We start from the raw sequence: 453,945 nt of genomic DNA on the forward strand, positions 1-453,945 counted from the left end.
CTACCAGCTGCCGCCGGTCTCCGGTCAGGGGCTGTTCACCAGCGGTGAGCCCGACTTCCGCCTGACCGAGCCGCACCGCACGGCCAGGGAAAGCCCGGTCATCCGGCTGGCCCACCTGCTGCGCCGGCAGGAGCTTCCCCGCCGCTTCGGCTCGGTCGGCAAGGTGCATGTCCTCCCGCTGGAGAGGCGGACCCAGTCGCTGGTGATGCGGCAATCGTCGCAGGCGATCTGCGGGACCCACCGCGTCCGCACCACCTACACCCGGCGGATGCGCTCCCTGCTCGGCCATGAAACGGTCATGCCGCAGGCGGGCGAGCGCGTCATCTGCCGGCGCAACCAGAAGGACGAGGGGCTCTACAACGGGATGATCGGCACCCTGACGCGGCCGGCGGCCGAGGCGACGGGCCGCGATGCCGGGCTATGGTCGCTGGGCGTGCAGATGGAGGACGAGTTGCGGCCGCGCGGCAAGCTGATCGTCCATTCCTGGATGTTCCAGGCCCACTATGAGGAGGGGATGGTGCAGCCGCGGGTCGGCAAGGACATCCAGCTCTACGACTGGGCGTGGCTGATCACCTGCCATGCGTCCCAGGGCTCGGAGTTCCCCTCGGTCACCGTGGTCGATGATTCCGCGGCCTTCCGCGAGCACCGGTGGCGGTGGCTCTACACGGCGGTCACCCGCTCGCGCGAGGAGCTGGTTCTCCTGCTGCGCAACGTCGATCTCGGCGGCCCGTGGCAGATCCCCGCCTTCGACGACGGCCTGCCGTCCGGCTGAGGCCGGGGTACGGTCACTCCGCCCCGGCCGGGATCATCAGGTTCGTCAGGGCCCAGCTCCGCGCCTCGGCCGCCCGTTCCCCCTCGAACACCTTGTGCAGATGGACCAGCAGGCGGTTCGCCCCCTCCTCCTGCAGCACGCGGTAGACGTGGGTCCACGGGCCGTGGCGGCGGTGGACGACGACATGGACGGTGGCGCCGACGTAGCGTCCGCCCTTGCGCGGCGGCGGACAGGATCCGACCTGGAAGGCGCTGTCGTCCGGTCCGAGGACGAGCGAGAGGTCGGGGGCGGTGACAATGGCGTCCGGCATTCGGTCCCTCCTTATCGACGGTCAGGAGGGCTGACGCAGTGGCGCGGTCCCGTTTGGTTGCCGGTACGGCCACATCCTCCCTCGCGGGAGCACCACCTTGCCCGGGTCGGCAGGTTGGTGTTGGGCGCCAGCCCAACTCTTGATGCTGCGATGACGTATACTAAAGACCACGCCTGCTCCGCAAGCCGGGAACCGGGCGGCTTCCGCATGGCCGTCCCCCGCGGAACGCCGCCCGCTCCCCCTCAGGGGGCGAGGCAATAGGCGATGGCAGGCGCGGCGAGGACGTTGAGCAGCCCGACCAGCACCATGACGAGCCCGGCGATCGAGCCTTCCTCCCGGCCGATCTCGTGCGCCTTGGCGGTGCCGGCACCATGGGCGCCGACGCCGAACAGCGCGCCGCGGGCGAGCGAGGTGCGGATCGGCAGCCAGCCCAGCAGCAGTTCGCCCAGCACGGCGCCGAGGACGCCGGTCGCCACCACGAACACCGCGGTCAGGTCCGGGATGCCGCCGATCTCGCCGGAGACCGTCATGGCGAAGGGCGTGCTGATGGACCGCGGCAGCAGGCTGAGCCGCAGCGTGCCGTCCAGGCCGAGGACGGTGGCGAGCGCCCAGCCGGTCAGGATGGCGGTCGTGGTGCCGGCCAGCATGCCGGCGATCAGCACCGGCCAGTGCCGGCGGATGATCGCGCGCTGCTCGTAGATCGGGATGGCGAAGGCGACCGTCGCCGGGCCGAGCAGGCCGATCAGCCAGCCGGTGCCGCGGATGTACTCGCGATAGCTGACATGGAAGGCCAGCACGGCCAGAATCAGCAGGGCCGGCGTCACCAGCAGCGGCATCAGCCAGGGAACCCGCCGCCGCCGGTACAGGCGCTTTGCCACGAGATAGAAACCGATCGTGGCGGCGGACCAGACCGACGCCTGGACCAGCGGTTCATCCAGCAACGGAATTGGCAGAGCCATGCTTCGATCTCCAGGTGTAGCACAGGTCGACGGTGACGGCCGTGACGGCCATGACCGCGAGCGTGCCGCCGGCGATGACGACGAGGATCTTGAGGCCGAGCAGCCCGAGCAACTCCCGGTGGTCGGTCAGCGCCAGGACGGCGGGCACGAAGAACAGCAGCATCTCGGCGAGCAGCCATTCGGCGCCGCGCCGCATGCTGCGCAGGCTGAGGCGGTGGCTGGCGAGCAGCGCCAGGACGATCGCCATGCCGACGATGCCGCCGGGCACGGGCAGGTGGGTCAGGCGGACCAGCGCCTCGCCGGCCAGCCAGAACAGGGCGATGAAGCCGGTCTGGAGAAGCCGGCTGCGGCGGACTCTGCGGAGAAGCAGGAGATGGATGCGGGTCATCGGGGGGACGGCGATCTGCGGTCGTTGTCCCTGGAATGTATGCCGCACCGCGCTATGATCAAAATGACTTGTCCGACTAGAATCAATTCCATTATGGAATGAGCATGGAATTCAGGACGCTCCGCGCCTTCGTCGAGGTCGTGCGCCAGGGGGGATTCTCCCAGGCGGCGAAGGTCGTCTTCGCCACCCAGTCGACGGTCAGCAAGGCGGTGAAACAGCTCGAGGATGAGCTCGGCGTGCCGCTGCTCGACCGCAACGGCCACCGCAGCACGCTGACCGCTCCCGGCGAGATCGTCTACCGGCAGGCCCTGCGCATGCTGGCGCAGCGCGACGAGCTGCTGGCGGAGCTGGACGATCTGCGCGGGCTGCAGCGGGGCACGCTGCGGCTCGGCCTGCCGCCCATCGGCTCCAGCACGCTGATCGCGCCGCTCTTCGCGACCTATCGCCAGCGCCACCCGCGCATCGACATCCGGCTGGTCGAGCATGGCAGCGACCGGCTGGAGGAAATCCTGCTGGCCGGCGACATCGACATCGCCGCGTCGCTACTGCCGGTCGCCGAGGATTTCGAGTGGCAGGAGATCTGCCGCGAGCCGCTGGTCGCCCTGCTGCCGGCGGGCCATGCGCTGGCCGGCCGGCCGGGCGTGACCCTGCTCGACCTCCGGGACATGCCGTTCCTGCTGTTCGAGACCGGCTTCGCGCTCAACCGGATCATCCTGGGAGCCTGCCGCAGCCGCGGTTTCGAACCGGTGGTTTCCGTGCGGAGCAGCCAGATCGACTTCGTCGTCGAACTGGTCGCCGCCCGGCTCGGCGTCGCCTTCCTGCCGCGGATGATCGCGCTGCAGCGGGCGCATCCCGGCGTCGTCCGGGTGCTGCTGGAGGCGCCGGAGACCGACTGGATCATGGCAATGGTCTGGCGGCGCGGCGCCTATCTGTCGAACGCCGCGCGGGCGTGGCTCGACCTCGTCCGCTCGGTCTTCCCGGCCGGCGGCGGCAACCCGTCCCGCTGAGCTCGTCCCGCTGAGCCCGTCCCGCTGAGCCTGTCCCGCTGAGCCCGGGCGCCTGCTATGCTGCGGTCATGACCGTCCTGCCCGATCCTCCGCTCCTCGCGATCACCGACCGCCGACAGGCAGCCCTGCCGCTTCCCGACCTGGCGGAGCGGCTGTTCGCGTCCGGGCTGCGCTGGTTGTCGCTGCGCGAGAAGGACCTGCCGGCGGATCAGCTCCTGGCCCTGGCGGGCGCGGTGCTGCAGCGGGCGCGCCGGCACGGGGCGCGGCTGACGCTGCATGGCGAGGCACGGCTGGCGTTGGCCGCGGGGGCGGACGGGGTTCATCTGCCGGATGGCGGCGACGCCGTGGCGGCCCGGCGGCTCCTCGGACCGCGCGCCCTGATCGGCGTCTCCTGCCATGACCGGGAGAGGCTGCTGCGGGCGGCGGGGGAGGGGGCGGACTACGCGACCCTGTCGCCGGTCTTCGCGACGGCCAGCAAGCCGGGCTACGGGCCGGCGCTGGGGCCGGATCTGCTGCGGCGGATGGTCGCCGGCGTGCCCATTCCCGTCCTGGCGCTGGGCGGGGTGGAGGCGGGGAACCTTGCCGGCTGTCTGGAGGCCGGTGCGGCTGGCGCCGCCGTCATGGGGACCCTGATGCGCGATCCGGACGGCCTGCCGGCGCTGCTCCGCGAGGTCGGTCAGCGGGCGTAGCGGACTCCGGCGGTGCCGGGCATGCGCAGCGCCCGGCCGGCGCAGGCGTCGCAGGCCGTCTGGTAGGCCTGCAGGCTGGCGCGCAGATCGTCGGGCAGGGGGATCGAGCCGAAGCCTTCCAGGGCCGTCGCCACCACCGTCAGCCGGCCGCACAGCCGCACCGCGCCGCCCACCTCGCCGTTGATCCGCAGATCGATGGAGCTGCGGCCGATCCGTTCGATCATCACGCCCAGGGTCAGCGTCTCGCCCATGCGGCTGGGGATCACGAAATCGCACTCGGCATGGACGATCGGCAGGCCGATCCGCCGCTCGACGATCAGGTCGGCGTAGTTGATGCCCAGCCCGTGGGTGAACCAGTCCTCCACGACGCCATTGAACATGTCGAAATAGACCGGGAAATAGACGATTCCGGCCGGGTCGGTGTGGGAGAACCGGATGGGCCGCTGCACGCGGAAGGCGCCCGCGGGAAGCGGAAGATGCCGTGCCGGCGACCGGCGGTCGTTGGTCGGCAGTCCGAGTGTGTCGGGCATGTTCGGCGCTGGTCCTGCGCTGGTGGTCCGGTCAGAGATGACGATATGGTACCGACAATTCGTATATCAAACGTTTAAGCCGGCAAAAACTTCTGCCGGCCGTCACGGTCCCGGGCGGTGCGACCGTTGCGGCCCTTGCCTTGGGCGGGGCTTTGGCGCAAGACGTCCGGGAAACACACGACAAACAGCCGCGGAGCCGCCGAGATGACCACCGGGAAGGTCCCCCCTGTCGCCACCTGCGACCTGTTCGACACCTTCAAGGATGCCGCCCGCTTCGTGCTGCCGGGCTTGCGCGACTTCGGGGCGGTGACCCGCTTCGCCGGGCCGGTGGTCACGGTCAAGTGCTTCGAGGACAATTCCCGCGTCAAGGAACTGCTGGCGACCCCCGGCCAGGGGCGCGTGCTGGTGGTGGACGGGGCCGGCAGCCTGCGCTGCGCGCTGATGGGCGACATGATCGCGGCGTCGGCCGTCAAGAACGGCTGGGCCGGCGTGGTCATCTGGGGCTGCGTGCGGGATGTCGGCGAATTGGCGACGCTCAACCTCGGCATCAAGGCCTTGGGATCCATTCCGCGCGCCTCCACCCGACGGGATCAGGGACTTGTCGATGTCCCGGTGGAACTGCCCGGCGCCATGGTGAAACCCGGCGATTTCTTGTTCGCCGATGAGGACGGCATCGTCCTGCTCACCCCGGAACAAGCTGCAGGCCTAAAATAACTCTGTGGCCTGAAATGGTCATACCATGGACAGGTAATACCAGTACAAGGGCTGCACTTGCTTCAAGCTGATCGCTGTGGCGAAGCCGGTGCGCCCCCTTGCGCTTTGATTTGGTCGGCGATATAAACCGACCGGATTTCACGCGGGCCGTCTCACGGTTCCCACCCAGGGCCGGCCTTTCATTTATGAGGTACCTGCCGTGCTCGAAGCATACCGTCAGCACGCGGCCGAACGCGCCGCTCTCGGAATTCCGGCCCTGCCCCTGACCGCCAAGCAGACGGCGGAGCTGATCGACCTGCTGAAGGCGCCGCCGGCCGGCGAGGAGCAGTTCCTCCTCGACCTCATCACCCACCGCGTTCCGGCCGGCGTCGACGATGCCGCCCGCGTGAAGGCCGGCTTCCTCGCCGCCGTCGCCAAGGGCAAGGACGACTGCCCGCTGATCTCCAAGGTCAAGGCGACGGAGCTGCTGGGCACCATGCTCGGCGGCTTCAACGTCCAGCCGCTGATCGACCTGCTGTCGGATGCCGAGTGCGGCGCCGCCGCCGCCGAGGGTCTGAAGAAGACCCTGCTGGTGTTCGACTTCTTCCACGACATCAAGGAGCTGGCGGACAAGGGCAACGCCAACGCCAAGGCGGTGCTGCAGTCCTGGGCCGATGCGGAGTGGTTCACCTCGCGTCCGGACGTCCCGGCCTCGATGAAGCTGACGGTCTTCAAGGTGTCGGGCGAGACCAACACCGACGACCTGTCGCCGGCGCCGGACGCCTGGTCGCGCCCGGACATCCCGCTGCACGCGCTCGCCATGCTGAAGAACCCGCGCCCGGGCATCGAGGCGGACGAGCCGGGCGTGCGCGGCCCGACCAGGCAGCTTGAGGCGCTGAAGCAGAAGGGCAACCTGATCGCCTATGTCGGCGACGTGGTCGGCACCGGTTCCTCGCGCAAGTCCGCCACCAACTCGGTGCTGTGGTTCACCGGCGAGGACATCCCCTTCGTCCCGAACAAGCGCTTCGGCGGCGTCTGCCTCGGCACCAAGATCGCCCCGATCTTCTACAACACCATGGAAGACGCCGGTGCGCTGCCGATCGAGCTCGACGTCGGCAAGATGGAGATGGGCGACGAGATCGAGCTGCGCCCCTATGAAGGCAAGGCCTTCAAGAACGGCGAGCTGATCGCCGAGTTCAAGGTCAAGTCGGACGTGATCTTCGACGAGGTGCGCGCCGGCGGCCGCATCCCGCTGATCATCGGCCGCGGCCTGACCGCGCGGGCCCGCGAGGCGCTGGGCCTCGCCCCGTCGACCCTGTTCCGCCAGCCGGCCGCCCCGGCCGACAGCGGCAAGGGCTTCACGCTGGCCCAGAAGATGGTCGGCCGCGCCTGCGGCCTGCCGGAAGGCAAGGGGGTCCGTCCGGGCACCTATTGCGAGCCGAAGATGACCACGGTCGGCTCGCAGGACACCACCGGCCCGATGACCCGCGACGAGCTCAAGGATCTCGCCTGCCTGGGCTTCTCGGCCGACCTCGTGATGCAGTCCTTCTGCCATACCGCCGCTTATCCGAAGCTGGTGGACGTGAAGATGCACCACGAGCTGCCGGACTTCATCTCCACCCGCGGCGGCGTCGCGCTGCGTCCGGGCGACGGCGTCATCCACTCCTGGCTGAACCGCCTGCTGCTGCCGGACACCGTCGGCACCGGCGGCGACAGCCACACCCGCTTCCCGATCGGCATCAGCTTCCCGGCCGGCTCGGGCCTCGTCGCCTTCGCCGCCGCCACCGGCGTCATGCCGCTGGACATGCCGGAGTCGGTGCTGGTCCGCTTCAAGGGCGAGATGCAGCCGGGCGTCACCCTGCGTGACCTCGTCAACGCCATCCCGCTCTACGCGATCAAGGCCGGCCTGCTGACGGTCGAGAAGAAGGGCAAGAAGAACATCTTCTCCGGCCGCATCCTGGAGATCGAGGGTCTGCCGGACCTGAAGGTCGAGCAGGCGTTCGAGCTGACCGACGCCTCGGCCGAGCGGTCGGCGGCCGGCTGCACCGTGCTCCTGAACAAGGAGCCGATCATCGAGTACATGACCTCCAACATCACGCTGATGAAGTGGATGATCGCCAACGGGTACGCCGACGCGCGCACCCTGGAGCGCCGCATCAAGGCGATGGAGGCGTGGATCGCCAATCCGGAACTGCTGAAGCCGGACGCCGACGCCGAGTATGCCGCGGTGATCGAGATCGACCTGGCCGAGATCAGCGAGCCGATCCTGGCCTGCCCGAACGATCCGGACGACGTGAAGACGCTGTCCGAGGTCGCCGGCGACAAGATCGACGAGGTCTTCATCGGCTCCTGCATGACCAACATCGGCCACTTCCGCGCCGCCGGCAAGATCCTGAACGGCAAGTCGGACATCCCGACCCGCCTGTGGATCGCGCCGCCGACCAAGATGGACGCGATGATGCTGACCGAGGAAGGCTATTACGCCACCCTCGGCAAGGCGGGTGCGCGCATGGAGATGCCGGGCTGTTCGCTCTGCATGGGCAACCAGGCGCAGATCCGCAAGGGGTCGACCGCGGTCTCGACCTCGACCCGCAACTTCCCGAACCGTCTGGGCATCGACACCCGCGTCTACCTGTCCTCGGCGGAACTGGCCGCCGTCGCGGCGCTGCTCGGCAAGATCCCGAACAAGGACGAGTATCTGGCCCAGGTCGGCGTGGTGAACGAGGCTGCCTCGGACATCTACCGCTACATGAACTTCGACCAGATCCCGGCCTTCCAGGAGATCGCGGAGAAGGTGGAAGTCGCCGCCTGATCCATCCCCAGGCGCTCCGACCAAGCCGCTCTGACAAGGAAAGCCCGTCCGGCACACCGCCGGGCGGGCTTTTCCGCGTCTCGGGAGGAGCTTACGGTCAGATCAACGGCCGGGGTCCGGAACCGCCAGCCCATAGAAGGCGGCGGCGTTTCCGCCGAACACCGCCGGATGGTCGGCCTCCGGCACGAGGTCGAGGCACATCGCCAGCCACTCCCCATAGTCCCCGGCCAGCCGCAGCACCGGCCAGTCACTGCCCCACAGCAGGCGGTCGGGGCCGAACAGCTCCAGCAGCGTCTCGACATAGGGGCGCAGCGCCGCCGGCTCCCGCCGTCCGCCGGCCTCGGTCAGCAGGCCCGACAGCTTGCAGTGCAGGGCGGGCAGGGCCGCCAGACCGGCCATGGCGCGGCGCCAGCCGGCAAACTCGCCCGTCGCGATGCGCGGCTTGGCGCCATGGTCGATCACGATGGGAAGGTCGGGGTGCCGCGCCGCGAAGGCGGTCAGCGCCGGCAGATGATCCGGCGTCACCAGCGCGTCGAAGCGCAGCCCGTGCGCCCGCATCGCCGCCACCGCGGGATCGAGTGCCGGGTCGTCGATCCAGGCGGGGTCCGCGAGATCCTGCAGCATCGGCCGCAGCCCTTTCAGCGCCGGGTGGCCGGCAAGCCGGGCGATTTCCGCCGGAGCGTCCGGTGCCTTCAGGTCCGCCCAGCCGACCACGCCCAGGATGAAGGGATGCCGGTCGGCGAGGTCGAGCATGAAGCGGGTGTCGTCGCCGTTTTGCAGGGTCTGCACCAGGACGGTTCCGCCGATTCCGCAGGAGCGCAGCAGCGGCTCCAGGTCCGCCGGCAGGACATCGCGGTGGATGGCGGCAAGCTCCGGCGGCGGCCACTCCCCCCGCCGGTCGCGCAGCAGCCAGAAATGCTGGTGGGCGTCGATGCGCATCGGCCGTCCCGGTCAGGCGGCCGGGGAGGGAAGCGGTGCGGTCTCCTCCACCAGCCCGCGCTCCTTCAGGACGTCCCAGAACTCCGGTGGGATCGGCTGCTCGAACCAGTCGATGTTGGACTGGAGCTGACCGGCCGTCCGCGAGCCGGAGACGCAGGTGACCACTGCCGGATGGGCCATGGGGAACTGCAGGGCCGCGGCGGGCAGCGGCACGGCGAATTCGTCGCACACCGCCCGCAACGCCCGGACGCGCGCCACCACCTCCGCCGGCGCGTCGGCGTAGTTGAACTTGTTGTTGCCGACCAGGATGCCGGAGTTGAAGGGACCGGCGATGACGATGGAGGCGCCGGCGCGCACGCAGGCATCGAGCAGCGGCAGGCTCCTCTGTTCCAGCAGCGTATAGCGGCCGGCCAGCATGGTGACGTCGATGTCGAACGCCTGCAGCGCGTCCTGCACCACCTCATGCTCGTTGACGCCGAGCCCGACGGCAGCGACCTGCCCGCCGGCCCGCAGTTCGCCCAGAGCCCGGAAGCCGCCGCCCCGGGTGAGCTGCGTCCAGTAATGCTCGTGCCGGTCGCCGTGGGTGAAGCGGCCGATGTCGTGGACGTAGAGGATGTCGATGTGGATCAGCCCCAGCCGCTGCTGGCTGTGCTCGAACGACTTCAGGATCCCGTCATAGCTGTAGTCGTAGACCGGGCGGAAGGGCAGGGGCCGGACGTAGCCGTCCTCCTCCGCCCCCACCGTGGCGTCCGGCACCATCAGGCGGCCGGCCTTGGTGCTGACGGCATAGTGCGACCGCTCCCGCTCGCCGAGCAGCGTGCCGAGACGCCGCTCGGCGCGGGTGAAGCCGTAGAAGGGGGCGGTGTCGTAATAGCGCAGCCCGGCGTTCCAGGCGGCGTCGGCGACGGCCTCGGCCTCCGCCAGGCTGGTCCAGCGGTAGAGCCCGCCCATCTGGGCGCAGCCCAGCCCCATGACGGTGAGCGACAGATTGCTGCGGGGAAGCGTTCGGCGGTCGGTGACTTTCATCGCAAGAGGCCTCGTGTCCGGCGGCAGGGGAACGCTCAGTATAGGACGTCGCGGGCCTCGGGCTTCTCGATGTTGTCCTTGGTGACCATCACCACGCCGGTATCGACGAATTTCTCCACCTTCTCGCCCTTCATCACCCGGGCGACCGTCCGCACGCCGAGCTGCCCCATCTGGAAGGAGCCCTGCACGGCGGTGGCCGCCAGCGTGCCGTCGCGCACGAAGCCCTGCAGGTCCTGGTTGCCGTCGAAGCCCACGGCGACGACGCGGCCGGCCTTGCCGGTCTGCACCAGGGCGCGGCCCATGCCGATGGCGGTCGGTTCGTTGGCGCCGAAGATGCCCTTCAGGTCGGGGTTGGAGGTCAGCACGTCGGTCGTCTGGTTCAGGGCGGTCGCCATCTGCGACTGCGAGTAGAAGGGACCGACGATCTCCAGCTTGGAGTTCTCCTTGATGTACTTGGTGAAGCCGCCGACCCGGCCGATCTCCGACCCGGCCCCGGCGACATAGGACATGACGGCGATCTTGCCGGTGGTGCCGACGCGGTCGATCAGCGCCTTGGCGCACAGCTCGCCCGCCTTCGCGTTGTCGGTGGCGAGGAAGGACTGGTAGTACTGCTTGCCGCTGTCGGAAATCTGGGAGTCGATCAGGACGACGGGGATCTTGGACTCCCAGGCCTTCCTGATCGCCGGCACCAGCGCGTCCGGGTCGGACGGGGCGAGCACGATGCCGCCGACCTTCCGGTTCACCGCGTTCTCCACCATGTTCACCTGGTCGGCGATGGCCGATTCCGAGGCCGGGCCCTGGAAGGTCAGGCTGTAGCCGCCGCCCACCTCCTTCATCGCGGTTTCGGCACCCTTCTGGACATTCTGCCAGAAGGTGGAATTCACCGTCTTCACGATCACCGCGATCTCCTTGTCGGCCGCGGCCGCGGCGGCGGAGACGGACACGAGCGCGATGGCGGAGGCGACGAGGCACGGGATCAGCTTGGGCATGGGGTCTCTCTCCACTGTTCCGTTGTCTTCTTGGGATGCCGCCCCCGCTCAGCGGCGATGGTTCAGCGGCGGTTGCGGAGCTGGTCGATCCACACGGTCAGCAGGATGACCAGCCCGATGATGATCTGCTGCGTGAAGGCGGAGACGCCGTTCATGTTCAGTCCGTTGCGCAGGATGCCGATGACGAAGGCGCCGATCGCCGTGCCGGAGATCGTGCCGACCCCGCCGATCAGGGAGGTGCCGCCGATCACCGCGCTGGCGATGGCGTCCAGCTCGTACATCACGCCCTCGTTCGGCTGCGCCGTGACGAGACGCGACATCAGCACGCAGCCGGTCAGCCCGGCCAGCGTGCCGGACAGCGCGTAGGTGAACAGGGTCACCCGCGCGACATGGACGCCCGACAGCCGGGCGGCCTCGGCGTTCGAACCGATGGCGTAGATGTGGCGGCCCAGCACCGTGCGGTTCAGCATCACCGCGACCGCCACCGCGATCACCACCATCAGGATCACAGGATAGGGAATGCCGGGGAAGGCGACGTCGGGGAAGCCGTCCTCGCCGATGGTGACGATGCGGAACAGCGCGCCGTTGCCCAGCTCCCCGAAGGACTCGCCGAGCCCGGACACCGCGCGGGCGCCGGTGATCTGCAGCGCCACGCCGCGCGCCACCATCATCATGCCGAGCGTGGCGATGAAGGGCGGCAGCTTCAGCCGCGTCACGCACAGCCCGTTGGCGACGCCGCACAGCGTGCCGACCAGGATGCCGGCGAGCATGGCGACCGGGACGGGCAGGGCCGCCTCCTTCACCGCGAGCGCGGCGACGACGCCCGACAGGGCCAGCACCGAGCCGACCGACAGGTCGATTCCGCCGGTGATGATCACGCAGGTCATGCCGATGCCGAGGATGGCGATCGAGGTGACCTGCAGCGCGATGGTCATCGCGTTGCCGACCGAGAAGAAGGCGTCGCTGGTCAGCGAAAACACCATGGCCAGGACGACCAGGCTGCCGATCGCGGCGAATTTCTGGATCAGGTCCTTCTGCCGGTCGCCCGGCTGGAAGAACAGCTTCTGCTTGTCGTCGGGCAGGCTGGTCATGGCGATCCCCGGTGCGCCGCCCGGCCCGCCGTCCCGAGGGAGTGGCCGGAGGCGTAATGCATGATCTCTTCCTGGCTGGTCTCGCGGGTGGTCAGCACGCCGGTCACCCGGCCCTCGTGGAACACCACGACCCGGTCCGTCAGGCCGAGGATTTCGGGAAGTTCGGAGCTGATCAGGACGATCCCGATCCCCTGCGCCGCCAGCTCGTCCATGATCGTGTAGATCGCGAGCTTGGCGCCGACGTCGATGCCGCGCGTCGGCTCGTCGAAGATCATGATCCGCGACTGGCGGAACAGCCATTTGCCGATGATGATCTTCTGCTGGTTGCCACCCGACAGCAGGCGGGCCGGCTGATGCACCGTCGGGGTCCGGATGTTGAGCATCTGCACATAGCGCTGGGCGACGCTGATCTCCTGGTCGAAGTCGAGGAAGCCCAGCCGGTTCGCCACCTTGCCCGCGGCGGCCAGCGTCATGTTCGCCGCGACCGGCATCTTGATGGCCAGCCCGTCGCTCTTGCGGTCCTCCGACAGATAGGCGATGCCCTCGGCGATGGCGTCGCGCGGCGAGCGGATCGTCAGGGCGCGGCCGGCGAGCCGGATGGTGCCGGAGTCGAGCGGGTCGGCCCCGAAGATCGCGCGGGCGACCTCGGTCCGGCCGGAGCCCATCAGGCCGGCGAACCCCAGAATCTCGCCGCGGCGCAGGGTGAAGCCGACATCGTGGAAGACCCCGCGCCGGGTCAGCCCCTCCACCGCAAAGATCACCTCGCCGGTCGGGACGGCGGTGCGCCCGGGGAACTTCTCCTCCAGCGAGCGGCCGACCATCCGGGCGACGATCTCGTCGACGCTGGTGGACGCGAAGTCGTCGGTCGAGACATAGCGGCCGTCGCGCAGCACGGTGACGCGGTCGACGATGCCGGCCATCTCGTCCAGCCGGTGGGAGATGTAGACGATCCCCACCCCGGCCCGCTTCAGCTCGCGGATCACCTGGAACAGCAGCCGCGTCTCCGACTCCGTCAGGGAGGAGGTCGGCTCGTCCATGATCAGCACGTCCGCGTCGAGCGACAGCGCCTTGGCGATCTCCACCATCTGGCGCTGAGCGACCGACAGGCGGCCGACCGGCCGGTCCGGGTCGATGTCCACGCCCAGCCGGTCGAGGCAGCGGCGGGAGTCGGCCCTCAGCCGCTTGCGGTCGACGAAGGGGCCGCGGCGCGGCTCGCGCGCCAGATAGATGTTCTCCGCCACCGACAGGTGGGGAACGAGATTCAGTTCCTGGTGGATGATGGTGATGCCGGCCGCCTCCGCCTCGCGGGAGGAGGCGAAGCGCCGCGCCTCGCCCTTGTAGACGATCTCGCCGCCGTCCGGCTGGTAGAGGCCGCTGATGATCTTCATCAGGGTCGATTTGCCGGCGCCGTTCTCGCCGCAGACGGCATGGACCTCGCCGCGCCGCAGGTCGAAGCGCACCTGGTTGAGCGCGAGGACGCCGGGGAACTCCTTCGTCACGTTCTCCAGGCGGAGGATCACCTCGTCGCCCGCCGGGCGGAGGGGCGTGTCCCGTCCTGGCGGCAGGGCGCCGTCGCGCACCGCGGAGTCCCGCATCCCCCCGTCCTCCCTTGTCTTGCCCGCCGCCCGATACCTCCGGCACCATTTGGGCGGGGGACGGGCATGGTCGTGAAAGGCAGTCTTGTCCGCCTGATTGGTCAGGCCAGTTAGGTTGGTGCACCAATAATCCGTTAAAGAAACATGGTCAAGCCGGTTTTCGGTTTCCGAGCGATTGGCCTGACCGAAAGACGTGCCGCCCCTTGGCACCTGCGTCACTGAAGGGCGAGGCGGCGGATCGGCCGGTTCGTCCCGCAGGGGCTTGTGAAGCGGCACCGCGGCCCTTATGGTAAGGCCAGTTTGTCCGTACCACTGACGAAACCGCCAGCGCCGGTGCCAGCCGATGATGACCCAGGCCAAGCAGATCGAGCCCCGGCGCCTCTACCAGCAGGTGGCCGACCAGATCCGTGCCCTGATCCAGAGCGGTCATTTCCCGCCGGCCAGCCGGCTGCCCTCCGAACGCGACCTCGCCCAGCAGCTCGGTGTTTCGCGCCCGTCCCTGCGCGAGGCGCTGATCGCGCTGGAGCTCGACGGCAGCGTCGAGATCCGCATGGGCTCGGGCATCTATGTCTGCCCGCCGCCGGAGCGGCCGGCCTTTCCCATCCGCTCCATGGGCGAAAGCCCGACCGAGCTGATGCAGGCCCGCGCGGCGATCGAGGGGACGGTGGTCGTGCTCGCCTGTGCCCGCACCACCCCGGAGGGGCTCGGCGCGCTCGCCGAGACGCTGCAGGCGATGCGCGCCGCGGTGGCGGCCGGGCGCAAGCCGCTGGAGCTCGACCGGCAGTTCCATGTCGGAATCGCCGCGATGTCCGGCAACACCGTGCTGGTCCGCCTCGTCGCCGAGCTGTTCGACGAGCGGCACAGCCCGATCTCCACCCACCTCAGCGTCCGCTACGAGAGCTCGGGAACCTGGAAGTCGGCGCTGGCCGAGCATGAGGCGATCTTCGCGGCGCTGAAGGCGGCGGACCCGCTGCAGGCCCAGGCGGCGATGCGCATGCATCTGCAGGCCTCGACCGAACGCTGGATCGGCGACTGACGAGGAAGGAGCCCCCGCATGCTGAAGTCGCTCGACCCGCTGCTGTCCCCCGACCTGCTGTGGGTGCTGGCCGCCATGGGACATGGCGACGATCTCGCCCTGGTGGATGCCAACCACCCGGCGGAGACCATCGCGCGGGCGACGGTCTCCGGGCGGCTGGTCGTGCTGCCCGGCGTCTCCATGGCCCGCGCGGCGCGCGCCATCCTCAGCGTCCTGCCGCTCGACGCCTATGTGCCCGACCCGGTGCGCTGCATGACGGTGGTGGAGGACCCCGCGGCCGTCCCGCCGGTCCGGCGGGAGGTGCAGGCGGAGATCGACCGGGCCGAGGAGCGCCCGACGCCGCTGGCGGGCATCGAGCGTTTCGCCTTCTATGACGCGGCGAAGGCCGCCTTCGCCGTCGTCCAGGCGGGCGACCCGCGCCCCTACGGCTGCTTCCTGTTCCGCAAGGGCGTCATCGCCGGCGACCGCCCGTGAGGGATCAGGCTCCCTCCGGCCGCAGCAGGGTCCTGGTCAGGCTGATCCAGTAGCTGGCGCCGATGGCGAGGTTGTCGTCGTTGAAGTCGTAGTTCGGGTTGTGCAGCAGGCAGCCGCCGTCGGTCGGCCCGTTGCCGATCCAGATGCAGCAGCCCGGCCGCTCGTTCAGCATGAAGGCGAAATCCTCCGCCCCCAGCGAGGGCATCGGCTCGTGGTCGATGTTCTCCTCCCCGACCAGCCGGGCGGCGACCTCGGCGCACAGCGCGGTCTGGCGCGGATCGTTGATGGTCGGCGGATAGCAGCGCTCGTAGCGCGTCTCGGCCGTGCAGCCGAAGGAGGCGGCGGTATGCTCCGCCAGCGTGCGCAGCCGCGCCTCCACCGTGTCGCGCACGCTGTCCTTGAAGGCCCGGACGGTTCCGCGCACCGTCACTCGGGCCGGCAGGGCGTTCCAGGTGTCGCCGCCGGAAATCTGCGTCGCCGAGACCACCGCGCTGTCCAGCGGATGCAGGCTGCGGCCGGTGATGCTCTGCAGCGTGGTCAGCAGGTGGCCGGTGGCCGTGATCGCGTCGGCCCCCATGTGCGGCATGGCGGCATGGCTGCCGGTTCCGTGCAGGACGATCTCGAAGATGTCGTAGCTGCCCATGATCGGGCCGGGGCGCAGGGCGACCTGCCCGACCTCCAGTCCCGGCCAGTTGTGCAGGCAGAAGACGGCGTCGACGGGGAAGCGGTCGAACAGCCCGTCGGCGATCATCTCGCGCGCACCGCCCTCGTTCTCCTCCGCCGGCTGGAAGATGACGTGCAGCGTCCCCTGGAAGTCGGGATCCTCCGCCAGGATCTTCGCGGCCCCAGCAGGGCGGCGGTGTGGCCGTCATGGCCGCAGGCATGCATGCGGCCGGGGTTGACCGAGCGGTAGGGGAGGTCGTTGGCCTCCTCGATGTGCAGGGCGTCCATCTCGGCGCGCAGCGCGATGGCGCGCGGTCCCGGTTTGCGCCCGCGCAGCGTCCCGACGACGCCGGTCCGCCCCACTCCGGCGGTCACCTCCAGCCCGAAGGAGCGCAGCTTCTCCGCCACGAAGGCGCTGGTCTGCACCTCCTCGAAGGCGGTTTCGGGATGGGCGTGGATGTGGTGGCGCCACTCGCGCATCGCCGGAGCCAGGGCGGCGGCGGCCGGGTGCAGGCGGACATGGGCGGGGACGGTCATCGCAAGGTCTCCGTCGGGCGGCCGCCCGATAAAGGCCGGCCCGGCAGGGCGGCAGGCGGGGCGGCGGGGAACCGGGTCATCTGTCTCTACTCCCTCTTCAACCACCGGTGCCGGCACTCCGTCTTTCCAGGAGGATGCCTGCCGGCCCGGTAGCGTTGGGCCGTAGCATAACCCGTCCCGCTTGCAGGACGTAGCCTTCATCGGAGACAAGCGCGGGCCGCGCGAACAATCCGGCTGCGCAAGCGTGTTCGCCCCGAGGGGGAGGGCCTCCCATCCGTCCTGAGTCCTGTGCCAGCCGGAGGAGCCTCAGCGGCAACTGCGGAAGCCGCCCATGTCGAAATGGAAGTGGTCGCGGTGGGCCTCGTTGTACTCCGGTCCGAGCACCACGTCGAAGAAGCGGCAGGCGCCGTCGCGGATCTCGCGCAGGAACGCCGCCCGGCGCGCGTCCCCGCCCGCCGGTCCCGCCTCCGCCGCTTCCGGTCCCGTCTTCTCCGGCTCCCTCCAGTCCCGGAGGAGGGAGATCTGCGTGCCGTCCTTCAGGACGAAGGCCGCGATGTCGATGGCGTTGGCCGTCGCGTGCTCGCTCCGCCGTCCGCTCTCCCGGTTGTAGAGGTTGCGGCAGGCATAGGTCCCGAGGTGACGGACCCGCGCCACCGGCTGGCCGAAGTGCTTCCGCGCGGCCGGTTGCAGGGCATGGATCTCGAACAGCATCCAGGCGGCGGCGACCGGGCAGGTGGCGACGAAGCCGCCGTTGAACGCCACGCCCGAGCGGTCCACCCGCACCGTCCCGGTCAGGCTGCAGCCCTGGTTCGGCCCGTCCGCCGGGGCCGGCCGGTCGGGCTGGGGGGTGAAGCGCAGGGCGGTCGGGGCGAGCGCCGCATGGCACCGCGCCGGTTCACCCTCCAGGCGGGAGAGCTTGTAGCGGGTGAGGAAGCCCGGCTCCTCCGAAATGTCCAGCGGCGCCCAGGGATCGTAGCGCGGCGGCAGGACGAGGATCCCCGCCCTGACGAGGACCAGCGCCCCGCCGGCCGCCGCCAGGATCAGCAGCAGGACCAGCCACGGGACGAGCCGGCGCAGGCGCGTCATGACGGCGTCAGCGGTCGAGCAGCCCGTGACGGCGGTGCCAGTCCTCCAGCGATTCCTCCGGGTAGCGGGCGAAGCGCACTTCGCCCGGCCCCTCCGGCACGCGGACCCAGGGCGCCTTGAAGTCCAGCATGATGTGCACCCGCTCCGGCGGTTCGGGCAGCGGCGTGTCGATCGCCGAGGCGAAGGGGTGGACCAGCTCCGGCCAAGCCGGATCCTCCGCCCACAGGGCGCTGCCGCAGTGCTTGCAGAAATGGCGGTGCGACGGGCCGGGGCAGGTGCGGCCGGGATTCTGCGGATCCTCGATCGGCGCCCGCCAGGTCGCCACCGCCTCGCGCCCCTCCACCTCCAGCGTGCCGGCGTCGCCGCCGAGGTTGATGGCATAGCCGCCGCCCCCGGCGCTCTTCCGGCAGATGGTGCAATAGCAGCGCATGTAGGGAACCGGCGTCGGCGAATTCAGCGTGAAGCGGACGGCGCCGCAGCGGCAGGATCCCGAAAGCCTCATGTCCTCTTCCTCCGTCCGGGGTCTTCGGCGTGTCTTCACGACAACGGCGATGGCCGGAACGGCGTTCCCTGTCGAGCTGTTGCAATGCGGTCCGGAGCCGAGAGGAAAACCTCATGTCGCAGACACCGCCACAGACACCCGCCGCCGAGCCGATGGAGGTGTGGCTGACCGTCAACCGGGTCGACTACACGCTGCATCTGGCGCCGTGGACCAGCCTGCTGGACGCGCTGCGCCTGCATCTCGGGCTGACCGGCAGCAAGAAGGGCTGCGACCACGGCCAGTGCGGCGCCTGCACGGTCCTGGTGGACGGGCGGCGGATCAACGCCTGCCTCACGCTGGCCGTCATGCTGGACGGCCGCGAGGTCACGACCATCGAGGGGCTGGCGTCCGGCGACACCCTGCATCCCCTGCAGGAGGCCTTCATCGAGCAGGATGCCTTCCAGTGCGGCTACTGCACGCCGGGCCAGATCTGCTCCGCCGCCGGCCTGATGGCGGAGGGCCGGGCGACGACCGACGACGAGATCCGCGAGCTGATGAGCGGCAACATCTGCCGCTGCGGCGCCTATCCCAACATCCTGGCGGCCATCAGGCAGGCCATGGCGCAGCAGGCGCGGCAGCCGATGGGGGAGGGGCGATGAGGGCCTTCACCTACGACCGCGCCGACAGCGTGGAGGGCGCCGTCCGCGGGATCGCCGGGCGACCGGGCAGCCGCTTCGTCGCCGGCGGCACCAACCTGCTCGACCTGATGAAGGCCGACGCCATGCGGCCCGCCCACCTGATCGACATCTCCCGCCTGCCGCTCGACCGGATCGAGGAGACGGCCGACGGCGGGCTGCGGCTGGGGGCGCTCGCCCGCAATGCCGACACCGCTTATGACGAGCGGGTGAGCCGGCGCTATCCCATGCTGTCCAAGGCGATCCTCGCCGGGGCGTCGCCGCAGCTCCGCAACATGGCGACCAACGGCGGCAACCTGCTGCAGCGGACCCGCTGCTACTATTTCTACGACAGCGCCACCCCCTGCAACAAACGGGAGCCGGGATCGGGCTGCGGCGCGCTGGTCGGGGTGAACCGCATCCATGCCATCCTCGGCGCCAGCGAGCACTGCATCGCCGTCCATCCTTCGGACATGTGCGTCGCGCTGGCGGCGCTGGAGGCGACGGTGCGCGTTGTGGGTCCCGGCCCCGGCCCCGGCGGCGGGCCCGGCAGCGAGCGGACGATCCCCTTCGCCGCCTTCCACCGCCTGCCCGGCGACGCCCCGCACATCGACACCGAGCTGCGGCCGGACGAGCTGATCACCGCCATCGACCTGCCGCCCAAGGGCTTCGCGGAGCATTCGACATACCTGAAGGTGCGCGACCGCGCCTCCTACGCCTTCGCGCTGGTCTCGGTGGCGGCGGCGCTGGAGATCGCCGACGGGACGGTTGCGGAGGCCCGGCTGGCGCTGGGCGGCGTCGCCCACAAGCCGTGGCGCGACGAGGAGGCCGAGCAGGCGCTGGCGGGCAAGCCGCCGACCGGGGAAAGCTTCCGCGCCGCCGCGCGCATCCTGCTGCGCCGCGCGCAGGGCTACGGCCACAACGACTTCAAGATCGACCTCGCCGAGCGCGCCATCGTCCGGGCGCTGGCCGAGGCAGCCGGAACGGAGGCCGCATGATCGCGAAACCCAGCATTCCCGACCTGCTGCGCGAACCGGGCGCCCGGATCGGCCGGCCGGTCAGCCGGGTCGACGGCCGGCTGAAGGTCACAGGCGCCGCCAGATATGCGGCGGAGCACGACGCGTCCGACCTCGCCCACGGCTACATCGTGTCGAGCGCGATCGCCCGCGGGCGCATCACCCGCATCGACACCCGCGCGGCGCTCGCACTGCCCGGCGTCCTGCAGGTCTTCACCCATGAGAACCGGCCGAGCCTCGCCTGGTTCGACCGCAAGTGGAAGGACCAGGACGCGCCCAAGGGCTCGCCCCTCCGCCCGCTCTACGACGCGGAAATCCAGCATGCCCTGCAGCCGGTGGCCCTGGTGGTGGCGGAGAGCTTCGAACTGGCCCGCCATGCCGCCCGGCTGGTCGAGATCGAGTATGAGGAGGCGACCCACCAGACCGACCTCCATGCCGTCCGCGACCAGGGCTTCACGCCCGGCAAGGACAAGGGCGGCTTCCAGCCCCCGCCCAAGCCGCGCGGCGACGCCGACCGGGCGCTGGCCGAGGCGGAGGTCGCGGTCGACGTCTCCTTCACCCAGGCCACCGAGTACCACAACCCGATGGAGATGCATGGCTCCACGGTCGTCCACCACCCCGACGGCACGCTGACCGTCTATGACAAGACGCAAGGGGCGCTGAACACCCAGACCTATGTCTGCAACGTCTTCGGCCTGTCGCAGGCCCAGGTGCGCGTCCTGTCGCCCTTCGTCGGCGGCGCCTTCGGCTCCGGCCTGCGGCCGCAGCATCAGCTCTTCATGGCGGTGCTGGCGGCGACGCAGTTGAAGCGCTCGGTCCGGGTGGAGCTTTCCCGCCCGCAGATGTTCAGCTTCGGCCACCGGCCCGAGACGATCCAGCGCGTCGCCCTCGGCGCCCGGCGCGACGGCACCCTGACCGCCCTCATTCACGAGGCGGTGCAGGAAAGCTCCCGGTACGAGAATTACGTGGAGATCGTCGTCAACTGGTCGGGCCAGCAGTACAGGTGCGACAACGTGCGGCTGGACTACAAGCTGGCCCGGCTCGACGTCCATACTCCGCTCGACCAGCGGGCGCCCGGGGCCGCCACCGGCGTGCCGGCGCTGGAGATCGCCATGGACGAGCTGGCCTGTGCGCTCGACATGGATCCGGTCGAGCTGCGGCTGAAGAACTACACGGACGTCGATCCCAACACGGGCAATCCCTTCTCCAGCAAGGAGCTGCGCGCCTGCTTCCGGCAGGGGGCCGAGCGGTTCGGCTGGGCGAAGCGCACGCCGCAGCCGCGCTCGATGCGCGACGGGCGCTATCTGGTCGGCTGGGGCATGGCGGCCGGCGTGTGGGACGCCATGCAGGGGCAGGCGACGGCCCGCGCCACGCTGGGCATCGACGGCCGGCTGACGGTGTCGAGCGCCACCGCCGACATCGGTACCGGAACCTATACGGTGATGACGCAGATCGCCGCCGACGTGCTGGGGCTGGCGATGGAGGACGTGACCTTCCTGCTCGGCGATTCCTCGCTGCCGATGGCGCCGATCGAAGGCGGGTCCTGGACCGTCTCCTCCGTCGGGTCGGCGGTGAAGGCGGCCTGCGACCGCGTGCGCGACCGGTTGGTCGGGCTTGCCCGCAAGAGCAACGAGGGGCCGCTCGCCGGCCTGCCGGCGGAGGAGGTGACGATGGCCGACGGCCACCTCGTCGCCCGCTCCGACCCCGCCCGCCGGGTGCCGGTGACGGAGGTGATGCGGGCCGCCGACCTGCTGACCATCGAGGAGGAGGCGCGCTCCGTTCCCTATTACCTCGCCCGCTCGCGCCACGCCTTCGGCACCCATTCCGCCGTCTTCGCCGAGGTGCGTGTGGATCCGGAGCTGGGCACCATGCAGGTGACCCGCGTCGTCAGCGCCGTCGCCGCCGGCCGCATCATCAATCCCAAGACCGCGCGCAGCCAGATCATGGGGGCCGTCGTCTGGGGCCTCGGCATGGCGATGCAGGAGGAGGCGCTGATCGACCACCGGCTCGGCCGGGTGATGAACCACGACCTCGCCGAGTACCATGTCCCCGTCGCCGCCGACATCCACGACATCGACGTGATCTTCGTCGAGGAGCAGGACGAGATGGTCAACCCGCTGGGCGCCAAGGGGGTGGGGGAGATCGGCATCGTCGGCGTCCCGGCGGCCATCGCCAACGCCCTCTACCACGCCACCGGGGTGCGGGTGCGCGACCTGCCGATCACCGTGGACAAGATCCTGGCCGGGCTGCGGGCGGAGCGGTGACGGGACGGGCAGGGGCAATTTGTCGCACTGCCCGGATGTGGTGCGCCGCACATGTCGTTGTTTGACATGGTCGGGGCGGCCGGACCGGTGCATGATCGCCGCATCGGCGTCCGCCGGCCCCGCCGCCCTTCCGCCCCTTCAGGAACCAGTCCGATGCGCCGACTGCACCAGCTCTTTCCCGGCCTGCGCAGGCACAAGCTGATCGCCTTCCTGCTGACCCATCTGGCGATCGGGGTGACGGCGGGAATCGTGCTGTGCATCGGCCTGCTGGTGCTGGACGTGGCGCACCTGCGCACCCTGATCTTCGGCTCGGAGTACTGGCTCGTCGGGCTGTTCCTGCTGTTCGGCTCGGTCTGCGGCACCTTCGGCAGCCTCGCCATGGGGGTGGCGGTCATGGGCCTCGGCGACTGGTCGGACCATCCCGACCGCGACTATTGACCGTCCGCACCGCCGCAGGGAAAGTACAACCCCCTCGCGCAACCGGAGACCGCCCCCCATGTCCGCCGCAGTTTCCTCCCCCGTACGCCGCCGCGCCCTGGAGGTGATCCGCGACCATGCCGATCTTGCCGGCCGGCGCGTCGTCGACGTCGGCTGCGGCGAAGGCGGGCTGGTCCGCGCCCTGACCGGCCTGGGGGCCGAGGTCGTCGGGGTCGAGTGCGGACGGGAGATGCTGGAGCGGGCCCGCGCCGCCGAGCCGGCGGGCGGCGAACGCTACCTGGAGGGGGTGGGGCAGGCTCTGCCGCTGCCGGACGCGGCGGCCGACGTCGTCGTCTTCATGAACAGCCTGCACCATGTCCCGGTGGAGCATATGGCCGCCGCCCTGTCCGAAGCGGCGCGCGTGCTGGTTCCGGGCGGTCTCGCCCTGGTCAACGAGCCGATCGCCGACGGGGACTTCTTCCAGCTCACGCGGCTGGTGGAGGACGAGGAGGATGTGCGCAGCGCGGCCTATGCGGCGGTCCGGGATGCCGCCGCCGGCGGCCGGTTCGTCGAGCGGGCGGAGGTCGTCTATCTGAACCCGGTGCGGATGGAGAGCTACGAGGCCTTCGCCCAGCGCATGGGCCTGATCGACGAGACCCGCAAGGCGCGCGTCGCCGCCGGCGAGGAACTGCTGCGCAGCCGCTTCCACGAGCTGTCGGAGGTCCGCGACGGCGCCCACTGGTTCGACCAGCCGGCCCGTCTGAACGTGCTGGTGCGGACGGGGGGATGAGGTCCCCCCGCCACGCCGCGGGCGTTTCCCGGCCGGTTCAGCCGGCCTTCTTCCCGGTGAACTGGTCGAAGGCCTCCAGCGCCTGGGCGGCGTACATCACGGAGGGGCCGGCGCCCATGTAGATCGCCATGCCCATCGTCTCCAGCACCTCCTCGCGGGTGGCGCCCAGCTTCACCGCCGCCTCGGCATGGAACGCGATGCAGCCGTCGCAGCGGGTGGCGACGCCGATGGCCAGCGCGATCAGCTCCTTGGTCTTGGTGTCGAGCGCATTCGCCTTCAGCGCCGCCTGGGCGATGGCGGAGAAGCCCTTCATCACGTCCGGCGCGCCGCCGCGCAGCTCCTTGACGGCGCCGGACAGTTCCACGGCCATCTGCGGCCAGTTCTTGTGCATCTGAGACACTCCTGCTTCACGGAAAAGGCGACGGCGCCGCGGGCGGGCCGGTCGTATGTCTGCATTTATATTAGAAAAGCCTGAATTAACGGTCAAGCGGGAACCGGGCCCTTGGCGCGGGCTGGTCCTGCCGGCCGGGACCGTCTTGACCGCGGTCAAGGATAGACCGACCGGATTAGTCAACTGTGACCCCGACTGGCGGTGCCAAGCCGCCACTGCCGAGGCTCGACGGAACGGCTGCCAAGGGCGTTCTTCCGCGGCCTGATCCAGGGGAACCGAACCAATGACGGAACGCTTTACCAAGGCGGCCGCCCGAAATATTTTCTACGGCGGATCGCTGTTCTTCTTTGCCGCCTTCGTCTCCCTGACCGGGGCCAGCCACGTTTATGTGGTGGAAAAGAGCACCGACAGCAAAGGCCTGACCGAGAGCGTGGCCCGCGGCAAGCATGTGTGGGAGAAGAACTCCTGCATCAACTGCCACACGCTGCTGGGCGAGGGCGCCTATTTCGCGCCTGAACTGGGCAATGTCTGGGTGCGCTACGGCGGCGACAAGGATCCCGACGGTGCGCGGATGGCGCTGAAGGCGTGGATGGGCGCGCAGCCCAGCGGCATCGAAGGCCGCCGCCAGATGCCGCAGTTCCACCTGACCGAACGGGAGCTCGACGACCTCGCCGACTTCCTCGCCTGGACCAGCCGCATCAACACCCAGAACTGGCCCCCGAAGGTCTCGGGCTGAGAAGGGATCAGACCCATGAAATACGAATCCCAGAAGGCGGCACTGCCCTTCTTCTACGGCGCGCTCGCCCTGTTCGCCGTCCAGCTCCTGGTCGGGCTGCTCGCCGGCACCGTCTACGTGCTGCCCAACACCCTGTCGGAGCTGCTGCCCTTCAACATCCTGCGCATGATCCACACGAACGCCCTGATCGTGTGGCTGCTGATGGGCTTCTTCGGCGCCGCCTACTACCTGATCCCGGAAGAGGCGGAGCGCGAGCTGCACAGCGTGAAGCTGGCCTACATCCAGTTCGGCCTGTTCATGTTCGGGGCGCTGGCCGCCGTCGCCGGCTACGTCTTCCGCATCCACGAGGGGCGCGAGTTCCTGGAACAGCCGATGTGGATCAAGGTCGCCATCGTCGTCGTGGCGCTGATCTTCCTCTACAACATCTCCATGACGGTCCTGAAGGGGCGGCGCACGGTCATCACCAACATCCTGGTGATGGGCCTGTGGGGCATCGCGATCTTCTTCCTGTTCTCCTTCTACAACCCGACCAACCTGGCGCTGGACAAGATGTACTGGTGGTACGTCGTCCATCTGTGGGTCGAGGGCGTGTGGGAACTGGTGATGGCCTCGATCCTCGCCTTCCTGATGATCAAGATGACGGGTGTGGACCGCGAGATCGTCGAGAAGTGGCTCTATGCCATCGTCGGGCTGGCGCTGTTCTCCGGCCTGCTCGGCACCGGCCACCACTATTACTGGATCGGCACGCCGGGCTACTGGCAGTGGATCGGCTCGCTGTTCTCGACGCTGGAGGTCGCCCCCTTCTTCGCCATGGTCGTCTTCTCGATCCAGATGGTCCTGAAGGGCGGGCGCAACCACCCGAACAAGGCGGCCCTGCTGTGGTCGGTCGGCTGCGCGGTCTTCGCCTTCCTCGGCGCCGGCGTCTGGGGCTTCCTGCACACCCTGTCGTCGGTCAACTACTACACCCACGGCACCCAGGTCACCGCGGCGCACGGCCATCTCGCCTTCTTCGGCGCCTACGCCATGATCAACCTCGCCATCTTCAGCTATGCGATGCCGCACCTGCGCGGCGTGGCGCCCTACAACCAGACGATCAACAAGCTGAGCTTCTGGCTGATGTGCGGCGGCATGACGGTGATGACCTTCGCCCTGACCTTCGCGGGCGTCGTGCAGGTCCATCTGCAGCGCGTGCTGGGCATGGACTACATGAGCGTCCAGGAGCAGATCGCCCCCTTCTACTGGGTGCGTCTCGCCTCGGGTGTCGCGGTTTTCATCGGCGCGCTTCTCTACCTCTACGCCCTGCTCGGCCCGGCTCCGGCCTCCAAGCGGGCGTCCATCGGCGGCAGCGTCCAGCCGGCGGAATGATGCCGGACTGAAGCCTCCCCCTCCCCCCGACCGGGGGAGGGGGTTTTCCAGGAAAACGGGAGACCCCTCATGACGCGCAGCGCGCTGAAGGCAGTCGCGGACGAACTCGACATTCCCTATTACCGGCCGGTCGGCGACGAGTGCGAGCTGTTCGAGCACGCCTTCCGCCACCGGCTGCCGCTGTTGCTGAAGGGGCCGACCGGCTGCGGCAAGACCCGCTTCGTCAGCCACATGGCGGCGAAGCTCGGGCGGCCGCTCTACACGGTCTCCTGCCACGACGACCTGACCGCGGCCGACCTGACCGGCCGCTACCTGCTGAAGGGCGGCGACACGGTCTGGGTGGACGGCCCGCTGACCCGCGCCGTGCGCGAGGGCGCCGTCTGCTACCTCGACGAGGTGGTGGAGGCGCGCAAGGACGTGACCGTCGTGCTGCATCCGCTGACCGACGACCGCCGCCTGCTGCCGCTGGAACGCACCGGCGAACTGCTGGAGGCGCCCGACGGCTTCATGCTCGTCGTCTCCTACAATCCCGGTTACCAGAACGTCCTGAAGGCGCTGAAGCCCTCGACCCGCCAGCGCTTCCTCGCCATCGAGTTCGACTTCCCGGAGCCGGAGGCGGAGACCGCCATCGTCGCCCGTGAAAGCGGCCTGCCGGAGGGGCGCATCGCCCCGCTGGTCCGGCTGGCCGGCGCGCTGCGCGACCTCAAGGGCCAGGATCTGGAGGAGGGCGTCTCCACCCGCCTGCTGGTCTACTGCGCCACCCTGATCCGGTCCGGCATCAAGCCGGAGCGGGCCATCCGCACGGCGCTGATCGAGCCGCTGACCGACGACGCCGACGTCCGTGCCGCCCTGCTGCGCGTCGCCGACATCGCGCTCGGCTGACCGGGCCGACGAGGAAACCAAGGAGGCGGGACGAGGGCCATGCTGCTGTCGCTGTTCGAGCCGGAAGAGACAATCGGCCGCCACTGGCACCGCCTGATCGGCGGCCGGACGAGCTATCCGCGCCATCCCGGCGCCGCGGTGGCGCTCGACGCCATCCGGCCGCGCCTCGCCATCTTCTTCCGCGGGCTGGGCGGTGACCGGGCGGTGCGGCTCGCTTCGGCGGCGCGCACCTCCTCCGGCCACCGGCTGGCCCTGCTGGAACGGATCGGGCTGGGCCAGGAGAAGGTGGAACGCCCGGCGCTCGACGGCGACGTCCTGCAGCTTCCCGCCGTCCTCGACGTGCTGCCGCGGGCCGAACTCAACCAGCGGCTCTACGAGTGGCTGGCCGCCTACTTCGCCCATGCCGAACCGGATGCCGGCCCGCTGCCCGCCGACCCGCTTCGCGCCGACCTGCTGGCGCTGCGCCGGGCGAAGGCGACGACCGCCCGTGTCCTCGCCTCCTGGCCGGGACTGCGCCGCCTCCATGCCGAGCTGTGCGAGGCCCTGCGCGCCGTGCGCCCGAAGCGCGCGCTGCCGCCGCAGGAGGCCGCGGTGGAGGCCGCCGTGCTTGCCCTGCTCGGCGCGGGCCATGGCGGAGACATGCTGGACGAGGCGGTGCCGCTCGACCGTTTCGCCGCCCCCGTCGGCTACAGGCCCTTCCTGCCCGTTCCGCTGTGGGGCGAGGTGGCCGGGGCGGCCGGGCAGGGCGAGGCCGCCTTTCCCGAATCCGGCGCCGCCGATGGCGCTCCCGAGGCGGCGGAGAGCGACGGCCAGCGCCGCAAGGCGAAGCGCCGGGACAGCGATCAGGTGAAGCGCGAGGATCCGCTGATCCTCAACCGCTTCGAGAAGATCATGGGGCTGGCGGAGATGATGAACATCCCGCGCTCCGTCGAGGACGACGACGAGGACGGAGCCCGGCAGGCCGCCGACGACATGGAGGAGATCGCGCTGTCCCAGCATCAGCGCAAACCCTCCACCCGCCTGAAGATGGACCTCGAACTGGCCGCCTCGGCGGTCGATGCCGCACCCCTGCAGGCGGAGCGCACCTATCCCGAGTGGGACTATCACCGTCGCGCCTATCACCCCGCCCACTGCCGGGTGATCGCCGAGGCGGCGACCGAGCAGGGCGAGGACTGGAGCCCGGACGAGGCCGCGCTGCGCCGCATCCGGCAGGTGCGCCGCCAGTTCGAGGCGCTGCGCCCCAAGCGGACGCTCTTCACCGGCCAGCCGGACGGCGACGACCTCGACCTGTCGGCCCTGGTGCGCAGCCGCGCCGACCTGCTGGCCGGCGGGGCGGGCAGCGAGCGCGTCTACCAGACCGCCCGCAGCGCGGCGCGCGACCTGGCGGTCGCCGTGCTGGTCGACACCTCGCTGTCGACCGACGGCTGGGTCGACGGCCGCCGCGTGCTCGACGTGGAGAAGGAGGCGCTGCTGGCGCTCTCCGGCGGGCTTGCCGCCTGCGGCGACGACCATGCCATCTTCTCCTTCACCTCGCACCGGCGCAGCAATGTGCGCGTGCTGACGGTGAAGGGGTTCGACGAGGCGCCGGGCGGTGCCGTCCAGCGCCGGGTCCAGGCCCTGAAGCCCGGCCACTACACCCGCATGGGGGCAGCGCTGCGCCATGTCGCGGCGATGCTGGCCGAGCGGCCGAACCGCCACCGGCTGCTGATCCTGCTGTCCGACGGCAAGCCCAACGACGTCGATCATTACGAGGGGCGCTACGGGATCGAGGACACCCGCGTGGCGGTCCAGGAGGCGCGCCGCCAGGGCATCGCGCTGTTCGGCATCACCGTCGACGCCGAGGCGCGCGACTATTTCCCCTATCTGTTCGGCCGGCGCGGCTACGCGATCTTTCCGCAGGCCAGCCATCTGACCAAGGCCCTGCCGGCACTCTACCGGCAGGTCGTCGGTTGAGGGGACGGCAACAGGACCGGGACCATGACCGTGATCGATTCGACCGACTCCGACGAGATGCTGGAGGAGCAGGCGGGCGCCGACCCGCTGGCCGGGCTGCCCGGCCATCCGATGATGTGGATCCTCATCCTCAGCGAACTCGCCGTCTTCGGCATCGCCTTCGTCGGCTTCGCCGTCGCCCGGCTGCTCGACCCCGCGGGGTTCGCGGCGGGGCAGGCCCATCTCAGTCCGCTGACCGGCGGGCTGAACACCATCGTGCTGGTGACCAGCGGCTTCCTGGCCGCGGCCGGCGTCGCCGCGGCCCGTGACGGGCGGCGGGGCCGGGCGCGCGGCCTGTTCGTGGTCGCCGCCGTGCTCGGCCTTCTGTTCCTCGGCGTGAAGGGAACGGAATACGCCGCCTCGATCGCCGCGGGCCACACGCTCGACAGCGGCGGCTTCTTCACCCTCTATTATCTGCTGACCGGCTTCCACGCCCTGCATGTCGCGCTCGGCATGGTCATCCTGCTGATCGTCGCCTGGAAGGACAGCGTCGAGAATCTGGAGACCGGGGCCTCCTTCTGGCACATGCTCGACCTCGTCTGGGTCCTGCTCTACCCGCTGCTCTACCTGCTGCGCTGACAAGGGAGCGGACCGATGCGCCGCACGATGACCATGCCGCCTCGCACCCTCGCCGGGACCTGGGTCCTGCTCGCCGGGCTGACGCTCGCCACCATGCTGGTCGGCGGCGGCGAGGGGCAGGGGCGCTCCCTGGCGCTGGCCGGCGCCGCGCTCGTGATGGTCTTCGCCTTCGTCAAGGGGCGGCTGATCCTGACCCGCTACATGGGCCTCGGCGCGCCGGCCACGGGATGGCGCCGGGGGCTGACGCTCTACCTGCTGCTCGTCTGCGCCGTGATCCTCGGCGCCTACCTGTTCGGCCTGACCCGCTGATCCCGTCGGAGACACCGCCATGAACCAGGCACAGATCGGCCTCCTGATCGTCACGCCGCTGCTGATCGGTGTCGCCGTCGCCCTGCACCGCGAGGGGGTGATGAGCCGGGGCGGCGTCGTGCTCGCGTCGCTCGCCTCGGTTGCCGCCGCGGCATGGCTGTTCTTCACGCAATGACGATTTCCCAGAAAAATCGCCTGTCTTGACCGCAGTCAAGACTCCGTGGCGGAGGCTGGGCAATACTGCCCGCACAATCGTTCTCTCGATTGCGTCATCACCAGCTGATGACTCTCCCGTTTTGCCCTTGATGCGTCCATCGGCCTTGGCTGATGGGCGCCTTTTTTTGAACTGTTCCAGTCCGGCGACCGCGAGCACCGCAGGGGGCAAGACGAAAACCGGGCCCAGGACAATGCCTGGACCCGGTTGCCGGCCGCGATGGCGTGGGGGCGGAAGCCGCTCAGTGCTTCATCTCGCCGAGCTGCTTGTGGGAGTCGCCGCTCTTGTCGAGGATGATGCTGTCGTCGGGGGCGCCCTCGACCTCCAGGATGCCGATCAGGCCCTTGGTGGCACGGCTCAGCGCATGGTCGACCAGCGCGTACTTGCCGGGATAATCGACCTTGAACTCCACCATCGTGGCGCCGCCGGGGGCCACCGTCACGGTCTGGATGCCCTTCGCCGGCTCGCTCTCCAGCCCGCCCATGGTGTAGACGCGGTCGAAGATCTCGCCGATGACGTGGAAGGAGGAGGTCAGGTTGGGGCCGCCGACGCCGAACCAGATGCGGACCGTCTCGCCGACCTTCGCCTTCAGCGGCTTGTCCTTCGACAGGGCGCCGACCGTCCCGTTGAACACCAGGTAGTTCGGCCGCTCGTTGACCAGGCCGTCATAGTCGTCCTCGGCCGTCGGAATGTTCTTGGCCTTGGCTGCATAGATTTCCTGCTGCATCACATAGTACTCGTGATCGACCTTGGCCATTCCGGCCTCCGGCTCCACCACGACCAGACCGTACATGCCCTTGGAGATGTGATGGGCCACCATCGGCGTGGCGCAGTGGTAGACATAGACGCCGGGGGTCAGGGCCTTGAAGGAGAACTCCTTGGTCTGGCCCGGCTCGACCTGCGTGATCTGCCCGCCGCCGAGTAAGCCGGTCGCGGCATGGAAGTCGACGCTGTGGTTCATCGTCGAATTCTGCGCGTTGGTGATCTTCACATCCACAGTATCGCCGACACGAACCCGCACCATCGGACCGGGAACGGTGTTGTTGAACGTCCAGTAAGTGTAGTTCGTACCGTCATCCAGCTTGGCCTCGACTTCCGTTGTGAGGAGGGAGACCTGATGGGTCTTGGGGGCCCGCTTGGCGGACGCTTCCGGAGCGGGAACGGATGCGGGATCCAGGACGATGTCGACCGTCGCATCCTTGACCTTCGGGTCCGCGTACAGCGTGGTCGCCGGGACCGCGCCGCCCCCGAGAACGGTCATCAGGGCGACGGTGCCGGCGGCGGTGAGGAAGGCCTTGGTTTTCATGGCACGGTCCAGTTCTGTGTTTTGCGTGCCCGGATCATTACAGCAGTACCCGATGATTTACTTGATCAAGGTCAAGTCGCAATCTGGTCACACCCCTGCCCCGTCCGCCGCCTTCGGGCCGTGCGCCCAAGGGGAGCCGCGGAATTCCGCCGGCAGCGGCGTCAGGCCGCATGGTGCGGCGCAACACCACACCCCATAATTGCCGAGAACTCCTCGCGGGTGGTCATCATGTCCGCATCCCTGGCCGGGCCAGTACGGGAGGTATCGGTAGCCGACCCGCGTCTGCCCGTTCCGCTGGCGCTCGCCCTTGCGTTTTCCGTCGCGGCGGGGGCCTTCTGGGTCAGCCGGCAGAACTACCTGCTGTTCCATTCCGTGGTCGAGACCTTCCGGGTTCTGACGGCGGCCAGCATCTTCGCCATCGCCTGGCACTCGCGCCGCTATCTCGGCGGCGGGAACCTGTGGTTCCTCGGCGTGTCCTTCGGCTGCACCGGCGTCATCACCCTGTTCCATATGCTGGCCTACAAGGGCATGGGCGTCTTTCCCGGCGCCGATGCGAACCTCGCCACCCAGCTCTGGATCGCCAGCCGGGGGATGGGGGCGCTGGCCGTCTGCATCGCCGCCTTCACGCCGCACCGCCACTTCCCCCCCGTGCCGACCCTGGCCGGGGTGGCCGGCGTCACCGGGCTTCTGCTGGCTTCCATCTTCCTGTACCCGGTCTTCCCCGACTGCTACGTCGAGGGGCAGGGGCTGACGCCCTTCAAGCGGGTCAGCGAGTATGTGATCGTCGCCGCCTTCCTCACCGGTCTGGTCGGGCTGCACCTGCATCGGGACCGCCACCGCCCGACGAGCCGGACGCTGGTCGCCATGGCCTTCGGGCTGGATGCGCTGGGCGACTTCGCCTTCACGCTCTATGTCGACGTCTACGGCACGCTGAACTTCCTCGGCCATGCCTTCGTCACCGGATCGGACATGCTGGTCTACACGGCCATCGTGCGCAGCGGCATCCGCCGGCCGCAGAACCTCGTCTTCTGGATGATGGAGAGCGACCGCCGGGCGCTGCGGGCGGTGGTGGAGCGGCAGAACGTCAAGCTTCTCGAAACCGCCTCCGAGCTCCAGCAGGAACATGCGGAGCTGGAGCAGACGCGCCAGATCCTCGACGGCTACCGGGCGCGCGAATCCGCCATCCTCGACACGGTGGGCGAGGCGATCCTGACGCTGGACGCCGCCGGCACCGTCACCTTCGGCAATGGCGCCGCCCAGCGCCTCAGCCCGGATCTCAGGGTGGGGGAGCCGGCGCCGGCCTGGCTGCAATCGGCCATCGGGGCGGCGGGGCGCGGCGGCCAGCCGGAAATCGAGCTGTCGCTCACCGCCTCCGGCGGCGCCGGCCGGACGATCGAGCTGGCCGTGCGGCCCCTGCCCTCCGACACGGGCGCGCTCGTGGCCGTGCTGCGCGACGTCACCGGCAAGCGGGAGCTGGAGCGCCAGGCCCTGCGCCACGCGGCGGCGCTGCGCCGCTCCCTGGTGGAGACCATCGGCGTCGTCTCGCAGATGGTCGCCATGCGCGACCCCTACACGGCGGGGCACCAGCGCCGCGTCGCCTGCCTCGCCTACGAGATCGCCCGCGAGATGGGGCTGGAGGAGGAGGAGGCGGTGGGCATCGCGCTCGCCGGCACGGTGCACGACATCGGCAAGATCAGCGTGCCGGCGGAGGTGCTGAACCGCCCCGGCCGCCTGACCGCCATCGAGTACGAACTGCTGAAGACCCACGCCCAGGCCGGCTACGAGATCATCAAGAACGCCCAGCTTCCCTGGCCGGTCGCCGACATGATCCACCAGCACCACGAGAAGCTGGACGGCAGCGGCTATCCCCAGGGACTCAAGGGCGAGCAGATCGTGCGCGGTGCCCGCATCCTGGCGGTTGCCGACGTGGTGGAGGCGATGGCGTCGCACCGCCCCTACCGGCCGGCGCTGGGCATCGAGGCGGCGCTGGCGGAGATCGAGCGCTGCGCCGGCGTCTCGCTCGACGCCGCGGCGGTCGCCGCCTGCACCCGCCTGTTCCGCGAGCGGGGCTATGCCTTCTCCGAACTGGATGCCGTGACCTTCGTGCTGGAGCGGGTGAATGCGGTGCCCTGAGACGCGGTAGCCTCGGCGGCGACGGGCGGCAGGGCCGGGAACGGCGCCCGGCTGCGGGTGTTCATGCTCCACACCCCGCAAGCCGAGACGACCCGCACCGATGGCCGAGGACACCGCCCGCCAGCTCCAGGCACGCCCCATTCCGGTGCCCAAGGTCACCGCGCCGGGATCGCCGCAGACCACGCTCCTGGTCATCGCCCTCGTCGTGGTGGCGCTCTACATCGGGCAGGACATCCTGATCCCCATCGCGCTCGCCGTGCTGCTGAGCTTCGTGCTGAGCCCGATCGTCAGCCGCCTCGAACGCTGGCGCCTGGGCCGCGTCCCTTCGGTGCTGGCGGTCGTGGTGCTGGTGTTCGTCGGGATCATCGGCTTCGGCGCGGTGGTGGGCAGCCAGATCGGCGACCTCGCCGACAATCTGCCGAACTACCGGCACAACCTCCACGTCAAGCTGCAGTCGCTGCGCTCCTCCGCCGCGACGGCCGACAACAACGGGGCGCTCAAGCAGGCGACCGACGCCTTCCGCGACCTGCGGCGCGAGCTGGAGCAGGTGACCGGCCAGTCGCCGGCCACCGCCGAGGGTCCGCCGCCGGCGTCGGGCGCGCAGGCCTCCGCCCGTCCGCCGGGGGAACGCGAACCGGTCCCGGTCCGCATCGACCAGTCCGGGACCGGCGCGCTGGAGGTGGCGCGCGACCTGCTGGGGCCGGCGCTGGCGCCCTTCGCGACCGCCGGCCTGATGCTGGTCTTCACCATCTTCATGCTGCTGCAGCGCGAGGATTTGCGCGACCGCATGATCCGGCTGGCCGGCTCAGGCGACCTCAGCCGCACGACCGAGGCGATGAACGACGCCGGGCAGCGGGTCAGCCGCTATCTGCTGATGCAGCTCGTGGTCAATGTCACCTACGGCATTCCCATCGGGCTCGGGCTGTGGCTGCTCGGCGTGCCGAACCCGCTGCTGTGGGGGCTGCTGGCGACGGTCCTGCGCTTCATCCCCTTCCTGGGGCCGGTGATCGCCGCCAGCTTTCCCATCCTGCTGTCCTTCGCGGTCGATACCGGCTGGACGCTGCCGCTGCTCTGCATCGCCCTGTTCATCGCGGTCGAGCTGTTCTCCAACAATGTGGTGGAGCCCTGGCTGTACGGCAGCGCCACCGGCCTGTCCTCGCTCGCCATCGTCGTCGCGGCGGTGGTGTGGACGACGCTGTGGGGGCCGGTGGGGCTGCTGCTGGCGACGCCGCTGACCGTCTGCCTCGTGGTGCTGGGGCGCCATGTGCCGCAGCTCCATTTCCTGGAGGTGATGCTGGGCGACCGGCCGGTGCTGCCGGACGAGGCCAAGGTCTACCAGCGCCTGCTCGCCGGCGATCCCATCGAGGCGACCGAGATCACCGAGGAGCGGCTGGCGTCGGCCTCGCTGACCGAGGTGGGCGACACCCTGCTGCTGCCGGCCCTGTCGCTCGCCGAGCAGGAACGGCAGCGCGGCGCCCTCAACGCCGCCGGCCGCCAGACGGTGGGGGAGGGCATGGCGGCCCTGCTGGACGAACTGTCGGACAGCGAAGGCACGGCGGCGCCCGACGCCCCGCTGGTCCTGTGCGTCGGCACGCGCAACAACCTGGACGAGGCGGCCGCCGGCCTGTTCGCCGAGCTGCTGCGCCGGCGCGGCCTGCGTGCCGACGTCATACCCTGCGAGAAGGCCTCGACCCGAGCCATCGCCAGCCTCGGCACCTCCGGCGTGTCGGCCATCGCGCTGTCCTCGCTCGACCCCTCCGGTCTTGCCCATATCCGCCGGCTGGTGCGCCGCCTGCGGCTGCATTTCGGTCCGCAGGTTCCGGTGATCCTCTGCCTGTGGAGCGCCCATCCCGAGGCCGACGCGCCGAAGCGCGCGGCCGGCGAGACCGGCGCCGACCGCATCGCCACCAGCCTGGCGAGCGGCCTTGCCGGCCTTGCGGATCTCGGACTCCCGGCCGGACCGGCGATCGAGCCGGAGACCGCGGAGCCGGCGGCTGACCGGACGGGATAGCCGGTGGAGCGGATGGGGAGGGTGGGGCCGGCCGGGGAACTCTCCGATCCCGGCCGGGGTTGGGCCGGGCATGACCGAGGACGCCGATTCTCCCGACATGGACCGCCAGTTGGAGCGGATCCGCTGCTACCAGCGGATCCTGAACGACTTCGGCCGGATCGCGTCCGAGACGAAGCGGCTCGGCCAACTGCTGCACATCGCCTGCGTGCAGAGCGCGCGCGGCATCGGGATCGGGCACACCAAGGTGATGCGCTACCGGCCGACGATGGGCGACCTGCTGATCGAGGCGGGGGTGGGGTGGAAGCCGGGGGTGGTCGGCCAGACGAAGCTGGCGATCGACGTCGCCTCGCCGCCGGGGCGGGCGTTGCAGTCCCGCCAGCCGGTGAGGATCGACGATCTGCCGAACGACCCGGACTTCCGCTGGTCCTCCGTCCTGCAGGAGCACGGCATCGTCTCGGTCCTCAACACGCCGATCGCCGCCGACGGGATCGTCTGGGGCGTGCTGGAGGTGGACAGCGCGGTCATCCGCCATTTCGGCGAGGACGACGTCGTCTTCCTGTCGGCGATGGCCAACATCCTCGGGCTCGCCATCCAGGGGATCCTTGCCGGGAAGCACGCCGAGGACGTCGCGGCACGGTCCCTGCGCGAGGCCGAGCGGCAGCGGATGCTGATGCGGGAACTGGTGCACCGCGACAAGAACGACTTCCAGACGATCATGTCGATCCTGATCATGCAGAAGGCCAGATCGACGGATCCCGAGGCCGCGCGGGGTCTCGTCCACATCATGGACCGGGTTGCGGCGATCAGCATGGTGCATGACCAGCTCGCCCTGCGGCCGAACCAGCGGACGATCGACATCGCCGCCTATCTGCAGGCGCTCTGCGGCAACCTGCGCCACCGCCGCGAGGACGTCACCATCGAGACGGCGGCGGAAAGCCTGGAGCTGACCCACGAGCGGACCGTCTCGCTGGGCCTGATCACCAACGAGCTGGTGACCAACGCCATAAAGTACGCCTTTCCCGACCGCCCGGGCACGATCCGGGTCCAGTTCTCCGCCGACCGCGAGAGCGGCCAGGGCACGCTCGTCGTCGCCGACGACGGCGTCGGCATGGGATCTCCCCGACCGGGAAGCTCCGGGCTGACCCTGGTCGGCGGGCTCGCGCGGCAGATCGGCGGAACGGTCGAGCAGGTGCCGGTGGAGCGCGGAACGCGCTTCCACATCGGCTTCCTGCTCGTGAGCTGACCGTCCGGCTACTCGACCGTCACGCTCTTGGCGAGGTTGCGCGGCTGGTCGACGTCGGTGCCCTTGAGCACGGCGGTGTGATAGGCGAGGAGCTGCACCGGGATGGCGTAGAGCAGCGGCGCCACCAGCGGGTCGCAGGCCGGCAGTTCCACCGACCAGCGCACCTTGTCCGACAGCTTGTCGATGCCCTTCTTGTCGGCCAGCAGCAGAACCTTGCCGGAGCGGGCGCAGACCTCCTGCACGTTCGACACCACCTTCTCGAACAGCCCGTCCGACGGCACCAGGACGATCACCGGGACGTTGTCGTCGATCAGCGCGATCGGGCCGTGCTTCAGTTCGCCCGCCGCATAGCCCTCGGCGTGGATGTAGCTGATCTCCTTCAGCTTCAGCGCCCCTTCCAGGGCCAGCGGATACATCGCCCCGCGGCCGAGATAGAGCACGTCGCGCGCCTCCGACACCTCCTGCGCCAGCTCGCGCAGGCGCTCGTCATGCGCCAGGACGTCGGCGGCGCGCGCCGGCACCTCGCGCAGGGCCTTGGCGATCTCCTGCATGCGCTCGGGCGGGATCACGCCGCGCGCGCGGCCGACCGTCACCGCCAGGCAGGCGAGCGTGGTGAGCTGCGTGGTGAAGGCCTTGGTCGAGGCGACGCCGATCTCCGGCCCCGCCATGGTGTAGAGCACCGCGTCCGACTCGCGGGCGATGGTGCTCTCCTGCGCGTTGACGATCGACAGGATCTTCTGGCCCTGGCGCTTGCAGTAGCGCAGCGCCTCCAGCGTATCCAGCGTCTCGCCCGACTGCGAGACGAACAGCGCCACCCCGCCCTCGGGCAGCGGCGCCTCGCGGTAGCGGAACTCCGAGGCGATGTCGATCTCGACCGGCATGCGGGCCAGCGTCTCGAACCAGTATTTGGCGACGAGGCCGGCATAATAGGCGGTGCCGCAGGCGACGATGGTCAGGCGCGGCGCCTTGGCGATCTCGAAGGGGAACTCGGGCAGAGCGATATAGCCGGTTTCCGGGTTGATGTAGGCGTTCAGCGTGTCGCCGATCACCTGCGGCTGCTCGTAGATCTCCTTCAGCATGTAGTGGCGGTAGCCGTCCTTGCCGATCAGGGCGCCCGAGACCGCCGTCGTCTTCACCGGCCGCTCGACCACCGCGCCGCTGGCGTCGTGGACGACCGCGGCGGTGCGCGACACCACCACCCAGTCGCCGTCCTCCAGGTAGCACAGGCGGTTGGTCAGCGGGGCCAGGGCGAAGGCGTCGGAGGCGAGGTACATCTCGCCGTCGCCATAACCGACGGCCAGCGGCGTGCCGTGGCGGGCGCCGATCATCAGCTCATGCTCGCCGGCGAAGACCAGCACCAGGGCGAAGGCGCCGGTGAAGCGGCGGAAGGCGGCGGCCGACGCCTCGACCGGCGTCATCCCCTCCTTCTCCAGGTAATAGGTGACGAGGTGGGCGATGACCTCGGTGTCGGTGGCGCTCTCGAACACGTAGCCGTGGCCGATCAGCTCGTCCTTCAGCTCCTGGTAGTTCTCGATGATGCCGTTGTGGACGACGGCGACGCGGGCTGTGGCGTGCGGGTGGGCGTTGTTCTCGGTCGGGCCGCCATGGGTGGCCCAGCGGGTATGGCCGATGCCGACGGTGCCGGGCAGCGGCGCCTCGCGCAGCCTCGCCTCCAGGTTCAGCAGTTTGCCCTCGGCGCGGCGGCGCTCGATGCCGCCGTTCACCAGCGTCGCCACGCCGGCGCTGTCATAGCCACGGTACTCGAGCCGGCGCAGACCCTCGACCAGACGGGGAGCCGCGTCGTAGATGCCGTTGATGCCGATGATGCCGCACATGGAAGGGAGAACTCCTGGATGAAGGGGGCCGCGGAAATGCCGGTCCGGGGCTCAGGTTACGCCTTTTTCGCCTTTTCGCTCTGCTTGCGTTCGCGGAACTCGCGCGCCCAGGCGGCGTAGGCCTTCTGGGGACCGCGGGCCACGGCCAGCGCGTCGGCTTCGACGTCGCGGGTGACCACGCTGCCGGCGCCGACGATGGCGCCGTCGCCGATCTTCACCGGGGCGACCAGCGCGCTGTTGGAGCCGATGAAGGCCCCCGCCCCGATGTCGGTGTGGTACTTGCCGAAGCCGTCATAGTTGCAGGTGATGGTGCCGGCGCCGATGTTGGCCTTCGCCCCCACCCGGGCGTCGCCGATGTAGGTCAGGTGGTTGACCTTGGCGCCCGCCTCGACCTTGGCGTTCTTGATCTCGACGAAGTTGCCGATATGGGCGTCGGGGCCGATCTCCGCCCCCGGCCGCAGCCGGGCGTAGGGGCCGATCTGGGCGCCCGTCTCGACCCGCACCTGCTCCAGATGGCAGAAGGGCTTGATCTCCACCCGGTCGCCGACCCAGACCCCGGGGCCGAAGACCACGTGCGGGCCGACCACCACGTCGCGGCCCAGCCGGGTGTCGGCGCTGAAGGTGACGCTGTCGGGGTCGATCAGCGTGGCGCCGTTGTCCATCGCCGCCTTGCGCAGGCGGCGCTGGATCAGCCGCTCCACCTCCGCCAGCTCGGCGCGGGAGTTGACGCCCACCACCTCCGCCGGCGAGGACTCGACGACCGCGCAGGCCAAGCCGCGGCTGCGGGCGATCTGCACCACGTCGGTCAGGTAGAACTCGCTCTTGGCGTTGGCGTTGCCGATGCTGTTGATCAACCCGAACATCCGGGCGCCGTCGAAGGCCATCAGCCCGGCGTTGCACAGGCCGACCCGACGCTCCTCCTCGCTGGCGTCGAGATACTCGACGATCTTCTCCAGCCCGCCGCGCGCGTTCAGGATCAGCCGGCCGTAGGCGCCGGGGTCCTCCGGACGCATGCCCAGCACGACCACCGCCGGGTCGGCGGCCTGGCGGCGGGCGGCCACCATGGCGCGCAGCGTGTCGGGCGTCACCAGCGGGGTGTCGCCGTAGAGCACGACCACGTCGCCGGTGAAGCCCTCCAGCAGCCCGAAGGCGGAGCGCACGGCGTCGGCCGTGCCGCGCTGCTCATGCTGGACCGCGGTGGGGAAGGGGGCGACGGCGGCGGCGACGTCGTCCATGCCCGGACCGACCACCACGACGACATGGTCTGGATCCAGCGCCTTCACGGCGGCCAGCACATGGCCGACCATCGGCCGCCCGGCGACGCGGTGCAGCACCTTGGGCAGGTCGGACTTCATGCGGGTGCCCTTGCCGGCGGCAAGGATCACGCAAGCAAGGGGACGATGGCTCATTCCGGACAATCCTGTATCACGACTATAGGCCTGGCCAGCGACGGCGGGAGCGGCTCGCCGGCTCGCACTCGAAGGTGGGGCGACGCCTCATGCACCGCAACAACGCGCATGATGTGCCACAGTTGGAGGCGACCGCCCAAGTCAAGTTTTGTGTCACGCTGACACAGTCCGGCGGTGTCTCCGGCCCGCGGCGGCTGCTTCTCCGGACGGGGCATGGCGTCCGCCGGGGGTGCGTGCTATGCCAGCCGGCATCTTCCGTCACCATGACCGGCCCAGCGATGACCTTTCCCTTCTCCGCGCTCGTCTTCGACCTCGACGGCACCCTGATCGACAGCGCGCCGGACATGACGCGCGTCCTCAACCGCATGCTCGGCGAATTCGGACGCCCGGCGGTGACCGAGGCGCAGGTGCGCGGCATGGTCGGCGACGGCTCCGCCAATCTGGTGCGCCAGGCCTTCGCGGCGACCGGCGCGCCGCTGGAGGGGGAGGCGCTGCAGCCTGCGCTGTCGCGCTATCTCGACCTCTACTTCGAGGACGACCAGCCCTCCACCCTCTATCCCGGCGTGGCGGAGACGCTGGCGCACCTCGCCGACCGCGGCGTGCATCTCGGCCTGTGCACCAACAAGCCGGAGCGGATCAGCCGCAAGCTGCTGGGGCTGCTGGGATTGGCCCCGCTGTTCGGTGCGGTGGCGGGCGGCGACACGCTGCCGGTCAAGAAGCCCGACGGCCGCCACCTCTCCTGGGTGCTGGAGCGGCTGGGCGAGGATCCGGCGTCCCCGCGCGCCGCCATGGTCGGCGACAACGGCAACGACGTGAAGGCCGCCCGCGCGGCCGGCATTCCGGTGGTCGCCATGAGCTATGGCTATCCCCGCATGCCGGTCGCCGACCTCGGCGCCGATCTCGTCCTCGACCATTTCGCCGATCTGCCGGCGGCGCTGGAGTCCGTCGCGTCCCGCCGATAGACACCACGGGATACTATCCCGGTGCTATCCCGTTGGCGAGACCCGCTATCCCTCGGGATAGGGGACGGGGAGGTGCCTTCTCCGTAATATAGTCTCTGAACTATCCACCCGCCGGGGTCCGCTTCGGCGGGTGGGAAGAGAAGGAGAGGCACCCATGGCCGGAACAATGGCTCAGATCATCCGGCTTGGCGGGGTGGACGGCTTTGCCGCCATGCTGAACGGGGCCCTGCTCGAAATCGGCACCCGCTGCCTGTGGCCGACGGCGGAAGCGCTGCGCCACGATGCCGAACGGGAGGGCGTCGCGACCTCCCCCTACGTCATCGACACCCGCCCGGTCCTGTCGCGCCCGGTCATTGCCCGGCGGGCGGCGGCGTAGGCGATCCGTTGATCGCCACCAGGTGGATGACGACGGCGCCGAGCGCGCTGTCGGTTTCCACCCGGACGGGGATCGGCGGCGCGCCGGCCACCACCGGCGCGATCCACAGATCGACCGGCGGCCGGTCATCCGCCATCGCGCCGTCGCGACCGTCGTCGCGTTTCCAGAACATGGTGGTCGGCGGCCGCGGGCTGTAGCCGGCCACCGGCGTATAGGTGACCCGGCATTCCCGGGCGGGGCCGGCGAAGATCGAGTAGCGCGACGCCGAGACCGTCCGCATGCCGGAATCCCGCATCGTCATGTCGTAGCGGCGGCGCCCGTCATAGACCGGCACCGTCCGGGTGCAGCCGTTGCCCCGGCTGGTCGCCACCAGCGCGCTCAGGACTCCGCTCAGCGGATCGACGGTGGCCCGCCGCAGATCCTCCGGCACCGCAGGCCGGTCCTCCTCTTCCGGCGGCGGCTCCACCGCCGCGGCGACCGTGCCCCGCCCGTCATAGGTGAGGGTGACGTTGCGCGGCTTGCCGCGGAAGAGGCTGGTCTGGGTGTGGCGGACCGGCGCCAGCGCCTCGCCCGTCACCGCGCCGGTGCTGTGCGACCGGGTCTGCCAGGGGAACAGCCGCCCGAGGAAGCCGCCGGTCTCCGCCCGCACCTCCACATCGTAGCTGCGGTCGGTGAGGGTCAGCACCGCCTGCGCCTCCAGCACCGACACGCCGCCGACATGGATGCGGTAGGTCGCATTGAGCGGTGCGGCGAGTGCCGGGGCGCCGGCCGCGGCGAGGATCAGGCCCGGCAAAGCGGCGGTGCGGAGTGCGGCGAGGCTGGTCACGGGGGCGCTCCAACGGGTTCGGGACGGTGGCGGAAAATCTTTCATATAATGCGCATCTCGCGCTTGACAGCGGCAGGGCAAGGCCTTAGAAACCCGCCTCACCGCAGCGCCGGGCGGCGGACGGACCGGAAAAACGGTCCAGACGCAGGAACGGTGCTCCGAAACGGGTTTTCCGGTTCGGGCGCGTAGCTCAGCGGGAGAGCATTCGCTTCACACGCGAAGGGTCACAGGTTCAATCCCTGTCGCGCCCACCATATCGAAGAAGGCTCCGGGCCCCGTGTCCGGGGCCTTTTTCCATGTGCGCCCAGCATGGGCGCGTTCTTGAGGGTGTAAGTCCCTCCGTAAGCTGGTCACGGCGAACGAAGAGAAGCGCAACTGCGGAAGGGCAACCGACCGTGGGAAGGAAGCGTGGATCGCAGCTGCGGGCCGATGAACAAGAACCGGATATGAGGCGGTGCCGACCAGGGCGAGCGGGCATGGAACCGCGAAGCTCTTGTGACCAAGGGTCGGTGGCGTAAATCCGGCGGTCGTGCAGCGAAGGAACGCGTTCTTACCTGGGGAGATCCCGCCTTGCGCCTGAAAGGGCGACGGCGTCGAGCCGGAGCGGGAAGTCAGCAGAGGCCATAGTAGGCGAGGCGCGAGCCGGACCGAAGGGCCGAACGAGGGAGAATGGAGTCCACCCGACGATGCGTGAGGCCATGCGTCAGATGCCGGAGTGCTGCAAGTTCTCCAGCCGATCCTCGATCCCGGCTTCAGCGACCACAGTTACGGCTTCCGTCCCGGCCGGAGTGCGCACGACGCCGTCCTTGCGGCGCAAAGCTTCGTGCAGTCCGGCCGGCGGATCGTCGTGGATGTGGACCTGGAGAAGTTCTTCGACCGGATCGACCATGACCTTCCGATCGACCGTCTGTCCAAGAGGGTCCCGGACCCGGCCATCATCCGGCTGGTGCGGGCCTACCTGGATGCCGGCGTCATGGAGGACGATGGGGCGGTCGCACGGCGTCGGACGGGTTCCCCGCAAGGGGGACCGCTGTCGCCGCTGCTGGCCAATCTGATCCTGGACGAGGTGGACAAGGAACTGGAACGCCGGGGCCATGCCTTCTGCCGCTACGCCGACGACTGCAACGTCCATGTGCGGTCGCGTCGGGCGGGAGAGCGGGTGATGGCCCTGCTGCGGCGCCTCCATGGCCGGTTGCACCTGACGGTGAACGAAGCCAAGAGCGCCGTGGCCCCCGTCTTCGGCCGCAAATTCCTCGGCTATGCCTTCTGGGCCGGACCGAAGGGAGAGGTCAGGCGGAGGGTCGCCGACAAGGCGATCACGGCGTTCAAGGACCACATCCGCGACCTGACGCCCCGGCTGACGGGACGGTCGATGGCCGCGGTGGTGGCGAGGCTGCGCGATTTCCTGCTGGGCTGGAAAGCCTACTTCCGACTGGCGCAAACTCCAAAGGTCCGGCGAACGCTGGACGAATGGATACGCCACCGGCTGCGGGCCATTCAGCTCAAGCAGTGGAAGCGGGGGAAGACCATCTTCCGGGAACTGACGGCCAGAGGGGCCAAGCCCGCCGTCGCCCAACAAATCGCGGCCAATGGCCGACCCTGGTGGGGCAACAGCGGCAAGCTTCTCAATGCAGTCCTCACGATCAAATGGGCAGACCAACTCGGACTGCCCAGGCTCGCATGACCTCAATCCCCCGAACCGCCCGGTGCGGACCCGCATGCCGGGTGGTGTGGCAGGGGGGCGACCTTCTCGGGTCGCCCCCTATGCCGATTCCGGCGCGGCCGTCCCGTGATTTTCGCAGCCGCGAAGCCATGGATTGATACAGATCAGCTACGCTGGCCGCCGCGATGGATTAGAGCTTATGGTCTATTCCACCGCTCGATGGACCACGCCCCCATGGAAGATTCGCGCATCACTCTCCTCGCCCTCGGCCTGCTCGTCGTCGTGCTGGTCGTCCTGATCGGCTCCCTGGTCATCAGCCCGGTGGTGACGGTCGCGCTCGTGGCGCTCGGCGCCTGGCTGAATCTCGGCTACCTCGTCGCGATCACGCTGAAGCGCTGACCCCGGACCGTTGCGGCAGGGTGGGAGCAGCCGGCCCTGCCGCTCCGGTGGAAATGATCCGTCTCCGGCGAAGCTCCGCTGGACAGGACCGGTCCGGCAGTTTATTGCAGCGCCCAATTCGACGTTCGTGCGATTTCGCCATTCGTGGAGGACACGCGATGCCGACCGAGGGGGCTGCCCAGACCGAAACTCTGCCCGGCGCGCGTCCGGCCCTGCCGGTCGTCCGGACCGTCGGGGATCTGCGGGCGCAAGTCTCCGCCTGGCATGCGGCCGGAAAGACCGTGGCGCTGGTCCCGACCATGGGCGCGCTGCACGAGGGGCATCTGGCGCTGGTGCGCCGGGGCCGCGAACTGGCCGACCATGTGGTGGCCAGCGTCTTCGTGAACCCCACCCAGTTCGCCCCGCACGAGGATTTCGACAAGTATCCCCGCGACGAGGCGGGCGACGCGGCCAAGCTGGCCTCGGCCGGCTGCGACCTGCTCTATGCCCCGACGGTGCGCAGCATGTATCCGGAGGGATTCGCCACCTCCATCAGCGTCGGCGGTCCGTCCCAGGGGCTCTGCGGCTTCTTCCGGCCCCAGATGTTCGGCGGCGTCGCGCTGGTGGTGAGCAAGCTGTTCCTGCAGGCCCAGCCGGACATCGCCATCTTCGGCGAAAAGGACTATCAGCAGCTCCTCGTCATCCGCCGCTTCGTCCGCGACCTCGACATCCCCGTCCGGGTGGAGGGGCTGCCGACGGTGCGCGAGGCGGACGGGCTCGCGCTGTCCTCGCGCAACGCCTATCTCAGCCGCGAGGAGCGGGAGCGGGCGCCCCAGCTCCATGTCGCGCTGGTCGAGGCCGCCGCCCAGATCGCCCGCGGGGTCGAGCTGGGCATCGCGCTGGACGCGGCGCGCATGCGCATCGCCGCCGCCGGCTTCAGCAGCATCGATTACGTCGAACTGCGCGACGCCGAGACGCTGGAGCCGGTGGACTCCCTCACCCGTCCGGCCCGCCTGCTGGCCGCCGCCTGGCTGGGCAAGGCCCGGCTGATCGACAACGTGCCGGTTCCGCCCACGGCCTGAAGGTTCCGCCCACGGCCTGAAGGGCCACAGGGACCGGGTCGCCATTCGGTTTGACGCTCCGGCCGCATTTGCCTTAACTTGTCGGCAGATCTGGCCGCGGCCCCGGACCGGGGCGGAAAGGACCCCTTGCGGTTCCTCCATAGGCGCTCGAACGGGGAGCCCGTCTCCCTCGTCCCCGTGATCACCGTGGGAACGCTGGTGGCGCTGGCCCTGCTCGGCATGCTGGGGATGGTGGTGGCCGCCCGGACGCCCTCGGCCAGCCGTTCCGGGGACAGCGCGTCATCCATCCCGAAGAAGCACTACGCCGTCCTGCCGCCGATGACCTTCACGCTGGGCGGCGGCGATGCCCGCACGGTCGACGTGAAGGTTCTGCTGGAGATCGATCCGGCGGTCAGCGACAAGGTCGCCGATCCCTATCTTCCGCGCATCGCCGACCAGTTGTCCGACCGCATGCGCCAGATCGATGCCGGCCAGCTCAACGGGGCCGAGGGCGCCCGGCTGATGAAGAGTGCCATCGCCGGCGTCCTCAGCCACGAGATGCGCAACGTGCGCGTCCGCGAAATCCTGCTCGACCAGATGGTGGTCCGCTGACCCGTCCGGGGCGGCGCCCGCCTCACCGCATCGCGAACAGCTCCTGGTGGAAGCGCCGGTCGACCGGCAGGCCCTGCGCCGCGAAGTCCTCGCGCAGGGCACGGCCGAAGCCGGCCGGGCCGCAGAACCAGATGCTCGCCTTGCGCCAGTCGGGCACCAGCGACCGGATGCGCTCGCCGTCCAGCCGGCCGTCGCGGGCGTCGTGCAGCACATGCAGGCGGATCCCCGCGGCCTGCGCATCGGCCTTCAGCTTGGCGATGGCCTCCTCGTCGTAATCGGCGGTGGTATGGAAGAGGTCCACCGCCGGCAGCGCCTGCCGGTCCGCCGTCTGCCGGTCCACCGTTTGCCCCGCCGCCTGCCGGGCGATCTGCTTCATGCGGGCGATGAAAGGCGTGATGCCGATGCCGCCGCCGACCCAGATCTGGTGCGGGCAGCGGTCCTCGAAGGTGAAGCAGCCATAGGGGCCTTCGACCGTGACCGCCTGCCCGATGTGCAGGCTGTCGCGCAGGCGGCGGGTGTGGTCGCCGAGCTCCTTGACGACGAAGCTGATGCGGCGGTCGGCGTCGTTCCAGGCCGAGGCGATGGTGAAGGGATGCGGCCCTTCCGACCGGTCGGTGGTGAGGAAGGCGAACTGGCCGCTCTTGTGGCCGGGCCAGCCGGCGGGGATGGCGATCTCCATCTCCGTCGTCCGCACCCCCGGGTAATAGTGCAGGGCGGTCAGCGTGCCCTCGGCCTTGCGCGCCCGGCCGACCCGGCGCAGCAGGACCACCACCGCGGCCCAGGTGCCGCCCGCCAGCAGTGGCGCCAGCAGCAGCCCGACCGGCGACAGCCAATAGCCGAACTTGGTCAGCACCACCGCATGGAACACCAGGACCAGATAGCTGAGCGCCAGCAGCCGGTGCGTCTTGAAGAAGGCGCGATAGGGAAAGCGCGGGATCAGCGCCAGGACGATCAGCAGCGCCGCGGCATAGAAGGCCCATTCCCCGACCCCCTCCGCCGTGCCGCGCAGGCTCTGGAAGAGCTGCTCGACCGGGTTTTCCAGGACCGGGCGGGGGCCGCGGACCGGACGCTCCAGCAGCCCCCAGCCGACCGCCCATTTCGGTCCCTGCGCCCACAGCCAGTGGAAGACCGCGACGCACAGCGCGGTGATGCCCAGCCATTTGTGCAGCCGGTACATCTTGTCGAGCCCGCCGATCCGGCGTTCCGGCCAGCGGGGGCGGAGCGCCAGGATCATCGCGACGCTCATGCAGCCGATGGCGAGGATGCCGCTGTACTGCATGACCGACGCGCGCAGCGCGAAGAAGTTGGGCACCTGAAACGCCAGCGGATCCGCCGCCACCCAGACGAGGCTGAGCAGCGCCAGAATGCTCCAGAGAGCGATTCGGAGTCTTTTCATGATGGCCTTCTTGTCTTTTCCGTCGCGCCTGATGTGCCCAGTCTGCGCCGGGCACCGTAACGCCTTCATGTCCGGCGGGACCGGCGACGGTTACGGAGTGTAACAGCCGGCGTCCGGTGCTCCCGAACCGTCCTCATCCTCCCACGGTCATGCTGAACCGTGGCTGAACGGATGCGGAGGGTCGGGCGCGCGAGGCGGTTGCATGATCGGCCCCGCCGCCGGACACTGTCGCCCCTGCGTTTCCCCAACCGCTGTCCGGTCGAGCCATGACGAAGAAGACCACCATCGCCAGCCTGTCCCGCCAGATCGAGGAGGGGGCGACGACGAGCGAGGCGCTCGTCGATGCCGCCCTGTCCGCCATCGCCGCGGGCGGGGAGGAGGCGCGCAAGACCTTCACCGCCGTCCACGCCGATGCGGCGCGCGCCGCGGCGCGGGCGCAGGATCTGCTGCGTGCCGCCGGGCAGCGGCCGTCGCCGCTCGCCGGTCTTCCGGTGTCGGTCAAGGACCTGTTCGACGAGGCCGGACACCCCACGCTGGCCGGCTCCAAGGCGCTGGAGGGGGGTCCGCCGGCCCTGCGCGACGCCGATGCGGTGGCACGGCTGCGCGCGGCGGGGGCGGTCGTCGTCGGCCGCACCAACATGACGGAGTTCGCCTTCTCCGGCGTCGGCATCAACCCGCATTACGGCACGCCCGGCAATCCGGCCGATCCGGCGCGCATTCCCGGCGGCTCCTCCTCCGGGGCGGCGGTGTCGGTCGCCGCGGGCCATGTGCCGCTGGCGCTCGGCACCGATACCGGCGGCTCGGTCCGGATTCCGGCGGCGCTCTGCGGCATCGTCGGGTTCAAGCCGACCCAGCGGCGGGTGCCGCTGCGCGGGGCGCTTCCGCTGTCCTGGACGCTCGATTCGATCGGGCCGCTCGCCCGGACGGTCGCCTGCTGCGCCGTCGCCGACGCGGTGCTGGCCGGAGAGCCGGAATGGCTGCCGCCCGCGGTGGCGCCGTCCGGCCTGCGCTTCGCCGTGCCGCAGTCGGTGGTGCTGGACGATCTGGAGCCGTCGGTCGCCACGGCCTTCGAGACCGCCTGCCGCCGCCTGTCGCTGGCCGGCGTGCGCCTCACCGAGCTTCCGATGACCGAGCTGGAGGAGATCGGGGCGGCCAACGCCCGCGGCGGCTTCCCCGCGGCGGAGGCCTTCCACTGGCACCGGGCCCTGCTGGAGGAGAAGGGCGACCTTTACGACCCGCGCGTCCGCAGCCGGATCGAGCGCGGGCGGACCATGACCGCCGCCGACTACATCGAGGTGCAGCAGCGGCGCGCGGGCCTGATCGCCCGCACCGACCGGCTGTCGGCCGACTATGACGCGCTGGTGATGCCGACGGTGCCGATGCGTGCCCCGCCCATTGCCGCCTTCGCGGACGACAGGGACTTCGCGCGGCTGAACATGCTGTTGCTGCGCAACTGCGCGCTGTTCAACTTCCTCGACCGCTGCGCGATCAGCCTGCCGATGCAGGAGCCGGGCGACCTGCCCTGCGGCCTGATGCTGGTCGGGGCGGCCGGCGCCGATCGCCGCCTGCTCTCCATCGCCGCCGCCGTTGAGCCGGTGGTAGGGCCGGTGGTAGGGCCGGTGGTCGGGCCGGTGGCGGACTGACCGCCGCCCGGCCGCGCTGCGGTCAGAAGATCACCTGGCCGGCCATCAGGGCCAGCACCAGGAAGATCAGGAACAGGATCAGGGCGATGCCGAAGAGGATCTTCGCCACCCCCGCCGTCGCCGAGGAGATGCCGGTGAACCCGAAGGCGCCGGCGATCAGCGAGATCACGAAGAAGATTAGGGCCCATTTCAGCATCGTTCCCTCCTGCTGAGCTGTCGGTCGTCAGTCGTCGCAGGAGGGAACCCCCGGCCACGCTCGTGGTTCCCTCGGTCTTGCGGCCGGGGCCGGAAATCCGCAGGCCCCGGCGATCCCGTCACCGGGGCCCGCAGTGCCGGTCCTTCCGTAGGAGTTACTGCGGCTGGCTGTTCGTCTGGCCGGCGGTCCCGGTGGTCCCGGTGGTCCCCGTTTCGGGGTTGCCGGTCCCGCTGGCGCCCGACTGTCCGGCGGGAGCGGTTCCGCCGGTGGTGCGGCCGCCGTTGTCCTGGCCGCCGGTGCCGGTCTGATCGTTCAGATTCAGCGCGGACAGCGTTTCGGCGTTGATCTGGCCGGTGGCGCGCAGGTTGTTGTCGCGCTGGAACTGGCGCAGAGCGCGGCGGGTGTTCGGCCCCCAGATGCCGTCGACCGAGACGTCCCGGCCATCGGTCCGGTCGTTCAGCGCCTGCTGGATGGTCCGCACCCGTTCGGCGCTGAGCGGCGAGCGGTACTCCGATCCGCGCGCCGCCGTCTGCCGCGACGACCGGCCGGTGGTGGTGGACGAGCTGTTGTCGTTGCTCGTCATGTCCTGGGCCTTCTTCTCCAGCCCTTCATCCATGGTCGCGCCGGCCGCGGCGCCGCCGACGCCGCCGACCACCGCCCCGACCGGGCCGCCGACCAGGGCGCCGGCAGCCACTCCACCGGCGCCGCCGGTCGCGGTCCTCGTGGTATCCGTGCTTCCACATCCGCTGAGCGCGACCAGCGCGCCGGCTGCGGCAATCATCATCGGGAGCTTGCGCATCGCATCCGTCCGGTCCGTTGTGTCGACAAGGGGCATGTGCCCGATCAGCCCCGGCGCCGCCTCGGGCCATGTCCGGGCCGGGCGTGGCGGACCGCGTCGCGGTCTGCTGCCGGGCTGTCGCTCTAGACAATCTTTCGGGACGGTATTCGGTTCCCTTCCCCGCAGCGCCTCCATCAAAAAAGGCACCGTCGAACGAGCGCCGGTGCGCCGGCCGGTGCCGTACCGCGTCGGGTCTCGGGGCCGGGCGCGCGTGACGGGACCGGCGGAACCCGGTTGGTAGCGGAGGAGAGCCGCCGGCTCCCCAGTCCCGGCCGGCGGCCGGCAACCAACGAGGAACCGCCAGATGGCAGACCAGAACCGCGACGACGACCACATGAAGGGCACCATCGACGCTGCCAAGGATCTCGGCGCCGGCGACCTTCCCGGCGAGACCGACCGCAGCCGCGAGGAGGCCGAACGGACGCGCCGTGCCGCCCGCAGCATGGCAACCGGCAACGTGCCCCACGGCGGCGACGACCCGCAGCACCTCACCGGCGACACCCAGCACACCCCGATGCCGAGCGAAACCGGCGGCAAGGGCAATGTCGGCGACGTCTCGATGAAGCGCGACGGCTGACCCGCCGGCCGCGGAGGCCGCCGGCTGCCCTGGCCGGCCGTCCCCGCGGTCCGCGTCGCTCCCGTCGTGCCCCGCTGAAGATGCCCCGCTGAAGGCTTGCCGCCGGCCGTCCGGCGTGATCTGTTCGTTTGGAGACCAAACAACGAACGGGATCGCCGATGGCCGGACGCATGAGTGTGGCGGAGCTGGAGGGCCGGGTGGGGCGGGAGATCGGCCTGTCCGACTGGGTTCCGGTGGACCAGCCGCGGATCGACGCCTTCGCCGAGGTGACGGAGGATCATCAGTTCATCCATGTCGACCCGGAGCGGGCGCGCCGCGAGGGTCCCTTCGGCGGCACCATCGCCCACGGCTTCCTCGTTCTCTCCCTGCTGGCTCCGATGACCTATCAGGTCGTGGCGGAGCTCGACGGGCTGGCGATGTCCGTCAATTACGGCTTCGACCGGCTGCGCTTCCTCGCCCCGGTCAGGGCCGGCTCCCGCATCCGCGGGCGCTTCGTCCTGGCGGAACTGTCCCGCCGGACCGACCGCGAGAGGATCGCCCGATTCGCCGTGACGGTGGAGGTGGAGGGAGGCGACAAGCCGGCGCTTCTCGCCGACTGGCTGGTTCTGCTCGTGCTCGATCCGCAGACTGCCGGGGCCTGACCGCCGGCCATCGACGCAGGTCGTCCGACGCAGAAAGGCGAAGAAAAAGGGAGGGGAGCGCCATGGATCGCAAGACAGAGAGCCGTGCCGACTATCGCCATTTCCGAACCATCCCGACACGCTGGATGGACAACGACGTCTATGGCCACGTCAACAATGTCGTCTACTACAGCTATTTCGACACGGTGGTGAACCAGTACCTGATCGAGGCGGGGGCGCTGGTCATCGACTCGAGCCCGGTGATCGGACTGGTCGTCGAGACCGCCTGCAACTACTTCGCGCCGATCACCTTCCCGACCGGGTGGAGGCCGGGCTGCGCGTGGCGAGGCTCGGCACCAGCAGCGTCCGCTACGAGATCGGGCTGTTCCGCAACGACGATCCGGCGCCGGCCGCCTGCGGCCACTTCATCCACGTCTATGTCGACCGCGGGACGCGGCGCCCGACGCCGCTGCCCGATGCGCTGCGCGCGGCGCTCGAACCGCTGGTGGCGGCGGGGACGCCGGACGCCCGGTAGCGGCCCGATCCTGCGGCCGGGAGGGATGGCGCCGCGCGGCGGACTGTTCGAAAACGTCGAACAGTACGTCCCGGATTATCCGCCTTCTGCCCGGTCGTCCGGCAGGCCACACTCGCTGCCGAGACCAACAACGGCATGTCCAATCCCAGGGAGCTCTTCATGGCCAAGGTTCTGGTTCTCTACTACTCGTCCTACGGCCACATCGAGACGATGGCCCATGCCATCGCCGAGGGTGCGCGCAGCGCCGGTGCCGAGGTGGACGTCAAGCGGGTGCCGGAGACGGTGCCCGAGGCGATCGCCCGGAATGCCCACTTCAAGCTGGACCAGAGCGCGCCGGTCGCCACGGTGGCCGAGCTGGAGCAGTATGACGCCATCGTCGTCGGCACCGGCACGCGCTTCGGCCGCATGTCCTCGCAGATGGCCGCCTTCCTCGACCAGGCCGGCGGGCTGTGGGCGCGCGGCGCGCTCAACGGCAAGGTCGGCGCCGCCTTCACCTCCAGCGCCTCGCAGCATGGCGGCAACGAGACCACGCTGTTCTCCATCATTACCAACCTGCTGCATTTCGGCATGGTCATCGTCGGGCTGCCCTACAGCCACCAGGGCCAGTTGACGATGAGCGAGATCGTCGGCGGCGCTCCCTACGGCGCCACCACCGTCGCGGCCGGCGACGGCTCCCGCCAGCCTTCCGAGATCGAGCTCGCCGGCGCCCGCCACCAGGGCGAGATCGTCGCCCGCACCGCCGCCAAGCTGTTCGGCTGATCCGCAGACCTTTCATTCCCCGTGTGCCAGGACGGCTGCCGTTCCCGACAGGAGCGGCAGCCGTTCGCGTTTGACGGTCCGGCTCCAGGGCCGGCGATCCTCATCCTGTTGACTCCAGGATATTGGATCTTCATTCTATCATCATGGAACAGACGGAATCGGATATCGATGCCCGGCTCGCGGCGCGGCTGCGGGCATTGCGGGCTGAACAAGGGCTGACGCTCGACGGGCTGGCCGAGCGGGCGGGCGTCAGCCGCTCCATGATCTCGCTGGTCGAGCGGGGGCGGAGCAGCCCGACCGCCGCGGTGCTGGACCGGCTCGCCGCCGGGCTCGGCGTCAGCGTCGCCTCGCTGTTCGACGGGATCGGGGCGGAGCAGGCCTCGCCGCTGTCGCGGCGGGCCGATCAGCGCGAATGGCAGGATCCCGCTACCGGCTATGTCCGGCGCAACCTGACGCCGCCCGGCATCGCCGCGCCCGTCACGCTCGTCGAGGTGACGATGCCCGCGGGCGCCCGCGTCACCTACGACACCGGCCCGCGCGCCGCCGTCATCCACCAGCAGCTCTATGTGCTGGAGGGCGAGATCGCCTTCACCGTGGACGGCGGGACCGTCCATCTGCGGGCCGGGGACTGCCTCGCCTCGCAGATCGACGGCCCCAGCGGCTTCCACAATCCGGCCGACCGGCCCGCCCGCTATCTCGTCGCCGTCGCCACCGGACCGGCACGCAGCGGGGCCGGGACCGCCAAGCCCGGCATCGCCAAAGGTTGAGGAGCGAGACCGTGAGCGACCTTGCCTATTCCATCCGCCGCCTCTCACCGGGCGAAGCGGTGACGCACATCCCCGCCCTGACCGGCATCCTGCTGGACTGCGTGGAGGGTGGAGCCTCCGTCAGCTTCATGGCTCCCCTCGATCCGGCGCGGGCGGAAGCCTTCTGGCGGCAGATCGCGACGGACGTCGCCCGCGGCGACCGCCTGCTGCTGGTCGCTGCGGAAGAGGCGACGGGCGAGCTTCTGGGCACGGTCCAGGTCGTCCTCGCCCAGACGGACAACCAGCCCCATCGCGGCGACCTCTGCAAGATGCTGGTCCATCGCCGCGCCCGCCGCCGCGGCGTCGGCGAGGCGTTGATGCGCGCGGTGGAGGAGGAGGCGCGGGCGGCGGGCAAGACCCTGCTGGTGCTCGACACCTCGACGCCGGAGGCCGAGCGGCTCTACGAGCGGGCGGGCTGGGTGCGGGTGGGTTTCATCCCCGACTACGCCCTGATGCCCGACGGCCGCCCCTGCGGCACGACCTACTTCTACAAGCGGATCGGCTGAGGGGCGGCGCCTTCGGTCCGGGGCTCCGGCTACTGCTTCGGCAGGGCGTAGGCGATGACGTGGTCGCCGGGCGTCGTGCCGATGGAGCCGTGGCCGCCGGCGACATGGACGACGAACTGGCGGCCGTCGGCCATGTAGCTCATCGGCGTCGCCTGGCCGCCGGCCGGCAGCCGGTGCTCCCAGAGCTGCCGGCCGGTGGTCAGGTCGTAGGCGCGCAGGTAGTTGTCGATCGACGCGCCCAGGAAGGCGACGCCTCCCGCCGTGATCATCGGTCCGCCGATGCCCGGCACGCCGAGCCGGATCGGCGGCAGCGGCACCGGGCCGGCATCCTGCACGGTGCCGTTCCTGTGCTTCCAGGCGATCTGGCCGGTGCGCAGATCGACCCCGGCGACATAGCCCCAGGGCGGCGCCTGGCAGGGCAGGCCCAGCGGCGAGGTGAAGGGCTGCATCCGCACCGCATAGGGACCGCCGACATTCATGTTCAGACCGGCCTCGCCGGTGTTGACCTTCTGGCCCGGCCCGACTTGGTCGCCGGGGATGAGCTGCGAGGTGAAGGCGAGGTATGTCGGCATGCCGAACATCACCTGCCGCACCGGATCGACCGCGACGGAGCCCCAGTTGAACACGCCGAAATTGCCGGGATAGACCAGCGTCCCCTGCAGCGACGGCGGGGTGTAGCGTCCCTCGTAGCGGAGCGAGTGGAAGCGGATCCGGCAGGCGAGCTGGTCGAACAGGGTGACGCCCCACATGTTCGATTCCTTCAGCGGCTCCGGCATGAAGGTCAGGCCCGACACCGGCTGCGTCGGCGAGGAGAAATCCTCGGGGATGGTGCCGCCGGGGGCGGGGACCTCCCTGATCGGGAAGATCGGCTCGCCGGTGCGGCGGTCCAGCACATAGATGTCGCCCTGCTTGGTCGGCCCGACCAGCGCCGGCACCCGGCCGCCGGGCGTATCGAGGTCGAGCAGGACAGGCTGGGCCGGCACATCCATGTCCCACAGGTCGTGATGCACCGTCTGGCGGACCCAGCGGAGCTGCCCGGTCGCCAGATCCAGCGCCACGATGGAGGAGGAGAAGCGTTCCACCTCGGGGCTGCGGCCCATGCCGAGCTGGTCGGGCGTCCGGTTGCCCAGTGGCACATAGACCAGCCCCAGCGTCTCGTCGGCGCTCATCACAGACCAGCTGTTGGGGGAGTTGGCGGTGTAGGTCTCGTCGGGGCCGAGCGGGGTGGTGCGGTCGGGATTGCCGGAATCCCAGTTCCACACCAGGGCGCCGCTGCCGGCGTCATAGGCGCGGATGACGCCCGACGGCTCCTGCATCGCATAGTTGTCGTTGACCGATCCGCCGATGACGACCAGCCCCCGCGCCACCACGGGCGGCGAGGTGGAATAGTAGAAGCCGCTCTTCCTGTTCGGCATGTTGGCCCACAGGTCCACCGTGCCCTCGCGGCCGAAGCCGGGGCAGGGCGTGCCGGTCAGCGCGTCGAGCGCGATCAGCCGGGCGTCGGCGGTCGGCAGGAAGATGCGGGCGGCACAGCTCTGCCCGCTCCGCGCGGGATCGGCATGGTAGGAGACGCCGCGGCAGGTCTGATGCTGCCGGTTGTCGTCCAGCGGGATCTTCGGGTCGAAGCGCCAGCGCTCCTGCCCGGTCGCGGCGTCCAGCGCGATGGCGATGTGGTGCGGCGTGCAGAGATAGAGCAGGTCCCCCACCTTCAGCGGCGTCACTTGGTAGGTCGTCTCCGACACGTCCTCCGGCCGCTTCATGTCGCCGGTGCGGTAGGTCCAGGCCACCTGCAGCTTGCCGACGGTCTGCGGCGTGATCTGGGCCAGCGGCGAATAGCGCTGGCCGTAGGGACTGCGGCCGTAATCGTGCCACTCGCCCGCCGGTACGCCGCCGGTGTCGGCATCGGGGGTGACGGCGCCGGCGGTCAACCGCCCCTCCAGGTCGTGGGGATCGCGCAGCATCGATGCGCCGGCCACCGCCAGCGCGGCGATCACCGCGATCCACAGCGCCGCCCGGCCGATCCACCAGCCCGGCGTCCGCCCGGTCGCCCAGGGGGTGAGCAGCCACAGCCCGAGAAGCACCACCAGCCCGCCGCGGGTGCCGAGCTGCCACCAGTCGAGCCCGACCTCCGACAGCGCCCAGCCCAGCGTCCCGGCGATCAGCAGGGCGTAGAGCAGCCGTGCCGCCGGGCTGCGCCGCAGCACCAGAAGCGACGTCGCGAGAAAGGCGATGCCGGCCAGCAGATAATACCAGCTTCCGCCCAGCGAGATCAGCCAGCCACCCCCGAATCCGAGGGCGAGCCCGATGACGAGGAAGAGAATGAAGGTGATTGCCATAGCCCCGGCTCCCTGGTTCGGGACAGGAACACGGGGATCCGGCAACCGTTCCGTTCCAGCCGACGCAACGCTCAGCCTTCGGTCCGGGGTGTGGCATTATTACGGTAGAGCTCCGGCCGCCGGTCGTCCAGATGCGTTCCCGCCGCCCGCAAGGCCGCCAGCCGGGCCGGATCCAGTTCCGCGACCAGCAGCTCCTCCGACTGCCCGGCCCGCGCCAGGACCGATCCGTCCGGCCCGGCGACCGTGCTGAGCCCGCAATAGGTCAGCCGTCCTTCCCGGCCGCAGCGGTTGGCATAGGCGACGTACAGGCCGTTCTCGAAGGCGCGGGCGGGCACGATGGTCTCGGCGACGATGCGGTAGGGGTCCATCAGCGCGGTCGGCACCAGCACCGCGTCCGCCCCGGCCAGCGCGTGGCGGCGCACCAGCTCCGGGAACTCGACGTCGTAGCAGATCAGCACGCCGCAGCGCAGCCCGCCGACCTCCGCCAGCGCAAAGGCGTCGGGCCCCGCCGCAAAGCAGGACCGGTCGAGTTCGCCATAGAGATGCGTCTTGCGCTGGTTCAGCAGGGGCCGCCCGTCCGGCCCGATCAGTTGCGCGGCATTGTACACCGCCCCGTCCGCCCCCCGCTCCGGATAGCCGTAGAGGATGGCGATGCCGCTGGCCCGGGCGGTCTCCGCGAGGCGGGCGGCGCTCGGCCCGTCCGCCGGCTCGGCCCCGGCCCGCACCGCGTCGGGACCGATGTCGTAGCCGGTCAGCACCATCTCCGGGCAGATCAGCAGCGCCCCGCCGCCGGCCGCAGCCTCCGCCGCCGCCCGCCCGATGCGGTCGAGCGTGCCGGCCTTGCCGTCGCCGCCCCCGGTCTGGAACAGCGCGATCCGCATCAGGCCGCCCCGCCGCGCCGCGCCTCCAGCGCCCTGACGGCGAGGCACAGGATCTCGAACAGCATCTGGCCGGCGGCATGGGCGGTGTTGGTGGTGGCGTCGTACTGCGGCGCCACCTCCACCACGTCGCCGCCGATGACGTCGATCCATTGAGGCCGCGCAGGATCTGCAGCGCCTCCCGCGTCGTCAGCCCGCCGATCTCCGGCGTCCCGGTCCCCGGCGCGAAGACCGGGTCCAGGCAGTCCACGTCGAAGGAGACATAGACCGGCCCGTCGCCCACCACCCGGCGCGCCGTCTCGATCACCGCCGCGATGCCCATCTGCGGGATTTCCTCGGCATGGATCACCGTCATGCCGCTGTCGTAGGAGAACTCCCACAGATATTCGGCGCTGCCGCGGATGCCGATCTGCACCGTGCGCTCGGGATCGAGCACGCCGTCCAGCACCGCCTGACGGAACGGCCCGCCGTGATGGAACTTCGAGCCCTCATAGGCGCCGCCGGTGTCGCAATGGGCGTCGAAATGGACCATGCCGACCGGCCGCCCCCGCCCCAGCGCCTTCAGGATCGAATAGCTGATGGAATGGTCGCCGCCGACCGACAGCGGCACCACGCCGGCATCCATCACCTTGTGGTAGAAGGCCTGGATGTCGGCATGGCACTGCTCCAGGCTGAAGCGGCTGCCCAGCGGCACGTCGCCGACGTCGGCCAGCTTGCAGGCGGCGGCCGGCACCATGCGCAGGGCGTGCTCGTAGGGGCCGATGCGCTCCATCGTGCGCACCGCCCGCGGCCCGAAGCGCGAGCCCGCCCGGTTGGTGACGCCGAGGTCCATCGGCACGCCGATCAGCGCGATGTCCAGCCCGGCGAAATCGGGGCTGTCCGCCGCGTCCGGCAGATAGGGCGCGTCCAGCAGGGTGGAGACGCCGGCGAAGGGCTGGAAGCGCTTGCCCCCGCTGAACTGCAGGGTCGCCACCCGGCGGAACTCCGGGTCGTGGAAGTCGTCGCCGCCGGAGCCGCTGTATTTCGCACGCAGACGGTCGAGGTTCTGGGGATCGGTCATTGCGGGTCTCGTCAGGAAAATCCGGGGATCAGTCGTGCTTGGCCCAGGCGCCGAGCAGCCGGGGCAGGTCGCCGAACCGCGCGATCAGGCCGAACACCAGCGCGGTCAGGGCGACGAAGAGGACGGTCACGGCCGCCATGGTCGGCGTGTAGCCGTAGCGCAGCGCGTTGAAGATCTTGATGGGCAGCGTCTCCAGCGTGAAGCCCACCACCATGTAGGCGACGATGTACTCGTTCAGCGACAGCACGAAGGCGAAGGCGAAGCCGGAGATCACGTAGGGCCGCACCAGCGGCATCACCACCGTGCGCAGCACCGTCCGGTCGTCCGCCCCCATGGTCGCCGCCGCCTCGACATAGGAGCGGTCGACCGCTCCGAATCCCAGCGACAGCGTCACCAGCGGCAGCGTCACGAAGAAGATCGCGTGGCTGACCACCACCGTCCAGGGAGCGCCATATTCGCCGACCGCCGCCCAGAAGCTGAGGAAGCCCAGCGCGGTGATGACCGGCGGCAGGATGAAGGGCGTCATGCCCAGCACCTCGAAGGCGCGGGCCCAGGGCGCCTTCCAGCGCCACAGGAACCAGGCCAGCGGAAAGGCGATCAGCACCGCCAGCGCCGCCGACAGGGTGGCGACCACCAGGCTGGCGACCAGCGCGTCCCGCCAGCCGGGATCGGTGAAGACCTCGGCGTACCAGGACAGCGAGAAGCCCTTGGGCGGGAAGTCCAGCGACTTCCTGGCGTTGACCGACACGCCGGCCACCACCATCAGCGGGGCGGCCAGCACCAGCGCGATCAGGCTGGCCGCCAGGGTGTTGAGACGTCGCAGCATCACGCCCCCTCCTCCCGTCGTCCGGCCATCAGGGCGAGCCCGACCAGCGCCAGGCTGACCAGCACCAGGAACACCGCCATGGCCGCGGCGAAGGGCATGTTGGACTGGTAGATCGCCTGGTCGGTGATCAGCACCGACAGGGTCCAGTGCTGCGGCTTGCCCAGCAGTTGCGGCAGCAGGTAGGAGCCGAGCGCGAAGACGAAGACCATGATCGTCGTGGCGACGATGGTGTTGCGCAGCCCCGGCACCAGCACCGTGAAGAAGGCCCGCAGCGGCGAGGCGCCGAGCGTGCGCGCCGCCTCCACCAGATAGGGGTCGAAGCGGGCGAGCGCCGGGTACAGCACCAGCACCGTGTAGGGGAAGGCCTGATAGACCAGCCCGGCCAGCAGCCCGCCGAAGCTCGGGCTCAGCGACTGCGGCGCCTCCATCAGGCCCAGCGCCACCAGCAGGTTGGTGATGCCGGCGGTCCGCGACAGCAGCGTCGACCAGGCGAAGCCGATGATGACCTCCGACAGCGACAGGATCGACAGAAGGAAGACCAGCCAGCGGATCTGCCCCGCCCGCGGCAGCCGCACCAGGCGGTGGGTGAAGGGAAAGGCGATCCCGACCGACACCACCGCCACCAGCGCCGCCAGCCCCAGCGAGAAGGACAGCACCCCGCCGAAGAAGGCGGTCAGGAACCGCTCGTAATTGGCGAAGACGAGGTCCGGCTCGTAGAAGCCGCCGGGAACCCGCCGGAAGACGCTGACGGCGATCATCAGGCTGAAGGGGATGACGAAGAAGACGACCAGCATCAGCGCCGGGAACAGGATCGGCGAATGCTCGGCCAGCGTGCGCGGCGCCCGGCGGATCATGGCGCATGCTCCACGGGCGGCGCCGGGGGCAGCACGATGCAGGACTCCCGCGGGAATTCCACCGTCAGCCGGCCGCCGGGCTGGACCGGCGGGCGGTCCTGCGGGCGGGACAGCGCGACGATCTCCCTGCCGGCCACGTCGATGCGGAACTCGACGCTGGCGCCGAGGTCGCGCATGAAGGCGAGCGTGCCGCTCAGCCGGTTCGGTCCCTCCTGCCCGGCGGGGTGGACCAGCACCTCCTCCGGACGGACCGACAGCAGCACCCGGCCCGACGGCGGCAGGCCGGGCAGGGCCAGCGTGCCGCCGGGAACCGCGACCGTGCCGGGGCCGGCGATCTCGCCGTCCAGCAGGTTGGTCATGCCGATGAAGTCGGCGACGAAGGCGTCGGCGGGCTGGCGGTAGACCTCCATCGGCGGGGCGGCCTGATGGATGCGGCCCTGCGACATCACCACCACGAGGTCGGCCATGGTCATCGCCTCCCTCTGGTCGTGGGTGACGACGATGGTGGTGATGCCGAGACGCTGCTGAAGCTGCTTCAGCTCGATCTGCATGGCCTCGCGCAGCTTGGCGTCCAGCGCCGACAGCGGCTCGTCCAGCAGGAACAGCTTGGGCGACAGGGCCAGCGCGCGGGCGATGGCGACGCGCTGCCGCTGGCCGCCGGACAGCTTGGACACCGGCCGGTCGGCCGCTCCGGGGAGCCGCACCAGCTCCAGCAGCTCCTCCGCCCGGCGCTTCTGTTCGGCACGGGGGGCGCCGCGGATGCGCAGGGGATAGGCGATGTTCTCCCCCGCCGTCAGGTGCGGGAACAGGGCGAGCGACTGGAACACCATCCCGAACTCCCGCGTGTGGGCGGGGGCGTCGGTGATGTCGCGGTCGTCGATGATCAGCCGGCCGCCGGAGGGATCCTCCAGCCCGGCGATCATCCGCAGCAGCGTGGTCTTGCCGCAGCCGGACGGCCCCAGCAGGCAGACGAACTGCCCGTGCGGGATGCGCAGGGACGCGCCGTGGACCGCGACGAAGGAGCCGTAGCGCTTGGTGAGGCCATCGAGGACGAGGGCGGACATGGGCGGGCCTCATTCCGGAGAGAGGGGGGCCTGGAGGGGATCGGACCGGTGACGGTCGGCAGGCGTCCCGGTCGTCCCGTCGGGGCAACGGACCGGAGCGCGGAGGGCGCGCCTTCGACTGCGCGGCCCATCGCGCCGATCCGGTCCCCGGGGGGCGGGGGACCCGCCGTCACCCCACGATCATTTCCGTCCACTTCTGGTTCAGCCAGTCCGACTTCGCCTGATAGAGGTCGTAGCGCGGCAGGATCGGCGGAATGTCGGAGGACACGGCGGCGAACTCCTGGTCCGTCAGGTCGGTCGCCTTGCGGTCGATGGTCGGCGCGGTGCCGACCTTGCGCGACAGCAGCGCCTGGATCTGCGGCTGGCACATGTAGTCGACGAAGACATGCGCCAGATCCGCCGCCTTGGACGCGCGGGAGACCGCCCAGCTTCCGGAATCGAGGATGCCCCCCTCCTTCGGGAAGGTGGAGCGCACCGGATGGCCGTCCGCGGCGGCGAGGCCGGTGACGTCGTGATAGTACTGGCCCATCGGGATCTCGCCCGACTTCAGCGCCGCCTCGAACTGCGCTTCGTCGCGGTACCACAGCTTCACGTTGGCCTTCAGCTCGGCCAGCTTCCTGAAGCAGGCAAGCTGCCCGTCCTCGCTGTCGAGCTGCCTGGTGCCGCCGAAGAAGGTGGTGGCCGCGACCTCCAGCAGGAAGGAGTTGCTGACCAGCGCCAGCAGGCCCAGCTTGTCCTTGTTGGCCGGATCCCACAGCGCCGACCAGCTCGTCGGGGCGGTGGGATAGCTCTTGGTGTTGGTCACCAGCGTGATGTACCAGGACACCGCGCCGACGCCGCTGACCCGGCCATCGGGGTACTTGTTGATCAGGTGCGGCAGGACCTTGGCGGAGTTCGGCAGCTTGCCGAGGTCGAAGGGCGCCCAAAGCTCCGCCGCCATGCCCTTCAGCATGGCGACCTGCGACATCATCGAGACGTCGGCCGGCGCCTGCCGGGCCCGCGCCGCCTGTTCGAGCTGGACCAGCCAGGCTTCGCCCGTCGGTTCCGCCACTGACTCCACCGCGATGCCCGTCGCCTTGGTGAAGTCCGGGAAAATGTGCTTGTCGAAGGACTCCTTGAAGTAGCCGCCATAGACCCCAACCTTCAGCGACTTGGTCTGGGCGCGGACGATGCCGGGAAAGCCGATGGCCGCGGCGGTGGCGATGGTGCCGGCACCGGCCAGGATGGCGCGGCGCCCGATGGATGCGTGAAGTCCCTGTTTACCCGTCGTCTCGTTCATGGACGTAGCCTTTCCTTGCGGACGAACGTTGGTGTGGGCCGGGCACCGGTTCGCGGTTGCCGGCCGTGGGTACACATCATTAGACGGAGCATCCGCCTGCCCAAAAATCACGAAGTTTTGTATCTTACTTCGACATGCGTCAAAGTAAGCGGGGCCGAATGACCCGAACCGGCTGCCACGAACGGGTGGGAGGGGGATCGCCATGGCGATGATGCAGTTGGAGGCGGTTGATCTCCGCCTGTTGCGCATGTTCATGACCATCGTGGAGGCTGGCGGATTCACTGCGGCGCAGGGCGAACTGAATCTCTCGCTCTCCACCATCTCCACCCATTTCTCCGACCTGGAGGCCCGGCTCGGCGTGCGGCTCTGCCGGCGCGGCCGGTCGGGATTCCAGCTCACCGCCGAGGGGCAGTCGGTCTACGAGGAGCTGCGGCGCGTCTTCGACACGCTCGACCGTTTCCAGGCGCGGGTGCGGGGCCTGCGCGACCGGCTGACCGGGACGCTGACCATCGGGCTGGTCGACAACACCCTGACCGACCCCAAGGCCCGGCTGGAGCGCGTCTTCGCCCGCTTCTCGGAGGAAGCGCCGGAGGTCTCGCTGTCGATCAACGTGCGCCCGCCGAACGAGCTGCTGCGCGACGTGATCGGCGGCCAGCTCCAGGTCGCCATCTCCAGTTTTCCGCGCATCATCCCCAGCCTGTCCTACCAGGACCTCTACCAGGAAACGAACCACTTCTATTGCGGCGAGGGGCATCCGCTCTTCACCGCCTCCGAGGAGGCCATCGACCTGGACGAGGTGCGGCGCTACCGCCTCGTCTCCCGCGCCTACTGGGGGTATCGCGACCTGAAGATCTTCGCCATCACGACGCCCAAGGCGACGGTCTCCGACATCGAGGGGGCGGCGCGGCTGATCCTCTCCGGCACCTATCTCGGCTATCTGCCCGACCATTTCGCCGCCGGCTATGTGAAGCAGGGCCGGCTGCGGGTGCTGCTGCCCAAACAGCTGTCCTATCAGGCGCCGTTCCAGGTGGCGTACGACGCCAACCGGGCGCGCAGCCCGGTGGTGGAGCTCTTCATCGCCATCGTGAAGGAGGAGCTGGGCAGCGGCGGCCCGCGCGGGTCCGTCAGCCTGCCGCCCTGACCGTCCCCTTGTCCGGGGCGGGGCCTCGCGCCCTTTGTCGGGCGCCGCGGATTTTGCGGCTTCTGTTGTCCCCATCCGGCCGTGCCGCTACTCTGCCCGCGTCACCACCCGAATCATGGTTCCCCGCCTGGCGACCGGCCATCGCCCGGCGTCCGCCATCGCCCGGCGTCCGCCATTGTGCAGGCCCCGCACAACGTACGTACAAGAAAGGAAAGCCTAATCCACTGATTTCAAATCAGGAAATGGCGATATCGCAATTGTGCGGCGGAAAAACACCGCACAACCCGCCCGACACGGCCCAGATCGCGTGCAGCCCGACCGCTTTCCTGCCGACATACGGCTTCCGTATCCGGTGACGCCTTCTTCATCCGGCCGTTGTTGGTGCAGGTCTGTGGCGGTCGGCCGGTGTCCGGCCCGTGCCGGGAACCGCCGGGCCTGTAGGCGGCAGCCGCGATACTCCCCCCTCATCGCGGCTGCCGTCATTCCCCGCCCGGCTCCACCCCGTCCCCGCCCGGCGGGACCGCAGGTCCGACCCGATCCCGAAGGAACCGAATCAGTGCTGATCCCGTCCGAATTTTTCCGGCTATGGCTGGAAAGATCGGAACGATCTTGTTTCCGGATCTGTAATGTCTAAAGGCATGATGCGAAGTCATTGCTTCGCTTATGACAGAGCTTTCATGCGTACTCCGATCGTTTGTCTTAAGCCATAGGGTGCCTCACGTTGTGGTGCCGCGCCAAGCCAGCTTGGGAATCAGGTGTATGTCCGTGATTTATTTCGCGTGCATCGCAAAGGCGCCTCAGGAAACGGACCCGCCAGCCACAGGAAGGAGGCTCTGAATGACCCACCATGGCCGCTATTCGATCGGTCCAGGACGTGCCGGGGCCGTCTTCGGGGAAATGGAGGCCGCAACGGTCGCTCCGCGGTTTCTCGTGGTCGACGACCACGCACTGATCCGGCACGGGCTCGCCCTTGCCCTCAGGATGCGGTTTCCCGCCGCCACCGTCTTCGAAGCCGGATCGCTGGCCGAGGCATCCCGCCGCGTGCGGTCGGTCGGCAACCTCTCGGCGGTCCTCTACGACCTCCAGATGGGCGACACGGACGGCCTGCCGGGGGTGGAGACGATGCTGCGGATGCTGGACGGCGTTCCGCTGATCGTCGTCTCCGCCTCTCCCGATACCCGGGTGATCGCATCCTGCATCCGGGCCGGCGCCCGCGGCTTCCTGCCCAAGGGCAGCAATCCGGAGGTTCTGGACCATGCGCTGCCGATCGTGCTCGGCGGCGGCATCTATGCTCCGCTGCCGCAGCCGGTGGCCGCGGTACCCGAACCGATCACCCTGACGCCCGGTGCGCCTGCCGGCGACAACCCGGTCGCCCAGCTCACCGAACGGCAGCGCGAGGTGCTGAAGCTGCTGCTGCAGGGCCAGTCGAACAAGGAGATCGCCCGCTCTCTGGGCGTGCTGGAGGGGACCATCAAGGTCCACCTGCGCAGCGTCATGCAGCGGCTCGGCGTGCGCAACCGCACCCAGCTCGCCCTGATGGCGGCCAGGGCCGGCATGCCGATCTGAGCCGCCCGACCGGAGCCGATCCGGCCGGAGAGGAGGGCCGGACGGGAGGGGGAGGGGAGGCGCCCGCCGGCGCTCCCCTGGTGTGTCGTCGACTGGTATGCCGTCAGGCCGAGGACGTGGCGTCCATCTGTTCCGTCTGCGCGCCGGAGCCCTGGCGGGCGGCTCCCAGCACGGGCGCGGCACCCAGCGGCTCCGCCTGCTTGGCGGAGAACTGGCCCTTGCCGTCGAGCGACGGACCCTGGGTGAAGCGGCCTTCCGGCGGCGGTTCGCCGTTGCGGTCGGTGCCGGCAAAGACGTAGCTGAACTCCCGGTTTTCCAGGGACTGGTCGAAGCTGTTGGGGATCGGCAACTGCGCGGCCGGGCCGCCCAGTTCCTCGATCACCGCCAGCCACTGCTGCTGGTGCATGGTGTCGCGGGCGATCAGGAAGCTCAGCATGTCCTTCATGCCGGGGTCGTGGGCGGCGTTGTAGAGGCGCACCGCCAGCGTCCGGCCGGTCGCCTCCGCCGTGATGTTGGCGAACATGTCGGCGGCGAGGTTGCCGCTGGCATAGACGTGCGAGCAGTCGAAGGGCGCGCCGTCGGCATTGCCGGGGAACGCGGCCAGCCCGGTGGAAAGCAGGTGCTTGTGCAGCATTCCTTCCACCATGTGGCGGGGCCGCTCGCCGCCCATCACCGCGTTGACCACCGGGTTGGCGGCCGCCGTGCTCTCCTGCAGCGACAGCGGAGCGTTCTCCAGGTTCAGGGCGACCGCGGTCGCCAGCATCTCGATATGGCCGATCTCCTCGGTGGCGGTGTGGAGCAGCATGTCGCGGTACTTGGTGTTCGGGCTGCGGTTGCCCCAGGCCTGGAAGAAATACTGAAGGCAGACGCGAAGCTCGCCCTCGACCCCGCCGATCGCCTGCTGTAGCTGGCGGGCGAACAGCGGGTCGGGTGTCTCGACCTTCACCGGATACTGTAGCCGCTTGTCGTGAAAATACATGCATCACCTGCCGCTAAAGGAAGGAAGCCTTCAGAACAGGCCTGCGTGTTGATAATTACTTGCAACGCCGTGGTATGTCGGGAGACCAGGAACGCTCATCGATCGGTGCGTGGCCGCTCCCGCCCTGGCGGAGCTAGGGGCCGACGTCGCCGTCGGCATCGCGGCCGACCACGTCGTCCTCGGTCATGCCGAAGGCCCGCTCCGGATCGCCGTCCATGTCCGACAGCAGGTCCTCGTCCTCGGCGATGCCCTCCTCGGCGTCGCTCATCGCGTCGTCGTCCTCGAGCGAGTTGTTGGAGACGGCGGCCCAGTCATGCTCTCCGGCCATCAGCTCCTTGATCTCCTCCTCCGGCTCGTCGGCCTCGACAGCCTTCTGATGGCCGCGGACCAGTGCCTCCTGGAGCTCGGGAATGGAGACGGCCCGTTCCGCGATCTCGCGCAGTGCGACCACGGGGTTCTTGTCGTCGTCGCGCTCGACGGCCAGCGGGCCGCCGGCCGACATCTGACGGGCGCGGCGGGCGGCCATGACCACGAGGTCGAAGCGGTTCGGGACCACGAGGACACAGTCCTCTACGGTGACGCGCGCCATGGGCGTCCTCCTTCGTCAGTTGGGGGCTCAGCGGTCTTCGGTCCCGGCCGGAGCGCCGGTGTCGGGCGGCTCCTCGCGGGCGAGGCTGGGGTTGATGGTCTCGCGCCGCTGGCGCGCCAGCTCCGGGTCCGGGCTCGGCGTCATGTCGGCCTGGCTGACCATTCCCGCGTCCTGGTGCAGAACCTCGCTCGGCGGCCGGACATCGGTCGCGGCGGTGCCGAGGCGGGGATCCGGCGAAGCGGGGGCGGCTTTGGTCGGGTCGGTCATGCTGTGGCTCCCTGTTCCGTCGACAGGCCGGATCAGGGAAAACAGCGCAAGCACCGTCACCGCTGCCCCGGCTTCCCCGGTTCATCCGCGGTATGCGGGAGGACGGGGGGCTGCCCGGGTCAGGAGCCCAGCAGGTCGTTGATCGCGTCGGCGCAGCGGTTGTGGGAATCGCACCGGCGGCAATCGACGGAGCCGTCGCAGCGGACGTTGCGGTACCGGTCGATGCTGTCCAGCAGCCGCTTCTTGCTGGCGTCGTCGATGACGTCGGCAAGGCGGACGGTCGTCATGGCGTCGGTGATCAGGTCGATGTGGTCCGGGCTCATCCCTTGCCCTCAGCCGCAGGGTCGCGGTGCCGCATACTCCCATAACTGCGTGGAGGGCTCAAACAACGTACGGAAACGAAATGCATGCAATTTGCGACAAACTGCTGGTGAATTTTTCCAGGTTGAAACGGCGCGCCGCCCCCTACTCTCGGCGGTCTTGTCCGGCTGGATGCGCCGCGGTCTGCGGACACTCGACGATCAACTCGGCGCCGTCCACCCGCAGATAGCTGTCGACCGCCACCCGCCGGCGCTGGATGTCGTCGTTCAACATGATCTGGGCATCGGCCAGGGTCAGCGGGCGGCCATCATAATAGGTGCGGCCGTCGGCGTGGCGGATCAGGCGGAAGGCGTTCATCTGGTTTCTCCCCCTCGTTCGCCTCGTACAACAGTGGGGAGCTCCGGTCTATTCCCGCGGATGCGGTGTGCGGGCGGCCTGTGACATCGGGGAAAGATGTGTCGAATTGAATTAAATCAATCCCGCACCGTATAAGGGGCGATACAGTGCCCGCCTTTTTCGGGGTCGCCTCCGCCCCTCCGGCCGCAAGCGGCGGGATGCGCGAAGACGATCCGCATCAAATGCATACGGATGAAGGCGCAGGGTGGCAGGGCGCAACCCCGGGCAACAAGCGGGATACAGGAATGCATCGTTTGCTCGCCTGGAAGGGTTGGAAATTGCGTAAGAGGCGGTGCTAATCTCATCTTGTTCCTCTTTCAACAGCCTATGGTCCCGGCGTCGGCCGGTTCGTCACAGTGAGAGAAGCCTTGCAAGAGCCACCGGCGGAAGACGCAGTCGAACGGGAGGAGAGCTCCGCCTCGGATCTGCCGCGGGCGCCGGAGTTCCTGGCGTCGCTTGCCGCAAGTTTCCTTGACCATGCCGACTTCGCCATCGCCTATCTCGACGCCGACTATGTCTGCCGCCATGCCGATCACCGCTTCGCGACGGCGCTGAACCGCCGGCCCGGGGAGTTGATCGGCCGCTGCCTGGTGACGCTGGAGCATGCGGTCGCCCGCGCCCTGGCGAAGGCGGTGGCCCATGTGGCGGAGAAGCGGACCGCCGCCCCGTTCGACTGCGTTCTCGACCTCGGCGAGGGGGAACGGCTGGTGCTGTCGGGCTGCGTGCTGCCGCATCACAGTTCGGACGGCCGCCTTGCCGGCTTCCTCGGCGCCTTCCAGCCGGTGGCGGATCCGGCCCGCATCGCCGATTTCGTCGTCCGCCGCGACCCCTTCGTCACCACGCTGCTGGACGCGGCGGTGGATGGCATCATCGTCTCGGACCGCACGGGCGTCATCCGCTCGATCAACCGGGCCTGCTGCACCATGTTCGGCTATGAAGAGGCCGAGCTGGTCGGGCAGAGCATGAATGTGCTGATGCCGTCGCCCTTCGCCCGCGACCACGACCGCTACATCGACTCCTACCTGTCCTCCGGACGGGCCAAGATCATCGGGATCGGGCGGGATACGCTGGCCCGGCGCAAGGACGGTTCCGTCTTCCCGGTCCATCTCAGCGTGGGCGAGGCCCGGCTGGGGAGCGAGGTGACCTTCGTCGGCATCATCCGCGACATCTCCGAGCGGCTGGCGGCGGAACAGCGCGCCTCCTACCTCGCCCGCCACGATCCGCTGACCGGAGTCCTCACCCGCACCGCCTTCCTGGAGGAGTGCGAGGCGCTGATGGCCGCCGCCGGCGCGCCGGGGGAGCCGAAGCCCTTCGCGCTCTACGCCCTCGACGTCGACCAGTTCAGCGACGTGAACGAGGCCTTCGGCTTCCATGTCGGCGATGCCGCGCTGAAGGCGCTGGTCACCCGCGTGACCGAGGTGATGCCCGAGGGCACCTACATGTGCCGCATCGCCGCCGACGAGTTCGCGGCGCTGGCACGGGTCGAGGGGGCGGAGCATGCCAAGGCGCTGGCCGATGTACTGCACGACCGGCTGACCGCGTCCATCTATGCCGACCGTCACTGGGTGCGGCTGCGGCTGTCCATAGGTGCGGCGGTGCAGGACGACGCGGTCCAGACGCTGGAGGACCTGAACGCGAAGGCGAAGCTGGCGCTCCAGGCGGTGCAGCACAACGGCGGCAACGGCGTGTGCTTCTATACGCCGGACATGGCCGCGGCGGCGACCCGCCGCATGATGCTGACGGTCCACCTGAACCACGCGATCGAGCGGGGCGAGTTGCGCCTCGTCTACCAGCCGATCGTCGACGGCGACAGCGGGCGTGTCGTGGCGGCGGAGGCCTTGCTGCGCTGGAACCACCACAGCCTGGGTATGGTCTCGCCGGCGGAGTTCATTCCGGTGGCCGAGGAAAGCGGCCTGATCGTCCCGATCACCGACTGGGTCATCGCCACCGTCATCGGCCAGATGGTCGAGTGGGACCGGGGGGGCGTCCTGCCGGACCGGGTGTTCATCAACATTTCCGGCCAGCAGTTCCTGCGCGGCAACCTGACCCGGCGGCTGGAGGAGCTTCTCGCCCCGCACCCCGAACTGAAGGAGCGTCTGGGGCTGGAGATCACCGAGCAGGCCGCGGTCCGCGATCTCAAGGTGGCGGTGCGGACGCTCGGCGACCTCGCCGGCATCGGCATCCAGGCGGCGATCGACGATTTCGGCTCCGGCTACTCCTCGCTGAGCTATGTCCAGCAGTTGCCGGTCGCCAAGCTGAAGATCGACCGCGCCTTCGTCATCGACGTGCCGGCCAATCCGAAGAGCAACGCACTGGTCCGTGCCGCCGTGGGCATGGCGCACGGCCTCGGGCTCTCCACCGTGGCGGAAGGGGTGGAGACGGAGGAGCAGCGCCGCTTCCTCGTCTCCGTCGGCTGCGACATGCTGCAGGGCTACCTGTTCGGCCGGCCGATGACGCCGGAGGCGCTGGCCGCGATGGTGCGCGGTCAGCAGGCGGAGGCGGGCGCCTGACGATCCGGCTCAGTCGGAGCCGGCGGCACCGTCCGGACGCCGCTTGCGCTCCTGCTGCCGGCGCTGCCAGCGGCGGAAGGACCGGCTGCCCCACCAGCCGCGCAGCCGTCCCCACAGCTCCTTGGGGCGGCTGAACAGGGCGACGCGCGGCTTTGCCACCGGGGTCGGCTCCAGCGCCAGGCCGATCGACTGGATCTCGCCGTCCTCGATGTCGCGGACGATCAGTTCGACACCGCCCATGCGCACCCGGTCGCCCAGTTCGCAGGCGCCGCCGAATTCCATCTGCAGCAGGTCGCGCAGGGTCCGCTGGGCGTTCGCCAGCGACAGCGGCAGGCCATACATCTCGGCGATCTGACCGACCGTCGCGTCGGGGTTCAGGACCAGGTCCCCGTAGAACTCCCGGTCGTTCTGGTCGAGCGGGCGGCTGCCCCCGAACAGCTTGTCGATCAGGACGAGCCGGCCGGGAGCGGCGAAGACGTAGACATGATCGCCCGGCTGCAGCGGCTTTGCCTTGTGCAGGGGAACGACGCGGCCCTCGCGGATCACCAGCGACGGGCGGGCCCAGCGGGGCAGGCGCTGCCCGCGGGCCGCCGGGCTCTGCGCATGAACGCGATAGGCCACCAGCTCCTGATCGGCCTCGCCCGGCAGTTCCAGCTCGACGCGGTCGACCGGACCGCGCCGCGGCGGGACGATCAGCCCGAGCCAGCGCGCCATCGGCCCGATCGTCCAGCCCTGCACCAGCAGCGAGGTGATCACCACCAGGAAGGCCGTGTTGAAGATCACCTGCCCGCCCGGCAGGTCGCCCAGCACCGGGACCAGGGCCAGCAGCAGGGACACGGCGCCCCGCAGCCCGACCCAGGCCATGAAGGTCGACTCGTTGGCCGAGAAGCGGAACGGCAGCAGGCAGAGCCAGACGGCCAGCGGCCGGGCCACCAGGATCAGCACCGCCGCGACGCCGAGCCCCGGCAGGAGGATGCGATCGAACTCCCGCGGGGTGGCGAGCAGGCCGAGCATCACGAACATGACGATCTGGCTGAGCCAGGTCAGGCCGGAATGGAACCGCCGCAGTTCCAGGGCGCCGCGGAGCTTGACGTTCCCGGCATAGAGCCCGGCGATATAGACGGCAAGATAGCCGCTGCCGCCGATGATGTTGGTCCCGGCGAACAGGAACAGCGCGAAGGCCAGCGTGACGACCGGGTTCAGGCCGGCCTCCAGCTTCGCCCCGTTGATGAAGGCGACCAGCAGCCAGCCGCCGGCGAGCCCCAGGATGCCGCCGCCGCCGATGGCGCGTACGAACTCCAGCGCCACGTCCCAGGGCGTGCCCCAGCCATGGACTGCCGCTTCCACCAGGATGATGGTCAGCATGATCGCCATCGGGTCGTTGGAGCCCGATTCGATTTCCAGCGTGGAGCGGACCCGGTCGCGCAACGTGATCCCGCCGGCCCGCAGCAGGAAGAACACCGCGGCCGCGTCGGTGGAGCTGACTGCGGCGCCGACCAGCAGGGACTCCACCCAGGGCAGGTCCAGCAGGTAATGGCTGGCGGCCCCGACGATACCGGTCGTGATGGCGACGCCGACCGTGGCGAGCGACATGGCCGGCCAGGCGGCGGCACGGTAGCTCGACAGCTTCGTGTCGAAGCCGCTTTCGAACAGGATGACGGCCAGCGCCATCGAGCCGATCAGGAAGGCGGAGTCCGCATCGTTGAAGCGGATTCCGCCGATGCCGTCCTCGCCCGCCAGAAGGCCGACCGCCAGAAAGATCAGCAGCAGCGGCGTTCCGACCCTGAGTGCCAGATAGCTGGTCAGGATGCTGGCGATCAGCAGGGAGGACCCGATCAGGATGATGTAGCTAGCCGCCTCCATACGCCTCGTTACTGGTGTTCGGGGGACCGCCAAGGGGCGGAGCGGGACGATCTTGGCGGTTTTGCATCGTCCCTGCAAGCCGCTCGGCCCAGGCTTAGATCGTCAGACCACGCCGCCCCACCATTTGTTGTGTGCCCTGGGATGTCCGCTGGTTACGACACCAGCCGCCACGTGCCGTCGTTCTGGCGGCAGGCGGTGCCGCGGGCGACCTGGCGCTCGCCACTGACCGTGATGGTATGGGTGTAGTCGCGGCAGGTCTGGCCCGACTGGCTCTCGTAGGTGCGGGTCGGCTGGATGACGCCGCTGTTGTTGCTCTGCGGATTGTTCCAGGTGATGGTCTGGTTGTTGGTGACCGCCTGTTCCTCCGCCGTCTCCGCGCGCTGGCGGTCGTCGCCGGTGAAGCGGCGGCCGAGTTCGCGGCCGGCATAGGCGCCGACCAGGGTGCCGACCGCGGTGGTGATCAGCTTGCCGGTGCCGCCGCCGAAGCGCGATCCGACGAGGCCGCCCGCCACGGCGCCGCCGAGCGTGCCGACGGTCTCGCCGGTGCTCATGTTGCTGGTCTGGCAGGCGCCGAGCGACAGCGACAGGACAAGCACCGCGCAGGCCGCCTTGCTGCGGCCGGTCTTCAGGATGGACATTGAAACCTCCCTTCGTCCTGGTCCCTTCGGTCAAGGTCCGCAGGGAAGAACCGCAAAGCTTGGCCGTTGGTTCCTGGGCCTGATCCGTCCGGATGACCACTCCGTCGAAGGGAAGCAAAAGCCCCCTTCGCGTGTTTAGGAGATGAGCGAACGCCTGAAGGAGGGTTTGACGATGTCTCGTTTGCGTCTGATCGGAGCCGTTTTTGCGCTTCTCTCGCTGGCCGCCTGCTCCACCGGCGGCGTGGTCGGCGGTGCGGCCGGCGCGGCCGGCGGCTACGCCGTCGACGGCAAGCGCGGTGCGGTCATCGGCGGTCTGGGCGGTGCCGCCCTCGGCCACGCGCTGGACAACTGAGCGGGAGACGCGGGGAGAGGCGGACTCAGCCGCGCTGCGGCTCGTGCGTGGTGACGCGCGGGCCGTTGGCGAAGACGGACAGCGCATCGTGCAGATCCGGCAGGACGCGCTCCACAGCCGCCTCTCCTTCGCGGATGCAGTCGTCGGCCCGGTCGAATTCGGTCAGGCCGATGTGGCCCAGCCGCGGCGTGATGTGGACGTCGGGCGGCTCCCCGGCCAGCCGCGACCGGGTGATGCGGTCGGTGACGATGCCGAGCGAGGAGACCATGACGCCGAACAGGCTCGGCCCCTCGTAGTCGCGGCGGAAGATGCGGCGGGCCAGCGCGCCGATCCCGGTCGGGGCCTGGATCTCCGGCGACCGTTCCTCCAGCAGCTTCAGCAGATCGAATCCGGCGGCGGTGGCGACCGTCGATCCCGGTTTGCGCGCCTTGCCAAGGATGTCGGAGGCCAGATTGACCGCGATCACCATCTGCGCGCCGAGCGCCCGGCAGGCCGAGACCGGCACCGGATTGACCAGGGCGCCGTCCACCATCCAGCGGCCGTCCACCGCCGCCGGCGGAAACACCCCCGGCAGCGAGATCGAGGCGCGCATCGCGGCCACGAGGTCGCCGTCCTGCAGCCAGACCTCGTGCCCGGTGACCAGATCGGTGGCGATGGCGGCGTAGGGGACGGGAAGCTCTTCGATCCTCAGGTCGCCCAGGTGGTGCCGCATCTCGGCCATCAGCCTCTCGCCGCCGATCAGCCCGCCCCCCTGGCGCAGCCGCAGGTCCAGATAGCCGACGATCTTCATCCGGGTCAGGCCCCGTGCCCAGGCCTCCAGCGTGTCCAGCTTGCCGGCGAGATGGACGCCGCCGACCAGCGCGCCGACCGAGCTGCCGCAGATGATGTCGGGTTCGATCCCGCAGCGCTTCAGTGCGCGCAGCACGCCGATGTGGGCCCAGCCCCGGGCGACGCCGCTGCCGAGCGCCAGCCCGATCCGCGGCCGGTTCCGGCCGCCGCCGTTTCCGCCCGGGTTGCTTCCGCCCACGCCGTTTCCGAACAGGCCCATGTGCCGCTCCGCAAGCTGGGATCGCTGCGCCAACTGACCATCCTATGGTCGGGACCGGTTAACGAAGGCTGGATGCCGCGGTCGGAAGTGCCGGCGTCAGATCAGTTCGCCCTGCCTCTCGTCCACCGCCGTGGCGCCGGCAGCCTGGGACGGCCCGCAAAGCAGCACGTCGCGCCCGCTTCCGGTCAGGCGGCAGACCAGCCAGTCGGGCTTCAGCGGGTTGTCGAACCAGCGCTCCGCCCAGCCGGCCTTCAGGCAGGACTCGATGGTCTGCTTCTTCACCCGCTGGCCGTGCTCGTCGAACAGGGGGAGCTTCCCGCCGGGCTGGTCGAGGCCCCGGCTGAGCCAGGCCCGTTGCTGGGCCGTCGGCGAGCGGCGGGAGCCTGGTCGGCGCGGTGCGGCCATGTTCACCTCGGCAGGCGTGACGGATCGGGTGGTGCCCGGGACGGGCTGTGGCAATGTTGGGGCACTATAGGCGAAACCATCCGCCCGATGCACCGTGAACAAGAGGGAACCGGAAGCCATGGAAGACAGCGATACCGCCGCGGACGAGCCCGTCGTCCTCGCCTACATCACCGCCGGCTCGCGGGAGGAGGCCCTGCGCATCGGCCGCGCCCTGGTGGAGGAGCGGCTGGCGGCCTGCGCGAACATCCTGGACGGCATGACCTCGGTCTATCGCTGGAAGGGGGTGGTGGAGCAGGCCGACGAGGCGGTGCTGATCGCCAAGACGCGGCGCTCGCTGTTCGACCGTCTGGCGGCCCGGGTGCGCGACCTGCACAGCTATGACGTGCCCTGCGTCATCGAGCTGCCGGTGGAGCGGGGCGACCCCGGCTATCTCGGGTGGCTGCGCGAGGCGACCGCCTGAGTCGCCGCGCCGCATGCCCGCCATGCCGGTGGCGCAGTGGACCCGTTCCGGTTCGCGTGAGAGTTTCATGGGGCAATCATCCAGAGTCGGAGAGGTTCGATGAACGACACATCAGCCCGGCTGTCGGTCGGCTTCTCGTGGATCGGCCACTCGCTGATGCACATCGTCTCCGCTCTCTACCTGACGGTGGTGCTGGCGCTCGAGAGGGAGTGGCGGATCTCCTACGACGACCTGATCCGGCTGTGGACCCTCGGGGCGCTGCTGATCGGTCTCGGCGCGCCGCTCGCCGGCTGGCTGGGCGACCGCTGGGGCTCCGCCCGGATGATGGCGGTCTTCTTCCTGATGACGGGGGCCGGGTCGGTCGCCGCCGGCCTTGCCGACGGCCCGTCGGCCCTGATGATCGCGCTGGCGGTGCTGGGGCTGGGGGCGTCGATCTACCACCCGGTCGGCATGGCCTGGATCGTCTCGAACGCGGCGAACCGCGGCAAGGCGATGGCATGGCTCGGCCTGTTCGGCACCTTCGGCGTGGCGACGGCCGCGGTGGTGGCCGGCACCCTGATCGAGCTGTGGAGCTGGCGGGCCGCCTTCATCCTGCCCGGGGCGATCTGCCTCGTGCTGGGATTCGTGCTGGCCGTCCTCATCTCCGCCGGGATCGTGCGGGAGCGGCACGGCGATGCCAAGCCGCAGCCGGCGCCGTCGCGCGGCGACGTGGTGCGGGCCTTCATCGTTCTGTCGGTGACGATGGTCTGCGCGGGCATCATGTTCAACGCCATGCAGGTGGTGCTGCCCAAGCTGTTCGACGCCCGCCTCGGCCAACTGCTGGGCGGCAGCACGCTCGGCGTCGGCGGGCTGGTGACGCTGGTCTATCTGGTGGCGGCGCTGCCGCAGTTCATCGGCGGATCGCTGGCGGAGCGCTACTCGCTGAAGCGGCTCTACACCCTCTGCCTGTTCATCCAGACGCCGATGATGGCGGCGGTCGCCGTGCTGGCCGACCTGCCGCTGGTCGCCGCCGCGGCGCTGGTGGTCATCGCATCCCAGACGCAGATCCCGGCGGAGAACCTGCTTCTCGCCCGCTACACCCCGGGCAAGCATCGCGGGCTCGCCTATGGTGCCAAGTACATCCTGTCCTTCGGTGCCGGACCGCTGGCCGTCCAACTCGTCGCCATGGTCTATGAGCGGACCGGCGACTTCACCGTGCTCTACCTGATCCTGGCCCTGCTGGCCGCCGTGGCCTTCCTGGCGGCTCTTCTGCTGCCGGACGACCGCAAGCCGGCGCCGGTGGTGGCGCCCGCCCCCGCCGAATAGGCGGCGGTCACATCCGGCCGGGGTGCTCCTCCGGCAGCGCCGCCACCGCCAGATCGCTGTCGCCGCCGCCGCTCCAGGGCAGGAGCCAGATCCCCTTCAACCCGGCGGCACGGGCGACCGCCACCTGTTTCAGCGCCTCGGCCTTCGCAGCCGGCTGCAGCACCACGCGATGGAAGGTCCGGCCGCGCACCGCCGCCTGGACGATGCGGGCCTCCACCGGGTGAAAGCGGCTTTGCAGAAGCCTGTCCCGCTGGACCTCCGCCTGTTCCCGCCGGATGAAGCTGCCGACCACGACGAGGAAACGCTTGTCGTCCGCCGGGGCGGATGCGGCCGTGATCCCCCGCCGTTCGGGCAAAGGCGGCGGCACGGGGAGCGCGGACTGTTGTTCCAGGGTGTCCGGCGGTGTTGCCGTGGGCTTCACCGCAGGCAGTGGGACCGGGCCGGGGGCGGCGACCGCATCGCTCAGCGTCCCGGCCGATGCGTCGGCAACCTGGATCCTGGCGTCGGCGGGCTGACCGGGCGGAACGGTCTGAACCTCCCGCATCAGCTCGGCCAGCAGCGGCGTCGGCGGGGCGTCCCGGCAGACGGCGCCCTCGCGCAGCAGGTTCATCATGGCGCAGTCACGGTCGGCCGCCAGCGAGAGGAGATGGTCGGTGCTGGTCTTCTCCGTCCGCAGATAGAGCACCGCATCGACGTAGAAGGATGCCACCGATACCCCGACCGGCACCCCGGCGCATCCGCCGAGCCCGACGGCCGCCAGCGCCGCGACGCTCACCGCCAACCCGCATCGCATGAGCGCCTCCGCCAGATCGTGGGGGTTCCGTCCGGCAGAGTCACAGCCTGTTGTAGGGCAAGTCAACGAACGCGGGTGGATGGCCTACCTTTGCCACAACCGTTCGCAGGAGGCAGTATCCGCAAGAGAGCAAGGGGTGTGACGGCCTATCGCCTCCGCTCGCGGATGCGGGCATGGCCGTCGGTGAACTCCGGCGGCTTCCGCTTCACCCATCGGATGAAGGCGGCGATCTCCGGATGGCCGCGCAAGGCCTCCACGGTGCTGTAGTGGTCGCGAAGCTGCTGCTCGCTCAGCACCGCATGGATTTTGCCATGGCAGATCCGGTGCATCGTCACCGTCTCGCGCCCGCCATAGGTCCGGGGGACGAGGTGGTGTTCATTGACGCTGGCGCCCGGGACGAGCGGGCGGCCGCAGAGCGGGCAGGGCGGGGACGGATCGGAAGCGGGCATGGACGGCGGACTGCTGGCGGGGCGCGTTCGTCAGGGACGGTGGTCGATATGGGGGACGGCCCTGCCGATCCCCAGCCCTGGTCGCCGACATGGAAACGGGGGAGCCGCGCGAGTCGGCTCCCCCGTTCCGTCCTCAAGCCGCTGGAGGATGAGGCTCAGGCGGCCTTGCCCTTCATCAGCTCGACGAAACGGTCGAACAGATAGTGGCTGTCCTGCGGACCGGGCGAGGCTTCCGGATGGTACTGGACCGAGAAGACCGGCTTGCCCTTCAGGCGGATGCCCTCGTTGGTGCCGTCGAACAGGCTGACGTGGGTCACCTCGGCGTCGGCCGGCAGCGTCTCCGGCACCACGACGAAGCCGTGGTTCTGGCTGGTGATCTCCACCTTGCCGGTGGCGAGGTCCTTCACCGGGTGGTTCGCGCCGCGGTGCCCCAGGGGCATCTTGGTGGTCTTGGCGCCGAGCGCCAGCGACAGCATCTGGTGCCCCAGGCAGATGCCGAACATCGGCACGCCGGTGTCGAGCAGCCCCTTGATCGTCGGGACGGCGTACTCGCCGGTGGCGGCGGGGTCGCCGGGGCCGTTCGACAGGAAGACGCCGTCCGGCTTGTGCCGCATCACGTCCTCGACCGTCGCGGTGCCGGGAACCACGGTCACCTTGCAGCCCGCCGCGGCGAGGCAGCGCAGGATGTTGCGCTTGGCGCCGAAATCCATCGCCACGACGTGGAACTGCGGGCTCTCCTGCGTGCCGTAGCCCTTGCCCAGCTCCCAGGCGCTCTCCGACCAGCTGTAGGTCTGGCGGCAGGAAACCTCCTTGGCGAGGTCCATGCCTTCCAGCCCCGGCCAGCCCTTGGCCTTGGCGACCAGCGCGTCGATGTCGAACTTGCCGTCCGGCGCATGGGCGACGACGCCGTTGGGCGCGCCCAGGTCGCGGATGCGGCGGGTCAGCCGCCGGTATCGACGCCGGCCAGTCCGATCAGGCCGTAGCTCTTCAGCCACTCGTCGAGGTGGCGGGGAGGAGCGCCAGTTGGACGGGTCGGTGATGTCGGCGCGCAGGATGAGGCCGCGCGCCGCCGGGTCACCGTCTCGATGTCCTCAATGTTGGTGCCGGTATTGCCGATGTGGGGGAAGGTGAAGGTGATGATCTGGCCGGCGTAGCTCGGGTCGGTCAGGATCTCCTGGTAGCCGGTCATGGAGGTGTTGAAGCACACCTCGCCCACCGAATCGCCGATCGCTCCGATCCCTCGGCCGCGGAACACCGTGCCATCGGCAAGGACCAGCACACCGGTGTGGACGGCATCATCAGCGAGGGGAGTCGATTGAGACATGGGTGGGGAACCTTCCCGATAACCGCGGCCGGCGACGGATCATGACCAAGTCATGACGGGGCGGCGGAACGGCGACGGCCATGCGTCCCGCCGGGCGCGCACGCAGAACCGCTCGGCTCCGGAACCCCGTCCGTGGAACGGGCGGCGGGCGGATCGAGTGGGCGGTTCGGGTGGACCGGTGTTTCTATATGACGATTGGATGGAGGATTTCCAGAAATTGCTTCACCGGACCGCCCCGTTTCCGGCGATGGGCTGGGCCGCGCCCGTGCATGTGCATTTGCCGTGGAAATCCGAGGCCATTTCCGGAATATTCCGCTTTTCCGTTTCCGGAAACACGGCCGGAGTTACAGGACGGCCGGACCACACGAAGGACTGAGACGATGCTGCGCCAGCAATTCAACGACGCCCTGAAGGAGGCGATGCGCGCCAAGGACCAGCGCGCTGTGTCCACCATCCGGATGATCCTGGCGGCGCTGAAGGACAAGGACATCGCGGCCCGCCCGCAGGGCGTGGCCGACGGCATCGACGACGCATCCATCCTGTCGATGCTGCAGGGCCTGGTGAAGCAGCGCAACGAGTCGGCGGCGCTCTATGAACAGGGGGGCCGCCCCGAACTGGCCCAGCAGGAGCGCGAAGAGATCACGGTGATCGAGCGTTTCCTGCCCAAGCAGATGAGCGAGGAGGAGGCGAAGGCCGCCATCTCCGCCGTGGTCGGCGAGATCGGGGCGACCAGCATCAAGGACATGGGCAAGGTGATGGCGGAGCTGAAGGCCCGCTACGCCGGACAGATGGACTTCTCCAAGGCCGGGCCGCTGGTCAAAGCGCAGCTCTCCGGCGGCTGAGGCGGTATGGCGGTCGCTGCCGGCCGCATCCCCGAAAGGGTCTAGACCCATCGCGAGCCGGACCGTTGCTGCGGTCCGGCGCGTTCTGCTGTAGGGTTCCCCTGATCCTCCCACGTCGGTGACGTCTGCCCATGGCCTTCCCGCCCCAGTTCCTGGAGGAGTTGCGCAGCCGTCTGGCGCTGTCGGACGTCGTGTCCAAGCGGATGCGCCTGATCCGGGCCGGCCGCGAGTACAAGGCCCCGTGCCCCTTCCACAACGAGAAGACGCCCTCCTTCTACGTCAACGACCAGAAGGGATTCTTCCACTGTTTCGGCTGCGGCGCCCACGGCGACATCATCGGCTTCGTGATGCGCCACGACAATCTGGCCTTTCCCGAAGCGGTGGAGCTGCTGGCCGGGGAGGCGGGCCTGCAGGTCCCCCGGCCGACCGAGGAGGACCGGCACCGCTATGAGCGGCGCAAGACGCTGCATGACCTCGTGGAGCAGGCGGCCCGCTGGTTCGAGCATCAGCTCTACGCTCCCGCCGGACGCGCCGGGCTCGACTACCTGAAGCGGCGCGGGCTCGACCCCGACATCATCGCCCGCTTCCGCCTGGGCTTCGCCCCCGGCGACTCGGGCGCGTTGCGGCAGGTCCTGCTGAAGCAGGGCTTCTCCGACGAGGACATGATCACCGCCGGCCTGCTGAAGCAGCCGGAGGACGGCCGTGCCCCCTACAGCTTCTTCCGCAACCGCGTGATCTTCCCTGTGACCGACCGGCGCGGTCAGGTCGTGGCCTTCGGCGGGCGGATCCTGGAGGGGGACGGGCCGAAATACGTCAACACCTCCGACACGCCGCTCTTCCACAAGGGGACCCTGCTCTACGGCCTGTCGCGCGCCCGGCAGGCGGCGGCGGACGGCAAGCCGGTGATCGTCGCCGAAGGCTATATGGACGTCATCGCGCTGGTCCGCGCCGGCTTCGACGGGGCGGTGGCACCGCTCGGCACCGCCCTGACCGAAACCCAGGTGCAGGAGCTGTGGAAGCTGATTCCGGCGGACGAGAAGGTGCCCTTTCTCTGCTTCGACGGCGACAATGCCGGCCGGCGCGCGGCGTGGCGCGCGGTGGAGCGCATCCTGCCGCACCTCGCCCCCGGCCAATCCGCCCGCGTCGCCTTCCTGCCGGAGGGAGAGGACCCCGACAGCCTGATCAAGGTCCACGGCGCCCGGGCGATGCAGAATGTTCTGGAGGAGGCCATCCCCCTCTCCGATGCCGTCTGGCGGATGGAGACGGAGGGGCGGCCGAGCGATACCCCGGAAGCGAAGGCGGCGGTCAAGGCGGCGCTCGAGGCGCGGGTCTCCACCATCGGTGATCGCGACGTGCAGTCCTTCTACCGCACCGAGATGCGCCGCCGGGTGGACGAGGCCTTTGCCCCGCCGCCGCGCCAGCGCTCCGGCTACGGGGCGGGCGGATGGGCTCCTGGTCCCTGGCAGCCTGGGCAGCGCCCCGGCCAGCCGCCGCGCCGCCATGTCGCAGGCATGCCCGGGCTGCGCACGGCGGCCCCGCCCGGCTACCGCCGCCGCCGCCCGGCCCAGCTCGCCAGCGCGCGGGAGCGTGTGCTTCTCGCCGTGCTGATCAACCATCCGGACCTGTTCGACGAGCTGGGCGAGCCGCTGGGACTGGTGCCGTTCGGCGATCCGGAGCTGGAAAAGCTGCGTTGCGCGGTCATTGAATGGCTTTCCGGCGATCAGAACCGCGACTCGGGACTTGACGCCGCAGCCCTTTGTCGCCACTTGTCATCCGCCGGCCATGAGGCGGTGGTTGGTACTCTGTTGTCCGAGGCGACTTATGTCCACGCGGGGTTCGCCCGCCCGGACGCGTCCCGAGAGGAGGCGCGGAAGGGATGGTGGCCTGCGTGGCAGCATCTGCATCACCGTCAGGTGATGGCGGATCTTCGGGAAGCGGAGGCGGCCCTGGCCCGGGACAACAGCGAAGCGAACTTCGCGCGGGTCGTGGCTCTTCAACAGGAGGTCATAAAATCCGGAATGGGTATGACGGATGACAGTGACTTTGACGATACCTAGCTGTTAAGGCGGCTGGGACACGATGTTGGAGACCAGGGCCGGACGTCAGGTTCGGGGATGGTACCACAGCCGGGGTCACGAGGGGCGGGCGGCGCGAAACCGCGGCCGGGCGCACCTTGTCTTTTTTCTAATGGGGTAATGCGGGGGCACCGATCGCATGGCCACGAAAGCTGCGAACAGCGTTGAAGTTTCCGAAGTCCGGGATGAGACGGGCGACGGTCCTCTGATGGATGGCATGGGGCTTGCCGTCAAGAAGATGATCGCGCGCGGCAAGGAGCGGGGCTACGTCACCTATGACGAGCTGAACGCTGCCCTGCCGCAGGACTCCTCGTCCTCCGAGCAGATCGAAGACACGATGGCGATGCTCTCCGAGATGGGCATCAACATCGTCGAGTCCGAGGAGACGGATTCGGACAGTGGCGCTGAGGCCTCGGCCGACGGCGAAGGCCGCTCGGCCGGCAATCTGGACGATGACGACATCGGCCGGACCGACGACCCCGTCCGCATGTATCTGCGCGAGATGGGTTCGGTCGAGCTGCTGTCCCGCGAGGGCGAGATCGCCATCGCCAAGCGCATCGAAGCCGGGCGCGAGATGATGATCGGCGCGATCTGCGAATCGCCGCTGACCATCCGCGCCATCCTCGAGTGGCACGACGCCCTCATGGAAGGCAAGATGCTGCTGCGCGACATCATCGACCTGGACGCCACCTATGGCGGCGGCCCGGACGGTGAGGGTATGCCCGAGGAACTGGCCGAAGCGGTCGAGGCTGCTGCCGGCACCGGCGAGGAGGCCGAGGCCGAGGCTCCGCCGCCGCGCCCCGAAGGCGAGGGCGAGGAAGGCGAAGAGGGCGAGGAGGGCGAGAACAGCCTGTCGCTGTCGGCCATGGAAGCCGCGCTGAAGCCGCAGGTCATCGAGACCTTCGAGGCGATCAAGGCGACCTACGACAAGTTGCACAAGCTGCACGAGTCGCGCATCGCGGCGATGCAGCGCGGCGAGGACGTCACCAAGCAGACGGACAAGAAGTACGACAAGCTCAAGACCGAGATGGTCGAGCTGATGAACACCGTCCGCCTGAACAACCAGCGCATTGAGCAACTTGTCGAGCAGCTCTATGCCCTGAACCGCAGGCTCACCGGCTTCGAAGGTCGTCTGCTGCGCATGGCGACCGACTGCCGGGTGAAGCGCGAGGACTTCCTGAACCAGTATTTCGGCCACGAGCTGGATCCGAACTGGCAGGAGCGCATCCGCGGCCTGAACCCGAAGACCTGGGGCAAGTTCGCCGAGAAGTACGACGCCGACATCCGCAAGACCCGTGAGGCGATCGCCGGCGTGGCGGAAGAGGCGCGGTTGCCGATCAGCGAGTTCCGCCGCATCGTCTCCACCGTCCAGAAGGGCGAGAAGGAAGCGAGCCGGGCGAAGAAGGAGATGGTCGAGGCCAACCTGCGTCTCGTCATCTCGATCGCCAAGAAGTACACGAACCGCGGCCTGCAGTTCCTGGACCTGATCCAGGAGGGCAACATCGGCCTGATGAAGGCGGTGGACAAGTTCGAGTACCGGCGCGGCTACAAGTTCTCGACCTACGCGACGTGGTGGATTCGCCAGGCCATCACCCGTTCCATCGCGGACCAGGCGCGGACGATCCGCATCCCGGTCCACATGATCGAGACGATCAACAAGCTGGTCCGTACCAGCCGCCAGATGCTGCACGAGATCGGCCGCGAGCCGACCCCGGAGGAGCTGGCCGAGCGTCTGATGATGCCGCTGGAGAAGGTGCGCAAGGTCCTGAAGATCGCGAAGGAGCCGATCTCCCTCGAGACGCCGATCGGCGATGAGGAGGATTCGCATCTCGGCGACTTCATCGAGGACAAGAACGCGGTCCTGCCGCTCGACGCCGCCATCCAGGCGAACCTGCGCGAGACGACGACCCGCGTGCTGGCCTCGCTGACGCCGCGTGAGGAGCGTGTCCTGCGCATGCGCTTCGGCATCGGCATGAACACCGACCATACCCTGGAAGAGGTGGGACAGCAGTTCAACGTGACCCGCGAGCGCATCCGCCAGATCGAGGCGAAGGCCCTGCGCAAGCTGAAGCACCCGTCGCGGTCGCGCAAGCTGCGCAGCTTCCTGGACACCTGATCCGGGCAGAGTGCTGAAACGAAGAAGCGGGGACCTTGACGGGTCCCCGTTTTTTTGTGTCCGCTACCGTGGTTGTGCTGATCCAAATCGCCGCGGTTGCGGAACGGAGTTGCAAAGCGGGGGCCTCCTGTCGCAAATTCGCCTTCCCTTGGGATATGGGCCTGTAGTTCAGCGGTTAGAACGCGCCGCTCATAACGGTGTTGTCGTCGGTTCGAATCCGGCCGGGCCCACCAACTTACATCCAACACGTTGGAAACTCTGAAGCCCTTGCAGCGCAAGGGCTTCACTGCTATTCGGCCTGCTAGATTCCTGTTAGATCGCGGGTGAGGAGATGGCTGGCTCGACGCACCGTACGAAGGTCGATGGTCTGTGGGTTTTCCAACTGGCCATCCCGGCCGATTGCCGTGAGGAGTTGGCCCGCCGCTTCCCTGAGGAGTACAGGGGGCAAAAGGTCATCCGCCGTAGCCTGGGCACCGGCAATGCCCGTGAGGCTGAGGTCAAGGTGCGCGAGCACCTCGACAAGTGGCGTAGCCGGATCGACGCCATCAGGGGGCCGAGGAACCCGGAGAAGCTGACCCCGCTCCAACTTGCCGCTGTCGAGGAGCTACGGTCGTTGGGGTATCATATTTCACTCGATAGCGAGCCGGACCACGAAGGAGCAGTGCCCGCGCCTCCTGCCGAATCAGCGCGGACCTTCCGCGAGCTTGAGCGAGGGTTCGCGGAACGTCGGTACGCCTACGCCCACGGAAAGATGGTTGAGAAGCTGGCCGCCGCCGGCCTGGACCTTGATCCTGATGTTGCGCTCGAAGGGGAGCGCCAGCGGATCGCCGCGCGCCTGGACGCGGTCGAGCGCGCCGCATCAGTGGTTGCCGGCGATGTGGCTGTGAATAGGCCCTCGGCCTTCGCGACCATGGACACACTGTTCGAGCGCTGGAAGCGCGAAGCGCGCCCGACCGTCAGTTCGATTCAGGAATGTGAATTCAGTGTTCGTCGCTGGCGCGAAATGCACGGTTCGGTGGCTGTGGATCGAATCACCAAGCCGATGGTCCGTGCGTTCCGCGACGCGATGCTGTCATTTCCGACCCGCCTGAGCAACGGGGAGGCGGCTCTACCGCTCCAGACAATACTGGACAAATACCAAGACAAGGACGTGCCGCGGGCTTCCATCGCGTCGGCGCGTAAGCGGTTAAGCTTCATCAAGACGCTGCTGTCTACCGCCGTCGATACCGGCCTAATCCCGGAAAGCCCAGCCGAGGGCGTTCGGATCAAAGACGACGGCGCGAAGCCTGGGCAGGAGCGGCGGGCCTTCACGGTTGCCGAGTTGAAGATCATCACCGACAGGCTTGCGGACCAGGACGAATCGTTCCGTTGGGTGACGCTGCTGGGCATCTACACCGGCTGCCGCCTTGGTGAACTCGTCCAGTTGGAGGCGGCCGACGCGCGCGTCGAGGACGGCGTGACCTTCATCGACATCAACGCGGCCGGCGGCAAGTCGATCAAGACTGGCTCGTCCATTCGTCGTGTTCCGCTGCACCCCGACATCCGTAACGCCTTCCTGGCGTTCGTGGAAGGCAAAAAGGGGCGGCTGTTTCCGGACATCAGGCCGGGAACCAACGGCGATATCACCGACCTGATTTCCAAGCGTTTCAACTACTGGCGCAAACGGGTCGGGCTGACAGGGCAGGGGCTCTGCTTCCACTCGTTAAGGCACAGCTTTAAGGATCGGTGCCGCGAGGCCGGAATCGCCGAAGAAGTTCATGATGCGCTGACCGGTCATGCCGGGGGCGGCGTTGGCCGAAGGTACGGTGGCCGTCCGCCGTTGAAGGTGCTGGCCGAAGCGGTCGCCAAGCTCCAGTTCCCCAATGAATTACTTCAAGAACACGTTGAAGTTAATCGGTCTAAGTCCAAAACGTCATAAGGTTGCGGACTCGCCGCTGATTAGTCATGCTGGGCGCGCAAAAGGAAACCGCCGCGTTGGCGCGCGGCGGAATCCGGATAACAACATGAGGGCTTGCTGGTGCCCCGAATCTATGCCGGAACGGCATTGGGTGCAAGTCCTCGCAGCGAGAGCTTGCCCCGATGGTCGCACTGCCTGGACCTCACCCCTATCTTGCCGACGACGGGCCGCTCCCCGCCCAGCGAGCCGAGGAAGCCGCCCGCCGCTACTTCGAGGACGCTGTTGACAAGGTGCGCAACGCTGCCAGCGGCAGCAGAAACAACACCCTGAGTTCCTGCGCCTACGCGGTCGGCCGGCTGGTCGGCGGCGGCTACATCAGCGAGAGCGAAGCCCGCTCGGCCCTGGAGGCCGCTGCGCAGTTCGCCGCGATGCCGGCCCGAGAGGCGCATGCCACCATCACCAGAGCCCTCGCGCGTGGCGCCGCCAAGCCGCGCGATCTGGAAGCCGAGCGCGGTGAGCGGCGGGGCCAGCGCCGGGCGACCAGTGCGCCACGGCCGGCACCCGCACCGTTCAAACAGCCCGCACCGACCAAACCGGCCGGCCCGCCGGTCACGGTGCCGCACCTCGACGACGCGCCGGCCATGTGGGCGATGAGCGTCGCTGTGGACGCCGCTGCCGACCGTCGTGATGTCCGCTATCTGGTGCGCCGGGCCTTGCGGCCGGACACGTCTGCTGTCCGCTACCAACCCTATTGGAAATCACTGTTTTATCCGTATCGGTTGCCGGGTGGCGCCATCCAGGCGGGCCAGCGCCTTCCGTTGACGGAGGACGGCGGATTCGCCGACCCTCGCAAACGCCCCTTCACACGCGGCGAACTCCTCAACTCCCTGTTCGTCATCGAGGCCACCGTCGAAGACGGCCCGTCCGTTCTGTGCGATGGACCAGAGGACGCCCTGGCCTGCTATCAGGCGACTGGCTGGCGCTGCTTCGGCTCGGGCGGCAAAAATCGCTTCCGCCACGTCGCCGACCACCTTCAGCCCGGCGACGTGCTGATCTATGTCCGCGACCGCGACAACACCGACAACGCCGAATACGAACCCATTGAGCGTGCCTGCCGGGCGAAGCAGATCACGGCCATTGCCCTTGACCCGCCCGACCACCTGTTGCTGGACGGTAAGCCGGTGAAGGACGTGAACGACGTGCTGCGCGCCGCGGGCAACGAGGCCGTGCGGACGTGGCTGGAGGGGGCGCTTGCCGCCGCCCAGCCGGCCGGGGAGGCGCTGAACGACAACGGCGTGCGCGCACCTGACCCCCAGCCGTCACCAGAGCCCCCCGACGATGCGGACGAGCCGCACCACGGGCCGGTGCCTGCCTACTTCCCGGCGCCCACCGAGCCACGCGAGGCCGCGCTGGCGCGCCTGCGGCGGACCGTCGCCGAGTTCTTTGAGGCCACTACCGGCCCGGCGGCGGCCCGTGCGGAGTTTGAGCGCCGCCGCATCGCCGGCATCAAGGACGAGATGGAGCCCTGGGAAAAGGGCGCGGCGACCAAGCGAATCACCGCGGAGGTGTGCGCCGAGTTCGGCGTTGCCGACCTGCACCAGCCGGGCCGCCGGCTGTTTCTGACGGGCGGGAACGCCTGCAAAGCCGCTGCCGAGGAGGTTGCGGCCATCCGTTTACCGCTGTCCGTTTGGTGGCTGGCGCCGTCGCTGCGGGCCGCCGAAGCGCGCGCCGCCTCTTACCGCAAGATCGCAGGCCCCGACAGCCTGCCTGCCTACATAGTGCGTGGGCGCACCGCCCAGGACCCGAGGAATCGCAAGGTAACCATGTGCCGGCGGCCGGATGTTGCCTACAAGGCTGCCGAGTCCGGACTGTCCGTAAGGGAGAAGGTCTGCCCCGACTGCCAGTATCGGGATAGCTGTGGCTACTTGCGGCAGGACCGCGAGATCGCGGCCATGGGTGGGCGGGGCGTGTTCATCGCCAATCACAACTACGGATTCCTGCCGGGGTGCCCGGCCCCTATGCCGCATCTGGTGGTCGCCGACGAATCAATGATCCAAGTCGCCTACACGCGGCTGATCGTCGACCCGGCTGCGCTGGAGACCATGACGTGGCTTGGCGGCAGGTTGGACGAGGGATTCCCATTCAGGCGCGTGCTGGACGGTACGCGCAAGGCGTTGACCGGGCCGAATGCGCTGGAGCGACTGCGCACCATGGTGAAGCGCGGCGATATCGAAATCGCCGCCAGCATCCTCGAACGGACCGCCACGGGCGAGGCGGGCAAGGCTGTTGATGACGGTGGTGGCGACCCCGTGATCGTCGAACGTCTCGATGCGGTGGAGCGGCGTCACGCCTTGAAGATCGCCCGCCTGTTGCGTCTCGTCGCCAACGAGTTCGACCAGCCGCGCGCCACGTTCAACGCGGTCCGATTCGACTCTGAGTACCCGGTCAAAGTGGACGGGGAGGTGAAGCGCCTGCCGCGCATCCTGGGGTTCGTCGGGCGTGAACTGAGCCTGCCGCAACAGGTGCCGATTCTGCACCTGGACAGCACGGGGAACCCCCGGATCGTCCGAAAGATCTTCGGTGAGGACATCGAGCACGTTCATGTGCCCGTCGAGCGCCTAGGGGCAGTGGTCGGGACCACCGGGAAGAACTACGCCCGCCAGAGCATCATCGGCACCGACGCCGCCGGCCGTGAACTGCGGCCGGACGAAGCAGATCGGCTGTGCCGCGAGATCATGGCCGTTCGCGAAGCGCTGCCGGGCGAAACCATCGTCTCGGGCAACAAGGACGTGATCGAACACCTGACGGACAAGTATGGGCTGCCGATGCAGTCCTCTGATTGGTTTGGCGCTGTGCGCGGCATGGGGGCCGACGACGCGGTGTCGGCCCTGGTGGTCGGCCGCGACCAGCCGTCCACCACCGATGCCGAGGACATGGCCCGGCCGTTTCTGGCGGATGACCCCATGCCGCTGATCCACGCCGACGCCTACATGAAGGAGGTGCGTGGCCGCCGCATGAGCGACGGCAGCGTGGTGGCGGTCACCGTCGAGGTTCACCCCGACTACCGCGTCCAAGACATGCTGGAGCAGGTGCGGGAGGCTGAGATCGTCCAGGCGATGGACCGGGTAGCACCGACCAACGGCGCGCGGATGGTGGTGCTGATGAACAACCTCGTCCTCGACGTGACCTACGACAAATGCGTCCGTCACGCCGAACTGGTCGCGGGCGGGGCGCGGTGGGAGCGGGCACTGGCGATGCGGGGGGTGCTGCCGCTCAAGCCGGCGGAGATGCACCGCATCTGGCCGAATCTGTGGGAGTCCGAACGGTCCGCGAAGTGGGAGATCGCCGAGAAGGTCGGTCCGGTCTGGGAGCGCTTCACTGGACAGGATTCTCAAATAATAGAATTTCATTTGGAAAACCTGTCCAGTGAAGGGGTGGTCGGAGTCAGCTACCGGCCGGTGGGTCAGCGTGGCGGCCCGCCTACCAGGGCGCTGGTGGACCTGCGTCGTCACCCCGACCCCGCCGCCGCGCTGGCCGATCTGCTGGAGGTGGCCGTCACCGTGGTGGACATGCCGACCACGGCCGCGCCGAAGGCCGGCGTGGCGCCCGTGGTGGAGCCTGTGGCGGACGTGGCGCCCGTAGCGCAGTCCGTTGCCGCGCCGCTGCCGGCCGGGCCGGGGCTGATCGGCGAGCCGCCCATCGTTACCGTGGCGCCGCCGCCTGAGCTGTGGGGCGGCTGGGCGACGGAGGCAGAGGACCCGTTGGCGGGTGTCGAGGCGCCGGAGGACGTAGAGCGGGCGGCGCTGCAGGAGTTCGACGTGGGGTTCGTGGATGCGGTGGGGGATGAGGAGGCGTGGGCGTTCCCTGACCCTGTGCCGATCATCTAATCGGTTGCATTAAAAACGGAGAAAATCAACAATTAGGCGCGGCAAAAAATCGGAAGCCGCGCCCTTCTTAGAAGGTCCGTGTTGGTAGATTTTTTGTATTTATAATATGACGTAGTACATTTTATTATGAGTATCTGCAGCATTTATTCTCGACGGCTTTATAAGCGCGTTGGGTCCGTCTTTTGATAGAGCGGGCTGGTAGCCCAAAATGACAACGGTTGACAAAGGGGGGCGTTGTGCATATGTTTTGATGCAGAGGCCGTGTGTCCGCATTTTGCGGGCCACGGCCTTTTCCGTTCCGGCATACTGGCATGCCGGATCGCCCCTGAAATCGTTGCAATACCTGCGCACCTCGATCTGGGTGCGCCAGCCCCGCCAAGCCGAGCCTCGTCAGGATCGGTGTCGCGACCTCGCGCATAAGGATTTAGGCGATGGAGCAGTTGATCGACCGTGATTACTACGCCCTCAAGGACATCGCCGAATATTACGGCATGAGCGAGCGCACGGTGCGACGCTGGGTCGATGCCGGTGACCTGCCAGCGGTCCTCGTCGGTGGCTCCCTGCGGATTCCGCGAAACTCGTTGTACGCCTTCGACGCGAAGGTCCGCGCGAGCCGCCCCCGGAAGCGAACAAAAGGGACGGCCTCATCCAGTCACTCGACGATCACCATGACCACCGGCATGACGCCGGCCATCCCGCTTCCGCCGGTTGAAGAAGCTCGACGTCGGACCAGCGCCAAAAACTGATGCCGAGGCGACGGTCACTCCCTGTCACCCAATGTCATTGATTATCATTCAGTTTTTGGCACGTCGGGAAAGCTGTCCAAACACGGTGGGGGCTTTTGCCAGGACCGTTTTCCCGAAATCAGCGCACTGACACTGCCTGGCATCCCGTGACAGCGCCTGCCGTGGGCAGAGTCGCCCGAGTCACGGCTCGTGCCGCCTAACCCATCAACACAAAGGAGTAGCACATGACCACGCCGACTCCGGCGGTGGCGACGCTCGCCGACGTCTTGGCGGCGATCGACACCGCCGACCTTTCCCCCATCGAAAAGACACACCTCCGCAGCGCTGTCTCGCGCACCAGCACTTGGCTGGAGCGCCCAGTGAATGCCATCCCGGCCGACCGCAGAAGCCTCGGCCCCGCCCTGAAAGCTCTTCAGCGCCGCTGTGCCGCCCATGGCGTCACCCCGAAGTCGGTTTCGAACGTCCTGGGCCTGCTAAACCGAGGCCTCGATCTCGTGGATCGCCGGCCATCCGCCTTGCCGCCCGTGTCCGCTCTTCGGATGCAGGAATGGCGAGACCTTTACGCGGCGTGGCGAGCCCTCGTGCCCAAGGCCTACGGCCCACTCACCATACTGATCCGCTACTGTGACGCGAACGACATCGCCCCCGGAGACGTCGAAGACGCTGTCGCCGAGCGGGTCATCGACTACATGAGCCAAGTCCGGCTGCGCGACCGGGACACCGCGGTCCATCACCTTCGCGGCTACTGGAATGCGGCCATCGACCTCGTCCCGGGATGGCCCCAACGGCGCCTGACCATCGGGCTCAAGGTTCGTCCCAAGGCGACGCTGGAGCTGTCAGCCTTTCCGGCGAGCTTCCGCGCCGATCTCGACCGCTTCCGGCGGATCGCCGCCGGTCTGTCCGAGGCCGAGGAACCGGCGGGACGGCGGCGCTATGATTTCTCAGTCGTCGTTGCCACAGCGGTGGCGGACAACGCCCGAGGCGTCCGACAGACCCTGAAACCGCTCAGCGCGGAAAGCATTTCCGGTTGCATCAATGCCGTTGTGATGGCGGCGACCGCGCTGGTCGCACAGGGCGCCACAATCGCGGACATCAAGGGCGTCGCGGACGTCGTTACCGCCCGCGGCCTCGCCGCCTTGGTCAACTCTGTGCTCGACCGCCTGGAGGGGCGGGCCAAGATCACGCGGCACGTGAACAACCTCGTCGGTTTCCTGCTGATGGTCGGCGCCCGCATGCGACCTGACTTCGCCGAGGATCACGAATTCCATGCCCTCGCCCGCCAGATCAGGGCGGACTTCGCCGTCGAGGAGGGCATGACCCTGGACAATGCGAAGATCCTGGCGCAGTTCGACGATTCGGCGGCGGTGCGCGCCCTATTCGAGATGCCGGGCACCGTCATCGCGCGCGTCGAGGCCACGAGGGCGGCGCGGAAGCGGCGCGGCGTCGATCCGGAGATCACACCGCGCATGGCCCTCCAGGTTATGCATGCCGTGGCTGTGATGCTCCTCTTGTCATTGCCGGTCCGCGTCGGCACGCTGGTTCGGACCGAGTGGAGCCACGTCCGGCTTCCGAAGACGCGCAACGCGCCGGGCTTCATCGACTGGCCGGCCGAACTGATCAAGACAGGCACAGAAGCCTCGGTGGAACTCCAGCCGCGGAAAATGCAGATATTGCGGCTGTGGCGCGATGTTTACCGGCCCCTGCTGTGCGATGCTCAGTCCAACAACTTCGTTTTTCCGGCGAAGAGCGGGCCTGGTCATCGCAACCGGTCGACCTTGGGCAACTACCTGTCCGCTCTGGTTCGGAAGCACGCGGGACTGAGAATTTCCAGCCATAAATTCAGGCATCTGGTGCGCACGCTCGTGCTCGACGCCGACCCGAGCGCGGAGGCGCTGGCCAACGCTCTCTTGGGCCATGCCCCCGGAAGCCGGGCGGCCCATCGGTATGGCACAATTCGGCCGACCATCGCCAGCCGCGCGTTGGCCGGCATTCTGGAACGCCAAGCCGCTGCGGCGAAGACGCGCCCCTCCCGGTCCAGGAGGGCGTCATGAGCTGGCGGGACGACGCCTACCGCGCGTTTACCAAATGGGCGATTGCGGCCGGAGAGGGCACCGCAGAGCTGACCCCGGAGATTCTGGAGCGCTTCATCGCCCACCTGCGGACCAACGCCACGCCCAAGACCCGGATGACCCGACTGCACGGCCTGCAAGGCGCCCTGCGCGAGCGGCTCCCCGCCGGCATCGACTTGGCCTGGGTGGAGCGGCGGGTGCGCGAGGAGTGGGAGATGTCCAGCCTGGGCCGTCGCGGGCAAGGACCGGGGCGAGGCCACGCGAGCAAGGCACGCCGCCATCGTCTGCTCGTCGAAGAGTGGCCGAGCGAAGCGCGCGACCGATGGGAGCGCGCCACGCGCGGTCCCGATCCGGGCAAACGGCGCCGATATGCGGCCAAGCCGACGGCCGACGAGACTGCCGGCGCGGCCGTCAAATGGGCCGCGGCAACCCGCGACAAGGTCGAGCGGGTCATCGGCCTGTTGTTCCGAGTCGCCCTGGACCGGGGCCTTCCCCTCGACGTCGTGCCCGAGAGCGTTCAGGCGTTCATCGACCACCACAGCGAAAAGGGGAACAGCTTGTACGGACTGGCCTGCAATCTCGACCATTTGGCGATGGCCGTCCGCGTGTTGTGGCCGGAGCGCGACTGGCATTGGCTGGCCCTCACGGCCTCGCGGTTGCATGCCGTGGCGGAGCAACAGCCGCGGAAGCGCGATCTCACCGACGTTGGCGTCGTGCCCGCCGAGGTCGAAGCACTGGCGTGGGAATTGATGCGCGAGGCCGTCCGGAGCCCGCTGGCCGTGCGATCTGCCGGCAAGTACCGTGACGGTCTGCTGCTCCTGTTCTTCCTGCACCACCCGGTTCGCCGGCGCAATGCCGCGGAAATGCGAGTCGGGGAGCACCTGATTACCGAGGACCATGGGTTTCGTCTGGTTTGGTCGGAGACTAAGAATCGGCAACCACGTGTCGATCGGCTTGCCGACCGCCTTGTCGAGCCGATGAAGACATACCTTCGGACGTTCCGGCCGACTCTGCACAGGCCCCACAGCGACGACGCGCTATGGCTGTCGGCGGCGAATGACTCCCTCGGAAGTCCGTTGACGGGGAAAGGGATTTTAGAAGCCATAGCTGGGCGCGTGAAACGCCGGCTTGGCGGCCATATTTGGGCTCATCTTTTCAGACATTGGGGGGCGATGATGATCGTCGACCACAGCACGGCCGACGCGCATCTGATCGCCCCGCTGCTTGGCCATCGCGATCCGCGGTCCGCCCGATTCTACATTTCCCTGGCGAAGACCCGAGGGGCGTCCTCACGTCTGGCGGACATGGTCGAAAGGTTCTATCGGCCCAGGAAGCATGCGTATATTCGCCGGCCGACATTGCGAAAGGCCGACAGGGCGTGATTAGCAAATGCACCGAGCGCTGGAACAGCGGTTTGCTGTTCATGCTGCCGTACAGGTCGTTCACTTTCCTCCGGTCGTCCCGTTCAGTTTCGAGCGCACTGTGCAGCCTATCCAAGAACCTGCGCACAAGCAGCACAGCACGAACCCGCTGGAACGTCTGAACAGCGAGATCGAGCGGAGGACCAAAGCCGCCGGCATCTCCCCCGGGGAAGGGGCGGTCAGCCGCCTCGTCGGTGCATTGCTGCTCGAACCGCACGACGAGTGGGCGGCGTGCCGGCGGTACATGATCATGGAAAGCCTGAATTAGCTGTGCCACCCTCAAGCCGCTGATCCGTTGCCCATTGCAGCGGAGTAGGCCGGCGGCTTCAATTCGCCGAAGAGCACATAGGCCTCCTCAGACAACACGCTCCGGGGGCACACTCCAAAACGGTCTGGTTCTTTGACAAAGTGAATGAAATCAGCGTGGTACGAGGCAGGGGATCCCCCGCATGTGCGGGGATAGACCCAAGCTGACCGGGGGGATGGGTAAGGCCGACGCGGATCCCCCGCATGTGCGGGGATAGACCCGAGGCAACGGGGGTACGTTATTGGGGAGAGGCGGATCCCCCGCATGTGCGGGGATAGACCCACCCCGCGGCGGGCCCGGATGGCGGCCGGTGTGGATCCCCCGCATGTGCGGGGATAGACCCGCCGCGCCTCAGAGCAAGCCGCAGTCTTTCACGGATCCCCCGCATGTGCGGGGATAGACCCCTCCCAGCCGTTCAGAAAGTAGTCGACCAGCAGGATCCCCCGCATGTGCGGGGATAGACCCATGGGGCAGGCGATCGGTTGGCGGCCGGCCGCGGATCCCCCGCATGTGCGGGGATAGACCCGATACGGTCAGCTTCTCCCCGAGACAAAAGCGGGATCCCCCGCATGTGCGGGGATAGACCCGGCATCAAGATCAACGCGAGCCGGCAGGACGCGGATCCCCCGCATGTGCGGGGATAGACCGTCAATGTCCGTCAGTACGCTGAGCGCGCTCGCGGATCCCCCGCATGTGCGGGGATAGACCCGCCACCGCGCCCGGCTCCGGCAGGCTGAGGCCGGATCCCCCGCATGTGCGGGGATAGACCCCTGACGCTGCAGGGCCAGGACGAGCATGGGGCGGATCCCCCGCATGTGCGGGGATAGACCCTGCGCAGACATGCAGTCGACGTACTTGTTCCCGGATCCCCCGCATGTGCGGGGATAGACCCTGGTTGCGGAGCGGCCGATCTTCTTCCGCCTCGGATCCCCCGCATGTGCGGGGATAGACCCAATCGGGTGGCTGCTGCGCGGGAGAGCCGGTGGGATCCCCCGCATGTGCGGGGATAGACCCTCGCAGGCGTCGCAGAAATCAGCCAGTTCCGCGGATCCCCCGCATGTGCGGGGATAGACCCATGACCCCCTTCACGCCGGTCACGTCGGAGACGGATCCCCCGCATGTGCGGGGATAGACCCTCGGCAGGTAGATGCCGCGGGTCGGATTGACGGGATCCCCCGCATGTGCGGGGATAGACCCCTCGCATCCGAGGCGCTGAATGTCGGCCATGAGGATCCCCCGCATGTGCGGGGATAGACCCTCCGCCAGGGCGGCCAGCACGTGCAGCACCAGGGTTCCCCCCGGTATCTGCGGGGGTAGGCCCTTGGGCTTTGCCCCGCCGATCCGGCCGGCGGCGGTTTCCCGCCTGTGCGGGGAAAGCTCTTCGGCATCACCCCTAATTCGGCACCGCTATCTTCGCCCAAAGCGGGACACTGTTGGCTCAACGATCCGCTACTCATCACAAGTAGCGCCGCCAGCACGAGCGTTTCGCTGTTAGGGATTGCCACCATGGAGGCTAACGATCCATAATTTGAAACGATCTCCGTTTGTTCGCGCAAAAAGAATCGCCTTATGGCTGTTGATGTCCGATCCCCCTGGGGAAAGTTTGACGGTCAGTCGGGTGACAGCCATCACCTCGCGCATCATTGCGCCGATGTTGCCGCCTGCTTCGAAGCTATCGCCGGGCTCCCCGTGGTCCGCTCACGGATGGCCGCAGCCGGGGGCGTTCCGTTGTCGCCGCGTGGTCATGCGCGCCTGACGGCTATTGCGTTTCTTCATGACGTGGGAAAGCTGCATCCAGGTTTCCAAGCCAAGGGTTGGCTGCCCGATGCGAATTCCGGCCATCGTCCACCGCCGCGCGGCCATCTTGCCGAGGGCGTGGCACTGCTGATGCGGGACTCCGGTGCGGAGCGGATCTGGCGGCCATTGGGCCTGTCCCATATCGACTGGTGGGATGATCTGCACCCTTTCATTCTGGCCTCCCTTGCCCACCATGGCCGGCCGGTCGACAGCTTGGCGATGAAGGGCGGCTGGGATCCTCAGGCGGTGGCCGGCGCAGTCTACGATCCCGCCGACGGTGCCCGGATCATGGGGACGGCGTTGCGGGCTTGGTTTCCTGACGCCTTCGCTGACGGTGCGCATGAACCTCTCCCTGCTCCACGGCTGCAGCACCTGTTCGCCGGCCTTGTGGCCCTGGCCGACTGGCTGGGGTCCGACACGCGCTTTTTCCCATTCGAGAAGGATTTCCGGGAAGACTACATCGCGACGGCCCGAGCAAGGGCCGCCGAAGCGGTATCGCGGATCGGTCTTTACGTTGAAACGGTGCGTCGGCTTGCCACCGGACGAGCGGGCTTCACCGATCTTACCGGCTTCGTGGCTCCAGCCCCCCACCAGCAGGCGGTTGCGGAGGTGGCTGCTGATCAACGGCTGGTGATTTTGGAAGCCGAAACCGGGGCGGGTAAGACCGAGGCCGCCTTCTGGCGTTTCGCCCGGCTGTTCGCTGCGGGTGCGGTCGATGGCCTTTATTTTGCCTTGCCCACCCGCTCTGCCGCCATTCAGATTCATGGCCGGGTGAACCGGATGCTGGAACGGTTGACCGGGGCTGGCGGGCTGAAGGCCGTGCTGGCGGTTCCGGGCTACCTCAAGGTTGGTGAGGCGGTGGGCGAGGCCCTGCCTCACTGGCAGGTACGCTGGGATGACGCGGGCCTGCGCGCCGATGATGACCTCGCCGCCCGCTGGGCCGCCGAAAACGCCAAGCGCTACCTCGCCGCGCCGGTCGCCGTGGGGACGGTCGATCAAGCAATGTTGGGCGCGCTTCAGGTCAAGCACGCCCACCTCCGCGGCGCCTGCCTGTCCCGCTGCCTGCTGGTCATCGACGAAGTTCATGCCAGCGACCGCTACATGGCCGAGATCCAGGCCAAGTTGCTTGAAAACCATCTCGGCGTGGGCGGCCACGCGCTGTTGATGTCAGCAACATTGGGGTCGTGGGCGCGCACCCGGTGGCTCGGCGGGCGCGGGGCGCCGGACTTCGCCACGGCGGTTGCTGCCCCCTATCCCGCGGTCTGGACACGCGGGGCCGCGGAGCCTCGCGATGTGAACGGACCCGACGCACGGGTCCGCCACAAAACCGTAGCGATGAGTCTGGCGTCCGGTTGGGCACCGGACCATGCCGCACGGCTGGCGCTGGCGGCCGCCCGCGACGGGGCGAAGGTTCTGGTAATCCGCAACACCGTCAAGGCCGCGGTCGCGACCTGGGACGCGATCCGGGAAGCGGACGTCGACGGGCTTTTGCTGCGGGTGGCCGGCGGACCGGCGCTGCATCACAGCCGCTTCGCGGTGGAGGATCGCGAAGTCCTCGACCGCGCGGTGGAAACGGCGCTGGCCCCGGACGAACGGCGGGGTTGCGGCGGCTTGATCGTCGTTGGAACACAGACTGTGGAACAGTCGCTGGACATCGACGCCGACCACCTCATCACCGATCTGTGCCCTGTGGATGTTCTGCTCCAACGGTTGGGGCGACTTCACCGCCGGGCCGGCGTGCTACGCCCGCCGGGGTTCGAGACGCCATCTTGCACGGTGCTTGCTCCGGAAGCGGGGTTGGAGCCGCTGCTGGCTCCGCGCTTCGACAACGGACTCGGCGCGTTCAAGACGAACGGGGCACTGTCCGGCGTCTATATGGACCTGTCCGTGCTGGAATTGACCCGGAGGCTTGTGGCCGAACGGGCGGAATGGACGATCCCCGAACAGAACCGGCTGCTGGTCGAAAGCGCCTTGCACGAGGACTGCATTGAGGCGCTGCACCGCGAGCTCGGGAACCGGTGGAGTGCCTATCGCGAGTGCTTTCTGGGCGGAGGCGACGCCAAGGCACAGGCGGCGAAGGCGGTGGCCTTGTCAACCCGATCCCCCTTCGGTGACGAACCCTTTCCCGACGACGATACCACGATCCGCACCCGCCTGGGTGCCGAGGGAGCGCGGCTGACCCTGCCGCACCCGGCGGTGGGGCCGTTCGGTCGGGAGATCACGGCGCTGACCTTGCCCACCCATTGGTCCCAGGGCCTCGACCCTCGTGCGCCCGTGACGGTCGAATCCTCCGACGGAATGCTCCGCCTGTGCGTCGGTGACCGCTGGTTCCGTTATGACCGGCGGGGGGTAGGACGGTGTTGACAAGGGAGTTGGGTTCACCTACCACTTTTGGAGCGCTTCGTAAACTCCTCTCCAGTTCAGACGTTGGTGAAAATCATGGTGGTTGGTATCTCCTTTGAAATCCGCACCAGACGTTACAGCCTGCTCGTATCGCTGGGCTTCCGTGACTCTGGGAAAGACTATATGTTTCGCCCTACCCAGAACACCTCTGGGGATAGCCCGGTCTGCACCGGCGAGGGCTCGTTTCCCCCGCATTCGCGGGGTATAAAGAGAATCGGCTGGGGGAGGAGAGATGAATAATCTCCTTACTCAGCCGGTCTTTTCGCTGTCCCCTGGCGGTCGGGTCACGCTTCCGGGGCTCATGGCCGCTTTGGCCCGCGACGCGGTGGATGACTTTCCGGCGCTCCGCCCGCATCAGGACCCGGCATGGCATATGTTTCTGGTCCAGTTGGGGGCCATTGCCCTGTACCGGGCAGGGTTGTCCGATCCCCCCGCTGACGAGGACGAGTGGCGCACCCTGTTGCGCGCCCTCACCCCGGATCACCCCAACGACGAGCCCTGGCGTCTGGTCGTAGAGGACTGGAGCCAGCCAGCCTTCCTGCAACCGCCTGTGCCGCCCGGGGTGACGCTGGGCAACGGGGCCGAAACGCCCGACGCCATCGACCTGCTCATCACCGCAAAGAACCACGATCTGAAACAGGCGGTCGCGCGCGGCGCAGGTGCCGAGGATTGGGTGTTCTCGCTCGTGTCGGGTCAGACGGGGGACGGGTACAACGGCGCCGGAAACTACGGCGTCTCGCGGATGAACGGCGGTTCGTCCTCACGCCCGCTGCTGGGGCTGGCACCGGCTGGTCCCGGCAAAACCCTCAGCCCGCGGCCCGGCGCGTGGTTCCGCCGCGATGTCCGGGTGCTACTGGCGGGGCGCGCCGATGCACGGGACGATCCCGACCCGACCGCGCCGAACTTCGCTGAGGACGGCGGGCACGCCCTGCTGTGGTTGCTTCCCTGGCCGGAGGGTGAGCAGCTTCGGCTGGCGCAGCTCGATCCCTGGTACGTCGAGGTGTGCCGACGTGTCCGCCTGTCGGAATCCGCAGGCCGCATCATCGCCCACAAAGGGAACTCCAAGGCGGCGCGCGTGGACGCCAAACAGGCGAACGGCGTTGTCGGCGATCCCTGGGCGCCGGTCCACAAGACCGAGAACAAAAGCCTGACCCTGGCCGGCCGCGATTTCGACTATCGCCTGATGAGCGATCTGCTGTTCTCCGGCAACTGGATTCTTCCCACGCTGGCCCGCCCCGCGCCCTTCGAACCGGCGCGCACGCCTTACCTGCTGGTCGCGGCGGCGTTGGCACGCGGGAACAGCAAGACGGAGGGGTTCAAGCGGCGCGAACTGCCCCTGGACGGACGCGTGGCGCAGGCGATGGCCGACGCGAACGGGCGGCACAGGCTGGAAACCCTCGCCCGGGAACAGGTCGAAGAGATCAAACGCTTCGATAAGGCGCTGCGCGGGGCGCTGGCGGTGGTCGCGGCGGGCGGCGAATGGAACGGTGTCACGAAGGAGCATTACGCCCACGCCGAGGCGACGGGGCTCCGGTTCGACCGCGCCGCCGACGGAATGTTCTTCTCCCATCTCTGGGCGCGCTTCGACGCGCAGGAGACGGGCGGCGAGGCCGTGGCGGCCGCACGCAACGACTTCGCGAAGGCGCTTTGGGCGGCGGCCCGCGCCCTGTTTGATGCCGCCTTGCCGTCCATCCCCTGCCACGCGCGGCTTCGCCCGCGAGCCGAAGCGCGGGCGCGCCGCCGGCTGTGGGGCGACACGGACCTGCGCGCCCATTTTCCAACCCTGTTCGCGCCCCAATCCGAAAAGGTGACCGCCGATGCCACCGCTGAATGAGACCGTAACGGCGATTTCCGCCCGACTTCTCCACCTTGATCCCGGCCCGCTGGCCGAACTGCGGCGGATGGAGCCGGACGGTGTCGGAACCCCGGATTTCTGGCGCTTGGCTGCCGAACATGGCTTCAACCAAGCGCAAATCGGCATCTGGATGCGGATCGTCCGCATCATGGCGATCCTGTCCGACAAGGGCGCGCTGGAAACGCGGGAACCGCTCCACGATTGGAAACGTCCGCTGGGCGCCGCACTCGCCGACGGGGGCGACAAGGACTGGGCTCCCGCACCCGGCGACGAGCCGATCCCCGCGTTGTCGGAGGCCCGCTTCACCCGCTTTCTCGCCCTGCCGCCGGATGAGCGGGGCGAGGCACTGGAACGCATGGCGCGCGCGCTCGCGCGCAGTCGTCGGTCCGGTCATGGCTTGGACTGCGCCGACATCGCAGCGATGCTTCTGTTCCGCGACGATCCCCGTCCGCCCCGGAAGCTCGCGCGCGATTTCTACAACCGCCTTGATGGCGCCAAGCGCCGCGCCGAAGGCGAAAAAGCCGAGAACGAAAAAGAAGGAACCGCCTGATGTCCCGCTCCCGCTTTCTGCAAATCCATACGCTGCACACCTACACCGGCGCCTTGCTGAACCGCGACGACACCGGGCTGGCGAAGCAGCTTCCCTATGGTGGCACCTTCCGCACGCGCATTTCCTCCCAATGCCTGAAGCGGCACTGGCGCAAGGCCGACGACGTGCACGCGCTGTCGGAGATCGACGGCGCCGAGGACTCGTTCCGCTCCCGCGAGCTGGTGACGGAACGTGTGATCGCCCCCTTGCGCGCCGAGTTCCCCAAGGAGGTCATCGACGCCCTGGAGCCGGAACTCCAGAAGGCCGTTTACGGCGAAAAGGCCGACAAGGGCAAGCGCAGCCGCCAGACCCTGCTGCTGGGCGCGCCCGAACTGGCGTGGCTGGCCGGCGAGGCGAAGCGTCTGGCCGCTGAGGCCACCGACGCCAAGGCTGCGAAGACTGGCGTCGCCGACTGGGCCAAGAGCTTCAAGGACAACATCAAGGCGCTGCGCGAGGCGACGGCCCTGCCCGGCGGCCTGACCGCAGCCCTGTTCGGCCGAATGGTCACCTCCGACCCGGCGGCCAACATCGACGCGCCCGTTCACGTCGCCCACGCATTCACCGTTCATGCGCAGGAATCCGAAAGCGACTATTTCACCGCCGTGGACGATCTGAGGAGGGATGAGGACGACAGCGGCGCCGACACCATCCAGGAAACAGAACTGACCTCCGGCCTGTATTACGGCTATGTCGTGATCGACCTGCCGGGCCTCATTGCCAACTGCGGCGGGAATGCCGCTCTCGCCGGGGAGGTCGTCCACAATCTCGTCTACCTGATCGCAGAAGTGTCGCCGGGCGCCAAGCTCGGTTCCACGGCCCCTTATGGCCGGGCGGAACTGATGCTGCTGGAGGCGGGCGACCGCCAGCCGCGCAGCCTCGCCGCCGCCTATCGCAAGGCAATCGCGAACGACCTGGAGGTGGCGGCCGAGACACTGTCCCAGCATCTGGGCAAGCTTGATGGGATCTACGCGACCGGAGAGGCGCGGCGTCACCTGTCGATGGCGGACGCTGCCCCGCCCTCATCCGCGCCGGGATCCTTGGCCGAACTGGCCGACTGGGCGAAGGCGAAGACACTTGAGGCCGCGCAATGAGCGCGGACGCAACCGGCACCGGGCATCGATGGCTGATCCTGCGGCTGGAAGCGCCCTTGCTGGCCTTCGGCGGCGTGGCCATCGACGCCGTGGGGGTGACGCGGGACTTCCCCGCCGTCTCGATGCTGACCGGGCTGTTTGCCAACGCGCTGGGGTGGGACCGGACTGAGGTGGAGGCGCACCAGGCGCTTCAGGACCGTCTGGTCTACGGCGCCCGGCGCGACCGGGCGAACCCCCTCGGCCTCCTGACCGACAGCCAGAACGCGCAGCTGGAGGCGAGGGAGCGCGGCTGGACCACATGGGGCCGCCCGGAGGAACGCGGCGGCGGCGGGCAGGGCATTCACCGGCGGCGGCGCGATTACCACGCCGACGCCTGCATCCAACTGGTGGTCCGCCTTGATCCGGCGGACGGAACGCCGGACCTCGACGCCCTGGCGGCGGCGCTGGAGCGCCCGGCCCGGCCGTTGTTCATCGGTCGCAAGCCCTGCCTTCCCACCCACCCGATCTGGGCGCCGGGAATGGAGGTGACGGCGCCGACCGTCCATGCCGCGCTGTCTTTGCTGGCGCCCGCCGACGATGCCGACGATCCGCCCTGGTCCGCGCTGTGGCCCGCCGACGAAGGGCCGAAAACTGGCCGGAACGTCCATCGCGTGACGGCGCTGGCCGATCGGCGCAATTGGCGCACAGGCCTGCACGGCGGCACCCGGATGGTCGTGGAAGGATGCATCGGCGTCAGCCCGGAGACAGCGCCATGACCGCCCTCCACCTGATCCGCCTGCCCGTGGATATGAAGGCGCTGTTCCGGTGGGCCGCCGAACGGAACCTGGGGCAGACCGACGGCGGCGGCTTCGACGATGGCCGCGTGCTGCACCATCTGCTGTCGGAAGCGTTCGGCAAGGGCCGGCTTCAGCCCTTCCGGCTCGTCGTGGAACCGCGCGGTGGCCGGGGAAGCCTCTACGCCTATTGCCGTGCCGACGCGGCGGGATTGAGGGACGAAGCCCACGCCGTCGCCCCGCCCGAGCATCTTGGAGTGATCGACCTGGCGGCACTGGCGGGCAAGCCGATGCCGGACGATTGGCGGACAGGCCGGCGGCTGGGGTTTGAGATCCGCGCACGTCCGGTGCGGCGGCTGCTAAAGCCACTGGCCGAAGCGGGCAAGCGGCCCTTCGCAGAGGGGGACGAAGTGGACGCCTTCCTGGTCGCGGTCCTGCGCCATCCCGTGGAAGACCGAACTCCGGACCATCCTTCTGGTGGGCGCGAACTGAGCCGGGAGGTGGTTTACGCCGGCTGGCTGGCCGAGCGGCTGGCGGGGGCTGCCACGCTGGCTGCGGTGCGGCTCGACTCCTTTCGGCGCCACGCCGCCAGCCGCAAGGGCCGCCAGGGCGGAGCGGCGACACTGGAGGGACCGGACGCGCTGTTGCGCGGCGAGCTGGAGATTGGCGATCCTGAAGCTTTCCAACTGGCGCTGGAAAAGGGGGTCGGGCGGCACCGGGCCTATGGCTTTGGAATGCTGATGCTGCGGCCGGCCGCTGGCGGATCGACGGGATGCTGAGCGGACGCCTGGGCCTGGACAAGGCCCGCATCCCTCACGGCGACCGGCATGGCCTTCTCTGGCTCGACCGGGGCCGGCTGGAGGTGGAAAGCGGCTGCCTGCGGTTCGTGACCGCTGGCGGCGGCGAACTGGCGGCGGGAGACTACCAAATCCCGCACCAGGGCGTGTCGATTGTTCTGCTCGGCCCCGGATCGAGCGTCACCCACGACGCCCTGCGGCTTCTAGCACGGCACGGCTGTGGCCTTGCCGCGATCGGTGAGGGGGCCGTGCGCGTATACACCGCCCCGCCCCTGATGCCGGACAGTTCCGCCGCCGCGCGGGCGCAGGTGACCTTGTGGGCCGATCGCGAGACCCGGATGGAGGTGGCCCGTGCGATGTATGCGATGCGGTTCGACGAGATTGTCCGGACCCGCGACATCGAGGTGCTGCGGGGACGGGAAGGCGCGCGGATCAAGGAAAGCTACCGGCTGGCCGCAGAACGGTACGGCGTCCCGTGGCGGGGCCGGGACTACGACCGCGCCGCGCCCGATTCCGCCGATCTCGCCAACCAGGCGATCAACCATGCCGCTACCACGATGACCGCCGCCGCGTCGGTGGCCGTCGCGTCCATTGGAGCCATCCCCCAACTCGGTTTCGTTCATGAGGATTCGGGACAGTCGTTCGTTCTCGATATCGCCGACTTGTACCGTCACGACATCACGCTCGACATCGCGTTCGGCGCGGCCAAGGAGGCGATGACAAAGCCCGAATCGGTTGATCGTCTGGTCCGCCGCCGAGCCGCGCGGCTTTTCCGTCGGAAGTCGGTGATCCCGTCCATGATTGACCGGATCAAGACGCTTCTGCGGCTGTCCGGGTCTGACGGTGGGGAGAACAGCCACGATGACGGCAGGGAGACGGGCTGATGCCCATGGTCGTCGTGGTCACACGCGATGTCGAAGACCGCTATCGCGGCTTTCTGGGGTCGGTGATGCTGGAACTCGCCCCCGGCGTCTACGCCCACCCGCGCATGAGCGCCGGTGTGCGCGGCCGTGTCTGGTCAGTGCTGACCGACTGGCATGACTCGCTGCGCCGGGGCGCCATCGTAATGACCTGGGCTGACCGTGCCGCCGACGGCGGCCTCGGCCTCGCTAGCCTTGGTGACCCGCCCAAGGATATCGTTACGCACGGCGCTTTCCTTCTCGTCCGACGCCCCTTGCGGCGAAGCTGACGGCCGGTTCTTTGATAAAGTGAATTAAGTCAGTGTCTTATAGGGCAGAGGTTCCCCCGCAGACGCGGGGATAGACCCGAGGTGAAGCGATGACGATGACAGCCGTCGATGGTTCCCCGCAGACGCGGGGATAGACCCTGACGCCGCCCACGCAGGGCAGGCAGCCTGACGGTTCCCCCGCAGACGCGGGGATAGACCCGCCGCCGCCATTGTCTGCAAAGCCGATGCAGAGGTTCCCCCGCAGACGCGGGGATAGACCCCCGATCGTGCGCACGATCAGCGATCCGGACGCGGTTCCCCCGCAGACGCGGGGATAGACCCATCGTTGATGGGGTGCGGCTGGACCATCGGTCGGTTCCCCCGCAGACGCGGGGATAGACCCAGCCGGATGGTTGGGAACACCGCCAAGGACTTGGTTCCCCCGCAGACGCGGGGATAGACCCCGCACCATGAGCGTGCCGTGCGGGTAGGGTGCGGTTCCCCCGCAGACGCGGGGATAGACCCTTTACCGTCGGTTTCTGGCGCGAGTCGGTCCCGGTTCCCCCGCAGACGCGGGGATAGACCCCTTCTATGGCATCTACGACGCGCCGGATCGGGGGTTCCCCCGCAGACGCGGGGATAGACCCAGCCGCGCGCTGGTGGAGCACTGGCTCCAACGGGTTCCCCCGCAGACGCGGGGATAGACCCTGGATGGCCGTCGCTCCAGTATCCGTCACGGAGGTTCCCCCGCAGACGCGGGGATAGACCCGACCAGCACGTCTCGGTGCTCGGCATCTACGAGGTTCCCCCGCAGACGCGGGGATAGACCCCCGCGCGCCGTCATCGGCGGGAACATGCCGCCGGTTCCCCCGCAGACGCGGGGATAGACCCAAGACAACCTTCCCGAGTCCGTTGGTTGACTGGGTTCCCCCGCAGACGCGGGGATAGACCCCGCAAGAGCACGCCCGAGGAGCTGGCGGCCCTGGTTCCCCGCAGACGCGGGGATAGACCCTCCGGGGCGTTTGTCCGCACCGGTACGGGGAAGGTTCCCCCGCAGACGCGGGATAGACCCTGACTTGGTACGACTTCGACAGCGTTGTTTTCGGTTTCCCTGCAGGTGCGGGGGGAAGAGGCGAACGAGGCAATCGCCCAGCGGGCCGAGGACGAGGCGTTCGCCGCGCTGGATGCGGCTCTGGCAACGCCGCCGGGTGAAGTTGGGGGTGTCGGGAGTGCGTGCGCTGCTGGCGTTCGTCATCGACGAGGCCGAGGGTGACCCGGACCTCAGCCGGAACGGACTGGCTGCGCTGAAGCGTAAGCGGTGTTCTGGCGTCACCTTCCAACGGAAGCAGGGCGGAGCGAAGCTCCCGGATCGCATGATCGGGAGAACGATTTGTGTCTGCGCTCGACCTTACGCTTGACCAGGAGCCCGTGCGGGTGCGCCGGATGGAGGTGATCACCGGCGATGTGGGCCGCCGGACCTGGTCGCCGGAGGAGAAGGAACGGATTCTGGCCGAGGCCGCGGTGCCGGGGGCTGTTGTTTCCGAGGTGGCTCGGCGTCACGGATTGCGGCCCCAGCAAGTGTTCGGCTGGCGCCGGGAAGCGCGTGCCGCCAACCGCTTCCAGGAAGAGGGCTTGGTGTTCGCGCCGGTGGTGCTGGACACCACGCCGCCCCCAGCCGTGCCGAAGGAGCTCCCGGCCATTGAGGTGCGGATCGGCGATGCGGTGGTGCGCGTGCCGGCCGGCATGGACAGCGCCACCGTCAAGGCGGTGCTGGGCGCGGTGAGGGCGTCACGGTGATCGGCATCGAGGGCGCGGTGCGAGTTCTGGTCGCCGCCAAGCCGGTCGACTTCCGCAAGGGCATGGATGGGCTGGCCGCCCTGGTGCAGCAGCAACTGGGGGCGGATCCCTTCAGCGGGGTCGTTTACGTCTTCCGCTCCAAGCGAGCCGATCGGGTGAAACTCCTGCACTGGGATGGCACCGGACTGGTTCTCATCGCGAAGAGATTGGAGGCCGGCCAGTTCCGCTGGCCAGCGATCCGCGACGGCGTGATCCGGCTGACCCCGGCTCAGCTCTCGGCGCTCGTCGAGGGCCTGGACTGGACCCGGGTCCGCGCCGTGCGGGGGCCTCGGCCGACGTCCGCCGGCTGATCTGCGACACAGCGACTCGCCCGCGGCTTCGAGGGCGAAGACCGCAGGCGGTGCGGCTATACTGGCGGACGTGACGACCGCGCCCGAAACCCTGCCCAGCGATCCTGAAGAGTTGCGTGCCCTGCTGCTGGCCGAACGGGTCCGGCATGCCGCGGAGCTGACGGCGGCCCGCTCCTCGGCCGAAGAGGAGATCGCCCGGCTACGCCAGATCATCCGGGAGCTGCAGCGCCATCGCTTCGGCCGGCGGGCCGAGCGCCTTGATCCGGACCAGCTGGCCTTGGCGCTGGAGGACCTGGAGCAGACGCTGGCCGCCAAGGAGGCCGAGCCCGCCGGTTCCGCTGCGGCCAAGCCGGCCCCCTCGGCCCCCGGCGCCGGGTCAATCGCGGCAACCTGCCAGCCGATCTGCCGCGCGAGGAGATCCTCATCGATGTCGCCGACAAGACCTGCCGATGCTGCGGCGGCGCGCTGCATCCCATCGGCGAGGATGTCTCGCAGCGTCTCGACCTCGTCCCGGCCCGCTTCCGGGTGCTGGTGACCCGCCGCCCGAAATACGCCTGCCGCCAGTGCGAGGAGGGCGTCGTGCAGGCCCCGGCGCCGGCGCGCATCGTGGACGCCGGCATCCCCACCGAAGCGCTGATCGCCCACGTTCTGGTGTCCAAGTTTGCCGATCACCTGCCGCTCTACCGCCAAGCCCAGATCTACGCGCGCCAGGGTGTCGATCTCGACCGCTCCACCCTGGCCGACTGGGTCGGGCGGGCGGCGTGGTACCTGCGGCCCCTGCATGAGCGGTTGCTCGCCAACCTGAAGGCGTCGGGCAAGCTGTTCGCCGAGCCCGCAGGGCCAGCGAAGCTACGAGACGACGGCGCCGGTGCTCGACCCCGGACGGGGCGGCACGAAGACCGGCCAGCTCTGGGCCTATGCGCGCGACGATCGCCCCTGGAACGGACCGGAGCCGCCGGCGGTGGCCTACGTCTATGCTCCCGATCGCAAGGCGGAACGGCCAGTGACGCACCTGCAGGGGTTCACCGGCGTGCTCCAGGTCGACGGCTACGCCGGCTATCGCAAGCTGGCCGAGGGCGGAGCCGTGCGCCTCGCGTTCTGCTGGGCGCATGTCCGCCGGGGCTTCTATGATCTCCAGACCGGCGGCTCGGCGCCGATCGCCAGCGAAGCCTTGCGGCGCATCGCCCAGCTGTACGCGGTGGAGGCGGAGATCCGAGGCCGTGCCCCCGAGGCGCGCCGCCGGGAGCGCCAGGCCCGCTCGACGCCGCTGATTGCGGAACTGAGGGCGTGGCTGGAAAAGCAGCTGGCGACGGTGTCGCGCAAATCGACATTGGCCGAGGCGATCCGCTACGCGCTCAGCCGCTGGGAGGGGCTGACGCTGTTCCTCGACGACGGCCGGGTGGAGATCGACAGCAACAGCGTGGAGCGCAGCATCCGCCCGCTGGCCCTCACGCGAAAGAATGCCCTGTTTGCCGGCAGCGACGGCGGCGGCGAGCACTGGGCGACCATCGCGTCGCTGGTGGAAACCTGCAAGCTCAGTAGCGTCAATCCGCAGACCTGGTTCGCCGATGTCCTGACCAAACTCGCCGGCGGACATCCGATCACTAGGCTCGATGAACTGCTGCCCTGGGCCTATGCCCGGCAGGCCGAAACCGCCGTGGCCTGAAAACACCGCTTACGATAGGCCGGCGGCTGCCAGAGGATCTTGCAGGCGGAGAGGTTGCGCTGGACGACCGGAAGCGACAGGCCGGCGGATCGCGCCCACAGGAAGACCTGGCGGGCGCTGCCCAGTTCGCGGAACTTGCGGAACAGCATCCGGATGGCGTCGGCGACGCGCTCGTCCGGATCGATCTCGATCCGCCCGGCCTCACTCCAGCAGTAGCCGGGCGGCAGCGTGAACCGCAGCTCGCCTCTTCGAGCCTTGCCGTCGCGGGCTTCGATGCCGCGCTGGCGCAACAGGCTGAGCTCGTACTCCGACATCGTTCCCTTCAGTCCGAGCAGCAAGCGATCGTTCAACAGCCGTGGATCATAGACCCCGTCCGGATCGATCACCAACGTCCCAGCCAGGGCACAGAGGTCGATGAGGTGGTGCCAATCCCGGCCGTTTCGGGCCAAGCGCGACGCCTCGATGCAATAGACCGCGCCGACCGTGCCGGCGCAGACGGCCGCCGCCAGCTTCTGGAACCCCGGCCGTGCCTCCAGCCCGGACCCGGAGCGGCCGAGGTCCTCGTCGATGATCGCCACGTCGACGAAGCCGGCCGTGCGCGCCGCGTCGGCCAGCGCATATTGCCGGCGGCGGCTCTCGGCGTGGCCGGTCACCTGGCCGGGAGTGGATTGGCGGACATAGATCGCGGCCCCGCGGCCGAGGTGATCAGCGGTGATCTTGAGGCTCATGGCCGCCCTCCTCGTGCTCCGCGCCTGGCCGGGCGCCCGCGGCTTCCAGGAGCAGGTCCGCCAGCGCCCACACCGCTTCGTCCGGGATCACGACGTTCAGGGGTGGGGCGTTGAGATCCAGCGACAGCTGGTTCATCGGCCGCGGTCGTCTGATCATCGGCAACCTCCTCGGTGGGTGGGATGTCCGATGGTGCGTGATCGCCGGCTCGGCTCCGCAAATCCGAGAGAACTGCCGCCAATGCCCCAAGGGCGACGGTGCCGACCTGCGGCGGTCCCAACGCGTCCATCCCCAGGCAGGAGGCCGCGTCGCACATCCAGGCCGGCAGTTCGCGGGCGTTTCCTGGGCGCTCCTCCAGCCAGATCACCGGATGACCGCTGCGGACGGTTCGGCTCACCACCCGGAGCGTCTGCCCGTACAGCGGGTGCCACGGGTATTCGACCCGCGCCGACTCGAATCTGTATGCCGAATGATGCTCGGTCTTGGACTGGCGTCACACCGTGCCGGTGTCGCGGCCGACCGCAGCGGGATGAATGGCAGAAAAAGTGAGGAAAACCGCGGGCTTGGCTGGCCTGGACCCATGATCCGCGATACAATCGGCCATGCGCTTCGACCTCGACAACCTGCCCACTGATCCAGCCCTGCTGCAGCAGATGGTGCGCGATTTGGCCGAGGTCGTGGAGCGCCAGAAAGCCGATCTGGCGGAGTTGGAGGCTCTGCGTCAGCAGCTCCGGCAGATGCAGCGCACCGTCTTCGGGCGCCGCTCCGAACGGCTCGATCCCGATCAGCTCGATCTCGGGTTGGAGGAGCTGGAGGCGGACATCGCCCGGGTCGAGGCCAAACTCGCAGCCCCTGAACTGGAACCGTTGGCCCCTGCGGAACCACCCAGCCGTGGCCGCGACTTGCCCGATGATCTGCCACATCACGATCTCACGCTCGAGCCGCCCGGGCTGGAGTCCGGCGCTGGTGTTTGCCCCTGCTGCGGCGGGGCTTTGCATGAGGCCAGCGAGACGGTGGCCCGGATGATCGACTACGTGCCGGCCCAGGTGCGGGTGCTGCGCATCCGCCGGCCCAAATACGCCTGCCGCGGCTGCGGCACGCTGCATCAGGCGCCGGCCCCGGAGAAACCGATCGCTAGGGGGATGGCGACGCCGGCGATGCTGGCGCACGTCATCACCAGCCGCTACTGCGATCATCTGCCCTTCTACCGCCAGGCGCAGATCCTGGCCCGCAACGGCTTTCCTGTTGACCGCTCGGTTCTGGCGGGCTGGGCGGGACAGGCGTGTTGGTGGCTGGAGGCGCTGCATGAGGAGTTGGCCAAGGCCCTGTTCGCCTCGGCCAAGCTGTTCGCCGAGCCCGAAGGGCCAGCGAAGCTACGACACGCCGATGCCGACGCTGGCGCCGGGAACCGGCCGGGTGAAGACCGGACGGCTGTGGGCCTATGCCCGCGATGACCGGCCCTGGCAGGGGCTGGACCCGCCGGCGGTGATTTACGCCTACACCAGCGATCGCAAAGGCGAACGCCCAGCCGCCCACCTGCGGGAGTTCTGCGGGGTGCTGCAGGTGGACGGTTACGCCGGGTTCGAACGGCTGGCTGCCGGCAATCGGGTCGTGCTGGCGGCCTGCTGGAGCCATGCGCGTCGACGTTTCTACGACCTGGCCGAAAACGGTTCGCCGATCGCCGCCGAGGCACTTCGCCGCATTGCCCGGCTTTACGCGATTGAAGAGCGAATCCGTGGCCGCACGGCCGATGAGCGCCGGCAGCTTCGACAAGCCGAGGCAGCTTCCCAGGTGGCGGAACTGAAGGCGTGGCTGGAGCACGAACTTCCCCGCCTGCCGGGCCGCTCCAAGCTGGCCGAGGCGATCCGCTATGCGCTCGGCCGCTGGAAGGCGCTGTGCGTCTACCTGGATGACGGCCGTGATCTTGCCCCGGTTGGGTGGACACAGGTTCACGCAGATCTTAGCTCGGCCTGTTCGGGGTGATGTATCCGATGGCCGAGTGGGCGCGTTGGCGATTGTAGTAGGTTTCGATGTAGGCGAACACCTCCCGGCGCGCCTGGTCGCGGGTTTCGAACCGAGTACGATGGACCAACTCGACCTTGAGAGTGTGGAAGAAGCTCTCCATGGGAGCATTATCGTAGCAGCAGCCCTTGCGCGACATGGATTGCCGCATCCCGGCCGCCTGCAACAGGTCCCGGTAATCCCGGGAGGCATACTGACTGCCGCGATCGGAATGCTGGATGAGGCCCACGGCTGGCCGTTGACGCTGGATGGCCATGACCAGGGCGGAGGTGGCGAGTTCGGCGCGCATATGGTCGCGCATCGCCCATCCAACGATCTTCCGGGTCGCCAAGTCGAGGAGAGCCGCCAGATACAGCCAGCCTTCAGCGGTGGGCAGGTAGGTGATGTCGGCAAGCCAGACCCGGTTGGGCTCGGCTACCTGGAAGGCCTGGCCCAGCAGATCGGGAGCGACTGGCAGGCCATGGCGGCTGTCGGTCGTGACGGGCCGGAACCGGCGTGCGGCGGCACCCCGGATGCCGTGCCGGCGCATCAGACGCGCCACCCGGCCCCGGCTGGCGGCGACGCCCTCCGCGCGGAGGGCTGCATGCACGCGCGGGCTGCCATAGCGGCCATGGTGGTGACCATGAACACGTCGGACCTCGACCAGAAGCTGTCGGTTGGCGGCGGCCCGCTGGCTTTCCGGCCGCCCACGCCACGCGTAGTAACCGCTGGCGGACACCTCGAGCACCGAGCACATAAGCCGGGTCGGGAACTCGTCCCGGTGGTCCTCAATGAAGCGGAACCTCATCTCAGTGTTTCCGAGAAGATGCTGATGGCCTTTTTTAAAATGTCGCGTTCCTGCCGGACGCGCTCCAGCTCGCGTCGCAGCCTCGCGATCTCCGCCGTCTGCTCATCCGGCTTGGCCGGCATGGCCGTGTCGGATACGGCAGGGGAACCAGACCGTGGGCGCGGCGGGTGGCCTTGGGCTACCCGCCGCCAGTTCCGCAGCACCGAGGCCTGCAGGCCCAACTCCCGCGCCACATGCTCCAGGGGCCGACCGCTCGCTTCCAGCAGGGCAACAGCCTCACGCTTGAACTCGTCCGTGAAGGATCGCCTCGTCTTCGTCATCAGACACCTTCCCGCTCCACTCGGAGCTTAGCTGAGATGTCCACCGAACCGAGGCAAGATCACCGGGTGGAGATGGATACCAACACGGTGGAGCGCTGCATCAGACCGGTAGCCATCGGCCGGAAGAATAGCCTCTTCGCCGGCTCGGAGGGCGGTGGCCATCGCTGGGCGGTGATCGCCTCGCTGGTTGAGACCTGCAAGCTCAACGGCGTCGAGCCGTTCGCCTATCTGCGCGACGTCCTGGAGCGCATGGTGAACGGCTACTCCGCCGCACGCCTTGCCGATCTGCTCCCCTGGAACTGGAAGCCCGCCGTCAACGCCTGATCCGGTGCGATCACGCTCCGCTTACGATGCATCCTTCTCGGCCAGTCAGCACGGATTTCCCTCTTGCGCCCGAGGGGCCGTCCACACATGGTTTCTTCGACGGTCAACGCTGTTCACCGGTATTTGGTGAAAGGGCCGTCCACCACATCACCTCACCTCACGGGTTGGGGCACGTCAGCCGAACCAGCGGCTGACGTCGCCGGTCCGGCCGAGGATGGTGACGCTGGAGCCGGGGCGCAGGTCCAGGATGGTGCTGCCACCCGACACCCGGGCCGACGCGATCACCGTGGCGAGCCCGATCGACGGGTCCGACAGCGCCAGCCGGTCGACGCCCGGCACGAAGTCGGCCACCGCCACGGTGCCGGAGGCGGCGCCGAAAACGAAGAGGTCCGCTCCCTCGCCACCCCAGCCGATGTCGTTTCCCTGGTCGAGGAACAGCAGGTCGTCGCCATCCCCCCGACCAGAATGTCGGCCCCGGCTCCGCCAAAGATCGTGTCGTTGCCGGTGCCGCCGAACAGCGTGTCGTCGCCCTCGCCGCCGTCCAGCGCGTCGGCCCCGGAGCCGCCGTCGGCCACGTCGTTGCCGCCGCCGAGCACCAGAAGGTCGCTGCCCGACCCGCCGAAGACCGTGTCGCTGCCGGCGCCGCCGAACAGCGTGTCGTCGCCCTCGCCGCCGTCCAGCGCGTCGGCCCCGAGCCCGCCGTCGGCCACGTCGTTGCCGCTGCCGAGCACCAGGATGTCGTCGCCCGCCCCGCCGAAGACGGTGTCGTCGCCCTCCTCGGCGAACAGCACGTCGTTGTCCTCGTTTCCGTCGGCCAGGTCGTTGCCGCCGCCGAGGGCGATGAGGTCGTTGCCGGTCCCGCCCGACACGGCGTCCGCGCCGGCACCGCCGGACAGCCGGTCCTCGCCGGAGCCGCCGAACAGGGTGTCCTCGCCCTCGCCGCCGTCGATGACGTCGTTCCCCGAACCGCCATCCAGCATGTCCAGGCCGCCGCCGCCGAAGACGGTGTCGTTGCCGGCGCCCATCCCGACCCTCTGCGCGGCATCGTCGCCGTAGAGCCGGTTGTCGCCCGCCCCGCCGGTGACGATGGCCGGCCCCATGACGAAGGCGAAGTCGATCTCGTCCAACTGCAGCACCGTCCCGACCGGCAGCCCGCCGGCGTCGATCAGCAGCGCCTCCGCAGCGCCGGTGCCGCGGAGCGCGACGGGGGCCGTCGCGCTGCCCTGCGGGGCGGTCGGCACGATGGAGCGCACGGTGAGACCGCTCGGCCCGGCCGGCGAGGCGAAGGCGGCGGCGATGGCCGCGGCCAGCCCGCTCCCGCCGCCGCTCGCGGCGACGCGTTCCTGCAGCACTCCCGCCAGGACCGCGGCCGCCTGCGCCGGGGTCTGCGGCGCCTCCGGCCCGGTCGCCGTCAGGGACAGCCCCGCCGGCAGCGCCGCGGCCAGCAGCGGCGTCGTGCCGTCCGACGCGGTCCCGCCGGTCAGGGACAGCGGCACCGGCGCCGTGCCGCCGGGGGGAACCGCAACGCTGAGCGTCTGCCGGCCGGCGGCGTCGGTCGTCATCTCGACCGCCGCCTGCGGGCCGTTGCCGTCCCCCACCGCCAGGAAGCGGGAGACCACGTCCGTCGCCGCCGAGGTGGTGCCGCTGGACGGATCGACCGCCACCAGCAGGAAGTCGTTGTAGCCGCCGGAGGCCAGCGGCACGGACAGGCTGAAGGCGGTCTCCCCCGCAGCCAGCGTGACGGATCCCGCCAGGGCCTCGCCGCTGTCCAGCCGGCCGTTGTTGTCGGCGTCACGGTAGACCTCCACCCGCGATCCGGCGGCGGCGCTGCCGGTCAGCCGGACGGCCGTGGCGTCATAGGTGACAGCGCCCAGCGCCGGGGCGGGCATGCCGACGACGAGGCGCGCCGTCGATGGGGCGGAGTTCAGGCTGCCCACCGCCGCGTCCACCAGAACATAGGTGACGGTCGCGGTGCCGAGATGGCCGGCGGCCGGCGTGAAGCGCAGGTCGGCGCCGCCGGCCGCCAGGGGCAGCACCGTCCCGGCCGGCCCCAGCAGGATGGCGGACCCGTCGGCCGCGGCGAGCGTGCCGCCGCTCACCGCCAGGATGCGCATGCCGGCGGGCGGCACGCCGTCCGGATCGCTCAGCACGGCCGGCGCGATGCGCAGGTTGGCGGCGGCCGGCCGGCTGTCGCGGATGACCGCGGCGGCCCCGCCGTCCGGGGCGGTCGCCGCCACGTCGCCGCCCGCCGCCGGCAGGGCGGCGACCGGCAGGGTCAGGGTGCCGCTGCGGTCCGGCAGGGCGGGATCGGCGAAGTCGGCCTCCAGCCGGATGGTCGCCACGGTGGCGCCGGGGACGGGCGTCATCGTCAGGGTCGCCAGGACCCGGCCGACCGCGCTAGCGGCCCCGCCCAGCGCCATCGCGCCGTTGCCGAGGTCGGTGACCTGCACCCCGGCGACGGCGGACAGGGCCAGGACGGCGCCGGCCGGCGTCAGCCGCACCGTCACCTGCCCGTCGTCCGGGTTCTCCAGCCGCAGGCCGGACAGTGCGGCCGTCTGCCCGACGATCAGCGCGTCCAGCCGCGGCAGGGTCAGGGAGGTGCCGTTCAGCAGGGCGAAGCTGGCGCTCGCGGTGGCCGGAACGGTGCGGGCGTCGCCATCCTCCACCCGGGCCGTCAGGGTGGCGGTTCCGGCCGTGCCCGCGGTGAAGCCGAGGGTGGCGAGGGTGGCGTTGATCGCGGCGGCCGGCCCGCCGATGGTCAGGCCGCCGGCCCCGTCGGCGGTCACCGCCGCCCCGGCCGCCGCCGCGGCCGACAGGGTGCCGCCGGTGACGCCCAGCCGCAGGGTCAGGCTGTCCCCGTCGGCGTCCGCCACGCTCAATCCCGGCAGGAGCGCCGTCGTGCCGGCCAGCATGTTGGGCAGCGCCGGCAGGGTCACGGTCGGGGAATTCAGCAGCGTCAGCGCGATGCTGCCGCCGGCGTCCGGCGTCGCGGGATCGCCGTCGGAGACGGTGACGCCGATCGAGGCGGCGGTCCGCCCGGCCGTCCCGGTGAAGCCCAGCGTCGCCAGCGAGGCGTTGACCTGCGCCACGCTGCCGCTCACCGTCGTGACGCCGGCCAGGGTGGCGACGGTGGCCGGTCCGCCCACGGTCAGGCTGCCGTTGAGCGGCGTCAGGGTCACGGTGACGGCCGCGCTGTCCCCGTCGGCGACGGACAGGCCGGGGATCGCGGTCGGGCTGCCGGCCAGCAGGGTCAGGGAGGCCGGCGCGCTCAGCCGCGGATCGACCGGGTCCTCGTTGCGGATGGTGCCGGTGGCGGAGGCGGTGGCGATGACGGCGCCGCCCGGGTTGGACAGGGTGACGGTGAAGCCTTCGTCGCTCTCCACGGCCGTGTCGCCGGCGACCTGGACGGTGATGGTCTTGCTGGTCTCTCCCGGCGCGAAGCTGACCGTGCCGGAGGGCAGAACGCCACCGGTGAAGTCCGCGGCGTCGGCCGCGCTCGGACCGCTTCCGGTCACCGCATAGGCGACCGAGGAACTGCCGGTGGTGTCGCCGGAGCGGGTGACGGTGAAGGTGAAGGCAGTCGGTCCGTTGTCGCCTTCCGCCTTGGAGGCATCGGCGGCGGCGATGGTCAGGACGGCGGTCGCTCGGGTGTCCGACAGCAGGACCGGCGGCGCCGTCCCGAAGCGGGCGAACTCGACGCCGGTCAGCGTGGTGGTTCCGCTGCTGCCAACCACCCGGACGGTACCGTCCGCTTCCACTGTGACGGTGTAGGCCGAGCGCTCGCCATCGAAGACCGCAATGTCGGTGCCGGCGCCACCCTGCAGAACGTCGTTGCCCGGCCCGCCGACCAGGCTGTCGTCGCCGTCGCCGCCGTCCAGCGTGTCGTCGCCGTCCTCGCCGTACAGCGTGTCGTTGCCCTCGTCGCCATAGAGCTGGTCCTTGCCGGTCCAGCCGTACAGCACATCGTCGCCGAGGTTGCCGTGGAGCAGGTCGTCGCCGCCCTGCCCGAACAGGGCATCGTTGCCCTCCATGCCGTAGACCCGGTCGTCGCCGTCGAGCGCGAAGATGGTGTCCGCCCCGGCGAGCCCGACCAGAAGGTCGCTGTCCATGGTGGGGGCCAGATTGACGCCCAGTACCGAGAGATGGACCTGCGGGTCGCTGCCGAAGCGGACATATTCGACGTCATGCAGGCTGTCGACGCCGTCGGGCTTGTAGACCAGATAGTCGGTCGGCCCCGGCCGGAGAATGAGATAGGAGGTCCAGGGGCCGGCATAAACGACGACGTCGTCTCCGGCGCCGCCGTCCAGCGTGTCGTTGCCGCTGCCGCTGTCCAGCGTGTCATTGCCGTCACCGCCGAACAGCTGGTCGTGGTCGGCACCGCCCTGCAGCAGATCGTTGCCCGCGCCGCCATACAGCCAGTCGCGGCCGGCGTTGCCGGTCAGCGTGTCGTCCCCGCCGTTGCCGACGATCAGGTCGCTGGAGCTGTTGCCGGTCAGCGTATCGTTGACCGCCCCTCCGATCAGGCCTGGCGCATAATCAAGAGTCAGAAAATTGACGTTTTGATCAGAAAAATAGTACTTATCCGTTAGCAGATAGTACCAGTTGTCCAAAGCGGCAAGAGGATCGCTACCTCCCTCCTTGACCCTAAGCACCAATCCGCCATCATAGAAGCCAAAGTAGTAGGTCGTCGACCAGCCGCTGGGAGCATTCTGAAGCGACACCCTCTCGTCGTAGCGGAACACGCCGTCATCGGTGGTGCCAGCCCGCTCCAAGATAGTGAAGCCGTTTTGCCGGGCTCCAGTTCTGTTTGGCGTGATTGTGGCGATGCCATTTCTATAATTTATATCGTAAACGTAAAGACCAGTAAAGGATGCAACCATATATCATCACCGTCTGTTTTTTTGACGACAGGTCTTATTTCCATCAAGGAGCAACGATTTGTTTTCTTTTTATTTTATGGATTGCTTAGAGCGTTACGCTGAATTGGTGCCGGAAAACACAAGATTTATTTCCTCCCTCTAAGGCGTTATTCGGAGGGTGGAAGCTGTGCCGACAGCAGATCTAGCTCAGGGTAGCCCGCTGCCATATCCGATCGAAAAGGCCGCAGCCACACGCTTTTCACGGGAAACCGGGAGTGTGTCATGCTGTTCTGATCGGTGTCGAGAAAGACTCCATTGCTCGGGAAGGACCTGCGAGTCCTTGAGCGTGGGTTTTGTAGACCGTAATGACGATTATTACCGCTCGTTCCGAAATTGCGCGCGGCGCCACCAAACCTAAGAGCAGTGGCCAACGCTTCCCTCAAACATGCCGGACACGATGGTGTCCATGGGTCCTCTAGGGGCCGATACGACCAGCATTGACCGTCATCTGGACTTCAAATCCGCCTTCCCGTTTGCGAGCGTGTTGAGACAGGATGTCACCTCCGCGCCTGCGCTGCTCCATATGCTTGCTTAAGGTCAGTGTAGTAGCTCAGGATTGCACAAGTCCAGGTGGCGTCGTTGCCGAATTGTAGCCAAATGCGACAAAGTGCCGCTGGACTCTGTTATAAAATCCTAACATTTAATTATATTCGCAGCCGCTTGCCTGAGGCGCCTTCAGCGGCTCTGTTGCAAAGTTGGCCGGCACGCGGCGGAATGGCTGGACGCTGTTGGGAGCCAAGCCGTGTCGGCCTATTAAGGGGCGCCACTTCGAGGGTGAGATCGTGCTCTGGGCGGTGCGCTGGTACTGCCGATACGGCATCAGCTACCGTGATCTCGAGCAGATGATGGCCGAGCGCGGCGTCACGGTCGATCATTCAACGATCTACCGCTGGGTGCAGAAGTACGCGCCGGAGATCGAGAAGCGGCTACGCTGGCAGTGGCGCTGCACACGGTCAACCAGCTGGCGGGTCGACAGACGCGCTTGTGACCGCCGCCCATCCGGCGCGCGGTGATGCGGCCGGTGTTGTTGCGGCCACCGGACTTGGTCAGGCCCTGGGTGAGGGTCTTGACCGGCTTGCCCTTCCACAGCTCCGAGCGGTCGACGATGACCAGCTGGCGGAGCGACGGCGTAATCGGGCGGTATTGCTTCAGAGCCATCGGATCACACTCCCGCTCAGATGCCCGTGGTCACGTCGATCTTGTTACCCTCGGCGAGGGTGACGACGGCCTTCTTGAAGTCCGAGCGACGGCCGATGGTGCCGCGGAAACGCTTGGTCTTGCCCTTGGTGATCAGGGTGTTGACCGCGGTAACCTTCACATTGAACAGGCCCTCGACGGCCGCCTTGATCTCCGGCGTGGAGGCCATCAGCGGAACGCGGAAGGTGACCTGGTTATGCTCCGAGGCCATCGTCGACTTCTCGGTGATGACAGGAGCCAGAATCAGATCGTACATCCGCTCCCGGCTCACCGCAGGTTTCGACTGCTTGCTCATTTCAGATGCGGGGCGAGGCGCGCCTCGTCGAACGCGCCTTCAACGTCGGACCCTGCGTGCTCACCGAGGCCGTACAGTTCATCAGCCAGCAGCTCGAACCCCAGGACGCATAGCGTCGGCGGTGATGCCCGTAATCATCATCTCGCGCCTGCCGACAAACTATGCAACAGAGCCCATCAATATGCTGAACAAGGTGCCAAAGACGCACCAGCCGGCGATGAAGACCGACCTGAAGGAGATCTGGATGGCGGCCGATCGCGCCTCGGCCACGGCGGCGCCGACCACCTTCGAGAAGAGATACCCGGCCAAGGACGCCAAGGCGGTGGACTGTCTGAGCAGGGACCGCGACGCGCTGCTCGCCTTCTACGCTTTCCCCGCTGAGCACTGGGCCCGTGCGGGCGCCAATCCGATCGAAAGCGTGTTGGGCATGGTCCGGCACCGCACGGTGCGGGCCAAGGGGGCGCTGCCGCAGGACACTGCCAAGCTGATGGTCTTCAAGCTGATCTCCGCCGCCAAGACCTGGCGCCGGCTGAACGGCGAAACCCTGTTGCCCAAGGTGATCCGAGGCGTCACCTTCCGCGACGGCGTCGAGGTCACCGACGCCACGGCACAGGACGCCGCCTGACCAGGCCATCACCCAAGTTCCTCCATGGCGCAGTTGGCCATGCACGCGCTTGAGTTCGACGGTCTGGTCCTTGCCCGTAAATGCTGGCCCGCCGGCAACAGGCACTGAGGCTGGATGCGTCGGCCAGCCCGCGTCGGTACGGCTGAACTGACTACAGAGTTTCTGGGACCGGCCCAGCCGGCTAAGCCGACTAGAAACAGCACCCAAGTTTCTGTTAGAAATCCTGTTACAATTTTCGTTCATTACGGCTAATCGATTGATTTATATAGGAAATTCCTCATCCGAACCGAATCCGGCCGGGCCCACCAACCGCTTCCAGAGGATTTCGGCAGGTCGTCGGAGTCCTCCTCGGCGTCGCGGCACGCAAGCGGCACGCAGATGCCGGCCTCGGTATTTCGGTACAGTGGATGGGTGGCCTTCAACTCCTTCCGGATGACGCTCACAGTACCACCCGACACACCCGTCCGTCGGACCACCTCCGCGTGCGGCACGCCGGACAGGATCAGCTCCCGAACCTCTTGGCGTTTGACCTCGCCGATGCCGTGCCGGCGCGCCCGGCCAGTGAAGCTGATCTCGATCTCAGAACCGAGCGCTGCCTGTGGGCGGTCAATCTGGGCGCGCTTCAGGTGCTTGCGCATCTCTCCCATGACTTCCTCAATGGCCTCCAGAGCATCGGCCAAAAAGCCGGGCTCGTAGGGTGCATAGATCGATGTGGTAGCGGCCGAACCGTCCGGCAGGTGGCCCAGGAACAGGCTGATCTGCTCGGTGGGAACGCGCCGCTTGCGCATCTCGCGAGCCATTCCGTGCCGGATCGAGTACGGGGTGACGCGCTCGTCCAACCCCGCAGCCTCGCGAGTGATCCGCCACATGTGCAGAATGGAGCGGATCGGCTGGTTCCGGTAGCTGATGTACCGGCCACTTTTCCCCACCGGCTAACTGAGCCATGGGCGCAGCGTCGGTGAGACCGGCACCACCGGCCGGAACTTCTTGTTCTGGACGCGGCCGGGTGGATTGAGGTCGAGAAGCCCGTGCTCCGAGTCGTACTGCGCTGGTTCAATGTCCAGAACGGCCGCCGGGCGGGCCAATGGGGCGCGGTACGGTTCGATGAGACACCCGGCTGCGGTAGATTGAACCGCAACCGGAGGTCATTGAGATGGACAAGGAACAGGGGGGTAAGCCCGAGGGGGCGCCGGAGCGCGCCCACCACGCTGGCTCAGGCGCCCCCTCGGGCGCGGACGCCAGCACGCCCCAACGCTTCTCCGCGGCGCGCAAGGTGGCGGCGGTCACGCGCCTGCTGCGCGGCGAACCGCTGGAGGTGGTCGCCCGCGAGCTGAACGTCACGGTGGCGCGCCTGTCGGAGTGGCGCGAGCGCGCCCTGGCGGCGGCCGCGTCCGCCATGAAGGAACGCGAACGCGACGAGCGCGATGAGGAGATCGCGCGCCTGAAGGCCAAGGTCGGCGAGATCACGATGGCCAACGAGCTGCTGGAGGAAAAGATCGCCGCCCTGGAGGGCAAACGCCCTTTGGCCCGACGGAGGCCGAGGCGATGAGCCGGACCACCTCGCCCTCCACCGGTCGCCCCTACGGTCTGGCCCGGGTTGCTCGGACGTGGCGGGTATCCCGCGCCACTGTGTATCGCCACCGGGCGGTCGGCCCGGCACCGATGCCCGGGCGCCGAGGTCCGCTCGGCCCCTGCTCGGATGCCGAGTTGGTCGAGCACATCCGCCAGCAGATCCTCGTCTCGCGCTTCCATGGCGAGGGATATCGCAAGATCTGGGCGCGTCTGCGCTTTGCGGGGATCCGCACCTCGGCCCGCCGGGTAAGGCGGCTGATGGGCGCACACGGGCTGCTGGCGCCGCATCGGGTCGGGCGGCGGCGCGCACGGGCGCACGACGGCACCATCGTCACCGAGACGGTGAACACGATGTGGGGCACCGACATGAGCGAGACGATCACCGTGGCCGAGGGCGTGGCGCGCGTCTTCATCGCGGTCGATCACGCCAACTCCGAGGTAGTCGGCATTCACGCCTCGAAAAGCGGCAACCGCTTCGAGGCCCTGGAGCCGGTCCGCCAAGGCGTGCTGCGCCACTTCGGCGCCATCGGCCCGGGCGTCGCGACCGGGCTGAAGCTGCGCCACGATCACGGCTCGAACCACATGTCCGGCGACTTCCAAGCCGAGATCACATGCCTGGGCATCACCAGTTCACCGTCCTTTGTGCGCGAGCCGGAGGGCAACGGCGTGGCCGAGCGCTTCATCCGGACGCTCAAGGAGAACTTCCTCTGGGTCCACACCTTCGACACCATCGAGGAGCTGCGCCGCGCTCTGGTCGAGTTCGCCCGCCACTACAACGAAACCTGGCTCGTCGCCCGGCATGGACACCGCACTCCGGCCCAGGTGCGCGCCGACCAACTTCGGGTTGATCAGCCGTCGTGCGCCGAGCTACCCTTGGCCGCCTGAAGAAGCCCAGCCGGGTGTCTCAAATCCGGGCCGCGGTACACGCCGGGCGGGCCAATGTGTTGGAGGCGATCAGCAGGAACAGCAGCATGTGGCGCGATTGCGCCGCATCGATAAGGCGCGCCAGCTCCTCGGGCGTGATCGGGCGGCCTTTCGGCTGGCGCGCCCGCTTTGCTTCGGCGGTGACGGTCCCGAAGATGTGCGGGACTTCGGCCAACTCCTGCCTGATCTTGCCCCGGTTGGGTGGACACAGGTTCACGCAGATCTTAGCTCGGCCTGTTCGGGGGTGATGTATCCGATGGCCGAGTGGGCGCGTTGGCGATTGTAGTAGGTTTCGATGTAGGCGAACACCTCCCGGCGCGCCTGGTCGCGGGTTTCGAACCGAGTACGATGGACCAACTCGACCTTGAGAGTGTGGAAGAAGCTCTCCATGGGAGCATTATCGTAGCAGCAGCCCTTGCGCGACATGGATTGCCGCATCCCGGCCGCCTGCAACAGGTCCCGGTAATCCCGGGAGGCATACTGACTGCCGCGATCGGAATGCTGGATGAGGCCCACGGCTGGCCGTTGACGCTGGATGGCCATGACCAGGGCGGAGGTGGCGAGTTCGGCGCGCATATGGTCGCGCATCGCCCATCCAACGATCTTCCGGGTCGCCAAGTCGAGGAGAGCCGCCAGATACAGCCAGCCTTCAGCGGTGGGCAGGTAGGTGATGTCGGCAAGCCAGACCCGGTTGGGCTCGGCTACCTGGAAGGCCTGGCCCAGCAGATCGGGAGCGACTGGCAGGCCATGGCGGCTGTCGGTCGTGACGGGCCGGAACCGGCGTGCGGCGGCACCCCGGATGCCGTGCCGGCGCATCAGACGCGCCACCCGGCCCCGGCTGGCGGCGACGCCCTCCGCGCGGAGGGCTGCATGCACGCGCGGGCTGCCATAGCGGCCATGGTGGTGACCATGAACGCGTCGGACCTCGACCAGAAGCTGTCGGTTGGCGGCGGCCCGCTGGCTTTCCGGCCGCCCACGCCACGCGTAGTAACCGCTGGCGGACACCTCGAGCACCGAGCACATAAGCCGGGTCGGGAACTCGTCCCGGTGGTCCTCAATGAAGCGGAACCTCATCTCAGTGTTTCCGAGAAGATGCTGATGGCCTTTTTTAAAATGTCGCGTTCCTGCCGGACGCGCTCCAGCTCGCGTCGCAGCCTCGCGATCTCCGCCGTCTGCTCATCCGGCTTGGCCGGCATGGCCGTGTCGGATACGGCAGGGGAACCAGACCGTGGGCGCGGCGGGTGGCCTTGGGCTACCCGCCGCCAGTTCCGCAGCACCGAGGCCTGCAGGCCCAACTCCCGCGCCACATGCTCCAGGGGCCGACCGCTCGCTTCCAGCAGGGCAACAGCCTCACGCTTGAACTCGTCCGTGAAGGATCGCCTCGTCTTCGTCATCAGACACCTTCCCGCTCCACTCGGAGCTTAGCTGAGATGTCCACCGAACCGAGGCAAGATCAATCGGACGGTGTCCGTCGTCGGATGCTCAGTGCGTCTCCGCAGTCCGGCGGCTGGCGATGCGTGCGGCAAGGGCCGTGACAGCGGCGACGCTGATCACGGAGGTGGCGATCACGTAGAAGCTCGGCGCCATCTTGTTCCCTGAACTCGCGATCATCGCCGTCACGATCAGCGGCGCGAAGCCGCCGAACAGCGTCACCGAGATGTTGTAGCTGAGCGCCAGGCCGGTTCCCCGCGTGCTGGTCGGGAAGATTTCCGACAGCAGTGCCGGCGCCGGGCCGAGCGACGCGGCGATCAGCAGGCCGACGATGGCCTGCACGGCCAGCAGCGTGCCAACCGCGGGCCAGTGGTTGAGGGCCAGGAAAAGCGGATAGGAGGTGAGGCCGGCCGTCGCCAGCGCCAGCGACAGCACGCGGAAGCGGCCGAACCGGTCGGACAGGCTGCCGAACACCGGCGCCGCCACCATCAGCGTCAGGCCGGTGATCATCGCCCCGACGAACGACGACGTTTGCGGGATGTGCAGTTGCGTCGTGGAATAGGTCGGCATGTAGAGCTTATGGACGTAGTTGAAGCCGGTAATCCCGGCGACGACGCAGATGCCCAGCAGCAGGCACAGCCCATCCCGCGTCACCACCACGCGCAGCGGCGACTTCTCCGGCTTCCTGGCAGCAATCTTCAGGAACTCCGGGGTCTCGTCGATCTGGTTGCGGATATACATGCCGACCGGTCCCACCAGAAGCCCGAACCCGAAGGCCACGCGCCATCCCCAGTCCGCCAGTTGGGCCTCGGTGAGAAGCGCGCTCAGCAGCGCGCTGATGCCGGCCGCCACCACCGTGGCCAAGCCCTGGGTCGAGGACTGCCAGCTCGCGAAGAAGCCGCGGCGGCCGGCAGTCGAATGCTCTACCATGAAGGCGGTCGCGGCGCCGAACTCGCCGCCGGTGGAGAAACCCTGCAGCAGACGGGCGATGACCACCAGCAGCGGGGAGAGGATGCCGATCTGCGCGTAGGTCGGGGCAAACACGATGATGGCGGTGCCCACCATCATGATCATGATCGACAGCGTCAGCGATGCCTTGCGTCCCGCGCGGTCGGTGTAGGCGCCAAGCACGATGGCGCCCAGCGGCCGGGCGAGATAGGAGATGCCGAAGGTCCCGACGCTCAGCAGCAGCGACGTGGTGTCGTCGGTCGCCGGAAAGAACAGCTTGCTGATCACGACGGAAAAATAGCCGTAGATCAGCAGGTCGTAGAATTCGAGCGTGTTGCCGATGCTCGCGGCGAACACCTCTTTCCATGGCCCCCGTTTCGGCTTTACCGACGTCTCGCTCCAGGCGATCGACTGGTTTTCGACAGACATGAGAATGCCCCTTGTTCGTGTTCCATTGCGATAGCCGCCTTCTTTTCCGAGGCGTTCTTTTCTGGTGGCGATGCTCTGCCGTGCGGCCCGGGGCCGCCGGCGATGTCGAAGACTGAAGGTCAGAGATGTCCCGCTTCGGGAAGCGGGGTCAGCAGGAGGCGGGCGATCCGTTCCAGCAGTTCGGTCCCGATCGACAGGGACTCCTCGTCGAAGTCGAAGCGGGGATTGTGATGAACCGCGCCGAGCTTGGAGCCGATGCCGAAATAGACGGCCTGGCCGCCGCGGTCCTGCACCCGCCGCATCATTTCGGCCGCGTCGTCGCTGCCCTTGAAGGATACGTCGTCGCGGACCGTGTGCACCCGCGACATGCTCTGCGCCGCGGCACCGACAAGCTGCGCGAGGGAGCGGTCGCTGCTTGCCGAGCAGGCCTCTCCCGCCAAGTCCACCTGGAAGGAGACGCCGTGCATCGCCGCCGCCCCCTCGATCACGCGATGTGCGGCTTCCTTGAGGAACTGCAGTGCCTCGGTGCTTTCCGAGCGGAGCTCCAGCGCCAGACGCGCGGTGCTGGGAATGGTGTTGCGCGACTCTCCGCCGGACAGCATCCCGACATTGACGCGCGTATCGCCGCCGCCGTGGCGCGGAATGGCCATCAGGTTCTGTGCGGCGACGCAGGCGGCCAGCAGCGCGTTGCGGCCCTCCTGCGGCGAGACGGCGGCATGGGCCCCGGTCCCGGCAAACGCCACGTCCAGCTTCACGCTGCCCAGGATATCCCTGTACCCGCTGATGATCTCGCCCACTTGACGGGCCTGGACGCCGAGATGGCAGCCGATGAAGCGGTCCACGTCATCCAGGACGCCGGCGGCCACCATCGCCCGTGCTCCCCGCAGCCCTTCTTCGGCGGGCTGGAAGATCAGCCGGACTTCGCCGGCGATACGGTCCCGCCATTGGGTGAGCGAGCGGGCGAGGGCCAATCCCATCGCCGCATGGCCGTCATGGCCGCAGTTGTGATGGGTGTTGGCACAGGTCGAGGCGTAGCCGTCCCGAGCGGGCAGGTGCTCCTCGCTCCGCGATTCCCCTCCATGATTGGCGTCGAGGTCGAAGCGGAAGGCGATGGTCGGACCGGGGGCGGTGCCTTTCAGACAACCGACAACGCCGGTGAAGCCGTTGCGCAGCGCTCCGGCCGTCTCCGGATCGGCCCCGAGTTCAAGGGCCCGCTCGTAGAAGAAGTCGAGCTCCTGCTGCGGCGGCAGTCCCAGGCGGGCGTCGGCGCGCACCACGTCGGCACCCCAGCGGACCTCCCAGCCCAGGCCCCGGAGCGCCGCCACGACCTTGCTGGCCGTGAACACTTCGCACCAGCCCGGCTCCGCGACGCGGTGCAATTCGCGCCGGTCGGCGATCAGCTGCATGTCGAGGCGGGGCGTCGATAGGGGACTCTCGATCATCGAATCGTTGTGCCTTACGGAGGAAGCGTCGATTACGGACATATTAGGGACAGTACCTCTGACCTGAGTCAAGCGGGATTGAGGACCTATTACGGACATGGCTTATTGGCTACATGCGTGAAGCGGGCCAGCGGGGAAGGGTGCAGATGATCGGGGTGGTAGGCCCGGACGATACGGTCGAACTGATCAAGCGCGTGGCCCGGGAAAGCGGCCTTGGGCAGGTGCTGGTCACGGCGACCTACGCGGTGCCGGAAGACACCCCGCGGCTGGTCGGTGCCCTTCTTCGCGTCTGCGCGGTGATTCTCTTCAGCGGACGCCTGCCTTACCGCCTCGCCCTTGCCGCCGGCTTTCCGCAGGACAGGCTCGACTTCATCCAGCATGAGGGAACCGACCTGTTCCGGACGCTTGCGCTGGTGGCGCTGGGCAGCGACCGGGTGGGCCATATCCCGCGCTTCAGTTTCGACTGCATTCCGGCCTCCGACGTCGATGAGGCCTTCGATGAACTGGGGCTGACGGACAATTATCGCGTGATCCCACTGGAACGGGGTGAGGACGGCCGGGACATCGATCTCGGCCGGATCGTCGAGGAACACCGCTCCCTGCTCCGCGATGGCACGGTGGAGCAGTGCGCCACCTGCATCCGCAGCGTCTATGAGACCCTGAAGGCGGAGAAACTGCCGGTCATCCGCATCAATCACTCCCGCGCCTCCGTCCGGCAGGCCCTCCTTCGGGCGAAGCTCCGCCACGATCTGGTCCAGGCGGAAGCGACCCAGACGGCCGTGTGCCTCCTCTCACCGCGGCCCGGCCATGCCGGGGTCGCCGGTGGCACGGTCTCCCAGGCCGCACGGCGGTTTGCCGCCGTCCTCGACGGGCATGTGTTGCGGGACGACGAAGCCGGCAGCGTGCTGATCTCGACGAGGAACGCCGTCGAAAGCCGGCTGAAGCCGCAGCCGCTCGCCGCCCAGGGGGAGGGGCCGCCGCTGGTCTTCGGGATCGGGTTCGGCTCCAACGCCGAACAGGCGGAGACCCTGGCGCGGCAGGCGCAGCAGCATGCCCTGCTCCTTCCCGAGCAGGTCATCCAACTCGACGGCGTCGCCGCGCTCATCGCGATGATGGACCCGGACGAGGCGCGGGAGGGACGGCAGACCGATCTCGACATCTCCCTGACCCTGCAGATCTCGCCGGCCGTCATCCGCCGCTTGATGGCGGTCTTCCGCGTCCTCGACCCCAACGGCTTCACCGCCGCGGAACTGGCCCAGAGCTACAAGGTCCTGCCCCGCAGCGCCCGGCGCCTGCTGAAGCTGCTGAAGGATCGGGGATTCGTCGAGGAATGCGGGGTGCGCAACCGCAGCCGGGCAGGGCGGCCGGAGGTGGTGTACCGCATCTTCCTGGACCGGATTCTCCTGCCGACCTCCTGAATCGCGGGCAAGCAGGTCAGCAGTCTTGTCACACTTCCGATCGCGCCGGCGGCGTTAAGGTGGCGCCCAGGCCGGCCGGCCGGGTGGCCCGGCCCCTGGCGAGGCGAGAAGGGTCTTCACGATGAACAGGATGGGTCTGGGGCTGGCGATGCTGGCAGTGGGTGCGGCTGTCCCGACGGCGGCTTCGGCCGGGGATCTGAAGCCGGGCAGGCTTACAGCACCCATCTCTCTGAAACCTCGGTCGTGACCTACTTCACCCGTGACGGGACGGCTTCCGCGTGGTGGTCACCGGCGCCTCCCATCCCGATGCGCAGCCGGTCCGCTTTGTCACGACGCTGCTGCCCGGTCAGCGGACCATGGTCGTCATTCCCCGCGATGCCGGCGAGCCGCAGGCGGCCCTGGCGATCGCCCGCGTCGGCGACCGCCTCGTCGTGGAGAACGCCAGGACAGCCGTTACGAACTGACCGCCGTCACGGCTCAACGCTTCGATGCCCTGGTTCTGCGCTTCGCCCCGGTCTTCGACTTCGGCGGCGTGGTCATCGATTTGAGCAGGGCTGCCTGGTTGCGCTTCGCCGCGGACATGGTGGCGGCCGTCATCATGCTGGTTGCCCGGTTGGCCCAGGACAGCCACAGGCTCATGACAGGGTTCTTCATCGTGTCGTCCTTCCTTTGATTGCCGTTGGTGAACAGTCGGGGCGCAGCAACGTCCACCGGGCCCCCTGCGCAAGAATTTGCGCAGCACGCACAAAGTTGCGCACCGCCTGATGGTTCGTTGCGCCGGTTTCTGCGCAAAAACGGGGCGTTTGCGCGCTCCGCAGCCACTTCTCCGTTTGGCACGACCCTTGCTCTTGTGTGGGTAAGCCTGCTGGCCCCGTCACCTCGCCGCGATGCGCGGGGTGACGGGGCCGCCACATCGCAGCGCTGCGAACCAAGAACGAGCGTCTGGTCCGCCCGCCGGTTCATCGCCGGTGCCGGATGGCCTGCGCCCACGGGGTGCCGTTGCGGACGAAGCTCCGCCGCATCCCGATGTCCAAGGGGGACGTCGAATGAGTAAAGTGCGAAAGCTGGAAGAGGCCGTCGCCATGATTCCCGATGGCGCGGTCCTGATGATCGGGGGTTTCATGGGCGTCGGCACGCCGCCCCACCTGATCGACGAGTTGCTGCGTCAGGGCAAGCGCAACCTGACCGTCATCGCCAACGATACCGCCCGCCCGGCGGTCGGCATCGGCAAGCTGATCGCCGCGAAGGCGGTGCGCAAGGTCATCGCCAGCCACATCGGCACCAATTCCGAGACCCAGCGCCAGATGATCACCGGCGAGACCGAGGTGGAACTGGTGCCGCAGGGCACGCTGGCCGAGCGCGTACGCGCCGGTGGCTTCGGCCTCGGCGGCGTCCTGACCCCGACCGGCGTCGGCACGGTCGTCGAGGAGGGCAAGCAGCGCATCGAGCTGGACGGGCAGGTCTATCTGCTGGAAAAGGCGCTGAAGGCCGATTTCGCCCTGATCGCCGCCAAGCGCGCGGACTATCTGGGCAACCTCGAGTACGCGCTGACCGCGCGGAACTTCAATCCGATGATGGCGATGGCCGCCGAGATGGTGATCGCCGAGGCCGAGGACATCGTGCCGGTCGGCGTCATCCCGCCCGACAGCGTCGTCACCCCGAACGTGCTGGTCGACTGCCTGGTCGCCAAGGAGCATCGCCATGGATGAGAAGACCCTGATCGCCAAGCGCGTCGCGCTGGAGTTGCGCGCGGGCAACCTGGTGAACCTCGGCATCGGCCTGCCGACCATGGTGGCGGCCCATCTGCCGGCCGGCGTCAACGTCTTCTTCCAGTCGGAGAACGGCATCATCGGCATGGCGCCGGTGCCGGAGCCGGGGGCGGAGAACGAGGATCTGAGCGATGCCGGCGGCAGCCCGATAGGCGCCGTTCCGGGAGCTGCGGCCTTCGACAGCGCGATGTCCTTCGGGCTGATCCGTGGCGGCCATCTCGACGTTACCGTGCTGGGCGGCCTGCAGGTGGACGAGGAGGGCCGGCTCGCCAACTGGATGGTGCCCGGCAAGATGGTGCCCGGCATGGGCGGCGCCATGGACCTCGTCTCGGGCGCCAAGCGCGTGATCGTCGCGATGCAGCACAGCGCCAAGGGCGAACCGAAGATCGTCAAGCGCTGCGCCCTGCCGCTGACCTCGGTGCGCCGGGTCGACCTGATCGTCACCGATCTCGCCGTGATCGAGCCGACGCCGAAGGGGCTGGTGCTGAAGGAGACGGCTCCCGGCGTCTCCGTCGCCGACGTGATGGCCCAGACCGGTGCGGAGCTGATCGTTCCGTCCGACGTGCCAACCATGCCGGTCGGCGCCTGACCGTCCCTTCTTGAGCATCCGGGAGGCCGCAGCCGCTGCGCCACCTCGCGTGGCGCGGCGCCGCCTCCCCCTTGCCGGAGATCCGCCATGAGCGTCACCACCGCCCCCGGACCCGCCTCGAGCGCCGTGTCCCGCTTCAATCCCATCACTCCCATCTCGCGCGCGCTGACCTGGCTGGTCAGCCGCTATCTGCCCGATCCCCTGATCTTCGCCATCCTGCTGACCATCCTGACCTTCGGGCTCGCCATCTGGCTGACGCCGAACGGTCCGGTCGACATGGTGCGGATGTGGGGCAACGGCTTCTGGAACCTGCTCGCCTTCTCGATGCAGATGGCGCTGGTGCTGGTCACCGGCCACGCGCTGGCGAGTTCCGAACCGGTGCGCAACGTCATGGGCCGGGTGGCGGCCATCGCCAAGACGCCGACGCAGGGCGTCATGCTGGTCTGCTTCGCCGCCGCGGTCACCAACGTGGTCAACTGGGGCTTCGGCCTGGTGGTCGGCGCCATGTTCGCCCGCGAGGTGGCGCGGCGCATTCCGAAATCCGACTACCGGCTGCTGATCGCCTCGGCCTACATCGGCTTCATGACCTGGCATGGCGGCTTCTCCGCCTCCATCCCGCTGGTCGCGGCGACCAAGGGCAACCCGATGGAGAAGACGGTCGGCCTGATCCCGATCGCCGATACCATCTTCACCACCTACAACATCGGCATCACGCTGGCGCTGATCATCGTCCTGCCGCTGATCTGCCGGATGATGCATCCGAAGCCCGAGGACGTCGTCGCCGTCGATCCCAAGCTGCTGAAGCCGGAGGAATCGACCAGGCGGGTGCTCGGCCCCGACGCCAGCCCGGCCGAGCGGATGGAGGAGAGCCGCATCCTGGGCTTCGTCGTCGCGGCGCTCGGCATCGGCTATCTGTTCCTGCACTTCCAGGCCAAGGGCTTCGACCTCAACATCAACACGGTCAACCTGATCATGCTGGTGGCCGGCCTGATCCTGCACGGCACGCCGATGGCCTATGCCCGGGCCGTCGCCAACGCCGCCCGCGGCACCGCCGGCATCATGGTGCAGTTCCCCTTCTATGCCGGCATCCAGATCATGATGGAGCATTCCGGCCTCGGCGGGCTGATCACCAACTGGTTCGTGGACATCGCCACCAAGGAGACCTTCCCGGTCCTGGCCTTCCTGTCGTCCGGCCTGATCAACTTCGCGGTTCCGTCGGGCGGCGGCCACTGGGTCGTGCAGGGTCCCTTCGTCATGCCGGCGGCCCAGCAGCTCGGCGTCGACCTCGGCAAGGCGGCCATGGCGATCGCCTATGGCGAGGAGTGGATGAACATGGCGCAGCCCTTCTGGGCGCTGCCGGCCCTGGCCATCGCCGGCCTCGGGGTGCGCGACATCATGGGATACTGCGCCACAGCGCTGGTCTTGACGCTACCCATCTTCCTGATCGGGCTTTATTTCTGACCAACCGAGGCCGCCGCGGTTCCGCACGGGGTGCGGGCGCGGCGGCCCCTTCCCATCCATCAAGAAACAATCGTTCCGGAGGGTTCCTCCAATGACCGAGATCGTCATTGCCAGCGCGGTGCGCACCGCCATCGGCAGCTTCAACGGCGCCCTGTCCGCCGTTCCCGCCCACGAGTTGGGCGCCGTCGTGATCCGCGAGGCGCTGTCCCGCGCCCATACGGATGCCGCCGAGGTGACCGAAGTGATCCTGGGCCAGGTGCTGACCGCCGGCCAGGGCCAGAACCCGGCCCGCCAGGCCGCCATCGCCGCCGGTATTCCGGTGGAGAAGACCGCCTTCGGCATCAACCAGGTCTGCGGCTCCGGCCTGCGCTCCGTGGCGCTGGGCTATCAGGCGATCCGCAACGGCGACGCCGACGTGATGGTCGTCGGCGGCCAGGAGAGCATGAGCCTGTCGCCCCACCTGATGCACCTGCGCGGCGGCGTCAAGATGGGCGCTGCGGAGATGCTCGACAGCATGATCAAGGACGGCCTGTGGGAGGCGTTCCACGGCTACCACATGGGCACGACCGCCGAGAATGTCGCCCGCGCCTGGAACCTGACGCGGGAGCAGCAGGACCTCTTCGCGGCGTCCTCGCAGCAGAAGGCGGAGGCCGCCCAGAAGGCCGGCCGCTTCAAGGACCAGATCGTCCCGGTCACCATCAAGGGCCGCAAGGGCGACACCGTCGTCGACACCGACGAGTACCCCAAGCACGGCACCACCGTCGAGACGCTGGCCAAGCTGCGCCCGGCTTTCGCCAAGGACGGCACGGTGACCGCCGGCAACGCATCCGGCATCAATGACGGTGCCGCCGCCCTGGTGCTGATGACGGCGGAGAACGCGGCCAGGCGCGGCATCACCCCGTTGGCGCGCATCGCCTCCTGGGCCACGGCCGGCGTCGATCCGACCATCATGGGCACGGGGCCGATCCCCGCTTCGAAGCTGGCGCTGAAGAAGGCCGGCTGGAGCGTGGGCGATCTCGACCTGATCGAGGCGAACGAGGCCTTCGCCGCCCAGGCGCTGGCCGTCAACGAGGGGATGGGCTGGGATACCGCCAAGGTGAACGTGAATGGCGGCGCCATCGCGCTCGGCCACCCCATCGGCGCCTCGGGTGCCCGCATCCTGGTGACGCTGCTGCATGAGATGGGCCGCCGCGACGCCAGGAAGGGTCTCGCCACGCTCTGCATCGGCGGTGGCATGGGCGTCGCCCTCTGCGTCGAGCGCGGCTGATCATCACGTTCTCGCCCGTTCGGGGCGCTGCCGACCGGGACGGGGAGGGGGGCGGCTTCGGCCGTCCCCCTGTTCCGTCGCGGGTCGCGGTTTCCCGGTCCTACCTGAAATCAAGAGACCTATCATGCGGTTATCGGATCTGCCGTTGCGCTGGCGCATCGGCTTTCTCGCCATCCTCTCGATCATCGCGGCCGGGCTGGTCGCGGCGGTCGGCGGCCACTTCGTCAACCGGGCCCTGGTCGAGCAGCGGATGAACAGCGTCCGCTTCATCGCGGAGAGCGGCGGCAGCATCGCGGCCCGCTTCCACAAGCTGGCCCAGGACGGGGTGCTGAGCGAGGAGGAGGCGAAGGAGCGCGCCCGCACCGCCATCGGCGCGATCCGCTACAACAACGGCGAATATCTCTGGGTCTGGACGTCGCAGATCATCAGCGTGATGCATGCCAACGCCGGCCTGATCGGCAAGAGCGGGGCGGAGATCCGCGACCGCAACGGCGTCTACGTCATCCGCGAGGCGGTCCGCGGCGCATTGGCCGATCCGCCGGAATTCGTCCATTACGAGTGGCCGCGGGCCAACGACCCCCAGGGCCCGACCTACGAGAAACTCAGCTACTCGGTCCACTTCAAGCCGTGGGACTGGGTGATCGGCACGGGCGTCTACAGCGACGACCTGAAGTCGGCGTTCTTCAGCATGATGAGCATCTTCGGCCTGATCGTCGCCGGCGTCGCCTCGTTGGCGCTCCTGCTCGGCTGGGCGGTCGCGCGCAGCGTCTCCGCCCCGCTGTCGCGCGTGCATGACGTGATGATCCGCTTGGCCGAGGACGACCTGGCCGTCGCGGTCCCGGAGCAGGATCGCCGGGATGAGATCGGCGAGATGGCCCGTACGCTCGATGTGTTCAAGGCGAACCTGCTGCGCAACCGACAGATGGAGCAGCATGCCCGCGAGGCCGAGGCCGCGGCGGCCGCGGAAAAGCGCGCCGCCATGCTCCAGGTCGCCGCGCGGTTCGAAACCCAGGTGGTGACGATCGTGGATGCCGTCGGCCATGCCGCGGGCGAGTTCCAGTCCACCGCCGCCCAGCTCGCCACGACCGTCGAGGAGGTGAACGGCGAATGCACGGCGGTCGCCGCCGCGTCGGAACAGACCTCCGCCAACGTGCAGACCGTCGCCTCCGCCTCGGAGGAGATGTCCGCATCCATCCGCAACCTGTCGGAGCGTGTCGCCAAGGCGGCGCAGCGGTCCCAGGCCGCCTCCGACGGAGCGAAGCGGGCGGAGGAGCAGTTGGAGGCTCTGGCGAAGGCGATCGAGCAGGTCGACCAGATCGTCACCGCGATCAATGCCGTCGCGTCGCAGACCAATCTGCTGGCGCTCAACGCGACCATCGAGGCGGCAAGGGCCGGCGAGGCGGGCAAGGGCTTCGCCGTCGTGGCGCAGGAGGTCAAGAACCTCGCGACCCAGACCCACGCGATGACCGAGCAGATCGGCAACCAGATCGAGGCGGTGAAGACCGCGTCGGAGCGGACCGTCGAGGCGATGCAGACCATCATCGGGCAGGTGGAGGACATCAGCCGCTCCAGCGCCGAGATGGCCGCCTCCGTCGAACAGCAGAGCGCGGCGACCGGCGAGATCAGCCGCAACGCCCAGCAGGCCGCCGCCGGTACCGCCGAGGTGTCGCGCAACGTCCATGACATCCAGCGTGCGGAGGAGGAAACCACCGCGGTGACGCAGGAGGTCAAGAAGGCGGCGGATGGGCTGGCCGGTCATGCCGCCATGCTCAAGCAGGCGGTCGACGGCTTCCTGGCGGATATCCGCGCCGCCTGATCCCGGGGAGTGGGGCCGGACCGTGCCGGTCCCATGGCTCCCCGCCGGTGAGTGCGGTCAGTGGCTCATCGACTGCACCGCCATACGGCAGGCGTCCTCGCAACTCCGGCAGGCCTCGGCGCAGATACGGCAGTGGTCGTGCATCTGGGCGTGACGCCCGCACTCCTCGGCGCACAGGCGGCAGGCGGTGGCGCAGGCCTCCAGCATCGCGCGGATCACCGCCTCGTTGGAGCCGCTGCGGCGGGTGGCGACGGCGCCGGTGGCCGTACAGACGTCGGCGCAGTCCATGTTCAGGCGGATGCACTGCACCAGATCCGCGACCTTGTCCTCGCCGAGGCAGGCATCGGCGCAGGTCGTGCAGGTCTGCGCGCAGTCGTAGCATTCCTCGATGCAGCGGATCAGGGCATCGTTGGTGTTCCCGCGGACATGCGGGTGGGTGCTGATCATCTCCCGGGCGTGCATGGTCGGCCTCCTGCCGTGTGGTGGACGGCCACCGGCGCGGCGGTCGCTGCCCGACCAACAGGACGGGGCGGCGATGGTTCGCAGGCCGGTCGGCCAAAAAGAAACGCGCCCGGCGGGGGCCGGGCGCGTCGGCAGGCAGGGCGGCCGGCTGTCCGCGTCAGGTCATCTCGGTGATCTCCCGGGAGCGGACCGAGCGGCTGACCGCCAGATGGTTCGTCGCCAGGATCGTGTAGACCGCCGGCAGCACGAACAGCGTGAACAGCGTCCCGATCAGCATGCCGGAGACGATGACGATGCCGATGGAGAAGCGGCTGGCCGCACCGGCGCCGGATGCCGACAGCAGCGGCACCAGACCGACCACCATCGCCGCGGTGGTCATCAGGATCGGGCGCAGCCGCACCGCGGCGGCATGTTCGATCGCGGTCCGGCGGTCCACCCCCTCGTTGATCTGCATCTCGCGGGCGAACTCCACCATCAGGATGCCGTGCTTGGTGATCAGGCCGATCAGCGTCACCAGGCCCACCTGGGTGTAGATGTTCATGGTCGCCGCACCGATGAACAGCGGCAGCAGCGCGCCGCAGATGGACATCGGCACCGACACCAGGATCACCAGCGGGTCGCGCAGCGATTCGAACTGCGCGGCCAGCACCAGGAAGATCACCACCAGCGCGAAGACGAAGGTGATGGCGAGCTGGTTGCCCTCGGTCACGTACTGCCGCGATTCCGACAGGTAGGCATGGTTGAAGCCGGCCGGAAGCTGGGTCCGCGCCTGCTCCTCCAGGAAGTCCACCGCCTGGCCGATGGTGACGCCCGGCATCGGCACTGCCGAGAAGGTGGCGGAGGGAAGCTGGTTGTACTTGTTCAGCGCGTTGGGCTCGACGCCGGTTTCGACCGACACGACGGTCGACAGCGGCACCTGCACCCCGCTGGCCGTGGTGACGTAGAAGCGGGTCAGCTCCTCGCCGGTCAGGCGCTGGTTGCGCGGCACCTGCGGAATGACTTCGTAGGAGCGGCCGTTGAGGTTGAAGCGGTTGACGTAGTTGCCGCCGACCAGGATGCCCAGCGTGTCGGCGACCGTCTGCATGTTCAGGCCGAGGTCGGCGGCCTTGTTGCGGTCGATCTTCAGCCGGAAGACCGGGCTGTCGAACTGCAGGTCGCTGTCGGTGACGATGAACATGCCGCTCTTGTTCGCGGCATCCTTGATCCGCTCCACCGCGTCGTAGATGGTGCGGTAGTCGCCGGGGCTGCTGATGACCATCTGCACCGGCAGGCCGCCGGTGGAGCCCGGCAGGGCCGGCGGCGACACCAGGAAGATCTGAACGCCGGTGACGTTGCCCAGTTCGCCCTGCACCAGCGGCTGGAGCTCCTTGGCGGAGCGCTCACGCTCGGCCCACGGCTTCAGGATCATGCCGGCGAAGCCCTGCGTCAGGGTCGGTATGCCGTTCAGGACGAAGCGGGTGTCGGTCTCGGGGAAGCCCTTGAACGTCTCGTCGATCTGCTTGCCGTAGCTGTCGATGTAGTCGAGGTTCGAGTATTGCGGCGCCTTGGAGATGCCGAACAGGATGCCCTGATCCTCCTCCGGCGCCAGTTCCGACATGGTGTTGGCGTAGAGATAGCCGACCGACAGCAGGATGCCGGCGCCGAACAGCAGGGTCGCCGCCCGGTAGGTCAGCGCGTTGGACAGGCGCCGGCCGTACCAGCGGGTCAGCCGTTCGAAGGTGTGGTCGACGAAACGGGCGAAGCGGCCCTCGTTCATCTCCCTGGTCAGAATCAGCGAGCACATCATCGGCGACAGCGTCAGCGCCACGATGCCCGAGACGATCACCGACCCCGCGAGGGTGAAGGCGAACTCGCGGAACAGCGAACCGGTCAGGCCGCCGAGGAAGCCGATCGGCGCATAGACCGCCGCCAGCGTGATGGTCATCGAGATGACCGGCCCGACGATCTCGCGCGCGCCGATGATGGCGGACTGGACCGGGCTCTTCCCTTCCTCCAGGTGGCGGTGGACGTTTTCCACCACCACGATGGCGTCGTCGACCACCAGACCGATCGCCAGCACCATCGCCAGCAGGGTCAGCAGGTTGATGGAGAAGCCCATCGCCAGCATGAAGGTGCCGGCGCCGATGATCGACAGCGGGATCGTCACAACCGGGATGACGACCGACCGGAAGGAGCCCAGGAACAGGAAGATCACCACGATGACGATGCCGACCGCCTCCAGCAGCGTCTTCACCACCTCGTCGATCGAGGCCTGGATGAAGCGGGTGCTGTCATAGACGATTTCCATCACCACGGAGGGCGGCAGGTTGCGTTCCAGGTCGGGCACCATCTTGCGGATGTCCGCCACGATGGTCAGCGGGTTGCCGGTCGGGGTGGAGTCGATGCCGATGAAGACGGCCTGCTGGCCGTTCATCGAGACGCTGGCGTTGAAGTTCTGGGCGCTCAGCTCCACCGTGCCGATGTCGGGCATCCGCACCAGCGCGCCATCCTTGGCCTTGACGATCATCTCGCGGAACTGTTCGACGTCGGTCAGGCCGGTGTTGGCGGTGACGTTGGTGATGACGAAGGTGCCCTTCGCCTGTCCGGGGGCGGACTGGTAATTGTTGGCGCGGATCGCCGCCGCGACGTCGCTGGCGGAGATGCCGCGGGCGGCCATCTTCACCGGGTCGAGCCACAGGCGCATGGCGAAGGTCTGGCCGCCCAGGATCTTGGCCGAGGCGACCCCCTCCACCGTCGCCAGCATCGGCTGGACGACGCGGGTCAGATAGTCGGAGATGGCGGCTTCGGACAGCTCGGTGCTGGAGAAGCCCATGTAGAGGATCGAGGTGGTCTCGCCGGTCGACTTCAGGATGACCGGGTCGTTCGCCTCGCGCGGCAGCTGGTATTTCACCTGCTGCACCTTCGCCATCACGTCGGTCATCGCGACGTTGGGGTCGAAGTTCAGGCGGACGTAGACGGTGACGATGCTCTGACCCTGCGTCGAGGAGGAGGTGATGTAGTCGACGCCCTCGGCCGACGCGACGGCCTGCTCGATGGGCGTCGATATGAAGCCCTGCATCAGGTCGGGCGAGGCGCCGGGGTAGGTGGTGGTGACCGTGATGACGGTGTTCTGGAGCTGCGGGTACTGCCGGATCGGCAGTTCCAGCAATGCGCGCGCACCGACCAGCAGGATCAGCAGGCTGACCACCAGAGCCAGGACGGGGCGTCGGATGAAGATGTCCGTGAAGGCGGAATTCATGATGCCGGCCTCCGCCTCAGTTCTTCGGCAGGGTCGACGGCGGCACCAGCGGATTGCTTTCCGCCAGCGACACGGCCGCCCCGTTGGACAGCTTGAGCTGGCCGGAAATCACCACCCGCTCGCCGGGCTTCAGCCCCTCGCGGATCTCGACCTGGTTCTCCGCCCGGTCGCCGACCTTCACCGGCCGGCGGTTGGCGACGAGCTGGTCCTTGCCGTCCTGCGTCTTCTCGCTGCCCACCACGAAGACGGAGTCGCCGTAGACCGTATAGTCCACCGCCGTCTCCGGAACCGTCAGGGCGTTGGCGACCGGCGGCAGCACCACGCGCACGTTGGCGAACATGCCCGGCCGCAGCAGGCGCGCGGTGTTGTCCATGGTGGCCTGGACCTTGATGGAGCGGGTCTCCGCGCTCACCTGCGGCTCGATGGTGGTGATCTGCGCCTCGAAGTCGCGACCCGTCACCGCGTCGGAGTTGATCAGCACCTTCTGCCCGATCGACAGCGCGTTCAGCGTCTGCTCCGGCAGGGTGAAGTTGACGTAGAGCCGCGACAGGTCGGTCAGGGTGACCAGGGTCGCGCCCGGGCTGACATAGTCGCCGACATTGACCTGCCGGATGCCCAGCTCGCCCTCGAAGGGGGCCTTGATCAGCTTCTGGGCGATGGTCGCCTGGTTGCGCTTGATGTTCGCGTTGATCTCGTCGAGCTGAGCCTGGTACTGGTCGACGCTGCTCTGCGGCGTCGCCTGGCTGCGCCGCAGGTCGCGGGCACGGTCGAGGTTCAGCTCGGCCAGACGGGCCTGGGCCTTCAGCGCCAGCAGCTCCGCCTGCTCGGTCGCGTCGTTGAGCTGGACCAGCGGGTCGCCGGCCTTCACGCGGGCACCGGACTCGAAGGGAATCTGCAGGACGCGGCCGGCCACCTCGGGCGCCACCACGACCTGGCGGCTGGCTGCCAGCGTACCGATGGAGGTCAGGTACTTCGCCACGTTGCGTACGCTCGCCTCGGCCACCGCCACCGGAGTGGGCGGCGGCTTGTTGTTGGCGAAATAGTCCGAGATCGCCTTGTTCTTGAACGTGTTGAAGCCGTAGAGCGCAACGCCCAGCAGCCCCAGCACGATGATCGTCACGATCAGCCGGAGGACCAGGGAGCGCCGCCGTGCCGGCGGATGCCCGCCATGGACCGGCCGCTGCGGATCGCTGCCGTGCGGGGCACCATAGGAGGTCTGCCGCTCCTTGGCGTCGGCGTTCGGTGGGGTGTCCAGAGTCACGATCGACTACTCCCGATCATATGTCGTGAATGCTTGAAAAATGCGATGAATGCCCCGAAGGGAAAGCTCCGATTCCGCCGCACCCGCAGGGCTCGGCGGCGGCGCCGGTATGGTCGGCGATGACGCTGTCGCGCAGCCCGATGCCGCGCAGCACGAACCACAGGGTCTGGCAGGCCAGGGTCTGCCTGTCGCAGCCGTAGGGAACGACGGACCGGCCGGGCAGGCACAGGCAGGCCAGCATGTAGCAGAGATGGTCGGCGAGCCAGAGCGCGCTTTCCACGGTCACCGGCCCCTCGACGAGATCGCCGGACGCCCGCGCCGCGGCGGCTGCGGCGGCGAAGCTCGGCAGGAAGCGGTCCCGCACGCCTTCATAGACCAGCCGCAGGAACTCCCCATCCTCCAGCAGGCTGAGCAGCCCCAGGCGGATGCGGGCCAGTTCCTCCGGGTTGTTCGGCACCTCGACCACCATGTAGGTGACCAGCGCCCGCACCATCTCCACCAGCGTGGCGGTGGATGGCGGCAGGGACAGCAGCCGGGCATATTCCGGATCGTCCTCGATACAGGCCAGGAAGATCGCCTGGTAGAGCGAGGCCTTCGACGGAAAATGCTTGAAGATCAGTGCCTCGGACACACCTGCGGCCTGCGCGATCTCCTTCGTGGTGGTCGCGGCGAAGCCTTTGCCGGCGAACAGCGGCATGGCGGCTTCGATGATGGCCTTGCGGCGCGCTCCGCTGTCGAGGCGCGGGGGCATTGGTGACGTCCGTCTGCTATGTTTTGTTGAGAAGCCTCTAATAAGTGAGTGCTTACTCACCAACTGCCGCGTCTTGTATACTCAGGCGGATCGGCTGTCCATAGGCTCTTCGGAAGGGGCGCTTGCGACGGGGAAAGGGCAGGCGCGCGACGGGGCGCGCCTGCTGAGGGAAGGTTTGGTCGCTGTGGCGGGGCTGGCCGGGACGGTACGCGGGCGGTCAGGCCAGCGTGGGCGACAGCCTGTCCCCCGGGGCGGAGGCGAAGGCGATGGAGTTGCCCCGCATCAGGTTGCCGATGTCGACGCCGCCCGCTCCCAGGACCGAGCCCGGCGAGAAGAGCGGCTCCACGAAGGTGGCGTAACCGGCGGTCCAGGGCTTTCCGGCGGCGGGCGGCTCGAACTTGAACCACTCCACGGTCTCGTCCTCCCTCCAGGTCGTATAGGCGCCGTACCAGCGGCCGTCGGCCCCGCGGTCGTCATAGCCGATGACGGGAACCTCGTGATCCGTGGTGCCGTCGGCGTCGGTGTCCACGGTCAGCAGTGCCAGGTGCCCGGCGTTGATCTGGTCCACCAGCATCGCCCAGGTCGTATCGTCCACCTGCACGGTCCGGACATCGACCGGATGGCCCTTCCACGCCGCATAGGCTTCGAGGCCGGGTTCGAGGTCCGACAGGTAGGTCGCACCGAAGCCGACCGGATCCGCCGACGTGTTGAGGAAGTCGGCGATGCTGGTGTTGGGGGGCCGCGGCAGGCCGGGAGTGTCCGGCGTGGGATCGTACTTCTGATTGTGAGCCGGGCTCGAGATCTGGTCCTGCACCTTCACGGTCTGCCGGATGTCCGTCCAGCCCGACGCATCGAAGTAGCGCGAGTATCCCTGCAGGTCCCAGTAACCGAGCACGCTTCCTACGGCGGTCGGCACGCAGCCGTGATACCAGTCGTAGGCCGGAACCGCGTCGATGACATGAGGGCCGGCCGAGGCGGTGAAGGAGATGACTCCGGTGGTCGCGAGCTGCGACCGGTCGAAATCGCCGAGCCCGGCCGACAGGACCTTGATGCTGACTCCGGCCTGCGCGATGCGGATGACGGTGGCGCCGGGGGCGGAGGTCGTGTCGAACTGGACCCGGCCGGCGTCCAGGCCGCTGCCGTTGACGATCAGGGCACGCAGGTCGATACGGTCGCGGCCGTTGCCCCAGTCGGCGATGACGTCGTTGCCCTCGCCGCCGCCCTGGAACAGGAAGGTGTCGGCTCCGCCGCCGCCGATCAGCCAGTCGTCGCCAGCCCCGCCTGCCAGCGTGTCGTCCCCGCCCCGTCCGTTGATGGCATCGTTGCCGCCGTTTCCCGCGATCCGGTTGGCGCGGCTGCTGCCCAGCATGCAGTTGGCGAGGTCGTTGCCGCCGACCGAGAAGGGGCTGGTCCCGCCCTCCTGCACCACCAGATTCTCGACATTGGCGGCGAGCTGGCCGTTGCCCTGGATGAAGACGGTGTCGACACCCTCGCCGGCGTTCTCTTGGACCAGGTCCTGCGCCGTGGCATTGATCCAGTAGACGTCGTCGCCGGTGCCGCCGTTCAACCAGTCCTTGTCGCCGTCGTTGCCGGCATAGAGCGTGTCGTTGCCCAGCCCGCCGAGCAGCGTGTCGGTGCCTGTGCCGCCGCCGATGACGTCGTCGCCGCTGCCGCCGTCGAGAAGGTCGTTGCCGCCACCGCCCCACATCGTGTCGCTTCCGCCGAGGCCGGACAGCGTGTCGTTGCCGGCCCGCCCGTCGAGCAGGTTCCGGCCGCTGTTGCCGGTCAGCCGGTTGGCGAGCTCGTTGCCGGTTCCGCTGCCGTTGGCCGCCGCCCCGGCCTCCTGCAGCGTCAGATTCTCCAGGTTGGCGCCGAGTGCCCATGAATATCTGGCGTAGACCGTGTCGGTCCCCTCGCCGGCCGCTTCGACGATCGCATCTTCCGATCCGTTGACCCAGAAGCCGTCGTCGCCCGGACCGCCGATCAGCCGGTCCGGATCGGCATCGTCCCCGCCATAGAGCACGTCGTTGCCGGCCCCGCCGTCCACCGTATCGGTCCCGAGCCCGCCGCCCAGCGTGTCGTTGCCGGCCATGCCGTCGATCCACTGCGACCCGGTCTTCCTGAAGATCGTGTCGTTCCCGCTGCTGCCATGAATGCGTTCGACCGCCATTGGATCCCCCATCGAACAGCGAAGTGACACCGCGTCCACCGGCACGTTGCACGTTTCGCCGGTGCGACCATCAGAAGATAGCGATGAGGTGGCAGGATGTTCCGCCTTCTCGTGGCGGTAATTGATCTGTGTCGGCAGATGTACGTTGGAGGTATGGAAGAGAGCTGGTGGGTTGTTCCAATAAAACGCGAGGAGGGTGATGAAAATGTGTCGTCAGATAATCGGAAATCGGGCCGATGATGCGAAAATCTCGGGGAAAAATTTATGGATCTGAGACATCGTCTTCATGGAGACGACGCTTCTAAACTATCTTCTTGACTGATGCAGGCCTGCATGATGCCTCAGGGTACAAACTCGACCATCACCGCGCTGAAATGGCAGACGGCGGCGGCGAGCACCATGAAATGCCAGACCGCGTTGTGATAGGGCATCCGCTGCAACAGATGGAAGATCACGCCGAACGTGTAGAGGACGCCGCCGATCGCGAGCAGCCAGAGAGCGGTGCCCGACAGCCGGGTGCTCAGCGGCCCGGCCACGGTCACCACCGCCCATCCAAGGCCGAGGTAGAGCACCAGCCCCAACCGCTCGAAGCGGTGCAGGAAGAACAGCTTCAGCAGGACGCCGACCGCCGCGACGCTCCATACCGCCGCGCAGAGCAGCAGCCCCTCCGGTCGGCCCTCCAGGCCGCTGAGCGTGAAGGGCGTGTAGGTGCCGGCGATCATCACGAAGATCATGGCATGGTCGAGCCGGCGCAGCAGCGCCTTGCGCGGACCGGGGCGCGCCATGTTGTAGGAGGCCGACATCACCAGCATCCCGATCAGGCCCAGCCCGTAGGTGGCGAGCGACCAGGCCGTCCGCGCCGGCAGGCCGTCGGCCTCGATGATCTCGATCGACATCCAGGCGGCACCGAGAAGGCCGGCGGTGACGCCGACGATGTGGATCAGGGCGTCGGCGCGCCGCTCGCTGGGGCTGTAGTCGGGGAATCCGCCGTCCGGACTTGTCATCGGCGCCTCCTGAATTGCGTGGCCGTAGCGGCGGCTCCGCGGCCGGGCGCTTCGGTTCGACCAATGATCGCACAGGCCGGCCGCTCCTTCCACCAGTCCGGACGGAGGGGATAGCCCTTCGCTTACGGCACCTGGAACGCAGCCCGCCACTGCTGCAGGAACCGCTCGTACTTCAGCCGGTCGAGGAAGACCAGCAGGGCCGGGCTGAGGGTGATGGGGTGCAGCGTCGCCACGGTGCTGGAGCGCAGCGTCGCGGCGGAGGCCCCCTGATCGACCGCCGAGGAAATGGCGTAGAGGGTGGAGCGCGCCGCCACCACCTGCTGCCCGCGGGTCGACAGCAGATAGTCGATGAACCGGCCGGCCGTCTGCGGATGCGCGGCGGTTTTCGGGATCACCGCGACGCGGGAGACGACCAGCGTATAGTCCTCCGGCATGGCGATGCCGATGGGCGCTCCCGCCGCCGCCCGCGCCCGCGCGTAGGAACCAAGGACATTGTAGGCGATCGCCACCTCGCCCCGCTCGACCATGTCGAGGATTTCGGTCGTGCAGCAGGACAGTCGCGCCCTGGCGTTGCCCATCGCCGCCAGAAGCTGCCAGGACTGGCTGAACAGCAGCTCGTCGTGGGCGAACAGCAGGTAGCCGATGCCGCTTTGCCCGACGTCGTAGGTGGCGACCCGCCCGCTGAACCGCCCGGGCTGGTCGCGCAGCAGGCGGATCAGCGCCTCGCGCGAGCGCGGCACCTGATCCTCCGGCAGCAGATCGCGGTTGTAGGCGATCACCGCGGGCTCGAAGGTGAAGCCGAAGGCCTCGTTGCGCCAGTTCGCCCAGTCCGGCAGGAACTCCGTACCCGCCGGCAGGTGTGGCCGGGTATAGCCGTCATTCACCAGCTTGACCTGGAGGTCGGCGGCGGAACTGATCAGCAGATCCGGCCCGTCCTTGGCGACCGACGCGACCGCGCGGGCGAACAGCTCCGTGGTGCCGAGCTCCAGATACTCGACCGTCACTTCCGGATGGAGCGCCTGGAAGTCCAGGACCAGCGGCTCCAGCGCCGGCCGGTCGGTGGCGGCATGGATGCGCAGCCGCTCCCGCTCCGCGCCGGGGGCCGGATAGACCACCGCCTCCGCCGCCCGGGCAGCCGGCGCCTGGACCGCGCATGCCGCAACCGCCGCCAGAAGACTGAGCGCCAGCGCCGCCGCCTGTCCCGTCCGCGTCGCCGGTGGCTCCGTCGCCGCCGGGAAGTCCAGCCGGACGACCAGCCCGCCGCCCGGCCGGTCGAGCAGGGCCAGGGTCACGCCGTAGGCCCGTGCCACGGATTCAACGATGGAAAGCCCCAGCCCGCTGCCGACCACGCCGGCGGCACTGCTGCCGCGGGCGAAGCGGGTCAGCACCGTCCGCTTCTCCTCCTCCGGGATGCCGGGTCCGCGGTCGGCGACCTCCAGCCGCAGCCCGCGGTCCTGCCCCCGTGGCGACAGCGACACCTCGACGGGGCCGCAGGCGCCGGCATATTTGACGGCATTGTCGATCAGGTTGGTCAGCGCCTCGCGCAGGCTGATGGGATCGCCGGGAACCGTGGCGGAGCCTGCCCGGGAATCGATCTCCAGCCGGATCGGCGTGTCGCCGGAAATGGCGGCGGCCCGCTGGATCACCTGCTCCAGCAGGGCGCGCAGGTCGACCTCCTCCGGCTGGCGGGCCTCGCTGCGGTGCATGACCATGGCATGGCTGAGGAGCTGGCTGGTGAGCTGGCTGACCTCTACGGCGTTGCGGTGGACGCGGGCGGAGATCCGGCGCAGTTCCTCCGGATCGTCCTCGTCCGCCGCGAGTTCCGCCTGGACCCGCAGGCTGGCGAGCGGGGTGCGGATCTGGTGGGCGGCGTCGGCCAGGAAGGTCTGCATCGTGTCCATGTTCGCCTTCAGCCGCTCCATCAACTGGTTGATGGCATGGACGAGCTGCGACACCTCCTGCGGCGGCGGCATGGCGATGGGGGACAGATCCTGGGCCTGGCGCTCCCGGATGATGCGCTCCAGCGACCCGAGAGGGGCGAGCGCGCGGCGGATCCCGATCCAGATCAGACCGGCTCCCGCCAGCATGACGAAGGCGATGGGCAGGAAGGCGTTGGCCAGGAGGTCCTGCGCCAGGGTGCTGCGCTCCTCCCGGGTCTGGGCGACGGCGATGGTGACCCAGCCGGCCAGCCCCGGCTGCGCCACGAAGCGGTCCAGGGTCGCGATGCGCACAGGAACGTCGCGGTAGGTCGCATTGTGGAACTTCGGCTTGACGCTGCCGCCGGGCTTCGTCTCGACGGGTAGGTCGTCGTAGCCGGTGACCGGCGTGCCGTCGGGGGCGACGATGCGGTAGAACAGCCGGTCACGTCCGGCAAGCGCCAGGATGCCGAGCGAGGAATAGGGCAGGTCGACCAGGAACCGCCCCTCCTGCACCCTGACGGTATCGGCGATGGACAGGGCGGAGGCCAGCAGCAGCCGGTCGAAGGCGGCATCGGCGGCGCGCTTGGCATAGGCGTCGACGAACAGGTAGAGACCGGCCGTCAGCATGGCCAGCACGCCGAACAGCCGGACGAACAGCCGCCTGCGCAGCGAGTAGGAGTCAGTCGGCTCCGCTGATTTCCGCCACATATCCCAGCCCCCGGACCGTGCGGATCTCCAGGGACGCCCCCTGCATCTTCCGCCGCAAACGCGAGACGTACAGCTCGATGGCGTTGAGGGCGGTCGGCTGGTCGAGGCTGAACAGCCGGTCCATCAGATCCTCCTTCGACATCACGGTTCCGAGATTGCCGAGGAAGAGCTCCAGCAGGCGGAATTCCCGCCCGACGAGCTCCACCGGCCGGTCGTCGATCAGCACCTTCTTGGCCGCCGCGTCGAAGACCAGATTCCCGAACCGCGTGCGCGAGGATGCCATGCCGTGCGACCGGCGCAACAGGGCGCGGCAGCGGGCCTCCAGCTCCCGCAGGTCGAAGGGCTTGACGATGAAGTCGTCCGCCCCGAGGTCCAGCAGGTCGATCTTGACGTTCACCTCCGACCGGGCGGTCATCATCAAGACGGGCGTCGGGTTGCTGCGGCGGCGAAGCCGCTCCAGGACGGCCTGCCCGTCGAGCCCCGGCAGCATGATGTCGAGCAGGACGAGCTGATACTGTTCCTGCCGCAGCAGCTCCTCGGCCTCGATCCCGTCCGCCACCCAGTCCACCGCATAGCCGAGCTTGCGCAGGCGCCGGACGATGGCGCCGGCCAGATCCTCGGTGTCTTCGACGACGAGTATGCGCATGGCTCCTTCCTCCGGACGGTGGTGCCGTCGTGCCGGGCGGACCGTCCGTGGTCAATGGGCCATCAGGATCGGGAGCGAGGGGGGCTCGCGCAGGACGTCCAGCGTCACGCCGCCCCAGACGCGCTCGCGCACCCGGCTGTGGCCGTAGCCGCCCATCACCAGCAGGTCGCACCCCAGGTCCTGCGCCGTATCGACCAGCGCCCTGGCAATGGACTGTCCCGAGACGGGCAGCCGGCGGACCGAGGCGGTGACACCGTGGAGCGCCAGGTAGGAGACCAGCCGGTCCGGATCCGCCGAGCGGCTCGGGTCCGGCGTGTCGGCCGACAGCACGACCACCGTGTCGGCACGCTGCAGAACGGGAATGGCCGCGCCGACCGCTCGGGCCGCCGGCGCCCCGCCGTCCCAGGCGACCGCCACCACGCCGCCGACGGAGGTCGGCTCGGGCAGCGGGGCGAGCAGCAACGGCCGGCCCGAGGCGAAGAGGGCGGCCTCGATCACCGGTCCCATGGCGTTGGTGCCGTCGGAGGCCTGGGCGATCACCGCGATGTCGGCAAGGCGGGCCTCCTCCGCGATGGTCTCGGCCAGCGGGCCGGTCGCCTGCTGCCAGGATGCCGAGATGCCGGCGCCGTCGCGGCCGGCCCCGTCCGCCGTTACGGCGCCATGCTTCGTGCAAAAATCCTCGAACAACCGGCGGGCAGCCTCGACGACCTGCGCCTGGTCGGCCTGCCCGATGCGGATCAACTGGTCGACCAGCGCACGCGGGATGGCCGCGCTCTCGATCGAGGTGCGGATTTCCACCTGCGGCATGACGCTGAGCCCGGCCACATGGGCGCCGAACCGCCCGGCCACCAGGAAGGCAGCGGCGACCGCCCGGCGGTCCAGCGGGCGCCCGGTGAGGGGAACGAGGACCTTCTTCATGCTACGCGTCTCCCTAGATCGACCAGGCGGTGTGGGCGAGGACCTCGTTCGAGCCGCGCCAGATCATGTCGAGCGCCACATAGGTGATGATCAGCAGGCCGACCCAGCCGATCCATCGGTGCCGGTGCAGCAGATGGGCGATCATGTTGGCGGCGGCGCCCATCAGGACGACCGACAGCAGCAGCCCGATGACCAGGATGGTCGGATGCTCCTTGGCCGCACCGGCCACCGCGAGGACGTTGTCCAGCGACATCGACACGTCGGCGACGACGATCTGCCAGATCGCGGCACCGACCGTCGTCGTCCCCACCGCCGCCGCGGCACCGAGGCCGGCACCCGTCCCGGATCCCGCGGTGCCGTCGGCCGCCACCTCCGGCGCCTCCATGGCCTCGTCCGGCGCCACCTCGTCGTCGCCATGGGAGCGCAGCTCGCGGAACATCTTCCAGCACACCCACAGCAGCAGGACGCCGCCGGCCAGCGTCAGACCGATGATCGCCAGAAGCTGCGTGGTGATCAGGGCGAAGAAGATGCGCAGCAGGATCGCGGCGCCGATGCCCCAGAAGATGACCTTGCGCCGCTGGGCCAGCGGAACGGCCGCCGCGGCCATGCCCACCACGATGGCGTTGTCGCCGGCCAGCACCAGGTCGATCGCCACGACCTGCCCGAGTGCGGCCAGTTGGGACCAGAGATCCGCGCCTTCCATATAATCGTCCTTCCAGAAATCAGTGAGGCAGTGGGCGATGGCTCAGACCGCGGAGGTCGTGCCGGGGGTGGTGCCGGACGGCCCCCCCGCGGCGTCCCCGGCGGCGCGCCGCCGTCGCAGGAGCATCGGGCCGACCACCAGCAGGAGGGCGACCGCCAGGAGCCCCGCCGAAATGGGATGCGTCAGGAAGACGCTCGCGTCGCCCTGGCTGATCGCCAGCGCGCGGCGGAACTGCTGTTCGGCCAGCGGCCCCAGGATAAGGCCGACGACGCAGGGCGCCACCGGCACGTTCAGGACGCGCATGCCGAACCCGACCAGCCCGATGACCCAGAGGATCACCAGATCGACCACATTGTTGTTCAGGGTATAGGCGCCCAGCGACGAGAACACCAGGATTCCGCCGTAGAGCCAGGGGCGGGGGATGACCAGCAGCCTCACCCACATGCCGACCATCGGCAGGTTCAGCATCAGCAGAAGCACGTTGCCGACGTAGAGGCTGGCGATCATGCCCCACACCAGCTCGGGCTTGTCGTCGAACAGGGACGGGCCGGGCTGCAGGCCGTCTTGCTGGAAGGCGGCCAGCATGATCGCGGCGGTCGCCGAGGTGGGAAGGCCGAGCGACAGCAGCGGCGCCAGTACGCCGGCGGCGGACGCGTTGTTGGCGGCCTCCGGGCCGGCGACCGCCTCGATGGCGCCCTGTCCGAACTCCTCCGGCTTCTTCGCCAGACGTTTCTCCACCAGATAGGAGAGGAAGGTCGGAATCTCGCTGCCGCCGGCGGGAAGCGCGCCGATCGGAAAGCCGAGCAGCGTGCCGCGCAGCCAGGGCTTCCAGGAGCGCGACCAGTCCTCCCGGCTCATCCATTTGGAGCCCTTCAGCGCATAGATCTCCTCCGTCTCGTAACGGAAGCGGGAGGCGACGTAAAGCGTCTCGCCCACCGCGAACAGGCCGACCGCCACCACCACCGTGTCGATCCCGTCCAGCAGTTCCGGCACGCCGAAGGCAAGGCGCGCCTGCCCGGTCTGCATGTCGATGCCGACGAGGCCGAGCGCCAGCCCGAGGAACAGGCTCGCCAGGCCGCGGGCCAGCGAATCCCCCAGCACGGCCGTCACCGTGGTCAGCGCCAGGATCATCAGCGCGAAGTACTCGGCCGGCCCGAACAGCAGCGCCAGCTTCACCATCAGCGGCGCCACGAAGGTCAGGGCGGCCGTGGCGATGGTGCCGGCGACGAAGGATCCGATGGCCGCGGTGGCGAGCGCCTGTGCGCCGCGGCCCTGGCGCGCCATGGCATGGCCGTCGATGGCGGTCACGATGCTGCCGGACTCCCCCGGAGCGTTCAGCAGGATCGAGGTGGTGGAGCCGCCATACATGGCCCCGTAGTAGATGCCTCCGAACATGATGAAGGCGGAGGTCGGCTCCAGGTGGTAGGTCACCGGCAACAGCAGGGCGACGGTCAGCGCCGGCCCGATGCCCGGCAGCACGCCGACCGCGGTGCCGACCGTGACGCCGACGGCGGACCAGAGGAGATTGTAGGGCGTCAGCGCCACGAGGAAGCCGTGACCGAGCGCGGTGAGGGTTTCCATGATAGTCCGTGACCTTTCGTGCGGTCCCGCCGCGCCGTCGCGGGACGGGCAGGGGCCAGTCGCCTGTGCAGGGGCCTATTCGGACGGCGCCAGCCGCTCGACGAGGCTGCCGATCGGCAGGTTGAGGTCGAGGCCGTAGGTGAAGACCGCGAAGGTGAACCCCGCCAGCAGCAGGCCGAGCAGCAGGTTCAGCGTGGTCCGCCGGTTGCCGAAGGCGCGGGCCACCGCGGCGAACAGCAACGCCGCGGTGGGGATCCAGCCGATGACCTCGATCAGCAGGAACTGGGCGGCGAGGCCGCCGGCCACCAGGAGGACCGCCGGCACATCCAGCTCGAAGCCGCCTTCGTGCGGGACGTGTCCGCTCCAGGCCTCGCGCAGCAGGGCGAGTGCGACCAGGGCGAGGCCGCCGCTGATGAGATAGGGGAACAGGGCGGGGCCGACGGCGCCCCGGCCCGCCGACGGCGCCATCATCGTGTCGATCGCGATCAGCATCGCCAGGGCGAACAGGCTGCCGCCGAGCACGGCCTCGCCGATCCGCATGGTGCGGCCGCTGGACATCGCTTTCCTCCGGAATCTGGGGAAATGGGGAGGATGGGCGCCGGTCCGGCCGGCGCCCGGAACCTCGGGCCGCTTACTTGACGATCCCGATGTCCTTCAGCGTGCCCTCGATGCGCGAGCGCTCTTCCTTCAGGAAGGCGGCGAACTGTTCGGAGGACTGGTACTGGTCGATCCAGCCGCGCTGCTTCAGGATTTCCTTCCACTCGTTGCTGGCGACGACCTTGGCGATGGCCTCCTCCAGCTCCTTCTTCTCGGCGGGCTTGGCGTTCGCCTGCATGAAGACGCCGCGCCAGTTGACGAACTCCAGGTCGACACCCTGCTCCTTCAGCGTCGGGGTGTCGGTGCCGGGCAGGCGCTGCGGGGCGGACACCGCGATGGCGCGCAGCTTGCCGGCCTGGAACTGCGGGGCGAACTCGTTGTAGCCGCCCATGCCCAGGGTGACGTGGCCGCCGAGCGCCGAGGCCAGCAGCTCCCCGCCGCCGGCGGTCGCGACATAGTTGACCTTCGCCGGCTCGACGCCGACGGACTTGGCGATCAGCCCGGCCAGGATCTGGTCGCTGCCGCCGGCCGAGCCGCCGCCCCACGACACGGAACCGGGGTCGGCCTTGAACCGGGCGAGCAGGTCGGCGAACGTCTTGATGGGCGAGTCGGCCGGCACGACGATGGCGGTGTACTCCCCGGTCAGCCGCGCCAGTGGCGCCACCTGGTCCAGGGTGACCGCGGATTTGTTGGTGACGATGGCGCCCAGCATGATCTGGCCGCCGACCAGGATGGCGGGCGCGCGCTTCTTCGCAGTGACGAACTGCGCCAGCCCGATGGTGCCGCCAGCCCCGGGGATGTTGGCGACCTGGATGCCGGACGCCAGCTTCTGATCCTGCAGCACCTGCTGCAGCGTACGGGCATGCTGGTCCCAGCCGCCGCCCGGGCTGGCCGGGGCGATGATCTCCAGCCCCTTGATCTCGGCCAGCGACGGGATCGCGCACAGGGCGCCCGCGGCGACGACCGCGGCGGCAAGCATGCCCCTGACCATGCCGGAACGACGGGAATACATGGGAATCCTCCTGGTTTCGTTATTTGGGGACGCCATTCGCACCGCGACATCATCCCGCCGCCGGCCCGCCCCTGGCCGCGCGTCTCCAGCCCCGATGATCCGCGTGAGTGACTGTTTATCACGCCAACCTGTCGTGAACCTGTCACGCAGTCGGTGTATCGACTTTTTCGGATGGCGGACGATCAGCGGATCCCGCGGTCGCGCGACAGCCGGCTGATCGCCCGGAAGAACAGGATGCCGAGCGAGGTGACCAGCACGATGCGGACGAGGTGCCAAGCCGTCACCAGCGGTACCGAGAAGTGCAGGACCTTGGCGGTGATGCTCATTTCCGCCACCCCGCCCGGCGCGGCGCCGAGGACGCCGGTGGGAATGTCGATCTCCAGCGCCGGGGCGAGAAGGGCCGCCAGCCCCCAGCCGATGGCGATCAGCAGCAGGGTCGTCGCCACGGTCCCCGCCACGAAGCGACGGCCGGGCCAGCGGCCGCCCTGGTGGAACCGGCAGCCCAGCGTGCTGCCGATGAGAAGCTGGGCGAGGTTCACCAGCGGGTCGGGGACGCGCGACGCCTCGACCTCGAACACCGCCACCGCCATGCCGATGGCGAGCCCGCCGAAGAGATAGGCGTTGGGCAGCCGCAGCCGGTCGAAGACCAGGGCGGCCATCAGCCCGGCACCGCCCATCAGGGCGAGGGCGACGACGCGGACCGGCATCTGCAATGGTGCTGCGGTGGAGGCGGACGAACCGCCGTAGAGCAAGGTGATGACGGTCGGCACCACGATCACCACGCAGATGACGCGCAGCGACTGGGCGAGCGCCACGAGGGCGGCATCGCCGCCGTTCCTCTGCGCCAGCACCGCCATTTCCGACACGCCGCCGGGCAGGCTGGCAAACCAGCCGGTCTGCGGATCGATCCCGGCATAACGCGCCAGGAGCAGGCCGGTAAGCCCGCCGGCCGCGATCAGCACCACCGACCCGACAACCAGCAGCGGACCGTTCCACAGCACCTGTGCCGCCACCTCCGGTGTGAAGTACAGGCCGATGGCGACACCGACGACGAGCTGCCCGGCTTTGCGGACAATCTCCGGCACGGCCGCATGGATCCGGACGAGGCGCAGCGCGGCGGTGCCGAGCAGTGCCCCGATCAGCCAGGGCAGGGGGATGCCGGCGAGCGAGGCCAGCGCTCCGCCGGCCGCTCCGGCGAGAAGCCCGGCGAGCGCGGCGCGAATCGGGATGCCGCGGCGGCGCGGTCCGGATGGTTGGGACTGTCCCATCAGGCCGGCCGGTGCGGAACGGCGGCTTGGATAAGCGGCTGGCGATGAACCATGACCATCCCCCCTCGGCTGATGGACCTTGCCGCAAGGCTCGACAAGCCCCGTCCCGTCCACGCAGGGTAGCAGACCGTCCTGTCGTCAGCCTGTCACGGTTGCCACCCCGGTGACTGACCGAGCCGTCAAAATGAGAATGACTTGCAATCTCATCAAGCGCCTTTTAGCTTCCCGGGCATCGACAGTCTGATTCAACGGAAGGGAGCGTCCGATGCCAAGAACGCCGCTACCCGGTGTGCGGGATGCCACTCAACGCGTCCGCGACCTCTGCACATCCGAGATGCTCGTCGTCGCGGTCCTGCGACTTTGGGCGGATTTCATTTCGTCGCCGCGGCAGGCCGACCCGCTGTGGCAGAACGGGCTGTCGGCCGCCCGCGTCGATCCTGACGGGGCGATGGCGTTCGACACGCTGTTCCGTATCGTCGTGTCCTCCGTGCGCCGTCCGCTCGATATCCATCGTCCACACTGCCAGATGCTGGGCAGGGACGAACTGCGGCTGCTCGACATGGTCTGCCTCGCCCAGCACGGTTTTCATGACGAGGCCGGCGTTCTGATGGCCGACTGGATGCCGCCCGCCGCCGTGCGGATGGCCCTGCCGCCGCTTCGCCTGTTCGCCTGCGCGATGGATCGGGCCGGGCTGCATGTCCCGATGCGGGCCGCCGCCTCCTCACCGCCGGCGCCGGTCCACGCCTCCGCCGACCGTGGCGCCGGGCTGGTGCATTAGAGGCGAGGGGACGCGCAGGCACCTGCATCTTTTTATTGCGAATGATTCCTATTTTCATAATAGTTCGAACAGTCCCCTGATCGCCGCCCCTTACCCGGCCCCGAGAGCCCCGAGAGAAAGAGCAACCATGCCGGAGACCATTGCCGCGCCCCCGCCAGCACCGACTCCCCTTCCGCCCTCCGCGGCCGCCCCGGCCATCGTGGACGCGGCACAGCTTCTCAGCGGTGCAGGCGAGATCCTGATCCGGCACGCCGGGCAGCACTATCGCCTGCGCGTCACCCGCGCGAACAAGCTGATCCTGACCAAGTAAGCGCCAGCACCTCTTTTCCCAGACTATCGCCACAGCCAGCCAGCGGACCGCCGCGAGCCAGCCAGGGCATGTCGTCCACCGCTTCAGCCACGGACCCATACCCATGCCTGCCTATCGCCGCCGCCTGTTCCTGGCCGCCCTGCCGGCTGCCGCCCTGTTCGCCGGTAGCCTCTCCGCTCCGGCCGGCGCCGCCGAGGTTGCCGCCGCCGGGGAGATGCGGCTCGACACCATCAGCGTCACCGCGACCCGCAGTGAGAAATCCACCTTCGAGACGCCGCAGACCGTCACCGTCATCGACGAGCAGGAGCTGGATCGCCACACGGTCACCCGACCGTCCGACCTGACCCGCTACGAACCCGGCGTCGACGTCACCAATCAGCCTGCCCGGACGGGGTCCGGCGGCTTCACCATCCGCGGCATCGGCGACAACCGCGTGCGCATCCAGATCGACGGCGTGCGCGTTCCCGACTTTCCCGGCACCAACGCTCCGTCCGGCACCTATACCCGCGACTTCGTGGACATGGAGCTGCTGAAGCGGGTGGAGATCGTGCGCGGTCCGGCCTCCGCCCTCTACGGCAGCGACGCCATCGGCGGCGTCGTCGCCTTCGAGACGAAGGACCCCGACGATTATCTGAAGCGGGTCGGCAAGGATTGGACGGCCGTCATCAAGGGCGGCTACGACAGCGCCGACCGCAGCCTGTCGAAAACGCTGGTCGCCGCCGGCCGTGCCGCCTGGGCGGAGGGCATGGTGGCCTATACCCGCCGCGACGGCCACGCGCTGGGCACCAGCGGCTCCCTCTCGGCCAATCCGCAGGACACCGCCTCCAACAACGTGCTGGCGAAGCTGGTGCTGCGGCCGACCGGCGAGGACCGCGTCCGCTTCACCGTCGAATCCTTCGACAAGAAGGTGGAGACCGACGTGGTCAGCGACCGGTCCGCCACCGTCCTGGACAGCCGGGGCGAGGACCGGACGCGTCGCCTGCGGCTCAGCGTCGATCACACCCACACCGCACCGATCGGTTTCATCGACCAGCTCCAGTGGCGGCTCTTCACCACCCGCGTGACGCGGGACGAGGATACGACCCAGCTCCGCCGGTCAGGCACCGCGCTCGCGCGCCGTATCAGCAACTTCGACTATGAACAGTCGATCGTCGGGGGCGAGGTCCAGCTTTCCAGCACGGTCACGCTCTTCGGCCTGAAGAACAGCTTCACCTACGGCGCCACGCTGGAGCGGTCCAAGACCAAGCGGCCGCGCGACCGCTACGAGACCGCGCTGGCCACCGGGGCGGTCACCCGCAGTTTTTCCGGCGGTCCCGGCGTTCCGCCGGAAGCCTTCCCCAACAAGAACTTCCCGGACACCACCACGCTGCAAGGCGGCATCTACGTCCAGGATGAGATCGCCGCCGGCCGTCTGACGGTCACGCCGGCGCTGCGGCTCGACTATTACAAGATGACGCCGCATCCCGACGCGTCCTTCCTCAACACCAACATCCGGAACTTCCGGGTGGACGAGGTGTCGGATGTCGCGCTGTCGCCGAAGCTCGGCGCCACCTATGCCCTGACCGACGCGTTGACCGTCTACGGCCAGTATGCGCGGGGGTTCCGCAGCCCGCCCTATGACGACGCCAACATCGGCTTCACCAACGGCCCGTCCCGGTACGAGATCCTGCCCAACGCGAACCTGAAGGCGGAAAAGTCGGACGGGTTCGAGGCTGGGCTGCGCGGACGGTTCGCCGACGGCAGCAGCTTCGGCGTCAGCGCCTTCTACAACCTCTACAGCGATTTCATCGAAAGCCGGCAGATCGGCATCCGCAACGGCATCACCCAGTTCCAGGCGCGCAACATCGCCAATGTGGAGATCTGGGGCGTCGATGGCCGGGGCGAGTGGCGCTTCCTGCCGGAATGGGGCCTGTTCGGCAGCGCCGCCTTCGCACGGGGCGAGGACCGGGACACCGGCCTGCCCATCGACAGCGTGGCGCCGCTGACCGGAGTGCTGGGTGTGCGCTACGACCGGGCCGACGGCTGGGGGGCTGAACTGCTCGGCCGTGGCGCCACCCGGCACAGCCGGGTCTCCACCCCCGGCAATTTCCAGGCCCCCGGCTACGCGGTTGCCGACGCCAACATCTCCTACGAATGGGACCCGACGCTCTCGATCAATGCCGGCGTCTTCAACATCTTCGACCGCAAGACCTTCAACTACCGCGACGTCAGCGGGCTCGGCGCCAACCGGACGGACATCGACCGTTACGCCCGCCCCGGCCGGACCTTCGCGGTCAACGCAACCTTGCGCTGGTGAAGCGCGCCCGACAGCCAGCCTCACGCCAGCAGATGCAGCAATCCAGCAAGGACCATCAGACCATGCCCGACAGCGCCCTTCCCCACGGTGAGGATCTGCCGCTCGCCGACCGCATCGCCACCCTTCGCGACGCCGAGCCCCGCTTGCGCGCCCGCGACCTTGCCCGCCGCCTCGGCGTGTCGGAGGCGGAGTTCGTTGCAGCCGGCTGCGGCAACACGGCGGTCCGCCTCGTTCCGCGCTGGGCGGACCTGCTGCGCGGTCTGGAGGCGCTGGGTCCGGTGATGGCTCTGACCCGCAACGACCATGCCGTTCACGAGCGGCACGGCACCTACCGCAACATCGAGGTGAACGGCGCCCAGGCCCTGGTGCTGGACGAGGGGATCGACCTGCGCGTCTTCCTGTCGCGCTGGCACCATGGCTTCGCGGTGGCGGAAGGAACGGCCGACGATCCGCGGCTCAGCCTGCAGATCTTCGACGCGGATGGCAGCGCGGTCCACAAGGTCTACATCACCGGGCGCAGCGACCGCGCCGCCTACGAACGGCTGGTCCGCAGCTTCCGGGCGGAGGACCAGTCGACCGTTCTGGCCGTGGCGCCGAAGGCGACGCCCGCTGCCGACCCGCCGGACGAGTCGGTGGACGTGGCGGGATTCCGTACGGCGTGGGACGCGCTGCAGGACACCCACGACTTCTTCCCCATGCTGCGCAAGTTCGGGCTTGGCCGCACCCAGGCGCTGCGCCTCGGCGGCATCGAGCGGGCGAGGCCGGTGGCGCTCGACGCGCCGCGCCGGGTGCTGGAATCGGCCGCCGCCGGTCAGGTGCCGATCATGGTCTTCGTCGGCAGCCCCGGCGTGATCCAGATTCACACCGGCCCGGTCAACCGCATCGAGCCGGCCGGGCCGTGGATCAACGTCCTCGACCCGGACTTCAACCTGCATCTGCGCGAGGACAGCGTCGCCGGTGCCTGGGTGGTACGCAAGCCGACGCAGGACGGCGACGTGACCTCCGTCGAGCTGTTCGACGCCGATGGCGGCACCATCGCCCTGCTGTTCGGCAAGCGCAAGCCCGGCCAGCCCGAGGATCCGGCTTGGCGGGAACTCGTGGCGCCGCTGCCGGAGGGTGCCTGATGCGGCGGCCGGCGGTCCTGGCTCTGGCCCTCCTGCTGGCACTCGCGTCCGGAGCCGCAGCCGCGGCGGAGCGGATCGTGGCGCTCGGCGGCGTGGTGACGGAGACGGTGCATGCGCTGGGCCGCGGAGCGGAGCTGGTGGGGGTCGACCGGACCAGTCTCTATCCGGCCGAGGTGCAGGCTCTTCCCAAGGTCGGTTATGTCCGCACCCTGGCGGCCGAGGGCATCCTGTCGCTGCGGCCGACCCTGATCCTGGCCTCGGCCGACGCCGGCCCGCTCTCCACCATCGAGCAGCTCGAGCGGTCCGGCGTCCGCATGGTCCGCCTGCCGGAGGCGACGGAGGCCGCCGCGGCTCCCCGCCTGATCCGGACCATCGCCGCCGCGCTCGACCGCAAGGCCGAAGGAGAGGAGCTGGCAGGCCGGCTCGACCGCGACCTCTCCAGCCTCGCCGCCGAACGAGCCGTCCGTCCGCCCGGACCGAAGGTGCTGTTCGTGCTGGGCATCGGCAGCGGACCGCCGATGGTCGCCGGCAGCCACACGGCGGCCGAGGGGATCATCACGTTGGCCGGCGGGCGCAACGCCATCTCCGGATTCGAGGGCTACAAGCCCCTGTCGCCGGAGGCGGCGCTGGTCGCAGCTCCCGATCTGATACTGACCACCGATCAGTCGCTCGCCCAGCTCGGCGGCGCGCCCGCCCTGCTGGCGCGGCCGGAGCTGGCGGGAACGCCGGCGGCGCGCGCCGGACGGGTGGCGTCCTTCGATGCGCTCTATCTCCTGGGCTTCGGTCCGCGGACGGCCGATGCGGCGCTTGCCCTTGCCAAGGTGATGGCGGAGGGACCGCCGTGACCGCCATGGTCCTGATGTCCCACGGCTGTACGCGGCAGCGCCGGCGCACGGCCGTCCTGCTCCTGCTGGCGGCCACGACGCTGGCGGCGGCCTTCGCGTCGCTGCTGGTCGGCGCCCTGCCGATCGCACCCGCCAAGGTCTGGTCGATTCTGGCCGATGGGGCAGGGGACCTGGCGGAGCGGACAACCATTCTCGACCTGCGGCTTCCGCGCACGCTGCTCGGACTGCTGGTCGGCGCCAGTCTCGGCGTCGGCGGCGCGGCACTGCAGGGGCTGTTCCGCAATCCGCTGGCCGACCCGACCCTGGTCGGCGTGTCGAGCGGGGCGGCGCTCGCCACCGTCACCGCCATCGTGCTGGGGGATGTGGCGGTCGCCGCACTGCCGGCGCTCGCGCCCTGGATCGCCGGCCGCTGGTTCATCATGCTGTTCGCCTTCGGCGGCGCGATGGCGGCGGCGCTTTGCGTTCTCGGGCTGGGACGGGGCATGGCAACCTCCATGCTGCTGGCCGGCATCGGCATCAACGCGCTCTCCATGGCGGTCGTCGGTCTGCTGGTCTTCGCCAGCAACGACCGGCAGCTGCGCGACATCACCTTCTGGACCATGGGCAGCATCGGCGGCGCCGGCTGGCCGACCATCGCCGCGGTGGCGCCGGTCGTCCTTCTGGCGCTGCTGCTGATCCTGCCCTGTGCCCGCGGGCTCGACGCCCTGACGCTCGGCGAGCGGGAGGCCGGTCATCTGGGGGTGCCGGTGCAGCGGCTGGGGCTGACCGTGGTGGCGGGGGTGGCGCTGGCGGTAGGGGCCTCCGTCTCGGTCTCCGGCATCATCGGATTCGTCGGCCTGGTGGTGCCCCATCTCGTGCGGCTGTGCGCCGGGCCGGACCATCGGACGGTGCTCGCCGGTTCGGCCCTGCTGGGGGCGGCGCTGATGGTCGCGGCCGACTGCATCGCGCGGACCATCGTCGCCCCGGCGGAGCTGCCGGTCGGGGTGGTGACCGCCTTCATCGGGACGCCGGTCTTCCTCTGGCTGATCCGCCGCAAACGGAGCGATGCATGATCGAGGCGCAGGAGATCACCGTCCGCCACGGACACCGCCTCATACTGGACCGTGTCTGCGCCGTGGTCCGCCCCGGCCGGCTCCTCGCCATTCTCGGGCCGAACGGGGCGGGCAAATCGACGCTGCTCGGCATGCTGGCCGGGGAGACGGCGCCCTCCGGTGGAACGGTCCTGATCGGCGGCCGGCCCGCCGACGGCTGGAGCACCCGCGAGCTTGCCCGCTACCGGGCGGTGATGCCCCAGGCGGCCGGCGCCGATGCCGAGTTCCTGACGGAGGAGGTCGTGGCGCTCGGACGTCTGCCCTTCGCGCGCACGACCGCCGCGCTCGACGATGCACAGGCGGTGGCGGAGGCCATCGCCGCCGCCGGTGCGGGACCGCTGGCAGGGCGGCGCTATGGCGCGCTGTCGGGAGGCGAACGCCAGCGCGTGCAGTGGGCGCGCGTCCTAGCCCAGCTCTGGTCGCGCGATGCAGGACACGGCCGGGCCGTGCTGCTGGACGAGCCGACCAGCGCCATGGATTTGCGCCATCAGGGCGCCCTGCTGGCGGAGGCACGCCGGCTGGCCCGCCGGGGAGTCGCGGTCGCGGCTGTGCTGCACGACCTCAACCTCGCCGCGGCCCATGCCGACGACGTGCTGCTGCTGTCCGGCGGCCGGCTGGTGGCGTCCGGTCCGGCGGAGGATCTGCTGGCGCCGGAGCCGCTGTCCGCCTGCTACGGAGTCCCCGTCGAACGGCTGTGCCGGGCCGATGGGCGGCCGGTCTTCGCGACCGGCTGAGGGGCCTTGCCATGCCGCCGGACCCGCAATTTTCGTGCGGCGAAAGGACGCTTTGCGGAGGCGATGTGACGCGCGCCGCGACAGCCGCGGTGAAGCCCCCGCAAACCGTTGACAACCAACCCCCTCGCGGGTGCAATAGCGCGCGCGTTGAGGGCGTCGGGCGGTCTTGGCCGCGGTCCCTGGGCGTTGACGACAACCAAGGAACAGGTCGGGGGACTTCATGACGAAACGACTCGCTCTCAGCCTCATCGGCGCCGTTGCGGCTGTCGCGATCGCGGGGCCTGCTCTGGCTCAGGCCAAGAAGCCGGTCAACATCTACATCTGGAACGACTACCTCGGCGACAACACCCTGGCCGACTTCGGCAAGGCCACCGGATACGACACCAAGGTCGACCTCTACGACAGCCTGGAGTTGCTGGAGCAGAAGGTGCTGGTCGGCAAGTCCGGCTATGACGTGATCGTTCCGACCGCCGAGCCGACCCTGTCGCGCATGATCCAGGCGAAGGTCGTCGCCCCGCTCGACAAGTCGAAGATCCCGAACCTGAAGAACGTCGACCCGAAGGTCCTGAAGCTGCTGGAGAATTCCGACCCCGGCAACAAGTTCGCCGTGCCCTATCTCGGCGGCACCGTCGGCATCGCCATCATCCCGGAGAAGATCAAGGCCGTCGCCCCCGACGTCCCGCTCGACAGCTGGGACCTGATCTTCAAGCCGGAGGTGGCGAAGAAGGTCGCGGCCTGCGGCATCACCGTCATGGATTCGGCGATCGACGTGATCCCGTCGGTCCTCAACTACCTCGGTCTCGACCCGAACTCCGAGAAGAAGGAGGATCTGGACAAGGTCGAGAAGACGCTGATGGCCGTCCGCCCCTACATCAAGCAGTTCGTCACCGGCCAGAACATCAACATCCTGGCTGCCGGCGATGCCTGCGTGGTAATGGCCTACAACGGCGACGCCATCCAGGGCGCCGCCCGCGCCGCCGAAGCCAAGAGCGCCAAGGTCGAGTTCGTCACGCCGAAGGAAGGCGTCCAGGTGTGGTGGGACACCCTGGCGGTTCCGGCCGACGCGCCGAACAAGGACGGAGCCTACAGCTACATCAACTTCGTTCTTGATCCGGCCAACATGGCGGGGATCTCCAACAAGGTCAGCTATGCGAACGCCGTTCCGGCCTCGCTGGCGTCGATCGACCCGGAGATCAAGGGCAACCCGGCCATCTTCCTGCCGGAGGACAGCAAGGTGAAGCTGTTCTCGCTGAAGCAGGTGAAGCAGGCCACCGACCGTGCCCGCACCCGTGTCTGGACCAAGGTCAAGACCGGCAAGTAACCGCGATCCGATGACGTGCCGCCGCGCCCTGGTCGATCCTTGGATCGGCCGGGGCGTTGCATTAGGTGGCATTCCTGCAAGAGGACCCCGATGGCTGGCCAGCCGATTCGCAAGCCCGTGCGCCTGGACCCGTGGAGGGACCCGGAGCAGACCCCCTACGTTCGCATCGAGAAGGTGACGAAGCGGTTCGGCGATTTCGTCGCCGTGGACGAGGTCAGCCTGTCGATCTACCGCAACGAGTTCTTCGCCCTGCTGGGCGGCTCGGGCTCCGGCAAGACGACCCTGCTGCGCATGCTGGCAGGCTTCGAGCAGCCGACCGAGGGCAAGATCTTCATCGACGGCGTCGACATGGCGGGCATCCCGCCCTATGACCGGCCGGTCAACATGATGTTCCAATCCTACGCGCTGTTCCCCCACATGACGGTGGAGCAGAACGTCGCCTTCGGACTGAAGCAGGACCGGGTGCCGAAGGCCGAGATCCGCGAGCGGGTGGCGGAAATGCTTGCCATGGTGCAGCTCGCCCCCTTCGCCAAGCGCCGTCCGCACCAGCTCTCCGGCGGCCAGCGCCAGCGCGTGGCGCTGGCCCGCTCCCTGGTCAAGCGCCCCAAGCTGCTTCTGCTGGACGAGCCGCTCGGCGCGCTCGACAAGAAGCTGCGGGAGAAGACGCAGTTCGAGCTGGTGAACATCCAGGAAAAGCTGGGCGTCACCTTCGTGGTCGTGACCCACGACCAGGAAGAGGCGATGACCATGTCCAGCCGCATCGCGGTGATGAACCATGGCGTGATCGCCCAGGTCGGCACGCCGACCGAGATCTACGAATATCCGCAGTCGCGCTTCGTGGCGGAGTTCATCGGCTCCATCAACATGTTCAAGGGCGTGGTCCGCGAGGTCGAATCCGACCATGTGCTGATCGAGTCCGAGGAAGCCGGCTGCGAGCTCTACATCAACCAGGGCGTCCCCGTGCCGGTCGACACGCCGGTCTCGGTCGCCGTGCGGCCTGAGAAGATCGCGCTGTCCAAGGAGCCGCCGGACAGCAACGGCCGCAACACGGCCCGCGGCATCGTCCGCGAGATCGCCTATCTCGGCGACGTGTCGATCTTCCTGGTCGAACTGAACACCGGCAAGACGGTGCGGGTGACCGCGCCCAACGTGCTGCGCCGTACCGACATGCCGATCACCTGGGAGGACGAGGTGTATCTGACCTGGCGTCCCTTTGCCGGCGTGGTGCTGCTGCAATGACGAAACTCGCCCATCTCCTGCACCGGGTCGGTCTGTGGGGCCGCGGGGTCGTGGTCGCCGTTCCGTATCTCTGGCTGCTGCTGTTCTTCCTGGTGCCGTTTCTCATCGTGTTCGGCATCAGCTTCTCCGAATCCATCATCGCCCAGCCGCCCTACGCGCCGCTGTTCGACTGGCTGCGCGACGAGGAAGCCGGCACGACCAAGCTGCAGGTTCTGCTGAACCTGACCAATTACCTGCGGCTGCTGGGCGACGACCTCTACCTGCTGGCCTACCTGAACTCGGTCAGGATCGCGCTGGTCACGACGCTGCTCTGCCTGCTGATCGGCTATCCGATGGCCTATGCCATCGCCAAGGCCGACCCGGCACGTCGCGGCCCGCTGATGATGCTGGTGATCCTGCCCTTCTGGACCAGCTTCCTGATCCGCATCTATGCCTGGATCGGCATCCTGAAGTCGAACGGGGTGATCAGCAACCTGCTGGAGTGGCTGGGCATCACCGCCGGTCCGGTCGAGATCCTCTATTCGGACTGGGCCGTCTACATCGGCATGACCTACTGCTATCTGCCCTTCATGGTGCTGCCGCTCTATTCCACGCTGGAGAAGATGGACCCGACCCTGCTGGAGGCGGCGGCCGACCTCGGCTGCCGTCCATTCAAGGCCTTCCTGACGGTGACGCTGCCGCTGTCCATTCCCGGCATCGTCGCCGGTTCGCTGCTGGTCTTCATCCCGGCGGTCGGCGAGTTCGTGACGCCGGAACTGCTCGGCGGGCCGGACACGCTGATGATCGGGCGCGTCCTGTGGAACGAGTTCTTCGCCAACCGCGACTGGCCGGTGGCCTCGGCGGTGGCGATCGCGCTGCTGCTGTTCCTGGTGGTGCCGATCATGGTGTTCCAGCATGTGCAGGGCAAGCAGGCGGAGGCTGATCGATGAAACGGATGGGCTCGCTCGCCTGGGCGCTGTGGTTCGGCTACGCCTTCCTTTACGTGCCGATCGCGCTTCTTGTGCTCTACTCCTTCAACGAATCGCGCCTGGTCACGGTGTGGAGCGGCTTCTCGACCAAATGGTATGTCGAGCTGTTCCATAACGAAGCCCTGCTGGAGGCGGCCGGCCTGTCGCTGGAGGTGGCCGCGGTGTCGGCGACCTTCTCCGTCATCCTCGGCACCATTGCCGGCTTGGCGCTTGCCCGTTTCGGGCGGTTTCGCGGGCGGACGCTGTTCGGTGGCATGATCACCGCCCCGCTGGTGATGCCGGAGGTGATCACCGGCCTGTCCCTGCTGCTGCTGTTCGTCGCCATGGAGCAGATGATCGGCTGGCCGGACGGTCGCGGCGTCACCACGATCACCATCGCCCACACCACCTTCACCATGGCCTATGTGGCCGTCATCATCCAGTCGCGTCTGGTCAGCATGGACGGCAGCCTGGAGGAGGCGGCGATGGACCTGGGCGCCCGCCCGGCGAAGGTCTTCTTCGTCATCACGCTGCCGATCATCCTGCCGGCGATCGTCTCCGGCTGGCTGCTGGCCTTCACCCTGTCGCTGGACGACGTGGTGGTGGCGAGCTTCGTCTCCGGCCCCGGATCCACGACGCTGCCGATGGTCATCTTCTCCAGTGTGAAGTTCGGCATCAGCCCACAGATCAATGCTTTGGCAACCTTGATGGTTCTGGTCGTGGCGACCGGAATCTTCATCGCGAGCATCGTCCTGGCGCGGCAGGAAAGGCAGAAAAAACGCGACGAGCAGATGGCGATACAGATGGGATAAGCCTTCGGTGTTGCTGGCGGCGGCGGTCCCTCTGCTGCCGCCGGTAGCGCGGAAGAACGGCATCTGCTATCATGGCTTCATCGACAACAGCGAATGAGGCCGTATCATGTTGGCCGTCCTATGGTTCCCGATCCTGCGACTTGGTTTTGCGAACACCTTTTCCCTGGGCCGCGCTCCGCGCCCCTACAGCTATCGCCCGCCGTCCGGCCGCTGACCTTCGCCTCCACGGCGGCCCCTCCGCGCCACGCCGGCGCGCTTTCGGCGACATCCCCTGATCGCACGCTTCCTGTACCGAAGACAGCCCCGGTTGCCAAACCCGGCGACCCGTGGTTAGGGTGAAACGGAGGAGCGGGGTCGACCCTCTCCACGAACAACCGATCCAGGCCAGCGTTCAAAGGCCATCAATCTGGGGGTGGGGGACCGAGGCATGACGATCACGCCGGCCGCGCAGGGCTTTTACATGCCGGGCGAATGGGCCCGCCACACCGGCTGTTGGATGGCTTGGCCGTGCCGGCCGGAGACTTGGCCGGAAGGCGCTTTCGACGGCGCCTGCGAGGCCTATGCCGAAGTGGCACGCTCGATCGCCCGGTTCGAGCCCGTGACCATGGTCTGCGATCCCGCCGACGTGGCGGAGGCATCCCTTGCCTGCGGGCCGGGTGTCCAGATCCTGTCTCTGCCGATCAGCGATTCCTGGATCCGCGACACCGGCCCCAGCTTCGTCATCGACGGCAAGGGCGGGCTGGCCGGCGTCCATTGGCGCTTCAACGCCTGGGGCGGCAACTATCCGGAGTGCGAAGAGGACCAGAAGGTCGGCGGACTGCTCCTCGACCATCTGAGCCTTCCGGCCTTCTCCGCGCCGCTGGTGATGGAAGGGGGCTCCTTCCATGTCGATGGCGAAGGCACCCTGTTGACCACCGAGCAGTGCCTGCTGAACCCCAACCGCAATCCGGGCTTGAGCCGCGAAGAGATCGAACGGCAGCTCAAGGACCATCTCGGCGTTTCCACCATCATCTGGCTGGGGGAGGGGTACCAGGATGACGAGACCGACGGCCATATCGACGAGATCGCTCTGTTCGTCCGCCCCGGCGTCGTGATGGCGATCACCACCGACGATCCGGGTGACGCGAACTTCAAGGCTTTCCAGGACAATCTCGACCGGTTGAAGCGCGCCCGCGACGCGCGGGGGCGGGAACTCGAGGTGATCGAGGTGCGGCAGCCCGCCCGCCGTGACGAGAACGGCGTCCGTCTGACGCTCTCCTACACGAACCTCTACATCGCCAATGGCGGGATCGTCATGCCGGCCTTCGAAGACCCGGCCGACGATGAGGCCTATCGTACCGTCCGCAAAGCCTTCCCTGATCGCGAGGTCGTCCAGGTCCCGGCGCTCGACATCGTGCGCGGCGGCGGTGGCATCCACTGCATCACCCAGCAGCAGCCGGAACCGTAAGGTCCGGCCTCTCTCCCGCTTTCCCCAACCCATCCGACCTGACCCGTTCGGTGCCGATGCGCGCCGCGATGCCTGTCGCCTTTGTCGTATTGTATAGGACAACAACTTGACCTATACGTAAGAAAAAAGCATCAAACAGGGAGGATGGAATGGTTGCGGTGCAAGATTATGACCCTCTGCCATTCGAAAATACCAAGACGGTGGCGGATGGCAGCCGGCCTCACAAGGAGCGCGAACGCTCTCTGGCGACCGTCTTGCCACCGCAGGGCGATGGCGCCGCCGAAGCCCTGCGGGAACGCAAGCGCCTGCTCCTGAAGAGCGTCGGGGCGACGACGGTTCCGACCATCGGTGCCGTCGTTCTGGTGCTGGGCGCCTTCTGGGGGCGGGTAGCTCCTGCGGCGATCCTTGGCTGGGCAGCCGTGACGCTGGCCGTTGCGCTCTTCCGCTTCGCGGTGATCCGCCGGGCCCGCGGTCGGGCTGGCGAGGCGGATGTGCTGGAGACCGCCCATCGCCGGACGATGATCGGCACGGGCCTTGCCGGTCTGATGTGGATTGTCGGCGTCCCGCTCTTCGCGGGCGGCGGGTCGGACGGAATGGTACTGGCCTTCCTCTATCTGATCCTGTGCTGTGCCGGGACCATCTCGCTGTCGGTCTACCGGCCGGCGTTCCTGCTGTTCGTGCCGGGAATCATGGGGACGTTGATCGTTACCTTCACGGTGCGCGCCGCGACGGATCCGGCCGACCTTGCCAGTTCGTCCGCCGTTGCCGTCGCGCTCACGCTGATGACGGTGGTGCTGTTCCGGCTTGCCCGCCAGACCGATGAACAGCTCGGCCAATCGTTGGCGCTGAACCATCAGAACGCCGGGTTGGTGGCGGATCTCACCGCGAGCCAGAGCCGGACGGAGGAGGAGACGCGCCGCCAGATCCGCCGGCGGGAGGAGTTGGAGCGGCTGGCCCTGGAGTTCGAGCGCGACGTCTCCGGGATCATGGCCGATGCCGATGGAGCGGGCAGCGACCTGATCGAGCGGGCCGAGCGCGCCCGCCGCGCAACCTCGGACACGCTCGCCGACGCCGGGGCCGTCGCCTCCGGCGTCGCCGCGGTGGCGGAGCGTATCGCCGAACTCACCGCCATGGCCGCCCGTCTGTCCCAGTCGATGACGACCGTCAGCGGCGAGGTTGCCGGCGCAGCCGACATTGCCCGCGAGGCCGTCGATGGCCTCGACCGCACCAACGAGACGATGGGAGCGATGACCGAGGCATCGCATCGCATCGGGGAGATCGTCTCGCTGATCGCGGTGATCGCTCGGCAGACGAACCTGCTCGCCCTCAATGCGACCATCGAGGCGACGCGGGCCGGGGAAGCGGGAAAGGGCTTCGCCGTGGTCGCGGCGGAGGTAAAGAACCTGGCCGACCAGACGGAGCGGGCGTCGCGCGAGGTCACAGCCCATCTTGGTCATATTCAGGCGATCACCGCCGAGGCGGCGCAGGCGATCAACGGTATCGGCACCACCGTCTACCGGATCAACGAGATCGCCGAGAACGTCGTCCGCAGCGTCCACGGCCAGGAAGGCCTCACCGCGTCCATTGGACGGGACCTGCAGCGGATCGCGGGTGAGGCCGCAGAGGTCGGCGGCACCGTTTCCCGCCTGGACCGCGCCGTAACCGAGGCGACGCGCGCCGCCGACGCCATGACGGGATCAGCCGGCACGCTGGCGGCGATGGCGGGCGAGACGATGACACGGATCCGCAGTTTCCTGGTTGGGGTGAAGCGGCTTCAGTAGCCGGGAAAATTTTGCCGGGCGCCCCTTGTAAGCCCTCTTTCGCGGGCGTACTCTCTTAATATGCAGTTCAATCCGACCATAGCCCCGCAGATGGCGAAGCCGATCCCGCCGGTCACCCCGGCGGCTCAGCTTGCTCTGTCGCCCGCGGTGCAGGCGGCCCAGCAGACGACTCAGACGGTCCGGACGCAGACGCTCCAGGCACCGCAGGCAGCCGGCAAGTCGGAACAGTCACGCGATACCCGCAGCAGCACACAAAACGGCCAGTCGCTGGATACGCAAGCCGCTGCAGTGACCGCCAGCGTGAACAACCGCGGCTATGGCTTGCGCCAGCGCGGTTCGCTGCTGGACGTCTCCGTCTGACCTCACGACACTGATTTCGGCCGGATCAAGGACAGCCGGATTGCCCCATTCCCAGAAGTGGCTTAGCCCGCTACGAATGCTGCTTGCTTTTGGAAAAGTTGGCTGGGGCGCCAGGATTCCCAGCCAGACGGCGTGGTGTTCTCCTGAAACCCGCATGAATCCTGGATTCCGGGCGGCTCGGTTCCGGATGTGGGTCCGCGGTGTGGGGCAGTCAAGCGTACAGTTTGTGGGACAGCGTGGAGCTGGCCTGCGCACAGCATCAGCCGCACGCTGTGCTTGGGCGCTGAGGCCAGCATGCAAGCAGGCTGCTCGCTGGCTGGCCGCGTAAACGGGCCGTCAAGGCGGGTTTGCTCGGGGTCAGCCGGAGATCATCTTCAGCCTTCCCCGGTAATGCACTATAGACCCACCACCGGAAACGGGAGCTATGCGGGAAACTGGGTGACGGTCTGGTCAGGCGGCGTTCTGTGACGCGGGCTCGGTGACCTCGATGCCGTTGCGGAATGTGACGCCCTGGATCACCTTGGGCAACTGGTTTTCGCCTTGCAGGCGGCGCCAAGTCTTGGCGGCGGCGGTGATCAGCTTGAAGACCATCAGCTTGGCGGTTTCCTGCGACAGCGCCCCTTTGGTGCGAACGGTCCGGTGGCGGACGGTAGCGAACACGCTTTCAATGGGATTGGTGGTCCGGATGTGGTCCCAGTGCTCGGCGGGGAAGTCATAGAAGGCGAGCAGCGCCTCGCGGTCCTTGGTCAAGCACTCGACCGCCTTGGCGTGCTTGGCCGCATACTTCTTTGCGAACGTCGCCAGGGCGGTTTGCGCCGTCTCCCGATCCGGGGCCATCCAGATCTCGCGCAGGTCCTGCTTCATCGCGGGCTGCACGGACTTGGCCACCTTGTTGGGAACATTGTTCGTTTTGTGTTGCCAGCAGCGCTGATGCCGGGTGGTCGGGAAGACCGCCTCCAGCGCCTTCCAGAAGCCCAGCGCTCCGTCGGCGACGGCGAGTTCGGGGGCGATGGGGACTGTCAGGAATTCCGTGTACGGGCCGGTTGTGATCAGGTGAGCGAGAAGCGGTCCTCGAACAGGATGGCGAGCTGGGCTTTCGCCATGCCCCACTCGCGTGGTGGCATCTTCCAGTCTTTGGAGACTTGGTTCAAGACCAGGAACAGCGGCTTCAGCGCGCTGTCGTCGGTGGGGAAGTGGCCGCGGGTGCGCACTGCCCGGCGCAGCTTCGCGTTCAGGGCCTCAATGGCGTTTGTTGTGTACACGATCCGACGCACGTCATCGGGGAATGCGAAGAACGGGATCACCGCCGCCCAGTTGCGCCGCCAGGCCAGGGCGATCGCCGGGTACTTGGTGCCCCAAGGGCTGGCGGCGAACGCTTCCAGGGCCCGCTCGCCAGCGTCCGCGTCGGTGGCCCGGTAAACCTCCTTCAGCGCCGCTGCGACCGCCCTGCGCTCCTTCCAGGACACGAACTCCAGTGATCCGCGGATGAGGTGAACAATGCAGGTCTGCACCTGGGCCTGCGGAAACACCGCGGTGATCGCCTCGGGAAAGCCCTTGAGGCCATCGACGACGGCAATCAGCACATCCTCCACGCCGCGGTTCTTCAGCTCGCTCATCACCCGCAGCCAGAACTTGGCGCCCTCGGTCTGCTCGATCCACAGGCCTAGCACCTCCTTGGTGCCGTCGGGCCGCACGCCGAGCGCGACGTGGACGGCCTTGTTGCGCACCGTGCCCTCGTCGCGCACCTTGACGCGCAGCGCGTCGAAGAAGACCAGCGGGTACAGCGGCTCCAGCGGGCGCTCCTGCCAGGCCGCCACCTCCTCCAGCACGGCGTCGGTGACGGCGCTGACCAGGTCGGGCGAGACCTCGATGCCGTACAGCTCGCGCAGGTGCCCCTGGATCTCGCGCACGCTCATGCCGCGGGCGTACATCGAGACGATCTTCTCGTCGAAGCCCGGGAAGCGGCGCTGGTACTTGGCGATCAGCTGCGGGTCGAAGGTGCCGAGCCGGTCGCGCGGCACCTCAAGGGCGATCTTGCCGGTGTCGGTGAGCACCGTCTTGCGCCCATACCCGTTGCGGCTGTTGGAGCGGCCATCCGGTTCGCCGCTGTCCAGGTGGTGGTCGATCTCGGCGTTCAGCGCCCGCTCGGCAAGCGCCTTCTTCAGCTCATCGCGCAGGCCGTCCTTGGCGAAGGCACTCTTCGGATCGGCGCCGGCGAGCAATTGATCAAGCAGCGCGTCCGGAATGCTGGGCTGTTTGCGCCGTGCCATGCGGGGCCTCCTTCGGTCCCGAAGTTATGGCCCGTACACGAAATTTCAGACAGTCCCGGGCGATGGTCAGCCCGCGGGCTTGGATGTCGATCAGCAGCTCACGCCAGCTCTGGGCGCTTTCGCGCACGCCGACCTGGAAGCCGACCAACTCCTTTCTTCCCTCCGGGGTGGCGCCGATGATCACCAGCATGCATTCGGCGACCGGTTCCATGCGGGCCTGCAGATAGACGCCGTCGGCCCAGACGTAGACGTACCGCCGGGCCGACAAGTCGCGCTTTTGCCAACGCGCGTAGCCGGTCGCCCAGTCCTCCTTCAGCCGGCCGATCACGGCCGGCGACAGGTTTGATCTTGCCCCGGTTGGGTGGACACAGGTTCACGCAGATCTTAGCTCGGCCTGTTCGGGGGTGATGTATCCGATGGCCGAGTGGGCGCGTTGGCGATTGTAGTAGGTTTCGATGTAGGCGAACACCTCCCGGCGCGCCTGGTCGCGGGTTTCGAACCGAGTACGATGGACCAACTCGACCTTGAGAGTGTGGAAGAAGCTCTCCATGGGAGCATTATCGTAGCAGCAGCCCTTGCGCGACATGGATTGCCGCATCCCGGCCGCCTGCAACAGGTCCCGGTAATCCCGGGAGGCATACTGACTGCCGCGATCGGAATGCTGGATGAGGCCCACGGCTGGCCGTTGACGCTGGATGGCCATGACCAGGGCGGAGGTGGCGAGTTCGGCGCGCATATGGTCGCGCATCGCCCATCCAACGATCTTCCGGGTCGCCAAGTCGAGGAGAGCCGCCAGATACAGCCAGCCTTCAGCGGTGGGCAGGTAGGTGATGTCGGCAAGCCAGACCCGGTTGGGCTCGGCTACCTGGAAGGCCTGGCCCAGCAGATCGGGAGCGACTGGCAGGCCATGGCGGCTGTCGGTCGTGACGGGCCGGAACCGGCGTGCGGCGGCACCCCGGATGCCGTGCCGGCGCATCAGACGCGCCACCCGGCCCCGGCTGGCGGCGACGCCCTCCGCGCGGAGGGCTGCATGCACGCGCGGGCTGCCATAGCGGCCATGGTGGTGACCATGAACGCGTCGGACCTCGACCAGAAGCTGTCGGTTGGCGGCGGCCCGCTGGCTTTCCGGCCGCCCACGCCACGCGTAGTAACCGCTGGCGGACACCTCGAGCACCGAGCACATAAGCCGGGTCGGGAACTCGTCCCGGTGGTCCTCAATGAAGCGGAACCTCATCTCAGTGTTTCCGAGAAGATGCTGATGGCCTTTTTTAAAATGTCGCGTTCCTGCCGGACGCGCTCCAGCTCGCGTCGCAGCCTCGCGATCTCCGCCGTCTGCTCATCCGGCTTGGCCGGCATGGCCGTGTCGGATACGGCAGGGGAACCAGACCGTGGGCGCGGCGGGTGGCCTTGGGCTACCCGCCGCCAGTTCCGCAGCACCGAGGCCTGCAGGCCCAACTCCCGCGCCACATGCTCCAGGGGCCGACCGCTCGCTTCCAGCAGGGCAACAGCCTCACGCTTGAACTCGTCCGTGAAGGATCGCCTCGTCTTCGTCATCAGACACCTTCCCGCTCCACTCGGAGCTTAGCTGAGATGTCCACCGAACCGAGGCAAGATCAATCCGGCGGGCGAAGGCGTCGATGACGAAGGCCACGTAGACGAAACCCTGCCACGTCGCGACATACGTGAAATCGGCCACCCACAAGGCGTTCGGGTGGGGCGCCTGGAACTGGCGGTTCACCCGGTCAGCGGGGCACGGCGCCGCCCGGTCGCTGATCGTGGTGCGCACCGCCTTGCCGCGCGTCGCTCCCTTCAGGTCCATCTGCCGCATCAGCCGGGCCACCGTGCAGCGCGCCACGTCGAGCCCTTCCCGCCGCAACTGCCGCCAGATCTTCCGGACCCCGTAGACTGTAGCTGCTGAGCGGATGCTCCTCAAAAGCGCTGGCCGAAAATTCCTCAGTCCGGCGTGACAGCCCGGTGCCGGGGCATGCCCCGGCACCGGGCGCCAACCACCGATATCCCGTACTGGCACGAGGCCATGCTGGAGGTGTCGGTGGTCACCCTTGGGGAGCTTGTCATGATCCTGGACCTCGCCCGGCAGGGGCTGTCCGTCTCCGCCATCGCCCGCCGCACCGGCCGCGACCGCAAGACGGTCCGCAAGTACATCGAACGCGGTCTCGAGCCGCCCGCCTACAAACCACGCCAACCCGCCCCCTCGCTCCTGCGCCCCTTCGAGGCTTACCTGCGCGAGCGCGTCGCACGCTTTCCTGAACTCACCGGGCGACGCCTCTGGCGCGAGGTCCGCGACCTCGGCTTCACCGGCGGCTACTCCACCGTCACTGAGTTCCTGCGCACCGTCCGCCCGCCACCCGACCTCACCTTCGAGCGCCGCTTCGAGACGCCGACCGGCAAGCAGGCGCAGGTGGACTTCGCCTTCTTCAAGACCACCTTCACCGACGAGCCGGGGGCCGAGCGCGTGGTCTGGCTCTTCTCCCTGGTGCTCGGCCACAGCCGCATGATGTGGGGCCGCTTCGTCCCGCGTCAGGACCTCGCCACCGTGCTGCGCTGCCACGTCGCCGCCTTCGACGCGCTTGGCGGCGTGCCCGAGCAGATCCTCTATGACCGCATGAAGACCGCCGTCCTGGGCGAGGTCGACGAGAAGGGCATCGCCTACAACGCCAAGCTTCTGGCGCTGGCGGCGCACTACGGCTTCCTGCCGAAGGCCTGCAAGCCGTACCGGGCGAAGACCAAGGGCAAGGTCGAGCGGCCGTTCCGCTACGTGCGCGAGGACTTCTTCCTGGCCCGCAGTTTCCGCAGCATTGACGACCTCAACGCCCAGTTCGCCCAGTGGCTCGACCAGGTGGCCAACCGCCGGGTGCACGGCACCACCGGCCGCATCGTCGCCGAGCACTTCGCCGAGGAGCGCCTCGCCCTCAAGCCGCTGCCGGCCGGCCCCTACACCGCCGTGCTCGGTCTCGACCGGCGGATCACCAAGGACGGCATGGTCTCCGTCGGCGGCAACCTGTACTCGGTGCCCGACGGCACCCGGCGCCGCAGCGTCGAGGTGCAGCTCACCGCCAACGAGGTGCACATCCTGGAGGATGGCCGCCTCATCGCCGCCCATCCCGTCCAGGAAGGCCGGGGCAAGCGCCGCATCGCCGAGGGCCACCGCACCCTGCCGCCCCCGTCCAACAGCACCACACCGCGCCAGGGGGTGGCGCCTCCACCATCCACGTCCGACGTCGTGACGCCGCGCTCGCTGGCCATCTACGACGCCATCGCCCGGCGCCTCGCCGACGGGGAGGTGGCGCGATGAGCACGGGAGCCGCCTCCACCCTCGATCGCATCCGCCACCACCTCGTCGGCCTCAAGATGCCACGCGCGCTCGAAGTGCTGGAGCACCTGCTGCGCCAGCTCGAACGCGGCGAGATCTCCGCCCTGGAGGCCATCGACGCCCTGCTCGACGCCGAGTTGAGCCTGCGCGAGGGGCGTCGGGTCAAGACGGCGCTGAAGATGAGCCGCCTGCTCGACATCAAGACGCTGGCTGGCTTCGACTTCTCCTTCCAGCCCTCACTCGACCGCAACCGCATCCTGACCCTGGCGCAGCTCGACTTCATCGACCGCCACGAGGTGGTGCACTTCCTCGGCCAGCCGGGTTGCGGCAAGACGCACCTGGCGATCGCCCTGGGCGTCGAGGCGGTGAAGGCGGGACGGAGCGTCTACTTCACCACGCTGGCCGACCTGGTCAGCTCGCTGTCCAAAGCGGAGCGGGAGGGCAGCCTGCGCGAGCGGATCCGCTTCCTGTGCCGGCCCCAGCTGCTGGTGGTGGACGAGATCGGCTATCTGCCGGTGATCGCCGGCGGCGGCAACCTGTTCTTCCAGCTGGTCAACGCCCGTTACGAGCGCGGCGCCATGATCCTGACCTCCAACCGCGGCTTCTCGGAGTGGAGCGAGGTGTTCGGCGACACCGTGGTTGCCACGGCGTTGCTGGACCGGTTGCTGCACCACGCCGTCGTCGTGCGGATCGAAGGCGCCAGTTACCGGCTGCGTCGGCATGCTGATCTGATCCCCGACCCCTTCACCGCCCGCCCGGCGGTTCAGCCCGCTGCCGCTGCTCCTCGGCGCCGCGGCCGGCCACCCAAACATCGCCCGACAGAAGTCGCCGCCAACCCGTGAACCGCCGGATTAACTGGGGAATTTTCGTCCAGCCGTTTTGAGGAAGCCCCGTTCAGCATTGACATAGACCTGGAAGTTCGCATCCCAGACCCGTCGGATAGCCCCGCTCAGCTCGGCATCGCTTCGCGAGCGGGCCGGCGCCTTGGACGGATCGGCCCGCCGCGCGGCGTGGGCGTGGTAGGTGGACGGGGCGATCGGCAGCACCCTGCAGATCGGCTCGACCCCGTGGACGGCGCGGTGCGCGTCGATGAAGGCGATCATTTCCGAAACGGGCGGTCGAGCTCCGCCTGGGCGAAATACGCCGACGCCTTGCGCAGGATCTCGTTCGCCTGGCGCAGTTCCCGGACCTCGCGCTCCAGTGCCTTGATCCGCTCGCGCTCGTCCGTCGTCGGGCCGGGCCGCTTGCCCTGGTCACGCTCGGCCTGCCGGACCCAGCCCCGCAGCGTCTCGGGATTGCAGCCGATCTTCGCCGCGATCGAGCTGATCGCCGCCCACTGCGAGGCGTGCTCCCCTTGATGCTCGAACACCATGCGCACCGCGCGCTCGCGGACTTCGGGGGCGTATTTGGGTGATGCCTGTTTCGTCATGATGACCCCATCCTCTCAGGAAATGGGGCCTCCGGAAAACCCGGCGCGGTTCACGTGTTCGCCACCGTGCGGCACCGGACCTTCCGCACCAAGGGGGCACTGTCGCAGGAGACCGCCAAGCTGATGGTGTTTAAGCTGATCACCGCCGCGGCAAAAACCTGGCGCCGCCTCCAGGGCGAAAACCTGTTGCCCAAGGTGATCCACGGCGTCACATTCCGCGACGGTGTCGAGGTCACCGAAGCCGCGACACAGAGCGCCGCCTGATCGGCCCGTCACCCAATCTCCCGCATAGCTCCACCCGGTGCGGTTCAGGTACGCTCTCCCCTGAAAGCCGGCCGCCGCAAGATAGTGCCCGCACCGGTAGACGTCCATAGGCGACCGCGCCCCTTGGCGGTGTGGTAGAGCGATTCCGGAAGCGCCAAAAAACATGTTCGCGATGCCACGCCGGGTGGCATGGAACCATGCCGACGGGACCGGCCTCAGACCGATGCCGTCTGGATGACGTCACTCGGCCGTCGCTTCGGCGCTCAACCCCGCCCGCCGGAACATCTCCGGCAGGTATACGGGGCCGCCATCATCCAGGAACAGGACATGGTGATCCTCCATGTCCGCCTTGGTCATCTTCCACTTCCGGCTCATCTCAGCCACGTCGGTGCCGGGTACCGCGAGGATGAAGGCATGCAGGCGGACCTTGGGATCGTTGCGTTCCCGCTCCTCCTGCTTGATGGTCTTGTAGAACTTGATCTTATCATCCTCGACGGCGAACTGGCGGATACCCTTCGGATCGACGAACAGGATGTCCTGCGAGCCGTCCGGATGGCAGACCCAGACGATGAAGTCGGGCTGATAATTGCCCGCTTCGAAGAAGGAAACGCCACGCCCGCCGCTGATGTTGCGCAGGCAATAGACCTCGCAACCGGCCAGGACCGGCGGGTTGCGGTCGCAATAGTCCATGAGATCGATCACGAAACGCCACTCGCCGGGATTGAGGGCGGCCGGCGTCACCTCGATGGTGTTGCCGGTGAAATGGACCAGCGGCTGGAACAGGTGACGGCCGAACCTCACCGCCTGCAACGTCTTGCCCGGATCGGTGCGCAGGCGGCCGGAGACAATGAACGCCTTCAACTCCGAGATCCGCGCCCGCGCCTGTGGATCGTCGCGGCGGATGCGGAAGCGGTAGTCGCGGATGCTCGGGTCGGTCTCGTCCACCGGGGCATAGCACCGGTGCGGGCCTTCGAACGCGTTCTTGGCGTAGAGGTAGAAATGCTCCGTGTAGCGGCGCAACAGGGCCAGCGCGATGTCGCGGATCGCCGGCAGGCCGTCGAGGTCGTCCAGCGCCAGCTCGGCCGGGGGCGCGTAGAGCAGGTACCAGTCGCTCCGCCCCAGCAGTTCGGCCACTACCGGACGCGGGATGTTCAGGTTGAACCAGCCGCGTTCGGCCTTGAACCGCTCCAGCTCGAACCACAGCGCGTCGAGGTCCAGCAGATGCACGGCCTCCTTGGGCAGAACGGTGCGTTCCCACACCGCCTCCACCCCATCGCCGGCCACACCGCGCGAGCGCAGCGCGGCGATGCGCGGGTACCAGTTCAGCACCACCGGGTGCTTGCGCAGCGGATCGTCCGGATCGCCAGCCTGCGGCGGGGCCAGCGTCGGGATGCGGGCCAGCTTGCGGAAGGCGGCGCCGAACTCCGTCCGCACCCCGTCGATCTCGTCGGCGACGCGCAGCGTCTTCAGGCCGGCGGGGAACGGGTTCGCCCGCACCACCGGGACCACCAGCTCCTCCGTCTCCGACTCCTTGGTGATCTGCTCCTCGTCCAGATAGTCGGCGAAGGCCTGCATGTAGCTGGCGCGGATGCCGAAGACGTTGAGCGTCTCCAACTCCGCCAGGTAAGGCGGGGCGGGTGGCTTCTCCAGCCCGACGATCTCGCGGGTGCGCTTCAGGCAGTCGTTCAGCCCCCTCAGGCGCACTCCCCGCCCGAAGAGCTGGATGACCTGAGCACCCTCCGATTTGCCCAGGTTCATCAGCCCCATGGTGCTGACCCGCCAGGACGACCAGCCTTCGGTGAACTTGCGCGAGCCGACCAGCAGGGTGACTGTGCTGCCCGGCCGGTTGATGCCGGCGAACAGCGAGGGGGCGGAGCCGACGGTTTCCTCCGCCCGGTCCAGTTGGCCGGCGGTCTCCGCCGCCTCGAACTGGTCGAACAGCCCCTTGGGATCGCCGACGTTGACGACGCCGAAGGCGGGGTTGACGCCGACATGCAGCGCCAGCTCCTGCGGTCCCTTGCGGTAGACGACGCGCAGCGGGTTGGCCGCCGTAGTGCCGGCGTCGGGCGCGTTGAACAGTAACGCCAGGATCCGGCAGTAGATCGCCTCGGCCCCCAGCCCCATGTCGTGCAGGGCGTCGAACCTCCGGCCGAACAGGTCCTGTCGCTTGGCGTTGACCAGACCCTTCTGCAGGATGCCATCGATCCGCCGAACCATCTCCGCCGCGCGGCCGGTGAAGCGGGCGAGGAATTCCACCACCCGGACGACGTCGGCCGCCTCCTCCTTCTCCGCCTTCTTGCCCGTGACGGTGGCGCCGACGAACACCCACAGCGGGCGGGCGATGTTGAAGGGCTTCAGCGCCTCGCGGTTGCGCTCGTACAGCTCCATCTGCTGGAAGAAGGCCATAAGGCAGCCGACCAGATAGCTGTCCAGATGCGGCCCCTTCTCGGTATCCTCGTCCAGGTTCAGGATGGAATAGTCCTTGCCGAACCCATCACCGTAGAAATAGCGGTAGGAGTAGTTGACCAGGATCGCCTTGGCGTACAGGTCGGTCAGCCTCGGGCTTTCGGAGATCGCCTGCTGGAAGGTGGCGGAGTATTCGAAGCTGAAGCCATCGCGGCACAGGCGTTCGCGGAAATCCAGCCACACGCCCTCGTCGCCGCGTCCGAGGCCACGGTGCCCCTCGTCCACCAGCACCAGGTTGGTGCCTTCGAAGGTGTCCACCGACACGGTCTTGCGGCCGTCCTTCTCGCGCAGCTTGTGGATGGCGATGATCTCCACCGCGTTGCCGCGGAACAGCGTCATGCCCTCGCGGCTGTAGATCTCCGACTGAATGCCGGCCTGTTCCATCTCCTCATGGTGCTGCGCCGACAGACCGTCATTGGGAGTCAGCAGCACGACGTGGTCCGGCGCCTTGTGCCCCTCGCGGTCCAGATAGAACTGGAACTGCAGGATGTTGGCGTGCATCAGCAGGGTCTTGCCAGCGCCCGTGGCGCACCACAGCGCCAGCTTGTTGAGCTGCAGTTTGGCGGGCAGCAGCGGTTCGAACGGCTCGATCCGGTTGGCCGAGCCGACGCGGGCGTTGAAATCGGCGATCCAGCCGTTCAGGTCGGCCTTCAGCGCCTCCGCGTCCTCGAAATAGCGGTCCAGGTAATGTTCGATGAACATCAGGCTCAGCCACTGGAAATGCTTCCAGCGGATGGCCGGCTGCTGGCGGATCTCGCGGCGCTGGTTCAGGCGGGCGGTCAGCCGCACGATGTTCTGGTCGTAGGCGCGCAGCCGCTCCTCCGCCAGCTTCAGCTTGGGCCCCTGGAGGCGCAGCAGCAGGTCGAGGAAATGATGCTCCCCGTTGCTGTCCAGCCCCTCGTATCGCTCGTCGCGCAGGGGTTTGGTCAGTTCCTCCAGGCTGGAGGCGCCGAAGCGGTCCAGCATCCATTGCGCCACCGCCAGCCGGTCGGAGAAGCGGACCGTCGGTTTCGCCTTCTTCAAGGGTGCCATCGTTCGTCGCCCGCGGGTCAGAGAATGCCGGAGGTGTCGGTGTCGGCGAACATCAGCCGCTGGAAATCCTCTTCGATCAGCCGGACCTTCATCGCGATGGGCGGCGCCGCGCCGTCCTCGCCGTCCTCGTCCTGGTCGCCCTCGGGGGCGGCGAGGCGCAGGTTCTGGAGGTTGTTGTCACCGTTGACCCAGACCACCCGCACCTCGCTGTCGCGCGCGTTCAGCCGCGCGGCCTCGGCGAAGGCGTCGAGCGCCAGATTGTCGGTCTCGGCGTCGCCGGTCAGGCTGCGCCAGATCACCACCGCCGCCTCGCCACCGGGCAGGGTGCCCTCGACCAGCCGAAACCAGTGCGCCCCTTCGGGATCGGTGCGGAAGGCGTCACGGTCGATGCGGCCGTTCGCCCGGCGCGGCCACACCAGCCGCCCGTGACGGGGATCGCGCACAAAGGCGGAGCGGTAGCGGCGCGGCGCATGCAGTTTCTTGACCGTCATACCGATCAGCCAGGAGAAGGTTTCCACCAGATCGACGCGCACCGGGGTCTCCACCCCGTCGCGCAGCACGGTCAGGGTGTAGCCGGTGGGATCGCGGAACTCCTCGATGTCGAGCAGCGACGCCCCTTTGGCCTCCGTCGCCAGCATGCGCGAGAGCATGTAGCGGATGCGCAGCTCGCTCATCCGCCCCGGTCCGGCCTCCCGGTCCTTGGCCGAGAACAGATCCTCCAGATCCTTCGGCCGCTCCGCCAGCGCAAGGTTCTCCAGCGCGTCCTCGTAGGATTCGAGGCGGATGTATTTGAAGGCGTAGCCTCTTTTCGTCAATTCCTGTGGTCGCCCATCCTTCCACATTGGTGCGTATGCGGCACGTTTCACGCGCAGCAGCGTTACTGCCTCAAAATAATCCGAGACTTCGATGATAAAAAATTTCCGAAAGCCTCCATCTTCATGATTTGTGCGGATGATTCCGTGAGCGGTCGAGCCGCTCCCAGCGAAAAAGTCTACAATAAGCCCATTCTTGCTCGGGTTGTCTGTTACATTGCAAATTCTGGATATCAGTTTTGTCGGCTTGACTGTGTTCAGAACATCTTCCGTCCTTTTGTATGGAACAATGCTCAATAGCTCACGCTTTGCATCTTGAGTATGGCCCACATCCTCGTAGCGCCAGACCGTCTGAGGAACAATCCCCTGCTTGACCTCAGAAAGAAAACGCTTCTGGCGAGGCATATTGTTTCCCTCACGCCCCCACCAAATGCGGCCATCCTTGTCCATCTCCTCAAACTTTTGCTTTGATATGCGCCAGTATGTCCCCATCGTGGGTCGAAAAAGATCCCCGCTTGGGCTAGTGACTTCGTATTGCCCATCTCCATAATAATTGCGGGCGGTCAGGTCACTGGACGACCACACTCCTCGATGATCGTTGTCAGGGTTGGTATACCTATTGTCTGCTTCCGATGAGCGAGGAAGCAACGTTGGCGTCCAATTATCTTTGTTCATAGAGTTGACGAGTATGTAATCATGATCTACTGAAAAATGCCGAGCAGTATTCTTCGGGGAAAAATTTTTCACCCAAATTACATTGGCGACAAAGCTGTTCGAGCCTAAGATGGTTTCGTATAGCTTCTGAAGGTTATAGCATTCATCGTCAGAAATAGAGGTAAAAATGGGCGCGTTTGCTTTCAACATATTGCTTGCCAAAAGAACGCGGTCCATCAACATGGAGGACCAGCTGGAATGTTGATAACTGTCTTTGTAAACAAAGTCGTCGGAACCAGTGTTATATGGTGGGTCTATATAGATGCAATCAACACGACTCCTGAATCGAGCGCTCGTAAGATTTAACGCTCCAAAATTCTCCGAATGCACCAGCAGCCCGTCCATCCGGTCGTCCAGATCATCGATGGAGGCGAGCAGGCGGGCCTTGAAGTCCTCGTCGAAATGCTTGGTGTCCAGCACCAGGAAAGGGTTGGCGCGCAGGAAGGCCTCGGTCAGGGGTTCACTGTAGGCAACGTCACCCAACCGCTCCGCCCGGATCTCGTCGATGGCGAACAGTTCGACCCACTCCCGGCGCTGCGCCTCGCTGGCGGCGATCTCCGGGTAGAATTTCGCGTCGATGCGGTCGAGCGTCAGGCACCATTGGGTGTCCAGGACGAACTTCTTCTTCAGCCACAGGCGCTTCTGGAACTCCTCGATCTGCGCCAGGAACTCGATCACCTCGGTGGCGATGCGTTCCACCGCCTCGGCCTTGGCCAGTTCGGCAGCGATCTGTTCCATCCGGTTGGCCCGGCGGGCCTCGTTGAGCGCGCGGCGGTTCAGCACCTCGCGATCAAGAAACAAGTCGAGTTCCCGCGCCAGAAATCCCTTCAGGTCCTTGTGGATGAAATAGTCGAAGCTGTTCTTGGCGGTGAAGATGGTCAGGTGCTTGTCGATCAGGCGGCGCTTGTCGTCCTTCTCGGTCGGCGCGGGGGCGGCGAGGCCGGCGGCCCAGCCCGCCGCCTCCGGCAGCGCCAGGATGCGCTCGGCCGTGTCGGCGTTCAGGGCGTCCTGTCGGCGCTTGTCGTCCTCGTCGGCCTGATAGGTGAAGTGGACGATCAGGTCGCCGTCCTCCTCCGCCAGCGGCTGGTCGCCGGCGAGGCGGAAGCGGCGCTGCTTGCCCTTGGCCTCCTTGTTGTTGTCGCGCTCGGTCTCGGCGCTGACGACGCGGAAGCGGACGGCGCGCCCGTCCTCCAGCCGGAAGACGTAGTTGGCGAAGCTTTCCGAGGATTTGACGTAGTACTGGTCCTTGTTGGCCCAGTGCAGCTTCACCTCCTCCCCCTCGTAGGGGATGAGGTAGACGCCGTCCCGCCCGCGCCGCTGGGCGATGAAGTCGCCCTCGTCGTAATAGCGCCCGAAGAAGCGGTCGAGCGCCGTCCAGATCTGGTCAAGCAGCGTGTCGGGCGCGGTGTTTCCCGCCCGCGCGATGTCCGCCCGCAACTCGCGCACGCGCGGGGAGGCTTCCGGATCGAATCCGGCCTCGCGCGCTCCGGCGATGGCCTTGTCCAGTTCCCGGCGCAGCGCCGCCGCGCCGTCGCCGATACCCGCCGCCCGCACAGCCTCCTCCGCCCGCGCCGGCAGCTCGCTGCGCAGGAAGCGCAGGATCTCGTCCCGCCGGAAGTTCATGATCCGGTAGATGCCGAAATCCAGGTCCCCGCGGTCGAGCTGGAACATCTCCTCCAGCCGGCGGATGAGCTGCTTCAACGCCTCGGACTCGCGGATGGCGGGGGCGGGAGCGGTCAAATTGGACGACATCATGGCCTGGGTTCAGTGGAGCGTGGATGGTCTGGAAATGCGTTGCGCCGGGAACGGGTCCCGGCGCAGCGTCCTATAGCACAGTTTGCCCTCAGGTCTCACTGTGGAGGCTGGGCCGCCTTCCGCGGCGGCCTGACCAGTCCGCGGCGCCGAAGCCCGGCGGCGGGCCGCAGCACGTCGGGGAAGTGGATGCGGTCACCCTTCACCTTCATGGCCGCCGCGATGGCGATCAGGCTGTCCAGGAGGTAGGGTTCTCCTCCATAATCCAGTGGATAGGCCGAAGACTTACCGGTGAAACCGATAGGAAGCAGCAAGTCTTCCTCGTTCGCTCGACGGATGATCTCGCTGACCGTCCCGGCAGCGGCCCAACGGTCGTATAGCTCTTCCGGCGAGCAGGGAACCTGCATGCTGCGCAACGGCTGAAGTGTGATGGGAACCCACCAGTACTCGTCCATCAACTCACTGAGATGACGGTCCGAGGCTTCCCGCATTCCCTGCATGATGGATGGACCGCTGAACACACGCTCCGAGTCGCTGGGCTCGGCCTCGGCGGCCTTGCGCATCAACTCCAGAAAAGCACGAGGCATCACTTCGCCCTTGGCGTCGGCGAGATGATTCATGATCCAATCATAAATGCGTGCTGCGCTGGGACTGGCGGTCATGAAGGCGCCGCCCGCCATGGCTCTGATGGCCTCGCGCTGCTCCTCTTCGGTCAGTTGCTGCGGCTTCCAATCGAAGCCGACCACCTCCCTGAAAGCAGAACTGTACCGGAACGGATCGGACCCTTCGCCCACCTCCATGTAATGAAACAGCAGATCGTAGAGGGACGTGGTGGTCCAATTCAGCCGCGCACGCTCGTTCCATATTTTCGAGCGGTCCGGTCCGATCCAGAGGCCGCCAAAGTTAGCTTGGTCAAGCCGCATGAAGAGCTTGACCCGGATCGAACGGAGGGTCTTGCAGAGTCGGGTGAATTCCAGAATCCGATCTAATCTTTTTTGCATCTCCGGCCATGTTCGCCCCAGCGTGTCCAAGCCATCGAACACCAACAGAAGGCGATTGCCGGAGGCAGTCAGTTCCCGGTCGACGTCGCGGATGGCGCGCTCACCCGTCTCAGGGTTTGCATTCAGCAATAGCGCGATGTCCCGGATGGGATTGTGCTGGTAGCGGCCGGCGGCCCGCAACAGAACGGCTTCCCACACCCGGAGCGTATCCAGCCCGCGGTTCTCGCAGTCCTGCACGACGGCGAGGCTGGCGGCGGTATCGTCGGCATAGGAACCGTGATAGGCGGCAAAAGCCGTCACGTTGTAAAGGTTCAGCCGCTCGAACTGCGGTTGCCTCGCAAGCCATTGCCGGCTTTCCCGGCCCACGAGAGCCGATGCCCAGAACGTCTTGCCGACTCCCCGGTTCCCGATCACGAGCGCACGATCTGGATCGAGCGCGTTTACATGCTCACGCGGGGCATAGATCTCCTCCCGGCTCGGAGGATTGCCCGGTGTGTGCGAAGCTCCCTTGGGCAGGCCCCTGAGCGTGCTTCGCAGCTTCTCCACTGCGTGGCGGTTGCTCACGTCAGCTTTCCTTCCGTCCAAGCAGAATGACCTTCGCCCTGTCCAGGAACTCCGAATAGGCTGCACGATAGACGTCGGACTTCAAAACGGAAACATCGGCGATCGGATCGAACTTCGTGTAGGACGGATCGAAATGAATGCGGGCGGCCATGTGCGGCGCGTCCTCGTCCGTCAAGGAGAAGGTGAATCCTGCGCCTTCCTCGTCGGCTTCATAGAAGGTTCGCGCCAGCATTTCATGCAGGCTGCTGCGGAAATCCGAACCGTCGCGGCCCTTGTCGCTCTTCGATTCGACGAAGTGGATCTGCCTGCGCCAATCCTCGGCTTCCTCCGTTGCATCCTGTTCCAGCCGGGACAGGTGCGCGAACAGGAAGCTCAGGTCCTGGAACGTCTGCGGCTGGTCCACGCCGAAAACCATCACCGACGCGCCGAGACCGAGAAGCGTGCTGGCCGAGAATTCCGACAGGCCGGCGCGCGCGTCGATCAGCACGGCGTCGTACTGCCGGCGCTGGGCCATGCGGTCCACGAACGTGCGAAGCTGCCGACGCACCGTGATCGGGTCGCCGTCCTCGCTCGGCTTCTCCAGGAAGGCGCGGGACAGCTTGGCGATCATGTTTTCCGGCGCCGCCAGCGTCGCCGTGCCGATGGCCGGAACGACATCAACAAGGCCAAGGCTGCCGACCTTGTGGGTCAGCTCGCTGGTCGCGACGCAGGCGTCGAAATCTGCATCCTCCCACGCGACCAGGCCGGATTCGGCCAGGTAGTCCAGCAGGCCGAACTTCGGGACCAAATGCTTTTCCAGCAGCATGGAGCCGAGGCCCGGCGCCTCGAGGTCCGCGTCGATCACCAGAACATTGCGCGACTCGGCAGCCAGACTGGCGGCGAGGACGCTCAGGGCCGTGGTGCGGCCGCCGCCGCCCTTGACCGACCAGAAAACCAGCCGGCGCGGCGTGGCATCGGTCGCCCGCTCGGGCACCACCACCCAGTCCTGCCCGACGATGCGGCGGTCGGCCAGATCGACGTAGATCGGTTCCGCTCCCTCCGTCTGCCTGTCGATGAGTTCCCATCGGCTGGGCGCTTCCCACAGCCGGTCGAACGCGAAGCTGTCCGGCCCGACCGGCGTTCCCTCGTCGTACGCCCAGTCCCCGAGCGCATCGGCCAGGGCCACCTGCAATTCGGTGGCAAGTTCCTCGTTCAGCGGCCTCTTCGTGCAGTATCCCAGGCGGCCGAAGGCGTCGCGGAAAACCCGCGCCTCCTCAAACGCGTCGGGCCCGATCACCCGTATCGCCGTTTCGACCAGTGCTCGGACGCCATCGTCAAAATGGATCATATCGGTCACAGCCCCACAACAAAGCAGCTTTTCACAAACTCTTCCGCCTGATTCGCCCACGCCTCGCACTGCTTGCCTTCCACCACCTTTTTTGAGTAGCGCATTTTAATTTCCCAATACTGCATAAACGATGACTTACCGAGACTTTCGCTGACCTGCTTGGAAATGCGCCCCGTATGCTTGAGTGCAATGTTCTTCAGCTTTGGAAAGTGAATGTAATAAGCATCCTTTTCACCAACCATAAATTCTTTCGTTGGTATATTGATGCTCCTCATGGCCGCTTTCAATGCGCACTCGGCCGCCAACCCGAAATGGTAGCCCGCATTATCCAACCTGTTATGTTCGGCCAACAACTTACCATCATGGAGATGGCGCCGCGCAGCAGCAGGAAAGTCTTCTTCGTATTTCATAACAGCTCGTTCAACTGGAACCAGAGGCGGGCATCGTAGCAGCCGCTTGCCCTCATGGCGAGCGCCAAGCCTTCACCCCACCACCCACTTGATCGTGAACAACCGCCGCGTCTCGACCTTCTGGGCGATGCGGCGGCGCAGGTCGGCGATCAGGCGGTCGCGTTCGGCCATCACCTCGTCCTCGGCTTCGAAGATGCGCTGGCGCGCGCGGCGCTTTTCGCGTTCGGCCGCCTGGATCTCGGTCTGGATGCGGTGCTGTTCGGCGGGATCCTCCGTCTGCCGGGCCTGGCGGGAAAGCTCCTTCAGCCGAGTCTTCACGTCGTCCAGGTCCCGTTCCGCCCTCTTGATGGCATCGTCCGCCCATTGATCCAGACGCTGCCGGCGCTCCTCGAGATAGCGGGCGTTGCGCGCCCGTGCGACGTCGACCGCGAGGTTGGCGTCAGCGGCGCAACGCTCCTCCAGGAGCTCCCGGATGAGTTCGTGCGGGTCCCCGGCCAGCCCTCGCCAGAGAGCGGGAACCAGGAACAGCTTCTCCGCCGCCTCGCGCGGCAGCGGCTGCTGCCGGCGGTCGATCGCGGTCAGCACCAGTTCCTCCTCCCGCGCGAAGCTCTCCACCGTGACCAGGGTCAGCGTCAGCCAGCCCCAGGTGCCTCGGTAAGGCTCCAGGACACTGATCCGCGCGGGATGGGCGGACAGGTCGAACAGCACCTCGCTCTGCGGTGTCTCCAGCGCCTTGGCCCGTTCCACCAGATGTTCGGCCAGCGGATGCGACAGCCGGTAGGCATGACCGACGCTTTCCTCCTGCCGTCTGCGGACGGCGAACTGGTAGCGCCCGGCAGCGACGCCCGGCAGCGGCGGCCGATCCAGGTCGAAGGTCAGGGTGGCGTCGTCGAACCGCGCGGCCCCGTCCATCTTTCCCAGCATGTAGCGGGTCAGCAGCCAGAACATGCGGCTGGTGCGGTCGAGGTGCATCCGCGCATCGTCCATCCGCAGCCGCAGGCGGGCGTGGACGTCTTCGTCGAAATGGGCGAACAGAACCCGCCGGGCCTCTGCCATGCGGCTGCGGATGACGTCCTCCAGCTCCGCCTGAAGGCGCGCGAAGGCGGCGTCGATCTCTGCCTCCGTCCGGCACTCCTGATAGATCGCCAAGATGCTTCGCTCGAAATCAATCCCTGATTCCAGTGCCCCCAGCACCTCGTCGGAGGCGCCGAACACGCCTTCGAACAGGCGGAACTTCTCGTCCAAAAGCTCGTAGACGCGGCGGTCGGCGGCATTGCGCCGGTTGATGAAGTTTACAACGACGACATCGTGCTTCTGGCCATAACGGTGGCAGCGGCCGATCCGCTGTTCGATGCGCTGCGGATTCCAGGGCAGGTCGTAGTTGATGACCAGCGAGCAGAACTGGAGGTTGATACCCTCCGCCGCCGCCTCCGTCGCCAGCATGATGCTGGCATCGTCGCGGAAATGCTCGACCAGCGCCGTGCGCATGTCCACCGGCCGTGAACCGGTCACCTTGCCGCTGTCCCGGTTTGCGGATAGCCAGCGCTCCAGGATTCCCCGCGCGTCTGGATCGGTGTTGCTGCCGTTGAAGGCCACGACGCTGCCGGCATAGCCGTTGGCCTCCAGAAAGGCCTTAAGGTGGGCTTGGGTGCGCCGCGACTCGGTGAAGACCAGCGCCTTGCGCGCGGCACCGGTCCGCGCCATTTCAGCAAAGCCCAACTCCAGCGCCTTCAACAGGGCGTGTGCCTTGGTGTCGGCCTGCATGCTGTCGGCCAGCGCACGGCAACGGCGCAATTCCTCCAGTTCCTCGGCCAGTACCGGTGAATTCATACTGGTTTCCGAAAGGGTGGTGCCGTCGTCGCCCGTACCCTCGCTCTTGTTCTCGCCGACATCTTCCGAATCGGTGTCCTCGAACTCCTCGGTAGAAATGAAGTTGCGCAGCAGTTCATCCGCCGCCTGAGCGTCGCCGCGCTGTAACGCTTCGAGGCGCCGGATGATCGTATCCAGCGTTCCCGCGATAGCATAAGACGACGACGCCAGCAGCTTGCGCATGACCAGCAGAGTCAGCCGCCGCTGGCGTTTGGGGATAGCGAACCCGCTTTCCCGCATCAGAAAGGCGCTGATCCGGTCGTAGAGTTGCTGTTCCGCATCGGTCGGCGTGAACGGTACCGTGAGTGGGCGCCGCTGGGTATAACGAACGTACTCTTGGACATCCTCGCGCAACGTGCGATGGCAGAACGACCCGAGGCGTCCTCTGAGCATTTCCAGATTGGCGCCCGCTCCGGTGTAGTTGGCACGGAAGGTCGCCGCTTCGCCAAAGATGTAGTCGTCGATAAAGCTGGCGAGACCGTAAAGTTCCATCAGCGAATTCTGCAGCGGTGTCGCTGTCAGCAGCGCTTTGCGCCGGCCGGCAAGCGCCCGCTTCAGCGACTGGCCGATTACGTTGTCGGGCTTCCAGGCGTTACGCAGCTTGTGCGCCTCGTCAATCACCACCAGATCGAACGCTGTGCGTAAGAGAATGTCGGCTTGCCGCACCGCAAAATTGTAGGACACAATCGACACTTCGCGGTCGGTGTCAAACGGGTTGGTCTCGCCCGCGTCCATGCTCGCAGACCAGGAACGGGCGTCGAGGATCCGGCAGGGTAGCCCAAATTTTTCCTCAAGTTCTGTCGCCCACTGCCGTCGCAGGCTCGCTGGACAAAGAACGAGCAGGCGCCGCTTGCGCTCAGCCCAGCTCTGAAGCAGAAGAACGCCAGCCTCGATTGTCTTGCCAAGCCCCACCTCGTCGGCAAGGATCACACCCGAATCTAGGGGCGACTTCAGCGCAAACAGCGCAGCCTCGATCTGATGCGGGTTCAGGTCAATCGACGCATCCACCAGCGACTGCGACAGCCGTTCGACGCCGCTCGCCGGCCTTGAGCGGGATAGTTCATGCGCGAAATAGACCGTGTGAAAGGGTGTCGGCATTCAGGGGGCTAACATCAACGGGGACGATAGTCTGTATACTACGTGAGCGCCATAGAGAACCCAGCACGACTTCGCGCCTGCCGCTGGGTGGTGGCCGGTCGCGCGGAACCACGGCGCCCTGCTCCAGCTGCTCAATGTGATCAGGGCCGGCCCCAGCGAGAGGGCAATGTCGGGATGGACTCTCGCGCCGCCCCGCACGAGGCGGGGGGTCGGCGGTGACACCGGATGACCTTGTGAGCGGCGGCGTACGTTCTGAAAGCGCCACTTCGCCCAGCGGTGATACGCAAGCACGATGGAGGCTGGCACAGGAGGTGACGAGGGGCTGGTCATTGAGCATTTCGGCCCGTTCGACCTGCTGTTCCGGCTGGCACCGGGATGTGACCGGCTGTCCTGCTTTCTGGCCGTCTGCTCGGCCTCCCGCTGCCGGCCTGGAGCCGCCTGACCATCGAATGCAGCGAGACTGGAGACGGGAACAGGTTCGTCTTCGACATCGACGTCGCGTTTCCGGGAGCTATGCGGAAAAGTGGGTGATGACGGTCTGAGGAGGGCGGCGTATCGAGGTGGGTGACGAAACCTGCCAGAACCTCCACGAGGGAGCGATACGCCATGAGCGAGCATAGCAAGCTTGTCCGGCTGCGTCAGCCGGAGGAGATCGACGATCCGCTGACGGCCATCCTGCGTGCCGGAGCGCGCCGGTTGCTGGAGCAGGCCATCGAGGCGGAGGTGGAGAGCTTCTTGGCCTCCGTGAAGGACCTGAAGCTGCCGGACGGCCGTGACCGGGTGGTGCGGCACGGGCACGGCCCCGAACGAGCGATTCAGACCGGGATCGGGCCGGTCGCGGTCCGCCGGGTCAAGGTGCGCGACCGCAGCGACGCCGAAGCGGGCGAGCGGATCCGCTTCACGTCCGCGATCCTGCCGCGCTGGACACGCCGCACCAAGAGCCTCGACGCCCTACTCCCGATCCTGTACCTGCGCGGTGTTTCCACCGGCGACTTCCAGGAGGCGCTGAGCGCCTTGCTCGGCAAGGAGGGATCGTAGCTTCGCTGGCCCTTTGGGCTCGGCTGGCGGGTGTCGCGCACCGCTCACGCCGGCTTCGTGCTGGACGCCCTGGAACAGGCGCTCCACGACCGCCGGCCGGCCAAGGGCAGCGGCCTCATCCACCACTCCGACCGCGGGTCGCAATACGTTGCTATCCGGTACACCGAGCGCCTCACCGAGGCCGGCGTCGAACCCTCCGTGGGCAGCGTCGGCGACAGCTACGACAACGCCTTGGCCGAGACGATCAATGGCCTCTACAAGACCGAGGTGATCCGGCGCCGCGGACCGTGGCGCACCCTGGAAGCCGTCGAGTTCGCCACCCTGGAATGGGTGGACTGGTTCAACCACCGGCGCCTGCTCGAGCCCATCGGCAACATTCCTCCCGCCGAGGCCGAGGCGCGCTATTATGCTCAAACCGAGGACGTCGCCATGGCGGCGTGACTCAAGCAAACCGGCCTCCGGAAAACCCGGTGCGGTTCAGTTCGCGGGGTGAGTCTAGACGAGGCTAGACTGCGCCCGGCTATCCCCGACATTTTGTGGGGACCCTCGGACGCCGTTTGCGAGTGGCAACCGAACCCCGGAGCCAGACCTTGTTGGGCAATAAAAATTAGGTCGGATAATTCCAGTTATCCGACCTAATCCGTCGATCCAGCGGCGCAGTTTCACAAAACGCAGGGGATAGCCGGGCGTGGCCTAGCAGCGTCTAGATCACCCCTGCTTCGTCACCGTCATCCGATACAAGGGCCCAAAACTAGAACTTCTAGCCGTCACAAATTACAACCACGAGGAACAAGCCGCACTTGGACCCGCGCCCCGACATTTGTCGTCAGTTTCTGATATTTATAGAAGTTGTTGTCTTGGCTCGTTGGAATATGATCTGGCTATACCGAAATGGCGCTGGATGGATTTCGATGAAGCGAAAGAGAAAATTGAGAAACGGATGGGCACAATGCAATGTTCTTGTGCCGCCGGACGATGTCGGTCGTTTCCATAAGTTGGCGAAGGATGCTCGAGACGGCAATACTACTACGGGAAACGCCAAAAATTTGGCTGACGATCTGGATGATCTCCGTGCTGGCCAAGCTCGCCTGGAGGATGGGCTGTCGCGCCTGGAGGCGGTTCTATCGCGTCTGGGTGCCATGCAGGGACCGGCGAAGGGCTCTCGGCACACCAAGCGTGATCATGTTGATACGCAACTCACCTTGACCTTTCCGGGCTTGGCCGGATCACCGGAGGCTACCAACGCGACCGAGAGGAGCGGGCGATGAGCGTACATTATGTTCCCGGTATGTGGACGCCGTTGCGCAACGCGCGTCTGATCGGCCAGGAGATGATCAACGCTCATCCCGATTGGCGACCGTTGAAGGACGGATTCGCGCAGACACAAGATGAGGATGGGCCTGATCCCGATGCGCTTCGCACCGAGTTGTCGACACCGGCAGAGTGCTGGGAACAGGACGGCACGCCCCTGGGGCGACCTTGGACGATCCTGTATCTTGAGGAAGCGCTGTTTGCGGGGGTAACGGAACTCATCGGCAGCTACGAAATCCGCTTCCTCGACGTGCCAAACGGTGATGGGCCGGTTTTGTGCGTGATGAAGCGCTTTCGTCGGAAGGTCGTGGGAGGTGATGCATCCCCTGTGTCGACGATGCACGTCGGGAAGATGGAGACGCGGGGGCGACCGCGAAAGGAGACCAATTCATCCAAGGAGGTTGTGAGGATAACAACCGAGGTGCCGCATAATCCTGAACTCGATGTAGGACACCGGATGACGCGGCGCTTGGTCCGGTACATTGAACGCCAAGCGCATCGTCGAACCTTCGCAGAGGTCGCTCGAGAAACAGGCGCCAGCGAAACCGTCGTCGCGACCATCTTTTACGACTATGCTGCGCGTGTGGATAAGGTCTTCCCGCGACGGCTGCCGAAGTTCCTCGGCATCGACAATAAGGTTCTCGGTGGCCGACACTACACCCAACTCACTGACCTCGAAGCGGGAAAGGTGATCGAACTCATTGAAGGCACCAGTGCGCCTCCCGTTAACGTCGCTCTCGCGCGCTGGGAGGGGCGCGATCGGGAGATGGTCGTCACCATGGACTACGCGAACGCGTATGCCGCCAGCGTGAAAGACATGCTGCACAAAGCCTTGTCCATCAACGACAAACGCCACATTATTAACGCAGTTCGTGATCGCCTGAACAGCCATCGATCGGAGATCGAAAAAAATGCAAGGGCACGTGGTGAGGACATCAGCCATCTGGCCCATTCTTTTCGATTGCTGAACAAGCGACGGCATCAGCTATCTGAGACGGAGCGCGCACGGCAGGAAGTAATCTTTGAACGATATCCTGATCTCAGGTTGCTGTATATCGCTAAGGAAGAATGGTTCGATATCTTCCAGGCTAAGGACCAGGGCATCGATAAAGCCGGGAAGGCGGTGAGGAGTTGGCTCTGGCGTTGGGTGGAGGGGGACGAAGCTCCGGAGATCACCCGTCGGATCTACGGTAAGAATAAGAAAACTATTGATGATCGCTTTTGTGACATCATCGCCTATTTTAGCTTGGAGGCAAAGATTTCCGACGATAGGCGCGCCACAAACGCAGCGACGGAAGCATTGAATGGAGAGATGGATCGCCTATACGCAAGGTGCCGGGGCTTTGGACGTAAAGATGACATGTTTTACAGACTTCGTCTGCGTGTTCTACACTGGTGTGGCGAGCGTACTTGGGAGTCCTGCCAAGTCCACCTGGCAGGCCACCACCTCGCGAGCGTGTCCGTTTCGGACGATACTGCGCCGCCACTGCATCCTAATGTCCTCATCGCAGAGCTGCTATCGCTACGCATCGGCGAGTCGCTCGGAAATGACCTGATCGAAGCCCTGAAGAAAGAGTATGAGCAGATTCACGGCGTGTCGCTGCCGTTCCTGTAGCCGTGATACCGGGCGACTGCCCCTCGCTTGGCGGTCAAACGTTCAACGTAGCGAGCGGGCATGTCCGGACTGCGCCAGCGCCCAGCCTGCATGAGTGCCGGTAACTCCAACCCTGCCCCCAGGAGGTCGTGGGCCATACCTACCCTGCAGCTATGCCCGGTAAAGTCGGTTGGGTCCAAGCCGGCGAGCACGGCACGGCGTTTCCAGATGCGTGCGACGGCGTCCGCCGATAGCCGTCGGCCCACCGAGTGACCTCCCTTGTGGACCTTGCGAAATAGGGCGCCTTTCTCGATACCGGCAGCGCGCATCCAGCTTGTGACCGCATCGACCGTCTCCGGCGCCAGCCAGAGAACCGCGCCCCGACCTTCCTGATCGGTCTTCGAACGAGGAACGAACAGCAGGGCGCTGCCGTCCTCCTCGAGGTGCATGTGCTCAACGTCAATGGCCACCAGTTCCCCTCGGCGGGCCAGAAGGTCCCGCGCCACGCGCCAAAGGGCGATATCGCGGAGGTCGGCGAGGGAGCCCGCTCGAGCCGTGGCGCGCAGCGTTCGCAGTACCGGTTCGGTAATCGCCTCGGCTTGACGCTGACGCGTGCCCTTGATGCGGGCGACCCGACGCAGGGCAAGACGAACGAGTTCGGACTTGGTAGGATCGCTGAGCCCGGCGGCGCGGTGCAGGCGGGCGATGCTGGACAGGCGCCGCCGGATTGTGGCCATTGCATAGCGGGCGGCCATGTCGTCCACATAAGCAGATACGCAATCTGGAGTGGCGGGAAGGGGCGGTTGGCCTTGTGCCATGCACCATGAACAATAGGCGCGCGTGTCCGAGGCTAAGGCACGGTCGGTGTTGGCTGCATAGGCTCCCCGGGCCGCGCCGGTATAGCTGACCAGTCGATGGCGTGGGCCTGTTTCAGGATGATCGCCATACCTGTCCAGAGGTGCAGGAAGTATAGCGGCGATGTCGTCCGCGATGGAAACGGTGGTGCCCATCAGTGATGCCGTCCTAAGTGACGTTTTTGTCTGGCTTTCCTGTTGATTTTTGTAGCGGCCTCTCCGTCGTCACCACCGTTTGCCAGCAACTTGGTGGCATGCAAAGGCCAGCGCGGCAGTCCGAAATTTGCGACCGTGGCCGCTATTGCTTGCCGCGTTGAACCCAATGCGTTTACCGACCCATCGGTTGCCCGCTGCGATGCGGCATCCGAACGGTTGCCTGTGTCGCGGCAGCGCAGCCCGTTGCTGATCGTGTACCGCCGGGCTCGCACCATCACACCATGCTTCGAGAATGGTTCCCAGCAACGTCAGCACCCATGGCGCGCCAACGTGCCGTATGATCCGTGCACAGCCATTGATGCCCGCTGAAGGAGTTGGCCGCGCCTTCGGCCACCGCCATGTCGGATCAGGAGGAGCGATCACGCAGATGGTCGAGGGCGGCATCGAGCGCTTCATCGGTGCGGTTGAGCTGTTCGACCGAGCGTTGATGGGCCGTCTCGAACGCGACCAGCAGCGTTCGGAGTTCCGCACGCTCATCGGCGTTGCCGGCACCTTGCCAGTCGATCGCAGGGCCTTCTCGGAACACACCGACGGCACCAAGGCGCCCGCACAGTTCATACCGGCCGGCCCCGGTGACACGAGCCGGTTCCCAGACGCCATCGTCCGTCACCTGCACCCAGCGGTAGGTCGCCATGTCACGCTCCTTTGGGGACATCGGTAATTGGGCACGGGGCCGACCACGCCACAGATCGGCAGACGCGGACGAGGGACGACCGAATCCCACGGCCGATGGCCGATGCCCGCCCGGGAGTCGCGCTCTTCGTAGGCCGGGGGCAGCACTCCGCGGCGGTCGTCGTCGCCCGACGTCCCAGGATCAGCGCGCCGGGTTGGCGCGCTGCCGCTGGTGGGCCGGACGAAACCAGAGTTCCGTACCGATCCTGGCCGACCCAGCGTCGGGATCGGGGTCGAGTTCGGGGTCGACCGGAACGACGCAGTGATGGATCTCGACTCCGACACCGAAGAGCTCCAGCCGTTCCAGGGAGGGCGAAACCGCGTCGGCGCAGGCGGCGGCGAAGTCTTGCAACGCCTGCATGCGGCGCATCATGGCGGTCACGGTGGTGCTGGTGTGCAGCGTCCGCGCGAGACGGCGGCGTTCGTCGATTTGCTCGTCGAGCACCGCCGCCAGGCCACGAATGATCTCCATGGCCTCGGCGGGCAGCGGTCCCAGCGGAACCAACCCGGTGAGCGGAAGCCCATCCGAGATGGCGCTGGCCAGCTTGGAGGCGGTGATGTGCGCTTGGGGCTGGGTGCAGGGCATGACGATCCTCCGCGTGGAGAGACACGGCGTTGGTGAGCCGGATGCCGGATGACATCAAGAAGGGTGATCGTCGGTGCCGCTGTGACCCGTGCCGGGATGCGCGGCTTGGACGGTCTCAAGAGCAGACGGATGCACAGCCGTCTGTCTGGTGGTCGGCGGGGTCCCAGATGAATCCCGTCGGCTCTCAAGAAGAATCGCGTACACTGGTTCCTCAAGTCAACGGAAAATCCCGGCAATTCTTGGGAATTTTCTGCGGAATCCGCGGTGGCGCTGGGGAGTCAGGGAACGTGGCCGTCATATGACTTCAGACAGCTTGAGAGCGCTGAGCGGAGGGGCAGTGTGGTGCCGGCGCATGGCACCGGCAAATGCACGAGATGCGAACCGACGCCTTCATTCTTCCGGCGATGGTCCGTCAGATCCCACCAGCACAAGCCGACGGTTCGGTCCGGCGCGGACGCCATGATCGATGCGGGCAACGTAATCGTTCAGCGTTGCCATGCTTTCGCCCTTCGGATCGTAGGCGCCGTCGGTCAGGTCCTTGATGACGTGTCCCATCAGCCGCTTGCGCGCGCCCACCGGCACACCGGCCTCACGCAGGCGCACGTTGAAGTCCTTGCGCGTCGAATACAGGTCCTGTCCCGGCGCCCACAGGCCGTGATCGCGGGTGTAGCGCCCGAACTCCTTGCTGAACAGGTCCGAGAAGCGGTCGTAGGCAGCACCGCGTTCGATGTCGGGGAACAGCCGGGTCTGCCTCTGGCGGCGGCGCGTCTCGGCGAGGTCCAGCAGGCCGAGGTCGATCAGCGTCGGGTGAATGGGGACGTCGCGGTGCGATCCCTTGGCCTTGACGCTCTTGCCGGCGCCCGGCGTGATGCTCATGCACCAGACGCCGTCGATCCGCCGGATGTCTGTGCATTGCAGTTGCAGCGCCTCCTCCGGGCGCAGGCCGGCGTGGGCGCCGATCAGCGGCACCCAGAAGAGGGCTTCGGTGTGGGCCCCCTCACCCTGGAAGGCCGGGGTGGCAAACAGGGCGCGCAACCCCTCGCGCCCCCACGGCTCCCGCGCGACGCGGGGGACCAGACGGTCGCGAGCGTCACGGTCGACCGCATCGAGACGAACGCCCTCCACCGGATTGCGGCCGCTGAAATGGTCGTTCTCGATCGCCCAGACGAAGGCGCTGGCGAACCGGTCGAGGTGCAGGTTGATCGTCGTCGAGGTCAGGCGCCGCGTGCGCCCCTGGTCGCGGAGCTCCACGTAGTCCGCACGGGTCAGGATGCCGAGGTCGAGGCGTTCCTCGAGCTCATCCAGCCGATTGCGCTCCTCGGCATCGGTGTCGTCGGCGATCTCCCGAATGGTGCGGCGGTCGTGGGCACTCTTGCCGTGATTGGCCGGCAGACGCTCGATCAGGTCGCGGAAGGCGCTGACGTCGGCGCGCCGGGTCTCGGCGAGCGGCTTGTCACCGATCGCTTCGATGATCAGGCGGCGTGACGCCTCGACCTTGCGCTTCATGTTCGTGACCCAGGACGGGCTTTTCGACTTGGCGGCGATCAGCCCGTCGAAAGCCTGGCCGATGGTCATGGGCGGTGTCGCCGGCAGCTCCGCATCCGCAGCGGTCACCATGGCGGTCGGACCGGGCGCCGGTCCGATCACGACGGCCATGGGTGCGGGGGCCGCCGCCGGAACGGTCGGTGCGGCCGTTCCGGCCGTTCTGGGCATGGGCGCGGGCGGGATCGTGAAGAAGGCGTCGTCCTCGTAGATCCCGGCCTCGCGCCGCTCGTTGACGTTGGCGACGGTGGTCAGGCCCCAGGCCGCCTGCCGCTGCAGGAACCGGTAGTCGGGCGTGTCGGGCGCCAGCGGGATCTGCAGGCGGGCGAGGGCGGCGTCGAGCGGGCCGCGCACCTCGTCGAGGCGGTGGAGGCGGAGCCCGTCCTGAAGCGCGGCGCGCAGGGCCCGGGCACGGGCTGCCGCGGCCTCGGCTTCCTCGGGCGTCCGCGGCGGGGACAGCGCGCGGGCGTGCTCGGCGGCCTCGATCTCATGCCGGATGAGATCGAGGATGATGGCGTCCATCTGCGCCTTGCTCAGTGTCAGCCCGAGGGCCATGGCCTGCCGCACCCCATCGAACAGCGCGTCGGTGGCCACCCGCAGGCGGGCGGCCCGGACGCGCGCGTCGGAGGGGATGTGGGTGCGCAGTGAAACGGCGAGTTCGTGCCGTGTGAACGCCGTCTGAACGTTCCGGGGAATGCGGCGGCGCCACCAGAACGTGGCGCCGCGGCGGTAGAGGTGGGGTCCCGATCCCATGCGCTCCTCGTCCACCGGCGAGGCGATGTGACGGGGAGCGCGCCGGGCTGTGTGACAGCTGGTGGGACAGCGTGTGTGACAGCCGGTGTGACAGCGGGTCCGCAACACCGCTCCGCCGGTTGTTGCCGGTGGAGATGTGCCCGGAAATCCAAGGGATTCGGCTGGAATGCAACTGGGAGTGGCTGGGGCGCCAGGATTCGAACCTGGGAATGGCGGTACCAAAAACCGCTGCCTTACCGCTTGGCGACGCCCCAACCGGGCCGGCCTTCACTGCCGGGAGGGGCGGCACCATAATCGGAAAAGGGCGGGACTGCAACAGCTTGTATAGCCGTCGCAGCCCGCTCAGCGGCCTTCCCGGCGCCAAGCCAGCAGCAGGGCGCCGAGCGACAGAGCCAGCACCGCACCCACCGGCAGCAGGGGGACATCCGTTACGCCGGTGACCGTGTACTCGCCATTGGCGCGCAGGCCTAGCCAGCCGTCGCCGGTCTGGGAGCGATCCGCGCGGGTGCGGCGAACCTCGATCCCGGGACGGGGGCCATGGTCGGAGTCGGTGATCCAGTGGATGCCGCCGCCTGTCGCCTTCGCCACCGGGGCAAGAACGTCGCCTGTAGTCCGCACGTCGGCAAGCTCCGGCGGATTGACTGCGCCGACCACCGCCAGGGCCGTACGCTCGCCGTCCGAGATGCGGTAGATGCCGGGAGCGTCGGCCATGACGGTGGCGACGGAGCGGCCGGACTTGTCGTCCGTCATCTCCAGCGTCCGGCTCCGGTCCGATGGCGTAGTCAGGGTGACCGCACGGGGGTCGGGCTGCAGCGACCGGCGCTCCACCGTGATGCGGTTGCCGTCCACCCGGGCGCGCAGGTCGTTCTCCTCCAGCTCCGGTTCCTTCATCAGCCAATGGGCGAGCCGGCGCAGCAGCTCCGCCTGCGGGCCACCGCCTTCATAGCCGCGGCTCCACAGCCAGATCTGGTCAGAGGCGAGCTGGGCGACACGGCCCTTGTCGACCCGGTCCAGCACCAGCAGCGGCCGGCCCTGGGCGCCTTCCATCACCACCACGCCACCGGTGGGGGCGACCTCCACCTGATGGAACCAGCGGCCCCATTGCGGCTGCTGATCGGGCTTGTCGGCCGGGCGATCGCCGGGCAGGCCGGTCGTTACCGGATGCCGGCGCCCGGCATCGGTGACCTGCGGGTGGAAGGGCTGGTCGATCACCTGGCCGGTCGGCTCGGCCGGCAGCACTTGCCCCAGCGGCGTGCGGAACAGCGACAGAGGGGTCGCATAGCCCTGGCCCGAGGCTTCCAGGAGGGCGCCGCCCTTGCGGACGTATTCCGCGATGTTCTCCAGATACATCTGCGGCAACACGCCCCGACGCCGATAGCGGTCGAAGATGATGAGGTCGAACTCGTCCAGCTTGATCTCAAACAGTTCCCGGATCGGGAAGGCGATCAGCGACAGCTCGCGGATCGGCGTCCCATCCTGCTTTTCCGGCGGCCGCAGGATGGTGAAATGGACGAGGTCTACCGACGGGTCGGCCTTCAGCAGGTTGCGCCAGGTGCGCTCCCCTGCGTGGGGCTCGCCGGACACCAGCAGGACCCGCATGCGGTCGCGCACGCCGTTGACGACCACGGCGGCGCGGTTGTTGGCCAGCGTCAGTTCCTGCTTGGCCGGTTCCACCTCCAGCTCCAGGACATTCTGGCCGCCATGATTGACCGGCAGCTCCAGCCGGAAATCGCGGCCGACCGGCACCCGCACCACCTGGGGCGTACCGCCGTCCTGGCGCAGGGTCACCGCGGCATCCGGCGACTGGCGCGCCGGCATGTCGTCGACCCGGATGGTCAGCTCGACCGGCTTGCCGACGATGCCGTAGCTCGGCGCCTGCACGATGGCGAGGCGGCGGTCGCCCTCCTCCTTGTCGCCGGTCAGCAGCGTGTGGATGGGACCGATCTCCGCCAGCTTGCCGGTGTTCGCCGGCACGTCGTGGACCTGCCCGTCGGTGATCAGCACGGCACCGGCCATGCGGCGGCGCGGCAGGTCGGCCATGGACCGGTTCAGCGCGTCGAACAGGTGGGTCTCGTTGATCGCGGCAGCCCCTCCGGCTCCGTCACTGGTGCGAACCACACGGACTTCCAGATCGTCATAAGCCTTCAGCCGCTCGGTAAGCTGGCTGAGCGCCCGCTCCGCCCGCGGCCTCCGGTCCCCGATGGACTGGCTGGGCGAGTCGTCCACCACGATCACCGCGACGTCCTTGATCGGCTCCCGCTTCTCCTGGACCAGCGAGGGGTTGACCAGGGCGAGCGCCAGGATGAGGACGGCCAGCAGGCGCAGCAGCACCCCGCGCGCCCGCCGGAGGGCGGCCAGCAGCACGATCGCCAGCGCCACCCCTACCAGCGGTCCCAGCACCGTCCAGGGCAGCAGCGGCGCCAATGCGATGGAGGTGCCGGAGAACAGATCGACGGGCATCTACTGGCCGAGCCTTTCCAGGATCGCGGGCACATGGACCTGATCGGCCTTATAGTTTCCGGTCAGGGCGTACATGACGAGATTGATTCCGAAACGATAGGCGATTTCCCGCTGCCGTTCCCCTCCCGGAACGACGGCATAGAGGGGCTGGCCGCTGCGGTTGACCGCCCAGGCCGCGGCCCAGTCGTTACCGCCGATGAGGACGGAGGAGACGCCGTCGTTGGCCCGGCCCTCGCGCGCCTCGATCCACAGATCGCCACCGCTGTAGCGGCCGGGAAAATCGGTCAGCAGATAGAACGATTTGGTCAGGACATGGTCCGGTGGCACCGGAGCCAGCGGCGGCACATCAAGACCGGCGACGATCCGCTGCAGCGATTGTGGACCGCCTCCCGACGCCTGGTCGCGGGTGTCGAACAGGATTGTCCCGCCACCGCGCAGGAAGGCATTGACGCGGGACCGGGCTTGATCCGACAGAGGTTGTTGCGATCCGGAAACGGGCCAGTAGAGCAGGGGATAGAAGGCCAGTTCGTCACGCTCGGGATCGATACCGACGGCTCCCGCAGCTTCAACCGCCGTACGCAGGTTCAGCATGGCGACGAGGCCTTCCAGCCCGGCGCGGGACGTTTCGTCAACGGAACTGTCGCCGGTCTGCACGTAGGCCAGATAGGTCTCCGCCGTGACCTTCACCGCCTGGGCATCATCGGCGCGGACGTCGGAGGGAGCGGCGGACAGAAGGATGGCAAACAGGACGGCAGCGGCCGCCCCCGCACTGCGGCGGGCGGTCCAGCGACCGAGCATGCCGCGCAGGGCCAGCGCGACCAACAGGTCTATCGTGGCGAGCGCCAGCGCCACGGCAAGCAGAGACGGCTTCAAGGGCACCTCCCCGCGGCTGCCGAAGCCCGACCGGGCGACCCCACCGGGCATGGTGCCCAGCGGCTCGATCGTCGTTACGACAGCGGATAGATTCAACGCGCGACGGGCATCGTCGGTCCCATAGAATCCCGGCGGATGACGCGGGCCGATCACGTCGGCGGCCGGCGCGTTGCCGGGAATGGGAAAGGCGGTCGCCGGCGGCGGCACCAGCCGGCCGGTTCCGTCCAGTACTTCAACCGGATCCAGCGCCGTGGCGGCACTGCCGCCGGTGATCCCGCCGCTGAGGGCGACCACGCGGCGCAGCATGTCCACGAACAGCCCCGACAATGGAAGGTTGGACCAGTCGGGGCTGGCGGTGGTGTGGACCAGGACGACCCAGCCATCCGCCCGCTTCTCCGACGTCACCAGCGGCGTGCCGTCGGCGAGCCGCGCCCAGGTGCGGTCGGCGAGGTCGAGAGCCGGCTCGGCCAGCACCTGCCGGGTGACGGTGACGTCGTTGGGAATGGACAGGCCGCTGAACGGGCTCTTGGCATCGAAGGGCTGCAGGCGGGCCGGCTCCTGCCAGGACAAGGCGCCGCCCAGCGCCCGGTCGCCGATGCGCAACCGGACCGGCACCAGACGGTCGGCATTCTGCGCCAGCCGTGGTCCGGCAAAGCGGACGAGGACGCCGCCCTTCTTCACCCAGTCGTCGAGGTCCTGCGCCTCCTGCCCGGTCAACGCGCCGATGTCCGACAGGATCAGCACCGCGAGGTCGCGCTTCAGCAGATCGAGGATGCTGCCCCGCCGGACCTCGTTATAGGGGGACAGCGCGCGTTCCAGATAATGCAGGTCGGACAGCAGGGGCTGGCTCTCTCCCTCCGGCCGTCCGGAGACGAGGCCGACCGGCCGGCGGCGCCAGCGCTCGTCCAGCAGGACCGTGGCGCCGGCGGTGGTATCGTTCTCCACCCGCAGGCTGGCGGCGTCGTTGCGCAGTTCGGTCGGAACGTCCAGCCGGACCTCCCGCACCTTCTGTCCGGCCTCGAAAGCGACGGTCTGCCGGGTCAGCAGGCGCCCGTCGGTTGCCGACAGGCGGACGGTGACCGGCTCCGGCCGGGTCGGATCGGCCCGCACGACGCGGGCCGCCAGGGCCGTTCCCTCGGTCGCCGGAGGCAGCAGGAGATGAGGCGGCTTCTCCGCGGAATCGTCCAGCACCTCGGCCGAGCCCAGACGCTGCAACGCCTCGGCCAGGGAGCGGGCCGTGCGGTCGCCGATCCCGTCGCTGACCCAGACGGCATGGACCGAGCCCTGCACCTGCAGGGACCGTACGGCCTCCAGCGCGGCGGCGCGGTCGGTCGGCCAGGGCAGCGGTTCCAGCGCCTGGATCACCCGGCGGGCCTCGCCGGCGGGAAGTATCGCCGTGGGGTGCAGCTTCTCGCCGCCGGCCGGATGGGCGGTCGGCAGCACGATCACCGGCCGCTGCTGCCGGTCGGCCTGGGCGACGATATCCTCCATGGCGCGGCGGCGGTTCGGCCAGTCGCGGCCGGAGGCCCAGCCATTGTCGACGACCAGCAGCAGGGGACCGCCGCCGGGCAGGGCCGCGCGCGGGTTCAGCAGGGGCCGGCAAGCGCCAGGATGACCAGGGCGGCGACGATCAGGCGCAGCAGAAGCAGCCACCAGGGCGTGCGAGCCGGCGTCTCCTCCGTCGCCGTCAGGTCGCGCAACAGGCGGATCGCCGGGAACTGCACGATCTTCGGAGCCGGCGGGGTGACGCGCAGCAGCCACCACAGCACCGGCAGGGCGCCGAGCGCAACCAGGATCCAGGGGGTGGCGAAGGCGATCGGTCCGAGGCTCAGCATGTCAGACCGCCTCCTGCGCGAGCGCGCCCCACAGCCCCAGCAGGGCGGCCTGCGGCGGCCGGTCGGTGCGGTGGACCGCGAAGCTCCATCCTGCGGCGCGGGCAAGGGCAGCGAGCCCGTCCTGTTGGGCGCGCAACCGGTCCTGATAGGCTTGGCGCACCGCCTCCACCCGGGGAACCAGCAGCTTGCCCTCGCGCTCCATCCCCTCGAACTCGACGCGGCCGTCGAAGGGCAGCGTCTCCTCCGCGGGGTCGAGCACTTGCAGGAGATGGCCGCGCACGCCCCGCCCGGCGAGGCCGGCCACCGTCTCATGCACCTCCGGCAGGGGGAGAGCAGGTCGCCGAACAGCACCACCTGGGCATGGCGGGGCAGGGGCTCGACATGCGGCAGCGGATCGGGGGAGGGGGGGGCGGTGGGGTCGGTCAGCGCGCCGGTCAGCCGGTTGATGGCGTTCTTGCCGTGGTCCGGCCGCAGCCCGGCGTTCAGCAGAGCGATCCGCTCGCCGCCGCGCGCCAGCAGGATCCCGGTGGCGAGCAGGAGAAGCTCCGCCCGCTCCCGCTTGGTCGGGAGGCCGGGGCCGAGCGGTAATCCATGGAAGGTGAGCAGTCGCGCCACAGCCAGACCGTCTGCGCCGCCTCCCATTCATTCTCGCGCACATAGACCGGCTGGGTCTTGCCGGACTGGCGCCAGTCGATCATCGCCGGCGAATCGCCCGGCTGATAGCGGCGGAACTGCCAGAAGGTCTCGCCCAACCCGACGCGCCGCCGCCCATGCACGCCCTGGGCAACGGTGGCGGCCACCCGTTCGGCCGCGACCAGCAGGGGCGGCAGGGTCGCCGCCAGTTCCTCCGCCCTCTGGCGGGTTCGCAGCGAGGCCGCGGTCCGGTCGGGAGGCGCCGCCATGCCCGCACTCACGCCAGTGGTTCGCACAGGCGGTCGATCACCGCGTCCAGCGTCACCCCGTCGGCGCGCGCCGCGAAGTTCAACGCCATGCGGTGCTTCAGGATGGGCCTGGCGAGCGCCACCACGTCGTCGAGCGACGGGGCCAAGCGGCCGTCCAGCACGGCGCGGGCGCGGGCGGCGAGCATCAGCGCCTGGCTGGCGCGTGGTCCCGGCCCCCAGGCGACATGGCGGCGCACCTCGGCGGACTCCGACGTCTCCGGCCGGCCGCGGCGCACGAGGTCGAGGATGCCGTCCACCACCCCCTCGCCGACCGGGATGCGGCGGACGAGCCGCTGTGCCGCCTGAAGGTCGGCCGGGGTCAGCACCGCCACGGGGCGCTCGTCGGCGGATCCGGTGGTGGCGATCATCATCCGCCGCTCGGCCTCGCGATCGGGATAACCGACGTCGATCTGCATCAGGAAGCGGTCGAGCTGGGCCTCGGGAAGGGGATAGGTGCCTTCCTGCTCCAGCGGGTTCTGGGTGGCGAGGACGTGGAAGGGCTCGGGCAACGGATGATACTGGCCGGCGACCGAGACGCGGTGCTCCTGCATCGCCTGCAGCAGCGCCGACTGGGTGCGCGGGCTGGCGCGGTTGATCTCGTCCGCCATCAGGAGCTGGCAGAAGACCGGGCCGGGGATGAAGCGGAAGGAACGCCGGCCGCTCTCGCTCTCCTCCAGCACCTCCGATCCCAGGATGTCGGCCGGCATCAGGTCGGGCGTGCACTGGATGCGCTTCTCCGCCAGCCCCAGCACGGTGCCGAGCGTCTCCACCAGCCGCGTCTTGGCGAGGCCCGGAACGCCGATCAGCAGGACATGGCCGCCGGCCAGCAGCGTGATCAGCGTCAGGTCGACGACATCCTGCTGGCCGAAGATGATCCGGCCGATGCGCTCGCGCACATGGGCCAGCCGGCTGCCCAGCGCCTCGATCTCCGCCATCAGCTGGTGCGGATTCTCCGTGGTGGGGTTGGCGTCTGGTGCGCTCACGTCGCTGCTCCCATGTTTGGCGGGCCCTGTCGGTCATCGGGCGTCGCCCGGGGCCGCTTCGTCCGGGCCTTGACCGCCGATCTGTCGTAACGCGCCGGGATCGTAAGTGGACCCAAGATTTTTCGACCCGAGTGTGGACCTAAGAGGACGAGTATGGCGAAAATGCGAACCGGGGACCGCCGGGCCGAAGCACCCGGGCCGGTCCGCCGGAGGGAGGAACCGTAATCCATGAAGGTCGGTGACGAAACACCGGATGGCAAGCGCTCCGATGGTGTTCCCCTGGAGACGCTGGCGCGACTGCCCGACGAACGATCCTACGATATCCGGATCGCCCGCGACGGCACCTGGTACCATGAAGGGGATCCGATCCGCCGGATCGAGCTGGCGAAGCTGGTCTCCACCGTCCTGCGACGCGACGAGGCGGGCGACTACTGGCTGGTAACCCCGGTCGAGCGGGGCCGCATCACGGTCGAGGATGTTCCCTTCGTCGCGGTCGAGATGACCGTGTCGGGCAGCGGCGAGGATCAGGTCCTGTCCTTCCGGACCAATCTGGATGACCGGGTGGAGGCCGGGCCGGACCATCCCATTCGTGTGGTGGAGGACCCTGCAACGGGGGAGCCCACTCCCTATATCGCGATCAGGGACCGGCTGGAGGCGCGGATCCTGCGTCCCGTGTTCTACGACATGGTCGAACGCAGCGTCACCGTCGACCGGGCCGGCGAGTCCGAGGTGGGTCTATGGAGCAAAAAGGTCTTCTTCACGCTGGGCAGGCTGTCTGGCGCATAAGTCTGGAAGAGGTGCGCCGCCGCTTTCCCGGAAGTGCCGCGGCCAGCCTCGAACCTGTGCTGGAGGCGGCGGACGCCGGGATGAAGATTCGCGGCGACCACGATCTCAATCCCGATCTGACGCCGCCGCCGGACGGGCAGGGGCTGCGCGATGCTGCCGTCCTGGTGCCGCTGGTCGACCGGGGGGAGGAGATCACGGTCATCTTCACCCAGCGCACAGCCAACCTGACCGCCCATGCCGGCCAGATCAGCTTCCCCGGCGGCCGGATGGAGCCGTCGGACGAATCCGCGGAGGACACCGCCCTGCGCGAGACGGAGGAGGAGATCGGGCTGACGCGCGACCGGGTGGAGATCCTGGGGCGGCTCGACACCTATGTGACGCGTACGGGCTTCCGGGTGACGCCGGTTGTCGGGCTGGTGCAGCCGCCCTTCACCCTGACGCCCGACCCGACCGAGGTGGCGGAGGTGTTCGAGGTGCCGCTGTCCTTCATCCTCGACCCGGAGAATCCCCGGCGCCATAGTCGGGAGTTCCTGGGCAAGCCGCGCTACTTCTACGCCTTCCCCTACGAGCAGCGCTATATCTGGGGCGCCACGGCCGGCATGCTGGTGAACCTGCGCGACGTGCTGGGCGGCGGCCCGCTGGGCGAGGCCGGTTGATGCCGTGACGGGGTTGCCGCCCCCGGACCGGCAGGGTAGCGTGCCGCCATGACCGTCGCCGCCCGCCTTGCTCCCCAGCCCTGGATGACCGACGAGGAGAGCCGCGCCGTGATCGCGGCGCTCGCGGCGGGCGGCGCCGATGCCCGCTTCGTCGGCGGCTGCGTGCGCGACGCCTGGCTGGGCCGTCCCGTGAAGGACGTGGACATCGCCTCCCACGCCCCGCCGGAACGCGTGATGGAGTTGCTGAAGGCGGCGGGCATCACCGCGGTGCCGACCGGCATCGACCACGGCACCGTCACCGCCGTGATCAATCGCAAGCATTTCGAGATCACCACCCTGCGACGCGATGTCGAAACCGACGGCCGCCACGCCCGGGTGGAGTTCACCGACGACTGGGTGGAGGATGCCGCCCGCCGCGACCTGACCATGAACGCGCTGAGTTGCACGCCGGACGGCAACGTCTACGACCCGTTCGGCGGCCTGGCCGACATGGCGGCGGGGCGCGTGCGCTTCGTCGGGGAGGCGCGCAAGCGCATCGAGGAGGACGTGCTGCGGCTGCTGCGCTTCTTCCGTTTCCACGCCCATTACGGCCGCGGCGATCCCGACCCCGAGGCGCTGGAGGCGTGCGAAGCCCTGGCGCCCCGCCTGCCGACGCTGTCCGGCGAGCGGGTGCGCGGCGAGCTGTTCCGCCTGCTGACCGCTCCCGACCCCGGGGCGGTCTGGCGGCTGATGATCGGGCATGGCGTGATGGCGCATCTGCTGCCGCAGGCCACCGGCGTCGCCCGGCTCGACCGGCTGGCCCGCCTCGCCCACGATCTTGGGGAGGCGCCCGACCCGCTGCGCCGGCTGGCCGCCGTCCTGGAGGTCGACCGGGCGGGCGCCCTGGCGGTGGCCGGGACCCTGCGCCTGTCCAACGCCGAGCGCGACCGGCTGGCCGCCCTGATCGAGCCGCCGGTGCCGGTGCATCCGCTCGACGACAGGGTCAAGCGCCGGCAGGCGCTCTACCGGCTGGGCGACGCCGGCCTCTACCGCGATCTGGTGCTGATGGCGGCGGTCGGGCCGGCCGGTCCGGTCTCGCTGGGCGTCATCCGCAAGGCCCTCGCCACGGCGGAAGACCTCCCCTCCCTGCGCCTGCCCGTCGCCGGCCGTGATCTGCTGGCGCTGGGCATGGACCGTGGTCCGCGCGTGGGCGAGGCGCTGAAGCAGATTGAAGCGTGGTGGATCGCCGAGGATTTCCGGTCCGGCCGGAGGACTGCCTGGGGTTCGCCCGATCCCTGATCGGGGCTTCTCCCGATGCGTCGGCCGGATAGACCGCTTCATCCCGATGGTGCGGACATGGCTGCGGCGGCTTCCGGCCGGTCAGCAGGCGGTGGGTTCAGGGATGGTGTCGCAGCCGGCGGCCCGGGCCAGCTCCCTGCCGATCGTGAAGGCCCTGCGCAGCGCGTCCTCCCGGGCCTGGGCATCGGGCAGCATCATGATCTCCGACCCGACCACGCGGGCGCCGCAGTAGCCGAAGATGCCGTGGTCGATCTGCGTGCGCATCGCCTGGGAGTAGCCATGCCGGGCGTAGGTGCCCGGATCCGCCGCGCCGATGGCGACGAGTTGCACAGCAAGCCGGTCAAGCCGCTTCATGAGGCGGCCGTCCGGCAGCTCGTCGTAAGCCCAGCCCTGGGCGAAGACGCGGTCGATCCACCCCTTCAGCAAACCGGGCATCGACCACCAGTAGATCGGATAGACGAGCACCAGGACATCCGCCCGGTCTATGCGCCGCTGTTCGGCGAGGACGCCGGGATCGGCGGCGCCGCGGCGGAGGAACAGCTCATGATCCACGGAGGTGAAGCGGGGATCGAATCCTTCGGCGGCGAGATCGGCCATCTCGCCCGTATGGCTCGGGTCGGATTCGATCCCTGCCATCACCTGTCTGGCGATGGCGTGGGTCAGGGACGCGGGTTCGGGATGCGACGTCACGACAAGGGCATGCATGGTTCGACCCTCTGAAACTGGTTCGGTTCGGAAGCGGGATGCTATATACTATTAGTAAGTTACTATTGGTAGGTTAGATGTCAAGCACGCCGCAGACAGAATCCGTGCCGCCGTCCCGTCGCCGCCTGTCCCGGGGGAGCGGCACGCCCAGCTCATCGAAACCGCCAGGCATCTGGTCCGGGAGGAGGGCACCGACGCATTGACTCTCGGACGGCTGGCCGAGCGGGCGGGCGTCACCAAACCGGTGGTCTACGATCACTTCGAAACGCGGAACGGACTGCTCGCCGCGCTTTACAAGGATTACGACCTGCGTCAGACCGCGATGATGGACGCGGCGCTGGCAAGCTGCGAACCGACCCCGTCGGCCCGCGCGCGGGTCATCGCCTCGGCCTACGTTGGGTGCGTGCTGACGGAAGGGCGGGAAATCCCGGGCGTCAGGGCGGCCTTGGCGGGCGCACCGGAAATGGATGCCCTCAAGCGCGGTTATCAGGCCGGATTCATTGCCAGATGCCGTGCCGCGCTGCAGCCGCACGCCGAGGAACACTGCCTGACGCTTGCGGCCTTCTGGGGAATCCTGGGGGCCGCGGATGCCTTGTCAGACGCCGCGGCGCGGGGCGACATCACGGAAGACGAGGCCGTGGAGGAACTGTACCGCATCATCCTCGCCACCGCCTGTCGCGGATGACGCTGGTTCCGTGGAAGACTCTGGCTCGCTGCCGGGCCGCCGGGCGGGGGCCCAGGCCCCCGTTCCCGGCTGGGCAGGCCCGGTAATCCTGCTCACGGCCACTTCACTTCCGGCGGCAGGCTCATCAGGATCGCCTCGGTGTTGCCGCCGGTCTTCAGCCCGAAGGTCGTGCCGCGGTCGTAGAGCAGGTTGAACTCCACATAGCGGCCACGGCGAATAAGCTGGTGCTCACGCTGTTCCGGTGTCCAGGGCCGGTTCATGTGGCGGCGGACCAGTTCCGGATAGACCTTGAGGAAGGCGAGACCGACGTCGCGGGTGAAGGCGAAGTCAGACTCCCAGTCGCCGCTGTCGAGATTGTCGAAGAAGATGCCGCCGACCCCGCGCGCCTCTCCCCGGTGGGGCAGGAAGAAGTAGCGGTCGCACCATTCCTTGTAGCGCGGGTAATAGGTCGGGTCGTGACGGTCGCAGGCCTCGCGCAGGGCGCCGTGGAAGGCCGCCGTGTCGTCGCCGTCCTCCACCATCGGCGTCAGGTCGGCGCCGCCGCCGAACCAGCCAATGCTGGTGACGATGTGGCGGGTGTTCATGTGGGTCGCCGGGACGAGCGGCGAGCGCATGTGGGCGACGAGGCTGATGCCCGAGGCCCAGAATTCGCCGGTCTCCGCCGCGCCGGGGATGTTGGCGCGGAATTCCGGGCTGAAGACACCGTGGACCGTCGAGATGTTGACGCCGACCTTCTCGAACACCCGGCCGCGCATCACCGACATGGTGCCGCCGCCGCCCTCGCCGCCGCCGTGGTCGGGGCGCGCCCAGCTCTTGCGCTCGAAGCGGCCGGGCGGCAATTCGGCGTGTGGACCGGTCAGCTCGTCCTCCAGCCGTTCGAACTCGGCGCAGATCCGGTCGCGCAGCTCCATGAACCAGGCCGAGGCGCGAGCCTTGCGCTCCTCGATCAGGGCGGGAGAGGCGGGAGTGGACGATGCGGCCATGGGAACGAACCTCTATCAGGGGAACGCGGCAGACTGACGCAGGGCCTCACCCAACACCATCGCCGCGCCGACCGCAACATTCAGCGAGCGTGCCGGCGGCTTCATCGGGATCAGCAGCCGGGCATCCGCCGCCTCATGAACCTCGTCGGGAACGCCGGCGCTCTCCCGGCCGACCAGGATGCGGTCGTCCGGCGCGAAGGCGAAGTCGGTATAGCGCGTCGCGGCGCGGGTCGTCAGCAGGACGAGGCGGCCCTGGTGAGGCAGTGAGCGGTAGGCGGACCAGGACTGGTGACGGATCCAGTCGAGATGGTCGATGTAGTCCATGCCGGCACGGCGCAGCCGCCGGTCGTCCAGGATGAAGCCGCAGGGCTCGATGAGATCCAGCGCCACGCCGAGCCCGGCCGCGAGTCGCATCAGCGTGCCCGTGTTCTGTGGAATGTCAGGCTCGAAGAGGACGATGCGCATGCAGAACTCCAGAAAAACACTTGGTTATTAGTTGAGAATCGTTCTCATCTGATGTTGCGACGCAGCGCGCGACAACATGTCCGGTTACAAAAGCTTTTCAAGACGCTGGCGCGACTGTATACCGCACCCGAAACACCGGAGATACAACTCCGGACGACGTGGCATGCCCAAGGTGAACACCCCGGCGGACAGGCCCGTCAAGTCGTGCTAGAGAACGGTCCATCTGTCGTCTGGCGCCTCGTCGCGCTCCAGTATGCCTTGAGGAGAAACACGCTTATGGCTCAGACCACGCATCCGCCCGGGACGGGTGCCCATGCGGCTCCTGGCGGTGAGGGCAGCACCCGCCGTGACTTCCTCTACCTTGCCACCGGTGCGGTGGGTGTCGTCGGCGCTGCTTCGGCAGCTTGGCCCTTCATCGACAGCCTGAATCCCGCCGCCGATACGCTGGCGCTCGCCTCCATCGACGTCGACCTGGCTCCGATCGCGGAAGGCCAGGCCATCACGGTGACCTGGCGCGGCAAGCCGGTCTTCGTGCGTCACCGGACGGCCAAGGAGATCGATGAGGCCAAGAAGGTCAACCTCGGTGACCTGCGCGACCCGGCTGCCGACGATGCCCGCGTGAAGAAGCCGGAATGGCTGATCGTCATCGGCATCTGCACCCACCTCGGCTGCGTGCCGCTGGGGCAGAAGCCGACCGACCCGCGCGGCGATTACGATGGCTGGTTCTGCCCGTGCCACGGCTCGCACTACGACACCGCCGGGCGCATCCGCAAGGGTCCGGCCCCCGCCAACCTCGTCGTTCCGACGTACGCCTTCACCGGCGATACGAAGATCCGGCTCGGCTAAGCGGCCCCAAGGTTCTGGAGACCCCGAGATGGCTCAGGCTCAAGCAACAAAGTTCAAGAACCCGGTCGTGAACTGGATCGACAGCCGCCTGCCGATCTTCACGATGCTGGATCACGAGTACAACCACTACCCGATGCCCCGGAACGTCAACTATCTCTGGGCGTTCGGTGCGATTGCCGGCATCATGCTGGTGATCATGATCGCCACGGGCCTGTTCCTGGCGATGCAGTATTCGTCGCACACCTCGCTGGCCTTCGATTCGGTCGAGCGCATCATGCGCGACGTGAATTACGGCTGGCTGCTGCGCTACATCCACGCCAACGGCGCGTCGATGTTCTTCATCGCCGTCTACATCCACATGTTCCGCGGCCTCTACTACGGCTCCTACAAGGCGCCGCGCGAGATCCTGTGGATCCTCGGCGTGATCATCTTCCTCGTGATGATGGGCACCGCCTTCATGGGCTACGTGCTGCCCTGGGGCCAGATGAGCTTCTGGGGCGCGACCGTCATCACCAACCTGTTCTCGGCCTTCCCGATCGTCGGCGACCCGATCGTGACGCTGCTGTGGGGCGGCTTCTCCGTCGACAACCCGACGCTGAACCGCTTCTTCGCGCTGCACTTCCTGCTGCCGTTCGTCCTGCTCGGCCTGGTGATCCTGCACACCGCGGCCCTGCACGTCTCGGGTTCCAACAACCCGCTGGGCATCGAGGCGAAGGGCCCGCAGGATACGGTGCCGTTCAATCCGTACGTCACCATCAAGGACGGCTTCGCGGTCGTGATCTTCCTGATCGTCTACGCCGCGTTCGTGTTCTTCATGCCGAACTACATGGGCCACCCGGACAACTACATTCCGGCCAACCCGCTGGTGACCCCGGCCCACATCGTGCCGGAGTGGTACTTCCTGCCCTTCTACGCCATGCTGCGCGCGATCCCGGACAAGCTGGGCGGCGTGCTGGCGATGTTCGGCTCGATCGCGCTGCTGGCCTTCCTGCCGTGGCTCGACACCTCCAAGGTGCGCAGCTGCAAGTTCCGCCCGATCTACCGCCAGTTCTTCTGGATCCTCGCCATCGACGCGCTGGTGCTCGGCTATGCCGGTTCCCAGCCGGCGGAGGGCGCCTGGCTGGTGATCGCCCGCATCGGGACCGCCTACTACTTCTTCCACTTCCTGATCCTGCTGCCGCTGCTGGGCAAGCTGGAGCGTCCGCTGCCGCTCCCCAGCAGCATCAGCGAACCCGTTCTGAAGGGTGGTGGCCGCGTCGCCGCGGGCGCCCATGCCAAGCCGATGGAGAAGGCCTGATGCGCGCGTTCAAGACTGCAATTCTCTCGGCCGCCCTGGCCCTGGGCCTTGCCGGCGCCGCTCAGGCTTCCGAGGCGGTGCATATTCCGCAGCAGAACTGGCCGCATGGCGGGGTGTTCGGCACCATCGACAAGGCGGCTGCCCAGCGCGGCTTCCAGGTCTACAAGGAGGTCTGCTCGGCCTGCCACTCCATGAGACTCGTCCCCATCCGCACGCTGGCGGGGATCGGCTTCAACGAGGAAGAGCTGAAGGCGATCGCCGCCGGCTACGAGGTCCAGGCCGGCCCGAACGACGCCGGCGAGATGTTCATGCGTCCGGCCATTCCGGCCGACCGCTTCCCGTCGCCCTTCGCCAACGACCAGGCTGCCCGCGCCGCCAACAACGGCGCGCTGCCGCCGGACCTGTCGCTGATGGCCAAGGCCCGCGTCGGGGGCGAGGACTACGTCTACGCGTTCCTGACCGGGTTCGAGGAGCCGCCCGCCGGCGTCAACCTGATGCCGGGCATGAACTACAACAAGTATTTCCCCGGCCATCAGGTCGGCATGCCGAACATCCTGCAGCCCGACGGCGTGTCCTATGCCGACGGCACCAAGGCGACGGTCGAGCAGCAGGCCAAGGACGTGGCGACCTTCCTCACCTTCGCTGCCGAACCGCACATGGATGCGCGCAAGCAGATGGGCGTGAAAGTCATCCTGTTCCTGATCGTGCTCGCCGGCCTGATGTACGCCACCAAGCGCAAGCTGTGGAGCACGCTGCATTGATCGCCGCATCGCGGCCTCGACGCAGGACGTGAGTTGAAGACGGGGCGCCCCATCCGGGCGCCCCGTTTCTTTTCCGGCGGCCTCCGGTCCGGGTTATCCTGCGACCGTCAACAAGGAGGAAGAACGCATGGCCGACGCGCTGATCGACGAGATCGTGGATTTCTGGTTCGACGAGGCGATCAAGCCCTACTGGTTCCGCCGCTCCGACAGCTTCGACCGCACCGTGGCGGAGACGCTGGGGCCGCACCACGAGCGTGCCGCCGCCGGGGAGTTCGATCACTGGATGGAGGACGTCGACGGCTGCATCGCGCTCTGCATCCTGCTGGACCAGGTGCCGCGCAACATCTTCCGCGGCACTCCGCGGGCTTTCGCCACCGATGGGATGGCGCTTGCCGTCGCCCGCCACGTCGTCGCGGAGGGCTACGACCTGGAGTGCACCGCCGACGAGAGGCTCTTCCTCTATCTGCCCTTCGAGCATCACGAGGATCAGGAGAGCCAGGTTCTCAGCTGCCGCCTGTTCCGCGAGCGTGTCGGAGACCCGGAGATCGTCGCCTATGCCGAGCGGCACCGGGAGATCATCGAGCGATTCGGCAGGTTCCCCCATCGCAACGCGATCCTGGGGCGCGAAAGCACGCCGGAGGAGATCGCGTTCCTGCGGGAACCCAACTCCGCCTTCTGAGGCCGCTCAATGGCCGATGCGGTGGCCGGCCGGTTCCAGGACCGCGTGCAGCGCGTTCAGCAGGTCGGTCCGGCGGACCGGCTTCTCGACGAAACCGTTCATGCCCGCGGCAAAGCAGCGTCGGCGGTCCTCCGGCGCCGTGTGGGCGGTGACGGCGATGATGGGAATCTCTGCCCGCGTGCTGTCCAGCGCGCGGATCCGGGTGGTCGCCGTGATGCCGTCCACCTCCGGCATCGCGACGTCCATCAGCACCGCATCCTGCGGTTCCGGCGCCCCGGCGACGGCGGCAACCGCCTCCGCGCCGCCCGGCGCGCTTTCGATCACGAAGCCCACCTTCGCCAGCAGGGCGCCGATGACCGCCCGGTTGGTGTCGCTGTCGTCCACGACCAGAATCCGCCCCCGCGGCCCCGCGCCCACGCAGCGAGCGGATCGCTTTCCGAAGGTCTCGGCGGAAGGGCGACCGGAACGCACAGCTCCAGGCTCGCTCCGCCGTCGCCCTCCTGCCCGCCGCTCAGCCGCGCTCCGGTCAGTTCCAGCAGATAACGGACCGGGGCGGGCAACGCGCCGGGCAGTGCCGCTCCGACGACGACCGCGCGGAACAGCAACTCGCCAGACCCCGCGGCTTCTGTGCCGAGCCGCAGGCGGGAGGGGGCGGACACCGTGGACCGGTCGGCCGCCAGCGCGACCAGCAGCTCCGTTATCGCCTGCGCCGGACCGACGAGCTGGGCCGGCGTTCCGGCGAGCACCGCGACTTCCGGGGGAGGAGGCATCCCCCCCTTCCGGCATCGTTCCGCCACCTGCCGGCCCAGTGCCGCCGGATCGAAAAGCGACGGTGCGATCTCTGCTGCCCATTGCATGGTGTCACCAGTCGTGGAACGAATTGGCAAAATGCGACGCACATTGCACCTGTTGGCGCCACTCTGCGGAGTCGCCGGGGCCAAAACTGCAATTGCGTCCTGTTCGCAGCAATTCCCGCGCCAACCGGGAACAGCAGAGGAAAATGATGAAACCGGTCGATCGGATATGGCTGTTCTTCGCCGCCCTGAGCGGCGCGATGGCGGTTGCGGCGGGGGCTTATGCCAGTCACGGCCTCGCCGGCGACGCGCGGGCTCAGGAACTGGTCCGGATGGCGGCGCAGCACCAGATGTGGCACGGGCTGGCACTCGTCGCCCTGGCGGCGCTGGTCCGTCGCGTCGGCGGGGCAGGGCGGCTGCTGATGCGCGTGGCCGGCTGGCTCTTCATCGCCGGCACCATCCTGTTCAGCGGAACGCTCTATGTGCTGGGTCTGGGCGGCAGCCTTCCGATCGGCATGACCGCACCGACCGGCGGCACGACGCTGATCACCGGCTGGCTGCTGCTTGCGATCGGTGCGCTGGTCGCCCGGGCGGAGCGGTGACGGGTGCCCCGCCGCCGCCGCCGCGTCGCCCGGGTCAGTTCGGAGCGGCGGCCACCGCCGCCGCGTCCAGGGGAGCCTCCACCGTATCGGTGGCGGCCGGGACGCAGTAGAGACCATGCAAGGTGGCCATGATGGTCTGCGCCTCATGACCGTTCAGCGAATAGTAGATGTTCTGGGCGCTGCGCCGTGTGCGCACCAGCTTGTCGCGGCGCAGGCGCGCCAGATGCTGCGACAAGGCGGACTGGCTGAGGCCGACCAGCCCTTCCAGTTCGCCGACCGACCGTTCGCCCTGGCTGAGGTAGCACAGGATGAGAAGACGCCGTTCGTTGCTCATCGCCTTCAGAAGCGCGCTGGCACGGCGGGCGTTCGCCTGCAGATCCTCAATCTTCATCGGAATCCTATTGCCATCCCGTCTCACCCGCTCCCTCTTGACGGGGTTTCGGATCAGGTAAATTGTTCGTGTTCAAGCATATTCGGCCATCCGGGGGATGTCCAGCACCCGCAGGCCCGACCCTGCTTGAGTTAGCGGGCGTTGTACCACCGTGCGCGCCGAATTAGGATCAAAGTTATAGCGGAAGACAGTCGAAAGGGGGCCGGGATTTATGGCCGAGCATTACCTGGATGCCAGGGGCCTGCAGTGTCCCTTGCCCGTATTGCGGGCCCGCAAGGCGTTGAAGACGGTTGAGGTGGGCGACCGCCTGACGGTGGAGGCGACGGACGCGAGCGCGCCGAAGGACTTCGCGGCATTTTGCGAGGCGACCGGAAACCTGCTGCGGTCGAGCGAAGTGACGGAGGGGATCTATCGCTTCGTTATCGAACGGACGGCGTGATGAACGTGAGGGGCGAGTAGACGCCCCGGGGGATGTGACGAATCGCCCCGCATTCATCCTGTACTTTTATTAGCGATCCGGGAAAAATGGCGGAGGGAGACGCCCGAACACGCCCACGAAAACGATAGAAAAAGCATGTTCACCACCCTTTTCACCCATCCGGCCTGCCTGAATCACGACACCGGACTTGGCCATCCGGAATGCTCCGACCGTTTGCGCGCCGTGCTGGCCGCGCTGGAGACGGAGGAGTTCCACATGCTCGAACGGCAGGAAGCGCCGCTCGCCACGGTGGAGCAGCTGGAGCGCGCCCACCCGCGCGATCATGTCGACCGGGTGCTGGCGGCAATCCCGCAGCAGGACCATGCCGGCATCGACGCCGACACCGTGGTGTCGCCCGGCTCGGGGGAGGCCGCCCTGCGCGCCGCCGGGGCGGTGGTGGCTGCGGTGGATGCGGTCGCGACCGGCCAGTCGCGCAATGCCTTCTGCGCCGTGCGGCCTCCGGGCCACCATGCGGAGCGCGCCAAGGCCATGGGCTTCTGCCTGTTCAACAATGCCGCGGTCGGCGCCTACCACGCCCGCGCCGCGCACGGGCTGCAGCGGGTGGCGGTGATGGACTTCGACGTCCACCACGGCAACGGAACGCAGGACATCTTCCAGAACGATCCGGACATGCTCTACTGCTCCACCCACCAGTCGCCGCTCTATCCGGGCACCGGCGACGCGGGCGAGAAGGGCGAGTACGGCAACTGCGTCAATGCCCCGCTGCCGGCGATGGCGGGGTCGCCGGAGTTCCGGCATGCGATGACCACCATCATCCTGCCGGCGATCGACCATTTCAAACCCGACCTGCTGATCATTTCCGCGGGTTTCGACGCCCATTCCCGCGATCCGCTGGCCGGCCTGCACCTGATCGACGATGATTTCGTCTGGGCGACGCGCAAGCTGGGCGAACTGGCCCGCACCCATTGCGGCGCCCGCATCGTCTCGGTCCTGGAAGGGGGGTACAACCTGCGGGCCCTCGCCTCCGCCTGCTCGGCCCATGTCCGCGAGCTGATGTACTGCTGACGCGCGGGCGTGCTCCGAAGGGGGAGGGGGCCGGGCGGGCAGGGCGGCTGCGGAGGATTACGGTGACCGCTTTGCGGCGGCGCGTCATACGCCCGTCGCGGGCCTTGCACAGGACGGGTGGGGGGCATAACTTCCCACCCATCGTCACCACGGTCCGATCAGGCCCCCCGCCACCATGCCCGTTCCCGCACCCGAGTCCTCCCCCATCCCGCCCGACATCGCCGCGCTCAGCTTCGAGGATGCGCTTGCCGAGCTGGAGCGGATCGTTCGCCAGCTCGAGGAAGGGCGCGGCAAGCTTGACGACGCGATCGCCTCCTACGAGCGGGGCACCGCGCTGAAGCGCCATTGCGAAGCCAAGCTGCGCGAGGCGCAGGCCAAGATCGACCGCATCACCGTGACCGCCGACGGCTCGTTCGGCACCGAACCCGCCCGGATCGACTGACGTGCAGACAGAGCTCAAGGCCGCCCTGGCCGAGACGGCGACGGCCGTCGAACGCACCATTTCCCATCTGCTGCCTTCCACCGAAATGGCGGAAGCCCCGCTGTTCGAGGCGATGCGCTACGGTTGCCTGAACGGCGGCAAGCGGCTGCGCCCGTTCCTGGTGCTGCACTCCGCCTCGCTGTTCGGCGTGAATGCCGACTGCGCCCTGCGTGTCGGCGCGGCGGTGGAGTTCGTCCATTGCTATTCGCTGATCCATGACGACCTGCCGGCGATGGACGACGGCGAACTGCGCCGCGGTCGACCGACCGTGCATCGCCAGTTCGACGAGGCGACCGCCATCCTGGCCGGCGACGGCCTGCTGACCTTCGCCTTCGAGGTGCTGGCCGATCCGGAAACGCATGAGGACCCCAACGTGCGCTGCCAGCTCGTCACCGCCCTCGCCAAGGCCTCGGGCGGCCGCGGCATGGTGGGCGGGCAGATGCTGGACCTGATCGCCGAGCATGAGACCTTCGACCTCGGCACGACGACCCGGCTGCAGCGCATGAAGACCGGCGAGCTGATCGCCTTCTCCTGCGAGGCCGGCGGCATCCTCGGCAAGGCCGCGCCCGCCCAGCGCCATGCGCTGCGGGCCTACGCCCACGATCTCGGCCTCGCGTTCCAGATCGTCGACGACCTGCTGGACGTCGAAGGGACGCAGGAGGAGACCGGCAAGACGGTCGGGCGCGACGCCCAGGCCGGGAAGGCCACCTTCGTTTCCATCCTGGGCCGCGAGCGTGCCCGCGCCCAGGCGGAAATGCTGTCCCGTCAAGCCGCCGCTCACCTGGAGATTTTCGAGGGGCGTGCCGATATGTTGAAGGCGGTGGCGGAGTTCGTCGTCGCCCGTCGCGCCTGAACGGAGGACGTCCCAGAGTGACTGCCGCCAGCAAAACGCCCCTGCTCGACCTGGTCCGGACGCCGCAGGACCTGCGACTCCTGAAGCCGGAACAGCTCCGCCAGCTCGCCGACGAGCTGCGGACCGAAACCATCGATGCCGTATCGGTCACCGGCGGGCATCTCGGCGCCGGGCTGGGCGTAGTGGAGCTGACGGTCGCCCTGCATTACATCTTCCAGACGCCGGACGACCGGCTGATCTGGGACGTCGGCCACCAGTGCTATCCGCACAAGATCCTGACGGGCCGGCGCGACCGCATCCGCACCCTGCGCATGGGCGGCGGTCTCAGCGGCTTCACCAAGCGCTCGGAAAGCGACTACGACCCGTTCGGCGCCGGCCACAGCTCCACCTCCATCTCCGCCGGCCTCGGCATGGCGGTGGCGCGGGACCTGAAGGGCAGGAAGAACCACGTCGTCGCGGTGATCGGCGACGGCGCGATGAGCGCCGGCATGGCGTACGAGGCGATGAACAACGCCGGCTCGGCGAACTCCAAGCTGGTGGTCATCCTCAACGACAACGACATGTCGATCGCCCCGCCGGTCGGCGCCATGAGCGCCTACCTGTCGCGGCTGATCTCGTCCAAGCCCTATCTCAGCCTGCGCCATCTGGCGAAGGAGATCGCCGACCAGCTTCCGCGCCCGCTGCGCAATGCCGCCCGCCGGGCGGAGGAGTACGCCCGCGGCATGGTCACCGGGGGCACGCTGTTCGAGGAGCTGGGCTTCTACTACATCGGTCCGATCGACGGCCATAACCTGGACCATCTGCTGCCCGTCCTGCAGAACGTGCGCGATGCGGACGACGACAAGCCGGTCCTGATCCATGTCGTGACCAAGAAGGGCAAGGGCTACGCTCCGGCCGAAGCTTCGGCGGACAAGCTGCACGCCGTCGCCAAGTTCGACGTGGTGACCGGCGCGCAGGCCAAGCCGAAGTCCAACGCCCCGACCTATACCCGCGTCTTCGCCAATGCCCTGATCGCCGAGGCGGAGGCCGATCCCGCCGTGGTGGCGGTCACCGCCGCCATGCCGTCGGGCACCGGGCTCGATCTGTTCGGCCAACGCTTCCCCGACCGCTGCTTCGACGTCGGCATCGCCGAACAGCATGCCGTGACCTTCGCCGCCGGCATGGCGACGGAGGGGCTGAAGCCGTTCTGCGCCGTCTATTCCACCTTCCTGCAGCGTGCCTACGACCAGGTGGTGCACGACGTCGTGCTGCAGCATCTGCCGGTCCGCTTCGCGCTCGACCGCGCCGGTCTGGTCGGGGCGGACGGGGCAACCCACGCGGGCGCCTTCGACGTCGCCTATCTCGGCTGCCTGCCGGACATCATTCTGATGGCCGCGGCGGACGAGGTGGAACTGATGCACATGGTGGCCACCAGTGCCGCCATCGACGACCGTGCCTCGGCGCTGCGCTACCCGCGCGGGGAGGGCGTCGGGCTGGAGCTGCCGGAGCGTGGCGAGATTCTTCCGATCGGCAAGGGCCGGATCGTCCAGGAGGGCACCAAGATCGCCATCCTCAGCTATGGCACCCGCCTTGCGGAAGCGCGCAAGGCGGCGGCCGAGCTGGCGGCCCGCGGCCTGTCCACCACCGTCGCCGACGCCCGCTTCGCCAAGCCGCTGGACGAGGACCTCGTCCGCCGCCTTGCGCTGAACCACGAGGTGCTGATCACGGTGGAGGAGGGATCGGTCGGCGGTTTCGGCAGCTTCGTCCTGCAGTACCTCGCCTCGGCCGGGCTGCTGGACGGCGGCCTGAAGATTCGGCCGATGGTCCTGCCCGACCAGTTCCTCGACCATGAAGCGCCGGCCAAGCAGTACGAGCTTGCCGGACTGGCTGCCCGGCACATCGTCGCCACGGCGTTGCAGGCCCTCGGCATCGAGGCGGCGGCGGCGCGGGCCTGAGTGCTCGCCGACGGCAGGCTTCATCCGCTCCTTTCGCCTGCCCCGGGTTCCCCGGCTTTGCCGCGGGGGCTCGGGCGGCGGATTGGCGTGAGCAGCCACCGCAAAGAGCCGACCAGCCGGAGCGAAGCCAAAAGCTGGATAAGCTATCTTATGGAAATCGTATTGTGCGATGCACTCAGGTGGTTGCAACGACGGCAGGATCAGGCATTCTGTTGCCGGTGGTCTGACCACTTCGGCCACCGTCCGTCACCGTCCAGGGTTCCACCCCCGGGCACCATGCCGCCTCGTTGCAAGGATAGCCGTACCCATGTCTGCCAATGCCGCCCTGGATGTTCCGGAAAAGGACCAGCCGCTTCGCGACGACATCCGCCTGCTGGGTCGCATCCTGGGCGATACCGTGCGCAGCCAGGAAGGGGAAGCCGTCTTCGACATCGTCGAGCGGATCCGCCAGACCTCCGTCCGCTTTCATCGCGCCGAGGACGAGAGCGCCCGCCACGAGCTGGAAGACATCCTGAAGAGCCTGTCGCCCAAGCAGACGGTCCGGGTGGTCCGGGCCTATACCTTCTTCTCCCACCTCGCCAACCTTGCCGAGGACCAGCACCACATCCGCCGCACCCGCGCCCATGCGCTGGCCGGCTCGGCGCCGCGCGAGGGCACCATGGCCCATGCGCTGGACGAGGCACGCAAGGCCGGACTGACCAGCGAGCAGTTGCACAGCTTCTTCAAGACGGCGCACATCAGCCCGGTGCTGACCGCGCACCCGACGGAGGTGCAGCGCAAGAGCATCCTGACGGTGCAGATGGACCTCGCCCGCCTGATGCTCCAGCGCGACCACGGTCCGATGACGCCGGAGGAGGAAGAGTGCAACCTGGAGGGGCTGCAGCGCGCCGTGCTGACGCTGTGGCAGACCTCGCTGCTGCGCGATACCCGGCTGGCGGTGATCGACGAGGTGTCGAACGGCCTGACCTTCTACGACTACACCTTCCTGCGCGAGCTGCCGCGCTTCTATGCGGCGCTCGAGGACCGGCTGCGGGTCGACGATCCCTCCTGGAAGACGGATGAGCTGCCGTCCTTCCTGCGGATGGGAAGCTGGATCGGCGGCGACCGCGACGGCAACCCCTTCGTCACCGCGCCGGTGCTGTCCCAGGCCATGCGGATGCAGAGCACCAAGGCGATCGAGTTCTACCTGGAAGAGCTGCATGCGCTGGGCGCCGAGCTGTCGCTGAACAGCCGCATCATCAGCGTGTCGGAGCCGCTGCGCACGCTTGCCGAACGCTCGCCCGACACCTCCGACCACCGGCTGCTGGAGCCCTACCGCCGGGCCATCGCCGGCATCTACGCCCGGCTGGCGGCGACCGCCCGGACGCTGGACGGCATGGAGTCCGCCCGCCACGCGGTGGGCGACGCCCCGCCCTACTCGACGCCACAGGAACTGCGCGCCGACCTCGACATCATCGACCGCTCGCTGACGGTCAACGGCTCCGCGGCGCTGGCGCGCGGCCGGCTGCGCCACTTGCGCCGTGCCGTCGACCTGTTCGGCTTCCACCTCGCCACCATCGACCTGCGCCAGAACTCCGACGTGCACGAGCGCACGGTGGCCGAGCTGTTCGCCGTGGCGGAGCCGGAGGTGCGCTATGCCGAGATGACGGAGGACGAGCGCATCGACCGGCTGCTGGCGGAACTGGAGACGGTCCGTCCCCTCGCCTCCCCGCACATCGCCTATTCCGAGGAGACGACCTCCGAGCTGGCGATCCTGCGCACCGCCGCCGACTGCCGCCGCCGGTTCGGCACGGATGCCGTGGTCAACTGCGTGATCTCCAAGGCCGACGGAGTGTCCGACATCCTGGAGGTGGCCGTCCTCCTGAAGGAGGTCGGCATGCTGCATCCGCAGGATGGGACGCTCGACCTCAACATCGCCCCGCTGTTCGAGACGATCGAGGATCTGCGCAACTGCGCGCGGGTGATGGACCGACTGCTGTCCCTGCCCGCCTATCGCCGCCTGCTCGACAGCCGCGGCGGCGTGCAGGAGGTGATGCTGGGCTATTCCGACAGCAACAAGGACGGCGGCTTCCTCACCTCCGGCTGGGAGCTCTACAAGGCGGAGATCGCGCTGGTCGAGGTGTTCCGCAAGCATGGCGTCCGGCTGCGGCTGTTCCACGGCCGCGGCGGCTCGGTCGGCCGGGGTGGCGGTCCGAGCTATCAGGCGATCCTGGCGCAGCCGGGCGGCGCCGTTCAGGGCACCATCCGCATCACCGAACAGGGCGAGGTGATCGCCGCCAAATACTCCAACCCGGAGGTCGGCCGGCGGAACCTGGAGACGCTGGCCGCCGCCACGCTGGAGGCCTCCCTGCTCCACCCTGACGAGCCCGCCCCGTCCCAGGCCTATCTGGAAGCGATGGAGGAGCTGTCGGCGCATGCCTTCAAGGCCTACCGCGGCCTCGTCTACGACACCCCCGGATTCGAGAAGTACTTCTGGGAGTCGACCGTCATCGGCGAGATCGCCAACCTGAACATCGGCAGCCGGCCGGCCTCGCGGAAGAAGACGACGCGGATCGAGGATCTGCGCGCGATCCCCTGGGTGTTCAGCTGGGCGCAGTGCCGCCTGATGCTGCCGGGCTGGTACGGATTCGGATCTGCGGTGAAGGCCTGGCTCGACAACCGTCCGGCGGATGGCATGAAGACGCTGCGGGCGATGCACGCGGAATGGCCGTTCTTCCGCACGCTGCTGTCGAACATGGACATGGTGCTGTCCAAGAGCAATCTGGCCATCGCCTCGCGCTATGCCGAGCTGGTGTCGGATCCGGCCCTGCGGGAGAGCATCTTCAACCGCATCCGGACCGAGCTGGAGGACAGCGTCGAGATGCTGCTGCAGATCACCGAGCAGAGCCAGCTTCTCGAGCGCAACCCGCTGCTGGCGCGGTCGATCCGCAACCGCTTTCCCTATCTGGATCCGCTGAACCACGTCCAGGTCGAGCTGCTGAAGCGCCACCGCAGCAGCGACAGCGGCGAGCAGATCGCCCGCGGCATCCACCTCACGATCAATGGGATCGCCGCTGGCCTGCGCAACAGTGGATAAGGGCGAAATCCAGCATTCCGAACAACGGATTGTCCGGATTCTGATTGCTCCCGTTCCGCCGGTCTGGTACACCGGCGGGATAGGAGGAATTGGTATGACCACTCAGTCACAGCACGCTAGCACGCACCAGCCGACTTCGCAGCAACAGATGACGCAGCCGCACACCGACCGCCATGCCGGCCGCCCGGGCGCCACGCAGGACCAGTCCGACGAGGGCTTCTGCGGTGGGGCCTGCGGGGCCGGAGCCGGGGCGGCCGTCATCTGGCGACCGCTGGGACAGGGCGGCGGCAGCGGGCAGTCCCGCTGAGGCCAGGAGCCTGTCGGTACATCTCGGCAAAAACTGAAGGGGGCGGTTCGGACCGCCCCCTTTTCTTTTCCGCTGCTGCACGCCTTGCCGGCGGAGCGGGCGTCAGCCCGCCCGCATCTGGTTGACGAGCGTGTCCACCTGGTTGCCCAGCGAGCGGACCTGATCGGCAACGGTCGAGGAGGCCTGGAGGACCCGATTGGCCGATTCGCCCGACTCCGCGGCTGCGCGCGCGACCGAGTCGATGTTGCGCCGGACATGCTGGGTTCCGTCCGCCGCCTCGCCGATGTTGCGGGCGATCTCGCGGGTCGCGGCGCTCTGCTGCTCAACCGCTGCGGCAACATTCGCCGCGATCTCGTTGATTTCGCGGATGGTCCCGGCGATGGCGCGGATCGCGTCGACCGCTTCCTGCGTCACCGACTGCATGGCGTTGATCTGGCTGGAGATCTCCTCCGTCGCCTTCCCGGTCTGGTTGGCGAGGCTCTTGACCTCGCTCGCCACCACGGCGAAGCCCTTGCCGGCCTCCCCGGCGCGGGCCGCCTCGATCGTCGCGTTCAGCGCCAGCAGGTTGGTCTGACTGGCGATGTCGTTGATGAGCTGCACCACCTCGCCGATCTTGTTGGCGGTCTGGGCGAGCCCTTCGACGGTTCGGTCGGTACGCTCCGCGTCGTCGGCGGCCTGCCGGGCGATGCGGCTGGAGGCGGTGACCTGGGTGCCGATTTCCTGGATCGAGGCCGACAGTTCCTCGGTCGCCGCGGCAACGGCCTTCACGCTGCCCTCCGCCTGCTGCGAGGTGGAGGCCGCGGTTGCCGCCTCCCCCGTCGTCGTCTCGGCGTTGCGGCTCATCCGCTGGGCCATGTCCTGCATCTCGCCGGCCGCGGTGCTGACCCGCTCCAGCATGGCCCGCACGCTGCTTTCGAAGCTGTCCGCCATCTCGACCATCGCGCGGCGGCGCTCCTGCCCGGCACGCGACCGCTCGGCCTCGGCCCGGGCATTGGCGGCGGCAGCCTCGTTGGCGGTGTCGCGGAAAACGACCAGGGCCTGCGCCATCTCGGCGATCTCATCCGAGCCGCCGGTCGGGATGGCGGTGTCGAGCTTGCCGCCGGCGATCGCGCGCATCGCGTCGGACAGTTGGCTGATGCGCGACACGATCATCCGGCCGACCACCAGCCAGGCGAGGGCGGCGGCGATGATAAGGCTCGCCACGGCGAACAGGATCAGGATGGTCCGGCCGGCGTCCATGGCGGCCATCGCCCCCTCGGCCGCGCTGTCGCCCTCCGCCTTCATCGCGGCGATCTGCTCGTCCAGCACCTTTGCGAAATCCTGGGCGACCTGCCGGTTCTTGGCCAGCACGGCGGCATTGTCGCGGCCGGCCGTCAGTTCGGCGCGGCGCAGTTCGAACAGGCTGCGGTCGCCGTCGCCGAAGACCGCCATGGCGTCGACGTTCTTCTTCAGCGTGGCGGCGTTGCCGTCGCCCTTGAGCTGCTCCAGCCGTTCGCTGATGGAGTCGACGGCCGCGGTGTAGCGCTCGACCAGTGAGTAAAGCCTTGCCAGATCAGGAGCTTGCGCGGCCTCGTTGAGTGCGCCGGTGAGGACGTTGGCATAGGCTGCGACCTCGAGATACGCCCGGAACTGGACGAGCCCCTGCCCCAGCAGCTCCTGCAGCGAATCCCGCGTCTGGGAGCGGACATTCACCGTCGCCAGCTTGATCTCCGCCTTGGTGCGCATCAGCGGCGATTCGAGCTGGTCGAGGATCTCCTGCTGCGCCTTGATCATCTTGGACGCGGCGTCGGCAAGCTGGCGGTTGGCGGCGGCGCGGTCACCCTCCGCCCCCTCCAGCGCCTTGCGCCGCAGGTCGAAGATGCCGCTGGCACCGTCGCCGAAGGCGAAGAAGGCTTCCAGGGCGCTCGACATCTCCGGGGTGAAGCGCTGTCCGATCTGGGCGGTCGCGCTGACGAGACGGGCGGCGGCCTCCAGATAGATCTGCTGCTGCTGCGTCACTGCCAGCGAGGTGGTGGCGGTCGCCGCGCGGTTCATCGCCTCCGCGGTCAGAACGATGTCGGCCCGCAGCTCGAAGAGGCTGATCAGGGCGCGGACCGCGTCGCTCAGGCCCTCCATGTCCTTTTCGGTCATGGCGTTGAGTTCTTCGCCCTTGCTGTGCAGCCGGGCGCCGACCGTCTCGATCAGCGGGCGCAGGATGCCGAAGAACTCGTCGTAGGATTTGCCGAGATCGGCGGTCGCCGCCTCACGCTTGGCCCGCAGGTCGAGGCGCTGGGTGACGGCGGCATTCTCCTCCTCCAGCGTCGCGATCAGGGCCCGCGCCTTCTCCCGCACCTCGGGGACACGGGGATCGGCGGGACGGCGGTTCGCCAGTTCGTCCACCAGGGAGAGCAGGCCCTTGCCGCGGCTCATGATCTCGCCATAGAGCGTCTCGCGGGCCGCCTGGCTCTCGGCGCCGTCCAGGGTCGGCGCCGCCGCGGCGATGCCGCCGCTCTCCCCGACAGCTTCTTGGCCAGTTCCATTTCCGGCAGGCTGGTCCGGACGATGCGGGTCAGGGGATCCTGGACGGCCGAGAAGGACGTCAGGCCAACGATACTTGCGGCAACGGTCATTCCGGCCATGCCGGCGAAGGCCAGCAGCAGCTTTGCTCGAACGCCGAAGCGGTGGGTGACTTGTGTGGTCTTCATCGTTTCCATCGTCATTGTCCGCCGCTTCCTCCCCGCAGGTCGATCGCCCGCACCCGCCCCGTTGCATGGGGTCCGCATTGTTCGCGTTACAGAACATATCCCGGTAGGATTGACGCTTGGTTACCGTTCCGGTGGTTATCTCCAGGAGAACGGATCCCGCGCTGCGCTACCGGGGTAGGCAGATATACTAGAGATTGGGGCAGGTGCGGCATTACGCCGTAGCATCCTTGCCCAAAGTGATAAGGACTCATCACGCCCCTGCCGAACGTCGTACTGTATCCCGGTTCAAGAGCTGCGCGGGGGATGTTCATGCGTGCGTTGCAGACAGCGGTGACGGCCGCGGATAAAGTTGCAGATGCGGCGGCACCCCTTGCCGAACTCGATCCGTGTCTGGTGCTGGTCTTCGGGGCGATGCCCGTCATGGAGGATCCGGCTTTCGCCTCTGCGCTGCGCGCCGCCTTTCCGGCTTCGGCCCTCGCCGGCTGCAGCACAGCCGGGGAGATCACGGGCGACGGCGTCACCGACGGGACCTGCACCGTAACCGCCCTTCGATTCGACAAGTCCGCGGTGCGGGTCGCCGAGGCCGTGACGGCGACGCTCGGCGAGTCCGGAGAGGCCGGCGCGGCGCTCGGAACGGCGTTGTCCGCTCCCCATCCCGCCGGTCCGCTGGCCGGCGTGCTCCTGTTCGGCCGCGGTGTCGACATCAACGGCAGCGCCCTGATCGAGGGGCTGACCGGCAGGATTCCCGCGGGGGTGCCGGTGTCCGGGGGGCTGGCCGGCGATGGCGGCGCGTTCAAGCGTACGCTGGTGCTCGGACCGTCCGGCCTGTCGGACCGGGCGGCGGTCGCGGTCGGTCTCTATGGCGAGGCGCTGCGCTTCCGCCATGGCTCCTTCGGCGGTTGGGAGCCCTTCGGCCCGGCCCGCAAGGTCACCCGCGCCACCGGCAACATCCTGCTGGAGCTGGACGGGGAACCGGCGCTCAACATCTACAAGCGCTACCTCGGCGACTACGCGAAGGATCTGCCGGCGTCCGGACTGCTGTTCCCGTTCGAGCTTCTGAACGAGAACCACTCCGCCATCGGCCTGATCCGCACCATCCTCGGCATCGACGAGGAGGCGGGCAGCCTGATCCTGGCGGGAACGGTGGAGGAAGGCTTCTATCTCCGCCTGATGCACGCCAGCACCGATTCGCTGGTGGACGGGGCCGAGCAGGCGGCCGAAGCCTGCGGACCGCAGGGCGACGGGCAGGAAGGCGACGCCGTGGCCCTGCTGGTGAGCTGCGTCGGGCGCAAGCTGGTGATGGGCGACCGGGTGGACGAGGAGGTGGAGGCGGTGGCCGAGCGGCTGCCCGCCGGCACGGTCCTGACCGGCTTCTACTCCTATGGGGAGATCAGTCCGATGCATGGGCTGGCCGATTGCAAGCTGCACAACCAGACGATGACCGTCGCCCTCCTGACGGAATCCTGACCGGCATGCACCGGCTCCTGCAAAGCCAGTTGAAGCGCGTGCTCGGCATCCGCACGCCGGAGGAACTGGATACCCTGCTGTCCGAACTGAAGGATCTCGGAGGCCGGCCGGGTGTCGGCCCCACCGCCGCCCGGTTCCTGCAGGAGGTCGGGACCCTGCTCGGCCGGGTGGAGCAGAGCTACGAGCAGGCCGACCGCGACCTGAGCCTGCGCGCCCGCAGCCTGCAGCTCAGCTCGCAGGAGCTGGCGGAGGCGAACGAGCGTCTTCGTCAGGAGGCCGCGACCCAGTCCCAGGCGATTGCCCGGCTGCGCGGCACCGCCAACAGCCTGCTGCGCGCCGATGGCCGGCCGGAGCTGGACTCTTCGCTGGACGATGCCGAGGGAGAGGACGGCTCGACGGGGCTGGAACGGCTGTCCCACCTGATGGCCCAACTGGTGGATGAGCGGGCGAGCGCGCTGCGGGAGCTGGAGCTGCAGAAGTTCGCCCTCGATCAGCATGCCATCGTCAGCATCACCGACCCCCGCGGCCGGATCCTCTACGCCAACGACAAGTTCTGTCAGATCAGCGGCTACGACCGGGACGAACTGATCGGTCGCGACCACCGCATCGTCAATTCCGGCCATCACCCGCCCAGCTTCTTCGCGGAGATGTGGCACACCATCATGGACGGGCAGGTGTGGCACGGCGAGATCGCCAACCGCACCAAATCGGGCGAGATCTACTGGGTGGCGGCGACCGTCGTGCCTCAACTCGGCATCGACGGCCGTCCGGTGCGGTACATCGCCATCCGGACCGACATCACCCCGCGCAAGCACATGGAGGCGGAGCTTCTGGAAAGCCGCCGCTTCCTGCAGAGCATCACCGATTCCATGGGCGAGGGCGTCTTCTCGCTCGACCGCCGCGGCTACTGCACCTTCCTCAATCCGGAAGCCGAGCGGCTGCTCGGCTGGTCGCTCGCCGACCTGCGCGGCATCACCTTCCATGATGCCGTCCATTACAAGGAGGCCAGCGGCCGCGCGGTCGCCAAGGAGGACTGCCCGGTGATGCTCAGCATCCGCCAGGGCCGCACCTACCGCAGCGACACCGACCATTTCATCCGGCGCGACGGCACCGTCTTCCCGATCTCGGTCATTTCCGTCCCCCTGCGCGAGGACGGGCAGATCGTCGGCTCCGTCACCGTCTTCCAGGACATCACGGAGAGGCAGCGCATCCTGAACGCCCTGCAGGAGAGCGAGAAGCGGCTGGCGATCGCGCTCGACGCCTCGCAGACCGGCCTGTGGGACTGGAACCCGGTCACCGACGCCGCCTATTTCTCCACGCACTGGCTGGGCATGCTGGGGTACGGGCCGGACGATCTGCCGGCCTGCGGGCGAACCTGGTTGTCGCTCCTGCATCCCGACGACCGCGACGCGGTGCTCAACCGGCTGGAAACCCACAAGCGCGGCGACACCCCGGTCTACGCCGTCGAATTCCGCATGCGCCACAAGGACGGCGGCTGGGTCTGGATCCTGTCCGCCGGCAAGGTGACGGAACGCGGCGAGGACGGCGCGCCGACACGCATCACCGGCATCCACAAGGACATCACCGACCTGAAGCGGACGGAAGCCGAGCTTGCCCATGCCAAGGAGGAGGCCGACCGCGCCAACCGGCTGAAGAGCGACTTCCTCGCCAACATGAGCCACGAGATCCGCACGCCGATGAACGCGGTCATCGGGCTCAGCCACCTGATCATGACGACCGAGCTGACCCGGCGCCAGCGCGACTACATGGACAAGATCCATGCCGCCTCGCGCAACCTGCTGGGCATCATCAACGACATCCTCGACTTCTCGAAGATCGAGGCCGGCAAGCTGACCATCGAGACGATCCCCTTCCAGATCGCCGACGTGCTGCAGGAGGTGACGACGGTCGTCCAGCCCAGGCTGCGGGAGAAGGGGCTGGAGCTGATCGTCGATCTGGGGGCGGAGGTGCCGACGACGCTGCTGGGCGACCCCTTGCGGCTGGGGCAGGTCGTGCTGAACCTCGTCTCCAACGCGGTGAAGTTCACCGAGCGGGGCGAGGTGGTCGTCTGCGTCGCGGGATCGCGGGACGGCGGCGACGGCTACCGGCTCGACGTCACGGTCAGGGACACCGGGATCGGCATGTCGCCTGCCCAGGTCGCCAACCTGTTCCGGCCCTTCACCCAGGCGGACAGCTCCACCACCCGCCGCTTCGGCGGCACGGGTCTTGGCCTCGCCATCTGCCGCCAGCTCGTGGAGCTGATGGGCGGATCCATCGGGGTGGAGAGCACGGCCGGCGTCGGAACGACCTTCCGCTTCTCCATCCTCGGCCGCGTGGCGCCGGAAGCCGCCTCCGCCGACCGCATGCCGACCGACCTGATGGGCCGCCGCGTGCTGGTGGTGGACGACAGCGACGCCGTGCGCTCCATCCTCTCGGACATGCTGGAGCGCTTCGGCCTGGCGGTCGAGGCCGTGCCCGGCGGCTGGGACGCGCTGGCGCGGATGGAGAACGCCATCATCGGCGCGGAGCCGCCGGTCGACCTTCTGGTGCTCGACTGGCGCATGCCGGACCTCGACGGGGTGGAGACGCTCCACCGGCTGCAGGCGATGCAGGAGGCCCACCCCCCGGTCATCATGACGACCGCCTATGGCGGTGATGCGATGCATGACGCGCTGGACGGCGGGCGGGTGGCGGCCATCCTGGAAAAGCCGGTCACCCCGTCCGCGATGCTCGATTCGGTGATGACGGCGCTGGGCCGGGATTCGTCGGGGCGGGCCTCCGGCTCCGCCCTGCCCGCGCCGCGCCACGTCCGGCCGGCCGCGGCGGGCGAGGATCTTTCGGCCCTGGTGGGCCGGCGCGTCCTGCTGGTGGAGGACAACGCGATCAACCAGCAGGTCGCCTGCGGCCTGCTGGAGCTGGCGGGGGTAGAGGTCGCCGTCGCCGGCAGCGGCGAGGAGGCATTGCGCATCCTGCGCGAGCAGCGCTTCGAGGTCGTGCTGATGGATGTGCAGATGCCGGGCCTCGACGGCTACGAGACCACCGGCATCATCCGGCGGGAGATGGAGCTGGGCGACCTGCCGATCGTCGCCATGACCGCCCACGCCATGGCGGGCGACCGGGAGCGCTGCCTGGAAGCCGGGATGAACGACCATGTCGCGAAGCCCATCGATCCCGATGCGCTCTATGCGGCCCTGCTGCGCTGGCTCAAGCCGTCGCGCCGGCTGGGACGGGGCCTGACGTCGGCGGAGACGGGGACCGGAGCCGGGGCCGCAGTTCTGCCCGACCGGCTGCCCGGCCTGGACCTGGCGGCCGCCCGGCGCAGCGTCGGCGGGAATCTCGGGCTGCTCCGCCGGATCCTCGGCGACTTCGCCGACAGCCATGGAACCGACGTTGCGCGGCTGTCGGCCGAGGTGGCGTCGCAGTCCTGGCGCGACGCCCTGCGGACCGCCCACACGCTGAAGGGAACCTCGGCGACCATCGGCGCACTCGACCTGTCGCAACTCGCCGGGGATGCGGAAAGGCTGCTCTCCGGTCCGGCCCCCGCCCTGCCGCCCGACCTGCTGCCCCGTCTGGAGGCGGCGATGGTCGAGGTGGTGACCGGGATACGGACCCTGCTCCGCCCCCTCCTGCAGCCCCTCCTGCACCAGGACCCGCAACCGGACGGGGCTCCGGCCACCTGCACGCCCGCGCGGCTGGCCGAGGCTGCGGCCCTCGCCAGCCGGCTGGAGCTGGCGCTGTCCGAGGGCGATCCGGAGGCGGCGGAACTGGCGGAGGCCCTGGCAGGGCTGCTGGAAGGCAGTGCGCTCGCCGCGTGTGCCGCGGCCGTCGCCCGTCCGGCATCGCAGTTCGACTTCGACGAGGCGGCAACCGCCCTGACCGGGCTGCGCGCCGCCCTGCATGACCATGAGGAGGCGGGAGAGTGAGCGGAACAGCCGAGGAAAACCGCTGCTCCGAACCGGGCCGCGATCTGCCGCGCGTCCTGATCGTCGATGACGAGCCGATCAACCTGAAGGTTCTGGCCGACCTGCTGCGCGACGGCTACCGGCTGAGCGTCGCCAAGGATGGCCCGCAGGCGCTCGCCCGGATGGCCGGCGATCCCCTGCCCGACCTCGTCCTGCTCGACGTCATGATGCCGGGCATGGACGGGATGGAGGTGTGCCGCCGCCTGAAGGAGGAGGAGCGGACGCGCGACGTGCCCGTCATCTTCATCACCGCCATGGGGCAGCCCCATGACGAGGCCCGCGGCTTCGAGGCCGGGGCGGTCGACTACATCACCAAGCCGATCTCGCCGCCGGTGGTGACCGCCCGCGTTCGCACCCACATCGCCCTGCGCGAGGCCCGCCGGCAACTGGCCGAGCACAACCGCCTGCTGGAGGCGCGGGTGGCGGAGCGGACGCGCGATCTCGCCCGCGCCCAGGACGTGGCGATCCGCGCCCTCGCCTCGCTCGCCGAGACGCGGGACAACGAGACGGGCAACCACATCCGCCGTACGCAGAACTACGTCCTGGCGCTGGCCAACCATCTCCGGCGCGATCCCAGATTCGCACCGAGGTTCGCCGGCCGGCTTGATGACGAGACGGTGGAGATGCTCTTCAAGTCGGCCCCGCTGCACGATGTCGGCAAGGTCGGTATTCCCGACTCGATCCTCCTCAAGCCCGGCAAGCTCACCGACGAGGAGTTCCATGTGATGAAGACCCACGCGGCGCTCGGCCATGACGCCATCTTCGCCGCGGAGGAGGAGCTGGACTCCCGAAGCTCGTTCCTGCGCGTCGCGCGGGAAATCGCCCAGGGCCATCACGAGCGCTGGGACGGCACCGGCTATCCCCTGGGATTGAAGGGGGAGGAGATTCCCCTGTCGGCCCGGCTGATGGCGGTGGCGGACGTCTATGACGCGCTGATCAGCCGGCGCTGCTACAAGCCGGCCTTCCCGCACGAACAGGCGGTGGAGATCATGCTGGCCGGCCGCGGCACGCACTTCGACCCCGACGTGACCGATGCCTTCGCGGAGCTGGCCGGGGAGTTTCTGGCCATCGCCCAACGCTTCCGCGACGGAGCCGCGGAGTGAGTCGTCGCCGCAGTGCCCGCTTCGGTCCGCCGGAACCGGGGTGGGATTGAAAGTCATCGCCCTCGAAGGTTCTGCCGCCATTAATGGAATGGCGGCGCGACAGGATCGACCGGTGGTCGCTCCGCTTGTTGCAACTCGCGCGGAATTCACGGGTTGCGACCTTTTGGCGATGGCGGTTCATCCGTCACCGCGCGAGGATTGCTTGACGGCTGGCCGCGGATGCGCCCGAACGCCGGCGCTGGTGTCCGTAACGTGGGCGTCCCGATGGACAACCAAACCGATCCGCTGCCTTTCGACATGACGCTGCCCGGCCTGCGGTCCGTGCCGACGGACGAGGCCCTTGCCCTGGCGGCCTTCCGGCGGATCCTCTCGAGCGCCTGCATCATCGACTCCTGCGGCGTCATCATCCTGACCAACGACGCCTGGGACCATTTCGGTGGCGACGGCAGGCCAACCGCCGAGCCCTGCTTCGGACGGGGAGAGAATTATCTCGATGTCTGCGCCCGCGCGGCCGGTGGCGGCGATCCCCATGCCGCCGCCGTCCTGGAGCGGCTGGAGGCAGTTCTGAAAGGGCTGTTGCGGGAATTCACCCTGGAGTACCCCTGCCAGACGTCGACCGACCTGCTGTGGTTCAGCATCGAGGTCGCCGCCTTCACCCATGAGGGGGAACGCTGGGCGGTGGTGATCCACAACGACATCAGCGCCCATGTTTCCAACGAAGCGGCGCTGAGCCGGGCGAACAGCGCGCTCGACGGGGTGGCTCAGGACCGTCTGGCGGCGGCGCAGCGGGCCGAGCAACGCTCCGCCCTGCTGGAGATGATGAGCAGCGACGGGGTCTGGGACTGGCTTCCGGACAGCGACGACTTCTTCGCTTCGGACAGGCTGACGGAGATTCTCGGCGGTCCGCGGATCGAGACCGGGCGTGCCTTCTTCTCGCGCCTTCACCTCGACGATGCCGACCGCCTGCAGCCGGTGATCGCCCTGCGGCTGCGGATCGGCGGCCCGTTCGAGACGGAGGCGCGCTTCCTGCGCCCGGACGGCAGCGAGGTCTGGGTTCTGCTGCGCGGCAATGCCCTGCCCGGCAACGGGTTGGCACCGGCCCGCGTGGTGGGCACCCTCTGCGACATCAGCGTGCGGCGGGAGGCCGAGGAGTCGCTGAAGGCGGGAGTGGCGCGCGACTCCCTGACCGGCCTGCTCACCCGCACGGTGTTCATGGACCGGCTGACCCAGGCGTTGCGCCACGCCGGTGCCATGCCGGTTTCCCTGCTGTTGGCCGACCTCGACGGGCTGAGCGACGTCAACCAGCGCTTCGGCGGGCAGACCGGCAACGCCCTGCTGCGCGAGATCGCCTGGCGGATTTGCGAGGAGGCGGGGCCGGGGGCAACGGTCGCCCGCATCGGCGGCGACGTCTTCACCATCCTTCTGCCCGATACGCCCGGCGAGGCCGCGCAGGCGCTGGCGGAACGGCTGCGCGCCCGGATCGCCGACCCGATCCGGCTCGGCCCCGACCTGGAGGTGGTGACCGCCAGCTTCGGGGTGGTCACCGCCGAACCCGGCCCGGCCGGTCCGGGGCAGCCGGAGGTCGATCCGGAGGAGATGGTCGTCGAAGCCGAACTCGGCATGCTCGCCGCCAAGGGCGAGGGCGGCGACCGCTGCCGGACCTTCGAACCGGAGATGCGCCGGACCTCCCTCCACCGCAATCGCCTCGCCAGCAGCATGCGCGAAGCGCTGGCCGTCGCCGACCAGGGGGATCCGGACGGCTTCTATCTGGTCTACCAGCCGATCCACAGGCTGTCGGAGGAGCGGCCCATCGCCGGTTATGAGGCGCTGCTGCGCTGGCAGAGCCCGATCCTGGGCGCCGTCAGCCCGGCCGACTTCATCCCGGTGGCGGAGCGGGCCGGGCTGATCGTACCGCTGGGCGACTGGGTGATGCGGCGGGCCTGCCGCCAGCTCGCGGCCTGGCTCAGCATCAGCGAGGCCGATCCGGATCTGTTCGTCGGCGTGAACGTGGCACCGCAGCAGCTCTATCAGCCGGATTTCGTGGACAAGGTGCTGGCCTGCCTCGACTCCACCGGCCTTGCGCCGCACAACCTGAAGATCGAGGTGACGGAGGGGAGCATCCTCGACAACGCCTATGTGGCCGCCAACGTGCTGAATGCGCTGCGCGCACAGGGCGTGCGGCTGTCGATCGACGATTTCGGCACGGGGTTCTCCAGCCTCAGCTATCTCGCCAACTTCCAGTTCAGCGAGCTGAAGATCGACCGCTCCTTCGTCCAGGGCATGATCGCCAACCCGCGGACGCGCGAGGTGGTGAAGACCATCGTCACGCTGGGCCAGGGACTCGGCATGTCCGTCGTAGCCGAGGGGGTGGAGCGGTCGGAGGAACTGGCCCTGCTGGAAGCCATCGGCTGCCACCTCGTGCAAGGCTACCTGCTGGGCCGTCCGATGGGACCGGATCAGATCCTGCCGCCCCTGCGCGCCGAGTTGGTCTGCGGCTGACGGCCCGAGGCGTCAGCGCCCCGCCACCGGCAGCCACAGCACCTGTTCGATCCGCTCGGCCCCGCTGCACAGCATCACCAGCCGGTCGAAACCCATCGCGATGCCGCTGCTTTCCGGCATGCCGTGCTCCAGCGCCGCCAGGAAATCCTCGTCCACCGGGAACCGCTCGCCGTAGAGCCGCTCCTTGAGGTCCATGTCGTCCTGGAAGCGCCGGCGCTGCACCGCCGCGTCGGTCAGTTCGCCGAAGGCATTCGCCAGTTCCAGCCCGCAGGCGTAGAGCTCGAACCGCTCCGCCAGCAGCGGATTGTCCGGCTTCGGGCGCGACAGGGCGGCCATGCAGAGCGGATAATCGGTCAGCACGCAGGGCACGCCGGTCCCGAGATGCGGCTCGATCCGCTCGAACAGGATGCGGAAGACGATGTCCTCCCAGCGGTCGCCGTCATGCGGAGGGACGCCGATGCGGGCGGCTTCCGCCGCCAGTGGCGCCGGGTCGGGGTCGTGGCTGCCGTCATAGGTCGCCATCAGGTCGATTCCGGCATACTCCGCGAAGGCGTCGGGCACGGTCAGGATGCGCCACGCCTTGAACGGGTCGCAGTCGACCCCGCGGAAGGAGAATAACCGCAGCCCCGCCGCGTCCGCCGCCGCCCGCACCATCTCCTCGCAGTCGGCGACCAGAGTCCGGTAGCCCTCCCCCGCCCGGTACCATTCCAGCATGGAGAATTCCGGCGAATGGGTCTCCGACCGCTCACCGTTGCGGTAGACGTGGGCAAGCTGCCAGAGTCGCGGAACGCCGGCCACCAGCAGCTTCTTCATGGCGAATTCGGGACTGGTGTGCAGGTAGAACCGCTGGCGGTCGTCCGACCAGGGGCCGGTCAGATCCGTCGCGAAGGCCTGCAGGTGCGGCTCCATGCCCGGCGAGATCTGGAGCGCCGGAGTGTCGACTTCGACGAAGGCACGCTCCTCGAAGAAGCGGCGCACGGCGCCCAGCACGCGGCCGCGCACCGCCAGATGCGGCCGGCGCAGCGCGAAGCGGTCGGGATGCCAGGGGGGGAGCCGATCGGACATCGGATGGTCTTTCGCACCGTGGACTTTGGGTCGGGAACGGCGCCTCATAGCAGGGGAAGCCCGATTGCGGAACAGACTTTCCGGAGACCGATGCCAGCCGCGCCGTTGCCTATGGCCGTGCAAGCTGGTAGGGTCCGCGCCGCCCGTATCTTGGACATCACGAGTTAGCCATGAAGGTCAACGCCAACACGATGCGCCCCGGCCATGTGCTGGAGCACAACGGAAAGCTCTGGGTCATCACGAAGACCGCCATCGTCCAGCCCGGCAAGGGTGGCGCGTTCATCCAGCTCGAAATGAAGGACGTCCGCACGGGCACCAAGTCCATCGAGCGCTTCCGCACCCAGGAAACCGTCGAGCGCGCCCGCCTCGACGAGCATGAGATGACCTTCCTGTTCTCCGAAGGCGACAGCTTCACCTTCATGGACAAGGAGAGCTTCGAGCAGATCTCCATCCCGCGCGACGTGATCGGCGAGCCGGCCGTCTTCCTGCAGGACGGCATGGAAGTCACCGTGCAGTCCCACGAAGGCAGCCCGCTCGCGGTCGAGATCCCGGGCAAGGTGACCCTGCAGATCGTCGAGGCCGACCCGGTGGTGAAGGGCCAGACGGCCTCTTCCTCCTACAAGCCGGCGAAGCTGGAGAACGGCGTCTCGATCCTGGTCCCGCCGCACATCGAGGCCGGTACCCGCGTCGTGGTCGACACCGCCTCCGGCGAGTATGTCGAGCGCGCCAAGGACTGAGTTTCCGCTTGCACGCTGAATCACCGGCTCCCGCCACGGGCGGGGGCCGGTGTATTCTTTTTCCGGTTCCGCACTTCCAGGTCGAGAAAAGCTAAAGCCATGGCCGCCCGCTCCGCCCTCATCAACGTCATGGTCCGCGCCGCCGAGAAGGCTGCCAAAGGGCTCGTCCGCGACTTCGGCGAGGTCGAGCACCTCCAGGTCTCGCGCAAGGGCCCGTCGGACTTCGTCTCCAACGCCGATCTGAAGGCCGAGCGCATCCTGCGCGAGGAACTGCAGAAGGCCCGCCCCGATTTCGGCTTCCTGATGGAGGAGAGCGGCGCCAGCAAGGGGGCCGAGGCCGGTACCCGCTGGATCGTCGACCCGCTGGACGGCACCACCAACTTCCTGCACGGCCTGCCGCACTGGGCCATCTCGATCGGGCTGGAGAAGAACGGCGAGATCGTCGCCGGCGTGGTGTACGAGCCGGTGCACGACCAGATGTTCTGGGCCGAGAAGGGCGCCGGCGCCTTCCTCAACCACCAGCGCCTGCGCGTGTCGGAGCGGCGCAATCTCGCCGACTCGGTGATCGCCACCGGCATTCCGTTCAAGGGCCGCGGCGACCATGCCGGCTTCCTGGGCGAGGCCGAGGCGATGATGAAGGAGGTGGCGGGCATCCGCCGCTTCGGCGCCGCCTCGCTCGACCTCGCCTATGTGGCGGCCGGCCGGTTCGACGGTTATTGGGAACGCGGGCTGTCGCCCTGGGACGCCGCGGCCGGCGTTCTGCTGGTGACCGAGGCTGGCGGCTTCGTCGGAGAGATCGGCGGTGGCCGCAACCCGGTGTTCGGCGGCAGCATCCTGGCGGCCAACTCTCACCTGCACCTGCCGCTGGCGAAGATCCTGCGCAGCGCCGCGGAGGGACGCAAGGCGCCCGCCCCGGCCGGCGACGCCAAGGCCTGACCGCGGGCCCGGTCACGGCCGGTCCGCCCCGGGCGGGCCGACGCCGCGACCGGGCGGCCGTGCGTAGGCGGTTGTCGCTACGCCGAACGATGGGCTATGGTTCAAGCGCCCTTCGGTGTTAATTGGATGGCATCGCGTTGGACAGTCGTGGAATTTCCGGCCGGATGAGCCGCACTTCGCAGGCCCTCTTCGGGCGGCCGGCCGCGTCCCGCGCCGGCGCCGCCAGACAGACCGTCACCCGTGGCGTCCTCGCGGCGCTTCTGGTCTCGGTGCCCGTTGCGCTGGCCGATGCCGCCGTTTCCACGACCCAGCCCGCCGAGCCTGCTCCCGCCAAGCTGACGATCGAGACGGCCAAGCCGCTGCCGGTGCCGCCGCCGCCCAATCTCGGCAAGCAGCCGCAGGTGAAGGCGCCGCCGCGTTTCGTGACTCCGCAGGTGATGGAAGTCCCGCCGGTTCCGGAGCTGACGGTCGGCCCGCAGCAGCCGCAGCAGCCGGCAAAGCAGACGGTCGCCAAGCCCGCGACGCCGCCCGCCTCCGCCCCTGCGGTGGAACCTGCCGTTCCTCCGGCCGCCCCGGCACCCGTCGCCAAGTCCCCCACTCCGCCGAAGGATGGGCCGGCCGCGGTTGCGACGGCTCCCGCCCCGCCGCCGCCGCCTCCCGGCGCGGCGATCCAGGCTCCGGCGCCGGCCGCCCCGATGGCGGTTCCGCAGCCGCCGCGATCGGAAACCGCCGCCCTGCCGCCGCCGGCTGCCCCCGCGCGGCCGGAACCGGCGCCCGGCACGCTCAGCCTCGTCTTCGAGGGGGCGGCCCCCGGCCTGCCGGAGTCCGACGAGGCAATGATCCGCCGGATCGCCGAGCGGATGCAGGCAAGCCCGAACGCGCGGCTGCAGCTCCGCTCCTATGCCGGCGGCACGCCGGAGACGGCGCGCGAAGCACGCCAGCTTTCGTTGAGCCGCGCCCTGCTGGTGCGCGAACGGCTCGCCGCCTATGGCGTCCGCAGCACCCGCGTGGATGTCCGCCCGCTGGGCGTCGACCCGGAAAACGGCCCTCCGGACCGGGTCGACGTCGAGTTCCAGAACGAATGAGTTCCCCTCGACGGACGATCTGATGGCCGCCATCGCCCCGACCCGACCGCAGGAGGTTCCTTTCCCGATGACGCGCCCGGAACGATTCCTGACCCGGATGATCCTGTTCCTGGTGGTCGTCGCGGTCATCTGCGGGCTTCTGTTCCCCGCGCTGCAGCACGCCTTCATGAACAATGCGCCGCTGAACGGCCTGATCCTGGGCACGCTGTTCGCCGGCATCCTCTTCATCTTCCGTCAGGTGCTGATGCTGCGGCCGGAGGTGGCGTGGCTGGAGCAGTACCAGAGCGGCGTCACCCTGTCCGGCACGCCGGAACCGGTCCTGCTGGCGCCGATGGCCAGGATGCTCGGCGAGCGGCGCGGCCGGCTCAGCCTGTCGGCGCTGTCCATGCGCTCGCTGCTGGACGGCATCGCCTCGCGCCTCGACGAGTCGCGGGAGCTGTCGCGCTACCTGATCGGGCTGCTGATCTTCCTCGGCCTGCTGGGCACCTTCTGGGGGCTGCTGCACACGGTGCAGTCGGTGGGCGGCGTGATCGGCAGCCTGTCGGTCAACGGCGGTGACGTCGCCAACATGTTCGCCAACCTGCAGCAGGGCTTGCAGGCCCCGCTGACCGGCATGGGAACGGCCTTCAGCTCCTCCCTCTTCGGTCTGGCGGGGTCGCTGGTGCTCGGCTTCCTGGAGCTCCAGGCGAGCCAGGCACACAACCGCTTCTTCCAGGATTTGGAGGATTGGCTGTCCAGCGCCACCCGCCTGTCCAGCGGCTCGGCCGGCGGCCTGGAGGTCGGCGACCATTCGGTACCCGCCTATGTGCAGGCACTGCTGGAGCAGACGGCCGAGAATCTGGAGCAGCTGCAGCGCACCGTCGCGACGGCCGAGGATGGCCGCCGCGCCGCCAACGCCAATCTGATGGCGCTGACCGAGCGGCTGACGACCCTGACCGACCATATGCGGGCCGAACAGCAGCTCCTTCTCCGGCTCGGCGAGAACCAGATCGAGATGAAGACCCTGCTCGACCGGCTCGCGGAGGCGGCGATCGGCGGGCTGGACGAGGCGTCGCGCCAGCATCTGCGCAACATGGACATCTACCTCGCCCGCATGGTGGAGGAGGCGACCACCGGACGCGCCCAGGCGGTGCAGGAGATCCGCAGCGAGATCAAGCTGCTCGCCCGGACCATCGCCGCCCTCGCCGAAGAGGCCGAACAGCCGCAGCGCTGATCCCGCCGCCCCGGAAAGGACCGCCCCATGGCCAGCATCAGTCGCCGCAACGGGCACCGCGAGGTCAGCGCATGGCCGGGATGGGTCGATGCGCTGTCGTCGCTCATCATGGTCGTCATCTTCCTGCTGATGGTCTTCGTGGTCGGGCAGGTCTACCTCGCCACCACACTGACCGGCCGCGACGAACAGCTCACCGCGCTGAACCGCAAGGTGGCGGAGATGAACGAGCTGCTGGCGCTTGAGCGGGAGGCGAACGCCGATCTGCGGGTGAACATCACGCAGTTGTCCACGGAGCTGCAGTCCTCCGTCGCGACGCGCGACGACATGACCCTGGCGCTCGGCCAGCTCCGGGAGGACCGCGACCGCACCGCCCGCGCGCTGGAGGAGTTGCAGCGCAATGTCCGGGTCGACCGCGAGACGCTGGACCTGAAGCTGCGCGAGATCATCAGCCTGCAGAATGACCTGAAGGTCCTGCGCGAGGCGCGGGACAAGCTGGAGGGCGAGCTTGCCGCCGCCGCCGCCGCCGGCAAGCTGACCGAGGAGCAGCGCCAGGCCCTTCTGTCGGAGCTGGGGGCCGCCCGCGACCGGACCAGGGAGCTGGAAGCCCGGCTGGCCGGCGCCGACGAGAAGACCATGCTGGCCCAGAAGGAGATCCAGCAGCGCGAGATCCGCATCAAGGAGCTCGATTCCAAGCTCGCCGCCGCCACCGACGCGACCGCCCAGGCCCAGAAGACCGTCGAGCAGCGCGAGGTGCGGATCCGTGACCTGCTCGCCGCCCTGGCGGGGGAACAGGCCGAGACAGGGCGCAGCCGCCAGCAGGTGGAGCTGCTCAACCAGCAGCTCCTCGCGCTTCGCGACCAGCTAGCCCGCATCGCCGCGGCTCTCGACGTGTCCGAGAAGAAGTCGGAGGAGCAGAAGGTCCAGATCGCGGAGCTCGGCGCCCGCCTGAACCAGGCGCTGGCCGCCAAGGTGCAGGACCTCGCGCGTTACCGGTCGGAGTTCTTCGGCCGCGTGCGCGAGGCGCTGGGCAACCGGCCGGACGTGCGCATCGTCGGTGACCGCTTCGTCTTCCAGTCCGAGCTGCTGTTCCCCACCGGCTCCGCCACGCTGGAGGAGGCCGGCAAGCAGCGGCTGGCTGAGCTGGCGCGCACCCTGATCGAGGTCGGCAAGCAGATTCCGCCGGACATCAACTGGGTGCTGCGCGTCGACGGCCATACCGACATCCGCCCCATCCGCGGCCAGTTCCCCTCCAACTGGGAGCTGTCGGCAGCCCGCGCCATCTCCGTCGTCAAGTTCCTGATCGACCAGGGTCTTCCGCCTGAACGGCTGGCCGCCGCCGGCTTCGGCGAGTTCCAGCCCGTCGACATCGGCACGACGGAGGAGGCGCTGGCGAGGAACCGCCGGATCGAGATCAAGCTCGACCAGCGCTGAGGCCGGCGATGCCCAACCCGCTGCCCCCCTTCGACCTCGATCTGCTGCGCTCCTTCGTGACGATCGTCGACAGCGGCGGCTTCACCCGCGCCGCCGAACGGCTGGGCCGCACCCAGTCGACGGTCAGCCTGCAGATCAAGCGGCTGGAGGACGGCATCGGCCGCCGGGTGTTCGACCGCGACGCCCGCGAGCTGACCCTGACGCCGGACGGCGAACTGCTGCTGACCTACGCCCGCCGCCTGCTGACCCTGGCGAACGAGGCCTGCGACCGGCTGATGGAGCCCGAGGTGGGGGGCACCGTCCGGCTCGGCACGCCGGAGGATTTCGCCACGGTCCATCTGCCCGACGTGCTCTGGCGCTTCGCCCGCGCCCATCCGCAGGTGGCGCTGGAGGTGACCTGCGATTTCACGGTCAATCTGCTCGACGGTTTCGCCAGGGGAACCTACGACCTCGTCCTGTGCAAGCGCGAGCCGCAGGGCCAAGCTGCAGGAACCGGCGTCTGGCGCGAACCGCTGGTCTGGGCGGCATCGGAGAGGCTGGTGCCGCCGACGGACGGACCGGTGCCCCTGGTGCTCGCCCCCTACCCGGACATCTATCGCAAGCGCGCGCTCGAAGCGCTCGATGCCGCCGGCCGCCCCTGGCGCATCGCCTATTCCAGCCCTTCGCTGGCAGGCATCCAGGCGGCGGTCCGCGCCGGGCTCGGCCTGACCATCCTGCCCAAGGAAATGGCCGGGCCGGGTTTCCTGATCGTCGGCGGCGAGTTCGAGCTGCCGCCGCTGGCCGACACGGAGATCGCGCTCTACCGGGCCGCCGGCCTGTCGCGTGCCGGCGAGCGTCTGGCCGAGCACATCGTGCGGTCGCTGGAAACGGTGCGCGAGACCGCCGGCTGACCTGCCCCTACCCACATTGATTTTTTCAATAGCGCAGTTTCAGCCTATCAATTTCCCTTACGCCTGCTTCGCGCGCAGGGTCCGGTTTGCGCATGCGCGCCAAAAACTGGACTCAAGGGGCATTGTATCATGGATATTGCGTCATCCTTTGCCGTGGCGGACCTGCTGGTCCCGCTGACCTCGGCACCGGTCCTGTTCTTCCTGCTGGGGGCGGTCCTCGCGGCGGCGGGAGCCGAGTTGCCGCTGCCGCAGGCTTTCGGCAAGGGGCTGGCGGCCTTCCTGATGGTCGCCATCGGTCTGAAGGGAGGGTCGGCACTGGCCGCCGCCGGGGGGCTGGCGCCGCACGTCGACATCCTGGTCACCGCCCTGCTGCTGAGCGCCGCCATTCCGGTGGTGGCCTACATCGGGCTGCGGGGCTTCATCGGGCTCGACCGGGTGAACGCGGCGGCGGTGGCCGCGCATTACGGCTCGGTCAGCCTCGTCACCTTCGCGGCGGCGACCAAGTATCTGGAGACCCAGGGCATCACCTATGGCGGCCACATGGTGGCGGTGATGGCCCTGATGGAGGGGCCGGCGATCCTGATCGGCCTGATGCTCGCCGGCTCCCCCTCCTCGGCCCGCAGCGGCAGCGTGGTCAAGGAGGCGCTGGCGAACGGCAGCGTACTGCTGATCGCCGGCGCCATGGTCATCGGCTACGTGATCGGCAAGCCGGGCATGGAGAAGCTGGCACCCTTCTTCGTCGCCCCGTGGGACGGTGCGCTCAGCCTGTTCCTGCTGGAGATGGGCTTCATCGCCATGTCCCGGCTGAAGGAAGCCAAGGCGCTGACCAGCCGGCTGGTCGGCTTCGGCGTCGCCATGCCCCTGGCGGGCGGAGCACTGGGGCTGACGGCTGCCCTCGTGCTTGGCCTGTCGCCGGGCGACGCGACCCTGCTGACGGTGCTGTCGGCCAGCGCCTCCTACATCGCTGTGCCGGCGGCGATGCGCCACGCCCTGCCCCAGGCCGACCCGGCGATCACCATGCCGCTGGCCCTGGCGATCACCTTCCCCTTCAACGTCCTGCTCGGTATCCCGCTCTATCACGCGGCGGTGTCGGCCATCGGCTGAAACCGGAGGAGGCGGAAAAGAAAAGAGGGGGCCCGAGCCCCCTCTTCCCGTTTGACCGGCGCGTCACTCGGCCGCCAGAGCCTCGGTCGGGGCCGGCGGAGTCCAGCGCAGGACCGGCTTGCGGGCGGCGGCGGTCTCGTCGAGGCGGCGGCGCGGGGTCAGGCGCGGGGCGCCCTGGAAATACTCCGCATCGCCGGACCGGGCACGCTCGGCCAGCGACCGCATCGTGTCGATGAACTGATCGAGGCTGGCCTTGCTCTCCGTCTCGGTCGGTTCGATCAGCAGGGCGCCATGGACGACCAGCGGGAAGTACATGGTCATCGGGTGGAAGCCCTCGTCGATCATCGCCTTGGCGAAATCGAGCGTCGAGACGCCGGTGCCCTTCAGGAAGCGGTCGTCGAACAGGCACTCGTGCATGCACGGTCCGTCGAAGGAGGCGGTCATCACGTCCTGCAGCCGCGCCATCACATAGTTGGCGTTCAGCACCGCGTCGCCCGAGGCCTGCCACAGCCCGTCGGCGCCGTGACTGAGCATGTAGGACAGGGCGCGGACGAACATGCCCATCTGGCCGTGGAAGGCCTTCATGCGGCCGAAGGCCGGGCCTTCGCCGGCATGCTCGACCAGCGCCAGGCCGTCCGTCCCGTGGACCACGTAGGGCACCGGGATGTAGGGGGCCAGCGAGTCCGCGAAGACCACCGGACCGGAGCCCGGACCACCGCCGCCATGCGGGGTGGAGAAGGTCTTGTGCAGGTTGATGTGCATGACGTCGATGCCGAGGTCGGCGGGGCGGACCCGGCCGACGATGGCGTTGAAGTTGGCGCCGTCGCAGTAGAAATAGGCGCCCGCCGCATGCACCGCCTCGGCGATGGTGATGATGTCCCGCTCGAACAGGCCGCAGGTGTTCGGGTTGGTCAGCATCAGCCCGGCGACGTCGGGGCCGAGCTTGGCCTTCAGCGCCTCCAGATCCACGCGCCCGTCGGCAGTGGCCGGGATGGCCTCCACGCTGTAGCCGCAGGCGGCGGCGGTGGCGGGGTTGGTGCCGTGCGCGCTCTCCGGCACGAGGATCTTCGTGCGGGCCTTGTCGCCCTTCGCCTCGTGGGCGGCGCGGATCGCCATGATGCCGCACATCTCGCCATGGGCGCCGGCCGCCGGGGCGAGCGTCACCGCCGCCATGCCGGTCAGCGTCTTCAGCCAGCGGGCCAGCTCGTCCATCAGCTCCAGCGCGCCCTGCACGGTGGAGACCGGCTGGAGGGGGTGAACGTCGGCGAAGCCCGGCAGCCGCGCCATCTTCTCGTTCAGGCGCGGGTTGTGCTTCATCGTGCAGGAGCCGAGCGGGTAGAAGCCGCTGTCGATGGCGTAGTTCTTCTGCGACAGGCGGGTGTAGTGGCGGACCACCTGCGGCTCCGACAGGCCGGGCAGGCCGATCCTGGCGCGCGGCTTCACCGCTCCCAGGCGGCTCTTCACCGCCGGGGCGTCGGGCAGGTCGACACCGCTGCGGCCGGCGCTGTCCTGCTCGAAGATCAGCGGCTCTTCGATCTGCAGGCCGCGGTTGCCGGTGTAGGTGCCGGTCACCTGGTCCGGGCCGGCGGCAGGGATGGAGGACGGGCGTCCCTGGGAATTCATGCTCATGCCAGAACCTCGCTGAGCGCCTTGGCGAAGGCGTCCATGTCGGACTCGGTGTTCGTCTCGGTCGCGGCGACCAGCAGCAGATCCTCCAGCTCGCCCGGGAACAGGCGGGAGGCGGGAACGCCGCCCAGGATACGCCGCCGGGCCAGGGCCTCCACCACCTCGGCGGCCGGCTTCGGCAGCTTCACCGTGAACTCGTTGAAGAAGCCGTCGTTGAGGATCTCCACGCCCGGCACCGCCGACAGCCTGTCGGCAAGCTGCACCGCCTTGGCGTGGTTGATCTGCGCCAGACGGGCCAGCCCCTCCTCGCCCAGCAGGCTGAGGTGGATGGAGAAGGCGAGCGCGCAGAGGCCCGAGTTGGTGCAGATGTTGGAGGTCGCCTTCTCGCGCCGGATATGCTGCTCGCGGGTCGAGAGCGTCAGCACGAAGCCGCGGCGGCCGTCGGCGTCCACCGTCTGGCCGCACAGGCGGCCGGGCATCTGGCGGACGTACTTGTCCTTGACCGCGAACAGCCCGACATAGGGGCCGCCGAAGTTCAAGGCGTTGCCCAGCGACTGGCCCTCGGCGGCGACGATGTCGGCCCCCATCTCGCCCGGCGGGGTCAGCAGGCCGAGCGACACGGCCTCCGTCACCACGACGATCAGCAGGGCGCCCTTGGCCTGGCAGGCCTTGGCGAGCTCGGAATAGTCGCGGACATGGCCGAAGACGTCGGGGTTCTGCACGACGACGCAGGAGGTGTCGCCGTCGACGAGCGCCAGCAGATCTTCACCACCCTTCGGAGCCGCCGGCATCGTCACCGCCTCGAAGCCGATGAAGCGGGCATCGGTGGTGGTGACGTCGCGGTAGTGCGGATGGAGCCCGCCCGACAGGACCGCCTTCTTCCGGCGGGTGACGCGGTTCGCCATCATCACCGCCTCGGCACAGGCGGTGGCGCCGTCATACATCGAGGCGTTGGCGACCTCCATGCCGGTCAGCAGGGCGACCTGGGTCTGGAACTCGAACAGCACCTGCAGCGTGCCCTGGCTCACCTCCGGCTGGTACGGAGTGTAGGCGGTCAGGAACTCGCCGCGCTGGACCAGATGGTCCACCGTCGCCGGGACATGGTGGCGGTAGGAGCCGGCGCCGAGGAAGCTGGGCACCGTGCCGGCGGCGAGGTTCCTCGCCGCCATGCCGCCCAGCAGCCGCTCCACCTCAAGCTCGCCCATATGGTTGGGCAGGCCCCCGATCGGGCCGTCGAGGCGCGCGGCCTTCGGCACGTCACGGAACAGGTCTTCGACCGACTGGACATTGATCGCCGACAGCATCGACTGCCGGTCGGCCTCGGTCAGGGGCAGGTAGCGCATGTTACTGCAGGCCCTCCACATAGGCGTCGTAGGCGGCACGGTCCATCAGGCCCGAGAGCTGGGAGGGATCGGACAGGCGGATCTTGAAGAACCAGCCGTCCTCCTCGGCGCTGCTGTTCACGCGGGCCGGCTCGCCCTCCAGGTCATGGTTCACCTCGGTGACCTCGCCGGAGACCGGCGCGAACACCTCGCTGGCGGCCTTGACCGACTCGACGACGGCCGCTTCCTTGCCCTGTTCGAGCACGCGCCCGACGTCCGGCAGTTCGACGAACACCACGTCGCCGAGCGCGTGCTGGGCGTAGTTGGTGATTCCGACGGTGCCGACATCGCCCTGGAGGAGCACCCACTCATGGTCCTTGGTGAAGTAGAGATCCGACATTCCTGTCCCCTGTTCTCGATTGTGTCTGCGATGGATCCGCGGTTTCAGCCGCGGTAATAGCGCTGCGGCACGAAAGGCGTGGCGGCGACGCGGGCGGCCAGCGGCTTGCCGCGGACCATCAGCTGCACCGGCGTGTCGACGGCGGAATGGGCGATGTCGACATAGCCCATGGCGACCGGCGTTCCCGCGGTCGGGCCGAAGCCGCCGCTGGTGACCTCGCCGATCTGCGCGCCGGCCGCATCGTGGACGGGAGTGTGCTCGCGGGCCGGCTGGCGCCCCTCCGGACGCAGCCCGACACGGCGGCGCGAGGCGCCCTGTTCAAGCTGCCGGGAGATGACGTCGTATCCCGGGAAGCCCCCTTCCGCCCGGCGGCGCTTTGGCAGCGTCCATTCCAGGGCGGCCTCGACCGGCGTGGTGGTGGTGTCGATGTCATGGCCATAGAGGCAGAGCCCGGCCTCCAGCCGCAGGCTGTCGCGGGCGCCCAGGCCGATCGCCTCCACCTCCTCCTCCGCCAGCAGGGCGCGGGCGATGGCATCCGCGTCCGACCTGTCGCAGGAGATCTCGTAGCCGTCCTCGCCGGTATAGCCGGAGCGGGTGATCAGCACCGGCACGCCCTTGAAGGTGGCGGACAGGTAGCTCATGAACTTCATCGTCGCCGCCTCGGGCACGAAGCGCGCCATCACCTGGGCGGCCATCGGCCCCTGCAGCGCCATCAGCGCCGCATCCTCCAGCACCTCCACCTCGGCCTTGCCGGCCAGTTTCTCGCGCAGGTGGGCGACGTCCTGCTCCTTGCAGGCGGCGTTGACGACCAGGAACAGGTGGTCGCCGGCGTTGGTCACCATCAGGTCGTCGAGGATGCCACCCTGCTCGTTGAGGAACAGGGTGTAACGCATGCGGCCGAGGCCGAGCCCCTTGATGTCGCCGGGAACCAGCGTCTCCAGCGCCGCGGCGGGATCGTCGCCGGTCAGGCGCACCTGCCCCATGTGGGAGACGTCGAACAGGCCGGCCTTCTCACGGGTATGCAGATGTTCCTTCAGGATGCCCATCGGGTACTGCACCGGCATATCGTAGCCGGCGAAGGGCACCATGCGGGCCTTCAGCTCCAGGTGCAGGGCATGGAGCGGAGTCGTCTTGAGCGATTCGGCGGGATGTTCGGTCGCCTCGGTCACGCGGGTCCTCCGACATGGTATGCATTCCCGGTACCCGGGCGGGTACAAGGTCTGCCCCCTTCTGTCTTGGACCTGAGAGATTCACCGGCGCTCCTTCGGGAACGCGGCGGCTTACTCCTTCGGTGAGGCCCGGCGCGCCCGCGCGTTCGGCGCGTGCGGCGGGGCCTGCTTTCCAGAGGCGCCTGGGCCAAGCGGTCCTTTTGCCTGAGAGTTTCCGGGGGCGGTTGCTCCTTCGGCGCCACCGTCGGACCGGGGTCCGGCGGCAATCTCTCCCGCATGGCATGTCAGCATGTGGCCCCACACTGTGGCGCAGCGCCGGAATTGTCAATGGCGCCATTAAGTCGCCAGAGGAGGGGCGGGATCCAGGTGCGAAAAAGGCGCCCTCGGGTGAGGACGCCTCGTCTCGCAGAAGCCGGGAAGTCGGGCCTACTGCCGCTTCGCCGTCCCGAACTGGGCGCGGTTGAAGGCCAGTTCCTCCGGGGAGAGCTGGAAGCCGACATAGACCTTCCAGTCCCTGGCGTTGACGTCCTTGGGCAGCGGGATCTGCGGCGTCAGCTCCTCCTTGGAGCCGGCGCGGGCCTGCCCGTCCGGGAAGGTCACGGAGGTGTCGAAGACCGCCTTGGAGACGATGGTCTCGTCCGGCTGGGCGATCGCGACGAAATACTTGTAGTTCGCGGTGTCGCCCTTCATCGCCGGGCCGCGCTCGGCGACCAGATAGACGCTGACGTTCACGGTCACGCCCTTGCTGGTGTACTCGCAGTTGCCCGTGTAGTCGGTGAGGGCGGCCCGCGTCTGCAGGTCGGTCATGTCGCGGCCGCCGGGGCGGAACTGCGCAACTTCCGACAGGTCGCGGACGATGTTGACCTTGGGGCAGGCGAACACCGCTTCCGCAGGGTCCTTCGGCCCCAGCCCCAGGCTGCTGCAGCCGGCGAGCGCCAGGCCGGCGCTGCCGAGCAGGGCGAACGCCAGCAGGCTTTTCCGGGCGGGGGTTCCTATATTACGGTCGCGGCGGCGGTCCATCGGTTCGGCCTGAACGGTTGATCGGGTTGATGCGCCGCAACTGTAGTCAAGCGGCCGGGCCGGCACAAGGCCGCGCGGCCGTTCGGCGCATCGCTTCCCGTCCCGGCCAGGGACATGAACAAGGCACGGCACCCGGCATGAGCAAGACGCCCCTGACCCTCCTCCTCGCCGCTCCGCGCGGGTTCTGCGCCGGTGTCGACCGCGCGATCCAGATCGTCGAGGTCGCGCTGGAGCGGTTCGGCCCGCCCGTCTATGTCCGGCATGAGATCGTCCACAACCGCTTCGTGGTCGAAAGCCTGGAGGCCAAGGGCGCCGTCTTCGTCGACGAGCTGACCGAGGTGCCGGACGGCGTTCCCGTGGTCTTCTCCGCCCATGGCGTGCCGAAGTCGGTGCCGGCGGCGGCGGAGCAGCGCGGCCTCTTCTACCTCGACGCCACCTGCCCGCTGGTCAGCAAGGTCCATCGCGAGGCCGAGCGCCATCATGACGACGGGCGGCAGATCGTGCTGATCGGCCATGCCGGCCATCCGGAGGTGATCGGCACCATGGGCCAGCTTCCCGAGAGGGCGGTGGTTCTGGTGGAGACGGTGGCCGACGTCGCGACGGTGCAGGTCGCCGATCCGGAGAATCTCGCCTACGCCACCCAGACCACCCTGTCGGTGGACGAGACGGTGGAGATCGTCGCGGCGCTGAAGGCCCGTTTCCCGGCCATCGTCGGGCCGAAGAAGGAGGACATCTGCTATGCCACCACCAACCGGCAGCAGGCGGTGAAGGCCATCGCACCGCAGGTGGACGCGCTGCTGGTGCTGGGCGCCCCCAACTCCTCCAACTCCAAGCGGCTGGTCGAGGTGGCGAAGACCCACGGCTGCCCGCGGGCCCAGCTCGTCCAGCGGGCGGCGGACATCGACTGGCCGGCGCTGGAGGGGGTCCGGCGGCTGGGCATCACCGCCGGCGCCTCGGCGCCCGAGGTGCTGGTGGAGGAGGTGATCGATGCCGCCCGCGCCCGCTTCGACGTCACGGTGGAGGAGCTGCGCACCGCCACCGAGAACATCACCTTCAAACTGCCCAAGCCCCTGCTCGACCCGACGACGGAAGGCGCCGCTGCCGGCCGCTGATCGGCTGCCCGTGTCGGTCACAAGTCAAGTTGACCGGCTGCGCGAAACCCGGTAAGGCGCAGGGACCATGGCCGTCTATACCGAAGTCTCCGACGAGGATCTGAACGCGTTCGTCGCCCAGTACGATCTGGGCGCCGTCGTGTCGTGCAAGGGCATCGCCGAGGGGGTGGAGAATTCCAACTTCCTCCTGGTGACCGATCGCGGCCCCTACATCCTGACGCTCTACGAGAAGCGGACGCGGCGGGAGGATTTGCCCTTCTTCCTCGGGCTGATGGAGCATCTGGCGGCCAAGGGGATCGCCTGCCCCCTGCCGGTGGCCGGGCGCGACGGGCAGGCCCTGCGCGAGCTGTGCGGCCGGCCGGCGGTGATCGTCACCTTCCTGGCCGGCATGTGGCCGCGCCGCATCCTGCCGCAGCATTGCGCTCAGCTCGGCACGGCGCTCGCCCGGCTGCATCTGGCGGTGGCCGACTTCACGATGCGGCGGCCGAACGCCCTGTCGCTCGGCGGCTGGAAGGAGCTCTACGGCAAATGCGCCGCCCGTGCCGACGAGGTGGCGCCGGGGCTGCGCGAGACGCTGGAGACCGAGCTCGCGGCGCTGGAGGCGCACTGGCCGGCCGGTTTGCCGTCCGGCGTCATCCACGCCGACCTCTTCCCCGACAACGTCTTCTTCCGCGGGGAGGAGCTGTCGGGGCTGATCGACTTCTACTTCGCGTGCAACGACTTCCTCGTCTATGACGTGGCGATCTGCATCAACGCCTGGTGTTTCGAGATCGACGGGTCGTTCAACGCGACCAAGGCGCGCCTCCTGCTGGCCAGCTACCGCAAGGTCCGCCCGCTGTCCCGCGCCGAGCTGGTGTCCCTGCCCTGGCTGTGCCGCGGCAGCGCCGTGCGGTTCCTGCTGACCCGGCTCTACGACTGGCTGAACCACCCGCCGGGCGCCTTCGTGCGGCCCAAGGACCCGCTGGAGTATCTGCGCAAGCTGCGCTTCCACCAGACGGTCAGGGGACTCGGCGACTATTTCCTGGACGAGGACACTCCCTCGCCGGCGGGAAGCTGACGGCGATGAGCGAGGAGCAGTCGCCGATGACGGTGGACATCTTCACGGACGGGGCCTGCAGCGGCAATCCCGGCCCCGGCGGCTGGGGCGCCATCCTGCGCTACGGTACGGTGGAGAAGGAGCTTTACGGGGGCGAGCCGCAGACCACCAACAATCGGATGGAGCTGATGGCCGCCATCCAGGCGCTGGAAGCATTGAAGCGTCCGGTGACGGTGCGGCTCTACACCGACAGCGAGTATGTGAAGAACGGCATCACCCAGTGGATCCATGGCTGGAAGGCCAAGGGCTGGAAAACGGCCGACAGGAAGCCGGTGAAGAACGTCGATCTCTGGCAGCGGCTCGACGCCGCCCGCCAGCAGCACCAGATCGAGTTCCACTGGGTCCGCGGCCATGCCGGGCACCCGGAGAACGAGCGCGCCGACGAGTTGGCACGTCGCGGCGTGGCGGAGGTCCGCGGCCAGGGCGGCTGAGGCCGGCCATGGCCGCGGGATCCGGTCGGCCGCCTATTTGCCGATGATGACCTCGGACGCCTTGATGATGGCGACCACCGCGTCGCCCGCCTTCAGCCCCAGCTCCTCCACCGTCTCGGACGTCACGGTGGAGGTGATGACGTTGCCGCCGCCGATGTCGATCTTCACCTTCGCGGAGACCGGCCCGGTCTCCACCGACGTCACGGTGCCTTTCAACTGATTGCGCGCGCTGAGCTTCATGATGCTCTCCCGAAATGGAATGCGACGGAAGGGAACGCCACCACCCCGCCCGGTTTCTCGCCAATATAGATCCTGATTGGCCTGGGCCGTTTCCTCTCCTGCTTTTGGCTTGGGCAGATGCATGGAAAAGAGGCGGCATTACTTGGAACGAAAAATGTTCCGAGTCTTCGCAGAATGCCGGGAACCGCCTCCGGCCATTTGCACGGACACGCTTCCCAGCCCCTTTCCCACACAGAAAATACAGGATTTTCCTTCTCCGTCAACTGCGATATGTAGGTTGACTATATAACGCTTGTCCCGGAGGCTGCCGGCATGACCGTCCGCGCCCAGTTGTCGCTTTCCGCTCCCAACGCCTCCCCGGTCGGCGGCGAGCGTATCCGCCTGCTGGAGGCGGTGGCGCGGGAGGGCAGCATCTCCGCCGCCGCGCGGGCGATGGGCATCAGCTACAAGGCGGCCTGGGACGCCGTCGACTCCCTGAACAACCTGTTCGGCCGGCCGGTGGTGGATGCCCAGACCGGCGGACGGCGCGGCGGCGGGGCCGCCCTGACGCCGGAGGGATTGAAGCTGGTCGAGACCTTCCACCGGCTCGAGGCGGAACTGGCCCGCACGCTGCGCGCGCTGGAGCCGGAGATCGCCGGGACCGGCCTGTCCGCCACCGGCCTGATGTGGAGCTTCCTCATGCGCACCAGTGCCCGCAATACCCTGCGCGGAACCGTCACGGCGATCACCGACGGGGCGGTGAATGCGGAGGTGGTGCTCGCCCTGTCGGACAGCACGACGCTGACCGCCGTCATCACGCGCGACAGCGTGCGCGACCTCGGCCTGTTCCCGGGGCGGGAGGCGACGGCGCTGATCAAGACCTCCTTCGTCATCCTGGCTCCGGCGGGGGAGGCCAGGCGCACCTCCGCCCGCAACCGGATCGAAGGCGTCATCGCCCGCCGCGAGGACGGCGCCGTCAACAGCGAGATCACGCTCGACATCGGCGGCGGCAAGACGCTGACCGCCATCATCACGCTCCACAGCGCGGACGAGCTGGGATTCGCGGTCGGCCAGCCGGCCTGCGCCCTGATCGACGCGACCCACGTCATCCTGGCCGTCGACTGACGCGACCCGCCAGAATCCAGATGAGGAGTTCCCAAGGGATGAAGACCCTGCTGCTCTCCGCCGTCCTGCTGCTGTCCGTCACGCCCGCGGCGCTGGCGGGTGAGACCAACGTCGCCGTCGCCGCCAACTTCACCGAGCCCGCCAAGGAGATCGCCAAGGCCTTCGAGGCGAAGACCGGCCACAAGGCGGTGCTGAGCTTCGGCGCCACCGGCCAGTTCTACGCCCAGATCAGGCAGGAGGCGCCCTTCACCGTCTTCCTCGCCGCCGATGACGAGACGCCGAGGAAGGCGGTGGAGGCAGGGCTGGCCGTCGCCGACAGCCGCTTCACCTACGCCATCGGCCGGCTGGTCCTGTGGAGCAGGGAGGCCGGCGAGGTCGGCGGGGAGGATACGCTGCGCCAGGGCGGCTTCGAGAAGATCGCCATCGCCAACCCGGCACTTGCCCCCTACGGCGCCGCCGCGGTGCAGGCGATGAAGAAGATGGGGGTCTACGACGCGCTCCAGCCGAAGATCGTGCAGGGCAACACCATCGCCCAGACCTTCCAGTTCGTCGACACCGGCAATGCCGAGGTCGGCTTCGTCGCCCTGTCGCAGGTGATCGCCAAGAACCAGGGCAGCTACTGGCCGGTGCCGGACCTGCTGCACGATCCCATCCGCCAGGACGCCGTGCTGCTGAAGAAGGGGGCGGGGGACGAGGCGGCCAGGGCCTTCCTCGCCTTCCTCAAGGGACCGGAAGCCGCGGCGGTGATCGCGAAGTACGGCTACGGCGCCGCCGTCGCCAACTGAGGACGAAGGTTCGATACCGGCCATGACGATCTGGCAACCCGTCCTCCTGACGCTGGAGCTGGCCTCCCTGACCACGGCGATCCTGCTGCTGATCGGGACGCCCATCGCCTGGTGGCTCGCCCGCTCCGGCGCCTGGTGGAAGGAGGCGGTGGCGACGGTGGTCGCCCTGCCGCTGGTCCTGCCGCCGACGGTGCTGGGCTTCTACCTGCTGATGCTGCTGGGACCGCAGGGGCCGGGCGGCTGGCTCGCCTCGCTGTGGGGAGCGCGGTCGCTCGCCTTCACCTTCGAGGGGCTGGTGATCGGCTCCGTCCTCTACTCCATGCCCTTCGTCGTCCAGCCCATCCGCAACGCCTTCGAGGCGACCGGTGACCGGCCGTGGGAGGCGGCGGCCACGCTCCGCGCCTCGCCGCTGGATGCCTTCTTCACGGTGGCGGTGCCGCTGGCGCGGCGCGGCTTCCTGACCGGCGCGGTGCTCGGCTTCGCCCACACGATGGGGGAGTTCGGCGTCGTGCTGATGATCGGCGGCAACATCCCCGGCAAGACCAAGGTGCTGTCGGTCGCCATCTACGACTATGTCGAGACCCTGCAATGGACCGAAGCGCATCTGCTGGCCGGCGGGATGCTGGTGTTCTCCTTCACCGTGATCCTGGCGATGATGATGCTGGAAAAGCGCATCGGACGGGATCGCACATGACGGCGCCCGCCGCCTCCTCGACCGAAGCGCCGGCGGTCGAGGCCGCCTTCCGCGGCAGGCTCGGCACCTTCACGCTGGACGTCGCCTTCCGCGCGCCCGCTCGGGGAGTCACCGCCCTGTTCGGCCCCTCGGGCTGCGGCAAGACGACGGTGCTGCGCTGCGTCGCCGGCCTCCAGAGGCTCGACGGCCGCTTCGCCATCGATGGCGAGGTCTGGCAGGATGCCGGCAGCTTCCGCCCGACCCACAAGCGGCCCATCGGCTATGTCTTCCAGGAAGCGAACCTGTTCCCCCACCTGTCGGTGCGCGCCAACCTGCTGTACGGCCACCGCCGCACCGTCGGCCGCGGCCTGCCGGAAACCATCCGCGAGGCGGAGGTGGTGGAGCTTCTCGGCCTGTCCCGGCTGCTCGACCGCTCGCCGCGCAACCTGTCTGGCGGCGAACGGCAGCGGGTGGCGGTCGGCCGCGCGCTCCTCTCCCAACCCCGCCTGCTGCTGATGGACGAGCCGCTGGCGGCGCTGGACCGCTTCAGCAAGGACGACATCCTGCCCTATCTGGAACGGCTGCACGACGTGCTGTCGGTACCCGTCCTGTACGTCAGCCACGACATCGCGGAGGTGGAGCGGCTGGCCGACCATCTGGTCCTGCTGCGCGAAGGGCGGCTGGTCGCCTCCGGGCCGCTGCAGGATCTCCAGTCCGACCCCGCCCTGCCCATCGCCCGCATGCCGGAAGCCGGGGTCACGCTGCCGGCCACGGTCGCCGGCCATGATCCGGCCTATGGCCTGACGGCATTGGATTTGGCCGGCGGCCGGCTGCAGGTGCCGGGCGACCTCGGCCCCGTGGGTGCCGCCCGCCGGGTGCGGATCGCCGCCTCCGACGTCAGCCTCGCCCGCCACCCGCCGGAGGGCAGCACCATCCTGAACGCCCTGCCCGCCCGCATCCTGGCCGCCGAACCGCAGGACCATGTCCAGGTGATGGCGGTGGTGGCGCTTGGCGACGGTGCGGGCGGGACCGGCGCCCGCGTGCTCGCCCGCGTCACCCGCAAGTCGTGGGACGCCCTTGCCCTCGCCCCCGGCCAGCCGGTCTTCGTCCAGATCAAGGGCGTGGCGCTCGTCCATCAGGAGGTGGCGCCGGATTGACCCGCCGGTTCCGCTGGCGGTTGCCGCCCGTCTGCTGCTAACCCTTCGGGAGGTTGCAGCCAGCCACAGGGCGCTTGAGATGGACGGTGCGGTACCGGAAAAGCAGGCAGAGCGGAGTCGGGCGGCCGCCTTCGGCGGCGGGGCGGTCATCGGGGCGCTCGGCGGGCTGATCGGGCTGGGCGGCGCGGAGTTCCGCCTGCCGCTGCTGATCGGCGCCTTCCGCTTCGCGGCGCTGGAGGCGGTGATCCTCAACAAGGCGATGAGCCTGATCGTCGTCGCCTTCGCCCTTCCCTTCCGCATGGGATCGGTTCCCGTCGCGGCGGTGGCCGAGCATTGGCCGGTGGTTCTGAACCTGCTGGCCGGCAGCCTGCTCGGCGCCTGGGTCGGGGCGGGCTGGGCGATGCGGTTGCGCAGCGGCACGCTTTACCGGGTCATCGCCGTTCTTCTGGTGCTGATCGCGTTCGCCCTGCTGTCGGAAATGCTGCTGGCCGGGGCGGCAGCCGGCATCCCGTCACAGATAAGTCCGCTGAGGATGGTGGCGGGGATCGGCGCCGGGTTCGCAATCGGCATCGTCGCCTCCCTGCTCGGCGTTGCCGGTGGAGAACTGCTGATCCCCACCCTGATCCTGCTCTACACGGTGGACGTCAAGCTGGCGGGCAGCCTGTCGCTGGCGATCAGCCTGCCGACCATGGTTGTCGGATTCGCCCGCTACAGCCAGGACCGCAGCTTTGCCGTCCTGGGCCGCAACCGCGGATTCGTCCTGGTGATGGCGGCCGGCTCCATCCTTGGCGCCTTCGTCGGCGGGCAGTTGCTGGGGGTTGTCCCGGCCGTGGTGCTGCTTCCCCTGTTGGCGGGCATTCTGCTGCTTTCGGCCGCGAAAATCTGGCGTCATACAGTTGTATGACGCCAGACTATTCCTTGCTGTGCGAGATCTCGCATTTCCCCTCAACTCCCCGTTGCCAGGGCGCAAGAAAGCTGCGAAACTCGAAACACTTTCTATGCGAATGACGAGAGTTCCATGCCCGCAGCGGTGCGGACGAGCAAGCTTGCCGGGCTGTTCGAACATGCCGCCCGCCTGATTCATGGGGCGGGGCATGCCCATGGCCTGTACCCGGCGCAATGGACGGCCCTGCGCTATTTCTCGGAGACGGGCCGGGACCGGGCGCCGACCGTCGCCGGCCTGATGCGCTTCCAGAACATGGCGATGAGCCCGGTCGCCCGCACCGTCCGCTCCATGGTGGAGAAGGGACTGCTGGAGCGCCGGCCCAACCCGCAGGACCGCCGGGCCGACCTGATCGACCTGACGGACGAAGGCCGCCGCCTGCTGGAACTCGATCCACGGCAGCGGCTCGAGGCGCTGCTCGACAAGGTTCCGGCAAGCCAGAAGGTGGTGGTGGCCGAGGCGTTGCAAATCCTGATCGACGGGCTGCTGGACGAGACCGACCGCTCCGCGCCGCCGCCGGACAGGTCATAGTCCCTGGGGCTTGCGGGGCTACCGGAAATCGCGGGAAGCCGGGAAGACCGGCCGGTCGATGGTCACCAGTTCGCCCAGCAGGGGCGACAGGTCGACCAGACGGTCGGCGACGAGGTGGATGACCTCCCCCTCCTTCTGCACACGTCCCTCGACCCCCATGATGGTGGCGCCCAGCACGACGCGGCGGAAACGGTCGAAGATCGCCGACCAGACGACGATGTTGGCGACCCGCGTCTCGTCCTCCAGCGTCACGAAGACCACGCCGCTGGCGGTCCCCGGCCGCTGGCGCACCAGGGTCAGGCCGGCGACCGCCAGCTTCCGCCCGTCCGCCGCCGCCTCGAGACCGCGCGCCGGGCTGTAGCCGAGGCCCCGCAGCCGCGGCCGCAGGAGCGAGAGCGGATGCGTCCGCAGGCTGAGCGAGACGGCACGATAATCCTCCACCACCGATTCGCCGAGCGGCATGGCGGGCAGAATCACCGCCGGCTCGTCGGCGTGCTCCACCGGCCCGCGGTTGTCGCCGGGCAGCAGCCTCGCATCGGCCACGGCGAAGAGGGGCAAAGGCTCCGCCCCCAGCGCGCGGACCTGCCACAGCGCCTCCCGCCGGCCGAGCCCGATGGATTGCCAGCCGTCCGCCTGGGCCAGCCGCTCCAGCGCCGCCGGTCCCAGCGCCGCCCTCCGCCAGACCTCCTGGACCGTGCGGTAGCCGTCGGCCCGCGCCTTCACCAGGGCGATCGCGTCCGCCTCGCGGAACCCCTTCACCAGCCGGAAGCCCAGCCGGACCGCCGGACCGCCACGCCCGGCCTCCAGCACGCAGTCCCATTCGGAATGGTTGACGTCCACCGCCCGCACCTCGACCCCATGCTCCCGCGCGTCGCGGACGATCTGGGCCGGGGCATAGAAGCCCATGGGCTGGGAGTTCAGCAGGGCCGCGCAGAAGATCGCAGGATGCCGGCACTTCAGCCAGGCCGACGCATAGGCCAGCAGGGCGAAGCTGTAGGCGTGACTTTCGGGAAAGCCGTAATTGCCGAACCCTTCGATCTGGCGGAAGCAGCGCTCGGCGAAGGCGGGATCGTAGCCGTTGCGCACCATGCCGCCGACGAAGCGGTCGTGATACTCCTTGATGATCCCCATCCGGCGGAAGGTCGCCATGGCGCGGCGAAGCTGGTCGGCCTCCTCGCCCGAGAAGCCGGCGCAGACGATGGCGATGCGCATCGCCTGCTCCTGGAACAGCGGAACGCCCAGGGTCTTCTCCAGGACCTCCTTCAGCGCCGGGGTCGGCAGGTCCGGCTCCTCCAGACCCTTGCGGCGGCGGATGTAGGGGTGGACCATGTCACCCTGGATGGGGCCGGGGCGGACGATGGCGACCTCGATCACCAGATCGTAGAAGGTCTCCGGTCCCAGGCGCGGCAGCATCGCCATCTGGGCGCGCGATTCGATCTGGAAGACGCCGATCGTGTCGGCCTTGCGGATCATCGCATAGGTCTCCGGGTCCTCCGCCGGCACGTCGGTCAGGCCGAAGGGGCGGCCCTCGATGGCGGACAGCATGTCGAAACCCTTGCGCAGGCAGGTCAGCATGCCGAGCGCCAGGACGTCGATCTTCAGGATTCCCAGATGGTCCAGGTCGTCCTTGTCCCACTCGACGACGGTGCGGCCCTCCATCGCGGCCTTCTCGATCGGCACCACCTCGTCCAGCCGTCCGCGGGTGATGACGAAGCCGCCGGGATGCTGGCTGCGGTGACGGGGAAAGCCGATCAACTCGCGGGCGAGCCGGATCGCGGTGGCGATGGTCGGCTCCTCGGGGTCGATGCCGGCCTGACGGATGCGGGAGTCGTCAGGTTCCTCCCGGCCCCAGGACCAGACAGTCTTCGACAGCGCCTCGATGGTGTCGGCCGACAGTCCCATCACCTTGCCGACCTCGCGCACCGCCATCTTGGAGCGGTAGGAGACGGTGATGGCCGTCAGCCCGGCGCGGTCGCGGCCGTATTTGCCGTAGATGTACTGGATCACCTCCTCCCGCCGCTCATGCTCGAAATCCACGTCGATGTCCGGCGGTTCGTTGCGGGCGGCGGAGATGAAGCGCTCGAACAGCAGGTCGTTGCGCGCCGGATCCACCGCGGTGATCGACAGGGCGTAGCAGACGGCGGAGTTGGCGGCCGATCCGCGGCCCTGGCACAGGATGTCGCGATCACGGGCGAAGCGCACGATGTCGTGGACGGACAGGAAGTAGGGGGCGTAGCCCAACTGCCCGATCAGCGTCAGCTCGCGCTCCAGCGTCGCCCGCACCGGCTCCGGAACGCCCTCCGGCCAGCGCGCCGCGGCGCCCTCCCAGGTGCGGCGGATCAGCTCCTCCTGCGGGGTGGAGCCCTCGGGCACCGGTTCGGCCGGGTACTCGTAGCGCAGTTCCTCCAGCGAGAAGCGGCAGCGGTCGGCGATCTCCAGCGTGCGGACGACCGCGTCGGGGCGGGCGGCGAACAGGGCGGCCATCGCCCCGGCCGGCTTCAGGTGCCGCTCGGCATTGGGGAACAGCCGGCGCCCGGCCCTGGCCAGGGTGGTCTTCTCGCGGATGCAGGTCAGCACGTCCTGCAGCGGCGCGCGGTGGGCGGCGTGATAATGCACGTCGTTCGTCGCCACCAGCGGCACCGCCAGCCGGTCCGCCAGGGCGCCCAGCCGGTCGAGCCGCCGCCGGTCGTCGGCAAGGTGGAGTTGCTGCACGGCGAGATAGGTCCGCCCGGGGAAGTCCGCCGCCACCTGCCGCAGATGCCGCCCGAACTCCTCCAGCCGCAGGGCGGTCAGCCGGCCGGCCGGCGGAAGCGCGATGACGAGCTGCCCCTCCCCGAACTCCAGCAGGTCGGCGTAGCGCAGCAGGCAGTCCCCCTTGTCGCCGCGCCGCCGCCCCAGGCTGATCAGCCGGCTGAGCCGGCCATAAGCCGCCCGGTCGGTCGGGTAGACCAGGGCGGGCGGGGCGTCCGTCATCTCCACCCGGCAGCCGACCAGGGCGCGGATGCCGTGCCTCTTCGCCCCGACATGCATCCGCACCACGCCGCCCAGCGTGTTGCGGTCGGCGATGCCGATGGCGCGGTGGCCGAGCGCGGCCGCCGTCAGCGCCATCTCGTCGGGGTGGGAGGCGCCATGGAGGAAGGACAGGTTGGTCGTCACCTGCAGCTCGACATAGCCGCCGGTCATGCGAACAGCCCGTGCAGGAACCAGCCGTCGAGCGCCGAGCCCCGCCGCCGGAAGATCCAGAACCGCCGGCCGCCGATCTCCTGCACCCGGTAATAGTCGCGCACCGCGTCGCGGTCCCGCCACCATTCCGACCGGATGCGCTCCGGCCCCTCGACCAGCCCGACATGGTAGCGGCGGCCCCGCCAGTAGAAGGCCTCCGGCACCGCCTCCCCGGTTCCATCACCCTGAATCGGCTCAGGCGGGGAGAGCAGCAGGACGGGCCGTTCCCCCTCCCCCCCGTCGTCTGGAAGCGTGCCGTCCTCCTCGTACGGTCGCAGGGCGACGCTGCGCTCCGGCACGTGGGTGTCGCAGACCGACAGCCGCAGGGCGGCCCTGCCGCCGGCCCGCGTGCGCAACCGGTCCACCAGCTCGCAAAGGGCGGTATCCGCCCCGTCACCACCGGCCTCCGTCTGTTCCGGAGGCAGGAGATTGGTCTCGGTCGCCTCCAGGGTCAGGACCTCGACGCCGAAGCCGGGCTCGATCCGGTCGAAGCGCTCGCGGAACAGGCGCAGCAGATGGCGCGGATCGCGCGATGGCCGCCCGGCGCCGATCTCCAGCACCTGCAGGCCGCCATCCACGCGGAACAGCGACAGGCGCAGCGACCGCGCGCCACGGCCGGCGGCGCGCAGGCTTTCCGCCAGATCCGCCAGCAGCCGCGATGCCGCCTCCTCGAAATCCTCGCGCCGGCTGATCGGTTCGGCCAGGGCGAGCCGGGCGCTCCAGCTCTCCGGCGCCTCCACCGGGGCCAACGGGTCGGCGGCGGCACCGGTCAGCCGGTCGAGCCGGTCGAGAAGCTCCCGGCCGAAACGGGCGGCCAGCGGCGCACGCGGCAGCCGCATCAGATCCTCGATCAGCCGCAGGCCGACCCGTCCCAGCGAGACCGCCATGCCCGGCGGCAGGCGCAGCGCATCGGTCGGCAGCCGGCCGAGCACCGTCATGGCCTCCTCTGGGCGGAGGACCGGACTGCTGCGCGCCGGACGGTAGCGGGCCCAGCCCCAGGAGGCGGCCGGCGTGCCGGCAAGCCCCAGCCGGTGCCCGATGCCGGCCCGTCCCAGCCGGGCGGCGATCTCGGTCACGAGCCCTCCCTCCCCGCCGAACAGATGGTCGCAGCCGGTGATGTCGAGCAGCAGCCCGTCCTCCCCGTCCGCGGCGACGCGCGGGGTCCAGCGGCGGCACCACAGGGCGAGGCGCCGCAGGTCGGCGGCGTCGCCCAGCGGATCGGCATCGCCGACCAGCAGGGACGGCACCAGCGCCCGCGCCTCCGCGACCGTCAGGCCGGGCACCAGCCCTTCGGCCGCGGCCTCGGCGCTCACCGCGGTCAGCCGCACCCCGCCCTGCCCCGGAGCGGCCAGCGCCAGCGGCCGTTCCCCGGCCCGCCTATCCGAAGACCGCTTCAGCCAGCGGTCGGTCGGCCATGTCGTCAACCAGATCGAGACGAAGCGCCTCATCGTCCCACTCCAGCACCCAATCCCCGGGAAGGCCGCCGCGGCACCGCAGCAGCGTGACGCGCCAGCGCGGCGGTCCGATCCAACCTCCTCCCCGTCCGCCGGCCCGCCCGCCGGGCAACGAGGCCACCCGCCAGCGGGTGACGGCCAGGGAGGGCGGCGGACGGGATTGCGGCGGCGGGAGGAGCAGAAGGCAGGTGCCCCCCGCCTCGGCGGCGAGTTGCAGGCGGCGGGCCTGCATCGGCGTCGGCGTCACGCCCTCTCCGACCACGGCGGCGAAGGCGCTGCAGCGGGCGGCCTCCTCCAGGATCCAGAGGCTTTCGGCCGGCTGGCCGGTCTGGTTGAGGAGAAGGCGCCGCGGATCGAGGCCGAAGCGGCACAGCCCAAGCCCGTTCAGGGCCGGCCCGCCGCCGGGCGGATGCCCCCTCGACCAGAAGACGGGGCCGTCGGCGCGGCGGCCGAGCAGGACGGCGGCGAAGCCGATGCGGGCGGCGTCGGCCTCCTCGCCCAGCAGTTCATGCACGCCGGGGCAGCGCAGTCCGCCGTCCGGCAGGTGCCCGTCCAGGGCCGGAACGCCCAGCGTCAACGGGGCATGGCCATCGTCCGGAACCGGGCCTTCCAGGGCCCGGATCCGGTCCCGAAGCGCTTGCACGGCAGCGGCTTGCCCCATCCTGTTCCCCCGTTTCCGTTGCCCCGGCCGCTTCCTCGCGGAAGTTCCTGTTTTGTTCTGATATGCCCCGGAGCTCGGGCGTGTCAAGAATGTGGCAATTCAATCGAAAGTGGACGGGTGAGCTGGCGAAGGCCGGCGGCGGGAGCCGGCGCCGTGTCAGGCGCCGGGCGCCACCACGAAGCAGGCCATGCCCTGGCCGACCAGGCTGGCGCAGGTGTTGTTCGCCGCTTCCTGCGACAGGCCGGCGAGGCGGGCGCGGTAGAGCAGCCCGGTCTTGGTATCCACCGCCTGGACGACCTGCTGGGTTCTGCCCAGGACGCCCGGCAGGGTGCGGCGGGCGCGGTCGATGACCCGGGCGCCATCGTCCGGCGACCGGAAGGCGCCGAGTTGCACCATCCAGACCGACGGGCCGCCGGCATAGCCGCCGCTGCCGTAGGAGGTGGCGGGAACCGGCGCCGGGCGCGGGGCGGGAGCCGGGATCGGCGTCGGGGCGGGAACCGGTGCCGGGCTGTAGGACCGCCCCGGCGACTCGGAGACGGGCGGCAGTTCCTGCGCTACGACGCGCGGCCGCTCGCTGACCGCCGGCGTGGCGACCGGCGCGGAGTAGGAGGATTCGGCCGGGGCGCTCACCAGGACGATGTCGGAGTTCTCCGGTGCCGGGGCCGGCGCGCGGTTCAGCCGCGGCCCGACCGCAGCGATGTAGCGCACCGTCTCGTCCGGCAGGCGCCGCTTGCCCGCCAGATAATCGCCGTAGCAGCCGGGACCGCAGTTGTAGGCGCCGAGGAAGCCGGGTGCGCCGAACAGGTTGTACATCTCGCGCAGATAGGCGGTGCCGGCGATGATGTTGTCGTGCGGATCGAAGGGGTCGGAGCCCAGATTGTGCTTGCGCCGCATCTCCTCATAGGTCGCGGGCATCACCTGCATCAGCCCCATGGCGCCGGCCTTGCTGACGATCGGCTTGCCGTTCAGCATCGTCCGGCCGCCGCTTTCCTGGCGCATCACCTCGCGGATCCAGACCTCCGGCATGTCGAAGCGGCGCGACGCCTCGGTCACATGGGCGTCGATCTCCGCCTGGGAGGCGGTGCGCGACGAGGGGCCGCTGGCACACCCCGTGGCAAGGGCGGACAAAGCGACGCATGCCAACAGCGATCTGACCCGACGCACGATGCCGCCTTCCCCTGCTCCTGTTTGTCCGGTTCGTCCGGCGCGATGATCCAGCTTCGGCTTGGGCTGGCTTTTTTTGAGGAAGGACCATTGCACATCCGGACCGACTCGTAAACGGGGCGGGCTGTGACTTCGCATGCGCCCGCCGCCGACCGCCCCGGCGTGCCAGGGCTCCGAATCCAGGTTAACGGATTTTGGCGGCAAGGATGGCGTCGAGGTAATCGGTGTCCCATCCCGCCAGCTTTCGTCGGAGCTTGATGCTTGTCGCTTTGGGTTTGGCCGGTTTTTTGGTGGCGCGCCGCAGTCCCGAGCGCGGCCGGGCGGGTTCCTCGGCCTTGCGGACGAGATTGATGGCGAAATGGCGGACGACGGCCATGTTCTGAGCGCCATGTCCCTTGCGCAAGCGGGACTGGTCGTCGGTGAAGACGACGTCGAGAACCCAATGCAGCCGGTTCTCGATGCCCCAATGCCCCGAATGGCCTCAGCCGCTGCCTGGGCGCTCAGCGTGGCGGAAGAAACGTAGTAGCGGGTGTCGAAGCGGCAGCGGTCCTTCAACTCGGCTTTGCTGCCAACCCGAATGATCGAGGCGACGGCGGGCAGACGCACCTCGCCGGGGAAGCGGCGCTCGCCGGTCAGCCAATCGACCTCGCGGGCGACCGTGACCGTGCGCTGCTCGATCCGGCCATGGCCCTTGTCGATGTCGGTGGCGTGCTCGAGGGCCACGTCCGGGGCCTCGGCGAAGTAAGTTTCGATCTCATCGCGCAGGGTCGGCTGGTTGGCCTTGACCGCCAGCAGGTAGTCGGCCCCGGCGTCGCGGATGGCTTGGGCGATGGTGGCGTTGCAGGCGATGGCGTCGATGGTCACGATCGCTCCCGTGAGGCCGCCGTCGGCCGCTAGGCGCTCCAGAAGAACGGGAATGGCCGCGAGTTCGCCAGCCTTGTCTTCGACGGCTTCCTGCCCGAGCACCAGACGGCTGGTGGTGGCGAAGGCCGACACCAAGTGGAGAGGGGCTTGAGCGCGGCTGCGGTCATGGCTGCGCCGCGAGGTCTTGCCGTCGATGGCGACAAGCTCGGGGCGGTCGGGCCAAGCCTCGCGCACCCAGGCTGTGAAGCAGTCCTGGAACAGGCACGGGTTGATCCGGTTCATGAACACGGTCAGCCAGCGTCCGCTCGGCACCCCGTGATGGTAGGGCTGAAACCGCCGCAGAAAATCGAGCCGGGCTTCGCCCCACGCTGCGATCGCCTCATAATCCTCACAATCGGCGATCGTCCCACAGACCGCCAGAAGCAGAATCTCCGGCAAGGGATAGGCCACCCGCCACGGATCGCGCGGATCGTCGATCAGCGAAAAATGATCCAGCAGCGCCTTCAGACGCGATTTCTGACCAAATTCGGCTGCGATGGAACTCATGGCACGGCACCCCCGATCCGGTTCGGCCCCACCGAATCAGAAACCGTGCCGTTCGTAAACCAGCGTTAACCCGACTTCGGAGCCCTGCCGGCGTGCGAAACGGCTTGTGAAGACGGGTGTGCGCTTGTTAAGTGCGGCGGATTTTGCCGAGGCTCCCGCCTGCGGCTCGCTTCTGCAGGACGGCGCTCGCCCTGCAATCGGTTCCGTCCTGTGATAAGGTCCGCCGCATGATCTGGCTGCGCTCCCTTGCCTTCAACATCGCGTTCCATCTGTGGACCGCGCTGATGTGCTTCGCCCTGCTGTGGATGCTGCTGCTTCCCCGGCCGCAGATGGTCGCCGTGGTGATGTGGTATCTGCGCACGGTCGGCTGGCTGGAGCGGACCATCGTCGGCATCCGGTACGAGGTGCGCGGGCGGGAGAATCTGCCGGAAGGCTCCTTCATCCTGGCTGCCAAGCACCAGTCGGCTTGGGAGACGATGAAGCTCCACCTGCTGGTCAGGGATCCGGCGATCATCCTGAAGCGGGAGCTGATGTGGATCCCCATCTGGGGCTGGTACGCCTCCAAGGCGCGGATGATCCCGGTGGACCGCGGGGCCGGCGGGGCGGCCATCCGCTCGCTGATCCGCAACTCCCGCCCGGTGCGGGACGAGGGGCGGCCCATCGTGATCTTCCCACAGGGCACCCGCGTCGCTCCCGGCGATTACCGCCCCTACCGCGTCGGTGTGGGGGTGCTGTACGAGAGCCTGGACATCCCCATCGTGCCGATGGCGCTCAACGCCGGACTCTACTGGCCGCGCCGCAGCTTCCTGAAGCGGCCCGGCACGGTGATCGTGGAGTTCCTGCCCGCCATCCCGCCCGGCCGTCCCCGCGCCGAGGTGATGCGCGAGCTGGAGACGGCCCTGGAATCGGCCAGCGACCGGCTGGTGATGGCCGCCGGCGGCCCGCCGACCAGCCGCCCCGCCCCCAGCGGCGGCACCCCGGAACGGCAGGCGGGTCCCGTCGCGTCGCAGGCCTCCTGACGCACCGGCCCTTTCACGGAACGGAAACGGAACTGCGGCGGGTTGACCGCGGCCCCGCCGCCGCCTAACCATGGAGGAAACCGCGCCCGCCCGCCGGGACGCGCCATGGGAGGGCACATGACGGGCATCGCCGCCATTTCCCAGCGTATCTGGGACATGAAGTACCGGTTCAAGACCGCCGCCGGCGACCCCATCGACCATACGGTGGAGGAGACCTGGAACCGCGTCGCCACGGCGCTGGCCGCCCCGGAGGCCGATCCCGACCGCTGGATCCCCGCTTTCCGCGAGGTGCTGTCCGGCTTCGGCTTCCTGCCCGCCGGCCGCATCCTGGCCGGGGCCGGCACCGGCCGCACGGTCACCCTGTTCAACTGCTTCGTCATGGGGACGATCGGCGACGACCTCGGCTCGATCTTCGCCCACCTGCGCGAGGCGGCGCTGACGATGCAGCAGGGCGGCGGCATCGGCTACGACTTCTCCACCATCCGGCCCAAGGGGGCGCCGGTGCACGGCGTGGGGGCGGACGCTTCCGGCCCGCTCTCCTTCATGGACGTGTGGGACAGCATGTGCCGCACGATCATGTCGGCCGGGGCGCGCCGCGGTGCCATGATGGCGACCCTGCGCTGCGACCACCCGGACATCGAGGCCTTCATCGACGCCAAGCGCGAGCCGGGCCGGCTGCGCATGTTCAACCTGTCGGTCCTGGTCACCGACGCCTTCATGCAGGCGGTGGAGGCCGACTCCTCCTGGCCGCTGGTCTTCGAGGGCCGGACCTTCCGCGAACTCCGCGCCCGCGACCTGTGGGACCGCATCATGCAGGCGACCTACGCCTATGCGGAGCCCGGTGTCATCTTCATCGACCGGATCAACGAGACGAACAACCTCCGTTACGCGGAGTCGATCTCGGCGACCAATCCCTGCGTGACCGCAGACAGTTGGGTACAGACTGCCGACGGGCCGCGGCGGGTGGTCGAACTGGTCGGGCGCCCCTTCACCGCCATCGTGAACGGCCGGCCGCACGCCTCGGCCCCGGCAGGATTTTTCCATACGGGCACCAAGCCGGTGCTGCGCGTCACCACCCGTGACGGTTTCACGCTGCGTGCCACCGCAGAGCACCTCGTCAGCACCGTCACCAGCAGGACCCGCTATCGGATTGAAACGGGCTGGACCGAGGTTGGCGCTTTGAAGCCGGGCGACCTTCTTGTCCTCAACGACCATGGGGGCGGTGACCAAGACGGAGCTCCCGATTGGCCCGGCCCATACGGCGAGGAAGAGGGGTACCTGATCGGGCTTCTGGTCGGCGACGGCACTCTGAAGGAGGACAAGGCCGTCCTGTCCGTCTGGCCGGGCGAGATGGCTGCCGATGGCGGGATACCGCGCCCCGGAGTCGCCGGCGTGATGGAGGCGGCATTGGCCGCTGCCCGCACTCTGCCGCATCGATCCGACTTTGCCGGCTGGATCACCGTTCCCGGCCGCGGCGAACACAGGCTGGCGCTCGGCGCCGTCAAGCGGCTGGCCGGAGATCTCGGGATGACGCCGGGCGGCAAGTGCATAGCCCCGGCTCTCGAATGCACCTCCGCCGCCTTCCACCGCGGCTTCCTGCGCGGCCTGTTCGATGCCGATGGGACCGTTCTGGGCGATCAGAGCAAGGGCGTCAGTATCCGTCTGGCGCAAAGCGACCTGGATCGGCTGCGGGCCGTGCAGCGCATGCTGTTGCGGCTGGGGATCGTCGGCCGGATCTACGCCGACCGCCGGCCAGCCGGTCCACGGCTTCTGCCGGACGGCAAGGGCGGGCGCAAATCCTATGACTGCGCAGCCGGCCACGAGTTGATCATTGCAAACGACAACGTCCTGCGCTTTGCCGAGCAGATCGGCTTCCGCGACACCGGCAAGCAGGCCCTCCTGCAGAACACGCTCAGCGCCTACCGTCGCACGCCGAACCGCGAGCGCTTCCTGGCCGAAGTGGCGACAGTGGCGGGGGACGGCGTGGAGGATGTCTACGATGTCCAGATCCCCGGCGTGAATGCCTTCGACGCCAACGGGCTGCTGGTTCACAACTGCGGCGAGCAGCCCCTGCCCCCTTATGGCGCCTGCCTGCTGGGCTCCATCAATCTGGCGGCCCTGGTGCTCGACCCGTTCGAGGAGACGGCGCGGCTGGACGTCGACCGGCTGCGCGGCCTCGTCGCCACGGCCGTGCGGATGATGGACAATGTGGTGGACGTCTCGCGCTTCCCGCTGGACGCCCAGGCGCAGGAGGCGCAGGCCAAGCGGCGGATCGGGCTGGGGTCACCGGGCTGGCCGACGCGCTGATCCTGACGCGCATCCGCTACGGCAGCGATCGGGCGGTGGCGGCGACGGAGGACTGGCTGCGGCTGATCCGGGACGAGGCCTACCGCACCTCGGCCCTGCTGGCGGCGGAGAAGGGGGCCTTCCCGCTGTTCGACCGCGAGGCCTATATGACCACCCCGATGGTGCGCTCCCTGCCGGAGGATGTCCGCGCCCTGATCGCGGAACATGGCATCCGCAATGCCCTTCTGACCTCCATCGCGCCGACCGGCACAATCTCGCTGTTCGCCGACAACGTCTCCTCCGGCATCGAGCCGGTCTTCTCCTACACCTACGAGCGCACCGTGCTGCAGAGCGACGGCAGCCGGACGACGGAGGAGGTCAGCGACCACGCCTATCGCCTGTTCCGCGCCCGGTTCGGCCCGGATACCGCCCTGCCCGACTATTTCGTCGATGCCCAGGGCCTCACCCCGTCGGAGCATGTGGTGATGCAGGCGGCGGCCCAGCGCTATGTCGACAGTTCCATCTCCAAGACCATCAACTGCCCGGAGGATCTGCCCTTCGACGCCTTCAAGGACGTCTACCGGCAGGCCTATGCGTTGGGCTGCAAGGGCTGCACGACCTACCGGCCGAACCCGGTAACCGGTGCCGTGCTCGCCGTGAAGAAGGAGGAACCGGAGAAGGCCGCCGCGGCGCCCGCCCAGCCGGCGGCCGACCATCCCTCCCGGCCGCCCGACCGGCCGGAGGCGCTGCCCGGCGAGACCTACAAGGTGCGCTGGCCCGACAGCGACCATGCCATGTACATCACGATCAACGACATCGTGGAGGACGGCCGCCGCCGCCCCTTCGAGGTGTTCATCAACTCCAAGAACATGGAGCATTACGCCTGGACGGTGGCGCTGACCCGCATGATCTCCGCCGTGTTCCGGCGCGGCGGCGACGTCGGGTTCGTGGTGGAGGAGTTGAAGGCGGTCTTCGACCCGCGCGGCGGTGCCTGGATGGACGGGCGCTACGTCCCTTCCCTGCTCGCCGCCATCGGCGGGGTGATCGAGCGGCACATGAAGGCGATCGGCATCCTGCCGGACGAGGACAGCCTGACGGCGGGCAAACCGACCGGCTCCCCCACCGCTCCCGGGCAGCAATGTCCGAAATGCGGCCAGCCGACCCTGATCCGGCAGGAGGGCTGCGACAGTTGTCTGAACTGCGGCTATTCCAAATGCTCGTAACCACAGGGGAACAGGTCATGGATCCGGTGCCGGAGATCGTGCAGCGCTACCTCGCGGCCTACAACGCCCAGGACGTGGAGGCCATGCTCGCCTGCCTGACCGACGATGTCCGGTTCGAGAATCTGTCGGACGGCACCGTCACGGCGGCGACCGCGGGCAAGGAGGCCTTTGCCCGGCTCGCCAGGCAGAGCGCCGGCCTCTTTTCCGAACGGGAACAGGTGGTGGAAGGTTGTATCGCCGCCGGTCCGCGGGTGGCGCTGCGGATTCGCTACAGCGCCACGGTCGCCGCCGACCTGCCCAACGGCTGGAAGGCCGGACAGCAGGTCGGGCTGCAGGGCGCCTCCTTCCTCACCCTGCGCGACGGGCTGATTGCCGAATTGATGGATATAAGCTGAGGCGCCCCTATGGCGCCTTCACCTCGACCGGTATCCCGCTGAAATAGGCGGCGAGGTCGTCGATGTCGGCGTCGCTCAGTGCCGGGGCGACGACCGACATCATCTCGTTCTTCCGCGCGCCGGTCTTGTAGTCCCTCAGCGCCTTGCGCAGATAGCCCTCCTGCTGGCCGGCCAGGTTCGGCGCCTCGGGAATCTTGGCGACTCCGTCCAGGCCATGGCAGGTCTGGCACTGCAGGGCCTTCTGCCGCCCGGCCTTGGCATCCCCGGCCAGGACACCCGTTGGGTGCCCTGCCAGGGCGAGCAGCAGCACCGCACTCCACATCACGCGCATTCAGGCCCCTCCCCGCCCCGGCGGATCGTCACTGCTCGTAGGCGATGCGGTAGATGGCGCCGGCGAAATCGTCGGACACCAGAAGCGACCCGTCGGTCAGCACGGCCACATCGACCGGGCGCCCGAGATACTCGCCGTTCTGGGTCAGCCAGCCTTCGGCGAAGACCTCCGTCTTGTCGGCCGTTCCATCCGGCTTCAGGGAAGTGAACATGATCCGCGCGCCGACCGGCTTGGTGCGGTTCCATGACCCGTGCTGGGCGGAGAAGATGCCGCCGCGGTATTTCGCCGGAAACTGGCTGGCGTTGTAGAAGGTCATGCCGAGGTCGGCGGCATGGGCGTCCATCTCCACCTGCGGGAACACCACGTCGGCCGGCGCCTGCTGCTCCTTGTACTCGGCGGTGCGGATCTTGCCGCCGCCATAATAGGGAAAACCGAAGGTCAGGCCGGGCTTTTCCGCACGATTGAGTTCCCCCGGCGGAATGTCGTCCCCCATCCCGTCCACCTGGTTGTCGGTGAACCACAGGGACTTGTCCTTCGCATTGAAGTCCATCCCCACGGAATTGCGCACGCCCCAGGCATAGACCTCGCGGTTCTTGCCGTCGCGATCGATGCGGATGATGCCGCCGATCCCCGCGTTCCTGTAGAGGTCCATCTTCTCCGGGGCGAAGACGTTGAAGGGCTGGCCGAGCGTGATGTAGAGCTTGTCGTCCGGCCCCACCCGGCAGACCCGGGAGGTGTGGTTGTAGCTCTCCTCCTCCTTGGGGATCAGTTCGCCGCCCTTCACCACCTGGAAGGCCGCGACGTCCGCCCCCTCATAGAAGAACTCGGCGGCCGGGAAGGTCAGGACCCGGTTCTGCTCCGCGATGAACAGGAACCCGTCCTTCGAGAAGCAGACGCCGTTGGGGACCGAGAAGGCCAAGGTCGGGGCGAAGACCTTGACCTCGTCCGCCACCCGGTCCTTGTCGCGGTCGGTGACCGCATAGACCTTGGTCTTGCGCGTTCCGACGAACAGCGCCACGCCCTGCGGCCCGACCGCCATGTGCCGTGCGTCGGGCACGATGGCGTAGAGCGAGATCTTGAACCCGCGCGGCAGCTTGATGCGCGACAGGTTCTTCTTGATGGCATCCGCCTTCGATCCCGCCTGCGGGACCGTGGGAATATCGGCGATCTCGCCGGTGGTCCGGAAGTTCTGCAGCTTCTCCAGATTGCCCGGCGGCTGCGGATAGTCCTGCCCCAGGGCAGGCAGCGCGATGCACAGGGCCGCGATGGAAATCGCGGCCGTCCTGACCGTCTTCATGATGCCCCTCCCGATTGCCTCTCGTCCGGCCGCCGCAGGGGTTCTTCGCCCCTGTCGGTATCAGTGCCGGCCGACCGTCCATTGTTGAGGGTACTGACGGTTCCGCCGCACCGGCCATAGCCTCTTGGAGGTAAAGCGGAAAAATTCCGGATATCCGCTCCCACCCGCCAAGCTTCCGCTGCCGCTTTCTCCGTAACACGTCGAGTCCACGCGTCTCCTGCCTCCGCCACAAAAAAGAAAAGCCCGCGTAGGCCACCGCCTTCACGGGCTGTCTCGCCGGCCGCAGGAGGCCGGATCAGTCGCGGAAGTTCACGTACTGCAGCGGCTGCTCGATATCCATCTTGCGGACCAGCGCGATCGCCTCCTGCAGGTCGTCGCGCTTCTTGCCCGTGACGCGCAGTTCGTCCCCCTGGATGGAGACCTGCACCTTCATCTTGCTGTCCTTGATCCCCTTGACGATGGTCTTTGCGAGATCCTGGGCGATGCCCTGCTTCACGGTCACGGTGTGGCGCAGCGCGTCGCCGCTCGCCCGCTCCGGCTTGGCGGAGAAATCCAGGGCCGCGGCATCCAGCTTGCGGCGGGTGACGTAGACGCGCAGCAGTTCCTGCATCTGCGCCAGCTTGGGCGCGTCGTCGGCCAGCAGGACGATATCGTTCTCGGTCCGCTCGACGGTGCACTTCGAGCCCTTGAAGTCGAAGCGGGTCTCGATCTCGCGGCGGACGCCGGCGATGGCGTTGTCGATCTCGTGGATGTCCGTCTTGGACACGATGTCGAACGACGGCATGGCGGCACCTCTCTCACGAATGACGGGTCTTCAGGAATGACGGTGGGGCGCACCGTAAAGAACTGCGCGGGTCGGCACAACAGCCCTGCCGGCCCGGAACCTTCCATCCCCGCGGCGGTTGTCCAGGGACGTCGCCAGAAAGGGAACGGAAGATGAACGAAAAACGGGACGGCCACCGCGATGACCGGCCCCACTCCGGCCAGGGGCACGACAGCCCGAAGACCGGGGAGGGCTTTTCCAACCGGGACAAGGATCCGGATGACTGGACCACCGGCGACGAGCCGATGACCGGGGCCCAGGCCTCCTACCTGAAGACGCTGAGCGAGGAAGCCGGCGAGACCTTCGACGACTCCCTCACCAAGGCCGAGGCTTCCAAGCGCATCGATGCGCTGCAGGAGAAGACCGGGCGCGGGCAATAGCGCCCGCTCCCGCCCGCCTCAGACCTCCATCTGCTCGGCGTAGTGGCAGGCGACCAGCCGTTCATCCACCGGGCGCAGGGCCGGCACCTCGGCCGAACAGCGCTCGGTGGCGTAGGGGCAGCGCTTGTGGAAGGGGCAGCCCGGCGGCGGGTTGAGGGGCGAGGGAAGCTCGCCCTTCGGGATCACCCGCTCCGTCCGCAGCGCCGGGTTCACCCGTGGGGTGGCGGCCAGCAGGATGCGGGTGTAGGGGTGACGCGGCCGGGTGAAGATCACCTCCTTCGGCCCATGCTCCACCGGCCGGCCGAGATACATCACCATGATGCTGTCGGCGATGTGGCGGACGACGCTGAGGTCGTGGGAGATGAACAGGTAGGCGAGGTTCAGCTCTTCCTGCAGATCCATCATCAGGTTCAGCACCTGCGCCTGGATCGACACGTCGAGCGCCGACACCGGCTCGTCCGCGACCACCACCCGGGGATTGAGCATCAGCGCCCGCGCGATGGCGATGCGCTGGCGCTGGCCACCGGAGAACATGTGCGGGTAGCGGTCCACCTGATCGGGCCGCAGCCCGACCTTCGCCATCATGGCGACCGCCTTCTCCCGCCGCTCCGCCTTGCTCAGGTCGGTGTTGATCTCCAGCGGTTCGCCCAGGATCGTGCCCACCGTCTTGCGGGGGTTCAGCGAGCCGTAGGGATTCTGGAAGACCATCTGCACCGTACGGCGCAGTTCCTTCATCTCCGCCGCGCTGCGCCCGACGACGTCCCGGCCGTCATAGAACAGCGCGCCGGAGGTCGGCGGCTCGATCATCGTGACGGAGCGGGCGAGCGTGGACTTGCCGCAGCCGGATTCGCCGACCACCGCCAGCGTCCGCCCGGCCTCGAGCTGGAAGGACACGCCGTCCAGCGCCTTGACCGTCGCGGTCGGTTTGAACATGCCGCGCTTGATGGCGTAGTGCTTGCGCAGGTTCCGCGCCTCCAGCACCACGGGACCGCCGGCGGCGGCGACGGGGGTGTCGAGAGTGGTGTCGGTCATCAGACGGCCCCCCCGGCGAGCTGGTCCACGGGTTCCCCGTCGGGCAGGGGATAGAAGCAGCGGGCCCGGCCGCCGTCGACCTCGAACAGGGCCGGACGCTCGATCCGGCAACGGTCGGTGGCGAAGCGACAGCGCGGGTTGAACAGGCAGCCGGCCGGCCGGTCGGCGATGCCCGGCACCATGCCGGGAATCGTCGGCAGACGGCGGCGGCCCAGCGCACGCTCGGGCAGCGCGTCGAGAAGCGCGCCGGTGTAGGGGTGGCGCGGACGGCTGAACAGGTCGGCCACCGGACGGGCCTCCGCCACCTGGCCGGCATACATCACCACCACGCGCTGCGCCGTCTCCGCCACGACGCCCATGTCGTGGGTGATCAGCACCAGCGCCATGCCGCGTTCCTTCTGCAGACGGACCAGCAGGTCCAGGATCTGCTTCTGGATGGTGACGTCCAGCGCGGTGGTCGGCTCGTCGGCGATCAGCAGGCGCGGGTTGCAGGCGATGGCCACCGCGATCATCACGCGCTGGTTCATGCCGCCGGAGAGCTGGTGCGGGAAGGCCGACAGGCGGCTTTCCGGCGCCGGGATGCCCACCTGGTCCAGCAGGTCGATGGCGCGGTTGCGCAGGGCCTTGCCGGACAGCCCTCATGCACGCGCAGCGTCTCCATGATCTGGAAACCCACGGTGAAGCAGGGGTTCAGGCTGGTCATCGGCTCCTGGAAGACCATCGCGACGTCCTTGCCGGTGATCTTGCGCCGTTGCGACGGGGACAGGCTGCGCAGGTCGGTGCCCGCGAAGCTCATGCGGTCGGCCACCACCTTGCCGTTGGAGCCGAGCAGCCCCATGACGGCGAGCGAGGTGACCGACTTGCCGGAGCCGGATTCGCCGACGATGCCGACGACCTCGCCCTCGTCCACGGTCAGGTCGATGCCGTCGACGGCGCGGAAGGTGCCGGCGCGCGTCGTGAACTCGACCGACAGGTTCTTGATGTCGAGAAGGGGCATGGGATCAGCGTTTCAGCTTGGGGTCCAGGGCGTCGCGCAGGCCGTCGCCCAGCAGGTTGAAGGCCAGCACGGTGACCAGGATGGCCACGCCGGGCCAGGTCACGACCCAGGGGGCGCGCTGCAGGAACTGGAGGGAGGAGGACAGCATGGTGCCCCATTCCGGAGTCGGCGGCTGCGCGCCGAGACCGAGGAAGCCCAGCGCCGCGGCGTCCAGGATGGCGGTGGAGAAGCCCAGCGTCGCCTGCACGATCAGCGGAGCCACGCAGTTCGGCAGCACCACGATCAGCATCAGCCGCAGCGGACCGGCGCCGGCCACGCGCGAGGCGACGACATAGTCCTTGGTCACCTCCGCCAGCACGGCGGCGCGGGTCAGGCGGGCATAGTGCGGGATCACCACCACCGACACGGCCAGCATGGCGTTGAGCAGCCCCGGCCCGAGGATGGCGGCGACCACCACGGCCAGCAGAAGGCTGGGCAGCGCCAGCAGGATGTCCATCAGGCGCATGATCAGCACATCGACCGTGCCGCCGAAGAAGCCGGCGGTCATGCCCAGCGCGAGGCCGACGGCCAGCGACAGGGTGACGACGATCAGGCCGATCAGCATCGACAGCCGGGTGCCGTGGATCAGGCGGGACAGCATGTCGCGCCCGATGTCGTCGGTGCCCAGGATGAAGCGCCAGCTCCCGCCGTCCCACACCGGCGGCGTCAGGATGGCGTCGCGGTACTGGATGTTGGGATCGTGCGGCGTGATCACGTCGGCGAAGATGGCGACCAGCGCGATCAGCACGATCACCACCAGACCGATCAGGGCGCCCTTGTTCTGCTTGAAATGGTACCAGAACTCGGTCAGCGGATGCGGCGGCTGCGCGGTCGGGACCGAGGCGGCGACATCGGTCGCCTGGACTTCACTCGTCATGCTTCACCTCACCGCGCATGCCGGATGCGGGGATTGAGCACCCCGTACAGCAGATCCACCAGCAGGTTGACCGCGATCACCGACGAGGCGATCAGCAGGACGCCGCCCTGCAGGGCCGGATAGTCGCGGCGGTTGATCGATTCGATCAGCCACTTGCCGACTCCGGGCCAGGAAAAGATCGTCTCCGTCAGGATGGCGCCGCCGAGCAGCGTGCCGACCTGCAGGCCGATGACCGTCACCACCGGGATCAGGGCGTTGCGCAGCGCATGCATGCCGATGACCCGGCTGCTCGACAGGCCCTTGGCCCGTGCCGTGCGGATGTAGTCCTCGCCCAGTACCTCCAGCATGGCCGAGCGCGTCATGCGCGCCACCACCGCCAGGGGGACGGTGCCCAGAACGACCATCGGCAGGATCAGGTGATGAATGGCCGACCAGAAGGCGTCGTATTCGCCGGCCATCAGCGTATCGATCAGCATGAAGCCGGTCACCGGCTCGATGTAATAGAGCAGGTCGAGGCGCCCGGATACCGGGGTCCATCCCAGCCCGACCGAGAAGAACAGGATCAGCAGCAGGCCCCACCAGAAGATCGGCATCGAATAGCCGGTCAGGCTGATGCCCATCACGCCGTGGTCCAGCACCGACCCCCGCCGCACCGCGGCCAGGATGCCGGCGGGAAGCCCGACCACCACGGCGAACAGCATGGCGGCCAGCGCCAGTTCCAGCGTCGCCGGAAACAGCGACAGGAACTCGCTCAGCACCGAGTTGCGCGTCACCAGCGACATGCCGAGGTCGCCGGACAGCACCTGCCCGATATAGTCGAGGAACTGCTGCCACAGCGGCTGGTCGAGACCCATCTCGTGACGCAGCAGGGCAAGCCGCTCCGGCGAAATGCCGCGCTCGCCCACGCGCACCTCGATGGGGTCGCCCGGCACGAGCCGGATCAGGAAGAAGGTCAGCAGGGTGATGCCGAGGAAGGTCGGAATCACCAAGCTTACCCGTGTCAGGATGAAGCGCAGCATGAATCTCACTCACACCAGAACGAAGCGGCCCAACGCAAAACAGGCAAGACGGCGCTGGGCCACCCTGCCGGCACTTCGTCACGGAAAACAGCATCCCCTCTCCCCCGATGAGGGGGGCGGCACGAGGCTCGACGGCGGACGAGAGGAAGGCCCCGCACGTTTTCCCTCGACGGCCCTCGCGGGCCGTCCCCTTCCCCGATCGGCCGGGGAAGGGGTCTGACCGTAACCGGTTACTGCTTCAGATCGACGCCATTGAAGCGATGGATGCCGAACGGATCCATCTTGTAGTCGACGACGTTCTTGTTCAGCACCATGTGCACCACCGAATGCGCGATGGTCATCCAGGGCGCCTCTTCCTTGAAGATCACCTGGGCCTGCTCGTACAGCTTGGTGCGGGCGGCGATGTCGTTGGTGCGCTTGGCCTGGACGACGAGGTCGTCATACTCCTTGTTGCACCACTTCGACACGTTGTTGCCGCCCGGACGGGCCGACTCGCATCCCAGCAGCGTGTGCAGGAAGTTGTCCGGATCGCCGTTGTCGCCGGTCCAGCCGAAGGTGGCCATCTGATGGTCGCCCTGCTGCAGGCGCTTGCGGTACTCGCCCCACTCGTACTGGACGATCTTGGCCTTCACGCCGATCTTGGCGAGGTCGGCCTGCATCATCTCGGCCATGCGCTTGGCGTTCGGGTTGTAGGGACGCTGCACCGGCATCGCCCACAGATCCGTCTCGAAGCCGTTCGGGTAGCCGGCGTCGGCCAGCAGCTTCTTGGCCTTCTCGACGTCGAACGGGTAGTCCTGGATCGAGTCGTTGTAGCTCCACATGGTCGGCGGAATCGGGTTCTTCGCCGGCACGCCGGAGCTCTGGTAGACGGCGTCGACCACCGCCTTCTTGTCCACCGCCATGCTGACCGCGCGGCGCACGCGGGCGTCGTCGAACGGCTTCTTCTGGGTGTTGAAGGCGAGGTAGCCGATGTTCAGGCCTTCCTGCTCCTGCACGGCGATCGAGCTGTCCTTCTTCAGGGCCTCGATGTCGGCAGGGTTCGGATAGGGAACCACGTGGCACTCGCCGGCCTTCAGCTTGGCGACGCGCACCGCCGGATCCGGCGTGATCGCGAAGACCAGGTTGTCGAGCGGCGCCTTGCCGCCCCAGTACTGCTCGAAGGCCTTGTAGCGGATGACCGCATCCTTCTGGTACGCGACGAACTGGAACGGGCCGGTGCCGACCGGAACCTGATCCAGCTTGTCCGGCGTCCCCTTCTTCTGCAGGAACGCGGCGTACTCGGCCGACTGGATCGGCGCGAAGGGCATGGCGAGGTTGGCGAGGAACGGCGCTTCCACCTTGTTCAGGGTGAAGCGGACGGTCAGGTCGTCCACCTTCTCAATCGACTTCAACAGGGCCGGCATGCCCATGTCGTTGAAGTAGTCATAGGCGCCGCCAGAGATCTTGTGGAACGGATGGTCCGCCTTCCACTGGCGCTGGAACGAGAACAGCACGTCGTCGGCGTTGGCGTCGCGCGACGGCTTGAAGTCGCCGACGCTGTGCCACTTGGCGCCCGCGCGCAGCTTGAAGGTGTAGACCAGGCCATCCTCGGAGATCGTCCAGGACTCCGCCAGGCCGGGAATGACCTTGGTGCCGCCGCGTTCGAACTCGACGAGGTTGTTGTAGACCGGCAGGGAGACGTCGAAGCTCGTCCCCGTCGTGTTCACCATCGGATTGAAATTCTCGGGACTGCCTTCGGAGCAGTACACGAGGGTCTTGGCGGCCTGTGCCGGCGCGGCAAGCGCCAGCGCCGCAGCCACGCTGAGCCCGGCACCCAGCATGATGCGCTTCATTCTTCTAGCCTCCCAGTTCCGGTTGCAGCGACACAAAATTTGCCAAATCGAATTTGGGTTTCTGGTCCCATTTGGCTCATCATACGGCAAGATGTCAACACGCATCGGACCGTGCCGTCCAGTACCGATCGCACCCTTCGGCGGACTTGCGACGGTTTGCAGCGCAACAGAAAACGCTGAATAAAGAACATGCGCGCAGGCGGCCGGACACGATCTTTTATTTTCACAATGCCCTTGGGACGGATGTGGTCGGCAGCCATGCGCACCCGCCATGCGGGTACCCCGGCAGCCCATGCTAAGGTCCGACGCGACGCGCTGCCGCAGTGCAGCACGGAGTCTCCAGAACGCCACGCCGGGAACGCGACCGATGTCCCAAGGCTCCCGCTCGGGATCCCTGACCGCCTATGCCCTCTACGCCGCCGGCACCGCGCTGATGGCCGCCAATCCGCTGATCGGCCGCGCGGTCGCCCATACGGTGCCCCCGGTCGGAATGGCCTTCTGGCGCTGGCTTCTCGCCTTCCTGATCGTCCTGCCCTTCGCGCTCGCCGGCCTCAAGACCCACCGCCACGCGATCCTCGGCCAGTGGAGGCGGTTCCTGCTGCTCGGCGTTCTGGGCCAGGGAATATCCGGCGCCGTCGTCTATATGGGGCTGGAACGGACGAGCGCCACCAACGCCAGCCTGATCTACGCCATGTCGCCGGTGATGATCCTGATCATCGCCGCGCTGTGGCTGAGGGAGCAGGTGGGCGCCCGGCAGCTTGCCGGAATCGGACTCGCCATCGTCGGGGTGGCCGCCATCCTCACCCGCGGGGAGCTGGAGGCCCTTCTCGCCCTGCGTTTCAACGTCGGCGACCTGCTGATCCTCGCGGGCGCCACCTCCTGGGCGGTCTACACCATCCTGCTGCGCGGGTCCCGGACGCCCCTGCCGGTGGTGACGGCCTTCGCGGCGAACGCCTTGGCCGGGGTCCTCGTCCTCGCTCCCTTCTACGTCTGGGAAACGCTGGCGGTCCGCCCGGTTCCGGCGACCGCGACGACCCTGCTGTCGATCCTGGGCGTCGCGCTCTTCGCCTCCGTCCTCGCCTTCGTCGCCTACCAGAAGACGATCGCCATGATGGGGCCGGCGCGGGCGGGCACGGCGCTGTACGTCTCGCCGCTCTGGACCGCCCTGGCCGCGACGGTCCTGCTGGGCGAGCAGTTGCAGGCCTTCCATCTGCTGGGCGCCCTGCTGATCCTGCCGGGCGTGGCCATGGCGACCTGGCCGCAGAAGCCGGCAACGGCCCCCTGCCCCGCCGAGGCGTGACCCCTGCACCGGGGCATCGACGCCCCCATTGATCGGCATGGCGATCCGGTCCATCTGTGGGGCGCTTCTGCCGTTCCCCTGCCGCGGACCCCGCCATGCCCCAGCCTGCCGACACCGTCCTGCTCTGCGCCGATGACTATGGGCTGTCGCCGGGGGTGAACCGGGCGATCTGCGACCTGATCGCCGCCGGGCGGCTGACGGCCACCTCGGTGATGTCGCTCTGCCCCCACTGGCCGTCCGGGGCGGAAGCGCTGAAGGCGCTGGCCGGCAAGGCGGACGTCGGACTGCATTTCACCCTGACCGACCAGCGGCCGCTCGGCGCCCTGCCGGGGCTGGCGCCGGACGGGAAGCTGCCGCCGCTCGGCCGGCTGATGAGGCTCGCCTACACCGGCGGCCTCGACGGGCGGGAGATCCGCGGTGAGCTGGCCCGCCAGATCGACGCCTTCACCGCCGCCTGGGGTGGCCCGCCCGCCTACATCGACGGGCACCAGCATGTCCACCAGCTTCCCACCGTGCGCGACGCGGTGGTCGAGGCGCTGGCCGGGCTGCCCGGCGCCTATGTCAGGGCGTGCGGCGAGCCGGCCGGCGCCGTGCTGCGCCGGGGAATCTCGGTTCCGAAGACCCTGCTGATCGGCGGCCTCGGAGGCGGACTGGCCCGGATGGTGCGGCGGCGTAGCATCCCGGCGAACGACCGCTTCGCCGGGGTCTACGACTTCTCGGGCCGCATCCCCTTCGGCGCGCTGATGGCCCGCTTCCTCGACGAGCCGCGCGGCCGGACGCTGGTCATGGTGCATCCCGGCATCCCCGACGAGGCGCTGCGGCAGGCCGACAGCCTCGTCGAGCAGCGCCGCGTCGAGTACGATTATCTGAGGGGGCCGGAGTTCGCCGCCCTGCTGGCGGAGCGGGGATTGCGGCTGGGCCGTTTTCGCGACCTTCCCGGCTGAGCGGAGCCGGCGGCGCCGCTCAGTCGTCCTCGCCCGGTTCGCCGTCGCCATGCTCCCAGGCGCGGCGGCGCAGCTTGAACCGCTGCACCTTTCCCGTCTCGGTGCGCGGCAGGGCGTGCAGGAACTCCACCGACCGCGGGTACTTGTAGGGGGCGATGTGGTCCTTGACGAAGGACTGCAGCGCCTCCGCCAGCCGTTCATCCGGCTCAACCCCGTCGCGGATCACGACGAAGGCCTTGGGGATCGTCCCGCGCACCGGGTCGGGAGCGGCCACCACCGCGCATTCCTCGACCAGCTCGTGGTTGAGGAGGACGTTCTCGACCTCCAGGCCGGAGATCTTGTAGCCGGCGGAGACGATCAGGTCGTCCGTGCGGGCGTGGTACCAGAAGTACCCCTCCTCATCGATGTGGAAGGCGTCGCCGGTCAGGTTCCAGCCGTTCTGGACATAGGTCTCCTGCCGCGGATCGTCGAGATAGAGGCAGCCGGTCGGCCCGCGCACCGCAAGCCGCCCGACCTGGCCCGTCGGCACCGGGCGGAACTGGTCGTCCACCACCATGGCCTCATAGCCCGGAACCGGCTTGCCCGTGGCGCCCGGCCGCACCTGCCCCGGCACGGCGTGGATCACCGCGTTCAGCATCTCCGTCGTGCCGAGGCTGTCCAGGATCTCGATCCCCGTCGCGTCGCGCCATGCCTCGAAGGTCGACAGCGGCAGCGGCTCGCCCGCCGACACGCAGAGCCGCAGGGACGACAGGGCGGGCGCCACGCGGGCGTCGCTCTCGATCACCGACAGCATGCCGCGATAGACGGTCGGCACGGTGAACATCACCGTCGCCTTGTGCCGGATGACGGCGTCCAGCAGACGCTCCGAGGTTCCCCGCTCCACCAGCACCACCGAGGCTCCGATGCGCAGCGGAAACAGCAGCATGCCGCCCAGCCCGTAGGCGAAGGCCATCGTCGGCGAGCCGCAGAACACGTCGTCCGCCGTGGTGCGCAGGATCGAGCGCGGCGAGAGGTCGGCGATGGCCAGCAGGTGCCGGTGCTGGTGCGCGGCCGCCTTCGGCGTACCCGTGGTGCCGGAGGTGAAGGCGACCACGGCGACGTCGTCGGCCGCCGTATCCGCCGGGGTGAAGCCGGCCGGCTTGCCGGCGATCCGCCGCTCCAGCTCGCCGCCGTGGAAGGAGGCGATGCGCATCGACGGTTCCGCCGCCTCTTCCAGGTCGGCCAGATAGCGGACGTCGCACAGCGCCATGGTGGCGGCGGCGCGGCGCATCACGTCGGCCAGTTCGCCGGCGCGCAGCAGCGGCATGGTCGGCACCAGCACCGCCCCGGCCTTGATCACCGCCAGCCAGCAAGCGGCCAGCATCGGCGTGTTCGGGCCGCGCAGAAGCACCCGGTTGCCGGGAACGACGCCGTAATCCTCGGTCAGCACGCGGGCGATGCGGTCGACCGTGTCGCGCAGCCGGCCATAGCTCCAGGTCTCGTCGGCGCCGATCAGGCAGGGGCGCTCGTCCCAGCCGCGCTCCCGCCAGCCGTCGATCAGGGAGGAGACCGCGTTCAGGCGATCGGGATAGGCCAGTTCCGGCCGGTCGAACAGAAAGGTCGGGCGCTGGGACGGCGGCGGCAGCCGGTCACGGGTGAAACTGTCGATATGCCCGGAAAAAGCCATGCGCCACCTTTCCTCCCCGACTGCCCGGCCCGACTGCCAGCATTGATGCTCGGCGGAGAACGGCCCCGGAGCGCGCGCGACGAGGCGGTGCGCGGTCCATGGCTGGTTCCGTCCTCCCTGGCGGTTCGCTCGCCGGCGCCGCCTTGTTTGTTTGCACTCGACTATAGTGCGGGGCTGCATGGCTGAGCCATGCAAGGAGCGAATGGTGGCAGGGCCAGCAATCGCCATTTGCGGAGGGGATAACCGGCCGAGCCGCCGCTTGCCCCCCTTATTCGCTGCTCAAATAGAGGTCGATCTCGCCCTGCTCCATCACGTGCGCCGTGCCGTGGATGATCCCGTTGGCGACCTGGATGATGCGGTGGATCATCGCGACGGAGGACTGGCAGTCGAGGCGCAGCTTGTCCGGGTCGCCGCCGTCGATGTCGGCGCCGATGCGGTCCAGCGTGCGGGCGATGACCTGATGCGCCTGGACGATGGTGTCCTCGAAGGGCCGGCGGAACTTGGCCGGCACATGCTCGTACGCCTCGATGGCGAGGTCCTTGTCGGAGAAGCCGCTGTCGCGGAAATGCTCGGCATAGCTCTTGGGCTGCCAGATGCGGCATTCCTCCAGCATGTCCGGCATGTCGGGGATCATCTCGATCAGCATCACGATCTCGTTGAAGTGATTGAGATAATCCGTAGCGAGCAACGTCTTGTCGGAGATGTTGGTGCCCCGCACCCGGGCCCGCCATTCCTCGAAGTCCGCCAGCTCCTCCGGCGGGATGCCGTCGGTCACGGACAGGTCGATGTCTTGCTCTGCCATGCGCGGATCCGGCCCCGGGGTCCCTGCTCGATGCTGAGGCGAGGCAGCACGGCATACCAACCGTCCGTGCCGGCCCCTTGTGCGATGTCCTTAACGCCCTCTTAAAGCACATGCAAGCGCCGCTGCGCACCCGTATTCGAAGAAAAAAAGATGCCGCCGTCGCGATCCGGAAGTCGGACGCGGCCGGCGGCCTTCAAGGGACTGGCGGTTCAGGGAGGAATCACACCATTGCATCGTCAACACCCTTCACCGCGCTTGGTTCCCGCGACCACCCGATATTTGTAGACAAAGAAAAACGCGCCGGCCTTGGGGGAATGCCGGCGCGTTGGAGGATCGGGAACACTCGCCTTGCCCTCTCGCGGCTTTCGCCTGAGGGCATTGTCAGAGTACACCGCTAAGTCTTTCCGATCGGTTAAGATGCTTACGCGCCTCGGGAAAAACCTGATGCCGGCAAAACAACCTCGAAATATCTACTCCCCTTTATGGGATAATTTTATCCCCGCTGGGTAATCCTATTACGGTATCTCGAATAATCCTTTCGGAATCACTCCCGATGTGCCGTGGACTGCGCCATATGAACGTCTCCTGAAAGGCGCGCCGAACAGCAATCTTTCAGCAGCGACGGGACGCGGCGTTGCCGGGGAACGGCACGCCGGAACACGGCACGGGGAGAATTATGGAGCAGGACAGCCGCCACCTGATGGAGCATTTGCCCTATCTGCGTCGCTATGCCCGCGCTTTGACGGGGACGCCGGGCAAGGGCGATGCCCTGGTGACGCGGACGCTCGAATGGTTCCTGGAGTCCGACGCTTCGGCGGCCGGAACCGAGGCGACGCGTGGAGCGCTCTATCGCCATCTGAACGAACTGCAGGACGAGGCGGGCACTCCCGCCCTCCCCACGACACACCACCCGGTCGAAGCGGCGCTGAACGCCCTGGACGAGACGGACCGGCGGCTCTACCTGCTGGTCAGCCTCGAGGATCTGACGGTTGCCGACGCGGCAATGGTGCTGGGCCTGCCGACCGAGGCGGCGGTGGAGCGGCTGGCGAAGGCGCGGGAGCGCGTCCGTGCCCGCCTGACCGCCACCATCCTGATCGTCGAGGACGACGCCATCATCGCCTTCGACCTGGCGGAGACGGTGCGCGGCATGGGCCACAAGGTCTGCGGCAACGCCGCCACGATGGACGAGGCGTTGACGCTGGCCGCCGAGTATGTGCCGACGCTGGCGCTGATGGACATCCGGCTGGCCGAGGGCGACAACGGCATCGAGGTGGCGCGCGAACTGCGGCGCCAGCGATTCCTGCCGGTGATCTTCGTCACCGCCTTCCCGGACGAGCTGTCGAAACGGGGGCTGGACCATCTGGGTCCGGTCATCCCCAAACCCTTCACGCGCGACCAGATCGAGCAGGCGATCACCCGCGCCGTCTTCATGCCGCAGCCGGAGGATGCCGCGGTCACCGCCCATCCGCATTGAGACGATCGGCGGCGGAAGCCGTCACCCTCAGCGGTCCTTCACCGCGCCGATCAGGAACTCCCTGTTTCCCTCCGGCCCGGTGATCGGGCTTTCGGTGATGTCCAGCACCCGCCAGCCGGGAAGCCCGTCCAGCCACGCCCGGATCCGGTCGCACACCTCCTGGTGCAGCGCCGGGTCGCGGACGACTCCGCCCTTGCCGACCCTGCCCTTGCCGACCTCGAACTGCGGCTTGATCAGCGCGACCAGCCGGCCGCCGGGGGCCGTCAGGTCGAGCGCGGCCGGCAGCACGACCTCCAGCCCGATGAAGCTGGCGTCGCACACGACGAGGTCGACCGGATCGGGGATCCCGGCCCGGGTCAGGTGGCGCGCGTTGGTCTTCTCCATCACGACGACGCGCGGATCGTTGCGCAGCTTCCAGGCAAGCTGCCCGTGGCCGACATCCACGGCATAGACCTTCGCCGCCCCGCGGGTCAGCAGCACGTCGGTGAAGCCGCCGGTCGAGGCGCCGACATCGACGGCGGTCAGGCCGGCGGGGTCGATGCCGAAGACGTCCAGCCCCTTGACCAGCTTCAGCCCGCCGCGCGACACCCAGGGATGGTCCTGCCCCTTGACCGACAGCGGCGCCTCCGCGGCCAGCAGGTCGCCCGCCTTGTCGATGCGCCGGGTGTCGGAATAGACCAGACCGGCTAGGATCAGCGCCTGCGCCTTGGCGCGGCTCTCGGCCAGTCCGCGCTCCACCAGCGCCACGTCCGCGCGCACCCGTGCCATGCAATGCCCTCCAGCCCGCAACAGGAAAGCGGCCGCAGCCCGCGGCCGTCAGGGGCGCATCCATGACGCAGGAGACGGGCGCGACGCAAGCGCCCTCAGGCGGGAATGTCCAGGATCATGCGGGTGCCGGGCTCCGCCGGCTCCGCCCTCACCCGGCCCTTGAGCTGGCCGGCGAACGCACGCACCACCTTGAGGCCCAGCGTGGTGGCCCGCGCCACGTCCAGCCCGGGCGGCAGGCCGCGCCCCCGGTCGACGACGGTCAGCCGCAGCCCGTCGGGCCGATGCCGCAGGGTGACCTCCACCTCGCCCGGATCGCCCTCGACATAGGCGTGGCGCAGCGCGTTGCTGATCAGTTCGTACACGATCAGGGTCAGCGGAATGACCGAGTCCACCGGCAGGTCGACCGGCTCCGCCTCGACGCGGATGCGGCGCGGCTCCTGGCCGCCGAGCATGCCGCTCTCCAGCTCGGCGCACAGCTCGCGCAGATGTTCGGCGAAGTCCACATGGCTGCGGCGCAGCGCCTTGTGGGTGCGCTGGTGCGCCTGGGTCACCATGCCGATGCGTCCGCCGGCGCTCTGGAAGGCACGGCGGATCTCCGGCTCCCTGGTGCTGAGCGCCTGCAGGGTCAGCAGGCTGGAGACGAGCTGCAGCGTGTTCTTGACGCGATGGCTGACCTCGCGGAGCTGGGCGTCGTGCTCGGCCTGGGTGGGCGGCAGGTCCCTGAGCGTCACCAGCAGGGCGCGCACCGTGCCGGCCACCCCGAGAATCGGCGTCACCTGCACATCCCAGCGGCGGCCTTCGGCATCCGTGGTGCGGTCGCCCTGGCCCTGGCCGATCCGGCGTGCCGCCGCGAGGAGCCCGGCCGGCACCGCCGGAAACCGTTCGGGAAAGTCCGGCCCGGCCAGCCCGCCGATGGCGCGCAGGGCTGCGTTGGCGAAGAGGCAGGTGCGGCCGTCGGGATCGAGCACCGCGGTCGGGGCCGGCGACTGCTCCAGGATGCTGCGCAACAGGTCGGCCTCGCCCGCAGCGCCCTTGCCTGCGCAGTTCGGATCGTCGGGTCGGGCCGCTCCGCCTCCCGCCCGACGCTTGTCCTGGTCGTCCATAGCCTGGACGCCCATCTCCTGGACGGCCGCGACCGCAAGCACCTGTGGCATCAAATGCGCCCCTCAGCCCAACAGTTTGCCAGGTTCCTTCAGGCGTGAATTGTAGGCCGGCCGTTCCGGCCCGACCAGACGAACAACCCGGAAACCGGCTAGACAAATGTGGGTAGGACATTGGTGATGCGACAACCTCTCCTATGTCCGACCACAAAGTACCGGCCCTCCTTCCGGATTCACACCTCGGAACTGCTTGGGCCGGCGCCCTCAGTGCTTGTCCGGCACGGGCGAAGCTCCGGAATGCGGCCGTTTTCCTTCGTCACACCTCCTCGTTCAGGACCGGCAGGACGGACAGGCGGCGGGTGGCGTAATCGAGGAAGGCGCGCACGCGGGGCGGCATCAGCCGGGCGCTGGGAAAGACCAGATGGACCGGGCGGACCGCCGGATCGAAGGAGCGCAGCAGGCGGACCAGCCGGCCGGACGCCACATCCTCCGCCACCTGATAGGACAGCGCCGCGGTGATCCCCCGCCCCTCCCGCGCCGCCCACAGCGCCGCGTCCCCCTGGCTGACCGTCAGGCGGGGCGAGATGCGGACCGTCCGCTCCCCCTCCGGCGTGCGGAACCGCCACTCGCGCGGCTGCGGACGGCTGGCGAAATGGATGATGTCGTGGCCGGCGAGCTCCGCCGGGTCCCGCGGCGTGCCGCGACGCTCGAGATAGGCAGGGCTGGCCACCAGCACCCGGCGCACCTGCCCGATCCGCCGGGCGATCAGGCCGGATTCGGCCAGCGTTCCGATCCGCACCGCCACGTCCAGCCCCTCGTCGATCAGGTCGAGATTGCGGTCGGACAGCAGCAGGTCGACCTCCACCGCCGGATGCTCGTCGAGAAATCCGGTGACGCAGGGCAGCACATGCATGCGGCCGAACATCAGCGGCGCGGTGACCCGCAGCGTTCCGCGCGGCATCGCCATGTCGCCGGCGACGTCGCGCATCGCTTCCTCGAAGTCGCCGAGAAGACGGCGGGCATGATCGGCGAGGCGGCGCCCCGCATCGGTGGGAGCCAGCCGGCGCGTCGTCCGCTCCACCAGCCGGACGCCGATCTGCTCCTCCAGCCGCGCCAGCGTGCGCGTCACCGCGGGGGCGGAGCGCTGCAGCTTGCGCGCCGCCCCGGCCAGCGATCCCTCGTCCACGATCGCCAGGAAGACCTGCAGCTCGTCCAGACGGTCCATGGCGCCGCCCCATCCTTTCACTTGATGGAAGAGTGACTTGCCGATCCTCCGGATTATGCGCGTACCGCGCAAGGCCTATCGTTCGCCAACCGCGACCATCAGGCAAAGGAGACGGCCATGGCCGACCGCACGGACCAGCGCCCCCTGATCCTTCACTCCATCCCCCTTTCCGGCCACTGCCACCGGGTGGAGCTTCTGCTTCGCATGCTCGGGCTGCCCTTCGAGACGGTTCCCGCCGATGCCGACGTGCGCAAGAGCGAGGCCTTCCGGACCAGGAATCCCTTCGGACAGATCCCGGTGCTGGAGGACGGCGACCTCGTGCTGGCCGATTCCAACGCCATCCTCGTCTATCTCGCCTTGCGCTACGACCCCGAGCGGCGCTGGCTGCCCGACGACCCGGTGAAGGCGGCGCGCGTGCAGCGCTGGCTGTCGGTGGCGGCGGGCGAGGTCGCCTTCGGGCCGGCGAGGGCCCGCCTGATCGTGCAGTTCAAGGCCGCCTTCGACCACGAGGCCGCCTGCCGCCTCGCGACCCGCCTGCTCGGGCTGATGGAGGAGCATCTGGGCCGCAGCCCCTTCCTCGCCGGCACGGAACCGACGATCGCCGACCTCGCCTGCTATTCCTACGTCGCCCACGCCCCGGAAGGCGGCATCCCGCTCGATCCCTACCCGGCGGTGCGCGCCTGGCTGGAGCGGGTGGAAGCCCTGCCGGGCTTCAAGGCGATGCCGCGCTCGCCGATCCCCCAGGCCGCGTGAGGCCGACACCATCGAGGAGACGGACAATGCACGACGTACCCGCGGGACTCGCCGCGGGTCCGTTCCATACGGGCGAGCTGATCGCCCAGGAACGGGCCGGCGTTCGGGATCGCATGGCCGGCCGCGCCGTCGTTCCCATCCGCGACCACATGCCGGACCAGCACCGCGAGTTCTTTGCGATGCTGCCTTTCCTGGCGGTCGGCGTGCTGGACGAGGGTGGGTGGCCGGCGGCCGGGATGCTGGTCGGGCCGCCCGGCTTCGCCACCAGTCCCGACGCGAGGACGCTGCGCATCGCCCCGGCCGCACCGCCGGCGGGAATCGCCCCGGCCTCGCTGGCCGCCGGTGCTCGGATCGGGCTGCTCGGGCTGCAATTGTCGACGCGGCGGCGCAACCGGGCGAACGGCCGGATCGCCGCCGTCGAGGACGGGGTGCTGACCGTGGCCGTGGAGCAGAGCTTCGGCAACTGCCCGCAGTACATCCAGCGCCGCGAACACCGCTTCGTCCGCGACCCTGCCGGACCGGCGGCCCCGGTCGAAGCGCTCGGCGGACTGGATGCCGCGGCACGGGCGGCCATCGTCGCCGCGGACACCGTCTTCGTCGCATCGGCAAGCCGCGGTGCCGGGGCCGTGCAGGAGCAGGGCATCGGCGTGGACGTGTCGCATCGCGGCGGCCGGCCGGGCTTCATCGCCCTTGACGGCGATACGCTGTGCATCCCGGATTATCGCGGCAACAACTACTTCAACACGCTCGGCAATTTCGCGGTGAACCCGCGGGCCGGACTGCTGGTGCCGGATTTCGCGAGCGGCGACCTCCTTCACCTCAGCGGCACCGTCGCACTGGTCTGGGACGGGCCGGAGGCCCGCCGCGTCCCGGGTGCCGAGCGGATCTGGCGCCTGACGCCGACCGCCGTCTGGCGGGCGCGGGACGCCCTGCCCCTGCGCTGGTTCCTCCGCGACTATGCCCCGACCTCGCTGGCGGCCGGCATCTGGGGCGAGACGGCGGAGACGGCCTGACGAGCGGCAAACTGCTCCTTTGATCGGACGGCGAAGCAAGCGTATATCGGCGTCCTCCGGCGGTGAGCCGCCCGATGGATGCTGCCCCGATGGATTCCCGCCCTTCCAGCCGCCGAACCTCGAGCCCGGGCCGCCACAGGCTCGGCAAGTACGAGGGGCTGGAGGAGATCGGGCGCCCTCCGGGCGGAGCGACCCTCTACAGTGCGGCCGATCCGGCCACCGGCCGCGCCGTGACCCTGGCCTGCGTCGCCCTGTCGGCCTTCGCCGGCCGCGACGCCGACCTCGACCGGTTCCGGCGGGACGCCAGGGTGGCGAGCCGGCTGATCCACCCTGCCATCCTGCGCATCCATGCCTCCGGAGAGCATGGCGGGACGGCATTTCTCGCCTGCGACCCTGCGGCGGGCCGGACGCTCGCCCAGTTGCTGGCGGAGCAGGCCCCCCTTGCCGCCGGAGAGGCTGTCGCAATCACGGCCGCCATCCTGGAGGCCGTCGACCATGCCCACCGGGCCGGCTTGGTGCACGGCCTTATCGCCCCGGAGGCCGTCTGGATCGGAGAGGATCGGACGGTGCGGGTCGGCTGGTTCGGCCTTGCCGCCCTGGCGGCCCCTCGGGCAACCGTCGGGGACGATCTGAAGGCCGTCGGCGGGTTGCTCGACCGGATGCTTGCCGGCCGCAGCCTGACCGTCGAGCTGACGGGTATCCTGGCACAGGCGACGGCCCCCCGGCCGGAGGATCGGTTCGCCAGCGCCGCCGCCTTCCGGAGCGCCCTGCTCGACGCCGGCCCCTCGCCACCTGCCGGGCCGAAGACGCGCCGCCGGCTGCCCGTGCTGCTTCCGGGAGCGGCGCTCGCCCTGCTGGTGGCAGCCGGGCTGCTGATCCTGGACCGCCGTCCTGCCCCGCCGTCACCCCCGGCCGCCGCGGTCGTCGAGCCCCGGCCCGCGTCCGCACCTCCGGGTCCGCAACCGGCCGAACTGCAATCGCCCGCTGCGGAGTCCCCGCCCCCTTCCCCTCCGGCGCCCGTCCAGCCGGCGGAGGCACCTGCCGCCGTCCCGGTACCGCCGCCGCTTCCCGCCCGCCCTTCGCCGGAGGCGGTGCGGAACGCCTTGCGCGACGTGACCTGCGCCCTGCCGACGGTAGGGGAGCATGACGGCCGGCTGCTGATCGGAGGGACCGCCGCCGGAGAGGCGGCGCGCAGGGCGGTGCAGGACCTGACCGCGAGACTGGCGGGCGGCTGGCCCTATGGGATCGAGATCGCCACGGCCCCCGCCGAGCTGTGCGATCCATTGACCGTGGCGGCGGCCCCGCTGGCGGCGAATGCCGCACTCGACCGGCCGCTCGCCCTGCGGCTGGTGACTGAGGCCGGCCCGCTGCGGGCGGACGAGTCCCTGGTTCTGGAGGTGGAGACGCCGCCGGGCCGCCCGCTCCATCTGCAGGTCGATTACTTCACGGCCGACGGCACCGTCGTGCATCTGCTGCCCAACCCCAGCGAGACGGGCAGCCTGACGGAACCTGCAGCGACGCGGCGTCTGGGAGAGAGGTCGGCCGGCGGGCGGTTCTGGACGATCGGCCCGCCCTTCGGCCAGGAGTTGCTGCTGGTACTCGCCTCTCCCGCTCCGCTGTCCGTGGGTGGGCGGCCGGAAGCGGAACCGGCATCGGCCTATCTGGCGGCCCTGCGCCGCGCCCTGCGGGAGTCCGGCAGCGTCGAGGGCGGGCATGTTCTGGCCGCGGCCCGCTTCATCGCCACGGCGCCCTGACCGGCAGGCCCGGTTACTTCGGAAGAGGACCGCTGAGGCGGGGATCGCTCAGACGACGATGTTGAGGTTCTGGCCGCGCGTCTCGGTGACATTGCCGCCACCGGGGCTACCGCCCGGACTGCCGCCCAGCAGGGTGGTGACGGCCGCCTGCTGCTGCTCGGCCGCCTGGTTCAGCGCCTTCACGCCGAAACTCATCTGGCCTTGTGCCTGACGCAGGGAAACCGCGGCGCCCGCGGTCGAGGAGGTGACGTCGAGAGACATGGCTTGAGTACCCGTTCCGGACCGTTCAAAGCATCCTGCGGCGCTTCAGCGCATCCTGCGGCCGAACATCGACGCCGTCAGATGACGACATTCACCCGGGCGCTGCCGGTAGAACCGCCGGCACCCGCCGCAGCGCCGGCGACGGCAACCGCCGCCTGATGCGTCGTGGACACGGAGGATTGTGCCACGAATGGAGCACCACCGGAAGGGGGTGCGGCCGCGGTTGTCACAGCCGCCTTGCCGGCTGCGCCATTCGTCGCACTCCGGCTAGCGGAACTGCCGCCCGATCCGGCGCCGGAGGAACCGCCCTGGCCGCCATCGCCGGCCCCGCCGACGACCATCTTGAGCGCCGAGGCCCGCTCCGCCTCCTTCTCCTTCTGCTGCGCTTCCTTGTATTGCTTCAGCGCAGCCTCGGTCGGGATCTGGGAGACCGTCTTGCCGTCCGCCGGGTCACGGAACAGCATGACCAGACGCGAAGCGTCGGTGTCGTAGGAGAAGGCGACGATGGGGTAGCGGTTGGTGAGGGGTTCCGCCGTGCCCGTCGCGATGCGAATCGGGGCGTCGGCCCCGGTTCCGGCGTCTTTCGCGCCGCGGGCCGTCATGGGATCGACCGGCCGAGAGGCCGTCGCAGTGGCGAGTGCCACATTCATGACCGGCATACCCACAAATCCTGGAATCGCAAGGATAAAAATACCTTGAAATTGCTCTAACGTAAAGGGTTTGTTTACGCTTATCAGGAATTGCGGGCCGCCTCGGGTCCCTCACGCACAACGATAGGCCAAAAGGCTTATATGGTTGAAGTTTCAAGACTCTGGCTCCGCCATCCGGGGCACGCGAACCCTCTCCTCCGCCGTCCAGGCAGTGGTGCCGCTGCATCGGGATTATCCCTAAGGGGTGGAAAACAGGGGCATGCTTGCACCGTTCAGGGCATCCCCGTAAGCCTCTCGCCATGCCGATGATCACCGAAGCGCTGACGCAGGCGCTGAGCCACCATCTCGCCGGCCGGCTGGACGAGGCGAAGGCGCTCTACACCCTGGTCCTGGACGCCGACCCGGAGCAGCCGGACGCCCTGCATTTCCTCGGCGTCCTCGCCGGGCAGGTGGGGGAGGTGGCCGGCGGTCTGGCCCTGATCGGCCGCGCGCTGGCCCTGCGGCCGGAAGCGGCGGACATCCACGCCAACCGTGCCAACCTGCTGCGCTCCGCCGGCCGGTCGCCACAGGCCGAGGACGCCTATCGCGTCGCCCTGGCGCTCCAGCCCGATTTCGCCGAGGCCTGGACCGATCTGGCCGGCGTCTGCCGCGCCCGCGGCGAAACGGACCAGGCCATCGTGGCCCTGGAGCGGGGGCTCGCCGCCAACCCGGATCTGGCGGTGGCGGCGGAGCGCCTGTCCGCCCTCCTGCACGAGAGAGGGCGGCTGCTGGTCGATACCGGCCGTTTCCTGCCCGCCATCGATCCGCTGGCGCGGGCGGCGGCCCTGGCTCCGGCGGATGCCGACATCGCCTTCCTGCTGGGAAACGCCCTGTTCGCCGTCGGCCTGCGGGAAGAGGCGATCCAGGCCTATCGCCGGGCGGCGGCGCTGACGCCCGACTTCGTGTCGGCCGGTTTCAACCTCGGCGTGGCGCTCGGCCGCACCGGACGGCTCGAGGAAGCGGCCGACGTGCTGACCCGCACCGCCCGCATCGATCCGTCGCAGGTGGAACTGCTCGACACGCTGGTCCTCTCGCTCGTCGCCACCGGCCGGGTGGGGGAGGCGGCCGACTGGGCCGGCCGGACCCTGGCTGCGAAGGATGCGGCGACGGTCGCCAACGCGCCGGCCCTGCCGGCGATGCCGCCCGCGCCGCGCGGATCCCGGGAGCGTCGCCGGGACGTCCTCGCCTACGGGCTGTGGGGAGCGGACGAGGCGATGATCCGCGGCGCCATCGGGAATGCGCGGCTCGCCCCGACTGTCCATCCCGGCTGGACCTGCCGCGTCTACCACGACGCGACGGTGCCCGCCGGCGCCCTGGCGGCGCTGGCCGAAGCCGGGGCGGAACTGGTCGCCCTGGACACCGGCACTGCGGCGCTGCCCGGTCCCTACTGGCGCTTCCTCGCCGCCGACGACCCGACGGTGCGCCGCTTCCTCTGCCGCGACTGCGACAGCCCCCTGACGATGAAGGAGCGGGCGGCCGTGAAGGCGTGGATGGCCTCGGGCCATCCCTTCCACATCATGCGCGACGACATCCTGCAGACGGAGCTGATCCCGCCCGGCCTGTGGGGCGGCCTGGCCGGGCTGCTGCCGGACCTGCGGCCCCTCGCCGAGCGCTTCGCGCGGGCGGAGGGAGCGCATCAGGAACACCGCTTCCTGCGCCGCTTCGTCTGGCCGCTGATCCGCGGGCGGGCGCTGATCCATGACGGCGTCCACCCCGGCCAGGGCCGGCCCTTCCCGGACGGTCCCTTCCTGGAGCAGGTGGGGGCGAAGCTCAGGCCGGCCTGACGGCGACCATCACCAGCCCGGCCACCGGCTCGCCGCTCTCCTGGCGCAGCGTGTCGTGGCCGGCCTGCCGGACCGACAGCCCGGCCCGCTCCAGCACGCCGCGCACATACTCCTCGCGATGAGCGTAGCGGCCGTGCGGAGCGATGCGGTAGGGCATGCCCGCCGCATCATCCAGCCGTTCCACCGTGAAGGCGAGCAGCCCGCCCGGCCGCAGGGCGGCGGCGGCGGCGGCGAGAACCTCATCCAGGACCCCGAAGTAACAGAGAACGTCGGCGGCGAGGATCAGGTCGAAGGCGGCGGGGTGATCGGCCAGGAAATGCCCGAGTTCCGCCTCCTCAAGCCGATCGTAGAGCTTGCGGGCGCGGGCGAGATCCAGCATGCCGGCCGACAGGTCGACGCCGGTCAGGGTCGCCGCGTAGGGGCGCAGGGCGGCCGCGCAGAGGCCGGTACCGCAACCGGCATCCAGCACGGCGAGCGTCCTGTCCGGCACCGGCCCCAGCCTGCCCAGCGCTTCGGCCAGCAGTGCGGGGGCACGGTAGCCGAGCTCGGCGAGCTTGCTGTCGAACTCCGCGGCGAACAGGTCGAAGGTCTGCCGGACATAGTCGTCCGAGGCCCGCGGCTCCGCCGCGTCGCCGGCGATCGCCGCGCCGATGTGGCGGGCCAGCGGATTGTCCGGGTGGTCCCGCCGCCACAGCCGGGCCAGCCGCTCCGCCGCCGCGGTCTGCCCCTGCTCGTGCAGCAGGTAAAGCGCCCCCTGCAGGTTGTCGTGCGCATCCTCCCAGTCCGGCCGCAGGGTGACGGCACGGCGATAGCCGACGGCCGAGTCCTCCAGCCGTTCCAGGTCGCGCAGCAGGTTGGCGCGGTTGTTCCACGCCTCCGCATACTCCGGCTGGAGGGCGAGCGCCCGGCGGAAGGCCTGCTCCGCCTCGCTCATGCGGTCGAGATGACGGAGCGCCGACCCGAGATTGTAGTAGACCAGCGGGTGGTCGAGCCCGTTCGCCAGGGCGGCCCGGTAGCATTCCACCGCCTCCGCCACGCGGTCGAGCGTGCGCAGCGCGTTGCCCAGGTTGTTGTGGGCGCCGGCAAGCCGCGGATCGAGCGCCAGGGCGGCGCGGTAACCCCGCTCCGCCTCCCCGGTCCGTCCGGCGGCGGCCAGCGCATCGGCCTCGCGGCACAGGCGGACGGCATCCCCGGCGGAGGCGTCGGCGGACGGCGCCGCCTTGCGCAGGCGGGATCGCAGAGGACGTCGGGTTTCCAGCAAGATGGGGGCCTCCGGCGGCAGGGCGGCAATAACCGCATCTTTACCTTGAACGCCGGATCATGGCACTCCCTAAGCATGGCCCGCCGGCGGCGGGCGCCCCTGCGGCCGGCACGGCGGATCGGATCATGAGCAGCAAGACTCTGGCACAGGGCGTTCTGACCCGGGCGGTCGCCCATCATCAGGCCGGACGCCTGCGCGAGGCGGCGGACGGCTATGTCACCGTCCTCCGCTCCGACCCCCGCCACCCGGACGCGCTGCACCTGCTGGGCGTGGTGGCTCTGCAGACCGGCCAGCCCGAAAAGGCGGAAACCCTGATCCGGCAGGCGATCGCGCAGACCGCCGGCGTGCCCGACTACTGGGACAATCTGGGCAGCGCGCTGATGGCGCTCGGCCGGCCGCAGGAAGCGGTCGACGCCCATGCCGAAGCGGTGAACCTCAACCCCGACTCCGCGCCGACCCGCCACAATCTCGGCAACGCCCTGCACGCCACGGGCATGCACGGCACGGCCATCGTCGCCTTCGTCTCGGCGCTGGTGCTGAAACCCGATTACGCCAAGGCCTGGTACAACATCGGAAACACCCTGCGCGCCCAGGGCCGGTTGCCGGATGCCATCGTCGCGCTGCGCCGGGCGGTACAGCTCCTCCCCGGCATGGTCGAGGCGCACAACAACCTGGGCGACGCCCTCGCCGCCGCCGGGCGGCTGGACGAGGCGCTGGCCGAACATCGCATGGTGGCGGACCTGCGGCCCGAGGACGCCAAGGCGCATTACAATCTCGGCGCCATCCTGCAGCAGCGCGGCGCCTTCGAAAGCGCCGAGATCGCGTACCGCGAGGCGCTGCGCCGCCAGCCCCGCCACGCCGCGGCGCTGAACAATCTGGGCAGCGTTCTGAAACGGCTCGGCCGGCCCGCGCAGGCGGAGCAGTGCCACCGGCAGGCGCTGGAGATCCATCCGGACTTCGTCGAGGCCCGCTACAACCTCGGCAATGCGCTGCAGGCCCAGGGGCGGCTGGACGAGGCGGCGGCCTGCTACGAACAGGCGCTGGAGCAGAATCCCAACCTCGCCACCGCCAGCTACAATCTGGCGCTGCTCGCGCTGCTGCATGGCGATCTCGGACGCGGCTGGGCCGGCTATGAGCGGCGCTTCGCCTCGGGCGAGGTGCTGCCCAACCGCCGCATTCCGCTGCCCCAGTGGAAGGGCGAGGTGCTGCGCGGCCGCCGGCTGCTGATCTGGCGGGAACAGGGGCTGGGCGACGAGATCCTCTTCGCCTCCTGCTATCCCGACGTCGTCGCCTGGGCCGGCGGCCCGGTCACCATCGAATGCGACCCGCGGCTGGTCACGCTGTTCCAGCGCTCTTTCCCCGCTGCCGCGGTGCGCGCGGAAAGCTGCACCCCGCAGGGCGACGAGACCATCCAGCCGCCCGACTGCGACCTGCAGGTTCCCGCGGGCGGCCTGCCCCACCGGCTGCGCGAAACCCTGGGGGGTTCGACACGCCGGCTCCCTGGCTGGTGCCCGATCCGGCGCGCGTCGCCCGCTGGGCCGACCGGCTGGCGGCGCTCGGTCCCGGATTGAGGGTCGGCATCGGCTGGCGCAGCCAGTTGATCACCGCCGAGCGGCGCGGCGCCTATGTGGCGCTGGAGGCCCTTGCGCCGCTCTTCGCCGTGTCCGGCCTGACCTTCGTGAACCTGCAGTACGACGACTGCGAGGCGGAGCTGCGGGAGGCGGAGGATCGCTTCGGCGTTCGCATCCATCGCTGGGCCGACCTCGACCTGATGAACGACCTGGAAGAGGCGGCGGCGCTGACCGCCAACCTCGACCTCGTCATCTCCCCCGCCATGTCGGCGGGCGAACTGGCCGGGGCGCTCGGCGTGCCGGTCTGGCGATTCTGCGGCCCGGACTGGACGCAGCTCGGCACCGCGGTGCGCCCGTGGTTCCCCAGCATGCGCCTGTTCCAGCCGCAGCCCGGCGAGGCGCTGGAGGCGACCATCCCGCGCATGGCCCGCCTGCTGCGCGAAACCGCCGGCGTCGCCGCGCCGCCGCCCGCCGCCGCCCGGCAACCGCCGGCCCCGCCTCCCCCCTCCCCGCCCTCGCCGCCGGCCGACCCGGAGGCGCTGTTGAACGAGGCCGTCGCCCTGCATCGCCTGGGCCGGCTGGAGGAAGCGGAGGCCGCCTACGGCGCCGTGCTGCGCGCCGCCCCCGATCATGCCGACGCGCTGCACCTGCTGGGGCTGCTCGACCATCAGGCCGGCCGTCACGAGCAGGCCGCCGCGCGGATCACCGAGGCTCTGCGCCTGGCGCCCGACTTTCCCACGGCCTGGAACCATCTCGGGCTGGTGCGTCAGGCGCAGGAGCGCGGCGCGGAGGCCGAGGACTGCTTCAAGCGCGCGCTGGCGCTGCGCCCCGCCTTCCCGGAAGCCCTGACCCACCTCGGCCTGCGGCGCCACATGCCGGGACAGCTTGCGGAAGCGCTGGTCTGGCACCGCCGCTCGATCCTTCTGGCCCCGGATAACCAGGCGGCCCACACCAACATCGGCCATGCCTGCGAGATGCTCGGCCGCTTTCCCGAGGCAACAGCGCATTATCGACGGGCTCTGGCCCTGCGGCCGGACTCCCCCGACGCCCACAACAACCTCGCCACGCTGACCAACCTGGAGGGCCGTACGGAGGAGGTGCCGCGCCACCTGCGCCGCGCCCTGCGGATCGAGCCGGGATTCCCGCTCGCCGCCTGGAACCTGGGGCTGATCGAGCTGGCGGAAGGCCGGATCGCCGAGGGTTGGGCCGGTTATGAGCGGCGCTTCTCCGCCCGGCAGTTGCAGCGGGCACGGACCATCCCCCGCCCGAAATGGCAGGGCGAGGCGCTGAACGGCCGCACCCTGCTCGTCTGGTCGGAACAGGGGGTGGGCGACGAAATCCTGTTCGCCTCCACCATCGGGGACCTTGCCGGGCTGGTCGACGGTCCCTCCGGCGGCCGGGTGATCGTCGAGTGCGACCGCCGGCTCGTCCCCCTGTTCCAGCGCGCCTTTCCCTGGGCGATGGTGCGGGCAGAGATGGTGGACGCCGGCGGCCGGGAAACCATGGTGCCGCCCGACTGCGACCTGCAGATCGCCGCCGGCTCGCTGCCCGCCCTGCTGCGTGACCGGCTCGACCGCTTCCCCGACCGCCCGGCCTACCTGTCGCCGGAGCCCGGCCGCCTTGCCCTGTGGCGGCAGCGGGTGGCGGCGCTGGGGCCGGGGCTGAAGGTCGGCATCGCCTGGCGCAGCCAGATCGTCACCGCCCGGCGCAAGAGCGCCTACACCAGCATCGCCGACTGGCTGCCGGTGATCGACCTGCCCGGCGTCGTGCCGGTGTCTCTGCAATACGGCGACTGCCGGGCGGAGCTGGCGTCGGTAGAGACGGGCGGCCGGCGCCTCCACCGCTGGGACGACCTGGACCTGAAGGATGATTTCGAGGGCGTGGCCGCCCTCATCTCCTGCCTGGATCTGGTCATCGCACCGGCGACGGCGGTCGGCGAGCTTGCCGGCGCCCTGGGCGCGCCGACCTGGCGCCTCTGCACCATCGACTGGACCTGCCTCGGCAGCGCCGTGCGCCCCTGGTTCCCGACCATGCGGCCCTTCGCTCCCAGCCCGGCGGAGAGCATGGGCGATGTCGTCGCGCGCGTCGCCGCAGCACTCTCCCGTCTGGCCGGCTCGGCGGGGCCGCGCTGATGGCGACCATCGCCGAGGCGTTGCAGATCGCCTTCGAGTTCCACCAGACCGGCCGCTTCGACGAGGCGGAGGAGCTCTACGGCCGCATCCTTGAGGCCGATCCGGAGCAGCCCCACGCCCTGCACCTGTGCGGCCTGCTGGTGGCCCAGCTCGGCCGGCTGGAGGAGGCCGCGGACCTGCTGGCGCGGGCGGTCGCCGTCGATCCTCTGGCCGCCGATCCCCATGGCAACCGCGGCAAGGTCCTGCGGGCGCTCGGCCGCCCGGCCGAGGCCTCCCGCTGCTTCCGCGCCGCGGCGGCCCTCCGCCCGGAGCTGTGGGAGGCGTGGGAGGGGCTGGGCCACGCCGCACGGGAACTCGGCGATCCGGCGGCTTCCGCCCTCGGCTTCGGCCGGGCGGCCATCGGCGGCCAAGGAGCCGCCAACCACTATCACTGGGCCCTGGCGCTGGAGGCCGCCGGCCGGCCGGACGCCGCCGTTCCAGCGTTGGAGCGCGCCGCCGCCCTCGATCCCGCCGCCGGTGCGGTGCCGGCGCGGCTCGGCGCGCTGCTGCACGGGCTGGGGCGCGAGCCGCAGGCCATGGGCTGGTACCGGCGGGCGCTGATGCTGCGGCCGGACCATGCCGACGTGCTGAACAACCTCGCGGCGCTGGAGCAGTCCGCCGGCAGGCTGGAAACGACGGTCCGCCTGCTCGGCCATGCCGCCGTCCTGCGGCCGGAGGATGGCGGGCTCCCTGCCCAGCGGGCCGACGCGCTGCTGGCGCTCGGTCGTGCCCGCTGCGCCGCCGGCCGGCAGGAGGAGGGGCTGGACCGGATCCGGCAGGCCGCCGCCCTCGACCCGTCCCGGCTGGAGATCGTCGAGGCGCTGGCCCTCCTGTTGTTCGAGACGGGACGCTTCGCCACGGCGGCAGCGGCCTATCGCCGGGTGGTGGCGCTCGACCCGGCCTCGCTCGCCGGCCACTACAACGGGGCGCTCTGCGCCAAGGCGCTGGGTGCCGTCGCGCCGGCCGTGGCCGGCCTGCGGCGCGCCCGTCATCTGAGCGGCGAGCCCTGGGTGCACAGCACGCTGCTGACCACGCTCCTGCTGCTGCCCGACCTCGACAACGCGACCCTGGCGGCGGAGGTTGAGAGCTGGCGCGACCGGTTCGGCCGGACGCGCCCCGATGCTCCGGCGCGCCCGCCTTTGCCGGGACCGGCCGCCCGGCCGCTGCGCGTCGGCTATGTGTCGGCCTATCTGCACCCCGGCAACCGGCTGCTCGACCAGATGGGACCGCTCCTGCGCGCCCATGACCGCAGCCGGGTGCGTCCCTTCGTCTATGGCGACGCCCCCTACGGCGATCCCCGGCAGGATCCCGTCCGCGGCTGGGCCGAGGGCTGGATCGACAGCCGCGGGATGGATGACGCGGAGCTTGCCGCCCGCATCCGGGCCGACGGGATCGATGTCCTGGTCTGCCTGATCGGCCATACCCGCGGCGAACGCATGGGCCTGTTCACCCACCGTCCGGCCCGGCGACAATTCACCCTCTACGGCATGCTGTCGAGCGGGGTGGAGGCGATGGACGGCTGGCTGACCGACGCGGCCGGTCATCCCCCCGACACGACCGAGCGCTTCACCGAGCGGCTGATCCGCCTGCCCAACCTCTTCCTGTTCGAACCGCCGCTGGACGCCCCGCCCGTCTCGCCGCCCCCGGTGCTGACGCGCGGCACCGTCACCTTCGGCTCCTTCAACCTGGACGCCAAGGTGAACGAGCGGGTCGTCGCGGTCTGGGCGCGGCTGCTGGCCGAGGTGCCGGGATCGCGCCTTCTGCTGAAGTCGCGCGGCACCGGTTTCGCCGATCCGGCGGGGCGGGATCGCATCACCGGCCTGTTCGCCCGCCACGGCATCGGACCGGACCGGTTGCAGCTCGCTCCGCCCGCCGTGGACCATGCCGCCCATCTGCGGCTCTACGGCATGGTGGACGTGGCGCTCGATACCTTCCCCTATGGCGGCTGCCTGACCAGCTTCGACGCGCTGAGCATGGGAGTGCCGGTGGTCACGCTGGCCGGCGATCGCTTCATCGGCCGCATGACTGCGTCACTGTTACGCAGCCTTGGCCGTACGGAATGGGTTGCGGCGAGCGAAGACGAGTACTTGGCAATAGCCAGGACTCTGGCAGTAAACATTAACTATCTTTCATCTACACGATTGGTTCTGCGCAATCAGATGATCCACTCTCCATTGTGCGATGCGGCATCCTTCGCACGATCCTTGGAGGAGGTGTTTTGCTGCGGCTTTGTGGCGCCCTGATGAAGATTATGGTTGTTCCAGATGGCAGATCGGTGAACACTCTTAGCACCGGCCCTTGAGGCCATGATCGAAGCAGGCTTCGACGGACGCCGGTCGTGGATCAGATGGAGAGCACAACATGCACACCGATGCTCGCCTTAGCTCCCTGCAAGAAAAGCACCTGCGCCTCGATCAGGCGATCGTGGACGAAGAAAAGCGGTCCTGGCCGGATGAGACGGCCGTGAAGCGAATGAAGCTCGAAAAGCTTCACGTCAAGGAAGAGATCGACCGCCTTTCCAGAATGGGCAGGGCGAACTGAAAATCCCCCAAAGCATAGAATAGGACGGCCAAAGGCCAGGGGTGTGCAACCGCCGCCCCTGGCTTTTTTAATGCCCGACCATTATCAGCGGCCCGATCCCAGGGAAGACAGCACGCGGGCGATCTCCGGCAGCAGGTCGGCCACCGTCTGGTCGGCCCGGGTCAGGAACAGCCGCATCGACGGGAACCAGGGCCGCACGGCGGTGCCGAGCGTCGTCCAGTCCCCCGCCCGTCCGAACCGCCAGACCGGCACCCCCAGCGCCCCCGCCAGTTCTCCGGTGGACACCGCCGGGGCGATGACCAGATCCAGCGCAGCGGTCAGCGCCGCGGCGCCCTCCAGGTCGTTGCGCAGATCCAGATCGTCCCAGACGGCCGGCGCCGTGCCGAAGCGGCGCCGCGCCGCCTCCAACTCGGCGGCGCAGTCGCCGTACTGCAGGGTCACGAAGTGAACTCCCGGTATGGCCAGCACCGGCCCCCAATCCTCCAGCCGGGTATAGTCGGGCATCCGCTCCGCCGTCAGCAGGCCGCTGCGCCATGCCACCCCGACCTTCAGGCCGGGCCCGAGCGCGGCCAGCCGGTCCCGCCACAACGCCACCCGCTGGGGGGCCGCCCTCAGGTAACCGGCCTCCCGCGACGGGAAAGCGGCAAGCGACCGGCGCAGCCGGCGCGGCAGGGACCCGATGGGGATGTGCAGATCCACCCCCTCCGCCGGTTCGTCCTGCCGGTCGGGAGCGGGCCGGATCGTCGCCTGCGGAAAGGACCGGCCGAACAGGGGAACGAAGCGCGGGTCGCACTCCACCACCACATGGCCGGCGCGGGCGATCAGGTCCGGCAGGCAGCCGGCGAACATCACCTCGTCACCGATCCCCTGTTCGCGGGAGACGAGGATGCGTCGACGGTCCAGCCGCTCGCCGCGCCACAGCGGCACGCCGGGCTGCCGGGCTCCCCCCGTCATCTCCGTTCCGTCGAAGCGGCGATCATAGCCGGCCCAGCCGTCCGACAGGGCGCCCCGGGTCAGGCAAAGCAGGCTCTTGTTGAAGAGCGCGGCCGGCTGTCCGGGATCGAGGCGCAGCGCGCGATCGCACCAGCGCTCCGCCCTGGCGAAGTGCCCCATCTCCCGCAGCAGGCGCCCCAGGTTCGCCATGGCCTCGGCAAGCGCGGGATCGAGGGCAAGCGCCCTTGCGACGGCCCGGCACGCCTCGTCGAGCCGGCCCTGCCTCCGCAGCGCGACGGACAGGTTCTGCCAAGCGGAGTCGAGGTCGGCGGCGAGAGCAAGGGCCTGCCGGTGCGCGGCAGCGGCCTCGCCGATCCGCCCCAGCCGCAGCAGCACCGTCCCGAGATTGTCGGCGGCCTGCGGCAGGGCCGGATCGGCCAGGGCGGCCCGGCGATGAGCGGAAGCCGCCTCCTCCAGCCGGCCGCTGCGGTCGAGCGCGTTGCCCAGGTTGGTCAGCAGAGCCGCATCGTCCGGCCGGAGCGCAAGCCCGGCGCGCAAGGCCCGGATCGCATCGCCCGGCCGGCCGAGCGCAAGCCGGACACTGCCCAGGCTGGCATGCGCAGCCGCGTAGCCGGGCTCGGCGGCGACGGCGGCAGCGATGGACGGTTCCGCGGCTGCGGAGTCACCCGTCTGATGCAGCAGCAGGCCCGACAGATGAAGCGCCACCGGATCGCCCGGCCGCAGCCGTAGAACCCGCTCGTAAAGAGGGGCCGCGTCGCCGAGCCGGCCGGCGCGATGATGCTCCGCCGCCGCCGCCAGCAGACGATCCGGATCGTCGGGGGCGGAGGGCGTGGACGGGGGCAGCGTGGACGGGAGCGGCGTGGACGGGGGCGCAGGCTCCTCTCCCGTCCGGCGAAGCACTGCCGCCATCCGCCCCACCACCTCGGGCAGGGCCTCGCCGGGCTGCGGTTGGAACAGGCGCATGCTGGGGAACCACGGACGCACCGCGGTGCCGAGCTGCGTCCAGTCCGGACCGCAGAACCGCCAGACCGGCACGCCGAGCGCCCCGGCCAGCTCGCCCGCCGACACGGCAGGGGAGATGACGAGGTCGAGATTGGCGGTCAGCGCCGCCGCCCCCTCGAAGTCATCCTTCAGGTTCAGGTCGGCCCAGCGGTGGATGCGCCGGCCGAAGCGATCCTCCGCGGCCTGCAACTCCGCCTCGCACTCTCCATACTGCAAATTCACGAAGGTCAGCCCGGGCACGGCGAAGAGCGGCGCGAAAGCCTCCAGCGTCGCGTAGGCGCCCCGCCGCTCGGCGGTGACCAACTGGCTGCGCCAGGCGATGCCGACCCGCAGTCCCGGGCCGAGAGCCGCCAGCCTCTCCCGCCATGCCTCGACCAGCGCCGGGTCCGGGACCAGCCAGGACGGCCGGTCCGGGAAGCGCCGCAACTCCGGCCGCAGCAGTCTCGGCAGGCTTCCCGCCGCCACCTGCACGTCGATGTCCCGCGGGTCCACGGTCTCCGCCCGTACCGTGGCGCCGGGAAAGGAGCGGGCGAACAGGCTGGCCAACCGGCGGTCGCACTCGATCACCAGATGACCGGCGCGGTTCAGAAGCTCGCCATAGCAGGAGGCGAACAGGATCTCGTCCCCCACCCCCTGCTCGCGCCAGACCAGCAGCCGGGACCGGGAGACGTTCTCCCCCTTCCAGGCGCGCGCGGCGGTGAAGCGGCGACGCTGGCCGAGGAACTGCGGCGTCGCGAACCGCCATTCATGCTCTGTCCAGCCGGCGCGAAGCTGTCCGTCCTCCAGCAGCAGGTGGGCAAGATTGTAGTGGGCCTGCGCGGAGCGGCCGTCCCGCGCGATCGCCTGACGGCAGGCCTCCGCCGCGTCCGTCGGGCGACCGGCGCGCCGCAGCAGAAGGCCGAGGTTGACGTGCGGCTCGGGCAGGTCGGGCCGCAGGTCCGCCGCCCTGCGGTGACAGGCTTCCGCCTCGGCGACGCGGCCCAGGGAGTCCAGCGCGTTGCCGCGGTTCGTCCAGGCTTCGGCGAAACCGGGATCGACGAGCGTCGCCCGGGTCAGCAGGCGCTCGGCCTCGACGAAGCGGTCGAGCCCGTACAGCATGATGCCGAGGTTGCTGAGCGCGTCGGCACCGGCCGGGTCGAGCGCCAGGGCCCGGCGATGGCAGGCCGCCGCCTGGACGAGATCACCCGACAGACTGTTCGCCAGGTTGCCGAGGTGGGTGTGGGCGAGCGGCAGGTCGGGCCGCAGCCGCAACGCACGAAGGATGCAGCATCGCGCCTCCTCCTCCCGCCCCAGGCGGATCAGCAGGACGGCCCGGTTCACCAGGACGCCCGCATTGTCGGGCTGCGCGGCGGCGGCATGGCGCAACGCCCGTTCCGCCGCCTCCATCCTGCCCAGCGCCTGCAGCGCATCAGCCAGCGCGGCATGGCCGGCGCCGTTGCCGGGATCGGCGGCGACCGCCCGCGCGAGCAGGCCGGCAGCCTCCGCCGCCTCCCCCCGCCGCAGGGTGATGAGCCCGGCGAGATGCAGGGCGACCGGCTGGTCCGGCACATCCGCCAGCAGGTCGCGGGCAAGCCGTTCGGCCGCCGCCGCATCGCCCTCGCGATAGAGCGCGATGGCCCGGGAAAGCTCCGTCTCGACGTCGCGGGAGGGCGGCGATGCCTCCCCGGCCGGCATGCATGTCGCCTCGGCAAGAGTGTGGCGGAGCGTGCGGGCGATCCGCTCCAGCACGGCGGGCAACGTCTCGCCCGGCTGCGGCTGGAACAGGCGCATCGTCGGGAACCAGGGCCGCACGCCGGTGCCGAGCTGCGTCCAGTCCATGCCGCAGAAGCGCCAGACCGGTACGCCGAGCGCCCCGGCCAGTTCCCCTACCGACATCGCGGGCGACAGGACCAGATCGAGACTGGCGGTCAGCGCCGCCGTCCCGTCGAAATCGTCCTTCAGGTTCAAGTCCGGCCAGCGATGGATGCGCACGCCGAACCTCTCCTCCGCCTGTCGCAGCTCGGCCTCGCAGTCGCCGTACTGCAGATTGACGAAGATGATGCCGGGAATGGCGAAGATCGCCCCCCAATCGGCGAGCGCGGTGTAGGCGGCGCGCCGTTCCGTGGTCATGACCTGGCTGCGCCAGCCGATGCCGACCCGCAGGCCCGGACCGAGCGCGTCCAGACGCTCCCGCCATCGATCCACCAGCATCGGGTCCGGGACCAGCCAGGGGGCCTGCTCCGCGTAGTCGGCCAAGCTGCGGCGCATCCGCTGCGGCAGGCTGCCCGCCGGCAGGTGGGCGTCACAGTCCGGCGGAACGATGGTTTCCCGCCCGTCCGTGCCGATGCTCTGCGACCGCACCGTCGCGGCGGGGAAGGAACGCTGGAACAGCGGCACCAGCCGCCGGTCGCACTCGATCACCAGATGCCCGACGCGCCGGATCAGGTCCGGATAGCAGGAGGCGAAGAGGATCTCGTCGCCCACCCCCTGCTCGCGCCAGACCAGCAGGCGGCGGCCGGACAGCTCCTCTCCCCGCCACAGGGGGGCGGCGAGCGGCCGGTCCTCGTATCCCTTGGCGCGGAACCGCCATTCGTAATCGTCCCAGCCCGGCCCGATCTCCCCCAGGGCCAGCCGCACCATGCCGCGGTTGAGGTGCGCCGGACCGAGATCGGGGTCGAGCTCCAGCGCCCGATCCAGGCTGGCCCGCGCGGCCGGGGCATCGGCCGACGCCTGCCACAGCAGCATGCCCAGGTTGGCGTGCGCCTCGGCCAGCGTTTCCCTCAGCGCGATGGCCTTGCGGTGGGCCGCCTCCGCCGCGCCGGTCTGGCCGAGCAGCGACAGGACGAGGCCGCGGGCCGTATGGGCGTCGGCATTGTCGGGATCGATCCGCAGGGCGCGGCGCAGCGCGAGGTCCGCCTCCTGCAGCCGGTCGAGGTCCTGAAGCTGGCTGCCGAGGTTGGTGTAGGAGTCGGGATAGTCCGGCTGAGCGGCGATGGCCTTGCGGCGAAGCTCGACCGCCCTGGCGGGCAGGTGCCATGCCTTGTAGACGCCGCCCAGATTGTTGAGCGCCTTGCCGTAATCCGGCCGCAGCATCAGGGAGCGGCGATAGCAGGTCTCCGCCGCATCCAGCGCGTGCAGCCCGTCATGCGCGGTGCCGAGGTTGTTCAGTGCCACCGGGTCGTCCGGCTGCAGCGCCACGGCCGCCCGCAGGGCCGGCACCGCCCGTTCGTGCCGCTCCAGGTCGAGCAGCACGACACCGAGGTTGTTGAAGGCGCCGGGCAGCGCCCCCAACGCCAGGGCCTGCTCATAGCGGTCCGCCGCCGCCGCCAGCCGTCCGGTGGACTGGAGCACGGTGCCCAGCGTGAACAGGACGAGCTGGTCGGCGCCGGCCGTCGCGGCCGCGGTCTCCAGCACGGCCAGGGCCTCGTCCGTCCGCCCCTGCTCGGCCAGAAGCCCGCCAAGCTCGCGGCCGAGTTCCGGATCGGCGGGAGCGTCGGCGAGCGCCCGGCGCAGGCAGGGCTCGGCGTCGGGATGGCGCAGGCCGCGCAGCGCAAGGGCCAGATGACGCCATGCCGGTACGTGACCGGGTGCGGTCCTCAGCAGCTCGTGAAAGCACCGGGCGGCGAGGTCGAGGCGTCCGGCATCGCGGTAGAGAAGGCCGAGATTCAACCGCGCCGCCGTCGAGCCGGGAGCCAGCTCCAGGGCACGGTCATAGGCCTCCGCCGCCTCCTGCCGGCGGCCGAGCGCCTGCAGGACGGTACCGAGATTGCTGTGCGCCTCGGCATAGGCGGGATCCTGGTCGATGGCGGTCGCCAGGGAACGGGCCGCCGCCTCGTACCGGCCGAGGTCGGCCAGGACCGTGCCCAGGCTGTTGTGGGCGGCGGGAAACCTGGGGTTGACCGCAATGGCGGCCTGGATCCGCTCCAGGGCCAAGTCGGAGTTGCCGGACTGATGGGCGGCGACGCCCGACAGGTGCAGCGCGTCGGCATGGCGGGGGGCGGCGCGCAGGATGCGTCCATAGAGGTCTAGCGCCTCCTGCAGCCGGCCGGCGCGGTGGCGGTCGATGGCCTGGTCGAGCAGTGCAGCGGTTGACGTCACCGTCACCCTATCGACCGTCAGATTCCGGCGGAGGGATCGTCATCCGCCTGCGGTTCGCCACCCTCTGCCGCGGTCCTGAACATCTTCCGGCAGAGCTTGAGGGCCCGGTAGTAGTTGCGCGCCTCCACCAGCCGTTCGATCTCATCCAGATCCTTCGCCCGGTCCGGCCGGGCCGCCCGCGTCTCCTCCAGGATGGAGGCGAAGCGCTGCAGGTTGAGCACCGCGTCTTCGGGAAAGATGTAGACGAGCTGGATGACGAAATAGAGCTTCTTCTCGATGCAGTCGATCTGCTCTTCCTTCAGAACCTCGCGCCCGCGCAGGAAATTGGCGGTGTTGTAGAGGAAGAAGGAGCCCGGCCGGTCTCCGGCGCCGATCACGGCACCGTTGATGATGACCTTCTCGTTGGGGCGCAGAACGAACTTGAGCGGCATGACGGGAACCCGGTGAGGCGGCATCGCCGGCCGCCGGCCGAAGCCGGCCGGGCACGGCCTGGAATAGGATGGCCATCCTGGGGACGGCCCGAAAAGGAAACGGGCGGCGGCTTGCGCCGCCGCCCGCCGGGCGTGATCCTACCCGAACTGCCAGGATTAGAACAGACGCAGGATGGACTGCTGCGACTGGTTGGCGAGGCTGAGGGCGATGGTGCCGAGCTGCTGGCGGGTCTGCAGCATCAGCAGGTTCGCACCTTCCTCGTTCTGGTCGGCCAGCGTCAGCTTGCTGGCACCCTCGGTCAGCACGTCGCTGAACTCCTTGGTGAAGTTCTCGCGGGTCGTGATGATGTTCAGGTTGGTCGACAGGTTCTGCGAGGCGGAACGGATGGTCTGCTTCGCGTAGTCGATGCCTTCCACCGCCTTGTCGATGTCCTTGCGGTCGGTCCAGTCGTTCTGGGCATAGTCCAGACGCAGGCCCTGGCCGCTCGTCGTCAGGTTGACGGCCGACACCTTGATGGCGTTGGTGTTGCGCTCGTTCAACTGCACCGTCAGGTCGTTGGCGCTGTTGGCATCCGCCACCTGCACCGTCACCAGGTTCGCCGCCGAGTTGGCCGACGCCGCCTTCCTGATGGTGTTCTGGTCGACCTTGACGCGCACCGTGCCGGTGTCGAAGGCGAAGGACTGCTCGCCGTCCGACAGCTTGCCCTCGCCGCGGGCGGCGGTGCCGTCGCGGGTGACCTGCGAGCCGTTCAGGTTGGTGGCGGTGAGCTGGATGTTGACCTTCTTCTCGATGGTCGAGATGCCGTTGCCGCCGTTGGCCGCGGCCTCCAGCAGGGTCCGGTCCACCGTGAAGGACACCACGGTGCCCGACGCGAAGCTCTCGGAGATGCGCTTGGTCAGGGCGTTGGTCGTGGTCGCCGACACCGTCATCTCACGGGCGACGCCCGTGGTCTGCGCACCGGTCAGGGTCACCGTGCCGGCGCTGCCGACGGACACCGTGGCGACGTCCTTGCCGCTCAGCCGGCCGCCGGCGCCCAGGGCCGAGGAGATCGAGGCCTGGAGCTGGGTGGCGATGTTCTGCTTGGCCGTCTGGCCGACCGCGACGTCGGTGGAGGTGGCGGTGTAGCTGAAGGTCTGCCCCTCGACCGTGATCGAGAAGATGTCGCCAGCTTCGATGGTGCCGCCGACCGTCACCTTCGAGATCTGCGCGACGCCCGAGGTCGCGGCGCGCGTCAGGTTGGTGGAGATGCTCTGGTTGTTGTCGAAGTAGGAGATCGTGCGGCTTTCCTTGCCGTCCGACACGATGAAGGAGCGCTCGCGGCCGGTGGCGCCGCGCACCTCGATCTGCACGTCGGAGAAGCTGCCCGACGAGGTCGACATGGTGCCCGACAGCTTCAGGCCGGTCAGGCCGTGCGCCATCTCGGCGCCGTTGATGTCGGCCGCCGCACCGGTGATGGCGCCGTCGCCCTTGACGCGCAGCGTGTAGGTGTCGGTGGCGATGACGTTGGTGACGCGGGCGTTCTCGAGACCCTGGATCGTGTTGACCGCGGCGCGCGAGGTGTTGGTGGAGTCGAGCCGGAGGCCGTTGCCGGCGATCAGGTTCTTGCCGGCATAGCCGCTGTCGCCGGCCAGCTTGTCGATCTGCTCCTTGAGCTGGTTGAACTGGGTGGCCAGCGCCTTGCGGGTGGCGACCGAGCCGGCGTCCGTGCCGAGGGCGGCATAGGCGGCGGTGGTCAGGCCCTTGGCCTGGTCGATCATGGTGTCGATCGACGACAGGCCCTTGTCGGCGGCCTTGATGGTGCTGATCGACTGGCCCATCGCGTCCTTCAGCGACGACAGGTCGCTGGCGCGCTGGGTGAGGCCCTTGGCGGCGAAGAAGGCGGTCGGGCCGTCGAGGGCCGTGTTCACCTTGTTGCCGGTCGACAGGATGTTCTGCTTCTTCGCGATCTGATCCTGAACGTTCTGCAGCTGCAGAAGGTTCGTCCGCATCGATGCGGTCAGGGAGACTTCGTTCGCCATGGTCGTCACTCCTTTGGAGGATTCGATCCCGCCCGGCCGGGGTCATCCCCTTTGGCAGCGCGGACGGAAGGGGACTAATTCCCCTGTGACCGTGGTAGGCAAGAAGTGGGCCACGGCAAAAACCACCCGGGGATCCAGGAAATCCGTGCCTCCCGGCAAAAAGGCACCCGGCAAGAACTGCCTAGCGCCCGGCAGTTTCTGCCGGATCCCCGGCACCGCTTGCCGGGTAGGCAGATTCTGCCGGGTATTTCCTGCCGGGCAACACAACCACCCCGCAGGCGGCGAGCGGGCCGGCCGCAAGCGCCACGCTGCCCCAGGACCAGCCGACCCCGAAGCCGGACAGCAGGAGACGCCGGCGTCCGGTGCTAAGCGCGTCGGCCAGTTCGGTGGCAAGCGCCAGGGGAATGGAGGCGGAGCTGGTATTGCCATAGGAGCCGAGCCCGATCACCGTCTGCCCGGGCGTTGCCCCGAGCTTCTGGGCCAGGTGGCGGATCATCTGGGCGTTGGCCTGATGCAGGACGAGATGGTCGATCTCCTCCATCGCCCAGCCGGCCCGGTCGAGCGCGGCGCGCACGCTGCCGGGAACTTCGCGCAGCGTGAAGGCGAAGACCTGCGTCCCGTCCATGGCGAGACGGGCGGGCTCCTCCGGACTGCGCATACCGCCGCCGGACACCGCGAGGTAGGGCGCCCCCGCCCCGTCGCTGCCGAGGTCGAAGGCCATGGCGGGCGCTCCCTCCTCCTGCTCCAGCGCGACCGCGGCGGCCGCGTCGCCGAACAGCGGCGCCACCGCCCGGTCGGCCGGATCGACCAGCCGCGACGTCGTGTCGCCGACCAGCAGCAGCGCCCGCCGCCCCGCCGCCTTCAGCATCCCGGCCGCGGTCCACAGCCCGTAGACGAAGCCGGAACAGCCGTGGGTGAGGTCGAGCACCGCCGCCCCCTTGCGCAGCCCGAGCCGGCGATGCAGCAGCGAAGCGGTTCCCGGCAGGATGTGGTCGTGGGTCTGCGTCACCAGGACCAGGAGGTCGACGCTGTCCGCCTGCCATCCCAGCCGGTCGAGCAGGCGGCGGGCGGCGAGGTCGGCGAGATCGGAGGTGCATTGGCCGGGAGCGACGACATGGCGGGACTCGATGCCCGTCGCCTTGGCGATCTTCTGCGCCGCCTCCTCGCCGAAACGGGCCGCGAGGTCGGCCTGCGTCTCCCGCCCCTCGGGGACGCAGGCGACCAGGCCGCGGATGGCGACGCCGTCGAGGGTGCTGGCGACCATGGGGCGCTCCTTTCGGGAGGACGGCTCAGCAGGTGATGCCGCCGTCCACCGTGATGGTCTGGCCGGTGATGAAGGCGCCGCCCTCGCCCAGCAGGAAGCGGACCACCGGAACCACGTCCCCCACCCCGCCGAGCCGGCCGAGCGGCGTGCGGCGGATGATCTGGTCGCGCTGGCCCGCCGACAGCGTACCCGACATCTCGGTTTCCAGATAGCCGGGCGCCACCGAGTTCACCGTCACCTGCAACCGCCCGACCTCGCGCGCCAGCGCCCGCGTCAGCCCGTCGAGCCCCGCCTTGGAGGCGGAATAGGCGGCGAGCCCGACATAGCCCCGCTGCCCGATGATCGAGGAGATGTTGACAATCCGCCCCGGCCCGCGACGCAGCAGCTTGGCCCGCAGGAAGGCCCGCGCCACCTGGATGGCGCCGGTCAGGTTGGTCTGGACGACCTCCTCCACGTCCACCTCGGGAAAGGTGGCGAGCACCCCTTCGCGGGCGATGCCGGCATTGTTGACGAGCCCCCACAGCGGCGAGGGGCCGGCCCATTCCACCGCCGCCTCGACAAAGGCACGCACCTGTCCGCCGTCGCCGATCCGGCAGGCCTGCCAGAACAGGTCCGGCCCGGCCAGCCGTTCGAGTTCGGCGGCCGGGCCGCGGCTGCAGGTGGAGACGCGGTAGCCCTCGGCCAGGAGCGCCTCCACCAGCCCGAGGCCGAGGCCGCGGCTGCCGCCGGTGACGATGACGTGGCGCTTCGCGCGGCCGTTCTCGCCTGGATCTGTCATGGCTCGGGCCTCCGGCTCTTCTTTCCCGCGGTGGACAGCGCGATGTGGTCGGCGAAGGTCAGCACCCGCGGACGGGCAGCCGGCGCCAGCGGCTCCAGCGCGACGCGGATCGCGGATCGCAGCGCGCTCTCCTCCACGCCGGGCTGCGGCACGACGGTGGCGGTCAGGATCCAGCCGGAGATCGGGTTCGCCCTCGGCTCCACCAGCGCGTCCAGCACGCCGGGAACCGCCAGCAGGGCCGTCTCCGCCGCCTCCGGCGAGACCTTCACCCCGCCGACATTGATCCGTCCGTCCAGCCGGCCGGCGAACAGCACCCGGCCGTCCCGCAGTTCCACAAGGTCACCGGTCGACAGCCAGTCCCCGGCGCCGTCCAGCATGGCGCGCGGGCTGCGCACCTCCAGCACGCCGCCGGCGATGCGGAGCCCGACCCCGTCCACTCCCGTCTCAAGCCACTCGGCCGGGAAGCCGGCGAGACCGTCGGCGACGGCGAACAGGGCGCCGGCCTCGGTGGAGGCGTAGATGTGCCGCAGCCGCGCCTGCGGAAAGCGCTCCGCGAGGCGGTCGAGCAGCGGCTGGTCGGCCGCCTCGCCGCCCAGCGTGATCGCGGCGAGTGGCGGGGCCTCCGCCCCCAGCGCCATCAGGAAGGCCCGCCAGAAGCTGGGCGTGCCGCTGACATGGGTGACGCCGTGGTGCACCGCCGCCCGTGCCAGTCCGCCGACCCCGCCCCCGGGCTCCGCCACCAGCGTCGCACCGGCCGCCGCCGCGGTCAGAATGACCTGGAGGCCGGCGAAGGCGCCGGGTTCGTAGGTCAGCAACCAGCGGGCGCCGGCGTCGGCGGTGCCGCGCAGCCGGCCGCGCAGCCGGTCGAAGCCATGGCGCACCAGCTTCGGCACGCCGGTCGTGCCGGAGGTCTCCAGCAGCACGGCGAACCCGGGCAAGGCCGGCAGGTCGGGATCGGATCCGGCGTGGCGCTTCAACAGGATCGGCTGCCCCGCCCGCTCCGCGGCGGCCAGGGCGACGAGAACGACGGAGGGCCGCCCCGCCTCCACCACGCCGCCGGCCGGCGCCGGCAGCCGGCACAGCGCCTCGCGGTCGAAGGACGTACCGCCCTCGATCAGCCGGAATCCCGGCGCGATCCAGCCTGGCGGGGCCGAGACCGTCATGCCGCGACGGCGTAGAGCGATGCCAGCTCGCCGACCGTCGTGAACTGGCGGAATCCTTCGCGGAACGGATCCCGGCCGGTCCGCTGCTCCAGCACCACCAGCAGGGTCGCAAGGTCGAGCGAGTCGATCGGCAGGTCACCGCCCAGGAAGACGGTGCCCGGCGACAGCGGCGGCAGGGTTTCGCCCTTGTCGGCGACGATGCGGCCGAGCTCTTCCGCAATCAGGGCAAGCAGGGAGTCGGTCATGACGGATCGCAGGAGGACATGAAGGAACGGAGGGCGGCGGTCAGCGGGCTCGAAGCCTCAGTATGCGGCAAGTGGCCGGCATTGTCGAAGAGGTGGAAGGGGGCGTCGGGTGGCCGCAGCTCCGGGGGCGGAACCGGGATGATGTGATCCTCCCGCCCCCAGAGGAGCTGGACCGGCGCGGTCAGCGCCGCCCAGTCGACCGGTGCGCCGGGGCCGCGGGCGAAGGATCCCTCGATGATCGCCTCCAGCGCCGCCCGCCGGGCCGGGTCGGCCGCCTGGGCATGCAGGACCTCGCCCACCCGGCCGACGAGGACGGAGGGGCGGGCGAAGAGGCGGCCGGCATAATGGCGTCCCTGCTCCACCGACTCGAGCCGGACCAGCCGGTGCAGGAATCCGACGTCGAACCAACTGCCGAGGCCTGCCGAGGCGATCAGCGACAGGCTCAGCACCCGCTCCGGCGCCTGCCGGGCAAGCTCCAGCCCGACATAGCCCCCCATCGAGTGGCCGACGACATGGACCTGCGGGATCTCCAGCGCGTCCAGCAGCCGCAGCAGCCAGGGCGCGAAGCTCCCGATCCGGCCGTCCCCGACGTCGAGCGTCGAGGCCCCGTGCCCCGGCAGGTCGACGGCGATCGTCCGCCGGTCGGCGGCGAGGCCGGACAGGTTGAACTGCCAGGTCAGCAGATCCCCGGCGAATCCATGGAGCAGCAGGGCCGGAAGCCCGCCGCCCCGCCCGGCCGACAGGTAGGCGGCGGGACCGCCCTCCATCTCGGTCAGGGCACGGGACAGGCGCCCGCCGGCCGACACCGGACGCGGCATGGTCACGCAGCGACGGCGACGCCGGCCAGCGCCAGGAGATCGGACACCGTCTTGGCCTTCGCCAGCTTCTCGCCTTCCAGCACCACGCCTAGCTTCTCGTCGACCAGTGCGATGAAGCTGATGACCGCCAGCGAATCCCAGTTTTCCAGCGTCTCCAGCACCTCGTCGCCGGTCAGGGTGCCGGCATCGAGTTCGAGCATCTCGTCAAGAGCGAGCAGGAAGTCCTTACGATCCATTGTTCTTCTCCTTGTGCGCCATCGGCATGCCCGGTCTGTGCAGGGTCTTCTGACGGACGGCAGCGTTGATCCCGATCCAGTCGGGATGGCGGTTTAGCACATTGCAACAATCCTGCCACCCGAAGTCGGGCTTTTCCGGCACAAGGGCCTCCAGCAGGCGGCGGACCAGCTCGAAATCCGCGGGTTCGTCGACGCACCAGCGCTGCGGCGGGCCATCGGGCGCCGGGGCCGGGCGCAGCGGCTCCGCAATGCGGAAGCGGTCCGGGCGGCGGTAGATGTAGGGGGTGACATGCTCCCGCTCCGCCGGGTCGGTCGCCTGCGCCGCAGCCTCGTCCAGGGCGGCGCGGGTGAAGACCTCGGCATCGAGGCCGCGCGGAAAGCGGCTGGTGTCGATGGACCGGTAGTCGGCGGCGGGGCCGGCGACGAAGCCGCCGACCAGTTCGTCCACCAGCGCCGGGTCGATCAGCGGGCAGTCGGAGGTGACGCGGACCACCAGATCCGCCCCGGCCATCGCCGCCGCTCCGGCGAAGCGCGACAGCACGTCCTGCTCGCTGCCGCGGAAAACCGGCAGGCCAAGCGCACGCCCCGCCCGCTCGACCGGATCGTCGGTGCGGTTGACCGTCGTCGCCAGAACCACGGCGTCCAGGGTCCCGCAGCGCCGCAGCCGCTCAAGATGATGGGCCAGCAGGCTCTTGCCGGCGGCCTCCAGCAGGATCTTGCCCGGCAGGCGGGTCGAGGTCATGCGCGCCTGCGAGATGCAGACGATCCGGGGCCGGCGGTCCCTCATCGCCCGGTCTCCTCCGGCGCCAGCATGTCCCAGCGCAACGGCTCGCCGCGGCGCAGCGGCCGGGCGGCGCGGCGCCCCAGAACGGCCGGGAGATGCTTGGGTTCAAGGCCGAAGCCGGGCCGGATGGAGCGGACATTGCCCACCGTCAGCGGTTCCCCCGCCGCGATATCGGCTGTCACGTAGAGTGAGCGGCGGTAGGAACGGCCGCCCGCCTCGCTCGGCTCGACGCCGTAATGGACGCGCCCCAGCGCCGCCCAGGCGGTCCGCGCCGCCTCGGCCATCGCCTTGAACTCCGCCGGCTCCAGGGAGAAGGCGCTGTCGACCCCGCCGTCGGCGCGGGACAGGGTGAAGTGCTTCTCGATGATCGTCGCCCCCTGCGCCACCGCCGCCACCGGAACCGCAACGCCATGGGTGTGATCAGACAGGCCGGTGGTGACGCCGAACGCCTCCGCCAGATGGGGAATGGTGCGCAGGTTGCACTCCTCCGGCGGGGTCGGGTAGCCGCTGACGCAATGGAGAAGGGCGAGCGGGACGTCACCCGCCGCCTCCACCCCCTCGGCGATTTCGCCCAGCGTGGCAAGGCCGGTGGAGAGGATCAGCGGCCTGCCCGAGCGGGCGGCGCGGCGGATCAGCGGCAGGTCGATCAGCTCGAAGGACGCGATCTTGAAGGCCGGCGCGTCGAGCTCCTCCAGCAGGGCCACCGCCGTCTCGTCGAAGGGGGAGCTGAAGATGGCGAGACCGAGTTCACGGGCGCGCGCGAACAGCGGCGCGTGCCAGTCCCAGGGAGTATGCGCCTCGCGATAGAGGTCGTGCAGGGTGCGGCCGGCCCACAGCCCTCCCTCCAGCCGGAAACCCGGGCCGTCATGGTCGATGGTGATGGTGTCGGCGGTGTAGGTCTGCAGCTTCACCGCATCCGCCCCCGCCTCCTTCGCCGCCTCCACCAGCGCGAGCGCCCGCGACAGGTCGCCATTGTGGTTGCCCGACAGCTCGGCGATCAGGTAGGGCGGGTGGCCGGGGCCGATGGGACGGCCGGCGATCTCGAGGGCGGCGGGCTGGGACACGGGATGCACCGGGCTCCTTGGGACGAATCATCTGTGTGCCGGCAGCTTGCCACAAATCCCTGAAGGAAGGTTAATTTCCGCCGCCATACAGCAGGCCCCGCGCCTCCTCGCCATAGGCCAGCAGACGCTCGACGCAGCGCTGGCGGTCGCCGATCTCGGCGAAGCGGGCACGCGCCTCGTCCGATGCCGCCGCGCACACCTGCGGATCGGCGAAGAGGGTTGCGGCGCGCGTGACATAGGCGTCCCGGTCGGGGACACAGAAGGCCGGACCGGCGACGCTTGCCGCGTCGCCCCAGGCGAAGGTGACCACCGGCACACCCTCGGCCAGCGCATAGGCGGCACCGCCACCGCCGCCCTGGCGGGCCGGGTTGAGGAAGGCTTGGCAGCCGCGGTACAGCCCGCGGATGTCGTTCACATGGCCCAGCGTCACCACGCGCCCGCCATGGCGCATCGCCTTGAGACGCTCCGGCATCTCCTTCACCTCGCCGGCGAAGGCGGCAAGGGCGCCGGGGCAGCGGTCGAGGATGTCGTCCAGCAGGCCGAGGAACTCCGGCCCCGCCTCCAGATCCAGCCGCGTGCCGACCACGGCGAAGACGAAGGGCGCCCCGGCCAGCCCGGCGACCGCGACCTGCCCCGCCGTCGGCGGCAGCGTGTAGCCGAAGGTGAAGGGCCGGAAGCGGCGGGCGAACGGGCCGCGGTAGAGCGCCGGTATGGCGGCCGTATGGTCCCGCTCGTCGAAGCCGAGAACGATCTGCGCCAGCGAGATGGTGATCCCGGACGTGGTGGGGATGCAGACCACCGGCCGGGCGCCGGCCTCGGCGAACAGGTCGGCCACGACGTTCGATCCGCCGAAGGACACGATCAGGTCGGGGTCGTAGCCGTCCACCGCCTGGACGATCGCCGTCAGCTTGTCCTGCGAGAAGGCCGGGTCGGTGAAGGAGGCGACCTTCACCCGCCGACCGAACATCTGCAGGGCGAAGACCCCCTCATACTCCGCCACCGACTCCGCGATCATCGGCGGGATGAACAGGGCCTCCACGCGTCCCGGCAGGGTGTTGCAGTTGATGATGGCGACCTCCAGCCCGAACTCGTCCTGCATGCGGCTGGCGAAGTCGAAGCAGTCGCGCGTCGGCTGGTGACGGTCGTTGGTGAACTGGTTGGTCACCACCGCGACGCGGCGGATCGGGCCATCGCGGCGGGCCGGCCGCTGCGGCGCGAGGTCCCAACGCCGGGCGATCGACCGCACCATCGCCTCGTAGAAGCGGTAGAGGTCGCAGGGCACGAAGCTCACCGCCTTTTCCGGCGAGGCGGCGCCGAGGAACAGCTGCCGGGTCAGGCACCAGTAGGCATAGTGCAGCAGCTCCGGCGCCACGCTGTCGCCGCCCAGCAGCAGGTAATGCAGGATCCGTTCGTAATGGTAGAGATCGCCGGTCAGCTGGAAGAGGACGGAGTGCAGCCGCACCGTGTCGCCGGTCGGCGCCTCGCGCCGCAGCCGGTCGGCGATGGCCAGCCGCGCCGGCTCGTCGAGGTCGCGGCGCATCGCCTCGCACAGCCGGGCGAAGCGGTTGATCTTGTCGGCATCGAACTGACGGTCGGTGAGCAGGGTCATCAGCTCGGCGACCTTGGCGTCAACCCCCTCGGACATGCTGTTCCTCCGCCCTTGTGCGTTCAGGTCATAGCCGCCCGCGCACCACCGCTTCAAGGGCATCGCGCATCGCCGCGACGACCGGGGACCAGTCGCCGGGCGCCGGCTGGCGGAACAGGCGCGCGGTCGGATACCAGGGACTGTCCGACCGGTCGAGCAGCCAGCGCCAGTCCGGCGTGTGCGACAGCATCACCCAGACCGGCCGCCCCAGCGCGCCGGCCAGATGCGCCGGGGCGGTGCAGGAGGAGATGACGAGGTCGAGCCCGGCCATCACCGCCGCGGTGTCGGCGAAATCCCCGATCTCTGCGCCGAGGTCGGTGAAGGAGGCCGGCATCGCCTCCCCCAGCAGGGCCAGCCGCCCCGCCCCCACCTGCAGCCCGTAGAACCGGCAGCCCGGCTGTGCCAGCAGCGGCCGCAGCACCTCCAGCCCCGGCGAGCGCTCGCGATCCCCGGCGAAGCCGGGATTGCCGGCCCAGACCAGCCCGACCCGCAGGGGTCTTCCGCCGGGGTCCGCGTCGGCCAACCGGTCCGCCCAGCGGGCGGTCCGCTGGGGATCGGCCTGCAGGTAGGGCACCCGCGCCGGAATGTCCGGCAGGCCATGGCCGAAGGCGCGCGGCAGGCTGAGCAACGGACAGTGCAGGTCGAAGGGCGGCAGCGGGTCGCCGCTCACCACGACCTGCGACACGCCCTCGACGCTGCCGAACAGGGCGGCGAGATCGGCGCCGGTCTCCACCACCACACGGGCACCGCGCGCCGCCACCAGCGGGGCGTAGCGGATGAACTGGATGGCGTCGCCCCTGCCCTGCTCCTCGTGCAGCAGGATGGTGCGGCCGGCGATGGGCCCGCCGCTCCACAGCGGCTGGGTGAAGCCCCGCGGCTTGGTCGGGAAACCGGGGGTGCGCCAGCGGGACTCGTAATCCTCCCACCCCTCGCGGCAGCGGCCGGCCAGCAGGCTGGTCAAGCCGCGGTTCCACCGCTGCTCCGCGGCGGCCGGAGCGGCGGCGACCGCCCGGTCGTGCAGGCGCAACGCCTCGTCCAGCCGGTGGGCGTCCCGGTACAGCAGGGCGCGCAGCCCGACCTGCTGCGGGCCGGCCGGGTTCAACGACAGGGCCCGTTCGACGGCAAGCCCGCGACCGCCCGCTGCCCCCGCTCCGCCGCCGCGATGGCCAGGGCGGTCCAGCGGTTGGGATGCTCCGGGTCGAGGCGGAGGGCGCGGCGGTAACAGGGCAGCGGGTCCGCGGCCCCCCGCTGGCGCCAGCGGACGACCCCCAGAAGCTCCAGCACATCCACCGCCGCCGGGTCGAGGGCCAGGGCCGCCGCGAGCTGCCGCGCCGCCTCCGCCCACCGCCCGCCATCGCACAACGCGCGGGCGGCGTTCAGCCGGACCTGCGGATCCAGCGGATCGAGGGCGGCGGCCTGACGCAGAACCGCGATGCTCTCTTCATCGCCGGCACGCTGGAGCGCGACGCCGAGCTGGTGCCAAGCCGGGGCATGGTCGGGGCGCAGCCGGACCGCATGGCGCAGGCAGCGGACCGCGTCTTCGCCACGGCCGGTCTGCCGCAGCAGCGCGCCGGCCTGCAGCCACGCCTCCGCCAGATCGGGCTGGAGAAGGGCGGTGTGGAGGAAAGCAGCGATTGCGGCGGACCGCCGGCCGAGGTCGCGCTCCAGCCCCGCCAGGACGAAGGCCACCTCCGGCGCATCCGGGCACAGCCGCAAGGCCTCGCGATAGGCCGCGGCGGCCTCGGCCGGCCGGCCCGCGGCGCGGTGGGCCTTGCCGAGATTGACGCGGCTCTCCGGATGGTCGGGGCGCGCCGCGACGGCACGGTCCAGCAGCGCCACGGCCTCGTCCAGCCGGCCGGTCTGGGCGCGCAGCAGGCCGAAGAGATGCAGCGTGTCGGGATGGTCGGGGACGGCGTCCAGGATGGCGGCATAGATCCGCTCCGCCTCCACCGTCCGGCCGCCGAGATGATGGTCGAGCGCCAGGGACAGGGCTTCCTGCACCGTCGCCATGGCGCCGCCTATCGCAGTCCGGACAGCAGGGCCTGCGCGATCCTCACCGCCCCCTCGCCATCCAGCGGCAGCGCCATCGCCTTCTCCGCCATCGCGCGGCGGCGGTCCGGATCGCGCCACAGGCGCATCGCCGCGGCGACGATCAGGGGCACGGCGTCAGGACCGCGGCCATCCACCGCCTCGCACCAGCCGAGCGCCGCCGACCCTGCGCTGGCCGGCGCCTGGTTGTCGGCGATCACCACCAGCAGGGTCGGCACCGCCATCAGGGCCAGTTCGCCCTGGGTGCCGCCGCCGGCCGACACGGCAAGGCCCGATCCCGCCATCACGGCGCCCATCCGGGTCGAATCGACCTCCACCGTCACCGGCGCTTCCAGCCGCTCCGCCAGCCCCAGCAAATCAGCCACCCGCGGGTTGCTGCCGCCGACGACCGCCAGGATGCGGCAGCCCTCCGGCCGCTCCGCCGCCAGCCCCTCCAGCACGGGGCCGGTCAGCCCCAGCGGATCGGAGCCGCCGAAGGTGAGAAGAAGGGTCCTCCGCTCCGCCATCGGCGGACGCGGCCGGGCGGCGGCCAGACGGATCTCCCGCCGGAAGGGAACATGGGCGGGGCCGAGCAGCAGACCGGCGCCGGGCGCCAGCCGGTCGTAGGGAAGCCGCTCCGCCTGGGGGGCGGGATTGACGACCAGATCGGCATGGAGCGGCGGCCCGTCGGCCAGGTCGTCCCAGGCTAGCACCCGCGCGCCCGACGCCTTGAGCCCGGCGCGATAGTCGTCGCCGAAGCCGTAGCCGTCGATCATCACCGCCGCTGCGCCGTCCCGCCGCAGCGCGGCCCGGGTGGCGGCAAGATCGCCGGCATCGCCGATCGGACCGGGAACCATGATGCGGCCGATCCCGGCGGCGGCCAGACGGGCGTCGATGGCCGGCGTGCTTTCGGCCATGGCGAACTGGATGCGGCAGCCCTGCCCGCGCAGCACCTCGGCCACCGCGAGACAGCGCATGACGTGCCCCGTGCCGATGGCGGCGGAGGCGTCGGCACGGACGAGGACGGTCGTCACGGCTCCCGCCCGCCGGCTGCGGCAGCACTTTCCGGAGCGCCGAGGTCGACGAAGCGCGCCTTCGCGACATGGGCGTGCAGGGAGCCCGGCGGCGCCTTGGCCAGCACGTCATGCTCCAGCGACGCGACGCCCGCGGCGGCGATGCCGTCGAGGAAGGCGGCTGAAAACAGATAGACGCCGGCACTGATGGTCCCGGGTCCCGGCGCCTTGCCGAGAAAGGCGCGCAGCCGGCCGTCCGGCCCGACGTCCACCCGTTCGTGCCGGGCGGCATCCTCCACCGCGACGCAGAGCAGCGACGCCTCCGCCCCCGACAGCCGGTGGAAGGCGACGAAGGCGCGGAGATCGGCATCGAGAAAGGTGTCGCCGTTCATCACCAGCACGGGGTTGGAGCGCAGCTCGCTCCGCACATAGCCGAGCGCGCCGGCGGTTCCCAGCGGGCTGGGCTCGATCTCGCACACCACGTCCATGCTGCCGGTCGGACCGCCCCGCGCCAGCCAGGCGGTCACCCGGTCGGCCTGGTCGCCCAGGCATAGCACGACGCGCCGCGCACCGAACTTGCCGAGATGGTCCAGGAGATGGCCGAGGAAGGCGCGGCCCGCCACCGGGGCCAGCACCTTCGGCGTTCCGCCGGTGACGCCGCGAAGCCGGCTGCCCAGGCCGCCGGCCAGCACCGCGACGTCGATGTTCGCCAGAACCTCCTCAGACCGCACCGAAGGCCCTTTCCTCTGCCTCGCGCCGCGGGAGCGCACCCCGCGCGGACTGATGACATATTCGCAAAAGGGGGCCCGGCGGAAGCCCAAAACGGCGGTGCCGCGGACAATTCGTTGCAATCCGGCGGCGGCATTGCCCGGGGCGGCTCGAACAGCCGGTCTCCCGGCGCAGTGGCCGGGCCGGTGATGACCGGAAGGGAGACCTTCAGACGAACAGGCTGAAGCTGCCCATCAGTTTCTGCGTGCCGGTCTGGCCGGTGGGAATGGACTTCAGAGAACTCATCGCCGAGTTCAGCCCGTCGAGCATTGCCTGCTGCCCGGTCGAAAGCTGGAAGGGACTGTCGCCCTTCCTCGGATTCTTGGCGACGGTGTCGTAGTCCTGGGTATAGCCGCCCATGCTGAACTGGATCGCGTAGTTCTTCGCCGTCTTCGCCGACTCGCCCTTCTCGCGGGTGACGCGCACGGTGTAGTCGCCGCGGTCCAGCGCCAGGTTGCCTTGCAGAAGCTCCTTGTAGGAGTCGTAGGACTTGCCGCTGGTCTTGTCGCTGTCGGCCACCACCACGCCCAGCTTCGACATAAGCTGGACCCGGACCCCGCTGTCGCCGATCTGCCCCATCGTCGCCTCCCCCTTGGTGGTGACGCGGAACTTGTAGAAGTCGACATTGTCGCCCGGGCTCAGCCCGCCGATCACGTTGAGGCGCGTGACGTTCTTCGACAGGACGCCGATGTCGGTGGCGAACATCCGGCTGTCGGAGGAGGATTTGCGGACGGTCTTCTGGAAGTTCTGCGCATTGGCGGCAGCGGCGGCTTCCGCCTCCTTCTGCGCCTTCATGCGTTCGACCGCGGCGCCGACGGATTTGTTCAGGTCCGACACCAATTGGCCGAGGCCAACATCGTCCGCCATCGCATCCTCCATCCCGTTGGGCGCCGACCCGCGCCGTGCCACATTCCGACACCTCCCTGTGTAGGGCGAGTGTCGTTAATCCTTCATTAATACCTGCGGCCGGGCCGGCAAAATATGCCGGCCGAGCCACCCTGCCCCGGAATACATGCACGATGCGTGCCGCCTGGCGGCCGGAGCCCGGGCATTTCCTGCTTGCGACTCTGTCGCAGCCTGATGTAGGAGCATCTTGCGTCGTCGCGAAGGCATGGCGCCGTAAGCGTTACCGTCATTCAACGCACCAACGGAACCCGCCGCCGGCGCGGTGCCCTGGTGCGTGAGCGACCAGCGCGACCGGCACGGGAACGAGAGAGACGCAAGACATGCCTTACGATCACCCCGACACCCGCCCTGTCCGCCGCAAGCTGCCGGCGCGCTATGCCGCGATCGTCATGCCCCTGGTGCTGTCGGTCTTGATGACCTGCATCGTCTCGGCAATCTCGACCCTGCGCGGGGTCGGCATGGTGGACGGCGTCCACGTGATGTGGCTGCAGGCCTGGGGCCTGTCCTGGCTGGTTGCCTTCCCGACCCTGCTGCTGGTCCTTCCTCTGGTCCGCCGGATCGTCGGAATGGTGGTGGAGACGCCCTGAGGCGTCTCCCTCCCCGGCACCGCCGGCCGAAGCGACGGCTCAGTCCTCGCCGGCCGGCACCGGCGGCCGCGGCGCCCCGTTGACCGGGGCGGCGAGCTGGGCGTCCACCACCGCCACCGCGGTCATGTTCACCAGGCCGCGGGTGGTCACCGACGGGGTCACGATGTGGACCGGGCGGGCGACGCCCAGCAGCATCGGACCGACATTCTGCGCGTCGCCCAGGATCTTCATCATGTTGAAGGCGATGTTGGCGGCGTCCAGCGTCGGCATCACCAGCAGGTTGGCCTCGCCCTTCAGGCGGCTGTCGGGCAGCACGCCCTTGCGGATGGGCTCCGACAGGGCGGCGTCGGCATGCATCTCGCCGTCGATCTCCAGGTCGGGCATTTCCGCCGTGGCCAGCGCATAGGCCGTCCGCATCTTGCGCGCCGACGGGGTGTCGGCGCTGCCGAAGTTGGAGTGGGAGAGCAGCGCCACCTTCGGCTCGATGCCGAAGCGCCGCACCTCCTCCGCCGCCAGCCGGGCGATCTCCGCCACCTGCTCGGCGGTCGGATCGACGTTGACGTAGGTGTCGGCGATGAAGTGGACGCCGCGCTGCGAGATCAGGGCGTTCATGGCCGCCGCCACCTTCACGCCCTTGCGCAGCCCGATGATGTCCATGATGTGGCCGAAATGGTCGCCGTAACGGCCGGCGATGCCGCAGACCATGGCGTCGGCCTCGCCGCGGCGGACCATGAGGGCGCCGAAGACGATGGGCTGGGTGCGCACCACGTTGGCGGCGTGGGCGGGCGACACGCCGCGGCGGCCCATGATCTGCCGGTAGATTTCCGCATAGTTGTGGTAGCGGAGGTCGCGGATGATCTCGATCACCTCGACGTCCTGGCCGACCTTCAGCCGCAGCCCCATCTCGGCGATGGTGCGTTCGATCACCTCGCGGCGGCCGATCAGCACGGGCTGCGCGATCCCGTCATCCACCACCACCTGGGCGCAGCGGATCACCCGCGGATCCTCGCCCTCGGCATAGACGACGCGCTTGGGCGCCGTCTTCGCCTTGGTGATGACCGGCTTCATGAAGAGGCCGGAGCGGATGACATACTGGCCGAGCTGGTCGCGGTAGGCGCGGAAATCGACGATCGGCCGGGTGGCGACGCCGGACTCCATGGCCGCCTTGGCGACCGCCGAGGACACCTCGATGATCAGCCGCGGATCGAAGGGCTTCGGCAGGATGTAGTCCGGGCCGAAGCGCAGCGATTCCCCGACATAGGCGGCGGCCACCACGTCCGACGGCTCCGCCCGCGCCAGGCTGGCGACCGCGTGGGTGGCGGCGATCTTCATCTCCTCGTTCACCGTCGTGGCGCCGACGTCGAGCGCGCCGCGGAAGATGAAGGGGAAGCACAGCACGTTGTTGACCTGGTTCGGGAAGTCGGACCGGCCGGTCGCGATGATCGCGTCGGGCCGCGCCTCGCGCGCCAGATCGGGCATGATCTCCGGCTCCGGATTGGCCAGCGCCAGGATCAGCGGCTTGTCGGCCATGCGGGCCAGCAGTTCCGGCTTCAGGACCTTCGGACCCGACAGGCCGAGGAAGATGTCCGCCCCGTCGATCACGTCGGCCAGGACGCGCGCCTCGGTTTCCTGCGCATAGGCGTCCTTGTAGGGGTTCATCTCCTCGTTGCGGCCCTTGTGGACGACGCCGACGCGGTCGACCAGCCAGACATTCTCGCGCCGGATGCCCAGCCCGACCAGCAGGTCGAGGCAGGCGATGCCCGCCGCCCCGCCGCCGGTCGACACCACCTTGACCGTGCCGATGTCCTTGCCGACCAGGGCGAGGCCGTTCAGCACCGCGGCCCCCACCACGATGGCGGTGCCGTGCTGGTCGTCGTGGAAGACCGGGATCTTCATCCGCTCACGGCAGCGCCGCTCGATCTCGAAGCAGGCCGGGGCGGCGATGTCCTCGAGGTTGATGGCGCCGAAGGTCGGCTCCAGCCGCACGATGGTGTCGACCAGCCCGTCGACGTCCTTCTCGTTCAGCTCGATGTCGAAGCAGTCGATACCCGCGAACTTCTTGAAGAGGACGGCCTTGCCCTCCATCACCGGCTTGGCGGCGAGCGGGCCGATGTCGCCGAGGCCGAGCACCGCGGTTCCGTTCGTCACCACCGCGACCAGGTTGGCGCGGGCCGTCAGCTCCGCCGCCTGGGTGGGATCGTCGGCGATGGCCGTGCTGGCGACCGCCACGCCGGGCGAATAGGCCAGCGCCAGGTCGCGCTGGTTCGCCATCGGCTTGGTGGCGACGATGCCGAGCTTACCGGGCTTGGGGTTCCGGTGATACTCAAGAGCCATTGCATCGAAATCGCCGGACATCGGGCCAATTCCTCCAGTTAACTTGTTCTCGGTTAATTGCGCGCCGTTTCCTTAGCCGCTGCGGGGTTTATATCCCATGCTCCCGCCACCCGGAAACGGTAAAGGGACGGCCCCGCCAAAGGAACCGTCCCGCAACCTTATACCAACCGTCCGCTTTGACTGGATATCAAATGCGGACGATGGCAGGTTCCTTGAAATGATGCTGGTATTCGGCGACTGCCTTGCTCTCGTCGAACTCGCCTTCCATCTTGGCCACCACCACGGTGGCGACGCCATTGCCGATCAGGTTCGTGATGGCGCGCGCTTCGGACATGAAGCGGTCGACGCCCAGCAGCAGGGCCAGCCCTTCGATCGGCAGCGCGCCGGTGGCCGACAGCGTGGCGGCCAGGGTGACGAAGCCGCCGCCGGTGACCGCCGCGGCCCCCTTGGAGGTCAGCATCAGGATCAGCAGGATGTAGATCTGCTGCCAGATCGTCAGATCGACGTTGAAGGCCTGGGCGATGAAGATCGCGGCCATCGACAGGTAGATGGAGGTGCCGTCCAGGTTGAAGGAATAGCCGGTCGGGATGACGAGGCCGACGACATGCTTGGAGCAGCCGAACTTCTGCATCTTCTCCATCATCCGCGGCAGCACGGATTCGGAGGAGGAGGTGCCGAGCACGATCAGCAGCTCCTGCTTTATGTAGCGCAGGAAGCTCCAGATGCTGAAGCCGTAGATGCGCGCGATGGTGCCCAGCACGACGAAGACGAACATCGCCATCGTGATGTAGACCGCCGCCATGAGCTGTCCCAGCGAGGTCAGGGAGGAGACGCCGTACTTGCCGATGGTGAAGGACATGGCGCCGAAGGCCCCGACCGGCGCCACGCGCATCAGGATGCCGATCACGCCGAACAGGGCATGGCCGACCTTGTCGAACACGTCCTCGACCAGCTTGCCCTTCTGGCCCATGGCGGCCAGCGCCACGCCGAAGACCACGGCGAAGAACAGGATCTGCAGCATGTCGCCCTGGACGAAGGCGCCGACGATGTTGTCCGGCACGATGCCGACGACGAAGTCGATGAAGCCGTGCTCCTTCGCCGTGGTCGCGTATTTCTGCACCGCGTCGGCCTTGAGCTGGCCCGGCTGGATGTTCATGCCGGCGCCGGGGCGCACGAGGTTGACCACCAGCAGGCCGATGCCCAGCGCGAAGGTCGTGACGATCTCGAAGTACAGCAGGGCCTTGCCGCCGACCTTGCCCACCTTCTTCAGGTTGCCCATCGAGGAGATGCCGGTGACGACGGTCAGGAAGACGATCGGGCCGATCACCATCTTGACCATCTTGATGAACAGATCGCCCAGCGGCTTCATCTCGACCGCCAGGGACGGATAGAAATGGCCGAGCAGGATGCCGATGGAAATTGCGCTCAGAACCTGAAAGGTCAGGTTCGTGTAGAACGGCTTCTTGTGCGCCGTCTGATGATCTGCGGACATCTGGATCTCCTCGTGGCGTATCCTTCGCCGGCTGCCCGTTCTTCGCTTCGGCCATGCGGGCAGGCCGTCATGGTTGCCCATGAAAGCAAGCGGTGGGCCAATTGCTGAATCCAGCAACATCAAGCACTTCGAGGAATCGGGTGAGCGAGAATCCACACGACAAGCCGCTTTCGGATGTGCGAGAATCCGCACACATGGATGATTTGTTGCGGCGCGCAGCTCCTGCCGCGACATTTGCTCAGGACCAAGGCCATCACGCCGACAGATTCGACAACGCACCCCCGCCCCAGGCAGCGTCCCTTCGTCGGCCTGCTGGCGGAGCCGCTGCAGCTCCTGCTGCTCATGCTCGTGGTCGGAGCGCCGGTCGCGGCGGCGCTCGCCGCCATGTGGGCGGCGGCCGTCGCCTCCACCACGCTGCGGGAGGATGCGACCACCCAGCTTGCCATTTATGAGGCGAACCTGCGCGGCGAGCTGGAACGCCATGCCGCGGTTCCCCTGGCCCTGACGCGCGATTCCGACGTGGTCGAGCTGCTGCAAAGCCCGGATCCCGGACGGGTGACGCGGATGAACCGCAAGCTGGAGGAACTCGCGACGGCCCTCGGCGCCTCGGCTCTCTATGTGATGGACCATGCCGGCCTGACGCTGGCGGCGAGCAACTGGAACACCGCCACCAGCTTCGTCGGGCAGAATTTCGCCTATCGCCCCTACTTCCGCATGGCGATCGCGTCCGGCGAAGGGCATCACTTCGCACTCGGCACCACCTCCTTCGTACCGGGCTTCTATACGGCCCATCGGGTGATGGCGGAAAACCGCACACTGGGAGCGGTCGTGCTGAAGGTGGGATTCGAGCGGCTGGAGCGCACCTGGCGCCTCGGTCCCGACAAGGTGGCGGTGACCGACCGCGACGGCATGGTGTTCATCACGACGGAGGACTCCTGGCGCTACCATGCCCTGCCCCGCCGCCTGCCGCTGTCGCTGCCCTCGACGCCGGAGCCGGCGCGGGAGGAGACGCCGAACCTCCCCTGGGCCTTCGGCGGCGGCGCCGACCGCATCGCGGTGCGGGAGGATGGGGCGGAGCGGCGCTACCTCCTGCTCTCCGCCGCGGTACCCGGAGGCGACTGGACGCTCCACACCCTGACCGGCATCGCGCCTGTCGCGGAGTGGGCGCAGGTGGCGGGGCTGCTGGGGGCCGCGCTGGCCGCGCTGGCCGGCCTCGCCGCCTATGCCGTCGCCCAGCGCCGCACCACGCTCGCCGACCGGTTGGCGATGCAGGAGACCGCCCGCGTCGAGCTGGAGCGCCGGGTCGCCGAGGCGACGGCCGAACTGCGCGAGGCGGAGAACGAGCTGACCCAGGCGGTGAAGCTTGCGGCCCTCGGCCAGATGTCGGCGGGCATCGCGCACGAGATCAACCAGCCGCTGGCCGCCATCCGCAGCTTCGCCGACAACGCCGTCGTCCTGCTCGACCGCGGCCGGCCGGAGGCGGTGCGCGGGAATCTGGCGGAGATCGCCGGCCTGACCGACCGCATGGCGGCGATTACCCGCCAGTTGAAGGGCTTCGCCCGGCGGGCGTCAGGCACCCTGTCCCCGGTGCAGGTCGACGCGGCGGTGGAGCAGGCGGTCAGCCTGCTCGGCAGCCGGCTGCGCCGCGACGCCGTGACGGTGGAGACCGACCTGCCCGGCGAGCCGGTGTGGGCGATGGGCGAGGATGTCCGGCTGCAGCAGGTGCTGGTCAACCTGATCGGCAACGCCGCCGACGCGGTGCGGGGCCGCCCGCAGCGGCTGGTCCGCATCCTGCTCACCTGCTCGGGCGACGGCGAGGCGATCCTCAGCGTGCGCGATACCGGCACCGGCATCCGCGAGGAGGATTTGCCCCGCCTTTTCGTGCCATTCTTCACCACCAAGGAGGCCGGCGAAGGGCTGGGCCTCGGCCTGTCGATCAGCCACGGCATCGTGGAGGAGTTCGGCGGCAGCCTGACCGCCGCCAACCACCCGGATGGCGGCGCCATCTTCACCCTGAGACTGAAGCGAGCGGAGCAGACGGCTCGATGAGTGGCCCCGATGAGTGAAAGCCATAAGAAACGCGACGATCCGGCCGACGCCGGAGCCGTGCTGTTCGTGGATGACGAGCGGGCCGTCCGCCTCGCCGGCCAGCAGACGCTGGAACTCGCCGGCTTCGACGTCACCGCCTGCGACGGGGCGGAGCGGGCGCTGCGCCAGATCGGCCGCGACTGGCCGGGCTGCCTCGTCACCGACGTCCGCATGCCGCAGATGGACGGGCTCGCCCTGCTGGCCCGCGTGCAGGAGATCGACCCGGACCTGCCGGTCATCCTCATCACCGGCCACGGCGACGTGCCGATGGCGGTGGAGGCGATGCGCAGCGGCGCCTACGACTTCCTGGAGAAGCCCTTTCCCGCCGACCGCCTGGTGGAGGTCGTCCGGCGGGCGGTGGAGAAGCGGCGGCTGGTCCTGGAGAACCGGCGGCTGCGCGCCGAACTGAACGGCGGAGGCGGTGCGGTCCAGGCCATCGTCGGCCGCACGCCGGGCATCGAGCGGCTGCGCGCCACCATCGCCGCGGTCGCCGACACCGACGCCGACGTCCTGGTGCTCGGCGAGACCGGGACCGGCAAGGAGATGGTCGCCCGCGCCCTGCACGGCATGTCGCGCCGCGGCCGCCACCCCTTCGTCGCGCTGAACTGCGGCGCCATGCCCGAGACGATCTTCGAGAGCGAGCTGTTCGGTCACGAGGCCGGCGCCTTCACCGGGGCCGGCAAGCGGCGCGTCGGCCGCATCGAGCATGCCAGCGGCGGCACGCTGTTCCTCGACGAGATCGAGAGCATGCCGCTCTCCCTCCAGGTCAAGCTGCTGCGCGTCATTCAAGAACGGGTGGTCGAGCCGCTGGGCTCCAACGAACAGATCCCGGTGGACCTGCGGGTGGTCGCGGCGACCAAGGTGGATTTGCGGCAGGCGGCCGACGCGAAGACCTTCCGCGCCGACCTCTATTACCGGCTGAACGTCGTGGTGCTGACCATCCCGCCGCTGCGCGAGCGGCGCGACGACATCCCCCTGCTGTTCCAGCACTTCGTCCTGCAGGCGGCGAGCCGCTACAACCGCGAGCCGCGCATGCCGCCGCCGCCCCTGATGCAGCGGCTGATGGCGCATGACTGGCCGGGCAACGTGCGGGAACTGCGCAACGCGGCCGACCGCTTCATCCTCGGCCTCGACGAGACGCCGGCGCCCCCGGCACCGGCGGCGGCGCGGGGAAGCGCCCTCTCCCTGTCCGAACAGGTGGACCGCTTCGAGAAGACCCTGATCGAGACCGAGCTGTCCCGTCACAAGGGCAGCGTGAAGGCGACGATCGAGGCGCTGAACGTCCCGCGCAAGACCTTCTACGACAAGCTGAAGCGCTACGGTCTCAGCCGGGAGGACTTCGTGGAGTGACGGATCCGGGAGGGGGCGGCCTGCCCCCTCCCCCATCGTACGGCAGCTTTCGGATCACATGCTTCCGGATCAGACGGCGGCGAGGATCGCCTCGGCCGAGGAGACCTCGAACTGGCCCGGCTTCTCGACGGCCAGATGGGTCACCTTGCCGTCCTTCGCCACCAGGGCGAAGCGCTGGCCGCGGGTGCCGAGGCCGTAGCCCGAGCCATCCATCGTCAGGCCGAGCGCCGAGGTGAAGGTGGCGTTGCCGTCCGGCAGCATCTGCACCTTGTCCGAGACGTTGTTCTTCTCGCCCCAGGCGCGCATCACGAAGGGATCGTTGACGGCGAGGCAGACGATGGTGTCGACGCCCTTGGCCTTCAGCGCCTCGGCATTCTGCACGAAGCCCGGCAGATGCTTGGCCGAGCAGGTCGGGGTATAGGCGCCGGGCACCGAGAACAGCACCACCGTCTTGCCCTTGAAGATGCTGTCGGTGGTGATGTCCTGCATGCCATTGTCCGTCAGATGCTTCAGCGTGACGGACGGAATGGTGTCGCCGACCTGGATCGTCATGGGGGAAATCCTCCCGGAAGTTGAACCGTTCTAAAGCCGAGTTCTAGCCTGCGGCAAACTGCCGCGCAAGGAAAGCATCCTCTCAGGGCTTACGCGACGCGACGTCCAGCGCCGCCAGAACCGCCGACTCGCTCAGCAGCTCGGGCAGGGCGATGCCGTCGGGCGCGCCGGGGCCGTACACGATATTGAAGGGGATGCCGTAACGGCCATGGTCGGCCAGGAAACGCGCGATCGTCTCGTCCGGCCGCGTCCAGTCCGCCCGCATGGTCACCAGCGCCGGATCATCCAGCCGCTTGGCGACCGTGCCCCGGCCGATCACCAGCTTCTTGTTGGCCTGGCAGGTGATGCACCAGTCGGCCGTCACGTCCACCAGCACGGTGCGGCCGGCAGAGACGTGGTCGCGGATCGCCGCCTCGTCGAAGGGCACCCAGCGCAGCGACGCCTCGGTCACCGTGGTCGCCGCTCCGGCCGAGGGGCCGACCGCCGCCGGAAGGCCGAAGGCGGCCAGGGCCAGCACGCTCGCCAGCGCCGGCCCGACCCAGCGCCGGCCCGTCAGCGTCCGCCCGGCCCACAGCGCCGCCACCAGCCCGATCATCAGCAGCGCGACGGTTGCCGCCGCCACCTCGCCCATCTGCACGGCCAGCACGGAGAGCAGCCAGACCGCCGTCAGCGCCAGCGCGAAGCCCAGCACCCGGCGCAGCACGGCCATCCAGCGGCCCGGCCGCGGCAGCAGCCCCGCCACCCGCGGCACGGCGGCCACCAGCAGATAGGGCAGAGCCAGCCCGATGCCGAGCGCGGCGAAGATCGCGTAGACATCCAGCGTGCCGCCGGCCAGCGCGAAACCGACCGCCGTGCCGAGGAACGGCGCCGAGCAGGGGGTCGCCAGCAGCGTCGCGAAGGCGCCGGTGGCGAAGGGGCCGGCCAGCCCCTCCCCGCCCAGCCGGTCGGCCAGCAGGCGCGGCAGCGGTATCTCGAAGACGCCCCACAGGTTCGCGGCGAACAGCGTGACCAGTACGACCATGAAAGTGAGGAACAGCGGCTGCTGGAACTGGATGCCCCAGCCGACCGCACCGCCCGCCGCCTTCACCGCGACCAGGGCGGTGGCGAGCAGCAGGAAGGAGGTGACGATGCCGGCGGCGCTGGCGAGAAAGCCGGCGCGCACCGCCGCGGGCGCCTTGCCGCCGTGCTTCACCACCGACAGCAGCTTGAGCGACAGCACCGGCAGCACGCAGGGCATCAGGTTGAGGATCAACCCGCCGAGCAGCGCGACGCCCAGCATGGCCAGCAGCCCGCCGGCCGGCCCGGCAGCCCGCCCGGTGCCGGCGGTCGCCCGCGACTCGACGGCGCGGGAGCCATCGACCAGAGTCATCGTCAGCACCCGGCCGGACAGTTCCGTTCCCGCCGGCGCGTCGGTCGCCTGCAGCGTCATCCGCACGCGGCGGTCACCGTCCGAAAAGCTGGTCGTCGGCGCGGAGAAGGCCAGCGGCGGGTCCGTCTCGACGAACAGGTCGGGAGAGACGAAGGTGTCGGCGACCGTCGCCTCGACCTCCAGCAGCGTACCGCGGGCGCGGACCGAGTCGATCTTCAGCAGCGAGGCGCCCCCCTCCTCCTGCAGGCGGGGGACCAGCGACTGTGCCCGGGCGATGTCGTTGGCCGATGGCCCCGGAGTCGCCGGCCCCTCGGGGACGCCGAGCGTCAGCTTGACCGACTGCGGCACGCAGATGTCGGAACAGACCAGCAGTTCGGCCGACAAGGCGAGGTCGAGCGGCTTGCCCGGTTCGGCAAGCGTGGCGCGGATGGGAAACAGCACCTCCGTGTCATAGCCGGCGGTCTCGAACCCCAGGACCGAGAAGCGGTGGGGAGCCGGATAGGACAGGCCGGCCTCCTTCAGGTTCTGCGAGGCCGACCAGTCGAGCCGCGGGGCGAACCCCGCGTCGCCGGGGGAGCGCCAGTAGGTCTTCCAGCCCGGCTCCAGCCGGACCTCCAGCCCGATCGGCAGGCTCGTCAGGTCGCCGGTGCCCGTCACGGACGAGACGATGCGCGCCTCCACCGGGCCGGCCTTCGTCCAGGCGCCCTGCCCGTCGCTCTGCGCCGCGGCGGCCGGCTGCGCGGCTACCGTTCCGGGCAGTGCCAGGGCGAAGAGGGTGAGGGCGAGGACGGCAAGCCTTTTCATCGTGCGCATCGTGCTCATATGAGTGAGGCAAACGGCCATCGGCCGCAGCTATATATAGGTGACAAAGCTTGGCCCCTGCTGCCACACTCCCGACAAGTGGGTCGGGGAGCCGCCGGGCTCAACCGGATGGTCCCCAAAAAACCATGGCCGAGAACGCCGTGGCCGAAAAACCGAGGCCGCCTTCGCCGCACTCTCCGCCGCAAGGGCGCCCGATAGAAACAAGTCAAGGATAACCGCCGATGCCGCGATCCACCAAGCCCCCGGTTACCCCGCCCGCCAAAGGCTCGTCCAAGGGCTCCAAGGACCAGTCGAAAGGCATGCAGTCGCTGACCGGCCAGCTTCTGATCGCCATGCCCGGCATGGAGGACCCCCGGTTCCAGCGCACGGTGATCTATGTCTGCGCCCATAACGAGGACGGGGCGATGGGGCTGGTGGTCAACCGCCTGTTCGGGTCGATCACCTTCGAAGACCTGCTGGACCAGCTCGAAATGGACATTCCCAACCCGGTTCACAACATGCCCGTCCATTATGGCGGTCCTGTCGAATCGGGCCGCGGCTTCGTCCTGCATTCGACCGACTACGTGCGCGAAGGAACGCTGGTCGTGGACGACGGCGTCGCGCTGACGGCGACCATCGACATCCTGCGCGCCATCTCCGAAGACCGCGGGCCGCGCCGCAACATCCTGCTGCTCGGCTATGCCGGCTGGGGCCCCGGGCAGCTCGACGCCGAGTTCCAGGCCAACGGCTGGCTGAACGTCCCCTGCGACGAGGAACTGCTGTTCGACCCCGACCTCGGCGCCAAGTGGGAGCGCGCGATCGCCAAGCTGGGCGTCAGCGTCTCCATGCTGTCCGGAGAGGCCGGGCACGCCTGACCAGGTTCCGCCGGGTGGCGGTGCTGCACCCGCCCGGCCATCCGGCCCGCCGCCGGCCGCTGCGCCGTCAGCGATCCCAGCGCGACGCGGCCTCGTCATCGCTCTCCTTCGCCTCGACCCAGCGTTCTCCTTCGGGTGTGGCCTCCAGCTTCCAGAAGGGAGCCTTGGTCTTCAGCCAGTCGATCAGGAACCGGCAGCTTTCGAAAGCGGCATCGCGATGGGCGGACGCGGTCATGACCAGCACGATCTGGTCCCCCGGCTCCAGCCGTCCATAGCGGTGGATGATCAGCACATCGTCGAGCGGCCAGCGTCCGCGCGCTTCCGCCTCGATGGCGGCCAACTGCTTTTCCGTCATGCCCGGATAGTGTTCCAGCGTCATTGCGCTGACCGCCTCGCCGCCGGCGATGTCGCGCACCAGCCCGACGAACATCGTCACGCCGCCGATCGAGCGGCGCCCGCGCGTCATCGCGGCATATTCGGCGCCGACGTCGAAATCCTCGGCCTGGACACGGATGGTCATGGGTCAGCCGCCCGTCACCGGCGGGAACAGGGCGACCTCGTCCGACGCGGACAGCGGATGGTCGTAGGGCACATGCTCCTGGTTCACCGCGACCTTGACCACCTTGCTGTTGGCCAGGGCCTCGGCATGGCGGGGACTGCGCGACTTCAGCCACTCGATCAGGCCCGCCACGTCCGTCACATCCGCCGGGAGGTCGACCGTTTCGGACGGCACGCCGATCTTGGACCGCAGCCACGCGAAATACAGAACCTTCATCACCGGACCTCGCTGAAAGGCAGATAGGCCACCGTCATTCCCGGTTCGACCTTCGTCACCTCCTCCGGCAGTTCGACGAACCCGTCGGACTCGACCAGGGAGGACAGGATACCAGCACCGTCGCGCGGGTGCTTGACCGCGGTCAACAGGCCGTCCTCCCCGCGGGTCAGGGTTGCGCGGACATATTCCCGGCGCCCCGCCTTCTTCTTCGCCGTGAAGCCGGCCCGGACGGCGAACAGCACCGGGTCCGGCTCCGCCGCCCCCATCAGGCGCAGCAGGATCGGGCGCGCCACCCGCAGGAAGGTCACCATCACCGCCACCGGATTTCCCGGCAGCCCGACGAAGACCGCCTCCCCCACCCGTCCCAGCGCGACCGGACGGCCGGGCTTGATCGCCAGCCGCCAGAAGTCGAGCCGTCCGTTCGCCTCCACCGCCGCCTTGACGTGGTCCTCCTCCCCGGTCGACATGCCGCCGGAGGTGATGAGGGCGTCATGGCTGCCGGCAGCCTCGGCCAGGGATTGGCGGATGACATCGAACCGGTCGGCGAGGATGCCGAGATCGGTGACCGCGCAGCCCAGCCGGCTGAGGGCGGCCATCAGCGCGAAGCGGTTGGCGTCATAGACGCAGCCGGTGGGAAGCGCGCTGCCGGGCTCCCGGACCTCGTCGCCGGTGGAGAAGACGGCGACCCGCAGCGGACGGCGGACCGCCACCTCCCGCAGGCCGAGCGAGGCGAGCAGCCCGATATCCTCCGGCCGCAGCCGGCGGCCGGCCTGCAGCACCGTGGCCCCCCGGGCGATGTCCTCCCCGGCGAAGCGGCGGTTGGCCCCGCGCTTCAGGCCGGCCGGCAGCACCACCCGGTCGCCTTCCAGCCGGCAATCCTCCTGCATGAAGACGGTGTCGAAGCCGCCGGGCATCGGCGCGCCGGTGAAGATGCGCACCGCTTCGCCCCGCTGCCCGTCGCGTCCCAGCGGATGGCCGGCGGCAACCCGCGCCGTGACCGGCAGCACCGTCTCCCCTGCCGGGTTCAGGTCGTCGAAGAAGACCGCATAGCCGTCGACCGCGGAATTGTCGTGCGGCGGCACGGAGAAGGGTGCGACCACCGGTTCGGCCAGGATGCGCCCCTGCGCCTCGACCAGCGCCACGCGTTCGGACCCGGTCACCGGCTGCACCCGCTCGGCCAGCAGGGCGAGCGCCGCGTCCACCGCCATCATCTCGCCACCGAAGGCGAAGCAATCGTTGCTGAGCTGCACCATGCCGGCAGTCTAGACCGCCGCACCGGCCGATGCGAGGCCGGAAAAGGTCGCAGCGACGCATCCCCGCCGAGGGATGCCCTTCTCCCTCCGGCCGAGGTCAAGGATCAGGCGCTCGTCCTGCCGCCGCCTCCACAACCTCCTCCATCGACCGAAGCAGCAGATCCGGGTGGCGGGCAGCCAGCGCCTCCGCCGAGGCGTAGCCCCAGGTGACGGCAGCGCAGCGCACCCCCACCTGCCGGGCGGCCTCGATGTCGCGGATTTCGTCGCCGATGGCGATGGCGTCCCGCGGATGGATGCCGCTGGCCCGCAGGACGCTGCGGAACTTGGCCGGCTTGCCGAAGAGGGAGGCGCCGCAGCCATAGTGGTCGACCAGCGCTGCCGTCTCCGGCCCCAGGATGCGCCGCACATTCTCCGCCGAGTTCGAGGTGACGACGGCCACCGTGACGCCCCGGCGGCGCAGCGCGCGCAGCATCTCGCCGGTGCCGTCGAACAGGGGGATGTGCTCGGCATCACGGGCGGCGAGGCCGCGCATGTGCCGGGCGATCAGCGGCAGCTTCCATAGCGGCACGCCCAGGTGCCGCATCAGGCGCCGGGCGTCGTAGCCGCGCAACGCCTCCACCTCCTCCGCCCGCACCGGGTTGAAGCGGTAGCGCTCGGCCACCCCGTTCAGGACCCCGATGAACCAGCCGAAGGAGTCGGCCAGCGTGCCGTCGAAATCGAAGATCGCCAGCCGGACGGACATCTCGGGCGGCGTCAGCGGCCGAGACCGCAGCGCTCCACCACGAAGGCCGCAACCGCCTCGGCATCGTTGAGGTCGAGCACGGGGACCGGGCAGTCGGGAACCGGCCCGTCGCTGACCACCGCGACGATGGTCGGATCGTCGGGCGCGATCAGGGGCTTGCCCACCTCGGCCCGCCACACCTCGATCTTCTCGTGCGGCTGGCGCTTGAAGCCCTCGATCAGCAGGAGGTCCACCGGGGCCACCTTGGTCAGCAGCTCCTCCAGCGTCAGCTCGGGATCGCCGTCGCGCAGCTCATGCATCAGCGCCCAGCGCTTGGGCGAGCTGACCAGAACCTCCGTCGCGCCGGCCAGCCGGTGATTGTGGCTGTCCTTGCCGGGATGGTCGATGTCGAAGCCCTTGTGGGCATGCTTGACGGTGGAAACCCGCAGACCGCGGCCGGTCAGGGCGGGGATCAGGCGGACGATCAGCGAGGTCTTGCCGCTGCCGCTCCAGCCGGTGAGGCCGAAAATCTTCATGGGGAGTGCTCTGGTTCCGTGAAGCCCCTGCCGTTGCAGGAGCCGTCAGCCGGTGCTGCGGGCGGAGCCGGCGGTGGGGGTATCCCGCCGCTGGGGCTTCGGCTGTTCGGCCATCATGTGCGTCAGGCCGGCGCGCATATAGTCCCATCCCGTGTAGAAGGTCAGCGCCGCGGCGATCCACAGCCCGACCGTGCCGATCAGGCTGACGGGAATCGCCGGCGGCCCATAGTCGCCGACGATCAGGAAGCCCAGCGCGATCATCTGGATGGTCGTCTTCCACTTGGCGAGCCAGGTGACCGGCACGCCGACATGCAGGCCGGCGAGATACTCGCGCAGGCCGGAGACCAGCACCTCGCGCAGCAGAATCACCACGGCCGGCAGGACCGACACGCCGGTCAGCCGGTCGAAGGCCGCCAGCATGATCAGCGTCGCCGCCACCAGCAGCTTGTCGGCGATCGGGTCGAGGAACTTGCCGATCACGCTCTCCTGCGCCCAGGCGCGGGCCAGGTAGCCGTCGAACCAGTCGGTGATGCAGGCCGCGGCGTAGAGCGAGCAGGCCGTGTAGGCGGCCCAGGCCTCCGGCACGTAGAACAGCCCGACCACCACCGGGATCACCGCGATGCGCGAGAGGGTCAGCAGGTTCGGCAGGCTGGTCAGCATCGTATCGGACTCGGAGGCCGCTGGAGGACGCGCGGAACGGCGGGCCGATGTGCACCGGCCCTGTCCGTCCTGTCGTGCGGCATTCTAACCATCCGGATGGAAGTGATCGTATATCTTTTTCGCCACCGTCCGATTGATCCCCTCTACCGCCTCCAGATCCGCCAATCCCGCCCGTGCGACGGCGACGGCACTTCCGAAGTGATGGAGCAGGGCCTTCTTCCGTGACGGCCCGATCCCCGGGATCTCGTCGATCTGCGACCGGCCCAGCGCCTTGGTCCGCTTGGCCCGGTGCGTGCCGATGGCGAAGCGGTGCGCCTCGTCGCGCAGCCGCTGCAGGAAATAGAGGACCGGGTCCTTCTGCTCCATCTGGAAGGGCGGCCGGTTCTCCATGAAGAATCGCTCGCGCCCGGCGTCGCGGTCCGGCCCCTTGGCGATGCCGACCAGCGTGACGTCGTCGATCCCCAGTTCGGCGAACACCTCCAGCGCGACGTTGAGCTGGCCGAGGCCGCCGTCGATCAGCACCAGATCGGGCCAGCTCCCCTGCGTCCGCTCCGGATCCTCCTTCAGGGCGCGACCGAATCGGCGGGTGAGCACCTCGCGCATCATCGCGAAGTCGTCGCCGGCCGCCCCTTCCGTCTTGATGTTGAACTTGCGGTAGGCGTTCTTGATGAAGCCTTCCGGCCCCGCCACGATCATGGCGCCGATGGCGTGCGCGCCCTGGACGTGCGAGTTGTCGTAGACCTCCACCCGCTCCGGCGGCGCGTCCATGCCGAAGACGGCCGCCACCCCTTCCAGCAGCCGCGCCTGGGACGAGCTTTCGGCCAGACGGCGGCCCAGCGCCTCGCGCGCGTTGGTCTGGGCGTGCTCGACGATGCGCCGCTTCTCGCCCCGCCTGGGCACCGCCAGCTCCACCCTGTGGCCGGCCCGCAGGCTCAGCGCCTCGGTCAGCAGCTCGATCTCCGGCAGGTCGTGGCTGACCAGCACCAACGCGGGTGCGGCCTTGTTCTCGTAGAACTGGGCGATGAAGGCGGCCAGCACCTCCTCCGTCTCCGCCGCCTTGTCGTGGCTCGGGAAATAGGCGCGGTTGCCATAGTTCCGCCCGCCGCGGAAGAAGAACACCTGGATGCAGGTATAGCCGCCGTCGGCGAAGGCGGCGATGACGTCGGCATCCTCGACCACCCCCTCGACGTTGATGTCCTGGTGGGCCTGGATGGCGGTCAGCGCGCGGATCCGGTCGCGGTAGCGGGCCGCCGTCTCGAAATCCAGCGCCTCCGACGCCTCGGTCATGCGCCGGGCGAACTCGCCCTGGATGTCCCGGCTCTTGCCGGACAGGAAGGCCCGGGCCTGGTCGACCTGGGCCTGGTACTCCTCCGGCGAGACGCGTCCGACGCAGGGCGCCGTGCAGCGCTTGATCTGGTACTGCAGACAGGGCCGCGTGCGGCTGGCGAAGACGGTATCGGCGCAGTTGCGCAACAGGAAGGCGCGCTGCAGCGCGGTGATGGTCCGGTTGACCGCCCCGGCCGAGGCGAAGGGGCCGAAATAGTCGGCATCCCGGCCGCGCGCCCCGCGGTGCTTGGTCAGCTGCGGATAGTCGTGGTCCTTGGTGATCATGATGTGCGGGAAGGTCTTGTCGTCCCGCAGCAGCACGTTGTAGCGCGGCATCAGCTTCTTGATCAGGTTCGATTCAAGAAGCAGCGCTTCCACCTCGGTGTGGGTGTTGACGAATTCCATCGTCTCCGTCTCCGACACCATGCGCTGGAGACGGACGGGCAGCTTGTTCACCTGGGTGTAGTTGGTCACCCGCCGCTTCAGGTTCCGCGCCTTGCCGACATAAAGCACCGTGCCGTCGCCGGCCAGCATGCGGTAGACGCCGGGGGTCTGCGGCAGGGTCTTCAGATGGTCGCGGATCACCTCCACCCCGCGGGCGAGGTCGGCGGTCCGGCGGCGCGCGCGCGACGCCGCCTCGCGCAGGTCCGCCTCCGTCGCCGCCTCGCCGGAAGAAGGCATGGGACCCGTCTCGCCGTCGGGCGGGGCATGGGACCAGGGTGTCCCTGCGGATCGGCGGCAGCCGGTTCGGGGGCGGACGGATGGATATCGGACATCATGCCAATGTCGTCGAGCGTGCCTGCATGGTCAACCACCCCCTGCCCGAATTGGTTAAGGCTTCCGACTCAGGAGGCCCGAAGACTATCCACCATTCCTGTGGATAAGTTTGTCGATAACGATATGGGTAGCGTCGCCGGAGCCAAGAGTCCCAAGGCTTCCCAAGGGTCTGCCCAAAAATCAGGCAAATACGCTAACCCATTGATTCCGCTAGGTCAGGCGAGAGTCAAGGGTGTCCGGAGGGGCACTCACGCAAAATTGCCATCCCTCTCACGCGACCTCTTGCGTCCGGATTGCCACCTGTGTAAAACGCGCGGTCCTTTCGCGTGGCGGGCTGCGGGGACCCGCCGGCCCGGCGACGGAGTCGGAGTCTGCCCGGCATGGGTTTCCGTCTTTCCGCCTACTCCACCGGAACGAAGCCCTGGCCCGGCTGAGCCCAACCGAGATGCTCCCCGCCGTCCAGCGCGATCATCTGCCCGGTGACCGCCGGGGCGTCGATCAGGAACCGCACCGCCGCGCAGATCTCCTCCGGGGTCGTGCCCCGCCGCAGCGGAGTGGCTTCCCACTGGGCGGTGAACTCCGCCTCCGTCTGGCGGCTGTTGCGCAAGGTCGGCCCCGGCCCGATCCCGTTCACCCGCACCTGCGGGGCCAGCGCCATGGCCAGCGTCCGCGTCAGCGCCCACAGCCCCATCTTGGAGACCGTATAGGACACGAAGTGCGGGGTCGGGTTCCATACCCGCTGGTCCAGGATGTTGACGATCAGCCCGCGCTCGCCCTCGGGCAGTTGCCGGGCGAACTGCTGGGACAGTACGAAGGGCGCCCGCAGGTTCGCCTCCATATGCCGGTCCCACGACCGGCGGGTGGCGTCCAGCGCCTCGTCCCGCTCGAAGACGGAGGCGTTGTTGACCAGCAGCCCGAGCGGGCCGAGCCGCTCCACCGCCGCCGGCACCAGCCCCTCGACCTCCGATTCGCGCTCCAGATCGCCGGCCACCGCCACGGCACGGCCGCCGGCCGCGGCGATCTCGGCCACCACGGCATCCGCATCGGCGCGGGACCGGAGGTAGTGGACCGCCACGTCCCAGCCATGTGCTGCAAGATCGAGCGCGATGGCCCGCCCGATTCGCTTGCCGGCCCCGGTGACCAGGGCCGCTTTCCTCTTGATCTCGACCATGGCGCCATAGGTACCCTGCGGCCGCCGCCGGTCAAGAGGCGAGGCGTGGGGAAGAGGGGCGGGTATGCTGCGCGAGGCGTTCGAGTATCTGACCACCCCCTGCCCGCCGCTCGCCCGCCGATACGGCTATCTGGCGGAACTGGTGGCGCTGGGGGCGCGTCATCGCCGGCAGCGCCGGTCCTGGGCACCGCACCTCGCCGCCTGCCGCCACTTCGTGGCTGACGCCGCGGCCCGCGCGGCGCCGGGCGGCCGGGCGATGGTGGCGGGTTCCGGCCTGTTGCTCGAGGTGCCGCTGGCCGAACTCGCCGCGCGCTTCCGCGAGGTGGTGCTGGTCGACATGCTGCACGCCCGCAGCGTCCGGCGGCAGGCCAGGCAGTTCTCCAATGTGCAGCTCGTCGAATGGGACGTCAGCGGAACGCTGCAGGCGCTGGATGCCGCGCTGGCCCGCGGCGGGCCGCTGCCCCCGGCAGACCGGCCGCCGCTGCTGCCCGGCGAGCGGTTCAGCTTCGCCATCTCCTGCAACCTGCTGTCCCAGATCCCCCTGCTGCCGCTCGACGCCATCGAGCGGCGGGCCCCCGCCATCCTGGATGCGGAGCGGCTGACCTTCGCCCATGCGCTCGGCCATGCCCACCTGGAGTGGCTCGACCGCTCGGCCGACCGCGCCGCCCTCTTCACCGACACCGAGAGCCTGTGGCTGCGCGGCGGCGCCATCGAGGAGCGCGAGGACTCCCTGTGGGGGCTGGAGCTGCCCGCCCCGGACGTCCAGTGGCTGTGGGACATCGCGCCGGCTCCCGAGCAGGACCGGCGGCTCGACCTGCGCCACAGCGTCGGCGGCTGGTTCGATGTCCGCACCGTGACGGCGGGCGTCAACCTCTGTTGACCCGGTCACCACCGGGCCACACAGCAGGGAAGCCAGCGCATGAGCAACGATCCGTCGAACAGCCGCGACGAACGCCCGATCCCGCTCGACATCCAGGACACCCGCGACGCTCCGGGCGTGGATGAGGAGAAGATGGGGTTCCAGCGCATCATCGGCCCCGGCGCCGACACCCCGGCCGACGAGGATATGCCGGGTCAGGCCGTCGGGCGGGACGCCGACGGCATGCCGCAGCCAGGCAACCCGCGCGACCATGAAGGATCGGGCATCGATCCGACGGCGGACGGCGGCCCCGCCACCCCGGCGATCGGCCGCGACGGCGCCCAGGCGGGCGGCGGTCCGCATGTCGGCGGCACCGAGGGCGGCACCCATGGCGTGCTCGACCTCGGCACCAGCGCCACGGCCGGCTCCACCCGCGGGAGCGACGACCGCGACCGGCCGCAGCCCACGCCCGACACGTCCGACCGCATCATCGACGACCGCAACGTCTCGGTGGACGGCGGGCGCGACCGCGCCTGACGTCTTCGCCTCTTCAGCCGGGCGCCTCCTCGGGCGGGCGCCTGTACAGCCGGGCCGGCCGTCGGATAGCATGGGGCTCCCGCCGGGCCGGCAGATCGCCGGCTCGCCGGGAGGGTGCCGCCCCTCGCGGTGAAGACCGGATCCGACATGCGCGACGTCAGCGACAGGATAGCCGCCCGCCCGGTACCCGAAGATTACGGCCTGACCGCGGAGGACCTGCGGATCTGGTATTCGCCCGGCCGCGCCGGGGTGGTGCTCGCCCTGCTGGTCACCGCCGGGCTCGCCCTGTCCTACGCCATCGACGGGTCGCGCCAGTCGGACCCGTGGATCTGGGGCGCTGCGCTCGGCCTGCTCTACGGCGCCTTCTTCGGCGGTTTCGCCGGGCTGGGGGTGCTCGTCCTGATCCACTGGGCCGACCCGCTGGTCGGCCGCCTCTGGCCGGTCTACGGCCGCCTGCGCCTCTACCGTGACGCGCTGCAGGCGGCGCGGGAAACGGCGTAGCCGCGGCAGGCGGTCGCCGGCGACGATCCGGCGACGATCCGACAGGATCCGTCGAAACGAAAACAGGCGCCCCGAAGGGCGCCTGTTCTCATCTGTCGTCGAAGCGGCCCGAGGATCAGGTCCCCATCGGCTCGGGATCCATGCCGCCGGCCTCCTTGCCGCCGCTGGACGGCACCGAGGAACGACGGCCGGTCGAGGTCGGCTGGCGCGGCGGCGCCGCGTGGAAGCTCTCCTTGTCGTCGTCGCGGATCAGCGGTTCGCCGCGCAGCAGGCGCTGGATGTCGTCGCCGCTCAGCGTCTCGTACTCCAGCAGGCCCTTGGCCAGGGTGTGGAGCTGGTCGATGTTCTCGGTCAGGATCCGCCGGGCCTCGGAATAGGCCTCGTCCACGATGCGGCGGATTTCCTCGTCCACCGTGCGGGCGGTGGCGTCGGACATGTTCTTGTGCTGGGTGACCGAATGGCCGAGGAACACCTCCTGCGTCGGCTCGCCGTAGAGCAGCGGGCCGAGCTTCTCGCTCATGCCCCACTCGGTGACCATGCGGCGGGACATCTCGGTCGCCATCTTGATGTCGCCCGAGGCGCCGGTGGTGACGCGCTCCTTGCCGAAGATCAGCTCCTCGGCGATGCGGCCGCCCATGGCGACCCGCAGGTCGGCCAGCAGCTTGGCCTGGCTCAGCGAGATGCGGTCGCCTTCCGGCAGGCGCATCACCATGCCCAGGGCGCGTCCGCGCGGGATGATGGTCGCCTTGTGCACCGGGTCGCTGTCCGGCTGGTGGATGGCGACGATGGCGTGGCCGGCCTCGTGATAGGCGGTCAGCTTCTTCTCTTCCTCGGTCATGACCATGGAGCGGCGCTCCGCGCCCATCATGACCTTGTCCTTGGCGGCCTCGAACTCGGCCATGCCGACGACCCGCTTGCCGATGCGCGCGGCCAGCAGCGCGGCCTCGTTCACCAGGTTGGCGAGGTCGGCGCCCGAGAAGCCGGGGGTGCCGCGCGCGATCACCTTGGCGTCCACGTCGGGAGCCAGCGGGACCTTGCGCATGTGGACCTTCAGGATCTTCTCGCGGCCCAGCACGTCGGGGTTCGGCACGACGACCTGGCGGTCGAAGCGGCCCGGACGCAGCAGCGCGGGATCGAGCACGTCCGGACGGTTGGTCGCGGCGATGAGGATGACGCCCTCGTTCGCCTCGAAGCCGTCCATCTCGACCAGAAGCTGGTTCAGGGTCTGCTCGCGCTCGTCGTTGCCGCCGCCCAGGCCGGCGCCGCGATGGCGGCCGACCGCGTCGATCTCGTCGATGAAGATGATGCAGGGGGCGTTCTTCTTGCCCTGCTCGAACATGTCGCGGACACGGGACGCGCCGACACCCACGAACATCTCGACGAAATCGGAGCCGGAGATGGTGAAGAAGGGAACGTTCGCCTCGCCAGCGACGGCGCGCGCGGTCAGGGTCTTGCCGGTACCCGGAGGACCGACCAGCAGCACGCCCTTCGGGATCTTGCCGCCCAGACGCTGGAACTTCTGCGGGTCCTTCAGGAACTCGACGATCTCCTGCAGTTCCTGCTTGGCCTCGTCGATGCCGGCGACGTCGTCGAAGGTGACGCGGCCGACCTTCTCGGTCAGCAGCCTTGCCCGCGACTTGCCGAAGCCCATGGCCTTCCCGCCGCCGGACTGCATCTGGCGCATGAAGAAGATCCACACGCCGATCAGCAGCAGCATCGGGAACCAGGACAGCAGCACCGAGAACAGCGACGGCACGTTGCTGTCGTCCGGCACCGCGCTGATGCGCACGTTCTTGCTGGTCAGCCGCTCGACCAGCCCGGCTTCGGGCGGGACGTAGGTGCTGAAGGACCGGCCATCGGTGAAGTGGCCCGAAACCTGGTTGCCCTTGATCGTCACGTCGGCGACCTGGGCGCGGTCCACTTCGGCGAGAAGCTCGCTGAACGGAACCGTCGTTTGCGGGCTGCGCGTGGAGGAGCTCTGGAACAGATTGAACAGGGCCACCAGCAGCAGCCCTATGATGATCCAGAGCGCGAGATTCTTGCCGAAATTGTTCACGTCACACGCCTTTCTGCGAACCCTGCGCCGTGCGGCGCGCCGTGACGGCGGCACCGCTGAAGCTCCCCGGGCACACTTTCCAGATTAAATAATGCCGCGCCCTTCCGAAACAACCGTAAAAGCTGGTACTCCCAGCGGGACCCGGGGGGTGAAGGCTGCCGCATCCGCGAACGGCTCGCCGGGTCCACCGGCATAGGGGCCGGCACCGGGAAGCGGCGCCGCAACCAACCGCTCGCCGTCCCACAGGCCGGGCAGCGACGCGCGCACCGCCTCGTGCAGGGCCAGCCGCCTCGCCTCCGGTCTCCAGCCGACCACGCATCGCCAGCCATCCTCTCCCAGCCGCGCCACCGTCAGGCCGGCCACCCGCTCGGGCGCCAGGCGGACGGTGAAGCGGCGATCCCACAGCACGCCGCCGCCCGGCATGATGTCTATACGGTCCGCGACCAGCTCCGGTTCACGCGCCACCAGCAGTTTGCCGCGGTGCCGCAGGACCCGGCAGCCGGCCAGCGTCCGGCCCGCCCCTTCTGCAACGTCGGACAGCAGCCGCTCCAGCGCCTCGTCCCGCGGGGGATAGGCGGTACCTCCGACCGTCCGCAGGCAGGTGCCGAGCGCGCGCAGCGCCACCTCGTCCGGCGCCCGCTCCAGCGCCCGCGGATCGAGGAGGAGCCAGCCCTCCGGCCGGACCTCCGCCGCCACGGCGAGCAGCGCGGCGGCCGCCTCCTCCAGCGCGGCACGGGCGCGGGCGGCGCGGCGGGCGGTGCGGGCGAGCCGGCCGGCGTCCAGCCCCTCCGCCGCCAGAACGCTGCCGACCGCCCGCAGACGGGCGCGGGCGAAGGCCGGGTTGCGGTTGGACGGGTCCTCCACCCACTCCTGCCCGCGCGCCCGGCAGGTGGCGACGAGACGGTCGTGTGGAACCTCCAGCAGCGGGCGGATCAGCCGCACGGCCCCCTCCGCCCGCACCGGCGCCATCGCCGCCAGCCCGTCGATCCCGGAGCCGCGGGCGAGCCGCAGCAGCACGGTCTCCGCCTGATCGTCGCGATGATGCGCCAGGGCGAGGTGCAGGATGCCCTCGGCCGCACAGGCCTCGGCCAGCAGCCGGTGGCGGGCGGCCCGCGCCGCCTCCTGGATCCGCGATAGCGGCTTCTCCCCCTCCCAGCGGAGGATCCGATGGGCGATGCCATGGGCGGCGAGCCAGGAGCCGACACCGGCGGCCTCCTGCGCGGACCCGGCCCGCAGCCCGTGATCGACCGTCAGCGCCAGGATCCGGCCGCCCCGCTCCCGCGCCCAGTCCCCGGCCAGCAGAGCCAGGGCGAGGCTGTCCGCCCCCCCGGAAACGCCGACCGCCAGCCACGGCGCCGACTCGAAGGGACCGAGCCGGGCCATGCTGGCGGCGAATTCCTCCCGCGACAGCGGGGCCGGAGGCGAGGACGACGTCAGGTCGGGCAATTCAGGCGACGGCGCTCCGTATCGGCCCGGCGCTTCACGCTGGCCGAGGCGTCGGGGAACTTGGTCATGAGCTGGTTGTAGGCGGTGCAGGCGTCCTTCTTCTGGTTGAGCTGCTGCAGCGACATGCCCAGCTTCAGAAGATTGTCGGCCGCCTTGGAGTTCTTCGGATACTTCGACACGCCCTCGGCGAAGGCCTGGGCCGCCTCGGCGAACTTGTTGCGGACGTAATAGGACTCGCCGAGCCAGTACTGGGCGTTCCCGGCGAGCTGGTGCCCCTTGTTCTTGGCCAGGAAGTCCTGGAAGGCCTTCTCCGCCTTGTCGTAGTCGGCGTTGCGCAGCAGCTCGAAAGCGTGCTCGTACTGCTTCTCCGGGCCGGCATTCGACGGCACGGCAGCGACCGCGGCGGTCTGGGCAGGCTTTTCCGGCGCCTTGTCGGCCGGCTTCTCTGCAACCTTGTCCGCGCCCTTGGCCGGCGCCGAGCCCTTCGACGGGCCGAAGGCGTCGCCGCCGCCGCCCGACCCGAAGGCACCACCACCACCCGCGCCGCCGCCCTTCGACTCGAGCTCCTTCAGGCGGAAGTCGATGTCGGCGTTCACCCGCTCCAGCCGGTCCTTCATCTGCGAGACCTGGTAGCTGGTCTCCTCGAACTTTCCGGTCAGCTCCGAGATCGCGCGCTCCAGGTGCTGCAGGCGGATCTCCATGTCCGCGGCGAGCGACGGGGAGGCCTGCGCCACCTCGATCCGCCCGCCCTCGACCGAGCCCCCCAAGGCGGCCACCTGGCTCTCCAGCCGCTGCAGCCGCTCGACCTGACCGCTGGTCTGGGCAAGGGCGGTGCCGCCGGTCAGCATGGTGCCGAGCAGCAGGGAAGCGAACATCGTGGTCTTGGTCATGCGTCAGGTCCTGTCCGGGCGCGCGCGGTGGAGGCGCGAAACTGCCGAAGCAAAAAGGCGAAACGATGACCGCTGTTTAGCAGAAGAACCGGCGGCTTGCACCCGCCCGCTTGCACCGGATTTACCCTGCGTAAACGAAAACGCCGCCCCGGAGCTGGTCCGGAGCGGCGTCCTCGAACCCGAGCGGGTCCCGGCGTCAGTTGACGACGGTCACGCCACGGCGGTTCTGCGACCAGGCGGCCTCGTTCGAGCCCGTCACAGCCGGACGCTCCTTGCCGTAGGACACGGTGCTGACGCGGCTGGCGGAGACGCCGTTGGCGACCAGGTAGTTCTTCACCGAGTTGGCGCGGCGCTCGCCGAGAGCCAGGTTGTACTCGCGGGTGCCGCGCTCGTCGGCGTGGCCCTCGACGGTCACGGTGACCTGCGGGTAGGTCTGCAGCCACTTGGCCTGGCGGTCGAGGGTGGCGCGGGCCTCCGGCGACAGGTCGTAGCGGTCGAAGCCGAAGAAGACGCGGTCGCCGACGTTGACGACGAAGTCCTCGGCCGAGCCCGGCTTGACCTGCGACTGGGCGGTGCCGGTGCCGGCGCCGGCGCCGGCGTCCTTCGGGGTGGATTCGCAGGCGGCGAGGAGGGCCACGGCGGCGGCCATGGCGATGTACTTGAACTTCATGTTGGTTGACCCCCTTGAGATCACGCAAATGTTGAAAACAGCCGGATACTTCCCGCGAGAGCTGCCGGTTTCCGCCAGACCCCGACGAAAACCTGAACGACCGGCCTATGTCTTGAGCGTTGCTCTCGCGGGCCGCAAAATAGGGCTACTCCACTAGGGAATCAAGGGCGACCATGCAGGATCGGATGCGTCAAGCGGCGTTATCACACGACGCTCGTTGGCGCCCGTGACGTCGATCGTGTACAGCTTGGCGTTGCGCCCCCGGCCGTCGCCAGCGGGCAAGTCCTTGAAAAACATCAGAACACGGCCGTTCGGCGCCCAGGTCGGACCCTCGACGTGGAAGCCCTCGGTCAGCACCCGCTCGCCCGTCCCATCCGGACGGATTACGCCGATTGCAAAGCTGCCCCCACGCTGGCGCGTGAACGCGATCAGGTCACCGCGCGGCGACCACACCGGCGTGCCGTAGCGGCCCTCGCCGAAGCTCAGCCGCTTCACCCCCGACCCGTCGGCGTTCATGATGTAGAGCTGCTGGCTGCCGCCGCGGTCCGACTCGAAGACGATCTTCTGGCCGTCCGGCGAGTAGCTCGGGGCGGTGTCGATTCCCGGCGCGTCGGTGAGCTGGGTCTGGCGGCGGGTGCGCAGGTCCAGCGTGTAGATGTCGGTGTTGCCGTTCTGCGCCATGCTCATGACGACGCGGTTGCCGTCCGGCGAGAAGCGCGGCGCGAAGGTCATGCCGGGGAAGTCGCCCAGGACCTCCTGCCGGCCGGTGTCGATGTTGAACAGGTACACGCGCGGCTTCTTGTTGAAGTACGACATGTACGTGATTTCCTGGGTCGTCGGCGAGAAGCGCGGCGTCAGGACCAGCGTCTGCCCGTCGGTCAGGAACTGATGGTTCTCGCCGTCCTGATCCATGATCGCCAGACGCTTCTTGCGGGCGTTGGCCGGGCCGGTCTCCGAGACGTAGACGATGCGGGTGTCGAAATAGCCGTCCTCGCCGGTCAGCCGCTTGTAGATGGCGTCGGCGATGATGTGGGCGATGCGGCGCCAGCTGTCGGTCGTCGCGGTATAGGACAGCCCCTGCATGTACTGGCCCGAAGCCACGTCCCACAGGCGGAAGTCCACCTTCATGCGGCCGTCGCCGGTCGCGGTGGTGCTGCCGGCGACGAGCGCCTGGGCGCCGACCGCCTTCCAGTCCTGGTAGCGCGGCTCGCCGGTGCGGAGCTGCTCGGGCGTCTGCAGGAAGCCGCGCGGGTCGAGCGGGCGGAACAGGCCGGACCGCTCCAGGTCGGCCGAGACGACCTTGGAGATGTCCGCGCCGACCTGCGCCTCGCGCCCGCCGGCCCCGGCGAAGCTGGTGATCGCGATGGGCAGCGGTTCGACCACGCCCTTGGTGATGTCGATGCGCACCTCGGCGCGGGCCACCGGCGGGACGGCCACGCCCAGGGACAGAAGCACCGCGCCGGTCCAGCCGGCGAGCTTCAGAAGAAGCCTCGTCTTCATCGTCATGGTCAGAACATATCCTTCGGGTCGAAATTGAACACGAAGTAGCGCCACTCATCGTAGCGGTTGGGTGTGAAGTCGCTGGCGAACTCGGTGATCGGCAGCGGGCTCGCCCGCTTGACCGCGCGCAGCGCCGCGTCGGCCGAGGCCCGGAAGGCCTGGTCGGACATGTAGCGCGAGCGGTGCTTCTCGTCGATGTAGGCGTTCAGGACGCTGCCGTCCTTTCCCACCTCGACGTGGATCGTCACCTGCATGTCGCCGGCATTCTTGCGGCCGGGGTCGAAGTTCCAGTTCTTGCCCACGGCGCCGCGGATGCCGTCGACGGCCCGGCCGGAGGGCTTGAACGGCTTGTCCGGACCGGCGACCGCCTTGGCGGCGCCGGACGGGGCCGCCGCCTGCTGGCTCGGCTTCGCGTCCGCCTTGGCGTCCGAGGCCTTGCCGTCGGGCTTGGCGTTCTCCGACGACTTCAGCTTGCCGACGTTCTTCAGCAGGTCGGACAGCGGATCGGCGTTGGCCGTCTGCTTTTCCGGCTGCTTGGCAGGCGCCTTCTCGGCCGGCTTCTCCGGCTGCTTGGCCGGTTCCGGCTTCTTCGGCTCGGCCTTGGGCGGTTCCGGCTTCTTCGGTTCCGGCTTCGGAGGCTCGGGCTTCGGCGGTTCCGGCTTGGGCGGTTCCGGCTTGGGCGGTTCCGGACGCGGCTCGTGCTTCGGCTCCGGCGGCTTGGGAGTCGGCGACGGCTCCGGAGTCGGCGGGGGCGGCGGAGGCGGGGGCGGAGTCGGGGCAGGCTTCGGCGGCGGGGTCGGCTCGCGCGGCGGCGGCGGGACCTGCGCCACCTTGGGCGGTTCCGGCGTCTTGGGCGGCGGCGGGGGCGGCGGCTGCTCCTCCGGCTCGTCGTCCGGCGGGGTCGGCGCCGGCGGGCTCGGCTTGGCCTCCGGCACCGGCGGGCGGGCCGGCGACGGGGTCGGCTTCGGCTCGCCCTTGTCGACGCGGGCAGCCTGCGTCACCTCCCCCACATCCACGATCTCGATCGGGATGGAGGGCGGGATCTCCAGCTTGCGATCGCTGGGCGGCATGCCGAGCACGAACAGCGCGACGAGCGCGACGTGCAGCACGGCCGATGCGATCAGGGGTCTGCGCATGGGATGCTCGCCTGCCTCAGCGCGCCTGCTTGGCGCCGACGCGCGGGCCGCCGGCCGTCGGGCCGTTCGGCATCTCCGCGACGAGGCCGACCTTCTTGAAGCCGGCGGCGCTCATCGTCCCCATGACCTCCAGCATCTTGCCATAGGCGATCTTCGCGTCGCCACGGACCAGGATGCGGGCCTCGGGGTTGTTGTTCGTCACCGCGATCAGCAGGGCGACCATGTTCGACAGCTCGACCGGGGTCTCCTGCACGAAGACGCGGCCGTCGGTCTGCACCGTCACGAACAGCGGGTCCTTCTGCTGCTCCAGCGGGGCGGCGTTGGTCTTGGGCAGGTCGACCGGCACGCCGACCGTCAGCATCGGGGCGGCGACCATGAAGACGATCAGCAGAACCAGCATGACGTCGATGAACGGCGTCATGTTGATCTCGGCCATCGCGCGGTACCCGCGGCGCTTGCCGCGGCCGTGGGCCTTGCCGGCGAGTTGTGCGGCCATGTCAGGCGGCTCCCCGCTCCTCGAGGTGGCGCGACAGGATGGCCGAGAACTCGCCGGCGAAGGTCTCCAGCCGGTCGGCGTAGCGGCCGAGGTCGGTCGAGAACTTGTTGTAGGACAGCACCGCCGGGATGGCGGCCAGCAGGCCCATGGCGGTGGCGAACAGCGCCTCGGCGATGCCCGGCGCCACCACGGCGAGGCTGGTGTTGCCCGAACCGGCGATGGAGGTGAAGGAGTTCATGATGCCCCACACCGTGCCGAACAGGCCGATGAAGGGGGCCGTCGAGCCGACCGAGGCGAGGAAGGTCATGTAGCGTTCGGCGCGCGCCATCTCGCGGCCGATGGTCACCGCCATCACCCGCTCGACCCGCTGCTGCAGCGATCCCTTCATGGTGCCGGCGATGCCGCGGTCGGCGGCGTGGCGCCACTCGCGCATGCCCGCGGCGAAGGTCGCCGACATCGGGTCGGTGGGGCGCTGGCCGATGCGGTCGTACAGCGCGTCCAGCGAGCCGCCCGACCAGAAGCTCTCCTCGAAGGCGTCCGCCATCGCGTTCAGCCGGCGGATGCGCATCATCTTCTCGATGATGATCGCCCAGCACCAGACGGACGCGACCAGCAGCATCAGCATCACGATCTTGACGATCATGTCGGCCTGCCAGAACAGGCCCCAGATCGTGATCTCGGCAGCGTGGCCGGCGGCGGCGTTGCCGACGAGCTGGGCGGTTTGTAGGGTCTCCATCGCGGTCAGTCTCGCATTTGCTTCTTATAGAGAGCGTCGATGGCCTCGCGGACCGGCGCGGGAAGGCGCGCCGGGCGTCCGGCCTGGTTGATCATCACCAGCTGCAGATCCGCCCGCGCGAGGTCGCGGCCGTCACGGCGAACGGTTTGTGCAACTGCGAAGGAAGCACCGCCGGTATCGGTGATCCGTGTCTCCACTTCAAGCGTGTCTTCCAGCCGGGCGGGAGCGACAAAATCGATCGTCAGCCGACGTACCGCAAATGACACACCCGAGGCACCGGCGAGGCCGCCGTGCGTCAGGCCGAGAAGCCGCAGCATCTCGCTGCGCGCCCGCTCGACGAAGCGCAGATAGTTGGCGTGATAGACGATGCCGCCGGCATCGGTGTCCTCGTAATAGACCCGCAGCGGGAACCGGTGCGTGCCGTCGTCGGCGAACCAGCCGGAAAGCTGCAGCGGGCCGGCCGGCCGGTACGGGGCCGTGGACGGTTCACTCATCGTCCGCCCCGTCGATCGGCTCGTCGCCCGCGGCGGGCCGGCCGCCGGCCCTGTCCAGCAGGTCGAGCTGCCGGGCCGCGGCGGCCGGCGGATTGATGCCGAGGTAGCGGAACCCCTGGTCGGTCAGCATGCGTCCGCGCGGCGTGCGCTGCAGGAAGCCCTGCTGGATCAGGTAGGGCTCGACCACCTCCTCGATCACGTCGCGCTGCTCGCCCAGCGCGGCACCCAGCGTCTCGACGCCGACCGGTCCGCCGCCGTAATTGGCCGCGATCAGGCCGAGATAGCGGCGGTCCATGCTGTCGAGCCCCAGCCGGTCGACCTCCAGCCGGGTCAGCGCGGCGTCGGCGACGCGCTTGTCGACCTCCGGCACGCCGGCCACCGCGGCAAAGTCGCGCACCCGGCGCAGCAGGCGGCCGGCGACGCGCGGCGTGCCGCGCGACCGGTTGGCCACCTCCCGCGCGCCCTCCGGCGTAATGCCCATGCCCAGCACGCCGGCGGCGCGGCGCACGATCAGTTCCAGCTCGTCCGGCTCGTAGAACTGCAGGCGGACGGGAATGCCGAAGCGTTCGCGCAGGGGGCGCGTGATCAGGCCGCTGCGCGTGGTCGCGCCGACCAGCGTGAAGGGCGGCAGGTCGATGCGGATCGAGCGCGCCGACGGCCCTTCGCCAATGATGAGGTCGAGCTGGAAATCCTCCATGGCGGGATACAACACCTCCTCTACGGCGGGATTGAGGCGGTGAATCTCGTCGATGAAGAGAACGTCGTGCGGCTGCAGGTTGGTCAGCAGCGCGGCGAGGTCGCCGGCCCGCGCGATGACCGGGCCGGAGGTGGCACGGAACCCGACGCCGAGCTCGCGCGCCACGATCTGGGCGAGCGTCGTCTTGCCCAGCCCCGGCGGACCGAACAGCAGGACATGGTCCAGCGCCTCGCCGCGGGCGCGGGCGGCCTGGATGAAGATCGACAGGTTCTCGCGCGCCTGCCGCTGCCCGATGAATTCGGCCAGCGACAGCGGACGGATGGAGGACTCGGCGGAATCGCCGCTGCCCTGGCCCGGCTGCACCAGACGGTCCGGGTTGGAGGGACCGGAGGTCATTGGCTAAGCTCCTTGAGGCCCTGACGGATCAGGTCCGAAACGCTGGCGTCCTCCCCCAGGGTCCGTCCGGCGGCCACGACGGCGCTGAAGGCCTCCGACCGCCCGTAGCCGAGATTGACCAGCGCCGACACCGCGTCGCCCAGCGCCGGGGTCGCCCCCGGAACGGCCGGCACCGGCCCGCCCTTGCCGGCCGCCGGCGTCGCGGCGGCGGCCCCGCCGAGCATCAGGTTGCCCACCTTGTCCTTCAGCTCGTTCAGGATGCGCGCCGCCACCTTCGGTCCGACGCCGTCGGCGCGGATCAGCGCGGTCTTGTCCTGCGAGGCGATGGCGCGGGTGAGCTGGTCGGGGTCGAGCACGCCGAGGATCGACAGCGCCAGCCGCGCCCCCACCCCCTGGATGGTGGTCAGCAGCCGGAACCACTCCCGCTCGCCCTGGTCGGCGAAGCCGTGCAGGACAATGCGCTCCTCGCGGACGAAGGTCTCGACCACAAGCGAGACGCGCTCGCCGGCGGCGAGACGCGACAGGGTGCGGTTCGAGCAGGACAGCAGGTAGCCGACCCCGTTCACGTCCAGGATGACCCAGTCGCTGCCGGTGGAATCCACGATGCCCGTGAGCTTGGCGATCATTCAGAGAACATCCTTGCCGGACGGCTGGCTGCGCAGGACGGCGGTTTCGGTCAGACGGGCTTTGATCGTTTCCAAAACGCCGTCGAGATTGTCGATGATGTCGGTATTCCAGAAGCGCAGAACCCGGAACCCTGCCTGCTCCAGGACGCGGGTCCGGCGCTCGTCCTGCCCGGCCCGCTGCTCGGCGGGCCGGCCGCCGTCGAGTTCGACGATCAGCCGGTGGTCGTGCGAGACGAAATCGGCGACGAACCCCAGGATCGGCTCCTGCCGCCGGAACCTGGCGCCGAGCTGGCCGTTGCGCAACTTCTGCCAGACGATCTTTTCCGCGTCGGCCGTGGTCCGCCGCACTGTCCCGGCGCGCCCCGCATCCGGGTCGGCGGGTCCGCGATCCGCCTGCCGCGCCGGCCCGGGGATGCCCTGCGCCGGCACGGCGGGGCCGGGCGGGGTCCTCCGCCACATCAGCCAGCTCGCCCGGTGGTGGGCATGGCAGATCGCCACGGCGAGCGCGTCGGCGGCGTCGGGGGTGCCGATCTCGCAGCCGGGCAGCAGCATGCGGACCATCGTCTGCACCTGCGCCTTGTCGGCCCGGCCCTGCCCGACCACCGCCTTCTTCACCATGTTGTTGGCATATTCGGCCACCGGCAGCCCGGCCTGGGCCGGGACCAGCAGGGCCACCGCCCGCGCCTGTCCCAGCTTCAGCGTGGAGACGGCGTTGGTGTTCACGAAGGTCTCCTCCACCGCCGCCTCGTCCGGGCGGTAGCGGTCGAGCACGGCGGTCAGGGCGTCGTGGAGCTGGCAGAGACGCTGGGCCAGCGGGCAGGCGTCGTCGGAGTGGACGGCCCCGTCGGCGACGTGACTCAGCCGGTTGCCGGCCACGTCGATGATGCCCCAGCCGGTGTGGCGCAGGCCGGGGTCGATCCCCAGGAGCCGGACCGGAGGCTGCGTCGCCCCGGCTCGCCCCGCACCGTTCCGTCCGGCCGGCCCGAGCACGCGCCTTCTCCCGACCTTACGCGGTCAGCTTCTGCATCAGCTCGTCCGGGATGTCGAAGTTGCCCTCGACCGTCTGGACGTCGTCGTTGTCCTCCAGCACGTCCAGCAGCTTCAGCAGGCTGGCGGCGGCATCCTCGCCGGGGGTGACCGTGTTCAGCGGCTTCCAGGTCAGCCGGGCGCTCTCCGGCGCGCCGAACTTGGCCTCCAGCGCGTCGCGGACGGCGCCGAAGCCTTCCACGGTGGTGGTGACCTCGTGGCCTTCCTCGTCCGACTCAACATTGTCCGCGCCGGCTTCCAGCGCGGTCTCGAACATCGCGTCGGCGTCCGCCGCGGCGGCCGGATAGTAGATCGCGCCGACCCGGTTGAACATGAAGCTGACCGAGTTCGTCTCGCCCAGGCTGCCGCCGTACTTGGTGAAGCTGGAGCGCACTTCCGAGGCGGTGCGGTTGCGGTTGTCGGTCAGCGCCTCGACGATCAGCGCGACGCCGCCGGGGCCGTAGCCCTCGTACCGCACCTCTTCATAGTTCGCGTCGTCGCCGCCGCCGGGCGTGCCCTGCTTGATCGCCCGCTCGATCCGGTCGCGCGGCATGTTCTGTGCCCGGGCCGCGAGGATGGCCGCGCGCAGCCGCGGGTTGGCCGCCGGGTCGGGCAGGCCGCCCTTCGCCGCGACGGTGATCTCGCGGGCGAGCTTGTTGAAGATCTTGGACCGCTTGGCGTCCTGCGCGCCCTTGCGGTGCATGATGTTCTTGAACTGGGAATGACCGGCCATGCGTCGAACGAGCCTCGATACGGAATCTGGTTAATCGGCGGGACTGCGGTTGGACACATGTACCGTATCCTGCGCGCCGCCGCACGCTTTCGGCGCGGGAGACGACACCCACCCGAGTAGAAAGTCAATATGGCGAGATTGCGGCGTGACCTGTGCCGCGCCGCCCGGCCTCCGCCCCCCGTGTCCGCCGGGCCACGCCCGATCAGGCGAGCCCGTGCCGGTTGGGCGGCCAGAAGGCCTCGTCCAGCAGCTCCTCCACCCGGTAGGGACAGTCGCGCGGCAGGTCGCGGTCGAAGACGCAGTCCCGCTCCAGCCCATAGAGCGCTTCACGCCGCCCCTGCCGCCATGCATCCTCCAGGAAGCCGTCCAGCTTGGCCCGAAGGCTCGGACTGTCGTCCAGCAGAAGGGGCAGGCTCATCCGCTGCTCGACCACCGACCTCCGCCACGCCTCCCGCGGCTGCTCAGCGGGGGAGTGCTCCAGCTTCAGCAGATGCTCGATGATGCGGGACAGGCGGCTGATGGCCTCCCGCCTGTCGCTGCGCCCCATGCTCTCGATCTCTTCGGCAAGGTTCTCCCAGTCCAGCGGCAGGTTGGTCCCCGACGCGGCCGCCTCGCGCAGGCGGGCGGCCTGCTCCATCGCCCAGGCGTAGAAATCCTCGTCGTGCTTCGCGTGAAAGCCCATGGGACACTCCCGCTCACTGCCCCCGCTCGGGCACAGTCTGGCTCAGCCGGCCGCCCAGCCGCAACGGCTCGATGCGCAGGGCGAGGCCGGTACGGTCGTCGGTCTCCACATAGCAGCCGCAGACCGTCCCCTCGCCCTCCGCCGGCGACAGGCGCTCGGTCGGCAGCTTGCGGACCATCTTGGCGAGCGCGATCTCCTTCTTCATGCCGATGGCGCTGTCATAGTCGCCGCACATGCCGGCATCGGTCTGGTAGGCCGTTCCCTTGGGCAGGACCATGTGGTCGGCCGTCGGCACATGGCTGTGCGTCCCGACGACCAGCGAGGCGCGGCCGTCGCAGAAGTGGCCCATGATCATCTTCTCGCTGGTCGCCTCGCCATGCATGTCGATCAGGATGGCGTCGACCGCTCCCGGCCCGAGCCGGTGCGCCTTCAGAACCCGGTCGACCGCCGCGAAGGGATCGTCCATCGGCTCCATGAACAGGCGCAGCAGCACGTTGACCACCAGCACCTTGCGGTTCCCGCGGGTCTGCAGCAGGACGAAGCCGCGGCCGGGCGTGCCCTCGGGGTAGTTCAGCGGCCGGACGATGCGCGGCTGCTGCTCGATGGTGGAGACGAGGTCCTTCTGGTCCCAGGTGTGGTTGCCCAGCGTGACCACGTCGATACCCGCGGCGAAGAACTCCTCGGCGATCTTCACGGTGACGCCGTAGCCGCCGGCCGAATTCTCGCCGTTGACCACCGTCAGGTCGGGGTCGAGCTTTTCGCGCAGCAGGGGCATGTGACCGATCACCGCCTCGCGCCCGGAGCGCCCGACCACGTCGCCGAAAAACAGAATCCGCATCGTTCAGTGCCTTGAAGTGCGAAGCGCCTCGCGCTCCGTGGAAATGCCGAGCGCTTCGCGCTCCGTGACGATCCAATCCAGGGGCTGGTCATGCGCGCCGACCGGCACCGCCTCCAGCTCCTGCGCCGCGAAGGCGACCCCGACGGCCAGCACCGGGTGCACCGCCCGCAGCGCCTCCAGCGTCCGGTCGTAATAGCCGGCGCCATAGCCCAGCCGGTGGCCGCGCCGGTCGAAGGCCAGCAGCGGCACCAGCAGCACCGCCGGCCGCAGCTCGGGACTGCTCCCGTCCGGCTCGTGGATGCCGTAGCGCCCCTTGACCAGCACGTCCTCCGGCCGCCAGCGGCGGAAGACCAGCGCGCTTCCCCGCGGTCCGGAGACCGGCAGGGCCACCGTCCGCCCGAGGGTCCTGAGATGGTGGAGGGCCGGCCGCACGTCGAGTTCGGAGCCGAGCGGCCAATAGCCGCCGACCTCCCCCGCCGGCAGGTCGAGCGCCGCGATCCGGTCGCGGATCGCCGCCGCGGCATGGGCGCGTTCCGCCGGATCGGCGATGGCGTCGCGCACGGCCCGCGCCAGGGAACGGGCGGCGTCCTTGCCGTGCGGTGCGGTCATCGTCCTGCTTGGTGCCGGATCAGCGGGAAAAGAGGGTGGAAGGCGCCGCCTCGGCCGGTGGCCATGTGCCTATCCTCCATGGCCTGCATGAGCAGGTGGGCACCGTGTACCCGGACCAGGGGTCCGGACAGGGACAGTTCCCTAGAGATCAAGGTTATCGGCCCTGGGGATTAATGCGGCCTGTCGAGCCAGGCAGCGAACCTTCCGGGTCCTAATCTAGGCGCGCTCGAGCCGCGCGGCAACCTCTTCGATGCGCCGGGCGACCTGATCGAGGCCGGCGGCCACCTCCGCCTCGTCCAGCGCGAGGCCGGCGGGGGCGCCCCGCCCGGCCGCCATGTCCTGCATCTCGTCGGCCAGGACGAGGCAGGTCATCACCAGCATCTGCGCCTCCGAGCCCAGCTTGCCGCCGCCGGTCAGCTGCTTCAGCCGGCGGTCGACATAGGCGGCCAGCTCGCGCAGCCGCCCCTCCTGCCCCTCCTGGCAGCCCATGCGGTAGAGGCGGTTGTTGATCTCGATATCGACCTGCGGCATGGGATCAGCTCTCCAGGACCTGTTCCAGGCGGTGGATGGCGAGCTCCAGCCGCTGCGAGACGGTGTCGGCCGTGGCCTGGGCACGCGCGTGGTCGGCGCGGGCGGTCTCCAGCGCCTGGGTCAGCTCCTGCTCGCGGCGGGAAACCCGCTCCTCCCGCGCGGAGGCGGCGTGCTCCAGCCGGTCCACGGCCTTGTTCAGCCGCTGCAGCGCGGCCTTCAACTGGTCCATGCGAAGAATCCCTTGCGCATCGCCCCATATCCTGCGCCCCAGGCCCAGCCCGCTCCAAACCGCCGCGACGGCGGCCGGACCGGCCGTGCCCAAGGTGGGTGGCATCGTCGGACGCGTCAACGACAAACGCCATGCGTCACTTTGGCCGTTCCGACCGGCAGCGCACAAGGCCCTTCGTTCCCGCCCCCGCATCCCTTGGCAAAGCGCCGCGAAAGCCCTCCGGTGCGGTGCGCCCAGCCATGCCACGGATGCCTCCATTCCCATGTTGACCTCGGGGCGGTCGTTCTGCATGGTGCGCGCGTTTCGCGGAGCCTCGGCGGCTACCGCGCAGCTCTTGTTTGCCGCAACCGCAGCCACCGTCGCTCCAACGCGCGCCCGTCTTCAGGAACCCTCCCGATGTCCGCTGCCACCGCCACCCCGCTCCCCCTTTCCACGATGGCCAGCGCGATCCGCGCCCTCGCCATGGACGCGGTCGAGGCCGCGAAGTCGGGCCACCCCGGCATGCCCATGGGCATGGCGGACGTCGCCACGGTGCTGTTCACCAGGTTCCTGAAGTTCGACCCGAAGAACCCGACCTGGGCGGACCGCGACCGCTTCGTCCTGTCGGCCGGCCACGGCTCGATGCTGATCTACTCGCTGGCCTTCCTGACCGGCTATGAGCGGATGACCATCGAGGAGCTGAAGCGCTTCCGCCAGCTCGGCAGCCTCACCCCCGGCCATCCCGAGGTCGATCCGACGCTGGGCATCGAGATGACGACCGGCCCGCTCGGCCAGGGCGTCTCCACCGCCGTCGGCATGGCGCTGGCGGAGCGGATCACCAACGCCCGCTTCGGCGACGATCTGGTCGACCACTACACCTACGTCATCGCCTCGGACGGCGACCTGATGGAGGGCGTCAGCCACGAGGCCTGCTCGCTGGCCGGCCATCTCGGGCTGAACCGCCTGATCGTGCTGTGGGACGACAACCACATCTCCATCGACGGCTCGACCGACCTCAGCTTCACCGACGACACCCCGGCACGCTTCCGCTCCTACGGCTGGAACACCATCTCGGTCGACGGCCACGACTTCGCCGCGGTCGAGAAGGCCATCGCCGAGGCCCGCACCTCCACCGACAAGCCGACGCTGATCGCCTGCCGCACCATCATCGGCAAGGGCGCGCCGAACAAGGCCAACACCCACGGCTGCCACGGCTCGCCGCTGGGCGCCGACGAGGTGGCCGCGACCCGCGAGGCGATCGGCTGGCCGCACGAGGCCTTCGTCATTCCGCAGGAGGTGCTGTCCGCCTGGCGCGCCGCCGGCAGCCGCAGCGCCGATGCCTTCGCCGCCTGGGCCGGCCGCTTCGGAAAGCTGGACAACGCCCAGCGCGCCGCCTTCGAGCAGGCGATGGGCCGCGGCGTCCCGGCCGGCCTGTCGGAGGCGATCGCCGCCTTCAAGGAGAAGGTCAGCGCCGACAAGCCGGGCTGGGCGACCCGCGTCGCCTCCGGCAACGTACTCGAAGTGCTGGTCCCGGCGGTGCCGGAGCTGGTGGGCGGCTCGGCCGACCTGACGCCGTCGAACAACACCAAGGTCAAGAACACCGCCGACGTCCAGGGCAAGGGCAGCTTCGCCGGCCGCTACGTCCGTTACGGCGTGCGCGAGCACGGCATGGCGACCCTGATGAACGGCATGGCGCTGCACGGCGGCATCATCCCGTACGGCGGCACCTTCATGCAGTTCGCCGACTACTGCCGTCCGGCGATCCGCCTCGCGGCGCTGATGAAGACCCGCTCGATCTTCGTCATGACGCACGACTCGATCGGCCTGGGCGAGGACGGTCCGACCCACCAGCCGGTGGAGCATCTGGCCGCCCTGCGCGCCATCCCCAACCTGCTGGTCCTGCGCCCGGCCGACGCGGTCGAGACCGCCGAGTGCTGGCAGATCGCGCTGGAGCGCGTGAACGGCCCGTCGGTGCTGGCGCTGACCCGCCAGAACGTCCCGACCCTGCGGACCGAGCATGTGGCGGAGAACCGGTCCGCCCGCGGCGGCTACGTGCTGGCGGAGGCCGACGGCGGGCGCAAGGCGACGATCCTCGCCACCGGGTCGGAAGTCTCCCTCGCCATGGAGGCCCGCAAGGCCCTGCAGGCCGAGGGAATCGGCACCGCGGTCGTGTCGATCCCGAGCTTCGAACTGTTCGAGGCTCAGGATGACGCCTACAAGGCCGCCGTCCTCGGCAACGGCGTGCGCGTCGCGGTCGAGGCGGCGATCCGCCAGGGCTGGGACCGCTGGCTGGGCGCCAACGGCGGCTTCGTCGGCATGACCGGCTTCGGCGAGTCGGCGCCCTACCAGGAGCTTTACAAGCACTTCGGCATCACCGCCGAGGCCGTCACCGAGGCCGTCAAGGCCCGCCTCTAAGGGACGCTCGTTCCACGGGAACCTGCCGGGCGTGCGGCCGTTTCCGCGCACGCCCGGCATCTTACAAACTGGAGGAAAAAATGGCTGTTCGGGTTGCAATCAACGGGTTTGGCCGCATCGGCCGTCTGGTCCTTCGCGCGATCTACGAGAGCGGCCGCAAGGACGTCGAGGTCGTGGCGATCAACGACCTGGCCGACCTGAAGGCCAACGCCCACCTGCTGAAGTACGACAGCGTCCACGGCCGCTTCCCCGGCACCATCGAGACCGGCGAGGGCGTGCTGATCGTCAACGGCCATTCGATCAAGGTCATCCAGGAGCGCGACCCGGCCAAGCTGCCGTGGAAGGAGCTGGGCGTCCAGGTCGCCATGGAATGCTCGGGCATCTTCACCAAGCGCGCCGACGCCGCCAAGCATCTGGAAGCCGGTGCGGAGAAGGTGCTGATCTCCGCCCCCGCCACCGACGAGGACATCACCGTCGTCTACGGCGTCAACCACGACGCGCTGAAGGCCGGGCACAAGATCGTCTCCAACGCCTCCTGCACCACCAACTGCCTGGCTCCGGTCGCCTTCGTGCTCCACAACCTCGTGGGCATCGAGAAGGGCTTCATGACCACCATCCACTCCTACACCGGCGACCAGCGGATCGTGGACACCAACCACAAGGACCTGCACCGCGCCCGCGCGGCGGCCCTGAACATGATCCCGACCTCGACCGGCGCGGCCAAGGCGGTGGGCAAGGTGCTGCCGGAGCTGAAGGGCAAGCTGGACGGCACCGCCATCCGCGTGCCGACGCCCAACGTCTCGGTGGTCGACTTCAAGTTCACCGCCAAGCGCGCCACCACCGCCGAGGAGATCCAGAAGGCGATCGCCGACGCCGCCAACGGTCCGCTCAAGGGCATCCTCGGCGTCTATGACGAGGACCTCGTCTCCACCGACTTCAACCACGACCCGCACAGCTCGATCTTCGCGCTGAAGGAGGTCAAGGTCATCGACGGCAATTTCGTCCGCATCATGACCTGGTACGACAACGAGTGGGGCTTCTCCAACCGCATGAGCGACACCGCCGTCGCCATGGCAAACGCCAAGTAATCAGCACTCCGGTCCGCCGGACAGCAAGAAGGGCGCCTTCCCCACCGGGAAGGCGCCCTTTCCATTTCGCCGGTTCCTTTTCGCCGAAGCGGCTGCGGTGGCCACTCAGGCCGCCCGCACCGTCTGCAGGAAGCTCGTCACCTGGGTCCGCAGGGTCGAGGCCTGCTGCGACAGGCTGCCGAGCGCATCGACCAGTTCGCGCGCCGTGCGCCCGCTCTCGTCGGAGGCCGAGGTGACGCCGCCGATGCTGGACGACACCTCGACGGTGCCGGAAGCGGCCTGCTGGATGCTGCGCGAGATTTCCGCCGTCGCGGCGTTCTGCTCCTCCACCGCGGCGGAGATGGCGGCGGCGATGCCGCTCAGCCGGTCGATGACCGACGCGACGTCCTGGATTTCCTGGACCGCCTGCGCCGTCACTCCCTGGATGCCGGACATCTGGCCGCCGATCTCCTCGGTCGCCTTGGCCGTCTGGTTGGCGAGCGCCTTGACCTCGCTGGCGACCACGGCGAAGCCCTTGCCAGCCTCGCCGGCCCGCGCCGCCTCGATGGTGGCGTTCAGCGCCAGCAGGTTGGTCTGGCCGGCAATGGAGTTGATCAGTTCCACCACAGCACCGATGCGGGTGACCGCATCCGCGAGGCTGCCGATGCGCGTGTTGGCCTGCTGGGCCATACCCACCGCCTCGCCGGCCACGCGGCTGGCTTCCGACACCTGCTGCCCGATCTCGACGATCGAACCGGAAAGCTGCTGGGTCGCGGTGGCGACGGTCTGGACGTTGGCCGCCGTGGCGCTGCTGGCGGAGGCGACGACGGTCGCCAACTGGTTGGTCTGGTCGGCCGCGCTGGACATCGCCTGGACCTTGCCCTCCAGCACCCCGGTCGCCGTCGACAGCGACTGGATCACGCTGCCGACCGAACTCTCGAAGCCGTGGGCCAGCCGGTCGAGGGCCGCGCGCTTGTCCTGCTCGGCACGGCGCGAAGCCTCCTCCTGTTCGGCCTCCAGGCGGCGGCGGGCCTCGGCGTGTTCCTTGAACACCTGCACGGCGCGGCCCATGTCGCCCAGTTCGTCAAGCCGGTCGGCCTCCGGGACGGTGACCGTCAGGTCGCCGCGCGACAGCGTCAGCATGGCCCGCGACAGGCTCCGGATGCGGGCGCTGATGCTCGTTCCGACCAGCGCGATCAGCCCGACCACCGGCAGGGCCAGAAGAAGCACCGCCCCCAGCAGGGTCTTCAGATTATCGAGGAAGCGCTCCTTCAGGTCGTCGACATAGACACCGGTGCCGATGACGACCTTCCACGGCTCGAAATGCTTCACATAGCTCAGCTTCGGCGAAGGCTCCTTGGCGTTCGGCTTGGGAAACTCGTACTCGACGAAGGCCTCGCCCTTGCCGGCCGCCCCGTCGACCATCGCGCGGACGTAGAAGACGCCGTTGGCGTCCTTGTTCTCGCGCTGGTACTGGCCGATCAGGTCGGGCCGGAACGGGTGCAGCAACAGCTTGTACTCCGTGCTGATGACGAAGAGATACTCCTTGCCGTCATAGAGCATGGCGTAGAGGTTGGACTTGAAGCGGTCGAGAGCCTGCTCGCGCGTCAGCCGTCCGGCCTTCACCTCGGCTTCGTAGCTGGCGGCGACCCCGCTGGCCGTCTCGACAACGGCCCGCAACGTCGCCATCCGGTCTTTGTACATGCTGTCGTAGTTCAGCCAGGCGGCAGCCGTCGCGATCGCCAGCGAGGCGAAGGCGGACAGGACGACGAGTCCCCAGAGTTTCGTACGAAGCGTCAAGCTTTTAAGGAACATGGCGGCACCCCCTCTTTTCCCGAGGGAATCTGCAAGCGCAATGCCATCATAGCGAGTATGCCGACCCGCATAAATCGGTAGGCACAATTGACATGGGGGTTTCAACGGCGTCCGGGCCTCTCCGCTTCACAGCCGGCGCTCCGGCGGCAGAGGCGCCGCTGCATACCGCCGCCGCCTGCGGAGAATTCCGATAATGCATTGCAAAATGCGACGCAGGATGAAGACATTGCGCCGCGGGACAAGCATCCAGACCGAAATGAAAGCGTCATATTCTGCCGGACGCGATTATGATCGCTGCGGCATTTCGATGCATGTCCGTGGATCGTCGCGGAGACTGCAGCGCTACTCTTGCAAGGAACCTGCCGATCAGGACCGGAGTTTTACGGAGTTCACGCCGGCCGCTTCGCTGAGGCAGTCGGCGATCCAGGCGGCGACGCTCTTCCCGTCGCGCTGGGCGCAGGCGACGATGGCCCGGTGCAGCATGGGATTGACGCGGATCGACAGGCGGCCGGAACAGGGCGGCTCGACCCCGACGCCCATGCCGCTGGAAAGCTCCAGATACTCGTCGACCGCGCGTTGGAAGGACTCGCGCAACTCGTCCACCGAACGACCGGTGAAGGTGATCCCGTCCCGCGTGTTGATGACTTCCCCGACGAAGATTCCGGCCTCGCTGTCGAAGTCGATCTGGGCCTTGTAGCCCTTGTAGTCCATCATCGCGGCGATCCTGGCGAAGCGGCCACCACTGTGGCGGCGTCACCGGAGGACGATACCTCCACCTGCCGGGCAGCGGTTTGACCTGCCTCAATTCTCACAGCCGAGACGGGGGTTTGTCGCGCCCCGCCCCCCGTGCCACACTGGCGCACCCCACCCCTCCGCCGCCGCGCCGCTCCATGTCCCCTGCCGAGTTCCCGATCGACCTGCCCGCCCCGCTTCGCCCGATCCGGCTGCACGGGCTTGCCGAGGCGCAGGCCGCCTTCGACGCCGCCGCGGCGCTCGGCCGCCCCCTGGTCCTGCTCAGCCCGCCGGGCGCCGGCGCCCTGTGGTTCCGCAAGCTTCTGGAGACCGCCGCCGCGGCCCGCCCCGGTCTCTCGGTGGCCGGCGTGTTCGACTGCGGCGACCGCGCCGGGGACGCCCAGGGGGCGCTCGCCGCCGGACTGCGCCTCCTCCTGTTCCGGGGCCATCCCGGAGCCGCCGCCCGGCTGGCGGATGTGGCGGCCCGCGTCGGCGGGCGGGTGCTGACCGATCTGCCGCCCCCGCTCGACCTGCGCGGCGTCCGCGACCCGCGGGCCGCCTGCCGGGCCTGGCTGTCGGACCCGGCGGAGGCATCCCCGCCCGCCGGACCGGGGGCATAGGACCGGCCTACCGCTTTTTCGCCCGATGCCACCGCGCAAAGGTGGTGTACGCTCGTCTTCAGGATGATTGGGCGGTAATCAGGTCCGATGAGCAGCACGACAACCCGGCCGCCGGAGCCTGAAACCGGCCCCTCCCCCCTCGATGTCGAGCCCTGCGGGCGCGCCGCCGGCGGCGGACGCAGGCCGCTGGGGCGACCCTTCCCCGAACCGGCGGTCGAGAAGATCCGCGGGCCGAAGCTGGCGGCGCTGTGGCTGACGCTGATGGCGGCGGCCTGGGCGGTGATGATCGGCGCCGGCTACGGCTTCTACGTCCTGGTCAGCGGCTCGCTCCTCTGAGGCGGCGCCCGGGCGGGCGCGACGGGCCCGAACCGGATCGCCGCGCCGAAACGGTTACCCACGAATCCTGGGCCCCGACGCGGGGCGGATGGCCGCTTTATGCCCCTGGCGGCGTTGCAAAGCGGTCCGTGCTGGGCTAAGACGGCGCCATTTCCAGAAACGCCCCAGGGGAAGAGCCACAATGAAGCTCACTCGCCGCGTCAAAGAGATCCTCGCGAATTACGAGAGCGACAATCCGGGCACCAAGGCGAACCTCGCCCGCATCCTGATGGAAGGCAAGCTGGGCGGCACCGGCAAGCTGGTCATCCTGCCGGTCGACCAGGGTTTCGAGCATGGCCCGGCGCGCAGCTTCGGCCCCAACGAGCCGGGCTATGACCCGCATTACCACTACCAGCTCGCCATCGACGCGGGCTGCAACGCCTACGCGGCTCCCCTGGGCTCGCTGGAGGCCGGCGCCGACACCTTCGCCGGCTCGATCCCGCTGATCCTCAAGATGAACAGCGCCAACAGCCTGTCCACCCAGAAGGCGAACGCCGACCAGGCCGTCACCGCCTCGGTCCAGGACGCGCTGCGCATCGGCGCGTCGGCCATCGGCTTCACCATCTATCCCGGCTCGGAAGCCATGTACGACCAGTACGAGGAGTTCCGCGAGCTGTCGAAGGAGGCGAAGTCCTACGGCCTCGCCACCGTGCTGTGGTCCTACCCGCGCGGCGGCAACATCTCCAAGGACGGCGAGCTGGCGATGGACGTCATCGGCTACGCCGCCCACATGGCCGCCCTGCTCGGCGCCCACATCATCAAGGTGAAGCTGCCGTCCGCCCATCTGGAGCAGGCGGAGGCCAAGAAGGTCTACGAGTCCAAGAACATCCCGATCGCCACCCAGGCCGAGCGCGTCCGCCACATCATGCAGTGCGCCTTCAACGGCCGCCGCATCGTGGTCTTCTCGGGCGGCGCCACCAAGGGCGAGGATGCGGTGTTCGAGGATGCCCGCGCCATCCGCGACGGCGGCGGCAACGGCTCGATCATCGGGCGCAACGCGTTCCAGCGTCCGCGTGACGAGGCCCTGAAGCTGCTCGACCGGATCATGAAGATCTACCAGGGCAAGGAGTAAGGGTTGCCTCAGGCAAACCACAGGCAGGCGGAACCACCCGCCTGCCGCCTCTATCTCGTGACGCCGCCGGCCCTGGAGCCGGCGGCGTTCGCGCCGCTGCTGACCCGGGCGCTCGATGCCGGCGACGTCGCCTGCGTCCAGCTTCGCCTGAAGGACTGCTCCGACGACGACATCCGCCGCGCCTGCGACGTGCTGCGCCCCATCGCGCAGGAGCGCGAGGTCGCCTTCATCCTGAACGACCATCCGGCGCTGGCGCGCGAGACGGGCTGCGACGGGGTCCATGTCGGCCAGAGCGACACGCCCTACCGGCAGGCCCGCAAGATCGTCGGTCCCGACGCCATCGTCGGTGTCACCTGCCACGACAGCCGCCACTTCGCCATGGTCGCCGCCGAGGACGGGGCGGACTATGTGGCCTTCGGCGCCTTCTTCCCCACGCAGACCAAGACCGCGGAATACCATGCCACGCCCGACCTGCTGCGCTGGTGGTCGGAACTGATGGAGGTGCCCTGCGTCGCCATCGGCGGCATCACCGCCGACAACTGCGCCCCGCTGGTACGGGCCGGTGCCGATTTCCTGGCGGTGGTCAACGCCGTCTGGGGACATCCCGACGGGCCGGCCGCCGGAGTCAAGGCCCTGAACGCGGCCATCGCGGCCGCCCTTGCCGGTACCGGCGACGCCGCCTGACAGCGGCCGGAACAGACAGATCATGGACATCCTGACGCCCGAGACCCTGGGCACCCTGTTCGCCGTCGGCCTGCTGGCCGGCTTCATCGATTCCATCGCCGGCGGCGGCGGGCTGCTCAGCATCCCCGCCCTGCTGGCCGCCGGGCTTCCGCCGGCCGAGACGCTGGCGACCAACAAGCTGCAGGCCAGCTTCGGCTCCTTCTCCGCCACGCTGAAATTCGTGCGCCAGGGGGAGGTTCGGCCGGGCAGCATGCTGCCGATGATCGTCTGCACCTTCATCGGTGCGGCGGCCGGCGCCATCATCGTCCAGATCCTCGATTCGAGCTTCCTGCGCGACGTCATCCCGCTTCTGCTGATCGGCATCGCCATCTACCTGCTGGTCTCGCCCAAGGCCGGCGACCTCGACGCGCGCCAGCGCATCGGGGAGAACGCCTTCGCGCTGGCCATCGGCACCGGCATCGGCTTCTACGACGGCTTCTTCGGTCCGGGCACCGGCACCTTCTTCGCCATCGCCTTCGTCAGCCTGCTCGGCTACAACCTGCGCAAGGCGACCGCCCATACCAAGGTGCTGAACTTCACCAGCAACATCGCCTCCCTCCTCTTCTTCCTGGCGGGCGGGCACGTGCTGTGGACGGTGGGGCTGCTGATGGGGTGGGACAGTATCTCGGCGCCCAGGCCGGCGCCCACATGGTCATCCGCAACGGCGCCCGCATCGTGCGTCCGATGCTGGTCGTCGCCTCGCTCGCCATCACCGCCAAGCTGGTATGGAGCGACGAGCACAACATCCTGCGGGAAGCCTTCTTCGCAGCGATCCACTGGATCGGTTGAGCCGGTCCCCGACGGCCGAAACCGCCACGATAATCTGACAGAAATCACGCAACCCTGAGACGGGATGCCCATTTCGTGGGCACCCGCCGGCCGGGACGAGGCTGCCCGTGTCTTCAATGACACACGGGTTGTCCGCCCTGATGACAATCTGCGGTTCCGCCTTTACGTAAGCGTCATATCGTGTATCATAGCGTCAACAACAATTTGGGGAAGAAACTATGCCGCCGATGACGCTGAAGACACGCCTGCTGACCGCCGCGACCGCGCTTGCCATGGCCGCCCCGGTTCCTGCCCTCGCCGCCGGTTTTGCCCTCAAGGAACAGAGCGTTTCCGGGCAGGGCACGTCCTATGCCGGCGTGACGGCGGGGGCGAACGGCGACGCCAGCGCCATGTTCTTCAATCCGGCGACCATGGGGCTGGTGAAGGGCACGCAGGTCGTCCAGACCGCTTCCGGCCTGATCCTGTCCTCGAAGGTCGAGAGCGCCCGCGCCACCCGTGCGGCGCGGCTGGGCGGCACGCCGATCGCCGGCAACGCCTCGCCCGGCGACATCGGCCAGGACGCCGTGGTGCCCGCCGGCTACATCGTCTATTCGGTCAGCGATGACCTGAAGCTCGGCCTGTCGGCCAACGGCCCGTGGGGCCTCGTCACCGACTATGGCGCCAACTGGATCGGCCGCTACCACGGCATCCGGTCGGACCTGCGCACCTACAACTTCATGCCGTCGGTCTCCTACCGGCTGCACCCGATGCTGACGCTGGGCGGCGGCATCCAGATCCAGTACGCCAAGGCCAAGCTGTCGCAGGCGACCGACTTCGCGATCCGCGCCGGCCGCACGCCCGGCTCGCTGGACGTGCTGAGCGACGTCAAGGGCGACGACTGGGGCTATGGCTTCACGGTCGGCGCCCTGGTCGAGCCGATGCCCGGGACCCGGATGGGCGTCTCCTACCGTTCCTCCGTCAAGCATGAGCTGAGCGGCGACATCAGCTTCACCGGCCTGCCGGCCCCGCTGGCCGGCCTGCTGCCGAACCAGGGCGCCAATGCCAAGCTGGTGACGCCGGAGATCGTCAACATCGGCCTCTACCACGAGCTGACCGACAAGTGGGCGGTGATGGCCGATGCCCAGTGGACCAACTGGTCGCGCTTCCGCGAGCTGCGCGTCGTCCCGAACAACGCCTCGCTCACCTCGGTGACGGAGGAGCACTGGAAGGACACCTGGTTCCTGGCGCTCGGCACCTCCTACAAGGTCACCGACGACCTGACGCTGCGGGCCGGCGCCGCCTTCGACAAGGCGGCGGTCGACGTGTCGCACCGCACCCCCCGCATCCCGGAGCAGAACCGCTACTGGCTGTCGGTCGGTGCGGGCTACAAGGTCACCGACTCGCTGCAGGTGGATGTGGCCTACTCGCACATCTTCGTGCCCAGCACCACGGTCGACCTGCGCGACAACCTGACCGGCGCGGATGCCGGCCGCGGCAACCTGTTCGTCGACTACAAGAGCTCGATCGACATCATCGGCGTCCAGGCCCGCATGTCCTTCTAAGGACAGCACCCCGCCCGTCCTTTCTCGGCGCTGCCGGCCCGCCCCGGCAGCGCCTTTCTTTTGTCCCGGTCAGGCGAGCTCCAGCCAGCGCCGGGTCACGGTGCGGGCGAAATCCTCCGCCGCCGGCAGATGGTCCGCCATCGCCTGCTCCAGCCGGTCGAGCGCCACCGGCGGCGGCGCGTGGCCGTGGTCGGGCTTGGTCGCCCAGCCGCGCAGGATCTCCGCCGTCGCCTCGGGGTGGAACTGGAAGCCGAAGGTGGCGCGGCCGAGTCGGAAGGCCTGCCGGCCGCACAGCGGGCTTTCGGCCAGATGGACGGCGCCGTCCGGGTAGTCGAAGGTGTCGAAATGCCACTGGGCGACCTGCACCTCCGGCCCCAGCCCGGCCAGCAGGGGATCCTCCGCCGCTCCGCCGGTCAGCGTCACCGGATGCACGCCCAGTTCCGGAGCCGTATGGCGGTAGACCCGCGCGCCATAGGCCCGCGCGGCGAGCTGGGCACCAAGGCAGATGCCCATCACCGGCCGCTCCGCCGCGGTGAAGCTGCGGATCCGCTCCATCACCGCGCCGAAATGCGGCCCGTGGCCGTCGTCCCAGGCGTCCTGCGGCCCGCCCAGCACCACCAGCCCGGCGAAATCGCCCATCTCCGGGATCGGTTCGCCCTCGTCGGCCGCGACGGTCACGAGGCCGGCGCCGGCGCGCTCCAGCTCCTCCCCCACCAGCCCGGCCGGGGCGGTATGGCTGTTCTGGATCACCAGGATACGCATGGATTCCCCCCGCCGCTGCCCCGTGAAGACCGTCGTCATGATGACCGCCCTCATATAGGGAGGCCATGCCTGCGGCGATCAAGCCTGGGCAGGGCCGCGCAAGGCGGCTATGCGCAGCTCCGCTTTCTTGGGTTAGGATGCCGCTTGTTCCCGGGCCGCCCGCGGCAACAGACAGAGGATCACCGCAATCATGCTCGCCCCGCTTCGCACGCTCGCCGGTTCGGCCGCCCTGGCGGCCGCCCTCCTCCTTCCGGGCGTTGCCTTGGCGCAGAACGGCAACCTGACCTTCCTGCACATCAACGACGTGTACGAGATCGCCCCGATCAAGGGCCAGGGCGGCTTCGGTCCGCTGATGACCCTGCTGCGGCAGGAGCGCCAGCGCAACCCGCAGGCCATCACCACGGTGGGCGGCGACTTCCTGTCGCCCTCGATCCTGTCCGGCACGATCCAGGGCGAGCAGATGGTGGCCCTGTTCAACGCCATCGGGGTCGATGCGGTGACCTTCGGCAATCACGAGTTCGACTTCGGCGTCGACGTGCTGAAGAAGCGGATCGCCGAATCCAAGTTCCCGTGGATCGGCACCAACGTGCAGGAGCAGGACGGCAGCGCCTTCGCCGGCTCGGTCCCGACCTGGACCAGGACGGTGGGCGAGCTGAAGGTCGGCGTGATGGGCATCATCACCCCGGACAGCGCCCGGCTGTCGAGCGGCGGGGCCAGCCTGCGCTTCGCCGAGGTGCAGAAGGCGGCGGCGGCGGCCGTCGCCTCCCTGAAGGCGGAGGGCGCCAACGTCATCGTCGCCCTGACCCACCTGCCGATCGAGGAGGACCGCGAGCTGGCCTTCAAGGTCAAGGGCATCGACCTGATCCTGGGCGGCCACGACCATGACCCGATCAGCTTCTACGAGGGCAGCACCCTGATCCTGAAGGCCGGCCACGACGCCCAGTATCTCGGCGTGATCGACCTGGAGGTGCGGACCAAGACCAGCGACAAGGGGCCGCAGACCACCGTCCTGCCCACCGAGTGGCGCTTCGTCGGCACCGCCGGGGTGAAGCCCGACGCGGAGGTCGAGAAGATCGTCGCCGGCTATACCGGACAGCTCGACGCCAGCCTCGCCGCCGTCATCGGGACCACCACCACCGACCTCGACAGCCGCAAGGACGTGGTCCGCACCCGCGAGGCCACCATGGGCAACCTGATCGGCGACGCCCTGCGCGAGACGCTGAAGGCCGACGTCGCCGTCACCAACGGCGGCGGCATCCGCGCCGACGCCCTGCGCCCGGCCGGGACGCAGCTCACCCGCAAGGACATCTTCGCCGAGCTTCCCTTCGGCAATGTCGGCGTGCTGGTGGAGATGAAGGGGTCCGACCTGCTGGCCTCGCTGGAGCATGGCGTCAGCAAGGTGGAGGAGAAGGCCGGGCGCTTCCCGCAAGTCTCCGGCCTGACCATGGTCTATGACCCGAAGCTGCCGGCCGGCAGCCGCGTGATCGAGGTGAAGGTGGGCGGCAAGCCGCTCGACCCCGCCGCCACCTACCGCGTCGCCACCAACGATTACATGCTGAACGGCGGCGACGGCTATGCCGCCTTCCCGCGCAGCAAGGTGATCGTCGACGCCTCGGGGGCGGTGCTGCTCGCCACCATCGTCATGGACTATGTCGAGGCCAAGAAGACGGTCTCCCCGGCGGTCGAAGGCCGCATCGTGGCAAAATAATGAGAAACCGGCGGGGCGTCGGCTGGTCGCACCACTTGCTGTTGCGGGGTACTCCGTTTTCACCTAATGGTGAAAAGGATTTCCTCCGCAAGATGACCGGCCGCCGATGTCTCCGCCCCCCTCCCGCTCCAACGATTTCGCCCAGGCCTTCGCGGTCGCCCATGGGGAGGCCGGGCTAAACCGGGTGTCCGTCGCCCACATCCTGCAGAGGATCGCCGCCGACCCCGCCTTCCTGTTCAGCGAGGAGCTGAAGCGCGGCGCCGGCCAATGTCCGTTCCATGCCGGCGGCGACGGTGCCGCGGGCCAGCCGGCGGAGGGCGCGCCGCCGCAGGACGACGCCGACAAGATCGCGGTCAACACGCTGCTCGCCCTGCTGTTCGAACGGCTGCGCGACCATATCGCCCTGAAGCTGCCGCTGGGCGACAGCGGCTTCCCGCTTCTTCCCATCCCGCCGCGCTCGCCGCACGGGTTGGATCCGGCCGACCGCGCCGCGCTGGCGGCGGCCCCGGCCGACGTCTTCTGCTCCGTCCTGCGCGACGCCACCTGCCATCTGCTCGACGGGCTGATCTCCAGCTGGGCCGCCGACCTGATCGCCGAGGAGGAGGAGTTCCGCAACCAGGGCTCCGGCACCATCTCGCGCGATGCCGCGGCCAACTTCATGCTGCGGACCATCCTGGAGGAGTCGCCGCTCTACCAGCGGGCCGGCTACGACATGCTGTCGATCACCAAGACCGGCAGCCACACCGCCATCCACATCTGCTGGGCGCTGGTGGAAGCGGCCCCCATGCTGAAGCCCGGGCTGGACGCCGCCGCCTACGACGATCTGGTGCGGCGCAGCCTGAAGCACATCGTGCCGCTGTCGATGGCGAGCCTCGGCATGCTGGTCCATTACATGGAGGCCAGCGGGATCGAGCCGCATGACGGTCTGGCGGTCCACCGGCTGCCGCCCGACCAGACCGCCTTCGTGCTGGACGAGTCCGGGCTGATCCGCCTGAACGCCGAGCCGATCACCCGCTTCGCCAAGCCGGGCGAGCGTTTCTACACCGGCTGCCCGGCCTTCTACACCACCAACCTGATCAAGCTCTACCTCGACATCGTGGCGTCCATCGCCATGGATTACGGGGTCTACGACCGGCTGAAGGGGTAAGCGGCGCCATGGCCCGTTCCAACGATTTCGCGCTGACCTATCTCGCCGCGCACGAGCAGGCGGGGATGACGCGCATCAACCTCGCCCCGATCCAGCACCGCATCGTCGAGGACCCCAACTACCTCTTCACGGAGGAGCTCCAGGCGCTGGCGGGCCATTGCCCGGCCCACGCCGACACCCGCAAGGAGGATTACGAGAAGGTCGCCATCAACACGCTGCTGGCCCTGCTCTACAACGACCTGCGCGACCACATCGTCGGCCGCCTGCCGCTGGACGAGGACGGCCACCTGATCCTGCAGAATCCGCCGGATTCGCCGCATGGCGGGCTGGACGTCGCCGACCGCGCGGTGCTGGACGCCGCCCCGGCCGACCAGGTCGTCGCCCTGCTGCGCGACAGCGTGTGCCACCTGCTCGACGCCATCATCAAGGAATGGGCGATCAAGATCATGGTGGAGGAGGACCGCTGCCGGGCGGAGGGTGCGATCACCCTGCTCGCCGGTGCCAGCTTCGTCCTCGCCAACGCGCTGGAAAGCTCGGTACTGCACACGCCGTCGGGCTACGACATGCTGTCCATCACCAAGACCGGCAGCCACACGGCGCTGCATGTCTGCTGGAACCTGGTGGAGGCGACGCCGCTGCTGCGCCCCGGCCTGGATGCCGCCGCCTATGACGACCTCGCGCGGCGCAGCCTGAAGCAGGTCCTGCCGCTCGCCATGGGCAGCCTCGGCATGCTCTGCCAGTTCATGGCCGCCGGCAGGATCGAGGCGGACGACCATCAGGCGATCCACCCGCTGCGCCGCGACCAGTCCGCCTTCCTGTTCGACGAGGACAAGAACCTCGTCGTGCTGAACAGCGACCTGATCGAGCCGACCGCCATGCCCGGCGAGCGGCATTACACCGGCTGCCCCGCCTTCTACGCCAACAGCCTGATCAACGTGTACATGGAGATCGTCCTGGGCGTCGCCGCCCGCTACGGCATCTACAACCGCCTGCAGGGATGAGCGGATCCTCACGCTGCCGGCTTGACGCGCGGCGCGGGGTCCATATGTTGGCCCGGTTGCTGGAGGAAAGGGGCACCGTGGCCAAGAAGTGGTTCATCCGTCGTTACACCACCGCCATGGCGGACGGGATCAAGCGCGGCCGCGGCCGCATGGTCTCGCGCTGGCAGCGGGCGCTCGGCCATTTCGAGGCGATCTTCATCGACCATGCCTGTTTCCGGCTGATCTACTCCAACACCTACCGCATCTCGCCCAATATGTTCCGGGCGAGCCAGCCGTCCCCCTCCCACATCGCGGCGGCGGCGCGGGCCGGGGTGAAGACGATCCTGAACCTGCGCGGCAGCCGCGACTGCGCCTCCTACATCCTGGAGGCCGAGGCCTGCCGTGCCCATGGGCTGACGCTGGTCGACTTCCCCGTCAACTCCCGCGACATGCCGAAGAAGGAAACCCTTCTGAAGGCGCGGGAGCTGTTCCGCAAGATGGAATACCCGGCGCTGATGCACTGCAAGTCGGGCGCCGACCGCGCCGGCTTCATGGCCGCCCTCTACATGTTCGTCCACGAAGGCCAGCCGCTGGAGGCCGCCGTCCGGCAGCTGTCCTGGAAATACGGCCACTTCAAGCAGGCGAAGACCGGCATCCTCGACTATTTCTTCGAGCTCTACGCCGCCTACAACGAGCGCCGCCCGACCCCCTTCTGGGATTGGGTGGAGCATGTCTACGACCCGGTGGAGGCCAAGGCCGGCTTCCGCTCGCGCGAGTGGGCGAACGTGGTGGTCGACCGCGTGTTGAGCCGGGAGTAGAAGGTCACCACCCGGAAGGGGACCATCCGCAACGCGGACCGGGGTTCCGGCGTTGAAGCGGTCGTGGTTGCTGAACGCGTGAACCCGCGCGAGGAGGTCCCCCAATGTCGCCGCAGCCGTCCCGCCTGCAGGCTTCCCCCGGCGAGACCGGACGCAAGGACAGCCCGTCCGTCGCCGATCTCGTCACCGATCCCGACAAGTTCGACCGCTGGCAGCGCGAGCGCGCGCATGAGGAGCGGCGGCAGGAGTCCGACCGGACCGATCAGCGGACCGACGAGCGCGGCTCCGACCCGCGCGACCAGCCGCCCGACCGCGCCTGACGGTCAGGCGCTCAGCGCCGCCTCGCCGTCCTCGCCGAACTGCAGGCGGCTGAGGCGGGCATAGGTGCCGTTGGCGGCGAGCAGGGCGTCGTGCGTGCCCTGCTCGACGATCCGGCCGCCCTCCATCACAACGATCCGGTCGGCGTTTCGCACGGTGGCGAGGCGGTGGGCGATCACCAGCGTCGTCCGCCCCCTGGTCAGCCGCTCCAGCGCCCCCTGCACCAGCCGCTCCGACTCGCTGTCGAGCGCCGAGGTCGCCTCGTCGAGCAGCAGGATCGGGGCGTTCTTCAGGAAGGCGCGGGCCAGCGCCAGCCGCTGCCGCTCGCCACCCGACAGCTTGACGCCGCGGTCGCCGATGACGGTGTCGTAGCCCTCCGGCAGCTTCATGATGAAGTCGTGCGCCGCCGCCGACGTCGCGGCGGAGACGATGTCCTCCATCGGCGCGTCCAGCCGTCCGAAGGCGATGTTGGCGCGCACCGTGTCGTTGAACAGCACCGTGTCCTGGCTGACGATCGACACCGCACCGCGCAGGCTGCGCAGGGTCGCGCCGCGCACGTCCTGACCGTCGATCAGCACCTGCCCCGCCGCCGCGTCGTAGAGGCGGGGAATCAGGTTGAAGACGGTGGACTTGCCGGCGCCGCTGCGCCCGACCAGCGCCACGGTGGTGCCCGGCGCCACCTCCAGGTCGATGCCCTTCAGCGTCTCCGCCCCCGCCTCGTAGGCGAAGCGGACCCCGCGCAGCGCGACCGCCCCCGCCTCGACCGCCAGGGGCCGGGCGTCCGGCGCCTCCAGGATCTTCGGCTGCTCGTCCACCAGCTCGAAGATGCGCTGGGCGGCGGCCAGCCCCTCCTGCAGGGCGGCGTTCAGCGTGCCGATGGCGCGCACCGGCTGGGCCGCCATCAGCAGTGCGCCGACGAAGCCGGAGAAGGCGCCGACCGACCCCTCCCCCATCGTCATGCGGTAGCCGGCGAAGGCGATGACGCCGGCCACGGCGATGCCGCCCAGCACCTCCATCATCGGGTCGATGCGCGAACGGGCGCGCGTCGCCTTCATCGTCAGCTCGTAGTTCTCATGGAAGGCGGCGGCGGCGCGGGCGCGCTCGTAATCCTCCAGGCAGTAGGTCTTGACCATCCGGGCGCCCGACAGGCTCTCCGTCAGCAGCGAGGTCATGCTGCCGGTCTGCGCCTGGGTATCGCGGGAGACGCGGCGCAGCCGCTTGCCGATCCGCACGATCGGCACCGCCGCGATGGGGTAGATGACGAAGACGATCAGCGACAGCAGCCAGTCGAGGTAGAACATCGACCCGACCAGCGCGACCACGGTCAGGATGTCGCGCACCAGCCCGGTCAGCGTCCGCGACAGGGCGTTGCGGATGAAGTCCACGTCGTTGATGAAGCGCGAGGTCAGCGATCCGGTCGGCGCCCCGTGGAGCTGGGCGAGGTCGGAGCGCAGCAGATGGGCGAACATCGACAGCCGGACGTCGGCGATGATGCGCTGCACGATGTCGCTGGTCACCACCGTCTGGGCATAGAGCGACACGCCCTTCACCATCGTCACCAGCACGATCAGCGCCGGGATCGCCAGCACCATCGTCCGGTCCTGCGCGCCGAACATGGCGTAGGACTGGTCGATCAGCAGCGGATAGGCGCCGGTCGTCGCCGCGACGACCGCCATCAGCAGGAAGCACAGGGCGAGCTTGCCGCGGTAGGGCCGGATCCAGTCCCGCCACATGCGCAGCACCAGACGTTCGGTCGTCGCGTCCAGGCGCAACTGCCCGCCGGATGATTTCGTCGTCGCCATCACACTCGTTCCAAAGGCCGTCGCCGCGAAGGCTTAGCCCATGGGCTCCCCCCTGTCCACCGGACCGGTCGCCCGCCCGGGAAATCGCTCACACCGCGGCCTGGAGCTGCTGCTCCACCGCCATGCACAGCTCGCGCGGGGTGACCGGCTTGTGGATCACCGGCAGCCCGTGGGCGGCGGCGTCGAGCAGGCAGTCGGTGCCGGTCTCGCCGGTCAGGATCACGCCGGGCACCTCCGGACCGTAGCGCTCGCGGACCTTGCGGATGACCTCGGTCCCCACCCGCCCCTCGCGCAGGCGGTAGTCGGCGATGACGATGTCCGGCCGGCGCGCCTGCGCCCTCAGCCGTTCCATCGCCTGATCCGCGCCGTCGGCGGCCAGTACGGTGTAGCCCCACTCGCTGAGAACCGTGCGCAGCCCCATCAGGACGATGGCGTCGTCGTCGACCAGCACGGCCAGCCGCCCCCGTCCGTCCGGCCGCAGCGGCTCGGCCACGGCGGCCGGCATCGCCTTCTGCCCCACCGGGACCAGCACGCGGAAGGCGGAGCCGCGGCCGTGGATCGAGCGCACCTCCACCGGATGGCCGAGCAGATGCGACAGCCGCCGCACGATGGCGAGCCCCAGCCCCAGCCCCTGGGTGCGGTCGCGCTCCGGATTGCCGACCTGGTGGAACTCCTCGAAGATGCGCTCCAGATGGTCGGGCGGGATGCCGATGCCGGTGTCCTGCACCTCGATCGCCACCCGCTCCCCCTCGTGCCGGCAGCGCAGCCGGACGGTGCCGCTGTCGGTGTAGCGGATGGCGTTCTCCACCAGATTGCGCACCAGCCGGCCGAGCAGCAGCCGGTCGCTGCGCACCGGCACCTCGCACCCCTCGACCCGCCACAGCAGCCCCTTCTCGGCGGCGAGCGGCGCATAGGCGGCGTCGATGGAGTCCAGTATCTCGGAGACCGCGAAATCCTCCATCGTCGGCGTCACCGCTCCGGCATCGAGCCGGGAGACGTCCAGCAGGCTTTCGAGCAGTTCCTTCATCGCGTCCAGCCCCTGGTGCAGGTGGCGGAGCTGCTCGCGCCCCGCCGCGGAGCGCACATGCGGGTCGAGCGAGGCGGAGAAGAAGAACAGCGACTGCAAGGGCTGGCGCAGGTCGTGGCTGGCGGCGGCGAGGAACTTCGACTTGGCGAGATTGGCCCGCTCGGCCTCATCCTTGGCCGAGCGCAGCTCCTGCTCCATCGCCTTGCGCTCGGTGATGTCCTCGACGATGGCGATGCGCCCGATCTCGTCGGTCGCCCCGACCACGACGCGCGAGGAGGTCACCCGCACCCACACCACCTGCCCGTCGCGCCGGCGGTAGCGCTTCTCGATGGCATAGCTCGGGATCTCGCCGGCCGTCAGCCGGTCGAGCAGCGCCTGTTCCGCCTGCAGGTCATCCGGGTCGGTCAGGTCGAGGAAACTCATGCCGAGAAGCTCGTCCCGCCGATAACCGAGGATGGCGCAGAGCTTGGCGTTGACGTCGAGATAGCGGCCGGCCGGGTCCAGCCGCTCGATGCCCACGGCGGCCAGTTCGAAGATGGCGCGGAAGCGCTCCTCGCTGCGCCGGCGGGCGGCCTCGGCCTGGCGCAGCTCCGTGATGTCCTGGAAGAACACCGCCAGCCCGTCGCGCGACGGGAAGGCGCGCACCGCGTACCAGGCGGACTGCGGCGGGTAGAAGGCTTCGAACGAAACGGTGGCCATGCCCTGCACGGCGCGGCGGAACTGCTCGGCGAAGACGGACCTGCCGGCGCCGGGAAAGGTCTCCTCCAGCCGGTGGCCAGTGAGGTCGTGCCCGTCGCCCAGCAGCTCCCGCGCCCGGTCGTTCATGAAGGTGACCTTCCAGTCGCGGTCCACCTCGAACACCCCGTCGGTGGTGCTCGACAGCACGGCGGCGGCGCGATGGGCCAGAGCGTTGGCCTCGTCCCTCAGCGCGGCCTGGCGCTGCAGCGCCTCGGCCATGCCGTCGAAGGCGCGGCCGATCGTGCCGATCTCCGACCGCTCGCCGGCAAGGCCGGTGCGCGCCGACAGGTCGCCGCCGCGCCAGCGCAGCGCCGCCTCCACCAGCGCCGCGGCCGGCCGGCGCAGGAAGCGGTTGCCGCCCCACCAGGCGGCGGCCAGCGTCGCGGCCGCCACCACGGCGATGACCGCCAGCGCGCTGACCATCGCATCCTCGATCGGCCCCATGGCGTGCGCGCGCCCGACCGACACGGCCACCCCCAGCCCCGGAATGCCGCCGACGAAGGGAACCACGCCGAACAGCCGGGCCTGCCCGTCCGCCGGCGCCCATTCCGCGACGAAGGGATCCCGGCCGGCGGTCAGCGCCTCGAACTGCCCGTCCGGCAGGGGGCGGCCGATCTCGCGCGGCGCTTCCGGGATGCGGGCAACCACCGTGCCCCGGCGGTCGAACAGCATCACCACCGTATCCGGCGGCAGCGGCCGCTGGGCCAGCAGGCGCGTCAGCCACGCAAGGTCGATCAGCGCCGTCACCACGCCGGTGACCGCTCCCCCCTCGTCCTGCACGGCGAGCGCCATCGGCAGCACGGAGCGGCCGCCGGGCCGCGTGTCGATCGTCTCGCCGACGACGAAGCCGCCCCCGGCGATGGCGTCGCGCACATGCTGGCGGTCACCGACCGGCATGCCGACCGTCTCGTGATCGCTCGAACAGCGCAGGTCGCCGGCCCGGTCGGTGACGCCGATCCGCAGGAAGGGCGGCAGGCCCGGCCGCAGCCGGTCGAGATAGGCCTGGCACTCCCGCACGCGCCCCTCCTGCACGACGGCGGCCTGCGAGATGCCGAACAGGATCTGCCGGATGCCCTCCACCAGCCGCTCCTGCTCGCCGGCGAACAGGCCGGCAAGGCGCAGCAGCCCCTCCCGCACATCGGCCTCACGGGCTGCGCGGAGCTGGATCTCGTTGTGGATCTCGATGACCGCCGCAGGCACAAGAGCCAGAAAGACGAGCAGCAGCAGACGGTGAAGCAGACTCATTCAATGTCGCTTTCACAGCGGCATCGCAGCCGACCCCGGAACTGACCGAGCCGGATCTCCGTCACGCGGTATCGGTGCGCAGTGGGCGATAACAGTTAACGTTCATTAACCATACCAGCGTCGAGCGACGCAAGCTTTTGCACGGCTTCCTCCAACAGGGCAGGTCCGGGCAAAAGGAAAGCCCCGGCCGCCATTGGCGATCCGGGGCTTTCCTGTGCCCGCCTGAACAGACGGGCCGACGGTCCTGCCGGCGGGGCGTCAGCCGACGCGGCCGTAGCGCACCGCATTGTGAACGTCGCCGCGGGTCAGGCCGATGTCCGCCAGTTCGGTATCGGACATGCCCAGCAGTTCCTGCTCGGCGCGCATCAGGTTGATCCGGGCCTTCACCCAGTCGACGATCCGGGCGAACACCGTCTTGCGGTTTGCAGAGGTGGCAAACAGTTCACCACGCACCTGATGAACGGAAGAATAGCTCATTGTTGGCTCCACAAATCATGTGCTCTTGTCTTGCGCGGTTACTTGGCATGCTGCATTTGCGAAATCAACGAACACAGGACTGCGGGGCCAACGGGCCAGATCTGCGCGGATTCGATAGAACATATGTGTGCCGACAGGCACTCTGTTAACGCCTGACATTGCCGGCCGCCGGCACGGTCGCGCAACAAATGAAAAGGCCCCCGTTCCGGGCTGTCCGGGAAAGGGGCCTGTCACGTCGGAGGCGGTCCGGACGGGGGAGTGAAACCGTCCGGACGCCACCATCCGCCCGGGCTTTACGCCTCGCCCTTGTGGGCGCTGGCGTAGCCGAGCGACTGCAGGGCCACCGCGATCTCCGGCAGGATGCCGGGATCGTCGATGGTGGCGGGGGTCTTGTAGTCCTGGTTGTCGGCGATCTTCTGCATGGTGCCGCGCAGGATCTTGCCGGAACGGGTCTTGGGCAGGCGGTCGACCACCACGGCCCGCTTGAAGTCGGCGACCGGGCCGATCTGCTCGCGGACGAGCTGGACGATCTCCTTCACGATCTCCTCGTGCGGACGGGTGACGCCGGCCTTCAGGCAGACGAAGCCCAGCGGCACCTGCCCCTTCAGGTCGTCGGCGACGCCGATCACCGCGCATTCCGCCACGTCCTTGTGGCTGGACAGCACCTCTTCCATGGCGCCGGTCGACAGGCGGTGGCCGGCGACGTTGATGATGTCGTCGGTCCGCGCCATGACGTAGACATAGCCGTCATCGTCGATGAAGCCCGCGTCGCCGGTCTGGTAGTAGCCGGGATAGTCGGCGAGATAGGACTTCTTGAAGCGCTCGTCGGCGTTCCACAGGGTGGGCAGCGTGCCGGGGGGCAGCGGCAGCTTCACGCAGATGGCGCCGATGTCGCCGCGCGGAACCTCCTTCAGCTCGGCGTTCAGCACCCGCACGTCCCAGCCCGGCATCGGACGGGTGGCCGAGCCGTACTTGATCGGGAACAGGTGAACGCCCAGCGGGTTGCCGGAGATGGCCCAGCCGGTCTCCGTCTGCCACCAATGGTCGATCACCGGAACCTTCAGATTGTCCTCGGCCCAGTGCAGCGTGTCGGGGTCCGACCGCTCGCCGGCCAGGAACAGGGCGCGGAAGTGCGACAGGTCGTACTTCTTCAGGTGGTTGGCGTCCGGATCCTCGCGCTTGATGGCGCGGAAGGCGGTGGGGGCGGTGAACAGCGTGCCGATCTTGTGCTGCTCGATCATGCGCCAGAAGGTGCCCGGATCCGGGGTGCCGACCGGTTTGCCCTCGAAGACGATGGTGGTGCAGCCGGTCAGCAGCGGCGCGTAGACGATATAGGAATGGCCGACGACCCAGCCCACGTCCGACGCCGCCCAATACACCTCGCCCGGCTGGACGTTGTAGATGTTCTTCATCGTCCAGCGCAGCGCCACGGCATGGCCGCCGTTGTCGCGCACCACGCCCTTCGGCTGGCCGGTGGTGCCGGAGGTGTAGAGGATGTAGAGCGGATCGGTCGCGGCGACCGGCACGCACTCCGCCGGCTCGGCGGCGGCGACGGCGGCGGCCCAGTCCTGGTCCCGGCCCTCGACCAGCGACGCCGTCTCCTGCGGGCGCTGGTAGATGATGCAGCTCGACGGCTTGTGGTCGGCCTGCTCGATGGCGGCGTCCAGCATCGGCTTGTACTTGACGATGCGGTTCGGCTCGATGCCGCAGGAGGCCGAGACGATGGCCTTCGGCTTGGCGTCGTTGATGCGGGTCGCCAGCTCGTGCGGGGCGAAGCCGCCGAACACCACCGAATGCACGGCGCCGAGGCGCGCGCAGGCCAGCATGGCGACGACCGACTGCGGGATCATCGGCATGTAGAGCAGGACGCGGTCGCCCTTCTCCACGCCCCGGGCGCGCAGCGCGCCGGCGAAGCGGGCGACCTGCTCCTGCAGTTCGGAATAGGTGATGGTCTGGACGGTGCCGGTCACCGGGCTGTCATAGATGATGGCGGCCTGGGCTCCCCGGCCCGCCTCCACATGCCGGTCCACCGCGTTGTAGCAGGTGTTGAGGACGCCGCCGGCGAACCAGCGGTAGAAGGGGGCGTTGCTGTCGTCCAGCACCTTGTCCCACTTCCTGATCCAGGTGATGTCCTCCGCCGCCTCTCCCCAGAACCCCTCCGGGTCCGACAGGGAGCGGGCGTGGATCTGGTTGAACAGATCGGCTGAGCTCTGGCTCATCGGGGCGTCCCTTTATGATTATTTAGTGCGCGTTTTCTCCGTGGATGCGCAACGATCCGTCGCGCATCCGGCCGCACAATGCTCCAAAGGTGCCGGGCAATGCAAATGTCGGAAGGTCGGGTGCGGCGGGCTGTCGCATGGCTGAAAGGATGACCCCGGACGGGACCTGGCCGGACGTCCTATCCGCAAGCCGCTGGCCTTGCGCGCGCGGGGAGGCTATGCATGCGGCCATGGCCAACGACCTGCCGATCGCCGGAATCCGCCCCATCCTGACCGTCTCCCTGCCGAACGGGGAGCGGCTGATCGTCGCCCGGCTGACCAATCTCGGCGGCTCCAGCCAGTCCAACCGCTTCGTCCTGCGCCGCGCCGACCTGCGCCCCCCCTGGGAGCAGCCGGAGAAGGGCTATTTCGGCTATGCCGAGGTCGCCCGCGCTCTGGACGCCAACGGCTGGCGCGGCTGCGCCATCGAGGCCATGCCCAGCGCCGACCCGGAGGAGCGGCGGACCCGCCAGCTCGCCCGCAAGAAGCTCCACCTGCAATGCGTCGAGGCGGCCATCCGCCGCGTGCAGGAGGGCGGCGCCCGCTGACCGGCCGTGGCCGTCACGGCGCCGCCGCCGAGGTCTCCGACAGCAGCAGCCCGGCGGCGATGATCCACATGACCAGCGCGATGGCGCCGTCCATCACCCGCCACGCCGCCGGCCGGGCGAACAGCGGACGCAGCAGCCGCGCCCCGAATCCCAGCGAGAAGAAGAACAGGACGGAGGCGGTGATCGCCCCCAGCGCGAAGACCGCCCGCCCCTCGGCGAACTGGGCGGAGATCGAACCGACCAGGACCACCGTGTCGAGATAGACGTGCGGGTTCAGCCAGGTCAGGGCGAGGCAGGTCAGCAGGCAGGGCACCAGCCCCTGCGGCGCGCTGTCCAGCGGCGTCAGCCCGCCGCCCGGCCGCAGGGCGGACCGCGCCGCCCGCAACCCGTAGGCCAGCAGGAAGGCCGCTCCGCCATAGCGCAGCACCGGCCCCAGCCATGGCAGCATCGTGCCGGCCTTGGCGAACCCGTTGACCCCCGCCAGGATCAGCGCCGCGTCCGACAGGGCGCAGGTGGCGCAGACCGCCAGCACATGCTCGTTGCGCAGTCCCTGGCGCAGCACGAAGGCGTTCTGCGCCCCGATGGCGACGATCAGGCTGAGGCCGAGGAAGAACCCGGGAAGGAAGGCGGCGGTCATCACAGGCTCCGGCAGGGGTGGGGCGGGGCACGCCTTCCTGCTAGCACCCCGTTCCGGATTAGCGTAGTTAAGCTTCCTTAGCCCGATTAAGCAGAGCTAATCCCATGCTCGACTACGCCCTGCTCGCCGCGCTGGCCGCCGTGCTGCGCACCGGCAGCTTCGACCGCGCCGCGCAGCAGCTTCACGTCACCCCCTCGGCGGTGTCGCAGCGGGTCAAGCTGCTGGAGGAGAGGCTGGGCACCGTCCTGGTGGTGCGCGGGCAGCCCTGCACCGCCACCCCCGCCGGGCTGCGGCTCTGCCAGCATGTCGAGCAGGTGTCCCTGCTGGAAAGCGAACTGCGGGACTCCCTGCCCGCCCTCGCCCCGGCGGCGGCCCCGGCCACCCTGCGCATCGCGGTCAATGCCGACAGCCTCGCCACCTGGTTCGTCGGGGCCATGGCCGCGGCGCCCGGCTGCCTGTTCGACCTGGTGATCGACGACCAGGACCACAGCGCCGAGTGGCTGCGCAAGGGGGAGGTCCTGGCGGCGGTGACCGCCAGCGCCGCCCCGGTGGGCGGCTGCAGCAGCCACGCGCTGGGCTCGCTCCGCTACATCGCGACGGCCAGCCCCGACTATCTGCGCCGCCATTTCCCCGGCGGCGTGACCGCCCAAGCCCTGGCCGCCGCCCCCTGCCTGACCTTCAACCGGAAGGACCGGCTGCAGGCCAACTGGCTGCAGGCGGTCCTCGGCACGGTGCCGTCGCCGCCGACCCACTGGATGCCGTCCACCCACGCCTTCGTCGATGCGGCACTCGCCGGGCTCGGCTGGGGGATGAACCCGGAGCATCTGGTCGCCGGCCATCTCCGCGCCGGCCGTCTGGTGGAGCTGATGCCCGGCCGTCCCTTCGACGTGCCGCTGCACTGGCAGCAGAGCCGCATCGCCAGCGCTACCCTCGCCGCCCTGACGCGGGCCGTCCTCCAGGCCGGCCGCGCCGCACTGCGTCCGGCCGCGGCGGCGTGAGCGGGCGTCTCCCGCAAGGGGCGGCCCGATCACCCGGCCCTTTGCCCGGCGCCCGCCCGGCCTTATATGGAGACGACCAATGTCTGGAGGGATTCGATGAGCAGCAGCGCCGCCTTGGCCGCAAACGACACCCCCGATCTCGGCACGCTCCCCACCTGGGACCTGAGCGACCTGTATCCGGGAATGGAGTCGCCCGAGCTGAAGGCCGACCTCGACCGGATGGAGGCGGACGCCAAGGCGTTCCACGGCCGCTACGCCGGCAAGCTGGCCGGACTGGACGGCAACGCGCTCGCGGAGGCGATCCGCGACTATGAGCGGATGGACGAGGTTCTCTCCCGCGTCATGTCCTATGCCGGGCTGGTCTACAACGGCAACATGGCCGATCCCGCCATCGCCAAGTTCTACCAGTCGGCGCAGGAGCGGGTGAACGCCATCTCCACCCCGCTGATCTTCTTCACGCTGGAGATCAACCGGCTGGAGGACCGCGACCTCGACGCCAGGCTGAAGTCCTCGCCCGAGCTCGCCCGCTATGCCCCGTGGCTGCGCGACGTGCGGCTGTTCCGCGAGCATCAGCTCTCCGACGAGGTGGAGCGTCTGCTGCACGAGAAGCACGTCGTCGGGCGCGCCGCCTGGAACCGCCTGTTCGACGAGACCATCGCCGCCCTGCGCTTCCCCATGGGCGGCAAGGACCTCACCTGCGCCGAGGCGCTGAACCGCCTGTCCGACCGCAACCGCGAGGTCCGCAAGGAGGCGGGCGAGGTGATCGGCCGCGTGCTCGGCGACAACATCCGCCTGTTCTCGCTGGTCACCAACACGCTGGCCAAGGACAAGGAGATCGAGGACGGCTGGCGCGGCTACAAGACGCCGATCTCCGCCCGCAACCTGTCCAACCGGGTCGAGGACGAGGTGGTGGAGGCGCTGTCCACCGCCGTCAAGGACGCCTACCCCACCCTGTCCCACCGCTACTACGCGCTGAAGGCCAAGTGGTTCGGGCAGGACCGGCTGGATTATTGGGACCGCAATGCCCCGCTGCCCGACGATGCCGACCGCAGCATCCGCTGGGAGGAGGCGCGCGACATCGTGCTCGGCGCCTATGGCCGCTTCTCCCCGGACCTCGCCGGCCTGGGCAAGCGCTTCTTCGACAATGCCTGGATCGACGCGCCGGTGCGCCCGGGCAAGGCGCCGGGCGCCTTCGCCCATCCGACGGTGCCGAGCGCGCACCCCTATCTGCTGGTGAACTACCAGGGCAAGACGCGCGACGTCATGACGCTGGCCCACGAACTCGGGCACGGCGTCCACCAGATCCTGGCCGGGCGCCAGGGCCACCTGCTGTCGGACACCCCGCTGACCCTGGCGGAGACCGCCTCGGTGTTCGGCGAGATGCTGACCTTCCGCGCCCTGCTCGCCGCCGAAACCGACCCGAAGCGCCGCCGCATCCTGCTGGCGACCAAGGTCGAGGACATGCTGAACACGGTCGTCCGCCAGATCGCCTTCTTCGACTTCGAGAAGCGCGTGCATACCGAGCGGCGCGAGGGCGAGCTGACCGCCGAGCGGCTGGGCGAGATCTGGATGGCGGTGCAGACGGAAAGCCTGGGTCCGGCGCTCCGCTTCGACGAGACCTACCGGCACTACTGGTCCTACATCCCGCACTTCATCCACTCGCCCTTCTACGTCTATGCCTATGCCTTCGGCGACTGCCTGGTGAACTCGCTCTATGCGGTCTACCAGGAGGCCGAGGAGGGCTTCGCGCAGAAGTACCTGAAGATGCTGGAGGCCGGCGGCACCCTGCGCCACAGGGAGCTGCTGGCTCCCTTCGGCCTCGACGCCTCCGATCCCGCCTTCTGGCAGAAGGGGCTCGGCGTCATCCGCGGCTTCGTCGACGAGCTGGAGCGGGCGGAGGCGTGACCCCGCCTCTTTGACGGCCGGCGCTTGATGGCCGTCAAGTCGCCGGGATCGGGAAGATTTTAGAAATGGCCTCCGGACCCACCCCCGGAGGCCATTTTCATGCCCACCCGCCTGTCGCTGACCTGGAACGAGTCGATGGAGGTCGGAAACGCCATCATCGATTCCGACCACAAGGAAACCGTCGCCCTGCTGGTCGAAGCCGCCGATGCGGACGACGCCGAGCTTCCGGCCCTCTTCGCCCGGTTCGCCGAGCATCTGCGCGACCACCTCGCCCGCGAGGAGGAGCTGATGCTTGCCTTCGGCTTCCCGCCCTACCCCGTCCATTTCAACGAGCACGAGCGCGTGCGCCGCGAGCTGGACGGGATCGAGGAACGGCTTGCCCGCGGCAATCTGGCGCTGGCCCGCGGCTACCTGACCGAGGTGGTTCCCGACTGGTTCATCAACCACAAGAACACCATGGACAGCGCCACCGCCGCCTGGATCCGCCGGCAGGGCGGCTGAGCGGACCGGGTCCCGGACCGCCTCAGTCGCCGAGCGCGGCGCTGGTCTGCCGTCTGGTCTCCTGCCGCCCGGCCTCCTGCCGGTCTCCGTCCTTCTCGTGGCGCATCGCGGCGAAGACGGCGGTCAGCGGCCTGCCGGGATACTGGAAACGGGACATCCAGGCGGTCTCTCCCGCTCCGTTCCAGAATCGCAGGTAGATGCGGCCGGGCTTCTGCGGAATCTCCCGCGGGCCGCCGCTGACGCTGTGCACCGGGCGGCCGTCGACCGTCCAGACGATGCGGTCGCCCCGCCACTGGAAGCCGTAGCTGTGGATGCCCTCCGCCGCATCGAAGCCCAGGTCGATCACCGTGCCGTAATGGCCGCGGCCGTCGACCACCCAGCCGACCTCCAGCCTGGTGGTGTCCTTGCCGTTGATGCCGAACAGGATCTCGTTCCACGGGTCGCCGAAGGACGGCCCGGTGTAGTGGGAGACCGAGGTCAGCACGCCGTCCGCCCTCACCGCCTTCAGGTCGACGGTATAGGCGCCGAAGCCGTAGGCGCGGTAGCTGCGCAGCTCGGCGCAGGACAGGCTCTTGCGGGCGATGCGGTCGTCGGTGATCGACAGGGCGAGCTGGCCGTCCTTCTGCACGACGTTGTGGGCGTTCCAGGTGCAGCCCATGAAGTCGCCGTTGCTCCAGCCGTTCGACCGCTGCCACCAGGACAGGTCGAAGGCGCCGTTCAACTCCGTCGGCTGGAGCCGTGCCGCCTCGCCGCCCCGCCGGGACGTCTCGGCCCCGGCCGATCCCGCCACCGCCGGTCCCGCCACTGCCGACGCCGCCAGGACCATGCCGGCGAGCGCCCCCGCTCCCAGATACCGCCTCATGCCGTTCTCCTCTCGCCTTCATCGCGACAAAGGCATGGTCGCCCCGCCCGACAGGCCATGCTGTACCCCGATCTTGCGACGAAGCCGGACGGGCGGCAGCAAGGCAGGCGGATGACGCCCGGCCGCTCCCGCCCTACTCCCGGCGGGATACCGGCCGGGGGCGGGGCGGGGCGAAACGGGGAGCATGGCCGCTCCCCGTTCGGCTGAGGGCGCGTTCCGCCGGGAGGAGGAAACGGCTCACTTGCCGGTGACGAAGGGGCAGGTGCTCTTCTCGATCGGCAGGAAGGCCTCCGCCGCGGGGATGGGACGCACCGGGGTGTAATAGTCCCACGGCCCCTTGCTCTCCGCCTTCGACTTCACCTGGTAGAGCATCAGGTCGTAGAGCACGCGGCCGTCCTTGCGGATGCTGCCGGGGACGCCGAAATAGTCGGTCGGCATCTCCTTCATCCTGGCGGTCACCGCCTCGCTGTCGGTGGTGCCGGCGGCCTTCACCGCCTTCAGCCAGTGCAGGGTGGCTAGATAGGTGTTCGCCTGCTCCTTGCTCGGCATCTTGCCGTGGCGCTCGAAGAAGCGCTTCGACCAGGCGCGGGTCTGCTCGTTCCGGTCCCAGTAGAAGCCCTCCGTCACCGTCAGCCCCTGGGCGAGGTCGAGCCCCAGCGAGTGGACGTCGGTGATGAAGACGATGTAGCCGACCAGCTTCTGCCCGCCCGCCGGCAGCCCGAACTCCGCCGCCTGCTTGATGGCCGCGATGGTGTCGGCGCCGACATTGGCCAGCGCCACCACCTTCGCGCCGCTGGCCTGCGCCGCCAGCAGGTACGAGCCGTAGTCGCTGGTGCCGATCGGGTGCTTGACGCCGCCGACCACCGTGCCGCCCGCCTGTCTGATCGCCTCGGTCGCCGCCTTCTCCATGGCGGTGCCGAAGGCGAAGTCGGCGGTGATGAAGAACCAGGACTTGCCGCCGGCATCGACCACCGCCCTGGTCGTGCCGACCGACAGCGCCGCCGTGTCGTCCGCCCAGTGGATGGTGTAGGGGAGCATTGGGCGTTGGTCAGTTCCGTCGTCGTGGCGGCGCTGATCATCAGGACCTTCTTCTTCTCCCGCGCCACCGCCTGCACCGCCAGCGCGACCGAGGAGACGGGGATGTCCGTCACCATGTCGACGCCGTCGACGTCGAACCAGCGCCGCACGATGTTGGAGGCGACGTCCGGCTTGTTCTGCATGTCGGCGGCGATCACCTCGATCGGGCGGTCGAGCACCGTGCCGCCGAAATCCTCCACCGCCATCCGGGTCGCCAGGGCGGCCCCCCGGCCGCCGATGTCCGATGCGAAGCCCGCCTCGTCCACCAGGACTCCGATCTTCACCGGAGCCGCCGCCTGCGCCAGCGCCTCCCCACCCGCAAGCACGGCCGTGCCCAAGGCCGCCGCCATCACGGCCGCGGCGGCACGCGCCTTCACCCCTGATGCCATCCCTGATGCCATCGACTTCTCTCCCGTCTTTCTTTTCTTTCGTCCCGCACCATTCGCGGGTCCGGTCAACCGTCGTATCATGCAAACAATATCATGTGAAACCATTTGCGTTCCCAATGTGCCCTTGATCGCGGACGGGATCGGCCTCATTCCTACTGGGCAGGACGACAGGGGACGGGAGATCGTGAGATGGCGAAATCGCTGCGGGTGCTGGGCTTTGCCGGATCCCTGCGCAAGGCCTCGACCAACCGCGGGCTGCTGCGCGCGGCGGCCGGGCTGCTGCCGGCCGACATGACGCTGGAGGTTTTCGACATCGCGCCGATCCCGCTCTACGACGCGGACGTCGAGGCGGCCGGCCGGCCGGAGGCGGTCACCGCCTTCCGCGAGGCGATCCGCGGCGCCGATGCGCTGGTGATCGCCTGTCCGGAATACAATTACTCGGTTCCCGGCGTGCTGAAGAACGCCATCGACTGGGCCTCGCGCGGGGCGGACCAGCCCTTCGCCGGCAAGCCGGTCGCCTTCATGGGGGCCGGCGGCGGGCTCGGCACCGCGCGCTCGCAGTATCACCTGCGGCAGGTCTGCGTGTATCTCGACATGCACCCGCTCAACCGGCCGGAGCTGTTCGTCCCCATGGCGGGGCAGAAGTTCGACGGCGACGGCAACCTCACCGACGAATCGGTCCGCCCGCGCATCGCGGCACTGCTGGAGGCGCTGGCCGCCTGGACCCGCCGGCTGGGCGGCTGAACGGGCTTTGAGCGGCGACGAAGGAACGGCCATGGGCCAGGCGACCATCGACCAGGACAGCGCGCTGCATCTCGACCCGGTGGGGCGGGACGAGTACGCCCGCCTGTGGCGCGACCGCCGCTTCGACCGCATGGAATGCCTCAGCGCCCGCTTCAACCGGCACACCTATGCGCCGCACACCCACGACACCTACGTCATCGGCGTCATCCTGGCGGGCACCGAGCTGTTCCACCACCGCGGCGTCGAGCATGCGGCGCGGGCCGGCAGCGTCGCCGTGCTGAACCCCGGCGAGCTGCACGACGGCCGCCCGTCGGAGCATGGCTACGCCTACCGCATGTTCTATCCCTCCGTCGCCCTGCTGGAACGGGAACTGTCGGACGCGCTCGGCCGGCCGGCCGCCGCCCCAGGCTTCACCGGCACGCTGGTCGAGGATCCGGAGCTGTTCCGGGCCATCCGCGACCTCCACCTGACGCTGGAGGATCCGCAGGCCGATCCGCTGAAGACCGAGACCGACCTGATGCGCGCCTTCGTCGCCGTCTCGCTGCGCCATGGCGAGGCCGGCGGACGGCTGCGGCCGGCCGGGCAGGAGCCGGCCGCGGTGCGGCGGGCGCGCGAGTATCTCGACGCCCACCTCGACCGGCCGGTCGAGCTGGCCGATCTCGCCGCCGCGGTGGGGCTCAGCCGCTTCCACCTGCTGCGGGTGTTCCGCGCCACCGTCGGCACCACGCCGCACGGCTACCTGACCGACCGCCGCGTGCAGCAGGCCAAGGAACTGCTGTCCGGCGACCTTCCCCTGGCCGAGGTGGCGGTCGCCTGCGGCTTCTGCGACCAGGCCCACCTGAATCGGGTGTTCAAGGCGCGCGTCGGGGTCGCCCCGGGCCAGTACCGGCGCGGCAGCAATCCTGTCCAAGACGGGGCGCCGGCCGGCCATTAGGGTCGTCGGCATGACCGATCTCACCTCCGACACCCGGGCGGGCCCGCGCGAATTCGCGCTCGGCGTCGCCCACACCCTGCCGCTGATGGCCGGTGCGATCCCCTTCGGGCTGCTGCTCGGCAGCCTCGCCGCCAAGGCCGGCCTGTCGCCGCTGGAGGTCGCGCTGATGAGCGGCTTGATCTTCGCCGGCGGCTCGCAGTTCCTGGCGGTGGAGCTGTGGGCGCATGGCGCCGCCGCGGCCAGCATCGTCGCCAGCGTCCTCCTGGTGAACCTGCGCCACCTGCTGATGGGGGCGACGCTGGCGCCGCGCCTGCGCGGCCTGCCGCCGCTGCGCGCCGCCGTCACCATGTTCCTGATGACCGACGAGGTCTGGGCGCTCGCCATGCAGCGCGGCGCCGCCCTGACGCTGCCCTACTGGTTCGGCGTCGGGCTGACGCTCTACACGGTCTGGCTGGCCTCGACGGTCGGCGGGACCTTCGCCGGCGCCCTGATCGACGATCCCGTCGCCTGGGGCCTCGACTTCACCTTCACGGCCCTCTTCCTCTGCCTGCTGGTCGGCTTCTGGAGGAATGTCCGGACGACGCTGGCCCCCTGGCTCGCCAGTGCTGCGGTGGCCGTCGCGGTCCATGCCCTGATGCCCGACGGGGCATGGCACATCCTGCTGGGCGCGCTGTCCGGCGGGGCGGTCGCCGCCTGGCGGGGGAGGCTGCGCCATGCCTGACGCCCTGTTCGACCTGGACGCGACCGTCCTGTGGATCGTGCTGGCCGGCGGCCTCGCCACCTGGCTGACGCGGATCGGCGGCCCCTTGCTGGTGGCGCGCGTCCGGCTCGGCCCGGCGGCCAACGCGGCGCTGGAGGCGACCCCCGGCGCCGTGCTCGTGGCGCTGATCGCCCCGGCCGCCCTGTCGAGCCTGCCGGACGCGCTCGCCGCCGGGCTGGTGCTGCTGATCGCCCGGCGGGTGCCGATCGCGCTCGCCATGCTGTTCGGCGTCATCGCGGTGGTGGCGCTGCGCCGGCTGATGTAGCCGCCTCGGATTGACAGCATACTGTCATTTCCATTGACAGGCCGCCGGCATAATGACAGCATGCTGTCAAATGAGATCGCGCACATGCCCCCTTCGTCCCCCGAGCCCAACGCCGCGGATGCCTTCACCGAGCTGGTCCTCGAGGTGTTCCGGCTGAACGGCCGGCTGCTGCTCGCCGGCGACCGGCTGTCCGCTCCCGTCGGATTGACCAGCGCCCGCTGGCAGATCCTCGGGGCGCTGGCTGACGGGCCGGCGACCGTCGCCCAGATCGCCCGCTCCATGGGGCTGACGCGGCAAAGCGTCCAGCGCCTGGCGGATGTGCTGTCGGGCGAAGGCATCACCGCCTTCATCCCCAACCCGCACCACAAGCGGTCGAGCTTGGTGACGCTGACGGCGAAAGGGCAGGACATGCTGGACCGGGTCACCGCCCTGCAACGGGAGTGGGCGGAGCAGACGTCGGCCGGCCTGTCCGGCCGGATGCTGGCGGATGCGGCCGATCTCCTGAAGATCCTGCGTCAGCGGCTGGAGATCGCTTCCGGCGACGACGCCCCCAACGAGCGGTGACGATCATGAGAAGCTGTCTCAGGTGCCTGCATTTCCTCGGCCTTGCGGCCTTCCTCGGCAGTATCCTCGGCCATGTCCTGACCGGCGCCCTGGTCGAGCCCGGCTCCGCGGCCTTCGCCTGGGCGCAGGAGACCAAACATGCGACGACCCGGTGGCTGACGGTGCCGGGGCTGCTGCTGACCCTGCTCACCGGCATCGCTCTCGCCGTCCGCACGCCGCAGCTTCTGCGCTCGCGCTGGCTGCGGATCAAGATGGGGCTCGCGCTGCTGGTCACGCTCAACGCGACCCTGATCCTCCTGCCCCTCGGCGCGAGGCTCGCCGCGGGCACGGAGGAGGCCGAGCCCCTGCTGACCGGGGAGGCCGTGTTCGGGGCCTGCAACCTGCTGATGATCGCCCTCGTCATCGTCCTGGCGGTCGCGCGGCCGAGGCTGGCGAAAACCGGCGGCCCCTTGCCGTCGCAGGCCTGAGAAACGCACGGCCATGCAGTACGGCCTGCTGAAGTTCGCCCATCTGGCGGGGCTGCTCATGATCGGCGCCGGGCTGATCGGCGTCTTCGTCGCCGACCTGCGGGCACGGCAGAGCCGCGACCTGCCGGTCTTCGCCGAAGCGGTCCGGCTCATCGGCGTCTTCTACGATGGGCTGGTGGTTCCCGGCGCGCTGACGCTCCTGGCCTCCGGCGTCTGGCTGATCGTCATCTATTACGACGGCCTCGCCTTCCTCGACGAACCCTGGCTGGCCGGCATGGTCTTGCTGTTCCTGATCGAGTTCGTCGAGGGCAACACCGTCACGCGGCTCTATTTCACGAGGCTGCAACGGCTGACCCGGATCGCCGTCGCCGAGGGGCGCTTCACGCCGGAGCTGGTGGCGGCCCGCGACCGGCCGGCCGCCACCTTCACCCATTTCCTCGACCTGCCGCTTCTGATGCTCATCGTGTCGCTGGGAGCCATCCGGCCGGCGGACTGGACCGTCTTCGCCGTCGGCGGCATCGCGGCGCTGGCCGTCGCGGCCGCCCTGACGGTCACCTTGCCGCGCCTCTACCCGGCCGACGCCCAGCGGACGGGCTGAGCCGCCGGCGGCCGGCATCCGGGGGACGCTCCGGTCAGCCGTCCTTGCCGAACTTCTCGGCCTTGGCGCGGTCCTCGGCGACCTCGCGGGCCATCTCCTCGCCGATCTTCGGGTCGATCTGCTTGGCCTCCTCGATCATCTCGCGGGCCTTGCGGACATCGCCGCCCGCCACCTCGTCCAGCGCCTTCTCTGCCAGATCGTGGGCGCGCTTGTGCTCGGGCGACTGTTCGTGCTGCTTGGTCATGCTGCTGCTCCTCCTGGAACTGGTTCCCTGGAACTGGTTCAGTGAATCGTCTCGCCGGGGCGCGCGCCGGATGGCGGCGGCGGTGACGCCTCCTCCTCGGCCGCCCGCTCGCCGGCGACCTGTTCGGCGGCGTCGAGCATCGCCTCGGCCTGTTGCTGGACCGCCGCGGCGCGGGCGCGGTCGTCCGGGTCGGAGCTGCGGTCGCGCACGAACTCCGCGGCCTGCTCCGCGACGGCGAGCGTCTCGACGACCTCGTCCATCGCCTCCTCCAGCGCGCCGACATCGACGTCCCGGCCGGTGGAGGTGCTGGCGGTGCCGGTCTTCGCGGCGCCTTTGCTGCCGGTCATGAGAGGGTTCCCTTCCCGTCTTGGTGGTCCCCCAGCCAACAGGGGCGGCCGGGAAAAATTTCAGCGGGACCGGCTGGAATAGAATGCTGCGGTGCACGTTCGTCAGGGTGTCCGGTGGCGCCCAGCCATCCCTACCCAGGTTTCACGAACTCCCCATGAGCAACCCGAAGAACCCGATGCGGTCCGCGGCCATCGCCGCCGCGCTGCTGGCCGTGACCGCCGGCCACGCGTCCTTCTGGTCCTGGCGCAACGCGCCGACGCCGGTGGAGGCTGAACCGGCGCACATCGAGTCCGTCTCCTATTCCCCGTCGGGACGGAGCTACGACCCGAACCACTCGCCGGACGTGCCGCGGGTGGATCTGGAGAAGGACATGGACGCCATCGCCGGCTTCGCCGACGGCGTGCGCACCTACTCCACGCTGGGCTCCCAGGGGCAGGCGGCCTCGATCGCCGCCCGCAAGGGGCTGAACGTCTCGCTGGGCGTCTGGCTCAGCAAGGACAAGGAGCGCAACGAGCAGGAGATCACCCGCGCCGTGGCGCTCGCCAGGACGGTGCGCGGCATCACCCGCATCGTGGTCGGCAACGAGACGCTGCTGCGCGCCGAGCTGACCGACGCCGAGCTCGCCTCCTACATCCGCCGCGTCCGCGCCGCCGTCCCCAAGCACATCAAGGTCGGCACCGCCGACGTCTGGTCGGAGATGGTCAAGGCCGACCAGACGGTGAAGGCTTCCGACTTCATGGGCGTCCACGTCCTGCCCTACTGGGAAGGCGTGCCCGCCGACAAGGCCCTGACCTGGATCCGCGACCGGCTGGACACCGTGCGCAAGGCTCATCCCGGCAAGCCGCTGTTCGTCGGCGAGGTGGGCTGGCCCTCGGCCGGCGACAACTTCCACGACGCCTACGCCACCCCGGCCGCGCAGGCCGCCGTCGTCCGCGGCTTCGCCGCCGAGGCGGAGGCGCTGGGCATCGCCTACAATGTGGTCGAGGCGTTCGACGGCGTGTGGAAGACCTCCATCGAAGGCTCGCCCGGCCCGGGCTGGGGCATGCTCGACGCCGACCGCGCCCAGAAGTGGCCGCTGACCGGCCCGGTGCCGGCCTCCTGGGGCGACCGCGCAGGTGCGGCCGTCGCCATCGGCCTCGGCTTCGCGCTGGCCGCCTTCGTCGCCTTCCGGCGGCGCAGCACCCCGGCCTTCGCCCTGGCCGCCGCGGTGGGCGCCAACATCATCGGCTTCGCGGTGGGCTCGGCCGTCGCCGGCGCCTACGGCGAGTACCTGACCTTCGGCGCGCTGACCACCTGGGGCTCCGCGTTCCTGCTGGGCGCCCTGATGATGAGCGTCGCCTTCGCCGATCTGGTGGACGTCGTCCGGCGCCTGTTCACCGGCCGCGCCCCGGCCCTGCTGCCGCGCGACCCGGGCGCCCTGCCGGTGCCGGAGAAGGCCCCGATGGTCTCCATCCACGTCGCCGCCTGCCGCGAGCAGCCGGACGTGCTGGCCGCCACGCTGCACTCGCTGAACCGGCTGGACTACCCGAACTACGAGGTCGTCGTCCTCATCAACAACACCGAGCAGGAGGAGCTGGTCCGCCCGGTGGAGGAGCTGTGCGCCGCCCTCGGCCCGAAGTTCAAGTTCCATTGGTACAAGAAAATCTCCGGCTTCAAGGCGGGTGCGCTCAACGCCGCGCTGCGCCACACCGACAAGGACGCCGAGGTGGTCGCCGTTCTCGACGCCGACTACACCGTGTCGCCCGACTGGCTGAAGAAGCTGGTCCCCGCCTTCGCCGATCCCTCGGTCGGCATCGTGCAGGCCCCGCAGGAGCATCGCGACGGGCATGAGACCCTGCTGAAGGGTGCCATGGCCGCCGAGTACCGCCCCTTCTTCGACGTCGGCATGCAGGAGGGCCTGACCTCGCAGGCCTTCATCTGCCACGGCACCATGATCATGCTGCGCCGGTCGGCGATGGAGCAGGTCGGCGGCTGGTCGGAGGACGGCATCTGCGAGGATACCGAGCTCGGCATCCGCATCCTGTCGGCCGGCTACCGCGCCGCCTACACCGACGAGCGGCTGGGCGAGGGCCTGGCTCCCGACAACTTCATGCAGTTCCGCAAGCAGCGCGACCGCTGGGTGTTCGGCTCCACGCAGATCGCCCGGGCCCACTGGCGCAAGCTGCTGCCGGGTGCCGCCGGCCTGACCGCCGCGCAGAAGCTGGGCTACGTCACCAACTGGACCCGCTGGTGGTCCGACGCGGTCGGCCTGCTGGCCGCCGGCGCCGCGGTGACCTGGACCTTCGCCTCGCTGGTCTTCCCGCTGCACCTGCCGCCCGTCGAGGCCACCGCCGCGGTGCTGGGCGCGCTGGTCCTGCGGTCGGGGGCGAGCCTGCTGGCCTCCCGCTACGCCTCGGGCAACTCCTGGAGGGAGGCGCTGACGGGCTGCGCGGTCGGCATGGCGCTGTCCACCACCGTCGCCCTGGCGGTCCTGCGCGGCGCGGTGCGCAAGCGGGACGCCTTCCGGGTGACCGCCAAGGGCGGCAAGCGGACCGCCGGCCGCTTCTGCGCCAAGCCGGAGGCCTGGCTCTCCGCCGCCCTGGTCGCCGCCTCGGCCACCGCCGCCCTGGTCAACCCGCTGGGCACCCTGTCGCTGGAGCTGTGGTCGATCCTGCTGGCCGCGATGGCCGTGCCGAACCTGATGGCCGTGACCTTCGCGATCGGCGACATGCTGCCGGCCCGCGAGACCCGTCCCGCTCCCCTGCCGGCTTCCCTGCCGGCTCCGCAGGGCGCCTCGCAGTCCCAGCCGTCCTCGAGCACGCCGGTCGCCGCCTGACCCGGACCGGCACCTGAGGCCCCGTAGGTCAAGCCCTCCTCCACCGCAAGGGTGGAGGAGGGTTTTTCTTTTTCGGGTAAGCCCTATGCCCGGACGAAGGTGAATCTTGAGGGGGCGCCTGCTTCATGCCTACCATCCCCGTCTGAAGCGACCCGGCCGAAGCGGTCGCGCGGAATAGGGGAAACGCTGTGCATGCAATAGCTCCCTCCTCCACCCGGTCGACCGCTCCGCCTGCGGAGCCCCCGCTCTCCGCCGACGCCGTCCAGCGGCTGGAAGCCTGGGTGGCCGGGGCCGCCGGTGCTTCCGCCGCCGCCCTGACGCAGGACGGCCGGCTCGGCGGCGGCGCCATCTCGCTCAACCTCGGCGTCACGCTCGACATCGACGGCGGTCCGCTGGCCGGCCGGCACGCCTGCGTGCTGCGCGCCGAGGGCACCGCCCCGGTCGCCGCCAGCATCGACAAGGCGACGGAGTTCGCCGTGCTGCGCGCCGCCGTCTCGGCCGGCGTGGCGGCGCCGGAGCCTCTGCTCTGCTGCACCGACCGCGCGGTGATCGGCGCCCCCTTCTACGTGATGCGCCGGGCCGAGGGGACCGGGGCCGGGCGGACGGTGGTCAAGAGCGGGGAACCGCTCCGCGACCTCGCCCGCGAGCTCGGCCGCCAGCTCGGCCGCCTGCACCGCATCACCCCCGACGGCGGCATGCTGGCGGAGCTGCCGCCCCCGCCGGAATGCCCGGCCCATGAGGCGATCGCCGCCTACCGCGACTGGATGGGCGAGCGTGCCCGGCAGGATCCGGTGCTGGCCTGGGGCCTGCGCTGGCTGGAGGTCAACGCCCCGCTGCCCGGCGCCGTCGTGCTCTGCCACCGCGACTACCGCACCGGCAACTATCTGGTGAAGGACGGGACGCTGACCGCCATCCTCGACTGGGAGTTCGCCGGCTGGTCGGATCCCATGGAGGATCTCGCCTGGTTCTGCTCGCGCTCCTGGCGGTTCGGCCGCAACGACCGCGAGGCCGGCGGCATCGCCGACCGCGACGACTTCTATGCCGGCTACGAGGAGACCTCGGGCCGCAAGGTGGACCGCCAGCGCGTCGCCTTCTGGGAAACGGCGGCCTATCTGCGCTGGGCGGCGATCGCGCTGATGCAGGGGCGCCGCCACACCTCCGGCGTCGAGCCCTCGCTGGAGCTGGCGCTGACCGGCCGCATGATCCCGGAGATCGAGATGGACCTGCTCCGCCATCTGAAATCCCTTCCCCGCACCCCGCTTCCGGAAAGGGTCGGCTGATGCGCACCAGTCCCGATGCCCGCGGCCTGCTGGAGATCGCCGCCGCCACCCTCCGCAGCGAGGTGCTGCCCCACGTCGCACCCGAGGCGCGCTACGCCGCCCTGATGGTCGCCAACGCGCTCGCCATCGCCGGGCGGGAGCTGAAGAGCCTGGACGAGGCCGGGCACGTCATGGTCGCCGCCCTGGCCCCGCTCTATGGCGAGGACGCCGACGACAGCCTGTCCGGCGAGGATCTGCGCAAGCGGGTGGAGGCGCTGCAGCACCGCCTGTGCATCGAGATCGCCGCCGGCGACTTCGACCAGGACGGCCAGGAGGTGCTGATGGACTCGCTGGAGGCCATCGTCCGCGCCCGCCTGACCATCTCCAACCCGAAAATGCTGGCCGCCGACGGATAAGGAGCCGGCCGCCCTACCGGGCCTCCCGGCGGAGGAAGCGGGCGACCATGTCGATCACCGCGGGAGCCGCCTCGCGGTGGGGGACATGCCCGCAGCCGGGCAGGATCCCGACGGTGGCTGGCCCCGCCGTCAGCGCGGCCAGCCGCTCCGGATGGCTGGTCGAACCGTACTCGTCCTGGTCGCCGTGGATGATCAGCGCGGGGCAGCGGACCGCCGGCAGGTCGCCGTCGAGCGTCCAGGACGCGAACTGAGGCGACAGCCAGGTCTCCACCCAGGCGTCGAGCACCCATTGCGCCTTCTCGCCATGGTATCTGCGCAGCCGGTCCATCTGCCCCGGCTGGTCGAAGCCGCGCTTGGCCTCGCGGATGCCCTCGGTGGTGCGGTCCTCGACGAAGGCCTGGGCGGACACGGTGACCAGCGCGCGGCACCGCTCGGGAAAGGCGCCGGCCACGCCCACGGCCATGCCGCCGCCGACGCTGTGCCCGAAGACGACGAAATCGCCGATCCCCAGACGGGCGCACAGGGTGGAGAAGGCTCCCCGCGCCTCGTCCCGCACGAAGGTCAGGTCGAGCCGCCCCGGATGCGGATCCGACCGGCCGAAGCCCAGCCGGTCGTAGGCGACCACCGTCCGCCCGGTCGCCCCGGCGAGCCGGGCCGGAAAATCGCGCCACAGCTCGACGCAGCCGAGCGAGTCGTGCAGCAGGATGACCGGCGGCAGCCCGGCACCCTCCGCCCCCCCGGTCGACCAGCGCCTGACGAACAGCCTCCCCCCGGCGCCGTCCACCCGCATGTCCTGCGCCGTGATGTCCCTGTCGCTTGTCTTGTCGGAGTTCATGGGCCCTCTTCCGGAAGCATGGCCTGTCCGCGACCGCGCGCCGGGGCGCGCTGACAGATCGCCACAACGACAATATGGTTGACCAATCGATCGCCCGCCGCAACAGCCTCCGTGGGATGCCAGCCGTGCTCCGGGCAGAGCGGCTCCCCCCTGCGGCCCGGCAGCCACTTATAATCCATGACGCTTTGATGAATTTCCTGTGACGCGGGAAACCCGCCTCGCCCGGCGTGTTGAGGCCTGTGCTTCGGCGTCACCATGCGAGGGGGCTTCCGTGACCGATACCGTCTATCCGGCCCGCGGCTCCGGCGGGGCACCGGGCCGTCCGAATCTCGACCAGAAGGCCCATTCGGCGACGCCGATCGCCTTCCTGATGCTGCTGGCCGCCGGCCTCGGCTATGCCGTCCATGGCTTCGTCACCGACCTGCAGAGCGTCGGCCAGCCGCCGCTCGCCATCGGTGCCTTCGTCCTGCTGGGGCTCGCCCTGCTGATCGCGCTGGGGTTCGAGTTCGTCAACGGCTTCCACGACACCGCCAACGCGGTCGCCACCGTGATCTACACCCACAGCATGCCGCCGGTCCTGGCGGTCATCTGGTCGGGCGCGTTCAACTTCCTCGGCGTCCTGCTGTCCTCGGGGGCGGTGGCCTACAGCGTCATCACGCTGCTGCCGGTCGAACTGATCCTCCAGGTCGGCAGCGGCGCCGGCTATGCCATGATCTTCGCGCTGCTGATCGCCGCCATCCTCTGGAACCTCGGGACCTGGGCGCTCGGCCTGCCCAACAGCTCCTCCCATGCGCTGATCGGCTCGATCATGGGGGTGGGCCTCGCCAACCAGTTCATGGCGCCGGAAGGCTACGCCACCTCCGGCGTCGACTGGTCGCAGGCGATGAGCGTGCTGCGCGCCCTGCTGTTCAGCCCGCTGCTGGGCTTCGCGCTGGCCGCCCTGCTGCTGCTGGCGATGAAGCTGGTGATCCGCAACCGCAAGCTCTACGAGGCGCCGGACGGCCAGCATCCGCCGCCGCCCGCCATCCGCGGGCTGCTGATCCTGACCTGCACTGCCGTCTCCTTCGCCCATGGCGGCAACGACGGGCAGAAGGGCATGGGCCTGATCATGCTGATTCTGATCGGCGCCGTGCCCACCGCCTACGCGCTGAACCGCACCATGCCCGACAGCACCACCCCGGCCTTCGTCCAGACCTCGCGCCAGGCGCAGGCGATCTTCCAGTCGCGCGCCGCCGGCCAGCCGCCCGGCCCGGCGGAGGAGGCGCGCCGCACCGTCGGCGACGCGCTGCGCGCCAAGGAGCTCGACCGCCCGCAGGTCTACGCCGCCCTCGCCGCCCTGTCGGACGACATCGCCCGCGGCGTCCAGAACTACGGCGCGATCAGGCATGTGCCGGCGGAGGCGACCCCCAACATGCGCAACGACATGTATCTGGTGGCCGACGCCATCCGGCTGCTGCCCAAGCAGGACGTCAGCTTTCCCCAAGCCGAGGAGACCGTCCTCAAGTCCTATCAGGAGGCGTTGAACGCCGGCACCCGCTATATCCCGGACTGGGTGAAGTTCTCCGTCGCCGTGGCGCTCGGCCTCGGCACCATGGTCGGGTGGAAGCGGATCGTCGTCACGGTGGGGGAGCGGATCGGCAAGCAGCATCTGGCCTATGCCCAGGGCGCCTCGGCCGAGATCGTCGCCGCCGGGACCATCGGGCTGGCGGAGGTCTACGGCCTGCCCGTCTCCACCACCCACATCCTGTCGAGCGGCGTCGCCGGAACCATGGCGGCCAACGGCTCCGGCCTGCAATGGAGCACCGTGCGCAACATGGCGATGGCCTGGATACTCACGCTGCCGGCGGCGATCACCCTGGCCGGCGGCCTCTACTTCATCCTGCGGCACGTCTTCTGACGAGGATTGATCCGGGCGCCGCCGGCGCCCCGGCGCCCCGGCGCGCGGATTGTCCTGGAGACTTACGCGTCCCGGAAAAAGCGAAAGCCCCCACGGCTTCCGTGGGGGCTTTCCTGCAGGCAAGTCGCGCCCGCATGTTCGTCGCCAGTCAGGCGAATGAATTCCGAATTTTCCAGGCCGAAAACGTCGGCTTCACCATGTAAGCGCCGGTGGAGTCATGATCTTACTCACCCTCCCTGGTTTCGGACAACCCAGACCGCCCTGTTCCTTGCTTGGGCGGAGCGCCGTATCGGGCGCCTTGTCTTACTCACCTCTGCGACGATTGCTTCCGATGACTTGAGCGTGCTCCTGTCCCGGGTTGCTGTCAAGGGGTCTTTTTGAGGCAGCGGGATCGTCGCACCCCTTGAAATCCGTGCCGGATGCGCCCTGGCGAAATCGCCCCGCCGCCGCCACTGGCCTTTTGCCGCCGGCGCCCCACCTATGGGCTATGCCGAACACCGAAGAGAACAGTCTGGGCGGGCGGCTCGCGCGCTATGCGCGGGTCGGGACCGCAGTGGGGGACTTGCCGCGCGCCTCGCCGGGGAGCGGGTGCTGGGCATCCCCCTGGAACGCGACCGCCACGCTGCCGAACTGCGCTCCGCCCTGGGCGGCCTGAAAGGGCCGCTGATGAAGGTGGCGCAGCTTCTGTCCACCATCCCCGACGCCCTGCCGAAGGAATATGTGCAGGAGCTGTCGCAGCTCCAGGCCGATGCCCCCTCCATGGGCTGGCCCTTCGTCAAGCGCCGCATGGCGAGTGAACTGGGGCCGGGCTGGCAGGCGAAGTTCCGCGGCTTCGAGCATACGGCCGCCGCCGCGGCCTCGCTGGGGCAGGTCCATCGCGCGACCAGCCCGGAGGGCCGGAAGCTCGCCTGCAAGCTGCAGTATCCCGACATGTCCTCCGCCGTCGAGGCGGACCTGCGGCAGCTCGCCCTGATCTTCGCGATCTTCGAGCGGACCGACCGCGCTATCTCCACCCGCCACATCCTGACCGAGATCGGCGCCCGCCTGCGCGAGGAGCTGGACTACGAGCGGGAGGCCAAGCACGCCCGGCTCTACCGCCACATGCTCGACGGCGTGCCGGGCGTCCATGTGCCGGAGGTGGTGGGCGATCTGTCGACCCGCCGGCTGCTGACCATGGAATGGGTGGACGGCCGCAGGATCCTCGACTTCGTGGAGGACAATCCCGAGGCGCGCAACGAACTGGCGATGAACATGTTCCGCGCCTGGTACGTGCCCTTCTACCGCTATGGCGTCATCCACGGCGACCCGCATCTCGGCAACTACACGGTCCGTGCCGACCGCTCGATCAACCTGCTCGATTTCGGCTGCATCCGCGTCTTCCGGCCCGATTTCGTCAAGGGGGTCATCGACCTCTACGACGCGCTGCGCCACGACGACCGGGACAAGGCGGTGGACGCCTACCGCCGCTGGGGGTTCGGCAACCCGTCGAAGGAGCTGGTGGAGGTCCTCAACATCTGGGCACGCTTCGTCTACGCCCCGATCCTGGAGGACCGCGCCCGCCCGATCGAGGAGACCAACGGCGTCCATTACGGCCGCGAGACCGCCGAGAAGGTGCATGCCGAGCTGCGGCGCGTCGGCGGCATCGCCATCCCGCGCGAGTTCGTCTTCATGGACCGGGCGGCGATCGGCCTCGGCTCCGTCTTCCTGCGGCTGCGGGCCGAGGTGAACTGGTTCGCGCTGTTCCACGGTCTGGTCGGCGACTTCGACGTGGCGACCCTGGAGGCCCGGCAGAGTGCGGCGCTGGCCGCCCAGGCCCTGCCGCCGCCAGAGTAACCCTTCCCCTTGCCCCAGGATCAGGCTATACGAGCGGCCTCCATGAAGACCGCCGACTTCGATTTCGACCTGCCGCCGGACCGGATCGCCGAGCATCCGGTCAAGCCGCGAGATGCCGCCCGCCTGCTGGAGGTGGGGGAGGAGCTGCGCGACCATGTCGTGCGCGACCTGCCCCGGCTCCTGCAGCCGGGCGACCTGATGGTGGTGAACGACACCCGCGTGATCCCCGCGAGGCTGAGCGGCCTGCGCGGCGAGGTGCGGGTGGAGATCACGCTGCACAAGCGGGAGGGCGAGCGCGAGTGGCTGACCTTCGCCCGCCCGGGCAAGCGGCTGAAGCCGGGCGACCTGATCCGGATATCCGGGGATTTCGCGGCGGAGGTGGTGGCGAAGGACGGGATGGAGGTGCGGCTGCGCTTCTCCGCCTCGGGGCCCGCGCTGATGGAGGCGCTGCACCGCCACGGCAGCATGCCGCTTCCCCCCTACATCCGCCGCGCGGCGGGCGAGGAGGACAAGGCCGACTACCAGACGGTCTTCGCGGCGAAGGAGGGGGCGGTCGCCGCCCCCACCGCCGGCCTGCATTTCACGCCGGAACTGCTGGCCGCCCTCGACGCCCGCGGCGTGCGCCGCGTGCCGGTGACGCTGCATGTCGGCGCCGGGACCTTCCTGCCGGTGAAGGTCGAGGACATCGCGGAACACCGGATGCACAGCGAATGGGGCGAGATCAGCGCCGAGACCGCCGCCGCGGTGAACGAGGCGCGGGCTTCCGGCGGCCGCATCGTCTCGGTCGGCACCACCGCGCTGCGCATCCTGGAGACGGCGGGGCGCGAGGATGGGACGCTCGTCCCCTTCAGCGGCGACACCGACATCTTCATCACGCCCGGCTACCGCTTCAGGATCGTCGATCTGCTGATGACCAACTTCCATCTGCCGAAATCGACGCTGTTCATGCTGGTCTGCGCCTTCTCCGGCATGGACCGGATGCGCGCCGCCTACGCCCACGCGATTTCGTCGGGCTATCGTTTCTTCAGCTACGGCGATGCCTCGCTGCTGCGGAGGGCTTCATGACCGGGATCGGCTTCGAGCTTCTGACCACCGACGGCCGCGCCCGGCGCGGACGCGTCGCCACCGCCCACGGCGTCATCAACACGCCGGCCTTCATGCCGGTGGGGACCGCCGGGACGGTGAAGGCGATGACGACCGAGGCGGTCGCCTCCACCGGCGCCGAGATCCTGCTGGGCAACACCTACCACCTGATGCTGCGCCCGACCGCGGAGCGGGTGGCCCAGCTCGGCGGCCTGCACCGCTTCATGAACTGGGACAAGCCGATCCTGACCGACAGCGGCGGCTTCCAGGTCATGTCCCTGTCCGACCTGCGCACCATGACCGAGGAGGGGGTGACCTTCAAATCCCACCTCGACGGCACGCGCTACCACCTGACGCCGGAACGCTCCATCGAGATCCAGCACCTGCTGGACAGCAACATCACCATGTGCCTGGACGAGTGCACGCCCTTCCCGGCGACGGAAGCGCAGGCGGCCTCCTCCATGCGGCTGTCGATGCGCTGGGCGAAGCGCTGCAAGGACGCCTTCCGGGAGCGGCCGGGCTACGGGCTGTTCGGCATCGTCCAGGGCAGCGTCTATCCCGAACTGCGGGCGGAGAGCGTGGCGGCCCTGGGCGACATCGGCTTCGACGGCTACGCCATCGGCGGGCTGGCGGTCGGCGAGGGGCAGGAGACGATGTTCACCGTCCTCGACTTCACCGAGCCGCTGATGGTCAAGGACCGCCCGCGCTACCTGATGGGCGTCGGCCGGCCGAGCGACCTGATCGGCGCGGTGCGGCGCGGCGTGGACATGTTCGACTGCGTGATGCCCACCCGCTCCGGCCGGACGGGGCAGGCCTTCGTCCGCCGCGGCACCATCAACATCCGCAACGCCCGCCACGCCCATGACGAGCGCCCGCTGGACGCCGAGTGCGGCTGCCCGGCCTGCCGCAACCACACCCGCGCCTATCTCCACCATCTCTTCAAGGCGGGGGAGATGCTGGGGCCGATGCTGCTGACCTGGCACAACCTGCACTATTACCAGGACCTGATGCGCGAGCTGCGCACCGCCATCGAGGAGCACCGCTTCGAGGAGGTCGCGGCCGCCCTGGAGGCCCGCCTTCTCGAAGGCGACATCGAGGCGACCCCCGACCCGCTGCCGCTGCCCAACCGCAAGGCCGGCAAGCAGCCGTTGCCGGGCTGAGCCGGCGGATCGCCGAGCGTGTCAGGCTGCGAAGCGGATCGTGGAAGCGATCTCGTCGACCGGCACGCTCAGCCGGCCGGCCTCGTCCCGCTCGATGAGGCCGACCTCCTCCAGCGCCGTCACGTCTTCGTGAACGCGTTTCACATCCCGCCCCAGCGCCCGCGCCAGCGGCCGGAGCCCCTCGGCCGGCGCATGGCGCAGATGCCGGAGCAGAGCGTAGCGCTTCGGCGTCAGGACAGTGCAGAGCGCTTCCCAGCTCGCGAAATAGAGCCGGTCGGTCGGCGCGATGTCATGCCCGGCCTCCGCCGCCCGCCAAGCGGCGGCAAATTCGGCGCCCGCCCGTTCCAGGGCATCCGCCGTCACTTCGATTTCACGCTTTTCCATTCTCGGCCCTCCAGTCGGCAACGGCTCCGAGGAAATCCGCGACAAGGGTTTCCACGTCCGAAAACGCGTATGGCTGCTCTTGATCGCCAAGATGCAGGTGATCGCCCTTCCCACGTTCATTGTCGAAGCCGACGACCCGTCTTCCCTCGACAATGTAGACCAGCCGATACTTGAAGCCATGCGTGCTCGGCGGCACCGGTTCCGGTACCCGCCACACGACAAGCTCGGCAAAGTCCCGGTTGCCGAAGACGACGCGCCGGCGGATCAACAGCATCGCACCCATGTTGGCATACTGCGCCAACACCCGCCGTCCGTTCAAGGGACCGGTTCGCGGTTCCCCACCCGAAGGTCGTCATCCGCAAGGATTGCATGAACGGCGAATCCCCTTATCTTCTGGCACTCATCCGTCCAGTCCGACTGCGCCCGACCAGGCCGGCGGGCGACGCCAGCAACCGGACCCAGCCATGACCGATTCCCTCTACGCCGGCCTGACGCAGCTCGGCGGCGCCACCGTCCAGCCGAAGACGCCGGAGGAGGCGGTGCTGGAACGGGTGCCCAACCCGAACCCCGGCGACCGCTACGTCGTCCGCTTCACGTCGCCGGAGTTCACCTCGCTCTGCCCCATCACCGGGCAGCCGGACTTCGCCCATCTGGTGATCGACTACATCCCCGGCGACTGGCTGGTGGAGAGCAAGTCGCTGAAGCTGTTCCTCACCAGCTTCCGCAACCACGGCGCCTTCCACGAGGCCTGCACGGTCGGCATCGGCAAGCGGCTGGTGGCCGAGCTGGCGCCGGTCTGGCTGCGCATCGGCGGCTACTGGTACCCGCGCGGCGGCATCCCCATCGACGTCTTCTTCTCGACCGGCGAGCCGCCGGCCGGCGTCTGGATCCCGGCGCAGGAGGTGCAGCCCTACCGTGGCCGCGGCTGATCCCGCCAGGAGCGACCCGCGGCGCATCCGCGAGGCGATCCGCGACCGGGCACTGGCGCTGGGCTTCGACGCCGTCGGCTTCGCCCCGGCCGAACTCGGCCCGGAGGCGCGCGAGCGGCTGGCCGACTATGTGCGGCAGGGCCGCCACGGCGACATGGGCTGGATGGCCGAGCGGACGGAGCAGCGCAGCCATCCCCGCGGGCTGTGGCCGGAGGCGCGCACCGCCATCGTGCTCGGCACCAGCTACGCCCCGCACGACGACCCGCGCCGCCTGCTCGACCATCCCGACCGCGCCGTCGTCTCGGTCTATGCCCGCAACCGCGACTACCATGATCTGGTCAAGGGCCGGCTGAAGACGCTCGGCCAGTGGCTCGCCCACAGCTACAAGGCGGAGCTCAAGGTCTTCGTCGACACCGCCCCCGTCATGGAGAAGCCGCTGGCGGAGCGCGCCGGCCTCGGCTGGCAGGGCAAGCACACCAACCTCGTGTCGCGCGACCACGGGTCCTGGCTGTTCCTCGGCGAGGTCTATACGACGCTGGAGCTGCCGCCCGACCCGCCGGGGGCCGACCGCTGCGGCTCCTGCACCCGCTGCCAGGACGCCTGCCCGACCGCCGCCTTCCCCGCCCCCTACCAGCTCGACGCGCGGCGCTGCATCTCCTACCTGACGATCGAGCACAAGGGGCCGATCCCGGAGGAGCTGCGCCCGCTGATGGGCAACCGCATCTACGGCTGCGACGACTGCCTCGCCGCCTGCCCGTGGAACAAGTTCGCCCGGGCGACGCGCGAGCCCGCCTTCCTGCCGCGGGCGGAACTGACCGCGCCGCGGCTGGCCGACCTCGCCGAGCTCGACGATCCCGGCTTCCGGCAGGTCTTCAGCGGCTCGCCGATCAAGCGGATCGGGCGGGACCGCTTCGTGCGCAACGTGCTGATCGCCATCGGCAATTCCGGCGACCCGGCGCTGCGTCCGGCGGCGGAGCGGCGGCTCCATGACGAGAGCGAGCTGGTGCGCGACGCCGCCGGCTGGGCGGTTGCCCGGCTCGCCGGTTAACCATAACGGCCTTATCGTCGCACCCCCGCCCCCTGGCCCTTCCCCTTTCCCGCGTGCAGCGACTAGAGTCGCGGCAACGATCAATCCGGGAGGGAGTGCCGCCGTGACGAACCCCTACGAAACCAATCTCGACCAGAACGCCGCCAACACGACGCCGCTGTCGCCGCTGTCCTTCCTGCGCCGCACCGCCGCCGTCTATCCCAAGCGCGTCGCGGTGGTCCACGGCACGCTGCGCCGGACCTGGGCCGAGACCTACGAGCGCTGCGTGCGGCTCGCCTCGGCGCTGGCGAAGCGCGGCATCGGGCTCGGCGACACGGTCGCCCTGATGGCGCCCAACACGCCGGAGGCCTTCGAGGCGCATTTCGGCGTGCCGATGGCCGGGGCGGTGCTGAACGCCCTGAACATCCGCCTGGACGCCGAGGCGCTGGCCTTCATCCTGGAGCATGGCGAGGCGAAGGTCCTGTTGACCGACCGCGAATTCTCGCCGGTGATCGCCAAGGCGCTGGCCGCCGTCGAACCGTCGCGCCGGCCGGTCGTCATCGACATCGACGACCCGCTGGCCAAGGGCGGCAGCCTGATCGGCGAGCAGACCTACGAACAGTTCCTGGAGACCGGCGATCCCGCCTTCGACTGGCCGATGCCGGCCGACGAGTGGCAGGCCATCGCGCTCAACTACACCTCCGGCACCACCGGCAACCCGAAGGGCGTCGTCTACCACCACCGCGGCGCCTACCTGAACGCCATGGGCAACGTGGTGACCTGGGCGCTGCCGCACCATCCGGTCTATCTCTGGACCCTGCCGATGTTCCACTGCAACGGCTGGTGCTTCCCCTGGACGGTCACGCTGATGGCCGGCACCAACGTCTGCCTGCGCGCCGTCACCGCCAAGGGCATCTACGACGCGCTGGCGGACGAGGGCGTCACCCACCTGTGCGGCGCGCCGATCATCATGGGCCTGCTGGTCAACGCCCCGGCCGACCAGAAGCGCGACATCCCGCGCGGCATCAGGATGATGACCGCCGGCGCCGCCCCGCCCGCCGCCGTCATCGAGGCGACGGAGCGCATGGGCTTCCAGGTCACCCACGTCTACGGCCTGACCGAGGTCTACGGCCCGGTCACCATCTGCGCCTGGCACGACGAGTGGGACGCCCTGCCGATGGAGGAGCGGGCGGCGCTGAAGGCCCGCCAGGGCGTGAACTACGCCACGCTGGAAGGGCTGATGGTCGCCGACCCGACGACCCTGCAGCCGGTCCGCATGGACGGCGCCACGCTCGGCGAGGTCTTCATGCGCGGCAACACCGTGATGAAGGGCTACCTGAAGAACGCCAAGGCGACGGAGGAGGCCTTCGCCGGCGGCTGGTTCCACACCGGCGACCTCGGCGTCTGGCATCCCGACGGCTACATCGAGCTGAAGGACCGCTCCAAGGACATCATCATCTCCGGCGGCGAGAACATCTCCACCATCGAGGTCGAGGGCGTCCTCTACAAGCATCCGGCCGTGCTGGAGGCCGCGGTGGTCGCCCGCCCGGACGAGAAGTGGGGCGAGACGCCCTGCGCCTTCGTCACGCTGCGCGACGGCGCCGCGGTGACCGAGGAGGACATCATCAAGTACTGCCGCGAGAACCTCGCCCACTTCAAATGCCCGCGCACCGTCGTCTTCACCGCCCTGCCGAAGACCTCCACGGGCAAGATCCAGAAATATGTGCTGCGCGAGCAGGCCCGCGCCCTGAACGGGCAGAAGGGTTGAGGTGACGCCCGACGGCTACGGGCCGCTGGGACCGGCGGACCGCGACTCCGCCGCCCGGCTGGCCCGGCTGGGCTTCGGCCACCCGCGCGAGCTGTTCGACCGCTACGCCGCCCTGTTCGGCGAGGAGACGCTGCGCGGGGTCCGCGCGGCGGACGGCACGGTCGCCGGCTGCGCGGCGGTCTGGACCATGGCGCAGTGGTTCGGCGGTCGTCCGGTCCCGGCCCGGGCGGTCGCCATGGTCGCCGTCGATCCGGCCCTGCGCGGGCGCGGGATCGGCAGCGGCCTGATGCGCGGCGTGCTGGCGGAGGCCGCGGCGGACGGCGCCGCCCTGTCCGTCCTGCACCCGGCCACCCTTCCCTTCTATGCCCGGCTCGGCTACGGCCGCGGCGGCGTGACCGTCGGCTGGTCGGCGCCGCCCGCCGCACTGGACGCCGGCCCGGTCGAGGACGGCCGGATCCTGCCGGGCGACCCGCGCGACGCCGCCCCGCTCGCCGTCCTCCGCCGCCGCCTGCTGGCGGAGGAGACCGGGCTGCCGGAGCGGACGGAGGCCATGTGGACGCTGGCCCTGTCGCCGGACGGGGAGCCGGCGGAGGTCTTCCTCCTCGCCGGCCCCGACGGACCGGAAGGCTACATCGCCGTGGCGCCGCCGCGCGACCGGCAGCTCGTCGTCGCCGACTGCTGCCTGCCGACGCGGCGGGCGATCCGGCTGGCGATGGGGCTGCTGGCCGGCTATCGCGCCCAGGTGGAGACCGTCCGCTGGCTCGGCGGACCGGAGGATCCGATCGCCCTGCTCTCCCGTGAGATCGGGGTCCGCCCTGACTCGCGGAAGAGTGGCTGCTGCGCATTGTGGACGTGCGCCGGGCCCTGGCGGTGCGCGGCTATCCCCGCGACCTGTCGGGCCGGCTGGTGATCGCGGTGACCGATCCGCTGCTGGCCCACAACACCGGCCGCTTCGCCGTCGAAGTGACCAACGGTTGTGCCGGCATCGGCAAGGTCGGAGATGAGGAACCGGCTGGACTGACGCTCGGGATCGCCTCCCTCGCCAGCCTCTATTCCGGCCACACGGGAGTGTTGCGCCTGCAACAGACCGGTTTGCTGCATGGCGAACCGGCCTCGATCACTCTCGCTGCGCGTTTATTCCACAACGGATACCCGTGGATGACCGATCGTTTCTGATGGCGGGACAATTTCCTGATCTGTGTCAAACCAGACATTAACGATTCCTGGTGTAATGTGTCTGAATACCGCCCTGGCGGCCAGACAAGCGCAGGTGGAGCCGGAGACCATGACGATCGGAACGCGGATTGCCCTCGGCTTTGCGACGGTGCTTCTGCTGACTCTGGCTGTCGCTTTCGTGGGCTGGAACAGTCTGGGGACCTATGCCGACCGCGTGGACCTTGCCGCCCATACGGCCGACCTCGACGCACGGTTGAAATCCGTCCGGCTGGAGGAGGCGCGATTCGTGCTCGAACGCGACTCGAAGGCCGCCACCAACGTTCCCGGGATGCTGGACGAGCTGCGGCGTGAAGCGCAGCAGACGCGGCAGGCGCTCGACGGGGCGCAGGGCGCGCGGCTGGTGGACGATATCCTCGCGGGCATCGACGGCTACCGCTCCGCCTTCGCCAACTTCGTCGCCCAGGATGCCGAGGCGCGCCGTCAGGTCGGCAGCCTGGAGGCCCGCGCCCGCGCCCTGCGGGAGACCGCCGGGAAAATCGGTCACCAGCAGTCGGAGCGCTACGACCAGAACATCGTCAGCCAGAAGGAGGCGGACGCCGCCGCCCGCCACAGCACCGAGACGGCGCGCCGCGCCGACCGGTTGATCGAGCGGGTGCTGGAAGCCCGCCGCCTGCACGGCGACTATCTGCGCACCGGCAATGCCACCCTCACCCGGCAGGCCGCCGAGGCCGTGGCCGAGTTGCTGGAAAACGCCGAGGCCGTCGAAAAGGACCTCGTCGGCACCAACGACGAGGACCTCAGCCACCGCATCGTCGCGGCGGTGAAGGGGTACAAGGCCGCCCTCGCCACGGCCGGCGACACCGGCGTCGACGGGCTCGCCCAGGGGGTGCAGAAGCTGGCCCAGGAGCTTCAGGAGAATCAGGTCGCCGTGCTGGAGGCGCTGATCGAGGCCTCCAACTTCGCGCAGAGCGAGGTGACGGAAGCCGTTCTGCTGCGCGGGCTGGCGATGCGGCTGATCCAGGGCGCCCAGGCGGCCATGGTCGCGCAGCGCGACTTCCTGCTGACCGGCTCCGCCGAGTCGCGGACCGCGGTCACCGCCGCCCTCAAGGAAACGGCGGCGGTCGCCGCCCAGGCCGCCCCGCTGCTGGTGGATGCCGAGGGCCGTGCCCTGATCGGCGCGATCACCGACGCCGTCGCCGCCTTCGACAAGGAATTCTCCGCTCTGGCCGCCGCGACGGAAAGCCAGCGCGCCGCCTCCGGCGCCATGGCGCGGGCGGCCGGCGCCGTGACCGATCAGGTGGCCCGGCTGGTGAGCATGCAGCGCGACGACCGCGAGGAGGGGCGCGCCAATGCCGGGCTGGTGATCGCCATCGGCGCCGCCGTGGCCCTGGTGCTCGGCGCCATCATGGCGCTCGTCATCGACCGTGCCATCACCCACCCGCTGCACGCCATGACCGGGGCGATGGGCCGTCTGGCCGAAGGCGACCTGGACGTCGCCATTCCCGGCGGCGACCGCAAGGACGAGCTGCGCGCGATGGCGCAGGCCATGCTGATCTTCAAGGACAACGCGCTCGAGATGCGGCGGATGGAGCGCGAGCGGGAGGAGATGCGCCAGCAGATCGACGCCGACCGCCGCCGCACCATGAACGAGTTCGCCAACGGCTTCGAGCAGGCGGTGTCCGGGGTCGTCGTCTCGCTGACCGAATCCGCCAGCATGCTGGGCCGCGACGCGCAGGAGATGTCGTCCGACGCCGCCCTGACCACCGCCAAGTCCAACGCCGTCGCCAGCGCGTCGGAGCAGGCGACGACCAACGTCCAGACGGTCGCCGCCGCCGCGGAGGAGCTGTCGGCCTCCATCGCCGAGATCTCGCGCCAGCTCAACGACAGCTCCAGCGTCGCCGTCGGGGCCGCCCAGAAGGCCACCCAGACCAACGCCATCGTCGAGGGGCTGTCCCATGCCGCCGACCGGATCGGGCAGGTCGTCGGGCTGATCGGGGAGATCGCCGAGCAGACCAACCTGCTGGCGCTGAACGCCACCATCGAGGCGGCGCGGGCCGGCGAGGCCGGGAAGGGCTTCGCCGTGGTGGCGACGGAGGTCAAGAACCTCGCCGGCCAGACCGCCAAGGCGACCGAGGAGATCTCCAGCCAGGTCGCCGAGATGCAGGCCGCCACCACCGGTGCGGTGGAGGCCATCCGCACCATCTCCGACGCGGTCACCAACATCAGCCGCACGGTGACCGACATCGCCCGCTCCGTCGAACAGCAGGGCAGCGCCACCCGCGAGATCGCCCAGAACGTCCAGCAGGCCGCCGAAGGCACGCAGGAGGTGATGCATCACATCGCCGAGGTAACGACCGCCGCCTCCAAGACCGGCGGCGCGGCGGACGCCGTTCTGCAGGCCAGCCGCCTGCTCGCCCAGCAGGCCGACCGGCTGCGCGGCGAGGTCCACGGCTTCCTCGACAAGGTGCGCTCCGCCTGACTCCGGCGGCTCCCTCCGGCCGTCGGCCGGGGGACGGGCCGAGGGGATGGGCCGAGGCGATGAGCAGTCCAGGAGGATCTGCGGTCAAGTTCTTGCTTCGTTCACTGCGACGCGGTACCTTGTCCCGTCACGTCCCGGACCATGCCCTCAAGCGCCGCGACCGCAGCGCACCCCCTGCGCCGGCTTCCATCCGGTCGCTGACCTACCGGTCCGTTGTGCATCGGGCGCACAACGAACGCCTACGAATGATCTGGTTAAGTTTTTGATGCAGAACGCACAGTGCGTCCTGCATCCCGTTGTGCACCGGAAAAACGCTGCACAAGGCGCACAAGGCCGCACCGCGCGGGATGGCAGGCCCGCCTCTCCGGCGCCGTTCCGGTACGGGCGGGCCGGTGGTAGTCTGCCCCGATGACCACCGACCCCACGCCCTGGCTGATCCTGTTCGCTCTCTACGGGCTGCCGCTGCTCCATGTGGCGCTGTCGCCGCGCGGCGGCCGGTGGAGTCCGCCGCCGGGCTCCCGCTGTCCCTTCGGGCCGCGGACCGGCTGGCTCGTCATGGTCCTGCTGCTGGGGCCGGTCGGCTGGCTCCTCTTCGCCCTCCGCCGGCCCCGCCGCTCCTCATGAGCCTCTGGTCTTCGCCGCCCCCGGCGGATCAGATGCGGCCCATCAGCAGCAGGACGAGCAGAACGATCAGCAGGATGCCCAGGATCCCGCTCGGTCCGTAGCCCCAGGCGCGGCTGTGCGGCCAGGCCGGGACGGCGCCGATGAGCAGCAGGATGAGAATGATCAGAAGAATAGTACCCACGCTTATGCCCTCCTCCCGTTGTCCGATAGAGTGAAGGACCAAACGCAACCTCAGCCGTTTTGTTCCGGAAACCGGTCGGGCGCGACCGGGGCACCCCCTGTTGGGCGTTCCGCGCGCAATTGCCGCAGTGCAGGATGAGGCCCCATACGGCTACGTACGGAAAATGCGTGGAGCGGCGCAATTTCGGTTGCCCAGCCAACGGCCTACGGCTATATCGCTGTGTCCAACGATTGTTTTGCCGATTGTTTTGCGACCCGACAGATGGCCGTTGCGGTGCAGAACTCCGGGCCATGTCGGAGAGCCGGAACCAGAGCGCGACCAGGAACGGACGTCAACCCCGAGGAGGTAGGAGAGGCTCGCCCATGAAGAAAGTGTATGAAGACGCCACGAGTGCTCTCGCCGGGCTGCTGAAGGACGGCATGACCGTCATGGCGGGCGGGTTCGGTCTCTGCGGCATTCCGGAGAACCTGATCGCCGCCATCCGCGAGAGCGGGGTCAAGGACCTGACGGTCATCTCCAACAACTGCGGCGTCGACGGCTGGGGTCTCGGGATCCTGCTGGAGAACAAGCAGATCCGCAAGATGGTCTCCTCCTACGTCGGCGAGAACAAGCTGTTCGCGCAGATGTTCCTGTCGGGCGAGCTGGAGCTGGAGTTCAACCCGCAGGGCACGCTGGCCGAGCGCATCCGCGCCGGCGGCGCCGGCATCCCCGCCTTCTTCACCAAGACCGGCGTCGGCACGCTGGTCGCCGAGGGCAAGGAGACCCGCGAGTTCGACGGCGAGACCTACGTGATGGAACGCGGGCTGGTCGCCGACCTGTCGATCGTGAAGGCCTGGAAGGGCGACACCGAAGGCAACCTGATCTATCGGAAGACCGCCCGGAACTTCAATCCGATGATGGCGACCGCCGGCAGGATCACCGTTGCCGAGGTGGAGGTGCTGGTTCCCGCCGGCGAGCTCGACCCCGACCAGATCCATACGCCCGGCATCTACGTGAAGCGGATCGTCCAGGGCAAGGACCACCAGAAGCGCATCGAGCAGCGCACCACCCGCAAGCGCGCCTGAGGACGGGAGGAACGACGACAATGGCTTGGACCCGCGAAGAGATGGCGGCGCGCGCCGCCCGTGAGCTTCAGGACGGCTTCTACGTCAACCTCGGCATCGGCATTCCCACGCTGGTCGCCAACTACATCCCCGAGGGGATGGAGGTGACGCTGCAGAGCGAGAACGGCATGCTGGGCATCGGCCCCTTCCCCTATGAGGGGGAGGAGGACCCGGACCTGATCAACGCCGGCAAGCAGACCATCACCGAGCTGAAGAAGAGCAGCTACTTCTCCTCCGCCGACAGCTTCGCCATGATCCGCGGCGGGCACATCGACCTGTCGGTCCTGGGCGCCATGCAGGTGGCCGCCAACGGCGACCTCGCCAACTGGATGGTCCCGGGCAAGATGGTCAAGGGCATGGGCGGCGCCATGGATCTGGTCGCGGGCGTCAAGCGCGTGATCGTGGTGATGGAGCATGTCGCCAAGGACGGGGAGAAGAAGATCCTCAACGCCTGCTCGCTGCCGCTGACCGGCACCCGGGTGGTCGACATGATCGTCACCGACCTCGGCGTCTTCAGCGTCGACAAGCATGGCGACGGCGGCCTGACGCTGATCGAGCTCGCCCCCGGCGTGACCGTGGACGAGATCCGCGAGAAGACCGAGCCGTCCTTCAAGCTCGGCGGCGGCCTCGCCGCCTGAGCCGGGGGGCGGGACTGGTGGCCGGCCGCAAGCTCTTCCTCGACCTCGACGGGGTCCTGGCCGATTTCGACCGGGGCGTCCGGGCGGTCACGGGCAAGCGGCCGGAACAGGTGCCGATGAAGGTGATGTGGCGGGAGCTGTCCCGCCACCCCGACTTCTTCGGCACGCTGGAGTTCATGCATGACGCGCAGGAGCTCTGGGCCTTCTGCGCGCCGCATCATCCGACGATCCTGACCGGGCTGCCGCTCGGCAGTTGGGCGCCGGAGCAGAAGAAACGGTGGGTCGCCCGGATGCTCGGCGCCCACGTTCCGGTCATCACCTGCATGGCCCGCGACAAGGCCCGCTACGGCGGCCCCGGCTGCGTGCTGGTCGACGATCGGGAGAAGGCCCGCGACCCGTGGGAGGCCGCGGGCGGCACCTTCGTCCTGCACGTCAACGCCGCGACCTCCATCGCGGCGTTGCAGGACCTTGGGTTCTAGACGCTTCCCGGTGGGCGGCGCTACTCCGCCGCCCCCAGGGCCTGACGCTCCTCCTGCCGGGTCTTGATCAGCGACACCAGCACGCCGCCGGCGATCAGGCCCAGCGTGACGCCCAGCGAGATCAGCGGGTCCGGCTTGCCGAAGAACTGGGTGTAGAAGATCTTCGAGCCGATGAAGACCAGCACCAGCGCCAGCGCGTACTTCAGATAACGGAACCGGTGGACCATCGCGGCGAGCGCGAAATAGAGCGCGCGCAGGCCGAGGATGGCGAAGATGTTGCTGGTATAGACCAGGTACGGGTCGGTCGTGATGGCGAAGATCGCCGGGACGCTGTCCACCGCGAAGACCAGGTCCGCCAGCTCGATCATCACCAGGGCGAGGAACAGCGGGGTGGCGAACAGGGCCGCCTTGCCGTCGGCGCCCGGCTGGCGGACGAAGAAGGCATGGCCGTGGAAGCTGTCGGTCACCCGCAGGTGCCGCTTCAGGAAGCCCAGGACCGGGTTGTGCGCGATGTCCGGCCCATGGTCGGCGGAGCTGAACAGCATCTTCACGCCGGTCAGCAGCAGGAAGGCGCCGAACAGATAGAGGACCCAGTGGAACTCAGACACCAGGGCGGCACCGGCGCCGATCATCAGGCCGCGCAGGACGACCACGCCCAGGATGCCCCAGAACAGCACCCGGTGCTGCAGCTCCCGCGGAACGGCGAAATAGCCGAAGATGAGCGATATGACGAAAACATTGTCGAGCGACAGGCTCTTCTCGACGAAGAACCCGGTATAGTATTGCAACCCGGCCTCTTCGCCCATCGACCACCAGACCCAGCCGCCGAACAGCAGGGCGACCGCAATGTAGAAGGCCGAGAGCTTCAGGCTTTCCGCGACGCCGATCTCATGGTCGCGGCGGTTGAGGACACCGAGATCGAAGGCCAGCAGGGCCATGACGATCCCGATGAAGGCAAGCCAGATCCACAGCGGCTTGCCCATGACGTCCATCAGGACGGTGGCATAGAGCGAATCCATGGGGGATGTCCCACTTGGCAGAGGGCTGCGTCAGCCAATCAGTCAAGCGGTGTCCGACATCACGGCCGACGCCTCGGCCGCCAGAGGGGCCCGGAACCGAACGCCTCATAAGTGGTGCCGCGACGCCAACGGTCAAGATGGGTACCCCCCTGCGAGTCGCCAAAAAACCTGGTGTGTCCTGCCCGCCGCACTGTCCCGCCGATGCGGCGACGGCGCTCCCCTTGATGCATTCCCGCCACAGGTGGGGCGCGAACCGGGGCAATCGAAAACAACGTCCATTGCCACGGCCGCGTTGGCTCTTGTGCGACAGGGGGCGTTCTGCCAATAACTCGGAAAACCGGAAACCAACCGAGCCCAAGGAGTTTTGCATGAATCAGGCTGAGCTCATCGACACCGTCGCCACCACCGCCGGCATCAAGAAGGCCGACGCGGCGAAGGTCGTACAGGCGGTGTTCGAGGGGATCTCCGGCGCCCTGGGCCGTGGCGAGGACGTGCGTCTGGCCGGCTTCGGCATCTTCGAGGTCGCCGAGCGCGCCGCCCGCGAGGGTCGCAACCCGCGCACCGGCGAGGTCGTCAAGATCGCCGCATCCAAGGCGCCGAAGTTCAAGCCCGCCAAGCAGCTGCGCGACTCCGTCAACGGCTGACCCCTAACGGACCGGAGCGGAACGTCGCCATGAGCATCGAGTCCTCGGAACTTCAGTCACTGACGGCCAAGGTGGTCGCCGCCTTCGTCGGCAACAACACCATCTCCGTCGACGAACTGCCGACACTGATCAACAACGTGCAAAGCGCGTTCCGCAATCTGGGCGAGGAGAAGGCCGCCCCCATCAAGGTGGAGCTGGTCCCGGCCGTGCCGATCAAGAAGTCGGTGACGCCGGACTACATCATCTGCCTGGAGGACGGCAAGAAACTGAAGATGCTCAAGCGGCATCTGAAGACCGTCTACGACCTGTCTCCGGACGAATACCGCGCCAAGTGGGGCCTGCCGGCCGAATACCCGATGGTCGCGCCCAACTACGCCAAGGCCCGCTCCGAGATGGCCACCAAGCTCGGCCTTGGCCGCAAGCGCGTGATCGCCGACTGACGGATCCGATTACCGTCTTACGGTTCCGGAACAGGTTCGCTGCCGTACCACGGAAAGGGCGCATCCACACGGATGCGCCCTTTCGCGTGCCACAACCCATACGCCAGCGAATGTGCGACAACACGCCCCTATGCCTTTTGTGCAATGCGGCATATGCTGTTCGTCATACGCTCCTGGAGCGTTTCCTCCCTAGACTCCTCGGGTCGCGTCGATGGCGCGACCCTTTTCTTTTCTCGCGATCATCAGTCCGGCGGCAGCGAGGCATCTCCATCGCCGAGGGGGCGCTGCATGAGGATGCTGTCGACCCAGCGGCCGAACTTGAAACCCACCGCCTGCAGCACTCCGACCTGCCGGAAGCCGCAGCGCCCATGCAGAGCGATGGATCCCGAGTTGGCGCTGTCACCGATGACCGCGATCATCTGACGGAACCCGGCCGCGGTCGTCCGGTCGATCAGGGCCGTCAGCAGCGCGCGTCCGACGCCCTGCCCCACCAGGGCCGGATCGACATAGATCGAGTCCTCCACCGCGAAGCGATAGGCGCTGCGCAGCCGGTAGGGGCCGGCATAGGCGAAGCCGACGACCCGCCCGTCCAGTTCGGCCACCAGATACGGCAGGCCACGAGCCAGCACGTCCTCCCGGCGACGGACGAGTTCAGCGCGGTCGGGAGGCGTCTCCTCGAAGGACGCCAGACCGGTCAGCACATGATGGGCGTAGATGGCCCGAGCGGCCTCCATATCTTCCGGACGGCTGTCCCGCACCAGCATCTCGATGCTTCCCTTTCAGACCATGGCGAAGGATACGGTACACGCGCCTCGAAAGGGCTGCCAGCGGCCCCGTCCGTCGGGTCGCGCATGGGGGGCATCGCCCCCCGCCCGCCTATGACCATCGTCCGGGTGGCGGCCGGACGAGCCGGGCCCATCTAGGGATCGTACTCCTGGCTCTGCTGTTCCGCGCAGTCCGGGCTGCCGCCCGGCAAAATGGACGATGCGCTTCGGCCGGAAGCGGCAGCGCGGGCACCTGCGGAAAGGCGGGGGGCGGCTAGTCCCCCGACAAAGGTCTGTCGGCCTTTTCGCAACGGTGATAGTAAGAACTGCCGACCGCCTGCACGCCGCAGACGGCAGACCGGGCAGGATATACGCCGAAAAAACACTGCTGGCAGTCCGTTTACGGGCTTGATCCCCCTGGATCGACCGGTCAAATTATCATTGTCTGAAGGGCGTTTCCCGCAGGAACGACTGGAACCGCGCCCCGGATGACTGCGGCAACCTTAATCCCGACACAATAATCAAGCAGATGAAGGACATCGTTTCGGTGTCCGTCACGGGATCCTGCCGCCTTGGCCTGGCGTTCGAGAGGAGGCAAGAAGCGTGCTCAAGAAACTTCTGACCGGCGAGAATGCAAGCTTGACCCGATACGTCGAGGAGTCCAAGCGCTTCCCGATCCTCGCACCGGAAGCGGAGCGCACCCTGGCCGTCGCCTGGCGTGACAAGGGGGACGCCGGGGCGCTGGAGCGCCTGGTCGGCAGCCACCTCCGCCTCGTCATCAAGATCGCCCGCGGCTTCGGCGGATATGGCCTGCCGCTGGTCGATCTGGTGGCGGAAGGCAATGTGGGGCTGATGCAGGCCGCGCAGAAATTCGATCCCGACCGCGGCTTCCGCTTCGCCACTTACGCCACCTGGTGGATCCGCGCCGCCATCCAGGAATACATCCTGCACAGCTGGTCGCTGGTGAAGATGGGCACCACCGCCGCCCAGAAGAAGCTGTTCTTCAACCTGCGCCGCCTCAAGAGCCAGATGGAGGAACTGGAGCAGGGCGACCTCTCCCCCGAAACCGTCACCGCCATCGCCACCGAACTGGACGTGCCGGAGACCGAGGTGGTGGAGATGAACCGCCGCCTGTCCTCCAATGACAGCTCGCTCGACGCCACCCTGTCGGCCGACGGCGAGACCAACTGGCTGGAGTTGCTGGCCGATGAGCGCCCGACCCAGGACGCCATGCTGGCGGAGGCCGACGAGTTGGCCCTGCGCCGCCGGCTGGTCGGACAGGCGCTCGAACGGCTCGACGACCGCGAGCGCCGCATCCTGTTCGAGCGCCGCCTGAAGGACGATCCCTCGACGCTGGAGGCGCTCAGCCAGCAGTTCTCCGTCTCGCGGGAGCGGGTCCGGCAGATCGAAGTCCGCGCGTTCGAGAAGCTGCAGAAGGCCGTGCTCAGCGCGGCCCAGGCGCTCCGCCGTCCGACGGCGCACCACGCGACCGCCTGACACTGCTGCCGGGCCCGGGCGCCCGTCAGAGTGCCTCCATCCCTGTCCTGACTGGTCTCCGGCGGACGCTTTCAAAGCGCCGCCGGTTTTTTTCGTGCCGATTGATCGAAATCAATTGTGCGTCCAGAGGATCAACTGCGACAAAGTGGCCGCTTACCGGATTGAGTAGCTTGAGCATTATGTGCGCCACGGTAGCAGCGCTGGCCTTCGCCATATGACTTTTGTACGCTGCTCCCTTCGCTAGAGGAGAAAGCAGCTCCATGTTGAACGCCGCCCAAACCCAGTCGATCATCGACCGCATCACCTTCCTGCGCATCGACGAGACCACCAAGGCGGTCCTGCGCGAGTTCCAGCCTTATCTGGCGCAGCGGATCGATCAGATCCTGGAGGAGTTCTACAGCTATCTCCGCACCGTGCCGCAGGTCTCCCACCTGCTGGCCAGCCCCAGCACGGTGCAGCACGCCCGCGACATGCAGAAGCAGCACTGGCTGCGCAACGTCTTCACCGGCACCTTCGACGACTCCTACATGGCGCAGGTGCTGAAGATCGGCCAGGCGCACCAGCGAATCGGATTGGAACCGCGCTGGTACATGGGCGCCTACTGCTTCACCATGAACAAGCTGGTGGAGCTCGCCGCCCAGGTCTACCGCAAGAAGCCGGAACGGCTCGCCCAACTGCTGCAGGCGATCAACAAGGCGGTGTTCCTCGACATGGACCTGGCGACCTCGGTCTATGTCGACCTCAACACCGCGGCCATCATCTCGCGCGAACTGGGCAGCACCGCCGACAGCTTCGAGATGGAGGTGAAGGGGGTCGTGCAGGCCGTCGCGAGCGCCGCCCAGCAGTTGCAGGGCACCGCCCAGAACATGAGCCGCATGGCCGAGGAGACCAGCACACAGTCCACCGTCGTCGCCGCCGCCGCCGAAGAGGCCTCGGTCAACATCCAGACCGTGGCCGCCGCCGCCGAGGAGCTGACGGCCTCGATCGGCGAGATCAGCCATCAGGTCAGCCAGTCCGCCGCCATCGCCAGCGAGGCCATGTCGGAGGCGGAGCGCACCAACGCCACCGTCCAGGGTCTTGCCGATGCCGCCAGCCGCATCGGGCAGGTGGTCAAGCTGATCCACGACATCGCCAGCCAGACCAACCTGCTGGCCTTGAACGCAACGATCGAGGCGGCACGCGCAGGCGAAGCCGGCAAGGGCTTCGCCGTGGTGGCGTCGGAGGTCAAGAGTCTCGCCAACCAGACCGCCAAGGCGACCGAGGAGATCAACGCGCAGATCGGCGCCGTCCAGGGCGCGACCCAGGAGGCGGTGGGAGCGATCCGCTCGATCTCCGGCACCATCGCCCGCATCAACGATATCTCCACCTCCATCGCCAGCGCCATGGAGGAGCAGGGAGCCGCCACCACCGAAATCGCCCGCAATGTCCAGCAGGCGTCGATCGGCACCCGGGAGGTCAGCGAGACGATCGTGCAGGTCAACAGCTCCGCCGCCGAGGCCGGGAACGAGGCGCGCAACATGCTTGAAGCGACGACCGAGCTGAACCGCCAGTCGCAGACCCTGCGGGCGGAGGTCGACCGTTTCCTGGCACGGGTCCGGGCCGGCTGATCGCGAGGTTGCAGGACGGCCGAAAACGCCAAGGGGCGGGTCCTGCGGGCCCGCCCCTTCTGCTGTCCACGGTCACCGTCCACACCTCATGCAAGGGTGCAATCATCGTAAGCAGCCGCCGTGCGTCAAACCCAGCGCCGACCGCTGCCGATATCAGGTCCGCACCACCAGATCGCTGACCTTCACATCGGCAGCCCGCGCCGCCCGCCACACATCGTCCAGCGACCGCCAGTAGGAATGGCCACCAAGGCTGGCGAGCGATCCGCCCTTGATCACGACGAACAGACCGGTCCGTCCCAGATTCACCACTCGCATCATGCTCCGACCCTTCCTTGAATATTTAGGGAGAATTTTAGAAAAACAACTTTCCAATCCAAAAGGCGCATTTTCCTTGCGACATTCGATCAGACACTTATCAAGAAGCCTCTATACTGTCAATCAACGAAGCGGGCAGAGGACACCTTATTCTCTGACAGGCGGTGTGAATATTTGAATATCTCTGTTCGCATACGGTCGAATTCACGGTGTTCCATTCGTTTGCCAACCGATCGCGGCGGTGGGGAACGGCTGCCATCCGGTATCGTTGACTTGCTGGGCAGTGACCGGGCGGAGGACGCCGGAATGGCGGGCGTGGCAGCGAACAGGCAGATTGACCATATCGACACGCCGGCGGGCGGCAGTCTCGACCGCGGCACCATCGTTCTGCCGGTGACGATCCGGACGGCCTCGGCCGATGATCTGCCGCGTCTGGAATGGTTCGGCCTGCACACGCCGCATCGCGGGATCATCGCCCACGCCTATGGTATGCAGCAAAGCGGGGCCGGTGCCATGCTGGTGGCGGAGGTGAGCGGCTTCCCGGCCGGACAGGTCTGTGTCGACTTCGCGCGCAAGCGGCATCAGGGGCGCGCCACGCTGTGGGCCTTGCGGGTGTTCGAACCGTTTCGCGGCCAGGGCCTCGGGGCGCGGCTGGTCACTGCAGCCGAGCGGGTGGCGGTCGCCCGTGGCTTCCGCCACACGGAACTGGGCGTCGACCGCGACAACGGCCGGGTGCTGCCCTTCTACGAGCGGCTCGGCTATGAGGCCTGCGGGACGGAAAGCGGGCAATACAGCTATCGCACCCCGGACGGCGTCCTGGTGCGCGTGCCGATCGACCAGTGGCTGCTGCACAAGATGCTCGGCACCGCCCCGTCCCGCCTGGCTGCGGAATGAGCGCTATTCGGCCGCCAGCGCCACGATGCGGGCCGGGCGGCGACGCGGCAGCCGGATGCAGGCGGAATCGAGGATCGCCGACAGTTCCCGCATGGCGTCGGTGGCCATGCAGAGCGCCAGCGTCGGCAGCCAGCGGTCGAGGATCTGCGCCGCCGTGTCCGCCTCCCCCGCCTGCATGGCAGCCAGGGCGTCGAGCAAGGCAGCCTCGTCCGCACTGACCTTGGCGCAGGTCGGGCAGCGGACCTCGGGCCGGAGCGCGCTCGTCACGGCAAAGGTGCCGAGCAGGGCGAACAGGGGCAGGAGTGCCGTGTTCGGTACGCCGGCCACGTTCAGCCCGGTCCGCATCGCGGCCATCGCCCCCGCGGTTCCGGCGCGGAACCACTGGCGCACCCCGGTCAGCATCGCACGCTCGGCCGTCGTCAGGTCCATCACCGTCCAGGGCGAAGGGCGCCCCTCTCCCACCGTGCTGCACATGCTGAACGCTCCTTGGTTGGCAACGGCGGCATCCTAGCGCCGTCCGTTCCGATTTGCGAGTCATTCTCATTCGCGTAGCGAGCCCTGTGACAAAATGCGTCCGCTCCGACACCGCGCCGGGCCGGAAAGTTCGCGTTAACCCACTGGCCGAATGCTGGCCCTATTCCCACCCACGGGGTCTGGACGGGCGATGCGGACTATTCGGCTCCTCACTCTCAAGAACTTGAAGCTCGGGCGTCTCGCCGCGGTGCTGGCGGCTGCCCTGGTCTTCGCCAGCATGCCCGCGACGGCCCAGATCACCCTGCGGCCGGCCTATGGCGAGAACACCCTCCTGGGGCCGCTCAAGGCTCATGGAGCGGTGATCTGGAACCACGGCCGCTCGGTCGACAGCGAGGACTCCGAAGCGCCGACGCCGCTCTACATGCGGACTTTCCGGGAGGCCGGGTGGGACGTCTTCCGGGTCGACCGCATGCGGGCGAGCGACACGCTGCCCAACAGCTCGCGGGCGCTGGCCGGCTACAGCGACAGCCTGAAGACCAGGGGGTACCGGCAGGTCGTTCTGACCGGGCAGTCCTTCGGGGCCTTCATCTCGCTGATGGCGGCCGGCCAGACCGATCGGGTGGATGCCGTCGTCGGCACCGCCCCCGCCGCCTACGGCAACTTCACCGAAGCCTACGACAGCTACCGGGAGAACGCCGGGCAGCTCTGGCCGATCCTGCGCAACGTCCGCAGCGCCCGGGTCATGCTGTTCTTCTTCCACGGCGACGACTTCGATCCGGGCGGGCGGGGGGAGCCGGCGCGCGGCATCCTCGCCGCCCGCGGGCTCGACCATCTCGTGGTCGACCAGCCGGCCCAGCTCGTCGGCCATGGCGCGGCCAACACCGGCCTGTTCGTCCGCCGCTTCGCCGGCTGCATCGTCCGCTTCGCCGAGGCGCCGCCGCGCGCCGGCGATCCGCCCTGCGACGAGAGCTGGGGCCGCACGCCGAGCAACGAGCTGCTGCAGGCCGCCCTTCCCGGCAGCGCCTCGGCCGGCGGGTCGCAGGCGACCTCCATGATCCGCCCCTTCGTCGGGCTGTGGTACGGCACCTACATCAACGGCCGCGAGGTCGCGCTGGCGGTGGACGGTACGGACGGCGACAGCATCACCGCCGACTATGTCCTCGGCCCCGGCGTCGACCCTGAGCAGAAGTTCGAGCGGGTCCGCCGCAAGGGCCGCATCGAGAACGGCGAGCTGGTCTTCGACGAGAACGGCCGCAACGTCCTGCGCTACCGCCTGCGGCCGGACGGCCGGATGACGGCCACCTGGCTGGACAAGGGCGGCAAGGGCCGGCTGGATACCGTCCTGCGCCTGGTCAACTGACCCGGGCGCACAGCAAAACGGCCTTGCGTCCGGGTCGGGACGCAAGGCCGCAGCCTTGAGGGATCTAGCGGCGGATCAGGCGCCGGCGGTGGCCAGCCGGAGGGCGAGGCCGCGGGCCTGCATCAGTTCGGCGCAGCGCTCGATCAGCCGGTCCCCGGCATAGACCGCCCAGCCGCTCTGGAACCCCGACTGCTCGTACTGCAGGTCCACCCGCCGGCCGGCCAGCTCGACGGCGTAGTGATGGGCGTTTTCTTTCGTCCAGGTCGGCTTCTGAGACATGATATCACCGGATTGGCATTCGATCTTTCCGAAGAATGCCCTGGGCCGGTTAACCGCTGGTTAAGCGGACGGTCGCGGACCGGTCGCGAAAAAGAGAGGGCCCGGGTCAGCGCTGGCTCTGCCATTCCTCGCGCAGGATGGCGTAGAGCACATGGTCCCGCCACACCCCGTCGATGCGCAGATAGCCCCGCGCATAGCCTTCGTGGGTGAAGCCGACCTTTTCCAGCAGGCCGCGGCTCGGCTCGTTGGTCGGCAGGCAGGCGGCCTCCACCCGATGCAGGCCGAGCTGGCCGAAGGCGAACTCCAGCACCAGCCGCGTCGCGCCGGAGATGAAGCCGCGCCGGGCATGGGGCTGCCCGACCCAGTAGCCGAGCGTCCCCATCTGGGCCACGCCGCGCCGGACGTTGGTCAGGCCGAGGCCGCCGACCAGCGCGTCGGTCTCCCGCTCGAAGACGAGGAAGCTGTAGCCGAGATCGTCCCGCCATTCCTGGGCCTGCCGCCGCAGCCGGCGGCCGAAGGCCGTCCGGGTCAGGGCATCGGCCGGCCAGGTCGGCTCCCACGGCGTCAGGAAGCCGCGCGACACCGACCGCAGGTCCGCCCATTCCCGCCAGTCGCGCGGGAGCGGCGGGCGGATATAGCAGGTGGGACCGTCCAGTCGGACGGCCGGCGGACCGATCAGGCCACTGCCCAGCAGACGGATCATCGGCAACCGGCCTCAGGACAGACGTGCGGCAATGCGGTCATAATCCTCCAGCCGCCCGACGGGGCCGATGGCGGCGACGGTCGGCCGGCTGGCCCGCAGCCGCTCGGCGGCGGCGACGACGGCGGCGCGGTCGACGGCGTCGATCTTGCGCACGATCTCCTCGACGGGAACCGGACGATCGTAGATCAGCAACTGCTGGCCGAGCTGCTCGCAGCGGGACATGCTGCTTTCCAGCGACATCAGCGTCCCGGCCTTGAGCTGGGCGCGGGCACGGGCGACCTCCTCCTCCGTCACGGTCGCGCCGACCTTGACGATCTCGTCGCAGACCACCGGCAACAGCTCCGTCGCCTCCTCCTCGCCGGTGCCGGCATAGACGCCGAACAGGCCGCCGTCGCCATAGCCGCCGGTGAAGGTGTAGATGGAGTAGACGAGCCCGCGCTTCTCCCGCACCTCCTGGAAGAGGCGGGAGGACATGCCGCCGCCCAGCAGGGTGGACAGGACGGAGTGGGCGTAGAAGTCCGGGTCATGGACCCCGACCCCGTCGAAGCCGAGCACGAGGTGAAGCTGCTCCAGGTCCCGGATCTCGCGATAGTCGCCGCCGGCATAGCGCGCCGGCTCCACCGGCCCGGCCGGGCGGTCGGACAGGCCTGAGAAGGCCTTCTCCGCAAGCTCCACCATCCGGTCGTGCTCGATCCGGCCGGCCGCCGCCAGCACCAGGCTGGGACCGCCGTAATTGCCGTGGATGTAGTCGATCAGCGCCGAGCGCGGCAGCGCCCCGACGATCTCCGCCGATCCGAGCACCGGCCGCCCGATGGCCTGGTTCGGATAGGCGGTGGCCTGGAAATGGTCGAAGATGATGTCGTCGGGGGTGTCGACCGACTGGCCGATCTCCTGCAGGACGACGGCGCGCTCGCGCCCCAGCTCCTCCTCGTCCAGCGCCGAGTTCTGCAGCATGTCGGCGATCAGGTCGACCGCCAGCGCCGTATCCTCGTGCAGGACCTTGGCGTAATAGGCGGTCTGCTCCCGCGTCGTGTAGGCGTTGAGCTGGCCGCCGACATTCTCGATCTCCTCGGAGATGCGGAAGGCGCTGCGCCGCTCGGTCCCCTTGAAGAGCATATGCTCGACGAGATGGGCGACGCCGTTGACCTCCGCCGTCTCGTTCCGGGTCCCGACGCCCACCCAACAGCCGAGCGAAACCGACTGCACGTCCGGCATGCTGTCGGTGGCGACGCGCAGGCCGTTCGGCAGCGTGGTCACACGCACGGAACTCATGCCGCCTCCCGGGCGGCACGGGCACGGGCGGCGACGAACTCCTGGACCGCGGCCAGATCGTTCGGCAGGTCGGACAGGCGCTCCTCCCGCTCGTAGAGGTCGGCGAGCCGCGGCGGCAGGGCCGGCCGGCGGCCGGTCGCCTTCTCCACCGCGTCGGGGAACTTGGCAGGGTGGGCGGTGGCCAGGACGACCATCGGGACCGTCGGGTCGGTGGCGATGCCGCGGGCCGACGCCACGCCGACCGCCGTGTGCGGGTCGAGCAGATAGCCGCTCTCCTCCCACACCGCCTTGACGGTGGCGAGCGTCGCGTCCTCGTCCACGCGGTTGCCGGCGAAGATCGCCAGCGCCCGGTCGAGCTGGGCCTGCGTCACCTCGAACCGGCCCTCCGCCCGGAAGCGGTTGAGCGCCGCGGTCACGGCGGCGCCGTCGCGGTCCAGCAGGTCGAACAGCAGCCGCTCGAAGTTGGAGGAGATCTGGATGTCCATGCTGGGGCTGATGGTCGGCACCACCGGCGCCGCGGTCATCGCCCCGCTGGCGAAGAAGCGCGCCAGGATGTCGTTGGAGTTGGAGCCCACCACCAGCGTCTCGATCGGCAGCCCCATGGCGCGGGCGCCATAGCCGGCATAGACGTTGCCGAAATTGCCGGTCGGCACGGTGAAGGCGACCTTGCGGTCCGGCGCGCCGAGCGCCACGGCGGCGACGAAGTAATAGACGATCTGGGCCATGATGCGGGCCCAGTTGATCGAGTTGACCGCCGACAGCCCCATCCGGTCACGGAAATCCGTGTCGTTGAACATCGCCTTCACGAGGTCCTGGCAATCGTCGAAGGTGCCGGCCAGCGCGATGTTGTGGACGTTGGAGGACAGCACGCTGGTCATCTGCCGGCGCTGCACTTCGGAGGTCCGGCCCTTCGGATGCAGGATGAAGATGTCGATGTTGGCGCGGTCGCGGCAGGCTTCGATGGCGGCGGAGCCGGTGTCGCCGGAGGTGGCGCCGACGATGGTCACGCGCTGCCCGCGCTTGGCCAGCACATGGTCGAACAGGCGGCCGAGAAGCTGCAGCGCCACGTCCTTGAAGGCGAGGGTCGGCCCCTGGAACAGTTCCAGCACCCAGTTGCGCTGGTCGAGCTGGACCAGCGGGGTCACGGCGGCATGGTCGAAGGTGGCGTAGGCGTCCTTGACGATGGCGCGGAACTCGTCCTCGGCGATGGCGCCGCCGAGGAAGGGCAGCATGACGCGGACGGCGACCTCGCTGTAGGGCAGCCCGCGCATGGCGCGGATGTCGTCCTCGGTGAAGCGCGGCCAGCTCTTCGGCACATAGAGCCCGCCGTCGCGGGCCAGACCGGCCAGAAGAACGTCTTCGAACCCAAGGACCGGGGCCGCGCCCCGCGTGCTGACGTACTGCACCACAGACACTCCGCGAGATTTAGGCGGTCATAGTTAGCGAGGACCCCCAATCCACGCAAGCCTTGCAGGGGCTTGCCGCTCCCGGCCCACGGGAGGGGACGGTATGCGCAGGCCGCCGGGCGACCGAACCGGCGGCCGAACCGGCGGACGTGGCGGAAGTGGCGGAAGTGGCGGGATCAGGCGCATTGTGCGGTGATCATCCGGCGCACAATTCGACAGATGCCGCCTTCTCCTTCCATTTCAACCGGTTGCCGCGATCGACCGTACACGGTCATTGTGCATCCCCGGCACAATGGCCGGACGGCCGCCCGCCGGATGCCGCCCCGAGGATAGCAGGCGCGCGGTACGGAGCAAGAACGCGGTCAAACGGCGAGGTAGCGCGTCTCCAGATGGCGGCGGAAGACCGCGCTGTCGAGCGGCCGGCCGGTGGCCTTGGTCAGCAGCTCGTCACCGGAGGCCGGCAGGCACCCCTGGCCGTGGACGGCGCTGCGCAGCCAGCCGACCAGCGGCGCGAAGTCGCCCCGGGCGAGCGCCGGACGGATGCCCGGTTCGGCGCGGCAGGCGGCGTCGAAGAGCTGGGCGGCGGTCATGGCCCCCAGGGTGTAGCTGGGGAAATAGCCCCAGCCGCCGCCCGGCCAGTGGATGTCCTGCAGGCAGCCGCGGCGGTCGTCGGGCGGCACCACCCCCAGAAGCTCCTTCATGCCGTCGTTCCAGGCGCCCGGCAGGTCGGCCAGCGCGAGGTCGCCGGCGATCATCGCCCGCTCCAGCCGGTAGCGCAGGATGACGTGGGCGGGATAGGTCACCTCGTCGGCGTCGACCCGGATGAAGCCGCGCTCCACCCGGCTGTAGAGGCGGCGGACATTGTCGGCCTCCCAGGCCGGGCCGCTGCCGCCGAAGGCCTCGCGGACCAGCGGGGCGAGGTAGGAGAGGAACTCGGCGGAGCGGCAGGCCTGCATCTCGATCAGCAGGGACTGGCTCTCATGGACCGCCATGCCGCGCGCCTGCCCCACCGGCTGGCGCAACCAGTCGCGCGGGCGCCCCTGCTCGTAGAGCGCATGGCCGGTCTCGTGCATCACCCCCATCAGGGCGGAGGTGAAGTCGGACTCGTCGTAGCGGGTGGTGATGCGCACGTCGTCGTTGGCGCCGCCGCAGAAGGGATGCAGCGAGACGTCGAGGCGCCCGCGCTCGAAGTCGAAGCCGGCCTGCCGCATCAGCCGCTCGCCGAGGGCGCGCTGGGTCTCGACCGGGAACGGCCCCTCGGGCCTCAGGGGCTGCGGCTGCGACGCCTGACGGTCGAGCACGCGGCCGATCAGATCGGGCAGGAAGCCGGCCAGCTCGTCGAACAGCCCGTCGATGCGGCTGGCCCGGGCGCCGGGATCATGCTCGTCCAGCAGGGCGTCGTAGGGCGAGATGCCCATGGCCGCCCCCTTGGCCTCCGCCCCTCGCGCACCAGCCGCAGCACCTCGGCCAGCGACGGCAGCAGCATGGCGAAGTCGCTCTCGGCCCGCGCCTTGCGCCACAGCATCTCGCAGGAGGTGATCGCCTTGCTGGTCGCCTCCACCAGTTCCACGGGCACGGCGGTGGCGTGGAGATGGCGGCTGCGCATCTCGCGCAGGTTGGCGCGCTGCCAGAGGTCGAGGGTGCCGTCGGCCTCCGCCTCGGCCAGCCAGTCGCCGACGCGCGGGTCGGTGATCAGCTCATGCGCCAGGACCGACAGGGTGGCGGTCTGCTCGCCCCGGCTGTCGTTGGAGCCGGCCGGCATCATGGTCTGGGTGTCCCAGCCGAGGATGCCCAGCGCGTCGCCGATCGCGGCGATGCGGGCGAAGCGCTTTTCGAGGTCCTGGTAAGCGGTCATACGGTTTGCCCGTCCTTGTGGTGGCCGTTCCTGCCGTCCGGCGCCGCGCCGGACCGCCGTTGCGAGAGGACGTAGACCGCGATCAGCGTGACCGCAAGGCCATACCAGGTCAGCGCATAGTGCAGGTGGTTGTTGGGCAGCTCGACCCGCGGCGCGATGCCGGCCGGCAGCCCGCCGGGGCTCTGGCCGGGCAGCGCCTCCACCACCAGCGGCGGCACGGCGGGCAGCCCGACGGCGGCCGCCATGGCGGGCGGATCGAGGCGGCGCCAGACGTCGGCGCCGGGGCTGTTGTCGGGCTGGAACAGGCCGGACGGCGGCGGCAGGCGGACGGTGCCGCGGATCGTCACCGGCCCGCTCCCCTGTCCCTGTGCACGGCTGACGGCGGCGCGGCGGTCCATCGGAACGAAGCCGCGGTTGACCAGCAGGACGGCGCCGTCGTCCCGCCGCAGCGGGGTCACCACCTCGTAACCGGCCTGCCCCTGGTGCGGGCGGGCGAGGAGGAGGAGTTCCTTGTCGTGCAGGAAGCGGCCGGAGACGGTGACCTGGCGGAACTCCCACTCCGCCGGGTCGTCGAGCGTCGCCGGCAGCGGGACGGGGGCCGCAGCCGCCCGCTGCTCCACCCGCTCGATCAGTTCCGCCTTCCAGCCCAGGCGATGGAGCTGCCAGGTGCCGAGCCCCAGCATGGTGAGGACGGCCGGAATGGTGATGAAGGTGGCGCGCAGGGTCGGGCGGAAGGAGGCCATGGCGGTCGGACGAAGGCCGCTCAGGCCTTCGGCCCCTCTTCGAGGTCGCTGCGGCGGTAACGGTACTGGAGCGCGACCACGTAGGCCTTGGCCGGCCGCAGCATGCCGAGCGTCAGGCCCAGCACGACGACGCTCCAGACGATCGTGTGAAGCCACAGCGGCCAGTTGACGGTCATCGACACCCAGAGTGCCACGGGCACCACCAGGAAGCCCAGGATGAAGATCAGGAACACGGCCGGCCCGTCGCCGCTGTCCTGCCGGGCGAGGTCCAGTCCGCAGACCGCGCAGCGGTCCGCCACGGTGAGGAAGCCGCGGAACAGCTTCCCCCGGCCGCAGCGCGGGCAAGCGCAGCGCAGGCCCGCGGTGAAGGGGGAAACACGAGGGTAATGGGTTTCGGTCAAACCATGTCCCCTGCTGCCTGTTCCGCGGCGGCCGCTCAGTGGCCGGGCGTGCCGCCCATGCCGCCCCACCAGTAGACGGACACGAACAGGAACAGCCACACCACGTCGACGAAGTGCCAGTACCAGGCCGCCGCCTCGAAGCCGAAATGGCTGCGCGGGGTGAAGTGGCCCTTCAGGGTGCGGATCCAGCAGACCGCCAGGAAGATGGTGCCGACCAGCACATGGAAGCCGTGGAAGCCGGTCGCCATGTAGAAGGTCGAGGGATAGATGCCGTCGGTGAACTTGAACTCGGCATGGGCGTACTCGTAGCCCTGGAAGAAGGTGAACATCGCGCCGAGCAGGACGGTGATGCCCAGCGCCTTGGCGGCCTGCCGGTTGTTGCCCTCGATGATCTCGTGGTGCGCCCAGGTGACGGTGACGCCCGACAGCAGCAGGATCAGCGTCATCATCAGCGGCATGTGGAACGGGTCGATCGTCGCGATCGAAGGCGGCGGCCAGACGCCGTCCGGGTTGGCCGGCGACACCTTGGGGAACAGCGAGGCGTCGAAGAAGGCCCAGAAGAAGGCGGCGAAGAACATCACCTCCGACGCGATGAACAGGGCCATGCCGTAGCGCAGGCCGATCTTCACCACCGGGGTGTGCGCCTTCTCCACCACCGCCTCGCGGATGATGTCGCGCCACCAGCCGAACATGACGCCGAGGACGGCGAGCAGGCCGAGGACCAGCAGGAAGGCTCCGCCGTCGTGCATGTAGACGACCATCCCGGTCGCCAGCAGGCCGCCGGCGAAGGCGCCGAGCAGCGGCCAGGGGCTGGGCCTCAGCAGATGGTAGGGATGCGGAATCCCCTCGACCGGCGCGTGGCCGGATGGCTCGTGATGCGCAAGGTTCCCGTGCGTGATGTCGGCCATCGTCTCTCAACCCCACATGTCGTTAGTTCGTCGCGGTCGTCTTCGGTGCCGCCTTTTGATCGTTCGCCTGCTGCGCCGCCTGCTGCTGCGCCAGGACGGCGTCGCTGTCCTTGGCGCGGAAGAAGGTGTAGGACAGGGTGATGGTGGTGACGTCCTCCATGTTCGGATCGTCGTTCATCGCCGGATCGACGAAGAAGGCGACCGGCATGTCCACCGACTGCCCCGGCTGCAGGACCTGCTCGGTAAAGCAGAAACACTGGATCTTGTTGAAGTACGCCCCCGCCTTGTCGGGCGTGACGTTGAAGACCGCCGTGCCGACGGTGGGGCGGGAGCCCCTGTTCTCCGCCTGGTAGGCGGCGAAGCCCATCTCGCCCAGCTTCAGCGTCACCTCCCTCTGCTCGGGCCGGAAGCCCCAGGAAAGGCCGCCGTTGACGTCGGCGTTGAAGCGGACCGTGACCTTGCGGTCGAGCACGCGGCCGGGCGCCGCCTCCGCCCGCTGGGTGGTGCCGCCGAAGCCGGTGACCCGGCAGAACAGCGAATAGAGCGGCACCGAGGCATAGGCCAGCCCGACCATCCCGGCCACGATCCCGAGGAGGGAGACGAGGACGATCCTGTTCCGGCGACGGGTCTGGTCGTTCATCCCGATGATCCCTCCCTGGACCGGGCGGCTCAGCCGCCGCTCATCCGCACGACGGTGATGCCGTAGAACAGCGCCACCAGGGCCAGCAGCGCGAAGAGCACCGCCAGGTTGCGGCCGCGCAGGCGGCGCAGCCGTTCGCGTTCGTTGTCGTCCATCGCCGTCATGCCCCACCTCCGCTGATCAGCCGCTCGCCGACCAGCAGGGCGAACAGCAGGAAGAGATACAGGATCGAGAAGCCGAACATCCGCTTGGCCGGGCGGTCGTCGGTGGCGCGCAGGACGCGCAGCGCACAGCCGACGAACATCAGCCCGAGCAGGGTGGAGCCGGCGAGATAGGCCGGGCCGGCGATCCCGACGAAGGCCGGGGCGGCCGCCACCGGCAGCAGCAGCAGCGTGTAGAGCAGCATCTGCCGCTTCGTCGCCTCCGGCCCCGCCACCACCGGCATCATCGGCACGCCGGCGCGGGTGTAGTCGCCGTTGCGGAACAGGGCGAGCGCCCAGAAATGCGGCGGCGTCCACAGGAAGATCAGCAAAAACAGCAGGATCGACGGCAGGTCGACCGAGCCGGTGACCGCCGCCCAGCCGATCATCGGCGGGAAGGCGCCGGCCGCCCCGCCGATCACGATGTTCTGCGGCGTGCGCCGCTTCAGCCACATCGTGTAGACGAAGACGTAGAAGCCGATGGTCAGCGCCAGCAGCGCCGCCGCCGTCCAGTTGACCGCCAGCCCCATCAACAGCGTGGAGGCGGCGGACAGCACGACGCCGAAGCCCAGCGCCTCCTCCGCGCCGACGCGGCCGGAGGGGATCGGCCGCTTCGCCGTGCGCGCCATCACCGCGTCGATGTCGCGGTCGTACCACATGTTGATCGCCCCCGACGCCCCGGCGCCCACCGCGATGCACAGCACGGCGACACCCGCGAGCAGCGGATGCAGGTGGCCCGGCGCCAGCACCAGGCCGGCGAGGCCGGTGAACACCACCAGCGACATGACCCGCGGCTTCAGCAGTTCCAGATAGTCGCCGACCGAAGCTCCCGGGACCCGGTCCAGTGTCAGGTCCGTCATCGTCGCTTCCCCTCCTCCTGTCGTCACGTCCGGTTCTCCGCCGCGGGCCGGGGTCGGGACGGACCCGGCCCGGCCGCGGCGGAGCGCCTTGTTACTTCACCCGCGGCAGAGTCTCAAAGGCGTGGAAGGGGGGCGGCGAGCTGACCGTCCATTCCAGCGTCCCGGCATGCGGGCCCCAGTAGGCCGCCTCCACCTTCTCGCCGCTGGTCAGCGTCCGCCAGGCGATCCAGACGAACAGCAGGGTGGAGGCGAAGGAGATGTAGGCGCCGAGGGAGGAAACCATGTTCCACCCGGCATAGGCGTCGGGATAGTCCGGGATGCGGCGCGGCATGCCCGACAGGCCGAGGAAATGCTGCGGGAAGAAGGCGAGGTTGACGCCGACGAAGGTCATCCAGAAATGGACCTTGCCCCAGAACTCCGGATACTGGCGCCCCGACATCTTGCCGATCCAGTAGTAGAAGCCGGCGAAGATCGAGAACACCGCCCCCAGCGACAGCACGTAGTGGAAGTGGGCGACGACGTAGTAGGTGTCGTGCAGGACGTTGTCGAGGCCGCCGTTGGCCAGCACCACGCCGGTCACGCCGCCGATGGTGAACAGGAAGATGAAGCCGATCGCCCAGAGCATCGGCACCTTGAACTCGATGGAGCCGCCCCACATGGTGGCGATCCAGGAGAAGATCTTGATGCCGGTCGGCACCGCGATGATCATCGTCGCCGCGGTGAAGTAGGCCTTGGTGTTCACGTCGAGGCCGACCGTGTACATGTGGTGCGCCCACACGACGAAGCCGACCACGCCGATGGCGACCATCGCGTAGGCCATGCCGAGATAGCCGAACACCGGCTTCTTCGAGAAGGTCGACACGATGTGGCTGATGATGCCGAAGGCCGGCAGGATCATGATGTAGACTTCGGGGTGGCCGAAGAACCAGAACAGGTGCTGGAACAGCAGCGGGTCGCCGCCGCCCTCCGGGTTGAAGAAGGTGGTGCCGAAGTTGCGGTCGGTCAGCAGCATGGTGATGGCGCCGCCCAGAACCGGCACCGCCAGAAGCAGCAGGAAGGCGGTCACCAGCATCGCCCAGACGAACAGCGGCATCTTGTGCAGCGTCATGCCGGGCGCGCGCATGTTGAAGATGGTGGTGATGAAGTTCACGGCCCCCAGGATCGAGGAGGCGCCGGCCAGGTGCAGGGCGAAGATCGCCATGTCGACCGACGGCCCGCTGTGGCCGAGCGGCGAGGAAAGCGGCGGGTAGATCGTCCAGCCCGTGCCGGCGCCGGTGCCGACGAAGGCCGAGCCCAGCAGCAGCAGGAAGGCCGGCACGATCAGCCAGAAGCTGATGTTGTTCATGCGCGGGAAGGCCATGTCGGGCGCCCCGATCATCAGCGGCACGAACCAGTTGCCGAAGCCGCCGATCAGCGCCGGCATGACCACGAAGAACACCATGATCAGGCCGTGGGCGGTGATCAGCACGTTCCACATCTGCCCGTCGCCGACGAACTGCAGGCCGGGGCTCTGCAGCTCCGCCCGCATGATCACCGAGAACAGGCCGCCGATCAGCCCGGCGACGACCGAGAAGATCAGGTAGAGCGTGCCGATGTCCTTGTGGTTGGTCGAATAGAACCAGCGCTGCACGAATCCCGGCACGTGATGGTCATGCCCGTGATCGTGCCCGTGGGCCTGCCCCGGAGTGGCGTTTGCCATGTCTCTAACCCTCTTTTTTCCGGCCCTTCGCTGCCCGACCCGTTGTCCGGGTTCCCCTGGCGCGGCGGGTTTCGTTTTTCCGTCCGTCGCTTTGAAGGCGCTCCCTGCCCCGGCGCCGCGGTCAGCGGCGCGCCGGCGATGCGGCCGAAGCCAGTTCCGCCACGTCGCGCGGGGTGGCCGGCGGCGCCATCGCCGTCTTGTTCCTGGCGACCCAGGCGTCGAACGCCTCCCGCGAGACCACCTCCACCGCGATCGGCATGAAGGCGTGGTTCGTGCCGCAGATTTCCGAGCACTGGCCGTAATAGACGCCCTCGCGCTCCGCCTTGAACCAGGTCTCGTTGATGCGGCCGGGCACGCCGTCCTTCTTCACGCCGAAGGAGGGGATCGCCCAGGAGTGGATCACGTCGCCCGCGGTGACCAGGATCCGGACGGTCGCGTTCACCGGGATGACGACGCGGTTGTCGACCTCCAGCAGGCGGCGCTGGCCGGGTTTCAGGTCCGCGTCCTGGATCATGTAGCTGGAAAAGGCGATGTTGCCATGGTCGGGATACTCGTAATCCCAGTACCACTGGCGGCCGGTGACCTTGATCGTCAGGTCGGCCTGGGGCACCCGCTCCGCCGCGTAGAGCAGCTTGAAGGACGGCACCGCGACGACGATCAGGATGACCACCGGCAGGACGGTCCAGGCCACCTCGAGCAGCGTGTTGTGCGAGGTGCGGGAGGGAACCGGATTGGCCCTGGCGTTGAAGCGCATGGCCACGATCACCAGCAGCGCCAGCACCAGCAGGACGATGCCGACGATGATCACGGTCAGCAGGTCGTGGAAGGAATCCATCAGGTGCTTGACCGGTGAAGCGGCCGGCTGAAACCCCATCTCCCAGGGGCGGGGCTCGTTCGCCGCGGCGGTGCCGCACAGACCGGTCAGTGAAGCGATGGCCGCCAGACCGGCGGCGTAAGAAGTCAGCCTCTTCATCCCCACCCCTTCATTTTTGCCGCGACATTGGCTTCGGGGCCGCGGTCGTCTCTTTTCACCGATCCCGCATCGGCGCATAATCATTCGTGTCGTTATGGTCTCGATACGAGACGATCAGCCTCCGCAGCGAAATCCGGCCCTTGGAGTTCTCCGCCTTTGCACGGTTCGCGCCATTTCAGGTGCGACATTTTCCCGCGGCCGGAGATTATCCCTTCACCACACTCGGATACAAGCCTTTCCTCTCCCCCGCCCACGCCCGATCCGGGCACCTTGGGCAGAGCCGTTCGGACGCCGATTTGTTCGCCCCTTCAGCGAATAAAGGTTGAGCCTTTCAAAGGGTTGATCCATGCGACAGCTTGTCGCAGTCCGTTCGCTGAGGAAACTATCAGTTACGCATATGACCATTGCCGCAAAGCCAAGCCTGCGGTGTCGGCCTGCGACGGGAACGGCCGGCGGGGCGATCCGGATCATGCGGCCGCGCCGGATCGGCAGGGACAGGACGAAGGCGGCCCCGCTCCTCCCCCGGAGGGCGCCGGGGACGGCCGAATCGGGAGAGGCGGGAGACGGCCTCAGTGGTCGCTGGTCAGGACCTTGCGGATCCGCCGGACGCCGGACCAGACGAAGGCGATGACGATGGGGATCATCAGCCCGACGATCAGGTCGGGATCCGCCTTCAGGCCGAGCCCCTTCAAGCCCTTGGCGGCATAGCCGACGATCCCGACGAGGTAATAGCTGATCGCCACCACCGACAGCCCCTCCACCGTCTCCTGCAGGCGGAGCTGGAGCTGGGCGCGGCGGTCCATCGACTGCAGAAGCTCGGCGTTCTGGCCTTCGACGGCGATCTCGACCCGCGTGCGCAGCAGGTTGCTGGAGCGCGCCACCCGCTGCGACAGGGAGCTCAGCCGCATCTCCACCGCCTCGCAGGTGCGAATCGCCGGGGTCAGGCGGCGGTCCATGAACTCGCGCACCGTCTGCAGCCCTTCGATCCGGATCTCGCGCAGCTCCTCGATGCGCTTCTCCACCAGCTCGTGATAGGCGCGGGCGGCGCCGAAGCGGTAGGCGGTCTCGGCGGCGATCTGCTCGGTCTGGGCGGCCAGCAGGGTCAGCCGGTCGAGCAGGTCGCGCTCGTCCTGCAGGCCGCGCAGCGTGGCGATGCGGGTGGTGACGTCGGCCAGCCCGGCCTCGATCGGGCCGATGCGGGGCAGCACGCCGCGCGCCATCGGCAGGGCCAGCAGGGCCATGACCCGGTAGGTCTCGATCTCCAGCAGCCGCTGCACGATCCGCCCGGTCTGGTTGGGCGTCATCGAGTGGTCGGCGATCAGGATGCGCGAGAAGCCGTCGCCATGGATGCGGAAGTCGGTCCAGGCGGTGGCGGCCCGCCCGGCGAGGCGGGAGCCGACATAGGTCTCCGACCCGAACATGGCGGCCATCATGTTGGACGACGGTTCCGGCGAATCGGCGGCCAGCACCGCCACATGGACGCCGACCATCAGTTCGCCCGGCAGGCCGGACAGCCATTCGCGCGGCACGGCGTTCAGCGCCGGCTCGACGAAGGGGTCGACCAGCGTCCCGGCCGGCATGGCGCTGGGCCGGAAGACGGTCCAGGTCGAGAATTCGGTATGGCGCTCCCACTTCAGGCGGAAGCTGCCGAAGGAGCCGCTGTAGTGGGTGGCGCCCTGGGCCGGCCGCGGAACGCCGGCCCAGTCGCACAGCGCCTCCAGATGGCGGCGGTCGGCGCCGCCCGCCCCCTCGCCCGACAGCATGGCCAGCATGGTCGCCCGCACCGGCGAGACGATCTGCTCCGGCGGGCGGGCGTGCACCTCGTTGGTCAGGGTCAGGCGCAGCGCATGGTCGGTCAGGCCGCGCCGCGTGGCGCCGGGGCTTGCCGCGGCGAGGTCCGCGGCCCCGTCGCCGCGCGCCCCTCCCCCGGTGACGATGCCTCCGGTCGTGCCGATGTCGCCTGCCCCGATTCCACCCATGCAGCCCCCCGCCGCCAAAGTGCCGTTGCCCCCCGTGTGGCTTTCCCATGGACAGCAAGCCTTGCCGGATGGCGGCGCCGTCGCCACACTATTATTCGCCTTCAGTTAGACCACATCATCCCGGTCCGCGCGAGGACGCGCTTGGGCCGGCGCCCTGATACGATCGGCCGAGACAGGTTCGGCCGGGACACGATCGAACGAGCCGTACACCGCGAACCCGGAGTTTCCATGAGCGCGCTTGCCGTCACCGACGACCTCTTCTTCAACCGCGCCGGACTGGATCGCCCCCGCATCGAAGGGGTGGTGGCCGAGGCCCTGCACGGCGCCGACGACGGCGAGCTGTATCTGGAGTATTCGCAGAGCGAATCGCTGGGCTGGGACGACGGGAAGCTGAAGTCCGCCAGCTTCGACACCACCCAGGGCTTCGGCCTGCGGTCCATCGTCGGCGAGGCGGCCGGCTTCGCCCATGCCTCCACCCTGTCGGAGGACGCCATCCGCCGCGCCGCCGCCACCGTCACCGCGGTGAAGTCCGGCCATGGCGGCACGCTGGCCGAGCCGCCGCAGGGCACCAACCGCGCGCTCTACATCCCCGACAACCCGCTGCCGCTGGTCCCCTTCGAGGAGAAGGTGAAGCTGCTGGCGGAGATCGACGCCTATGCCCGGTCGCGCGACAGCCGCGTGAGGCAGGTGAGCTGCTCGATCAGCGGCGAGTGGCAGGCCGTGCAGATCCTGCGCGGCGACGGGGTGCGGGTCGCCGACCTGCGTCCGCTGGTCCGCCTGAACGTCTCGGTCGTGGTCGAGGAGAACGGCCGGATGGAGACGGGCGGCCATGGCGGCGGCGGCCGGGTCACCTACGAGCATTACCTGAAGCCCGAGACCTGGCGGAGCTTCGTGGACGAGGCGCTGCGCCAGGCGCTGGTCAATCTGGGGTCGGTCGACGCGCCGGCCGGCGAGATGACCGTGGTGCTGGGCGCCGGCTGGCCCGGCATCCTGCTGCACGAGGCGATCGGCCACGGGCTGGAGGGCGACTTCAACCGCAAGAAGACCTCGGCCTTCGCCGGGCTGATGGGCCAGCGCATCGCCGCCCCCGGCGTGACCATCGTCGACGACGGCACCATCGAGAACGCGCGCGGCTCGATCAGCGTGGACGACGAGGGCACCCCCGGCCAGTGCACGACGCTGATCGAGGACGGCATCCTGGTCGGCTTCATGCAGGACCGCATGAACGCGCGCCTGATGGGCATGCGGCCGACCGGCAACGGCCGGCGCCAGAGCTTCGCCTACCACCCGATGCCGCGCATGACCAACACGGTGATGCGCCCCGGCAACCACGCGCCGGAGGAGATCATCGCCTCGGTGAAGAAAGGGCTCTACGCCAAGAATTTCGGCGGCGGGCAGGTCGACATCACCAACGGCAAGTTCGTGTTCTCCGCCAGCGAGGCCTACCTGATCGAGGACGGCAAGCTGGGCCCGGCGGTGAAGGGCGCCACGCTGATCGGCAACGGCCCGGACAGCCTGACCCGCGTCTCGATGATCGGCAACGACACCCGGCTCGACCCCGGGGTCGGCACCTGCGGCAAGGACGGCCAGGGCGTGCCGGTCGGCGTCGGCCAGCCCACCCTGCGTCTGGACGGGCTGACGGTGGGCGGCACGGCGGCGTGACGGGAAGAACGGTCAGCCGGGGGAGCTTGCCCTTCTCCCGGCTCACCGCCCTGCCGGGCCTCAGGACCTGCTGATGAGCTTGAGCAGGCTGAGCAACTGGATCTGGCGGTCCAGCGAAGCGAAGATCGCGTGCTTCTTGTAGATTTCCTTCGCGTTCGTCACCACGTCCTGGGCCACCCCCTTGGCCGTGGCCGCCTTGACCGCCTGCAGGTCGGCGGCTGGCGTGACATCCGCGTCCTTCCGGATATCGGACTTGATGAACTCGGCGAACTTCTCGACGCTGAGCCCGTCGATCAAGGTGACGATCTGACCGGGAAGGGAGTCCGGCGCCTCCTTGCCGCCACCGGTGCTGACCTTGTCGGCCACCATGCTCAGGGCTTCCTCGACATTGCAGGCGTCGGCGTACTGGATCGCGTCGCGCACCGCCCATTCCAGGCTGTACTTGTCGAGGTCGTCGTTCTGCCGATAGCCGACCAGTTGGTTGCTGATCTTCTCCCGCTTGAGGTCGAGGCCCATGAAGATGATCTTGAGCGTGGAGTTCTTCAGGTAACTCCGGTCGATGACCGCCCCGGCGCCGCTGGCCGCGCCGGACAGGGCGGAGAAGCCGCGGCTGGCGCTGGCGCTCTTGAAAAGCGTCCCGAGGGACCCGGACAGCACGCCGACCAGTCCGGTCGCGGCCTCCTCATTCGCGGCGAAGTTCGACAGGGCTGCCTTGAAGACCCCGCACTGGCGGTCGGCGGCCCGCATGATGTCGTCCTGGACCCGGTTCCGCGCCGCCCTTCTGACCGGCACCGACGCATTTCTGTACACCGCATAGAAGGCGGCGACAGATTCTTCATATGTTATATTATCCATTGTAATGTTACTTATCAATTGATCTTGTTCCGCCGACTTGACGGATCCCGCAGTCCCTGCTTTACCATCGGCATTTATATCGATCGACTTATTTTCCTTTTTATTCCTGCCGACATATCGGACGCAGTTGGCGGCAGCGATGATACTGGTGTTCTCGGAGCTGGGTGGAAGCGCCCCCAATCCATCGGCCGACGCGCAGGCGACCATCAGAATGGTCTTCGGGATGGAAACCGTGCCAGGTTCGGTTCCGCCTGCGTAAGGCTGGCTCGCCGATTTCAGATCGACCTGGGTTTGCACACAACCGGCCAACAGGATGGAGGCCGCAACGGATGCAACCCTTTTCCGAAGAATGGTCATTGGCTCGCCGCCGTCCGGAGATTTCTAATGCGGTGAATATACCGCAAGCTGTATCTCGCGAGGGATTTGCCTTTGCCGCGGTGACCATCCTGCGGCACTATGAGGCAGTCGTCTGGCAGCGCAGAAGCAGCGGAGCCTCCGCGCCTGCGGGCAACCCTCTCCTCCTTGAGATCGCCGTTCGAGGTTAAAGGCCGCAACGCGGCAATTATGCTGCCCTTCGCCGGATAAGATCTTACCATCTCCCCATCGGCATCCGGTTCCGCGCTCGTCCGGACGGGTGGTGCGGCCGGGCCGTGCAAGGAAGGGAGGACGATCTTGGCCACGCTTGCCCTGGTTTCCACCATCTGCCCCGACCGCGTCGGGCTGGTATCCGGCATCACCGGGCATCTCTTCTCGCTGGGCATCAACCTGCGGGACGCGAGCTTCGCCGCGCTCGGCACCGGCGCCGAGTTCTCCGCCGTCTGCGAACTGCCCGACAGCCTGACGACCGCGGAGGTCGAGTCCGGCCTCGCCAGCCTGCCGGAACTGGCCGGCGCGCGGATCGAGGTCACGCCCTACCGGTTCGATCCCGATCCGGGACCGCAGGCGACCATCACCCACCGGGTGGAGGTGAGCGGCGGCGACCAGCCCGGCCTGATCGCCCGGCTGTCGGAGATCTTCACGGAGTTCGCCGCCAACATCGTCCGGCTGGACGCCCAGACCCTGCCCGACCGCGAGGGCGAGCGCTACACGGTGCGCTTCTCGGTCTGGCTGCCGGCCGACCGGGCCGAGGTCTGCCTGTCCGCCGTCGCCAACACCGCGGAAACCCTGGGGCTGGCCTGCCGGGCCGAGGCGGTTCCGGAGGCCGGCTGACGGACCCGGCCGGCGGGAGCGCTCCGTTTTCGGTTGCATATGCATGACTGTTACGCCATGGATCGGACATGAACTCCGACTGATGCGACCATGGCGTGAAGACGCTTGCCTATCCCCTCCTCACCGCCGGCCTCGCCGCCGGCGTCGCCGCGGCCGAGGTCGGGCCATCCCGGTCGGACTGGGGAACGGTCGGGCTGCTGCAGGTGCCGAGCGCGCGGATGCTGCCGGACGGAACGCCCGGCGCCGGGCTGACCGTGCTGGGCGGGCTCCACCGGCACCTGACGGTCGGGGCGCAGCTCTCCCCCGGGCTGGAGGTGGTGGCGCGCGAGACGGTCCATCCCAACCCCTACGGCCTGTCGGCTCCGGGCCTCGATGCCAAGCTCCGGCTGCTCGACGAGGGGGCGTGGTGGCCGGCGCTCGCCATCGGCGGGCGCGACCTGACGGGCGCCGGGCCGGTGCTGTCCGGCAAGGGGCGCTTCGCGGGGGAGTATCTCGTCGCCTCGCGGCGCTGGTGGGACCTCGACCTGACGCTCGGCCTCGGCTGGGGATCGCTGGGGGAGGCGGGGCATCTGCGCAACCCGCTGCGCCTGTTCGGGAGCCGGTTCCGCCGCGACCGCGACCCTTCCGCCCGGGAGGCCGCCACCGGGCCGCGGAGCTGGTTCACCGGGGAGCGCGTCGCGCTGTTCGGCGGGGTGGAGTGGCACACGCCGGTGCCGGATCTCTCGGTCAAGCTCGAATACAGCGGCGACCGGTTCCGGGCGCAGCGCCGGGAGGATGCCGCCTTCCGCGCGGGAAGCGGGATCAATGCCGGCCTCAGCTACCGCCCCTTTCCGTGGATCGACATGGGGGTGGGGATCGAGCAGGGACGGCGGGTGATGCTGCGGCTGAGCGGGCGGCTCGATCCCGGTACGGCCGGGCGGGAGGCGCCGGCCCCGGCCCCGGCCATCGGACCGCGCCCGTCGGCCGAGGCCGCTCCGCCGGCGCAGGCGGTCCTGCTGATCGCCCGGGCGCGGGGGCTGCCGGCGCGCTCGGTCCTGGTGGAGGGGCGGCGGGCCGTGCTGTGGCTCGATCCGGCGGGGGACCCGGCGGCGCCGCTGGCCCGCGAGGTCGGGCGGGCGGCCCTGCTGCTCGCGGAGCTGACGCCGGCGGCGGTGGAGGAACTGACCGTCGTCACCGGCAGCGGCGGGCTGCCCGTGCTCTCCACCACCATCCTGCGGCACGAGCTGGAGCGGGCCGCCCGCCGGCGGGGCAGCGCGGAGGAGGTCTGGCGCACCACCCGCATCGGCCGCCCGCACGGGGAACCGTCCGGCTGGCCGGGACGGCTCGACCTCAGCCTGCACCCCGGAGCGGAGGTCGGCCTGTCGGAGGTCGGCAATCCGCTGGTCCTGCGCGGCCATACCGACGCCCGGCTGCGGCTGGAGCCTTGGCGCGGCGTGGTGCTGGGGGCGGGGTTGCGGGTCAATCTGGGCGGCAATGCCGGCACGCTCGACAACCATGCCCTGCCGGCGGCGGATCCGGTGCGCAGCGACCTGCCGCTCTACACCAGGCCGCTGCTGGGGCTGGAGCATCTCTATGCCGCCTGGCTCGCCGACCCGGCGCCGGGCTGGACGATGCGGCTGTCGGCCGGCCAGTTCGAGGAGATGTTCGGCGGTGTCGGCGGCGAACTGCTCCACCAGCCGCTCACGGCCCGCTGGGCGGTGGGGCTCGACCTCAACCAGGTCTGGAAGCGGCCGGCGGGCGAGCCCTTCGGCATCGCCGCGGGCAGCGGCCGGCTGACCGGCCATGCCAGCCTCTATCTCGAGGAGCCGGGGGCGGCGGCCACGGCGATCCTGCGGGCCGGCCGTTATCTCGGCGGCGACTGGGGAGCCACGGCGGAGCTCGACCGGCGGTTCGACGGGGGATGGCGGCTGAACGGCCGGATCACCTGGACCGGGGGGCCGGACCGCGGCCGGACGCGGCTCGGCGGGCGGGTCGATTACGGACTGTCGCTGGTGGTGCCGCTGGCACCCTCCGGCCTGCTGCCGGTCGGCGGCGCGACGGAGATGGCGGTACGGACGCTCGGCCGCGACGCCGGGCAACGGCTGCGCCAGCCCCTGCCGCTGTACGAGGCGCGGGTGCCGGCGGGCTACGGCCGCCTCGCCGGCACCTGGAGGCACCTGCTGGATTAGCGCGGCGTGATCGTGCCGGTCGCCGGATCCAGCTCCACGGTCGACCAGCGGCCGTTGCGGTCCTGCGCCTCGGCGACGTAGCGGTCGCCGTCCTTGCGGAAGTCGCGGACGGCCGCCCAGCCGGCGGCGCTGAACTGGTTCAGCAGCGAGGTCTGCTTCAGCTCCATGTCGTTCTGGCCGCGGCCGCGGCGCGACTGGATCTGCGAGCTGGTGACGCCGTCGGTCACGCTGCGGCGGTTGCCGGCGGCGGCCCCGGTCGAGGCGGAACCGGTATAGCCGCGGTCGGACGAGGCGCCGGTGCTGCCGGACATGCCGCTGCCCGACATCGAACTGCCGGACATCGAACTGCCCGACATCGAGGTACCCGACATGCCGCTGCCGGCGGTCGAGCCGCTCTGCGCGGCGCGCGGCTGCGAGGACCAGGTGGAGGCCGCTCCGCCGGACCTGTCGTCCGACCAGGGATCGGGCTGGAAGCCCGGCAGGCTTTCGACCTGCGGGCTGGTGCTCGGCAGGCCCGAGGAGGTGGAGCGCTCGTAGGGCATGTTGGAGGACGGGCTGCCCGAGGTCTGGGCCAGGGCGGCCGGCGCGGCCGCCAGGGTCGCGGCTGCGGCCGCCGCCAGCATCAGTTTCGTCTTCATGTCTGACCTCTCCTGAAGTCGTCGCAAGGCGCCGGGCTGGCGCCGGTTGTCGATGCGTCAACAGGGGTTCCGCGCAGGTGTTGCGGTCACGGTCACGGCCGGGCTGCGTTTCACCAGCATCGGGCGGCCCCGACGAAGTGATCGCCGGCACGATTCAAGAAAAAGATCCTCCGGCACCCGCCCAGCGGAACCTTCGTACAGGGACGGTGTTCTGCATCCAGACACCCGCATCGCGGCCGATGTTCGAGGCCTCGATGCACCGCTTGACTGTTGATCGCCGGCGGAAGTGTTCGGACGCTTCCACCGGGGCGAGGGAGGGTAGGATGCTCTATTGGGCTCTGGTTTTCTTCGTCATCGCGCTGATCGCCGGCGCACTTGGTTTCGGCGGGATTGCGTCGGCCTCTTCGGGTATCGCGCAGATCCTGTTCTTCCTCTTCCTGGTGCTGTTCGCAGCCAGCCTGATTCTGGGTCTGGTCAGGCGCCGCTAGACCCGGAGGCCTCCGGCGCCCTTCCCTTCGCGGAACGGAGCCGGAGGCGGTCCCCGTACGGGCGCCAGTTACCTTGAAAGCCTCTCGATGTTAGCCTCGCACCTTTCCGGCAACGCCTGACACGGCGTTGCCGGTTTTGTTTTCTGGGCAGAGCGCGGGCGGGAGGACGCGAAGGCGGGAGGATCAGTCCTCCTCGTCCTCGCCGGGGCTGCGGCCTTCCATCAGCAGGCGCAGGGCGCGACGGCCGCGCGACAGGCGCGACTTCACGGTGCCGATGGAGATCCCCAGGATGTCGGCCGCCTCGCCGTAGGAGATGCCCTCCAGGCCGATCAGCAGAACGACCTCGCGCTGCTCGGTGGGCAGCAGGCCGAGCGCTCGGCGCAGGTCGCGCAGTTCCAGCCGGACGAACTGCGAGCCGGGGGCGGCGCCGATGCTGGCCTGCGCCTCGGCATCGATGTCCACCACGGTCTGGCGGCGGCGGACGCCGTTGATGTGCAGGTTGCGCAGGATGGTGAAGAGCCAGGCGCGCAGGTTGCTGCCCGGACGCCACAGGTGAAGGCGCGACAGCGCGCGCTCCAGACATTCCTGGACGAGGTCGTCGGCGAGCGTGGCGTCGCGCACCATGGCGCGGGCGAACCGGCGCAGGCGGGGAATCTCCGCCTCGATCTGCGCGATGATCGCCGGGTCGGGCGGAGCCGACGGCACCGCCGGCGCCTCTGCATCGAGATCGGCCGCGATGCCGTCGACGGCGTGGCTGTCGTCCATCGCACTCTCTTCCGTCTGGTCCGCGTCGGCCTCGGTATCCCCGCCGGAGGTCCTGAGGGCCCCGTTCTGCAGCACCGGCTGCTGCTGGACGACCGTCACCGGCGAGGAGGTCAGGGCGGCGGCGGCCGGGGGGTCGGCCGGGGCCTTGGCGTGGGCCGTCTGGCGCAGCGTGGTTGCGACGTGGTTCGCCATCGATGAAACGCAGCCTCCTCATGTGCCGCCGGTCCGGTCCGCCTTCGGAAAGCGCCCTCCAGGGTCCTGAAACCGGCAGCCCGGCCTTGTGCGATGCCCCTGGGGCACCGGCACGCGCACCGGGGTCCTAAAGAAAATTTCTGGCCTGCCAACAGGTAAGAACCGCCCCGACCGGCTGCCACCTGGGAAAAAGGCTAGTGCCGCACACAATGAGGCTGAATTACCCCTTGTATGCCGGCGCCATCTCCATTCGAGGCTTGGAACTTGTCTTAGCTGATGCTGTATCCATCCCGCTTTGATTGGGGAGGATCAATGACTTTTCTCAAAACAGAAAGGCCGATCGACATAAGTCGACCGGCCTATGAAATGTCAGATGGGGCTAGCGGCTATGACTGCCAGGATGCCGTCGGACGCCCGTCCATCTCCCTGAACCGCGCTGACACGTTCTTGTTCTTAAAGCGCCGGCGCTTCCTCCCTATTCGTGCCTTTTCTTCTCTTTTGGTGGCGAGGCACCGCCTGACGGACACCATACGCCCGGACGATACCGCTGCCTATACTGACAATCGGCGTATCCGTCCTTTTCCTGTCACAGGCGCCAAGGCGCCGATCGTCGCCTTGGCGGTACTCGTCCTGACGGGACTGCCGGGTCTTCCGGCGAGCGCCGCCGCCGCCGACCCCACGCTGCGGGCGCTGGAGGCGCTGGCCGGCAAGGGCAGTGCCCGCGCGCAGTATGAGCTGGCCCAACGCTACGAGGCGGCGGAGGGGGTGAAGCGGGACGACCGGATGGCGCTGTCCCTGTACTGCCGCGCGGCCCGCCAGAATCATGCGGAGGCGGCGCTGCACGCCGGCCGCATGCATCTGGCGGGTCGGGGCGGCGTGGCGAAGGACGAGGATCTGGGCCGCGCCTGGCTGCGCACCGCCGCCGCGCTGGGCAGCAACGAGGCCGCGCGGTATGTCAAGGCTCCCGCCAGCCGGACCAAGGCGCCCGACCGCTGCGAGCCGCCCAATGCGAGCTGGGGCGTCGTCCGCAAGCCGCCGGCCGAGCTGCGCGCCCTGGTGACGAAGCTGGCGCCGAACTACGGGCTGGACCCCGAACTGGTGCTGGCGGTGATCGCCGTGGAGTCCGGATTCCGCGTCGACGTCGTCTCGAACAAGAACGCCATGGGACTGATGCAGTTGATCCCGGAGACGGCGGAGCGCTTCGGCGTCGGCAACGCCTTCGATCCGGAGCAGAACCTGCGCGGCGGCATGAAGTACCTGCGCTGGCTGCTGGCCTATTTCGACGGCGATGTCCGGCTGGCGCTGGCCGGCTACAACGCCGGCGAGGGGGCGGTTCTGCAGTACAAGGGCGTCCCGCCCTACCGCGAGACCCAGGACTATGTGGTGAAGGTGCAGAGCATCTATCCGCGCAGCCGCCATCCCTACGACCGGCAGGTCGCGCAGTCCGCCGGCCTCGCCCCGCGGCAGGAGGAGGTGGCCGAGCTGTCGACCGCCCCGCGGTCCCGCAGCGCCAAGCGCTGAGGCCGACCGGCGACCCCATCGGGGAACGTTCGTCCCGCGGCCGGTGTTGCGGTGCGGAGCCGGGACATCGAGCCCGATGCGAACCCGATGGAGAACACCCCTTGCGAACCGGACTGGCATTCGCCGCCGGCCTGATCGGCGGCCTGTGGCTCGACACCGCGCGGCGGACCCATGAGCAGCCGCGCACCTACCCGCCCCGCGGCCGTTTCGTCGACGCCGCCGGGGTGAGGCTGCACGCCTATGACCGGGGCGGCGACGATCCGGCGAAGCGGCCCGCCGTCCTCATCCACGGCGCCGGCATCACCGCCGACGACTGGGACTTCTCCGGCATCCTGAACCGGGCGGCGGCGGACCGCCGCTGCGTCGCCTTCGACCGGCCGGGCCAGGGACACAGCGCCCAGCCGCCGGGCGCCTACGACCCGGCCAGCCAGGCCCGCATCCTGCGCGACGGCGCCCGCGCGCTGGGGCTGGAACGTCCCATCCTGGTCGGCCAGTCGCTGGGCGGCGCCGTGGCGCTGGCCTGGGCGCTGCAGTATCCGGAGGAGGTGGCGGGCGTGGTCTTCATCGCCGGCTTCGCCTATCCGACCCCGCGGGCCGACCTGATCCCCTTCATGGGGCCGGCGGTTCCCGTCCTCGGCCCGGCCATGAGCCGGACCGTGCTGCCGCCGCTCGACCGGCTGATCCTTCCGGCGCTCATCGCGCGCATCTTCCAGCCGGACCCGGTGCCGGAGAGCTACCGCGACATCCCGGTGGACGTCATCCTGCACCCGACGCGGCTGCAGGCCGGGGCGGCGCAGCTCGGCGCCCTGATCCCGGCGATGGCGGAGCAGGCCCCGCGCTATCCGGACCTGCGCGTCCCCCTGACGATCATCGCCGGCACCGACGACCGCATCCTGACCCCGCGCGACCATTCGATCCGGCTGCACCGGGAGGTGCCGGGTTCGACGCTGCATCTGCTGAGCGGGCACGGCCACATGGTGCACCACATGCGGCCGGACATGGTGCTGGACGCGATCGAACGGCTCGACCGTACGGCCCATGCGGAGTCCGGGATGCCGCTTCAGGCGACGTAAGAGGGCGACTCGAAAAAAGCGACTCGGGGCGAATCGGGCGCCTCATGGTTAATCGTTTGGTTACGAAGAGGCCGATATCCTTGGGCTACCTCGCTCCTCCATCCGCGCCCCAAGGATCGCCCGATGCCCATGGCCGCCGACGTCGACACCATCGAACGCACCTCCATCGTCGCCTATACGCTGCTGAACGAGCTTCACGAGGTTCTGGCGCTGCCCAAGGCGCCGGACGACGTCACGCTCGGCATCCTGATGGGCCTGTCCATGTTCCTGGACGACAAGGTCGGCCCGATGCGCGCCAAGCGGCTGATGAGCGAAGCCCCGACCATCGTCCTCAAGACCGACGCCCATGTGACGGCGGAGCAGATGGAGCGCATCGCCCCCGTCCTGCGCGCCTTCGGCGAGCACCTGAAGGACCTGCGCGTCAAGGCGGAGCGCCAGCTCGACGGCCGCGTCGCCTGACCGGTCCTTTCCGATCTCCTGTGGCCTGAAAGGGGTCCGGCCGGGCGGCCGGGCCCCTCTTTCTTTGTTCGCCCGCCCTCCTTGTCCGCGGGTTCCTGTCCGTGGGTTCTCGTTCGCGGACCCGGCTCGCAGGCTCCCCGCGGCGGCACCGCGGTTCCATCCGTGACGTCCGTGAAGCCCCTGCACCCGCCGGTTTCCGGCACCTCCGGCCATACCCGCGCTTGACCCCGTGGCGGAATGCGCGGAAGCTTTCCGTCATGGACTGGGTGACCGCCCTTGGCATCGTCGCGCTCGCGGCCGGAGGGACCATCAGCGCGGTGGTGCTGGTGGCCGTGGGGTCGATCCGCCGCAGCCTCAACGAGCATGCCGTCCGCCAGTCGCAGCAGATCAAACGGTTGACCGAGAGCGTCGCCGCCCTTACCAGTCAGCAGCAGGCGGCCGAGACCCGTATCCAGCAGTTGAGCGACGCCAATCGCCGACTGGCCGAGGAGCTGACCGCTCTCGGCGAACGGCTGAGCGACGGGGACACGATGCCCCGCCACTCACGATCGGCCCGGTTGCTCCACTGATGCACACGCTCGACACCGAAACCGAACGCGCGCGCTGGGCCGCCAGCGCCGAAGCCTGGGACCGCTGGGCCGACCCGATGGCCGACATGGCCGACAAGCTGAACCGCCCCCTGCTCGATGCCGGCGGCGTGGCGGAGGGCGACCGGGTGCTGGACCTCGCCTCGGGCGCCGGGGAGCCGGCGCTGAGCGCGGCGCGGCGGGTCGGTTCCCGGGGGCTGGTGGTCGGCAGCGACCTCGTCCCCGGCATGATGGCCGGCGCGGTGCGCCGGGCGGCGGCGCTGGAGGGCGAGGCTCCGGTCTTCACCGCCGCCGACATGACCGCCCTGCCCTTCGCCGACGGCAGCTTCGACCGCGTCACCTGCCGCTTCGGCGTCATGTTCGTTCCCGACATCGCCGGTGCGCTGGCGGAACTGCGCCGGGTCCTGCGGCCGGGCGGGACCGCCGCCCTGATGGTGTGGGGCCGGCGCGACGGCAACGCCCTGTTCGAGGTGGTCGGCGGCGCCGTGGAGGCCCTGCTGGGCGACGACGGCAGCATGGCCCCGCTGTTCCGCTTCGCCGAGCCCGGTTCCCTGACCGGCCTGATGCGGGAGGGCGGCTGGAGCGCCGTCGCCGAAAGCGACCTGACGCCGGTGCGCAAGGTGCCGGCCGGCCAGCCCTTCTGGCAGGCGACGCTGGACATGGTCTGCGGCCACCGGCTGCACGGGCTGCCGGAGGACCGCCGCGCCGGGATCGAGGCGGAGATCACCCGCCGCTTCGCCGGGCGCGCCGGCGACGGGATGATCCCCCTGCCGGCCCATGTGCGGATCGTCGTCGGCACGCGCTGAAGCGGGATGTACGGATAATACGTCAGACCGACCGCTTGTCACTCCCGCAGACCGGGAAAGCCATGGCACCTTCACCGGACGAGGAGGCGGCTTCAGCCTCCCGCAACGGGAAGGACCGGAGACGATGCGTGTCATGGTGATTGTCAAGGCGACCGGGGACAGCGAGGCGGGCATCATGCCGTCGGCCGAGCTGCTGCAGGCCATGGGCGCCTTCAACGAGGAGCTGATCAAGGCCGGCATCATGCTGGCCGGCGACGGGCTGAAACCGTCCTCGCAGGGCAAGCGCGTCGCCTTCGACGGGACCAGCCGCACCATCATCGACGGCCCCTTCGCCCGGACGTCCGAGCTGGTGGCCGGCTATTGGATCTGGCGGGTCAAGGACATGGCCGAGGCGGTGGAGTGGGTGAAACGCTGCCCCAACCCGATGCCCGGCCCGAGCGAGATCGAGATCCGCCCGCTCTACGAGATGGAGGATTTCGCCGGGGCATAGGCGGCCGGGGCGGACACCCGCGACCGGGTCCCGCCCCGCCTCCTCAATAGTCCCGCTCGAACTTCAGACCGAACTGGGTGTCGGAATTGGCGCCGACCCCGGCCTCGGCCTTCAGGCTCTTGGTGATGTCCACCTCGACCTTGGCACGGCTCTGGTTGGCGCCGATGCCCTGCTCCACGCCGACATAGACGCGGTCGCTGACGTAGCGGCCGGCCTGGACCGAACCGCCGCGGCCGTTGGCGCCCGGCGTGAACTCCAGCCGGTCCACCCCCAGCCCGCGCCGCACCGTGTCCATGATGCCGCCGCCTCCGCCATAGCCGGCGAGCGAGGCGGCGGACTGGGCGAGCTGCACCGCCTCCACCCCGCTCAGGTCGGCGACGGACTTGCCGAACAGCACGCCGGCCAGCACCTCGTCCTGCGGCAGGCCCTGGGGCGAGGTCAGCTCCACCTTGGGCTGGCGCGCGGTGCCGGTGACGACGACCTGCGCGGTGATGCCGTTGGCCGATGCCTCCGCCAGCAGGTCGAGGCGCGGGTCGATGGGCTGGGTGCCGTCGAAGTCGAGGTTGCCGCGCTTGAAGGTGAAGGTCTTCGCCAGCAGGTCGAGCTGGCCCTTCAGCATGCCGAAGCGGCCGGTCACCTCCGGCGCGGCGGCGGTGCCGCGGACGCGGAGCTGGCCGCCGAGTTCCGCCTGCAGGCCGCGGCCTCGGACATAGATCTGGTTCGGCGCGTCCACCGTCAGGTCGAGGTCCAGCACGAAGGGCGAGGGCGGCGCATCCGCCGCCGGCTCGGCCCGGGCGGATGCGGACTTGGCGGATGCGGACTTGGCGGAGGCGGATTTGGCGGAGGCGGATTTGGCGGAAGCAGGCTTGGCCGAGGTCGCTTTGGCAGGAGCCGGTTTGGCGGCTCCCGGTTTGGCCGCGCCGGCCTTGCCCTTGCCGCGCCGGCCGCCGCCGACCTCGACCACGTCCAGCGTCACGACGTTGGGCGGCAGCCGGTCGGGGATCTGCACCTCCGCCCGCCGGACACGGATCGGACCGGCGAGGCGGGCGTGGGTGAAGCCGCCGGTCACCGTCAGGTCGGCGCCGACCTCGCCGGTCATCAGGTCGTTCTCGACCAGGCGCGCATTGTCCGCCTGCACGACGAGGTCGAGCTGGCGGTCGGCCGCCGCCGCCGGCCGGATGACCCCGCGGGCGCTGACGGTGCCGCCGTTGCGGGTCCGGCCGCGGAAGGTCTGGATGGTGAAGACGTCGCCGTCGCCGACCAGCCGCGCCTCGATGTCGCTGATGACGGCGCCGGAGGCCCGGTTCTCGTAGCGCCCGCCGCTCATCGCCACCGTGCCGCCCAGCCGCGGCGCCTCGACCGTGCCGCCGGCCCGGACGTCGAGCCGGAGCGTGCCGCGCGCCCGGTCGCCCGACGCGGCGAGCAGGTCGTCGGCGATGGCCGCGTCGATGGTGCCGTTGAC

At 69.1% G+C, this 453,945-nt stretch carries 401 protein-coding genes, 3 tRNA genes, 1 other RNA gene, 24 pseudogenes, 2 CRISPR repeat arrays, 3 riboswitches and 1 other annotated feature (2 of these 435 cut by a window edge); of the genes and pseudogenes, 213 read left to right on the forward strand and 216 right to left on the reverse strand.

Annotated features, from left to right (window positions below; genetic code table 11):
* Nucleotides 1-772 carry the 3' portion of an ATP-dependent DNA helicase gene (locus tag DEW08_RS02955; protein ID WP_168220248.1) on the forward strand. It extends 434 nt beyond the left edge of the window, so 772 of the gene's 1,206 nt are visible here — the last part of the coding sequence; its start codon lies beyond the left edge, outside the window; it ends in the stop codon at nt 770-772.
* Nucleotides 773-785: 13 nt separating this feature from the next.
* Here DEW08_RS02955 and DEW08_RS02960 read toward each other — a convergent pair whose 3' ends face one another.
* The 3 genes from DEW08_RS02960 to DEW08_RS02970 all read right to left on the reverse strand — a co-directional run bounded on the left by DEW08_RS02960 (nt 786) and on the right by DEW08_RS02970 (nt 2,429).
* Nucleotides 786-1,082, reverse strand: coding sequence for a hypothetical protein (locus DEW08_RS02960; RefSeq protein WP_109324334.1), 297 nt, complete (start codon nt 1,080-1,082; stop codon nt 786-788).
* Between the two features lie 43 nt (nt 1,083-1,125).
* Nucleotides 1,126-1,233, reverse strand: a riboswitch (SAM-I-IV-variant riboswitch).
* Nucleotides 1,234-1,324: 91 nt separating this feature from the next.
* On the reverse strand, nt 1,325-2,041 hold the full coding sequence (locus DEW08_RS02965; protein WP_109324335.1) for an LrgB family protein: 717 nt from the start codon (nt 2,039-2,041) through the stop codon (nt 1,325-1,327).
* Nucleotides 2,013-2,429 (reverse strand): CidA/LrgA family protein, encoded by a 417-nt coding sequence (locus DEW08_RS02970; protein WP_109324336.1) that lies wholly within the window; start codon nt 2,427-2,429, stop codon nt 2,013-2,015. Before DEW08_RS02970 ends, DEW08_RS02965 begins: the two co-directional genes overlap by 29 nt.
* Before the next feature lie 104 nt (nt 2,430-2,533).
* Here DEW08_RS02970 and DEW08_RS02975 point away from each other — a divergent pair, with 104 nt between their 5' ends.
* Both DEW08_RS02975 and DEW08_RS02980 read left to right on the forward strand, forming a co-directional pair.
* Entirely contained in the window at nt 2,534-3,436 is a 903-nt protein-coding gene (locus DEW08_RS02975) for a LysR family transcriptional regulator (protein ID WP_109324337.1), read from the forward strand.
* A 68-nt stretch (nt 3,437-3,504) separates the two neighbouring features.
* Nucleotides 3,505-4,125 (forward strand): thiamine phosphate synthase, encoded by a 621-nt coding sequence (locus DEW08_RS02980; protein ID WP_109324338.1) that lies wholly within the window; start codon nt 3,505-3,507, stop codon nt 4,123-4,125.
* On the opposite strand, the gene DEW08_RS02985 is transcribed toward DEW08_RS02980, so the two are convergent.
* Entirely contained in the window at nt 4,113-4,655 is a 543-nt protein-coding gene (locus DEW08_RS02985; RefSeq protein WP_109324339.1) for an acyl-CoA thioesterase, read from the reverse strand. The genes DEW08_RS02980 and DEW08_RS02985 overlap by 13 nt on opposite strands.
* Before the next feature lie 204 nt (nt 4,656-4,859).
* Here DEW08_RS02985 and rraA point away from each other — a divergent pair, with 204 nt between their 5' ends.
* Together rraA and acnB are read left to right on the forward strand one after the other, a co-directional pair.
* Nucleotides 4,860-5,369 (forward strand): ribonuclease E activity regulator RraA, encoded by a 510-nt coding sequence (gene rraA, locus DEW08_RS02990; RefSeq protein ID WP_109324344.1) that lies wholly within the window; start codon nt 4,860-4,862, stop codon nt 5,367-5,369.
* 199 nt (nt 5,370-5,568) lie between these two features.
* Nucleotides 5,569-8,160 (forward strand): bifunctional aconitate hydratase 2/2-methylisocitrate dehydratase, encoded by a 2,592-nt coding sequence (gene acnB, locus DEW08_RS02995; RefSeq protein WP_109324348.1) that lies wholly within the window; start codon nt 5,569-5,571, stop codon nt 8,158-8,160.
* A 102-nt stretch (nt 8,161-8,262) separates the two neighbouring features.
* Here the strand turns inward: acnB and DEW08_RS03000 are convergent, their stop codons facing one another.
* The 5 genes from DEW08_RS03000 to DEW08_RS03020 all read right to left on the reverse strand — a co-directional run bounded on the left by DEW08_RS03000 (nt 8,263) and on the right by DEW08_RS03020 (nt 13,800).
* On the reverse strand, nt 8,263-9,099 hold the full coding sequence (locus DEW08_RS03000; RefSeq protein ID WP_109324349.1) for an amidohydrolase family protein: 837 nt from the start codon (nt 9,097-9,099) through the stop codon (nt 8,263-8,265).
* Between the two features lie 12 nt (nt 9,100-9,111).
* Nucleotides 9,112-10,125, reverse strand: a complete 1,014-nt coding sequence (locus tag DEW08_RS03005) for an aldo/keto reductase (protein WP_109324350.1) — start codon at nt 10,123-10,125, stop codon at nt 9,112-9,114.
* A gap of 35 nt (nt 10,126-10,160) precedes the next feature.
* Nucleotides 10,161-11,114 carry an ABC transporter substrate-binding protein gene (locus tag DEW08_RS03010; protein WP_109324351.1) on the reverse strand — a complete coding sequence of 318 codons (954 nt, stop codon included), beginning with the start codon at nt 11,112-11,114 and terminating at the stop codon, nt 10,161-10,163.
* Between the two features lie 62 nt (nt 11,115-11,176).
* Nucleotides 11,177-12,205, reverse strand: a complete 1,029-nt coding sequence (locus DEW08_RS03015; protein WP_109324352.1) for an ABC transporter permease — start codon at nt 12,203-12,205, stop codon at nt 11,177-11,179.
* Complete coding sequence (locus DEW08_RS03020; RefSeq protein ID WP_109324353.1) at nt 12,202-13,800, reverse strand: sugar ABC transporter ATP-binding protein; 1,599 nt, start codon at nt 13,798-13,800, stop codon at nt 12,202-12,204. The genes DEW08_RS03015 and DEW08_RS03020 overlap by 4 nt, the downstream gene beginning before the upstream one ends.
* Before the next feature lie 343 nt (nt 13,801-14,143).
* Here DEW08_RS03020 and DEW08_RS03025 point away from each other — a divergent pair, with 343 nt between their 5' ends.
* A complete protein-coding gene (locus DEW08_RS03025; protein WP_109324354.1) occupies nt 14,144-14,836 on the forward strand; it encodes a FadR/GntR family transcriptional regulator in 693 nt (230 codons plus the stop codon).
* Nucleotides 14,837-14,854: 18 nt separating this feature from the next.
* Nucleotides 14,855-15,310 (forward strand): RbsD/FucU family protein, encoded by a 456-nt coding sequence (locus DEW08_RS03030; protein ID WP_109324355.1) that lies wholly within the window; start codon nt 14,855-14,857, stop codon nt 15,308-15,310.
* Nucleotides 15,311-15,314: 4 nt separating this feature from the next.
* Here the strand turns inward: DEW08_RS03030 and DEW08_RS03035 are convergent, their stop codons facing one another.
* From DEW08_RS03035 to DEW08_RS03045, 4 genes are all read right to left on the reverse strand, one after another.
* Nucleotides 15,315-16,145 (reverse strand): amidohydrolase, encoded by an 831-nt coding sequence (locus tag DEW08_RS03035; RefSeq protein WP_342760730.1) that lies wholly within the window; start codon nt 16,143-16,145, stop codon nt 15,315-15,317.
* Nucleotides 16,058-16,510, reverse strand: coding sequence for a M20/M25/M40 family metallo-hydrolase (locus DEW08_RS33390; RefSeq protein ID WP_342760719.1), 453 nt, complete (start codon nt 16,508-16,510; stop codon nt 16,058-16,060). Before DEW08_RS33390 ends, DEW08_RS03035 begins: the two co-directional genes overlap by 88 nt.
* Before the next feature lie 306 nt (nt 16,511-16,816).
* Nucleotides 16,817-17,596, reverse strand: a complete 780-nt coding sequence (locus DEW08_RS03040; RefSeq protein ID WP_109324356.1) for an extensin-like domain-containing protein — start codon at nt 17,594-17,596, stop codon at nt 16,817-16,819.
* 7 nt (nt 17,597-17,603) lie between these two features.
* Nucleotides 17,604-18,098: a GFA family protein gene (locus tag DEW08_RS03045; protein WP_109324357.1), complete on the reverse strand. Its 495-nt coding sequence runs from the start codon at nt 18,096-18,098 to the stop codon at nt 17,604-17,606.
* A gap of 113 nt (nt 18,099-18,211) precedes the next feature.
* On the opposite strand from DEW08_RS03045, the gene DEW08_RS03050 reads away from it, so the two are divergent.
* The 5 genes from DEW08_RS03050 (at nt 18,212) to DEW08_RS03070 (ending at nt 23,238) form a co-directional block, all read left to right on the forward strand.
* The gene (locus tag DEW08_RS03050) at nt 18,212-18,736 is read left to right on the forward strand and encodes a (2Fe-2S)-binding protein (RefSeq protein WP_109324359.1); all 525 of its coding nucleotides are present in this window, start codon (nt 18,212-18,214) and stop codon (nt 18,734-18,736) included.
* A complete protein-coding gene (locus DEW08_RS03055) occupies nt 18,733-19,749 on the forward strand; it encodes an FAD binding domain-containing protein (RefSeq protein ID WP_109324363.1) in 1,017 nt (338 codons plus the stop codon). The genes DEW08_RS03050 and DEW08_RS03055 overlap by 4 nt, the downstream gene beginning before the upstream one ends.
* Nucleotides 19,746-22,031: a xanthine dehydrogenase family protein molybdopterin-binding subunit gene (locus tag DEW08_RS03060; RefSeq protein ID WP_109324366.1), complete on the forward strand. Its 2,286-nt coding sequence runs from the start codon at nt 19,746-19,748 to the stop codon at nt 22,029-22,031. Before DEW08_RS03055 ends, DEW08_RS03060 begins: the two co-directional genes overlap by 4 nt.
* Before the next feature lie 153 nt (nt 22,032-22,184).
* Nucleotides 22,185-22,469 carry a hypothetical protein gene (locus DEW08_RS03065; protein ID WP_245985891.1) on the forward strand — a complete coding sequence of 95 codons (285 nt, stop codon included), beginning with the start codon at nt 22,185-22,187 and terminating at the stop codon, nt 22,467-22,469.
* A gap of 58 nt (nt 22,470-22,527) precedes the next feature.
* Nucleotides 22,528-23,238, forward strand: coding sequence for a class I SAM-dependent methyltransferase (locus DEW08_RS03070; RefSeq protein ID WP_109324368.1), 711 nt, complete (start codon nt 22,528-22,530; stop codon nt 23,236-23,238).
* Between the two features lie 37 nt (nt 23,239-23,275).
* Here DEW08_RS03070 and DEW08_RS03075 read toward each other — a convergent pair whose 3' ends face one another.
* Nucleotides 23,276-23,629 carry a carboxymuconolactone decarboxylase family protein gene (locus DEW08_RS03075; RefSeq protein ID WP_109324369.1) on the reverse strand — a complete coding sequence of 118 codons (354 nt, stop codon included), beginning with the start codon at nt 23,627-23,629 and terminating at the stop codon, nt 23,276-23,278.
* Nucleotides 23,630-23,912: 283 nt separating this feature from the next.
* Between DEW08_RS03075 and DEW08_RS03080 the strand changes: the two genes are divergently transcribed.
* The 7 genes from DEW08_RS03080 (at nt 23,913) to DEW08_RS30985 (ending at nt 29,667) form a co-directional block, all read left to right on the forward strand.
* Entirely contained in the window at nt 23,913-24,365 is a 453-nt protein-coding gene (locus DEW08_RS03080) for a c-type cytochrome (protein WP_109324370.1), read from the forward strand.
* Nucleotides 24,366-24,380: 15 nt separating this feature from the next.
* The gene (locus DEW08_RS03085) at nt 24,381-25,730 is read left to right on the forward strand and encodes a cbb3-type cytochrome c oxidase subunit I (RefSeq protein ID WP_109324374.1); all 1,350 of its coding nucleotides are present in this window, start codon (nt 24,381-24,383) and stop codon (nt 25,728-25,730) included.
* A 69-nt stretch (nt 25,731-25,799) separates the two neighbouring features.
* Nucleotides 25,800-26,612 carry a CbbQ/NirQ/NorQ/GpvN family protein gene (locus tag DEW08_RS03090; RefSeq protein WP_109324375.1) on the forward strand — a complete coding sequence of 271 codons (813 nt, stop codon included), beginning with the start codon at nt 25,800-25,802 and terminating at the stop codon, nt 26,610-26,612.
* Nucleotides 26,613-26,651: 39 nt separating this feature from the next.
* The gene (locus DEW08_RS03095) at nt 26,652-28,565 is read left to right on the forward strand and encodes a nitric oxide reductase activation protein NorD (protein WP_109324376.1); all 1,914 of its coding nucleotides are present in this window, start codon (nt 26,652-26,654) and stop codon (nt 28,563-28,565) included.
* Between the two features lie 24 nt (nt 28,566-28,589).
* On the forward strand, nt 28,590-29,183 hold the full coding sequence (locus DEW08_RS03100; RefSeq protein WP_109324377.1) for a cytochrome c oxidase subunit 3: 594 nt from the start codon (nt 28,590-28,592) through the stop codon (nt 29,181-29,183).
* A gap of 15 nt (nt 29,184-29,198) precedes the next feature.
* Complete coding sequence (locus DEW08_RS03105; protein WP_109324378.1) at nt 29,199-29,492, forward strand: cytochrome C oxidase subunit IV family protein; 294 nt, start codon at nt 29,199-29,201, stop codon at nt 29,490-29,492.
* Nucleotides 29,493-29,511: 19 nt separating this feature from the next.
* The gene (locus DEW08_RS30985; RefSeq protein ID WP_168220249.1) at nt 29,512-29,667 is read left to right on the forward strand and encodes a hypothetical protein; all 156 of its coding nucleotides are present in this window, start codon (nt 29,512-29,514) and stop codon (nt 29,665-29,667) included.
* A 280-nt stretch (nt 29,668-29,947) separates the two neighbouring features.
* Here DEW08_RS30985 and nirK read toward each other — a convergent pair whose 3' ends face one another.
* Complete coding sequence (gene nirK, locus DEW08_RS03110; protein WP_109324379.1) at nt 29,948-31,012, reverse strand: copper-containing nitrite reductase; 1,065 nt, start codon at nt 31,010-31,012, stop codon at nt 29,948-29,950.
* Nucleotides 31,013-31,240: 228 nt separating this feature from the next.
* On the opposite strand from nirK, the gene DEW08_RS31635 reads away from it, so the two are divergent.
* The 3 genes from DEW08_RS31635 to DEW08_RS03125 all read left to right on the forward strand — a co-directional run bounded on the left by DEW08_RS31635 (nt 31,241) and on the right by DEW08_RS03125 (nt 36,399).
* Entirely contained in the window at nt 31,241-33,145 is a 1,905-nt protein-coding gene (locus tag DEW08_RS31635; protein WP_146214623.1) for an MASE3 domain-containing protein, read from the forward strand.
* 100 nt (nt 33,146-33,245) lie between these two features.
* Nucleotides 33,246-35,156 carry an AI-2E family transporter gene (locus tag DEW08_RS03120; protein WP_109324381.1) on the forward strand — a complete coding sequence of 637 codons (1,911 nt, stop codon included), beginning with the start codon at nt 33,246-33,248 and terminating at the stop codon, nt 35,154-35,156.
* A gap of 70 nt (nt 35,157-35,226) precedes the next feature.
* Nucleotides 35,227-36,399 carry a sensor histidine kinase gene (locus DEW08_RS03125; protein WP_109324382.1) on the forward strand — a complete coding sequence of 391 codons (1,173 nt, stop codon included), beginning with the start codon at nt 35,227-35,229 and terminating at the stop codon, nt 36,397-36,399.
* An 8-nt stretch (nt 36,400-36,407) separates the two neighbouring features.
* On the opposite strand, the gene glmS is transcribed toward DEW08_RS03125, so the two are convergent.
* On the reverse strand, nt 36,408-38,234 hold the full coding sequence (gene glmS / locus DEW08_RS03130) for a glutamine--fructose-6-phosphate transaminase (isomerizing) (RefSeq protein WP_109324383.1): 1,827 nt from the start codon (nt 38,232-38,234) through the stop codon (nt 36,408-36,410).
* Between the two features lie 56 nt (nt 38,235-38,290).
* Nucleotides 38,291-39,643: a bifunctional UDP-N-acetylglucosamine diphosphorylase/glucosamine-1-phosphate N-acetyltransferase GlmU gene (gene glmU / locus DEW08_RS03135; RefSeq protein ID WP_109324386.1), complete on the reverse strand. Its 1,353-nt coding sequence runs from the start codon at nt 39,641-39,643 to the stop codon at nt 38,291-38,293.
* A 278-nt stretch (nt 39,644-39,921) separates the two neighbouring features.
* Between glmU and gph the strand changes: the two genes are divergently transcribed.
* Entirely contained in the window at nt 39,922-40,605 is a 684-nt protein-coding gene (gph, locus tag DEW08_RS03140; protein ID WP_109324387.1) for a phosphoglycolate phosphatase, read from the forward strand.
* A gap of 154 nt (nt 40,606-40,759) precedes the next feature.
* Nucleotides 40,760-40,981, forward strand: a complete 222-nt coding sequence (locus DEW08_RS03145) for a hypothetical protein (RefSeq protein WP_146214624.1) — start codon at nt 40,760-40,762, stop codon at nt 40,979-40,981.
* Here DEW08_RS03145 and DEW08_RS03150 read toward each other — a convergent pair.
* Nucleotides 40,956-41,807 carry a DUF3108 domain-containing protein gene (locus DEW08_RS03150; protein ID WP_168220250.1) on the reverse strand — a complete coding sequence of 284 codons (852 nt, stop codon included), beginning with the start codon at nt 41,805-41,807 and terminating at the stop codon, nt 40,956-40,958. The genes DEW08_RS03145 and DEW08_RS03150 overlap by 26 nt on opposite strands.
* 179 nt (nt 41,808-41,986) lie before the next feature.
* Here DEW08_RS03150 and DEW08_RS03155 point away from each other — a divergent pair.
* From DEW08_RS03155 to DEW08_RS03180, 5 genes are all read left to right on the forward strand, one after another.
* Nucleotides 41,987-42,061 (forward strand) — tRNA-Val (locus DEW08_RS03155).
* Nucleotides 42,062-42,522: 461 nt separating this feature from the next.
* A complete protein-coding gene (locus DEW08_RS03165) occupies nt 42,523-43,491 on the forward strand; it encodes a reverse transcriptase domain-containing protein (protein WP_168220251.1) in 969 nt (322 codons plus the stop codon).
* A gap of 213 nt (nt 43,492-43,704) precedes the next feature.
* Entirely contained in the window at nt 43,705-43,869 is a 165-nt protein-coding gene (locus DEW08_RS03170) for a sugar tyrosine-protein kinase (protein ID WP_109324390.1), read from the forward strand.
* A 158-nt stretch (nt 43,870-44,027) separates the two neighbouring features.
* Entirely contained in the window at nt 44,028-44,930 is a 903-nt protein-coding gene (gene panC / locus DEW08_RS03175) for a pantoate--beta-alanine ligase (RefSeq protein ID WP_109324391.1), read from the forward strand.
* A 126-nt stretch (nt 44,931-45,056) separates the two neighbouring features.
* Nucleotides 45,057-45,521, forward strand: a complete 465-nt coding sequence (locus DEW08_RS03180) for a flagellar basal body-associated FliL family protein (RefSeq protein WP_109324392.1) — start codon at nt 45,057-45,059, stop codon at nt 45,519-45,521.
* A 22-nt stretch (nt 45,522-45,543) separates the two neighbouring features.
* On the opposite strand, the gene DEW08_RS03185 is transcribed toward DEW08_RS03180, so the two are convergent.
* Nucleotides 45,544-46,917: a ferredoxin reductase family protein gene (locus DEW08_RS03185; protein ID WP_109324393.1), complete on the reverse strand. Its 1,374-nt coding sequence runs from the start codon at nt 46,915-46,917 to the stop codon at nt 45,544-45,546.
* A 266-nt stretch (nt 46,918-47,183) separates the two neighbouring features.
* Between DEW08_RS03185 and DEW08_RS03190 the strand changes: the two genes are divergently transcribed.
* Nucleotides 47,184-48,560, forward strand: a complete 1,377-nt coding sequence (locus DEW08_RS03190) for an amidase (protein WP_109324415.1) — start codon at nt 47,184-47,186, stop codon at nt 48,558-48,560.
* 22 nt (nt 48,561-48,582) lie between these two features.
* Here the strand turns inward: DEW08_RS03190 and DEW08_RS03195 are convergent, their stop codons facing one another.
* Nucleotides 48,583-48,756: a DUF1328 domain-containing protein gene (locus DEW08_RS03195; protein WP_109324416.1), complete on the reverse strand. Its 174-nt coding sequence runs from the start codon at nt 48,754-48,756 to the stop codon at nt 48,583-48,585.
* A 154-nt stretch (nt 48,757-48,910) separates the two neighbouring features.
* A complete protein-coding gene (locus DEW08_RS03200; protein WP_109324417.1) occupies nt 48,911-49,555 on the reverse strand; it encodes a peptidoglycan-binding domain-containing protein in 645 nt (214 codons plus the stop codon).
* A gap of 343 nt (nt 49,556-49,898) precedes the next feature.
* Between DEW08_RS03200 and DEW08_RS03205 the strand changes: the two genes are divergently transcribed.
* The 7 genes and pseudogenes from DEW08_RS03205 to DEW08_RS03230 all read left to right on the forward strand — a co-directional run bounded on the left by DEW08_RS03205 (nt 49,899) and on the right by DEW08_RS03230 (nt 53,397).
* Complete coding sequence (locus DEW08_RS03205) at nt 49,899-50,171, forward strand: hypothetical protein (protein WP_109324418.1); 273 nt, start codon at nt 49,899-49,901, stop codon at nt 50,169-50,171.
* A gap of 158 nt (nt 50,172-50,329) precedes the next feature.
* Nucleotides 50,330-50,812, forward strand: coding sequence for a MaoC family dehydratase (locus DEW08_RS03210; RefSeq protein WP_109324419.1), 483 nt, complete (start codon nt 50,330-50,332; stop codon nt 50,810-50,812).
* A 125-nt stretch (nt 50,813-50,937) separates the two neighbouring features.
* A pseudogene (locus DEW08_RS33395) lies at nt 50,938-51,048 on the forward strand (acyl-CoA thioesterase); the annotation flags it as partial.
* Between the two features lie 83 nt (nt 51,049-51,131).
* Entirely contained in the window at nt 51,132-51,326 is a 195-nt protein-coding gene (locus DEW08_RS31925) for an acyl-CoA thioesterase (protein ID WP_245985893.1), read from the forward strand.
* 159 nt (nt 51,327-51,485) lie between these two features.
* Complete coding sequence (wrbA, locus tag DEW08_RS03220) at nt 51,486-52,085, forward strand: NAD(P)H:quinone oxidoreductase (RefSeq protein WP_109325252.1); 600 nt, start codon at nt 51,486-51,488, stop codon at nt 52,083-52,085.
* Between the two features lie 143 nt (nt 52,086-52,228).
* Nucleotides 52,229-52,852 carry a helix-turn-helix domain-containing protein gene (locus DEW08_RS03225; protein WP_109324420.1) on the forward strand — a complete coding sequence of 208 codons (624 nt, stop codon included), beginning with the start codon at nt 52,229-52,231 and terminating at the stop codon, nt 52,850-52,852.
* Nucleotides 52,853-52,863: 11 nt separating this feature from the next.
* On the forward strand, nt 52,864-53,397 hold the full coding sequence (locus DEW08_RS03230) for a GNAT family N-acetyltransferase (protein WP_109324421.1): 534 nt from the start codon (nt 52,864-52,866) through the stop codon (nt 53,395-53,397).
* A gap of 29 nt (nt 53,398-53,426) precedes the next feature.
* On the opposite strand, the gene DEW08_RS03235 is transcribed toward DEW08_RS03230, so the two are convergent.
* The 8 genes and pseudogenes from DEW08_RS03235 to DEW08_RS03265 form a co-directional block, all read right to left on the reverse strand.
* Nucleotides 53,427-55,733 carry a glucose/quinate/shikimate family membrane-bound PQQ-dependent dehydrogenase gene (locus DEW08_RS03235; RefSeq protein WP_109324422.1) on the reverse strand — a complete coding sequence of 769 codons (2,307 nt, stop codon included), beginning with the start codon at nt 55,731-55,733 and terminating at the stop codon, nt 53,427-53,429.
* A gap of 71 nt (nt 55,734-55,804) precedes the next feature.
* Complete coding sequence (locus DEW08_RS03240) at nt 55,805-56,614, reverse strand: carbon-nitrogen hydrolase family protein (protein ID WP_109324423.1); 810 nt, start codon at nt 56,612-56,614, stop codon at nt 55,805-55,807.
* Entirely contained in the window at nt 56,614-56,736 is a 123-nt protein-coding gene (locus DEW08_RS33680; RefSeq protein ID WP_425429080.1) for a hypothetical protein, read from the reverse strand. The genes DEW08_RS03240 and DEW08_RS33680 overlap by 1 nt, the downstream gene beginning before the upstream one ends.
* Before the next feature lie 83 nt (nt 56,737-56,819).
* Nucleotides 56,820-57,671 (reverse strand): annotated as a pseudogene (locus tag DEW08_RS03245) (arginase family protein); the annotation flags it as partial.
* A gap of 28 nt (nt 57,672-57,699) precedes the next feature.
* Complete coding sequence (locus tag DEW08_RS03250; protein WP_109324424.1) at nt 57,700-58,497, reverse strand: ABC transporter permease; 798 nt, start codon at nt 58,495-58,497, stop codon at nt 57,700-57,702.
* A complete protein-coding gene (locus tag DEW08_RS03255; RefSeq protein ID WP_109324425.1) occupies nt 58,497-59,351 on the reverse strand; it encodes an ABC transporter permease in 855 nt (284 codons plus the stop codon). Before DEW08_RS03255 ends, DEW08_RS03250 begins: the two co-directional genes overlap by 1 nt.
* Entirely contained in the window at nt 59,348-60,415 is a 1,068-nt protein-coding gene (locus DEW08_RS03260) for an ABC transporter ATP-binding protein (RefSeq protein ID WP_109324426.1), read from the reverse strand. Before DEW08_RS03260 ends, DEW08_RS03255 begins: the two co-directional genes overlap by 4 nt.
* Nucleotides 60,416-60,584: 169 nt before the next feature.
* The gene (locus DEW08_RS03265; RefSeq protein ID WP_109324433.1) at nt 60,585-61,694 is read right to left on the reverse strand and encodes an ABC transporter substrate-binding protein; all 1,110 of its coding nucleotides are present in this window, start codon (nt 61,692-61,694) and stop codon (nt 60,585-60,587) included.
* 202 nt (nt 61,695-61,896) lie between these two features.
* Between DEW08_RS03265 and DEW08_RS03270 the strand changes: the two genes are divergently transcribed.
* Entirely contained in the window at nt 61,897-62,835 is a 939-nt protein-coding gene (locus DEW08_RS03270) for a LysR family transcriptional regulator (protein ID WP_109324441.1), read from the forward strand.
* A gap of 837 nt (nt 62,836-63,672) precedes the next feature.
* Nucleotides 63,673-64,401 carry a LuxR C-terminal-related transcriptional regulator gene (locus DEW08_RS03275; RefSeq protein WP_245985896.1) on the forward strand — a complete coding sequence of 243 codons (729 nt, stop codon included), beginning with the start codon at nt 63,673-63,675 and terminating at the stop codon, nt 64,399-64,401.
* Nucleotides 64,402-64,504: 103 nt separating this feature from the next.
* Here the strand turns inward: DEW08_RS03275 and DEW08_RS03280 are convergent, their stop codons facing one another.
* The 5 genes from DEW08_RS03280 to DEW08_RS03300 all read right to left on the reverse strand — a co-directional run bounded on the left by DEW08_RS03280 (nt 64,505) and on the right by DEW08_RS03300 (nt 66,914).
* Nucleotides 64,505-65,380 carry a manganese catalase family protein gene (locus DEW08_RS03280; RefSeq protein ID WP_109324442.1) on the reverse strand — a complete coding sequence of 292 codons (876 nt, stop codon included), beginning with the start codon at nt 65,378-65,380 and terminating at the stop codon, nt 64,505-64,507.
* A 133-nt stretch (nt 65,381-65,513) separates the two neighbouring features.
* Entirely contained in the window at nt 65,514-65,969 is a 456-nt protein-coding gene (rpoZ, locus tag DEW08_RS03285; RefSeq protein WP_109324452.1) for a DNA-directed RNA polymerase subunit omega, read from the reverse strand.
* Between the two features lie 27 nt (nt 65,970-65,996).
* The gene (locus DEW08_RS03290; protein ID WP_109324453.1) at nt 65,997-66,236 is read right to left on the reverse strand and encodes a hypothetical protein; all 240 of its coding nucleotides are present in this window, start codon (nt 66,234-66,236) and stop codon (nt 65,997-65,999) included.
* Nucleotides 66,237-66,355: 119 nt separating this feature from the next.
* Entirely contained in the window at nt 66,356-66,559 is a 204-nt protein-coding gene (locus tag DEW08_RS03295) for a hypothetical protein (protein WP_109324454.1), read from the reverse strand.
* A 142-nt stretch (nt 66,560-66,701) separates the two neighbouring features.
* Nucleotides 66,702-66,914 (reverse strand): hypothetical protein, encoded by a 213-nt coding sequence (locus tag DEW08_RS03300; protein WP_109324455.1) that lies wholly within the window; start codon nt 66,912-66,914, stop codon nt 66,702-66,704.
* Nucleotides 66,915-67,321: 407 nt separating this feature from the next.
* On the opposite strand from DEW08_RS03300, the gene DEW08_RS03305 reads away from it, so the two are divergent.
* The gene (locus tag DEW08_RS03305; RefSeq protein WP_245985899.1) at nt 67,322-69,463 is read left to right on the forward strand and encodes a putative bifunctional diguanylate cyclase/phosphodiesterase; all 2,142 of its coding nucleotides are present in this window, start codon (nt 67,322-67,324) and stop codon (nt 69,461-69,463) included.
* Nucleotides 69,464-69,472: 9 nt separating this feature from the next.
* On the opposite strand, the gene DEW08_RS03310 is transcribed toward DEW08_RS03305, so the two are convergent.
* On the reverse strand, nt 69,473-71,326 hold the full coding sequence (locus DEW08_RS03310; protein WP_109324468.1) for a potassium/proton antiporter: 1,854 nt from the start codon (nt 71,324-71,326) through the stop codon (nt 69,473-69,475).
* 152 nt (nt 71,327-71,478) lie between these two features.
* Complete coding sequence (locus tag DEW08_RS03315) at nt 71,479-71,964, reverse strand: RT0821/Lpp0805 family surface protein (protein ID WP_109324469.1); 486 nt, start codon at nt 71,962-71,964, stop codon at nt 71,479-71,481.
* A gap of 172 nt (nt 71,965-72,136) precedes the next feature.
* On the opposite strand from DEW08_RS03315, the gene DEW08_RS03320 reads away from it, so the two are divergent.
* Complete coding sequence (locus DEW08_RS03320; protein WP_109325254.1) at nt 72,137-72,316, forward strand: hypothetical protein; 180 nt, start codon at nt 72,137-72,139, stop codon at nt 72,314-72,316.
* 25 nt (nt 72,317-72,341) lie between these two features.
* Here DEW08_RS03320 and DEW08_RS03325 read toward each other — a convergent pair whose 3' ends face one another.
* Complete coding sequence (locus DEW08_RS03325; RefSeq protein ID WP_245985901.1) at nt 72,342-73,397, reverse strand: patatin-like phospholipase family protein; 1,056 nt, start codon at nt 73,395-73,397, stop codon at nt 72,342-72,344.
* Between the two features lie 63 nt (nt 73,398-73,460).
* On the reverse strand, nt 73,461-73,769 hold the full coding sequence (locus tag DEW08_RS03330) for a hypothetical protein (RefSeq protein WP_109324474.1): 309 nt from the start codon (nt 73,767-73,769) through the stop codon (nt 73,461-73,463).
* A gap of 118 nt (nt 73,770-73,887) precedes the next feature.
* Between DEW08_RS03330 and cutA the strand changes: the two genes are divergently transcribed.
* Both cutA and DEW08_RS03340 read left to right on the forward strand, forming a co-directional pair.
* Complete coding sequence (cutA, locus tag DEW08_RS03335; RefSeq protein WP_109324475.1) at nt 73,888-74,229, forward strand: divalent-cation tolerance protein CutA; 342 nt, start codon at nt 73,888-73,890, stop codon at nt 74,227-74,229.
* Nucleotides 74,230-74,328: 99 nt separating this feature from the next.
* The gene (locus DEW08_RS03340; protein WP_109324477.1) at nt 74,329-75,534 is read left to right on the forward strand and encodes an MFS transporter; all 1,206 of its coding nucleotides are present in this window, start codon (nt 74,329-74,331) and stop codon (nt 75,532-75,534) included.
* 7 nt (nt 75,535-75,541) lie between these two features.
* Here the strand turns inward: DEW08_RS03340 and DEW08_RS03345 are convergent, their stop codons facing one another.
* The 4 genes from DEW08_RS03345 to DEW08_RS31930 all read right to left on the reverse strand — a co-directional run bounded on the left by DEW08_RS03345 (nt 75,542) and on the right by DEW08_RS31930 (nt 78,100).
* Nucleotides 75,542-76,327, reverse strand: coding sequence for an SPOR domain-containing protein (locus tag DEW08_RS03345; RefSeq protein ID WP_146214625.1), 786 nt, complete (start codon nt 76,325-76,327; stop codon nt 75,542-75,544).
* 146 nt (nt 76,328-76,473) lie between these two features.
* Complete coding sequence (locus DEW08_RS03350) at nt 76,474-76,776, reverse strand: restriction endonuclease (RefSeq protein ID WP_109324479.1); 303 nt, start codon at nt 76,774-76,776, stop codon at nt 76,474-76,476.
* Nucleotides 76,777-76,931: 155 nt separating this feature from the next.
* Nucleotides 76,932-77,771: a carbamoyl phosphate synthase small subunit gene (locus DEW08_RS03355; protein WP_245985903.1), complete on the reverse strand. Its 840-nt coding sequence runs from the start codon at nt 77,769-77,771 to the stop codon at nt 76,932-76,934.
* Nucleotides 77,717-78,100, reverse strand: coding sequence for a carbamoyl-phosphate synthase domain-containing protein (locus DEW08_RS31930; RefSeq protein ID WP_245985905.1), 384 nt, complete (start codon nt 78,098-78,100; stop codon nt 77,717-77,719). The genes DEW08_RS03355 and DEW08_RS31930 overlap by 55 nt, the downstream gene beginning before the upstream one ends.
* 380 nt (nt 78,101-78,480) lie before the next feature.
* Between DEW08_RS31930 and DEW08_RS03360 the strand changes: the two genes are divergently transcribed.
* From DEW08_RS03360 to tnpC (DEW08_RS03460), 21 genes and pseudogenes are all read left to right on the forward strand, one after another.
* The gene (locus DEW08_RS03360) at nt 78,481-78,942 is read left to right on the forward strand and encodes a GatB/YqeY domain-containing protein (RefSeq protein ID WP_109324480.1); all 462 of its coding nucleotides are present in this window, start codon (nt 78,481-78,483) and stop codon (nt 78,940-78,942) included.
* Nucleotides 78,943-79,073: 131 nt separating this feature from the next.
* Nucleotides 79,074-80,999 (forward strand): DNA primase, encoded by a 1,926-nt coding sequence (dnaG, locus tag DEW08_RS03365; RefSeq protein WP_109324481.1) that lies wholly within the window; start codon nt 79,074-79,076, stop codon nt 80,997-80,999.
* A 157-nt stretch (nt 81,000-81,156) separates the two neighbouring features.
* The gene (gene rpoD / locus DEW08_RS03370) at nt 81,157-83,133 is read left to right on the forward strand and encodes an RNA polymerase sigma factor RpoD (RefSeq protein WP_109324482.1); all 1,977 of its coding nucleotides are present in this window, start codon (nt 81,157-81,159) and stop codon (nt 83,131-83,133) included.
* 157 nt (nt 83,134-83,290) lie between these two features.
* Nucleotides 83,291-83,366, forward strand: a tRNA-Ile gene (locus DEW08_RS03375).
* A 98-nt stretch (nt 83,367-83,464) separates the two neighbouring features.
* Nucleotides 83,465-85,051, forward strand: coding sequence for a site-specific integrase (locus tag DEW08_RS03380; RefSeq protein ID WP_109324483.1), 1,587 nt, complete (start codon nt 83,465-83,467; stop codon nt 85,049-85,051).
* A 161-nt stretch (nt 85,052-85,212) separates the two neighbouring features.
* A complete protein-coding gene (locus tag DEW08_RS03385; protein WP_109324484.1) occupies nt 85,213-88,917 on the forward strand; it encodes a hypothetical protein in 3,705 nt (1,234 codons plus the stop codon).
* Nucleotides 88,918-89,348: 431 nt separating this feature from the next.
* Nucleotides 89,349-89,663, forward strand: a complete 315-nt coding sequence (locus DEW08_RS03390; protein ID WP_109324485.1) for a helix-turn-helix domain-containing protein — start codon at nt 89,349-89,351, stop codon at nt 89,661-89,663.
* Between the two features lie 224 nt (nt 89,664-89,887).
* Nucleotides 89,888-91,714: a tyrosine-type recombinase/integrase gene (locus DEW08_RS03395; RefSeq protein WP_109324486.1), complete on the forward strand. Its 1,827-nt coding sequence runs from the start codon at nt 89,888-89,890 to the stop codon at nt 91,712-91,714.
* Complete coding sequence (locus DEW08_RS03400; RefSeq protein WP_109324487.1) at nt 91,711-93,114, forward strand: site-specific integrase; 1,404 nt, start codon at nt 91,711-91,713, stop codon at nt 93,112-93,114. The genes DEW08_RS03395 and DEW08_RS03400 overlap by 4 nt, the downstream gene beginning before the upstream one ends.
* Before the next feature lie 127 nt (nt 93,115-93,241).
* Nucleotides 93,242-93,421: pseudogene (locus tag DEW08_RS31935) on the forward strand (transposase); the annotation flags it as partial.
* 170 nt (nt 93,422-93,591) lie between these two features.
* Nucleotides 93,592-94,718: a CRISPR direct-repeat array (repeat unit 29 nt; unit sequence GGATCCCCCGCATGTGCGGGGATAGACCC).
* Between the two features lie 311 nt (nt 94,719-95,029).
* A complete protein-coding gene (gene cas3 / locus DEW08_RS03410) occupies nt 95,030-97,621 on the forward strand; it encodes a CRISPR-associated helicase Cas3' (protein WP_109324489.1) in 2,592 nt (863 codons plus the stop codon).
* A 271-nt stretch (nt 97,622-97,892) separates the two neighbouring features.
* Nucleotides 97,893-99,494, forward strand: a complete 1,602-nt coding sequence (locus DEW08_RS03415; RefSeq protein ID WP_109324494.1) for a CRISPR-associated protein Cse1 — start codon at nt 97,893-97,895, stop codon at nt 99,492-99,494.
* The gene (locus DEW08_RS03420) at nt 99,478-100,065 is read left to right on the forward strand and encodes a type I-E CRISPR-associated protein Cse2/CasB (protein WP_109325255.1); all 588 of its coding nucleotides are present in this window, start codon (nt 99,478-99,480) and stop codon (nt 100,063-100,065) included. The genes DEW08_RS03415 and DEW08_RS03420 overlap by 17 nt, the downstream gene beginning before the upstream one ends.
* Entirely contained in the window at nt 100,065-101,195 is a 1,131-nt protein-coding gene (gene cas7e / locus DEW08_RS03425) for a type I-E CRISPR-associated protein Cas7/Cse4/CasC (RefSeq protein WP_109324495.1), read from the forward strand. The genes DEW08_RS03420 and cas7e overlap by 1 nt, the downstream gene beginning before the upstream one ends.
* Entirely contained in the window at nt 101,192-101,950 is a 759-nt protein-coding gene (gene cas5e, locus DEW08_RS03430) for a type I-E CRISPR-associated protein Cas5/CasD (RefSeq protein WP_109324496.1), read from the forward strand. The genes cas7e and cas5e overlap by 4 nt, the downstream gene beginning before the upstream one ends.
* Nucleotides 101,947-102,747: a type I-E CRISPR-associated protein Cas6/Cse3/CasE gene (locus DEW08_RS03435; RefSeq protein WP_109324497.1), complete on the forward strand. Its 801-nt coding sequence runs from the start codon at nt 101,947-101,949 to the stop codon at nt 102,745-102,747. Before cas5e ends, DEW08_RS03435 begins: the two co-directional genes overlap by 4 nt.
* Complete coding sequence (gene cas1e / locus DEW08_RS03440) at nt 102,741-103,649, forward strand: type I-E CRISPR-associated endonuclease Cas1e (protein WP_109324498.1); 909 nt, start codon at nt 102,741-102,743, stop codon at nt 103,647-103,649. The genes DEW08_RS03435 and cas1e overlap by 7 nt, the downstream gene beginning before the upstream one ends.
* Entirely contained in the window at nt 103,649-103,954 is a 306-nt protein-coding gene (gene cas2e, locus DEW08_RS03445) for a type I-E CRISPR-associated endoribonuclease Cas2e (protein WP_109324499.1), read from the forward strand. Before cas1e ends, cas2e begins: the two co-directional genes overlap by 1 nt.
* Before the next feature lie 49 nt (nt 103,955-104,003).
* Nucleotides 104,004-104,945: a CRISPR direct-repeat array (repeat unit 29 nt; unit sequence GGTTCCCCCGCAGACGCGGGGATAGACCC).
* A 380-nt stretch (nt 104,946-105,325) separates the two neighbouring features.
* Complete coding sequence (gene tnpA, locus DEW08_RS03450) at nt 105,326-105,730, forward strand: IS66-like element accessory protein TnpA (protein WP_109324501.1); 405 nt, start codon at nt 105,326-105,328, stop codon at nt 105,728-105,730.
* A complete protein-coding gene (gene tnpB, locus DEW08_RS03455; protein WP_109324502.1) occupies nt 105,727-106,080 on the forward strand; it encodes an IS66 family insertion sequence element accessory protein TnpB in 354 nt (117 codons plus the stop codon). The genes tnpA and tnpB overlap by 4 nt, the downstream gene beginning before the upstream one ends.
* Before the next feature lie 70 nt (nt 106,081-106,150).
* Nucleotides 106,151-107,746: pseudogene (tnpC, locus tag DEW08_RS03460) on the forward strand (IS66 family transposase).
* Here the strand turns inward: tnpC (DEW08_RS03460) and DEW08_RS03465 are convergent.
* A complete protein-coding gene (locus DEW08_RS03465; protein ID WP_245985907.1) occupies nt 107,713-108,474 on the reverse strand; it encodes a recombinase family protein in 762 nt (253 codons plus the stop codon). The pseudogene tnpC (DEW08_RS03460) and the gene DEW08_RS03465 overlap by 34 nt on opposite strands.
* Complete coding sequence (locus DEW08_RS30995; RefSeq protein ID WP_168220252.1) at nt 108,452-108,631, reverse strand: hypothetical protein; 180 nt, start codon at nt 108,629-108,631, stop codon at nt 108,452-108,454. The genes DEW08_RS03465 and DEW08_RS30995 overlap by 23 nt, the downstream gene beginning before the upstream one ends.
* Before the next feature lie 443 nt (nt 108,632-109,074).
* On the opposite strand from DEW08_RS30995, the pseudogene tnpC (DEW08_RS03475) reads away from it, so the two are divergent.
* Nucleotides 109,075-110,392, forward strand: a pseudogene (gene tnpC / locus DEW08_RS03475) (IS66 family transposase); the annotation flags it as partial.
* 40 nt (nt 110,393-110,432) lie between these two features.
* On the opposite strand, the gene DEW08_RS03480 reads toward tnpC (DEW08_RS03475), so the two are convergent.
* A protein-coding gene (locus DEW08_RS03480) for an IS3 family transposase (RefSeq protein ID WP_425429081.1) occupies nt 110,433-111,601 on the reverse strand; the annotation gives its coding sequence in 2 pieces (ribosomal slippage) (nt 110,433-111,310 and nt 111,310-111,601; 1,170 coding nt in all).
* A gap of 57 nt (nt 111,602-111,658) precedes the next feature.
* Between DEW08_RS03480 and DEW08_RS03485 the strand changes: the two are divergent.
* A pseudogene (locus DEW08_RS03485) lies at nt 111,659-111,925 on the forward strand (transposase domain-containing protein); the annotation flags it as partial.
* Between the two features lie 174 nt (nt 111,926-112,099).
* Here the strand turns inward: DEW08_RS03485 and DEW08_RS31000 are convergent.
* Together DEW08_RS31000 and DEW08_RS03495 are read right to left on the reverse strand one after the other, a co-directional pair.
* Nucleotides 112,100-112,264, reverse strand: coding sequence for a hypothetical protein (locus DEW08_RS31000; protein WP_168220253.1), 165 nt, complete (start codon nt 112,262-112,264; stop codon nt 112,100-112,102).
* Nucleotides 112,207-116,577, reverse strand: coding sequence for a Calx-beta domain-containing protein (locus DEW08_RS03495; RefSeq protein ID WP_168220254.1), 4,371 nt, complete (start codon nt 116,575-116,577; stop codon nt 112,207-112,209). Before DEW08_RS03495 ends, DEW08_RS31000 begins: the two co-directional genes overlap by 58 nt.
* A gap of 1,019 nt (nt 116,578-117,596) precedes the next feature.
* Here DEW08_RS03495 and DEW08_RS03500 point away from each other — a divergent pair.
* Nucleotides 117,597-117,818 (forward strand): annotated as a pseudogene (locus DEW08_RS03500) (transposase domain-containing protein); the annotation flags it as partial.
* A gap of 4 nt (nt 117,819-117,822) precedes the next feature.
* On the opposite strand, the pseudogene rplB reads toward DEW08_RS03500, so the two are convergent.
* Nucleotides 117,823-118,002: pseudogene (gene rplB, locus DEW08_RS03505) on the reverse strand (50S ribosomal protein L2); the annotation flags it as partial.
* A 16-nt stretch (nt 118,003-118,018) separates the two neighbouring features.
* On the reverse strand, nt 118,019-118,336 hold the full coding sequence (locus DEW08_RS03510; protein WP_109324509.1) for a 50S ribosomal protein L23: 318 nt from the start codon (nt 118,334-118,336) through the stop codon (nt 118,019-118,021).
* A 178-nt stretch (nt 118,337-118,514) separates the two neighbouring features.
* On the opposite strand from DEW08_RS03510, the pseudogene DEW08_RS31005 reads away from it, so the two are divergent.
* Nucleotides 118,515-118,961 (forward strand): annotated as a pseudogene (locus DEW08_RS31005) (transposase); the annotation flags it as partial.
* A 248-nt stretch (nt 118,962-119,209) separates the two neighbouring features.
* Here the strand turns inward: DEW08_RS31005 and DEW08_RS03520 are convergent.
* Nucleotides 119,210-119,800, reverse strand: coding sequence for a hypothetical protein (locus DEW08_RS03520; protein WP_168220256.1), 591 nt, complete (start codon nt 119,798-119,800; stop codon nt 119,210-119,212).
* A gap of 386 nt (nt 119,801-120,186) precedes the next feature.
* Between DEW08_RS03520 and DEW08_RS33685 the strand changes: the two are divergent.
* Nucleotides 120,187-121,418 (forward strand): annotated as a pseudogene (locus DEW08_RS33685) (IS3 family transposase); the annotation flags it as partial.
* Nucleotides 121,419-121,437: 19 nt separating this feature from the next.
* Here the strand turns inward: DEW08_RS33685 and DEW08_RS03535 are convergent.
* From DEW08_RS03535 to DEW08_RS03550, 4 genes are all read right to left on the reverse strand, one after another.
* Nucleotides 121,438-121,632, reverse strand: a complete 195-nt coding sequence (locus tag DEW08_RS03535) for a hypothetical protein (RefSeq protein ID WP_109324517.1) — start codon at nt 121,630-121,632, stop codon at nt 121,438-121,440.
* 38 nt (nt 121,633-121,670) lie between these two features.
* Nucleotides 121,671-122,851 (reverse strand): IS3 family transposase gene (locus DEW08_RS03540; protein WP_109324518.1). Its coding sequence is split into 2 segments (ribosomal slippage): nt 121,671-122,557 and nt 122,557-122,851, totalling 1,182 coding nucleotides; the frame shifts between segments, so codons are not numbered across the junction.
* Between the two features lie 88 nt (nt 122,852-122,939).
* Complete coding sequence (locus DEW08_RS03545) at nt 122,940-124,265, reverse strand: MFS transporter (RefSeq protein ID WP_109324525.1); 1,326 nt, start codon at nt 124,263-124,265, stop codon at nt 122,940-122,942.
* A 119-nt stretch (nt 124,266-124,384) separates the two neighbouring features.
* Nucleotides 124,385-125,671, reverse strand: coding sequence for an amidohydrolase (locus tag DEW08_RS03550; RefSeq protein ID WP_168220258.1), 1,287 nt, complete (start codon nt 125,669-125,671; stop codon nt 124,385-124,387).
* A 182-nt stretch (nt 125,672-125,853) separates the two neighbouring features.
* On the opposite strand from DEW08_RS03550, the gene DEW08_RS03555 reads away from it, so the two are divergent.
* Nucleotides 125,854-127,125, forward strand: coding sequence for a hypothetical protein (locus DEW08_RS03555; RefSeq protein WP_109324527.1), 1,272 nt, complete (start codon nt 125,854-125,856; stop codon nt 127,123-127,125).
* A gap of 278 nt (nt 127,126-127,403) precedes the next feature.
* A complete protein-coding gene (locus DEW08_RS03560; protein ID WP_109324528.1) occupies nt 127,404-127,589 on the forward strand; it encodes a hypothetical protein in 186 nt (61 codons plus the stop codon).
* Between the two features lie 13 nt (nt 127,590-127,602).
* Here the strand turns inward: DEW08_RS03560 and DEW08_RS31010 are convergent, their stop codons facing one another.
* On the reverse strand, nt 127,603-127,779 hold the full coding sequence (locus tag DEW08_RS31010; protein WP_168220259.1) for a hypothetical protein: 177 nt from the start codon (nt 127,777-127,779) through the stop codon (nt 127,603-127,605).
* A gap of 392 nt (nt 127,780-128,171) precedes the next feature.
* On the opposite strand from DEW08_RS31010, the gene DEW08_RS03565 reads away from it, so the two are divergent.
* The 5 genes from DEW08_RS03565 (at nt 128,172) to DEW08_RS03585 (ending at nt 134,027) form a co-directional block, all read left to right on the forward strand.
* Entirely contained in the window at nt 128,172-128,834 is a 663-nt protein-coding gene (locus DEW08_RS03565) for a CoA transferase subunit A (protein ID WP_109324530.1), read from the forward strand.
* Nucleotides 128,827-129,483 (forward strand): 3-oxoacid CoA-transferase subunit B, encoded by a 657-nt coding sequence (locus DEW08_RS03570; protein ID WP_109324531.1) that lies wholly within the window; start codon nt 128,827-128,829, stop codon nt 129,481-129,483. Before DEW08_RS03565 ends, DEW08_RS03570 begins: the two co-directional genes overlap by 8 nt.
* An 87-nt stretch (nt 129,484-129,570) precedes the next feature.
* Nucleotides 129,571-130,944 (forward strand): TIGR00366 family protein, encoded by a 1,374-nt coding sequence (locus DEW08_RS03575; RefSeq protein WP_109324534.1) that lies wholly within the window; start codon nt 129,571-129,573, stop codon nt 130,942-130,944.
* A 91-nt stretch (nt 130,945-131,035) separates the two neighbouring features.
* Entirely contained in the window at nt 131,036-132,211 is a 1,176-nt protein-coding gene (locus tag DEW08_RS03580) for an acetyl-CoA C-acetyltransferase (protein ID WP_109324535.1), read from the forward strand.
* A 124-nt stretch (nt 132,212-132,335) separates the two neighbouring features.
* The gene (locus tag DEW08_RS03585; RefSeq protein ID WP_168220260.1) at nt 132,336-134,027 is read left to right on the forward strand and encodes a methyl-accepting chemotaxis protein; all 1,692 of its coding nucleotides are present in this window, start codon (nt 132,336-132,338) and stop codon (nt 134,025-134,027) included.
* Between the two features lie 57 nt (nt 134,028-134,084).
* Here the strand turns inward: DEW08_RS03585 and DEW08_RS03590 are convergent, their stop codons facing one another.
* From DEW08_RS03590 to DEW08_RS03655, 14 genes are all read right to left on the reverse strand, one after another.
* Entirely contained in the window at nt 134,085-134,489 is a 405-nt protein-coding gene (locus tag DEW08_RS03590) for a four-helix bundle copper-binding protein (protein ID WP_109324537.1), read from the reverse strand.
* 157 nt (nt 134,490-134,646) lie between these two features.
* Nucleotides 134,647-137,727 carry a MexW/MexI family multidrug efflux RND transporter permease subunit gene (locus DEW08_RS03595; RefSeq protein ID WP_109324541.1) on the reverse strand — a complete coding sequence of 1,027 codons (3,081 nt, stop codon included), beginning with the start codon at nt 137,725-137,727 and terminating at the stop codon, nt 134,647-134,649.
* 16 nt (nt 137,728-137,743) lie between these two features.
* A complete protein-coding gene (locus DEW08_RS03600) occupies nt 137,744-138,988 on the reverse strand; it encodes an efflux RND transporter periplasmic adaptor subunit (RefSeq protein WP_245985909.1) in 1,245 nt (414 codons plus the stop codon).
* A gap of 16 nt (nt 138,989-139,004) precedes the next feature.
* Nucleotides 139,005-139,739, reverse strand: a complete 735-nt coding sequence (locus tag DEW08_RS03605; protein WP_109324542.1) for a TetR/AcrR family transcriptional regulator — start codon at nt 139,737-139,739, stop codon at nt 139,005-139,007.
* Nucleotides 139,740-139,956: 217 nt separating this feature from the next.
* Nucleotides 139,957-141,909, reverse strand: coding sequence for a hypothetical protein (locus DEW08_RS03610; RefSeq protein ID WP_168220261.1), 1,953 nt, complete (start codon nt 141,907-141,909; stop codon nt 139,957-139,959).
* A gap of 341 nt (nt 141,910-142,250) precedes the next feature.
* Nucleotides 142,251-142,913: a PAQR family membrane homeostasis protein TrhA gene (trhA, locus tag DEW08_RS03615; protein WP_109324544.1), complete on the reverse strand. Its 663-nt coding sequence runs from the start codon at nt 142,911-142,913 to the stop codon at nt 142,251-142,253.
* 122 nt (nt 142,914-143,035) lie between these two features.
* Complete coding sequence (locus tag DEW08_RS03620) at nt 143,036-145,540, reverse strand: sensor histidine kinase (protein ID WP_109324548.1); 2,505 nt, start codon at nt 145,538-145,540, stop codon at nt 143,036-143,038.
* Nucleotides 145,512-146,186, reverse strand: a complete 675-nt coding sequence (locus tag DEW08_RS03625) for a response regulator transcription factor (RefSeq protein ID WP_109324556.1) — start codon at nt 146,184-146,186, stop codon at nt 145,512-145,514. The genes DEW08_RS03620 and DEW08_RS03625 overlap by 29 nt, the downstream gene beginning before the upstream one ends.
* Before the next feature lie 51 nt (nt 146,187-146,237).
* Nucleotides 146,238-147,104, reverse strand: a complete 867-nt coding sequence (locus tag DEW08_RS03630) for a universal stress protein (protein ID WP_109324557.1) — start codon at nt 147,102-147,104, stop codon at nt 146,238-146,240.
* Between the two features lie 13 nt (nt 147,105-147,117).
* Nucleotides 147,118-147,807, reverse strand: coding sequence for a TerC family protein (locus DEW08_RS03635; protein WP_109324559.1), 690 nt, complete (start codon nt 147,805-147,807; stop codon nt 147,118-147,120).
* A gap of 42 nt (nt 147,808-147,849) precedes the next feature.
* Nucleotides 147,850-149,388: a tripartite tricarboxylate transporter permease gene (locus DEW08_RS03640; RefSeq protein WP_109324560.1), complete on the reverse strand. Its 1,539-nt coding sequence runs from the start codon at nt 149,386-149,388 to the stop codon at nt 147,850-147,852.
* 75 nt (nt 149,389-149,463) lie between these two features.
* On the reverse strand, nt 149,464-149,946 hold the full coding sequence (locus DEW08_RS03645; protein WP_109324561.1) for a tripartite tricarboxylate transporter TctB family protein: 483 nt from the start codon (nt 149,944-149,946) through the stop codon (nt 149,464-149,466).
* A gap of 73 nt (nt 149,947-150,019) precedes the next feature.
* Nucleotides 150,020-150,997: a Bug family tripartite tricarboxylate transporter substrate binding protein gene (locus tag DEW08_RS03650; RefSeq protein WP_245985911.1), complete on the reverse strand. Its 978-nt coding sequence runs from the start codon at nt 150,995-150,997 to the stop codon at nt 150,020-150,022.
* A gap of 182 nt (nt 150,998-151,179) precedes the next feature.
* On the reverse strand, nt 151,180-152,265 hold the full coding sequence (locus DEW08_RS03655) for an AbrB family transcriptional regulator (RefSeq protein WP_109324562.1): 1,086 nt from the start codon (nt 152,263-152,265) through the stop codon (nt 151,180-151,182).
* A gap of 334 nt (nt 152,266-152,599) precedes the next feature.
* Between DEW08_RS03655 and DEW08_RS03660 the strand changes: the two genes are divergently transcribed.
* The 14 genes from DEW08_RS03660 (at nt 152,600) to DEW08_RS03725 (ending at nt 167,350) form a co-directional block, all read left to right on the forward strand.
* Nucleotides 152,600-153,043, forward strand: coding sequence for a hypothetical protein (locus DEW08_RS03660; RefSeq protein WP_109324563.1), 444 nt, complete (start codon nt 152,600-152,602; stop codon nt 153,041-153,043).
* A gap of 127 nt (nt 153,044-153,170) precedes the next feature.
* Nucleotides 153,171-153,353 carry a hemin uptake protein HemP gene (hemP, locus tag DEW08_RS03665; protein ID WP_109324567.1) on the forward strand — a complete coding sequence of 61 codons (183 nt, stop codon included), beginning with the start codon at nt 153,171-153,173 and terminating at the stop codon, nt 153,351-153,353.
* Nucleotides 153,354-153,456: 103 nt separating this feature from the next.
* Entirely contained in the window at nt 153,457-155,649 is a 2,193-nt protein-coding gene (locus DEW08_RS03670) for a TonB-dependent hemoglobin/transferrin/lactoferrin family receptor (protein WP_109324570.1), read from the forward strand.
* Between the two features lie 62 nt (nt 155,650-155,711).
* Nucleotides 155,712-156,773, forward strand: coding sequence for a hemin-degrading factor (locus DEW08_RS03675; protein ID WP_109325258.1), 1,062 nt, complete (start codon nt 155,712-155,714; stop codon nt 156,771-156,773).
* Entirely contained in the window at nt 156,773-157,618 is an 846-nt protein-coding gene (locus tag DEW08_RS03680; RefSeq protein WP_109324572.1) for a heme/hemin ABC transporter substrate-binding protein, read from the forward strand. The genes DEW08_RS03675 and DEW08_RS03680 overlap by 1 nt, the downstream gene beginning before the upstream one ends.
* 5 nt (nt 157,619-157,623) lie before the next feature.
* Nucleotides 157,624-158,670 carry a FecCD family ABC transporter permease gene (locus DEW08_RS03685; protein ID WP_245986138.1) on the forward strand — a complete coding sequence of 349 codons (1,047 nt, stop codon included), beginning with the start codon at nt 157,624-157,626 and terminating at the stop codon, nt 158,668-158,670.
* A complete protein-coding gene (locus DEW08_RS03690; RefSeq protein ID WP_109324573.1) occupies nt 158,667-159,443 on the forward strand; it encodes a heme ABC transporter ATP-binding protein in 777 nt (258 codons plus the stop codon). Before DEW08_RS03685 ends, DEW08_RS03690 begins: the two co-directional genes overlap by 4 nt.
* Before the next feature lie 220 nt (nt 159,444-159,663).
* Nucleotides 159,664-160,764, forward strand: coding sequence for an extracellular solute-binding protein (locus DEW08_RS03695; protein WP_109324574.1), 1,101 nt, complete (start codon nt 159,664-159,666; stop codon nt 160,762-160,764).
* 90 nt (nt 160,765-160,854) lie between these two features.
* Nucleotides 160,855-162,003: an ABC transporter ATP-binding protein gene (locus DEW08_RS03700; protein ID WP_109324576.1), complete on the forward strand. Its 1,149-nt coding sequence runs from the start codon at nt 160,855-160,857 to the stop codon at nt 162,001-162,003.
* Nucleotides 162,000-162,932, forward strand: a complete 933-nt coding sequence (locus tag DEW08_RS03705; RefSeq protein ID WP_109324577.1) for an ABC transporter permease subunit — start codon at nt 162,000-162,002, stop codon at nt 162,930-162,932. Before DEW08_RS03700 ends, DEW08_RS03705 begins: the two co-directional genes overlap by 4 nt.
* On the forward strand, nt 162,929-163,762 hold the full coding sequence (locus DEW08_RS03710; RefSeq protein WP_109324578.1) for an ABC transporter permease subunit: 834 nt from the start codon (nt 162,929-162,931) through the stop codon (nt 163,760-163,762). Before DEW08_RS03705 ends, DEW08_RS03710 begins: the two co-directional genes overlap by 4 nt.
* Nucleotides 163,763-164,189: 427 nt before the next feature.
* Entirely contained in the window at nt 164,190-165,209 is a 1,020-nt protein-coding gene (locus DEW08_RS03715) for an agmatine deiminase family protein (protein ID WP_109324579.1), read from the forward strand.
* 149 nt (nt 165,210-165,358) lie between these two features.
* Entirely contained in the window at nt 165,359-166,990 is a 1,632-nt protein-coding gene (locus tag DEW08_RS03720; protein WP_109324584.1) for a methyl-accepting chemotaxis protein, read from the forward strand.
* Between the two features lie 60 nt (nt 166,991-167,050).
* A complete protein-coding gene (locus DEW08_RS03725) occupies nt 167,051-167,350 on the forward strand; it encodes a hypothetical protein (RefSeq protein WP_245985912.1) in 300 nt (99 codons plus the stop codon).
* A gap of 450 nt (nt 167,351-167,800) precedes the next feature.
* Here DEW08_RS03725 and DEW08_RS03730 read toward each other — a convergent pair.
* The 5 genes and pseudogenes from DEW08_RS03730 to DEW08_RS03750 form a co-directional block, all read right to left on the reverse strand.
* A pseudogene (locus DEW08_RS03730) lies at nt 167,801-168,361 on the reverse strand (IS256 family transposase); the annotation flags it as partial.
* A gap of 38 nt (nt 168,362-168,399) precedes the next feature.
* Complete coding sequence (locus tag DEW08_RS03735) at nt 168,400-169,620, reverse strand: IS256 family transposase (protein WP_109324585.1); 1,221 nt, start codon at nt 169,618-169,620, stop codon at nt 168,400-168,402.
* A gap of 58 nt (nt 169,621-169,678) precedes the next feature.
* Nucleotides 169,679-169,963, reverse strand: a pseudogene (locus DEW08_RS03740) (transposase); the annotation flags it as partial.
* A 30-nt stretch (nt 169,964-169,993) separates the two neighbouring features.
* Nucleotides 169,994-171,174, reverse strand: a protein-coding gene (locus tag DEW08_RS03745; RefSeq protein ID WP_109324518.1) for an IS3 family transposase whose coding sequence is annotated in 2 segments (ribosomal slippage) — nt 169,994-170,880 and nt 170,880-171,174 — 1,182 coding nt in all. Because the reading frame shifts where the segments join, the coding sequence is not laid out codon by codon here.
* Between the two features lie 61 nt (nt 171,175-171,235).
* A pseudogene (locus DEW08_RS03750) lies at nt 171,236-171,526 on the reverse strand (IS3 family transposase); the annotation flags it as partial.
* Between the two features lie 144 nt (nt 171,527-171,670).
* On the opposite strand from DEW08_RS03750, the gene istA reads away from it, so the two are divergent.
* Both istA and istB read left to right on the forward strand, forming a co-directional pair.
* Nucleotides 171,671-172,933: an IS21 family transposase gene (gene istA / locus DEW08_RS03755; protein ID WP_109325261.1), complete on the forward strand. Its 1,263-nt coding sequence runs from the start codon at nt 171,671-171,673 to the stop codon at nt 172,931-172,933.
* Nucleotides 172,930-173,793, forward strand: a complete 864-nt coding sequence (gene istB / locus DEW08_RS03760; protein ID WP_109324589.1) for an IS21-like element helper ATPase IstB — start codon at nt 172,930-172,932, stop codon at nt 173,791-173,793. The genes istA and istB overlap by 4 nt, the downstream gene beginning before the upstream one ends.
* 63 nt (nt 173,794-173,856) lie before the next feature.
* Here istB and DEW08_RS03765 read toward each other — a convergent pair.
* A pseudogene (locus tag DEW08_RS03765) lies at nt 173,857-174,380 on the reverse strand (transposase); the annotation flags it as partial.
* Nucleotides 173,980-174,096, reverse strand: a sequence feature (AL1L pseudoknot). It overlaps the preceding pseudogene by 117 nt.
* 54 nt (nt 174,381-174,434) lie before the next feature.
* Between DEW08_RS03765 and DEW08_RS03775 the strand changes: the two are divergent.
* Nucleotides 174,435-174,644, forward strand: a pseudogene (locus DEW08_RS03775) (IS256 family transposase); the annotation flags it as partial.
* Nucleotides 174,645-174,884: 240 nt separating this feature from the next.
* Here the strand turns inward: DEW08_RS03775 and DEW08_RS03780 are convergent.
* The 6 genes from DEW08_RS03780 to DEW08_RS03805 all read right to left on the reverse strand — a co-directional run bounded on the left by DEW08_RS03780 (nt 174,885) and on the right by DEW08_RS03805 (nt 187,689).
* Nucleotides 174,885-178,142 (reverse strand): DEAD/DEAH box helicase family protein, encoded by a 3,258-nt coding sequence (locus tag DEW08_RS03780; protein WP_109324590.1) that lies wholly within the window; start codon nt 178,140-178,142, stop codon nt 174,885-174,887.
* A gap of 17 nt (nt 178,143-178,159) precedes the next feature.
* The gene (locus DEW08_RS03785; protein WP_109324594.1) at nt 178,160-181,423 is read right to left on the reverse strand and encodes a site-specific DNA-methyltransferase; all 3,264 of its coding nucleotides are present in this window, start codon (nt 181,421-181,423) and stop codon (nt 178,160-178,162) included.
* Between the two features lie 95 nt (nt 181,424-181,518).
* Nucleotides 181,519-182,985 carry a hypothetical protein gene (locus DEW08_RS03790; protein WP_146214627.1) on the reverse strand — a complete coding sequence of 489 codons (1,467 nt, stop codon included), beginning with the start codon at nt 182,983-182,985 and terminating at the stop codon, nt 181,519-181,521.
* 1 nt (nt 182,986) lies between these two features.
* Nucleotides 182,987-184,312 carry a KGGVGR-motif variant AAA ATPase gene (locus DEW08_RS03795; protein ID WP_245986140.1) on the reverse strand — a complete coding sequence of 442 codons (1,326 nt, stop codon included), beginning with the start codon at nt 184,310-184,312 and terminating at the stop codon, nt 182,987-182,989.
* A 5-nt stretch (nt 184,313-184,317) separates the two neighbouring features.
* Nucleotides 184,318-184,722: a HEPN domain-containing protein gene (locus tag DEW08_RS03800; protein ID WP_109324597.1), complete on the reverse strand. Its 405-nt coding sequence runs from the start codon at nt 184,720-184,722 to the stop codon at nt 184,318-184,320.
* A 72-nt stretch (nt 184,723-184,794) separates the two neighbouring features.
* Entirely contained in the window at nt 184,795-187,689 is a 2,895-nt protein-coding gene (locus DEW08_RS03805) for an SNF2-related protein (RefSeq protein WP_109324598.1), read from the reverse strand.
* Between the two features lie 292 nt (nt 187,690-187,981).
* Here DEW08_RS03805 and DEW08_RS31015 point away from each other — a divergent pair, with 292 nt between their 5' ends.
* The 4 genes and pseudogenes from DEW08_RS31015 to DEW08_RS03820 all read left to right on the forward strand — a co-directional run bounded on the left by DEW08_RS31015 (nt 187,982) and on the right by DEW08_RS03820 (nt 191,653).
* Entirely contained in the window at nt 187,982-188,131 is a 150-nt protein-coding gene (locus DEW08_RS31015) for a hypothetical protein (RefSeq protein ID WP_168220262.1), read from the forward strand.
* Nucleotides 188,132-188,295: 164 nt separating this feature from the next.
* Nucleotides 188,296-188,718 (forward strand): annotated as a pseudogene (locus DEW08_RS03810) (transposase); the annotation flags it as partial.
* 27 nt (nt 188,719-188,745) lie between these two features.
* A pseudogene (locus DEW08_RS03815) lies at nt 188,746-189,168 on the forward strand (DDE-type integrase/transposase/recombinase); the annotation flags it as partial.
* 823 nt (nt 189,169-189,991) lie between these two features.
* On the forward strand, nt 189,992-191,653 hold the full coding sequence (locus DEW08_RS03820) for a transposase (RefSeq protein WP_109324599.1): 1,662 nt from the start codon (nt 189,992-189,994) through the stop codon (nt 191,651-191,653).
* On the opposite strand, the gene DEW08_RS03825 is transcribed toward DEW08_RS03820, so the two are convergent.
* From DEW08_RS03825 to DEW08_RS03865, 11 genes are all read right to left on the reverse strand, one after another.
* Nucleotides 191,626-192,642 carry a site-specific integrase gene (locus DEW08_RS03825; protein WP_109324600.1) on the reverse strand — a complete coding sequence of 339 codons (1,017 nt, stop codon included), beginning with the start codon at nt 192,640-192,642 and terminating at the stop codon, nt 191,626-191,628. The genes DEW08_RS03820 and DEW08_RS03825 overlap by 28 nt on opposite strands.
* Nucleotides 192,643-193,048: 406 nt before the next feature.
* Nucleotides 193,049-193,336: a hypothetical protein gene (locus DEW08_RS30600; protein WP_146214628.1), complete on the reverse strand. Its 288-nt coding sequence runs from the start codon at nt 193,334-193,336 to the stop codon at nt 193,049-193,051.
* 180 nt (nt 193,337-193,516) lie between these two features.
* Complete coding sequence (locus tag DEW08_RS03835) at nt 193,517-193,960, reverse strand: hypothetical protein (protein ID WP_109324603.1); 444 nt, start codon at nt 193,958-193,960, stop codon at nt 193,517-193,519.
* A 390-nt stretch (nt 193,961-194,350) separates the two neighbouring features.
* Complete coding sequence (locus tag DEW08_RS03840) at nt 194,351-196,255, reverse strand: site-specific integrase (RefSeq protein WP_109324609.1); 1,905 nt, start codon at nt 196,253-196,255, stop codon at nt 194,351-194,353.
* A 179-nt stretch (nt 196,256-196,434) separates the two neighbouring features.
* Nucleotides 196,435-196,509: transfer RNA gene (locus DEW08_RS03845), tRNA-Gln, on the reverse strand.
* A gap of 88 nt (nt 196,510-196,597) precedes the next feature.
* On the reverse strand, nt 196,598-198,715 hold the full coding sequence (locus DEW08_RS03850; RefSeq protein ID WP_109324610.1) for a hypothetical protein: 2,118 nt from the start codon (nt 198,713-198,715) through the stop codon (nt 196,598-196,600).
* Complete coding sequence (locus tag DEW08_RS03855) at nt 198,716-201,241, reverse strand: DUF4159 domain-containing protein (RefSeq protein ID WP_245985913.1); 2,526 nt, start codon at nt 201,239-201,241, stop codon at nt 198,716-198,718. It lies immediately after the preceding gene.
* Nucleotides 201,175-201,423 carry a BatA domain-containing protein gene (locus DEW08_RS31940; protein WP_245985914.1) on the reverse strand — a complete coding sequence of 83 codons (249 nt, stop codon included), beginning with the start codon at nt 201,421-201,423 and terminating at the stop codon, nt 201,175-201,177. Before DEW08_RS31940 ends, DEW08_RS03855 begins: the two co-directional genes overlap by 67 nt.
* A gap of 1 nt (nt 201,424) precedes the next feature.
* On the reverse strand, nt 201,425-201,727 hold the full coding sequence (locus DEW08_RS33690; protein ID WP_425429082.1) for a DUF58 domain-containing protein: 303 nt from the start codon (nt 201,725-201,727) through the stop codon (nt 201,425-201,427).
* Between the two features lie 178 nt (nt 201,728-201,905).
* Nucleotides 201,906-202,325, reverse strand: coding sequence for a DUF58 domain-containing protein (locus DEW08_RS33695; RefSeq protein ID WP_425429083.1), 420 nt, complete (start codon nt 202,323-202,325; stop codon nt 201,906-201,908).
* A gap of 8 nt (nt 202,326-202,333) precedes the next feature.
* Nucleotides 202,334-203,299, reverse strand: coding sequence for an AAA family ATPase (locus tag DEW08_RS03865; RefSeq protein WP_109324613.1), 966 nt, complete (start codon nt 203,297-203,299; stop codon nt 202,334-202,336).
* A 276-nt stretch (nt 203,300-203,575) separates the two neighbouring features.
* Between DEW08_RS03865 and DEW08_RS03870 the strand changes: the two genes are divergently transcribed.
* The 3 genes from DEW08_RS03870 (at nt 203,576) to DEW08_RS03880 (ending at nt 206,067) form a co-directional block, all read left to right on the forward strand.
* Nucleotides 203,576-204,133: a DUF1285 domain-containing protein gene (locus tag DEW08_RS03870; protein ID WP_109324614.1), complete on the forward strand. Its 558-nt coding sequence runs from the start codon at nt 203,576-203,578 to the stop codon at nt 204,131-204,133.
* Between the two features lie 80 nt (nt 204,134-204,213).
* Nucleotides 204,214-204,789, forward strand: coding sequence for a CoA pyrophosphatase (locus tag DEW08_RS03875; protein ID WP_245985915.1), 576 nt, complete (start codon nt 204,214-204,216; stop codon nt 204,787-204,789).
* Nucleotides 204,790-204,837: 48 nt separating this feature from the next.
* Complete coding sequence (locus tag DEW08_RS03880) at nt 204,838-206,067, forward strand: CCA tRNA nucleotidyltransferase (RefSeq protein WP_245985916.1); 1,230 nt, start codon at nt 204,838-204,840, stop codon at nt 206,065-206,067.
* An 81-nt stretch (nt 206,068-206,148) separates the two neighbouring features.
* Here the strand turns inward: DEW08_RS03880 and DEW08_RS03885 are convergent, their stop codons facing one another.
* Entirely contained in the window at nt 206,149-206,772 is a 624-nt protein-coding gene (locus DEW08_RS03885; RefSeq protein WP_109324616.1) for an NAD(P)H-dependent oxidoreductase, read from the reverse strand.
* A gap of 199 nt (nt 206,773-206,971) precedes the next feature.
* Between DEW08_RS03885 and DEW08_RS03890 the strand changes: the two genes are divergently transcribed.
* On the forward strand, nt 206,972-207,457 hold the full coding sequence (locus DEW08_RS03890; RefSeq protein ID WP_245985917.1) for a TetR/AcrR family transcriptional regulator: 486 nt from the start codon (nt 206,972-206,974) through the stop codon (nt 207,455-207,457).
* Nucleotides 207,458-207,549: 92 nt separating this feature from the next.
* On the opposite strand, the gene hemF is transcribed toward DEW08_RS03890, so the two are convergent.
* Both hemF and DEW08_RS03900 read right to left on the reverse strand, forming a co-directional pair.
* Nucleotides 207,550-208,440 (reverse strand): oxygen-dependent coproporphyrinogen oxidase, encoded by an 891-nt coding sequence (gene hemF / locus DEW08_RS03895; protein WP_109324617.1) that lies wholly within the window; start codon nt 208,438-208,440, stop codon nt 207,550-207,552.
* A gap of 15 nt (nt 208,441-208,455) precedes the next feature.
* A complete protein-coding gene (locus tag DEW08_RS03900; protein ID WP_109324618.1) occupies nt 208,456-208,905 on the reverse strand; it encodes a tRNA (cytidine(34)-2'-O)-methyltransferase in 450 nt (149 codons plus the stop codon).
* 276 nt (nt 208,906-209,181) lie between these two features.
* On the opposite strand from DEW08_RS03900, the gene petA reads away from it, so the two are divergent.
* The 4 genes from petA (at nt 209,182) to DEW08_RS03920 (ending at nt 212,488) form a co-directional block, all read left to right on the forward strand.
* Nucleotides 209,182-209,751: a ubiquinol-cytochrome c reductase iron-sulfur subunit gene (gene petA, locus DEW08_RS03905; RefSeq protein WP_109324620.1), complete on the forward strand. Its 570-nt coding sequence runs from the start codon at nt 209,182-209,184 to the stop codon at nt 209,749-209,751.
* A gap of 28 nt (nt 209,752-209,779) precedes the next feature.
* Entirely contained in the window at nt 209,780-211,048 is a 1,269-nt protein-coding gene (locus tag DEW08_RS03910) for a cytochrome b (protein ID WP_109324626.1), read from the forward strand.
* Nucleotides 211,048-211,809: a cytochrome c1 gene (locus DEW08_RS03915; RefSeq protein WP_109324627.1), complete on the forward strand. Its 762-nt coding sequence runs from the start codon at nt 211,048-211,050 to the stop codon at nt 211,807-211,809. The genes DEW08_RS03910 and DEW08_RS03915 overlap by 1 nt, the downstream gene beginning before the upstream one ends.
* Before the next feature lie 127 nt (nt 211,810-211,936).
* On the forward strand, nt 211,937-212,488 hold the full coding sequence (locus DEW08_RS03920) for a DUF924 family protein (RefSeq protein ID WP_109324628.1): 552 nt from the start codon (nt 211,937-211,939) through the stop codon (nt 212,486-212,488).
* Nucleotides 212,489-212,494: 6 nt separating this feature from the next.
* Here the strand turns inward: DEW08_RS03920 and DEW08_RS31020 are convergent, their stop codons facing one another.
* Nucleotides 212,495-212,872 (reverse strand): response regulator, encoded by a 378-nt coding sequence (locus DEW08_RS31020; protein WP_168220263.1) that lies wholly within the window; start codon nt 212,870-212,872, stop codon nt 212,495-212,497.
* Between the two features lie 616 nt (nt 212,873-213,488).
* Between DEW08_RS31020 and DEW08_RS03930 the strand changes: the two genes are divergently transcribed.
* A complete protein-coding gene (locus tag DEW08_RS03930) occupies nt 213,489-213,884 on the forward strand; it encodes a DUF423 domain-containing protein (protein ID WP_245985918.1) in 396 nt (131 codons plus the stop codon).
* 34 nt (nt 213,885-213,918) lie between these two features.
* Here the strand turns inward: DEW08_RS03930 and DEW08_RS03935 are convergent, their stop codons facing one another.
* Nucleotides 213,919-214,275, reverse strand: a complete 357-nt coding sequence (locus DEW08_RS03935) for an ArsR/SmtB family transcription factor (RefSeq protein ID WP_109324630.1) — start codon at nt 214,273-214,275, stop codon at nt 213,919-213,921.
* Nucleotides 214,276-214,486: 211 nt separating this feature from the next.
* Between DEW08_RS03935 and DEW08_RS03940 the strand changes: the two genes are divergently transcribed.
* The 7 genes from DEW08_RS03940 (at nt 214,487) to DEW08_RS31025 (ending at nt 222,430) form a co-directional block, all read left to right on the forward strand.
* Nucleotides 214,487-214,714 carry a sulfurtransferase TusA family protein gene (locus DEW08_RS03940; RefSeq protein WP_109324636.1) on the forward strand — a complete coding sequence of 76 codons (228 nt, stop codon included), beginning with the start codon at nt 214,487-214,489 and terminating at the stop codon, nt 214,712-214,714.
* A gap of 135 nt (nt 214,715-214,849) precedes the next feature.
* Nucleotides 214,850-215,779 carry a histone deacetylase family protein gene (locus DEW08_RS03945; protein WP_109324637.1) on the forward strand — a complete coding sequence of 310 codons (930 nt, stop codon included), beginning with the start codon at nt 214,850-214,852 and terminating at the stop codon, nt 215,777-215,779.
* 175 nt (nt 215,780-215,954) lie between these two features.
* Nucleotides 215,955-216,221 carry an exodeoxyribonuclease VII small subunit gene (locus tag DEW08_RS03950; protein ID WP_109324642.1) on the forward strand — a complete coding sequence of 89 codons (267 nt, stop codon included), beginning with the start codon at nt 215,955-215,957 and terminating at the stop codon, nt 216,219-216,221.
* 1 nt (nt 216,222) lies between these two features.
* A complete protein-coding gene (locus tag DEW08_RS03955; protein WP_109324643.1) occupies nt 216,223-217,113 on the forward strand; it encodes a polyprenyl synthetase family protein in 891 nt (296 codons plus the stop codon).
* Between the two features lie 17 nt (nt 217,114-217,130).
* A complete protein-coding gene (dxs, locus tag DEW08_RS03960; RefSeq protein WP_109324644.1) occupies nt 217,131-219,047 on the forward strand; it encodes a 1-deoxy-D-xylulose-5-phosphate synthase in 1,917 nt (638 codons plus the stop codon).
* 307 nt (nt 219,048-219,354) lie between these two features.
* Nucleotides 219,355-222,123, forward strand: coding sequence for a phosphoenolpyruvate carboxylase (gene ppc / locus DEW08_RS03965; RefSeq protein ID WP_109324648.1), 2,769 nt, complete (start codon nt 219,355-219,357; stop codon nt 222,121-222,123).
* A 148-nt stretch (nt 222,124-222,271) separates the two neighbouring features.
* Nucleotides 222,272-222,430 carry a hypothetical protein gene (locus DEW08_RS31025; RefSeq protein WP_168220210.1) on the forward strand — a complete coding sequence of 53 codons (159 nt, stop codon included), beginning with the start codon at nt 222,272-222,274 and terminating at the stop codon, nt 222,428-222,430.
* Between the two features lie 102 nt (nt 222,431-222,532).
* Here the strand turns inward: DEW08_RS31025 and DEW08_RS03975 are convergent, their stop codons facing one another.
* Together DEW08_RS03975 and DEW08_RS31945 are read right to left on the reverse strand one after the other, a co-directional pair.
* Nucleotides 222,533-224,839 (reverse strand): HAMP domain-containing methyl-accepting chemotaxis protein, encoded by a 2,307-nt coding sequence (locus DEW08_RS03975; protein WP_245985919.1) that lies wholly within the window; start codon nt 224,837-224,839, stop codon nt 222,533-222,535.
* Nucleotides 224,836-225,129, reverse strand: a complete 294-nt coding sequence (locus DEW08_RS31945) for a hypothetical protein (protein WP_245985920.1) — start codon at nt 225,127-225,129, stop codon at nt 224,836-224,838. The genes DEW08_RS03975 and DEW08_RS31945 overlap by 4 nt, the downstream gene beginning before the upstream one ends.
* Nucleotides 225,130-225,534: 405 nt before the next feature.
* Between DEW08_RS31945 and DEW08_RS03980 the strand changes: the two genes are divergently transcribed.
* The 4 genes from DEW08_RS03980 to DEW08_RS03995 all read left to right on the forward strand — a co-directional run bounded on the left by DEW08_RS03980 (nt 225,535) and on the right by DEW08_RS03995 (nt 234,145).
* Nucleotides 225,535-226,581, forward strand: coding sequence for an FIST signal transduction protein (locus DEW08_RS03980; protein ID WP_245985922.1), 1,047 nt, complete (start codon nt 225,535-225,537; stop codon nt 226,579-226,581).
* Nucleotides 226,582-226,586: 5 nt separating this feature from the next.
* Nucleotides 226,587-230,504, forward strand: a complete 3,918-nt coding sequence (locus DEW08_RS03985; RefSeq protein ID WP_109324672.1) for a PAS domain S-box protein — start codon at nt 226,587-226,589, stop codon at nt 230,502-230,504.
* The gene (locus DEW08_RS03990; protein ID WP_245985924.1) at nt 230,501-231,646 is read left to right on the forward strand and encodes a response regulator; all 1,146 of its coding nucleotides are present in this window, start codon (nt 230,501-230,503) and stop codon (nt 231,644-231,646) included. Before DEW08_RS03985 ends, DEW08_RS03990 begins: the two co-directional genes overlap by 4 nt.
* A 264-nt stretch (nt 231,647-231,910) precedes the next feature.
* Nucleotides 231,911-234,145 (forward strand): putative bifunctional diguanylate cyclase/phosphodiesterase, encoded by a 2,235-nt coding sequence (locus tag DEW08_RS03995; RefSeq protein WP_168220264.1) that lies wholly within the window; start codon nt 231,911-231,913, stop codon nt 234,143-234,145.
* 12 nt (nt 234,146-234,157) lie between these two features.
* Here the strand turns inward: DEW08_RS03995 and epmA are convergent, their stop codons facing one another.
* Nucleotides 234,158-235,210 (reverse strand): EF-P lysine aminoacylase EpmA, encoded by a 1,053-nt coding sequence (gene epmA / locus DEW08_RS04000; RefSeq protein ID WP_109324674.1) that lies wholly within the window; start codon nt 235,208-235,210, stop codon nt 234,158-234,160.
* Between the two features lie 170 nt (nt 235,211-235,380).
* Between epmA and efp the strand changes: the two genes are divergently transcribed.
* From efp to DEW08_RS04035, 7 genes are all read left to right on the forward strand, one after another.
* Complete coding sequence (gene efp, locus DEW08_RS04005; RefSeq protein ID WP_109324678.1) at nt 235,381-235,947, forward strand: elongation factor P; 567 nt, start codon at nt 235,381-235,383, stop codon at nt 235,945-235,947.
* A gap of 99 nt (nt 235,948-236,046) precedes the next feature.
* The gene (locus tag DEW08_RS04010; RefSeq protein WP_109324679.1) at nt 236,047-236,883 is read left to right on the forward strand and encodes an inositol monophosphatase family protein; all 837 of its coding nucleotides are present in this window, start codon (nt 236,047-236,049) and stop codon (nt 236,881-236,883) included.
* A gap of 164 nt (nt 236,884-237,047) precedes the next feature.
* Complete coding sequence (locus tag DEW08_RS04015; RefSeq protein ID WP_109324680.1) at nt 237,048-237,968, forward strand: OmpA family protein; 921 nt, start codon at nt 237,048-237,050, stop codon at nt 237,966-237,968.
* A gap of 67 nt (nt 237,969-238,035) precedes the next feature.
* Nucleotides 238,036-239,181, forward strand: coding sequence for a DNA repair protein RecN (locus DEW08_RS04020; RefSeq protein ID WP_425429084.1), 1,146 nt, complete (start codon nt 238,036-238,038; stop codon nt 239,179-239,181).
* A 27-nt stretch (nt 239,182-239,208) separates the two neighbouring features.
* Nucleotides 239,209-240,612, forward strand: a complete 1,404-nt coding sequence (locus tag DEW08_RS04025; protein WP_109324683.1) for a peptidoglycan -binding protein — start codon at nt 239,209-239,211, stop codon at nt 240,610-240,612.
* An 8-nt stretch (nt 240,613-240,620) separates the two neighbouring features.
* Nucleotides 240,621-241,502, forward strand: a complete 882-nt coding sequence (locus tag DEW08_RS04030) for a LysR substrate-binding domain-containing protein (RefSeq protein ID WP_109324684.1) — start codon at nt 240,621-240,623, stop codon at nt 241,500-241,502.
* Nucleotides 241,503-241,631: 129 nt separating this feature from the next.
* The gene (locus DEW08_RS04035) at nt 241,632-242,606 is read left to right on the forward strand and encodes a sodium-dependent bicarbonate transport family permease (RefSeq protein WP_109324685.1); all 975 of its coding nucleotides are present in this window, start codon (nt 241,632-241,634) and stop codon (nt 242,604-242,606) included.
* Between the two features lie 63 nt (nt 242,607-242,669).
* Here DEW08_RS04035 and gcvPB read toward each other — a convergent pair whose 3' ends face one another.
* From gcvPB to DEW08_RS04060, 5 genes are all read right to left on the reverse strand, one after another.
* Entirely contained in the window at nt 242,670-244,235 is a 1,566-nt protein-coding gene (gene gcvPB / locus DEW08_RS04040; protein ID WP_109324686.1) for an aminomethyl-transferring glycine dehydrogenase subunit GcvPB, read from the reverse strand.
* Entirely contained in the window at nt 244,232-245,575 is a 1,344-nt protein-coding gene (gene gcvPA / locus DEW08_RS04045; RefSeq protein WP_109324687.1) for an aminomethyl-transferring glycine dehydrogenase subunit GcvPA, read from the reverse strand. Before gcvPA ends, gcvPB begins: the two co-directional genes overlap by 4 nt.
* 1 nt (nt 245,576) lies before the next feature.
* Nucleotides 245,577-245,954 (reverse strand): glycine cleavage system protein GcvH, encoded by a 378-nt coding sequence (gene gcvH, locus DEW08_RS04050; RefSeq protein WP_109324688.1) that lies wholly within the window; start codon nt 245,952-245,954, stop codon nt 245,577-245,579.
* Nucleotides 245,955-245,998: 44 nt separating this feature from the next.
* Entirely contained in the window at nt 245,999-247,123 is a 1,125-nt protein-coding gene (gene gcvT, locus DEW08_RS04055) for a glycine cleavage system aminomethyltransferase GcvT (RefSeq protein ID WP_109324689.1), read from the reverse strand.
* A gap of 60 nt (nt 247,124-247,183) precedes the next feature.
* A riboswitch (glycine riboswitch) is annotated at nt 247,184-247,300 on the reverse strand.
* A gap of 5 nt (nt 247,301-247,305) precedes the next feature.
* A riboswitch (glycine riboswitch) is annotated at nt 247,306-247,408 on the reverse strand.
* Nucleotides 247,409-247,549: 141 nt separating this feature from the next.
* On the reverse strand, nt 247,550-248,143 hold the full coding sequence (locus DEW08_RS04060) for a hypothetical protein (protein ID WP_245985926.1): 594 nt from the start codon (nt 248,141-248,143) through the stop codon (nt 247,550-247,552).
* Nucleotides 248,144-248,280: 137 nt separating this feature from the next.
* Here DEW08_RS04060 and ispH point away from each other — a divergent pair, with 137 nt between their 5' ends.
* The 3 genes from ispH to rnhA all read left to right on the forward strand — a co-directional run bounded on the left by ispH (nt 248,281) and on the right by rnhA (nt 250,782).
* Nucleotides 248,281-249,255, forward strand: a complete 975-nt coding sequence (ispH, locus tag DEW08_RS04065; RefSeq protein WP_109324690.1) for a 4-hydroxy-3-methylbut-2-enyl diphosphate reductase — start codon at nt 248,281-248,283, stop codon at nt 249,253-249,255.
* Between the two features lie 67 nt (nt 249,256-249,322).
* Entirely contained in the window at nt 249,323-250,312 is a 990-nt protein-coding gene (locus tag DEW08_RS04070; protein ID WP_109324691.1) for a homoserine kinase, read from the forward strand.
* A 5-nt stretch (nt 250,313-250,317) separates the two neighbouring features.
* On the forward strand, nt 250,318-250,782 hold the full coding sequence (rnhA, locus tag DEW08_RS04075; RefSeq protein ID WP_181449406.1) for a ribonuclease HI: 465 nt from the start codon (nt 250,318-250,320) through the stop codon (nt 250,780-250,782).
* 33 nt (nt 250,783-250,815) lie between these two features.
* On the opposite strand, the gene DEW08_RS04080 is transcribed toward rnhA, so the two are convergent.
* Complete coding sequence (locus tag DEW08_RS04080) at nt 250,816-251,022, reverse strand: TOBE domain-containing protein (protein ID WP_109324692.1); 207 nt, start codon at nt 251,020-251,022, stop codon at nt 250,816-250,818.
* Between the two features lie 312 nt (nt 251,023-251,334).
* Here DEW08_RS04080 and DEW08_RS04085 point away from each other — a divergent pair, with 312 nt between their 5' ends.
* The 6 genes from DEW08_RS04085 (at nt 251,335) to DEW08_RS04110 (ending at nt 256,215) form a co-directional block, all read left to right on the forward strand.
* A complete protein-coding gene (locus DEW08_RS04085) occupies nt 251,335-252,126 on the forward strand; it encodes a TOBE domain-containing protein (protein ID WP_109324697.1) in 792 nt (263 codons plus the stop codon).
* A 38-nt stretch (nt 252,127-252,164) separates the two neighbouring features.
* Nucleotides 252,165-252,911, forward strand: coding sequence for a molybdate ABC transporter substrate-binding protein (modA, locus tag DEW08_RS04090; protein ID WP_109324698.1), 747 nt, complete (start codon nt 252,165-252,167; stop codon nt 252,909-252,911).
* Nucleotides 252,912-252,933: 22 nt separating this feature from the next.
* Nucleotides 252,934-253,605 carry a molybdate ABC transporter permease subunit gene (modB, locus tag DEW08_RS04095; RefSeq protein ID WP_109324699.1) on the forward strand — a complete coding sequence of 224 codons (672 nt, stop codon included), beginning with the start codon at nt 252,934-252,936 and terminating at the stop codon, nt 253,603-253,605.
* Nucleotides 253,602-254,741: a molybdenum ABC transporter ATP-binding protein gene (gene modC / locus DEW08_RS04100; RefSeq protein WP_109324700.1), complete on the forward strand. Its 1,140-nt coding sequence runs from the start codon at nt 253,602-253,604 to the stop codon at nt 254,739-254,741. The genes modB and modC overlap by 4 nt, the downstream gene beginning before the upstream one ends.
* Entirely contained in the window at nt 254,662-255,645 is a 984-nt protein-coding gene (locus DEW08_RS04105; protein ID WP_245985928.1) for a sulfite exporter TauE/SafE family protein, read from the forward strand. The genes modC and DEW08_RS04105 overlap by 80 nt, the downstream gene beginning before the upstream one ends.
* A 114-nt stretch (nt 255,646-255,759) precedes the next feature.
* A complete protein-coding gene (locus DEW08_RS04110) occupies nt 255,760-256,215 on the forward strand; it encodes a MarR family winged helix-turn-helix transcriptional regulator (RefSeq protein ID WP_109324701.1) in 456 nt (151 codons plus the stop codon).
* Between the two features lie 18 nt (nt 256,216-256,233).
* On the opposite strand, the gene DEW08_RS04115 is transcribed toward DEW08_RS04110, so the two are convergent.
* The 5 genes and pseudogenes from DEW08_RS04115 to DEW08_RS04135 form a co-directional block, all read right to left on the reverse strand.
* A complete protein-coding gene (locus tag DEW08_RS04115) occupies nt 256,234-259,398 on the reverse strand; it encodes an error-prone DNA polymerase (RefSeq protein ID WP_109324702.1) in 3,165 nt (1,054 codons plus the stop codon).
* Nucleotides 259,395-260,885 carry a Y-family DNA polymerase gene (locus DEW08_RS04120; RefSeq protein ID WP_146214629.1) on the reverse strand — a complete coding sequence of 497 codons (1,491 nt, stop codon included), beginning with the start codon at nt 260,883-260,885 and terminating at the stop codon, nt 259,395-259,397. Before DEW08_RS04120 ends, DEW08_RS04115 begins: the two co-directional genes overlap by 4 nt.
* Nucleotides 260,815-261,534, reverse strand: a complete 720-nt coding sequence (locus tag DEW08_RS04125) for an ImuA family protein (protein WP_146214630.1) — start codon at nt 261,532-261,534, stop codon at nt 260,815-260,817. Before DEW08_RS04125 ends, DEW08_RS04120 begins: the two co-directional genes overlap by 71 nt.
* A 174-nt stretch (nt 261,535-261,708) precedes the next feature.
* The gene (locus DEW08_RS04130; RefSeq protein WP_109324705.1) at nt 261,709-262,854 is read right to left on the reverse strand and encodes a lytic transglycosylase domain-containing protein; all 1,146 of its coding nucleotides are present in this window, start codon (nt 262,852-262,854) and stop codon (nt 261,709-261,711) included.
* Between the two features lie 46 nt (nt 262,855-262,900).
* A pseudogene (locus DEW08_RS04135) lies at nt 262,901-264,126 on the reverse strand (ISAs1 family transposase).
* Between the two features lie 227 nt (nt 264,127-264,353).
* On the opposite strand from DEW08_RS04135, the gene DEW08_RS04140 reads away from it, so the two are divergent.
* The 3 genes and pseudogenes from DEW08_RS04140 (at nt 264,354) to DEW08_RS04155 (ending at nt 269,049) form a co-directional block, all read left to right on the forward strand.
* The gene (locus DEW08_RS04140) at nt 264,354-265,145 is read left to right on the forward strand and encodes a lysophospholipid acyltransferase family protein (RefSeq protein WP_109324706.1); all 792 of its coding nucleotides are present in this window, start codon (nt 264,354-264,356) and stop codon (nt 265,143-265,145) included.
* A gap of 117 nt (nt 265,146-265,262) precedes the next feature.
* Nucleotides 265,263-268,654 (forward strand): annotated as a pseudogene (locus DEW08_RS31950) (LAGLIDADG family homing endonuclease).
* A gap of 17 nt (nt 268,655-268,671) precedes the next feature.
* Nucleotides 268,672-269,049, forward strand: a complete 378-nt coding sequence (locus DEW08_RS04155; RefSeq protein WP_109324707.1) for a nuclear transport factor 2 family protein — start codon at nt 268,672-268,674, stop codon at nt 269,047-269,049.
* A gap of 7 nt (nt 269,050-269,056) precedes the next feature.
* On the opposite strand, the gene DEW08_RS04160 is transcribed toward DEW08_RS04155, so the two are convergent.
* From DEW08_RS04160 to DEW08_RS04170, 3 genes are all read right to left on the reverse strand, one after another.
* The gene (locus DEW08_RS04160) at nt 269,057-269,380 is read right to left on the reverse strand and encodes a c-type cytochrome (protein WP_109324708.1); all 324 of its coding nucleotides are present in this window, start codon (nt 269,378-269,380) and stop codon (nt 269,057-269,059) included.
* 28 nt (nt 269,381-269,408) lie between these two features.
* Complete coding sequence (locus DEW08_RS04165; RefSeq protein ID WP_109324710.1) at nt 269,409-270,677, reverse strand: PQQ-dependent sugar dehydrogenase; 1,269 nt, start codon at nt 270,675-270,677, stop codon at nt 269,409-269,411.
* Nucleotides 270,678-270,972: 295 nt separating this feature from the next.
* Nucleotides 270,973-271,461 carry a YajQ family cyclic di-GMP-binding protein gene (locus DEW08_RS04170; RefSeq protein WP_109324711.1) on the reverse strand — a complete coding sequence of 163 codons (489 nt, stop codon included), beginning with the start codon at nt 271,459-271,461 and terminating at the stop codon, nt 270,973-270,975.
* Nucleotides 271,462-271,613: 152 nt separating this feature from the next.
* Between DEW08_RS04170 and DEW08_RS04175 the strand changes: the two genes are divergently transcribed.
* On the forward strand, nt 271,614-271,880 hold the full coding sequence (locus DEW08_RS04175) for a DUF3072 domain-containing protein (RefSeq protein WP_109324724.1): 267 nt from the start codon (nt 271,614-271,616) through the stop codon (nt 271,878-271,880).
* Between the two features lie 18 nt (nt 271,881-271,898).
* Here the strand turns inward: DEW08_RS04175 and DEW08_RS04180 are convergent, their stop codons facing one another.
* The 5 genes and pseudogenes from DEW08_RS04180 to DEW08_RS04200 form a co-directional block, all read right to left on the reverse strand.
* A complete protein-coding gene (locus DEW08_RS04180) occupies nt 271,899-272,912 on the reverse strand; it encodes a peptide ABC transporter ATP-binding protein (protein ID WP_109324725.1) in 1,014 nt (337 codons plus the stop codon).
* Nucleotides 272,912-273,909, reverse strand: a pseudogene (locus DEW08_RS04185) (ABC transporter ATP-binding protein). The gene DEW08_RS04180 and the pseudogene DEW08_RS04185 overlap by 1 nt, the downstream one beginning before the upstream one ends.
* A gap of 4 nt (nt 273,910-273,913) precedes the next feature.
* Complete coding sequence (locus DEW08_RS04190) at nt 273,914-274,825, reverse strand: ABC transporter permease subunit (protein ID WP_109324726.1); 912 nt, start codon at nt 274,823-274,825, stop codon at nt 273,914-273,916.
* Between the two features lie 8 nt (nt 274,826-274,833).
* Complete coding sequence (locus DEW08_RS04195; RefSeq protein WP_109324727.1) at nt 274,834-275,844, reverse strand: ABC transporter permease subunit; 1,011 nt, start codon at nt 275,842-275,844, stop codon at nt 274,834-274,836.
* 230 nt (nt 275,845-276,074) lie between these two features.
* A complete protein-coding gene (locus tag DEW08_RS04200; RefSeq protein ID WP_109324728.1) occupies nt 276,075-277,676 on the reverse strand; it encodes an ABC transporter substrate-binding protein in 1,602 nt (533 codons plus the stop codon).
* A 367-nt stretch (nt 277,677-278,043) separates the two neighbouring features.
* Between DEW08_RS04200 and DEW08_RS04205 the strand changes: the two genes are divergently transcribed.
* On the forward strand, nt 278,044-278,976 hold the full coding sequence (locus DEW08_RS04205; protein ID WP_109324729.1) for a DMT family transporter: 933 nt from the start codon (nt 278,044-278,046) through the stop codon (nt 278,974-278,976).
* A 95-nt stretch (nt 278,977-279,071) separates the two neighbouring features.
* Nucleotides 279,072-279,920, forward strand: a complete 849-nt coding sequence (locus DEW08_RS04210) for a ChbG/HpnK family deacetylase (protein WP_109324730.1) — start codon at nt 279,072-279,074, stop codon at nt 279,918-279,920.
* A 19-nt stretch (nt 279,921-279,939) separates the two neighbouring features.
* Here the strand turns inward: DEW08_RS04210 and DEW08_RS04215 are convergent, their stop codons facing one another.
* The gene (locus DEW08_RS04215; RefSeq protein WP_109324731.1) at nt 279,940-281,586 is read right to left on the reverse strand and encodes an AMP-binding protein; all 1,647 of its coding nucleotides are present in this window, start codon (nt 281,584-281,586) and stop codon (nt 279,940-279,942) included.
* Between the two features lie 268 nt (nt 281,587-281,854).
* Nucleotides 281,855-282,388: a hypothetical protein gene (locus DEW08_RS04220; protein ID WP_109324732.1), complete on the reverse strand. Its 534-nt coding sequence runs from the start codon at nt 282,386-282,388 to the stop codon at nt 281,855-281,857.
* A gap of 676 nt (nt 282,389-283,064) precedes the next feature.
* Between DEW08_RS04220 and DEW08_RS04225 the strand changes: the two genes are divergently transcribed.
* Complete coding sequence (locus tag DEW08_RS04225; RefSeq protein WP_109324733.1) at nt 283,065-283,862, forward strand: response regulator; 798 nt, start codon at nt 283,065-283,067, stop codon at nt 283,860-283,862.
* A 27-nt stretch (nt 283,863-283,889) separates the two neighbouring features.
* Here the strand turns inward: DEW08_RS04225 and DEW08_RS04230 are convergent, their stop codons facing one another.
* The 3 genes from DEW08_RS04230 to DEW08_RS04240 all read right to left on the reverse strand — a co-directional run bounded on the left by DEW08_RS04230 (nt 283,890) and on the right by DEW08_RS04240 (nt 286,955).
* Nucleotides 283,890-284,630 carry a TlyA family RNA methyltransferase gene (locus DEW08_RS04230; protein WP_109324735.1) on the reverse strand — a complete coding sequence of 247 codons (741 nt, stop codon included), beginning with the start codon at nt 284,628-284,630 and terminating at the stop codon, nt 283,890-283,892.
* Between the two features lie 95 nt (nt 284,631-284,725).
* Complete coding sequence (locus tag DEW08_RS04235) at nt 284,726-285,784, reverse strand: sensor histidine kinase (RefSeq protein WP_245985930.1); 1,059 nt, start codon at nt 285,782-285,784, stop codon at nt 284,726-284,728.
* 262 nt (nt 285,785-286,046) lie between these two features.
* The gene (locus tag DEW08_RS04240; protein WP_109324737.1) at nt 286,047-286,955 is read right to left on the reverse strand and encodes a LysR family transcriptional regulator; all 909 of its coding nucleotides are present in this window, start codon (nt 286,953-286,955) and stop codon (nt 286,047-286,049) included.
* Nucleotides 286,956-287,072: 117 nt separating this feature from the next.
* Here DEW08_RS04240 and DEW08_RS04245 point away from each other — a divergent pair, with 117 nt between their 5' ends.
* The 3 genes from DEW08_RS04245 to DEW08_RS04255 all read left to right on the forward strand — a co-directional run bounded on the left by DEW08_RS04245 (nt 287,073) and on the right by DEW08_RS04255 (nt 290,475).
* A complete protein-coding gene (locus DEW08_RS04245) occupies nt 287,073-287,708 on the forward strand; it encodes a glutathione S-transferase family protein (protein WP_109324743.1) in 636 nt (211 codons plus the stop codon).
* A gap of 26 nt (nt 287,709-287,734) precedes the next feature.
* Nucleotides 287,735-288,721: a pyridoxamine 5'-phosphate oxidase family protein gene (locus DEW08_RS04250; RefSeq protein ID WP_109324744.1), complete on the forward strand. Its 987-nt coding sequence runs from the start codon at nt 287,735-287,737 to the stop codon at nt 288,719-288,721.
* Nucleotides 288,722-288,810: 89 nt separating this feature from the next.
* Complete coding sequence (locus tag DEW08_RS04255; protein WP_168220265.1) at nt 288,811-290,475, forward strand: protein kinase domain-containing protein; 1,665 nt, start codon at nt 288,811-288,813, stop codon at nt 290,473-290,475.
* A gap of 48 nt (nt 290,476-290,523) precedes the next feature.
* On the opposite strand, the gene DEW08_RS04260 is transcribed toward DEW08_RS04255, so the two are convergent.
* Entirely contained in the window at nt 290,524-290,736 is a 213-nt protein-coding gene (locus tag DEW08_RS04260; protein WP_109324746.1) for a hypothetical protein, read from the reverse strand.
* Between the two features lie 77 nt (nt 290,737-290,813).
* Nucleotides 290,814-291,395, reverse strand: a complete 582-nt coding sequence (locus DEW08_RS04265) for a hypothetical protein (RefSeq protein WP_109324747.1) — start codon at nt 291,393-291,395, stop codon at nt 290,814-290,816.
* Between the two features lie 290 nt (nt 291,396-291,685).
* On the opposite strand from DEW08_RS04265, the gene DEW08_RS04270 reads away from it, so the two are divergent.
* Entirely contained in the window at nt 291,686-293,209 is a 1,524-nt protein-coding gene (locus DEW08_RS04270) for a tetratricopeptide repeat protein (RefSeq protein ID WP_109324748.1), read from the forward strand.
* Here DEW08_RS04270 and DEW08_RS04275 read toward each other — a convergent pair.
* Nucleotides 293,196-294,470, reverse strand: a complete 1,275-nt coding sequence (locus tag DEW08_RS04275; RefSeq protein WP_245985933.1) for a tetratricopeptide repeat protein — start codon at nt 294,468-294,470, stop codon at nt 293,196-293,198. The genes DEW08_RS04270 and DEW08_RS04275 overlap by 14 nt on opposite strands.
* Before the next feature lie 125 nt (nt 294,471-294,595).
* Here DEW08_RS04275 and DEW08_RS31955 point away from each other — a divergent pair, with 125 nt between their 5' ends.
* The 4 genes from DEW08_RS31955 to DEW08_RS04290 all read left to right on the forward strand — a co-directional run bounded on the left by DEW08_RS31955 (nt 294,596) and on the right by DEW08_RS04290 (nt 300,753).
* Nucleotides 294,596-296,041, forward strand: a complete 1,446-nt coding sequence (locus DEW08_RS31955) for a tetratricopeptide repeat protein (RefSeq protein ID WP_245985935.1) — start codon at nt 294,596-294,598, stop codon at nt 296,039-296,041.
* Nucleotides 295,978-298,173 carry a tetratricopeptide repeat protein gene (locus DEW08_RS31960; RefSeq protein ID WP_245985937.1) on the forward strand — a complete coding sequence of 732 codons (2,196 nt, stop codon included), beginning with the start codon at nt 295,978-295,980 and terminating at the stop codon, nt 298,171-298,173. The genes DEW08_RS31955 and DEW08_RS31960 overlap by 64 nt, the downstream gene beginning before the upstream one ends.
* Nucleotides 298,173-300,455 carry a tetratricopeptide repeat protein gene (locus DEW08_RS04285; protein WP_109324750.1) on the forward strand — a complete coding sequence of 761 codons (2,283 nt, stop codon included), beginning with the start codon at nt 298,173-298,175 and terminating at the stop codon, nt 300,453-300,455. Before DEW08_RS31960 ends, DEW08_RS04285 begins: the two co-directional genes overlap by 1 nt.
* 118 nt (nt 300,456-300,573) lie before the next feature.
* Nucleotides 300,574-300,753, forward strand: coding sequence for a YdcH family protein (locus DEW08_RS04290; RefSeq protein WP_109324751.1), 180 nt, complete (start codon nt 300,574-300,576; stop codon nt 300,751-300,753).
* A gap of 84 nt (nt 300,754-300,837) precedes the next feature.
* On the opposite strand, the gene DEW08_RS04295 is transcribed toward DEW08_RS04290, so the two are convergent.
* The 17 genes from DEW08_RS04295 to DEW08_RS04375 form a co-directional block, all read right to left on the reverse strand.
* Complete coding sequence (locus DEW08_RS04295; RefSeq protein WP_109325269.1) at nt 300,838-306,786, reverse strand: tetratricopeptide repeat protein; 5,949 nt, start codon at nt 306,784-306,786, stop codon at nt 300,838-300,840.
* A 17-nt stretch (nt 306,787-306,803) separates the two neighbouring features.
* Nucleotides 306,804-307,217, reverse strand: coding sequence for a flagellar biosynthesis repressor FlbT (locus DEW08_RS04300; protein ID WP_109324752.1), 414 nt, complete (start codon nt 307,215-307,217; stop codon nt 306,804-306,806).
* Between the two features lie 156 nt (nt 307,218-307,373).
* Nucleotides 307,374-309,236: a flagellin N-terminal helical domain-containing protein gene (locus tag DEW08_RS04305; protein ID WP_109324753.1), complete on the reverse strand. Its 1,863-nt coding sequence runs from the start codon at nt 309,234-309,236 to the stop codon at nt 307,374-307,376.
* A gap of 181 nt (nt 309,237-309,417) precedes the next feature.
* On the reverse strand, nt 309,418-310,500 hold the full coding sequence (locus DEW08_RS04310) for a 3-oxoacyl-ACP synthase III family protein (protein ID WP_109324754.1): 1,083 nt from the start codon (nt 310,498-310,500) through the stop codon (nt 309,418-309,420).
* 25 nt (nt 310,501-310,525) lie between these two features.
* Nucleotides 310,526-311,278, reverse strand: a complete 753-nt coding sequence (locus tag DEW08_RS04315; protein ID WP_109324756.1) for an SDR family NAD(P)-dependent oxidoreductase — start codon at nt 311,276-311,278, stop codon at nt 310,526-310,528.
* Nucleotides 311,275-312,441: an AMP-binding protein gene (locus DEW08_RS04320; RefSeq protein ID WP_109324757.1), complete on the reverse strand. Its 1,167-nt coding sequence runs from the start codon at nt 312,439-312,441 to the stop codon at nt 311,275-311,277. Before DEW08_RS04320 ends, DEW08_RS04315 begins: the two co-directional genes overlap by 4 nt.
* Nucleotides 312,438-312,686: a hypothetical protein gene (locus DEW08_RS04325; protein ID WP_109324758.1), complete on the reverse strand. Its 249-nt coding sequence runs from the start codon at nt 312,684-312,686 to the stop codon at nt 312,438-312,440. Before DEW08_RS04325 ends, DEW08_RS04320 begins: the two co-directional genes overlap by 4 nt.
* Nucleotides 312,683-313,504, reverse strand: a complete 822-nt coding sequence (locus DEW08_RS04330) for an alpha/beta fold hydrolase (RefSeq protein ID WP_109324760.1) — start codon at nt 313,502-313,504, stop codon at nt 312,683-312,685. The genes DEW08_RS04325 and DEW08_RS04330 overlap by 4 nt, the downstream gene beginning before the upstream one ends.
* Nucleotides 313,505-313,506: 2 nt before the next feature.
* Nucleotides 313,507-313,740, reverse strand: a complete 234-nt coding sequence (locus tag DEW08_RS04335) for a phosphopantetheine-binding protein (RefSeq protein WP_109324761.1) — start codon at nt 313,738-313,740, stop codon at nt 313,507-313,509.
* On the reverse strand, nt 313,730-314,527 hold the full coding sequence (locus tag DEW08_RS04340) for a cytidylyltransferase domain-containing protein (protein WP_109324762.1): 798 nt from the start codon (nt 314,525-314,527) through the stop codon (nt 313,730-313,732). The genes DEW08_RS04335 and DEW08_RS04340 overlap by 11 nt, the downstream gene beginning before the upstream one ends.
* Entirely contained in the window at nt 314,524-315,588 is a 1,065-nt protein-coding gene (gene pseI / locus DEW08_RS04345; RefSeq protein ID WP_109325270.1) for a pseudaminic acid synthase, read from the reverse strand. Before pseI ends, DEW08_RS04340 begins: the two co-directional genes overlap by 4 nt.
* 70 nt (nt 315,589-315,658) lie before the next feature.
* Nucleotides 315,659-317,233, reverse strand: coding sequence for a glycosyltransferase (locus DEW08_RS04350; RefSeq protein ID WP_109324763.1), 1,575 nt, complete (start codon nt 317,231-317,233; stop codon nt 315,659-315,661).
* 28 nt (nt 317,234-317,261) lie between these two features.
* A complete protein-coding gene (locus tag DEW08_RS04355) occupies nt 317,262-318,335 on the reverse strand; it encodes a glycosyltransferase family 9 protein (RefSeq protein ID WP_109324768.1) in 1,074 nt (357 codons plus the stop codon).
* Nucleotides 318,332-319,243 (reverse strand): tetratricopeptide repeat protein, encoded by a 912-nt coding sequence (locus DEW08_RS04360; RefSeq protein WP_109324770.1) that lies wholly within the window; start codon nt 319,241-319,243, stop codon nt 318,332-318,334. The genes DEW08_RS04355 and DEW08_RS04360 overlap by 4 nt, the downstream gene beginning before the upstream one ends.
* A gap of 8 nt (nt 319,244-319,251) precedes the next feature.
* On the reverse strand, nt 319,252-320,295 hold the full coding sequence (gene pseG / locus DEW08_RS04365) for a UDP-2,4-diacetamido-2,4,6-trideoxy-beta-L-altropyranose hydrolase (RefSeq protein WP_109324771.1): 1,044 nt from the start codon (nt 320,293-320,295) through the stop codon (nt 319,252-319,254).
* Nucleotides 320,292-321,005: a sugar phosphate nucleotidyltransferase gene (locus DEW08_RS04370; RefSeq protein WP_109324773.1), complete on the reverse strand. Its 714-nt coding sequence runs from the start codon at nt 321,003-321,005 to the stop codon at nt 320,292-320,294. The genes pseG and DEW08_RS04370 overlap by 4 nt, the downstream gene beginning before the upstream one ends.
* A 205-nt stretch (nt 321,006-321,210) precedes the next feature.
* A complete protein-coding gene (locus DEW08_RS04375; protein ID WP_245985938.1) occupies nt 321,211-321,909 on the reverse strand; it encodes a hypothetical protein in 699 nt (232 codons plus the stop codon).
* Between the two features lie 359 nt (nt 321,910-322,268).
* Between DEW08_RS04375 and DEW08_RS04380 the strand changes: the two genes are divergently transcribed.
* Nucleotides 322,269-322,535, forward strand: a complete 267-nt coding sequence (locus DEW08_RS04380; RefSeq protein ID WP_109324775.1) for a DUF2798 domain-containing protein — start codon at nt 322,269-322,271, stop codon at nt 322,533-322,535.
* Between the two features lie 39 nt (nt 322,536-322,574).
* Here DEW08_RS04380 and DEW08_RS04385 read toward each other — a convergent pair whose 3' ends face one another.
* The gene (locus DEW08_RS04385) at nt 322,575-324,890 is read right to left on the reverse strand and encodes an NADP-dependent malic enzyme (RefSeq protein ID WP_109324776.1); all 2,316 of its coding nucleotides are present in this window, start codon (nt 324,888-324,890) and stop codon (nt 322,575-322,577) included.
* Nucleotides 324,891-325,056: 166 nt separating this feature from the next.
* A complete protein-coding gene (locus tag DEW08_RS04390; RefSeq protein WP_109324777.1) occupies nt 325,057-326,361 on the reverse strand; it encodes a dicarboxylate/amino acid:cation symporter in 1,305 nt (434 codons plus the stop codon).
* Nucleotides 326,362-326,595: 234 nt separating this feature from the next.
* Here DEW08_RS04390 and DEW08_RS04395 point away from each other — a divergent pair, with 234 nt between their 5' ends.
* Nucleotides 326,596-328,410, forward strand: a complete 1,815-nt coding sequence (locus DEW08_RS04395; RefSeq protein WP_245985939.1) for a sensor histidine kinase — start codon at nt 326,596-326,598, stop codon at nt 328,408-328,410.
* 9 nt (nt 328,411-328,419) lie between these two features.
* The gene (locus tag DEW08_RS04400; RefSeq protein WP_109324778.1) at nt 328,420-329,799 is read left to right on the forward strand and encodes a sigma-54-dependent transcriptional regulator; all 1,380 of its coding nucleotides are present in this window, start codon (nt 328,420-328,422) and stop codon (nt 329,797-329,799) included.
* Nucleotides 329,800-329,868: 69 nt separating this feature from the next.
* On the opposite strand, the gene DEW08_RS04405 is transcribed toward DEW08_RS04400, so the two are convergent.
* Nucleotides 329,869-330,351 carry a peroxiredoxin gene (locus DEW08_RS04405; RefSeq protein ID WP_109324780.1) on the reverse strand — a complete coding sequence of 161 codons (483 nt, stop codon included), beginning with the start codon at nt 330,349-330,351 and terminating at the stop codon, nt 329,869-329,871.
* 82 nt (nt 330,352-330,433) lie between these two features.
* Nucleotides 330,434-332,524 carry a protein-disulfide reductase DsbD family protein gene (locus DEW08_RS04410; protein WP_109325272.1) on the reverse strand — a complete coding sequence of 697 codons (2,091 nt, stop codon included), beginning with the start codon at nt 332,522-332,524 and terminating at the stop codon, nt 330,434-330,436.
* A 317-nt stretch (nt 332,525-332,841) separates the two neighbouring features.
* Here DEW08_RS04410 and DEW08_RS04415 point away from each other — a divergent pair, with 317 nt between their 5' ends.
* Nucleotides 332,842-333,396 carry a YqgE/AlgH family protein gene (locus tag DEW08_RS04415; protein ID WP_211107115.1) on the forward strand — a complete coding sequence of 185 codons (555 nt, stop codon included), beginning with the start codon at nt 332,842-332,844 and terminating at the stop codon, nt 333,394-333,396.
* 67 nt (nt 333,397-333,463) lie between these two features.
* Here DEW08_RS04415 and moaE read toward each other — a convergent pair whose 3' ends face one another.
* From moaE to DEW08_RS04455, 8 genes are all read right to left on the reverse strand, one after another.
* Nucleotides 333,464-333,916, reverse strand: coding sequence for a molybdopterin synthase catalytic subunit MoaE (gene moaE, locus DEW08_RS04420; protein WP_109324782.1), 453 nt, complete (start codon nt 333,914-333,916; stop codon nt 333,464-333,466).
* 3 nt (nt 333,917-333,919) lie between these two features.
* Nucleotides 333,920-334,171: a molybdopterin converting factor subunit 1 gene (moaD, locus tag DEW08_RS04425; RefSeq protein ID WP_109324783.1), complete on the reverse strand. Its 252-nt coding sequence runs from the start codon at nt 334,169-334,171 to the stop codon at nt 333,920-333,922.
* Nucleotides 334,171-335,424 (reverse strand): molybdopterin molybdotransferase MoeA, encoded by a 1,254-nt coding sequence (gene moeA / locus DEW08_RS04430; RefSeq protein WP_109324784.1) that lies wholly within the window; start codon nt 335,422-335,424, stop codon nt 334,171-334,173. The genes moaD and moeA overlap by 1 nt, the downstream gene beginning before the upstream one ends.
* A 97-nt stretch (nt 335,425-335,521) precedes the next feature.
* Nucleotides 335,522-336,166 carry an HAD hydrolase-like protein gene (locus DEW08_RS04435; protein WP_109324785.1) on the reverse strand — a complete coding sequence of 215 codons (645 nt, stop codon included), beginning with the start codon at nt 336,164-336,166 and terminating at the stop codon, nt 335,522-335,524.
* Between the two features lie 11 nt (nt 336,167-336,177).
* Nucleotides 336,178-336,681, reverse strand: coding sequence for a molybdopterin-guanine dinucleotide biosynthesis protein B (gene mobB / locus DEW08_RS04440; protein WP_109324786.1), 504 nt, complete (start codon nt 336,679-336,681; stop codon nt 336,178-336,180).
* Nucleotides 336,682-336,726: 45 nt separating this feature from the next.
* Entirely contained in the window at nt 336,727-337,341 is a 615-nt protein-coding gene (gene pgsA, locus DEW08_RS04445; protein ID WP_109324788.1) for a CDP-diacylglycerol--glycerol-3-phosphate 3-phosphatidyltransferase, read from the reverse strand.
* An 84-nt stretch (nt 337,342-337,425) separates the two neighbouring features.
* The gene (gene uvrC / locus DEW08_RS04450) at nt 337,426-339,348 is read right to left on the reverse strand and encodes an excinuclease ABC subunit UvrC (RefSeq protein ID WP_245985940.1); all 1,923 of its coding nucleotides are present in this window, start codon (nt 339,346-339,348) and stop codon (nt 337,426-337,428) included.
* A 496-nt stretch (nt 339,349-339,844) separates the two neighbouring features.
* On the reverse strand, nt 339,845-340,615 hold the full coding sequence (locus DEW08_RS04455) for an SDR family oxidoreductase (protein ID WP_109324789.1): 771 nt from the start codon (nt 340,613-340,615) through the stop codon (nt 339,845-339,847).
* A gap of 64 nt (nt 340,616-340,679) precedes the next feature.
* Here DEW08_RS04455 and DEW08_RS04460 point away from each other — a divergent pair, with 64 nt between their 5' ends.
* The 3 genes from DEW08_RS04460 (at nt 340,680) to DEW08_RS04470 (ending at nt 342,512) form a co-directional block, all read left to right on the forward strand.
* Nucleotides 340,680-341,495, forward strand: a complete 816-nt coding sequence (locus DEW08_RS04460) for a hypothetical protein (RefSeq protein WP_109324790.1) — start codon at nt 340,680-340,682, stop codon at nt 341,493-341,495.
* Nucleotides 341,496-341,534: 39 nt separating this feature from the next.
* Entirely contained in the window at nt 341,535-342,011 is a 477-nt protein-coding gene (locus tag DEW08_RS04465; RefSeq protein WP_109324791.1) for a hypothetical protein, read from the forward strand.
* A gap of 147 nt (nt 342,012-342,158) precedes the next feature.
* A complete protein-coding gene (locus DEW08_RS04470; RefSeq protein ID WP_146214631.1) occupies nt 342,159-342,512 on the forward strand; it encodes a hypothetical protein in 354 nt (117 codons plus the stop codon).
* Nucleotides 342,513-342,627: 115 nt separating this feature from the next.
* On the opposite strand, the gene ftsH is transcribed toward DEW08_RS04470, so the two are convergent.
* The 20 genes and pseudogenes from ftsH to DEW08_RS04565 form a co-directional block, all read right to left on the reverse strand.
* The gene (gene ftsH / locus DEW08_RS04475; RefSeq protein ID WP_109324819.1) at nt 342,628-344,568 is read right to left on the reverse strand and encodes an ATP-dependent zinc metalloprotease FtsH; all 1,941 of its coding nucleotides are present in this window, start codon (nt 344,566-344,568) and stop codon (nt 342,628-342,630) included.
* Between the two features lie 84 nt (nt 344,569-344,652).
* A complete protein-coding gene (gene tilS, locus DEW08_RS04480) occupies nt 344,653-346,014 on the reverse strand; it encodes a tRNA lysidine(34) synthetase TilS (protein WP_245985942.1) in 1,362 nt (453 codons plus the stop codon).
* Complete coding sequence (gene ybgF / locus DEW08_RS04485; RefSeq protein WP_109324821.1) at nt 346,002-346,904, reverse strand: tol-pal system protein YbgF; 903 nt, start codon at nt 346,902-346,904, stop codon at nt 346,002-346,004. Before ybgF ends, tilS begins: the two co-directional genes overlap by 13 nt.
* 196 nt (nt 346,905-347,100) lie before the next feature.
* Nucleotides 347,101-347,574, reverse strand: coding sequence for a peptidoglycan-associated lipoprotein Pal (gene pal, locus DEW08_RS04490; RefSeq protein ID WP_109324822.1), 474 nt, complete (start codon nt 347,572-347,574; stop codon nt 347,101-347,103).
* 153 nt (nt 347,575-347,727) lie between these two features.
* Entirely contained in the window at nt 347,728-349,080 is a 1,353-nt protein-coding gene (gene tolB, locus DEW08_RS04495; protein WP_109324823.1) for a Tol-Pal system beta propeller repeat protein TolB, read from the reverse strand.
* A gap of 2 nt (nt 349,081-349,082) precedes the next feature.
* Entirely contained in the window at nt 349,083-350,210 is a 1,128-nt protein-coding gene (locus DEW08_RS04500; RefSeq protein ID WP_109324827.1) for an energy transducer TonB, read from the reverse strand.
* Between the two features lie 16 nt (nt 350,211-350,226).
* Nucleotides 350,227-350,706, reverse strand: coding sequence for a protein TolR (gene tolR / locus DEW08_RS04505; RefSeq protein WP_109324828.1), 480 nt, complete (start codon nt 350,704-350,706; stop codon nt 350,227-350,229).
* A gap of 1 nt (nt 350,707) precedes the next feature.
* A complete protein-coding gene (gene tolQ / locus DEW08_RS04510; RefSeq protein ID WP_109324829.1) occupies nt 350,708-351,442 on the reverse strand; it encodes a protein TolQ in 735 nt (244 codons plus the stop codon).
* A gap of 5 nt (nt 351,443-351,447) precedes the next feature.
* Nucleotides 351,448-351,936 carry a tol-pal system-associated acyl-CoA thioesterase gene (ybgC, locus tag DEW08_RS04515; RefSeq protein ID WP_109324830.1) on the reverse strand — a complete coding sequence of 163 codons (489 nt, stop codon included), beginning with the start codon at nt 351,934-351,936 and terminating at the stop codon, nt 351,448-351,450.
* The gene (gene ruvB, locus DEW08_RS04520; protein ID WP_109324831.1) at nt 351,929-353,029 is read right to left on the reverse strand and encodes a Holliday junction branch migration DNA helicase RuvB; all 1,101 of its coding nucleotides are present in this window, start codon (nt 353,027-353,029) and stop codon (nt 351,929-351,931) included. Before ruvB ends, ybgC begins: the two co-directional genes overlap by 8 nt.
* Entirely contained in the window at nt 353,026-353,655 is a 630-nt protein-coding gene (gene ruvA / locus DEW08_RS04525; protein WP_109324832.1) for a Holliday junction branch migration protein RuvA, read from the reverse strand. Before ruvA ends, ruvB begins: the two co-directional genes overlap by 4 nt.
* Complete coding sequence (locus DEW08_RS31965; RefSeq protein ID WP_245986145.1) at nt 353,656-354,114, reverse strand: endonuclease domain-containing protein; 459 nt, start codon at nt 354,112-354,114, stop codon at nt 353,656-353,658.
* Nucleotides 354,115-354,645: pseudogene (ruvC, locus tag DEW08_RS31970) on the reverse strand (crossover junction endodeoxyribonuclease RuvC); the annotation flags it as partial.
* A gap of 16 nt (nt 354,646-354,661) precedes the next feature.
* Nucleotides 354,662-355,414, reverse strand: coding sequence for a YebC/PmpR family DNA-binding transcriptional regulator (locus DEW08_RS04535; protein ID WP_109324835.1), 753 nt, complete (start codon nt 355,412-355,414; stop codon nt 354,662-354,664).
* A 202-nt stretch (nt 355,415-355,616) separates the two neighbouring features.
* The gene (locus tag DEW08_RS04540; protein ID WP_109324837.1) at nt 355,617-356,096 is read right to left on the reverse strand and encodes a DUF29 domain-containing protein; all 480 of its coding nucleotides are present in this window, start codon (nt 356,094-356,096) and stop codon (nt 355,617-355,619) included.
* Nucleotides 356,097-356,109: 13 nt separating this feature from the next.
* Nucleotides 356,110-356,934 carry a TIGR00282 family metallophosphoesterase gene (locus tag DEW08_RS04545; protein WP_109324838.1) on the reverse strand — a complete coding sequence of 275 codons (825 nt, stop codon included), beginning with the start codon at nt 356,932-356,934 and terminating at the stop codon, nt 356,110-356,112.
* Nucleotides 356,935-356,937: 3 nt separating this feature from the next.
* Complete coding sequence (locus DEW08_RS04550; protein ID WP_109324839.1) at nt 356,938-357,543, reverse strand: 5-formyltetrahydrofolate cyclo-ligase; 606 nt, start codon at nt 357,541-357,543, stop codon at nt 356,938-356,940.
* 38 nt (nt 357,544-357,581) lie between these two features.
* Nucleotides 357,582-357,745: non-coding RNA, 6S RNA (gene ssrS / locus DEW08_RS04555), on the reverse strand.
* A 14-nt stretch (nt 357,746-357,759) separates the two neighbouring features.
* The gene (locus tag DEW08_RS04560; RefSeq protein ID WP_109324840.1) at nt 357,760-358,074 is read right to left on the reverse strand and encodes a cell division protein ZapA; all 315 of its coding nucleotides are present in this window, start codon (nt 358,072-358,074) and stop codon (nt 357,760-357,762) included.
* Nucleotides 358,075-358,078: 4 nt separating this feature from the next.
* Nucleotides 358,079-358,303: a hypothetical protein gene (locus DEW08_RS04565; protein ID WP_109324841.1), complete on the reverse strand. Its 225-nt coding sequence runs from the start codon at nt 358,301-358,303 to the stop codon at nt 358,079-358,081.
* Nucleotides 358,304-358,699: 396 nt separating this feature from the next.
* Between DEW08_RS04565 and tkt the strand changes: the two genes are divergently transcribed.
* Nucleotides 358,700-360,697 carry a transketolase gene (gene tkt, locus DEW08_RS04570; protein ID WP_109324842.1) on the forward strand — a complete coding sequence of 666 codons (1,998 nt, stop codon included), beginning with the start codon at nt 358,700-358,702 and terminating at the stop codon, nt 360,695-360,697.
* Between the two features lie 80 nt (nt 360,698-360,777).
* Nucleotides 360,778-361,785, forward strand: a complete 1,008-nt coding sequence (gap, locus tag DEW08_RS04575) for a type I glyceraldehyde-3-phosphate dehydrogenase (protein WP_109324843.1) — start codon at nt 360,778-360,780, stop codon at nt 361,783-361,785.
* A gap of 105 nt (nt 361,786-361,890) precedes the next feature.
* On the opposite strand, the gene DEW08_RS33090 is transcribed toward gap, so the two are convergent.
* Nucleotides 361,891-363,579, reverse strand: coding sequence for a methyl-accepting chemotaxis protein (locus DEW08_RS33090; RefSeq protein WP_109324844.1), 1,689 nt, complete (start codon nt 363,577-363,579; stop codon nt 361,891-361,893).
* Between the two features lie 366 nt (nt 363,580-363,945).
* Complete coding sequence (locus tag DEW08_RS04585; RefSeq protein ID WP_109324845.1) at nt 363,946-364,293, reverse strand: type II toxin-antitoxin system HicB family antitoxin; 348 nt, start codon at nt 364,291-364,293, stop codon at nt 363,946-363,948.
* A gap of 176 nt (nt 364,294-364,469) precedes the next feature.
* Between DEW08_RS04585 and DEW08_RS04590 the strand changes: the two genes are divergently transcribed.
* The 6 genes from DEW08_RS04590 (at nt 364,470) to DEW08_RS04615 (ending at nt 369,431) form a co-directional block, all read left to right on the forward strand.
* Nucleotides 364,470-364,931, forward strand: coding sequence for a hypothetical protein (locus tag DEW08_RS04590; protein WP_109324854.1), 462 nt, complete (start codon nt 364,470-364,472; stop codon nt 364,929-364,931).
* A gap of 87 nt (nt 364,932-365,018) precedes the next feature.
* Nucleotides 365,019-365,267 (forward strand): hypothetical protein, encoded by a 249-nt coding sequence (locus tag DEW08_RS04595; RefSeq protein WP_109324855.1) that lies wholly within the window; start codon nt 365,019-365,021, stop codon nt 365,265-365,267.
* A 181-nt stretch (nt 365,268-365,448) separates the two neighbouring features.
* Nucleotides 365,449-366,378 (forward strand): class I fructose-bisphosphate aldolase, encoded by a 930-nt coding sequence (locus DEW08_RS04600; protein ID WP_109324856.1) that lies wholly within the window; start codon nt 365,449-365,451, stop codon nt 366,376-366,378.
* A 3-nt stretch (nt 366,379-366,381) separates the two neighbouring features.
* The gene (gene thiE / locus DEW08_RS04605; protein ID WP_109324859.1) at nt 366,382-367,062 is read left to right on the forward strand and encodes a thiamine phosphate synthase; all 681 of its coding nucleotides are present in this window, start codon (nt 366,382-366,384) and stop codon (nt 367,060-367,062) included.
* Nucleotides 367,063-367,084: 22 nt separating this feature from the next.
* Nucleotides 367,085-367,948 (forward strand): TSUP family transporter, encoded by an 864-nt coding sequence (locus tag DEW08_RS04610; RefSeq protein ID WP_245985943.1) that lies wholly within the window; start codon nt 367,085-367,087, stop codon nt 367,946-367,948.
* Nucleotides 367,949-368,117: 169 nt separating this feature from the next.
* Entirely contained in the window at nt 368,118-369,431 is a 1,314-nt protein-coding gene (locus DEW08_RS04615) for an OmpP1/FadL family transporter (protein WP_245985945.1), read from the forward strand.
* Nucleotides 369,432-369,500: 69 nt separating this feature from the next.
* Here the strand turns inward: DEW08_RS04615 and DEW08_RS04620 are convergent, their stop codons facing one another.
* The gene (locus DEW08_RS04620; protein ID WP_245985947.1) at nt 369,501-370,232 is read right to left on the reverse strand and encodes a type 1 glutamine amidotransferase; all 732 of its coding nucleotides are present in this window, start codon (nt 370,230-370,232) and stop codon (nt 369,501-369,503) included.
* Nucleotides 370,233-370,383: 151 nt separating this feature from the next.
* Between DEW08_RS04620 and DEW08_RS04625 the strand changes: the two genes are divergently transcribed.
* From DEW08_RS04625 to DEW08_RS04645, 5 genes are all read left to right on the forward strand, one after another.
* Entirely contained in the window at nt 370,384-371,901 is a 1,518-nt protein-coding gene (locus DEW08_RS04625) for a bifunctional metallophosphatase/5'-nucleotidase (protein WP_109324861.1), read from the forward strand.
* Nucleotides 371,902-372,007: 106 nt separating this feature from the next.
* Nucleotides 372,008-373,048: a hypothetical protein gene (locus tag DEW08_RS04630; RefSeq protein WP_109324862.1), complete on the forward strand. Its 1,041-nt coding sequence runs from the start codon at nt 372,008-372,010 to the stop codon at nt 373,046-373,048.
* An 8-nt stretch (nt 373,049-373,056) separates the two neighbouring features.
* Complete coding sequence (locus DEW08_RS04635; protein WP_109324864.1) at nt 373,057-374,049, forward strand: hypothetical protein; 993 nt, start codon at nt 373,057-373,059, stop codon at nt 374,047-374,049.
* Nucleotides 374,050-374,126: 77 nt separating this feature from the next.
* Nucleotides 374,127-374,846, forward strand: a complete 720-nt coding sequence (locus DEW08_RS04640) for a protein tyrosine phosphatase family protein (RefSeq protein WP_245985949.1) — start codon at nt 374,127-374,129, stop codon at nt 374,844-374,846.
* A 104-nt stretch (nt 374,847-374,950) separates the two neighbouring features.
* Nucleotides 374,951-375,166: a hypothetical protein gene (locus DEW08_RS04645; protein WP_109324865.1), complete on the forward strand. Its 216-nt coding sequence runs from the start codon at nt 374,951-374,953 to the stop codon at nt 375,164-375,166.
* A 3-nt stretch (nt 375,167-375,169) separates the two neighbouring features.
* Here the strand turns inward: DEW08_RS04645 and DEW08_RS04650 are convergent, their stop codons facing one another.
* From DEW08_RS04650 to DEW08_RS04665, 4 genes are all read right to left on the reverse strand, one after another.
* Nucleotides 375,170-376,966, reverse strand: coding sequence for an ABC transporter ATP-binding protein (locus DEW08_RS04650; protein WP_109324867.1), 1,797 nt, complete (start codon nt 376,964-376,966; stop codon nt 375,170-375,172).
* Nucleotides 376,967-377,054: 88 nt separating this feature from the next.
* On the reverse strand, nt 377,055-379,976 hold the full coding sequence (locus DEW08_RS04655) for a PAS domain S-box protein (protein ID WP_109324868.1): 2,922 nt from the start codon (nt 379,974-379,976) through the stop codon (nt 377,055-377,057).
* A gap of 258 nt (nt 379,977-380,234) precedes the next feature.
* Entirely contained in the window at nt 380,235-380,453 is a 219-nt protein-coding gene (locus DEW08_RS04660; RefSeq protein WP_109324869.1) for a DUF1127 domain-containing protein, read from the reverse strand.
* A gap of 293 nt (nt 380,454-380,746) precedes the next feature.
* Entirely contained in the window at nt 380,747-382,672 is a 1,926-nt protein-coding gene (locus tag DEW08_RS04665; protein WP_109324870.1) for a propionyl-CoA synthetase, read from the reverse strand.
* Nucleotides 382,673-382,890: 218 nt separating this feature from the next.
* Between DEW08_RS04665 and DEW08_RS04670 the strand changes: the two genes are divergently transcribed.
* Nucleotides 382,891-383,259, forward strand: a complete 369-nt coding sequence (locus DEW08_RS04670) for a hypothetical protein (protein WP_245985950.1) — start codon at nt 382,891-382,893, stop codon at nt 383,257-383,259.
* A gap of 13 nt (nt 383,260-383,272) precedes the next feature.
* On the opposite strand, the gene DEW08_RS04675 is transcribed toward DEW08_RS04670, so the two are convergent.
* Nucleotides 383,273-383,896, reverse strand: coding sequence for a LysE/ArgO family amino acid transporter (locus tag DEW08_RS04675; protein WP_109324871.1), 624 nt, complete (start codon nt 383,894-383,896; stop codon nt 383,273-383,275).
* Between the two features lie 104 nt (nt 383,897-384,000).
* On the opposite strand from DEW08_RS04675, the gene DEW08_RS04680 reads away from it, so the two are divergent.
* The 3 genes from DEW08_RS04680 to DEW08_RS04690 all read left to right on the forward strand — a co-directional run bounded on the left by DEW08_RS04680 (nt 384,001) and on the right by DEW08_RS04690 (nt 387,300).
* A complete protein-coding gene (locus DEW08_RS04680) occupies nt 384,001-384,894 on the forward strand; it encodes a LysR family transcriptional regulator ArgP (protein ID WP_109324872.1) in 894 nt (297 codons plus the stop codon).
* Nucleotides 384,895-384,990: 96 nt separating this feature from the next.
* Nucleotides 384,991-386,799, forward strand: coding sequence for a M3 family oligoendopeptidase (locus DEW08_RS04685; protein ID WP_109324873.1), 1,809 nt, complete (start codon nt 384,991-384,993; stop codon nt 386,797-386,799).
* Between the two features lie 99 nt (nt 386,800-386,898).
* Nucleotides 386,899-387,300 carry a bacteriohemerythrin gene (locus DEW08_RS04690; RefSeq protein ID WP_109324874.1) on the forward strand — a complete coding sequence of 134 codons (402 nt, stop codon included), beginning with the start codon at nt 386,899-386,901 and terminating at the stop codon, nt 387,298-387,300.
* Nucleotides 387,301-387,322: 22 nt separating this feature from the next.
* On the opposite strand, the gene DEW08_RS04695 is transcribed toward DEW08_RS04690, so the two are convergent.
* On the reverse strand, nt 387,323-388,162 hold the full coding sequence (locus DEW08_RS04695) for a family 16 glycosylhydrolase (RefSeq protein ID WP_109324875.1): 840 nt from the start codon (nt 388,160-388,162) through the stop codon (nt 387,323-387,325).
* Between the two features lie 237 nt (nt 388,163-388,399).
* Nucleotides 388,400-389,778, reverse strand: a pseudogene (locus DEW08_RS33700) (ABC transporter substrate-binding protein).
* A gap of 39 nt (nt 389,779-389,817) precedes the next feature.
* Between DEW08_RS33700 and DEW08_RS04705 the strand changes: the two are divergent.
* The 7 genes from DEW08_RS04705 to DEW08_RS04735 all read left to right on the forward strand — a co-directional run bounded on the left by DEW08_RS04705 (nt 389,818) and on the right by DEW08_RS04735 (nt 393,960).
* Nucleotides 389,818-390,372: an NADPH-dependent FMN reductase gene (locus tag DEW08_RS04705; protein WP_109324876.1), complete on the forward strand. Its 555-nt coding sequence runs from the start codon at nt 389,818-389,820 to the stop codon at nt 390,370-390,372.
* A gap of 31 nt (nt 390,373-390,403) precedes the next feature.
* Nucleotides 390,404-391,306, forward strand: coding sequence for an AraC family transcriptional regulator (locus tag DEW08_RS04710; protein WP_109324877.1), 903 nt, complete (start codon nt 390,404-390,406; stop codon nt 391,304-391,306).
* A gap of 10 nt (nt 391,307-391,316) precedes the next feature.
* Complete coding sequence (locus DEW08_RS04715) at nt 391,317-392,027, forward strand: AzlC family ABC transporter permease (RefSeq protein ID WP_109324878.1); 711 nt, start codon at nt 391,317-391,319, stop codon at nt 392,025-392,027.
* Complete coding sequence (locus DEW08_RS04720) at nt 392,020-392,331, forward strand: AzlD family protein (RefSeq protein WP_109324879.1); 312 nt, start codon at nt 392,020-392,022, stop codon at nt 392,329-392,331. Before DEW08_RS04715 ends, DEW08_RS04720 begins: the two co-directional genes overlap by 8 nt.
* An 84-nt stretch (nt 392,332-392,415) precedes the next feature.
* Nucleotides 392,416-392,895 (forward strand): MarR family winged helix-turn-helix transcriptional regulator, encoded by a 480-nt coding sequence (locus DEW08_RS04725; protein ID WP_109324880.1) that lies wholly within the window; start codon nt 392,416-392,418, stop codon nt 392,893-392,895.
* Between the two features lie 5 nt (nt 392,896-392,900).
* Nucleotides 392,901-393,362 (forward strand): hypothetical protein, encoded by a 462-nt coding sequence (locus DEW08_RS04730; RefSeq protein WP_146214632.1) that lies wholly within the window; start codon nt 392,901-392,903, stop codon nt 393,360-393,362.
* Nucleotides 393,363-393,375: 13 nt separating this feature from the next.
* Nucleotides 393,376-393,960, forward strand: coding sequence for a DUF2269 family protein (locus tag DEW08_RS04735; protein WP_109324886.1), 585 nt, complete (start codon nt 393,376-393,378; stop codon nt 393,958-393,960).
* A 34-nt stretch (nt 393,961-393,994) separates the two neighbouring features.
* Here the strand turns inward: DEW08_RS04735 and DEW08_RS04740 are convergent, their stop codons facing one another.
* Both DEW08_RS04740 and DEW08_RS04745 read right to left on the reverse strand, forming a co-directional pair.
* Complete coding sequence (locus tag DEW08_RS04740) at nt 393,995-394,204, reverse strand: hypothetical protein (RefSeq protein ID WP_109324887.1); 210 nt, start codon at nt 394,202-394,204, stop codon at nt 393,995-393,997.
* Between the two features lie 38 nt (nt 394,205-394,242).
* Nucleotides 394,243-394,551: a hypothetical protein gene (locus DEW08_RS04745; RefSeq protein WP_109324888.1), complete on the reverse strand. Its 309-nt coding sequence runs from the start codon at nt 394,549-394,551 to the stop codon at nt 394,243-394,245.
* A gap of 155 nt (nt 394,552-394,706) precedes the next feature.
* Here DEW08_RS04745 and DEW08_RS04750 point away from each other — a divergent pair, with 155 nt between their 5' ends.
* The 3 genes from DEW08_RS04750 (at nt 394,707) to DEW08_RS04760 (ending at nt 399,042) form a co-directional block, all read left to right on the forward strand.
* Nucleotides 394,707-397,367, forward strand: coding sequence for a glycosyltransferase (locus DEW08_RS04750; protein WP_109324889.1), 2,661 nt, complete (start codon nt 394,707-394,709; stop codon nt 397,365-397,367).
* 188 nt (nt 397,368-397,555) lie between these two features.
* The gene (locus tag DEW08_RS04755; protein ID WP_245985954.1) at nt 397,556-398,647 is read left to right on the forward strand and encodes a phosphotransferase family protein; all 1,092 of its coding nucleotides are present in this window, start codon (nt 397,556-397,558) and stop codon (nt 398,645-398,647) included.
* Nucleotides 398,647-399,042 (forward strand): DUF6285 domain-containing protein, encoded by a 396-nt coding sequence (locus tag DEW08_RS04760; protein ID WP_109324890.1) that lies wholly within the window; start codon nt 398,647-398,649, stop codon nt 399,040-399,042. The genes DEW08_RS04755 and DEW08_RS04760 overlap by 1 nt, the downstream gene beginning before the upstream one ends.
* Before the next feature lie 13 nt (nt 399,043-399,055).
* On the opposite strand, the gene DEW08_RS04765 is transcribed toward DEW08_RS04760, so the two are convergent.
* A complete protein-coding gene (locus tag DEW08_RS04765) occupies nt 399,056-399,877 on the reverse strand; it encodes an alpha/beta fold hydrolase (protein ID WP_109324894.1) in 822 nt (273 codons plus the stop codon).
* A gap of 271 nt (nt 399,878-400,148) precedes the next feature.
* Between DEW08_RS04765 and DEW08_RS04770 the strand changes: the two genes are divergently transcribed.
* The 4 genes from DEW08_RS04770 to tgt all read left to right on the forward strand — a co-directional run bounded on the left by DEW08_RS04770 (nt 400,149) and on the right by tgt (nt 405,850).
* The gene (locus DEW08_RS04770; protein ID WP_425429085.1) at nt 400,149-401,774 is read left to right on the forward strand and encodes an inorganic phosphate transporter; all 1,626 of its coding nucleotides are present in this window, start codon (nt 400,149-400,151) and stop codon (nt 401,772-401,774) included.
* A 588-nt stretch (nt 401,775-402,362) separates the two neighbouring features.
* Nucleotides 402,363-403,607 (forward strand): ABC1 kinase family protein, encoded by a 1,245-nt coding sequence (locus DEW08_RS04775; RefSeq protein ID WP_425429086.1) that lies wholly within the window; start codon nt 402,363-402,365, stop codon nt 403,605-403,607.
* A 42-nt stretch (nt 403,608-403,649) separates the two neighbouring features.
* The gene (queA, locus tag DEW08_RS04780) at nt 403,650-404,672 is read left to right on the forward strand and encodes a tRNA preQ1(34) S-adenosylmethionine ribosyltransferase-isomerase QueA (protein ID WP_109324895.1); all 1,023 of its coding nucleotides are present in this window, start codon (nt 403,650-403,652) and stop codon (nt 404,670-404,672) included.
* The gene (gene tgt, locus DEW08_RS04785; protein ID WP_109324903.1) at nt 404,669-405,850 is read left to right on the forward strand and encodes a tRNA guanosine(34) transglycosylase Tgt; all 1,182 of its coding nucleotides are present in this window, start codon (nt 404,669-404,671) and stop codon (nt 405,848-405,850) included. The genes queA and tgt overlap by 4 nt, the downstream gene beginning before the upstream one ends.
* 21 nt (nt 405,851-405,871) lie before the next feature.
* On the opposite strand, the gene DEW08_RS04790 is transcribed toward tgt, so the two are convergent.
* Both DEW08_RS04790 and DEW08_RS04795 read right to left on the reverse strand, forming a co-directional pair.
* The gene (locus tag DEW08_RS04790; RefSeq protein WP_109324904.1) at nt 405,872-406,234 is read right to left on the reverse strand and encodes an HVO_A0114 family putative DNA-binding protein; all 363 of its coding nucleotides are present in this window, start codon (nt 406,232-406,234) and stop codon (nt 405,872-405,874) included.
* A complete protein-coding gene (locus DEW08_RS04795) occupies nt 406,221-406,535 on the reverse strand; it encodes a toxin-antitoxin system TumE family protein (protein WP_245985956.1) in 315 nt (104 codons plus the stop codon). Before DEW08_RS04795 ends, DEW08_RS04790 begins: the two co-directional genes overlap by 14 nt.
* A gap of 163 nt (nt 406,536-406,698) precedes the next feature.
* Between DEW08_RS04795 and queF the strand changes: the two genes are divergently transcribed.
* The 8 genes and pseudogenes from queF to DEW08_RS04830 all read left to right on the forward strand — a co-directional run bounded on the left by queF (nt 406,699) and on the right by DEW08_RS04830 (nt 414,237).
* Nucleotides 406,699-407,163, forward strand: a complete 465-nt coding sequence (gene queF / locus DEW08_RS04800; protein WP_109324905.1) for a preQ(1) synthase — start codon at nt 406,699-406,701, stop codon at nt 407,161-407,163.
* On the forward strand, nt 407,150-408,211 hold the full coding sequence (gene queG, locus DEW08_RS04805; RefSeq protein ID WP_109324906.1) for a tRNA epoxyqueuosine(34) reductase QueG: 1,062 nt from the start codon (nt 407,150-407,152) through the stop codon (nt 408,209-408,211). The genes queF and queG overlap by 14 nt, the downstream gene beginning before the upstream one ends.
* A 103-nt stretch (nt 408,212-408,314) precedes the next feature.
* Nucleotides 408,315-409,958, forward strand: a complete 1,644-nt coding sequence (locus tag DEW08_RS04810; RefSeq protein ID WP_245985958.1) for an acyl-CoA synthetase — start codon at nt 408,315-408,317, stop codon at nt 409,956-409,958.
* A gap of 1 nt (nt 409,959) precedes the next feature.
* Complete coding sequence (locus DEW08_RS04815) at nt 409,960-410,868, forward strand: GNAT family N-acetyltransferase (RefSeq protein WP_109324908.1); 909 nt, start codon at nt 409,960-409,962, stop codon at nt 410,866-410,868.
* Nucleotides 410,829-411,134, forward strand: a complete 306-nt coding sequence (locus DEW08_RS04820; RefSeq protein WP_168220266.1) for a sterol carrier protein domain-containing protein — start codon at nt 410,829-410,831, stop codon at nt 411,132-411,134. The genes DEW08_RS04815 and DEW08_RS04820 overlap by 40 nt, the downstream gene beginning before the upstream one ends.
* A 109-nt stretch (nt 411,135-411,243) precedes the next feature.
* Nucleotides 411,244-411,927: pseudogene (locus DEW08_RS33705) on the forward strand (methyl-accepting chemotaxis protein); the annotation flags it as partial.
* 669 nt (nt 411,928-412,596) lie between these two features.
* Nucleotides 412,597-413,613, forward strand: a complete 1,017-nt coding sequence (locus tag DEW08_RS33710) for a methyl-accepting chemotaxis protein (protein ID WP_425429091.1) — start codon at nt 412,597-412,599, stop codon at nt 413,611-413,613.
* A 408-nt stretch (nt 413,614-414,021) separates the two neighbouring features.
* Nucleotides 414,022-414,237 carry a hypothetical protein gene (locus DEW08_RS04830; protein WP_109324910.1) on the forward strand — a complete coding sequence of 72 codons (216 nt, stop codon included), beginning with the start codon at nt 414,022-414,024 and terminating at the stop codon, nt 414,235-414,237.
* A gap of 28 nt (nt 414,238-414,265) precedes the next feature.
* Here the strand turns inward: DEW08_RS04830 and DEW08_RS04835 are convergent, their stop codons facing one another.
* The gene (locus tag DEW08_RS04835) at nt 414,266-414,424 is read right to left on the reverse strand and encodes a DUF3309 family protein (protein WP_109325282.1); all 159 of its coding nucleotides are present in this window, start codon (nt 414,422-414,424) and stop codon (nt 414,266-414,268) included.
* Nucleotides 414,425-414,780: 356 nt separating this feature from the next.
* Between DEW08_RS04835 and DEW08_RS04840 the strand changes: the two genes are divergently transcribed.
* From DEW08_RS04840 to DEW08_RS04850, 3 genes are read left to right on the forward strand one after another with little or no spacing between them, the layout of a single operon-like run.
* The gene (locus tag DEW08_RS04840) at nt 414,781-415,482 is read left to right on the forward strand and encodes a CoA transferase subunit A (protein WP_109324911.1); all 702 of its coding nucleotides are present in this window, start codon (nt 414,781-414,783) and stop codon (nt 415,480-415,482) included.
* Nucleotides 415,483-415,502: 20 nt separating this feature from the next.
* Nucleotides 415,503-416,159 (forward strand): CoA transferase subunit B, encoded by a 657-nt coding sequence (locus DEW08_RS04845; RefSeq protein WP_109324912.1) that lies wholly within the window; start codon nt 415,503-415,505, stop codon nt 416,157-416,159.
* 17 nt (nt 416,160-416,176) lie between these two features.
* Nucleotides 416,177-416,638 carry an HAD family hydrolase gene (locus DEW08_RS04850; RefSeq protein WP_109324913.1) on the forward strand — a complete coding sequence of 154 codons (462 nt, stop codon included), beginning with the start codon at nt 416,177-416,179 and terminating at the stop codon, nt 416,636-416,638.
* Nucleotides 416,639-416,658: 20 nt separating this feature from the next.
* Here the strand turns inward: DEW08_RS04850 and DEW08_RS04855 are convergent, their stop codons facing one another.
* A complete protein-coding gene (locus tag DEW08_RS04855; protein ID WP_109324915.1) occupies nt 416,659-417,657 on the reverse strand; it encodes a TerC family protein in 999 nt (332 codons plus the stop codon).
* A 368-nt stretch (nt 417,658-418,025) separates the two neighbouring features.
* Here DEW08_RS04855 and DEW08_RS04860 point away from each other — a divergent pair, with 368 nt between their 5' ends.
* Together DEW08_RS04860 and DEW08_RS04865 are read left to right on the forward strand one after the other, a co-directional pair.
* Nucleotides 418,026-418,301, forward strand: coding sequence for an HU family DNA-binding protein (locus DEW08_RS04860; protein WP_109324916.1), 276 nt, complete (start codon nt 418,026-418,028; stop codon nt 418,299-418,301).
* A gap of 29 nt (nt 418,302-418,330) precedes the next feature.
* The gene (locus tag DEW08_RS04865) at nt 418,331-418,741 is read left to right on the forward strand and encodes a Ros/MucR family transcriptional regulator (RefSeq protein ID WP_109324917.1); all 411 of its coding nucleotides are present in this window, start codon (nt 418,331-418,333) and stop codon (nt 418,739-418,741) included.
* Between the two features lie 242 nt (nt 418,742-418,983).
* Here the strand turns inward: DEW08_RS04865 and DEW08_RS04870 are convergent, their stop codons facing one another.
* Nucleotides 418,984-419,505, reverse strand: a complete 522-nt coding sequence (locus DEW08_RS04870; RefSeq protein ID WP_109324918.1) for a GNAT family N-acetyltransferase — start codon at nt 419,503-419,505, stop codon at nt 418,984-418,986.
* Between the two features lie 603 nt (nt 419,506-420,108).
* Here DEW08_RS04870 and rpoH point away from each other — a divergent pair.
* Nucleotides 420,109-421,002, forward strand: a complete 894-nt coding sequence (rpoH, locus tag DEW08_RS04875) for an RNA polymerase sigma factor RpoH (RefSeq protein WP_109324919.1) — start codon at nt 420,109-420,111, stop codon at nt 421,000-421,002.
* 25 nt (nt 421,003-421,027) lie between these two features.
* On the opposite strand, the gene DEW08_RS30605 is transcribed toward rpoH, so the two are convergent.
* Nucleotides 421,028-421,294 carry a hypothetical protein gene (locus tag DEW08_RS30605; RefSeq protein WP_146214633.1) on the reverse strand — a complete coding sequence of 89 codons (267 nt, stop codon included), beginning with the start codon at nt 421,292-421,294 and terminating at the stop codon, nt 421,028-421,030.
* Between DEW08_RS30605 and DEW08_RS04880 the strand changes: the two genes are divergently transcribed.
* Entirely contained in the window at nt 421,263-422,609 is a 1,347-nt protein-coding gene (locus DEW08_RS04880) for a globin-coupled sensor protein (protein ID WP_109324921.1), read from the forward strand. The two genes, DEW08_RS30605 and DEW08_RS04880, sit on opposite strands and share 32 nt — an antisense overlap.
* A gap of 153 nt (nt 422,610-422,762) precedes the next feature.
* Here the strand turns inward: DEW08_RS04880 and DEW08_RS31035 are convergent, their stop codons facing one another.
* Nucleotides 422,763-422,927: a hypothetical protein gene (locus DEW08_RS31035; RefSeq protein WP_168220267.1), complete on the reverse strand. Its 165-nt coding sequence runs from the start codon at nt 422,925-422,927 to the stop codon at nt 422,763-422,765.
* Nucleotides 422,928-423,230: 303 nt separating this feature from the next.
* Between DEW08_RS31035 and DEW08_RS04885 the strand changes: the two genes are divergently transcribed.
* A complete protein-coding gene (locus DEW08_RS04885) occupies nt 423,231-423,818 on the forward strand; it encodes a GNAT family N-acetyltransferase (protein WP_109324922.1) in 588 nt (195 codons plus the stop codon).
* Nucleotides 423,819-423,821: 3 nt separating this feature from the next.
* On the opposite strand, the gene DEW08_RS04890 is transcribed toward DEW08_RS04885, so the two are convergent.
* Entirely contained in the window at nt 423,822-424,292 is a 471-nt protein-coding gene (locus DEW08_RS04890) for a hypothetical protein (protein ID WP_109324923.1), read from the reverse strand.
* A 223-nt stretch (nt 424,293-424,515) separates the two neighbouring features.
* On the opposite strand from DEW08_RS04890, the gene DEW08_RS04895 reads away from it, so the two are divergent.
* Nucleotides 424,516-425,652, forward strand: coding sequence for an alpha/beta hydrolase family protein (locus tag DEW08_RS04895; protein WP_245985961.1), 1,137 nt, complete (start codon nt 424,516-424,518; stop codon nt 425,650-425,652).
* Nucleotides 425,653-425,727: 75 nt separating this feature from the next.
* On the opposite strand, the gene DEW08_RS04900 is transcribed toward DEW08_RS04895, so the two are convergent.
* The 14 genes and pseudogenes from DEW08_RS04900 to DEW08_RS04960 form a co-directional block, all read right to left on the reverse strand.
* On the reverse strand, nt 425,728-425,931 hold the full coding sequence (locus DEW08_RS04900; protein WP_109324925.1) for a hypothetical protein: 204 nt from the start codon (nt 425,929-425,931) through the stop codon (nt 425,728-425,730).
* 106 nt (nt 425,932-426,037) lie between these two features.
* Nucleotides 426,038-426,634, reverse strand: coding sequence for a GNAT family N-acetyltransferase (locus tag DEW08_RS04905; protein ID WP_109324926.1), 597 nt, complete (start codon nt 426,632-426,634; stop codon nt 426,038-426,040).
* Nucleotides 426,635-426,646: 12 nt separating this feature from the next.
* Nucleotides 426,647-427,906, reverse strand: a complete 1,260-nt coding sequence (locus DEW08_RS04910) for a M16 family metallopeptidase (protein ID WP_109324927.1) — start codon at nt 427,904-427,906, stop codon at nt 426,647-426,649.
* Nucleotides 427,903-429,312, reverse strand: coding sequence for a threonine synthase (gene thrC / locus DEW08_RS04915; protein ID WP_109325283.1), 1,410 nt, complete (start codon nt 429,310-429,312; stop codon nt 427,903-427,905). Before thrC ends, DEW08_RS04910 begins: the two co-directional genes overlap by 4 nt.
* Nucleotides 429,313-429,674: 362 nt before the next feature.
* A pseudogene (locus tag DEW08_RS04920) lies at nt 429,675-431,167 on the reverse strand (carboxypeptidase M32).
* Complete coding sequence (locus DEW08_RS04925) at nt 431,164-431,910, reverse strand: SURF1 family protein (protein ID WP_109324929.1); 747 nt, start codon at nt 431,908-431,910, stop codon at nt 431,164-431,166. Before DEW08_RS04925 ends, DEW08_RS04920 begins: the two are co-directional and overlap by 4 nt.
* 20 nt (nt 431,911-431,930) lie before the next feature.
* Entirely contained in the window at nt 431,931-432,311 is a 381-nt protein-coding gene (locus tag DEW08_RS04930) for a DUF983 domain-containing protein (protein WP_109324932.1), read from the reverse strand.
* A 35-nt stretch (nt 432,312-432,346) separates the two neighbouring features.
* Nucleotides 432,347-433,219 (reverse strand): cytochrome c oxidase subunit 3, encoded by an 873-nt coding sequence (locus tag DEW08_RS04935; RefSeq protein WP_109324933.1) that lies wholly within the window; start codon nt 433,217-433,219, stop codon nt 432,347-432,349.
* Between the two features lie 22 nt (nt 433,220-433,241).
* Nucleotides 433,242-433,859, reverse strand: coding sequence for a cytochrome c oxidase assembly protein (locus tag DEW08_RS04940; RefSeq protein ID WP_109324934.1), 618 nt, complete (start codon nt 433,857-433,859; stop codon nt 433,242-433,244).
* Between the two features lie 29 nt (nt 433,860-433,888).
* On the reverse strand, nt 433,889-434,023 hold the full coding sequence (locus DEW08_RS33095) for a hypothetical protein (RefSeq protein ID WP_281262025.1): 135 nt from the start codon (nt 434,021-434,023) through the stop codon (nt 433,889-433,891).
* Nucleotides 434,020-434,919, reverse strand: a complete 900-nt coding sequence (gene cyoE / locus DEW08_RS04945; RefSeq protein ID WP_109324937.1) for a heme o synthase — start codon at nt 434,917-434,919, stop codon at nt 434,020-434,022. Before cyoE ends, DEW08_RS33095 begins: the two co-directional genes overlap by 4 nt.
* A 91-nt stretch (nt 434,920-435,010) precedes the next feature.
* Nucleotides 435,011-436,618 (reverse strand): cytochrome c oxidase subunit I, encoded by a 1,608-nt coding sequence (gene ctaD, locus DEW08_RS04950; RefSeq protein WP_109324939.1) that lies wholly within the window; start codon nt 436,616-436,618, stop codon nt 435,011-435,013.
* Nucleotides 436,619-436,739: 121 nt separating this feature from the next.
* On the reverse strand, nt 436,740-437,591 hold the full coding sequence (gene coxB / locus DEW08_RS04955) for a cytochrome c oxidase subunit II (RefSeq protein WP_109324941.1): 852 nt from the start codon (nt 437,589-437,591) through the stop codon (nt 436,740-436,742).
* A 569-nt stretch (nt 437,592-438,160) separates the two neighbouring features.
* Nucleotides 438,161-439,570 carry a DUF3422 family protein gene (locus tag DEW08_RS04960; protein ID WP_109324942.1) on the reverse strand — a complete coding sequence of 470 codons (1,410 nt, stop codon included), beginning with the start codon at nt 439,568-439,570 and terminating at the stop codon, nt 438,161-438,163.
* 228 nt (nt 439,571-439,798) lie between these two features.
* On the opposite strand from DEW08_RS04960, the gene tldD reads away from it, so the two are divergent.
* On the forward strand, nt 439,799-441,232 hold the full coding sequence (tldD, locus tag DEW08_RS04965; RefSeq protein ID WP_109324943.1) for a metalloprotease TldD: 1,434 nt from the start codon (nt 439,799-439,801) through the stop codon (nt 441,230-441,232).
* Between the two features lie 60 nt (nt 441,233-441,292).
* Here tldD and DEW08_RS30610 read toward each other — a convergent pair whose 3' ends face one another.
* Complete coding sequence (locus tag DEW08_RS30610; RefSeq protein ID WP_146214634.1) at nt 441,293-442,444, reverse strand: hypothetical protein; 1,152 nt, start codon at nt 442,442-442,444, stop codon at nt 441,293-441,295.
* Between the two features lie 315 nt (nt 442,445-442,759).
* Between DEW08_RS30610 and DEW08_RS04975 the strand changes: the two genes are divergently transcribed.
* Nucleotides 442,760-443,296 (forward strand): glycine cleavage system transcriptional repressor, encoded by a 537-nt coding sequence (locus DEW08_RS04975; RefSeq protein ID WP_109324949.1) that lies wholly within the window; start codon nt 442,760-442,762, stop codon nt 443,294-443,296.
* Between the two features lie 95 nt (nt 443,297-443,391).
* Nucleotides 443,392-445,464 (forward strand): YjbH domain-containing protein, encoded by a 2,073-nt coding sequence (locus DEW08_RS04980; protein WP_109324950.1) that lies wholly within the window; start codon nt 443,392-443,394, stop codon nt 445,462-445,464.
* On the opposite strand, the gene DEW08_RS04985 is transcribed toward DEW08_RS04980, so the two are convergent.
* Nucleotides 445,461-446,102, reverse strand: a complete 642-nt coding sequence (locus DEW08_RS04985; RefSeq protein WP_109324951.1) for a hypothetical protein — start codon at nt 446,100-446,102, stop codon at nt 445,461-445,463. The genes DEW08_RS04980 and DEW08_RS04985 overlap by 4 nt on opposite strands.
* Nucleotides 446,103-446,425: 323 nt before the next feature.
* On the opposite strand from DEW08_RS04985, the gene DEW08_RS04990 reads away from it, so the two are divergent.
* Nucleotides 446,426-446,590: a DUF1328 domain-containing protein gene (locus DEW08_RS04990; protein WP_109325284.1), complete on the forward strand. Its 165-nt coding sequence runs from the start codon at nt 446,426-446,428 to the stop codon at nt 446,588-446,590.
* 183 nt (nt 446,591-446,773) lie between these two features.
* On the opposite strand, the gene DEW08_RS31995 is transcribed toward DEW08_RS04990, so the two are convergent.
* A complete protein-coding gene (locus DEW08_RS31995) occupies nt 446,774-447,547 on the reverse strand; it encodes an RNA polymerase sigma factor (RefSeq protein ID WP_245985964.1) in 774 nt (257 codons plus the stop codon).
* Nucleotides 447,548-448,162: 615 nt separating this feature from the next.
* Here DEW08_RS31995 and DEW08_RS05000 point away from each other — a divergent pair.
* The 6 genes from DEW08_RS05000 (at nt 448,163) to DEW08_RS05025 (ending at nt 452,483) form a co-directional block, all read left to right on the forward strand.
* Nucleotides 448,163-449,068 carry a lytic transglycosylase domain-containing protein gene (locus DEW08_RS05000; RefSeq protein ID WP_245985966.1) on the forward strand — a complete coding sequence of 302 codons (906 nt, stop codon included), beginning with the start codon at nt 448,163-448,165 and terminating at the stop codon, nt 449,066-449,068.
* Nucleotides 449,069-449,169: 101 nt separating this feature from the next.
* A complete protein-coding gene (locus tag DEW08_RS05005) occupies nt 449,170-450,141 on the forward strand; it encodes an alpha/beta fold hydrolase (RefSeq protein ID WP_168220268.1) in 972 nt (323 codons plus the stop codon).
* A 123-nt stretch (nt 450,142-450,264) separates the two neighbouring features.
* The gene (locus DEW08_RS05010; RefSeq protein WP_109324958.1) at nt 450,265-450,600 is read left to right on the forward strand and encodes a hypothetical protein; all 336 of its coding nucleotides are present in this window, start codon (nt 450,265-450,267) and stop codon (nt 450,598-450,600) included.
* A gap of 257 nt (nt 450,601-450,857) precedes the next feature.
* Nucleotides 450,858-451,169 carry a hypothetical protein gene (locus DEW08_RS05015; RefSeq protein ID WP_109324959.1) on the forward strand — a complete coding sequence of 104 codons (312 nt, stop codon included), beginning with the start codon at nt 450,858-450,860 and terminating at the stop codon, nt 451,167-451,169.
* Nucleotides 451,169-451,993 (forward strand): class I SAM-dependent methyltransferase, encoded by an 825-nt coding sequence (locus DEW08_RS05020; RefSeq protein WP_245985967.1) that lies wholly within the window; start codon nt 451,169-451,171, stop codon nt 451,991-451,993. The genes DEW08_RS05015 and DEW08_RS05020 overlap by 1 nt, the downstream gene beginning before the upstream one ends.
* A gap of 133 nt (nt 451,994-452,126) precedes the next feature.
* On the forward strand, nt 452,127-452,483 hold the full coding sequence (locus DEW08_RS05025) for a YciI family protein (protein ID WP_245985969.1): 357 nt from the start codon (nt 452,127-452,129) through the stop codon (nt 452,481-452,483).
* A 43-nt stretch (nt 452,484-452,526) separates the two neighbouring features.
* On the opposite strand, the gene DEW08_RS32000 is transcribed toward DEW08_RS05025, so the two are convergent.
* Nucleotides 452,527-453,810, reverse strand: coding sequence for a translocation/assembly module TamB domain-containing protein (locus tag DEW08_RS32000; protein WP_245986150.1), 1,284 nt, complete (start codon nt 453,808-453,810; stop codon nt 452,527-452,529).
* Nucleotides 453,807-453,945 carry the end of a translocation/assembly module TamB domain-containing protein gene (locus tag DEW08_RS32005; RefSeq protein ID WP_245985971.1) on the reverse strand. It continues 1,490 nt past the right edge of the window, so the window shows 139 of its 1,629 coding nt (coding positions 1,491-1,629); the start codon falls outside the window, past its right edge; its stop codon occupies nt 453,807-453,809. The genes DEW08_RS32000 and DEW08_RS32005 overlap by 4 nt, the downstream gene beginning before the upstream one ends.

Source organism: Azospirillum thermophilum (genome assembly GCF_003130795.1).
In the GTDB taxonomy this organism is placed as follows: domain Bacteria; phylum Pseudomonadota; class Alphaproteobacteria; order Azospirillales; family Azospirillaceae; genus Azospirillum; species Azospirillum thermophilum.

Bases quoted from the DNA above. Each gene is read 5' to 3' on its own strand.
- DEW08_RS02960 (WP_109324334.1), bottom strand. From the start codon at position 1,082: ATGCCGGACGCCATTGTCACCGCCCCCGACCTCTCGCTCGTCCTCGGA.
- DEW08_RS02965 (WP_109324335.1), bottom strand. From the start codon at position 2,041: ATGGCTCTGCCAATTCCGTTGCTGGATGAACCGCTGGTCCAGGCGTCG.
- DEW08_RS02970 (WP_109324336.1), bottom strand. From the start codon at position 2,429: ATGACCCGCATCCATCTCCTGCTTCTCCGCAGAGTCCGCCGCAGCCGG.
- DEW08_RS02975 (WP_109324337.1), top strand. From the start codon at position 2,534: ATGGAATTCAGGACGCTCCGCGCCTTCGTCGAGGTCGTGCGCCAGGGG.
- DEW08_RS02980 (WP_109324338.1), top strand. From the start codon at position 3,505: ATGACCGTCCTGCCCGATCCTCCGCTCCTCGCGATCACCGACCGCCGA.
- DEW08_RS02985 (WP_109324339.1), bottom strand. From the start codon at position 4,655: ATGCCCGACACACTCGGACTGCCGACCAACGACCGCCGGTCGCCGGCA.
- rraA (WP_109324344.1), top strand. From the start codon at position 4,860: ATGACCACCGGGAAGGTCCCCCCTGTCGCCACCTGCGACCTGTTCGAC.
- DEW08_RS03000 (WP_109324349.1), bottom strand. From the start codon at position 9,099: ATGCGCATCGACGCCCACCAGCATTTCTGGCTGCTGCGCGACCGGCGG.
- DEW08_RS03005 (WP_109324350.1), bottom strand. From the start codon at position 10,125: ATGAAAGTCACCGACCGCCGAACGCTTCCCCGCAGCAATCTGTCGCTC.
- DEW08_RS03010 (WP_109324351.1), bottom strand. From the start codon at position 11,114: ATGCCCAAGCTGATCCCGTGCCTCGTCGCCTCCGCCATCGCGCTCGTG.
- DEW08_RS03015 (WP_109324352.1), bottom strand. From the start codon at position 12,205: ATGACCAGCCTGCCCGACGACAAGCAGAAGCTGTTCTTCCAGCCGGGC.
- DEW08_RS03020 (WP_109324353.1), bottom strand. From the start codon at position 13,800: ATGCGGGACTCCGCGGTGCGCGACGGCGCCCTGCCGCCAGGACGGGAC.
- DEW08_RS03025 (WP_109324354.1), top strand. From the start codon at position 14,144: ATGATGACCCAGGCCAAGCAGATCGAGCCCCGGCGCCTCTACCAGCAG.
- DEW08_RS03030 (WP_109324355.1), top strand. From the start codon at position 14,855: ATGCTGAAGTCGCTCGACCCGCTGCTGTCCCCCGACCTGCTGTGGGTG.
- DEW08_RS33390 (WP_342760719.1), bottom strand. From the start codon at position 16,510: ATGACCGTCCCCGCCCATGTCCGCCTGCACCCGGCCGCCGCCGCCCTG.
- DEW08_RS03040 (WP_109324356.1), bottom strand. From the start codon at position 17,596: ATGACGCGCCTGCGCCGGCTCGTCCCGTGGCTGGTCCTGCTGCTGATC.
- DEW08_RS03045 (WP_109324357.1), bottom strand. From the start codon at position 18,098: ATGAGGCTTTCGGGATCCTGCCGCTGCGGCGCCGTCCGCTTCACGCTG.
- DEW08_RS03050 (WP_109324359.1), top strand. From the start codon at position 18,212: ATGTCGCAGACACCGCCACAGACACCCGCCGCCGAGCCGATGGAGGTG.
- DEW08_RS03055 (WP_109324363.1), top strand. From the start codon at position 18,733: ATGAGGGCCTTCACCTACGACCGCGCCGACAGCGTGGAGGGCGCCGTC.
- DEW08_RS03060 (WP_109324366.1), top strand. From the start codon at position 19,746: ATGATCGCGAAACCCAGCATTCCCGACCTGCTGCGCGAACCGGGCGCC.
- DEW08_RS03065 (WP_245985891.1), top strand. From the start codon at position 22,185: ATGCGCCGACTGCACCAGCTCTTTCCCGGCCTGCGCAGGCACAAGCTG.
- DEW08_RS03070 (WP_109324368.1), top strand. From the start codon at position 22,528: ATGTCCGCCGCAGTTTCCTCCCCCGTACGCCGCCGCGCCCTGGAGGTG.
- DEW08_RS03075 (WP_109324369.1), bottom strand. From the start codon at position 23,629: ATGCACAAGAACTGGCCGCAGATGGCCGTGGAACTGTCCGGCGCCGTC.
- DEW08_RS03080 (WP_109324370.1), top strand. From the start codon at position 23,913: ATGACGGAACGCTTTACCAAGGCGGCCGCCCGAAATATTTTCTACGGC.
- DEW08_RS03085 (WP_109324374.1), top strand. From the start codon at position 24,381: ATGAAATACGAATCCCAGAAGGCGGCACTGCCCTTCTTCTACGGCGCG.
- DEW08_RS03090 (WP_109324375.1), top strand. From the start codon at position 25,800: ATGACGCGCAGCGCGCTGAAGGCAGTCGCGGACGAACTCGACATTCCC.
- DEW08_RS03095 (WP_109324376.1), top strand. From the start codon at position 26,652: ATGCTGCTGTCGCTGTTCGAGCCGGAAGAGACAATCGGCCGCCACTGG.
- DEW08_RS03100 (WP_109324377.1), top strand. From the start codon at position 28,590: ATGACCGTGATCGATTCGACCGACTCCGACGAGATGCTGGAGGAGCAG.
- DEW08_RS03105 (WP_109324378.1), top strand. From the start codon at position 29,199: ATGCGCCGCACGATGACCATGCCGCCTCGCACCCTCGCCGGGACCTGG.
- DEW08_RS30985 (WP_168220249.1), top strand. From the start codon at position 29,512: ATGAACCAGGCACAGATCGGCCTCCTGATCGTCACGCCGCTGCTGATC.
- nirK (WP_109324379.1), bottom strand. From the start codon at position 31,012: ATGAAAACCAAGGCCTTCCTCACCGCCGCCGGCACCGTCGCCCTGATG.
- DEW08_RS31635 (WP_146214623.1), top strand. From the start codon at position 31,241: ATGTCCGCATCCCTGGCCGGGCCAGTACGGGAGGTATCGGTAGCCGAC.
- DEW08_RS03120 (WP_109324381.1), top strand. From the start codon at position 33,246: ATGGCCGAGGACACCGCCCGCCAGCTCCAGGCACGCCCCATTCCGGTG.
- DEW08_RS03125 (WP_109324382.1), top strand. From the start codon at position 35,227: ATGACCGAGGACGCCGATTCTCCCGACATGGACCGCCAGTTGGAGCGG.
- glmS (WP_109324383.1), bottom strand. From the start codon at position 38,234: ATGTGCGGCATCATCGGCATCAACGGCATCTACGACGCGGCTCCCCGT.
- glmU (WP_109324386.1), bottom strand. From the start codon at position 39,643: ATGAGCCATCGTCCCCTTGCTTGCGTGATCCTTGCCGCCGGCAAGGGC.
- gph (WP_109324387.1), top strand. From the start codon at position 39,922: ATGACCTTTCCCTTCTCCGCGCTCGTCTTCGACCTCGACGGCACCCTG.
- DEW08_RS03145 (WP_146214624.1), top strand. From the start codon at position 40,760: ATGGCCGGAACAATGGCTCAGATCATCCGGCTTGGCGGGGTGGACGGC.
- DEW08_RS03170 (WP_109324390.1), top strand. From the start codon at position 43,705: ATGGAAGATTCGCGCATCACTCTCCTCGCCCTCGGCCTGCTCGTCGTC.
- panC (WP_109324391.1), top strand. From the start codon at position 44,028: ATGCCGACCGAGGGGGCTGCCCAGACCGAAACTCTGCCCGGCGCGCGT.
- DEW08_RS03185 (WP_109324393.1), bottom strand. From the start codon at position 46,917: ATGAAAAGACTCCGAATCGCTCTCTGGAGCATTCTGGCGCTGCTCAGC.
- DEW08_RS03190 (WP_109324415.1), top strand. From the start codon at position 47,184: ATGACGAAGAAGACCACCATCGCCAGCCTGTCCCGCCAGATCGAGGAG.
- DEW08_RS03195 (WP_109324416.1), bottom strand. From the start codon at position 48,756: ATGCTGAAATGGGCCCTAATCTTCTTCGTGATCTCGCTGATCGCCGGC.
- DEW08_RS03200 (WP_109324417.1), bottom strand. From the start codon at position 49,555: ATGCGCAAGCTCCCGATGATGATTGCCGCAGCCGGCGCGCTGGTCGCG.
- DEW08_RS03205 (WP_109324418.1), top strand. From the start codon at position 49,899: ATGGCAGACCAGAACCGCGACGACGACCACATGAAGGGCACCATCGAC.
- DEW08_RS03210 (WP_109324419.1), top strand. From the start codon at position 50,330: ATGGCCGGACGCATGAGTGTGGCGGAGCTGGAGGGCCGGGTGGGGCGG.
- wrbA (WP_109325252.1), top strand. From the start codon at position 51,486: ATGGCCAAGGTTCTGGTTCTCTACTACTCGTCCTACGGCCACATCGAG.
- DEW08_RS03225 (WP_109324420.1), top strand. From the start codon at position 52,229: ATGGAACAGACGGAATCGGATATCGATGCCCGGCTCGCGGCGCGGCTG.
- DEW08_RS03235 (WP_109324422.1), bottom strand. From the start codon at position 55,733: ATGGCAATCACCTTCATTCTCTTCCTCGTCATCGGGCTCGCCCTCGGA.
- DEW08_RS03240 (WP_109324423.1), bottom strand. From the start codon at position 56,614: ATGCGGATCGCGCTGTTCCAGACCGGGGGCGGCGACGGCAAGGCCGGC.
- DEW08_RS03250 (WP_109324424.1), bottom strand. From the start codon at position 58,497: ATGCTGCGACGTCTCAACACCCTGGCGGCCAGCCTGATCGCGCTGGTG.
- DEW08_RS03255 (WP_109324425.1), bottom strand. From the start codon at position 59,351: ATGATCCGCCGGGCGCCGCGCACGCTGGCCGAGCATTCGCCGATCCTG.
- DEW08_RS03260 (WP_109324426.1), bottom strand. From the start codon at position 60,415: ATGTCCGCCCTCGTCCTCGATGGCCTCACCAAGCGCTACGGCTCCTTC.
- DEW08_RS03265 (WP_109324433.1), bottom strand. From the start codon at position 61,694: ATGAACGAGACGACGGGTAAACAGGGACTTCACGCATCCATCGGGCGC.
- DEW08_RS03270 (WP_109324441.1), top strand. From the start codon at position 61,897: ATGGCGATGATGCAGTTGGAGGCGGTTGATCTCCGCCTGTTGCGCATG.
- DEW08_RS03275 (WP_245985896.1), top strand. From the start codon at position 63,673: ATGACCCACCATGGCCGCTATTCGATCGGTCCAGGACGTGCCGGGGCC.
- DEW08_RS03280 (WP_109324442.1), bottom strand. From the start codon at position 65,380: ATGTATTTTCACGACAAGCGGCTACAGTATCCGGTGAAGGTCGAGACA.
- rpoZ (WP_109324452.1), bottom strand. From the start codon at position 65,969: ATGGCGCGCGTCACCGTAGAGGACTGTGTCCTCGTGGTCCCGAACCGC.
- DEW08_RS03290 (WP_109324453.1), bottom strand. From the start codon at position 66,236: ATGACCGACCCGACCAAAGCCGCCCCCGCTTCGCCGGATCCCCGCCTC.
- DEW08_RS03295 (WP_109324454.1), bottom strand. From the start codon at position 66,559: ATGAGCCCGGACCACATCGACCTGATCACCGACGCCATGACGACCGTC.
- DEW08_RS03300 (WP_109324455.1), bottom strand. From the start codon at position 66,914: ATGAACGCCTTCCGCCTGATCCGCCACGCCGACGGCCGCACCTATTAT.
- DEW08_RS03310 (WP_109324468.1), bottom strand. From the start codon at position 71,326: ATGGAGGCGGCTAGCTACATCATCCTGATCGGGTCCTCCCTGCTGATC.
- DEW08_RS03315 (WP_109324469.1), bottom strand. From the start codon at position 71,964: ATGTCCATCCTGAAGACCGGCCGCAGCAAGGCGGCCTGCGCGGTGCTT.
- DEW08_RS03320 (WP_109325254.1), top strand. From the start codon at position 72,137: ATGTCTCGTTTGCGTCTGATCGGAGCCGTTTTTGCGCTTCTCTCGCTG.
- DEW08_RS03330 (WP_109324474.1), bottom strand. From the start codon at position 73,769: ATGGCCGCACCGCGCCGACCAGGCTCCCGCCGCTCGCCGACGGCCCAG.
- cutA (WP_109324475.1), top strand. From the start codon at position 73,888: ATGGAAGACAGCGATACCGCCGCGGACGAGCCCGTCGTCCTCGCCTAC.
- DEW08_RS03340 (WP_109324477.1), top strand. From the start codon at position 74,329: ATGAACGACACATCAGCCCGGCTGTCGGTCGGCTTCTCGTGGATCGGC.
- DEW08_RS03345 (WP_146214625.1), bottom strand. From the start codon at position 76,327: ATGCGATGCGGGTTGGCGGTGAGCGTCGCGGCGCTGGCGGCCGTCGGG.
- DEW08_RS03350 (WP_109324479.1), bottom strand. From the start codon at position 76,776: ATGCCCGCTTCCGATCCGTCCCCGCCCTGCCCGCTCTGCGGCCGCCCG.
- DEW08_RS31930 (WP_245985905.1), bottom strand. From the start codon at position 78,100: ATGTCTCAATCGACTCCCCTCGCTGATGATGCCGTCCACACCGGTGTG.
- DEW08_RS03360 (WP_109324480.1), top strand. From the start codon at position 78,481: ATGCTGCGCCAGCAATTCAACGACGCCCTGAAGGAGGCGATGCGCGCC.
- dnaG (WP_109324481.1), top strand. From the start codon at position 79,074: ATGGCCTTCCCGCCCCAGTTCCTGGAGGAGTTGCGCAGCCGTCTGGCG.
- rpoD (WP_109324482.1), top strand. From the start codon at position 81,157: ATGGCCACGAAAGCTGCGAACAGCGTTGAAGTTTCCGAAGTCCGGGAT.
- DEW08_RS03380 (WP_109324483.1), top strand. From the start codon at position 83,465: ATGGCTGGCTCGACGCACCGTACGAAGGTCGATGGTCTGTGGGTTTTC.
- DEW08_RS03385 (WP_109324484.1), top strand. From the start codon at position 85,213: ATGGTCGCACTGCCTGGACCTCACCCCTATCTTGCCGACGACGGGCCG.
- DEW08_RS03390 (WP_109324485.1), top strand. From the start codon at position 89,349: ATGGAGCAGTTGATCGACCGTGATTACTACGCCCTCAAGGACATCGCC.
- DEW08_RS03395 (WP_109324486.1), top strand. From the start codon at position 89,888: ATGACCACGCCGACTCCGGCGGTGGCGACGCTCGCCGACGTCTTGGCG.
- DEW08_RS03400 (WP_109324487.1), top strand. From the start codon at position 91,711: ATGAGCTGGCGGGACGACGCCTACCGCGCGTTTACCAAATGGGCGATT.
- cas3 (WP_109324489.1), top strand. From the start codon at position 95,030: ATGGCTGTTGATGTCCGATCCCCCTGGGGAAAGTTTGACGGTCAGTCG.
- DEW08_RS03415 (WP_109324494.1), top strand. From the start codon at position 97,893: ATGAATAATCTCCTTACTCAGCCGGTCTTTTCGCTGTCCCCTGGCGGT.
- DEW08_RS03420 (WP_109325255.1), top strand. From the start codon at position 99,478: ATGCCACCGCTGAATGAGACCGTAACGGCGATTTCCGCCCGACTTCTC.
- cas7e (WP_109324495.1), top strand. From the start codon at position 100,065: ATGTCCCGCTCCCGCTTTCTGCAAATCCATACGCTGCACACCTACACC.
- cas5e (WP_109324496.1), top strand. From the start codon at position 101,192: ATGAGCGCGGACGCAACCGGCACCGGGCATCGATGGCTGATCCTGCGG.
- DEW08_RS03435 (WP_109324497.1), top strand. From the start codon at position 101,947: ATGACCGCCCTCCACCTGATCCGCCTGCCCGTGGATATGAAGGCGCTG.
- cas1e (WP_109324498.1), top strand. From the start codon at position 102,741: ATGCTGAGCGGACGCCTGGGCCTGGACAAGGCCCGCATCCCTCACGGC.
- cas2e (WP_109324499.1), top strand. From the start codon at position 103,649: ATGCCCATGGTCGTCGTGGTCACACGCGATGTCGAAGACCGCTATCGC.
- DEW08_RS03465 (WP_245985907.1), bottom strand. From the start codon at position 108,474: ATGAGCCTCAAGATCACCGCTGATCACCTCGGCCGCGGGGCCGCGATC.
- DEW08_RS30995 (WP_168220252.1), bottom strand. From the start codon at position 108,631: ATGATCAGACGACCGCGGCCGATGAACCAGCTGTCGCTGGATCTCAAC.
- DEW08_RS03510 (WP_109324509.1), bottom strand. From the start codon at position 118,336: ATGAGCAAGCAGTCGAAACCTGCGGTGAGCCGGGAGCGGATGTACGAT.
- DEW08_RS03545 (WP_109324525.1), bottom strand. From the start codon at position 124,265: ATGTCTGTCGAAAACCAGTCGATCGCCTGGAGCGAGACGTCGGTAAAG.
- DEW08_RS03550 (WP_168220258.1), bottom strand. From the start codon at position 125,671: ATGCAGCTGATCGCCGACCGGCGCGAATTGCACCGCGTCGCGGAGCCG.
- DEW08_RS03555 (WP_109324527.1), top strand. From the start codon at position 125,854: ATGATCGGGGTGGTAGGCCCGGACGATACGGTCGAACTGATCAAGCGC.
- DEW08_RS31010 (WP_168220259.1), bottom strand. From the start codon at position 127,779: ATGAAGAACCCTGTCATGAGCCTGTGGCTGTCCTGGGCCAACCGGGCA.
- DEW08_RS03565 (WP_109324530.1), top strand. From the start codon at position 128,172: ATGAGTAAAGTGCGAAAGCTGGAAGAGGCCGTCGCCATGATTCCCGAT.
- DEW08_RS03570 (WP_109324531.1), top strand. From the start codon at position 128,827: ATGGATGAGAAGACCCTGATCGCCAAGCGCGTCGCGCTGGAGTTGCGC.
- DEW08_RS03575 (WP_109324534.1), top strand. From the start codon at position 129,571: ATGAGCGTCACCACCGCCCCCGGACCCGCCTCGAGCGCCGTGTCCCGC.
- DEW08_RS03580 (WP_109324535.1), top strand. From the start codon at position 131,036: ATGACCGAGATCGTCATTGCCAGCGCGGTGCGCACCGCCATCGGCAGC.
- DEW08_RS03585 (WP_168220260.1), top strand. From the start codon at position 132,336: ATGCGGTTATCGGATCTGCCGTTGCGCTGGCGCATCGGCTTTCTCGCC.
- DEW08_RS03590 (WP_109324537.1), bottom strand. From the start codon at position 134,489: ATGCACGCCCGGGAGATGATCAGCACCCACCCGCATGTCCGCGGGAAC.
- DEW08_RS03595 (WP_109324541.1), bottom strand. From the start codon at position 137,727: ATGAATTCCGCCTTCACGGACATCTTCATCCGACGCCCCGTCCTGGCT.
- DEW08_RS03605 (WP_109324542.1), bottom strand. From the start codon at position 139,739: ATGCCCCCGCGCCTCGACAGCGGAGCGCGCCGCAAGGCCATCATCGAA.
- DEW08_RS03610 (WP_168220261.1), bottom strand. From the start codon at position 141,909: ATGGCGGTCGAACGCATTCATGGCAGCAGCGGGAACGACACGATCTTC.
- trhA (WP_109324544.1), bottom strand. From the start codon at position 142,913: ATGACAAGTCCGGACGGCGGATTCCCCGACTACAGCCCCAGCGAGCGG.
- DEW08_RS03620 (WP_109324548.1), bottom strand. From the start codon at position 145,540: ATGTGGCGGAAATCAGCGGAGCCGACTGACTCCTACTCGCTGCGCAGG.
- DEW08_RS03625 (WP_109324556.1), bottom strand. From the start codon at position 146,186: ATGCGCATACTCGTCGTCGAAGACACCGAGGATCTGGCCGGCGCCATC.
- DEW08_RS03630 (WP_109324557.1), bottom strand. From the start codon at position 147,104: ATGAAGAAGGTCCTCGTTCCCCTCACCGGGCGCCCGCTGGACCGCCGG.
- DEW08_RS03635 (WP_109324559.1), bottom strand. From the start codon at position 147,807: ATGGAAGGCGCGGATCTCTGGTCCCAACTGGCCGCACTCGGGCAGGTC.
- DEW08_RS03640 (WP_109324560.1), bottom strand. From the start codon at position 149,388: ATGGAAACCCTCACCGCGCTCGGTCACGGCTTCCTCGTGGCGCTGACG.
- DEW08_RS03645 (WP_109324561.1), bottom strand. From the start codon at position 149,946: ATGTCCAGCGGCCGCACCATGCGGATCGGCGAGGCCGTGCTCGGCGGC.
- DEW08_RS03650 (WP_245985911.1), bottom strand. From the start codon at position 150,997: ATGTATTCCCGTCGTTCCGGCATGGTCAGGGGCATGCTTGCCGCCGCG.
- DEW08_RS03655 (WP_109324562.1), bottom strand. From the start codon at position 152,265: ATGGGACAGTCCCAACCATCCGGACCGCGCCGCCGCGGCATCCCGATT.
- DEW08_RS03660 (WP_109324563.1), top strand. From the start codon at position 152,600: ATGCTCGTCGTCGCGGTCCTGCGACTTTGGGCGGATTTCATTTCGTCG.
- hemP (WP_109324567.1), top strand. From the start codon at position 153,171: ATGCCGGAGACCATTGCCGCGCCCCCGCCAGCACCGACTCCCCTTCCG.
- DEW08_RS03670 (WP_109324570.1), top strand. From the start codon at position 153,457: ATGCCTGCCTATCGCCGCCGCCTGTTCCTGGCCGCCCTGCCGGCTGCC.
- DEW08_RS03675 (WP_109325258.1), top strand. From the start codon at position 155,712: ATGCCCGACAGCGCCCTTCCCCACGGTGAGGATCTGCCGCTCGCCGAC.
- DEW08_RS03680 (WP_109324572.1), top strand. From the start codon at position 156,773: ATGCGGCGGCCGGCGGTCCTGGCTCTGGCCCTCCTGCTGGCACTCGCG.
- DEW08_RS03685 (WP_245986138.1), top strand. From the start codon at position 157,624: ATGGTCCTGATGTCCCACGGCTGTACGCGGCAGCGCCGGCGCACGGCC.
- DEW08_RS03690 (WP_109324573.1), top strand. From the start codon at position 158,667: ATGATCGAGGCGCAGGAGATCACCGTCCGCCACGGACACCGCCTCATA.
- DEW08_RS03695 (WP_109324574.1), top strand. From the start codon at position 159,664: ATGACGAAACGACTCGCTCTCAGCCTCATCGGCGCCGTTGCGGCTGTC.
- DEW08_RS03700 (WP_109324576.1), top strand. From the start codon at position 160,855: ATGGCTGGCCAGCCGATTCGCAAGCCCGTGCGCCTGGACCCGTGGAGG.
- DEW08_RS03705 (WP_109324577.1), top strand. From the start codon at position 162,000: ATGACGAAACTCGCCCATCTCCTGCACCGGGTCGGTCTGTGGGGCCGC.
- DEW08_RS03710 (WP_109324578.1), top strand. From the start codon at position 162,929: ATGAAACGGATGGGCTCGCTCGCCTGGGCGCTGTGGTTCGGCTACGCC.
- DEW08_RS03715 (WP_109324579.1), top strand. From the start codon at position 164,190: ATGACGATCACGCCGGCCGCGCAGGGCTTTTACATGCCGGGCGAATGG.
- DEW08_RS03720 (WP_109324584.1), top strand. From the start codon at position 165,359: ATGGTTGCGGTGCAAGATTATGACCCTCTGCCATTCGAAAATACCAAG.
- DEW08_RS03725 (WP_245985912.1), top strand. From the start codon at position 167,051: ATGCAGTTCAATCCGACCATAGCCCCGCAGATGGCGAAGCCGATCCCG.
- DEW08_RS03735 (WP_109324585.1), bottom strand. From the start codon at position 169,620: ATGGCACGGCGCAAACAGCCCAGCATTCCGGACGCGCTGCTTGATCAA.
- istB (WP_109324589.1), top strand. From the start codon at position 172,930: ATGAGCACGGGAGCCGCCTCCACCCTCGATCGCATCCGCCACCACCTC.
- DEW08_RS03780 (WP_109324590.1), bottom strand. From the start codon at position 178,142: ATGGCACCCTTGAAGAAGGCGAAACCGACGGTCCGCTTCTCCGACCGG.
- DEW08_RS03785 (WP_109324594.1), bottom strand. From the start codon at position 181,423: ATGATGTCGTCCAATTTGACCGCTCCCGCCCCCGCCATCCGCGAGTCC.
- DEW08_RS03795 (WP_245986140.1), bottom strand. From the start codon at position 184,312: ATGATCCATTTTGACGATGGCGTCCGAGCACTGGTCGAAACGGCGATA.
- DEW08_RS03800 (WP_109324597.1), bottom strand. From the start codon at position 184,722: ATGAAATACGAAGAAGACTTTCCTGCTGCTGCGCGGCGCCATCTCCAT.
- DEW08_RS03805 (WP_109324598.1), bottom strand. From the start codon at position 187,689: ATGCCGACACCCTTTCACACGGTCTATTTCGCGCATGAACTATCCCGC.
- DEW08_RS31015 (WP_168220262.1), top strand. From the start codon at position 187,982: ATGGAGGCTGGCACAGGAGGTGACGAGGGGCTGGTCATTGAGCATTTC.
- DEW08_RS03820 (WP_109324599.1), top strand. From the start codon at position 189,992: ATGAGCGTACATTATGTTCCCGGTATGTGGACGCCGTTGCGCAACGCG.
- DEW08_RS03825 (WP_109324600.1), bottom strand. From the start codon at position 192,642: ATGGGCACCACCGTTTCCATCGCGGACGACATCGCCGCTATACTTCCT.
- DEW08_RS30600 (WP_146214628.1), bottom strand. From the start codon at position 193,336: ATGGCGACCTACCGCTGGGTGCAGGTGACGGACGATGGCGTCTGGGAA.
- DEW08_RS03835 (WP_109324603.1), bottom strand. From the start codon at position 193,960: ATGCCCTGCACCCAGCCCCAAGCGCACATCACCGCCTCCAAGCTGGCC.
- DEW08_RS03840 (WP_109324609.1), bottom strand. From the start codon at position 196,255: ATGGGATCGGGACCCCACCTCTACCGCCGCGGCGCCACGTTCTGGTGG.
- DEW08_RS03850 (WP_109324610.1), bottom strand. From the start codon at position 198,715: ATGCCCGTCGATCTGTTCTCCGGCACCTCCATCGCATTGGCGCCGCTG.
- DEW08_RS31940 (WP_245985914.1), bottom strand. From the start codon at position 201,423: ATGCTGAGCCTCGGACCGATCGCCTTCGCCACCCCCTGGATCCTGGTT.
- DEW08_RS33695 (WP_425429083.1), bottom strand. From the start codon at position 202,325: ATGGCGGCGCCTCCCGACCGGACCGCGGCCTCGCTGCGAACCCGCCAG.
- DEW08_RS03865 (WP_109324613.1), bottom strand. From the start codon at position 203,299: ATGGCGGAGATCGAGGCGCTGGGCAGCCGGCTGGCCCATGTGCGCGAG.
- DEW08_RS03870 (WP_109324614.1), top strand. From the start codon at position 203,576: ATGAAGGTCGGTGACGAAACACCGGATGGCAAGCGCTCCGATGGTGTT.
- DEW08_RS03875 (WP_245985915.1), top strand. From the start codon at position 204,214: ATGAAGATTCGCGGCGACCACGATCTCAATCCCGATCTGACGCCGCCG.
- DEW08_RS03880 (WP_245985916.1), top strand. From the start codon at position 204,838: ATGACCGTCGCCGCCCGCCTTGCTCCCCAGCCCTGGATGACCGACGAG.
- DEW08_RS03885 (WP_109324616.1), bottom strand. From the start codon at position 206,772: ATGCATGCCCTTGTCGTGACGTCGCATCCCGAACCCGCGTCCCTGACC.
- hemF (WP_109324617.1), bottom strand. From the start codon at position 208,440: ATGGCCGCATCGTCCACTCCCGCCTCTCCCGCCCTGATCGAGGAGCGC.
- DEW08_RS03900 (WP_109324618.1), bottom strand. From the start codon at position 208,905: ATGCGCATCGTCCTCTTCGAGCCTGACATTCCACAGAACACGGGCACG.
- petA (WP_109324620.1), top strand. From the start codon at position 209,182: ATGGCTCAGACCACGCATCCGCCCGGGACGGGTGCCCATGCGGCTCCT.
- DEW08_RS03910 (WP_109324626.1), top strand. From the start codon at position 209,780: ATGGCTCAGGCTCAAGCAACAAAGTTCAAGAACCCGGTCGTGAACTGG.
- DEW08_RS03915 (WP_109324627.1), top strand. From the start codon at position 211,048: ATGCGCGCGTTCAAGACTGCAATTCTCTCGGCCGCCCTGGCCCTGGGC.
- DEW08_RS03920 (WP_109324628.1), top strand. From the start codon at position 211,937: ATGGCCGACGCGCTGATCGACGAGATCGTGGATTTCTGGTTCGACGAG.
- DEW08_RS03930 (WP_245985918.1), top strand. From the start codon at position 213,489: ATGATGAAACCGGTCGATCGGATATGGCTGTTCTTCGCCGCCCTGAGC.
- DEW08_RS03935 (WP_109324630.1), bottom strand. From the start codon at position 214,275: ATGAAGATTGAGGATCTGCAGGCGAACGCCCGCCGTGCCAGCGCGCTT.
- DEW08_RS03940 (WP_109324636.1), top strand. From the start codon at position 214,487: ATGGCCGAGCATTACCTGGATGCCAGGGGCCTGCAGTGTCCCTTGCCC.
- DEW08_RS03945 (WP_109324637.1), top strand. From the start codon at position 214,850: ATGTTCACCACCCTTTTCACCCATCCGGCCTGCCTGAATCACGACACC.
- DEW08_RS03950 (WP_109324642.1), top strand. From the start codon at position 215,955: ATGCCCGTTCCCGCACCCGAGTCCTCCCCCATCCCGCCCGACATCGCC.
- ppc (WP_109324648.1), top strand. From the start codon at position 219,355: ATGTCTGCCAATGCCGCCCTGGATGTTCCGGAAAAGGACCAGCCGCTT.
- DEW08_RS31025 (WP_168220210.1), top strand. From the start codon at position 222,272: ATGACGCAGCCGCACACCGACCGCCATGCCGGCCGCCCGGGCGCCACG.
- DEW08_RS03975 (WP_245985919.1), bottom strand. From the start codon at position 224,839: ATGAGCCGCGGCAAGGGCCTGCTCTCCCTGGTGGACGAACTGGCGAAC.
- DEW08_RS31945 (WP_245985920.1), bottom strand. From the start codon at position 225,129: ATGACGATGGAAACGATGAAGACCACACAAGTCACCCACCGCTTCGGC.
- DEW08_RS03980 (WP_245985922.1), top strand. From the start codon at position 225,535: ATGGAGGATCCGGCTTTCGCCTCTGCGCTGCGCGCCGCCTTTCCGGCT.
- DEW08_RS03985 (WP_109324672.1), top strand. From the start codon at position 226,587: ATGCACCGGCTCCTGCAAAGCCAGTTGAAGCGCGTGCTCGGCATCCGC.
- DEW08_RS03995 (WP_168220264.1), top strand. From the start codon at position 231,911: ATGGACAACCAAACCGATCCGCTGCCTTTCGACATGACGCTGCCCGGC.
- epmA (WP_109324674.1), bottom strand. From the start codon at position 235,210: ATGTCCGATCGGCTCCCCCCCTGGCATCCCGACCGCTTCGCGCTGCGC.
- efp (WP_109324678.1), top strand. From the start codon at position 235,381: ATGAAGGTCAACGCCAACACGATGCGCCCCGGCCATGTGCTGGAGCAC.
- DEW08_RS04010 (WP_109324679.1), top strand. From the start codon at position 236,047: ATGGCCGCCCGCTCCGCCCTCATCAACGTCATGGTCCGCGCCGCCGAG.
- DEW08_RS04015 (WP_109324680.1), top strand. From the start codon at position 237,048: ATGAGCCGCACTTCGCAGGCCCTCTTCGGGCGGCCGGCCGCGTCCCGC.
- DEW08_RS04020 (WP_425429084.1), top strand. From the start codon at position 238,036: ATGACGCGCCCGGAACGATTCCTGACCCGGATGATCCTGTTCCTGGTG.
- DEW08_RS04025 (WP_109324683.1), top strand. From the start codon at position 239,209: ATGGCCAGCATCAGTCGCCGCAACGGGCACCGCGAGGTCAGCGCATGG.
- DEW08_RS04030 (WP_109324684.1), top strand. From the start codon at position 240,621: ATGCCCAACCCGCTGCCCCCCTTCGACCTCGATCTGCTGCGCTCCTTC.
- DEW08_RS04035 (WP_109324685.1), top strand. From the start codon at position 241,632: ATGGATATTGCGTCATCCTTTGCCGTGGCGGACCTGCTGGTCCCGCTG.
- gcvPB (WP_109324686.1), bottom strand. From the start codon at position 244,235: ATGAGCATGAATTCCCAGGGACGCCCGTCCTCCATCCCTGCCGCCGGC.
- gcvPA (WP_109324687.1), bottom strand. From the start codon at position 245,575: ATGCGCTACCTGCCCCTGACCGAGGCCGACCGGCAGTCGATGCTGTCG.
- gcvH (WP_109324688.1), bottom strand. From the start codon at position 245,954: ATGTCGGATCTCTACTTCACCAAGGACCATGAGTGGGTGCTCCTCCAG.
- DEW08_RS04060 (WP_245985926.1), bottom strand. From the start codon at position 248,143: ATGGACCGCCGCCGCGACCGTAATATAGGAACCCCCGCCCGGAAAAGC.
- ispH (WP_109324690.1), top strand. From the start codon at position 248,281: ATGAGCAAGACGCCCCTGACCCTCCTCCTCGCCGCTCCGCGCGGGTTC.
- DEW08_RS04070 (WP_109324691.1), top strand. From the start codon at position 249,323: ATGGCCGTCTATACCGAAGTCTCCGACGAGGATCTGAACGCGTTCGTC.
- rnhA (WP_181449406.1), top strand. From the start codon at position 250,318: ATGAGCGAGGAGCAGTCGCCGATGACGGTGGACATCTTCACGGACGGG.
- DEW08_RS04080 (WP_109324692.1), bottom strand. From the start codon at position 251,022: ATGAAGCTCAGCGCGCGCAATCAGTTGAAAGGCACCGTGACGTCGGTG.
- DEW08_RS04085 (WP_109324697.1), top strand. From the start codon at position 251,335: ATGACCGTCCGCGCCCAGTTGTCGCTTTCCGCTCCCAACGCCTCCCCG.
- modA (WP_109324698.1), top strand. From the start codon at position 252,165: ATGAAGACCCTGCTGCTCTCCGCCGTCCTGCTGCTGTCCGTCACGCCC.
- modB (WP_109324699.1), top strand. From the start codon at position 252,934: ATGACGATCTGGCAACCCGTCCTCCTGACGCTGGAGCTGGCCTCCCTG.
- modC (WP_109324700.1), top strand. From the start codon at position 253,602: ATGACGGCGCCCGCCGCCTCCTCGACCGAAGCGCCGGCGGTCGAGGCC.
- DEW08_RS04110 (WP_109324701.1), top strand. From the start codon at position 255,760: ATGCCCGCAGCGGTGCGGACGAGCAAGCTTGCCGGGCTGTTCGAACAT.
- DEW08_RS04115 (WP_109324702.1), bottom strand. From the start codon at position 259,398: ATGACCGGCGGCTATGTCGAGCTGCAGGTGACGACCAACCTGTCCTTC.
- DEW08_RS04120 (WP_146214629.1), bottom strand. From the start codon at position 260,885: ATGAGGCGCTTCGTCTCGATCTGGTTGACGACATGGCCGACCGACCGC.
- DEW08_RS04130 (WP_109324705.1), bottom strand. From the start codon at position 262,854: ATGCGAAGTCACAGCCCGCCCCGTTTACGAGTCGGTCCGGATGTGCAA.
- DEW08_RS04140 (WP_109324706.1), top strand. From the start codon at position 264,354: ATGATCTGGCTGCGCTCCCTTGCCTTCAACATCGCGTTCCATCTGTGG.
- DEW08_RS04155 (WP_109324707.1), top strand. From the start codon at position 268,672: ATGGATCCGGTGCCGGAGATCGTGCAGCGCTACCTCGCGGCCTACAAC.
- DEW08_RS04160 (WP_109324708.1), bottom strand. From the start codon at position 269,380: ATGCGCGTGATGTGGAGTGCGGTGCTGCTGCTCGCCCTGGCAGGGCAC.
- DEW08_RS04165 (WP_109324710.1), bottom strand. From the start codon at position 270,677: ATGAAGACGGTCAGGACGGCCGCGATTTCCATCGCGGCCCTGTGCATC.
- DEW08_RS04170 (WP_109324711.1), bottom strand. From the start codon at position 271,461: ATGCCGTCGTTCGACATCGTGTCCAAGACGGACATCCACGAGATCGAC.
- DEW08_RS04175 (WP_109324724.1), top strand. From the start codon at position 271,614: ATGAACGAAAAACGGGACGGCCACCGCGATGACCGGCCCCACTCCGGC.
- DEW08_RS04180 (WP_109324725.1), bottom strand. From the start codon at position 272,912: ATGACCGACACCACTCTCGACACCCCCGTCGCCGCCGCCGGCGGTCCC.
- DEW08_RS04190 (WP_109324726.1), bottom strand. From the start codon at position 274,825: ATGACGAGTGAAGTCCAGGCGACCGATGTCGCCGCCTCGGTCCCGACC.
- DEW08_RS04195 (WP_109324727.1), bottom strand. From the start codon at position 275,844: ATGCTGCGCTTCATCCTGACACGGGTAAGCTTGGTGATTCCGACCTTC.
- DEW08_RS04200 (WP_109324728.1), bottom strand. From the start codon at position 277,676: ATGAAGCGCATCATGCTGGGTGCCGGGCTCAGCGTGGCTGCGGCGCTG.
- DEW08_RS04205 (WP_109324729.1), top strand. From the start codon at position 278,044: ATGTCCCAAGGCTCCCGCTCGGGATCCCTGACCGCCTATGCCCTCTAC.
- DEW08_RS04210 (WP_109324730.1), top strand. From the start codon at position 279,072: ATGCCCCAGCCTGCCGACACCGTCCTGCTCTGCGCCGATGACTATGGG.
- DEW08_RS04215 (WP_109324731.1), bottom strand. From the start codon at position 281,586: ATGGCTTTTTCCGGGCATATCGACAGTTTCACCCGTGACCGGCTGCCG.
- DEW08_RS04220 (WP_109324732.1), bottom strand. From the start codon at position 282,388: ATGGCAGAGCAAGACATCGACCTGTCCGTGACCGACGGCATCCCGCCG.
- DEW08_RS04225 (WP_109324733.1), top strand. From the start codon at position 283,065: ATGGAGCAGGACAGCCGCCACCTGATGGAGCATTTGCCCTATCTGCGT.
- DEW08_RS04230 (WP_109324735.1), bottom strand. From the start codon at position 284,630: ATGGCACGGGTGCGCGCGGACGTGGCGCTGGTGGAGCGCGGACTGGCC.
- DEW08_RS04235 (WP_245985930.1), bottom strand. From the start codon at position 285,784: ATGCCACAGGTGCTTGCGGTCGCGGCCGTCCAGGAGATGGGCGTCCAG.
- DEW08_RS04240 (WP_109324737.1), bottom strand. From the start codon at position 286,955: ATGGACCGTCTGGACGAGCTGCAGGTCTTCCTGGCGATCGTGGACGAG.
- DEW08_RS04245 (WP_109324743.1), top strand. From the start codon at position 287,073: ATGGCCGACCGCACGGACCAGCGCCCCCTGATCCTTCACTCCATCCCC.
- DEW08_RS04250 (WP_109324744.1), top strand. From the start codon at position 287,735: ATGCACGACGTACCCGCGGGACTCGCCGCGGGTCCGTTCCATACGGGC.
- DEW08_RS04255 (WP_168220265.1), top strand. From the start codon at position 288,811: ATGGATTCCCGCCCTTCCAGCCGCCGAACCTCGAGCCCGGGCCGCCAC.
- DEW08_RS04260 (WP_109324746.1), bottom strand. From the start codon at position 290,736: ATGTCTCTCGACGTCACCTCCTCGACCGCGGGCGCCGCGGTTTCCCTG.
- DEW08_RS04265 (WP_109324747.1), bottom strand. From the start codon at position 291,395: ATGCCGGTCATGAATGTGGCACTCGCCACTGCGACGGCCTCTCGGCCG.
- DEW08_RS04270 (WP_109324748.1), top strand. From the start codon at position 291,686: ATGCCGATGATCACCGAAGCGCTGACGCAGGCGCTGAGCCACCATCTC.
- DEW08_RS31955 (WP_245985935.1), top strand. From the start codon at position 294,596: ATGAGCAGCAAGACTCTGGCACAGGGCGTTCTGACCCGGGCGGTCGCC.
- DEW08_RS04285 (WP_109324750.1), top strand. From the start codon at position 298,173: ATGGCGACCATCGCCGAGGCGTTGCAGATCGCCTTCGAGTTCCACCAG.
- DEW08_RS04290 (WP_109324751.1), top strand. From the start codon at position 300,574: ATGCACACCGATGCTCGCCTTAGCTCCCTGCAAGAAAAGCACCTGCGC.
- DEW08_RS04300 (WP_109324752.1), bottom strand. From the start codon at position 307,217: ATGCCGCTCAAGTTCGTTCTGCGCCCCAACGAGAAGGTCATCATCAAC.
- DEW08_RS04305 (WP_109324753.1), bottom strand. From the start codon at position 309,236: ATGGCGAACGAAGTCTCCCTGACCGCATCGATGCGGACGAACCTTCTG.
- DEW08_RS04310 (WP_109324754.1), bottom strand. From the start codon at position 310,500: ATGGTCGCCAGCACCCTCGACGGCGTCGCCATCCGCGGCCTGGTCGCC.
- DEW08_RS04315 (WP_109324756.1), bottom strand. From the start codon at position 311,278: ATGACAGATCCAGGCGAGAACGGCCGCGCGAAGCGCCACGTCATCGTC.
- DEW08_RS04320 (WP_109324757.1), bottom strand. From the start codon at position 312,441: ATGACGGTCTCGGCCCCGCCAGGCTGGATCGCGCCGGGATTCCGGCTG.
- DEW08_RS04325 (WP_109324758.1), bottom strand. From the start codon at position 312,686: ATGACCGACTCCCTGCTTGCCCTGATTGCGGAAGAGCTCGGCCGCATC.
- DEW08_RS04330 (WP_109324760.1), bottom strand. From the start codon at position 313,504: ATGCCGCGTCCGGTGTCGGCCGGCGGGCGCCTGTCCCGTGCCCTGACC.
- DEW08_RS04335 (WP_109324761.1), bottom strand. From the start codon at position 313,740: ATGGATCGTAAGGACTTCCTGCTCGCTCTTGACGAGATGCTCGAACTC.
- DEW08_RS04340 (WP_109324762.1), bottom strand. From the start codon at position 314,527: ATGAGGGACCGCCGGCCCCGGATCGTCTGCATCTCGCAGGCGCGCATG.
- DEW08_RS04350 (WP_109324763.1), bottom strand. From the start codon at position 317,233: ATGTCCGAGGGGGTTGACGCCAAGGTCGCCGAGCTGATGACCCTGCTC.
- DEW08_RS04360 (WP_109324770.1), bottom strand. From the start codon at position 319,243: ATGGCGACGGTGCAGGAAGCCCTGTCCCTGGCGCTCGACCATCATCTC.
- DEW08_RS04375 (WP_245985938.1), bottom strand. From the start codon at position 321,909: ATGGCGGACGATGTTGGCCTCGGCCAATTGGTGTCGGACCTGAACAAA.
- DEW08_RS04380 (WP_109324775.1), top strand. From the start codon at position 322,269: ATGCCTTACGATCACCCCGACACCCGCCCTGTCCGCCGCAAGCTGCCG.
- DEW08_RS04385 (WP_109324776.1), bottom strand. From the start codon at position 324,890: ATGTCCGGCGATTTCGATGCAATGGCTCTTGAGTATCACCGGAACCCC.
- DEW08_RS04390 (WP_109324777.1), bottom strand. From the start codon at position 326,361: ATGTCCGCAGATCATCAGACGGCGCACAAGAAGCCGTTCTACACGAAC.
- DEW08_RS04400 (WP_109324778.1), top strand. From the start codon at position 328,420: ATGAGTGAAAGCCATAAGAAACGCGACGATCCGGCCGACGCCGGAGCC.
- DEW08_RS04405 (WP_109324780.1), bottom strand. From the start codon at position 330,351: ATGACGATCCAGGTCGGCGACACCATTCCGTCCGTCACGCTGAAGCAT.
- DEW08_RS04410 (WP_109325272.1), bottom strand. From the start codon at position 332,524: ATGAAAAGGCTTGCCGTCCTCGCCCTCACCCTCTTCGCCCTGGCACTG.
- DEW08_RS04415 (WP_211107115.1), top strand. From the start codon at position 332,842: ATGCAGTCGCTGACCGGCCAGCTTCTGATCGCCATGCCCGGCATGGAG.
- moaE (WP_109324782.1), bottom strand. From the start codon at position 333,916: ATGACCATCCGTGTCCAGGCCGAGGATTTCGACGTCGGCGCCGAATAT.
- moaD (WP_109324783.1), bottom strand. From the start codon at position 334,171: ATGAAGGTTCTGTATTTCGCGTGGCTGCGGTCCAAGATCGGCGTGCCG.
- moeA (WP_109324784.1), bottom strand. From the start codon at position 335,424: ATGGTGCAGCTCAGCAACGATTGCTTCGCCTTCGGTGGCGAGATGATG.
- DEW08_RS04435 (WP_109324785.1), bottom strand. From the start codon at position 336,166: ATGTCCGTCCGGCTGGCGATCTTCGATTTCGACGGCACGCTGGCCGAC.
- mobB (WP_109324786.1), bottom strand. From the start codon at position 336,681: ATGAAGATTTTCGGCCTCACCGGCTGGAGCGGCAGCGGCAAGACCTCG.
- pgsA (WP_109324788.1), bottom strand. From the start codon at position 337,341: ATGCTGACCAGCCTGCCGAACCTGCTGACCCTCTCGCGCATCGCGGTG.
- uvrC (WP_245985940.1), bottom strand. From the start codon at position 339,348: ATGCCTTCTTCCGGCGAGGCGGCGACGGAGGCGGACCTGCGCGAGGCG.
- DEW08_RS04455 (WP_109324789.1), bottom strand. From the start codon at position 340,615: ATGGTCGAGATCAAGAGGAAAGCGGCCCTGGTCACCGGGGCCGGCAAG.
- DEW08_RS04460 (WP_109324790.1), top strand. From the start codon at position 340,680: ATGCTGCGCGAGGCGTTCGAGTATCTGACCACCCCCTGCCCGCCGCTC.
- DEW08_RS04465 (WP_109324791.1), top strand. From the start codon at position 341,535: ATGAGCAACGATCCGTCGAACAGCCGCGACGAACGCCCGATCCCGCTC.
- DEW08_RS04470 (WP_146214631.1), top strand. From the start codon at position 342,159: ATGCGCGACGTCAGCGACAGGATAGCCGCCCGCCCGGTACCCGAAGAT.
- ybgF (WP_109324821.1), bottom strand. From the start codon at position 346,904: ATGACCAAGACCACGATGTTCGCTTCCCTGCTGCTCGGCACCATGCTG.
- pal (WP_109324822.1), bottom strand. From the start codon at position 347,574: ATGAAGTTCAAGTACATCGCCATGGCCGCCGCCGTGGCCCTCCTCGCC.
- tolB (WP_109324823.1), bottom strand. From the start codon at position 349,080: ATGACGATGAAGACGAGGCTTCTTCTGAAGCTCGCCGGCTGGACCGGC.
- DEW08_RS04500 (WP_109324827.1), bottom strand. From the start codon at position 350,210: ATGCGCAGACCCCTGATCGCATCGGCCGTGCTGCACGTCGCGCTCGTC.
- tolR (WP_109324828.1), bottom strand. From the start codon at position 350,706: ATGGCCGCACAACTCGCCGGCAAGGCCCACGGCCGCGGCAAGCGCCGC.
- tolQ (WP_109324829.1), bottom strand. From the start codon at position 351,442: ATGGAGACCCTACAAACCGCCCAGCTCGTCGGCAACGCCGCCGCCGGC.
- ybgC (WP_109324830.1), bottom strand. From the start codon at position 351,936: ATGAGTGAACCGTCCACGGCCCCGTACCGGCCGGCCGGCCCGCTGCAG.
- ruvB (WP_109324831.1), bottom strand. From the start codon at position 353,029: ATGACCTCCGGTCCCTCCAACCCGGACCGTCTGGTGCAGCCGGGCCAG.
- ruvA (WP_109324832.1), bottom strand. From the start codon at position 353,655: ATGATCGCCAAGCTCACGGGCATCGTGGATTCCACCGGCAGCGACTGG.
- DEW08_RS31965 (WP_245986145.1), bottom strand. From the start codon at position 354,114: ATGTGGCGGAGGACCCCGCCCGGCCCCGCCGTGCCGGCGCAGGGCATC.
- DEW08_RS04535 (WP_109324835.1), bottom strand. From the start codon at position 355,414: ATGGCCGGTCATTCCCAGTTCAAGAACATCATGCACCGCAAGGGCGCG.
- DEW08_RS04540 (WP_109324837.1), bottom strand. From the start codon at position 356,096: ATGGGCTTTCACGCGAAGCACGACGAGGATTTCTACGCCTGGGCGATG.
- DEW08_RS04545 (WP_109324838.1), bottom strand. From the start codon at position 356,934: ATGCGGATTCTGTTTTTCGGCGACGTGGTCGGGCGCTCCGGGCGCGAG.
- DEW08_RS04550 (WP_109324839.1), bottom strand. From the start codon at position 357,543: ATGACCGCACCGCACGGCAAGGACGCCGCCCGTTCCCTGGCGCGGGCC.
- DEW08_RS04560 (WP_109324840.1), bottom strand. From the start codon at position 358,074: ATGCCGCAGGTCGATATCGAGATCAACAACCGCCTCTACCGCATGGGC.
- DEW08_RS04565 (WP_109324841.1), bottom strand. From the start codon at position 358,303: ATGGACCAGTTGAAGGCCGCGCTGCAGCGGCTGAACAAGGCCGTGGAC.
- tkt (WP_109324842.1), top strand. From the start codon at position 358,700: ATGTCCGCTGCCACCGCCACCCCGCTCCCCCTTTCCACGATGGCCAGC.
- gap (WP_109324843.1), top strand. From the start codon at position 360,778: ATGGCTGTTCGGGTTGCAATCAACGGGTTTGGCCGCATCGGCCGTCTG.
- DEW08_RS33090 (WP_109324844.1), bottom strand. From the start codon at position 363,579: ATGTTCCTTAAAAGCTTGACGCTTCGTACGAAACTCTGGGGACTCGTC.
- DEW08_RS04585 (WP_109324845.1), bottom strand. From the start codon at position 364,293: ATGATGGACTACAAGGGCTACAAGGCCCAGATCGACTTCGACAGCGAG.
- DEW08_RS04590 (WP_109324854.1), top strand. From the start codon at position 364,470: ATGTCCCCTGCCGAGTTCCCGATCGACCTGCCCGCCCCGCTTCGCCCG.
- DEW08_RS04595 (WP_109324855.1), top strand. From the start codon at position 365,019: ATGAGCAGCACGACAACCCGGCCGCCGGAGCCTGAAACCGGCCCCTCC.
- DEW08_RS04600 (WP_109324856.1), top strand. From the start codon at position 365,449: ATGAAGCTCACTCGCCGCGTCAAAGAGATCCTCGCGAATTACGAGAGC.
- DEW08_RS04610 (WP_245985943.1), top strand. From the start codon at position 367,085: ATGGACATCCTGACGCCCGAGACCCTGGGCACCCTGTTCGCCGTCGGC.
- DEW08_RS04615 (WP_245985945.1), top strand. From the start codon at position 368,118: ATGACGCTGAAGACACGCCTGCTGACCGCCGCGACCGCGCTTGCCATG.
- DEW08_RS04620 (WP_245985947.1), bottom strand. From the start codon at position 370,232: ATGACGACGGTCTTCACGGGGCAGCGGCGGGGGGAATCCATGCGTATC.
- DEW08_RS04625 (WP_109324861.1), top strand. From the start codon at position 370,384: ATGCTCGCCCCGCTTCGCACGCTCGCCGGTTCGGCCGCCCTGGCGGCC.
- DEW08_RS04630 (WP_109324862.1), top strand. From the start codon at position 372,008: ATGTCTCCGCCCCCCTCCCGCTCCAACGATTTCGCCCAGGCCTTCGCG.
- DEW08_RS04635 (WP_109324864.1), top strand. From the start codon at position 373,057: ATGGCCCGTTCCAACGATTTCGCGCTGACCTATCTCGCCGCGCACGAG.
- DEW08_RS04645 (WP_109324865.1), top strand. From the start codon at position 374,951: ATGTCGCCGCAGCCGTCCCGCCTGCAGGCTTCCCCCGGCGAGACCGGA.
- DEW08_RS04650 (WP_109324867.1), bottom strand. From the start codon at position 376,966: ATGGCGACGACGAAATCATCCGGCGGGCAGTTGCGCCTGGACGCGACG.
- DEW08_RS04655 (WP_109324868.1), bottom strand. From the start codon at position 379,976: ATGAGTCTGCTTCACCGTCTGCTGCTGCTCGTCTTTCTGGCTCTTGTG.
- DEW08_RS04660 (WP_109324869.1), bottom strand. From the start codon at position 380,453: ATGAGCTATTCTTCCGTTCATCAGGTGCGTGGTGAACTGTTTGCCACC.
- DEW08_RS04665 (WP_109324870.1), bottom strand. From the start codon at position 382,672: ATGAGCCAGAGCTCAGCCGATCTGTTCAACCAGATCCACGCCCGCTCC.
- DEW08_RS04670 (WP_245985950.1), top strand. From the start codon at position 382,891: ATGCATGCGGCCATGGCCAACGACCTGCCGATCGCCGGAATCCGCCCC.
- DEW08_RS04675 (WP_109324871.1), bottom strand. From the start codon at position 383,896: ATGACCGCCGCCTTCCTTCCCGGGTTCTTCCTCGGCCTCAGCCTGATC.
- DEW08_RS04680 (WP_109324872.1), top strand. From the start codon at position 384,001: ATGCTCGACTACGCCCTGCTCGCCGCGCTGGCCGCCGTGCTGCGCACC.
- DEW08_RS04685 (WP_109324873.1), top strand. From the start codon at position 384,991: ATGAGCAGCAGCGCCGCCTTGGCCGCAAACGACACCCCCGATCTCGGC.
- DEW08_RS04690 (WP_109324874.1), top strand. From the start codon at position 386,899: ATGCCCACCCGCCTGTCGCTGACCTGGAACGAGTCGATGGAGGTCGGA.
- DEW08_RS04695 (WP_109324875.1), bottom strand. From the start codon at position 388,162: ATGAGGCGGTATCTGGGAGCGGGGGCGCTCGCCGGCATGGTCCTGGCG.
- DEW08_RS04705 (WP_109324876.1), top strand. From the start codon at position 389,818: ATGGCGAAATCGCTGCGGGTGCTGGGCTTTGCCGGATCCCTGCGCAAG.
- DEW08_RS04710 (WP_109324877.1), top strand. From the start codon at position 390,404: ATGGGCCAGGCGACCATCGACCAGGACAGCGCGCTGCATCTCGACCCG.
- DEW08_RS04715 (WP_109324878.1), top strand. From the start codon at position 391,317: ATGACCGATCTCACCTCCGACACCCGGGCGGGCCCGCGCGAATTCGCG.
- DEW08_RS04720 (WP_109324879.1), top strand. From the start codon at position 392,020: ATGCCTGACGCCCTGTTCGACCTGGACGCGACCGTCCTGTGGATCGTG.
- DEW08_RS04725 (WP_109324880.1), top strand. From the start codon at position 392,416: ATGCCCCCTTCGTCCCCCGAGCCCAACGCCGCGGATGCCTTCACCGAG.
- DEW08_RS04730 (WP_146214632.1), top strand. From the start codon at position 392,901: ATGAGAAGCTGTCTCAGGTGCCTGCATTTCCTCGGCCTTGCGGCCTTC.
- DEW08_RS04735 (WP_109324886.1), top strand. From the start codon at position 393,376: ATGCAGTACGGCCTGCTGAAGTTCGCCCATCTGGCGGGGCTGCTCATG.
- DEW08_RS04740 (WP_109324887.1), bottom strand. From the start codon at position 394,204: ATGACCAAGCAGCACGAACAGTCGCCCGAGCACAAGCGCGCCCACGAT.
- DEW08_RS04745 (WP_109324888.1), bottom strand. From the start codon at position 394,551: ATGACCGGCAGCAAAGGCGCCGCGAAGACCGGCACCGCCAGCACCTCC.
- DEW08_RS04750 (WP_109324889.1), top strand. From the start codon at position 394,707: ATGAGCAACCCGAAGAACCCGATGCGGTCCGCGGCCATCGCCGCCGCG.
- DEW08_RS04760 (WP_109324890.1), top strand. From the start codon at position 398,647: ATGCGCACCAGTCCCGATGCCCGCGGCCTGCTGGAGATCGCCGCCGCC.
- DEW08_RS04765 (WP_109324894.1), bottom strand. From the start codon at position 399,877: ATGAACTCCGACAAGACAAGCGACAGGGACATCACGGCGCAGGACATG.
- queA (WP_109324895.1), top strand. From the start codon at position 403,650: ATGAAGACCGCCGACTTCGATTTCGACCTGCCGCCGGACCGGATCGCC.
- tgt (WP_109324903.1), top strand. From the start codon at position 404,669: ATGACCGGGATCGGCTTCGAGCTTCTGACCACCGACGGCCGCGCCCGG.
- DEW08_RS04790 (WP_109324904.1), bottom strand. From the start codon at position 406,234: ATGGAAAAGCGTGAAATCGAAGTGACGGCGGATGCCCTGGAACGGGCG.
- queF (WP_109324905.1), top strand. From the start codon at position 406,699: ATGACCGATTCCCTCTACGCCGGCCTGACGCAGCTCGGCGGCGCCACC.
- DEW08_RS33710 (WP_425429091.1), top strand. From the start codon at position 412,597: ATGGGCCGTCTGGCCGAAGGCGACCTGGACGTCGCCATTCCCGGCGGC.
- DEW08_RS04830 (WP_109324910.1), top strand. From the start codon at position 414,022: ATGACCACCGACCCCACGCCCTGGCTGATCCTGTTCGCTCTCTACGGG.
- DEW08_RS04840 (WP_109324911.1), top strand. From the start codon at position 414,781: ATGAAGAAAGTGTATGAAGACGCCACGAGTGCTCTCGCCGGGCTGCTG.
- DEW08_RS04845 (WP_109324912.1), top strand. From the start codon at position 415,503: ATGGCTTGGACCCGCGAAGAGATGGCGGCGCGCGCCGCCCGTGAGCTT.
- DEW08_RS04855 (WP_109324915.1), bottom strand. From the start codon at position 417,657: ATGGATTCGCTCTATGCCACCGTCCTGATGGACGTCATGGGCAAGCCG.
- DEW08_RS04860 (WP_109324916.1), top strand. From the start codon at position 418,026: ATGAATCAGGCTGAGCTCATCGACACCGTCGCCACCACCGCCGGCATC.
- DEW08_RS04865 (WP_109324917.1), top strand. From the start codon at position 418,331: ATGAGCATCGAGTCCTCGGAACTTCAGTCACTGACGGCCAAGGTGGTC.
- DEW08_RS04870 (WP_109324918.1), bottom strand. From the start codon at position 419,505: ATGCTGGTGCGGGACAGCCGTCCGGAAGATATGGAGGCCGCTCGGGCC.
- DEW08_RS04880 (WP_109324921.1), top strand. From the start codon at position 421,263: ATGTTGAACGCCGCCCAAACCCAGTCGATCATCGACCGCATCACCTTC.
- DEW08_RS30605 (WP_146214633.1), bottom strand. From the start codon at position 421,294: ATGATCGACTGGGTTTGGGCGGCGTTCAACATGGAGCTGCTTTCTCCT.
- DEW08_RS31035 (WP_168220267.1), bottom strand. From the start codon at position 422,927: ATGATGCGAGTGGTGAATCTGGGACGGACCGGTCTGTTCGTCGTGATC.
- DEW08_RS04885 (WP_109324922.1), top strand. From the start codon at position 423,231: ATGGCGGGCGTGGCAGCGAACAGGCAGATTGACCATATCGACACGCCG.
- DEW08_RS04890 (WP_109324923.1), bottom strand. From the start codon at position 424,292: ATGTGCAGCACGGTGGGAGAGGGGCGCCCTTCGCCCTGGACGGTGATG.
- DEW08_RS04900 (WP_109324925.1), bottom strand. From the start codon at position 425,931: ATGTCTCAGAAGCCGACCTGGACGAAAGAAAACGCCCATCACTACGCC.
- DEW08_RS04905 (WP_109324926.1), bottom strand. From the start codon at position 426,634: ATGATCCGTCTGCTGGGCAGTGGCCTGATCGGTCCGCCGGCCGTCCGA.
- DEW08_RS04910 (WP_109324927.1), bottom strand. From the start codon at position 427,906: ATGAGTTCCGTGCGTGTGACCACGCTGCCGAACGGCCTGCGCGTCGCC.
- DEW08_RS04925 (WP_109324929.1), bottom strand. From the start codon at position 431,910: ATGGCCTCCTTCCGCCCGACCCTGCGCGCCACCTTCATCACCATTCCG.
- DEW08_RS04935 (WP_109324933.1), bottom strand. From the start codon at position 433,219: ATGGCCGACATCACGCACGGGAACCTTGCGCATCACGAGCCATCCGGC.
- DEW08_RS04940 (WP_109324934.1), bottom strand. From the start codon at position 433,859: ATGAACGACCAGACCCGTCGCCGGAACAGGATCGTCCTCGTCTCCCTC.
- DEW08_RS33095 (WP_281262025.1), bottom strand. From the start codon at position 434,023: ATGACGGCGATGGACGACAACGAACGCGAACGGCTGCGCCGCCTGCGC.
- cyoE (WP_109324937.1), bottom strand. From the start codon at position 434,919: ATGACGGACCTGACACTGGACCGGGTCCCGGGAGCTTCGGTCGGCGAC.
- ctaD (WP_109324939.1), bottom strand. From the start codon at position 436,618: ATGGCAAACGCCACTCCGGGGCAGGCCCACGGGCACGATCACGGGCAT.
- coxB (WP_109324941.1), bottom strand. From the start codon at position 437,591: ATGAAGAGGCTGACTTCTTACGCCGCCGGTCTGGCGGCCATCGCTTCA.
- DEW08_RS04960 (WP_109324942.1), bottom strand. From the start codon at position 439,570: ATGGGTGGAATCGGGGCAGGCGACATCGGCACGACCGGAGGCATCGTC.
- tldD (WP_109324943.1), top strand. From the start codon at position 439,799: ATGAGCGCGCTTGCCGTCACCGACGACCTCTTCTTCAACCGCGCCGGA.
- DEW08_RS30610 (WP_146214634.1), bottom strand. From the start codon at position 442,444: ATGACCATTCTTCGGAAAAGGGTTGCATCCGTTGCGGCCTCCATCCTG.
- DEW08_RS04985 (WP_109324951.1), bottom strand. From the start codon at position 446,102: ATGAAGACGAAACTGATGCTGGCGGCGGCCGCAGCCGCGACCCTGGCG.
- DEW08_RS04990 (WP_109325284.1), top strand. From the start codon at position 446,426: ATGCTCTATTGGGCTCTGGTTTTCTTCGTCATCGCGCTGATCGCCGGC.
- DEW08_RS31995 (WP_245985964.1), bottom strand. From the start codon at position 447,547: ATGGCGAACCACGTCGCAACCACGCTGCGCCAGACGGCCCACGCCAAG.
- DEW08_RS05010 (WP_109324958.1), top strand. From the start codon at position 450,265: ATGCCCATGGCCGCCGACGTCGACACCATCGAACGCACCTCCATCGTC.
- DEW08_RS05015 (WP_109324959.1), top strand. From the start codon at position 450,858: ATGGACTGGGTGACCGCCCTTGGCATCGTCGCGCTCGCGGCCGGAGGG.
- DEW08_RS05020 (WP_245985967.1), top strand. From the start codon at position 451,169: ATGCACACGCTCGACACCGAAACCGAACGCGCGCGCTGGGCCGCCAGC.
- DEW08_RS05025 (WP_245985969.1), top strand. From the start codon at position 452,127: ATGGTGATTGTCAAGGCGACCGGGGACAGCGAGGCGGGCATCATGCCG.
- DEW08_RS32000 (WP_245986150.1), bottom strand. From the start codon at position 453,810: ATGAGCGGCGGGCGCTACGAGAACCGGGCCTCCGGCGCCGTCATCAGC.